This window comes from Elusimicrobium minutum Pei191, assembly GCF_000020145.1.
Taxonomy (GTDB): domain Bacteria; phylum Elusimicrobiota; class Elusimicrobia; order Elusimicrobiales; family Elusimicrobiaceae; genus Elusimicrobium; species Elusimicrobium minutum.
In genome coordinates this window covers 1,152,672-1,609,835 of sequence record NC_010644.1, presented here as the reverse complement: position 1 = coordinate 1,609,835, position 457,164 = coordinate 1,152,672, and the positions used below count along the sequence as shown (strand labels likewise).

Here is a 457,164-nt window from a genome sequence, read left to right as displayed (position 1 = left end):
GTTTTATCCTGTTTAAAGTCAGCGTTAATAAAATTCGCCTTAAAATATTTTTTTAAGGATTCTATAACGGCGTTTTGCTGTTTATCATCCATTTCCCGCGCGCAGTAAACTTCCGCGCTTACCGTGTTTGTAAAGCTTTCTATTGTTTTGTTAAGGTCAATAATAATTTGGCCCAAAAGATTAAGCTTTTTATTGTCTATGAGTAAAAAAAGAGTGTTTTTTATTAAAAAATTATCCGTTTTTAAAGCGGAAGAAAGCGCTTGCTTTTTTTCTTTTTTAGGCACGGCGGGAGAATAGAAAAAAGAGCTGTTTCCTATAGCCAGATGTATTTCCTTAAGCTCAGCCAGCAGACTCGGTAAATCTTTTTTGTCCGCTAAAGAGCTTAAGGCGATACTGTATTTATGTGCTAAAATTCTGTCCGTGCTTTTCATATTAAGCCTTGTTAATAATATCTTTAACAATATTATCAACCAGCGCGGCGTCCGTTTTAGGGTCCGTTTTAACGCCGGCTATTTTGGCCGCCGCTTCAACGGCCATATCGGCAATCTCTTTTTTTACTTCTTTAAGAGCCTGATTTTTTTGCGCCTCAATTTCTTCTTTGGCGGTGGCAATCATACGCTCGGAGGAGGCTTGCGCGTCCTTTATCATAGCGTCTTTTTGCTGTTTGGCCAAGGCTTCTACCTGGGCCAGTTTTTCCTGCGCTTCTTTAGAAATATTTGAGAGGCGGACGTCAAGCTCTGCTTTTATTTTTTGCGCTTCGTCGCGCGCTTCCTGCGCGTCCTTTTTGTCTTGTGATATTTTATTCTCGCGCGCTTCCAAAGCCCCTATAATAGGCTTCCAAGCGAACTTGCCGAGCAAAAAGACAAGAAGCAAAAAGTTGACGATAGTCCAAAATATTAAGCCGTAATCCGGCGTAAGCAAAGCGTTCATTTGTTCACCTTTTTATATTATTTAAGTAATACGATAAGCAAGCAGACGATTAAAGCCACGAAGCCGATACCTTCAATAAGAGCTGAGGCGATAATCATGCTTGTTCTTATTGCGCCGCCCGCTTCGGGTTGTCTGGCCGTGCCTTCCATTGCCGCGGCGCCGATTTTACCGATACCAAAACCTACGCCTAAAGCTGTCAAGCCCGCGCCGATTGCGGCGCCTAAAAATGCCATACTCATGTCCATAGTGTGCTCCTCCTTTGAACTTCTTTATTAATAAATTAATGGTGTGCGTACGCTTCGCCGGCAAAGATTGCGGTTAAAAGCGTAAAAACATATGTCTGTATTAAAATAACCAAAACTTCCAACAAATTAACAAACAGCGAAAGCCCCGTGGAGGGTATTGCCGTAAAAATACCCGCGTACTTATTAATGGCGGTCATTATAAAAATTAAACAAATAAAGCAAATTATAACCATATGACCCGCTATCATGTTGGCGAAAAGACGAAGAGCAAGCGCGGCTGTTTTTGTAAAAAGCCCCAAAATTTCCAAAAAAAACAAAAGCGGTGCCAAAAACCAGGGGGTGCCTTCAGGCACAAAATGTTTAAGGTAACCCAAAAGCCCGTTTTGTTTTACGCCTAAAAAGATAATAAGTGAAAGAGATGTGAGCGCCATGCCTATAGTAACGGAAATGCTGCCCGTTATTGTGCGCATTTGCGGTATCATGCCTAAAGAATTAGAAAAAAGTAAAAATATAAATAATGTGCAAAAGTATGGCGTAAGTTTTTTGCCGTGTTCGCCAAAATTTGCCACAACAATTTCGTCTCGTATAAAAACAACAAGGCCCTCAATCGCCGTCATAAGCAATACGGGCCTGCGAAACTTTGCTATTAATGTAAAAAGAATAAACACTCCTATCGTTATACAAAACAGAGTGATAAGGTTAGACGATAACGGGATAACGCCAAAAAGTTTGTACGTTAATTTATGGTCTATGATGTGGTGGGTTAGAATCTCTTCTATCATCTTTCTGAACCTTTTCCTGTGCGGCCTTTATTATAAAGTAAAGTCCCGCAGCGAAGCCGACGCTGCTTAAAACTATTAAAAACAAAGGCAAAGTCCCCAACTTTTTATCCGCCCAATAGCCCGCGCCGCCGAACAGACAAACGGTTATAGCAAACTGCATGCCCAGCTGGGTGCTTATAAGAAAGTCTTTTTTATTCATTTTTACCTTATAAATTTTTACTGCTCGGTAGAATTATTGTACTATATTTTTACACTTTTTCCCAACATAAAAAACATGTTACTTTTATAATGCTTTTTTCTCTTGGAAAAATTTACTTTTAAATTATAATTTTTTTTATTGGAATTTGTTAAAAGAAATAATTTTTTCTGCCTCTTTTCGGGGTCTTGCGGGTATTTCTTCCGCGGGATACCCTAAGGAAATAAGCAGTTCAACTTTTTTGCCGCCGCCTAAATTTAAGTGTTTGGCTGCTTTTTTATCGTCAAACCAGCCTATTAAACAACTGCCTATACCAAGCTCCCAGGCTTGAAGCGCCATATTTTGGCAGGCTATGCCTTGGTCTATTAAATAAAACTCGGTTCTGCGTATCATGTTCCCTATTTGGCTTGTTAAATTGCCTTTGTCTGAAACCACGGCTATTATAACAGGCGCTTGTTTGGCAAACATTGTGTTTTTATAAATACCGGTAAAAACCGCGTCGCAAAAACTTTCTTTGGCTTGTTTTTCATTAAATACCACAAAGCGCCAAGGCTGCGAATTGCAGGCGGAAGGGGCCTGGCGGCCGGCTTCCAGAATCATATTTAATTTTTCCTGCTCAATGGCCTGCTCTGTGTATTTTCTTACGCTTCTTCTTTTTAAAATAGCTTCTGATACTTGCATAAATTCCCTCTACAAACTTTTATAAATTTGTTTAAAAAATTTGCCGCGTTCCTCAAAATTATTAAATTGGTCAAAGGACGCGCACGCGGGCGAAAGCAAAATGATATCCTCTTTTTGAGCGTTATTAAACGCGTATTCCACGGCTTTATCAATAGTGCCGCAAACATTAAAATATTTATAACCGGGTAAATCTTTTTTAATTTTCGCCGCGGCCTGGCCTACAAGCAAAACTTTTTTGCATTTTGTTTCTAACAGAGGCAAAAGAACGCCGTAGGGCGAACCTTTGTCCTGCCCGCCTAAAATCAGCCATGTTTTTTTTCCGTCGGGCATTGAGCGTAGCGCTATTATTGTGGAATCTATATTTGTGGCTTTGGAATCATTAATAAAGGAAATTCCTTTTTTTATTCCAAGCAATTCAATTCTGTGTTCAACAGTTTTAAATTTGTTAAAAGCCTGTTGTATTGATTGGGAATCAACACCCGCGGCTAAAGCTAAAAGACTGGCGGCCATGGCGTTTTCAACATTATGTATACCCGGCAGTTTTGGGGGGCTGATTCTTTCACCCGCGCTGAAAACAAGTTCATCTCCGTCGTAAAAGACGTGTGACCTTATTTGCTGTAAAGGAGTTGTGGCAAAACCGTAAAGTTTGGATTTAATATTTTTGGCGGCTTTTAAACAGTTTTTGTCCGCGCTGTTAATAACGGCGATATCTTTTTGTGTTTGGAATTTAAAAATTTTACTTTTCGCGTCTAAATATTTTTTAAAAGAACCGTGGTGGTCTATATGGTCAGGAGTTATATTTAGTATTGTTGCGGCGTAAGGTTTAAAGTAAGAACTGTCTTCTAACTGATAGCTGGAAACTTCCATCACAATTAAATCGTGCTGTTTTATTTCAGACATAACCTCAGCTAACGGGCACCCTATATTGCCCACGGTAAAAACATTTTTATTAAATTCTTTATTTTTAATAAATTGTTTAAGGATTTCCGACAGAAGCATTGTTGTCGTTGTTTTGCCGTTGGTTCCGGTAACAGCGAAAATACGGCAGCCTTTGGGAAGGAAGGAAATTGAAATTTCTATCTCACTGAAAATCGGAATTTTTTTATTTTTTATTTTTTTTAAAACAGGCATATTACTGCTTATGCCCGGGCTTTTAACAATAAAGCCGCAGTCCAAAATTTTATTCGTATGTCCGCCGGTTTCAACTTCAATGTTTTTATGCAGATTGCCCGGTATTTCTCTTTTTCCTCCGTCGCTTATCAGAACGGAAAACCCGTTTTCGGCAAGCAGCCGCGCCGCCGCCAGGCCGCTTTTTCCCATACCCAATACGCAGGCTTTTTTACCTTTAAATTTACTGCTTTTGAACATATCCAAGCTTCTCCAATTCGGTTTCGGCGGTTTCCCTGTCAGAAAAATGGATGGTTTTCCCGGCCAGGATTTGATAATCCTCATGTCCTTTGCCCGCAATTAACAAAATATCATTTTCTTTACATAAAGAGATACCCGTTTTTATGGCAAGCGCCCTGTCCTGCACTATTTCATAATTTGTATAGCCTTTCATGCCGTTTAAAATATCATTAAATATTTGCTGCTGGTCTTCCGTGCGGGGATTGTCATTTGTTAATAAAACGTGTGAACTGTTTTGGCATGCGGCCAAACCCATAAGAGGGCGTTTTGTTCTGTCCCTGTCGCCTCCGCAGCCGAAAACGGTAATGATATTCCCGTTTTTGTAAGGCTCTAAAGTTTCATAGGCTTTCATAAGAGATTCGGTTGTATAAGCGAAATCAACAAAAACGTAAAAAGGCTGCCCTTTGTTAACCCTTTGCATTCGGCCTGGTATGCCTTGCAGTTTGGCGATGCCTTTAAGGGCGGTTTGCAGATCCACGCCGTAAGCCATAGCGGCTTTAACGGCAAAAACAGCGTTGTAAAGATTGTGTTTGCCTAGTAAATTTATTGAAGCGCTTTCGCCTTTATAAGAAAAAGTTACTCCGTTTAAACTTTCTTTAACATTTTCCGCTTCCACTAAAGAAACGGGTATAAGAGTAGTTTTTGCTTTTATTTTATCTGCAAGTCTCAGTCCGTATTGGTCATCAATATTAACTATGGCTGTTTTTGCTGGTTTGGAGTTTTCTATTAAAGAATCAAAAAGTTTTTCTTTAGCGGCAAAATAATTTTCAAAATTTTTATGAAAGTCCATATGGTCACGCTGAAGGTTTGTAAAGAGAGCCACGTCAAAATTTAACCCAAAAACCCTTTTAAGTTCCAACGCGTGAGAAGAAACTTCCATTATAACTACCTTTGTGCCGGCGCTTCTCATTTTATCAATCATGTAATAAAGGTAAAGCGCGGCGGGAGTGGTGTTTGGCGCTTTGGCAAAAACCTCGCCGTTAATACGGTAGTTTATTGTGCCTATAACCGAGCACGGGATGCCCGCCTCATTAAAAATACTTTCTAAAAGATAGCTTATACTGGTTTTGCCTTTTGTTCCGGTAATTCCTATAAAAAACATATCATCGGAAGGGTTTTTATAAAATTTAACGGCGGCCTTAGCCATAGCTAAGTCAATATCATCAACCTGAAAATAAGGAACCGGATATTTTTTTTTGGCCGGCTCGGTTGACACCACGGCCACGGCGCCTTTTGAAACAGCGTCGTCAATAAAGTCATTCCCGTCAACTTTCGCGCCTTTTATGGCAAAAAAGATGTCGCCCGGCACCACGAGTTTGGAGTTTTGGGTAATTTCGCCGACTTCGACTTCACTGTCTGTATTAAAAAAATCTTTAAGTTTCATAATAAATCTCGTAAAATATAAAAAGAATGAAAGCAAATAAAAACAAATTAGATAGCCTATATAAAAAGTATAACAAAAAAAGTCTGGTAACCCCCGACCCTTTGCAATTTCTTTATAATTACCCTGATTTAAAAGACAGAGAAATAGCGGGGCTTATAGCCGCTTGTTTTGCCTACGGCAATGTAAAACAAATTATAAAAACCGTAGGGTTTATACTTTCTAAGATGGACGGGCCGTATTCTTTTTTAATGTCTGGCGGCGGAAAAGAATTTAATAAAACTTTTAAGGGTTTTAAATACCGCTTTACCACTGAGGAACAGCTTGTTAATTTCTTAACGGCTATAAAAAATACTATTAAAAAATACGGAAGTTTGCAAAACTGTTTTTTAGTTTGTTATGATGAAAGGCATTTAAATATTGAAGAGGCCTTGCGGGGTTTCGCGCGGGAACTGCGTTCTTACGGCCCTGTGGGCACGCTTGTCCCTGACCCGGATAAGAAAAGCGCTTTAAAAAGATTAAACCTGTTTTTACGCTGGATGGTGCGTAAGGATGAGGTTGACCCCGGCGGTTGGGATAAAATAAACCCCGCTAAACTTATTGTTCCTTTAGACGTGCATATGCACAGGCTTGCCCGTATGTTGGGGCTTACGGCCCGTAACCAGGCCGATATGAAAACGGCAGTTGAAATAAGCGCTTCTTTCGCTGTTTTTTGCAAGCACGACCCGATAAAATATGATTTTTGCATAACCCGTTTCGGCATACGTGATGACATGGATAAAGCCGAAATAGAAAAATAAAATTTGCTGCGGTTATACCGAGTATCATTTATATGATATAATGAAAAATAACGATTTACAGAGGTGGTTTATGGCTGACAATATAAAAATTGGCGTTATAGGCGCGGGTAAAATAGGCACATTTCATACCCGTACGCTTGCCAAAATGGAAGGTATGGAACTTGTGGGAGTTTGTGACCCCGACGCTCTGCGCGCGCAAAAACTCGCTTGGGAATATAACTGTACCCCATACACGAAATATGAAGATTTGGTTCCTTTGGTTGACGCTGTTGTTGTAGCGGCGCCTACACCCTTACACCATGAAGTAGGCATGTACTGCTTACGCCAAGGCGTTCACACAATGATGGAAAAGCCTATAGCCTCAAACATGGAGCAGGCAAAAGAACTTATTGCTCTTGCTAAAGAAAGAAAAGTTGTTTTGCAAGTAGGCCATGTGGAGCGTTTTAATCCCGCCGTTGTTGAGGCGATGAAATATATTAAAAACCCTAAATTTATAACAATTAACCGCCTGGGCCCTTATGACCCCAGGATGGCGGCCGTAGGCGTTGTTCTTGACCTTATGATTCACGATATTGACTTGCTTCTTACTATGATAGACAGCAAAATTATAAATATAGAAGCCACGGGGCTCAGCGTTTTTTCAAGCCAGGAAGATATTGCCAACGTAAGATTTACTTTTGAAAACGGATGCATAGCCGACGTTACAGCAAGCAGAGCCAGTTTTGAACGCGCCAGATATATGCATTTGTTTCAGGAAGACGCTTATATTTCCGTTGATTTTATGAACGCAGCCGTAAAAATGTATAAAAAAGAGAAACCAGTTATAACCGATTTAAAAGACATTACGGTTTTTTACCCGCAAGTTAACAAACAAATGCCCATAACTTCGGAACTTTTGCATTTTAAAGATTGTATTTTGAGCGCGGGAACGCCCGCTCCCAGCGGCGAGCGCGCAAGCATGGCTTTGGAAATAGCTATGCAGATTGAAGAAAAAATAAACAGGTACGATTTGCCTAAAGCGGCTACTACAGGCCCCGCTATGGCGCCTAAACCTTTAAAAGATATTGTTGACGTTGCCAGAGCGGCTAAAATTATTGTTGACGAAACTTTAGGCAGTATCCGCGGTAAAGGGGAATAGAACATATGCCTAACATTGTGCCTACAAGCAAAAATATTTTAGTTGTAGCGGGTGATGTAAGCGGTGATTTGCACGCAAGCAATCTTGTGCGTGAAATTAAACGCATTAATCCCAACGTAAAGATTACCGCTTTAGGCGGTAAAAGATTGAAAGAAACGGCGGATAATTTTTTATTTGATTTAGCTTCAAAAGGCGCAAGCGGCTTTGTGGCCCCTTTAGTTAAACTGCCGCTATGGATAAAACTTTTAAAAATGGTTCGCGGGTATTTGGATTCAGAACAGCCAGCGTGTGTTATAGTTGTTGATTTTTACGGTTTTAACTCGCAGGTTTTGGGCATGGCAAAGCACCGTAATATTCCTTGTTACTATTACGTAGCTCCGCAAGTTTGGGCAAGCAGGCACAACCGTACCAAAACCATAGCGTCCAGCACAAAAAAAGTTATTACAATATTTCCTTTCGAACCGGCGTTCCATGCCAAATACGGCAGCAACGCCGTATTTTTGGGAAACCCGCTTTTAGATATTGTTCCGCAGCCTAAAGAACATGTTTTTGACGGCACTTTCCGTTTGGGTATTTTGCCCGGCAGCAGAGTAGGCGAGTTAACGAAACACACTGATTTATTTTACAAAACATTTAAAGAAGTTCAAAAAATATTTCCCAATACAAAGGCGTATTTGTTTTGCGTGCCTGAGTTTAGCGATGAGTTTTACCTGTCTTTAATTAAAGACAGCAATCCGCAGGTTACGCTTGTGCGCGAAACGGACTATAAAGAGCGCGGCAACATGGATTTCCTTATAACCTGTTCCGGCACCGCCACTTTGGAAAACGCGCTTTTAGGCGTGCCTATGCTGGTAGCTTACAAAATGTCCTCCATCACTTTTAAGGTGGCTAAAGCGGTTATAAAAGTGCCCTACATATCGCTTGTTAATATTTTAGCGGGTAAAGAAGTGGTAAAGGAATTTATACAACATTTTGCCACGGCAAAAAATTTATCCGCGGAAGTTATGTCTTATTTCCAAAATCCGCAAAAAACAAAAAAAATGCGCGAGCAACTTTTGAACATAAGGAAAACATTGGGTGATCCGGGTGTTGCCAAAAGAGCTGCCGAGCTTATTTTAAACGACGTATTCGCTAACAAAAAACAGGTTTTATGACAAAAGAGGAAATGCTGGGGAAATTTAGGAGTTATAATCCGAACCAAGACACTAAACTTCTTGAAGAGGCCTATGACTTCGCTAAAAAAGCGCATGAAGGACAAAAACGCGCTTCCGGCGATCCTTATTTTGATAACCACTGCATGGCGGTGGTGGAAATATTGCTTGATCATAAACTTGATATGGAAACGCTTTGCGCGGGTATTTTGCATGATATTTTAGAGGATACTGAATATAAAGTAGTTGATTTGGAAAAGCGTTTCGGTAAAAATATTACGCATATGGTTCAGGGTGTAACAAAGATAAGCGATTTAAAATTTTCCTCTTCCGATGAAGAAACTGTTGAAAACTGGCGTAAAATGCTTGTAGCCATAGCAAAAGACGTGCGCGTTATTTTAGTTAAATTAGCTGACAGGACGCATAATATGCGCACTTTGCAATTTTTGCCCGACGCGGACAGAAGGAAAAGAAAAGCTACCGAAACTTTAAACCTTTACGCCCCTTTGGCGCAGCGTTTGGGTATGTTTAGTTTGAAAACGGAATTGGAAGATTTATCTTTTAAACACCTTTGTCCTTCCGAATTCGCCAAACTTTACGCGCAAGTTGAAAAAAGAACTAAAGACCGAGAAGGCGCCCTTAATTCTTTTAGAGAAAAACTTTCTAAAATTTTAGAAGAAGACGGCATCCCCTTCCGGCTTTTATCAAGGGCAAAAAACTATTATTCTATTTACCGTAAAATGCAAAAGCAAAATTTGACTTTTGCGCAAATCCAGGATTCTTTGGGCGTAAGAATTATTACCCAAACAGTGGCGGATTGTTACCGCGCTTTGGGAATGGTGCATTCCACATTCCGCCCTATAACAGGCTCTTTTACTGATTATATAGCCATGCCAAAAGTTAATATGTACCAAAGCATACATACCACTGTTATGCTTGAAACGGGCGACATTGTTGAAATACAAATAAGAACCGAGGAAATGCACAGAGTGTGCGAATACGGCATTGCCGCGCACTGGCGTTATAAAGTGGGCGCTACAAAAACAGATAAAAATTTTGACGAAAAGATAAACTGGTTAAGGCAGTGGATAGAGTGGCAGCAGGATTTAACCGCCCCCAGGGAATTTTTAGAAGGTTTTAAAACGGATATAACCTTGCAGCAGGTATTTGTTTTTACCCCGAAAGCGGAGGTAAAAAGCCTGCCGGAAGGCTCTACTCCTATTGACTTCGCTTACGCCATTCACTCAGATATAGGAGATAAGTATTGGGGCGCTAAGGTTAATAATAAAATGGTCCGCATGGATTATGTTTTTAAAACGGGTGATATTTGTGAAATTGTTACCAGAAATAACAGCGGCCCTAAATATGACTGGCTTGAAGTCGCCAAAACCGCGCACGCCCGTTCCCGCATTAAACGTATGCTTAGGGAAAAGGGCATACAGCTTTAATTAAGGATATAAAATGAATTCGGAACCTCAGCAGAACCGCCCTCCCGTTAACATTGAACAATCCGCCTTAGCCCAGGAAAAAGTTGCCTGTTGGAAATGCAAAAAACCTGTAGACAGGCAGGATAATTTTTGCAGGCATTGCGGACAGGGCCTTGGGGATAAAGCCCCTTGGTATTACCAGCATTACGGCATTTTGATAATAATACCCATGGTAGGGCCGCTGGCGCTTTACAATATAATAAAGTCACCGGTGATAAGCGTAAAAGCTAAAATTATTTATACCATAGCGACGCTGGCTTTCACTGCTGCGGTAGTATACGCGGTGTATTTTGTTTTTAATATGTTGTTTTCCTTAATTAACGGAACGATGACAGGGGCCATGTACATGTAGGTCCAATTCGTAGGACTTTTTTTTACCGTTCCCTTGCATCCTATTATTGTAAAATATATTTTAGCCAATTTATTTAGCGGCCTTTTAAACCGGCCCTAATCTATAGAAGACGGAGGTTCAATGTCACAAGACGCAGTAGCGCAAAAACAAAAACAACCTAAAGCTTTATATATGCTTTTTATGGTTGAAATGTGGGAAAGGTTCAATTACTATGGTATGAGAGCTTTACTTGCTTTATTTATGGTTAGCACTGTAATAGGATTTACAAAAGCCACCTCAAGTAAAATATACGGTATGTTTACCGCTTTAGTTTACTTAACCCCTGTAATCGGCGGTTATTTGGCCGATAAGTTTATAGGTAAAAGACACTCTATAACAATAGGCGCCATTTTAATGGCCATGGGCCAGTTCACATTAGCTTCTTATGAGCTTATTCCTGCAAGATTAGCCTTGTGCATCGGTTTAGTCTTAATTATTATCGGCAACGGTTTCTTTAAACCTAATATTTCCGCTATAGTCGGCGAATTGTATGAAGAAAACGACCCCAGAAGAGACGGAGGTTTTACCATTTTCTACATGGGTATTAACCTTGGCGCTTTTATAGCTCCATTTGTCTGCGGCACATTAGGCCAAAAAATCGCTTGGAAATACGGTTTTATGTCAGCCGGTATCGGTATGCTTATAGGTCTTGTGTGGTATTTGGTTTCACAGAAAAAGTTTTTAGGCGATATAGGTTTATACCCTGTAAGCAAAGTAACTACCTCTAACAAAGAAGAACTTAACAGACCTTTAACAAAAGAAGACAAAGACAAAATTAAAGCGATTTCCGTATTCGTGTTTTTTGCCGTGTTTTTCTTTGCTTTTTTTGAACAGGCGGGAACTTCACTTACCTTCTTCGCGGAAGAAGCTACAAGGCTTTACGTAAACCTTCCTTTCTTTGGGCAAGTTAAACTGGAATCTTCTTATTTCCAGGCTATTAACCCTATATTTGTTATCTTATTAGCTCCTATATTTGCCAAACTTTGGCTTAACTTAGGCGCTAAGAAAAAGGAACCCTCAATCCCCAATAAGTTCGGCTGGGGTCTTTTTCTCCAAGGTATCGGTTTTGCGGTTATAGCGGTAGGCGCCAGCTTCTTCTTAAAGGGCGGCCCTGTAAGTGCTATTTGGCTTATCGGCGTGTACTTTTTCTGCACCACCGGCGAACTTTGCTTAAGCCCTGTAGGTTTATCAATGGTTACAAAACTTGCTCCCGCTAAACTTATGTCACTCTTAATGGGTGTTTGGCTTATGTCAAGTTTCTTTGGAAACCTTCTTGCGGGCTGGTTGGCAAGCTTCTATGAATCATGGCAGCTTACAACATTGTTCTCCGTACCTGCGGTGCTCTCCATAATGTTTGGCGTAATTATGTGGTTAATGACAAACAAAGTAAAACGATGGATGCATGGCGTAAACTAAGTTTTAATAAAAAAAGCCCCGCCTGAAGGCGGGGCTTTTTTTGTCATAATGAGGGTTTGTACGGCGCAGGCAAAAAGACGGACGCTCTTTTCCCTGGCTTAAATTCCGTTTTATCTAAGAATAAGTTAAGCGGTTTGTTTAATATGGTAAGGAATATTGCATAATCTATGGGATGTTTTGTTGTTGCCGCACAGCTGCGCAAAGCTAATTTTTGTAATAAAAAACCCCGGGCTTAAGCTCGGGGTTTTTTACTATATTGACAATCTTCTTTTAATAGGGGTTTATTGCTGTATCTTAAAGAGGGGGCAGCGGGCCGAGCGCGGTTTCTTTGGTAAACGGGGTTTTTATAAATTTTTTAGCCTCGTCATTAAGCTCCCAGGTGTTTGGCATAGCTGTTACCATTCTATATGTGGATAAGGCTTTTTCCCTTTGCCCTAATGCGTCATAGCACTGTCCTAATCTTATTAAATTCCAAACCGCCCATCTGGTAGGTTCACTTTTGTTAAAAGAAATAGCTTTGGCGTTTTCAAATGTTTTTAATGCCTGTTCCCATTCTCCCTTAGCCATTTGCGCCGTGCCTATAGCGGTATACGAACGGGGAATATACATAGTTGTATAGAAAGGAGCAGCGCCTATTTTATTTATAAAAGTCTTGGCTTTTTTAATGACAATATCATAGTTTTTATTTTCAAATTCCGTTATAATTTCAACAAAAGGCATAAGCGGATTTGCCGGATATTTGTTGGAAACAGTTCTTATATACATAAGTGATTCTTGCGGGTTATAAAACTGTGAAAGCCTGTTATTATATATTTCAACTAACATAAGTTTTGAAGAGTCAGAGGTGAACTGTCCTTTTTCTTTGGAAATATTTAAATATTCAATGCCTTTTGTCTGATTCCCTTTTATAGCCACTATTTTAGCCAAAACTTTAATTACGGAAGGCAGCGTGCCCGTGTAATATTCATATATGCCAAGGCCGAAGTAGGCGTCATAAAATTCCGGGTCCGCTTCAAGCGCTTTTCGCATATAACTTATTCCCTTTTTGGCTGAAAAATATGCCGTAACCCAGTTTTTGTTGTCCATAGCGAACATGCCTTTTAACCCGTATGCTCCGCCCAGGGCCATAAAGGCGGTTGGATCTTTTGGGTTATCCTTAAGCCAAATGTTAATCCCGTTTATGGAAGAGGAAAGGACTGACTCAAAAATCTTTTTCTGTTCCGGGTCGCTTTTTTCAAATTCATAAGTAAACCTTCCCCAGGCTATAAGCATGTTGCCAAAATGAGCGTACGGGTGGTTGGGGTATTTTTGAAAAGCGATATCTATATTTTTTTGTGCGGTAGGAAAGTCCAGGTTATAGACCGCGCGTATGCCCGCGCCGCCATATTTGATAATGTCTTTTTCAATATCTTTCTTGTCTTGCGCGAATAAGGACACGCACAAAGTAAGAAAAAATATACTTAAAATTTTCTTCATTATTTTATTATATCTTTACCGAAATAAGGTCTTAATGCTTCAGGCACTATTACGGAGCCGTCTTCCTGCTGGTAGTTTTCAAGGATAGCGGCAAGAGCGCGGCCTACGGCTACGCCGCTTCCGTTAAGCGTATGGACAAACTCTATTTTACCTTCGGCATTTTTATAGCGTAAATTCATTCTGCGCGCTTGGAAAGAAGTGCAATTCGAGCAGGAAGAAATTTCGCGGTATTTGTTTTCGCTTGGCATCCAAACTTCTATATCATATGTTTTTGCCGAGCTAAACCCCATATCCCCCGTGCAAAGTTCAACAGTGCGGTAAGCTAGGCCTAAGCCTTTTAAAACATCCTCAGCGTCGGCAGTCATTGCTTCTAACAGGTTAAAAGAATCGTTTGAGTTTGATATCATAACAAGCTCAACTTTATCAAACTGGTGGTTTCGTATAAGTCCTCTGGTGTCTTTGCCGTAGGTACCCGCCTCTTTCCTAAAACAGGGCGTGCCTGCAGTAAGCTTTACGGGAAGTTCGGCTTCCTGCAAAACTTTACCCCTGTTCATGTTGGTTAAAGGAATCTCTGCGGTGGAAATTAAAAATTGTTTAGGCTCGCCTTCAAGGGCGTACATATCTTCCCTAAACTTAGGCAGCTGTCCGGTGCCTATTAAAATTTCTTCATTAACTATTGAAGGCGGCACAACTTCGGTATATCCTTTTTTTGCGTGCTTATCTAACATATAACTTATTAAAGCGCGTTCAAGCCTGGCTCCGTCACCTTTTAAAAGGGCAAAGCGGCTTCCGGATAATACAGCAGCCGTTTCAAAATCTAAAATGCCAAGTTTTTCACCCACGGCGTGGTGGTCTAAAGGTTTAAAGGAAAAAGAAGGCGCCGCGCCGTCTTTGCGGATTTCTTTATTATCTTTTTCATCTTTACCTATTGTTACCGAAGGGTCCGGCATGTTGGGGATATTAAGCATGGTATTACTAATCTTTTTTTTAATTTCCTCAAGCATGTTTTCTTTTTCGGACATACCTGTTTTAATCAAAGAAACTTCTTTCATCGCTTCTTCAGCGGCGGCAGGGTCTTTTTGTTTTAAAATGCCTACTGATTTAGAAAGTTCGTTTCTTTTTGCCCTCATATTTTCAACACTTGTTAAAAGTTCTTTATATGTTTTATTAAGCTCAGTTATTTCGCCAACTAAAGTAAGCAAGGCCGGATTTCTTGAAGCAAGAGATTTTTTTACCCCTTCTAAGTCATTTGCGAATAATTTAATGTCTAACATAGTTTACTCCGTAATATGGTTTTGTGTCGTTATCGGTTTTGGAAAATGGTTTTTTAAAGGTTCGGCCGCTTTTACGGCGGATTCAAAAGTAAAATCAATAACTACTTTTAAATTAGGCGGACATACGGAAGTTTGGCTTATTGTAAACAAAAAGGCCAATAATAAAATAAACATTACCGTAGCTCGGGTAAGGCCTCTTAAAAACGAGAGTGCCGGCGAATAATTATCTTCTTGCATTTTTTTGTTGTTTCTCTAATTCTTTTGTAAAGCTTTTAATAAGCCTTTTGGCAATGCTGTCCACTGCGGAAAGAGAACTGTAATCTTGCGCGGTGTCTGTTCCTATCCATACAACTTCGGCTGTTTCAACGTCAACAAGTTTGGCTATCACGCCAACCTGCGCGCTTATGGTGTATTCTGTGGGGGTAACCTCACGCTGGTTTGTTACCCTTTGTCCTGAGGGCCTTGAAGTGGCCACTACGGAGCCGTCAGGTTTTTTTACCATTTGCGTGCTGAAAACAGGCTCAGTTCTGTAGTTGCGGGTTTCTACCATTGTTAAAGTTTTTTTCTCGGGGGTATATGAAGTAATTTCACCCATAAGCAGCAAATCAACGCCTAAAATTTTACCCAACATTTTTGTTGTTTCAGGTGAAAGGTATCCCGTTATTGATAAATTGTGTTCTTGCAGCACTTGCTCTATTTTAGCTCTTTCAATAATTGTAAATCCGTTTTCAAGCAAGTATTTGGCAAATAAATTTTCGGCCCCGGTAAAACTTTGCCAGGGGGAATCAAAGGCCATAATACCTATTCTTTTTACGTTTTTAAAATCGTAATCCTGGCTTATTACCGTTTTGGTTGCGCAGCCAAAAAGAAGTAGGCAAGAAACTATACCTGAAAACAATATTTTTTTCATATATAAAAGTATTATATAACTTTTTATTAAGATATAATCTATATTATGAGAAAAAGCGACATAACAAAAAGAGCGGAAAAGGTAAAAATGCTTGTAACTGACGTTGACGGCGTTCTTACGGACGGCAGCCTGCAGTTTTTTAACTGGGAAGGGGACAAAAAGAACCCGTTGGAAATAAAAAAATTTTATTCATTGGACGGAGTAGGTCTGCTTGCGCTTAAAGGATGCGGTATTCAAACGGCCATAATTACCGGCGGGGTTATAGACGCGAGTCTTAATTTCGTGCGAAACACTGGTTTTAACTATATATACCACAGCACTTTCGCAAAGCGGGCTCCTTTAGAGCATTTGCAAAAACTTTCAGGCATATCTTATGAAGAAATGGCCTTTGTGGGCGATGATGTTATTGACCTGCCTGTTTTAAAAAGAGTTGGGCTTTCATGTGTTGTTCCAAATTCTGCCGAGGATGTTTTTAGCATAGCCCATTACCATACAAAAAATTACGGCGGACGCGGGGCCATACGTGAGGTGTGCGAACTTATTTTGCGCGCCCAGGGTAAATGGGATTTGTTTTTGGAAAATCTTGAAAACGGCATTTTTATGCCCAGTAAATTTAATGAGCAGCATATATTTTCAAGAGAAGATTTAGAGAAGTTAAAAAACTAACGGAGGTTTAACTAAATGAAAAAAATATTGGCATTATGCCTTATGTTTGCGGCTGTCAACGTTATGGCGGGGATAGACGGCGGCCTTGAAGCGGGACAAACCCGTATAGGCGTTTACGGCGGTATCAGCATGCCTCAGGATTGGACCTTTGATTATGGTATCGGTAATTTTGACGAAGCCCCCGGTGAAACGGGCCCCATTTTCGGCGCGGAAATTATAAGAACGGTAGTTCCCGCTTTTTCAGTAGGTCTTGATGTAAGCTACGCGACCCACGGGGATAATAAATTCGATAATAACTTGACTAAATTAAATTCAAACGTTATGAGCGCGCATGTGGTAGGCAGGGCTAACTTTTTTGCCGAAGAAGCCACCCGCCTTTACATTCCCTTCGGCGCGGGCGTAAGCAGATTTGAGGCCGAAGCTAAAGCCTTGGGAATGACAGACAAAGCGCATGAAACAACATTTTCTTTTCTCGCAGGCGTGGGCTTTGAATTTGATTTAAGCCCCGTATGGACCATGGGCATTGAAGGCAGATATTTCTATATGCCTTTAGATAAAGACAAATTCGCTAACAACGATAAGTTTGACTCGTTTAACTTGCTTTTAAAACTCGGCGCGAGATTTTAACTTAACCTTAAAAAATCCCCGGGTAAAAAAACCGGGGATTTTGTTTTGTACTTGTAAAAAACAACAAAACTAAAATTATTTAGTATAATATTCTAACGTCCATGCGGGCGTAGTTCAATGGCAGAACCTTAGTTTTCCAAACTAATGACGTGGGTTCGATTCCCATCGCCCGCTTGAATTTTATTCGCGGTAAGAACTGCTTTCCCGCGAAGACAGGCTTCTCTGTTTAAAGAGAGGCGTTATGCTGGGATAGCTCAGCTGGTAGAGCATCTCCATGGTAAGGAGAAGGTCGTGGGTTCGATTCCCATTCCCAGCTTTTAAATTTGAATTCAAAAGTCTAGACAGGAGAAATTAAAATGGCTAAAGAAAAGTTTGTAAGAACAAAGCCGCACGTTAACGTAGGCACGATCGGTCACGTTGACCACGGTAAAACGACATTGACGACAGCATTGACGAAGGTATTAGCGAAAGAAGGGAAAGCTAAAGAGATGGGATATGCTGACATAGCGAAAGGGGGCGTAGTAAGAGACGCTTCAAAGATTGTTACGGTGGCGGTATCACACGTAGAATATGAATCGGACAAAAGGCATTATGCGCACATAGACTGTCCGGGACACGCTGATTATATTAAGAACATGATAACGGGAGCGGCGCAGATGGACGGTGCGATATTGGTAGTATCGGCGCAAGACGGTCCTATGCCGCAGACGAGAGAGCACGTATTGTTAGCGAAACAGGTTAACGTACCAAAGCTTGTGGTATTTTTAAACAAAGTAGACTTAGCGGACGCGGAGTTATTGGACTTAGTTGAAATGGAAATCAGAGATTTGTTAAGCAAATATGAATTTGACGGAGACAATACGCCGATAATCAGAGGATCCGCGTTAAAAGCGATAGAAGGGGACAGTTCACCTATAGGGGAACCTTCGATAAAAGCATTATTGGAAGCGCTTGACACATGGATACCTGAGCCGAAGAGAGAAACGGACAAGCCGTTTTTGATGGCGGTAGAAGACGTATTTTCGATTACGGGGCGCGGAACAGTGGCTACGGGCAGAATTGAAAGAGGTGTGGTAAAAGTAGGCGATACGATAGAGATAATCGGTTTTAGAGACACGATGAACACGGTAGCTACGGGTATAGAAATGTTCCGTAAGTTATTAGATCAGGGAGAGGCTGGCGATAACGTAGGGGTATTGCTTAGAGGCGTAGAAAAGAACCAGATTGAAAGAGGTCAGGTATTAGCGGCTCCTAAGTCAATCAAACCGCACACAAAGTTCAAAGGTCAGGTATATATTTTGAAGAAGGATGAAGGTGGCAGACATACGCCGTTGACACCAGGATATAAACCTCAGTTTTACTTTAGAACAACGGACGTTACTGGCGAATTGAAATTTGCGGGCGATATGATAATGCCTGGAGATAACGCGGAGATAGAAGTAACGTTGATTACGCCTGTGGCGATGGAAGAAGGCTTAAGATTCGCGATAAGAGAAGGCGGCAGGACAGTAGGCGCCGGCGTAGTAACAAAAGTTATCGAGTAAGAGTTTAAGAAAAGAAGGAAAGAGAACCCCGCGCCTATAGCAGGAGCGGGGTTTTTTATCAAAAAAAAATATTTATGAATACCTTGCAGAACACCCCTACCGTAAGGCGGGGAAATTTCATAAGTATATCGGGGGCTGTTCTTTTTATTTTATAGAATATATATATGAAAGTAGTGATAATAAAATATAATGCGGGCAATATTTTTTCCGTAACTTCGGCGCTTAAAAGAATAGGCGTTGAGGCTGTTATTACCGATGATAAAAATATTATTTCCTCAGCGGATAAAGTGATTTTCCCCGGAGTCGGCGAGGCGGGCACAACCATGCGTTATTTAAAAGCAAAAAATTTGGATTTTTTTATAAAAAATCTTAAGCAGCCTGTTTTGGGTATTTGCTTAGGAATGCAGCTCATGTGTAAAAAATCTGAAGAGGGAAATGTTGAGTGCTTAGGCATTTTTGATGAAGATGTACAAAAATTTCCGGCAGGTTCTTTAAAAATACCTCACATGGGTTGGAATAATATTACCAAGGTAAAAGAGCCTCTTTTTAACAAAACGCTTGAGAACGAATACGTATACTTTGTTCACAGCTATTACGTTTCTTTGGGGACGGATACAATAGCCTCGGCGGAATATATTTTACCTTTCAGCGCTGCTTTAAATAAAAATAATTTTTACGCCACGCAGTTCCATCCCGAAAAAAGCGGCGACGCGGGCGAACGGATTTTAAAAAATTTTATATATTTGTAACAGGCAAAAATGTTAGCTAAAAGAATAATACCGTGTCTTGACGTTAAAGACGGCAAAACCGTTAAAGGGGTTAACTTTATTAACTTCCGCGATGCGGGCGACCCTGTTGCCCTTGCGGCCGAGTACAGCAGAAAAGGCGCGGACGAAATTGTTTTTTTAGACATTACCGCATCCCATGAAAAAAGAAAAACTTTAACTGATTTAGCAAGGCGCGTGGCGGCTGAAGTGAACATTCCTTTTACAATAGGCGGGGGAGTGCGGGAGTTAGAAGACGTTTCCGCTTTACTTGCCGCGGGGGCGGATAAGGTTTCACTAAACTCGTCAGCGTTAAAAAACCCTAATTTTATTACTGAAATAGCAAAAAATTTCGGCTCGCAGGTATGCGTATGCGCCATTGACGCTAAAGAAAACAACGGAAAGTGGACCTGTTATCTTAACGGCGGCAGAATTGATACAGGTAAAGATCTCTTTGTCTGGGCAAAAGAGGCTGAAAATCTTGGCGCGGGCGAAATACTTTTTACAAGCATGAACCATGACGGCGTTAAAACTGGTTTTGCCAATGAAGCCCTTGCGAAATTAGGGCAAATTGTTAATATTCCCGTAATAGCTTCCGGCGGAGCCGGCAGCAAAGAACATTTTAAAGATGTCTTTTTGCTAGGACACGCCGACGCGGCTCTTGCAGCAAGCGTTTTCCATTTTGGCGAAATAGATATCAGTGAACTAAAAACATATTTACGCGGCAACCGAATTGTTGTAAGATAGACAGTTACCAGAGGTGTTATATGAAAAAAGGATTCACACTGATAGAGTTGTTAGTGGTTGTTTTAATAATAGGTATTTTAGCCGCTATAGCGTTGCCGCAGTATAATAAAGCGGTCGCGAAGTCGCGCATGGCGGAGGCTATGGTTAACGGCAAAGCTTTTATGCTGGCTTTAGAAAGGCATTATCTTATGACCTCGGAAAGCCCTACTTTTGAAAGTCTGGATATAGAATTACAAGGCGCGGTAAACACCGGGGCAAACGAGCATGCGCTTGATCATATAACCCATAATAAAATGTCCTATGAAATAGGTAACGGCGGTAAATTTATAAGAATTGTTCCCAGAGCTTCGGCCGGGCCTATAGCCGGCATGCAGCTTCACTATCACAGGGACGGGCAAATCTACTGTTATTCCCATAAAGCGGGCGCCAATGTTGATTTTCAGGAATCGGTATGCAAAACATTAGGAGGCACTGAATTCCCAAGTAAAGACACGGCAAACCACAGCGCTTTCAAATTGCAATAATTAAAAGAAGATATTCTTTTTTCGTTAATTTTGTTATAATATTTAGGACTGGTAGGGATAGGGGTGCTTGCTACACTCCTTATATAAATGCTTCTGAGAGGACAGGTTTTATAAAATATAAAACGGGCCCTCAAGGGAGTTTATTCCTTGCTAGACAAAAAATTTGTATAGACAAATTAAACTAAACGCCCGTTTGTAAGGGTACTTAAATAAAGAGGAAATTATGGCCAGCAAAGAAAGACAAACTATATTATTAGCCTGCACGGAATGCAAAAATAAAAACTATTATTATGCGCGCGGCAAAAAGAAAGAATTTAAACTTGAACTCAACAAATTTTGCAAAGCTTGCGGCAAATCAACAAAACATAAAGAAGGCAAAGCTAACTAAAGGCGGGGCCAATGTTGGTTAAGAAGTTTTTAGATTTAAAGTTTGAAAATGATAATCCGCTTTAAAAAGCGGAGATAAAAGAAGTAGATTTTGACAAGATGTGTTTTTGACAAAGGCAAAACGGTCAAAATTCATTTTTGTGGATTTCTTAAACAAAAATGGGAGCGTCGGTTAACTGGTAAACCACTGGTCTCCAAAACCAGGACTGAAGGTTCGAGTCCTTCCGCTCCTGCCAGATTTAAAAACCTTAACGGCAAGAGAGAAAAAAATGAATAAAATAATTAAATTTTCCCATGAAGCGTATGCTGAACTTAAAAAATCCAAATGGCTTAGCAGACAGGAAGTTGTACAGTCCACAATCTTAGTAGGGATTGTTGTTTTTCTGGCGGCTATTTATGTTTTTGCTATTGACTGGGGTCTTGCGAAAGCCATCGGCGCTCTTGTTAACAGGGGGGCGTAATCTATGTCTGAAAATAAGGCTTGGTACATTGTACATACTCAAACGGGACATGAAGACAAGGTTAGGGAAAAAATCCTTCTTCAGGTCGAAACACAAAATTTTGGCGACAGGATTTTTCAGGTTTTAGTTCCTACGGAAGATGTTGTTGAAGTAAAACAAAACAAAAAAGTGCAAAGGAAAAGAAAGTTTTTCCCCAGCTATGTTTTGGTTGAAATGGATTTAACCAGCGAAGCGTATTGGTTTATACGCAATGTTTCGGGCGTTACCGGCTTTTTGGGCGACCCTAACCCGGTCCCGTTACCGGAAGAAGAAATTGCCGCTATTTTAGATCTTACCCAACCCGGCAGCGGCAAACCCAAACACGTAATTGAATTTGAAGCGGGCGAAAACGTACGCATTACGGAAGGTCCTTTTAAACATTTTATCGGTGTTGTGCAGGAAGTTAATAACCAAAAAACAAAACTTAAAATCATGGTTAACGTTTTTGACCGTTCAACCCCGGTTGAGTTAGACTTCTTGCAAGTTGAAAAAATCAGCTAGTTTAAGGTTTTTATGAAGAAATTAACGGCGGTTTTAGCATTAAGTTTGTTTTTAGGCGGTTGTATAAATTTATACAAGACGGACGACTCCGCCTCGCAGACTTTAAAAAGTGAAATTGTTGCTTTAAACGCTAAAATAGAAGCTCTTGAAAACGAAATTAAAGAATTAAAAGCCGACGAGCAGTCTGCGTTAGACGCGGAAAAGGCCGAACCCATTGTTGAGGTAAAAAAAGTTATTGCGGCTTCCGCGCATGAAAGAGATTTGGCTTTAGCCGCTTATTCAAAGGTTGATTTAATGCTGCTTGACGCTGTTTCTTACCATAAAAGTAAAGGAAGGGCGCCAACCAGAGTAAAAGATTTGGGTGAATTTTACGATTTAACGGGTTTTAAAACCGAGATTTACTCGGACGGCCCGGCCATGGTAAGAAAGATTGACGGTAATGATGTATACAGAATACACTTTACCGCACCTTACGCTAAAAATTATGATAACGCGCAAATGCGTAAAGTTTGCGAATCTAAAGATAATGACGCGTTTATATCGATATGCGGCTTTTTATCGGGCAAAGATTTAACGGAAGCGGAAGCGGATTCTTTGGGTTATTACAGAACGGCGCTTCCGTAACAAAATTTGAAGTAGTAATTAAGGAGTCAGTTAAATAATATGGCAAAAGAGAAGAAAATAAAAGGTTATATTAAACTGCAAATTCCCGCAGGCGCGGCTAACCCCGCACCCCCGGTTGGTCCCGCATTGGGCCAGCATGGTGTTAACATCATGGAATTCTGCAAGCAGTTTAACGCTAAAACCGCAAAAGCAGAAAAAGGGATTAAGATTCCTGTAGTCATAACAGTTTATGAAGACAGATCTTTCTCTTTCATTACAAAAACACCGCCTATGGCCACGCTTATCATTAAAAAATTAGGCATTGCCAAAGGCTCAGGAACACCCCATAAAGACAAAGTCGGCAAACTTACACAAAAACAATGTGAAGAAATCGCCGCGGAAAAACTTCCCGACCTTAACACAAAAGACGTTAAACAAGCGGCTGAAATGGTTAAAGGCACGGCAAGAAGCATGGGTGTGGATATAGCAGGTTAATCTCCGTTACGCGGAGCAGAGGAAGAGGTAGAAATACTTCGTTAGACCTTTAATAAGGAGAAAATATGGCAAAAAGAATTGACGCGGCCAGAAAAAATATTGACGTTAAGAAACTTTATTCAGTTTCTGAAGCGGCCGCATTAGTAAAAGAAAACGCTAAAGCAAAGTTTGACGAAACGGTTGAACTTCACATTGCGTTGGGTATTGACACAAGAAAAGCGGACCAGCAGGTAAGAAGCACGGTAGTGCTTCCCAATGGCACCGGTAAAACCAAAAAAATAGCCGTAGTAGCTAAAGGCGAAAAAGCGAAAGAAGCGCAGGAAGCAGGCGCTGATCTCGTAGGCGGAGACGATATTATTGAAGACGTTATGAAAGGCGTTATCAATTTTGACGTTTTATTAGCCACGCCTGATACAATGAAAGACTTATCCAAAGCGGCAAAAGTTTTAGGCCCCCGCGGTTTAATGCCTAACCCGAAAAGCGGAACGGTTACATTTGATCTTGCAAAAGCTATTTCAGAATTGAAAGCGGGCAGAATCGAATTTAAAGCCGACGCTTACGGTATTGTTCATACAATAGTAGGTAAAGCTTCTTTTGACGCTGATAAATTAGCGCAAAACGCTAAAGCTATTATTGATACAATTCTTAGAATTAAACCCACCACCGCTAAAGGCCAGTATGTTAAGAGCATCAGCTTAAGCTCAACAATGGGTCCCGGTGTAAGAGTGGACGGAAACAAAATTTAAGTAAACTCTTTTGCATAAAAAAGCGCCTTTTTAAAAGGCGCTTTTTTTTATATACTTTCTAAGATAGCCTTTCGGGGATAAATATGAAAAAAGGTTTTACATTAATAGAATTATTGGTTGTCGTTTTAATTATAGGCATACTTGCGGCGATAGCTTTGCCGCAGTATACAAAAACTGTTGAAAAATCCCGCACGGCGGAAGCCTGGGTAAATTTAAAAGCTATGGATACCGCATTAAAGATGTATCGGTTAGCTATTGCGGACCAAAATGCCGCGGGATCTTTTGAAGTTTTAGAAATTGAAATACCGGGGACCGATACAACAACCAGCGGAGTTAACAGAAAAAATACAAAAAATTTCAGCTACGCTTTTTTATCCGACCATATCGCCGCTAACAGGTTGCCTATGAGCACAAAATATTCGCTTACAATACACGACACATACGGCAGGGTTTGTATAGGATATTCGGAGGAAGGCCAAAAACTTTGCCAGTCTTTGGGCGGTATAGCCATGGGGGCTTGTTTTTCCAGTACAACATCGGCTACATGTTATCAGTTATAGTTTATATGTTTTGAGCGGGATTAGTAATAAATATGAAAAAAGGTTTTACATTAATAGAATTGTTGGTTGTAGTTTTAATAATAGGCATACTTGCCGCAATAGCTTTGCCCCAGTATAATAGCGCTGTGGCAAAAGCCCGCGCGACGGAAGCGTTTGTCAATGGTAAAGCATTAAACAGCGCCATACAAAGATGGATGCTGCAAAATGGCGCGATATCAGCAACCAACAGGCCTAAGTTTGAAGATCTTGATATAGAACTTTCAGGCGTTACATATACCACATCCTATAACGCCCGGGCAAAATATTGGGATTATGACACAAGAGAGACTTCCATAACTTGCATAAGAAGCACTATGGGCACAAGCCCGCAAAGCGTAATATATGAAATATGTTTTAATGCCAACACAAACGAAATTATTTGCCTTGCCGAACTTAATAAAGATAACGCGGAAAAATTGTGTAAAACTCTTGGCGGTAAGGAAAGGCAAAAGACCGGTTCTTGGACATATTACACAATTGCGAATTAACTACCCGGAATTTACCAGGTGTTTTTAATATAACTTGTGGTTTTCGCGGAACCGTAAAGATTGCTTTAATAGTTAGTCCTGCCTAAAAAATTATCTTCCTTTATCCCAAAATGATAAAATATAAAGGTACCAAAATACGGTATTTTATTTTGCCGCGGGGCTAGCAAGCCGCCGGTAAAGAAAAATGCTGTATTTTATTTAAATTATACGGAGAAAGATAATGGCAAAAATAGACGTCACAACACGTAATTTGATGTTAGACAGCTTAAGACATTACGCCAAAGACAATATTTCGTTTAACTTTATTAGAGAACACGACGCGAAAAACGAAATTCCCCTGCCTCTTTTAAAAGAGATGTATGACCCTAAAATTTTAGGAGTTCACCTTTTACTTATTCCCATAGAATACGGCGGTTTAGCCGGCAGCACTACCGATATTTACAGAGTTTGTGAAGAACTTGCCAGAATCGATCTTGGCATAGCCACTTCCGTATTTGCCACTTTTTTAGGTTCCGACCCGCTTAACGTAGGCGGTACCGAAGCGCAAAAAGCAAAGTGGTTCGGCAAAATAGCCAAAGAACAGCTTTTGGTAGCTTACGGCGCCACTGAAGCCGATGCTGGCAGCGACCTTGTTTCTTTAAGAACTCGCGCAGAACACGTGCTTAACCCCGACGGTACTTTAAAAGGTTATAAAATTACGGGCAGCAAAATGTGGATTTCAAACGGCGGCGTGGCTGATATTTACACTGTTCTTGCTATCGCTCCCGGCGGGCCTTCCTGGTTTATTGTTGAAAAAAACACTCCCGGTTTTACCTCAGACGCTCACGAAGACAAACACGGTATAAGGCTTTCTAATACGGCAGGCTTATCTTTTGACGATGTTTACGTTCCCGTTGAAAATTTAATAGGCCTTAAAGAAGGACAGGGCTTATTGCAGGCGCAGGCTGTTTTCGGTTATACCCGTTTAATGGTTGCCGCTTTTGGTTTAGGCGCCGGTGAAGAAGCGACTGAAACCGCAATCCATTACGCTCAGCAGCGTATACAGGCGGGCGGCCCGTTGGTTGATAAACAAGGCTATATGCTTAAGCTTATCACCCCGCATTATATCAGGTTTGAGGCGGCCAGGGCTTTTATTGACAATACCGCTAAAATGCTTGATGATAATAACCACGGCTTCGCCACGGAAGGCGCCATAGCAAAATATTACGCTACCGAAGAAGGCAATAACGCCGCTGAACACGCTATACAGGCTTTAGGCGGATTTGGTTATACAAAAGAATTTTCCGTTGAAAAAATTAAACGCGACGTAAAAATTACCATGATTTATGAAGGCACAAATGAAGTCATGGAAATGACTATTTACAGAGGCCGCTGGCAGGAACATTTAAAGAGCCGCGGGCAATACTATATTGATATGGCGGCCCAGCTTGAAGCAGCCCACGCCAAAAACCCAAATGTGGGTGCTGACAGCATGGCTTTGGGGCTTAAAGCTCTTGCCAAAGTTTTGGAAGAATGCAGACTGCAAAAACTTACACGCCACCAATTTATAACATTCAAACTCGGCGAACTTATAGCTAACGCGGAAGTAGCCGCCGTTTTTGTTAAACGCTGCGCCGAAGGCATTGTTACCGAAGGCAGCCGCTTTGATATCGGCACATTGCAGGCAATGTCTCGTGTGTTGGGCAGGGAATGCGCCTTTGATATCGCCACAAGAGGTTTAAAATACGTTATTGGCGCGGGCACGGGTAATGCCGCCCAGTTAAGCCAGGACGTAAACCTTGTAGAGATAGAAGACAAAATGCGCGGCACTATTGAAGACAGCGACATTGTGTCAGCTAAATTAAAAGAAATTTTCAAAAAATAAGGGAGAAGAATAATGAACATAGTTGTATGTATAAAACAAGTGCCGGACTCAACCCAGGTAAAAGTTGATCCTAAAACAGGCACATTAATACGCGCTGGCGTGCCCAGCATTCTTAACCCTTACGACCACTACGCTCTTGAAAGAGCTTTGGAAATTAAGGCCAAAACAGGCGCTAAAATAACTGTTTTATCCATGGGGCCCGCGCAGGCTATAGCCGTTATACGTTTAGCGTTAGCTTTAGGCGCTGACAGAGGCATTTTACTTTCTGACAGGGCTTTCGCCGGGTCGGACACATGGGCAACTTCTTACGCTTTGGCCCAGGCAATTAAAAAAATCGGCCCTGCGGATTTAATCATCTGCGGGCAGATGGCTATTGACGGCGACACAGCCCAAACTGGCCCAGGTATCGCCTATCACTTAGATATTCCCCAAATAACATTTTGCACGGAAGTCGACAGCGACGGCACAAAAGTTTTAGTTAAAAAACTTATTGACGGCGGACATCAAATGATGGAAGCCTCTTTGCCCGCTCTTATTACAACAACAATGCCTCATGATTATAAAGCAAAATATCCGTCTTTCTTAGCGGCTTTCCACGCGCAGGATAAACAAACCGAAACCTGGACAGCGGCTGACGTTAATGCCGATCTGGCCAAACTCGGTTTAGAAGGAAGCCCCACGCGCGTAGGCCGCATATTCCCGCCGCCGGCAAGGGAAAAAGGTGAAATCTATTCCGGTTCGCCCGCTGAGCTTGCCACAAAAATTGTGGAAATTTTAAAGAAGGAGAATTTGATTAAATGATTAACATAGGTTCAAATTGTATAGGTTGTACTAAATGCGTGCGCATATGTCCTTTTGGCGCTTTGAGCATGGATGGCAAAAAAGCGGTAGTAAACTCCGCCTGTACGCTTTGCGGCGCCTGTATACCGGAATGTCCCGTTAAATGTATTTCAATGCCTTCCCAAACAGCGGTCAAGGCCGATATAACGGCTTATAAAGGCGTGTGGGTTTTTATGGAAGTTATTGAAGACAAGGGCGTTTGCAAAATACGCCCTGTAGGTTATGAGCTTTTAACCAAAGGCCGTGAGCTCGCCAACACTTTAGGCGAAGAACTTTGCGCCGTTGTAATAGGCAGCGATATGCAAAGCGGTTTTGCGGAAATATCCTCTTACGGGGCGGATAAAATTTACTCCGTTAACGCGCCCGGATATAAAGATTATAATACGGACGCTTACGCTTCTGCCATGATTAATTTAATTAATAAATATAAACCCAGCATAGTTTTATATCCTTCAACATTTATAGGAAGGGATTTATCGCCTAGAGTAGCGGCGGAAATACATGTAGGCTTAACGGCTGACTGTACAGGCCTTTCCGTTAACGCGGACCGCAACCTTGTTCAAACAAGGCCCGCTTTCGGCGGTAATATTATGGCCGATATTTTAACGCCTAACCACCGCCCGCAAATGGCTACGGTAAGACCTAATGTCATGAAAAAAGAAATTTTAAAACCCGGTTTTTCCGCCGCGGTAATTGAGGAAAGTATCGCTATCAATCCCAAAGCGGCAAGAGTTAAGATTTTAAATAAACATATTGATGACGTTCACGGTATGGAAAAGCTTGACGAAGCCGAAGTTATTATTTCCGGCGGACGCGGCGTAAAAGACAGTAACGGTTTTACTATGCTTAAAGACTTAGCTAATGAACTCGGCGGCGCAGTAGGCGCAAGCCGTGCGGCCGTTGACATGGGCTTCGTTCCCAAAGAAAAACAAGTCGGTCAAAGCGGCGTAACCGTTAGGCCTAAACTTTATGTGGCGTGCGGCATAAGCGGCGCGGTTCAGCATATTGTGGGCATGGACGGGTCAGACACTATTATCGCCGTTAATAAAGACCCCAGGGCGCCTATATTTAACGTTTGCAAGTTTGGTATTGTCGGCGACGCTTCCCAAATACTTCCCAAAGTTATCGAGGAAGTTAAAAAATCAAAATAGCATTAAAAATAAAAAGCCCTGCCTTATGGCGGGGCTTTTTTACGTTAAAGTTTATATTAAAATTTAACAAAAAATGGCTTTTTTATGAGGGTAATGAACACCCGCCGTTTAAACCGGAGGATAGATAGCATCCTTATTCCACAACCCTTCCGCAGCAGCAAGGCGGAGGCATTGCCATTTGTTGTTGAGTGAAATGGCAAACCAAAGCTTTGAAATAAAAAACTCCTCGGGTGTGAGCCGGGGGAGTTTTGTTAAATTATATTTTTTATAAATTAAAAATATTTACGGCAATTTAAATTCTTCTTCCTTCGGAAAAATCTTTTAATAATTGAACTATTTTAGGTTTATGTGTTTTAGTCGCATATTCTAACGGGGTATATTCCCTATGGTTATGCGATGATTCGCTAAAAACATATTTTTTGTTAATGTCTATTGAGGGGAACCCTAGCAAAAATTTTACTATTTCAATTTGGTCAGCTTTTATGGCGGCGGTAAGAAGGGTGTGCCGCTCATAAGTGTGAACGTCTACTACCTTATAGTAAAATTTATTGATTTTATTTTTTGTTTTTTTTGTAAGAAACTTATAAAGTTTTTTTATATTGCCCTGTTCTATATATTCAAGCACGTAACCGTCGCGCACTAAAGAGTTGCCTTTTACGGCAAGGTATACCCACGGGATAACCCACGCCGTGCCTATAAGCGCGCGTATTTTTACGGGAGTTATATTTTTTAATAAATTTATAAACATGTTTATATTATAAATAATAAAAATGTAATTATTATTTTGTTTTTGCCAAATATTAAGATGATAGCTGAGAAAAGCCGCTTTTTTAAAGCGGCTTTTTGTTATTTAATATGTGAAACAGCGTATAAAATTGCCGATATCATGCTGCTTGGGTCAGCCTCGTTTTTGCCGGCTATGTCAAAGGCTGTGCCGTGAGTGGGGCTTGTTCTTATAAAAGGAAGCCCGTAAGTAAGGTGTACAATAGGCTCTTGCGCGCAAAGTTTAAGGCCTAAAAGAGCCTGGTCGTGATACATACACAAAATTCCGTCATAAGCTCCTTTTGTATATTTTGTCCAAAGCGCGTCGACAGGCATGGGGCCTAAGATATTAAAATTTTCTTTTTTTAAAACGCTTAAAGCGGGCGCTATTATTTCTTTTTCTTCCATTCCCAGTTTGCCGCCATCCCCTGCGTGTGGATTAACGGCGGAAACGCCTATCCTTGGTTTTTTTACGCTGTTGCTAATTAAAAAATTATTTAAAAGCTGCGCGGCGTGAATAATTTTCTTAGAAGTTATTTCTTTAGATAAATCTTTTATAGCCGCGTGTTCGGAAACCAGCCCCACGGTAAGTTTGTTTGTTGTAAACATCATTAAAACATGGTCAATGCGGGAGAACTCTTTTAAAAAATCAGTATGCCCCGTATATTTAACGCCCGCCATGTTCCAGCTTTCTTTTGATATGGGCGCGGTTACCATTGCTTTTACTTCGCCTTTTGAGGTAATTCTTGACGCCATTGTTACCGCGTTAAAAGAAGTAAGCCCTCCGTAAACTGTAGGGCCCGGCGTTTCAGGCAGCGGCTTTGTAAGTATAGCCGCCGTGTCAACTACGGAAAAAGCCCCCTCTTGTAACCCGTTTTTAATAAGGGCTTTTTTATCTCCTATTACTACGGGGGTGCAGGCGTCGGTTACTCTTTTGTCTTGCAGTGCTTTTACTACAATTTCCGGACCTATACCCATAGGATCGCCTGTTGTTATAGCTATTAATGGTTTCATATTGTAATCCTGTTTTTTTAAATATAAAGGGCTCTTTACTTTTGTAAAGAGCCCTTAAAAATATATTGCTGCGAAGTTATATTATTTCTTCTTGGGCTCAGTCTTTGCGGGTTCTTCTTTAACGTTAGCGGCAGGTTTTTCAAGGGCGCTAAAGTCTTTATTAATTTTTATTTCCGCTTTTGAATTCAAGTCTTTAATATGTTCGTTTATAGCGACTTGAATTCTTTGCGCGGCTATATATTGGCCAAATTCTCTTGCGACTTTTTCGTAAGTAATTTCTTCAGCTGCGCTCTTTTCTTTTATTTTTATGATATGAAAACCAAAATCAGTTTTTATCGGGTCAGACACTTTGCCAACATCTAAAGAAAAAGCTTTTGTGTCAATTTCTTTAGGCGTATTGGGCGCGCCTTTAATTAAAATCATGTCGCCGCCGGTGCTTTGGCTGTTTTTATCGTCGGAAAACTGTCTTACCGCGGTGCTAAAATCCATACCGCCGTCAATTTTCTTTTTAATTTCTTTAGCTAATGCCTCTTTTTCTTTTATTTTGTCAGCGCCGGCTGCTTTGGGCGCTTCTAAGAAAATATGCCCAATTCTTACTTTGGGCGCGCTTAGCTGTTCTAAACGCATTGCGATAGCTTCAACTTCTTTTTTGTGTTCTTCAGGTTTAATAAGGGCTGTTTTTTTAGAATCTTTTTTCATAACGGCTTTAACCTGGTCGTAAAGGGCTTTAGCGTCCGCTTCTTCAACGGGCTTAACTTTTGTTACTATTGCCGTTTCAACATATTTGCGCGACATAATTTGTTTCTTAAGTTTATCTCTAAATTGCTTCTGGCTTATGCCTTCTTTTTTTAAAGCGGCGTCAAACTGTTTGGTTCTTTCTTTTTCACTGATGGGTTTCCCTTTTTCATCAGCAGCGGGTATTAAGGCGTCCTTGGCTTGTTTTACCGCTTCGTCAATTTCGTCTTCTCTGGCTTTAACGCCTTCTTTTTCAGCGGCTTGAAACAACAGTTCGTCATTAATCATTTGGTCTAAAACTTCTTTTTCAAGTTTTAATTTTACGCCGGGCTGCTCCATAAGTTTTGGGGCGGCTGCAGTATACTGCGCTTCAAAAGCGCCGGCTACTTTGTCAAAATCAGATTGTAAAATCGGTTTTCCGTTAACCGTTGCAACGGCGGCGTCAACTACTACCGCATTGGCGCATACCGCTGTTAAAGCTATAAGTATTCCTGATAAAATTAATTTATTTACTTTCATATGTTTTATATACCTCTACTTTATATTTTACTGCAAGACTTTCTAAATAATCGTCAAACTTTTTCTTTTCAAGAATATTTTTTATTCTGTCACGGGCGTCTTTTAAAGTAATTTTCTTTTCCCCCGCTTTATATATTATATGAAATCCTCTTGATGTTTTAAAAAACCCCTGTACTAAGCCCGAAGAGGAATTTGCGGAAGCGTTTTCAATTTCAGGCAGAAATTCACCCGGCATGAAGGTAAACTGTTTGCCGTCAGTTGAAACATCGTCCAAATCTATTGAGTATCTTTTAGCGAGTTCAATAAATCTTTTTTCCCTGTTGCTGTTGTTTGTGGCCTTTAGCTCTCTCAAAACCAGGTTGGCTGTATCGGGGTCTGTTAAAAGCATTTGCCTTATAGTCATTTCATAGGAATACTTTTTATGGTAATCCTTTATTTCGTCTTCGGTAACCGATATCTCCCCTTTGTTTCTTAAAGAGTCAATCCATATTTTTGTGGCGACTTCCTTTTTTGTTTCTTCAAGCCTTTTGCTGAAATCATTTTGAATATCTGTAATCGTTTTAATGAACTCTTCGGATTGTGCGGACCCGCTTTTTAAAGATGCCTGCTGTATAAGCTGTTCTCTAACCAACGCGTTTATAAGCGCGTTTTTGCCGAAAGACGTTTCAAGATATTTTCTGTTTAAAGTTTCATCTATAACGGCATTATCAAAATCTTTTTGTGTTATGAAAACTCCCCCCACATTTGCAAGAGCGTTGGAAGGATGCGCTTTGGCCGCAGGTTTTTCCTCTTTACAGCCTGCCGACAACAAAGCGGCGAGCACGGAAATTATTACAATTCTTCTCATATATTTAATTTAGCATTTTTTACCCAGTTTTATCTACTATTTTAATATAATCTATTAAATGACTCCTAAAAAAATATTTTGGTTATTATTTGCAATTAACCTGTTTAACTATATAGACAGACAGGTTTTATTTGCAGTGTTTCCGTTAATTAAATTAGATTTATCTCTTACTGATGCGCAGCTCGGAAGTTTAGCCTCCGCTTTTATGCTGGTTTATATGATTTACGCTCCCCTGGCGGGCTATTTTGCGGACAGAAGCCCGAGACAGCATTGGATGGGTTTAAGCGCCGTGCTTTGGAGCATAGCAACTTTTTTTACCGGGTTTATGAATAATTTTAAGCAGTTGCTTGCCGCACGCAGTTTTATAGGTATCGGAGAGGCGGGTTTTACTACCGTTGCCCAGGGTTTTTTGGCGGAACAATATCCGCATGAAAAAAGGGCCAGAATTTTGGCTTCTTTCGGGCTTGCTCTGCCGGCCGGAAGCGCTTTGGGGTATTTTTTAGGGGGTGTTTTGGGCGACCATTTCGGCTGGCGTATTGCATTTATGATTGTTGGCGTTCCGGGTTTGCTGCTTGGTCTTTTAGCGGCTTTTAAAATAAAAGACGCAAGAGTTTTTGCCGATAAGGCGGAAAAGCCCAAACTTTGGGCTTACGTGCATCTTTTAAAAAATAAAATTTTTATTTTTATCTGTCTTGCGCAGGCTTTCTCAACATTTATTGTGGGCGGACTTGCGGCTTGGCTGCCCACATACTTTAACAGATTTTACGGATACAGCGTGGCGAAGTCAAGCACTATTTTCGGAATTATGATTGTGTGTTCAGGCGCTTTAGGCGTATTTTTAGGCGGGCAGGTGGCGGACAGGCTTATTAAAAAAACCCAAAAAGCTTATTTTATTACCGCAGGGGCAAGTTTCGCTTTAGCTATGCCATTTGCCGTTTTGGGTATTATGGCGCCTACTTTTGAAAGTTCTATCTTCTTTTTGTTTTTTGCTATCATGTTCGCTTCCGCGCAGACAGGGCCTTTAAGCGCGGCTATAGTGGGCTATACTTCTAAGAAAGTGCGTTCAATGGCTTTTGCTTTGAATATTTTTATAATCCATGCTTTGGGGGATGCTATTTCCCCTATGATTATAGGTAAATTTTCGGATATTTGGAATTTAAGAATAGCTATTTTATTTTGTCTTTTAATGGTTGTTCCGGCGTGTTTTTTCTCAGCGATGGCGGCAATAGTTTCCAAAAAGCATAAAATGAATGTTGAAGAGCCCGCGAAAATATAAGTTTAAATAACAAAGCCCCCGTGTTAAAAACACGGGGGCTTTGTTATGTTTATAAACTTAGTCAGCCGCTTTGGCTCCTTCCTCAAGAGCTTTTTTGTTAAGCTCAAGCATTTCGGGCTTGGCGCGTTTGAAAACAGCTTTCATAGCGCTTGCGATTGTGTCAATAGAAACAGCGCCCGTGGCCTTTGCAAAAGCACCCATAGCCACAAGCGTAGCTACTTTTAACGAACCCAGTTTTTCGGCTATTTCATTACAAGGAACATAAATAACTTTTATATCCGTTCTTTTTGGTTTTGAGTTAATTAGAGAACTGTTAATAATTAACAAACCGTCTTTTTTAAGCAAAGGCTCAAATTTTGGTAATGAAGGCTCATTCATAACTATAACCGTGTCCGGCGCAGTTACGATAGGGGTGTAAACTTCGTCCGAAGCTATCACTACCGAACAATTTGCCGTGCCGCCGCGCATTTCGGGCCCGTAGGATGGCAGCCAGCTTACTTTTTTGCCGTCAATAAGTCCCGCCTGCGCGAGTAAAATGCCCGCAGAAACAACGCCCTGCCCGCCAAAACCTGATATTCTTATTCCCTGGTACATAATTATTTACCCCCTTCGTCTTTAAACACGCCTAACGGGTATTGTTCCATCATTTGTTTTTGCACGAATTCCAATGATTTAACCGGATCAACGCCCCAGTTTGTGGGGCATTGGGATAAAACTTCAACTAAGCTAAATCCAACGCCGTTTACCTGGTTTTCAAAAGCTTTTTTAACGGCTTTTTTGGCTTTCATAACGTTTTGGGGGGTGTCTACCGCAACGCGTTCTAAATATTTTGAGCCTTTTATCTGGCTAAACATTTCGCAAATATTAATCGGATAGCCTTGTAAAGCGGCATCCCTTCCTTTGGGCGCTGTGGTAGCGGGTTGTCCCACTAAGGTTGTGGGGGCCATTTGTCCGCCGGTCATACCGTAAATAGCGTTGTTAATAAAAATTACGGTAATGTTTTCACTTCTGATAGCGGTGTGAACAATTTCAGCCATGCCGATGGAAGCCAAATCGCCGTCGCCCTGGTAGGAAAAAACTATGCTTTCCGGTTTTGCTCTTTTAATACCTGTGGCTATGGCCGGGCCTCTGCCATGGGCGCCTTGTATCATATCACAGTTAAAATAAGAATCGGCAAAAACCGCGCAGCCCACGGGGGCAACGCCTATTGTGCGCTCTCTTATTTTAAGTTCATCCATAGTTTCAGCTATAAGGCGGTGTACAACGCCGTGTCCACAGCCTGGGCAATAATGGAAAGGAACATCTGTCAAACTTTCGGGTCTTTTAGTTATTTTTTCCATAATTATTTGCCTCCCTTGCAGCCGCAGCCGCCGGTATTATGCGGATAAAGCTTTTCCGTTTTGCCTGTTAAAACTGAGTTGATTGCAGTAACAATATCTTCGCCCGCGGGCATGCCGCCGCCCGGCCTTGCGTGCAGATAAACGGGTACTTGCCCGCCAGCCGCGAGTTTAACGTCAACAATCATTTGCCCTAAACTCATTTCCACGCAAAGCATTGCTTTGCATTTGCCGTTTGATGCAAGTTCGCAGAGTCTTTTATAAGGGAAAGGCCACAATGTTATAGGGCGTAGTAACCCTACTTTAACGCCCTTTGCTCTGGCCTGTTCAATACCGGCTAAAGCGGCGCGCGCGGAAATACCGTAAGCAACTAAAATTACTTCTGCGTCCTCGGTATATCTTTCTTCAAAAAGGACTTCGTTTTCTTCCACGGCTTTATATTTTTCGGCTCTTTCAAAAACGGATACTTCAAGTTCCCCGTCTTTAAGTTTGTAGGAGAACACCATTCTCTTTTTCCTTTCTCCCGTATGTGTGCCTAAAGCCCACTCGGGTTCTTTTAAATCTTTAGGGTCTACGGGCTCAAAATTAAAGGACATACCTTCCATCATTTGGCCTAGAACGCCGTCAGCCAAAATCATGGCGGGGATTCTGTATTTTTCGGAAAGCTCAAAAGCGAGTTTCGGGAAATTGCCCATTTCTTCAACTGAGTTGGGGGCAAGAACTATTGTTCTGTAGTCTCCGTTGCCGCCGCCTCTTGTGGCTTGGAAATAGTCCCCCTGCGCGCCTGTTATGCTGCCAAGGCCGGGGCCTCCTCTCATAACGTTTGCTATAAGGCAGGGTAAATCAGCGCCGGCTAAATAGGAAATACCTTCCTGTTTTAAACTTATCCCGGGGCTTGAGCTTGAAGTCATGCTTCTTGCACCTGTGGCGGCCGCGCCGTAAATCATGTTAATTGCGGAAGTTTCACTCTCGGCTTGTACAAACGCGCCCCCCCTGTCTGCCATTTTAGCGGCCATGTATTCGGGTACTTCATTTTGAGGCGTTATGGGATAACCTGCAAAAAAGCGGCATCCCGCGCGTAAAGCGCCTTCAGCCATGGCTTCATTGCCTTTCATTAAAATTTTTTCTTTCATATACTCCCTCTTTGTTAAATTTAGGTATGATGGTAAAAATTATTTTTCAACGGTAATCGCCACATCGGGGCATACCATAAAACACATTTTGCAGCCGATGCAGGCCTCAGGTTTAACCATTACCGCGGGATAATATCCCGTCTTACTGAAATTTTTTGATTTTGCGATACATTGCTTAGGGCAGGCTTTAACGCAAAGGTAACAACCTTTGCATAACTGTTCATTTACTTCAATTCTTGGCATAGAACCTCCAATTTGCACTATAATAGACTACTTTCCTTTTGCCTGTAAGGGGGATTAACAGGGAAGTCGTTTCCGCACCATATTAATAACAATTTTTTTACTTGTAGTATGGCTTTAAATTCCGCGCCGCCCGCTTAAGGACAAGCGCAGAAAAATTAATTAATCCGCTTATATATAGTTTATTACTTTTAAAATTAAAAAACAATTTTGTTAGAGCCGCTTAACTTTATAAGATGCTTTAACCAATGTGTTTTCAAGCGTGCTTGAGAACAGTAGTTATTTTTGTTATTCTGTAGATAGCTGTTAATAAGGAGAATGTATGAAAAAAATATCTTTGCTTTTAGCTTTTGCTTTAACCGCGTGCTTTGTATTTTCCAAACAATTAATTATTTACCATACCAGCGATACCCATGGATTCTATTATCCTGAAAGAAATACGGAAAACAACAAAATGTGGGGCGGTTTTGCCGCGGCAAGAAATGTTGTTAATAAAGAAAAGCTTCCTTTTTTATTTTTAGACAGCGGTGATTATTGCAATGGTACGGTTGAGGCAAAAAACTCAAAATGCGTAACTTCGGCAGAACTTATGAACGCCATGGGTTACGACGCTACCACAATAGGCAACCATGAATTTGATTTTGGCGAGGATAATTTTTTAAAAGTGCTTCCTTTGTTTAAATTCCCCGTGCTTAACTCAACAATTACGGACAGCAGGCTTAAAGGGCAGCTTCCTTACACAAAACCTTATAAAATCTTTGAAAGAGCCGGCGTTAAAATAGCCATAATCGGCGTGGGTAAAGAGGGTGATAATAAACACTTTAAATTCGCAAATGTTATAAGCACTGTAAAAAAAGTTGTTAAAGAGGTAAAAAAAGAAAACGCCGATATTATTATTTTGCTTATACATGATTCCGCCGGCGATGAAAAACACCCGCAAAAAGTAAGCAATAAATTAATTGCGGAAAAAATACCTGAAATAGATATTGTTTTAGGCGGCCACGCCCACCAGGAATACCAAAATATTTTTGTGGGCAACGCTATTTTGGTGGAATCGGGATGCCATTTAAAGAAGATGTCTAAAATCGTTGTTGATATTGATGATGAAACCAATAAATATAAAACAGCCAAATCTGAACTTATACCTTTATATATAGAAAAAACAGGGCAAGACGAACAAATTAAAGAACTTGCCGAAAGTTTGAGAGTTCCGGGTATGGACGTTGTTTTAGGCAACACGGCTGCGTATATAAGCAAAACGCCGGTAAAGGAAGGATGCAAAGATTCCCCCATTAACAATTGGATAGCCGATGTTATAGCCAAAAACGTTGAAGGAGATTTTATTGTCCATAACGTGGGCGGCGCCAGAATAGGGCTTGAAAAGGGGCCTGTTACCATGCGCGATATTGTTACTTTATTTCCTTTTGATAATAAAATAGCCGTTGTTGAAGTTGACGGAAAATTTGTTAAAAACTTTTTTATAAACGGCATTAAAAACGGCCGCGCTTTATATAACTTCCACGGGTTAACCGCAAAGTTTAAATTAAAAAATAATAAAGTTAAAAATGTTGAAATTTTTATAAACGGCAATCCTTTGCAGGAAAACAAAACTTATAAACTTGTTACTAATGAATATATCGCCAAAGGTAAAACCGAAGGCTGGATGTTTAAAAAAATTGAAGAGGATAAAAAACAGTTTATTTCGCTTAGCATTAGAGATATGCTTATAGCCGATTTAAAAGCGAACTCGCCTTTAAAACCTTTAAATGACGAGTGCCGCCTCCAGGTTAAAAATTAAATGAGTAAAAAAATAGTTTTTATATTAATAGCCGTTCTTTTTGCCATGGCCTGTAAACAGGAATATTTAACAACTGTTACCGTTTACCATACCGCGGGCATAGGCGGCATGTACTGGCCTAGACAGGAGCCCGCTTATGAAAATAAGGAAACGGGCGGCATAGGCGTTTTAAAAAACTATTTTGAGCGCGAATACGGCAAAAAACTTTTGTTAGACAGCGGGGATTGGTTTTCCGAAACGCCGGAAGGCTCTATCGGTAAAGGTTCTTATATTTTGAAAATGATGCGCATGGCGGGTTACGACGCTACCGGTTTAAGTTATACGGACCTTGCGCCAGGCTGGGCGACAATGTCCGAAAATATCAGAAACAGCGAGTTTACCGTTTTGTCCTCCAATATTAAAACAAGAGGGGGCGCGGTGCCCTCTTATATTCCCAGAAGCATTATAAAAGAAATAAACGGCGTAAAAATCGGCATCTTTTCTTTAGTCATAAAAAACGATAAGGAAAGCGCAGGCGGAAGACTTGGCGAAATTAAAATTTTTGACGAAATAGAAGCCGCCAAGGCTGTTATTGATGATTTAAAGAATAAAGGCGCCGACGCGGTTATCCTTTTAGTGGATGTTGCCCAAAATGAAAATAACTATGAAGAAAGAGCAATTTTGGAACAAGTTGAAGGCATTAATATTGTTTTGGCCGGCGCGCCCTCGGGCGAAAAAACATCTATTGAAGAATATGACAACGCTTACATAGTAAAAACTGAGCCTTTTTTAATTAAGCTTACAAAGCTAAAACTTAATTTTGATTTTAATAAAAAATTGGCAGGAGTTGAGTTGGAAACGATACCTCTGTCTAAAGAAAAATACGGGGAAGACGAAGCCATAAAAAAAATTGTTGATGATTTGCGTTCGGCTACTTTTAAACGCTTAAACCATGTTATAGCCGAAGCGGAAGATCTGATTGCCGACGTGGATACCGGGCCTTCGGTTCTTGGTGAAATTATAGCCGGCTGTATTAAAGACTGGGCTAAAGCGGATATCGGCATAATTAACTCTGATCCGCTGCGCGTGTCAATACCAAAAGGGAAAATAACGGAATACTCTTTATATGAAGTTTACCCCTATAATGATACGGTTATGTCCGTAAGGATAAGGGGTGAGGAGCTTAAAAACATTTTGGAAAAAAGTTTACTTTCAAAAAATAATTTTCCTCAAATTTCAGGTATGACGGTTGAATATAATATGAGCGAGCCGGAAGGCAGCAAAGTTAAATCCATAAAAATAAGAGGGGGAAAGGTTTCCCCCGGCACAATTTACCGTCTTGCCACGACAGACCATATTATGGCGGGCGGCTTCGGTCATGATGAATTTGTAAATGCCGTTGAATTTAAAAATACGCGCGTTGATATCCGCACGCTGCTTCGCCAATGCTTATACCGCAAGAAGAAAATATCTAATTTCCCGCTTAACTGGAAAGAAGTTAAATAAAATATGAATGCTTTCGTTAAAAAAATAACAATAGGTTCTTTCGCGGCAAAAAATAACCTTATGCTTGCCCCGATGGCCGGTATTACCGACACGCCTTTTAGAATACACTGTTTAAATAACGGCGCGGGCATAGTTTGCGCGGAAATGGTGTCGGCCAAGGCGGTTGAGTATGATAATAAAAAAAGCGTAAAAATGTTAGCGGTTGATAAAAAGGAGCATCCAGTTTCCATGCAGATTTTCGGAGGGGATGCGGAAAGCATTTCCATAGCGGCCAAAGCGGCCGAGGCCGCGGGCGCTGATATTATTGATATTAACGCGGGGTGTCCCGTAAAAAAAATAAACAGAGCGGGCGCGGGCTGCGTTTTAATTAAAGATGAAAAATTGTTAGCTTCAATAGTAAACGCCGCTGTTAATTCCGTGAGTATTCCGGTAACTTTAAAAACAAGAATAGGTCTTACCGCTGGCGATTTTAAAGGTGATAAAATTGCCAAACTGGCTGAAAACGAAGGCGCGGCGGCTGTTATTATGCATGCGCGTTACGCCGGCAATGTGCATGGCGGCCCGGCTGATTTAGAGGCTCTTGCCAAAGTCGTTTCGGCCGTTAAAATACCCGTTATAGGTAACGGAGGTATCGTTGATGTTAATACAGCTGATAAAATGTTTGAAACCGGCGTGCGCGGCATAATGGTGGGGCGCGGAGCTATAGGCAATATTAATATTTTTAAAAGCATAATTAACGGTTGTGACATAGAGTTAAATCCTAAAGAAAACGTTAAAATATTTTTTAATCTGATTAAACAAAACGTTAATTTTTACGGTGAGAAAAACGGTATTGCCAGGAGTAGGAAAACCGTGGGTTTTTGGATAAAAGGGTTTCCGATGGCGGGGGAAATAAGAGGCGAGTTTGTAAAATTAAATACATTAGCCGCAGTGCAAAAACTTTTTGGGGAATATTTATGAAAACAGTAACTTCCCAAAAAATGAGAGAATTAGAAACCGCCGCCGTAAAAGAATTCGGCATAGACGAAGATGTTCTTATGGAGCACGCGGGCCGCAGCGCCGCTGAGGAAATTTTAAATTGTTTTTTATCTGAAAATAAGGAAAAAAAAGTAATTATTGTATGCGGGCACGGGGGTAATGGAGGTGACGGGCTTGTATGCGGCAGATATCTTATGGAGCGCGGGGTTGATGTTTACTGCTATATTATTCCGCCTTTCCAAGGCTCCTACAAAGGGTTGGTATTAAAAAATTTAAAAAGAGCGTTTTTTTCACACCTTTCCGTAAAAGAAATTTATCAGAATTTGTCCGATTTAAAAAACTCCGTGGCGGACGCTTATATAGTTATTGACGCTCTTTTAGGTATAGGTTTTAAAGGCGAAGTAAAAAAAAATTATAAAGAAACTATTGAAGTGTTAAACTCATCTCCCTCCATAAAAATAGCTTTTGATATACCAAGCGGCCTAAACGCCGACAGCGGACAAAATGAAGGCGCTGTTTTTAAGGCTGATTATACTTACGCTATGGGTTTTGCCAAGCAAGGCTGTTTGAAGGCTAAAGATATTTGCGGGGAAATAAAAGTTTTAAATATCGGCCTGCCTAAAGAGCTTTTGTCTAAAGTTTAACTTTTACGCTCTTATTTCTTTTTGCTTCTGTGATAACGTCATTAATTTTAACAAAATTATTAAGCCCGCCTGTTAAAACAGTGTTTCCTTTATTTTCAAAAACAAAAGTCATGCTGTCTTTATCTGTGCCGCTGTATCCCGTATTATTCCAAAATTTAACATAGCCTTTATTTATGCCCCATTGAGCCGTAACGGAGGTGTCTTTATGCGTTACGGCTTCACCGGGCCAAATATCTGTAAAAGGTATAACTCTTTTAACCGAAGGAATAATTTCTTTTTTAGAAAATAAAATATCCGCCCGCTTTCTTGAAAGAGAATAAAGAGTGTTTTGCAAAACCGTGTCATTAAAATTTTCTGTAGTTATAAATGTTTGCCCGTTTATATTTAAAACAACGGCGTTTGAGTTTTGGTAATCTAAAACAAAAACATAATTTTTAGGTTTAAAAGGGTTAATTAAAATAATAAGCAAAAGCAGCAAAGATAAACCGGCCGCTATTATTTTTTGGTGTTTAAAAAAGACCGAGTTATAAATAAAAAATAATATTATAAAAAACAGCGCCGTTGAAGGCACGCTTAGCGCCGGCACCGAAACGGCCGAAAAAGAAAATGAGCTGAAAAAATTAACAAAAAATTTAAAAACAAAAAGAAGCGCGAACGTAATATAATAAACCGCTTTAAATAAAAAAGAAATGTTAAGTAAATACGTAAAATATAATAAAAACCCCGCCCCCATAATTATGCCGGAAAGGGGAACTAAAAAAATATTTGATAGAAGCGCGGTTATTGAAAAACGGTAAAAAACATTGGCGTATATAGGCAGCAAAACAAGCTGTACCGAGGTTGTTATTAAAAAAATTTCTAAAGGGATTTTTATGTATTTGGGCCATTTGGCGGGCAGTTTAAAGGAGTTAACTGAAAGTAAAATGATAAAAGTGGCTAAAAAAGACATTTGAAAACCGACATCTTTTATGCTGCCGGGATTTGTAATTAAAATAATTAAAGCGGCTAAGCAAAGGCCGTGGAACGCGCCGGAATTACGGCCTGTTTTTATACCTATGCCTGTGCAAATAGTCATAAGATATGCGCGAACAAGGGGAGCGTCCGCGCCCGCTAAAATTGTGTAAACGCCCGCGGCCGCCAAAGCCAAAGGAAGCCGCCAGTTATATTTTACGCCCAGTATCACGTAAACGTAATACATTATTAAAGTAACAAAACCGACGTTGCCGCCGGAAGCCACAAGCAGGTGCATGGCGCCGCTGTCGTTAAACGCTTTGTTAAGATCGGCAGGCACTTCGCCCCGCGCGCCTAAAACAATGCCGCCCAAAATAGCCGCGCCGTCACGATCGAAATATTTTTCAAACAGGTTTAAAATGTCTTTTCTGATATTGCATAAAAAGGTAAAAAACAGCGGAGCTTTTTTTATTACTTTAGCATTGTCTGCGTTAAATTGGGTGTGAATGTTTTTGTTGGCAAGATATTGAGCCCAGTTAAAATTGCCTTGTATATTTACGGCAAAAGGAGTGGTGAGGTGTCCTTCCAGCTCTACAACATCAAAAAGATTAACTTCTGTATCAGGAGGCATCTTAGCGTAAATTCTGCTTTTAACATCCTCTCCGTTTAAGGTAAGCACTTTTGCAAAAATATTAACGCCGCCTGATTTTATTTGCGGGTTTTGCGTTACGAGTGCGGTTATTACCGCTTTAGCCGGCGCTTTATGCGCGATGTCGTTGTCACTTATTTTGTTAGGGGTTGTTAAAAGAAACAGAGCGTAAAATATAAGAAATAAAAACAGAGGCCTTTTATAATAATCAACATGCATAAAAACCTCTTAAATTTTTATAGTTTTGTTCTGCCTTTTAAAGAATAGGTTAAAGTCATTTCGTCTAAATAATCCAAATCGCCGCCTAAAGGAACGCCGTAACCTATGCGGGAAACTTTATCAACAAGTCCTCTTAAAGCGTCGGCAATATAAAGGGCGGTGGTTTCTCCTTCAGTGTCAGGGTCGGTAGCTATAATAACCTCTCTCACAGGTGTTTGGGAATTATGTATGCGTTCAATAAGTTCTCTTATTTTTATATTTTCAACGCCACGGCCATCTATGGGTGACAGCGCGCCGTGCAGCACATGATACAGGCCTTTAAATGCGCCTGTTTTTTCAATAGCTTCAATGTCTTGCGGGTCTTCAACTACGCAAATGATATCACGCTCGCGGGAAGAATCCTCACAAATATCGCAAACCCCGTCTTCCGAATAGGCAAAACAAATTGAACAAAGATGAATATTTTCACGAAGAGCGGATAAAGCGTTAATAAACTCGTCAATTTCACTGTCGCTGGTTTTTAAAAAATAAGCGGAAAAGCGCTCCGCCTGTCTGGGGCCTACGCCGGGCAAACGCCTTAAAGCGCGTACAAGACGGTCAAAACTTTTCATTATTTAATGACCTCCCCCGGTATTATGCCCAGGAAACTTTTTACATAATCAGGTATTTCCCTGTCTGTTTTAACGCTTTCAAATTCGGCGGAAAAGTCTTTTTTTACAAAAGGTTCCTCATTGTAAATAACAGGTTTCGCCGGAGCTTCAATTGTTTTTACGGGAGATTGCTGTGTTTTAGGTTTAAAAGGTGATTTAAATGTAGGTTCCGCATTTCCTTCAATCGGGGCAAAAGGGATTCTCTTTTCTTTTACGGAAGCGGGTTTTGCAGGGGCAGGTTTTGTTTCCATCTCCGCTGAGAAAATAAAATTTATTTTTTTAGCAAACAGCTCTTGTGATTTTTCCTCAAGTTCTGCTATTTTTACCTCAAGCGCCGTAGCGTAAAAGGAATTTGCTTTGTTAAAACTTAAAGACCAGGTATCCCCTTCTATTTCATAAGAGCAGTTTTTAAGTGCGTCAAAAATAAAAAAGTTATCTTTAAAACTTAATTTAAATTTTTGGAAATCGGCATTTTCAGGCTGTGCTGTTGTAGATTTTTTTGCGGGCAACGGAATATCCGCTATTTTCGCGTGGACAACTTTAGGCGCTTTTTTGGGAGCTTCCTGTCCTATATTTTCAACAGTTATTTTAGCCGTTACCGGTTTTTGGGTTATTTCAATGTTATTATCTTTTGTTTGGGACGGGTTAAAGCTGTTTAAATTTTTTTTTTCTTCTTCCGTCGGGCTGTTACCGCTTAAAGCGCTTTCAAGTTTTTCCAAGCGTTTTATAAAAGCGTCTAAATCAATGCAGGAATCCATTACCGTAAATATACCAACTTCAGCGGTTATTAAAGGTGAATCGGCGAATTTTGTTTCGTCAATAACTTTATTTATTTTCCTTGTAAGTCCCGCTATATAAGAAGGGGAGGTTTTTTTAGCAAGTTCGGCAGCTCCTGAAAACGGTTCATGTCCGTGGCCTATGGACAAATAAAACAAATCGCCCAAAGCGTTTTTCAAATCACGCAAAAATGAAAGCGGGTCGAACCCTTCCATTTGAATGGTTTCAAAAACGGTGTGCATTTCATTATAATTTTTCTTTAAAACAGCTTTAACTGCGGCCTTTAAAATATCCTCAGGCATAAGGCCAAGCATGTCTATAACAAGTTCCTCCGTTATGCTGCCGTCTGAATAAGCTATAGCTCTGTCTAAAATGGTAAGAGCGTCCCTAAGCGCGCCGCCCGCCTGGGAAGCTATTATTTGAACCGCTTTAGGTTCAATATTAATATTTTCTTTTTGCGCAAGCGCGGTTAAATGGGCGGAGATATCTTCTTGCGTAATCGGTCTGAAACGGAATGTCTGGCAGCGGCTTGAAATAGTGGCCGGCACCTTATGTTTTTCTGTAGTGGCTAAGATAAAAACAACATGCGCCGGCGGTTCTTCAATAGTTTTGAGTAAAGCGTTAAAAGAACTGTCTGAGAGCATGTGCACTTCGTCTAAAATAAAAATTTTAAACCTGTCCCTCGTAGCGGCAAGGGCAACAGTGTCTATAATAGCTTCTCTTATTTTATCAACCTGCGTGTTGGAGGCTGCGTCTAACTCAAGCACGTCCATATCGCTGCCGTTGGCTATTTCTATACACTGCGGGCATTTGCCGCAAGGCGACGCGGCAGGCTTATTGCCGTTGCCGGTGCAGTTTAAAGCTTTAGCGAAAATTCTTGCGGAAGTTGTTTTGCCGCACCCTCTTGGTCCGTAAAAAAGGTAGGCGTGTCCGACGCGTCCTAGTTTAATGGCGTTTGTTAAAGTTTTTGAAATAGTTTCCTGTCCCACAACGTCTTCAAAGGTTTGGGGGCGGTATTTGTTTGATAAGCTTATATATCTGTCTTTTTCTTGTCCGAACATATCCATAATTAAAAAACCTCAAAATTTTATTTGCTTAAATACTCGGTTGTGGCTTTGCGCGCTTTAATAAAGTCCATACTGTATTTGCCGCCGCCCAGTAATAAAGGCGTAAGTAAAGCCGCTATTGAAAGCGTTACAAAAAATAAGGAAAGCCGGTTGACCGTTCCTAAAGTAAAAACGATTCCCAAAATCATATTAAAAATTAACAGGCAAAGCGCTGCTGTTCTTGTGCGAAGCCCTAAAAGAAGAGCCAGCGTAATGGCGATTCCTATCAAACAAACGGCTATTACAATAGCCGGAGTCACGGGAAAGTGGAAAATATTTACCGCGTTTTGCGATATCGTCCTGAAATTTAAAATAACACCCGTAATAAAATATAACTGGGCCGCCGTAATTAAAAGCCTTGATAAAAGCATTGTTACGGAAAAGTGCGTCTCATTAACCACACATTTACAATTTGTTTGTATTTTCATTAGTATACCTTAAAAATTAAGCCCCGCTGATAAAGAGTAAAACAACCTGTGGTCAGAAGAGGACACATCCGTCATTTCCATCTTTCCTGTTACGGATACGTTACTTATCCTTAAAGTTATACCGGCGTTGGCTGAGTCAAAAGTATCTGCGGCGCCTTTACGTTTTGCGTAAACGTAACCGCCTTGTAAATCAAACATAAAAAATGAAAAAACGGCCTGGGTAGACCAAAAATAATCCAAAAAACCGCGGTCTATTATGATAAAGAACGGAATATCCGTCCATGCGTTTTCAACGCTTGGTACTGGGTCTTCGCTGAAATTAACGGCTTTGGAAAAACTTGTGGTGAGCGTAAACGGTTTTAACGTTGCGCCTATACTGCAGTAAACTCTGGTTTCATCCATTTCATACGGGTACAGCGGCACAGTTTGGTCATAGACGCTAAAATAGCCGTCTCTTTGTTCATGCCTTGTATAACTGGTTCCTATCTTAGCGAAAAGGCGTGAAAGCGCCGCGTGGTTGTCATGTATAAAAAAGTATGTAGTATCGCCGGCTACGGAGTAATTCATATATCCGTTAGATCTTGGAACAAAGCCTCCCTCAAGGCCAAAGCCCAGCTTTGAAGGTTGGTATTCAGCGCGCAGGCCGAACCTGCTTACGCTTGGTTCCCCTTCTCTGTCCGAATTTCTGAAATATGAATACATTGGTATAATGGTAAGATTGTCCGCGGCCTGATACCTAAACGAGCCTCTTAAAGCCGTGTATCCGTTTTCCCCTCCTATGGCGGAAACGGATAATTGCGCAAAAGATGCCAAAGGTATTGATAAAAAGATTAAAACTAAAAGTTTTTTCATAATAAATCCCCAAAACACAAAAGAGCGGTATTTATTTATATTACTATTTTTTTAGCTTTAATTGCCGTTATGAAACAATTTTAGAAGTATACGGCTATTCCAGCGTCCCATATATGCGAATAATCAGAAAAATGGTATTGATAGTTTGCTAGAAACGACATGTTTTCATTTATATAGACACCCTGCGTGGCATTTATATAGTGGGTTCTTGAAGGATGCCCGCTTGTACCGTAGTCATAGTTAAAATAAATAAGCGTTTTGGTATTGTCCGTATAACTTATAATCATTTGCACAATGCCGCCCGTACCCACATAATATCCTTTAGGGGAGTTGTTAGCCTCCGCGTCCATTTTTACAAGAAGGGCTATATCTAAAAATTTAGACATGCCGTAGGTCACGCCTATAGAGTTATTAAAAATAAGCCCTTTATATCTGTGAAGAGCGTGGTTGTTTTTATCGGTTGAAAGACTTAAGCTTGACGAAAAAGACATTTTTGCAGGTTTTATATTAATCCGGGGTAAGGCCGAAAGGCTGTAAAGCGTTAAACTTAAGTCAACGTCTTCCTGCTCGAAATAATACCTGCTTTCAAGAGAAAGAAAACTTAAACTTATATTTTCGGCAAAGCCTATATTGCTGTCAATAATTTCATGCGACAATGGGTTAATCCTTAATTTTGTAAATGTGCTCTCACGGTAACTGTTGTAACCGAACGCCGCATCAGTTCTTGTTAAAGGATGCGCTTTAACCGGGGAAATTTGGCGCGGGGGCAGATATCTTTTTTCAAAACCATAATCATTAAAATCAAGGCATTCAAGTTTTTGCTCGTGCTCCCGGGCGGAAATTTGCTTGCCGCGCAATTTCATGTCATTATTTATCTGCAGCGCGGAGAGAATAAAAGGTTTTTGCTTGGGATCAAAGCATTCCAAATCTTCGGGGGTAACGGCAGCTTGTTTTTCAAGCCTTTCCAAATCGGCCTTGCCCTGCTTGTCTAAAGAAGATTTAATTTTGGAATATTCCTCACCCTCGGCCGGATATAATGTTGTTTTTTCTATAATGCCCGCCTCACTGATAGATTGGGTTAAATCCAAGGGGGTTTTTCTTAGAACGGCTTTTGTGTTTAAATCAGGCACAGCTACTCTTAAAGCGGATTCAATAGCGGGCGCGCCGTTAAGCGCGAAAAAGGAATATCTTATTTCTGCGTCTTTAAGTTCCCACATATGCATTATTATTTTTTTAATTTGTTCGGGAGTAAAATCAAGGGAATATTCCCATATGTTTCTATTTTGGTCGGAAACATATTTTTTTGCCGTTTCCGAAAATGGCGTAATTACATAATTACCTGAAAATCCGCTAAATGCGCCTAAAAGCACCGTAAATGGATTATATTTCTTTGTCATTTGGGCGGAAAAAGACAAAGAATCCTGCTCCACTTCCCCCACAGAATGTTTGTTTATTTTAATACCCATTTGGCCGAATAGATCTTCCGTAGTGGCTAAAGACTGGCTTATATAAAAAATTGAGACGGATTGCGGCTTTGTAAAATCAATAAAATTTTGAAATTCGTAACAATTTTGCGACGGAAGCAAATCTTCCGTAATACCCAACTGTTCTTTAATCCACATTGTTCTTAAAGGAAATCTGCATTCTACGCTTTGTTTGTCCGGGTGGGGGAGAAATAGCGCCTCAATAAAAGCGTTTAATTCCTGTTGTGGGTCTTGCATACCGTTTTTGGAAACGAAAAAAGAGGGCGACACTATATCGCTTTTTCCCCGGTTGTAATGCATAAGTATTGACCAATAGGAGTTTTTATGAAGTTGCTTCTCCGCGGCTGATTGTTTAAAGTATTCGGCGTCTTTTAGCTGCGCGTGCGAGATGATGGAAATAAAAAAAAATGATAAAGGCAAAATAAGTTTTAATGAAAGCGTGACTTTCCGCATGGAAAAATCCTTTTAATATAAATTATATGTTTTTCAGCATAGCATATTAGATTGGGCGCGGGCAATATTCCCTACTTTTGAAGGATAAAGATATTTTTTTAATAGAAACCTTAAAAATACGTTAGTACAACAAAAAACCCCCGCCGTTTGGCGGGGGTTTTAAGCTAAATTTATTTCTTTTTCGCTTTTTTTGACGCGGATTTTTTGCTTTCACAGCAACAGCATTCCTGTTTTTTCATCTTAGCTATTTTAGCGTCATCGTTTTGCAGGAATTTTATGTAATTAAAGCCTTTTCTGCTTTTCCATGCTTTCTTGTGGTAGGCATAAGCCGTAATTAAAGGCACGGCCAAGGTACATTCCGCGTATACCATCTGTTCAAGCGCGGTGGAAACTTTGCCCCATGATGAAGCTTCTTTAAGCGTTGAGCCGGAAAGCGCGCCGTCTCTTTCATCGGCGACAGTTACTTGGACGGCATATTTATGCATGGGTGAGTCCTGGCCCAAAATTTCTGCAGCGACCACGGTGTCTTGCACAAAGTTTTTAGGAACGCCGCCCGCGAACATAAGAAGGCCTGTTTCTTTTGCGTTAATTTTGATTTTTGTAAGCTCTAAAAAGTCCTTAGCGCCGTCTAAAGTAACATGGGATGTAGGTCTTTCGGTCTGATGTGCTACAAAGCCGAAACCTGCCGAGCAGTCCGCGAAAGCGGGAACAAATATCGGAACGCCTTTTTTATAAGCCGTGTAGATAATGCTGTCTTTTCCTTTTTTCTTGGCTTCTAACCATTTGCCCATTTCCCAAATAATCTCTCTTGAGGAATAAGGCCTGGGTTCAAGCGTGTTAAGGATTTTGTGAACTGTTTCGTCGCAGACTTTAAGTTCGTCTTCATTGATGTAGGTATCATAAATTCTGTCAATATGAAGATCGCGCAGTAAATTGTCGTCAGCGTTATGTTGGTCGCCTTTATAATGTTTGTAACCGAGGGCTTCAAAAAAGTCCTGGTCAACAATGTTGGCGCCTGTTGAAACAATAGCGTCAATCATGTTGTTTTCCAATAAATCTACAACAATTTTTTTAAGACCTGCTGAAATTAACGAGCCCGCCAAGCACAAAACAACCGCGCAGCCTTTATCGGCTAACATCATGTTGTAGATTTTGCTTGCTCTGGCCAAATCTCTTGAAGAGTACGCCATATTGCTGAAATCTTCAACCATGCTTACAGCCTGGCTGTACTTTTTAATATCGATATGTTTAATTAACTCTTTCGGATTTAAAAAGTCCTTTTGTGTCTTTTTTGCCATTTTTTTCTCCTGTGCTACGCAACTTTACTCTGCCGCTTACTGCTTTCGCCCGCTGTGCTTTCTCTGCGGTTGAGAGGAAACAGAGGCAATTGCGCGCAACAATTAAAAAAAGTGCGTTACTCTTATTAATTTTGTATTGTATAAATTATACGAAATATCGGCTTGTTTTTGTTAATTTTTCGGAGGAAAAAATGTATTCAAATTTGCAGAAAACAGACAAGGCAGTTTTTGACGCGGTTGAAAAGGAACTAGGCCGCCAGCGCACTAAGCTTGAATTAATAGCAAGTGAAAACTTTACATCTTTAAGCGTTATGGAAGCGCAGGGGAGTATTCTTACAAACAAATACGCCGAAGGCTACCCGGGTAAACGTTATTACGGCGGCTGCGAATTTGTAGACATGGTTGAAACTTTAGCGATAGAAAGAGCTAAACAAATTTTCGGCGCGGAGCACGCCAATGTGCAGCCGCATTCGGGCGCGCAGGCAAATATGGCCGCTTATTTGGCTCTTATTAATCCAGGTGACACCGTGCTTGGCTTGAATCTTTCCCACGGCGGGCATTTAACTCACGGGCATCCGATGAACTTTTCAGGCAAATATTTTAAAATCGTTCCCATGAATGTACGTAAAGAGGATGAGCAAATTGATTATGAGGAAGCCGCCAAACTGGCCCTTGAACACAAACCCAAAGTTATTATGGCGGGCGCTTCAAATTATTCAAGAATTTTTGATTGGAAAAAACTGCGCGAAATCGCGGACAGTGTGGACGCATACCTTATTTGTGACGTGGCGCATTACGCAGGGCTTATAGCCGCGGGCGTTTATTCAAACCCCGTGCCTTACGCGGACATTGTTACAACAACAACACATAAAACCCTGCGCGGCCCCAGAGGCGGTTTAATTTTATGTAAAGAAAAACATGCCAAAGCGGTTAACTCATCAGTTTTTCCCGGCCAGCAGGGCGGGCCGCTAATGCATGTTATCGCGGCCAAAGCGGTTTGCTTCGGCGAAGCGTTAAAACCGGAATTTAAAGAATACCAAACCCAAGTTGTTAAAAACGCCAAAGAACTTTCGACCCAATTACAAAAACTGGGGTACCGCATAGTTTCCGGCGGTACGGATTGCCATGTTTTATGTGTTGATTTAACTTCTAAATCAATGACTGGTAAAGCTGCTGAGGAAGCTTTAGATAAAGCGGGCATAACCACAAATAAAAATACCATTCCTTACGATACGCAAAAACCGTTTATTACAAGCGGTGTAAGGCTTGGCACTCCCGCTGTTACAACAAGGGGCATGAAAGAAGCTGAAATGGCGGCTATAGCCTCCTTTATTGACAATGTTTTAAATAACGCGGATAATGAAGCTAAACTTGCGGAAATTTCTAAAGAGGTTACAGCTTTTTTAGGTAAATTCCTGTTATATACAGAATTAAACTAACCAGAGAGAAGACATGAAGGATATTATTGAAAGAGCAAAAAAAATAAAAATGTTAATTACGGACGTTGACGGCGTTTTAACCAAAGGGGAAATAAACCTTTTTGTTAATGAAAAAGGCGAAACGGACGAAGTAAAGCAGTTCGCGGCGGTTGACGGCCTTGCTTTTATGTTTTTGTGGGAATTTAATATGCCAAGCGCTATCCTTACGGGGCGTTCGCATAAAACAACTGTAGCCAGGGCAAAAGATATAAGCGTAAAATATGTTTACCAGGGGTTTTTAAGCAAAACATTTCCTTTTGAGGAAATGCTTGCCAAAGAAAATCTTAAACCTGAGGAAATTGTTTATATAGGGGACGATATTATCGACCTGCCCGTTCTTACAAAAGTAGGGCTCGCGGTATGCCCGTCCGACGGTTTGGATTGTGTTAAAGAATGCTGCCAATATATTACAAAAGCCAAAGGCGGCAAAGGCTGCGTACGTGAAATTGTTGAAATAATTTTAAAAGCGCAGGGTAAATGGGACGGCCTTTTTGAAAGAATTAAAACAGGCACCTGGAAGCGCAAACCCAAAATAGCGCCGCAGGTTTTTACTTCTGACGGTACGCATTAAGGGCGCTTAGCAATAGTTTTAAAAAACTGCTAAAATCAAAAGAGAGCAAAGCACAAACGGACTTTGCTTTCTTTAAATCACTTTATGTGCATTATTACGCGGTAATTCACCCGCTTTTCATTACATTTCTCAGAGAGTTTATAATGGCTAAATTTATTGTATTTGAAGGCCCGGACAGAGGCGGCAAAAGCACGCAGGCAAACCTGCTAAGAAAATATCTTGAGGCTGCGGGCTATAATGTTTTACAAACTAGAGAGCCCGGCGGAACACCGGTGTCCGAAGGAATAAGAAAAATTTTACTTGACCCGGAAAATTCGGTTTCCCCCAGAGCGGAACTTCTTTTGTATGAAGCTTCCCGCGCGCAGCATACTGAAGAAAAGATTTTGCCCGCTTTACAGGAAGATAAAATAGTTATTTGCGAGCGTTACACCATGTCAACCTGCGCTTACCAAGGCTATGGCAGGGGTTTTGATATGGATTTAATTAATACGGTAAACAATATTGCCACGCACGGCTTGCAGCCTGATTTAACTTTTGTTTTTTTAATGTCGGATAAATATTTTACCGAAAGGGGTGAATATTTGTTTTCGGACAGACTTGAGCTTGAAGGCAATGAGTTTAGGGAAAAAATGAGGCAGGGATATAAAGAACTTGTAAAAATTACCCCCAACGCCGTTTTGATAGATGCGGATAACACCGTTGAAGAAATACATGCCAAAGTTTTGGGGCATTTAAAAGAATTTAATATTTTATAAATATGTTTAGAGATATTTTAGGGCAGGAAAAAACAATTAACCAGTTAAAAAAATTTATAGCTTCGGGCCGTATTCCGCAGGCTATGCTTTTTTACGGCCCAAAAGGTACAGGTAAAGCGTTAACGGCAAAAAAATTTGCAATGGCGCTTAACTGCACGGACGAAGCCGCGCGCGCGGAATTTGATTCCTGCGGAACATGTTTGAACTGCAAAAATATTATAGCTAATACGCACCCAGATTTTGTGTGGGGCGATTTTGCGTATCAGGCGGGGCTTACCGGTAAGGAAGTGGAAAAGCAGCAGCATATGAATATTGAAGCTGTGAGGGACATGACTACAAAATCACAGCAAAAAATAATGACGGCCCGCTATAAAGTGCTTGTTTTAGACCACGCCGAAACCATGCTGCCCGACGCCGCCAACGCCCTTTTAAAATTTATTGAAGAGCCCGCCGCAAATACCGTATGGATTTTAAACTGCGCTAAAAAAGATTTAATGTTAAGCACAATAAAGTCACGCTGCCAGGCTGTTCCATTCGCGCCTTTAAAAGCTAAAAATGTTGTTGACATATTAACGTTTTGTGGAATTGACGCTGATTTAGCGGCAAGGGCGGCAAGGTTTTCGGGCGGATCGGCAGGTAAAGCGCGCGAAGTTATAAACGTTTTGGAAAATTTAAACGGGGCGGACGCATCGGCGGAAACTTTTCCTTATGAGGCGGCTGCAACCTTAAGTCGTACTTTGGCGCAGGCCAGGGGAGAGGCTTACGTAATTTTAGATATGGCTGCACAAGGCCTGCATGATATGTGGACCAAAGAAAAAGATGTTCAAATAAAAGAAAAAATTAAACAGACATTAAAACAGCTTTCATACTATAGATACGCTGTTTCAAGAAACGTTTCCCCCTCGCTGGCTTTAGAAACAGCCTTAATGGAAACGGGTGAATTTAATCAGCAATTATTTAATTAGCAAAAGTTAAGGAGAAATATGACAAAGAAGTTTTATATTACCACGCCTATTTATTATGTTAACGCGTATCCGCACATAGGCCACTCTTACACAACGCTGGCTTGCGATATTGTAAGCAGATACAAAAGATCACGCGGCGAAGAAGTACATTTTTTAACCGGCACCGACGAGCACGGTATTAATATAGAAAAAGCGGCTGAAAAGGCGGGTATGTCGCCCAAAGCGTGGTGCGACCAGGTTGTAGATGCGTATAAAGAACTTTGGAAAATTCTTGATATAAAATATGACGATTTTATAAGAACAACGGATAAACGCCACGAAGAAACAGTGCAGCAGATTTTTGAAATACTTATAGCCAAAGGTGATATTTATTTAGGCCATTACAGCGGCATGTACTGCAACTCGTGCGAAGCTTATATGGACGAAACCGAAGCGCCCGAAGGCATTTGCCCCATTCACAAAAAACCTTTAACGGAAGTTAAAGAAGAAACCTATTTCTTTAAACTTTCAAAATACCAAGACGCTTTGCTTAAATTTTATGAAAGCAACCCTTCTTTTTTAAACCCCAAGTTCCGCTCAGCCGAGATAACTAACTTTGTGAAAAGCGGGCTTAAGGACTTGTCCGTAACACGCACAAAAGTAGCCTGGGGCATACCTGTTAAAAGCAACCCCAAACACACAATTTATGTGTGGTTTGACGCGCTTATTAATTACGCCAGCGCGGCGGGACTTGGCTTAAATATTTGTGAAGATAAAGAATTTTTTAAAGAAGAGTTAAAAAAAGTGGGCCTTAACAGTTTTGAGGATGTTTGGCCCGCTGATGTCCATTTGATAGGCAAAGAAATAGCGCGTTTTCACATGGTTATTTGGCCCGCAATGCTTATGGCTTTGGGAATACCCACTCCTAAAAAAGTTTTCGCGCACGGTTGGTGGACTGTTGAAGGGGAAAAAATGTCTAAAACATTAGGCAATATTGTTGACCCTAAAAAAGTAGCCGATGAATACGGTTTAGATCCTTTAAGGTTTTTCCTTTTCAGGGAAGTTCCTTTCGGCGCGGACGGCGATTTCAGTATGGATTCTTTTATAAAAAGATATAATGCCGATTTGGCTAACGACTTGGGCAACCTTCTTTCCCGCACGCTTAACATGGCTGTCAAATACGGCGATTTGCCGGCGGAAGGAGAATATAAAAGTCCGCTTTTAGTAAAAGCGGCTAATGTAGACAAAGCGGTTGAAGAACACATGTCCGAGCTTGCTTTAGATAAAACCTTGGAAGCTGTTTGGAGCCTTATAGGCGATATGAACAGATATATTGACGAAACAAAACCCTGGGCACTTGCCAAGACCGATGAGGCAGCGGCAAAAAACGTTATTATTGATTTAATACATGCTTTAAGAAAAGTGGCGGTGTGGGTAGAACCTTTTATGCCTGCCACAGGCGCGGAAATGAAAAAGCGCCTAGCGCCGGGGCCGGTGCAAAAATACGCTCCGTTATTTCCCAGACTTGAAGTTAAAAAATAATATTTAGTTTAAAACCCCGCCCGCAAGTATTTGCGGGCGGGGTTTTATTTGTTTTTGTAAAGTTTTTCAAAAAATTTCCTACAATAAAGAATATAATTTTATTTAGAAATTATTTTAATAAAAAATCACTGGTAAAATAGATTAAGATTTACAACTTGTGATTAAGGAAATATTTTTATAAAACATATGGTTTTATTTGAATTTACTTTATAATCACAACTATAAGAGTAATTACCGCAACAATCAAAGTTAATAATGATATTGTCGTGTTTCTTTTTTCATAGTTTATTACTCTTTTCTCACGGCGCATTTGATCCCCAATGGTTTCCAGGCCGTTTCCTGTTCCGATATGGTCAAAAAAACTAAAGTTATCTTTCATTTTTCATCTCCTCTCATTAGGCATTTTTTCCATCTTAAATCCTTATATTTTTATTATGGGGGATGGAGTAAAATCTATTTTAAAACTATTTTGTATATTTAGTCAATTTGTAGAATTAAGTGAATTCTTTTAAAGGTTTCCATATTTTAGAAAAGCGGATAAAGTGATGGTTTGTGAGGGAGTGTTATAGGTTAAATAAAAAAGCCTCTCTTAGTGAGAGGCTTTTAAATACAAAAAGCGAAGAAGAAAAACGAATCTTGATATAAAGCTTCAAGATAGCTGGGCGCCCCCATGAAATAAGCGGGCGTTTACGTCGTAGAATTAAAATTGTCTGAAACCCGAAAACACCCTGCTCTTCCTTTATTCTTCCCAAAAGCACTAAAAAAGCTATATTATAACTATGGTAAAAAATGTTAATTATGACAAAATAAATGATTTGAAGGGAGTTAAGATTAAAGATGCCTGCACGCTATTAGCAGGCATGGTTAATACTGCATTGAATAATCACAACCCTGCCCTTGCGCTTAAAGCAATAAGCCTTGCGGAAGAACTATTCAAAAGAAAGCCTATAAGTAGCCTCAAAACCCATTTATACCATGTTGTAGCAAATGCCTGGAGTTGTGTGGCAAAAAACAGTGGAACTCCATGGGATTGGGATAGTGAGGCCTTTGGTAAAGAAATTTTTTATTTAAGAAAAACACTTTTAGAGCCTGCTTTTGAAAAATATCCTCCCAGCTTTAGGGTCATTATTTATACTAACCTGGCAAATTTATTAAATACTTTAGGCCGAACAAACGATGCTATGGAGTATTGGGATAAAGCTATAGCAACCATTCCCAATTTTGGTATGGCTCTTGGTGGTAAAGGTATAGGGCTTATGGATTTAGCAAATACCATGATTTATGATACTGCCAGAGCTGAAATGTATCTATACAGTGAGGATTTACTTAAAAGAGCCATTGCGTCTGATACAGTTGAAGACCACGCCAGGCAACCTTTTCAGAGACGTTTGGAATTCCTTGATGAAATGAAAATTAAGAGGAGCGGACTTAAGAAAACTCACGCAAACAAAGTATATAACGACAGGCAAGAGGCAGATTATAGGTTTTGGTGTAGATACCATGGACTAGTTTTAAACAACTTAAATCTTATTGAATATTACAGAGAAACCAGTGATTCTATTCATATGCCGTCAATGGTTACATATGGAGCGGTTGGTATGCCTAAATACTACCCTTATTTCAATCAGTTAAAACAGGAATTCATTACAGCAAGATATTTATGCTATGAAGGGCAACTTTATGATTATACAACTCATTTTTCTGATAAAGAGGTTTATATTATTGACACATATAGCGGGGAAAGGAATGACTTATGTATAGAAAAAATCAAACTGGCTTTTAAAACTGCATATTCTATATTAGATAAAATTTCTTTTTTTATTAATGATTTTTATGAACTGAAACACACCAAAATGTTTAACTTTAGAAACGTATGGTATAAAGATGCAAAAGAGAAAGAGGGGTTGTTAAAAATATTTGATAAGAGAAAAAATTGGCCCCTGCGAGGATTGTTTTATTTAAGTAAAGACTTTGCATATACAACAAGTGATGTGTATTGTATTGAACCTGATGCCGAGGGATTAAAAAATATCAGAGACCATTTGGAGCATAAGTTTTTAAGAGTAATGATGATTCCCCGTGATGAAGAAACTCCAGTTATATCTGAAACAGACTTGCTTAAAAAAACTATTAAAATATTAAAATTAACTCACTCTGCATTGACCTATCTCTGCCTTGCTGTTGGAATAGAAGAAGCCATGAAGCCGCAAAAAGAATCAGAAAATGGAATCATTATGCCTATTTATATGGAACCCAAGCAGAGATAAAGATTTATTTCGGCGGATTTTCTAAAAGGGGGATGTTGCTACCCTCTGGGAAACTAATAACGCCATCCATAACTTTTGTTGTTTGTTTAATATATTGCGGCGATTAGTGAACATACCTGATAGTATACTAATAGAAAAACCCTTCACTAAAAATGAAGGGTTTAAATGGAGCGGGCGAAGGGAATCGAACCCTCGTCTCAACCTTGGCAAAATTTTGATTGAATTTAATAAAAATAAGATATTATCGTCTTATGTACGACGACGAGTCAAATTTGAAATAGTGAAATCTTACCAAAACCTTCCCATAATGTCTCAGAAACGATGTTTTTAGGTTAGCTCTAAAAGCTTATTTTCAGATAAAGCAATAATTCCATCCATAACTTTAATGGTTTGCTGAATGTATTGGGGGCTAAAATGTGAATATCGCATGGTTAGCTCTATTGTTGCATGGCCTAATATACGCTGTAAATCGGTAATATTGCCATCGTTTTGCATATACAGACTGGCAAATGTATGACGGCAGGTGTGGAAACAGTAGCCTTCAAAGCCAAGTTTCTTTAGCAGTTTATTAAAAGAATATTTTAATGCGGGCACTGTAATGTTAAATACTTTATCTTGTGGATTAGTATGCATGGCTAGTAGTATTGGTCTTAAATCGTTTGCTAATGGGATTTCTCTCGGTTTGCCTGACTTAGACATTGTAATTCTAATAATACCGCCGTAAAAATCTACATCTTTCCAGCGAAGATTAAGGATTTCCATTTTACGACAGCCCGTTAATACTGCAAAAGCAATAATAGGTTTAAGCCTGTTCTCTGCCGTTACTAAAAGGCTTTTGATGTCTTCCTTTGTAAAATATTTGTCTCTGGGTGGATTGTCACGTTGTCGCACTACTCCAATACAAGGATTCTGTCCTTTATATAATTTGAGGTTTAATGCTTTATTAATTATGGCGCGGAATAAAGAAAAGTGGCGGTTTGCAGTTGAAGGAGATGTCCTTTCCCAAGTGTCATTATAAAATTTTTGTATGTCTTCTGTCGTTATATCGGCAACTTTCATATGTCCGAAACGTGAAAGAATTATGTCAAAGGTATATTTAAAAGTTTGTGCGCCTCTAGTTTTTCTGCCGTGAAGAGACCAATATCTCTCTGCTATTTCGGCGAATGTAACATCTTGCTTATCTAAATCAGGGAAAAACTTGCCTTCTTTAATATCTGTTAGTATTTTACGCTCAATGTCTAAGGCAAGCTTTCTGGTTATAGCAACAACTCTTTTATAACGCTTGCTTTTATATCTGTAATCAATACCCCATGTTCCGTTTTCTGTTTCAAAAACGCCCATTTCTGACCTCTATAGCAATATACACTATTATAACATATTGATAACTATTAGTAAATAGCTTTCAATATCTATCATTATCTTTTGTGCTATAATAAATATATGGCAAAAACAACTAAAGAAAGTTCAGAAAATAATAATATAACAGTCAGCTTTGTTCTTAATGAAAAGCTGCTTAAAGCACTCAATGCTCATACTGCAAAAGAAGATAGGAGTGTATCTTGGGTTATTAGGAAGGCGTTAGAGCAATATCTAAGGGTTAAATAAAAACAATAAAATTTAATACCAATATATATACTAATAGTATAAAAAATACATTTAGACGCAGATTTGAAGAGATAGTATAGATGTAAATTGCTACTCCGCAAACCATTTACAAACACCGCAGAATATAAGCTGTTGTTGCACTAATAAAATAAGGCTGTTAAAAGCCGCTCTGTCCGCTCCGCTATAGTATTACTATATATATTGATATTAAATTTTAATGTTCTTCGGCATTTTGCCACATGCTTTTTCTGCTTCTGTTATGAAGCTTTTACCAAACGTTTTTGCCACTGTGTCCTGCGTTTGATTATCCATAGAAGCAATATTTATCAATTTTTCAACAGTTAAATCGGCAAAACATTTACATTTATTTGTATTCGTCTCTTTTTCATTAATAAACTCTGCATTGGCTTCATCTAGACATTCGTGATATAGATGGACTCTCAAATCTTCCACCCTTTCTAAAGCTTCTTTTTCAGATGAAGGGGCATAAGCATAATCTAAGCGAACGATTGGAACAGTTCTACCTCTCTCATCTTTGCTTATATATTTATAAACGCCGTCATATGCAAAGCATTTACCCTTTGGTGCTTTAATCCGTTTGCTATCCCAGAGGTCTTCTCCTCTTTCTTTTAAAACGGCAACAGTCATTCCCATTGCACAATTGTCATAAGATTTTCGTTCACAAACATACGCAAGTCCGCCGTCATTGAAAGTTTGGAAAACTTCCACCTCTTCAAACTCTGAACACTTTTCATTGCGTTCACGCGCCGATTGTGTAGATGCGGTAGCACAACCCAAAAAAATAATAGGCAAGATAAAAATTAATTTCTTCATACGCCCTCCTTTGTTTCGCAAATCTACTTCGCTATACTATTAGTATATATATTGATATTAAATTTTATTGTTTTTGCCTCGTCTTTTGATATTCATAGCTGTCCAATAAAAACTCGCAAAAAATTTGAGATACATTTACTGCTAGCTTCGCATGATGTTTATTAGGTTTATATTGCCTGACATGCCTGTCCCCCATTTTATTGCTTAAGCCACTTAACCCTGATATGATAGACGAAAGCCCTGTTATAATTTGTTTTAAAATATTATCCATATCATCAGTTATTTCTAGTTTAAGGTCTTTTCTTATTGTTTTATATAATTTAAATAAATCCCCATCATACTCGGGCAATTTTATATCTAAGTTTTTTGCAATATAACATAAGATAGCTTCAACCAAAGAACGAGCATTAGTTATCGCTCCATCAAAATCGTTTTTATCCAACTTCTCTTCTGATTTTTTAATTTGCTCTGCAATAAAATCGTGGTCTATGTTTTTAATCTTTTTAATAAGAGGAGGCTTGCTACCTATTTTACGAGCAGCAAAAACTGGTCGCTTGGATATTTCCCGTTCTCTATATATTTCCCAATTATCATTTGCAAGCTGTCTATTAAAAGCTGCCAACAATGGGGCAACATCATTCTCATGCCTAACTACAGGATGCAACATTTCACAAATGAATCTAGTAAATACTTGGTCAGATGTACGCAAAAGATTAAAACGGCTATCGCTCCAAATCCATTCGTCAGGCCAGTCAAAATTATTTATTCTGTGCTGATAAATATCTCCTCCTGCATTTGAAAACCTTCCATCAGTAGAAGGCATTTTTGCAAGAGGATACAATCTTTCTAGAAAGTCAACCTCTTCAAGTTTCCCATGATATGGTTGCGGAGTTAACATGAATTCGTCTATAATCGCACGTCTTGTAATCTCGGTAATTTCGTATGTTTCCATAAAGTCCTCTAACTAAATTATACCTGATATTGATTAGAGGTTAAAACCAAACACCTCAAATAGCCCACTATACTATTAGTATATATATTGATATTAAATTTTATTACTTTTCATTTTTTTTAGAGTTTCGTTGCTGCGCTAGCATAACCGTCTAAATCCTCAATTATATTTTTATACTCAAAATAAAAAGGAGACCATAATTATATGCCACAGTTATTTTACCTCATTGCCTCAACTGCTCAAACTGCAAAAGAAGATTCTTTTGTTACAGCCTGTAAAGTTTTAGCCTGCAAATACCCGTCAATAACAAAGAGCCTAATCTAAGGGGCTGTTAAAAAGGAGAAAAAAGGTTATAATAATATCGGGGAGAAATTATGGGCACAGCATTATTTAGAGACGTTGATATCAGGCAGGCTTTGTATAACAACGACTTAAAGAAATACTCAAATGATGACGATACCCTTATTCTTGACGAGATGGGGGTTATGCAGGGTCTTCATCGTGTAGACATTGCTGTTATAAACGGCAAAATGCATGGATACGAAATCAAAAGTGATGTCGACACCCTAGCCCGTCTACCCTTGCAAGCCGAAGCATATAGCAAAATATTGGACAGAGTTACTTTGGTTGTTGCCAAAAGGCACTTACAAAAGGCAATAGCTCTTGTTCCAACTTGGTGGGAAATCAAAGTCGCTTATCCTAATAAAAAGCACGTCTTATCTATAAAAAAATATAGACCTGGCCTTGTAAATTATAATATTGACGCTTCATCATTAGTCCAACTATTATGGAAGGATGAAGTCGTTTCTTTATTAGAACAATTAGGTTTTGCCCCAAAAGACTTGCGATATCCTAAGGCTACTTTATATAAGATGCTTACCGAAAATATTTCTCTTGCTAAATTAAAGTCGCTGACAAGAACTATATTGAAAAACCGTACAAATTGGAGAGGTCAGATGCAACCTTAGTTAGGTGCTGATTTGTTGCAACCCATATCCAAGTACTTAAATTTCCCGTACCCTTTCCACCTGCGCACTCTTTTATATACTTATCCCCAGCAGAAAACTCCTCACCGCGATACTCGTCTCGCTTTACAAGGTCTTCGCAAAGTTTTTTATACTGCCCGAACCCTTGCGATTTTCTACCCTTAACAGGTGCTCCAGTATAATAATACCATTCAGAATCAAATGTATACCTAACCTTTGCCATAGGAGTAAAGGTTCGCATATCCAAGTTTGGAGCGGCGTGCTTTGGTGTGCCTATGGCGTAGTCAGAAAAAGCAGGTAGACGGAAAGAGTTTCTAAACTTACTTACGCAATATTTATAGAATAACCACTCTGCCCTTTTATAAAGATTGATGTCCTGGTTGCTTTCTGCCATAGAGCTGCCTGCGACCGTAAAGGAACGCCAAAAATTTATATCGGGTATTTTATGAAAGAATCCCTGCATAGTTTCAAAAGTGGACTCTTCATTAACCACAATAGAAACCTTTTCAAAATCAATAACCAGGTCAATATCTGGCTTCCCTAAGCCGAGTGATTTGCAGACCCTTGTTATGTTCGCCTCAATTTCTGATTGGCTTGCAAAATTATTTGTCTTAATACGGAGAACAGCACCCCTTTTGTCTGTTTTTATTACTGCTGTGTATGCGGCCAAGGCTCCTGCAGTTTCGTCCAGCTTTACTACAGGGGTTACTGTGCACCCGCCAACTCTATACATTTCAAATATCTTTAATATATATTCTGGTTTGTCCGTAGTTAATCCGATAGGGTCAATGTCAATTAACGCCTCTCTGCCCCATTTTGTTTTTAAACGAGAGGCAAGGTCAGATATATGCTCGTTAATATTCCTTGCGGTTTTTGTTTCATAGTCATAACCCGGAGGCGTAATTTCGATTAAAGGGATGATTCTATCTTTAATTCGTTCGTCCAATTTTAAAAGGGCTTGATATTCGCCCTGCTTCCATTTAAGTATGGGAACATATGTTGTGCTATTTATCATATTAACTCTTCCTTGGTGGTAAAAATACGATTTTTTGATACCTTATATTGTTAGTATAGGTTAAAAATATTAAAAAGTCAAGGGGTAAAATAAAAAATAAAATAAAAAATGTCTAAAATGGTGTGGTCAAATAATTAAAAAGCAATAAAATGTCGTAAATGTACATATAAAATTTGTTTTTTATTATATTTTGGTCAAAAATGATGGTTTTCATTGCCACTAATCCTTAAAATTATATTATTCCTCCTTATAATCCCTTGTTTTAATTTATTTGTTGCCTGCCGTATAAATTACTATCAATACGCGCAAACCCCTTATAAAAAGATATTAAAGATGTTTTGCAAATATATATTTTTTAAATAAATAAGCACGACACCAAACGAACTCATTTTTACTTTAGCCACAATAAACCACCATCAGTAAAACCAGAAAATTTAAAAAATTCTGAAAGTGCAGCTTGCAATATACAGCAGCCATTTTCTACCAATACCAGAGAAAGAACAGAAAGAATGAAAAGCGCTTTGTCGTCTTAATAACCATTTACACGTCCTCATGTCTGATATATAATTAATCAAAATTGAGAGGAGATTATGACGATAGAAACAATTAACCCCGTTCTTGCAAAACAATTAAGGCGTGGCTTTAAAGTATTTCCTGTGTGGTATCCAAAAGAAAAGAAATGCGCATGCTTTAACGCAAGCTGCAATTGCCCTGCCAAACACCCGATGTTTAAAGGCGGACACAAAATAGCCTCCTCCAACATCAGCCAAATAAAAAATTGGACAACGTCAATAAAAGAAAGCTGCAACTGGGCCGTAGCCACAGGCAAGCCGAGCAATATTGTAGTGGTTGATATTGATTTTAGAAAAGACGGCGACAAATCTATTGCCCCATATAACCTGCCCTCTACCTACACAGTATCAACAGGCAATGGCTTTCACTATTATTTTAAGTTGCCGATGCAATACCAATATCTTGCCTCAAAAATAAACTTACTTCAAGGCGTAGATTTTAAGGCAAACGGCGGTTATGTAATAATACCGCCATCTATCCACATCAGCGGAGCCGCTTATAAAATGCATAATGATATAACCATAGCCGACATACCTGCAAACCTCTTAGAAGTGATTTTAAGGCAAGTAAAGAATAATATTTTTAGAGAGGGTGAGCGTAACAGTCAGCTTTTTAGGATTGGCGTTGGTTTTGCTTATAACCGCTCTAAAGAAAAGAGCAGACTCACCAAATACCTCAGCGTGGTTAATGAGGATAGATGCTACCCACCATTAGCCTTTGAAGAAGTGAGAACCTTAGCAAATAATATAATTAAAACAATTTGTAGAAGAACAACAGCTCTGTAATATTTAAATATAGCAGGTTCTCTCCATCAAAACAAACACCCCGCATTAAAAAAATACGAAGTGTTTGTTAAGGTCACCTTGTTTCTTCTTAGTTTAAGGTTTTAAAGGTAAGATGAAACTTTGTCCGCCTCTTTTTTTAATACCTCTCCATCTTTTTGAATTCCTGACAATCTTTTCTCTTCTTCAATTCTTTTGCTTGAATATTCTATCATGACGGAGTCTCTTACAAAGCTTTCATCATAAGAAAAGTTTTGCACATCCCTGCTTGTATTATCCCACGCAGACCAAGTAATATTCGTGTTGGCATCTTCCCAAACAATAGTTACAACAGGTATCTCAAGAGTATGTAAATATGAGCGTGTCATATTGCTTTGTGGAGTGCCTTCTCCAAACTTTGACACCAGACCAAGCAATAAACCCTTATATTCTTTTTCAGTTTCTATTTTTGGCGACAATCTTGCTAAATATAATTTCCCATTAAAGAACACAGCGTCTAATTCTTTTCTGTTGCCTAGATTAAATGTTATCCAGTTGGAGCCCTCCTCTTTAACCCTATATCCGAGCACCTTTTTGACTTCAGATTTTGACATCCCCCATTTAGCGTCTTGATAGCCACCGCCAAGTTTATTTTCTTTTTGATTTTTTAAAATATCAGCTTTTATGGTTGCTAGTTTTTTCTTTGTATTCACCGAAATTGAACCAGAAGATACAATTTCCAAGTTTCTCAATGCATTATCATAATTACCAACTTCATTAAAAGCTTCTACCTCTGAAATATTTTTATTGATTTCTTTTTGCTTGTTTTCGACACTCTCCAAGCTATCTTTAATTTGTGGCAAAAGAGCGGATTCGGGAAAAGTATAAATAAATTTTTTATATTCTATACCCGCTTGCTCATATTCAAAAGCTTTTTCTAAATTAGTTGCTTTTTTATATAAACTTTCTTCCTTATTACCACAGGCACATAAACAAACGGCTAAGCATATTAAGGGTATTATAATTTTTTTCATTTTTTATTCTCCGTTAACTTAATTTTTATTAATCCAGTAGGATATGATTTTTATCACAACCATTAATGCAGAAATAAATCCGCCTAAAATACCTATGGTAAGCGAAATAACACAATAAATACTGAACCCCATCCCTCTACTTATCGTTCCGGTTGCCAAAGGCCCCGCACTTGCATATACCCCTCTGTTATGACTGACTATCGCGTTATCTATAAATAACGCTATGCCGAATATCACAAGGCAGATTATTAAGGAAAGGAGCCAAAAAAGTATTTTCTTTTTCCTCGCCCTGTTTCCTGCTGAATTAACTTTTTGGACTTCTGCTTTGCTGCTGTATCCGCAATGCGGACAGCTTACCGCTACATCTGAATGTTCTTTGGCGCATTCGTTACATTTTATTAATGCCATAATTACCTCGCTTTTTTATTTGATTAGTCTACTTTTAATCCGCGCCCAATTTACCAATAAAAAAGGCGGCGAACTATGCTATGAGTCTTATCACATTCCCATAGATAACCGCCGCCCTCGGCACATCACTAGGATATGCCGATAAAGCGAGCGATTATTCTTGGAGTGATAAGAAAACCTAAAACGTCTAGGCTAATCCGTACCCTTTCGGCACGGGTCCAAAAACAATCTAATGCAACATAAATTTTAGTACGTCTAGATATATTTTATAATTTTTCTCGTGAATTTGTACCATAACTGCCCATTATCATATTAAAAAAACTTTTGTTTTGTTGCGGCAAAAAAGTATCCCCCACAACTAATTCAGCCTACTTACTGCACTCGCGTTTCAAAAAACCGCAATCACTCCTTCACTATCCATATAGTATTACTATATATATTGATATAAAAATTTGTTGTTTTTTAGAAAAAAGACAATAAAAAACGATTGTCATGCCAATATCCTGAAATCCCTACTACCCCTTGCATTCAACCAATGTGCGGGGCTCTTTTGTTTCTAAATCCGTTTTCCGCACCCAATTACTGTTTTTAAGGGACTTTCTGCCTGTCGCGGTAAATATATACCCCTTATATATAAAAAGGCCCCGAAAGAGAGCCAAAAGCATAAAAAACAGCCTAAAATTCAGTATTTTGCCAATTTTCCTGACTTCATCATTTATATGGGATATGTGGTAATGAGTTCCCACACATAAAAAATGATGAAAAGGAGAAAGTAGAAATGAAGAATGAAGAGAATGAAATAATAAAAGAATTCCCCGTCTTTTTAGAAGACGTTGTCGTTAAAGAGTTAAGTGCAGAGGCTCTCGCTGAACTTGCCAAAAAGAGTGTTTGCGTGGATAGTATTAAAATCTTAATACCTAAAGTTCTTGCTGACAAGTCTTTCACTTCGCGCGGCTGCTTATCTAAAACGTATGCAGCGGACAGGAAACAAGGCATTTTTAAGCCTGTGATTTATGCAGGGGACTGGTACTTTATTTATGAGGCTTCTTTGCCTAAATGCTACAAGGGAACCAATCTATACGAAATCACAGAAGCAGACAAAGAGAAAATCCTCAAAAAAATAGAAGAAGATTTTTTGGCCATTAAGATTAAACTACACAAAAGGTGGTCTCTTGACAGTACAATTTTAAGAATTGACTATGCCAAAAATGTACTGCTACCGCATAATGTAACCGTCGCCAACATTCTTAATTATTTGCAAAATGCTGAAGTTAAATATAGGCGGGAGATTGGAAATGTCCGTTATAATGGTGGTGGTGAAGGTCTTGCAAGTGCCAATAACAGCCGTATGCTGTGCCTTTATAATAAAATTGATGACATTCTAAAAGAATGCCGTAATAATAAAAGACCGATACCCGACTATATTACAGCCCTGATTGAAAGAAAAATTGCACTTATGCGTATAGAGGTAAGGCTGACTAAAACACAGAGTATTCGTGGCGAATTTGCGAAAATAGGTGTCAAAAACCCTACAATACATGATGTTTTCAACGCTGATTTTGCAAAGGAACTGTTAAACCGTGAATTTAATAATTTGGTAAATGCTGTGCCAAAACAATATGCGGATAAAGATTACTCTGACACTCAACTTTTGCATGAGATAGCTGCGGCAAGTCCCAAAAAATCCTTGTCACATATTTTAAATTCCTTTGCGCTTTCAATACTTGAGCGAGATATGAAACGCCCCGAAATAAAACGTTTGCTCCGCAAGCTTGCCGATGCAAATAAAGTGCGCTATATTTTAAAAAGTGTAGACAGGCACAAGTCTAATATTGCGGCTGAACCTATCAGTAAAGCTGTTGAGCATATACGTGAAACGCTTGCTGCATGGCAACCGCTTAACTTAGTGTCTGATATAGATACAGATAAGTAGTCTCATTAGTACGGGGCTGTGAATTGTTTACAGCTCCGATATATTTATATTTAAAACAGGCTCTTACAGCTGAGGAGATAAAAAAATGAATGCACTAATCTTATATAAAACAGCCCTGGGTGACAATAATGTCATAGCTGCCAATAAAGAAGTACAAGAGGCGTTAAAATACGCTGCTAATATAAATATGACAGTAGTTGGACAAGTTGAGATTACAGATGAAAATAAAGCTGCCTTGCTGTATGATGTGGCTTGCATGACATCTCTGGCTAAAAATTTGCCAAATGCCATCTTGGTTTACGATTTGTCATATTTACAGATGGATGGACATGAAGAAATATTTCTACCCATAGTAGAAGCAGGATTTCTTGAAATACACATAACAAAGCATTGGATAGGGATGACTGCAAGCCTTCCATCAAAATTGGTAGAGAGCGGAGGTTTCTCAAAGTTTAAAAACCAGTCTTTTTGGACAGAAGTAGATAAAAGTTTGGGAAAAATATAACATCTACGCTGGAAATATGAGTGATAGAACCGGCTGTTATTACCTTGCAGCCGGTTTTACAAAGATATAACCTTACCAAAACCTTCCCAAACCTTACCTCATTTACACAAACCCAAGAAACACCAGATTTTTGCGGGCGTGGTTCAATGGGAGAATGCAGACACTTAAACTTACGTCGTATAAATGCAAAAAAGGCTTCCTTTCCAGGAAGCCTTTTAAACTTAGCGGGCGAAGGGAATCGAACCCTCGTCTCAACCTTGGCAAGGTTATGTTCTACCATTGAACCACGCCCGCGGAAATCTTTTTAATCACTACCCAAATATTATAACAAATTTTATTTTAAAATTGTAGAGGCTATATCTTTCGTGTTACGGTTTGCCTTCACAGCGTTTACAATTCCGGGGTTCTTTTTTAAGGCTGAAAGAGTAGGGCTTTTGTTAATAAGCTGCGCGCTGCTTTTAGGGTTTTTAATAAAATACTGCGCGGCAGGAGCGCGTAAAACCGAATCCATTATTCTGCTGGCGCCGATAGTTTCAACTATCTTCTGGTTGCCTAAAGCGGCTTTTACGGCGGCGTAATTAAAAAATTTACTTAATTCTTCTTCGGACTGGGCTATACGGTACAACTCTTTAGGGTCACTTATTATTTTGGCAACGTCTTTCCTGTCCATAAAAGAATCATTAACAATTTTATTGTTAAAAACATATTTAACAAGCATAGGGTCGTCTAAATTAGAATGCACGGTATTTAAAAGGCCCCAGGGAGCTTCGCCCAAAATTTTAAAATCCTTGTCTGAGAATGTTTTTATGTTATATCTTGCCGGCGTAACAATGGAAGCGCCTACGTTTTCATAAGCTACGCTGCGGCTTCCTTCAAGAACAATTTCGCTTGAAAAAAGGTTTCTTCTGGAATCTACCACAACAACGTCGGATTTAAGATCTTCTATTATTTTAGGGTCAAGGGCGCCGTCGATATTCCTGGCTTTTTTGACATAGTAAGCCATAGGCAACATTAACAGCACAGCCACGAAAAGCGCCGCCATGGAAAGGATTACCTTTTTTTGCATTTCATCATTCATGTTTATATTTTAACAAATTGCTATCATGTTTTTATGAAATCATATACAGAGTATTTAATAATTAACACGGAAAAACGGTACCAAATTATAAATATAACAGAGCAGACTGAGCTGGCCCTTAAAAAAAGCGGTATAAAAGAAGGTTTGTGTTTGATAAACTCCATGCACATAACTTCAAGCGTTTTTATTAACGATAATGAGCTGGGCCTACACAGAGATTTCATTAAATGGGTGGAAAAGCTTGCCCCTTATGATATCAACGGTTACGACCATAATCTTACCGGGGAAGATAACGGCGACGCGCATTTAAAACGCACCATTATGGGCCGGGAAGTTGTTATCGCCGTTACAAACGGTCGTTTTGATTTCGGGCCTTGGGAAGAAGTCTTTTACGGTGAATTTGACGGACAAAGGAACAAAAAAGTTTTAATAAAAATTATAGGAGAGTAAGATGCACGCTATTAAAGTAAAAATTTATTATCACGATACGGACTGCGGTAATGTTGTTTATTACGCCAATTATTTAAAATATTTTGAAATGGCCCGTACGGAATATATAGCCAGTAAAGGGTTTGATTTAAAAAATCTTATGGAAAAAGGGATATTTTTTGTTGTAGCCAGGCAGGAAGTTGAATATAAATATCCCGCGCTTTACCAGGACGAACTTAGCGTTGAAACAAAACTTTTGGAAATATCGCCCATAAAAATAGTTTTTGAAAATATTATCACAAACCAAAACGGCAAAATTACAACCAAGGGCAAAACAACTTTAGTTTGCGTAAACAAGATGGGCGTTCCCACTTATATGCCGAAAGAAGTTTCGGACGCGCTTGGCGCCTGATATAAGAAATCTTTTAATACATAAAATTTAAATCCCCGTAATTGCGCGGGGATTTTTTAATACAACAAACCTAATAATTGATAAAATTTAATATATGAACGTACATATAATAATGTGGATTGCATTTTGGGTAATCGTGGCGGTTGCCCTTTTTATTGATCTTGCCATAATGAACAAACATCATGGTAAGGTTACCATTAAAGAAGCTCTTACAATGGTGTCTTGCTGGGTAGGACTGGCGCTTTTATTTGGGTTAGCCATATTCCTGACTTTGGGCTCGGCTAAAGGCGTTGAGTATCTTACGGGATATGTTGTTGAATACTCGTTATCAATAGATAATATGTTTGTGTTTATTATGATTTTTACTTATTTCGCTATCCCGGCTGAAAACCAGCCCACCGTCTTATTATGGGGTATTTTAGGCGCCGTGGTTATGAGGTTTATTTTTATTTTCGCCGGCGTAAAATTAATTACTTCATTTTGGTGGATGATGCTTATCTTCGGCGGCATTTTAATTTTTACTGCTGTTAAAATGGTTGCCAAAGGGGAGGAAGATTTTGACCCCGGCCAAAACATAGCTTATAAAATGCTTAAAAAAATAATGCCGCTTAAGGATGATTACCACGGCAACAACTTTTTTGTAAGAGATGCGGGCAAACTTTTCGCAACGCCGCTTTTCGCAGCGGTAGTGGTTGTCGAAATGTCGGACCTGGTTTTCGCTATCGACTCTATACCGGCGGTTTTATCAATAACGCAAGACACTTTTATCGTTTATACTTCTAATATTTTTGCTATTATCGGGCTTCGTTCTTTATACTTTCTGCTTTCCGGAATGGCGGGCAAATTCCCGTATCTTAAATACGGTATAGCGGTTATACTTGCTTTTGTAGGCGCTAAAATGATAGCGGCGCATTGGTTTCATGTCCCCACATTATTATCTTTAGGCGTTATAGTTTCTGTGCTGGCGTTTTCTATCGGTGCAAATTATATTTGGAAACCACAGGAAAAATAATATTTTCCATGGCGGCTTTATGAAAAAAGGATTTACGTTAATAGAATTATTGGTAGTTGTTTTAATAATAGGTATACTGGCAGCCATAGCTTTGCCGCAGTATAATAAATCTGTAGAAAAAAGTCGCGCGGCGGAAGCGCTGCTTAATGTAAAAGCTTTAAGAAACGCGGCCGAGGTTTTCCTTTTAGAAACAGGTTCCTGGCCCACAAACTTAGATGAACTTTCTATTGAGATTATTTCCGAAACGCGGGATTTTGTATATTCGGTAGGGATTAACGGCATACTCGCCGTAAAAAAGGGGGCGGCAAACCCTAGCAGGTTTGAGTTTGTTCGCTCTACTTACAACTCAGGCTCAGGTCTTGCGAACAAATTTACTTGTGTATCTTTTTTGGGCAAATATGATGATATTTGCAAAACTTTGGGAGGGCAATTCCATGATCAAGGAACTGACTCTAGCGGAATGCCGTTCAAAAGGTATATATTATAAAGGAAACTGTTGCCGGGATTTTGTTTGCGAAAAATTTTGGATATGCATATAGGAATATTTATTCTCCAATGTTTAGAGAACCTCTTAAAGATTTTTTTTAAAGAAACTATGGGCGAGATTTTTACTCCCTTTAATTCACCAACGGACTTAAATAGATATAACAAAACAAAAAACTCCGTGTGAAAAACACGGAGTTTTTTTATATACTAAAAGAACCAAATTGTTTTTTAGAGTCTTTAAATTAGTGCTAAAATATTGTTTGCGCAAAAAAACAAGCAAAGCAAATAAGGATTTTCTCAGACGTTAAAAATAAAAAGAGTTGCAAAAGTAAAAAACTTTTGTTATACTTTATAGGTACTTTAAAACAGCTTATTGCTGAACTAGTATTAACTAAAAAATAAACCTTTTCAAATTGCCTCTGCAACAAAAGTTGCAAGCAGTTAAGAAAGTAAAAGAAAAGGCTTGACATTTTTTTCTGCTCTTTTATATAATATATAAGTACCAAGCAAAACACTTGATCTTTTTAAAATAAAAAAATTGTATATATCTTATATATACTTAAGCCCGGCCAAATTAATATGAGCTTATGAGGCTAAGAAAAATAAGGTTGACAAATTAAATTAGTTTTGTTATAATATATAGGTGCTTGAAAAAGACGGATTGAAAACAGATTTTTAAATTTACAAAAAAAGAAGTTGTTTTAACTCTAAAATAAAAAGCAGTTGACAAACTCAAAGTTTTTTTGTTATAATATTTAAAAGCAATAAATAAAGAAGTTAAATTTTGAAAAGCGTTGTAAAAAGTAAAACCCTTTTGAATATAATCAAAAGGAAATGAAAAATAACGCTTGACAAGCTTTAAAACTTTTGTTACAATATTCTTATAGTTCAATAGCAACTAATAAGAAGTAAAGTAAAATTTCCTTGGCTTCCTCTAAAGAGGAGGATAGCGGAGAGGAAATTTCGCTCTCTGAAAATTTGATGCAATGTGCGAATGGGCAACTTGAAACAGACTAATACATCAGTATTAGACAATATCAAGTTTCTCAAACGAAACAAAGTAATAACGAAGTAGAACATACAAGAGCTTATATATAATTACCTTATATATAGGTCCAATGTTAATTCAATAGTATAGAGTCAAAAGTCAAACAAGCTAACTGTAACGATTGGTAATCTTTAAGCAGCCTTGCTGTTTAAGGGTTATTAATTTTGCGGAGAGTTTGATCCTGGCTCAGAGTTAACGCTGGCATCGTGCATAACACATGCAAGTCGAACGGGAATTTTTTGTGTAGCAATACATGAAAAATTCTAGTGGCAGACGGGTGAGTAATACATAAGGAATCTACCTTGAAGTGGGGAACAACTAGTCGAAAGATTAGCTAATACTCCATAATATCACTTAGTGGCATCACTTAGTGATTAAAGATTTATCGCTTCAAGACGATCTTATGGTCTATCAGCTAGTTGGTAGGGTAATGGCCTACCAAGGCGACGACGGATAGCCGGCCTGAAAGGGCGACCGGCCACAGGGGCACTGAGACACGGGCCCCACTCCTACGGGAGGCAGCAGTGGGGAATTTTGGACAATGGACGCAAGTCTGATCCAGCAACGATGCGTGGAGGATGAAGGTTTTCGGATTGTAAACTCCTTTTGCAGGGGAAGAAAAAAATGACGGTACTCTGCGAATAAGCCACGGCTAACTACGTGCCAGCAGCCGCGGTAAGACGTAGGTGGCAAGCGTTACTCGGAATTACTAGGCGTAAAGCGCGCGTAGGCGGATTGTTAAGTCTGTTGTGTAATCTCTGGGCCCAACCCAGAAACTGCAATTGAAACTGGCGATCTTGAGTGAGGCAGAGGAAATCGGAATTCCAAGTGTAGCAGTGAAATGCGTAGATATTTGGAGGAACACCGGTGGCGAAGGCGGATTTCTGGGCCTTTACTGACGCTGAAGTGCGAAAGCTAGGGGAGCAAACGGGATTAGATACCCCGGTAGTCCTAGCCGTAAACGATGATAACTAGGTGTGGGAGGTATCGACCCCTTCCGTGCCGACGCTAACGCATTAAGTTATCCGCCTGGGGAGTACGGCCGCAAGGTTAAAACTCAAAGGAATTGACGGGGACCCGCACAAGAGGTGGATTATGTGGTTTAATTCGACGCTACGCGAAAAACCTTACCTGGGCTCGAACGACTGGTAGTAACATTTATGAAAGTAGATGTGATTCGCAAGAAAGCCAGCCGAGGTGCTGCATGGTTGTCGTCAGCTCGTGTCGTGAGATGTTGGGTTAAGTCCCGCAACGAGCGCAACCCCTATTCTGTGTTGCCTAGCAATAGGATCTCTCAGAAGACTGCCGCGGATAACGTGGAGGAAGGTGGGGATGACGTCAAATCATCATGGCCTTTATGTCCAGGGCTACACACGTAATACAATGGCATAGACAGAGGGCAGCAATATCGCGAGATGGAGCCAATCCCTAAACTATGCCCCAGTTCAGATTGCAGGCTGCAATTCGCCTGCATGAAGCCGGAATCTCTAGTAATCGCAGATCAGCACGCTGCGGTGAATACGTTCCCGGGTCTTGTACACACCGCCCGTCACACCACGAAAGTTAATTGCAACAGAAGTGCTCAGGTCGTCTGGGCCCTAAGTTGTGATTAGTAATTGGGGTGAAGTCGTAACAAGGTAGCCGTACCGGAAGGTGCGGCTGGATCACCTCCTTTATTCTTTTTTTATAGCAATATAAAATTAAGAATAGGTCGGTAACTTGATGGTGGAGTGCTTAGAGCACTATTTGTTTCAGGTTGGCCACTCGCACATTAAATATGACAACGATTATCTAGAAATGTTAGTTTCTATGATGGAATCTAACCTTAAATTCTAAGCATGGGCTCGTAGCTCAGCTGGTTAGAGCGCACGCTTGATAAGCGTGAGGTCGGTGGTTCGATCCCACCCGGGCCCATTTTATGTTTTTTATTAAGGGGCTGTAGCTCAGCTGGGAGAGCGCCTGCTTTGCAAGCAGGAGGTCGTCGGTTCGATCCCGATCAGCTCCAATAATGTCATAGTGCAAATGTTGCGTCAAATTTGTAGTTCTTTGAAAATTAGATATAACTTATAATTAATCTTTTCCGGTAAATCTCCACTAGTACGGTGAAAGCTTTTAGGAGCGAGTAGGCGTCGGCAGTGCGGAAAAAGATATTATACTTTTAGAAAACCAAGCGTCTGTATATTTCCCGCGCAGGGAAATACACAGCACTTACACAATTAATAGTTAAACAAATTAGTAAAACGAAAATAATCATATAGATTGTTATCTAGCAAAAACTCAAAGACCAAAATTTTGTTCGATCTTAAAGGTCGGATTAAAGAATATGGTCAAGCTACAAAGGTGTATGGTGAATGCCTTGGTGCCAGAAGTCGATGAAAGACGTGATAAGCTGCGATAAGCCTCGGGTAGGAGCAAATATCCTATAATCCGGGGATTTCTGAATCGGGGAACCGTTATGGGTGTGAGCCCATAAATCATAACTTGAATACAGGAGCTTCGGCTCTTGAGATAGGGTTATAGAAGACAACCCAGGGAAGTGAAACATCTCAGTACCTGGAGGAAAAGAAATCAAAGAGATTCCGTAAGTAGTGGCGAGCGAAAGCGGAAATAGTCCAAACCGTCTCCCGCACTGTATCCATTAAGGTGGCTACAGTGCGTGGGGCGGGGTTGTAGGGCTTGTTCGTGTTAGACACAAAGAGTTACCAATCTGGAAGTTAGCTGAACGGTCTGGAAAGTCCGACCATAGAAGGTGATAGTCCTTTAAGCAAAAACTTACCAGACTCTTAACAAGTACCTGAGTACTGCCGGGCACGTGCAATCCGGTAGGAATCTGGGGAGACCACTCTCCAAGACTAAATACTTTCTGGCAACCGATAGTGAACCAGTACCGCGAGGGAAAGGCGAAAAGAACCCCGGGAGGGGAGTGAAATAGAACCTGAAACCGTACATCTACAAGCTGTCGTAGCGCTATGATACACTTCGGTGTATAATGCGCGACGGCGTGCCTGTTGAAGAATGATCCAGCGAGTTAATGTGCCTAGCAAGGTTAAGGGCTGATGAGGTCCGGAGCCGTAGTGAAAGCGAGCCCGAATAGGGCGATTAGTTAGTCATATTAGACCCGAAGCCAAGTGATCTAACCCTGTCCAGGATGAAGTTCTCGTAACAGAGAATGAAGGTCCGGAGTGTTGAACGTTGAAAAGTTCCTACATGAGGTGGGGTTAGGGGTGAAAGGCCAATCGAACTTGGTGATAGCTGGTTCTCCTCGAAATAGCTTTAGGGCTAGCGTTGTAATTTAACCCGCAGGGGTAGAGCACTGGTTGATCTAGGGGGAGCGACCCTCTTTCCGACGTCAGTCAAACTCCGAATACTGCGGCGAATATTACAGCAGTCAGTTCGTGAGGGATAAGCTTCACGAGCAAAAGGGAAACAACCCGGACCGTCAATTTAGGTCCCAAAATATATACTAAGTGGTAAAGGATGTGGATTTACTTAAACAGCTAGGAGGTTGGCTTAGAAGCAGCCATCCTTTGAAGAGTGCGTAATAGCTCACTAGTCGAGTGAATCTGCGCCGAAGATGACTCGGGGCTAAGTATATTACCGAAATTACGGGTTGCAAAAGTCTTCGGACTTTTGTAGCGGTAGAGGAGCGTTATTAACAGCAGTGAAGGCATACCGTAAGGAGTGCTGGAGCGTTAATAAGTGAGAATGCTGGAATGAGTAGCGATAAGGAAGGTGAGAATCCTTCCCGCCGAAAATCTAAGGTTTCCTTGAGCAACGTTCGTCGGCTCAGGGTCAGTCGGGCCTAAGCTCAGGCCGAAAGGCGTAGGCGAAGGACATCAGGTTAATATTCCTGAACTATAATGTGCGCGTCATAACTCAGGGAGGGACGCAGGAAGGTAAGCCATCCTGGTATAGGTATCCAGGTTTAAAGTCGTAGGCATTTTCTGATAGGTAAATCCGTCAGATTGTTAAGTCGAAAACTGAATACGAGCTGTAGCAATACAGCGAAGTGGTCCAACTACACTGCCAAGAAAAACTTCGTGGGGAGTTCACATTATAACCGTACCGTAAACCGACACAGGTGGATGGGGTGAGAATCCTAAGGCGCGCGAGATAACCATCGTCAAGGAACTAGGCAAACTAGCTCCGTAACTTCGGAAGAAGGAGTACCGTAGTAATGATGTAGCAATACATTGTGAATCGGTCGCAGTGAAATGGGCTTCGTGACTGTTTAACAAAAACTTAGGGCTCTGCTGAAATCACAAGATGATGTATAGGGCCTGATGCCTGCCCGGTGCCGGAAGGTCACGGGGATCTGTCAGCCGCAAGGCGAAGCAGTGAACTTAAGCCCCGGTAAACGGCGGCGGTAACTATAACCGTCCTAAGGTAGCGAAATTCCTTGTCGGGTAAGTTCCGACCTGCACGAATGGCATAACAAAGAAGCCGCTGTCTCGACGATGGGCTCGGCGAAATTGTGGTGCAAGTGAAGACGCTTGCTGCGCGCAACAAGACGAAAAGACCCTATGGAGCTTTACTGTAGCTTGTTATTGGATTACGATTCTCGATACGTAGGATAGCTGGGAGACTTTGAAGCAGCCTTTGAGGAGGTTGTGGAGTCAACCGTGAAATACCAGCTTTTGTGGATTGTGATTCTAACCTATACCCGTGAATCCGGGTTGGGGACAGTGGCAGGTGGGCAGTTTGACTGGGGCGGTCGCCTCCTAAAGAGTAACGGAGGCGTTCCAAGATTCCCTCAGCCTGAATAGAAATCAGGCATTGAGCGCAATGGTAGAAGGGAGTTTGACTGTGAGGATGACAATCCGAACAGGTGCGAAAGCAGGACATAGTGATCCGGTGGTACCTCGTGGGAGGGCCATCGCTCAACGGATAAAAGCTACCCTGGGGATAACAGGCTGATCGGGCCCAAGAGTTCACATCGACGGCTCGGTTTGGCACCTCGATGTCGGCTCATCACATCCTCCCGCTGAAGCAGGTGGGAAGGGTTGGACTGTTCGTCCATTAAAGTGGTACGTGAGCTGGGTTCAGTACGTCGTGAGACAGTACGGTCTCTATCTGTTGTGCGCGTAGGAAACTTGAGAGGAGTTGTCCATAGTACGAGAGGGCCTGGATGAACGAACCTCCTGTATATCTGTTGTCCTGCCAAGGGCATAGCAGATTAGCGGTGTTCGGTAGGGATAAACGCTGAAAGCATATAAGCGTGAAACCCGCCTCAAGATAAGGTTTCCCTAGTACATTAAGTACTCATAAGACCCCCGGAAGACTACCGGGTTGATAGGCTGGAGGTGTAAGCACAGTAATGTGTTCAGCTAACCAGTACTAATAGGTCGTGAGGCTTGGCCGTATTCTTTAATCAACACACAATTTTGGCTTTGAGACATTTTCAAAACTAAAGTAAGTGAGCTTGGTTTTTCTAAAAAAAGTTTTAAGTTGCCTATGATGTAGTAGGTAACCCGTGAGAAGGAGCAAACCGCGTAGAGTAATTGCTTGATGAGGCGGTCCTTCTCCACCCCAAATTTAAGTTATGTCTGGTTTTCCTAAGAAATTACGGGGAACCTATTAGACTGATGATAATTCCAACGAGGCCACACCCGTTCCCATTCCGAACACGGCAGTTAAGCTCGTTAGGGTCGATGGTAGTAACACCCAATTCGGTGTTGTCAGAGTAGATCGTCGTCAGTCTTATAGGTTCCCTTTTTTTATAAAAAATATTTGTAAAAATTTTACAAATTTTGATATAAAAAATATCTTAGAAACAGATTTTTAGAATTTATTGGAAGTAATCAATAAAAAAGGTTTTGAAAAAAACCTTAATATAAACACAAGGAAGTATATATACACATGGCACAAGGTAAGATTAAATGGTTTAACGACCAAAAAGGTTACGGTTTTGTAACCCCCGAAGACGGCTCAGCCGATCTTTTTGTTCACTATCAGGAAATTCAAGGCGAAGGTTTTAAAACCTTAGCGGAAGGACAAGCAGTTGAATTTGACGTTGCTAAGTCTGAAAAAGGCCCGAAAGCAACCAATGTTAGAAAAATTTAAATTTTTTTGATATAGAAAAAGCCGCTACTTTTTGTAGCGGCTTTTTTTATTTATAAGAGTACGGCCCCCCTGCGTAAAAGGGGAGTGTTCCTTACTCTTCTGATTTCACAATACCTACGCAGCAGCAAGACGAAGGTGTTGTTGAGTGAAACCGCAAAGCAACTCTTTGAAAAAAACCTCAGGGGTGGACTTGGGAAGTTTCATTAATTCTTTAATGTCTTTTATGTAATACAAATTGCCGATAAGGGACTGTTTTTCGTATTATTTTATCTTTTTGGAATATCAGGAGGTTTGTTTTGGGAGCTGATGAAAAAACATAAAAGAACCTTTATCCTCTTGGTTTATATTTGGGGAAGCGGCTCTAATGCCGCAGAGGGTATTTTTATAATTTAGCAAGTAAAAGCTTGGGATATTTAAAAAATTTGCAATTATTAAGTTTTTTATAAATTAATATTATTTTTTACTTCCAACAAGTTAACACTTTTGCATAAAAAACACCCTCTGGTAAAGCAAAGGGTGTTATATTTAAAATATAAGACTTATTTTATATCTAAAAGTTCTATTTCAAAAACTAAAGTTGAGTTAGCGGGTATTTCACGTAAAGCCCTGCTGCCGTAGGCCGTAGCCGGTGGACAAACAAGTTTTGCTTTGCCGCCTTTACGCATTTGGGCAACGCCCATTGTCCAACAAGGGATGACTTGGTTTAATCCAAATTCCGCAGGTTCCCCTCTTACTACGGAGCTGTCAAAAACTTTGCCGTTAACCAATGTGCCTGTATAATGTACTTTTACCGTGTCGGTTGATATGGGGGATACTCCGCGGCCTTCGGTTATTGTTTGTATCAAAACGCCTCCCGGCAGTTCTTTAACATTTGGCAGTTTTTTAAACGCTTCAATAAATTTTTCTGTTTCGTTCATATTAGCTCCGGTATTTGTATTTGTGTTTACGTCGTTACAAGCTGTAAATAAAACGATAATCGGCAATAAAAAAAATAGTTTTCGCATAGTGTTTACCCCGTATATTTAAAAAATCGCATAAATTAATATAAAAATATTATACTATAAATTAATGTTTTTAAAGAGGAGCCATATATGTCTGAAAATAAATTTTGTCAAAGCTGCGGCATGCCTATGGATAAGGACCCGCAAGGGGGCGGCACCAATTTTGATATGACAAAAAATACCGAATACTGCAGCTATTGCTATAAAGGCGGTAATTTTACTTTCATAGGGGATTTAAAAGAATTCCAAGAAATATGCAAACAGCATATGAAAGACCAGGGCACGCCCGGAATTTTGGCATGGTTTCTTGCAAAGAATATAAAGCGCTTAAAACGCTGGAAAGAGAATAGATAATAAGTCTAAAAAGATGTATACTATGGGTATATTAAAAAAGGGGGTGGCTGATATGGGTTGCGGATGCAATAAAAAAGAAATAAAACATTCACCTAATTGTAAATGTACCCCGCAAAATCATTGCGGTTGCTTTGATGGGAAGCCGTGCAAATGCGGTTAATTTATTAAGCATGACAAAAAAGGGCCTTTAAGGGCCCTTTTTTTGTAATGTATACATATTGAATACCAAAGGAGGATTTACTATGCTATCAACTTTATTTTCTTTTAAAGGTAATTTAGACAGAGGAACTTTTTTTAAATATTCGCTTGTTTTAGTCGTACTAGCGTTTCTTTTTGCATTTTTATTTGGCAGCCGGCTTTCGGGCGCTTTTATGGCTCCGGGCGGCTTTGTAGGGCTTATTTTTTTATGGATGTGGCTTGCTTTGTTTGTTAAAAGAGGGCACACTATTCATGTTTGGTGGGTGTGGACGGTTTTGCTTGCGCTTTTAGTGGCGCCGCTTACGTGGATTATATATTTAGCAGCAGGTAAGAGATAAAAAAAAGCCCTTTTAAAGGGCTTTTTTTTAATAAGGAATTGTATAAATATCCCACCCGGACTGAGAAGGAAGATAAAGGGTTCCATTATAGAACTTTTTACAAAACTGCTTTGTGCTGCCGGCCCCTTCAACGCAATAAATTCTGCCTTGCGAATATATAAAGCCGCCGCCTTTATAGTTACCGCTGTTTCGTACCACAGTAGGTGTTCCGTACCAAACGGGCGAATTAACGGAATCTATAACATAATCAAAAAGGTTGTCTGTAAGAGCGCCGCCCGCCTTGTGGGAAAGGTTGCCGGTTACAGTTCCCGGTACGGCTTTTGTGGGAAGGTCCACATCGAAGTCATCAAATGTAAAAGCGGGAGTTCCGGCAGCTAAAACATATCTTTCCTGCGCGCGGCCTAAGGCTGAAACTAAAATAAAAGCCTGGCTGAACCTGCTTTTTTCAACTGATTTGGTGTATTGCGGCAAAGCTATTGCCGCCAAAATGCCTATAATAAGCACCACTACTAACAATTCTATTAATGTAAAACCTCTTTTCATATTTTACCCCTTTTGATTAAAATATTATACTATAAATCATGATAAAGTCAGAGTTGTTTAATTGGTTCTTAACAGGAGCGGCGGTTTATTTAACGCCTAATATTATATGCCTGTTTTTTTTAAAATACAAAAAGGAATTAAAATTAACTTCGGGTATTTTTGTTTTTTTATTTTCTTTTTTCCAATATGTTATTTTGCTTTTTGGCGTAACTTTAATATACCGCGGCAATTTAAATTATAATTGGTATTTGGTTTTATTTTTTGCCCTTTCTTTAATAAAAAGTTTAATGTATAAAATCTTGTTTGGCGGCGTGATAAAAAACATAATACTTGTGTTTTTGGCGGTGGATTTATGCGCTGCGGCCATAGCTTTTTATTCCGGTGCCTTAACCGCTTTTACCGGGAATTTAATTAACGCCGCTAAAATTAAATAAAAAAATATGAATACTGATTTTACACCTACAAAAGATTATTTTGAGCCTATGCACACGGCCGAGCATATTTTAAACCGTACAATGGTTAACGCTTTTGGCTGCGCTCGAAGTAAAAACGCGCATATAGAAAAATCAAAATCAAAGTGCGATTACTTTCTGCCATCTGCCCCGGCTGCGGAACAAATTGCCGAAATTGAAAAAATAGTAAACAAAATAATAGCTGAAAATTTAGACGTTATCGAAAAATTTATGCCGCGCGCCGAAGTGTCGAAAATAGCAGATATAAGCAAATTGCCCGAAAGCGCCGGGGATATGTTGAGGGTTATTTTTGTGGGGGATTATGATGTTTGCCCATGTATCGGCAAACATGTTAAAAACACAGCCGAAATAGGAAGGTTTAAAATAACAACCTGGGACTATGAAAACGGACGTTTAAGAATAAGATATAAACTTGAAAATTAAGGGACACTAAATGAAAAAAATTATTTTGGCCGCGCTTCTTGCTTTGTTTTCCGCAACCTGTTTTTCGCAAGGTATTACAACGCCTTTTAAAATAGCGTTTTTCGGCAACGGGACGCGGACAGATTCTTTGCCTTATAACGTTAACACAGTTATGGGTTTAGATATTGGTATTTTAGGTACTACAACTCCGCACGTTTTCGGTTTGCAGATAGGCGCTCTTTCGGCGGTGTCTGATGACTTGTGGGGTATACAGGCGGCGGGCTTGGGCGCGAAAGGCGATGTTAAAGGTTTACAAATTTCACCCTGCGTTTCGGGGGATGTCACAGGAGTTTCGGCAGGTCTTTTAAATTTAAATTATACCGTGGGGCTTGATTTGGCGCTCGCTAAAGGTTCAAGCGGAGCTACGGCGGGCGTGCTGGTCAGCGGTTTAAGCTTTAGTGAAAGCGTTACCGGCCTTCATATAGGGCTTGTTAATTTAAATTACGGGGAGATGACCGGCCTTCAAATAGGTATTGTAAATTACGCTAAAACATTAAAAGGCGTGCAAATCGGTGTTGTTAATATAGCCTATAACGGCGTTTTGCCTTTTATGGCGGGGGCTAACTTCAGGTTTTAATTTATGGAAAAAACAATAAAAAAATTCCTACAAAACTGTTCTAATATTGAACTTACAACAATCAATAAACAAGGTTATCCTGAAACGCGCGCGATGCTAAATTTGCGTAATGAAAACATTGCCCCGCATCTTAAAGGAAAGTTTGAGTCGTTTGAAACCATTTATTTTTCAACAAATAAAAGCTCGTCAAAAATAGAGCAGATAGAAAAAAATAAAAATGCGTCCGTTTATTTTTCTTTGCCGCAAAGTTTCCAGGGGCTCCTTCTTACGGGTAATGCATATATTGAAACCGATAAAAACATTAAAGACGCCCTTTGGCATGACAGCTGGAAAATTTATTATAAGGGCGGCAGGGACGGCGGCGATTACGCCGTAATACGTTTTGAAGCGTTTGAATATAAATTTTATAACGGCAATTTTGAGGTTATTAAAGGCGCGTTAAAACAAATAATCCTTTAATATTAATATTTCCCTTAAAAAACTTTTTTAAAAAAGATAAAATATATATATGGAAAAAACAATAATACTGTATTTTACGGGCAGCGGCAACACAAAACATATTGCCGAGGTCCTGCAAGCTAATCTTATTAAAGCAGGCCAGCAGGCCGATTTGGATAAGATTTTAGGGTATGACTACGCTAAGCTCGAAGCATACTCAATGTTTATCTTTTGTTATCCTATTTACGGTTTCGGCATGCCTCCTTCAGTGCAAAAATGGCTGGAAGCCATGCCTCGGTTAAACAATAAAAAGATTTGCATTTTTACCACTTTCGCAAATAAACTGCATGTCGGTTGGGCGCTTTCAAAAGCTAAAAAAATATTGTGGCGCAAAAAATATAATATTATGACGGCTACCACAATTCTTATGCCCAGCAGTTTTACCGTTTATACCCCGCCTACCCCGCCCGAAACGGCTAAAAGGCTTGTTGCCATTGCGGACCGAACAATGGCAAGAATGGCGCAAGATATCGTGGCGGGCAAGTCAAATATGCGTAGCTTTAAAACGCCTTGGTTTTTAAAACTGCACTATAGAATATTATTTAAATTTTTCAGAAAAATTATGATACCGCGCGGCTGGAAGTGGTGGAAAGTGTCCGAAGCGTGTATTTCCTGCGGGTTATGCGCATCTTCCTGTCCGGTAAAAGCGATTACAATGGAAGGCGGCCGCCCGCATTGGCACGAGGGCTGCCAACAATGCGAACTTTGCTTTAATATCTGCCCGTCAAAAGCCATTACCCAGCTTGACGCTTTAAGCCGCTGCAGTAAAAGAGACAGATATGTTTTTGATAAAATGAAAAAGTAGCATAAAAAGCGGCCTAAAAAGCCGCTTTTTTTATGCGCCTGCCAAAACAACGCGAATATGCTATAATTTCCATAGATAAAGGACACTGTTAAAAAGCATTTTTAACGCTTGCTTTTAACGGCCTTAATTTGATAAAATAATAACAGAGAAGTTTATTTTAGTTTTTGGTACTTTGTACAGCAAGGAGTTTTCCGTCGGAAATATTAAAACGGAAAGCATCTTGTGCTGTCGTTTTCTTTTCTGAAAAAATGACAAGAAAATAATAAAGTCGCCAATAAAATAAAGGCAAAAAAGGCCTGTAATTTTACGGGCTTACGCTTAACTTTTTAAGTATAAACTTAAAAAACAGCTTTTTGCCACAAGGTAAAAATGAACCTGACAAAAGAACAAAAAGTAGAAAAGTCACAAAACTTATCTAAAGAAATCAAAGACGCGGGCGTCTTGTTTTTCGTGTCCTACCAGGGCTTGAAATTCGTAGACATGGCCGACCTTAGAAAATCCCTTATTCCCACGGGCGCTAAATTCCGTGTGGAAAGGAATTCTATTGTAGGCCACGCGATAAAACAGGCGGGCATTGAAGGAGCTGACGAAAAGCTTTTCAAAGGACCCACAGCTATAGCATTAGGCGGAGATGTAGCCGCTGTAGCGAAAGAGCTTGTTGATTTCTCAAAGAAGTTTGAGGCTTTAAAGCTCAGATCATGTTTCAGTGACGGCACATGGTACAGCGAAGCGCAAATTAAACAACTTGCTTCCATCGGCAGCAAAGAAGATAATTTGTCCAAGCTTGCCGGCGCGCTTTACAGCGCAGTCGCCCAATCTGCACAGGTCTTGCAAGCTCCTATCAGAGATTTTGCGTACGTGCTTAAAGCCGTTGAAGATTCCAAAAAATAAATTTTGTAATCTTCACGGTTGTTAAGGGCAAAAACTCAAACCCGCCAAAGAGCGGTGGTAGTCCCGAAAGGGATAAATGTACGGGCTTAAGCTCGGCTTAAGCAGAAGGCAGCTACCCGATAAATAAAAAGGAAAAGAAAGAAAATGGCAAAACTTACACAAGAAGAAATACTTGAAGCAATAGCCGGCATGACGGTTTTGGAACTTTCCGAACTCGTTAAAGCCGTAGAAGACAAATTTGGCGTTAAAGCCGCAGCTCCCGCAGTAGCAGTAGCCGCCGCAGCACCTGCAGCAGCAGCCGCCGAAGAAAAAACAGAATTTAACGTTGAGCTCACAAGCGCAGCCGCAGACAAAAAAATCGCTGTAATTAAAGTTGTCCGCGAAATTACAGGCTTAGGTCTTAAAGAAGCAAAAGACTTAGTAGACGGCGCGCCTAAAGTTATAAAAGAAAACGTTGCAAAAGCCGAAGCTGAAGAAATGAAAAAGAAAGTTACTGAAGCCGGCGGCGTTGTTACACTTAAATAATTAAGAGTTAAACGTTGCAAGTTTTACCCGCTCCGCCTTAAACGGCGGAGCGGGAATAAAATCAAAAAAGAAAATCTTCCTTTAAGCACTTGGGTCATAAAATTAAATATTTGAGACCGGTTGTGCAAAACAATTTGGCGTATTACCTTTATCCTTAGCGGGTATAAAGATAATTTGCCAAATGCGTTGAAATACCGACGAGAATAAAACAGAAATGAAACAAACAAACTTTGGTCAAATTTCATCTAAATTGTCCTTGCCCGATTTATTGGATATGCAAAAAGAGTCTTTTGTTGACTTTTTGCAGCTTGACGTTGCCCCGACAAAGAGAGAACTTAAAGGCTTACAAGCCGCGTTTGAAGACGTGTTCCCCATAGAAGCTCCGGACGGCAGCATGAAACTTGAGTTCGTTAAATACGAGCTCGGCGCTCCCAGATATTCCACGCCGCAGCAGGCGGCTTTAAGGGACGGCACTTACAGCGCTCCCATGAAAGCGGTAATGAGGCTTTCAGTTAAAAAAAGAGACGGGAAACTTAAAGAAGCTTCCGAGCAGGATGTTACGCTTTGTGATCTTCCTTTAATGACGGATGCGGGCTGCTTTGTTTTTAACGGCGCTGAACGCGTTGTAGTCAGCCAGTTGCACCGTTCACCCGGTATTATTTTTGAAGAAGACGAAGAAAAGAAACAGTCTACTTTAGGTAAAAAGCTTTATGTCGCGCGCATTATTCCTTACAGAGGCGCGTGGATAGAATTTTCATTTGATATTATGAACGCGTTATGGGTACGCATTGATCGTAAGAAAAAGGTGCTTGCCACCACGTTCTTACGCGCTTGTGGCTTAGAAACAAACGCCCAGATAATACAGGCCTTTTACGACGTTGAGGATGTTGAAGTCAAACCCGCTGAAATTGATAACGTCGTGGGCCGTTACGCAGCTGATGATATCGTTGACCCCGCCACGGGTGAAGTGCTTTGGAATCTTGACGACAAAGCCGCTATGCCTATGGACGACAAAATTTTTAAAGAAATGGTTGAACGCAAAATTAAAAAAGTTAAAATTATTTCCGGCAACCCCAGACAGGACGATCCCGGTATTTTAGCCACATTAGAAAACCGAAAAGACCAAATCAGAACATCAAAAGAAGCCCAAGCCGACATCTATAAAAAGATGAGAGGGCAGGACTTTGTAGTTAAAGAACAGGCCGAAGCATTTTTGGATAATCTTATTTTTGATAATATCAGAAGATATGATTTGAGCTATGTAGGCCGCTATAAAATCAATAAAAAGTTCGCTTCTTTGTTTGACATTGTTGAAAACCTTAAATTTAAAAAATTCACAAAACCTACAGATAAACGCAGAACACTTTCCGCCGAGGATATTATAGTAACAGTTAAATATCTTTTAGCTTTAAACGCCGGCGAAGACGCGCAAAAAATGTACGGTGAAGAAATTATTTTTAAAACCGACGATATTGACCATTTGGGCAATAGACGTGTAAGAGGCATCGGCGAATTGTTGGAAAACCAAATCCGTGTAGGCCTTTCACAAATGGCTAAAACAGCCCGCGACAGAATGAACAAGGAATTAGCCTCTCATACGCCGCGCGCTTTAGTTAACGCCCAGCCCGTTCAGGCTATTATAAAGAAGTTTTTTGGTACATCACAGCTTTCACAGTTTATGGACCAGATTAATCCTTTATCAGAACTTACGCATAAACGCAGACTTTCAGCCTTAGGTCCCGGTGGTTTGAACAGAAAGAGAGCGGGCTTTGAAGTCCGCGACGTTCACCACACGCATTACGGCCGCGTTTGCCCCATTGAAACGCCCGAAGGTCCGAACATCGGTCTTATCACGTCATTAGCGTGCTATTCTAAAGTTAACAAATACGGTCTTATTGAAACCCCGTACAGAAAGGTTAACTCAGGCAAAGTAACGGATAATTTTGAATACTTAACAGCCGACCAGGAAGACGATTTAATGGTAGCGCAGTCAAACACTCCTCTTACGGATAGCGGCAAAATCAATACAGATATGGTTTCTTGCCGTGTAAGAAGCGACTATCCTATAGTTTCTCCTTCAGAGGTCGACTATATGGACGTTTCCCCGTTACAGGTTATCAGCGTTTCAGCGGCTTTAATTCCTTTCCTTGAACATGACGACGCTAACCGCGCTCTCATGGGTTGTAACATGCAACGCCAGGGCGTTCCTTTGTTGTTAACGGAAGCTCCTTTGGTGGGCACAGGTATCGAGCATGAAGTAGCGCGCGATTCCGGCGCCACGATTTCCGCCGCTAAACCCGGCAGAGTTGTTTTTGCCGCGGCCGATAAAATCGCTGTTGAACCTTTAGAAGGCGGCGCTCCGGAGATTTACGACCTTATTAAATACAAACGTTCCAACCAGGATACCTGTATTAACCAAAGACCTTTAGTTAAAGCCGGCGATATTGTTAAAAAAGGCACGGTTTTGGCCGACGGCCCCGCCATGAAAGACGGCTTTTTGGCTTTAGGCAAAAATCTGCTAGTCGGTTTTATGAGCTGGGAAGGTTATAACTATGAAGACGCTATTTTAGTTTCCCATAAGCTCGTTAAGGAAGACGTTTTTACCTCAGTGCATTTGCACGAATTTAGCATAGACGCCAGAAACACAAAACTCGGCGCCGAAGAAATAACAAGAGATATCCCCAATATAGGCGCGGAAGCATTGGCGCATCTTGACGCGGACGGTATTGTTATTCCTTCCACGGTAGTTGAACCGGGTGATATTTTAGTCGGTAAAGTTACACCTAAGGGCGAACAGCAGCTTACGCCTGAAGAAAGGCTTTTAAAAGTAATATTCGGCAAAAAAGCCGACGACGTTGTTGACGCTTCTTTACGCGTACCTCCGGGCACAAGCGGCAAAGTAATCGGCACAAGAGTATTTGTAAGAAAAGAAAAACTTACAAAAGCCGAAGAAAAAGCCAGAATCAAAGCTTTGGAAGATGAAAAAACAACGAATCTTGAAACGTTAAAAGAACAACGCAAGCTCGCTCTTACCAACATTAAAGATTCTAACGTTAAAGACGCTAAAAAAGAAGAAGAAAGAATTAACGCTCTTTACAAAAAACTTGAAAAGAGAGTTTTGGAAGATTTTGAAAGAGAAATGGAATTCTCCAAACAAGGTGACGAGCTTGCCGTAACGGTTAACAAATCCGTAAAAGTTTTTATTGCCAGCAAACGCAAGTTAATGGTTGGCGACAAACTTTCCGGACGCCACGGTAACAAAGGTGTTGTAGCTAAAATTTTACCGGAAGAAGATATGCCTTTCCTTCCGGACGGCACCCCTTTAGATATCGTTCTTTCACCTTTAGGTATTCCTTCTCGTATGAACGTGGGCCAGTTGTTTGAAACAATGTTAGGCTGGGCGGCCAAGAACTTGGGTTATAATGCCGCGACGCCTGTATTTGATGGCCCTACCGAAGAAACGGTCAGAGAAGAAATTAAAAAAGCTAAAAAAGCACTTATAGAAAAAGGCGTGCCCGAAAAGCACTTGCCCGATGACTACTGCCGTATAACATTATACGACGGCAGAACCGGACAGCCTTTTGAGGAAAAAGTGACCATAGGTTACATGTATATCATGAAGCTTATCCACTTGGTTGAAGATAAAGTTCACGCGCGTTCCACCGGGCCTTACAGCTTAATCACAAGACAGCCTTTAGGCGGTAAAGCACAATTCGGCGGACAGAGATTCGGCGAAATGGAAGTATGGGCCATTGAAGGTTACGGCGCTACATACACATTGCAAGAATTTCTTACCGTTAAGTCCGACGACTTTACAGGCAGAACGAAAATGTATGAATCTATCGTCCGCGGTGAGGCGCCGCAGCAACCCGGCGTGCCGGAATCCTTTAAAGTTTTAGTTAAAGAATTACAGGCGCTCGGTTTAAGCGTTGAGCTTCTTAAGGACAACCAGGGCCAGGCGGTTGAAGAAATGACCGTAGCCTCTATAGCTAAGGAAATTGTTTCTGAAGAAACGGAGAATTTATAATGTCAGAAAAAACGAAAAAAACAAAAAGATTAGATGACTTAAACTTTTTTGACTTTGATGCCATTAAACTCGGCATCGCCAGCCCTGAACAGATTATGGCCTGGTCCCACGGCGAAGTTAAAAAGCCCGAAACAATTAACTACCGCACGCTTAAACCGGAGAGAGACGGCCTTTTCTGTGAACGCATTTTCGGCCCTACCAAAGATTATGAATGTTCCTGCGGCAAATACCGCTGGGTAAAATACAAAGGCATGCAGTGCGACCGTTGCGGCGTTGAAATTACCGAAGCTAAAGTAAGGCGCGAGCGTATGGGCCATTTGGAACTTGCGGTTCCCGTGGCGCACGTTTGGTTTTTACGCAAAAATCCATCCAGAATCGGCATCATGCTTGACATGAGAATAACCGACCTTGAAAGGGTTGTTTATTACGCAAGCTACGTAGTGGTTGAAGACTGTATTGACTCCGTTACCGGCAGAACAGATTATAAAAAAGGCGAACTTCTTACTGACGTCCAGGTTAGAGAAGCCCGCAAAAAACACGGTTCGCGCTTGAAAGTTGATATTGGCGCTCCCGCCGTTAAAAAACTTTTGTCCGACATTGATTTTGACAAAGAAATACCGACTCTTCACGTTCAGTTGGCTGAAACGCAGTCCGAACTTGAAAGAACCAAACTTATAAGACGCATTAAAACCATGGAAGAATTTAAAGCCAGCGGCAACAGGCCCGAATGGATGATTTTATCCGTACTGCCCGTTATTCCGCCGGATTTAAGACCTTTAGTTCCGCTCGACGGCGGACGTTTTGCCGCGTCTGACTTAAATGATTTATACAGAAGAATCATTAACAGAAACAACCGTCTTAAACATATTGAAAGTTTAAGAGCGCCCGAAGTAATGATTTATAATGAAAAAAGACTCCTTCAGGAAGCTGTTGACGCTTTAATCGAAAACGGCGCCAGAGGCAAGTTCTTTATAGGCGCTGGCGGCAGACCGCTTAAATCTTTATCCGACGTTATTAAAGGTAAACACGGCCGTTTCAGACAGAACCTTTTAGGTAAACGCGTTGACTATTCAGGCCGTTCTGTTATTGTGGTAGGCCCCAGCCTTAAACTTCACCAGTGCGGTTTGCCTAAGTTAATGGCTCTTGAACTTTTTAAACCTTTTATCATCGGCGAACTTATGAAAAAAGAAGGCGTTACTCTTAAAGCCGCCAAAAAGATGTTAGAAAGGGTAAGACCCGAAATTTGGGATATTTTAGAACAGGTTACAAAAAACCATCCTGTAATGTTAAACCGCGCGCCAACGCTTCACAGGCTTGGTATACAGGCTTTCGAGCCGGTTTTAATTGAAGGTAAAGCTATTCAGCTTCACCCGTTAACCTGCGCCGCCTTCAACGCTGACTTCGACGGTGACCAGATGGCTGTTCACGTTCCGTTGTCGCTTGAAGCGCAGCTTGAGGCCCGCACATTGATGCTTGCCACAAACAATATTTTATCACCCGCTTCAGGCCGCCCTATAGCGGCGCCGTCGCATGATATTGTTATGGGTATCAGCTTTTTAACAAAAGTTAAACTCAACGACTTCGGCGAAGGGGCTGTTTTCGGCAGCATGGAAGAAGCTTTAATGGCGTATGCTTACGGCAAAGTTTCGCTGCACGCAAGAATTAAAGTGCGCGGAATTACGGCTATTAAAGAAGACGGCATGAATGAAAAAGATTTAAAAAATGTTAACACATGGAAAGATTATACAACCGTGGGTAAAATTATTTTTAATAATAACTTGCCCGAAGGCTGGCCCTATGTTAACGGTGCCGTAGGCAAAAAAGAACTTGCCGCTATTATAGACGAATGCTATAAGAGCAAAAAATACGGCAAATATGAAACTGTTCAACTTTTAGACAGAATTATGAAGCTTGGTTACAATTACGCCACGCGTTCAGGTCTTTCAATCTCTATCGCTGATATGATTGTTCCCGCGGCGAAACAGAAATACATTGACGCGGCTAAAAAGAGAATTAAAGAAATTCAGGGCCAGGCCGAAGCCGGTATCATCACCGAAGGCGAAAGATACAATAAAGTTATTGATATCTGGACCCGCGTTACCGACGACGTTGCTGTAGAACAGTTTAAAGAAATGAAAAAGTTTGAAGAGGCTCCTTATTCAGGTGAAGGGCAGAGGTTTAACTCTGTTTTCTTAATGGCTGACTCAGGGGCCAGAGGTTCCAGACAACAGGTTAGACAGCTTGCCGGCATGAGAGGTTTGATGGCTAAACCGCAAAAGAAACTTACCGGCGGTCAGGGCGAAATTATTGAATCCCCCATTACCTCAAACTTTAGAGAGGGCTTGTCCGTATTGGAATACTTTATTTCCACTCACGGTGGCCGTAAAGGTTTGTCGGACACAGCTCTTAAAACAGCTGAAGCCGGTTACTTAACCCGCCGTCTTATTGACGTGGCGCACAATCTTGTGGTTATGGAAGAAGACTGCGGCACAACAAACGGCGTTGTGGTTTCCTCACTTATGAGCGGCGAGGAAGTTGTTGAACCTATTGAAGAAAGAATTTTAGGCCGCACCAGCTTGGAAGACGTTATTGTAAAAATCAAAAAAGCTGACGGCAAAGAAGAAGAAAAAACAATTATTAAAGAAGGCGATTCTATTACGTTAGAACAATCTAAGCTTGTTAAAAAATACGGCGTGCAAAACCTGCGTATCCGTTCAGTGCTTACCTGCGAATCCAAAAACGGCGTTTGCGGTAAATGTTACGGCGTGAGCTTGGTTTCAGGCAATATTTCTAACGTGGGCGATTCCGTAGGTATTATCGCGGCTCAGTCAATCGGCGAGCCGGGTACGCAGCTTACGCTCAGAACCTTCCACATCGGCGGCGCGGCTTCACGTATGTTAAGCCAGTCACAAGCCGTTGCCGAACTCGGCGGTAAAGTAACTTTTAAAGATATTAAAGTTATTACCAACAGGTTTGATAATAAAATTTGTATTTCAAGAAACGGGGCTATCTTTGTAGAGGCCGCAAATGGTACAATTAAAGAATACAAGATTCAATACGGCGCCACATTGCATATTGCCGATAAAGTGACTGTAGAAAAAGGCACTTTAATGGCAGAATGGGATCCGCACTCAATACCCGTGCTTTCCGAAACGGAAGGTACAGCCAGGCTTACTGACGTTTCCGAAGGTATTACCTTACAAGAAGAAAGAAACAAAGTTACCGGTGTTATTGAAAGAAAAATCACTGCCAGCCGTATGGGCAAAAAGAACCCCAGAATCGTTATCGAAGGTAAAGGCGGCAAAAAAGTAAGTTTGCCGTTGCCTGTAGATACAATTTTATTAGTTGAAAACGGTGAAGATGTTCTTGCCGGCGACATTTTGGCTAAAATCGCCAAAGCGTCAGGCGGTACAAAGGATATCACCAGCGGCCTTCCCAGAATCGCGGAGCTTTTTGAAGCCCGCAAGCCGAGGAACGCGGCTATTATGTCTGAGTTCGCCGGTGTAGTCAGCTTAGAAACATCACCGAAAGGTTTGGTTGAAATCGTTGTAAGAAGCGAAGAAACCGGCCAGGTTAAACAATACGCGGTTCCCCAAGGTAAACATTTAGTTGTTTACGAAGGCGACCATGTGGGCGTAGGCGAAGCTCTAACAGACGGCGCCATTGACCCGCACGACGTATTACGCGTAAAAGGTATTAAAGAAGTACAGGAATTTTTACTTAACGCTATTCAGGAAGTTTACCGCTTACAGGGCGTTACGATTAACGACAGACATATTGAAGTTATTGTCCGCCAGATGTTGGGCAACGTAAAAATCGTTGACGCTGGCGACACGCCTTTATTAAAAGGCGAAATTGTAAGCCGCGCGACATTGTTAAAACATAATGCGCAGGCGGAAAAAGAAGGCAAAAAGATTGCGGTTGGAGACCCGATACTTTTAGGTATCAGCAAGGCTTCACTCGCGTCTGATTCTTTCATCTCCGCGGCCAGCTTCCAAGAAACGACCAAAGTCTTAACAGACGCGGCTATCACGGGCCAGGTAGACACATTACAAGGCTTAAAAGAGAACGTTATCGTGGGCCATTTAATACCTGCAGGTACGGGTATTTCCGCGAGAGAATTCACAAAAGAATTCGAAGCGGCTAAAAAGAAGTAAATTTTTAATACTCTGTACTCTTGCGTAAGAGTACAGAGTAAAACAGATTTTGTGTTTCCTTGCGGTAAATGGAGGAGCATAAATGATACGCGCGGGCGGGAATGTTAAGGCCGCTTACGCTGCCGGAGTGTTCACCCGCGTATTATAAACAATAGGAGAAAAATAGTTAATGCCAACAGTAAATCAATTAGTCAGACAGGGCAGAACAATGAACAAGACTAAAACAAAGTCACCTGCTCTTATGTCGTGTCCGCAAAGACGCGGCGTCTGTACTCGTGTCTATACCACAACCCCTAAAAAGCCTAACTCTGCTTTAAGAAAGGTTGCCCGTGTTAAATTAACATCAAAAGTTGAAGTCACCGCTTATATTCCCGGCGTGGGACATAACTTGCAAGAACACAGCATCGTCTTAGTAAGAGGCGGCCGTGTAAAAGACTTGCCGGGTGTAAGGTATCACATTATCCGCGGTGCGTTAGACGCATCAGGCGTAGAAAACAGAAAACAGGGCCGCTCTCTTTACGGTGTTAAGAGACCTAAGGCCGCTAAATAGACAGGAGTAATATAAATGCCTAGAAAAGGATTAAGACCCAGAGACAGAAGAGCTTTGCCCGAAGCCGATTATAAGTATGATTCGGTATTGGTAGCAAGGTTTGTAAATAAAATAAATTTCGAAGGTAAAAAAGCAACAGCTGAAAAAATTGTTGCGGACAGCATGGTCATCATTGCTGATAAAACCAAAGAAGACGCTATGACAGTGTTTAACCGCTGTATCGAAACAGTGCGCCCTTTACTTGAGCTTAAAGCAAGAAGAGTCGGCGGCGCCACCTATCAGGTACCGGTTGAAGTAAAACCTCTTAGAAGCACCTCGCTCGCGATGTGCTGGCTTTTAGACGCGGCCCGCTCACGCAAAGGCCGCCCTATGGCGGAAAAGCTTGCCGAAGAAATCATTTTAGGTTCTAAAAAAGAAGGCGCTGCTTTTAAGAAAAGAGAAGATACCCACAGAATGGCCGAAGCCAACAGAGCTTTTGCCCACTTTAAATGGTAAGGAATAGCGACAATGGCTGAATTTAAAACATACCCAGTAGAAAAGATTAGAAACATCGGTATTATCGCCCACATTGACGCTGGTAAAACAACTACATCTGAACGTATTTTGTTTTACACAGGTAAAGTTCATAAAATCGGCGAAACACATGACGGCGCTTCCGTTACCGACTGGATGGAACAGGAAAGGGAAAGAGGTATTACAATTACCGCAGCGGCTGTATATTGTGTTTGGAAAGACTGTCAGTTAAACATTATTGACACTCCCGGACACGTGGACTTTACGGCTGAAGTAGAGCGCTCTTTGCGCGTTTTGGACGGAGCTGTCACCTGTTTTGACGGCGTGCAGGGCGTTGAGCCCCAGTCTGAAACCGTTTGGAGACAGGCTGATAAATACCATGTTCCCAGAATTGCTTATATTAATAAGATGGACAGAATCGGCGCGAGCTTTGACAAATCTTATAAGTCTATAAGAGAAAAGCTTGGCGCGAACGCCTGCCCCATTCAGTACCCTATCGGCGCTGAAGATGAATTTAAAGGCATGGTTGATTTAGTTACCATGAAAGCTTTAATTTGGGAAGGCGACCAAAACGGCGCAAAATTTAACGAACATGAAATTCCCGCCGATGTCAAAGATATTTGCGAAAAATTAAGAACGGAAATGATTGAAAAAATCGCCGATTTTGATGAGTCTGTTATGGAACGCTATTTAGGCGGAGAAACGGAATTTTCCGTTGAAGAAATCAGATCCGCTATAAGAAAAGCCACCTTAACGGGTAAATTTTTTCCCGTAGTGTGCGGTTCTTCTTATAAAAACAAAGGCGTGCAGCCTTTGTTAGATGCCGTTACATATTATCTTCCCTCACCTAACGATTTGCCGCCCGTTAAAGGCACAAACCCCGATACAGGTGAACCGGAAGAAAGAAAACTTGTTAAAACGGAACCCTTCAGCGCGCTTCTTTTTAAAATTCAAACCGATCCATTTGTCGGGAAATTGACATTTTTCCGTATTTATTCCGGCACGTTAAGCGCGGGCGACACAGTGTATTTCCCGGGCAAAAATGCAAGCGAACGCGTGGGCCGTATCATGCGCATGCACGCCGATAAACGTGAAGAGGTTAAATATCTTGAAGCGGGTGAAATCGCCGCAACGGTAGCGTTAAAAAACGCGCAGGTCGGGCAGACAATTTGTTCGCCTGATAAACCGATTATCTTGGAAAGCATTACTTTCCCTGAACCTGTTATCCAAATCGCGGTTGAGCCTAAATCTAAAGAAGACGAAGAAAAGATGGGCAACGCGCTTTCACGTTTGGCTGAAGAAGACCAGACTTTCCGCATTAAAACAGATGAAGAAACAAACCAAACCGTTATTTCCGGTATGGGTGAACTTCATCTTGACATTATCGTTGACCGTTTGAAAAGAGAGTTCAACGTTCAGGCTAACGTCGGTAAACCCCAGGTCGCTTACAGGGAAACAGTTACCAGATCCGTCAGCAATGAAACAAAATATATCAGACAGTCCGGCGGTAGAGGTCAATACGGTCACGTTATTTTAAGAATTGAACCTAACGAAAAAGGTAAAGGTTTTACCTTCCTTAACGAAATTACCCAGGGCCGTATTCCTAAAGAATACATCCCCGCTATTGAAAAAGGTTGTAAAGAAGCTCTTGATTCAGGCGCGCTAGCAGGTTATCCGCTTGTTGATATTAAAGTTGCCGTTACAGACGGGTCCTTCCACGAAGTTGACTCCTCCGAAATGGCCTTTAAAATCGCCGCTTCAATGTGTTTAAAAGAAGGCGCCAAAAAAGCCGGCGCGGTTCTTTTGGAACCTATCATGAAAGTCGAAGTTGTTGCTCCCGAAGCCAACTTGGGCGACATTATCGGCGATCTTAGCTCCCGCAGAGCGCAAATCGGCGAAATGGGCATGAGAAGCAATGTTCGCTTTGTAAGAGCGCAAGTTCCGCTTGCCGAAATGTTCGGTTACGCTACAACGGTGCGTTCCCTTTCACAGGGCAGAGCCAGCTTTACAATGGAACCCAGCGAATACGCTGAAGTTCCTGCCAATGTTGCGAAAGCAATCATTGAAAAGAAAACAGAAGCTGGTGCTTCTAAATAAATCTAGCATAGCGGGCGGCATGTCCGCCCGCATATAGTTTAAGAGGAAAATTAAAATGGCTAAAGAAAAGTTTGTAAGAACAAAGCCGCACGTTAACGTAGGCACGATCGGTCACGTTGACCACGGTAAAACGACATTGACGACAGCATTGACGAAGGTATTAGCGAAAGAAGGGAAAGCTAAAGAGATGGGATATGCTGACATAGCGAAAGGGGGCGTAGTAAGAGACGCTTCAAAGATTGTTACGGTGGCGGTATCACACGTAGAATATGAATCGGACAAAAGGCATTATGCGCACATAGACTGTCCGGGACACGCTGATTATATTAAGAACATGATAACGGGAGCGGCGCAGATGGACGGTGCGATATTGGTAGTATCGGCGCAAGACGGTCCTATGCCGCAGACGAGAGAGCACGTATTGTTAGCGAAACAGGTTAACGTACCAAAGCTTGTGGTATTTTTAAACAAAGTAGACTTAGCGGACGCGGAGTTATTGGACTTAGTTGAAATGGAAATCAGAGATTTGTTAAGCAAATATGAATTTGACGGAGACAATACGCCGATAATCAGAGGATCCGCGTTAAAAGCGATAGAAGGGGACAGTTCACCTATAGGGGAACCTTCGATAAAAGCATTATTGGAAGCGCTTGACACATGGATACCTGAGCCGAAGAGAGAAACGGACAAGCCGTTTTTGATGGCGGTAGAAGACGTATTTTCGATTACGGGGCGCGGAACAGTGGCTACGGGCAGAATTGAAAGAGGTGTGGTAAAAGTAGGCGATACGATAGAGATAATCGGTTTTAGAGACACGATGAACACGGTAGCTACGGGTATAGAAATGTTCCGTAAGTTATTAGATCAGGGAGAGGCTGGCGATAACGTAGGGGTATTGCTTAGAGGCGTAGAAAAGAACCAGATTGAAAGAGGTCAGGTATTAGCGGCTCCTAAGTCAATCAAACCGCACACAAAGTTCAAAGGTCAGGTATATATTTTGAAGAAGGATGAAGGTGGCAGACATACGCCGTTGACACCAGGATATAAACCTCAGTTTTACTTTAGAACAACGGACGTTACTGGCGAATTGAAATTTGCGGGCGATATGATAATGCCTGGAGATAACGCGGAGATAGAAGTAACGTTGATTACGCCTGTGGCGATGGAAGAAGGCTTAAGATTCGCGATAAGAGAAGGCGGCAGGACAGTAGGCGCCGGCGTAGTAACAAAAGTTATCGAGTAAGAGTTTAAGAAAAGAAGGAAAGAGAACCCCGCGCCTATAGCAGGAGCGGGGTTTTTTATCAAAAAAATATGCTAAACTGGAAAATATTTATAAGAGGATTTATGAAAAAAGGCTTTACGTTAATTGAGCTATTGGTTGTTGTTCTTATTATAGGCATACTTGCCGCTATCGCTTTGCCGCAGTATAATAAAGCGGTAGAAAAATCCCGCGCGGCGGAAGCTTTTATTATGGTTAAAGCGATAAAAGACGCCAGAGACCGCTACTTCCTCGCAACCGGGAAAATGCCTTCAACTTTTGATGAGCTTGATATTGACATTCCCGGGGCAGCCTGTTCATCACCGCCACATAATCCCAAAGATTGTAAGGCCACAAAAATGTATATGTACGGATTGTTTGATACGGCTGTCTCAGGCTACCGGGTGAGCGTTCCCGGTTTTGAAATAGCGTATTATGATAATAACAGCAGCTTTGTGAATTTAAGGGGGCATTTTGTTTGCGGTGTAGGCGCGGGTATCGAAAACAGAGACAGGTACCTTTCGGTATGTAAATCTATCAGCGGCAAAAGCAGCCCCACTTTTACAAACGCAAACGGCGATCATTTTGTTTTTTAATATGTAAAAATATTTTGTATTTCGCAAATTTTTTTATCTGTATTTAATACTTTTTATTTTGTGGCACAACTTTTTCTGATATAAGAACAGCAGTGTTTTTAAAAATATTTTCTATATACAAAACAACTTCGCTTGATATCTTTGTTTTACGTGCTAATTTAAAGAAACTGTTATTTAATCCTATAATATTTGGTATTGCTTGGGTTGCCCGTAAAATCATAAGCGCCGAATGTTTGGCAAAGTTTTTCCCCTTCCTCATTAGCTCCGTTACAATATATGCAGTCACCGTTAGGGCAGTTGGCTGCGGCGACAGGCGTTCCCCAAGCCCTGATTCTAAAATTTTTATTAGGAATATCTATTGATAATAAGCAATTATTATTTTTATCATATGACAGGGCATACTTTTTAGGGTTTAACGGTAATTCAATATCTAAATCATCCAATGACGGAGTACATTCCCCGACAGCAAGCATATAACGCTGGTTTGCGTCAGAAAATGCCCTTGCGAGCAAAATACTTTCAGAGAGTCTTGCTCTGTCCACGGCTTTAGTATATTGCGGTAAAGCGATAGCGGCAAGTATGCCTATAATAAGAACAACAACCAATAGCTCAATTAATGTAAAGGCTTTGTTTTTAATGTAAGAATAACGCGGATACGCAGAGCGGAAAAAAGAGTGTTTTCGCTGCATGTTTTTATCTCCTTTATATATTTGTGGTAGTATATCAAATTTATTTATAAATTATTTAAAATGTGTAAGTCTTTGTATCGTATTATTTGACTACCGCAGATCTTTGTTCAAGCGTTAGGGAGGGGGTGTTTTGCTGCTGCGTTTTGGCTCCGTTTTCCGAGGGTGACGATTTTGCGGCGGATATTGCGTCAGCCACATTTTTTGCAGGGTTGTATGAGTTTGTATAATAATCATTTAAAATTTTTCTTATAGCTAAATTATGTCTTTCAATCACGGGCTTTGTGGCTTTAACAAATGTTTCCGTTTTCTTTCCTAAAGGAGCGTCGGAAATACATTTCTGTTCTATAAAATCAATCTCTTTTTCATAAGCTATCTGCATTTTTCTGGCTTCTCCGGCAGGCAGAATATGATCTACTTTTTGAAAGTCCAAGGAGGCCGAACCAAAGAGCTGTATCTTTGTGTTTTTTAACATAAATTTATCGCTTTCATTGTTTATTTTAGCTGTTAAAGCGCTTTCCTTTGATTTGCGTTCTTCGTCGTTGGCTGTAGATAATACGCTTAAATATTCCTTGCGGTAAGAGTTCATCATCTTTTCATATTCATTGCCCGCCAATCTGCCAAACTGGCTTTTTATTTGTTTGGAAACATTGGAAATATTATAGTCAAATTCGGAATTAGCTTTAGCAAGCATGGCGCGCTTTTTTTGCTCGTTATATTCTGTTACGGCGGCGTTTGTTTTCGCGTCATATTTTTTTAATATTGATTGTACAACATTATTAAAATAATCCTGTTTAGAAATATTCCCTTTGGGTTTATATACGCTTAATCTTGCGTAGTTTTCGGTAATTTCATTTATAGCGCCGGTTTCAAAAGATGTAAATTGCGGGGCCAACTCAGGCATTTGGTTTTTCATACGATTGTAATTAGATTTTATATCAGCCGTTACGATATCTTTTAATTTCGTCGCCATAAATATTTCAGTTGTGTCTTGAAATTTTGTGGCAAGCCCCAGATATTTGTTGGGGTATTCGCCAGCCGGGTGCGGTTCCGAAATATAGTCTAAAAATTCTTTTTTTACCGGCTGCATTTTTGTGTTATATTCAGCTGCTGTTTTACTGTCGAAAATTTTTTCTATTTTTTGGGCCGAGTCTTCTATAAGATTGTTAAGTTCCGTATTAATTTCGTCAATTTTCTGTGTAGGAATAAAGGCCATTCCTTCCTTAGCGGAGGCAAGCCCGTTGTTTCCTGGGATATCACCGAAAAAAGGTTGTATATTGCGCGCTATTTCGGAAAACGGATCAAGCTTTTTTCTTTTTCCCGCTATTATTTGCGCTACATTGTTTGGCACCAAGGAAGTGTTAATCGCTGCGTCTAAAAGCGCATTTTGGCTGTCCTCTTTTTTAGGGGCGGCGGATTCTTTGTCTTCCGTGTTTATTTCTTTTACTTCATTATTTTTCGCCTGCGGTATTTCTTTTACTGGCGCAGTTCCGGCGGGTTTTCCCGCTTCAATAATTTTGGAGGGTTCTTCGGATTGGATAATAACGCCGGGTCTTTTGCCAAAAGAAATTTCAGGTGTAGCAGGCGCCGCGGGCGTTTTTGTTTCTTCTTTTATAACCGGTTCGGCGGAAGGTTGTGTTTTAACATCCGTTTCTTTTTTCTCTTCAGATTTTGATGCCGCAAAAAATCTCGCAAACAATCCTTTCTTTTCTTCTGTTACGGGTGTGGAGATTTCTTTAGTAACGGCTTCTTTTTTTTCAAGATTTTGCGTCGCAGTTTTTTTTGCGGTTATTCCTGATTTTTTTTCCTCTTTTGGCATGGGGATTTTTTTTACAGTCGGCGCTTGTTTTTCTTTAACATTTTGCGCCATGGGCGCTTTTGCTATGAGTTCCTGTTTATCTTTTTGCGTTTTCAATCGCGGACGTTTGCCGAAAACAAAAGAAGCTTCCTTTGTTTCTAATTTAGCCAATTGCGGTCTTTTTCTTTTTTCTTTAGGTTTTTTTGCGATAAAATGATTGGGCGGCAGTTCTTGCGCGGAGCCTTCTGTAACCCTCGCAACTCTTTCATGATGAGCGTAAATGTTTAAAATTTCATTAGTTTGCGTTGGGGACGTTTTTTTTAAACTAGATTGTGTATTTAATATTGAAGTTAACTCTTTAAAAAATATACTGTTAACGCCCGCTATCTGGTATTGCATTGAAGCAGGGTCCTGAATTTGTAAAGACCTTTTTAATCCTTCGGTCATTTTGTTTTGCGCGGAGGATACCTGTTCTGCCGCAACCTCGCCAAACAAAGAGGTTGTTTCCGCCAAAGCTTTTTTGTGTTTGGCTTCAAGCAGCGGTAAATATGAATTTAACTGCCTTACTTTTATCTTGTTTTGTAAATCATTTAAAGCAGGTACATAAACCATATCCGCTTTTTGCAAAGCGTCGATTTTATCTTCCTCAGAATCTTTTTGCAGGGCTTTTTTTATGGAATTAACAAAGTCAGTTCTTAATTTTATATAAATTTTTTGGTCTGTAGGGCTGCCGTATCGGTTTACATATTTATCCATTGAAAGAAAGGAAAGATTGAAATTTTTATCGGTTTGAACAAAAAGCTGGCGTTCCTCTTCATTTCGGGGGTTTGGGGGGGCGTCAAAAAAACAGCCGCAAAAAAGGCTGATAATCATAAGAAAAAAAACGCTTTTTTTAATCATATTCAATTAGTATATCAAAAAAAATACGAGATAATTTATTGTTATTTTTGTTACATTGCGGCTTTTTTGCGGAAATTGTAATTTGCAACCTAAATAACTTTTGTCTTAGATATTATTAAAGAGTTGTCCGGTTAAACAAGGGTCTTAGGACCTATTTCGCGTATGGGCCTAAATAACTTTTATGCTTTTGCCTCAGCGGCCAAAAATAATATATAATATAAACATAGATTTCAAATAGCGGATGTTTTGAAACCGTATAAAAGTTGTTTGTATATACAAAGCCAAAATATTTTGCTATAATTTTAGAGTAAATAAGTAATTACTCGGCAGAAATTTCCACGGGGACAAGGTAAAATTGTGTCCTCGAAGGGCTTTTCTACCGAAAATATTTTGTTTAAAATTGTCGTCGTAATCCTGGGAAATTTAGCATGATTTTTGACGGTGCTAAATATTGCAGGTACGAACTTAAATAAGGAAAAAAAATGTCAGAAAAAAATGTAGAAAAAAAAGCTGCAAAACAGCTTATCAGCCAGGAAAGAATTCGTATTAAACTTCGTTCTTATGACCACAGGATGTTAGACCAAAGCGTAAGCAGAATTGTTGACACTGCCAAAAAAACAGGCGCAATAGTTTCCGGTCCCGTACTTCTTCCCGTAAGAATTAAAAAGTACACATTGCTCCGCTCACCTCATACAGACAAAAAATCCAGAGAGCAGTTTGAAATGCGCATTCACAAAAGATTAATTGACCTTAAAAGCCCTACAGCCAAGACGGTTGACGAGCTTATGAAGCTTGATCTTCCCGCGGGCGTAGACGTTGCAATTAAAAGCAACTAAGCAAAAATTTACGCGTCTTATATATAAGTAAGGCGCAAGTTGAAAACAATAAGGAATAAAATAAATGACAGAAAACACACAAAACGCTGCTAATGCCGCTGTGGAAACACAAGCTAACGCAGAAACTGTCAAAGAAACTCCCGCAACATTCAGGTTCGTTTTGGGAGAAAAAATGGGGATGACCCAGCTCTTTGATGAAAAAGGCAACTTACACGCAGTATCTGTAGTAAAAGCAGGTCCTTGTAAAGTTGTACGTGTCAGAACACAGGAAAAAGACGGTTATACGGCTGTCTGCCTTGGTTTTGGCGAAGTGAAGGAAAAAGCCCTTAATAAACCGGAACTTGGCTTTTTTAAGAAAACAACACAGGCCCCCGTCAGACATATGAAAGAACACAGGGTATCTGATGTTACAGGTTTTGAAGTAGGCCAAGTCGTTTCACTCGATAAAATTTTTAAACCCGGCGATTATGTTGACGTCCAGGGTAAAATAAAAGGCCGCGGTTTTGCCGGCGCAATGAAAAGACACGGCTTTGCCGGTCAGCCTGCGTCACACGGCGCTTCGGACAGAGAAAGAGCCCCGGGCGGTCTTGCTTCCAGAAGATCTTTAGGTAAAGTTCTTTCCGGCCAGAGAATGGCGGGCCATTACGGCAACACAACCCAGACAGTGGCCAAAATCGAAGTAATTAAAGTAGATTCTGAAAATAACCTTATTTTCTTAAAAGGTTCAGTTCCCGGTGCAAAGGGTACAATCGTATCTGTTTTAGAAACTTCCAAAACTAGAAAACACATTGTGGCTCCTATAGTGCAGAAAATATCTGCCTCTAAAGCTGCTAACAAGAAGTAATAGGGAGCTAAGATAATATATGGAAACAAAAGTTTTTAATATTCAAGGTAAAGAAGAAGGCACAACGGCATTGCCCGAAGTTCTTTTTTCCGCAAAACCTAACCCGACATTCTTGCACGAAGTCGTAACCGCGTTTTTGGCCAACCAGCGCAGAGGCACAGCCGATGTTAAGACAAGGGCTGAAGTCTCCGGCACAGGCAAAAAACCGTGGAAGCAAAAAGGTACAGGCCGCGCCAGACACGGCAGCATGCGCTCTCCTATTTGGAGACACGGCGGCGTCGCGTTCGGCCCCACCCCCCGCTCTTTCAGACAGTACTTACCCGCGCAGAAACGCAGAGCTGCCTTAATACAGGCTTTATCCGCGAAATACGCAGAAGGTAACGTTATTGTTTTTAACGACGGCGGAATCAAAGAAAGCAAAACAAAAGTTTTAGCTACGGCTTTAAAAGCCATGGAAGCAGGCAGAAAACCTTTGGTTTTAACAACAGAAAAGACGGATAATAAAGTTTTCTTGTCAGCAAGAAACATCGCCGGTCTTTCCTTAATACCTGCATCCGACGTTAATGCTTATGTTGTTCTTAACAGCAGCAAAATCATTATCACAAAAGACGCTCTTGAAACACTCAAAAGCACTTTTGCAGGGGAGGCAAAATAATGAAAACGATATATGAAGTCATAAAAAAGCCTCTTTTGACAGAAAAGAGCTTAATTTTAAGAGACGAACAAAATAAATACAGCTTTGTAGTTGCCAAAAACGCGAGCAAAGGCGAAATTGTTACAGCGGTAGAAAAGTTTTTTAACGTTACCGTTGAAAAAATTAACACCTGCGCGATTAAAGGCAAAGTACATCGTATGGGACGCTTTGCCGGCAAAAGAGCCGACTATAAAAAAGCGGTCGTAACCCTCAAAAAAGGCGACAAAATAGACGTCGTTGAAGCGACGGCGAAGTAAGGAGAAACTATAAACTATGCCTATTAAGACATTCAGACCTTACACCCCTTCCAGGAGAACCATTACGGTTGCCGATTTCTCTGAAATCACAACCAAAACTCCTGAAAAGAGGCTTGTTAAAGGTTTAAGAAAAACCGGCGGACGCAATAACACCGGTATGATTATGGTACGCCACATCGGCGGCGGACATAAAAGAGCTTACAGACAAATTGATTTCAAGAGAGAAAAATATGGTGTTCCCGCGAAAGTGGCTACCATTGAATACGATCCGAACAGAAACGCAAGAATTTGTCTTTTGCATTATGCAGACGGAGATAAAAGATATATCATTCACCCTGTCGGTTTAAAAATCGGCGATGAAGTTATGTCCGGTCCCAACGCAGAAATTAAAGTGGGTAACTGCCTTCCTTTGAAAAATATACCTGAAGGTACTTTTATCCACGCATTAGAGCTTAAAGTTGGCAAAGGCGCTCAGCTTGTAAGAAGCGCCGGCTCACAAGCCCAGCTTATGGCTAAAGAAAATGACTATGCACACGTCAAAATGCCGTCCGGCGAAATAAGACTTGTTCCTATAGCTTGCTGTGCGAGCATAGGTCAGGTTGGCAACGTCGAGCACAATAACATCGTTATTGGCAACGCGGGCAGAAAAAGACATCGCGGCGTAAAACCTACGGTTCGCGGCAGTGCAATGAACGCAGTTGACCACCCTATGGGCGGCGGCCGCGGTCACAGCAAGGGCGGTAACATACCGCGCTCTCCTTGGAATCAGCCTTCCCGCGGTTTAAAAACCAGACCCAAAAAGTCATGGGATTGGATGATTGTAAGCGATAGAAGAAAAAATAAGGCTGGTAAATAATTATGGGAAGATCTACAAAGAAAGGTCCTTTTATAGACAATAATCTGTTGGAAAAGGTTCAAAAAATGAATACTTCCAGCGAAAAGAAACCCATTAAAACATGGGCAAGGGCATGCACGATAGTGCCGGAATTTATCGGACACACATTTATGGTGCATAACGGCAAAAAATTCCTTCCTGTATACATCACTGAAAGAATGGTTGGCCATAAACTCGGCGAATTTTCTTTCACAAGAGTATTTAAGACACATGGTGGCATGACGAAAGAATCCACCGCCTTAAAGTAATTGAGAGGTTATAAGATATGGAAGCTTTTGCAATAGCAAAATTTCAAAGACACGGAAGCAGAAAAGTAGGCTTAGTGCTTGATCAAATCAGAGGCAAAAACGTTAAAAAAGCGGAAGAAATGTTGCCTTTTATTGAAAAAAGAACAGCCGAGCTTGTCTACAAAACCGTTCATAGCGCAGCAGCTAACTTAGAGGTTAAATCGGGCAAAAAGCTTGATCTTAGCAAAGTTTATATTAAAGAAGCTTATGCTAACATCGGCCCGATGAGCAATTTAAGAAGGATTCAGCCCGGCCCGCAAGGCAGAGCAATGCCCTACAAAAAGAGCATGTGTCATCTAACCGTGGTTGTATCAGACGAAAAGGGAGGACGTTAACTTATGGGACATAAGATTAACCCCAAGGGTCTAAGGTTAGGTTATACCCAGGATTGGCAGAGCAGATGGTTTGCTCCCAAAAATATGCCTGCCTTAATCATTGAGGATAAACGCATTAGAGAGCTTATTGAAGAACGCTTTAAAATGGCTGCGATAAGCTTTGTAGGTATTGAAAGAGCCGGCGCATTTTTAAGAATCAACATACATACGGCCAGACCGGGTGTTGTTATCGGTAAAAAAGGCGCTGATATTGAGCAGCTCAGAAAAGATTTAGAAAAAATGACAGGCAGCAAAACATTTGTCAATGTCGTTGAAATCAAAAATCCTGAAACTGACGCTAGCTTAGTGGCCCAGTCAATCTGCATGCAGATTGAGAAACGCGCGCACTACGGCGCGGCGATGAAAAAGGCCATAGAAAAAGCTTTAGCAGGTAAAGCGCTCGGTATTAAGATTATGGTTTCAGGTAGACTAGGCGGCGCGGAAATCGCCCGTACGGAATGGAAACGTGAAGGAAGAGTTCCTTTACATACACTCTGCGCGGAAATTGATTACGGCACAGCCGAAGCTATGACGATTAGCGGTAAAATAGGCTGCAAAGTCTGGATTTTCAAAAAAACACACTTCGCTAAATCCCCTAAAGAGATTTTGCATGAGCTCAGAAAGCACAGAGAAGTTACAGAAACACCCTCAGGTTCAGCTGAAACTGTTACCGAGGCTAAATAAGGAGAGGAATAACTATGTTGATGCCTAAAAGAGTAAAGTATAGAAAACCGTTTTCCGCTCCGCGCATTAAGGGCGTTGCCAAAAGAGGCGCTACAGTCTCCTTCGGCGAATACGGTCTTAAAGCACTTGAGCCTAAATGGGTTACGGCAAGACAGATTGAAGCTGCTCGTATCGTAATTTCGCGTTATGCTAAAAAGAAGGGTAAAATGTGGACAAGAGTTTTCCCCGATAAAGCAATAACCAAACACCCTGCTGAAACCAGAATGGGTAAAGGTAAAGGCGCCCCAGATCATTGGGTAGCAGTTGTTAAGCCCGGACATATTTTGTTTGAAGTAGAAGGTTTAGACCTTGATACAACCAAACGAGCTATGAGAATGGCTTCTGACAAATTGCCGATAAAAACTAAACTGGTATCCAGAAGGTAGTTTATGAAGACCAAAGAAAAAGAAAATTTAAAAAAGAAAAGTGTTAAAGAGCTTTCTGATATGCTCGTAAAAGCACAAGAAAAGAAATTTGATCTTCTTTTCAAACACAGCACAACGCCGTTGTCCAATCCGTTGGAAATTAAGGCTGTAAGACGCGAGATTGCTCTGTTGAAAACCTTAATCGGTGAAAAACAAGAGGCTAAATAGAGGAAAATATGGAAAATAAAGAAACTCGTGGAAAAAGAAAAGTTTTATCCGGCGTCGTTGTTTCCGATAAAGGTAACAAAACATGCGTAGTAGAAGTTGAAAGACTTGTAAGACACGGTCTTTACAGCAAAACTCTTAAAAGAGCTGCCAAATTCCACGCGCACGACGAAGGTAATGAAGCTAAAATTGGTGACAAAGTAGAAATTATGAGCACCAGACCTATCAGCAAAATGAAGAGATGGAGACTCTCTAAAATTGTTGAAAAGGCCATAAATTAATAAGGAAAGTCCTTACGGAGTTATAACTTATGATTCAGTTAAGAAGTATTATCAATGTGGCAGACAACAGCGGCGCCAGAAAAGTCCAGTGCTTTAAAGTGCGCGGCGGTCACCACAGGGATATCGCAACTTTGGGAGATGTTATTATGTGTTCCGTCAGAGATGCGATCCCTACATCAAGCATTAAAAAGGGCGACGTTGTCCGCGCGGTAGTAGTTCGCGTGGCCAGAGAAAAAAGAAGAAAAGACGGTTCCTATATCCGTTTCGATGAAAACGCAGTCTGCATTATCAACGAAAACGGCGAACCTAAAGGCACCCGTGTTTTCGGCCCTATAGCCAGAGAACTCAGAGACAAAAATTTCTTGAAAATTATTTCTCTCGCGCCGGAGGTAATCTAATATGTTAAAAAAGAATGATTCAGTAGTAATCCTCTCAGGCAAAGATAAAGGTAAAAAAGGCGAAATTAAAGAAGTAATAGCCTCTAAAAACCGCGTTATCGTTTCTGGCGTAAACATTGTCAGCAAGCATGAAAAGCCTGCGGGCAACAAAAAAGGCGGCATTATTAAAGTAGAAGCCCCTTTGCATATTTCTAACGTAGCGATTGTATGCAAAAAATGCAACAAAGCTATGACGCCTAAACACACTGTCGCCAACGATGGTGCCAAGGTTAGAGTATGCCGCAAATGCGGAGAAACCGTTAAATAAGGTTAAGTAAAAATGACAACAGAAACTAAGAAAACAACAAAGGGTTATGAACCCAGAATAAAAACTTTGTATAACGGCAAAGTTCTTCCCGCGCTTATGAAAGATTTAGGTTTAAAAAGCGTTATGGCTGCGCCTAAACTTGAAAAAATTGTTATTAACATAGGTGTTCCCGAAGCTAGAGAAGATATAAAAGTTCTTGATATCTGCAAAGATGATTTAACAAGCATCGCAGGCCAGGCCACGCAGATCAGAAGAGCAAAAAAATCAATCTCTAACTTTAAACTCAGAGAAGGCATGCCGATAGGCGTTCGCGTTACCTTAAGAGGTAACAGAATGTATGATTTTTTTGACAGATTCATTTCAATCGCCTGCCCCCGCATAAGGGACTTCCAGGGGTTTAATGAAAAATGCTTCGACGGCAAAGGCAACCTTAACTTAGGTATTAAAGAACATTACATTTTTCCTGAAGTGGATGTTGAAAAATCACCTAAACCGCATGGTATGAACATTACGTTCGTTACCACAGCTAAAGATGATAACGGCGGCAGATTATTGCTTACTTACTTAGGCTTGCCGTTTAAAAAGAAATAAGGAGCAGTCTTATATGGCAACAAAAGCATGGGTTGCAAAAATGGCAAAACCGCAAAAATTCGCAGTCAGATATCATAACAGATGTCAGGTTTGCGGACGTCCCAGAGGTTATTACAGGGATTTCGGTCTTTGCAGAATATGCCTCAGAAAAATGGCCCACCAAGGTTTAATCCCTGGTGTTAGAAAGTCTAGCTGGTAATTTATAAGGAGGAGGCTTCACAGCGGAAACTAACTCTGCAGGCGGATTTAAACAAATCCGTATAATATTAAAAATGCAGAAAATGGTTTTTGGAAGCCGAATACACAATGGATCCTATATCAGATTTCTTAACAAGAATAAGAAATGCAAATATGAAAAGAAAAGAAAAGGTTGACATTCCCTTTTCTAAAATTAAGACAGAAATCGCACGCGTTTTAAAAGAAGAAGGCTACATAGCCAACTACAAAGCCGTGCATAATGAAACAAAAGGCGGAGTAGTAAGAGTTTTTCTTAAATACACGCCTGAGAATGACGTAATCATTAACGGTCTTAAAAGAGTTTCCCGCCCGGGGCAGAGAGTTTACAGCTCTTATGCTGATATCCCCCGCGTTCGCGGCGCTTTTGGTATAACAATTTTATCAACATCCAAAGGCATTATGACAGACGCTGAAGCTAAAGCCAAAAAACTTGGCGGCGAGCTTCTTTGCCAAGTCTGGTAATCGGAGAGGTTAAATAATATGAGCAGAATTGGAAAAAAACCTATTCAGATACCGGGCAAAGTTAAAGTTGACATTAAAGGCGCCGAACTTACGGCAACAGGCCCTTTAGGTTCACTTAACTATACTCTTCCTTCAGGTTTAAAAGCTGTTATCGATAATGGCATTTTAAACATCAGCATTGAAGAAAAAGGCAAAGAAAAACTTTTAAACGCCATTCACGGTACAACCCGCGCTAATGTTTTTAATGTTATAGAAGGCGTTGATAAAGGTTTTTCAAAAGTTTTGGAAATCAATGGTCTCGGTTATAAAGCGATTGTGGCCGGCACAAAACTTACTATTGAAGTAGGTTTGTCACACCCCGTTATTTTTGACATTCCCAAAGGTTTAACAGCCGCTTATGACGGTAAAACCAACACTTTGGAAATCAAAGGCAGCGACAAGTTTTTAGTCGGCGATTTTGCGGCTAAAATCAGAAGAGTAAGACCTCCCGAACCCTACAAAGGCAGCGGTATTAAATACCAGGGCGAACATATCGCCAGAAAAGCCGGTAAGACAGCTGCAGGAGGCAAATAATTATGGCTACTAAACAAGAGAGATATCAATATCGCAAAGAAAGAACCCGCAAAAACCTTATGGAAGGCGGCGCTCGCAGACCAAGACTTTCTGTTTACAGAAGCTTGAAATATCTCTATGCGCAGGTAATTGATGATAATGAAGGCAAAACAATTGTTTCCGCCACGACATTATCAAAAGAGCTTGAAGGTAAATTTAAATCTTCAGCCAAAAGCATAGAAGCTGCGAAAGCCCTCGGCGAAATAATAGCTAAAAAAGCGCTTGATAAAGGCGTTACGGAAGTTATGTTTGACCGCGGTGGCAGGATTTATCACGGTAGAATTAAAGCCCTCGCTGACGCTGCAAGAGAAGCGGGCTTAAAATTCTAATTCGGGTGAGTAAAAATGGTTACTGATACAAATAAAAAAGAAAATAAAAAAGAAGCGAAAGGCAGAAGAGCCGAGTTTCCAGTAAGGAGACCCGAAGACGGCACAATGACGGTAGTCAACGTTGCCAGAACCGCGAAGGTTGTTAAAGGCGGTAAAAGATTTGGTTTTAGAGCGCTCGTCGTAGTCGGCAACGGCAACGGCAAAGTAGGCGCTGCCATTGGCAAAGCAAACCAGGTCCAATTAGCTATTAATAAAGCGGAAGGACATGCCAGAAAGCATATGATCACTTTCCCTGTTGTCAATGAAACTATTCCCCATGAAACCATTGGCAAATTTGGCGCAAGCTCAGTTTGGATGCAGCCCGCAGCGCCCGGTTCCGGTGTTATCGCCGGTGCTGGCGCACGCTTGGTATTAGAAGCGGCCGGCATTAAAAACATTATTTCAAAGAGTCTTGGCAGCACAAACGCCTGCAACCTCGTTTACGCGACGTTGGAAGCGTTAAAAACCTTAAAAAGCAAAGAAGAAGTTCTTGCTTTAAAAGGCAAAACAACGCCTGCGGCGGAAATTAAATCCGAAGCTGCGGAAGCCAAATAAGGGGGATTAGACTATGGTAAAACTTAATGAACTTTTCCCTAAACACGGGTCTAGAAAAGCAAAAAGAAGAATCGGTCTCGGCGTAGGCAGCGGCTTGGGCCGCAGCGCCACGAAAGGTATGAAAGGCCAGTCCTCACGCTCCGGCAATACAAAGAAAGAAAGTAAAGAAGGCGGTCAAATGCCCCTTTACAGAAGAGTGCCAAAAAGCGGTTTTTCAAATGCGACATTTGCAAAAAGATTTGATTATGTAAATATCGGTTCTTTGGAAAAAGCTTGCAAAGCCGGTGAGGAAGTCACACCTGAAACGATGAAAACTTTAGGTTTGGTTAAATGCGCCAAAAGAGTAAAAGTGCTTGCTAACGGAGAGCTCAAAAAAGGGCTTAAAGTTTCCGCGCACGGTTTCTCGGCCACGGCAAAAGCGGCTATTGAAAAAGCCGGCGGTTCTGTGACAGTAATTGAGAAAAAATAGTTTTAAATATCCCGGGCCGTTTTGCGGCCCGGGTGTTTGGTTGGATATATTTTAATGATGTATCAAACTAAACATTTTCAAATGTTTAATCTTTATTTAACTTTAAAAGGAAAAACAAACAATGGCTAATAATACAGTTGCTAATATTTTTAACGCGCCTGAACTTAAAAAAAGGCTTCTCTTTGTTCTGGGCGCTATATTTGTTTTTAGGGTAGCGGCGGCGATACCGATACCGGGTATTAATACGGACGTTATTAAACAAATTTTTGCCATGCAACAACACGGCGTTTTAGGCTTTTTAGATATTTTCTCAGGTGGCGCGATGAGCAGGTTCTCAATACTCGCGCTTGGTATCATGCCTTACATTAACGCTTCAATTATTATGGGTTTGGTACGCGGCGCGCATTTAATTCCCGCGCTTGACCGTATGCATAAAGAAGGCGAAGCCGGCAGAAGAAAAGAAAATCAGATTACGCGTGTTTTCGCTTTAATTCTTGCCTGTGTACAAGGTTTCGGTTTAACATTTGCTTTAGGCAAAATGTCAGCTCCGGGCGGCATTTCCGCAATCGTTGATCCTTCAATCGCTTTTTATATTACAACAACCTTAACTCTTGCAACCGGCACAATGTTTGTTATGTGGCTTGGCGAACAGATTACGGAAAAAGGTATCGGCAACGGTATTTCTTTAATTATCTTTGCGGGTATCGTTGACAGATTGCCCAGCGCTGTTATGAAAGTCGTCCAGCTTGTGCAAGCGGGCGAAATGCAGTTCTTCTCTTCCATTGCTATTTTTGCGGCTGTTATTATAATAATGATTTTAGTTGTTTGGGTTGAAACAGCCCAAAGGCAAATTCCCGTGCAGTACGCAAAACGCCAAATCGGCAATAAAGTTTACGGCGGGCAGACAAGTTATTTACCTTTAAAAATTGACCAAAGCGGCGTTATCGCTGTTATTTTCGCCTCATCAATTATTTATATGCCTTTAACGATAGCAGGCTTTAACCCCGAATCGACATGGGCTATTAAAATTACGGAATTTATGGGCAGAGGCCACTTGGCCTATTTCGCCATATTTGCTTCTTTAATTATTTTCTTCTGCTATTTCTACAATTCAATGACAATAAATCCTTCCGATTTGGCTGAAAATATGAAAAAGAACGGCGGTTTTATACCTGGTATCAGACCGGGCGAACCTACAAAGAATTACCTTGAATGGGTATTAAACAGGATTACTCTTTCAGGCGCTATATTTGTTTGTTTAATCGCCATCATGCCTGATATAGCAAGAATCAAATTTAATGTTCCTTTTTACTTTGGCGGAACCTCACTATTAATCGTTGTGGGTGTTGCGCTTGACACCGCAGGCCAGATACAGGCGCATTTGATGGCCAGAGATTACGAGCCTTTAATGAAAGCCGGTAAAAAATTAAGCAACAGACGTTGGTTTAACGTAGGGGAATAATTAATCCTTTACAACATTTTTCAATTTATTGACAATATTGCCAAACAAAGTAATTAAGCTTTTTTTAAGCAGGCCTTGAAGGCGCTTTGTTTTAGCGGTTTAATTTCAAAGTCAGGTGAAATTAAACATCTGCAAAATTATTGCAGCGCAGGTTGTTGTTTTGGCTTTTAATAAAAAAGGCCAACCCGCCAATTATAAGTTTAAACTTTAAGGAAGGGGTTTTATGATTATAGTTTTATTAGGCGCTCCCGGCGCAGGTAAAGGAACGCAGTCCGTCCTGGTGGCTGAGAAATATGGGCTTAAACATATTTCTACCGGCGACCTTCTTAGGGAAGAAATTGCAAATAATACCGAACTTGGCAAGCAGGCAAAAAAACTTATTGACGGCGGCAATTTAGTTCCTGACGAAATGATTTTAGGTCTTTTAAAAAACGCTTTTTTAAACAGAGGCAAAGGTGTGGTTTTGGACGGTTTCCCCCGCACTCTTTCGCAGGCGGAAATGATGCACCCGATAGTTAAAGGACTGGCCGAAAAACTTAGTGCTGTAATTAACATAAAACTTTCTGAAGACGAAATTACGCAAAGAATAGTTTTAAGAAGACAGTGCAAAAACTGCGGCAATATTTTTAATTTAAGATTTATTAAAAATTTTGACGGCAAATGTCCTAAATGCGGCAGCACGGATATTTACCAGCGCGCCGATGATAATGAGGAATCCGCCAAAAACAGGATAAATGTTTACCACTCGCAGACTGAACCTGTTGTAGGTTTTTATAAAAACAAAACTTATTATAAAGAAGTTGACGGCAGCAAAAACAAAGAAGAAGTTTTTGAAGAAATTTCAAAATTTATTAACAGAAAAAAATAGACCGCTTGGCAATTTGCTTAACTAAATAAACTTTAAGGAGGTTGAAATTTATGACTCCGGTAACAGGTTTAATATTAATGTGGTTAATTTTAACCGCAGGAGTTTTATACTCCGCAAAAGGATATAAATTAAGCGCTTTAAAACCGGGCGCTAAAGAGACCCCGGGTAAAGTAGTAAGCAAGCAGGGCTGCAAGAATTGCAACCATAAATATGAAATAAAATTTTTGTTTGAAGGTAAGGAATATTTTTTTCACACGTGGGACGCCGGGCGTCTTCTGTTTAAAATTAACGAGCTTGAAGAAGGGCAGGAAATAAGTGTAACGTTTGACCCGCGCAATCCGAAAAACGCCATGAGAGGCGGTTTGAAAAACAATAGATTGTTGTGGGGCGGAATAATAATTTTTTTAGGTTTGGTAACGCCGCTTATAACAGCGGCGGTATGGATTACAACAAAGTAAAATGATAGAAATAAAAACTAAAGAGGAAATAAAAAAAATGAGAGCGGCCGGCAAAATAGTTGCCGAAGCTTTGGCGCTTATGCAAACATTAGTTAAGCCCGGTATTTCCACTTTAGAACTTGATAAAGCGGCCGAAAAATTAATCAGAGACCGCGGTGCCATACCCGCGTTTTTAGGGTATAACGGATTTTCTGGGACGATATGCGCGTCGGTAAATGAAGAAGTCGTGCACGGAATCCCACAAAAAGGTAAAATATTAAGAGATGGTGATATTATAAGTGTTGACATGGGTGCCCGTCTTGACGGCTTCTATGCGGACGCCGCTGTTACCATCGGTGTCGGAAAAGTTTCCGGCGTTGCCCAAAGACTTATGGATTTAACCAAAAAGTCTTTAGAATTAGCTATTGGGCAGGTCAGACCGGGGGCGCGTTTAGGTGACGTGTCAAACGCGGTTGAAACTCTTGCGACGCTAAATAACTTAGGTATAGTAAGGGAATATTGCGGGCATGGCGTGGGACGTAATTTACACGAGGATCCTGCTATCCCTAACTTTGGTTTGAAAGGCACGGGGCCTGTATTAAAAGAAGGTTATGTGCTTGCGATTGAGCCTATGTTAAATGCGGGAAAAGATGAAGTCAAGACGCTCCAAGACGGATGGACGGTGGTTACCCAAGACGGCAGTTTGTCTGCCCATTTTGAGCATACCGTAGCCGTTACAGGAAACGGCTGTGAAATACTTACAGCGCAATAAATATACAGACAACGGAATTTAGGGAAGTCCTAAACAACCGCTGTCGACGCACTAAACAAGGAGGAAGTTCGGCAGTTAGCCAAACGTATGAGTGATAAGATAGAAGTAGAAGGTAAGGTATTAGAATCTTTACCAAACGCCATGTTTAAAGTAGAAATTGACGGCGGAAGAATTGTACTGGGGCACATATCTGGAAAGATGCGCGTGCACCACATAAGAATTTTGCCGGGAGATAAAGTTAAACTGGAATTATCCCCATATGATTTAACTAAGGGCAGAATAACCTACCGGGAGAAATAAATGAAAGTCAGAGCTAGTGTAAAAAAGATATGTCAAAAATGCAAAGTTATTAAACGTAACGGCGTATTGCGTGTTGTGTGCGATGTTAAAAAGCACAAACAACGCCAAGGTTAATAAGGAGACTTAGAGTTATATGGCTAGAGTTGCAGGTATAGATTTACCTAAAAATAAGAGAATTGACGTTGCTCTCGAATATATTTATGGCATTGGCAAAAGAAACGCAAAAGACGTTATTGCTAAAGCGAATGGTCAGATTGACCCTACCACCAGAGTTAAAGATTTAACTGAAGCGCAGGCAAACCTTCTTAATACAATCTTACAAAAAGAGTATAAAGTTGAAGGTGAACTCAGACGTGAGATTTCCGGCAACATACAGAGGTATGTTGATACGGGCTCGTACAGAGGCAACAGACATCGCAAGAGATTGCCTGTCCGCGGTCAGAGAACAAAAACCAACAGCAGAACACGCAAAGGCAAGAGAAGAACAGTTGGTTCAAAGACAAAATAAATTTAACAGGTTAGGTATTTAAAAATGTCAGAAGAAAAAATAAATAAGACTGCGCCCGTTGAGGAAAAGACGGTTGCGGTTAAAGCGAAAAAGAAAGGAACAAAAATGCCTGCTTTCGGCACGGCGCATATTTACTGCTCCTTTAACAACACAATTGTTACAATATCAGACGATAAGGGTAATACTCTTATTTGGTCGTCAGCCGGCTCACACGGTTTCAAAGGCAGCAAAAAAAGCACTCCTTTTGCGGCCCAGATTACCTGCAGCAAAGTTGGCGAAAAGGCGGTTTCACTTGGAATGAGGGAAGTAACTGTAAGAGTTTGCGGTCCCGGCCAGGGCAGAGAAACCGCGGTAAGAGCTTTGCAGCAGGCAGGGCTTAACGTCGCAGCTATAAGAGACGTAACACCCATCCCCCACAACGGATGCAGACCACCTAAAGCAAGGAGAGTATAGTTTTTATGGCAAGATATATTGGACCCAAAACAAAAATTGCGCGTAAGTTCGGCGAGCCTATTTTCGGCCCCGATAAAAGCCTTATTAAATCAGAAAGAGCCGCCGGAAACAACAAACATGCTCCCAGAAAGAAAAAAATGTCTGTGTTCGGAACTCAGCTTGCTGAAAAGCAGAAAGCCAAATATACATACGGCTTATTAGAAAAACAGTTCAGCAATTTATTTACAAAAGCTCACAGCTTACCCGGCGTAACCGGCGAAGTTTTGATGCAGCTTCTTGAATGCAGATTAGATAACATCGTATACCGCATGGGGTTAGCCCGCACAAGAGCCGCCGCAAGACAGTTGGTTACACACAGGCACATAACTGTAGACGGTGAAATTGTAAAAACGCCGTCGTATTCAGTTAAACCCGGTCAGGTTATAAGCGTAACCGAAGGCTCTAAATCATTAAGCATGTTTGAAGTAAATCTTAAAGGTTATGACCACGCTAAGTATTCTTGGATTGAGTGGAAAGAGCCGGTTAGCGCCAAATATGTTCGTATTCCGGAAAGAGCAGAAATTCCTGAAAATATTAATGAACAGTTGATAGTTGAACACTATTCCAAATAGTCGCGGAGGGAAAAATGGCTTTTAATCAGTTAGTTTTACCGACAAAAATTCAGTTGGATGAAAAAACAGTAACCCCGTTTTACGGTCGCATAATAGCGGAACCGTATGAAAGCGGCTATGGTCATACTGTTGGAAATTCACTTAGAAGAATTTTACTTTCGGGACTTGACGGTTCGGCTGTAACGGCTGTCAGAGTTAGGGGTGCTGTACACGAATACAGCACAATCCCCAACGTTAAGGAAGATGTTATCAATATTTTGCTCAACCTTAAAAAATTAAGAGTTAAACTTGAAGGGAAAAACAGAGAATATGTTTATTTAACTGCTTCTAAACCCGGCAAAGTAACGGCAAAAGATATTGCGGAAGTATCCGGCGTTGAAATCATTAATAAGGATTTGGAAATCGCTAATTTAGAACAGGGCGGCAAACTTGAGCTTGAAATTGAAATTTCACAAGGCAAAGGTTATGTTCCTGCGGAAGATTTAAGCAAAATCCAAAGACCTGCGGGCTTTATTCCCGTGGACGCAATTTTCTCACCCATTCTTAAGGTTCACTATGATGTTGAACCCGCGCGCGTAGGGCAGAAAACGGATTATGACAGGCTTGTTATACAAATAACCACAGACGGTACTCTTGAACCTGCGAAGGCTTTACATAAAGCGGCGGTCCTTCTTTCACAATCACTTCATATTTTCACGATTGAAGGTGAAGAAGTTAACGCTGCGGCGCCTGAAACTGAGCCTTTGTCAACCACAGGCAGCGTAAGCGGCGTAAGCGCGGTTAACAGCAAAGTTGAAGAACTTTTAAACCAGTCTGTTGAGTTTATTGAACTTTCATCACGTTCAATTAACTGCCTTAAATCAGAAGGCGTAAACACGGTTAAAGATTTGGTAAGCAAGACTGAAGATGATCTCAAAATGATAAAGAACTTTGGTACTCGTTCACTTGATGAGGTTAAAGAAAGACTTGCGGAAATGAATCTTTCCCTCGGTATGAAATTTTAAGGAGCGGTTGTAAGATATTATGATTAAGAATACAGGACATAGAAAACTTGGCAAAACAGGTTCACACAGACGTGCAATGTTAAACAATATGGCCACAAGCATTATTTTGCACGAACAGGTTGAAACCACTGTAGCCAAAGCCAAAGAAGTCAGAAGAGTTGTCGATAATTTAGTTACTTTAGCTAAAAACGGCCAGAACTTACAAGTAAAAGACACCTTGAAAGATAAGGTTGCTTATAAAAAACTTTTTGAAGTATTGGCTTCCAGATATGAAAAAAGACCCGGCGGCTTTACACGCATTTATCGCGCAGGCAAAAGACCCGGCGATAACGCGGAAGTTGCCATAATAAAATTGGTGGATTAAATGGTTATAGATTACTTGGGCGGGCTTTTTTCTTCGGATATGGGTATGGACCTTGGCACGGCCAACTGTCTTATCTATATTAAAGAAAAAGGGATAGTTCTTAGAGAACCGTCGGTTGTCGCGGTTGACCGCGAAACCGGTGAAGTGCGCGCAGTAGGCTCAAAAGCCAAACAGATGTTAGGCAGAACGCCTGCCAACATTGTGGCCGCGCGTCCTTTGAGAAACGGCGTTATAGCGGATTTTGAAGTTACGCAAGAAATGATACGGTACTTTATTCGTAAAGTACATAACAGAAGAAGCCTTCTCCGCCCAAGATTAATCATAGGTATACCTTCAGGCATTACAGGCGTTGAAAGACGCGCTGTTGAGGACGCGGCCCGTCAGGCCGGCGCCAGGGAAGTATATCTTATTGAAGAGCCTATGGCTTCAGCCATGGGTGCTGATCTTCCTATTTCCGAACCGCATGCCAGCATGATTGTTGATATCGGCGGCGGTACAACCGAAGTCGCTGTAATTTCACTCGGCGGCATGGTTGTGGCTAAATCAATTGACGTCGCGGGCGACGAGCTTACAGATTGTATTATCCAGTATTTTAGGAAAAAATATAATCTTATCGTAGGCGAAACAACCGCTGAAGACGTTAAAATTAACATAGGCTCGGTTTATCCTTTGAAAGAAGAAAAAACAATGGAAGTTAAAGGGCGTGACCAAACACAAGGTTTACCCCGAACGCTTACAGTATCTTCCGAGGAAATCAGGCAAGCTCTTATGGAGCCTGTCAGGTTAATAATTGACGTTGTTAAAAGCACTCTTGAAGAAACCCCGCCCGAACTCGCGGCCGACCTGGTTGACAGAGGTTTGGTTGTGGCAGGCGGCGGCTCACTTTTAAGAGGTATTACGGATTTAATAAGAAAAGAAACCGACATTCCCGTTCACCGCGCGGCCGATCCTTTAAGCTGCGTTGTGTTAGGTACCGGTAAATTTTTGGAAGAATTATCCGTTAAAGGTTCAACCTTAATTCGCAGAAAATAGTTTTAACAAATAAAAAGGCCCGCTCGTAAGAGCGGGCCTTTTTATTTGCAATATTAGGGAACTCAGCTTGTGTAAATCGGAATAAGGACAGTGCTTATATTTTTCTTCCGATTTGCCGCAACGGCGGGGATATCGTATTTGTTATCGATACAAACGTATATCGCGAATTTTATAAGAGAATATCGCCTTATAAATGGATTCCTTTTTTATATTTAATTAACTTTTATTCTTGAAGTTGAATTTCCGCCTGCTATCGGGGCGGATGTGCCAAAAGTTTTACAAAGTCTTTCCCCGTCGGTTCCGTAGTTGTAAACACAATATGTCGCGCCCGGCTGCGGGCAAGAACTATAAGGTGTTATATTATTGTAGCAGTAATCAAACCAGTGGTTAAAAGAGTTTTTATTAGGCACGCTGTAAATGTGGGTGGTATTACTTAAACTGTATTTATAATTTTTTAAAGTAAATACAACACCTTCTGAAGAAGATGTGCCCGGTATGTCAATATCTAAGTCTTCAAACTTAGTGGTATATGAACCTGTTGATAAAAAATACCTTTCCTGAGCGTCTTTAATAGCCCTTCCCACAAGAAGCGTTTCCGCCGCGCGGCTCTTTTCCACGGCTTTTGTATATTGTGGTAAAGCAATGGCCGCCAAAATGCCTATAATGAGCACAACAACAAGCAGTTCTATAAGAGTAAAAGCGTTATTTTTTTTAATATAAAAAATTGAAAAAAACCTCATGCGCTCTCCTTATTGTAAATAATAATTCTCTCTTAAATATTATATATTATTATAATTTTTCTAAGGTACTTTTTAACCTCATCGTTTAGTGATAAAATTTAATAAATATTGCCGCGTTTCCAATTATATTTTATATCAGCTTGCCAACTAATACATTAAACGCCTTAAAGAAGTGTCTTGATATTTATCGTAATGTAAAAGATAATTTACAGGGTGCGTATCTTCATTGCCGTCGCCAAAATGCAATATATAATTAAACAAGCTGTCTTCTTCTTGCGCGCAGATATAAGCAATAGTTATTGTATGGAGGTGTTTATCTTCAAAAGCGCAGCCGCAGGTCAAAGAAAGCGTCTTATCAACGGTTTCCCTCCCGCCTGAGATAAGCACACTGCCTGTTTTTAAATTTGGATTTTTACTTCTTATTATTGCGGGGACTCCCAACAAATTATTATCAGTGGTAATATGTAACGCGCCGACATAGATAACCGCTTTTCCTTGTTTTGGCATATGTTTTAAAGTTTGTTGCGCCATATTCATATTGCGCATGTTTAAACCTTTATGGGATATAACCGAAACCTGAGTATTTTTTAATATTGCCGAGGATTTGTTACATTCAGGGCAATTTATTTGATCGTAGCGGAGATCAACGGGAATAACTTTCACGCCGTTTTGTTCAAGCAGGCAAAAAGAATGTGTTAAAATAGTTTTGTAAATTTTATTGGTTCCTTTGTATCCATTATAAAATAATTGGGCTGCGTTTTTGCACAAATTATTATCATTTGGATTAATATTTTTTTGTTTATTTATATATTCCGTCCAATGATCTTCCTGCCTTTCCGCAGCGAATATTTTTATTTTTTTGCTTTCGGGGGCCGTTTTGTTGTAAAAAATTACCGCTTCGGCAAGTTTTTCAAGAGGTACGGCATGGGTGTGGTCTTCCCCGGCTACCAAAACATCAAATTTGTTAAAAAGTAAAGCAAGCTCGTTATTAATGTTATCTTTGGATAACATGTTTTTTTTGATTGTCCGGTATCCGGCAAACGCTTCGTTTATTTCCCTTTCATTTTTTACTTTAGAGCCTTTTACAAACCAGGCTAAAGAATCAGGAGAGGAAACAGATATTTTCTGTTTTTCTTTCTGTATTTCTTTGCTCAGTTTATTGAAATCAACCTGCTGCGCATGTGAACAAACAGCAGTAAAAGCTAATAATAATGTTAAGGTTTTTTTCATTTTATTTTCCTTCTATAATGTTATTTATAGGATATAAAAAACGTGCTTTTTTATACAGGGTCAAAAGGCCTAAAGAGCTATAGGTCTTTTGTCCTATTTATTACTATAATGTAATTATGAAAAAATCATACTTAATATTCGCGGCGTTAATGATACTGCTGATGGTTTTTCTTACCCAGCAGGCAAACAGTATTAAAAACAATATGCAGGGTAAAGGCAAAACAAAAAAAGATAAGGAGTTTGCTATGTGGCTTGAACACAGAGAGGATTTAAAAGATATTTATTTGGCGGGGGGCTGCTTTTGGGGCGTGCAGGCTTATTTAGATAAAATACCGGGCGTTATAAACACCCAAGTAGGCTATGCCAACGGTAAAACACAAAAACCTACCTATGAGCAGGTTTGCAGCCAAAAAACAGGCCATGCGGAAACGGTGCGCGTGCAATATGACCCTGAAAAAATTTCTTTAGAACATCTTTTAAAAATATTTTTTGAAATTATTAATCCCGTTTCTCTAAACAAACAAGGCGGCGATAAAGGAACGCAGTACAGAACGGGTATTTATTATACTTTGCCTGAAGATAAGGAAACCGCCCAAAAAGTTATTGACGAGGAACAAAAAAAATATTCACAGCCTATTGTTACTGAGTTAAAAACTATTGAAAACTATTATCCGGCGGAAAATTACCACCAAAAATATTTAGAAAAAAACCCCAACGGGTACTGCCATATAGATTTGAGCGGCGCCGATAAATATAAAAAGCTGTTAAAGTCTAAAGAAGAACTTAAAAAAATATTAACGCCTGTAGCCTACAACGTAACGCAGGAAAACGGAACGGAGGCCCCTTTCAGCGGCGAGTATAATGATTTTTTTGAAAAGGGTATTTATGTCGACGTTGTGAGTGGGGAGGTTTTGTTTTCCTCAGAGGATAAATTTAAAAGTTCCTGCGGGTGGCCGTCTTTTTCCAAGCCGGTGGGAGATGTAGAAGAGAAAGAGGACTTAACCCGAGGCATGATAAGAACCGAGGTAAGAAGTAAAAAAGGGGATTCACATTTAGGGCATGTTTTTGACGACGGCCCTAAAGATAAAGGCGGTTTAAGGTATTGTATTAACAGTGCCGCTTTAAAATTTATTCCGCTAAAAAATTTGGAACAAGAAGGATACGGAGAATATAAAAAATTATTTAATAAACAGTAAATTGTAAAAAACAATATAAAAAGGCAGCGGTTTAAACTGCTGTCTTTTTTTGTTTTTAATAAAATATAAAACCTTAAAATAAAACTAAAGATATAATGGATATTTTAATTAATTTATTTGGATTCTTAAGTGACTTCCGCCGGGTATAGGAGCTTTGCTAGAAAAGGTTTTTTCCTTCTGTATCTCCCAAAATGTATACGTAATACATTGTATTCTTTGGGCGTCATACCGAGTTTGTTGTTATGTTGTCATAACAAAAAGCAAATCATTGGGTTGTTTTTACGGCGGGTACATAAATGTGCGATTGCGGTTGTACGGAGATATTAAAACTGTAGTTTTTTGTTGCCGCGGTATCTCCGCTTGTTATTCCAGGTATTTCAATATCGAGTTCATCAAAATCCGTGCTGTAGACTCCGTTAGCAAGGCAGTATATTTCCCGGATGTCTTTTACCGCTTTGCTTAATATAAACGCTTCCAAAGCTCTTGATTTAGCTACGGCTTATTATATTGAAGCAAAGCTATGGCGTAAAGTATTCCTATAATTACACAACCGCTAGAAATTCAATTAAAGTAAAACCTTTTTTCATGCAATCTTGTTTATTTAAAACGGGAATTTTGTTTCCGCTTTTTTAGCGGCTTTTAATATAAGTTTATCTAAAATTTTATTTTTTGCAAGAAAGTTTAAAGCGGCTTCCGTAGTTCCGCCGGGTGTGGCAATTTTTTTGTTTAATACTTCGGGGCTGTCGCCTGTTTGCTGCATTAATTTCGCGCAGCCTAAAAGCAAATATTTACTTATTTTGGAAGACAACTCTTTGCTAAACCCGTACCCCAAACACACTTTTTCAAGCGAGGATATTACCGCGTAAATATAAGCGGGGCTTGAGCCTGCCGCGCCGATAACTTTATTTATGTCAGCCTCTTTTTTAAGCCAAAAAGATATGCCTGAAGAGTTAAAAATTTTATCACAAAAATCTTTTTGTTTCTTGCTAACCTGGTTACTTGCGTACATGCCCGTTACTCCATAACCTACGGCTATGGGCAGATTCGGCATAGCGCGCACCACGGCTGTTTTAGTGCCCAAAATATTTTGCATAGTTTTTATTGTTTTGCCCGCCGCTATGGAAATAACAAAGCCGTCTTCTTTTAAATAGGGTTTGGATTCTTCTATAATATCCTCTAAAATATTAGGTTTTACCGTGTAAACAATTAAGTCGGCAAGGTAACCTGAAGGCAACTCTGATAAAGAGTTAAAAACTTTATAACCTTCTTTTTTTAAATCTCCTGTATTTCTTTTTATTACAACAACGTCCGCTTTTTTTAAAGCTTTTTTTTGTATGGCACTTGAAAGAATGGCGTGGCCCATTTTACCGGCTCCCATAAAAATTATTTTCATAATTTAACTCCTTGTCTGGCCTGTTCCGCGCACCACATATTTAAATGTGCAAAGCTGCTCTAACCCCACGGGTCCGCGCGCGTGCAGGCGCCCTGTGGAAATGCCTATCTCGGCGCCCATGCCAAATTCTCCCCCGTCGGAAAATTGCGTTGAGGCATTTTTCATAACAACGGCGCTGTCTACATTATTTAAAAACTCTTCAGCCGCGGGCGCGCTTGCGGTAACAATAGCGTCCGTATGGGAGGAGCCGTACGTTCTTATATGCGTAACCGCTTCACCCACGGAGTTTACAGTTTTAACAGATAAAATTTTATCTAAATATTCCGTGCCCCAGTCCTCTTCGGTAGCTAAAGGAAGCTGAGGTATTAAAGCGTTTATATATTGGTCCACTCTTAAGGCGCAGCCCTTTTTCCAAAGAGCGGCAAGCAGTTCTCGTATTTTATCGTCGCCCCAATCTCTGTCAATAAGCAAAGTTTCCGTGGCGCCGCAAATTGAGACACGCCTTAATTTAGCGTTTAAAACAATTTCTATCGCCATATTTAAATCAGCCGCTTTATGCACGTATGTATGGCAAATTCCGTTTAAGTGCTTTAACATCGGTATGCGGCTTTGCGATACTTTCTCAATAAGTCTTTTGCCTCCGCGTGGAACCAGCACGTCGATATATTTTTCCATTTTAAGCATTATGTCAACGGCTTCATGTTCTTTAAAAGGAATAAGCTGTATGGCGTTATGGTTTAACCCCGCGTCTCTTAAAGCGTGTTTAAAAAGATCAACTAAAATATTGCAGGTGTGAAAGCTGTCGCTCCCGCAGCGCAGTATAACCGGGTTTGAGGACTTTAAGCAAAGCGCGCCTGCGTCTATACATACATTGGGTCTGCTTTCAAAAATAACGCCCATAACACCTAACGGCGTTGTAACCCTTTCAATAAGAAGACCGCTTGGCACCTTCCAGTAATCAAGAATCTTTTTAATAGGATCAGGCCTGGCGGCGATATCTCTTAAAGTGTCGGCCATGGCGGCGATATTATTATCGTTTAAGTACAGCCTGTCCTGGTATGATTTAGGCGTACCTTTTGGTAAAGAGTCTAAATCTTTATCGTTTTCTTCTAAAATTTCATCAACATTATCCTCGAGCTCCTGTGCCGCATAGTAAAGCGCCTCATTTTTTTGCCTGGTCGTAGCGTTGGCAAGAGAATAGGATATTTCTTTAGCGTTTTTACATATTTCGGTTACAATCTTTTCAATCATTTTGTATCACCCGGCACAAACCATGTGCATCGTCCTTTTTGTATTAATCTCCGTACAGGATATAATTCCGCCCCGGTTGTTATGACCATGCTGCAATCCGCGGCTACACACATTTTAGCGGCGCAAATTTTGCTGGCCATGCCGCCCGTTCCCAAGGCGGATTTTGTAGGCGCGGCCATTTTTTCAATATTTTCATTTATTTCTTTTACCAGAGGAACAAATTTAGCTTTTTTAGATATTTTAGGATCATTGGTATAAAGACCGTCTATATCCGAAAGCAAAACCAAAATGTCGGCGTCGACCATTTGCGATACTAAGGCGCTTAGTTTGTCATTGTCGCCAAAACGTATTTCTTCTGTTGAAATAGTATCGTTTTCGTTTATTATAGGCACTACATTCATAGCCAAAAGCGCGTTTAAGGTGTTTGTGGCGTTTAAAAAGGTTTTTTCATTATTGGCGTTTTCCCGGGTAAGTAAAACTTGCGCGGTTTTTATTCTCTTTATTTTCAAAATATTTCTGTAAAGTTCGCAAAGCTTAATCTGCCCTACGGCGGCTGCGGCCTGTTTTTGGCTTAAGGTTAATTTGTCATTTACGCCAAACCCCAAAATTTTGCGGCCCAAAGCTATAGCGCCGGAGGAAACTATAACCGATTTTTTACCCAAACACGCCAAATCTCTTATATCCTCGGCAAGGCTGTCTATCCAATAGTCTCTGGTTTCTCCGTCCGAGTCAACTATTAATGACGACCCTACTTTAAAAACTATTATTTCGGCTTTTTGGAACATTTTTTTAGATATGTTTTGTCTCATACTGAAAATTCTCTTTTCATTTATAAATATTATATATATATTGTATCAATAATAAGTTAAAATATAATATGCGCAAAATTCAGGAAGACTTGGTTGACGAGTCTAAAAAAGCTTTTATTTTCTATACAATATTTTCAGTGCTGCTTTTAATACTTCCTTTAGGGGGGGTAGTAAGCTCGGTAAAAGCGGTGCTTTCTTATATTTTTATTCCTCAAATACGCGCGGCGCATTTATCCGTGGAATATTTATCCGAAGTAAATAAAACTGTAAAAGAATTATTAAATGTTCATGCCCAAAACACAATTTTACAAGAAGAAATTAAAAATGTTGTTTTAATTAAAGCAAATGCGGAAGAAGCCCATAAAGAAAACGCGCGCCTTACTGAGGCTCTTAATTTGGAGCCTCTTAAAGAATGGAAAGGCGTTTGGGCTAAAATAGCTTACAGAGATCCTTCCAAATGGACTACTATTACGATAGATAAGGGTTTGATAAACGGGGTTACTTTAAAGAGCGCGGTTATAGGGTTTGACGGCAAAAACTTAGGTTTGGCGGGCACGGTTATTGAAGAGGGTGAAAATACCTCAAAAATTTTACTTATTAATGACGAAGAATTTGCCGCGGCGGTATATCTTGAAAAAAGCGGCGCAGCGGGTCTTTTAAAAGGGGCCTCAGGTAATTATTTAAAACTTAAGTATATTTCTTTAAATACCGAAGTACAGGAAGGGGAAGAGGTTATTTCTTACAGAAGCAGCATGATTTTTCCCGCCGGCATTAAAACGGGAAGGGTCGTAAGCGTGGAAAAAGGCGATGACTTTAAAACATCGCAAACACTAAATATTATGCCGTATGTAAAACCCTCTGAAATTAAGGAAGTTTTTGTAATAACGGGAAACAAATAATTTATGAGAGAAACCATTCAGCTTATTATAGTTTTTTTAATTTCTTCCGTAATTCATTGGGCGTTAGTTTCCTTTGGCGCCAATTATAATATTGCCGTTAATTTTATGTTTGTTGTGGCTGCAGCGGTATGCGCACTTTATAATAAATGGCACGGATATACTTTAGCTTTTTTCGCGGGGCTGTTTTTAGATTTTTTCGGCGTAAATTTGTTTGGCGCTTACGCTTTAACTTTTACGGTTTGTTCGGGCATAATGTATTTAGCCAAAAAAAGTTTCGCGTTAGACAGTGTGCCCACGCAAATAGTTTTAATTTTTATTTTAAGTATTTTCAGTGTTTTGTTTTACAATTTTTCAGGCATAATATTTTTAAAAGGCACTGCCTGGCACGGATTTAAAAGTTTGTTTTTAGGCGCTTTAATAAACGCTCTTATCGCGCCCTGTGTTTTTATGGTTTTTAAAACTTTGAATTTCCGGGCCATGGAAGAATAATGCCGTGCGGTAAGGTTCTTAATGGCGAAGAAGAAAATAACATCTGGCAGGCTTAAACAATTTTTTGCGCTGGCGTTGGTTGCCTGTGCTGTTATAGCCATGCGTCTTATAGACATTCAAGTAATACGCCACGAGTATTATAAACAGCAGTCCGAACGTAACAGAACACAAACACTTTACCAAGTAGCGCCCAGGGGGCGTATATTTACTTCTGAAGGTATCGCTATAGCGCAAAGCAGTCCTGTTTTTTCCCTTTATTTTTTCCCGAGCAAGAACAACTCAGACAATGAGTATATAGCTTCGGTAGCTCAGGCCGTTTCCCAGGCGATAAAACAACCTTACGAGGATATTACAAACAAATTTAAAAGAGCGGTAAAAAGCGGCAAGGCTTCCAAAATAGCGGAAAACCTTTCCGCGGGAAATATTTTAGCTTTATCAGAGCTGCAAATACATTACAGCGGTTTGTATATTATTGAAGAAAGCAAACGGGAATATCCTTATAAAAATATGGCAAGCCATCTTATAGGGTATATGAGCAGTATGGAAGGCTCGGTCTGGCGTGACAGAGACCAAAGCCTTGACTACAGGTTAGATAGTAAAGTCGGCCGTTTTGGTATTGAGAAGAAATTTGAGAAATATTTAAAAGGCTCGGACGGCGGAATATTTTTAGAAGTTGACCACATGGCAAGACTGCAAAGCGTTATTGAAGATAAAAAAGGCCGTCCGGGTGCTGATGTCCACTTAACGTTAAAACATGATTTGCAAAAAACGGCGGAAGAAAGTATTGCCTCATCCAAAACTGGACGAGGTGCGGTTATAGCCATAAATCCTAAAAACGGCGCTGTTTTAGCTATTGCCGCCGCGCCTTCTTTTGACCCTAATATTTTTGTTCCTTACGAACATGAAGATACGGAAAAATTAAGAAAAGATATTAAAGAATTTAACTTAGCCGTACAGGGCGTTTACCCGCCTGCTTCCACTTTTAAAATAATAACGGCTATGGCAGCGTCCGAAGCGGGTAAACTTAATACGGAAATCACCTATAATTGCCCCGGTTATTATGACATAGGTTCAAGGGTTTTTAAATGCTGGACAAGGCACGGTATCGTTGATTTTTGGCGGGGAATGGCGCAATCATGCGATACTTATTTTTATATTTTGGGCGGGCTGGTAGGCTCTGTCGCTATTGAGAGGATGCAGCGCGAGTTCATGTTCGGCTATCCTACGGGTATAGATATTCCGGGGGAAAGAGGCGGCAATTTATTCGGCCCTACAAGAAGGGCAAGAAACAGGACTTACTGGTTTCCGGGCGATACCTTAAACCTTGCAATAGGGCAAGGGGAACTTTTGGTAACGCCTATTAAAATGGCGCAGATAACGGCAGCCGTTGCGAGCAGAGGTAAACTGTGGCGTCCTTATTACCTGGACAGAATAGTTTCCCCGGAAGGAGAAGTACTTCTTCAGGAAGAACCTAAGCTTTTAAGAGAAGTTGCGGCTAAAGAAAAAACCTGGGATATAATTTTTAAAGCTTTAAAAGGCGTTGTTGATAACGGCACCGCTAAAAGCGTTAAGTTAAAAGGGTATGATGTTTACGCTAAAACGGGAACGGCGCAAAATCCGCATGGCGATGACCACGGTTGGATGATAGCCTTTGCCGCGCCTGAAGGAAAAGAGCCTGAGATAGCGGTTGTTGCTTTTGTTGAGTTCGGTAAGTCCGGTTCCGGCGCCGGCGGACCTATTGTGCGCGCGATGCTTAAATCTTATTTTGGCATTAAAGAAAATGTAACAAAAGAGCAGGTTTTTGTAGTTGGCGATTGATTTTTATTTTTTACGGAGCTGTTTATGTTAAACCAAAATTCTTACGGAGCGGACCAAAATATTAAAAGAACCCGTGTGGATTATTTCTTTATCGGGGCTATCTTTTTGCTTGTGCTCATAGGAACAATATGTATTATGAGCGCTGTTGCTGATACGGACCTTAGCTCTGTTATCGTAAGAAAACAGCTTATAGCGCTGCCTTTGGGTTTGGGGGCTTTTTTGATAGGCTGGTTTTTTAATTACCAAATTTATTCGGAGCAATGGAAATGGATTTACGGATTTGTGTTGTTTCTTTTAATAGCGGTGCTTATTTTCGGCACTTACCAAAGGGGTTCAAAATCTTGGTTTGTTTTTCCGTTTTTTTCATTCCAGCCTTCTGAAATATGCCGTGTGGCCACGCTTCTCATAGCCGCCGCTTTTTTAGAAAGAAACGCCCGCAGAATAAAAGAACCTATAGTAATGGCGGGAGTTTTTTGTTTGGTAGCGCCCATCTTTTTACTTATTATGAAACAGCCCGATTTTTCATCTGTTGTAATTACGCTTCCCGCATTGCTCGCGCTTTTATATTGCGCGGGCGTAAATCTTTATTATTTGGTTTTAATATGTTTGTTTGGTTTTTTCGCGGGCATATTTCCTATTTTATGGACTTATTTGCAAATGTATCCGGAGCTGGCCCAAAAAAGTTTTTTATGGGCTACTGTGGGGAAAATGTCTACTAATTATTTTTATATGGCAGGGTTTTGCGCTTTTGTGATAGCCGTTTGTTTGGGTGTTTGGTGGACATTAAAACAACTTAGAATGCCTGTATCGGCGGCTGTTTGCCTGCTTGCCGGCGCTGTAATAATAACAGGTTTTCTTTGCGGGCTTATAGCAGATAAGCATATTAAGCCTTACCAAAGAAAACGCGTGGAGGTTTTTTTAGCCCCAAAATCGGACCCTAAAGGAGCCGGTTACAATGTTTTACAGGCGCAGATAGCAATGGGTTCGGGCGGAATTTTGGGCAAAGGTGTATTTTCAGGCACGCAGTCCCGCCTGGGTTTCGTGCCAGAAAAACATACGGACTTTATTTTAGCCGTAGTGGGCGAGGAACTAGGGCTTTGGGGCACCTTGTCCGTTTTGGGGCTTTTTCTTGTAATATTATGGCGTATTGTGTTTATAGCGTATTGCGCCTGTGATTTTTACGGTTATTTGGTATGCAGCGGTATTTTTAGCATGTTTTTTATATATTGTATTGTTAATTTCGGAATGCTTATAGGACTGGTTCCCGTGGCGGGCATTCCGCTGCCGCTTATTTCATACGGCGGTTCAAATTTTGTGGCAAGCATGTGGGCGCTGGGAATAATACACTCGGTTTATTCCAGAAGAATAACTTTTATTTAAAAGTATGTTAAAAATTTATAAAATGCGTATTAGGTACGCGCGCGGTAAATATATGCAACAGGGCGAAATAAGCGCTGCGTGGCGTGACGCTGTTTTAAAATCCGCTCTGCCTTACGCCGCGGCGGAAAAAATTAATAAAAGCTGGCCCAGACTTACTTTTGGGCCGCCTCTAGCCCAAGGGGTTTTAAGCAACGCCGAATACGTGGATTTATATTTTACGCAAAATGTTAAAGAAAGCGAAGTAAAACAAAATATTTTATTTGGTTCTGATAAAGGAATAAAGATTTTGGAAGTAAAAAGCATTCCGTACCAGTTTCCTTCAGTGGCAAATTTGACGGACGCGGTTGAGTACGAAGTTCGGGGAATACAAAAATACAACCCCGTAAAGTTGGAAGAATTTTTGAGCGGTAAAAATATTTTTATTACGGTCAACCAGGAAAATATCAGCCTTGAAATTGATATTAAGCCTTATATTTATAAGGCACTGGCAGACGGAGACACTTTAAAAATAATACTTCAAACCGTTAACGGTAAATCCCAAAGAGTTGAGCTGTTTTTAGCCAGGTGGCTTAATTTGGATTTTCCTTTACCGGGCGAAGGTTTTAAAAAAACAGAAGTAGAAATTATTAAACAAAAGTTATATTACGCTAACTCTCTTGGCGGGTACAGCGAAGTATAAGAGGAATTTTTTATGAGTAAGACATCGACGGGATTAAAAGTGGAGGTGTTAGCCAACACCTCTTTTGAGGAAACAAGAGTTGCGATTGTGGAAAACGGAAGGCTTGCCGAACTTATGTGGGAGCGCAGAGGCGCCGTAAACATAGTAGGCAATATTTATAAAGCTACGGTAGAAAATGTTTTGCCCGGCATTTCAAGCGCGTTCGTAAATATCGGTTACGAGAAAAACGCGTATTTATATATTTCAGACGTGTTGGGAGATGAAAAGAAAAATATTGAAAAAGTAATTAAGAAAGGGCAGGAAATTATGGTGCAGGTCGTAAAAGACGCGATAGGCACAAAAGGCATGAAAATTACAATGGACGTAACGCTGCCGGGCAGATTTTTGGTTTTAACGCCGCACCAGAGTTTTGTGGGCGTGTCAAAAAATATTGAAGACAACCAGGAAAGGCATAAATTAAACGACATGGTGCAAGAACTTGCCGAGAAATATCTTCACGGCATGGGCTGTATAGTGCGCACAGAGGCTGAAGAGGCTACCAAAGACGAACTTGAAAGGGAAGTTAAATACTTATACCGCCAGTGGCAAAGTATTTTAAATAAATTTGAGACTTTACCTTCACCTTCTATTTTGCATGAGGATATGGATGCGGTTTTGCAGGTATCGCGCGATATTTTATCTGAAAATATAGAAGTTTATTACCTTGATAATAAAAAAGATTATGAGAATGTTTTGGATTTCGTTTCCAAAAACTCGCCTGAACTTAAAGATAAAATAAAACTTTATAAAGGCAAAACGCCGATATTTGAAGCCTTTAACATTGAGTCGGAAATAGATAATTTAAGGAAAACAAAAATTTCTCTTCCCAATGGCGGTAGTATTATTATTCAGGAGGCCGAATCTTTGTGCGCCATAGACGTTAATACCGGTAAATTTACTGGCAGCAAATCGCAAGAAGAAACTGTTACCCAAACAAATATTGAAGCCGCCCAGGAAGTCGCGCACCAGCTTCGCCTTAGAAACATAGGCGGCATTGTGGTTATCGATTTTATTGATATGAAAAAGGCGTCTAACAGGCACCGTGTGGTAGAAGCTCTTGCCGATGCTGTTCACAGAGACAGGGCCAAAATAAGAATTTTACCTATTACCCGCTTAGGCCTTGTTGAAATGACAAGAGAAAGAAAAAAAGAAAGCACAGGCAGCCTTCTTACAGAGGAGTGCCCGCAGTGCCATGGTTCAGGCAGGGTGCTTTCGGCCGAGAGTATGCGCATTAAAATACAGCGTGAGATTTACGATTTAACCCAAGGGCGCCCAGGCGGTAATTTGCGAATAGTTCTTCACCCCGAACTGGCTGACCAAATTAAACACCAGCAAAGCGTTATCGAGCAAAATATACACCGCTCCATGAAAATACAGTCCGACGCGCAGCTTTCCTGGGAAGACTATAAAATAGTTTTAGAATAAATAAGAGCAGCTAAATGAAAAAGGTTTTAATAAGCTTTGTACTTTTATGTATGTCCGCTTTTGCTTTTTCCAATGAAGTCAATATTTTTGACAGCGGAAAAAGCAAAGGTTCGGTTAGATCATACATAAACTACTCCACTGTTTTTGTAGACGCCCAGGCTATGGCCAAAAAACTAGGCGGCGAAAGCCAGTTTTTTGCCCAATCTAAACAAATGCGTATTAAAATAAAATCTTTTACCGCGGTTATCAACGCCGGTAAAACGGAAATCATTGTTAACGGGCAGCAGGAAAAACTGTCTTTGCCTGCTGAAATTACAAAGTCAAAAATTTATATTCCGGTTGATTTTTTTCTGCATAAAGCATTATCGGAAGCATTGGGAAGACAGCTTCTTTTTTCAGACGGGAAGTTTTGCCTGGAAAGGTTTTATAATATTGAATATTTAAATTCGGAAACATTTAACACGCATTCAATAGTTGTTTTTGACATGAAAAAAGATTTGCCTTTTACAAAAACGGTTAAAAACAAACGTGTGGCGGAAGTAGAAATTCAGGGCGGTATTTTTAAACGTATAGGAACAGTAAGGTTAAAAGATAAATTTATAAATAATTTTACCGTAAAAAAATGCGGCGATAATGAATGTATACGTTTTTTAACCTCCCCAAAGACTGACGGCTGGAGTTTGGAAAAAGAAGGGCGTAACCTTGTTTTTAAAGCTTGGGAAAAGGGGTTTGGAGCCGCTGCTGCGGACGCGTCTTTACCTGCCGTTAAACGAGAAGACAACATTTCCCAATCTGATGACGAAGACGACGACGGGGAAATCTTGGCGGAGGACAGTTTTTTCTCATCCTCAGCGGTCGTAATAGCGAGGGCAAAACCTTCTGCCGTGCAAACAACTTCTAAAAACACAAAACGTAAAATGAAAATCGTTATCGATCCCGGCCACGGCGGTAAGGATCCCGGCGCTACAAGAAAATACAGCTCAACGGAAAAAGATATAAACCTTTGGATAGCGAAAGAGTTGTACGCTCTTCTCAAGAAAAAAGGTTTTGACGTAAAACTTACTCGTGATAACGATACTTTTCTTGCGCTGAACCAACGTTCCAAAATATCTAATGAGTTTGATGCTGATTTGTTTGTTTCCATACACGCCAACGCTTCAAAGAAAACTGCCGCGCAGGGGTTTGAAGTTTATTTCCGCTCGGAAAAAGCCACAGACTCCGAAGCCGCCGAAACCGCTGCGTTTGAAAACGAAGCCTTACAGTATGAAGATACAAAAATTAACCTTGCTTTCGCTGATAAGCTGCTTCAATTTTTAGCGGTTAATGAATATATTAATGAAAGTTCCAAACTGGCGGGGCATGTGCGCAACAGTGTAAAAGCAACCGCGGGCACAGGGATAAGAGTTAACCCCAACAGCAGCATAAAACAGGCTAATTTTTATGTGTTAAAAGGCGTTGATTCACCCGCTATACTTGTAGAGTGCGGGTATATAAGCAACCCTTCAGACAGAAAACAGCTTAACACCAAGGCCGTAAGGAATAAACTGGCGGAAGGTATTTATAAAGGAATACTTTCTTACGCTAAAGCCGAAGGATGGCAATAATTTAAAACCCCCGTTTTTAAAACGGGGGTTTTTATTTTTATCTTCTTTTAAAAATCATAAAACCATTTAAGAACTTAAATGAAAAAAGGACCTATCGTTAAAATAGGCCTTTAGACCCTGGTTTTACCTGCAAAATTTAATTAAAGTATAGTAGAGCAATGGAGATACCATGAAAAATACTTTAAAATTCCTTTTGGCGCTCGGCGATTCAAAAATGGTTATTATAGACAACGAGAAAGGACCTCACCATATTTATACTGCCAAGCCGGATACAAAGCAAAGAGAAAATTCCTTAAAAAGAATAGCGCAAACTTTCTTTATGGACTGATTTTATTCCCTAAACCCCTCCTTTTAAACCCCTTGATAAACCCCAAGGGGTTTTTCTTTTGATACAATTTCTTTATATTCAAAAACGGAGATTTTATGAAAAAAATATTTTTATTTATTTTTATCTGTTTGTTCGCGGCTGGGCTGAGCGCGCAAGATAAAGAAACGCTTAAACCTATAATGGCCCGCAACTTAACTACCGAGCAAGACTTCTATAACGCTATAACAATTTTTTCAAGAACACATGACCAAAATCTTATGTTTGCTTCGGCAGCCGCGCTTATTGATTCCGTGCCTCCCGCTAAGTTTGAAAATAATATTTTAAGCGTTATTCTTTCCCCTACGGCTGATTCTATTAAAGTATTTTTCGGTGCGGTTATTTTATCTTCTATGGACTCTGGCAACAAGGACCTTATTGATATTGTAAGCAGCGGCTTAAGCAGCCAAGACTCCATTGTAAAAGGTTACGCAGCCGCAAGTTTGGCTTTATTAGGCGGGCTTGATAAAAAGAATGCGGATTTGATTATCGGTCTTTACAGCTTTGACAAAGTGTTTGCTTTAAAAGCTTTAAACGCTTTAACCGGCTACAAAGAAAAAGAGCTTGTTAAATTGGTAAAAAAAGCGGCTAAAAGTAAAGACAGTTCCGTAAGAAAGGGCGCCGCGCAGATGCTTGGCACTTTTACCGGGGAGGACAGTACAAAAGCGCTGTTTGCCATGCTTAAGACGGAAAGTGACTCAGACATTATTTCCGATATAGCGTTTTCTTTAAGCAGAAGACCTGATTTAGCCGCACCGGGTATAAAGAAATGTCTTTCAACGGACAGTTCCAAAAAAATTGCCTTAGGATGTTCTTTAACACTGGGCTTTATGGAAGCGGACGGTATTGATATTATTAGAGAAGGGTTAAAGAGTTCTGATGAAAATACCAGGATAAATTCTTTGCGCGCCGTTTCCGTAAAAGCAAAAGCGTTGTCTGAATATAAAGGTAAAATTGCCGATATGGATTTGGAAAAGCAAAATTTAAAAAGTTTAATTCCTTTAATAGCGGCTATGAAAAATGACCCCAGTAAGAAGGTAAGCGAAATTGCCGAACAAACAGGAAGGGCTTTTATTAATTTATTGTAGTTAAAGAAATAAAAATCCCCCCAGTTAACCGGGGGGATTTTTATTTAAAACTAATTTTTATAATATTTGATAATAACTGCAAGGTCCCGTTGAACTGCACCCTGTGCTTGATAATTTACCACCCAAAGATTTGCATACCCCGTGCGCCCTTTTATTTTCATTATAGGCGTAACAATATATTTTGCCGTTGCTTTTTCCGTTATCTAAGGTTACTCTTAATAAAAAATCCTTAAGCACTTTTGAGTTGCGTCCGTAAACCGCCCAAGTAGTGCTTGGCGTGTCGGCCACTAAGTTAAAATAATCACCGTTGGAATATGAGCGGCGGCTTGTTGTGGAGGAACTGCTTCCGGAGGGCATTTCAACGTCTAAATTATCAAAATCCAAGGTGTACTCCCCCGTCATAAGAAAATACCTTTCCTCGGCGTCTTTAATAGCTTTACATAAAGGCAGCAGGCCTATCAGGCGTGACTTGTCCGCAGTTTTTTGATATTGGGGTAAAGCTATGGCGGCCAAAATACCTATAATAAGAACTACCACCAAAAGTTCTATTAAGGTAAATCCTTTTTTTATATTTGCTTTCATTTGAATATTATACAAACATTAAAAATAAAATCCCGTTAAATTTTAACGGGATTTTATTAAAATAAGGTGATTATGAAGCGGATCCGCAGCACTTTTTGTATTTTTTACCGCTGCCGCAAGGGCAAGGGTCGTTGCGTCCTATTTTTTCATCATCGCTTTTTACCACGGTTTGTATTTTATGTCCGTTTTGATGTTCTTCTTTAAGTTCGGATTCATGGGCTTTTATCCACTTTTTCATCTGTTTGATGTTTTTAAAATCCACGCCGTCTTTTTCCATGCGTTTGGCAATTTCAATAAACCGCGCTTTAACGGCAGGGTCAGACATTTGTTTTTTTACAGGTCCCGGTAAAGTGGCAAATTCGCGTTCTATTTTTTCTTCAATAGATTCCTTTTTTCCCGGTTGGGTTTTTGCCTGGTCGGCCGAAGATGTGTTTTGCTTTTGGGCATCTTCTTTTTTCTTAAACGGATTCCAAATCATTTGTTACTCCTGTGAATTTACAATTTGAGCTACTAAATTTTTTATGATTTTGGCTTTTTCAAAGTAATCGGCTGTTCTTTCTATAACTACTCTGTTTGGATGGCCTTGCCAAATATCTAATATCTTTTGGTCAACTTCAAGCGCCTTTTCCAATGTTTCGGTACGCACGCTTGTTTCCTGGTAAAAACTTTTATCCATAGGGGGGGAAAGGTGTATTACCAAGTCGTATCTTTTAAATTCGTTTTCTTTTGTGGTGTTCATTTCTTTTAAAAAATCTTCCACGCCGTAAGGCCAATAAACCGCACCGTCAAGCGTTCCTCGGTCGCATACTATTACGTTAGCGTTCGAAGTTTCCTGCGCCAAGGCTTCAAGTTCTTTGGATACAAAATAAATTATGCGCTGTCCGTGAAACGTATGTCTGGGGGAATTGTCTTTCCTGGGATAACCGCCGCTGTAAATTAATGTAGCCGCTTCTTTAACAAGTTCAACTTTTTGGCCGAACGCCTCTTTAAGTATTGATAAGGCCGTTGTTTTACCGCCGCTCGGGCCTCCGGTTAATGCAATTGTTTTTTTCATAGCTCGCCCTCTTGGATGGTGTCTTCCGGCGCATTTTCGATATGCGCAGGGGTTTTTAGTTTTTCATCTAACTTATTTAAAGTTTCCAAATATTTATCTCTGGCAACTTCAAACTCTTTCATTTTGTCTTTAGCTATTTCGCTTACTGCGGAATTTCTGTTTTTCATTTTCAAGAAATCCTGAAATTTGCCGTGTTCGCTTATTCTAAAATCCAAATGCGGTCCGGTGCTTAATCCCGTGGAGCCTACATACCCTATAACTTTACCCTGCTTAACCTTTTCCCCTTTTTTAACATTAAAACTTTTTAAATGCCCGTAAGTGGTTACAAATGAGTTAGCGTGCTTAACTTCTATATAATTGCCAAAACCGCCCTTCCAGCCCACAAAGGTTACAACGCCGTCGGCTATTGTTTCAACCGGCGTGCCCACAGGCGCGGCGTAATCAATGCCTAAATGCGGGCGTCTTATGCGAAGTATGGGGTGCATTCTGCGCGGATTAAAGCGCGATGTTATTCTTACACCTTTAAAACTTATCGGTGATTTTAAAAACATTTTTTTTGTTACTTTGCCGTCTTTGTCGTAAAAATCACCCTCAAAGCCGAACGCGTAGTTTTTGCCGGCCATACCGCCTTCATATTTTGCGGCAAGTATATGCTGGTCAACCACCATTCCGGTAACGGTGTAGTCTTCGTCCCAAATTATGCTGTACGTGTCGCCTTTTCTGGTTTCGGAATTAAAATCGATATTCCAAGAAAAAATGTCCGTAAAAGCCACTATTAAAGGCACAGTCATTCCTTCGCTCTGCATGGAGGCGAATAAAGAACTGTATATGGTGCCGTAAGCCGTTTTTTGCCTTGTTTTTACTTCTATGTCTATAATTCCCGCGATTAATTCACCGTCTTCAAGCGCGGCTACATAATACCTTGTTAAATCGCGTGTTACCACAAGCATTTTAAAGGCGTTGTCATCGCCGGTAACAAGCATAAATGAATCTTGCGGTCTTATTTTACGCGTATGCATTACAGTATCAAGTTTATTTACTATGTTATAAATAAGAATTTTATCTAAACCTGTTTGTTCAAGGTGGTTATAAAGAAGCGTCTTTTGCATATTCTGTTCGCGTACAGAGGTATTAGGCGGCGGTATAATAGCGTTTCTTTGCGCTTTTTTATCTCTCATTATTAAGAAGATAGCAATGGAACATAAAACAATACAAAGCAGCATTAAGTAGAAAAGCCCTTTTTCTACTTTAGAATAACAGATTTTGCAAAAGCTAACCGTATTTTTTATTTTTTCTTTCATGGGTTATAAAAACTTCAGGCGGGGATAGAATCCCCGCCGTTTTAGTATTAATTATTTTTGGTCTTTAAGAAAAGAACAAAGCGCTATCGCGTTTAATTTTGTGTTGGGAGCGTCCGCTCTTGACGGTAAAATAACCGGTATTTTAGCTCCTACAAGTATTGTGGCCGCTTTAACACCCTCGCCAAAGAATGTAAGCGCTTTATAAAGCGGATTGGCCGCGTCTAAATCAGGCAGGACGCAAAGGTCAACGTCGCCCGGTATTTCGGCGTTTTTAATGCCTTTTTCAGCCGCAAGTTCTTTTGAAAACGTCATGTAAACGTCATAAGGTCCTTCAATAACGCAGCCTTTGATATCGCCCTTTTTATTCATTTCAACCAAGGCGGCGGCGTCAACCGTGCTGGGAATTTTTTCATTAACTTTTTCCACGGGGCAAACCATTGATACTTTGGGATTTTCAACACCTATTTTATTAAACACGCTTACGGCGTTATTAATAATTTTTACTTTTTGTTCAAGCGTGGGGGAAATTAATATAGCCGAATCCGAAACAGCGAACATTTTTTTGTATTTCGCGGCTTCAAATAAAACAAAGTGCGTAAGTATGGCTCCTTCAGGGACGAGGCCGGCCTCTTTATTTAAAATAGCTTTCATGTAATATTTGGTGTCAACTAAACCTTTTACCAAAAAGTCGCCGTTGCCTTTAATAATTTGTTCAACCGCTAAGTTGCACATTGTAGGAACGTCGGCGCATTCTATAAATGTAAATTTATCTTCTTTTAATCCTATGGCGGACATCATTTCTTTAACCTGCGCCTCGGGGCCTATTAAAATACCGCTGCTTATAAGTCCGTTTTCATCAGCCATTTTTATAGCTTCTAACGCTTCCGAGTTGTTAGCGCCGGGCACTACAACTCTGTTCGATTTGCCTTTGACCTGGGTAATAAGGTCGGTGAAATTTTTGAATTTCATTTATTTAATTCTCCTAAGTTTTATTTATATTGTTTAATTATTTCAGGGTTTTCCAAAGCGCGCGCGGCGGCTTCTTTTAAAGCGGCCTTTTCATCGCCTCCGGGATACACAAAAAATTTATCCGTAATAAATCCTGTTCTTTCCTTTATCATATTAACTAAATATTCATTATAGGCAAGCCCGCCTGTTAAAATAATAGCGTCAACATCCCCTTTAAGTACGGTAGCCATAGCGCCTATTTCTTTTGAGATTTGGTAAATCATGGCGTCAAATGCTTCCTGCGCCGCTTCTCTTGAACAATTGATTGTTGAGCCGGGCTTCTTTTTCCCGGAGGAAATATAATTATATAAATCCGCAATATCGGAAGTGCCCGTATGCGCTATCATGCCGCCGCGGCCGCGCATTTTTTTACGCAGCTCCTGTATTGTATACTGCCCGCTGAAACACATTTCAACAAGCTCTAAACTGGGTAAAACGCCGCTTCTTTGCGGAGTCATCGGGCCTGCGCCTTCAAAGCCGTCAGACACGTCTATAACTTTACCTTTTTTATGTGCGCCCACACTTACGCCGCCGCCGCCGTGCATTACTATAAAGTTGCATTCTTTATACTTTTTGCCCAGTTCTTTGGCTGCGGTAATAGCCACGCGTTTTTGGTTTAAAGCGTGAAAAATTGATTTTCTTTTTATTTCTTTAAATCCTGTGTATCTGGCAAGAGGCTCCATTTCGTCCACTACCACAGGGTCCGCTATAAAACATGGTTTGCCCAAAGATTCGGCGATTTCACGCGCCAAAATACCGCCCAGATTGCTCGGGTGATGGCCGTTATAACCCCTTTTTAAATCGGCAAGCATAGCTTCGTTAATTGTATAAATGCCGCCTTCAATATGTTTTAACAGCCCGCCGCGGCCGATAACGGCGTCTATTTCATTTAAATTGATTTCATGTTTTTTTAAAACGTCTAATAAAAATTTTCTTCTTAAAGGAATTTGTTCGGAAAGTTCTTTGCCTGCAAATGAATCCAACTCTTCTTGAGAATATCTTGCTGATTCTTCAAATACGGTTTTTGGGCCTTTGTAATAGCCTATATCATCCGAGGTTGACCCTGGATTTATAACTAAAATATTGTGTTCCATATTTCACCTTTTCAAGCCGTGTCTAATGAATATATATAATCATTTTAACAAATTAAGGAATTTTTTAATAATAAAAAGCTGTTTTTTTGATAATGACGAACTTTTTAAAATATTTTTTATAAGCAGTTCCCGGTCAGTTTTTGTAAGCTCTTTTTTAAACTCTTTCCTGTCAAATAATTCCAAAATATCAGCGGTAAGCAAATCAATATCTTTAAAAGAAGGCAGGTTCGTTTTTTGCTGTTTTAAAGTTTTAAAATTTTTTGTTTTTGCTGTTTCATAACACACAAGATTAACCGCCTGCGCCAAATTTACAGAAGGCTGTTTTGTTGTTGTTGGTATATTTAAAACAGCGTCGCAAAGTTCAATGTCTTTTACGCTAAGACCCGTTTTTTCGGAGCCGAACACAACGGCAATTTTGCCCCTTTTAATATGGTTGTTTATATTTGGCAGCGAAACAATTTCTTTTTGTGTGTTTCTGTTTTTCAGGCTTGTCGCGGCGAAGGCAAAATTGCAGTCGGCAAGAGCGTCTTGCAAATTGTCAAAAATTTTAGCTTTTTTTAATAAATCCTCAGCCCCGACGGCAGCTTGCGCTTCCTCCAAATTAGGGATATGCGCGCCTGCGATTCTTAGGTCGCTTAACCCGAAATTTGCCATAGCGCGCGCGGAGGCGCCTATGTTATTGGGGTTTCTCGGTTTTACCAGTATTATCGTTATCATTTTTTTGTTTTGCCAAACCTGTAAAAGAAACTATAAAAATTACTATAAGAAGTATAAAAATAATTTCCACCGGGAACGGGTGTGAATGTAATCCTATACCCGGGTTAGCTTCAACGTAGGAGCTAAACGCACCCCATTTAAAAAGCATGGTAACTATGCCGGCCAAAGAGCCTATAAACATTATCTTAAAAGTTTTAAATACGGCTGATATAAAAACCATCAAAACTATAAGATAAAAAAAGAGTTCGGGCATTTCCATATTATTTAGCCAAAGCCTCCGTTATAATTTCAGATAAACTGGGGTGCGCGAACACAACGTCTTTTAGCCGGGTTGTTGTCATACCGGCGGCAATAGCCACGCTAAAAATATGAATCATTTCACTGGCGTTCGGGCCGGCTATGGCCGCGCCTAAAATTTTTAAAGTTTTAGCGTCAGAAAAAATTTGCAACTGCCCTTCGGTTTCATCTTGCGTTTGTGCTCTGCCGTTAGCTAAAAAAAACGCGCGCTGGATTTTAACCTCATATCCCGCTTTTTCAGCCTGCGCCTTATTTAAACCCGCAGAGGCAACTTCCGGCGAGGTATACATTGCTCTCGGTATTAAATTATTATTATAAACTTCTTTATGTCCGCAAATGTTTGAAGCCGCCACCTCGCCTTGTTTTGAAGCCGCGTGCGCAAGCAGGCAAAGTCCGTTTACGTCGCCCACAGCGTAAATATTTTTGGCAAGGTGTAAAGTTTGGGGGTTAACCTCAACGCCCCTTCTTGTCCACGGTACGCCTATATTTTCAAGTCCGATATCGCCAAGGTGCGCCGTGCGGCCTACGGCAACTAAAATTTCGTCAGCGGCAATATCCTCGCCTGTGGATAAAGTAATAATTTTTTTGCCGTTTTCAACGCGCGCCTTGTCCGCTATTACGGAGGTTAAAATATTTATTCCCCGTTTTTTAAAGGATTGTGTGAGCGTTCTTATCGAGGTTTCGTCTTCACCCGGTACAAGGGCGGGCTGCATTTCAATAATTGTTACTTTTACGCCTAAAGAATTAAACAGGCTTGCAAATTCGCACCCTATAACGCCGCCGCCTAAAATAGTAATTGTTTGTGGCAGTTTAGGTATATCAAATACATTGCTGTTGTCTAAAATATCAATGCCTTTAAAAATTTCCGGTATAAAAGGGTGTGTTCCGGCGGCTAAAACAGCAGAGTCGAAATGGATTATTTTCATTCCTTCTTGTGTTAAAAGCTCAACTTCGCTATCATTTTTAAATTTAGCGCGGCCTTCAATATATGTAATACCCGCCGTATTAAACATTGAAAGAATACTTTTTTGAAAACGCTCAATAACATTTTTTCTTCTTAAAGAGATTTTATTCCAATCGGGATTAGCGGTTATGGATTCTTCTATAGCAAGCGAGGGTATTTTTTTAACTATATCAAAACGGTGAGCCGCGTCTAAAAGAGATTTTGAAGGTATGCAGCCGCAGTTAAGGCAGGTTCCGCCGACGGCTTTTTTTTCAATAACTGTTACTTTCGCGCCTAAAGAAGCGGCTTTTAACGCAGCGGGATATCCGCCCGGGCCGGCGCCTATAATTACAATGTTTTTGCTCATAAAACCCCCTATTGGAAACTAAATATATTTTATCATTAAAAATATTCTTACAAAAAACTATAATAACAAGTATGAAAGAAAAAGAAAAGCCAAGCCATACCGGACACAGGGAAAGAATAAAAAACAAGTTTGCCAAAAACGGGTTGGACGGTTTCATGGAGCACGAAACGCTTGAGCTTTTGCTTACCTATTCTATACCCCGTAAAGACACAAAACCCATAGCTTGGGAGCTTATAAAAAAATTTGGCTCTTTAAGCGGGGTGTTGGACGCGTCACCCCAGGAACTTATGGAAGTTAAAGGCGTAGGAAAGGAGACGGCTTTATTTTTAAAAGTGGTGCGCGGCGTTTATAAAAAATACGCTTTTAGCAAATTAAAAAAGGCCGATATTATAAGAACGCCTGAGGATGTGGCTAACTATTGCAGGGCTTCTTTGGCCGAACACAAGGATGAGGTTTTTGAAGTAATTTATCTTACTGTCAGAAACACTGTTATAGGTACGGAAGTACTTTCCGTAGGCGCTATTGACCGCGCCAGCATATCACCCAGGAAAGTGGTTGAAGGCGCTTTAAAGGCAAAAGCCGTGGGGATAGTGCTTGTGCATAACCATCCTTCGGGGGACCCTTCCCCCTCTATGGAAGATATTTCTTTTACCAAAGAAGTTGCGCAGGCCGCGCGGATTTTGGGCATAATGGTGCATGACCATATTATTGTTGTGCGCGGCGGTTATTACAGCATGCGCGCGAAAAGCCAGATATAATTTCCGGCTTGCGGTTTTTTTATTATCATTTCCCACTGGACAAGACAAATTATATTTATTAGTGTTTACTGTATAAAGATTTAACTTTTTTAGCGGAGGACTTAATGTCAAAAATTACAAAAATTTTATTTATTTTACTTTCCGGGGCTTTTGTTTTAACGGCGTGCGACAGTAAAAGCGAACCGGTTTCAGCACAAATTTTTTCTGTTTTAAACGCGCTGCCCGCCGGTGACACTATTACGCTTAACGGTACGCAAATTATGTCTTTGGACAGCACTACAACAACTGACGGTAAAGGCGGAATAGCGGTTTACGCCAAAGAACTGGCCCCGACCGTAACGCTGGATGCAAACGGCGATGTTGCCTTTATAACAATGAGCACTCCTCTTATTTTTCAAAAAGACAATTTATCAAGCTATCCTTTAACGGCTTTTGTTTTTACTTCCGATTTCAGCGGCACATCCGCTATTTCAACGGGCGGAAGTGTTGTTTATACCGCCAAAAATAAACTTGCCGTAGGCGGCGCTAAAATGGGACTTAAGCACGGTGATTTCGGTTATTGGAGGGAGGTTGTAACCGCTAATATTAATAACTCTGCCGTTGGCACACATTATGACAGAAATTATATTTTTACAGACGCTTTTGTAATTGCCGACTCAACCAAAAAACCTGATTTAACAGCCCTTAACAATAACGATTCCAATCACAGCTTTAAAGGTAATGTTTTAGGCAGCGTTACTTTAATGAAAGATAACGGAGTTAACCCGGAAACGGCGGCAGGTTACGCTGACTTAACCGGCGGCATCACTTTAAGCGCTAATTTCAAAGACCAAAAAGTAAGCGCCTCTATGGATTTAAATGTTGACGGTCACAAATGGTACAGTTTTGAAACGGACAATACTTCGCAAAATCTGAATTTGGCGGACGGTTCTTTTAACAATTCGGGCGGAAGTTTGAAAGTTACGTCAACGCCTTCAGGCATTGATTCAAAGTATGAATCTACCGGAAGTTATACATCAAGCTTTCAAGGCAATTTTTACGGTGAGGACGGGAAAATCCCTGACGAGGCTTTGGGTATTTTTAACATAAATTTCCAAGGGTATAACGGCGCCGGGTTCAGGCCTGTGGTAAGCGGGGCTTTCGGAGTTAAAAAATAGAAAACAGTTAGTTTTTATAAAGATAAAGGGAGGAATAAACAACCTCCCTTATTTTTTGGACTAATAAAAGGGTTTACGGCCTTTCAAAAAAAATTAAAATTTGTATAATAGGTTTGGTTATGTCAAAATCACACATAAGCCCTTTAGACGGGCGTTACAAGAGCAAACTTTCCGCGCTCTCCCATTATATGGGGGAAGCCGCGCTAAGCGGACAAAGAGTTAATGTTGAAATAGAATATTTTAAAGCGTTAGCAGGCCTGGGTTTAAAAAACTTTCCCAAACTTAAAGAAAGTGAAGTTAAAATTTTAAATTCCATTTTGCCCCTTTCCGAAGCGGACCTTGTTACAATAAAAGATATTGAATTTAGGGGATACCGCCAAATAAAGGCCACCAACCATGACGTTAAGGCCATAGAATACTTTTTAAAATTAAGGCTCGGCGCTTCAAGCCTTAAAAACCGTTTGGAATGGATACATTTTGCTTTAACTTCGGAAGATATTAACAGCATTTCTTACGCGCTTATGCTTCGTGACGGGGTTGAAAATGTTTTGCTTCCAGAGCTTAAAAAAATACATAAAGAATTGACGGATCTTTCCAAAAAATACGCCTCAACGATTATTTTGGCAAGAACGCACGGGCAGGCGGCCGTTCCTACCACTTTCGGTAAAGAATTTAAAGTTTTTGAATACAGATTAAGAAGGCAGATAAAACAGCTTGAAAAACAGCAGATATCTTGCAAACTCGGCGGAGCCGTGGGCAACTTTAACGCGCATTTTGCCGCGTTTGATAAAGTAAACTGGCATTCTTTCGCCAAAAAATTTATTTCGGGCTTTAACAAAGGCCGCGGCGTAAAGATATTTTTAAATGAAGTTTCCACTCAAATTGATTCGCATGATACTTACGCGGAGCTTTTTGATAATGTAAAAAGAGCCAATACAATACTTTTGGATTTTTGCCAGGATATGTGGCGTTATATAAGCGACGATTACATTAAGCAGCGTCCGGTCGAAGGGGAGGTAGGGTCTTCCACCATGCCTCAAAAAGTTAATCCGATAGATTTTGAAAACGCCGAGGGAAATATAGGGCTTGCCAACGCGCTTTTCGGCTATTTTTCCTCAAAGTTGCCTGTTTCAAGGCTGCAGAGGGATTTGTCAGACTCCACGGTTTCCCGCAATTTCGCCGTGGCTTTCGGTTACTCTGTTGTGGCTTACTCAGCCATACTTAAAGGCCTTGGCAAAATAAGCGTAAATACGCAAAAGTGTGCCCAGGCGCTGCATGAGCACCCGGAAGTTCTTGCCGAAGGTGTTCAAACAATACTTAGAGCCTGTGGCATTCAAAACCCGTATGAAAAGCTTAAAGCTTTAACCAGAGGCAAAAAGATTGATAATGAAGTTTTACGTAGATTTATTGAGGATTTAGATGTAAGCAAAGAAGTAAAAGACAAACTAAAAAAGCTTTCTTTAGAGCAATACACCGGAATAGCGGCAAAATTGGCCAAAGGGCTGAAATAATAAGAGGTTAATATGATAGATATAGTTAGCGGCGGTCAAGCCGGAGACGAAGGAAAGGGCAAAATTTCCGCCTACCTTTCATACAAAGGCAATTACAGTTACTGTGTGCGCGTCGGCGGTCCGAACGCGGGACATACTGTTATCAAAGACGGTAAAAAATACACTTTAAAAAACATACCTTCGGGCTTTTTAAACCCTAAAACAAAACTAGTTTTAGGCCCGGGGGCTTATACAAAACTTGAATGGTTTATGGCGGAAGTTGAAGCTACCGGCGTTAGGGACAGAATTATAGTTGACCCTTTTGCCGTTTTAATTAACGACGCACAGACCTCGGCCGAAAAAGAAAATGCGCATTTTATGCAAAGTATAGGAAGCGTCGGCACGGGTTTGGGGCAGGCTGTCAGGGACAGAATTGAACGCCGCCAGATTACCTTTGCCAAAGACGAGCCTTTGCTTAAAGAGTATATACGGGAAGTACCTGAACTTCTTAACAAGGCTCTTGGTAAGAATGAGGATATTTTGCTTGAAGGAACACAAGGCATCAAACTTTCTTTGCTTCACGGGGAATACCCTTTTGTTACTTCACGCGATACTACCGCCTGCACGTTTTTGGCCGAAGCGGGTTTAGGCCCCAAAGCGGTAAGAGACGTTTACGTTATTTTTAAACCTTATGTAAGCCGTGTCGGCCCCGGTCCTTTAAAGGGTGAAATTACCGAAGAAGAAGATTTGGAAGTTTACCATACAAAAGGCGGCGAAGTAGGCTCCGTAAGCAAAAGGTTAAGAAGAATAGGCGATTTTGAACCTTACTACGCAAAACGCGCTATCGCAATTAATAACGGTAATAAAATAGCCATTACCCACATTGATATGTTTAAAGGCAATGATAATGTTAAAAAGTTTGAAGACCTTACCGACGAAGCTAAAAACTTCATTTTTAATATAGAGGATATGATGAAAGATGTATATCCTTTCCCCAAAGTTGCGCTTATTTCACACGGCGCCGAATTGGAAGACGTTATAGTAAGGTAATTTGTTTTGTTTGTTAAAAGAGCCGCTTTAAAGCGGCTCTTTTTTTGTTGGAAATTGTTTGTTTTTCGGCGGGTAAAGTAGAATTTATATTCGAGGAAAATTATTTTTGAGAGTTTAGTTGAATTAAAAAAGTTTATTCTTATAATATTAATAACGGTATACAAACATTGTGATTTGACTGTTCTTTTTAATTATGATAATATTTTTATAGGAAAAAGCAGGCCGTGGCTTTCGGTGAAATTGCCAAAAATTGCTTAGTGCTCCACGAGAAACCAAAGTAAGGTTTTCTTGTAGGGGTTTTTTTATTCTAAAATAAAGAAAAGGAATATGAGAACTTACGAAACAGTAACAATACTTAAGCCTCAGCTTTCAGATAATGAAGTGGCTGAGTTTTTAAACTCTGCGAAAGAGTTTATTACAAAAGCAGGCGGGGAAATAGTCTCCGAAGAAAAGCTTGGTAGAAGAAGATTTACTCATGAAATCGATCACGTTCGTGACGGTTTTTATGTGTATTTAAAATTCAGAGCTCTTCCTGCATTCGTAAAAAGCTGGGATGAAATGGCCAAGCTTAACGAACAAATACTGCGCTCAATAGTAATGCTTTCTATCGAAATAAAAGCTAAAGCGCAAACCGTAAAATAGGTAAATAAAAATGGCATCACAAATAAGATTACCTGAACAGAACCTTGTTCTTCTTACCGGCAGACTGACCAGAGACGCGAACACGGCTTTTACCCAAAAGGGCGCCGCTGTAAGCCGTTTTGACATAGCGGTCAACCGCAGGTATATGGACGCTAACGGCAGCTGGCAGGACGAAACAACCTTTGTGCCCGTAACCCTTTGGGGTCCCGCGGCCGAAAGGTCTAAGGACAGGCTTAAAAAAGGCGTGCCCGTGCACGTTGAAGGCCGTTTAGTGCTTAACGAATATACGGATAAAAACGGCGTTGCGCACAAAAATCTTCAGGTTAATTGCAGAAGAATACAGATTTTACAGTCTGCGTTTTCTGAATCGGCTTCAGGCTCCGGCGCCTCGTTTAATGATACCCCGGTTGACAATGAAGCTATTGATGATGATGTCCCGTTTTAAAAATTTACACAAAAACTAAGAGGAAGTTATAATGTCAGAAGAAAAGATTGTTAATACAGAAGCTGCTCCCGAAGCCGTCGCAGAAAGGCCGGCAAGAGCAGAAAGATCAGAAAGACCAGAAAGGCCGGCTAAAGGTCCTTTTGGAAAAAAACGCTTTGAAAGCAGAAGAAAAGTCTGCAAACTCTGCGCTGAAAAAATTGAAAATGTTGATTATAAGAACTTTCAGTTCATTAAATCATTTACAATGGATTCGGGTAAAATCCTTTCCAGAAGAATTACCGGCACATGCGCTAAACATCAGCGCCAAATAGCGTCAGCTGTTAAAAGGGACAGAAACTTGGCTATCTTGCCTTATTCTTTACCTAAAAAATAAAAATATATTTGCCCGCGTATAATTTTGGCATTGCCGGGCGGTTTGAAAAATAATTTTTCAAACAGTGCAATACCTAATCTTTTAAGGAGACAGAATTAAATGAAAGTCATTTTGAGAAAAGACGTAAAAAATTTAGGCATGGTCGGCGATATTGTTGAAGTTAAACCCGGCTATGGAAGAAACTATTTAATCCCCCAGGGCTTGGCGGAAGTAGCCACCGAAGGCGCAGTTAAAAACTGGCAGCTTGGCGCGGAAAGAAGAGCCAAAAAAATTGAAGCCGAACTTAAAGCCGCTCAAGCAGCAGCTTCTAAGCTTAAAGATATTGTTCTTACTTTTACAAAGAGCGTCAATACGGAAGGCGTTGTTTTCGGTTCAGTTAACAAAGCCGATATATACAAAGCTCTTAAAGAACTCGGACATGAAATCGAAAAGGAAAATATCGAACTTAATATGCCCGTTAAAAAACTTGGCGAAACAGACGTCAATATTTACTTTAAACCTACAGTTTCAGCTGTAATCAAAGTTAAAATTGAGCCCGTAGTAGTTGAAGCTAAATAAGATTTTTTAATAAAAAGGCCCCGCCGTACGGCGGGGCCTTTTTTTATGCTTTAAGCCTTAAAAAGTAGGGGAGATTTATGTTTTAAACATTATCAAACCATGTTCTAAAATCTTATGTTTAAATACATTTTTATAGTGATACATTTAAATGTAAACATATATACATTTTTCAGGTTGTTAATTTTGGAGTTATATTATAGAATGTTTATACCACATAAATATGGGGGCTTAATGGCACACTCAACAGATATACAATTACAAAGGACTCCTTTGCATAAAGCCTGCGTAAAAGCGGGCGGCAAGATGGTTGATTTTCACGGTTGGGAACTTCCTATACAATTTGCAGGTATAATAGCTGAACATAAATCCGTGCGCGAACACGCGGGGATTTTTGACGTCTCCCACATGGGCCAGCTTTTAATGACCGGGCGCGACGTGCATAAATTTTTAGAATACGTAACGTCTAATAAAATAAAAAACAGTCCTTCTCAGGGCACTTACACACATGTCCTAAATGAAAAGGGCGGCGTTGTTGACGATGTTGTGGCCTTTTGTAAAGAAGAAGGTAAATTCCTTGTTGTGGTAAATTCAGCCACAACTCATAAAGATTTTAAATACTTTTCAAAAATGACTGCGGGTTTTGACGTTGTTGTTGAGGACCTCAGCTCCGAGTTTGGCATGGTTGCCGTGCAAGGGCCGGAGGCTATGTCTCACGCGGAAAAACTTGTGCCCGGCATATCTGAACTTCCCAGGTTTAATATTAAAGAAGTTGTTTTATTTGGGCAGCGCTGTCTTATTACCCGTACAGGCTATACAGGTGAGGACGGACTGGAAATTATGGCTCCTCATAAAGCAATTGTTGATATATGGAACTTTTTTATTGATTTAGGCGCGGCTCCCTGCGGTTTAGGCGCGAGGGACGTTTTAAGGCTTGAGGCGGGTTATCTTTTGTACGGCGTTGACGTTGATGACGAACATACCTCCTACGAGGCTTCCTGCGGCTGGGTTGTTAAGCTTGACAAACCGGACTTTGTGGCAAAAGCTATTTTGGCCAAACAAAAGGAAGAAGGCGTAAAAATTAAATTAACTTCTTTCCAGCTTACCGGGCCGGGAGTACCTAGAGAACATTGCAAAGTTTTTTTTAAAGGGGAGGAAATAGGTTCTTTAACAAGCGGAACGTATTCCCCCATTTTTAAAGGTATCGGAAAAGGCTATGTAAATAGAATTTTAGAAATTGACGATGAAGTTGAAATAGAATCAGGCGCGCGCAAAATGACCGCGAAAGTAGTAAAAAGTTTTTACAAGAACAGAGTTTAAAACCAGGAGAATTGAAATGTATAACCAAGAAAATTGCAAATTTGCCAAAACACATGAATGGGCTTTTGTGGAAGGCGACAACGCCGTTATCGGTATAAGCGACCATGCCCAGCATGAAATAAGCGACATAGTATTTGTCGAACTTCCTAAAATAGGTGCTAAAATTGACGCGGGGAAATCTTGCTGCGTTATAGAATCTGTTAAAAGCGCGTCCGATATATACGCTCCTTTAAGCGGTGAGGTTATTGAAGTAAACAGTGCCGTGGCGGACGATCCTTCCGTCATTAACAGAGAGCCGCACGGTAACGGCTGGTTATTTAAAATTAAAATAGCGGATAAAACCGAAGAAGCCGCCCTTCTTGACTTTGCGGCCTACGAAGCTTCTTTAAAATAAAATTTTAAGCCGCCGCTAATACGGCGGCGGTAAACAAAGGAAAAAATATGTTTGTATCAAACAGTGAAGAACAAAAACAGGAAATGTTGTCTTTTTTAGGTTATAAAAATATAGAGGAGCTTATTAAAGACGCCGCTCCCGGCATAGGCAAAGCTGATTTTGATTTGCCCGCCGCGTTAAGCGAACTGGAACTTCAAAAGCATATAGGACAGCTTGCCTCTAAAAATAAAAAAGCGCTTAATTTTATCGGCGCGGGCGCTTATGAGCATTTTACCCCCGCGGCAGTTAACGCTATTTCTTCAAGGGGTGAATTTTTGACGGCATACACTCCTTACCAGGCTGAAGCCAGCCAAGGAACGCTGCAAGCTATTTACGAATACCAAAGCAGTATTTGTGCTTTATTTGATATGGACATATCAAACGCCTCCCATTATGACGGAGCTACCGCGCTGGCGGAAGCTGTGGGGGCGGCGGTAAAAATTAAAAATAAAAATACCGTTTTAATACCCGCGGCTTTGCATCCGCATTATAAGCAAACGCTTAAAACATATTTTAAATACGCCGACATAAAATTTATTGAAGTCTCCTGTGAAGAAGGTTCTACCGATATAGAAGATTTAAAAGAACAACTTGAAAATACCAATGTGGCAGCTTTTGTGTTGGCAAACCCCAACTTTTTCGGCGTTGTTGAGGAAGTTGACGAAATAAGCGAGGTTGTTAAAGAAGCGGGCGCGTTACTTATAGCGTGCGTTAATCCTTTAAGTTTGGGTGTTTTAAAAACGCCCGGCTCATATGACGCGGATTTTGCCGTTGGTGATGGTCAGGTTTTAGGCAACAGCGTATATTTCGGCGGGCCTCATTTAGGCATTTTTACCTGCAAAAAAGAATATGTGCGCAGTTTGCCGGGCCGGGTTGTAGGCATAGCTAAAGATAAAGACGGTAACCGCGCTTTTGTGCTTACTTTGCAAGCCAGAGAGCAGCATATAAGACGCGAGCGCTCGGCTTCCAATATTTGTTCAAACCAGGCTTTGTGCGCTTTAAACGCTGTTGTTTATATGACGCTTTTAGGGCCCGAAGGTATGGTGAAGGTGGCTTCTTTAAATTTGGAAAAATCGCATAAACTTAAAGATCTTCTTTCAAAAGAAGGCTGCAAGCTTAAATTTAAACAGCCTTTCTTTAATGAATTTGTTATTGAATGTCCCAAACCGGCTGAAGAAATTTGTAAAGAACTTGCCAATCAAGGTATAGCGGCGGGCTATCCTTTAAAAGAGTTTGGCGGAGGGTTTGAAAACGCCCTTCTTGTCTGCGCTACGGAAACTAAAACTGATGAAGAAATTAAAAAATTTGCGCAAATTATGGGAGGGTTCTAATTATGATTAAACCGCAAAGCAAGCTTTCCATAGAAAAATCAACAGAAGGCAAAAAAGGCGTTGCCTTACCAGAGCTTTGTAAAGAAGCTTCCAAATTTTTGCCCGAAAATTTAATGAGAAAAGAAAAACCTGTTTTACCTGAGATGAGCGAGTTTGAGGTTGTAAGGCATTTTACCAACCTTTCCCGTAAAAATTATTCTTTAGACACTCATTTTTATCCGCTCGGCTCTTGTACCATGAAATATAATCCCAGAGCTTATGAAGCCGCCGCGGCGGAACCTTCCTTTTCTTCCGCGCATCCTTTTGCCGACGCAAATTTGGCGCAGGGTACTTTGGAGCTTATGTATAACTTAGAAAGAGGGCTTAGCGAAATTTGCGGTTTTCATTCTTTTACGTTACAGCCCGCGGCCGGAGCGCACGGTGAGTGGACAGGTGTGCTTATAGCCAAGGCTTATCACGCTAAAAATAATGACCTTAACAGAACGGAAGTAATTGTTCCGGACACGGCCCACGGTACAAACCCGGCAACGGCCAATATGGCGGGCCTTAAGGTGGTTAACATTAAATCAGGCGCGGACGGCTGCGTTGATTTAGAAGCCTTAAAGGAAGTCCTTGGCCCTAAAACAGCTTTGGTTATGTTAACGGTTCCCAACACTGCGGGTCTTTTTGAAAAAGATATAAAAGAAATTGCCGATATGGTGCATGACGCGGGCTCACTTTTATATATGGACGGGGCTAATTTTAACGCTTTAATAGGCCTTGCCAAACCGGGTGAAATAGGCGCTGACATTTTGCACCTTAATTTGCATAAAACATTTTCCACGCCGCACGGCGGCGGCGGGCCAGGTTCGGGCGCTGTCGGCGTTGCCGAGCATTTGGCTGAATTTTTGCCAGGCCCGATTGTGGTTAAAAATGAAAAGACCGGATTTTTCACTCTTGCCTGTCCGGGTCCTTTAAGCATAGGCAGGGTTAAAGCTTTTTACGGCAATATAGCGGTGCTTGTTAAAACCTACTGTTATATCAAGCAGCATGACGGCGACACTTTAAAAGAAATAGCACAAAACGCTATTCTTAACGCTAATTACATTAAAGAAAAACTTAAAGATTTTTATCCTTCTTTTTTTGACAGCGTGTGCATGCACGAATGCGTTTTAACTATTAATAAAGAAAAATTTAAAAACGTTAAAACATTAGACGTTGCGAAAAGACTTTTGGATTACGGTTTTTACGCGCCCACGATTTACTTCCCGCTCATAGTGCCTGAAGCTATGATGATAGAACCTACGGAAACAGAATCTAAAAACACAATTGACAGGTTTGCGGATGCCATGATTTCTATTTATGAAGAGGCTGTTAAAACACCGGAGCTTGTTACAAACGCCCCGCAAACGCAGCCTGTTAAACGTATAGATGAAGTAAGCGCCGCGCGCGAACCTAATTTACGATGGTAGTTTAATTTTATTTTAAAGAGGAAATATATGAATTTGGAAATTTTAGCCCCCGTAAGCGGAGCCGTTATTCCTATTGAGCAGGTGCCGGATCCGGCGTTTTCGGAAAAAATGCTTGGCGACGGGCTTGCCGTAAATCCTACAAACGGAATGGTTGTGGCGCCTATTGACGGGGTTGTATCAAGCCTGCATAAAAGTTTGCACGCCGTGTCTATAACTTCCGAAAGCGGGGCTGAAGTTCTTATTCATATAGGCGTTGAAACTGTTAACCTGCAAGGCAAAGGTTTTAAAGCTTTTGTTAAGCAGGATAATAAAGTAAAAAAAGGCGATAAGTTAATTGAGTTTGACGTTGATTTTATCACTGCCAACGCGCCAAGCGGCCTTGTTATAACAATTATTACAAATCCTATGGACGTTGAGGTTTTTAAAACAAAAGCGTCTTTGGTTGAAGCCGGCAAAAGTTTTCTTTTAAATATAGGCGAAAGAAGAGAGCCCTCGGCTTTGGAGCTTGAAGGCGAGGAAATTATTTCAACCCCCATTAAAATTGTTAACAAAAACGGTTTTCACGCCAGGCCTGCAGGCGTTTTGGCAAATATAGCCAACAAATTTAAATCAAAAATAGAAATAGAAAAAAACGGTAAAAAAGCAAGCGCAAAAAGCATTGTTTCAATAATGGGGCTTGGCATAGAATACCAAGACAGCATTACCATTTTAGCTTCCGGCCCGGACGCGGAAGAAGCCTTAAAAGCGCTTATGCCTGCTGTTAAAGAAGGTCTTAATGAAACTGAAGAGGAGCATCATCCCGCCTTGCAAACCGTGGCCTCGGACGCTAACACAGGTGCAGATTTATCTAAAGAAACTAAAATTACGGGTATCAGTGCCAGCGCCGGTTTTGTAACGGGAAAAGTGTTTTTAATGGCTGAGGAAACAATTGAAATCCCCTCAACAAACCAAGGCCCCGCCAAAGAAGCTGAAATTTTAGATAAAGCTTTAGCTTCCGTAAAAAATAATATAAAAGAAGAAATTAAGGAAAATAAAGGCAAACACAGTTTTGAGGAAATTTTAAAAACCCATTTGGGAATTTTAGAAGACCATTTTTTAATTGATAACGCTAATTCCTTTGTGGGCGCGGGCAAAAACGCCGCCGAAGCCTTTGTAAACGCCGTGGAAAAAAGCGTTGAGATATTAAACGCCGCCCAAAATAATTTAATTAAAGAGCGTATAGCGGATTATAAAGACTTACAAAGAAGAGTTGTAATGACAATAACCGGCGCCAAGCCCAAAATTTTAAACGTGCCTGCGGGCAGCGTGCTTGTGGGACAGGAATTTTTGCCTAATGATATTTCTAAATTAAACGCCAATGTTTTGGGAGTGATATCGGCGGGCGGTTCAGCCACATCCCATGCTTCCATTATGCTAAGAAACGCGGGTATGCCCGCTTTAGTGGCTGTCGGCAGCGTTTTAAAGCAGCTTAAAGGCGGTGAGGAGGTTATATTGAACGCTGCGGAAGGCTACGCGGTTTTTAATCCTTCAGATTCTGTAAAAAAAGAAGCTTTAACAAGGGTTGAAGCGGATAAAAAAGCGCATGAGCAAAATTTATTAAACGCCTCTAAACCCGCAGTAACCATTGACGGAGTAGCGATATCGGTTGAAGGCAATATAGGCAGTTTGGACGAAGCCGTGAAATCCGCCCAAAGCGGAGCGGACGGCATAGGCCTTATAAGAACGGAATTTATTTTCGCCAACAACAAAACAATTCCTTCAGAAGAGGAACAATATAAAGCGTACAGCGATATTTTAAACGCCATGGGCGGCAAACCCGTTACATTCAGAACTTTTGACGTAGGCGGCGATAAGCCCGTGGCTTACATGAATCTCCCTAAGGAAGAAAATCCTATTATGGGTTTAAGAGGCGTGCGTAATTATGAAGCGAACAAAGAGTTAATTACCAATCAGATACGCGCGCTTTTACGTTTAAAACCCCAGGCTAATGTGCGTATTATGATACCCATGATCTCGTCGGCCAGAGAACTTGACCATATGATTAATGTTTTCGATGAGGAAAAGAAAAGTATGGGCTTAAAAGAAGATTATAATTTGGGTATTATGGTTGAAGTTCCTTCCGTGGCTATATTGGCGGACAGATTTATAGAAAAAATAAGTTTTTTCTCCATAGGTACAAACGATTTAACACAATATACCGTTGCCATAGACAGGGGCAACGCCCAACTGGCTAAATTCTCAAGCAGTTTTAACCCCGCGGTCTTAACGCTTATAAATATGGCAAGTACGGCCGCGAATAAAGCTGGTAAAAAAGCGGGTGTTTGCGGCGGTATGGCCAGCCAAATGAACGCCGTCGCGCTGCTTATAGGTTTGGGTGTGCGCGAGCTTGCGGTATCAGCGCCTGAAATAGCAAATATTAAAGCTTTAATAAGAACTTTAAGCGTAAAAGAGTGCGAGGCGTTTGCCAAAGAGGCTATTAGCCTTAGAAGCAGCGTTAATGTAAGAGAGCTGGTTAAACAAAAGTTTAATTTATAGGAGAAAAAATGAAGAAATACTTTTCCGCCGTTACAAAAGCGTTTGTTACTTTAGGCAAAGCCTTAATGCTCCCCATAGCCGTGCTTCCTATAGCGGGTTTATTATTAAGGCTGGGCCAGCCTGATTTGCTTAATATAGCGTTCCTGGCTGATTCGGGGGACGCTATTTTTAAAAACCTGCCCACAATATTCGCGTTGGGCGTTTCCATAGGTTTTGCCAAAGACAACCACGGTGCCGCTCCGTTATCTGCTTATGTGGGTTATGTTGTTTTAACAGCAGGGCTTAAAGTTTTAAATCCGGAAACTAACATGGGCGTATTCGGCGGTATCATAATAGGTGTTATGGCGGGTTATTTTTATAACAGATTTCATGATATACAGCTTCCTTCATATTTAGCCTTTTTCGGCGGTAAAAGATTTGTGCCCATTATTACCGGCACAAGCGCTGTTTTCCTGGCTTTAGCGGCCAGCGTTATTTGGCCGCCTGTTGAACACGCTATTAATTCTTTGGGCACTTGGATTATAGGATCTAAAGGCGTAGGGTTATTCATTTTCGGTTTCGCGAACAGGCTTTTAATACCTTTAGGTTTACACCATGTTCTTAATAATTTGGTTTGGTTTTTATTCGGTAATTTTGAAGTTGTTAAAGAAGGCGCGGTTGTGCTTTACCAGGGTGATATCGCCAGGTTCTTTGCGGGCGACCCTGCGGCGGGCAGTTTTATGGCGGGGTTTTTCCCCGTTATGATGTTCGGCCTTCCGGCGGCTTGTTTCGCAATGATGCTTACCGCTAAAACCGCTAAAAGAAAAGCTACCGCCGGCATTTTGCTTTCCATGGCTTTAACAAGCTTCTTAACAGGTATTACAGAGCCTATTGAATTTAGTTTTATGTTTCTTGCATTCCCGTTATATGTTTTACACGCTTTGCTCACAGGGATATCAATGGTTGTTATGGATTTGATGAACATTAAGCTGGGTTTTACTTTTTCAGCTGGTGCGTTTGACTTTGTTCTTAATTGGGGTAAGGCCACCAATCCCGCCCGTTTCTTTATAGTGGGCGGTGTGTATGCGGTACTTTATTTTGTCGTATTTTATTTTGCTATTAAGTTTTGGGATTTAAAAACCCCGGGCAGGGAAGATGACGTTGTTGAATCGGAAGAAACCTGTGAACCGGGGCAGAATTCTAAAGCTGTTGAGGCGGCCCCAACAAGCGCGCCCGCCAGAGATACAAGGGGATATAAATATATGACTGCTCTTGGCGGTAAAGAAAACCTTAAAGTTGTTGACGCGTGCGCCACAAGACTGAGGCTTGAGGTTGTTGATTCTTCCAAAGTAAAAGACGTGGATTTAAAAGCTTTGGGCGCCAGGGGAGTTTTAAGACCGGGCGATGGGCTTGTGCAGGTTATTATAGGGCCTGAGGCTGATTTAATAGCGGGCGAAATAAGGAAGGAATTTTAATTTATGCGTCTTATAGTACCGCAAATTAACACCGGGGCTTACGCCGCGCGGCTGCTTAAAAAAAGGCTTAAGGACAGCAAAAAGTTTGTCTTAGGTCTTCCCACAGGCGGCACCGCCGTTGATATGTACTCCGCGTTTAGGGAAGAATATTCCAAAGGGAATTTAAGTTTTAAAAACGTGGTTACTTTTAATATGGATGAATATTTTGGTTTGCCGGCTTCGCACCCGCAGTCATACATTTCTTTTATGAAGCGGCATTTGTTTGACCATGTGGACATTAAGCCCGAAAACATTAATATTCCTGACGGTAACGCCAAAGATATTGAAAAAGAATGTTTTGCTTATGAGGAAAAAATAAAAAATGCCGGCGGTATAGATTTATTTTTTGGCGGTGTGGGTGAAAACGGGCATATAGCTTTTAACGAACCGTTTTCTTCTTTACAAAGCCAAACGCATAAAGTTTTTTTAACGCAATGCACAATAAAAGCTAATTCACGTTTTTTTAATTCGGAAGAAGAAACACCCAAAACCGCCATTACCGTAGGCGTGGGGACAATAATGTCCGCGCGTGAAGTGGTTATTTTAGCTACCGGTTTTAAAAAGGCTGAAGCGGTAAGAGCCGCGCTTGAAGGCGCGGTGTCAAGCAAATGGGTGATATCCGCTTTGCAGCTGCATAAGAAGGCGGTTATAGTGGCGGATTCGGCCGCTTGCGCTAATTTAGAACCTGCCACATTTGAATACTTTAAGAACTTAAAAGACGAATATTCAGAATTGGAAAACATTAATTAGTTTAAGGAGCGGGGTATGAAAGTTATTGTAAACGCCGATATTGTTTTTCCCGGGAGTATAGAACGAGGCTCCGTAACAATTGACGGGGACTCAATTTTAGATATTTTGATTGACAGCGACGGGGTTAAGAAAGATTTTACGGGGTATGATATTATTGATGCTAAAGGTGCGTATCTCGCGCCCGGTTTTATAGATTTGCATATCCACGGAAGCGGCGGGTTTGGCACCGAGGATATGAGCGCCGAGTCGCTTTTAAAAATGTCTCTTTTTCTTGCTAAAATGGGCGTAAGCGCTTTTTGTCCGACATTGTATCCTTCCAATAAAAAAACAATGGTTGAGAATATAGAAAAACTTTTACCCGCTTTCGGCAAAGAAGAAGGGGCGGAAATTTTGGGATTTCATTTAGAAGGGCCTTTTATATCACCACAAAAACCCGGCGTAATGAAGCCGCAAGATATTACCCCCGTAGATATAAAATTTATGAAAGAACTTTGCGCCGCCGCGCAGGGTAAAATTAAAATAATGACTTTTGCGCCGGAACTTGAAGGCTCTTCTGCTCTTATAGATTTTGCCCGACAAAACGGTGTTTTTTTACAAATCGGCCACACTAATGCGACTTACTCGCAAATGACGGACGCGCTTAAAAAAGGCGTAAGCCATGTAACGCATTTATTTAACGCCATGTCGCCTTTTAACCACCGTGAGCCCGGCGCCGCAGGAGCGGCTTTAATGGGAAATTTCAGCGTTGAAATAATTGCCGACGGCGTGCACGTGCATCCCGCCATTGTTAACTTTTTAAGCAAGGTAAAAAACCCTAAGGAGGTTTTTTTAATAACAGACGCCTTAAAGCCGGTGTCCCAAACGGAAGGCTCTTTATTTGCCAATAAAGAGGCGGTGTCCTTTAAAGATGGCGTTTTTAAACGAGTAAGCGATAATGTTATAGCGGGATCCGCCTTAACTATGATGGGGGGAGTAAAAAATTTGGTTTCCTTTGGCTTTAGCGCGCAAAACGCTTTTATGGCGTCCGCATATAACCAAGCGATATTTTTAGGTTTAAAAAACATGGGGCGGATTGAAAAAGGTTTTAAAGCGAACTTAAATATTATTGATAAAGAATTTAACTTAAAGCATAGTTTTGTTAACGCAAGGCATTATTCGCATGAGGAAATTACGTCTTAAAACGTTTAAACATTTGCCCGAAGTTTTTATTTTTGATATCATATAGTATATTTAGATCAGCCGAGGTAGCTCAGTGGTAGAGCACTGGTCTGAAAAACCAGGTGTCGACAGTTCGATCCTGTCCCTCGGCACTTTTTAAAAAAGCCCCGTAAACGCGGGGCTTTTTTATATTAATATGCCTGTTTATATCTAAAATTGTAAAATAAATTATGAGCGGATTTATTGTTGAAACGGACGTGTTAAATGTTTTTGGGCATATGGCTTATGATGAGCTTCTTGCCTCAAGCCTGCCTAAAGATAAAAACCAGGTTTTTTTAAGGTTTTACAATTGGGGTGAAAACGCCGCCAAAGCAATGACTTTCGGTTACGCGCAGTTCTTTTCAGATATACAAAAAGAGTCTTCTTTTAAAACCTGCAAAGACGTAACCCGCAGGCCTACCGGCGGCGGGGTTGTTTACCACAACTGTGATTTAACATTTAGTTTAGTGTTTAGGTCCGAAATTAAAAGAGTGCAGGAATTATATGACAATATACACGGTGCCATAAATAAACATTTAGCTGTTGAGGAGAAAGGTCTTTCGGTGTCAAAAGAAGAAAGCGCGACAGCGCTTTACGCGCCCTCGGTTGACGGCGGCGCTAATGCTTGTTTTTCTAATCCGGTAAAAAGCGATATTCTTAATTCCGAAGGCAATAAAATTTTAGGCGGTGCGATAAGACGCTGGGATAATATTGTTTTATACCAGGGCTCTTTGCAGACTGCAACGGCCAGAGCAAACAAAAACTATATTCACGCTTTAAAAAATGCCGTGGCGGACTATTGGAACGTCAATCTAAAACAGTTTTCACACGGAAGTGTTTTTATTAAAAAAGCGCAAGAAGAAGCGGTTTCTAAATATACCGCGGAAGAATGGATTAGGAAATTTTAATGAAAAATATTTTAAAGGTAATTTGTTCCATATTACTGCTGCCGTTAGTGTTTTTTGCCGCGGAACATTTGTTTTTTTTGTTATGGCGGCTGCTTTTTAGCGGTTTGCCGGCGTTTTGTTTTTTAGGCGGGGCGGCGCTGTACTTAACATTTCATTTTTTTGTTTATAATTTTTCACGCTTCTATGTTGCGGCGCATGAATTTACGCACGCTGTTGTGGCATTGTTTTTCGGCTATAAGGTTAAAGGTTTAAAAATAAGTAAAGACAGCGGCAATGTTAAGTTAGACGGTTTTAACGAAATTGTGGTGCTTGCTCCTTATGTTATTCCTTTATATTTTTTAGTTTTTGCTTTAATTTCCTTAATTTTGATATACAACGGGCTTGATAACGTAATTTACAGAAATATTTATTCCTTTATCTTTGGTTTTTTATTTTGTTTCCATATTACGCACACATTAAAAACCTTATTCGAGGTATCTCAGCCGGATGTTAAAATGGCGGGCGGGCGCATATTTTCTTTTGTGGTGATAACACTTTCAAACATAATATTTATTTTAATTTTCTTAGCGGTTGTTTTTCCGTCGGATATATCACTTTTAAGTTTCTTTTATGACATTTTTGCCCGCACTCTACTAGTTTGGAAAAAACTGCTAAACTATATATTCGGGGGTATTGTGGAAATTTTTAGGTTATGAGCGGAAAACAAGCAGAAAAAAAGAATAAAAAAGGGAAAATTAAAAGTTTTTTTTCCAAGTTATATAAAGCGTTAAAAAAGTTTGTTAAAGGCACTATCAAACTTTCCATTAAAACGCTTACCTTTTTTATGCTTTTTATGGTGTTTTTGGCTGCCTTGGGCTGGGCTATGTTTATTAAATATTTTAACGCGCAGGATGTTTCGCAGCTGATTGCCGACCAAATGCAAAGCGCTCTTGCAAGACCTGTTGTTATAGGCTCTTTGGAACTGCAGTTTTTTAACTCAGCCAAAATTAAAAAAATGCTCATTTTAGACACCGAGATTCCCAATGCCCCTCCTTTGCTTGAAGCTGAGGAAGTTTCCTTAAGATACAACATTTGGGACATTTTAAAAAAAGAAATTCATATTGAGGAAGTTACCCTTAAAAATCCGAAAATAATTATAAGTAAAAATGAGGATGGCAGTTTAAATATGCCTGTAATTGATATTTCTTCAGCCCGCCAGATTGTTTCAAAAACGCCCGGAACAAATAAAGAAGAATCTTTTAAAGTAAGAATTGACGATTGGAAAATTGTGAACGGTACGTTTATGCTGCGTGATGATTTTAAAAATACCGTACATGCGCTTTACGACGTGGATATGGAGTTTAGGAATTTGAATTTTAATGCACCGTCCAATTTTAAAACAGGCTTTTTAATGCGTAATGTTTGGCAGGATAAAATGATAGAAGTGGCGGTAAAAGCCGGTGGCAGCGTTAATTTTTCCAATTTTGACTGGAGCAGATTTAATTTAAGAAACACAAATGTTGAACTAGCTTTTTTTGACAAACCTATTAAAATCAGGCTTGACGTTGATAATGTTTATACTCCTTTTTTAAGTTTTACGGCGGATATTCCGCCTTTAACGGACGCTGACCTTTCTTTATTTTTAAATAAACCTTTAAATATCAATTTTCCACAAATGAAAATAAGCGCCAATACAGTTTTAAAAAGATCATACCATCATTTTTCCGTAAATAAACTGCAGCTTACATCAGGCGATATTAAGGCTGACGCCAGCGGCAACTTGTATTTAGACAGGCTTGAAGGGGATTTTAACGTTAAAACGGATTTCTTTAAAATGGAAGGTAAGGAAACAATTTACGCGGGCATAAAAAAGTTTAATCTTAAGGGCAACGGAGCTGTAAATTTAAAAGGTGTTTTTAAAGATAAAAAGGTAACCTTTCCGGAAGTGGAGGTTTCAGTTAAAAATGCTGCCGCTAAAATAGGTAATTATAACGGCGGATGGAATATATCTGACGCTACCGGCGTACTTTACGCGAAAGACGGATTTAAAACTTTGGGAACAAAAGTTTCCACAGGTATTTTAAAAATAGGGCAGCAAGTATTTAGCGAAGTGAAAGGTGATTGTGAATACAGTTCAAAAGCAAATAAACTTACAGGCCTTGTCTCAAGCGCCAAATTAAACGGCGTTCCTATGAAAGTGGGCACTACAATTAGCAATTTCAGACATAAAACCCGCAGAAAGGTTGAGGCTAATCTCTATATGCAAAATTTTGATATTGTGGGTTTTTATGACACTATATTTGATTTTGTTATTACAATAGTAGGACCTGTAAAAAGCAAAAACACGGATAACAGCAACATGGCATGGCTTAGAGTAATTAAAAACGGTTTGCCTGCGTTTATGCCGAATTTGAACGGATTTATTGTGGCTGATACCTTTACATCCCCCGTGCTTTCCGGAAATAATTTTTATACGGAATTTAATTTAACCGGACTTATACCTCCGGGCAGTAAATTAAGCGGCACTTTGGACGCGCAAGTTTCTAACGGCGTAATATACCAGCTTGAAAGAAAAGCGGAAGAGGAAAAAGTTTTGGGTGTGGCTTTCCAGCCATTTATCGTCATGCACAGAATGGAAAAAGCGGGAACGTTCAGGGTAGGACGCGTATTAAAAGACGTTAATTACAATAAAATATCTCTTTCAACTGATTTTAAAAACGGTACAATGGATATAGTTAACTTTTTTTCCGACGGCTCGACATTAGCTTTTGCCGCTACGGGCGAGGTTAACTGGCTGGCCGAAAGGCTTAACGCGACTATTTGGACCATATTTAAAAATACTTCGCGTTCAGGCGCTTTGGCTGAAAATTTGACTGACGCCTCCGGCGCGCCCGCGCTTGCTTTTAGAGTGCATGACTCTATGTCAAGTCCTAAGGTGGAAATGCTAAAACCCAGAACCAGCGGAGCTGAAATAAGGAAAGCCATAAACAGAGGTATAAGGACGGACTTTTCCGCAGCGGAAAAATTCAGGCCTAAAAAATAACGGGAGTTTTTATGGGAAGAACAAAAAATTTAGATATTCTTTCGATATTAGAAGAGCACGGCGCGTTTGAGGTTGGTCATTTTGCCCTTCCTTCGGGTTGTCACAGCCAAATTTATATTCACGCCTGCTCAATAATGTCGCGCCCGCATATAGCGCAAAAAGTGGCGCAGGCAATGTCGGACAAATTTGCAAAAGAAACGGATATTGTTTTATCTCCCAGTCCGGAAACTTCCGTAATAGCGCAGGAGGTTGCCAGAGTGCGCGATAATGTGCGCGCCATGTTTGCTGAAAAATGCGAAAAGGGCCGCCTTGTTTTAAAAAGAAATTTTATTATAAAACCCGGAGAAAGGGTTCTTATCGTAGATGATGTGGCCGTATCAGGCAAAAAAATAGAAAGAGCCGTCGCTTTAGTTAAAAAGCACGGCGGCAAAGTTATAGGAGTTTCTGTTATTGTAGACAGGTCTTCGGGGATTTTAAGCGTTAAAGCACCCTTAAGGGCGCTTGTTTCATACCCTTTAAAAACTTATATTAAAGACGACTGTCCGCTTTGCAAAAATAAAATACCCCTAAAAACTAAAGAGGAAAAATAATGTTAGATATTAAACTTAAAGCAAGGGAAGATAAAAGAGTCCGCGCGGGGCATCTTTGGATTTTCTCAAACGAAATTGAAAATTTAGATAAAACCGCTGTTTCCGGCTCTTTATGCCGTGTGCTTAGCGCGGAAGGGGATACTGTGGGGTACGGATATTTTAATCCGCACAGTTTAATATCCGTAAGGCTTCTTAAACGTGGTAAAGAACCTTTGGAAAAATCTTTTATACAAGATTATATAGACGCGGCCTACGGCTACCGCAAAGAGATTGGACTTAGGAAATACGGGCGTATGGTTTACGGCGAGTCTGACATGCTTCCCGGCCTTATTATTGACCGTTACGGCGATATTTTGGTTATAGATATTTTAACCGCCGGCATGGAACTTTTAAAAGAAGATATAACAAAAGCGGTTAAAAAAATATTTAAACCTAAAGGAATAATTTATAAAAATGACAGTTCTTTTAGAATAATGGAAAATCTTCCCGTTAATCCTGAAATTATGGGCGAAGTTCCCCAAAGCGTCATTATTGAGGAAAACAAAGTTGAATATGAAGTGCCTTTAAGCGAAGGGCAAAAAACCGGTTTCTATTTTGACCAGCGTGAAAACAGGGAGTTTTTAAAACCTTATTTTAAAGACAAACTTGTTTTAGATTTATATTCGTATATAGGCGCCTTCGGCATTTACGCGGCTAAAAACGGCGCCGCCCAGGTTTGGGGCACGGACTCTTCTGCTCTAGCGGTTGAATACGCCAATAAAAATGCTAAATTAAACGGCGTTGAGGATATTGTTACATATAAACGTGACGACGCCGAAAGACTTTTATCAGCCATGGGCAAAAAAGAATTACCCGACCAACCAGATTTTGTTTTGCTTGACCCGCCCGCTTTTGTAAAAAACCGCAAAAGCCTGCCGCAAGCAATAAACTTGTATGTTAAACTCAATCGTATGGCTTTGGAAGGGTTGGAGCCCGGCGGTTATTTGGCCACTTCCACCTGCTCGCACCATATATCAAGGGAAATTTTTGTTGATATTATAAGGCAGGCCGCCTATAAAGCGGGCAAAAGGGTCGTTATGCTTGAGCTTCGCGGCCAGGCTAAAGACCATCCTGTTTTAGTGGGTATGCCTGAAACGGAATACTTACATTTCGCTTTACTGCAGGTAAGATAAAATAAAAAAGGCGGCTCTTATTAAGAGCCGCCTTTTTTAATATTCAAATATTTTTGAAGGCGATGTAGCGCCCTTTATAAGGCGTATTTTTTTTACCCCAACGCCTATCTCTTTGGCTAAAATTTCCCGCACGGCTTCATTGGCCAAACCTCGTTCGGCGGGGGCTTTAACCCAAATTTCAAAAGTATCCTCATTTTTTTTAATGAGTTTGTTTTGTTTTTCGTCAGCGTGAACTTTTACTTTTATATACATAGTCTGTAAAAAAACAGCGGCGTTTTAGGCGCCGCTGTTTATGTTTTTATTTTGAAACAAGCGATTTTCTGTCCATATCCTTGGGTTGTTCAACTCCAAGGATGTCAAGTATTGTGGGCGCTATATCGCCAAGGCAGCCAAGCTCTTCAAGTTTAATATTTTCCGCGTCTTTAGACACATAAATAAGTTCAACAAGGCTGCAGGTATGCGCCGTTTTAGGCATATTTGTTTTTACGTCCCACATTGTTTCGGCGTTGCCGTGATCCGCCGTGATTAAAACGGTGTATCCTTTATCAAGGGCGGCTTTGGTTATTTTGCCGGTGCATTCGTCAACCACTTCAACCGCTTTAATAACCGATTTCATATTGCCTGTGTGACCGACCATGTCACAATTGGCGAAGTTAACTAAGATAAAATCATATTTATCCGAATTAATTTGCTTAACTGTTTCGTCCGCTACCAGATAGGCTTCCATTTCCGGATGTTCGGCGAAGGTGGCGGGGTCAAAACGGCCTTTAAGTTCAATTCTGTCTTCCCCTTTAAAAGGTTTAATTAGTTTACCGTTAAAGAAAGATGTTACGTGTTTGAATTTCTGCGTTTCGGCAATTCTTAACTGCGTTTTGCCGTTGTCGGCAAGAACCTGGCCCAGCAAATTATTCATGCTCCCGCCGTCAGTCATTGAGGGCAGGGCGTTAAATTCAAAAGCGTCATAGTATTTTGTAAGCCCGCAGAAAACCACTTTAACAAATTTTTCTCTTTTACCGGGGTAATCTGCGTCTATAAACGCGCGGGTAAGCTGTATGGCTCTGTCCTGGCGGAAGTTAAAGAAAATAACGCTGTCGCCGTCTTTAGCGCCTTTGTAGCCGTTTATAACAGCGGGGGCCACGTATTCATCGGTCATTTCTGTGCCGTCGGGGGTCTTGTCCGTATCGTAAGAAATTTGAACGGCTTCTTCAGCGGATTTGGCGGACCTTACCGCTTTGCCTTCCGTTATAAGAGCGTAGGCTTTATCTGTTAAATTCCAGTCTTCGCTTCTGTCCATGGCGTAGTAGCGGCCCATAACGGTGGCAATTTGCCCGGCTCCGTATTCTTTAATTTTTGCCTCAAGCTCGCGCACAAAACCTATAGAGCTCCTGGGAGGTGTGTCACGCCCGTCGGCAAAAAAATGTACGTAAATTGTTTTAACGCCTTTTTTAGCGGCGTGTTCAATAATTGCGAACAAATGGTCCTGATGCGCGTGCACGCCTTCATCTTGAACAAGGCCCATTAAATGCAGCGCGCTGTTATTTTGCGCGGCGTTATCAATGCACGCTTTAAAAGGTTTGGCATTAAATAAAGAACCGTCTTCAATAGTATCTTTAAGTCTTTTAAGTTCCTGCACTACAATTCTGCCCGCGCCCATGTTTAAATGCCCTACTTCAGATGAGCCCATGTACCCGGCAGGCAGGCCGACCATAACTCCGGCGGCTTCTAAAAATGTGCTTGGATAATTTTCCAAATAGCTTGTTATATTGGGTGTTTTTGCCTGGCGTACGGCGTTATATTTTACTTCTTCTCTTTTGCCCCAGCCGTCACGTACTACTAACATTACTTTCTTCTTCATAATTTCTCCTAACGTTTAACTTCTTATGCTTCCGCAAATTCTTTTTACCTGAAACTCTTCCAAATCGCCTATAGTGGCCGCGCCTTTTTGTTTGAATGCGGCAAGAAAATGGTAAAAAACTTTTTCTGTCATTTTGGCGTCGGCCATAGCCCTGTGCCATCCTTCATTGCTAAGTCCAAGCTCGCTGACTATAAAGCCAAGGTTATTTTTCTTAAAGTTACCGTTTTTACGGGCAAATTTAAGAGTGTCTAAAATCACGGTTTGCGGCATTCTCAGCCCGCATCTGGCGAATTCCGCAGCCAAAAAAGGAATATCAAAATCCGCGTTATGGCAGACTATCACAGAATCTGTGAGAAGGCCGATTAAGAGCGGGGCGATATCCTCAAAATAAGGGGCTTGGGCCGCCATTTCATTGGTTATGCCGTGTATATTAATTACCTCTTGGGATATAACGCAACGGGGATTAATGATGGTGCCATACTCGCTTTTAGCGATAAGCGCGCCGTTTGTTATAACGGCTATTTCGCACAATCTGGCGCCGTCGTAAGGGGAAAGGCCCGTTGTTTCAGTATCAAGGAAGGCAAATTTTACTTCGTGAATGAGTTTTTCTCTTAATATCATAAATAATAAATAACAGCCCTTACAAGCAGCCCTGTAACAACGGACAGCGCGGAACCTAAGTAAAGGTTAACTTTGGAAATGTCTAAAACTTTTGTTTTGCTAAAGTAATAACACAGCCAAAACCATACGATTATAAATAAAATCCAACTGTACCCGGGCAACAGGCAAAGGCCGTAAAAAACAACTCTTTGCAGGGCGGTTATATAATTGTAGTCGGTAAACGTAACGGATTGAAACCATTTTGTTTCATAAGTGGCTATTAACATATTAACCGCTTGCGATACAAAGATTAATCCTACAAGAGCTATAACCCACCACTCCGGGAACATATTATGCCCTTGGGTAATTTCGATATGGGGAGACATTACAAAAATAGCCATAAGAACAAATAATTCATGCCATAAAAACTTATACATAACAGGAATATCTTTTTTTATTCCGCAATATTCATTAGAAATACAGGAACTGTAAAAAAGTTTGTCCATGCATAAGTGTAATAATGAAAAGAAAAGTATTGTCGGAATGCCCGTAAGATTTAGTCCAAACCAGTTAAACCATACAAGGTGCAGGTAATCACGCGTTAATAATACGGCCAGCGTAAAAAATATTGCCAAATGCGCCATTTGGCCTACCCAGGAACGCGCTTTCCATATGTAAAAATTTTTAGGCTGAAACACAAAATCGGTAAGCAAAAGAACAAGAAGCATTCTCCAAAAAACTATCATAAAAATCTCCTAATCAATTAAAAGGTATTTTAAACTCTATTAATGCGCCGTGTTCATTGTTCTTAGTTTTTTGCGCTTTTATAGCGCCGCCGTGCGAGTTAATTATTTCCCTGCTAATGGCAAGGCCCAAACCGTAGCCTTTGACGGAGTTATCGGTTTGATGGTATTTTTTGAAAATTTGCTCTAATTCATTTTCCGCTATGCCTTTGCCGCTGTCTTCCACTTCAAAAACAGAATATTTTTCATCTGTTTTATACGTAACCGTAACGGAACCTTTGTCCGTAAATTTAATAGCGTTTGAAAGCAGGTTAGTTATAACTCTTTCTAAAAGTTTTTCATCGCCAAACGCTTCTTTGTTGCTTTCAATATGCACTGTAAGATATATCCCCTTTTCTTTGGCTGAAGGGTTAAGCAGGTTTACGCATTTTTCTATCATTTGGGCCGCGTCAAATGTTTTCTTTTCAGGTTTTAACATACCCGCTTCTAATTTAGAAACATCTAAAATATTTTCAAGCAGAGAGGAAAGATTTTCCAAAGATTCTTTCATAATGCCGATATAGTTTTTGGCTTCTTCTTCGGAAATCTTGCCCGATTGCAAAAGTTCAACATATCCCTGCAGGCCAAATACCGGCGCGCGCAAATCATGCGCCACGGCTTTAAAAACAAATTCCTTCATTTCGCTTACTTGCTGTTTTATCTGCAGGTCGCGGTAGTCTTTCAAATCTTTCATCATGGTGTTAAAAGAATTTATAAGGCTGTTAAACTCACCCCACTCTTTGTCCTTTAAAACGGGAGTGTCAAAATTACCTTTAGAAACCCGTTTTGCCCCCGCAATAAGTTCGCCTATCGGGTTTGCTATGCTGCCCGCGAAAGAATAAGCGGCAAAATAAGCGAGCAGCGCAATAGCTAATATAAAAAATATAAGAAATGCCGTTATTGAATTAATAGAAGTAAAAGCCTCGTCTTTAGTTTGGAGCACTGCTATATACGCGTCTAAAATGGGTGAAGGTTCTATCGCGCCTATATAATTTACGCCGTTTGAGCCTTTAAGGTTTTTTTGAAGCGGCTGTCCGCTTACAATAGCCGTGTTAAGATAGTATGGGGAAACGGCCTGCTCTTCCCCCGGGGAAGACATAAATATTTCCCCACTGCTGTGAACAAGGTAAATGCGGCCGCTGTTGCCTATTCTTTGCGCTGAAATCCTGGACCAGAGTTTATAAAAACTTACAATTCCAAAAAGAAAATTTCCGTCTTGTAAAGGGTAAATAATTTCAGCTATCGGTAAATTAAGGTGAACGTCAAACCCGCTTACGTTTAAACGGTTTTGCTTTCTTATTTCAGATAAAGTTCCCTCCGAAGATAAATCTATAACACCCACATTGTCGGTAATAAATTTAGGGCCTACCTTATATTTTTCCCGCCCTTCGGAATCCAATACGGCCAGCATAAGAAAATCCGGGTTAGAAGCAAGCACTTCCTCAAGTTTGCGTTCTACGGCGTTTTTGTTATTAATTATTTTTTCCAATCCGTCGGTAAAGGACATACGCCAAGTTATATTGTCTATATGCTGAGTAACGGCGGAAGCCGCCATTTTGGCTAAATTATCATGCGTTTCCAAAATATTATTTTTAGCGTATCCCTGGTAGTAGAACACAAGCATACTTACCGGGATAAGCGGTATAAAAACAACCCATAAAAACATTTTAAAAAGCCTTGCGAATATTGTCATATGATATCATTATACTTTTTATAGGGTTTTTTTGTTGTTTGTTGAGCGTATATAAAGACCGGGTTTATTAATTTTTGGCCGTGCCGGACAAAAGAAGATAAGATAAAATCAGCGTTTTGGGATAAAAGAATATAAGAAATTAAAAACCGGCCCTATTCTTTCAAAAAAAAGGCCCCGGATGCCCGGGGCCTTATGCGTTTAGAAAAAACTTATTTCTTTTTTGCGGCTTTTTTAGCAGGAGCTTTTTTCGCTACTTTTTTTGCCGGTTTTTTTGCCGCAGCTTTTTTAACGGCGGGTTTTTTTGCTACTTTTTTGCAGCCGCATCCTTTTTTTACTGCTTTTTTAGCGGGAGCTTTTTTTGCAACTTTTTTTACTGCTTTTTTAGCAGGTGCTTTTTTAGCAACTTTTTTAACAGCCATATTCTTTCTCCTAAGATAATTAGTTTTAACCTCAAGAAAATGATACAACAAAAATATTTAAAAAGCAAGTTGTTTGTATTTACAAAACACGGCATTTAAAAAACAGCTTTTTGCGCTTTGTTTCAAAAACGAATTATTTTTATAATTTCTTAGAAGTAAAATCACATTTTTAAAGCGGCGCTTACCTTTGAAATTTTGGCAAATTTTAATTTAGACTTTTTAGTTAAATTTTGCGCCAGTTTACAAAACTTTTTTTCGTTTCCTTTTAAAAGTTCCATTTCAATTTCATACATGCGTAATTTTTTTGAGCCTTTTTTTATTAAAAAATTATCCATGCAGATTTCAAAAATAAAATCTTTTTTTATTTTATAAACGGTCCTTTTGTTTGATATTGAAAATTTTTTTATAAGTTTTTTTGTTTTTAATTTTTTTGTGCAAAAGGAAATTGCCGCGCGTAAATTAGTTTGTTTAAGATTAATATTTTTTTCTTCACGCACTGCAAAACCGTTAACAATTTTACTCATGCCTTTTAATGTAAAAATATATTTATTTTGTTGTTTTCTTATGCGGCAGGAAATTTTGTTTTTTGAAAAATATTTATCTTCACTATCGAAATAGTTATCCGTAATTTTTAAAACAACGGGTTTGGGCGGCGTGTAGAATTCTTTAAACACGCTTAAAAAAACTTTAAAATCGTCCGGGCTTTTGGCTGCCCATTTGAACTCCCGTTCCTTTTGCATAATAAAATTCTATAATAAATACAGACGCTGTAACACACAATGTTTTAGCGCAAAGGGAGGTTTTATGCAGAAACAATCTACTTCGCTGGGGTGCTTCCTGTGCGGCAAAGATAACCCGAAAGGCATGAAAGTCCACTGGGTTGAGGATCTTGAAAACAAACGCGTTGTTTGCGAAACTTCAATTTCGGAAGATTACCGCTCATATCCCGGGATAGTACATGGCGGTATTGTTGCCGCGTTGCTTGACGAAACATCGGGCAGAGCCATTTTAATGGATAACGGGTATGACTCTTTAATGGTTACTTTAAAATTAGAAGTTGTGTACAAAAAAGTTACTCCCACTAATACCAAAATACAAATTATCGGACGCGTTAAAAGAACAGGGAAAACAAAAGCCGTTGTTGAGGGGGAAGTTGTGCTTCCCGACGGAAGCGTGAGCGCTTGCTGCACGGCAATTATTATGAAACCGCCTCAAAACATATTATCGGGTTGGAAGGAAGAAGAAGAGGAATGGGAAAAGACGGCCCCAAAATATTAAATAAAAAAGCTCCTTTTAAAGGAGCTTTTTTTGTGTTTTATAAGTAAATATCTCTTTTGCCGTTTTTTATGTCATGAAGGTTTTTAAGGGCCAGTTTTTTTAGGTTTTCGTCCTTGATTTCCTCATTAACGGTTTTTTCTATTAAGGCAAAACCTTTTTGTTTAAGTTCCTCACCCGCGAAGTCATGCAGGTATTCGGCAAAAGTAAAAATGGCGTTTGGCAGGCAATGGTGTTTTATAAGCCCGGGTTTAGCCAGATCCATAAAATCTTTGCCCACGCGGCCTAAACGATAGCATCCCGTGCAAAAAGACGGCACATGGTTATGCTTAACTAAGTCTAAAATCACTTGTTCTAAGGTTCTGTGGTCGCCTAAAGAAAATTGCGCGCCCGCGGATCCTTCTTCATATCCGCCGGGATTGGTCTTTGACCCTGCCGACATCTGTGACACGCCCATTTCAATGGCCGCCGTTCTCATTTGGGAGTTTTCGCGCGTGCTTAAAATAATTCCCGTATAAGGAACGGCTATTCTTAATATAGCCAGCACTTTTTTAAACTCCAAATCCGAAAGCTGGTACGGCGGTTTAAGGCTTAGGTCAGAGCCGTCCGCCGGTTCAATGCGGGGAACGGAAATTGTGTGCGGGCCTATGCCGTAAGTCTTTTCCAAATGGGATATATGCTCAAGCATGGCCATAACTTCAAATTTATAGTCATAAAGACCAAACAATATGCCTATGCCCACGTCGTGAATCCCGTTTTTAAGGGCGCGGTCCATAGCGTTTAGGCGGAATTCAAAATTCTTTTTCTGCCCCGCTATATGAAGGCCCGAATAAGTGGGTTTATGATACGTTTCCTGAAATAATTGGAACGTGCCTATATTGTGTTTGGACAATTCTTTAAATTCTTCTTCCGTAAGGGGGGCTATGTTAACGTTTACCCTTCTTATGTTTTGTCCGTTCCATTTTGTTTTGTAAACGGTGTCTATGGAATCAAAAATATATTTAAGCCCGCCGCCGGGGTAAGACTCGCCCGCTACAAGCAGTATTCTTTTGTGGCCTTGTTTTAAAAGTTCAATTACTTCTTTTTCAATTTCTTCCTGCGGAAGGGCCCTTCTTACAAGGCTTTTGTTTGAAACGCGGAAAGCGCAGTAAAGGCATTCATTAGAACATAAATTTGAAATATAAAGAGGCGCGAACAAAACCATGCGGTTGCCGTAAATTTCCTCTTTGATAAATTTTGCGGTACTATATATTTGTTCAAGCTGTTTTTCGTCTTCAACATTAAGAAGGCTTAAAACTTCGTCTTTATTAAGGCCGTTTAATTTTTTTGCTTTTAAAAGGATTTTGTTTAATTCTTTTTCTGTAGGGGCTTTGGAGTTTTTTATAAGCTCGGAAAGCTCGGCGTCGTTTATTATCATACTGCCACCTCTTTATATATTTTATTAAATTATCCTCCTTACTACAATTGGCCAAATAAGATAAAATTAATTAAATTAACCTTAAGGCGGCATATGAAAACAGCAGAATATAAATTTTTAAAAATTAATCCTATAAAAGTGTTTTTCCTTACCTTGCTGAGCGCGGGCTTTTATTCCTATATATGGGCTTACAGGCAGTGGGATGCGGCTAAAATAAGCGCCTCGGAATATAAAAAGATAATTCCGTTTTTCAGAGCCGTATTTTTAGATATTTTCATGTTCCCCCAGGCCGCTTTTGCCAAAAGAGAGGGCGGCGGACCGTCAACTGTGTTAGTCGTGCCTGTTTTAAACATTTGTTTAAAAGTTTTGGCTGTTATTTTCTGTTTTAATATTTATGTTCTATTAATCTTGAGTGTTGCTAGCGCCTTTATGATGTTGTTTTTCCAAGCGTATATAAATAAAATTTTACCATTAGGCGGCGGCGCCGAAATAAAGTTAAAAGTTTCTGACGCGGCCAGTGTTTTTATTGGGTTTATTTTGGCGTGTTTTATTGTGTTTGCAAGCGGACCTGTTTCTAAAACAATAAGCATGGGAAAGGATACATATATATCGGACAATTCAATAATTAACGATGTGATAGGTTTTAAAGTGTCCTACCCAGCATATGTTGAAATGGAACTTGGGGAGGATACGGATTTTGTTTTGTTTGCCAGTTATAAAGATGACGATTTTTACTTAGAGGTAGGCGCGGTATATAACTTTAAACAAGATTTAGATAAAATGAGCCCCCGCCGGTTAGACGCTTACCAAAACATGCTTATGAGCCCTGTGAAAGATGTTGTTTACCAGCAGGTTACGCTTGACGATTATCAAGGATTTCCATATATAGAAAAATATGCCCAATTGGAAGGCGGCTGGAAATCCAAACAATATATTTTTGTTAAAGACGGCATAACCTACCACATAATGCTTAATACTTTTAATGAGCGGTATTTCCCTATATTGGACTATATGATTAGCACGCTTGAATTTAAAGGGGGAAAATTTAAATCCGTTAGTTTACAAAGATTTTAAATCAGGTCCGGTAAGGTTTTGGTGCATTCTAAGGCCAAATAAAGGCATTAAAGTTAAAATATAATCAAAAATATCGGCCTGCTTAACTTCATAATCTTCCCAAGAATGTGTTTTAATAAAAAAGTATAACTCCAGCGGTAAACCTTTTGCGGAAGGCTGAAGCTGGCGTATCATAAAAATATCATCGGGATAAAAAACGGGCAATTCTTTTACCGTTGCCGAACAATAATGTACAAAAGCTTGTAAATTTGTTTGTAATTTTACATTTTGAAAATATTTTTTATCAATATACTCGGGAAGATTGTTTAAAAAATTATCGTCAATTATAAATATGCTGTTAAAATTAATATTAACGGATCTTTTTATACGTCTGTTTTGCTTTTCTAAAATGTGGGACCAGTTTTTAAAAGAATCAGAAAGCATCCCGTAAGCAGGCACGGAGTAAACCGTTTTATCCCAATGCCGTACTTTTACCATTGTTATGGTTATTTCGGTTACTACGCCGTCAATATTTCTTTTTTCCATTTCAATCCAGTCGCCCTCTTTAATCATGTCGTTATTTTTAAGCCACAGAACGGCAAAAAAATCCAAAACCGTGCTTGAAAAGATGTAGGTTACCGCAAGGACCGCTATAGAGGCAAACGTTATGATTAATTTGGGATGATTGCTAAAAAAGAATGCCGCGATAAATAATAAAAACCCGGCTATTACTGCCGCTTTTAACGCTTTAAAATATTTTTCATAAGGAGTATTTTTAAAATAAAAATTCTTTATAAAGTTAAGTGTGTAATTAATAATAAAAGCAATTATGAAAGAAATTAAAACCGCCATTATTTCTTTATATTGTTTTATGTTTTTAAAATATCCGTCGTTAAAAATAAACTGAATGACAAAAAGCGCCAAAACTAAAAAAAGAAGTAAAGAAACCCATATAATTATATTTTTTAAATTAGGATACTTAGCAAAAAAAGTCTTATGTTCTTCTGCTTTTTCCCTGATTTTCTTATATATTTTTTGAGATAAAGTAAAAAACAAAACAAATAATAATGATAACAGAAAGAGCTCCGCAATAATACCGTAGTACGGTTTTAATTTATAGTGTAGCGGCTCTTGCTTATAATTTTGTGCGGCCGGGCCGCCTGGCGGGTCTGCGGTGTTTTGTACAGCATTAAAATCCTGAGGTTTTGCTGTGTAGGGCGCTTTTTTTTGTTCCTGGTTAGCTATGTTTTCGGAGGGATTATTGATTGGGTCAATTGGGAAAATGATTTCATTTTCTTTGGTGTATTCAGGAGTAAAACCTTTTTCATTTTTTATAGAGTGCGCTTCTTTAAATGGCTCCTCTTTATCTGTTTTCTTTAAAGTTTGGGTTTTTTGCGGAAGGGAAAATGCATCTTGTTCATTTTCCTTTTTTTGTGATTTGCTAGTATAAATTGTTTGCGCAGGTGCTTCTTTATCCTTGTTCGATATGTTTTTTGATTGTTCTAAAACGGCGTATTCGTCATTGGCTTGCATTTTTTGTTCGGATGGCAAAGTAGTTTTAATTTGCGGCTGCTTAGGGAGGCAGGCAAAAAAAACTAAAAAAACAGAAAATACAAAGAAATATTTTTTCATTTACAATTAATTATATAAAAAAGGCCAAAAGCCCGGCTCCTGTTTAGAATCGGGCTTTTGAAGTTAATGTTAATTAAATAGTTTTTATTCTTTGCCTACCCGTAAAATTAAAAAACAGTAGCATAAAAATTTTTGATTATGGTATCTGCAAGTTCTAAAAGGTTGTTATTATTCTTGTTAGGCACAGCTTTCTCATAATATTCAATAGCTTTGTTGTTATTGTCTTGTGTACCTTTACTATTAGTAATAAGAACATCCAATATTCCATACTTCGTTTTGTTAATTTTTTTAACAAAAATATTGTAAAAGCCTAATCCTGTAACTATCGTGTAAACAATGCTAAATAAAGGTAAAAGGACTTTCTTTATTGCTGTTCTTTTCTGTTTTTGAATATCAATATTATTACTATTATATTAGCAGCCAATACACCTGCTGAAAACAATATCATAATCAAGTAAAATAATAAACCCATGCCAGATTGTCCGTCTGTTCGCTGAGAACTCTTTGCCCAAGTATCTATGAAATAAAGAAATGCCATTATAAGTCTGTTCGTAAATATTATAGCGCAAATAAAATTAAGTACAAGCAAAATTATCTGCAGCGGGGTAAAGGTCTTACTGTTTTTTTGTTTTTCAATATTTTGCTTAGTGTATTCTATATTTATCTTATTAAAATACAGTATACATTTAACTACATTTACTAAAGCAGTTATATAAATAAATATGGCAAATAGTAAAAAACCGGCAATTACAAAAATGGCTTCCTGAGGGTCCGTGGCTAACATGATTATATAGAAGATGCTCACAATAATTAAAGGCAATAAAAAAGATAATACTGTATATGTTTTCCAATAACGATATTCTTTTGAATTTTTTTGAAGAGAATTTTTTTTCATTTGAGAAAGATATTCTAAAGCGCGAAATGCTAAAAAACAGCTTATTAAAGCAGTTAATAAAATTGGAGAGAATATTAATATCATAGTTTTATTTTCCTTATTTTAATTTTTAAACAGTATATTAAATTAAAAAGAAAAGAGAATCAAACAATTTTGCTTTCGGGGAGTTTTATTTTACCCTAAAGTGCCCCAGAGAATGCTGGCAGATAGGAATGTCTTGAAACTTCTGTCAACAAATAAAAACAAAATCCCCCTTTGGAGGAGACTTACTCTAAAAGGGGATTCTAAATGGCGGAGTCGACGGGATTTGAACCCGCGATCTCCCGCGTGACAGGCGGGCGTGTTGACCGGGCTACACCACGACTCCAAAAATCAATCAACTGTTATATTTTATTATTTACGGATTAAATTGTCAAATAAATCTATTTTTCTATAGGACGGTAGTTTAAACTCATGCCCGCGTCTTGCGATACAAAACGGCCTATTTGGCTAAGCGTTTGCTTAAGGCTATTTAAGAACTCTTCAGGAGTTTGCAAAATGCCCGGTTTTCCGGGATAAAGGGCGTAATTTTTGCGCTCGTTTTGTGGTGTAACATTTGGCATTATTACATTTGCTCCGCTTTGCAATGCTTTTATCCGTCCGTTTTTTTCAATAGCTTCCATAGCTGTTGTGGCCGGGATATTTATTTTTGGCATAATAAGGCGTGATATCGCCATAACTTTTAAAGCTGTTTCCAAACTGCCGCCCTTTTCATTTTCCAAAGGGGTGCCGGGGCATGGGATAAACGGCCCTATGCCAAGCATGTCGGCGTCTAGCTCTTTAAAAAATAAAATATCTTTCGCTATTGATTTTGCCGTCTGGCCCGGCAACCCTACCATTATGCCTGTGCCTGTTTCATAACCCAGCTTTTTTATATCCTTAAGGCAGCGCAGCCTGTTTTGCAAATTCATACCAGGGTGAAGTGTTTGGTACAAATTTTCGTCCGTTGTTTCAATACGCAGTAAAAACCTATCCGCGCCGACTTCTCTGTAAGCAAGATATTCTTGGTAAGTTTTTTCACCAATGCTTAAAGTAAGGGCAAGGCCCATATTCTTAATTTCTTTTATAATTTGCAAAAATTCATTTAAAGGAGCGGCGTTTTCCTCACCTGATTGCAAAACAATTGTTTTGTAACCCAGGTTTTTTGCCAAAGCGGCGGCTTTTAGCGTGGTTTCCGTGTCCAGGCGGTATCTTTTTACATCTTTTTTAGCGGCCCTTATGCCACAGTAAAAACAGTTGTTTTGGCAGATATTCCCATATTCTATTAAAGCGCGCAGATGCACGCCGTCACCCACATTTTGCTTGCGCGTAAAATCGGCCGCGGCAAAAAGCTCCCCGTTAAAAGAGGAATTTTCTAAAAGCAGCGTTATTTCTTCTTCCGTAAGGTTATTTGTTTTGGCGGCCTTTTTTATTATTTCACGCATAATTAAATTATATAAAAAGCCCAAACGCCGTTTGGGCTTTTTGTTTTAAAGGTTTTTAAAATCACCATTTTCCATAATGCACTTTTGCTTCGTCATACCTGTCTTGCGGGTCCTTTTCTTCCGCGGGCGTTCCGACCGCTACTATAGAAAAAGGCATTATATGTTCGGGCAGGTTAAATATTTTTCTTACGGCGTCAACACGTTCCTTAACCGCCTGCACGCCAAGCCATACTGTCCCAAGTCCCAAATTTGTAGCCGCCAGCAGAATATTTTGTGTTGCCGCGCCACAGTCGCCTATCCAGTAGCCGGGTATAAGTTCTTTTTTTAAGTTAGCGCATACGATAATCGCGCAAGGCGCTTCTTTTAACATAGAAGCGTAAGGGTGCGTTTCAACTATTTTTTGTAAAGTTTCCCTTTCTCTTACTACCAAAAATTCCCATTCCTGCGCGTTCCTCGCAGTAGGTGCGGCCATGGCGGCGGCTAAAAGAATTTTTATCTGGTTTTCATCAACGGGAATGTCCGCTATATATTTTCTTATGCTTCTTCTGCCAAAAATAGCTTTTGATGTTTCCATATCTTTACCTCCTATTCAGTTCCTTTAAAAAATTTATTTTTAAAAAACTTCGCAAGTCCGCCGGAAGATGTTTCCCTGTAATCGCTTTTCATATCTTTGCCGGTTTGCATCATGGTTTGCAAAATCTCATCGTAAGAGACGCTATGCTCTCCGTCAGAGGTTATGGCAAACGTAGCACAATCTATGGCGCGTACGGCGGCTAAAGCATTTCTTTCTATGCAGGGTATTTGCACAAGCCCGGCCACAGGGTCGCACGTAAGTCCCAAATGGTGTTCAATGCCCATTTCGGCCGCGTACGCTACGCTTTTATTATCGCCGCCTTCAAGCTGGCATACTGCGGCGGCGGCCATCGCGCATGCAACGCCCACTTCACCCTGGCAGCCTACTTCAGCGCCTGATATTGATGCGTTTGTTTTAGCAAGGTTTCCTATAAGGCCGGCTGTTGCTAAAGCGCAGACAACAGCCTTATCATCATAATCATAAATTTCTTTTGTAATGCGAAGTACAGCGGGCACAACGCCGCAGCTTCCGCAAGTGGGGGCGGTAACAACCTGCCCGCCGTTGGCGTTTTCTTCCGCGCAGGCAAGCGCGTAAGCAAAAACGGTATTAATGCGGCGTACGTATCTGGGGGCGGTTTCCGCTTTTTTAAAAAACCTGCGGGCCTTTCTTTCCAAATTAAGTTCGCCGGGCAAAATACCACGTCTCTCAATGCCGTTATTTATAGCGGCCTGCATTTGCTCCCAAACTGTATAAAGAAAAGGCCAAATCTCTTTACCTTCGCATTCCTCCACATATTCCCAAAGGGCAATTTTTTGCTGAGCCGTATATTTTAAAATTTCTTCCATCGACCCGTGCTGATAAATTGATTTTTCATCTTCTTTAGGTATAGTTCCGTCGGATATTTCCCCGCCGCCTATGCTGTAAAGCGTTTTTTCGCTTAATACTTTGCTTGTTTGGTCAAGCGCTTCAAACTTCATAGCGTTGGGATGGAAGGGTAAGAAAGTATCGCCTTGCCATATAATCTCAACTGTTTTGGGGGACATTCCGTCTTTAATAGCATGGTCGGTTAAATGTCCGCGGCCCGTTAAAGCCAGCGAGCCGTACAAAGTAACTCTAAATGAGCAGGCGGACTCGTTTTCCGCGGCAAATTCCTGGGCAGCTCTCCTCGGCGCCATTGTGTGGCTGCTTGAAGGCCCCATTCCTATACGGTATAGACTTCTCAATGTTTTCATATTAATTAACATTATAGCACTTAAAGAGAATTGGCATTAATGCCCGCTAAATGTTAAAATAACAAAATGGATATATTTACGCTTTTAATGATAGCCGCCGGTCTTTCTATGGATAATTTTGCCGTTTCTTTAGCTTCAGGCTGCAACCCCAATATAAAAATTAAAGATATTTCCAAAGCCGCTTTGTTATTTGTTGCTGCGCATTTAGTAATGTTTTCCTTAGGCTGGTTCGGCGTCAGTGTTATAGCTGAGCGTTTTGACGCTTATGATCATTGGATATCATTCGGCCTTTTGGTTTTTATCGGTTTAAGAATGATAAAAGAAGCCGCAGCCAAAAAAGGGCAGCAGGAATGCGTTAATATTACGGAAACTTTTAGCCGTTTGCTTTTAATCGCTTTAGCCACGAGCATGGACGCTTTGGCCGTAGGCATAAGTTTAAGTTTAGCGGGCGTTCATTTTGTTTTATCCGTAGCGGCGATATCATTTTTTGTTCTTATAACAACCTTTTTTGGTTTTAAAATCGGCGGCAAACTTGGCGATAAGCTTGGAATAAAGGCTGAAATATTTGGCGGAATCGTGCTTATAGGCATAGCCTTAAAAATTCTGCTTGACGCTATGATGTAAAAAATGGTGCAATGGCAAGTAGATACTTTAAAGTGACACAGAGAGGCAATTATGGAATTTTGGGCAGTCTTTATAATGTTTATATGTTTATGTGTTGATAATATGGTTATGGCCAATATGTCAGCCATGAAGCCGCAAAATAATGACGTAAGAAGTTCTTTGTCTTTAAGGATATCATTATCTTTTTCCATTTTTCATGTGCTTTTTTTCCTTGTAGGTTACGGTTTTGCGGCTTTATTGAAACCATATCCGCACACTTGGATAGCAGGCGCCTGGATAGCGTTTGCTTTTATCCTTCTTATAGGAATAAGGCTTTTAATGGAGACTGTTGAAAAAAGCCCAAGCTTTTCCGTGGCGGACAAAGACATGAATCCGAAACTTTTGAAAACAAGCGCTTTGCTGGCGCTTAATTCTTTAATGATAGGTTTTGCCATGTGTGTTATGGCCGTTGAGTATCAGTTGTTCTGGCCCGCGTTTTCGCTTTTTGCCATATCAATGATAATGTCAATGATAGGTTTTTTAACAGGCAAACCCGAATCTAAAAAAATATCTTCAAAAATATTTGAATCCATCGCAGGGCTTATAATGATAGTTCTTGCGGTAAGAATTCTGTTAACTTATTATTAATTTTAAAAGCGGTATTATAATGTTTCCCGGCAAAAAAACAAAAAAGCGCCTTTTTACGGCGCTTTTTTGTTTTTTTCTGCTTACTACGGCCCGCGCGCAATATTTGTTTGACGATCCCGTTTACCTTATGGACCGTAATATCGAGAAAGCCGAAGAACTTGTTTCCGCTAAGAAAACGGAGGAGGCCGTCACCCTGCTTTTGGAGTTGTTTCCCAAAGTTTTTAATAATGAACAAAAAACACAGATTGAATTTTTGCTGGGTATGGCAAGCATGCAAAAAAGAGACTTTGCCACAGCCGAGTGGATTTTTAGAAGGATACTCAGAAACCAGCCTTCTCTTTCCCGCGTAAGGTTAGAACTTGCCCTTTTATATTTTGAAACAGGCCGCAACGAAAAGGCGGATTATCATTTCCGTCTGGTGTGGGCTTCAAGAGATTTACCTTTGGAAGTTAAACAAAAAATAGGCTATTTTCTTTACCAAATACGCTACCGCAAAAGGTGGGATTATTATTTGAATTTGGGCATTGCGCCTACAAATAATATTAACAATGTTTCGGGCGCTCAAATTGAATGTATAGAAGTTGATTTCGGGGGTTGGATTATCCCCATGTGCAGAGAGTTGGAAAAAAAGCGTTCTTCCATAGGGCTTAGCGGCTACGCGGGTATAGAAAATTATTTAAGGCTAAACAGAAGCCTGCGTTTAAAAAGCACTTTAAGCGGCGGCATTTCCGATTTTGCGGGTAAAGAATTTGATATATATTCCCTTTCGTTTTCCACAGGCCCCCTTTATAATTTTAAGCGCGGAAGCGCGGGCGCATACGCCTCGGCCGAGCGTGTTTGGTACGGCGGGAAAGGGTTTTTAAACAGCTACGGCCCTATAGCGGATTTCAGTTATGACCTTACCCGCCGTCTGGGAATTGGGTTAAGCGGCGCTTTAAAGAAAAATGAGTATGAGCAGGACATACATAAACATTTTGACGGGCACAGCGTTTTAGTAATGCCTTCGCTTTATATAGGTATAAACTCCAAAACATATATTATTTTAAAGCCTTCGGCCAATTTTATAAGAACCGAAAACAGATGGACTGACCGTGACATTTACAGATACGGAGTAGGTTTAGGAACCGAGCTGCCCTTGGGCATATCTTTGTATGCGGAGCCTTTTTATTCATCCTCAAAAACAAAGAGAGGCTGGATTCAAGATTTTAGTTATGAAATAAAAAAACGTATAGAAAATTCTTACGGGATTGACGTGCGTTTGCTTAACAGGCAGATAAATATTTTAGGCTTTACGCCTACTTTTAACTATTCGTTTAATAAAACCACGTCAAACATACGTAACGGCGGATTTGAAAAACATACTTTTGAACTTGGCATAACAAACAGGTTTTAGAAAGTTATTATTGAGGAAGTGTGTAAAAAAAGGTATCCTGTAATATGTATATATATTTAAATGTGGCGCGGAGGATGTGATGTCATTAGAAAGTGCTGTTGAGCGTATTTTAATACCTGAGGCCGATATTGAAGCCAGGGTGCGGGAGCTTGGGGCTGAAATAACCAAAGATTATAACGGGAAAGAGCCTATACTTGTTGGAATGCTCCGCGGCTGCGTAGTTTTTTACAGTGAGCTTTTAAAAAATATAAAAACAAAATGTACGCTTGATTTTATGTGTTTAAGCTCTTACTGCGGAATGGAGTCTACGGGGGAAGTGCGCATATTATTAGACGTTCGAGGTACTATTAAAGACAGGCATGTAATTTTAATTGAGGATATCGTTGATACCGGTTTAACTTTAGATTATGTGTTAAAAAATCTTAGAAACCGCGGCGCCGCAAGCGTGGAAATATGCACTTTGCTAGACAAGCCTTCTAACAGAAAGGTTACCGTTCCGGTTAAATACAGGGGTTTTGAAATCCCCAACGAGTTTGTTATAGGCTACGGGCTTGATTATAACGAACTTTACAGAAATTTACCATATATAGGAGTTTATAAACAAAAATGAAAAAGAAAATGAATCCAAACATTGTTTCGCTTAAGCAAATTCTTTTTTGGATTGCTGTTTTTGCCGTTACAATTTTTTTATTTAACAGATCTGATACATCAAAAACAATTACGTTAGATTATTCCGATTTCAGGGCCAGGGTTGAAAGGACCGAGGTAAGCAACCTTGTTATCGGCACGGAACTTATAAAAGGCGTTGTAAAAGAAGGAGACTCGGTTGTTAATTTCCAAACCGTTAAAGTGGAAGATAAAGATCTTGTATCCGACTTGATGAAAAAGGGTATAAAGTTTAAAGCCGAGACGGATAAAAGCTGGATTTTCAGCGTTTTGGGAAATGTCGGTTTTATTTTACTTTTCTTTTTAGCCTGGTGGTTTTTGCTTATTCGCCCGCAACAAGGCGGCGGTAAAGGCAATCCTTTAAGCTTCGGCAATACAAAAGCCAAACTCCAGGTTGGAAGCCCCGACGGCACTACATTTAAAGACGTTGCCGGCTGCGATGAGGCGAAAGAAGAACTTGAGGACACCATTACATTTTTAAAAAATCCTAAAAAATTCCAGAAATTAGGCGGAAAGCTTCCCAAAGGCGTGCTTCTTTACGGCGCACCGGGCACTGGTAAAACTCTGCTCGCGAAAGCCACTGCGGGTGAAGCGGGGGTCGCGTTTTTCTCGGCGTCAGCTTCGGAATTCGTTGAAATGTTTGTAGGCGTAGGCGCTTCACGCGTTAGGGATTTATTTGATAAAGCTAAAAAAATGGCGCCCGCTATTGTGTATATCGACGAGCTTGACGCTGTGGGCAGACGCCGAGGCGCCGGTATCGGCGGCGGCCATGACGAAAGAGAGCAGACGTTAAACCAGCTTCTTATTGAGCTTGACGGCTTTGAGTCAAAACAGGGCATTATTTTAATGGCTTCAACCAACAGACCCGACGTGCTTGACCCGGCGCTTATACGCCCCGGCCGTTTTGATAGGCATATAAATGTTCCCGCCCCGGACATGAAAGGAAGGGAAGAAATTTTGGCAGTGCATTCTAAAAGAGTAAAACTTGCTCCTTCAGTTAAGCTTAAAGATATCGCCAAAGGGACACCCGGTTTTGTAGGGGCTGATTTGGCTAACGTAGTTAACGAAGCCGCTATTTTGGCCGCCCGCTTTAATAAAGAAGCTGTTACTGAAAGCGATTTGGAAGAAGCCGTTGAACGTGTTATGGCGGGCCCGCAAAGAAGAAGCAGGCTTATTTCAAATAAAGAAAAAAGGATTATCGCTTATCATGAAGCGGGACACACCGTTATAGCTAAAAAAACGGACAACAGCGACCCCGTGCACAAAGTTTCGGTTATTCCCAGAGGGCCCGCTTTGGGTTATACAATGCAGCTTCCTTTGGAGGATAAATTTTTAACCACTAAATCCGAAATTTTGGACAGGCTTTGCGTTTTGCTCGGCGGCAGAGCGGCCGAAGAAATTGTTTTTAAAGAAATTACTACAGGCGCGCATGACGACTTGTCCAGAACCACCGCTTACGCCAGGCGTATGGTTTCGGAGCTGGGCATGAGTGAAAAACTTGGGCCCATTTCCGTTCATACGGGTGAGGATGAAGTTTTTCTCGGCCGTGATATAAGCAGGGCTAAGCATTCTGAAGAATTATTAAGAAGCATTGACGAGGAAGTAAGCCAGCTTGTTAAAGGTTCTTATGAAAGAGCCAAAGATATTCTTGTTAAAAACAGAATGGCTTTAGACGTGCTTGTTGACAGGCTTTTAGAAATTGAGGTTGTTGAAGCTAAAGAGATTGACGAAATTTTGACAGACCCGGCTGCTTACAAACTTAAGCTTGAAGAAATGAGAAAAGCGAAAGAAGCCCAAAAAATACAGCCTATGGATGAAAGCGTACAGGAAGGTTAGAAACGGACAGGAGTTTTTATGAAATATTTTGGTACAGACGGAGTAAGAGCCGTAGCGGGCGAATTTCCTTTGGTGCAGGAGTTTGTTGAAAAGCTGGGTTATGCCGCGGGCCTTTTTGCCGTTAAAAATAATAAAAATCTCAAGAAAAAAGTGCTTGTCGCGGAGGATTCCAGAGCGTCAGGGCCTATGCTTATGTCTTATTTAGCCAAAGGGCTTAACGCCGCGGGTTTTACCGTAGTAAGCGTAGGTATCGCGCCAACGCCGGCGGTTTCCTGCCTTGTGCAAAAGCTGGGGTTTGATTTTGGCGCGGTTATCTCCGCAAGCCATAATCCGGCTGAATTTAACGGTATTAAATTTTTTGATTATGACGGTAAAAAGATGAATGAAAAAGAGGAAGAGGAAATAGAAATTATTTTAGATTCAATAACAACACGTCCTTCCTCAGACGGCGAATTTATATATGATGAAACCCTAATGCTTGACTACCAAAATTTTTTAGTTAATACCGTTCCCCAAAACTTATTTAAAGGCGTAAAAATAGTTTTGGACTGCGCCAACGGAGCCACTTCAAAAATAGCGCCGCGCGTGTTTGAAGCCTTAGGGGCAGACCTTGTTGTTTTGGCAAACAAACCCAACGGTAAAAATATAAATGATAATGTCGGCGCGTTGCATACTGAAACGATGCAAAAGGAAGTTGTTTTAAACGGTGCTTTTTGCGGATTTAGTTTTGACGGCGACGGCGACAGAGTAATAGCATCTGATGAAAAAGGCAGACAGCTTGACGGCGATCATATTATAAGCGCGTCGGCGGTTGAACTAAAAAAAGCAGGCAAATTAAAAAGCGGTAAAATTGTGCTTACAATTATGGCTAACTTGGGAATGATTAACTTTTTAAAAGCCAACGGTATAGAAACAATTCTTACAGGCGTGGGCGACAAATATGTTTCCGAAGCTCTTGAAAAAGACAACCTTACCATAGGGGGCGAAACTTCCGGACATATTATTTTTAATGAAATAAGCCCCACGGGGGACGGTATTTTGGCCGCTCTTCAAATCGCCGCCAGCGCTTTGGAATCACGTAAAAAAATGAGCGTATTTCATGATTTATGGAGCAAATATCCTTCCGTTTTAAGCGCGGTAAAGGTAAGCCAAAAAGTTCCGCTGGAAGAGATTGACGGTTTTAATGATTTAACTAAAGAACTTGAAGAAAATTTTAAAGGAAAGGGGCGCATTATAGTGCGCTATTCCGGCACGGAGCCTAAACTTAGAATTTTGGTTGAAGGTGAGGATAAGGATCTTGTTTCTTCCGTAGCTTTTAAACTTGAAACGCATTTTAAAGAAAGGGTAAAATAAGAAGGCAAAAGCACCTTAAGGGGTAACCTATGACAGTAAAATTAGGCGTAAATATTGACCATGTAGCTACTTTAAGAAGCGCGCGCGGGGCTGATTTCCCCGATCCGCTAACGGCGGCAAAAGTTTGCCTTGGCATGGGGGCGGAGTTTATAGTAGTCCACTTAAGGGGCGACAGAAGACATATCAAAGATAAAGATATTGAAAATTTATGCAAAACTTATCCCGGTAAAATCCATTTGGAATGCGCCGCCACTAAAGAAATGCAAGATATCGCCTTAAAATATAAACCCGCAAGCGTATGTTTGGTTCCGGAATTTAAGGGCGAGCTTACAACAAGGGGCGGACTTAATTTAAATAAAAAAAATTTTGAAAATATTTCAAAGATAACAACAAATCTTCAGGCTAAGGGGATTAAAGTAAGTTTGTTTATAAACCCGGCCGCTGAAGAGGTAAGATTGGCTAAAAAAACCGGCGCGCAGATTATTGAGCTTTGCACCGGCCCTTACAGCGAGGCTAAAACAAAAAAACAGCAATATAAAGAATTGGAAGATTTGGCGATGTCTTCAATTTTAGGCGCCGAGCTCGGCCTTGAGGTGCATAGCGGGCACGGACTTAACTATGAGAATGTTGTTCCCGTGGCTAACTTAGAGGCCATGGAATGCCTTAATATAGGTTTTGCTATTATAGCTAAATCTGTTTTTACGGGCCTGGCGGCCGCTGTTATGGAAATGCAGGAAGCTGTTAAAGAGAGATATTAAACTATGTGCGGGATAATCGGCTACACGGGAAAGAAGGCTGCTTCAAAAATTATTATAGAAGGGTTAAGAAACCTTGAGTACAGGGGTTATGATTCAGCCGGTATAGCCGCTTTGGAAAACGGGCAGCTTAAAAGGCTGCGCGCTGTAGGCAAAGTTAAAGAGTTGGAAACTTCCCTTTTAAAAAACAAACTTTCTTCTTTATGCGCCGTGGGGCACACCCGTTGGGCCACGCACGGAAAACCCAGTGAAAATAATTCGCACCCGCACACCGATTGCGGCGGCAACATAGCGGTTGTACATAACGGAATTATTGAAAATTACCTTTCTTTGAAAGAAGACTTAAAAAAGAAAGGCCATAAATTTAAATCCGAAACCGACACTGAAGTAATAGCCCACTTGCTTGAAGAAAATTTAAAAACCGTTAAAAATTTAACCGCCGAACAAAAACTTTTTGAAGCGGTTAGAAAAACCGCCAAACAAATATCGGGCGCTTTTGCCGTGGGCATAATTTGGACGGGTGCCCCCGGGATTATAGTTGGCATAAGAAAGCAAAGCCCGCTTGTGGCCGGCATAGGCGATGGGGAAAGTTTTTTAGCTTCCGACGTCACCGCTTTTTTAAAGCATACAAATAAAGTTGTTTTTTTAGAAGATAATGAAATTGTTGTGGCCCGCCAAAACAACATAAGCTTTTATGATGAAAACGGTAAAGAAAAAAAGCCGCTGATAACACAGATAAAATGGAATACCGCGCAGGCCGAAAAAGGCGGATATAAGCATTTTATGCTTAAAGAAATTTACGAGCAGCCTGACGCTGTGGCCGACACGCTGCGTTTCGGCGTTGAGGATATGCCTTCCGTTTTCGGCATGAGCGGCAAGCAAATTAAAAATATTAAAAAAATACAAATAATAGCCTGCGGAACCGCCTATCACGCGGGGCTTTGCTCAAAATATTTTATTGAGGAATACAGCGGTATACCCGTTGAAGTTGATTACGCGTCTGAATATAAATACCGTTTTGTTCCTTCCACGCCGGGCACGCTTGCCATAGCCGTCAGCCAATCGGGCGAAACGGCTGATACCATAGCCGCTATGAAAAAAGCCAAAGAAGCTGGTTTTAAAACCTTGGCTATATGCAATGTTTTAGGTTCAACTCTTACGCGTATGGCGGACCATACTTTTTTTACACGCTGCGGTTTAGAAATAAGCGTTGCTTCAACTAAGGCTTTTACAAGTCAGCTTGCCGCCCTTTACGGTCTAGCGGTGTTTTTGGGTTTCCAAAGGGGTGTTTTAAATTCGGCGCAATTTAAAAAATACAGCACAGAATTTTTTGCCTTACCCAGACTTTTGGAAAACACTATTAAAAACACGGCTGAAGCTGTTAAAAAGACAGCTAAGAAAATTTATAAAGAAAAAACTTTTGTGTTTTTAGGCCGTTCGGCAAATTATCCTATAGCTTTGGAAGGCGCTTTAAAACTTAAAGAAATATCTTATCTGCACGCGGAAGGCTTTCCCGGCGGGGAGATTAAACACGGGCCGATAGCCATTATTGATTCACATGTTCCTGTTTTTGTCTTGGCTCCAAAGGATAATTTGTTTGAAAAAATGCTTTCCGCCTGTGAGGAAACAGCTGCCAGAGGCGCTAAAGTAATTGCAGTTACGGACAAAAAAGGCGCCGAGATACTTGGCAAAAAAGTTTTTGCTTTGGTAAAAATACCTGAAGCGAACAGCTTTTTAACCGCTATTTTAAACGCCGTGGTTGTACAGTTCTTCGCTTATTATATAGCGGATTTAAGAAAGTGCGAAATAGACCAGCCCAGAAACCTTGCCAAAAGCGTAACGGTGGAATAATGAAAATAACGGGGTTAGGTACTGATATTGTTGAAGTTGAACGCATAGCGGAATTTGCCAAAAACTCCGCCGCTTTGGAACGTGTTTTCAGTAAAACCGAACTGGAATACTGTTTGAATAAAAAAAATAAATATGAACACTTGGCCGTACGGTTTGCCGCGAAAGAAGCGGTTTACAAAGCGCTGCCTTTTGGCGGCGTGGCTTTAAAAGATATTGAAGTGAGCAACTTGTCAGACGGCAGTCCGCAAGTCACGGTTAATGATAAAAGAGCGGAAACTTTTAAAATTAACATCTCCCTTTCCCACACCAAGAACTACGCGACAGCGGTTGCCCTGGTAACCGAATATGAAGATAATAAATAAAGAGATTGCGAAAGCGTTTCTTCCCAAACGCCCGGCGGATTCAAATAAAGGCACGTTCGGTAAAGCGCTTTGCGTTTGCGGGAGTGAAAATATGATGGGCGCGGCCGTTCTGGCTGTAAAAGCGGCGCTTTCTGCGGGTGTGGGTTACGCTGTGGCGGCGGTGCCTGAAAAAGAAAAAGACGTTATTTTTACCTCTGTTCCCGAAGCTGTTGTTCTGCCCGTCGGCGATAAAGAAGAAATAGCCTCATTCGTTTTAAAAAATAAAATCGATTTGGTTTTGGCAGGCCCCGGCCTTGGTAAAGAAAAAGCTTCAGCATACATTCCTTTTTTACTTAATGATTTAAAATTACCTTTTGTTTTAGACGGCGACGGGCTTAACGCTTTGACGCGGGCGGATGCGCAGGCCTTTAAAACACCTTGTGTTTTTACGCCGCATCCTTTAGAAGCGGCCAGGCTGCTTTGCCTTAAAGAGCCTCCTTGTGAAAAAGAAAGGGAAAACGCGGCTAAAGAAATTTCACGCAGATATAATTGTGTATGCGTTTTAAAAGGAAAAGAGACTGTAATAGTTTATAATAACGAAGTTTTTATAAATACTACGGGTTCTGACTCCCTTGCCAAAGCCGGCACCGGTGACGTTTTAGCGGGTATTATAACCGGGTTTTGGGCGCAGGAAGGAAAACAAAATGGCTTTAGTTTTGGCAGCGCTTTACGCGCCGCCGTATGCGGTGTTTATATACACGGCCTGGCGGGTGAAGACGCCGCTTTAGATATAAGCAGTTACAGTGTGCTTGCTTCTGATTTAAATAAATATATAGGCCGGGCTATAAAAAAGACTTTAAATAATTAAAAAAAAATTATAGCTTAAATAGTAACCAGGTATTTAAAGGGGTTAAAAATGAAAAGATGTTTATTTATAATAATATGTTTGTTTCTGTTAACAACTTCGTTGCTGGCAGAGAGCAGCGGCTCGCCCTCGGATAGTGAGCTGGTGCAAAACACGGCTTTCGCACAAAACAACCCTTCGGCGTCCGATGCTGATGCCGCGCAAAGCAACCCCCCACAAAGTATTGATTTGGCTAAAACCGTAAAAATGAAGACGGATGCTTTTACCGCTAAATTGGTGGTCCCCGGCGACACCGCAAATATATTATATTTTTATAAAAATCATTATGATTCGCATGAAACGGTTGTTACGGTAGCTTACGGGCTGCAAGTACTTTTTGTGGAAGCGGAAAAAAATGTGCAAACAGGCAAGAATGAGAATTTTATTACATTAAAAATACCAAGCGAATCAAAAGGTTTTAAATATAATTCCTTAAAAGCGGAGGATTATAAAATTATTATTGTAAATGATAAAGAGCTTTATCCGCCCGCCGCGGCATCTTCTTCTTATGAAAGAGTTTTGGGGGGAAGATAATGAAAAAAATACTTCTATTATCAGCTTTGTTTTTTAGCGCTTTATTTTCCTACTCGGAGCCTATTAAGGTTTTTGTCGCTTTGCATGACATTCCCGCGCTTAGCGTTATAACAGGGCAAGATATCGCGACCGCCGTGCCCGCTATAGCGGAAAGGGACGCTTTCTTTTCAGAACAAGATATTGCGCTTATAGAAGGCGCGGTGGCTTTGGTAAATATACCGAAAGGGACGCAGATTAAAAAAAATTCCTTAAAGCTTAAAGATAAAAAACCTTCTTCGTCGGAATTAAATAAAGGTTGGGGTTACTATATACTTCCGGTTGATATCCAAACGGCGGATATGGTTTTATCTAACGGCGGCAGCAGGGAGAGAGTGGATTTAATTGTAAGAACCTACAGGGAGATAGGCGATTTAAATGAGCCTGTTGTTTTTACTCTTCTTCAAAATATAGAGGTTAAAGATGTTTTGGAAAATAACGGCGCTTACTCGTTGCTTTTAATAACAGACCCTGCGGATGCCCAACTTTTGTTTTTAACGGAAAAGAAAGACGCTTTTGTAAAGGTTTTGTTACGGGCTGAAACGGATATAGGGCTTCACAATATTTCCGTTACCCAAACAAAAAATATTATAGCCAAGAAGGGTGAGTGATATGCCCACAACAAATATAACGGAAAATATTAAACAGCCTATGAGCCCGAAAGTTTTTGCTTTCCTTGTAATGTCTGTAATTTTAATTATGTTTGCCGTACTTTTCATTTTTGCCCACAAGAAACGCATGCATGAAACAAAGCACGTAAATATATTTGTGGCGGCTGAGGATATAAATAAAGGAACTGTTATTACGCAGAGGTTGCTTTCTCCGGTAAAAATGATAGCGCATGAGCCAGGAGCTTTTTTGGTCGGAGATATACAGCTTCTCTTGGGGAGTTACGCTCTTGTAGATATAGTACAAGGCAGCCAGATGACAAAACATATAATAACCGCCGAACCTGTTATTACCGCTCCTGATATCGGGTATAGGCTTTACAGTTTGGTTTTGCCATACCAAGCGGTGCCGAGAGACCATACAAAAACCGATATTAATATATATAGAGGAGAAACCCTTATAAACAGTTTTAAAAATATACGAATTGTAAGCATGAAATCTGTTCCTGAGGAGACGGCTTTTGTTTTAGAGGTTGACCCGCAAACCGCACAGGAGTTATTTTTTGTTGAAAATTCTAAGGCGCTGCATGTTGAAATATGCTGTGAGCGGCCCTCAAAGCAGTCCTAATATTATAAAATTACTATATGAATATAATACTTATTGTTATACTTATTTTGTTGTTGGCGTGCGCGCTGACGGTGCGCAGCATTTATAAGCAAAGCATTCAAATTTTGGAACCTTCATATAAAAGGAAACCGCTTATAATTTTTCCGGACCAGTTTAAGGTCCCTTTTGAAAACATACGCTTTAAAACGGCGGACGGGGTTGAAATAAAAGGATGGTTTATCCCGAATGAAGAAAGTTCTAAAACAATTTTTTTATTACACGGTTGGGGTCAAAACCGCGGAGATATTTTAAAAAACACTGTATATTTGCGCGATTTAGGTTTTAACCTTGTATATTTTGATTTCAGGGCCATGGGCGAAAGCGGCGGCAAAGTGAGCTCAATAGGATATTTGGAAACCAAAGATTTAGAAGCCGCCATTGATTATATGAAATCAACCCGCTCAAGCGTTTGTAAATCAATAGGGTTATATGGCATAAGCATGGGCGCCACGGTAGCTATTTACGTAGCCGCTAAGAATAAAGAAATTAAATGTGTTTTAAGTGAAGCCGCATACTACTCTTTTAACCGTGTGGCTGCCAGATGGGCGTGGATTAATAAAAAAATTCCTTATTTTCCTGTTATGCCCTTAGTGCTATATTTTATGAGAAAGCGCTTAGGTTTTGACCCGCAGATTTACAGCCCCGCTTATAATATAGACGGTTTGGCGGGAAGGCCTGTTTTTATTATTCACGGCAGACACGACAGCCTTGTGCCTGCGGTTAACGCCACTTACCTTTATAAAAAAGCTAAAGAACCTAAGGATTTGTGGATTATTCCCGGAGCGAAACATAACCAGGGCGCCGAAGTGGGCGGAGAGGAATATAAATATAAAATGGCGCAATTTTTTACTAAAAACATGTAACTAAGTTTATTTAAAAAAGCTCCGCTGTTTTAGCGGAGCTTTTTTGTCGTGTTGCTATGAGCAAGTTATAAAAATACAGGTTTTACCGTTTTTAGCTGCCAAGATGAGTATTACGCCGTTTTTTTACTGCCGCAAATTAAAAAATGCAGGTTTGAGTAAAATAACTCGCCTCCATACGTTAACGCGTGTTTTATTTGCCTAATGATTTTTATTTAAACTGAACTTTATAAATTAAAGTTTTTAAAAAAATATAATAAAAACCCCCGCTTTAAAGCGGGGGTTTTATATTTGTTTAATATTTCGGGCCTGTGTATACGCCTAATTCGTCAAGTTCTCTTTGCCATCTGGCGTGAGCCGCCACCCTTTCTTTAATTTTTTCTTTTACTGTACCTGCAAATCTTTCAAACTTTTTTGAGAAAGTATTATCTAAAGCTGTTTGTTCTTCATTTTGAAAGATTTTTTTTAACTCCGGGTTTTTTATAGAAGCGGATAATTTTTTATTTTCATCTAACGGAAGTGAAGATCTGTATTTGCCCAGAACTGTTTGCAAAGTGTTTTTAGATACAGACGTTTTATTGGCAAGCCTTGCTAATGCAAACGCGGGGTTGTTTTCTGATAACGCATATTCCAATGCTACTTCTGTTTTGCCTTTTACCACGGCCTGTTCAAAGGCGGAGAGGCCTTTTTTATTGCGTGTCGCGCTTATAAGGCTTTTGCTGATATCAGATATTCTTTGTATTCTGTAATTGTTGTCGCCTAAAGGCTGGTATGGGTTAGCCTTTTCAACTTTTGTTCGTATAATCGTTGAAAGCCATGAGGCTGTGTGCCCGTCCTGGGCGCAATGAAGTAAAGTATTGCCGTTCTCATCTTTATTTAAATAGAAAAAGCCGCTTTCGTCTTGGTAAGCGATATCGGTTATTTTTATAGATTCTTTTACGCGGCCTTGGGCAACCAGGTCGCACGCGTCTTTAAAGTTACCCGCAAAAACGCAGGATGCGGTTAATACAGCGGCTAATATAAATGCTGTTGTTTTAATTAATTTTCTCATATTTTCCTCTTTTTTCTTTTATTTTGTATGTATAAATTTTCTTATTTTATTAAGCCTGCGGCAAGGGTCTAAAGACCTAAACGTTATAAGGACTTTTTGTAGGACTTTTTTATAATAGAAAACAGTTCTTAATAAAAAACCCCGAGTTTAAAACCCGGGGTTTTTTATTTTTTAAAACATAAAGTTATTTTGTTTTTACAAGTTTATTGTTTTCTAATGAGTAAACGATATCAGCGTAATCAACGGCGTTTAAGTCGTGAGTTACCATTATAACCGTGATACCCTGTTTGGCTAATTTGGCAAAGTCCTCAAAAACATAAACTTTTTTATGCGCGTCGAGGTTGCCGGTAGGTTCATCGGCCAAAATAAGGGCGGGGTTGTTGCGAAGCGCGCGCGCAATACTGCCGCGCTGTTTTTCACCACCGCTTAACGCGGAAGGAAGCTTATTTTCCATATTCTCAAGGCCAAAGTTTTTTAAAAGCTCTTTAGCTTTGGTATCGGTTTTTTTACCCGCCATTATGTAAGGCATATTAACGTTTTCAAGAAGGGTAAAGTCCGGCAAAAGCCCATCAAACTGAAAAACAAATCCCATTCTTTTTAATCTTAAGGCGGATTTTTGTTTTTCGTTTAGTTTAGTAAGCTCTTTACCTTCAAAGATTATGCTGCCTTCAGTAGGGGTGTCAAGCATTGCTATCATATTTAAAAGCGTGCTTTTCCCGCTGCCGCTCGGGCCTAAAAGAACAATAAAATCCCCTTTATTTACTTCCAAAGAAACATCATCAAGGACTTTCAGGTTTTCGGTGCCCTGTCCGTATATTTTGGTTAAATTTTTAATTTCTAAAATCTTCATATTATCCGTACCTTATCGCGTCCGTCGGGTTAACTTTAGAAGCTCTTACAGCCGGGTAAACCGCCGCTAAAAAGCAAAGTAAATAGCTGCCCGCTACTACAGACAGAATGTCCGTTAAACTTATTCTTACAGGCACTTTTGTAAGGTAATAAATATCCCCCGGCAACTGTACAATATTAAACGTAGCGATAATCCAGCATAAAATCATAGCCAGTATAACGCCGCACACAATGCCTGCCGTGCCTATCATAAGACCTTCGTAGATAAAGATTTTTCTTATGCTGGCTGGGCTGGCGCCCATGGCACGTAAAATGCCGATATCTTTTAATTTCTCCGTGCCTAAAAGGATTAAATTTGACGCTATGTTAAGCGATGCCACTAAAATAATTAAGGAAAGGATGATAAACATCATAGTTTTTTCTAATTTAAGCGCGGCGTATAAGGTGCCGTTTAACTGCGCGAATGTGCGTATACTAAAACCGTTGCCCATAATAGGACGTATAAGTTTTGCGGCTTTTTCGGCGTTATCAATATTTTTAAGACGTATGGATATACCCGTGGCGCCCTTTTGTAAATTTAAAAACTCACTCGCATGCTCAAGCGTAGTGTAGCCCATTGTGCGGTCAAATTCATAATATCCGGTTTTTATCGTGCCTGAAATCCTAAACTTTTTCATTTTAGGAACCATGCCCGCGCTTGTGGATATTGATGATGGTGAGATTAAAACAACATCGTCGCCTACTTCAAGGTTTAAGGAATTGGCAAGCTCCGTGCCTAAAACCAAAGGCGCCGGGGCCGAAGTTTCGCCCTCTCTTAAAGGCGCAACATAAGAACCCTCCTCAAAAGAACTGTTAAGGCGGTTTACTTTATCTTCCATTTCCGGTTCAAGCCCACGGAGAACTATAGCCAAAGAACTGCCGTTATGGGTAATTATACCTTGTCCGAAAATATTAGGCGCCGCTGCATAAACTAGGGGTAATTGCTCAATCTTTTTAATTTTATCCTGGTAAACGGCTTCCGTCATATGCCCGAAAATAAGAATATGGCTTTGCGCACCGATAACCTTTTCTTTAATATCGGTTTGAAAGCCCGTCATAACCGCAAGAGTGGTAATAAGCGCGGCTACGCCTACCGTTACGCCGGCTATGCCTATAATTGTGGTTATTAACGCAAAAAGACCTTTGCGTTTGGAATTCAGATAGCGTTTTGCAACAAAAAGTTCAAATCTCATATTTACTATTATACTATTTACGCAGGCCGCTTACGCGTTTTTGCCACAGTTGTTAACAGATAAAATCTCTTGCCGAACAGCTAATATTTATTATAATATCAAATATACTATGTATAAAAGGATATATCTTTTATTATTAATGATATTTACCACGACAGGTTTAGTTTATTCCCAAACGAGACCTGCGGTTGATGTGCCTTTGCAGGTGGGGGGTGCTTTTTCACAATCAGAATCTTTGGGCGTTTTGCCTGTTAATAAAATAAATGTAGACCAGGAAATGTCCGATCTTACCGTTCTTATACGCAATAAACAATATCAGTACGCAATAGCCAGGGTAAACTCTTTAATAGCTTCAGGTAAAGAAAGTCCAAGATTTAATTTAATTTTAGCCCAGGCTTATGAAGGGCTTGGCGAGTGGGACTACTGCATTTACAGAGCCAGTGAATTTATGGGCGCTTTTCCCTCCGACTCCAGGGGATATACCATAAGAGCGGGCGCTTATTATAAAAAAGGCGAATATGAAAAAGCCTCTATTGACATAGAGAAATCTTTAAAAATTAATTCCAACTCAACTAAAGCTAAATATATAAAGCAGTTAATTGATACCGCCGCGGCAAATGAAGTTTCAGCCCCGCCTGTTGCCGTTAAAGCGGAGCCCGCTAAAACGCAGCAGGTTTCCGCTCCTGCGCAAACACAAACAGCCCAAAGACCTAAGGTTGACGCGCGCACAAAGCAAAAACTTAATAACATACGATGGTGGTTAATTTATTTTATTTTAGTTTTATCGGCCATTTGTATTTTTGTTTATGTAAGATATTCCGGCCCGGTTAAAAAAACCGGCGCCCGTAAAGTGGATATTAAAGAGCAATATCATTTTATACGCCAAATAGGCGAAGGCGGCATGGGTAAGGTATATGAGGCGTATGACAAAGTGCTAAAGCGCCGTTGCGCAGTTAAACGCGTTAAGCCTGAGCTTGTGCGCAGTAATTATGTAAGAGAACAATTTTTATCGGAAGCTAGAATGGTAGCCCTTTTGAGGCACCCTAATATTGTTGAAATTTATACTGTTATAGAATCTGAAAACAGTTTGTATCTCGTTTTTGAATATGTGGACGGGCAAACGCTTGAAACAAGACTTGATATTGACGGTTTTATTCCTTTTTCCGAAGCCAAAGGAATATTTGAGGCGGTTTGCCGGGGGCTTCATTACGCCCACGCGCAGGATATTATCCACTGTGATTTGAAACCGGGTAACATTATGATTACCGAAGCAACTGCCAAAGTCATGGATTTTGGCGTCGCTAAAAAAGTTGTTGAGGGGGACAACGGCGCAAGAACCGTTGCCGGAACCCCCGCGTATATGGCGCCGGAACAGCAAAAAGGTTTTATGAAAAAGCAGTCTGACATTTACTCCTTAGGCGTTTGCTTGTATGAGGCGCTTGTAGGCCAGGTACCGTGGAGCGTTGCCGGTTTTGACATAGCAAATAAAAAAATTGTGCCGCCTTCAAAGTTGGTTCCTTTTATACCTGAGGAACTGGACGCTCTTTTAGAAGCCGCTTTAAAAGAAGATCCCAACCAACGCATACAGTCTATAGACGAATTTTGGTCAGCCTTAAGTAATATCCAGCCCATGGATGAAAAACCCAGATCAAGACATATATAATTGCAGGGTATAAGTACCTTTATTTGTATACCTTTTTTTATTTTTTCCGTAGCGGTAATTTTACTTTTTGTTTTTTACAATCGCCGCTTGCCGTTTTCGTGGCGGATATACTAAACAATTTCCTGTATTCGACGGTCCGTACAGATAATATTTAATAAAAAAGCCCCTGCCGTAAAGCAGGGGCTTTTTTTATAGCTAAGTTTTATTTTTTATTTTTATCAAAAGTTTTTTTAAGAAATTCAGCTACTATATCTTTAGAGCCTAAACCTACCGCTATACCAAAAGCGAGGCCCATTGAGGCAAGCAAAACCAAAATAACATTGTTTACCAGCCTTGTGGCCATGCCCAGATTTTCCAAAGCCAGTAAAGCTGAGAAAAGAACTATAAAAGCGTCGACGCCTCTTGCCACTATAAAACCGCCGCTTAAGTTGTTGGCCTTAGAGGAGTTTTCAATAATATTACCCAAAAACTTGCCGAATATCAAACCTCCGAAAAGGATAAGTATTGAAACAAAAAGTTTAGGTAAGAAAGCGAGAAACTTTTCCAAAAGCACCTGCACTTCGTTTAAATTTAAAGCTTTCGCCGCGTAAATAATGGCTATAATCATTACAACCCAAGATAAAATAAAAGCTAAAATATACGTCGGGCTTTTGCCAAAGCCGAAGCGAACGCACATTTCGTTAATGCCTATTTTGGATGTTCTATTGTCAAAATCAATTTTATTTAAAACTTTTTTAACATAGGTGTTAACAAAGCGCGAAAGATACAAACCCAATATAAGCGCGAGCACTGCTAATCCTATATGCCATAATATCGTAATAAACTCTGTTCCAAGCGTTTTTGCCGCGGGCGTTATTGAATTAACTAGTTGTGTCCAATTGGTCATAAAAAATAATCTCCTTTACCTTCTTTATTTATTTTATGATATTTTTTTACCTTTTAAACGCGCATATATAAAATTTATCATATCCGCGTATAAAGTGATTTTACATAATATACAAATTTTTAAACCTAAAAAAGACAGTTTAAATTTAAGTTCGCGCCCTTCAAACACCGAAAGCGGTATTGATAAAATATCTTTACGAAGTGTTAAAAGCGCGGCTTTTTGCTCTTTATCAAGTTTATGCAAAGCCATAAAAGACAAAATGTAATACATTCTTAAATATTCAAACTGCGGGGCAAAAGTTTCGTAGGCGTCCGCTTCTTTTAAAAATTTATAATTCAGCCTGGAAGCGTAAATGTAAGAGTTAAAAGCGCTCAGATTTGCGCTTTCGGCGTTTTGTCTGCCAACTCTGTAAAAATAGTATTCATTGGGCACAAGTTTTATTCTGTTGGCAAGCACGGTGATTTTCATGGAAACGGGCCAGTCGTCGCCCCGGGGCATTTCTGAAGGGAAAGACAGGCTATTTTTCTCAAAAAAGCTTCTTCTTATAAGTTTGCCCGCGCAGGAATATGCTGTAAACGGGGCTTTTAACAGAAGGCTTTTTTCTTTTAAAGTTTCAAGCTTAGGGGCTGAAAAAAACATATTTTCCTGCGGGAAAGACATTAAATTGGTTGTTTCTGTATAAAGGGCGTTGTCGCAAACAGTAACATCTGCGTCATTTGCTTTAGCTTCTTTATATAAAGCGGCAAGACATTGCGGGGTAAGCCAATCGTCTCCGTCTAAAAAGAATAAGTATTCACCGGAGGCTTCTTTAAGGGCGCAGTTTCTGGCGTTAGCGGCGCCTTTTGTTTTACAGTGTAAAATTCTTATTTTGGAGTTTAAAGCGGCAAATTGTTTTATTATTTCAGCGCTGTTGTCCGTGCTGGCGTTATCAACCACAAGCGCTTCTATATCTTCCAAAGTCTGCTGTTCTACCGATTGCAGGCATTGTGGAAGATAATTTTCTAAGTTATAAACAGGTATTATAATACTTACTTTTGGCATAAAGCCTCATACTTGTCAATATATTTTTCTATGCTGAATTTTTGCGTTATTCTAGCGGCGTTTTTGGCAAATTCGGCCCGTTTTTCAGGGTTTTTTAAAAGGCTGATTATTCCTTCAGCAAGGCCTTTTGCCGTAAAATTTTTAATAATTAACCCGTCAATGCCGTCTTTTATAATAACATCCGGGCCGTTTGGGCAGTTAAAAGCCGCGCATGGCGTTCCCCAAGACATTGCTTCACACAAAGCGAGGGGAAAGCCCTCCCTTCTTGAAGATAATACAAATAAATCGGCATATTTATAAACATTTGCCAAATTTTCCAGCCTTTGGCATAGGGTTATATTTTGTTCAAGCCCCAGTGATTTTATCTGCCTTGCCAAAATTTCTTTTTGCGGGCCTTCGCCTATTATTGAAAGGTGCCAGTCCGGGAACTCTTTTACAACAATAGCCCAGGAATCTATAAGAATATCAAATCCTTTAACATAATCAAAGCGGCCTGCGGCCGCGGCATTGTTTGCGGGTTTAAAAAAAGCGGGTTTTTTATTATGCATATCAATCGGTTTTACGGCGGGGTTATATATAATAACCGGTTTGCTTTTAAAATTAGCGGCTTTGAAAGCGCTGATATCGCTTTCCGATAGGAAAACAACATAATCCGCCTTATTTAAAGCAAGTTTTTTGTTAAAACTTAAAGACTGCGTATCAAAATAAGTATGCTCTGCAAAAATTGTTTTTATTCCCAGCGTCCATGCCGCTGTTACGGGCGGGGCCGACATATTGCTTATAACAACCTCGGCTCCGGAGGTTTTTATGGCTTTTCTTAATATAAAAAAATTTTTAAGCAGGCTTAAAAAATCTTTTTTTGTTTCTATATTAAGGTTTATTCGTTTAACATCCCGCGGCAAGGTATAGAAGCCGGGTCTGTTATATAAAGTTAAGACAGTAACATCATGCCCTCTTTCCTTAAGTCCGACAGCTTGGTATAAAGCCGTTTTTTCCGCGCCGCCCATTTCCAATGTTGGTATTACAATTAAAATCCGCATTCTTTTATTATACATTTTAGTCCTATGTCTTTCTTAGGCCTTTTGGCCCTTGCGGCGCTATAGAAGCATATATTAGAATTCTATAAAGGATTTAACAGGAGTCTTTAAATGAAAATACTGTTGGCTACAGGAAATGAGCAAAAAGCAAAAGAACTCAAATGTATTTTGCCCAAAAACATAGGAAATAAAGAGATTGAGTATTTAACTCTTGGCGACTTTCCTGACTTGAGAATGCCTGAGGAAACCGGAAAAACATTAGAAGAAAACGCTATTTTAAAAGCCCGTGAAGCCGCCCGCCAGGCTGGCATAGCCGCTTTAGCCGACGATACCGGCCTGGAGGTTGACGCTCTTAACGGGGAACCGGGCGTAAGAAGCGCAAGATACGCCGGCGAATACTGCGATCCTGACGAAAACAACCGCAAACTGTTAGATTCTTTAGACGGCTTATTCCTAGGCCAGAGAACGGCGCGTTTTAAAACCGTTGCCTGTCTTGCCACACCTGAGGGGGAGTATGAACTTGCCGAAGGCGTTCTGGGCGGACTTATAGGCTTTGGTTACAGGGGGGAAAACGGTTTCGGCTACGATCCTCTTTTTATAGTTAAAGGTAAAAGTAAAACTTTAGCCGAACTTACGCTTGATGAAAAAAATAAAATAAGCCATCGCCGCAAAGCTTTTGAAAAAATAAGCAAAAAAATAAAATAAATGAAAAAACCTTCTTAAAAGAAGGTTTTTTTATTTGTAAAAGCGATATTTTGCTCATACCCCGGCATGTTTATTTTGTTCGGGGGCAGGTTCATCAGAAGGTTTGTCTGATGGCGGTTCCTCTTTAATATCTTCATTGTGTCTTGAAAAAATAAAATCAGTAATAGGCCTTGTGTATTCTTTTTCAATAACAAAAGAAAATAAGGATGTCAGTATCAAAGAGAAAAATATTACCGAGTAAACGGTATCTTGTATACCGTTCGTTCCCCCAAGCTGCTGGCTTGCCGTTGCTGCAAGTACAGCCGCCACAAGCCCGCTGGGGCAAAGGGCCGCGGCTATGGCGCAATCCGTTCTTGTAATATGTTTACTTAAGGTGTAGTTAACAACAACCGCCCTTATGCCGAACTTTAATAAAACTATAAAAAGTCCGCATAATATAAAATACGTGTTTTGTAAATACATGGACATGCCCATATATACAAAGAAAAGTGTTCTTAAAGCGTATTCTATTTCGGCAAAAAAGTTTTTTTCATAACCTTTAAAGGAATTGGCTTCCGTTAAAACTTTGCTCATCCATAACTTTTGTATTACTCTTATATTTCCTATAACAAAACCGAAAATAAGGACGCCGAAAGCCCCTTCCGACCCCGCTGCCGAGCACGCACTGTAAACTATTAAAATAAAAGCAAGCGTTAATGTCATGGAGTTTTCAAGCCTTCTTACTTTATTAAGTATCGCGCTCCAAAAAACACCGCAAATAACGCTTATAAGCGCAGCCATTAAAAATGAGTAAAGAACTTTGGTAAGTATAATATGGCTTGTGACGTCCTCTTCTTTAGCCATACTTATTAATGCGAGTACTATTACTACTATAAGTACGCTTTGAAGCGTGGTTTCCAGTGTTAATATGGCTTTAGTTTCGCCGCTTATTTTTAATTTTGACAAAAGCGGCATTATTACCACTAAAGAATTGTCCGCCACAATCAAAGCCATGATAAGCGAATATATGGGCGGAAGGCGCAGCGCGTAAAATGCTGCTAAATATACCGCCGCTCCGACCGCTGCCATACATATAACAGTTAGGATAGAACCTTGCAAAAAAGAGTCCCTTAAATCGGATATTCTAAAGGACGTTCCTGTCTGGAACATAACGATAATAAGCACAATTTCGGTAAAAACTTTGCCCATTTGCCCGAATAAGTCTAAAGAAACAATATTAAACACGGGGCATAAAAATATGCCGAAAAGAATAAGCGGCAAAATATCCGGTATGCGGGTTTTGTCAAAAAGGGCGGAAAAAACCTGCCCCATAACTAATATAAGTGCTATTATAAAAATTGCCGATGTTAAATTTACTATCATAATTTAATAATATCAATTTTTAACAAAGGATATGTTCTACCCGCGGCAAAAATATAAGCCGTCATTAATGGTATAATGATATTTATATGGCTATTACGGTTGCGGCATTACTTTCTTTAATTGTGTTTGCGGTGCTTATATTACCGCTTACGGTAAGTAAGGTAGAAGAAAACCTTGAACTTTTTTTGTTTGTTGCGGGTTTGTCCGCGGTGTCCGTTTCAGGCCAATGGAGCTGGCATCTTACGGTTGACGCCTTTAAGGACCCTGTTTTTATTACTTTGGCGGTTTTTGTTTTAGGTATTATTTTTAAATTAACGCAAAAACGTTTCAGAGGGGTCATTTTAACTGTTTCACGCAAAACGGGGTTGCGTCCCATTTTGTTTTTAACGGCTTTGGTTTTGGGTTTGTTTTCAAGCGTTATTACCGCTATAGTAGCGGCTGTAATTCTGTCCGAAATAGCGCGTACTTTGGGCTTAACGCAGGAAACTAAAGTAAAATTTATTGTGTTTTCATGTTTCGCGATAGGGCTTGGCGCGGTACTCACTCCGATAGGCGAGCCGCTTGCTACAATTACAATATCAAAACTTAAAGGCCCTCCGCATTACGCCGATTTCTTTTTTCTTTTCAGGATTTTAGGCGTATGGGTAATACCCGGGGTTATAGTTTTTTCCGTATTGGCGGGTTTTGTTAAACAGAAAAGGCCCTCTTTGAAATTAAAAAAGGACGCGGCGCCTTCCGAAACGGTTAAAAGCATGACCGTAAGGGCTTTAAAGGTGTATTTGTTTGTTGCGGCTTTAGTTTTTTTGGGACAAGGGTTGAAACCGCTGGCGGAAATAACTATATTCAAGTTATCGGGTTATTTGATTTATTGGGCAAACTCAATATCGGCCGTATTAGATAATGCCACGCTGGCCGCCATTGAAATTGTGCCTGAAATGGCCGTACATAAAATTATATTTTTAACAATGGGGCTTGTTTTGGCGGGGGGGCTTTTAATACCAGGGAATATCCCAAATATTATTTGCGCTTCTAAACTTAAGATTAAAAGCAGTGAATGGGCTAAAGTCGGGTTGCCTTACGGTGTTGCTGCAATGGTTGCTTATTTTATTATAATGATGGCGGTGTTACCACATGGATGAAATAGTTCTTCTTGAAAGGTTATTGATATCACTTGTTTTGGGCGGTATTATAGGGCTTGAGCGCCAATATAATGAAAAACCTGCCGGTTTTACCACAAACAGTCTTATTTGTTTGGGCTCAACATTGTTTACGATTTTATCCGTCAAAATGATGGGTGTGGGCGACCCGGGCCGTATAGCCGCGCAAATAATAACCGGTGTCGGTTTCCTGGGCGCCGGGGCTATTTTAAGGGAAGGAAATAAAGTATCCGGGCTTACTACCGCCGCCTGCGTATGGCTGGTGGCCGCCGTGGGTATGGCTATAGGTTTTGGTAATTATATTTTAGGTGCCTCAGCGGCCGGACTTGTGCTTGTGGTGCAGCTTGTGTTTAGGAAATCTTTGGGAGTGCTTGAACGTATTAAAAAATACGAAACTATTCACGTTGTTTGCGAACCTTCCTGGTCTGTGGTTGATACAATATCAAGCACAATGGCCAAACATAATGTTGAAATAAAGACACGTACGATTTTAAAAGAAAACGGACTTTTTGTTGTTAGAATAGTAGCGGCCGTTACAGGGCCGGAATTTGAAAGGATAGCAAAAGACTTATTTGTTATGCCCGGAATAAAAGAACTGACGAGGTAAAATATATGGCAGAAGAAATGGTGCCGCTGTTTAATTTGCAAATGCAGCATGACAGCTTAAAAAACGAAATAAACGAAGCTGCGGTTAAAGCTTTAAATTCAATGAAGTGGCTTTTGGGGCCGGAAACGGAGGCATTTGAAAAAGAATTTGCCGAAATGATGGGCGTTAAATACGCGGTTTCCTGTTCAAGCGGCGCAAGCGCTATCCAAATAGCGTTAGGCGCTTTGGGGATAGGAAAAGGGGACGAAGTTATAACAACGCCTTTTACTTTTGTGGCTACAACAACGTCTGTTTCCTTAACGGGTGCTAAATTTGTTTTTGCCGATATTGACCCGCTTACTTATAACATTGATCCTAAAGAAATAGAGCGTAAAATCACAAAACATACTAAAGCTATTTTACCCGTTCACCTTTACGGTTACCCTGCCAATATGGCGGAAATTATGCGTATAGCTAAAGAACACGATTTAAAAGTTGTTGAGGACTGCGCCCAAAGCCATCTCGCCGAAAGCGACGGCCTTAAAACAGGCAGCATAGGCGACGCGGGCGCTTTCAGTTTTTACCCGAGCAAAAATTTAGGCGCATGCGGTGACGCCGGCGCTATAACTACTAATGATGAAGAAGTGTACGAAAAATGTAAAAGTTTGCGCCACAGCGGACGTTCAAAAGGTAAAACGTACGAATATGATTATGAAGGCTCAACCTTAAGAATGGACGAAGTGCAAGCCGCTATTTTAAGAGTTAAAATGCGCCATTTAAAACAATGGACGGAAGACAGAAAATATGTTGCTAATCTTTATGCGGAAGGCTTAAAAGGGCTTCCCATAGTTTTGCCCCCCGAAGCGCCCGCGGGTTCAAGCCAGTCCTTTTATGTTTTTACCATAGCGGCGGACAGGCGCGATGATCTTATGGAGCATTTAAAAAGGCATAATATAGGCTGTGCGGTTTACTATCCCGTGCCTCTCTACAAACAGCCTGTTTATAAAAATCTAAAAATAAAGGCGGAAGATTTTCCTAATTCGGAAATGGCCGCGCAAAAAGTTCTTTCCATACCCATGTTTCCCGAAATGACTGAAGCGCAGGTGGAAAGAGTTTGCAAAGTTATAAGGGGTTTCTATGAAGATTAATAAAAAAGCGTTTACTTTAATAGAAATATTAATTGTTATGGTTATTGTAGCCGTTTTAGCGGCGATAGCCTTGCCTAAATATATTGACACCGTAGATTCCGGGCTTGCCAAAAAGGCTTATGATGCGATGCAAATGGTGTATGCGGCGCAGTTAAGATACTCGGCTGAAAGCCCCAGCGGCGCGTTTACAAAAAACTTTAAATTGTTAGACGTTCAATTCCCGTCAGCCACAATCAGCGGTACGGATAATAACAAGCTTGACTTCAATAAATTTGCTTTGGAGTTAACAACATCGGAAGTTAAAACCGTGGATTTGGAACATATTCAGCTTGTTCTTAACTTCCAGAACCAAACAAAAAGGTGTAACGTTACGAGCGCGTCAAATGTGTCTAAAGGGCAAAGAGTTTGCGTTTCTTTGGGCGGCATGCTTGTGACAGGGCAAACAAAAATTTACAATTTGCCGTAGTTTTAGCCGCGGCGTTACCGTAATTAACGGTAACGCGCGGAATTTTTTGCAGTTGTTTTATACAGCAGACCCAGCCGCAAACAGAACTTTCTTGTTCTTGGCACGGCAATTATAAACACCTAAAATTTTTTATACTACGCCCGCACACGGGCGGAAGTTTATTTTAAGAGGAGTATATGGCTAAGCAGAAGGAAGACTATTACAAAATTTTAGAAGTAACAAGAAACGCGACATCTGTTGAAATAAAATCATCTTACAGACGTATGGCAATGAAATATCATCCTGACCGTAACCCGGGCAATAAAGAAGCGGAAGAAAGGTTTAAAGAAGTTAACGAGGCTTTTTCCATTCTTTCAGACCCGCAGAAAAAACAGGTATATGATAATTACGGCCATGATGGATTAAATAACGGAGGCTTCGGCGGCGGTTTCCAGGGCGGCGGTTTTACCGATATTAATGATATTTTCAGTTCTGTTTTCGGAGATATGTTCGGCGGCAGTTTCGGCGGCGGTAAGGCAAGAAGAAATTCCCCCCAACGCGGCAGTGATTTGAAGATGGATGTTAATATCACTCTGGAAGAAGCATTTTCGGGTTTGGATTTCCCTCTTAACTACAGCCATATGGACAATTGTTCCGAGTGTCAAGGCAGCGGCGCGGAAAAAGGCTCTAAACTTAAAACCTGCTCTACCTGCGGAGGAAGCGGCGTTGTGCAGTTTAACCAAGGCTTTTTTAGCATGAGACAAACCTGCCCCGATTGCGGAGGCCAAGGCTCTATTACCGAGCATCCTTGCAAAAAATGTTCCGGTTCAGGTAAAGAAAAAGTTAAAAAAACTATTACGGTAAAAATACCCGCGGGTATAAGAAGCGGCATGACTTTGCGTGTGAGCGACGGGGGGGACATCGGAAGTAAAGGCGGCGGTTACGGTGATTTGTATATTGAGGTAACTGTCAAAAAACATAAAATATTTGAGAGAAACGAGGACGACCTTATTCTTGAAATGCCCGTAAGTTTCGCCACGGCGGCTATGGGTGGCAAAATTAAAGTCCCGAATATATTAAAGGAAGAGTTGGGTTTAACCATAGAAAAAGGCACCCAGTATGGTACTATATATACAATTAAAGACCAGGGTATGCCAAAAATCGCTAAAAGAGGTTTTGGCGATTTAAAAGTTATAGCAATAATAGAAGTTCCTAAAAAACTTTCCAAAAAACAAAAAGAGCTTTTGGAGGAATTTGAGAAAGAAGATTCCGAAAGCAAAAAAAGTTTTTTAGAAAAGGTTTTTAATAAATAATGAAAGATATAAAAGAAAAATTAGGCGCTCTTTATGATAAAAGCCTTATAAGTTATAAGGATTATACGGCTTTGCTTGAACAGGCATGCCCGACGGATTGGAAAACCTTGCTGGGCCGGGGTTTGCTGTTTTTAAGCGCGGTTTTATTCTTAGCGGGAGTGATTTTTCTTTTCGCTTATAATTGGTTTGCCATACCAAAGTTTGTTAAATTTGGCGCTTGCGCTTTATTAATACTATTGTCCGCGGCAGGAGTTGTGATTAAAGGTTTTAACAAGGCTTCGGGGCAGGCGTTTGCTTTCGCGGTTTGTTTTTTAATAGGCGCTTTTTGCGCTTTGTTCGGGCAGATATACCAAACGGGCGCAGACGCCTGGCAGTTATTTGCAACTTGGGCGGCTTTGATTTTTCCGCTGGCTTTAACGGCTAACAAAACGTCAATATGGCTGTTGTTTGCTGTTATTATAAACACAACTTTGTTTTTATTCCCATTTGATATGCTGCGGTATGCAATTTTTTCTTATAAAAGCTTGGTTTTTGCGGTTTTTACAGTTAATTTTTCATTTCTTGCTTTGTCCGAAATTCCGTTTAAGCATTTTAAACAAGAAGCATATTTCTATTATGTGGTAAATACATTTCTTACCGGTTTTTTAATTTTTTCCTGCTCGTTTAAACCTTTAACTTCCTATTATTCTTTAATCCTTATATCATGGCTTACTGTTAACAGCTTGTATCATTATTTTAAAAGACAAGACATTTATTTTATAGGCATATCCTTTTTAGGCGCGGGTTTTGTTATCTTTATTAATTTACAAAAATATTTTTTAAGGGACTATTATTTAGCCTGGGCCATAACGGGGCTGCTTTTGTCAGCCGGTTTAGGTTACGCTTTGGTTTATTTAACTAAACACATAAAAGGCAAGGCGGTAGCTGATGATAAATAAAGATACTGTTTTAGAAAAAATAAAACCTGAAAATAAAGAGGCCGCTAAGCTTGTATTATCTTCAGATAAGCAAAATTTATCCTTAATTATAAAGATAATACTTGGTATAGGGGCTTTTGTTTCCGCAATATTTTTCTTTTTAGCGCTTACAACCGTTTTAGTTTTTTCAAGAAGCCAGGGTTTTGCTTTTGCGGCTTTAGGTCTTATAGTAATGGTTTGCGCTGTAGCCGCTAAACTCACTGTTAAAAACCTTAGCCCGGGGCCCCGTTTTTTTGTGGACCAGCTTTTGCTTGCCGCCATACTTTTTGGCAAGGGATGCATTTTGTTCGGAATTCTGACTCATTTTGAAAGGCACCGTTCTTATATAATAGTTGACGTAGGCATGATAACATGTTTTTTTCTAGCGGCGGTTCCTTATAAGTTTTTTGACAGCGCGGCCGACAGGTTTATATCAGTATTTACATTTATGATTTTTGTTTATTTAAAAATGTTTGCTTTCGGCGGAATTTGGTTTAGCTCTAATTTTGTTATGCTTTTATCTTTTATCATAGGCTTTTTTTGCTTTTTCCTAAGAAAAAAGGACTATTACCCTATAGCCTGGGCCATGGTTTTATCTATGGCTATACCTGCGGTTTGTAATATATTTATTGTTTATAAAGCATATTCGGCCTATATGTCTTACAGTGCGGTAATGTTAAACGTATATAAGATTATTTTGATTCTGTTTTTGTCAGTCATGTTCGCGCTGGACGCTTATTTAAAAGGCAATCTTAATAAAAAAACGGCTTTAATTCTTCCCGTTTTATTAATTTTTTCTTTACCTTTTAATTTGCCTGTTATTTACGCTTTGGCTCTTTTAGTTTTAGGCTTTTATTTTAGTGATTTAAAAATAAAAATACTTTCTTATATAATTCTTTGCGGCGGTATAGCTTACTTATACTACAGCCTGCATATTACGCTGCTTGCTAAGTCTGTTTTACTTCTTGTAAGCGGGCTTGTTTTGCTCGCTTTAAGGGAGCTTTTAAAGAGGTATGGTTATGCGCGCTAAAATATTTTTCCTTTTAACTCTTATTATTTTGTCCGTATTGGCTTATAATGTGTTTAAAAAAGAAATAATGCTTGCCCGCGGACAAACTTTCTATCTGGAGCTTGCTCCCGTTGATCCGCGTTCTCTTTTGCAGGGTGATTATATGCAGTTAAATTATAAAATATCCAACCGGGATTTGCTTTTTGAACAGTATGACCACGTGTGCCTTATTTTAAATGATAAAAAGGTGGCCGAGTATCTTATGGATTTAGAACATGATGAGTGTGAAAAGTCCGGTGGGGTTTGTATAAGCGTACATTATGACAGGGGTGGATACCATGTGGCGCCTACGTCATTTTTTTTCCAGGAAGGATACGCCCAATTATATGAAACCGCCAGATACGCCATACTTAAACACAGCGGACACAAAGTTTTGCTTAAAGGTTTAGCCGATAAAGATTTGAAGGAGATTTGCCCAGCATGCCACAGTACATAGCGGAAATAACCGGTGAGCGCTTTTTAATTACCGGTGATGAAGCCAAACACCTGTTTTGCGTAATGCGCGCGGCCGAAGGGGACAATATTAAAATATTTGACGGCCGCGGCAAAAAGTTTAACGCCGTTATAAAAGAAGTCGCCAAAGATATCGTGGTAGGCTCTGTGATTTCCGAAATAGCGCTAAGGCCTTTGCCTTATAATTTAACGCTTTGTTTTGCCCCTGTTGATAAAAGCAAAACGGAAGAGATTTTAGATAAATGTACACAGCTTGGCGTAAGTTCTTTTTTACCTGTTATTACCGAGCGTACCGAGCATGACATTTTAAAAAAGTGGGAAAATAAAAAAGAAAGGTGGGAGCAAATTATTATTGCCGCCGTTAAACAGTGTGAAACCGCTTTTGTCCCGCGCTTATTAGCCCCCCAAAAATTTGAGCAAGCTCTAAAAATACCCGGTAAAACAATAATAGCGTATGAAAAGGAAAATTCCGTTTCCCTCTCATCCGCTGTTAAAGGGGAAGAAAAGGCTATAAAAATATTTATAGGCCCGGCGGGCGGTTTTAGCCCGCGCGAAGTTGAAGAGGCTGTTTTACAAGGCGCCGTTTTGGTCACTTTGGGTGTTAATATAATGAGGGCCGAAACCGCCGCCATCGCCGCCGCGGCAATAGCTTTACAGTAATTTTAAGGAAATTCAAGTGAAAAAAGTTTTTATAAAAACCTTCGGCTGCCGTGTTAACCAGGTGGAATCGCAAGCGCTGAGGGAAGAGTTTTTAAAACAAGGCTGCAGTTTTACGGACGCTTTTGAAACTGCGGATATTTGCCTTCTTAACACCTGCACCGTTACCGCCAAAGCGGACAGCGACGTTGAAAAGCTTGCCCGCCGTATAACAAACCGAAATCCCATGGCCAGGCTTATTTTAACAGGCTGTTACGCCGCTGCCCATGAGGGAAAAATAAAACAAAATTTACCCTCGGCTGAAATAATTAACAAGCATAATATCGCCAAAACTCTTTTTGATACGGACGACGATTTTTGGGCAGTAAGCGGCAATGAGGGCCGCAGCCGCGCTTTTATAAAAATACAAGACGGGTGTGATAATTTTTGCTCTTACTGCATAATACCTTTTGCCCGCAACAAAAAACTTTCCAAACCTATTCCCTCAACTGTTAATGAAATAAAAGAGTTAATTTCCAAGGGGTTTAAAGAAATTGTTTTAACGGGTATTAATATAGGTAATTATCTTTGCCCGCAGACAGGCGCGGACCTGGCTGTGCTTTTAAAAGAAATTTTTAAAATTGAAGGGGAATACCGAATAAGATTTTCGTCAATAGAATTAAACACTGTTACGGACAGCCTGCTTGCCGCCGCTAAAGAAGGGGGAAGCAAATTTTGCAACTATTTCCATATTCCTTTGCAAAGCGGATCGGACCTTGTTTTAAAAGATATGAACCGCAGATATTTAACTAAAGATTACGCAAAACGTATCGGTGAAATAAAGGCAATGTTTCCCGGTATCGGTATATACGCCGATATTATAGCCGGTTACCCGGTTGAAACGGAAGAAGAATTTGAAAAATCCTATAATTTTATAAAAGAAGTCGCGCTTAACGGTTTGCATGTTTTCAGTTATTCAGTAAGGCCCGGCACAAAGGCGGCAAATTTGCCGCAGTTAAACCCTGTTGAAATAAAAAAACGTTCCGATAAATTAAGAGAGCTTGACTTTACTCTCCGCTGTGAATTTGCCGCTTTACAAAAAGGGCAAACGCTTGAAACTCTTGTCGAACGTAAAAAGGGGGAGTTTAATACAGGCGTGGCGGGCAATTTTGTCCGTGTTGATTTTAAAGGCAAGGCCAAAGCGGGCAGTTTGGTTAAAGTAAAAATAATATCTTTTAAAGACGGTGTTTGTATAGGGGAAATGCTGTAATTTAAATATGCGCCACCAAGCATTCCAATTATGATATAATAGATATATCTGAAATTTAATTCTAGGCAAGAGTAGGTAAAACAATGGTAGCCGGAACCTCAAGAAAAACAAATAAAAAAGCAGTACCCTCACACTCTGTAAAAACCAACAAAAACCTTTGCGTTTTGGTCCTTGCCGGCGGCAAGGGCACAAGAATGCATTCTTCTTTGCCAAAACCTTTACACCAAGTGGCAAATAAACCCATGCTGGCGCACATTATGCAAACCGCGCAGAAATTAGGGCCCGCCGCTATAGGTGTTTTAACAGGTCATGAAGCCGCGCTTATGCAAAATATGGTTAAAGAGCAACTGCCCTATTGGGGAATAAACTCCAAAGTTGTTTTTACCCTTCAGCGTATTTTAAACGGCTCGGGTACGGCGGTAAAAGATTCTTTTAATTTCCTTAAAAAATATAAACACGTAATAATACTTTCGGGCGACGCCCCTTTAATTAAGCATGAAACTCTTGGGGATATGTATAAAAATTTTATTAAAACCAAGTCATCTTGCAGCGTACTCAGCGTAAATTTGGAAGATCCTTTCGGCTATGGACGTATTATAAGGGACGGCAAAGGCAATTTTGAAGCTATTGTTGAAGAAACAAGCGCCGACGAGGACCAAAAATTAATTGACGAAATTAATTCGGGCATTTATGCCTTTGATATAAAAGCTTTGGGCGACGCTCTTAAAAAAATGACGCCGCAGGGCCCTAAAAAAGAATACTATCTTACCGATTGTATAGCCTTTATTAAACAAAAAAATTTAAAAGTTACCGCGTTTAATACCGAAGATAATACCCAGGCTTTGGGCGTTAACAGCAAAAGCCAGCTGGCCGAGGCTGAAAATATTATGAGAGCCAGGAAAGTAGCCGCTCTTTTAGAAAGCGGAGTAACTATTTACAGGCCTGAAAGCGTTGATATAGACAACGCTGTTGCAATAGAAGCGGACGCTGTTATTTACCCTAACAATTTTATTTACGGAAAAACCAAAATATCCGCCGGAGTTATCATTGAACCTAATTGTTTTATAACGGACTCCGTTATTGAACCGGGCGCGAAGATAAAAGCGGGTTCTTATATAGAAAGCGCAGTTGTGGGGCCTAAGGCGGAAGTAGGGCCTTACGCTCATTTGCGAAAGAACAGCGTGTTGAAAGAAAAAGCGAAAGTAGGTAATTTCTCAGAAACAAAAAATGCGGTTATAGGTGAAGGCTCAAAAGTTAACCATTTAAGCTATATCGGCGATACCGAAATGGGGCAAAAAGTTAACGTGGGCGCCGGTACGATAACCTGTAACTATGACGGCGTTAACAAGCATAAAACCATTATCGGAGATAATGTTTTCTTAGGCTCTAATACAAACTTAGTTGCGCCGGTTAAACTTGGTAAAAACTCTAAAACAGGTGCGGGATCGACAATAACTGACGATATTGAGGAAGGCGCTCTGGCTATAGCAAGGGCCCGCCAGGTTGTATTAAAAAACAGAGGAAAAATCAAAAAATGATTAAAACAGTAAACGGTGACTTAAAGGTTTTTTCAGGAAATTCCAATAGACAATTGACTGTTGATATTTGCAGACATTTGAATATTGAAATGGGCAAAGCCCACGTTGAAAGATTTGCCGACGGCGAAGTTGATGCACAGGTATTGGAAAGCGTGCGCGGGCATGACTGCTACATTGTGCAAAGCACCTGCACCCCTGTTAATGAAAACCTTATGGAACTGCTTATTATGATTGACGCTTTTAAAAGAGCCAGCGCGGGCAAAATTACGGCTGTAATTCCTTATTACGGTTACGCCAGGGCGGACAGAAAGGCCGCTCCCCGTGTTCCGATAACGGCTAAACTTGTAAGCAATTTAATTACCGAAGCCGGTGCGGACCGCCTTATGACGGTGGATCTTCACGCCGGGCAGATACAGGGTTTCTTTGATATTCCTGTTGACCATTTAAGAGCAAGGCACGTTTTTGTTGATTATTTTAAAGATTTTAAAAAGAGTGAGTCTTTAGTAGTAGTGTCGCCCGATGTCGGCGGCGTTGAAAGGGCAAGAAAGTTTGCCGCGCGTATGGACGCGGGACTTGTTATTATTGATAAAAGACGCCCAAAAGCCAACGAGGCCGTAGTGTATAACATTATTGGCGACGTTAAAGATAAAACTTGCATAATTTTTGATGATATAGCTGATACGGCGGGTACTCTTGCCGTGGTTTCAAACAAACTTAAAGAAAACGGCGCCGCCCATGTTTACGCGGCCTGCTCACACGGCATTTTATCAAGAAACGGCGTGGATAAAATAAACAATTCACCCATTGAAAAACTGATTATTACCGATTCTTTACCCGCGAACAGGAACCTTGGCCCCAAGGTTGAGGTGCTTTCAATTTCCTATTTGCTGGCTGAGGCTATCAGACGTAATCATGACGGCATGTCAATAAGCGATATGTTTAAATAAATTTTAATAAAAGACAAGTGAGGAAGTAAAAAATGGAAGAAATTAAAGTTAATGTTGAATTAAGGGAAAAGGCCGGAGTAAAGGGCGTCCTTAGCGCAATCAGAGCAGAAAAAAAAGTGCCTGCCGTAATATATGGCGGACAAAAAGAACCTATAAGCGTTTCTATTACGGAAAAAGATCTTAAGGCAATTCTCAAAGCCGGTTCGAACTCAGTAGTTACGCTTTCCACCCCTGCAGGGAAGGAAACCGCAATTATTAAAGAAGTTCAGTATCATGTTGTTAAAGATACTCCCAACCATGTCGACTTTCAAAGAATTTCACTTAAAGAAAAGATTGACGTTGTCGTTCCTCTTAAACTTACCGGCGAATCTGCCGACGTTAAGATTTACGGCGCTTTAATCAACCAAGTTTTAAGAGAAGTCGCGATAAGAGCGCTGCCTACGGCAATACCGCACGAAATCGCTGTAGACATCTCCGCTTTGACAATTCACAAAGCTATCCACATTTCGGATCTTTCGCTTTCTAAAGATATTGAAGTCTTGGGTGATCCGGAAAGAGCTATTGTTCACTTAATGGTACCTAGAGAAGAAGAAACAGTCGCCGCGCCTGCTGACACAGCGGTTCAGCCTGAAAGTTCTTCAACAAAAGGTAAAAAAGATGAAGACGGCGCTTTAGCAAAGGATAAAAAATAATTAATGATTAAGTTGATAGTGGGGCTTGGTAATCCGGGCCCCCAATATGCCGTAACAAGGCATAATGCGGGTTTTATGATTGTTGATAACCTGGCTGTAAAGCTGGGCGTAAATTTCAACGCTTATAAAAATCTGGGTGAATATGTTAAAACCACTATCGGCGGTCAGGATGTTTTTTTAGCAAAACCTTTGACGTTTATGAATTTATCCGGCAGGATGGTAACCCATCTTGCCGGATTTTATAAAATCAAACCGCAGGAAATTTTAGTTTGTTTTGATGATATAAGTATTAATTTAGGCGCTGTCAGAATAAGGAAAGACGGTTCCGCCGGCGGTCAAAACGGCATGAAAAATATCATTGAACTTTTTGGTACGCAGGATATCCCCAGGCTGCGTTTTGGCGTGGGCCCAAAGCCAGAGCGGTTTGACTCGGCCGATTATGTTTTATCTAAATTTTCGAAATCGGACGAAAAACTTTTAAATGAGAGTATAGAAGCCGCGGTTGAGGCGGCAGAGAGCTGCGTTAAAGACGGACTTGAGCGAGCAATGAACAAATTTAACAAATAAAAAAACGCTTTTTTTAAAAGCGTTTTTTTATGGGAGTATACCACCTCTGCGTAAGTTTTGATATGGATAGCCCACTGATTTCACAACGCCTCCGCCTTTCTGCTGCGGAGGCGTTGGTCTTTATTGTTGGGGAAAATCACAAAGCGAAGCTTTTAAACAAAAGAAACCCCGGGCGCGAACCTCGGGGTATTTTATGTGTATCTTTTCTAAAAAAAGTTTTTTTTTAAAGCTTTAAAAAGCTATTTCATTAAAGCTGTTATAATAATTATAACGCCTAACGCTATTCTGTAAACCACAAAAATATTAAAGTTGTGTTTCTGCACGTAATTCATTAAAAATTTAATAAATAACCAGCCGAAAATTGCCGCCGTTAAAAAGCCGGCTATAAAAGCGGCGTTGATATCCGCGGGATTAATATCTTTAAGTTTTAATACTGCCGCGCCCGCTATAATAGGCGTTGAAAGAAGGAAAGATATTTTAGCGCTTTCTGCTCTTGAAAATCCCAAAAACAAAGCCGCCGTTATTGTTATGCCCGAGCGTGAAACACCGGGCATTAAAGCCAGTGCCTGCGCGCAGCCTATAATAAGAACTGTTTTTACGTTTAAAGCCACATCTTTTTGCCCGGCTCTTTTATCAGCCAAATGGAGTATAACGGCAAACACTATAAGCGCGGCCGCTATAACGAAAGGGGAGCGGAACACCGTTTCAATCCAATCCTCAAACAATACGCCGCAAATTGCGGCGGGTATAGTGCCTAAGACTAAAAGCCATAGTATTTTGCCTTCCTCTGTTTTAGGTTTTGTAAGGCCGTCTTTTATAATGGTAAACCATTCTTTCCTAAAATAAATAAGCACGGCTATTAATGTAGCCAGGTGAAGGAAAATATCATAAGTAAGTCCCTGGTATTCCATGCCTAAAAGCCATGGCATAAGCACAAGATGGGCGGAGCTTGATATGGGCAAAAACTCGCCCGCGGCCTGGACAAGGCCTAAAAGAACAGCGTTAACGGACGTCATTTAAATCCTCTTTTACAATAGGTTCAAGAATGGCTTTCGAAAAATTTTCCTCAAAGCTTATAACGGCAAATTCGGCCGGAGCTAAGGAAATATGTTCATTTGCCAGCGCGCTTATAAGCACGCTTATATCGGGGTTGTGGCTTATAACGATAATTGTTTTATTTTCTACGGAGTTTTCTTTTATAAACTGCCAATATTTTGTAGTCGGCAGGCCGCCGTTAAGTTCTATATTTTGCTTAACTGGCACGTTAAAGTGTTTAGACGTTATTTCGGCCGTTTGTATAGCTCTTTTTAAGGTGCTTGATAATATTTTAACAGGTTTTACCCCTCTTAGTTCAAGCGCTTTGGACGCTTGTTCGGCCGCGGTTATTCCTTTTGTGGAAAGTACGCGCCCCGCGTCTGTTTTAGCGCCGCTTTCTAAAGCGTCCAACGCGTAGGAATGTCTCATAAAAATTATACTTGTCATGTTTAAATTATATATCATTATGATATGAAGTTGATATACGGTTCTTACGGCGCGCTTGAAGGCGCTTTAAAGGAAGTTGTGGCTGGAATCAAACAAAACCCTTTAGAAAAGGTACTTGTTTTAACGCCATCTTCCCGCCTGTCGCGCTATTTGCAAATCTTTTTAACCGAAAATTACGGCTCCACGGCCAATATTTCTTTTATGAAGTTCTCGGCTCTCAGCGCTAAAATAGACGCTGAGTTTACTGCCCCAAACACAAAAAAGCTTTTAAGCGCGCAGCATTTGCAAAATTTTATACTTAAAAATATTGTCGGCGAAAACGGCCTTGTTAAAAGAGTCTATATTTCTGCCTTAAAGTCTACTTTGCGAGACATGGCTGACGCGCTTATAGTGCCCGCCACGCTTAAAGAGCATGCGGCGGAAGGCGCGTTCGGCGCAAAAGAGGATAATGAATACATGTCTGCTTTGGCTGATACTTATGAAAGGTACCAGCGGGCGCTTTCTTCCGTGCCGGGCATGCGTTCTTATAAAGAATACTTTGAAAGCGTTGTTGAAAATATTCCGGCTTCTAAATTCCTTTCCTCTTTTAAAGCCGTAATTTTTTACGGTTTTTATGATTTTACCGGCACCCAGCTTGAAATTTTTAACGCTGTGCGCCAAAATTATAAAACAATAATGTTTTTCCCATACAGAAAAACGCAGGCATATAAATTTACCTCTAAATTTTTTGAAAGCAATATTTTGGGCATGTCCAAAGAAACCGTTGAACTTGAACCAGCCCCGGGAGTTTTGGGCGCCGCAGAAGACGCTCTTTTTAACCATTTGATCTCCGGCGAGGCGGAAAACAAAAATATAAGAATAATAAGCGCCTCCGGAGTTAACGGGGAGCTTTTTGCCGCGGCCAAAACAATTTTGGAATTAACTGAAAATAACGGCTACAAATTTTCCGAAATAGCACTTTGCGCAAGAGTTTTGGAGCCTTACAAAAACAATTTAATAAATATTTTTGAGCAAAACAAAATTCCGTTAAATACTTCTTTAGAGTTTGGGCTGCTTTCACATCCTTTGGGTATATTCTGTTTTAATTTGCTTAATTTGGCCCATAACGGTTTTTATAGGGAAGATGTTTTGTCCGTTATAAAAAGCCAGTATTTTGCCGTTAAAAACAACTGGCGCGCGCTGGCGCAGAATTCTTTAGTTGAAAGAGGGCTTGAGCAGTGGGAAAATTTGATAAATAAAAAAGACCCCGCTTATGACTCGTCATTTTTATCTTTCCTTACAAATTTAGGAACGCAGCTCGGCTTTTTTAATAAGCCTTACCCTTGGGATGTTTTAAGCAAGCATGCCGTTAAAATACTTGAAGATTTTGTTGACGCCAATATTTTAACGGAAGGCGAAAAAACCGTTTTTAATACTATTGTTGACACTATCATACAAATAAACCAGTTTTCATTAGTACGCGAATCCGCCAAAGAAAAAGAATTTTTAGAAGAGCTTAACGAGGCGTTAAAAGAACAGTCTGTAGGCAAAGTACAAAACTCCGAACTGGGTGTAACCGCAGGCGACGTTATGGGTTTAAGGGGCCAGCACTTTAAGGTTGTGATACTCCTTGGTGTTAATGAAAAAGTTTTCCCGCAAATTGTGCGCGAGGACCCGTTGCTTAGGGATAAATTTCGCCGTACTCTTCGCGACGTACAGGGTTTTTGGATAGGCCAAAAGCTTGACCGTTTTGAGGAAGAAAAACTTTTTTATTATTTTACTCTTTCCTCCGCAAGGGAAAAGCTTTTCCTTTCCTTTCAACGTTCTGACGAAGAAGGCAAAGCCGTAGTTCCTTCTTTATACTTGACCGAAGTCTGCCGCGCCGCGGGTATTGAACTTGAAAAAAATATTACAAATATAAGCAGGCGCGAGCTTGAAAAATATTTTCAAACTCCGCAGGAATTTTTAAACTCGAAAGAAATGCTTACTAAAATATTTTCCTTCCCCTCTGTTGAGGAAAATATTAAAGCGGCGGGTTTTGATTGGGATGCTTTGGCCTCTTATTATAATGCGGCAAAAGCTATGTCCGCGCGTTCCTCTTTGGGCGCTTACGACGGCATTGTAAATTACGGGGATGAAATTTTTAGTAGTCTTTCCAAAAAAGGGTTTTCCGCGAGCGCTCTTCAAAATTTGGCTGAGTGCCCCATGCGTTTCTTCTTTATAAAAGCATTAGGGTTAGATGAAGAAGCCGATATTTTAAAGCGTGACGCCATAGCCTCAAACATTAAAGGCACTATTTATCACAAAATATTACAGCGTGTTTACACAGAAATTGACAGGGAAATTTCTATGGATTCCGCCTTAGCCGCCCTTGAAAAAATTATGGCTTTGGAAATGTCTTTTGAGCGCTACAAAGAGTTTGGTCTTTACCCCGTGGTATGGCAGGTTATTACGGAAAAAATGGCTGCCGCTTTGCAGGAATTTGTTAAAAAAGACGTTGAAAGTATGGAAGGTTTTGCTCCTGTTATGTTTGAGGCTGCCGCGGCGGCAAAGCATGATTTTGCGGGCGAGGAAATTAAACTGCACGGCTATATTGACCGTATAGACAGGCGGGGCAAAGAATACAGAATTATTGATTATAAAACCTCGCAGCGTTCGGTAAAGGACCTTAAAAAAGTTATCTTTAATAAAAAATATTTACAACCTGTTATTTACTGGATTTTGGCCTCCGCCTTAAAAGAGTTTGAGGAAATGAATAATACAAGTTTTTCTTTTTTAAATATTGAAGATGGCTACTTCAGGCGTGAGCTTACGTCCGCGGAGTTTGATTTAATAAAAGATAAATTTGATAATTTTATAAAACTGCTTACAGGTTTTATTAAACACGGCAAATTTTTTATTAATGAAGGGGAAAATAACTGCAAATACTGCACGTTCGCTAATGTGTGCAGGAAAGGCTCGGCTGCTTCTTTAATGCGTTCCCGCAGCAGTGATTTTTATAAAGAGCTTGAGGGGTTTAAAGATGACTAAAATTACAGATCTGCAAACCCGTTACGAAGCCTCCACCGTTACTGACCGCAACATTGTTGTTGAGGCGGGTGCGGGCACAGGTAAAACCACGCTTTTAATAAGCCGCCTTTGCTATTTAATGATTGTAAAAAACATTTCGGTTGAACGTATTGTGGCGCTTACTTTTACCGAAAAAGCCGCCGCCGAAATTAAAATACGTTTATCCGCACAGCTTCAAAAAATTATTAAAGAATGTTTATCCGTAACGCAAAAAGACAAAATCACGCTTGAACTTTTGGCCCATTTATCTAAAGAAGAAATTATTATCCGCGCGCAGCGCGTGCTGGAATTTTTGGAACGCGGTTTTATAAGCACCATACACGGTTTTTGTTCATATATTTTAAAAGCGTACCCTGTGGAAGCGGGCATATCGCCTTCCGCAGTTGTTGACGAAGGACAGAGAAGGGAAACCGTTTTTAAAAGGCTTTGGAACAAATGGCTTGAGGAAGAACTTGGCGGCGGCGGGCCTAAAGAAGAAATTTGGAAACGTGTTTTAAAAGAAATAAATTTAGAAGACCTTTATAATTACGCTTTTGATATGGCGGGCGGTAAAATAGACGCCTACCACCCCATGTCGCACGCTAAAGTTTTAAGCGGCGTTTGTTTTGAAAACGCCAAAATAGCGGAGCAAATGTCTTGCGTTTTTCTTCCACCCGGCGGTAAAAGCCGCAAGATTGAACGGGCGCTTGCTTCGGCCTCAATTATTTTGCAGGAAGCGGCTTTCGCATTTAAGGAGGGCAAATTCCAAAAAACGGAAAATCCCGGGCCTGAAAAACTTTCCTCCTCCGACCAGGCCAAAGGATGGGATGATGAAAATTTTGAAACTGCGGTACGCATAGTTGATTTTGCAAGAAGTTTATATCCGGACAGACAAATGCTTATAGCCGATGCTTTTAGCCTTGTTTCCCCTTTTGTTAATAATGCCAGAGATACTTTTGAGGCGCAGGGGCTTATATCTTTTGACGACCTTCTTGTTAAAACAAGAACGCTTCTTAAAAATAATTTAATTGTAAGAAGCGCGCTTAAAAAACAGTTTGAAATAATTTTTATAGATGAATTCCAAGACACTGACCCTGTACAGGGTGAATTGCTTTTATTTTTAGCGGAAGAGGAAAAATCCGCCGCCAAAGTTTGGAATGAAATTAAACTTGCTCCCGGCAAGCTGTTTGTGGTGGGCGACCCCAAACAATCTATCTATCGTTTTAGAGGGGCGGATATCACGGCTTACCAGTTGTTTACGGAGCTTATTTTAAAACAGGGCGGCATGATTTGTTATCTGCAAACTAACTTTAGAAGCGATGCCCAAATAATAGATTTTGTTAACTGCGCCGGGTTTAAATTAATTGAGGAGCGCCCCGGCTTCCAGGCTAAATATGTCCCAATAAACGCTAAAGATGGCGCGCCTTGCGATAAAGACGCGGTTAAAGACGTTATTATATCTTCAGAACAACCGCAAAGCGCGGATGATTACCGCCATAACCAGGCTGAATTCACGGCAAAATGGATAGCCGAGAACGCGGGCAAATTAAAACTTTCAAACGGTTCCGTTTTGCAATATAAAGACATTGCCGTGCTTATGCGCACCTCAAACGCTTTTAATATTTTTACCGAAGCGCTTAAAAGATACGGCGTAAAATACACTGTTGAGGAAGATAAAAATTTTTATACCGCCCAGGAAATTACGGATATTTTAAACCTGCTCTCTCTTTTAGACAACCCATATGACAAAAACGCTTTAGCGGGCGTTTTAAGAAGTCCGTTCGGCGGGTTCAATGATGATGAAATTTACCAAATTTTTAAACAAAAATTTACGGATATAAGCGCAAAAAAACTGCCCAAGGGTTTCGAACGGCTTGGCGGTTTTTATAAAACGTTAAATACGCTTAAAGGTTTTGTGGGGCGTATAAGCACGGGCGCTTTGGTTGAAAAAATACTTTCAAGCACAATGTTTGCGGAGCTTTCGCAATTAGCCTATAACGGTGAGCAAACTATATCAAATTTACAAAAATTTGCCGCGCTTGCCGCAGGCGACCAGAACGAAAACGCTAACAGCCTAGGCCAGTTTTTGGCAAATTCTAAAGACCTGGCAAGGCAGGCAAGGGGTGAAGGGGAAAGCCCGCTCGCTGACGAATTTTTAAGTGCTGTAAGCGTAATGACAATACATAAATCAAAGGGTTTGGAATTTCCCGTGGTTTTCCTGGCTGATATGTTTAGGCAAGAAAGCGTTAAACAGAATAAATATTCTTATTCATGGTTTTATGATATGCACGGCTTAAGAGCCGGCCCGTACGCGGACGCCAACTTGGCGTTTTTAGAAGTGCAGCAGCTTTGGCACAGCAAAAGTGAAGAGGCCAGGATTTTATACGTGGCGCTTACAAGAGCTAAGGAAAAACTTTTTATTTTAGGCAATAATACGGAAACAAAAAAAACGCCCGCCAGACATTTACGAAACGCGGGCCTTTGGCCCGAGCTTGTTACCGTAAAAGAACTGCCTAATGACAAACTTACGCATCCTTTACAGTTAGAATATTTCCCGTATGCGGAGCCGGATCAATTTATTTATAAAATAAATTTTACGCCTGAAGACGGCGGAGTTTTAAAAAACGCAGGCGAATGGTTTAACCGCTGGGCAAAACGAAGCGAAATTTATGAAAAAATAAAGGAAGAGGCGCTGTTTATTTCACCCAGTTCTTTAAATAAGCATGAGGCTGTTTTTGCTGGCTCTTCCGATAATGCGGCGCTGCTTGGCACGCTGTGCCATAAAATGTTGGAAAACTATGATTTTAAAACCGTTATAACGCCCGAACAAACGGCCGCTTCCGCGGCATCTTTGCAAATTGAAGATAATGATATTATTAAAGAAGCGGCGGAAATAATAAATAATTTTACCGTTTCGGAAGTTTGCAAAAAGCTTGCTTCTATGCGCGTGCTCGCAAGGGAAATGCCTTTTACTTATTTTGAGGAAGGCAAAATAATAAGCGGTACGGTGGATGTAATAGTTGAGCAAGAAGGCGAAATTTTTGTTTTAGATTATAAAACCGATAAAACGCCTGACCCTTCCAAATACGCCTTGCAGCTTGGCGCTTATAAAAGAGCTGTTAAAAAGATAATGGGAAATGAAGGCGTAAAAAGCGGTTTGGTGTTTTTAAGAACTTCACAACTTTATATAATAAAGTAAACCGAATTTAGGAGAGAAACTATGTTTGATAATTTAAAAAATTTATGGGCTTTAAAAAGCCAGATGACTGAAATTAAAAAAAGACTTGACGGAATGATTGTTAAAGTAGAAAGCCCGAACAAAGTTTTTGAGATGGTAATGAGCGGTTCACAAGAAGTAAGGGAAATTAAAATAATGGCGTCTTTGGCTAATTTGACAGACGCGCAGATAGAGGCAGAACTTAAAGAAGTTTTTAATAAAGCCGCGCGCGATTCACAAGCCATGGCCGCCCAGGTAATGGGGGGGCTTGCGGGTATTAATCCGCCGCAAGCTTAATTTAAAATGCTTGATTTAAAAAATAAAGTTGTGGCCGTGGTGGGAGTTTCTGAGGATCTTTCCAAATACGGGCACAAAATATATAAAACCCTGCACGTCGCTAAAATAAACGTATACGCTGTAGGCAAAAGGGGCGGTGCCATTTTGGGCCAAACTATTTATAAAACGCTTGGGGAAATACCCCAAAAGCCTGAGTTTGTTATTTTGGTTGTTCCGCCGCCGGCAACTGTTGCCGTGGTGGAAGAGGCTGTTAAACTGGGCGTTAAGGAAGTTTGGTTCCAGCCCGGCGCCGAAAATAAAGAGGCTGAGCAATTAGCCAAAGACAACGGTTTAAAAGCGACTTCACACGCCTGCGTTATGGTGCAGGGGGGATTTTGGTAATGGTTAAAAGGGCGTTTTCACAAGGCGAAAATTTGTTTCCCGTTGCTTTGGGTACCTGGGCTATTGGCGGCAACCATTGGGGCGGAGTTGAAGATAAAAGTTCAATAGAAGCGCTTGAGGCCGCCATTGACAGCGGTTTTAATATTATTGACACCGCGCCCGTGTACGGGTACGGACACAGCGAAGAACTTGTGGGCCGCGCGATAAAAGGAAAACGCGATAAAGTTTTTATAGCCACAAAATGCGGTCTTTTATGGCCGGGCGATGTTATAAAGAAAAATCTTACCGAGGCCAGCATAATCTTTGAAGTGGAGCATTCTTTAAAAAGGCTGGGCGTTGATTATATTGACCTTTACCAAACGCATTGGCCCGATATAAATGTTTCTTTAGAGGAAACATATTCAACTCTTCTTAAGCTTAAAAAACACGGTAAAATTAAACATATAGGCGTTTGCAATGTGGAACTTGATTTGTTGGAAGAAATTACAAAAATCTGTCCCGTGGCCAGCGTGCAAAACGAATATTCTTTTTTAAAAACAAAATACGGGGATGACGTTTTTGAATACTGCTCTAAAAATAATATTTCTTTTTTTGCTTACGGTTCTTTAGCGGGCGGCATTTTAAGCGGTAAGTATGATAAAGCGCCCTTTTTTCCCAAATCAGACGCGAGAAGTTTTATGTACCAGTATTACAGGGGCGAGGCCTTTAATAAAGCACAAGCCGTTGCCGGAAGATTTAAAGAGGTGGCTTTAAAATATAATGTGCCTACGCCGGCGGCCGCTATAGCGTGGGTAATGGCGCAGCGCCCGTTTATTTTTCCGCTTGTGGGTGCTAAAACCAAAGAACAAATTAAGCAAAACGCGCTTGCCGCCGAAGTAAATTTGACTAAGGAAGATTTAGATTTTTTAAATGGAAATTAAAGATATTACGGCGCACGTGGCAAGAGTGCTTCCGCACACTGGCGTTAATAAACAGCGTGAACTTGTGCGCCTTATTTTTGAAATTAATAAACGCGGCGGCGGAAGTTTGGAAACTATTTTGCCGTTTGAAGAGAAACTTACCTTTGATAAAGCCAAAAAAATATTAGTAGCCAAACGTTACCCCAAAAACGGCGCTAAAATGCCTTTAAGCTCAATATATCTGCCTAAACTTGATTTAGACGCTTACGCGAAAGCGGATTTAAGCGGCTTGGCTTTTTACCCTAAAAATATTTATGTGGACACCGAAGTTAAGGACAGTGATTTAGCTAAACGCGTAAAAGAAATGTTCCCCAACGCGAGTTATGAAGTGCTTGAACAAAGAAAGCAGGTTGGCAGCAAGGAATATTCCAAAAGACTTGAAACGCTTTATATAATACGCGAAAAATATGATTTTTTAAAACCTTGCCCATGTACCCGGGGCGCTTACGGCTGCGGGTATAACTTGGTTAATTTGGGGTTTGGCTGCGTGTATGAGTGCGCTTATTGCTTTTTGCAGGAATACCAAAACCTTCACGCTGTTATTTTACCCGCTAATATAGGGGATTTTTTAAGCAAAATCGGTGCCTCAAACCCCAGAAAAGGCCCTTTTAATAAACCCCGTATAGGGAGCGGCGAGTTTACGGATTCTTTGGTTTTTGACCATATTACAGGCTATTCTAAAGAGATAATTAGATTTTTTAAAACCAGGCCGGATTTAGATTTTGAGTTTAAAACAAAAAGTGTTAATATTGGCGGTTTACTTGCTTCGGGCGGAGCTGAAAACATTATTGTTGCCTGGAGCGTGAACGCCCAAAATATTATAAAAAATACGGAGTTTTTAACCCCGTCTTTAGATGAAAGACTAGAAGCCTCTTTAAAAGTTGTAAACGCCGGGTTTAAGACGGCATTCCATTTTGACCCCGTTATAATACATGAAGGTTGGAAGGAAAATTATAAAAAAACCATAGATAAAATAGCCGCCAAAATCCCTTCGGACAAAATATCTTGGATAAGCGTCGGCACGTTGCGTTTTAACAGGGATTTAAAGAAAATAGCCGAAGCAAGGCATCCTGGCGTTTCCATGCTTGACGAGGAGTTCTTTTTAGCTTTTGACGGTAAAATGAGATACAGCGAAAGCGACAGAAAGGAAGTTTACGATTTTATGATTCCGCTTTTAAAAGAACGTTTCAGTAAAAGTAAAATTTACCTTTGTATGGAAAATGTTTTATAACTTTTAATAAAAAAAGCCCCGCTTTAAGCGGGGCTTTTTTTATTTTAAATTACAATACTTTTTGTATTTCTTCTGCAAAGTTATGGTCTGGGCTGTAGCCGCTCCAAACTCTTACGATTTGATGGTTCTTATTTAACAACACAAAGTGAGGTACCCCGTTAACTTTGGCTTCCTGGGCAAGCTGGCCGCCCTGGTAAAGAACATCATAATTAATGCCGAATTCCTTTGCGTAGGCCGCCGGGCCATCCGCGGAGCCGTCAGAGAACACGCCTACAACTTTTAACCCTTTAGAGCCAAAGTTATTTTGGAGTTCCACAATCATAGGAACTGACATTTTGCAATAGCCGCAGTATGTCGCCATAAAAGCTAAAAAGACAGGTTGTTTTTTGGCGTTTACCGCTGAATCAAATTGCGTACCGTTAATGTTGGGTAAATTAAACGCAACTTTCGGTCCTGTAAAGCTGCACGCGCCTACGAAGGCGAGAGCAAGCGCTAATACTAATAATTTCTTTTTCATATTAATATTATACTTAAAAAAATACCCTAAAACATGAAATATAAACGCTGTTGATTTTATATTTAAAAATGTTACACTATATGTAATACCTAAAGGAGGTATTAATTTATGAAAAATAATAAAGGTTTCACATTAATCGAACTTCTCGTTGTAGTTCTTATTATTGGTATCTTGGCCGCGATAGCGCTGCCCCAGTATACCAAAACAGTTGAAAAGTCCCGCGCAGCGGAGGCTTTACTCAACCTTAAAGCAATATCAGACGCAGCCAACAGATTCTACCTCATGAATAATACATATAACGGTATTGATATTTCTGCTACCGGTAATTTAGATATTGAACCGCCTGCTACTACAGCAACGTCAAAATTTGACTATGTTGCCACGCCCGCCAGCCCTACGACAACTCTTACAATTACCGCTTACAGAAGGGTAGGCACGACCACAGGGTCAGCCAGCAGCAAACAATACTCGATAGCGTTTGTTCTAACAAACGGCGCTACCACGAGCAGGACCTGTGCCGTCGGTACGGGTGATGCGAATATTTGTAAAGCTCTTAATATTAACTAAACAGTATTAATTAAAGTTTTAAGCCCTTCGGGATATACCCGAAGGGCTTTTTTATTTGGTTATTAAATTATTCTTATTTAATTTTGCGTTTTATGTTTTATTAAACTTCTTATTTGTATTGTGCCGTATTTAGGCGGTAGCATGGACTTTACTAATTTCCGCACCCCGGTGGGGTTAGTTAAAATGCCGGCAAATATAAATGCGGTTAAATAACTATGCATTTACTGGCTGATATATCGGGAATTAAAAAAGCCCCACTCAAAAGATCGGGGCTTTTTAAAATTAACATTTTACATTGACCAGTGCGGAGTGTATGAGTTGCCCGGTATATCAGCCAGTAAATGAGGAGCGCTGCCGTCCGCGTCCATTACATAAAGCTGCCTGCGGCCTTTGCGGGTGGTTGTAAACGCAATAAAACGGCCGTCGGGTGACCAGGTAGGGTCCTCATTATTAGCCGAGTCCGACGTAAGCTGCCTTATCTGCGTACCTGTGATATCAACTAAAAATATGTCTATAGGATTTTGGGCGGCTGTTCTGCCCGCGAATACAATCCATTCTCCGGTTGGGGACCACTGGGGCGTATCCGCCCAGTTAAGACTTGAGGTTATGCGCCTTGTTGAGCCGTTTTGCAAATCCATAACATAAATCTGCGGGTTGCCCGAGCGGTTTGAAACAAATGTTATAAAACGGCCGTCAGGCGAATATGAGGGGGACCCGTCCACCCCCGCTTTATCTGTTAACTGCACGCTTTTGCCCGTTTCTAAATTTATTTCAAAAATGCTTGGGTTTGTGCCGCCGGAGCGGGTTAAAATAATGGAACGTCCGTCCGGTGATACGCCGCCTATAAGTTCCAATCCTTTTGTTATAGCCACGGGCGAAACTTTGCCCGCCGCTAAATCAATGGAAAACACGTCCGGGTTTTTATATCTGTAAGAGGTGTAATAAATTTTGCCGTCTTTAGACCAGCGGGGTAAAAGCGCTATGGAGCGGTCAGTCGTAAGTTTTTTTAAGTTAGCGCCGTCGTAGTCCGCTATATAAATTTCTTTATTTCCCGTGGCGCTATTGGCAAAAGCTATTCGAGTGTCGGCGATGCCTCTTTTTCCGGTAAGTTCTTTTACAACCTGGTCGCTCGCTATGTGTGATAAACGCCTAAGCGCGTTTTCTTTGCCTCTGTAACTGCGGGCGAAAACGGGCTTTTTTTCAGAAGTGTTATAAATAAAAATATTAATAATAAAATCCTCGCCTTCGGAGGATACTTCGCCGTAGAGAACAAATTCGGAAAAAGTGTTTTTTTGCCATTCCTCAAGGGTTTTTACAATGTTAGCTGTATCTATTTTAGGGCCTTTTTCACTTATGTCAAAATGCCTGCTAAACATTAAGTCCGCGCGCATAATATCGCGTACTTGCGCGGCGGCTTTTTTTGAGCCTTCGTCATATTTAAACTGGGCTATGCCAAGCTTTGGAAGCGCGTTTCCCCCGCGGGATGCTATGCCTATATACACGTCTGACTGTGCGTAAGATATTGCTGCCGTGCATATTAAAAGCATGGCAAGTATTAATAATTTTATTTTTTTCATTTTAATTTACCGAGTTCTCTTTGAGCTACTTTAGCTTCGGATGATTTAGGATAATCCTGTATAATAGACTGCAAATACTGTTTTGCTTCAGTCTTTTTATTTAAAGGAATAATGGATTTTGCATATTTAAGTCTGTAAGAAGGCGTTTTTTTGCTTTTCGGGTATTTTTTAATTAAATTGGCGTATTCTATGGCGGCGGATTTATATTCTTTTTTAGCAAAGTACGCGTCGCCTATTAAATTATAAGCTTCCTGCACAAGTTCGCCTTCGGGAAATTTTTCTATATATAATTTAAAACCTTCAATGGCGCTGTCATACTTTTTGTCGTCAAGGTTTACTTTTGCCGTTTCAAAAACCGTTGTGGGAAGTATTACCGCTTTTGCAGAAGCTTCCGCCTGCATTTGCGCTACGGCCGTTGTGGCTATGGACAAATCGTCCAACTTAGAGGATAAACGGGTTAATTGTAAATTGGTTTCCTGCAGGTTTTCATTATTAACGCTGATGTCTGAGGAAAGCTCATCCATCTTAGCGCCCAAATCAGCCTGGTTGGCCTGCATTGTGGCAAGAGCTCTGTTAAGCTCAACCATTTGTTCTTTAAGGGCGCTCATGTCTTTATCGCTTGCCAGACAGCCCATAAAAAAGAAGCCCAAAGCTAAAATAAAAAATGTTTTAGTTAAATTTTTCATATAAGTCCGGGCTCCTTTTTAAAAATAATTTATTTTACTGTTAAGACTGTTTCAGCTCTTCTGTTTTTGGCGTAGCAGTTTTCTGTAGCGTCATAGCAGAGGGGCTTTTCTTCACCGTAAGAAACGGTAACGATGTTCTTTGCGGGAACGCCGAGTCTTGTATAGTAATTCTTAACTTCATTGGCTCTTTTTTCACCGAGAGCGATGTTGTAAGAAATTGTGCCTCTTTCATCGCAGTGGCCTTCAACTACAATGTTAAAAGCGGCATTTGCCGTTTTTGTTTTGATTAAAGCGGCGTTATCAGCTAAGACTTTTTTAGCAGCGTCGGAAAGATTATATTTATCAAGCGCGAAGTTAACCTGGCGTAACGCGATTTCCGTGTTTTGCACGTCAATGATTACGGGGGTTTCTTCAACGACTACATCTACAGTCGTAGGGGCGGAAAGGTTTTCATCCGCTAACATATCGTCATTCTGTACGTTTTTTCTGCAGGCGGCAATGCTTAATACCAAGCATGCGACCATTGCAATTTTAATTAAGTTCTTCATTTATGTCTCCTTATCTATATTTGTTTCCTATAAAGTAATTTTACAAAACTTTTATGTGTTTATTGTAAAAGTTTTGCAAAGATTTCGTTCATTTTCCCGGGGTTAGCTTTACCCTTGCTTTTTTTCATAACGCTGCCTATAAGAGCGCCGATGGCTTTAGGGTTGCCGCTTTTTACGTCAGACACTATTTTAGGGTTTTCCGCAATAGCTTCTTTTGCCCATGTTTCAAGCTGATTCTCGTCGGAGACTTGTTCAAGTCCAAGTTCTTTTACAATAACTTCGGGATCTTTTTTGGTTTGCCAGCACTGTTCAAAAACTTTTTTGGCCTGCGCGCGGGATATTTTGCCGCTATCTGTAAGCGTAACTATAGTCCCAAGCTGTTTTGCCGTTACAGGGCAGTCGTTAATGTCAAGTTTTGCCGCGTTTATGGCGCCAAGCAGGTCCGTGGTTATCCAGTTTGCTGCGTTTTTAGGGTTAGCGCCTGTTTTTACGGTGTCTTCATAGTATTCGGAAAGGGCGCGTTCGCTTGTAAGCACGCCTGCGTCATAGTCCGACAGGCCGTAATCTTTTGTAAATCTTTCTTTGCGCCGGGCAGGCATTTCCGGCCTGGAGGCTATAACGCTTTCCAGCCATTCGTCAGCCAAAACTAAAGGCGGAAGGTCCGGATCGGGGAAATATCTGTAATCTAAAGCGTCTTCTTTAGAGCGCATGGAAACGGTTTCTCCTTTTTCTTTATCAAAAAGAAGCGTTTCCTGCTTTATTTTTTTGCCCTCGTTAAGCATTTCCGTCTGTCTTTCAATTTCAACGTTAATAGCGTCACGAACGGCTTTAAATGAGTTAAGGTTTTTGATTTCAACCTTTGTTCCAAAGGTTTTTATACCCGCGGGTCTGAGAGAAATATTAACGTCTACTCTCAGTTCGCCTTTTTCCATGTCGGCGTTGGAGGCGCCTACCCAGGAAACATTGCTTTTGAGCTTGGTTAAAAATTCGTAAGCTTCGTCAGCGCTGTGGATTTCAGGCTCGGAAACTATTTCCAAAAGAGGGGTTCCGGCGCGGTTCCAGTCAATCAAACTGTAAGAGGCGTGGTGTATTGATTTACCGGCGTCCTCTTCCATATGCGCCCTTGTAATGCCTACTTTACGGCCGTTTACTTCAAGCCAACCGTGTTCGGATATCGGTTTAAAAAGCTGCGTTATCTGGTAGCCTTTGGGAAGGTCGGGGTAAAAATAATTTTTGCGGTCAAATAAAGATATTTTATTTATTTCAAGATTTAAAGCCAAAGCGGCTTTTACCGCGAGTTCCACAGCACCTTTATTAAGAACGGGCAATGTGCCCGGCTGAGCCGTACATACGGGGCATACCGCCGAGTTTGGAATGGGGTTATCCGCCATGCCGCTGGGGCAGGAACAAAAAAGTTTGCTGTTTGTGTTTAACTGCAAATGTATTTCAAGGCCTATTACAGGTTCAAATTGTGTCATTTTAGTTGTTTCCGTTAAAAATAGTAATTAATTAATATAATATCAAATATGAAAAGACTTTTTAATGAATATTCGTATAGGAAAGGCGCTGTGGTAAGCGTTGCGTGCAGCTGCGTATGGAAATTGCTTTCTTTTATAAACAGTATTATAATAGCCTTTCTCTTCGGCGCTTATTACGGCACGGATATTTATTTTTACCTTATTATGGCGGCGGGCATAGGCTCAAACCTGGCCCTTTCTTACAATACCAATGTGGTTATTCCCCATGCTTCTTATATTGCTAAACAAAGTAAAGAAAGTGAAATTAAATTTTTAAATTTGTTTATATATTTTTATATCGCGGCTGGGTTTATTTTTATTGTTTTTGGGGGAGTTACGCCCGGGTTTTGGCTTAATTTAATTTCACGCTTTAATATTATCACCCCCGCGGCGGAAAGCCTGTTTGTTCTGGCTTTAATTTATTTCGCTTTTTTACTGCTTACGCAGCTTTTAATTAATATTTTGGAACGTCACAGAATATTCGGCATAGCTTATTTAAGCCCGCTTAACGCCGCTTTGCCCTTGCTGCTTTTACTTTGCTTTCATAAAACTTTGGGCGTAGCCGCTATGCTGTGCGGTTTTATAGCCGCGCAGTTTATACAAAGCGCGGCCTGTGTTTTAATAATGTTTGTTAAACTTGACTGGAAAATAACGCCTTCTTTGGAATCTGTTGATAAGAATTTTATAAAAAACAGCTTAGGCTCTTTAGGCGGGGAAATACTTGTTTTAATTAACTCTTTTTTGCCATTGTTTTTAATGACGGGGTTTGGCTCGGGCGTGTTAAGCGCGCTTAACTACGCTAAACAGATTTTTGATTCCCCTACGGAAATTATTACCAACCGCATAACCGCCGTAACAAGAATCAAATTTAACGAGCTTTCTACCGAGAAAAACACCAAAAACCTGGCTGATTATTTTTACCAAAACCTCACTGTCCTTTTGCTTATTATGACGCCTGTGGCGGTTTTTACGGCGGCGTTTTCATATGATATAGTAACTTTGTTTTTCAAAAGGGGCAGCTTCAGTTCCGAAAACGTGAGACAGACAAGTTTGTTTGTTTCTTTTTTCATGCCCAGTATAATACTTTTACTGCCCGTGTATTTACACAGAAATTTAGCCTCTGCCGAACGCAGATTAAAAGAATTTTTTAAATACCAGTTTATTAACGCGGTTGTTTTCGCGGCGCTTATTTTAATTTGTATGCGCCAAATAGGCCCGCTGGGGTACCCGGTAGCTTTTTTCTGGGGCAATGTTTTTTGGCTTTGTTTAGCGCCTGTGTTTTTGTCTAAATATTTAAATTTTATAAGCCATAAAAAAACAATTTTTCTTATGCTTTCTGTTTTGGTTTTTGGGCTTGTTTCACTTGCGCCGAGTATTGCGGCGGCAAAATTTATTGATATGCTTTTTTTAAGGATTTTTATTTGCGGTTCAATTTATGTTGTTTGTTTTGCTTTACTTGCTTACTTAGCGCGCGGCAAATATAAAAAATATATTTAAATGCTAAAGTATATTTTTAAGAGCAATAAAAAAGCGGCGGTTTTTAAACCGCCGCTTTTTTATTATTTTAATTATTGTCCCAGTAAAGCTTTAAAGTCGGGGTCAGAAAGATTTTGCTTAAGAAAATGCTGTAATTCCGCATTAGGTTCTTCTCCGAATTTAGCTTTAAACTCTTTTTTAGCTTTAGAGTCTGTAAAAATGGCGGGAACTTGGATTACTTGCTTCGCTGTTCTTTGCGTGGCGGGCTGCATAGGAACATTAAACAGATAATATTTGCCGTTAGTTTTAAATCTGTCTTCCGTATCGTTCATATTATAAAATTTGCCCTGGCCAAGTTGGCTCAGATCTAAGTTTATAAGGTCGGACACGTAAACATATCTCGTATTGGTCCTGGCTTTTTGGAATCTGTTTTTTAAATCTTCATATTCAGATTTTTTAAATAAAATTGTGCCGGTTTGGTTAACCATTAAAACATTCATCGGGTTATAAACCTTTTCCTGCCTTGTGCCCGCTTCATGCATATTAACCACAAAAGTATAATAAAAGCCCATAGTGGTATAAGCGTTTTGTGTGGATTTCGCCGTTTTTTGCGCGAAAGCCGCAGATGTTAATATTAATAAAGCGCATATTACTACGGTTAGTTTTTTCATAAAATCTCCTTATTTCTACATATTTTACCTTTTTTGTTTGCAAGTTGCACTGTAAACCGCAATATGTTAATAGGATAGCCTTTTAAACCAATTTTTCAACCGCTAATTCTAAATTTCTGAAAATATCGGTATTTTTTAGTTTTTTAATGTCGCCGATATTATTTTCAAAATTTTCATCAGTTTTTAATTCCACGAGGGTCTTAAAATTAGCGAAATCTATGTGCGGGGAGTTGTCCGTTAAAAGGTTTTTAACTATACCCGCCGTTTCTATTCCGGCGTATTTTGAAAACTGTAAAGCAGACGCCGCCAAGTTTTGTGAAAGTACGCTTGGCGTTACTACACAGATAAGCTTGGCCTGCGGTATATAGCGCATAATATCTAAAGCGGTGTCTGAAAGGCCCGGCGGCATATCCAAAACCAAAAAATCCAATTCGCCCCAGTTAGTAACGGCCAAAAGTTCTATTATGGTATTAGTTATGTCAGCGCCTCTTAAATGCACGGCGCGTGATTGGGTAAAATAAGAAAGCGACATAAATTTAACCCCTTCAATATCAGGAGGTAAAAGGCCTTCGATTTCTTTGGGGAATAAACTTTTAGGCCCCGGTTTAACGCCTAAAATGGCGTGGCAGCTTGCGCCCGCAAAATCCAAGTCGGCAAGGCCTGTTCTTAAACCGCGCTCGGCAAGCGCTAAAGCCAGCAGGCAGGAAACCGTTGATTTGCCAACGCCTCCTTTAAAACCTGTTACGGCTATAATTTTTTTTATTTTGCTTAAACGCGGAGCTATTGAATATACTCTAGGGTCAATATTTAAGTCTTTCATTTATTTATCCCCTTCAATTTCTTTAATATAAAGCCCGCGGCCTTTTATAATGTTAAAGTCGGAACTTTTGCATTTAGGGCAGTTGATATAGAGGCGCAGCGTTTCCGGCACGAAGTGGATGTCTTCCGCTGTTTCATGTGGTAGTTTTTCCCGCTCAAAACCGAATTCGGTTTTGCAGTTATTGCATTTAAAGAAACCTTTTTCAGTTTCTATTTTAAGTTCCGCTTTTTCAACGCCCGCATGCTGTAACTTTACTTCGTCAAAAATTTCCTTAAAAACGCCCGCGTGAATATCCTGCACCTCACCCAGCACTACTGTTATTGAGGTTATTTCTTTGAGATTCTGCTCGTTTTTTATGGCCAAGGCGGCCTTTGCTATACTGTCGCTTAACGCCCATTCATGCATATTAAAAATCCCCCCATAAAATTTGCTCAAGCTCTAATTTTACGCCTGTTTTTTCTTTAACTATTCTTTGTACTTCATCGATTAAGTTTTTAATATCCTGCGAAGAGGCGGCGTTAAAGTTAACTATAAAACCGGCGTGTTTTTCGGAAACTTTCGCCCCGCCTATGCTAAGACCCCTTAACCCGGCCTCGTCAATAAGGCGCGATGCGTAATCACCCGCAGGGCGTTTAAAAACGCTGCCCGCGGAAGGCAAATCAAGCGGCTGGTTTAAAGCGCGTTTACTTAAAATTAAATTTCTTGATTCAATAAGCTGTTTAAAATTATCTTTTTTTAATTCAAACGCGGCCGATATTACTATAAAATCCTCTATACCCGCAACGCAGCGGTAGCCGTACTGCAAATCCTCTTTCTGTATTATTGACGGGCGGCCTTCACGGTTTATAATTTCAAAATAATCAAGCTTGTCAAAAGTTTCCTGTCCGAAAGCGCCGGCGTTCATTTTTACCGCGCCGCCTATACTGCCCGGTATGCCTGACATTTTTTCCATACCTGCTAAACCGCTGTCCACGGCGATTTCTATGGCTTTATCCAAGGCAAGGCCCGCTTCCGCTTTAAGCGCGGTGTCTGTTATTGTAACCTCAGTCATTCTTTTGGTTGAGGCCGTTATCCCTTTTAACCCCCTGTCGCTTACTATAACGTTTGAACCGAACCCCAGCACTCTGAAAGGTAAATCATTAACGTTGGCGAGTTTTAAAATAAAACTCCAATCCTCAACGGTTTTAGGGTAAACAAGGGCCTCCGCCATGCCGCCTGTTTTGTAAGTGGTATGCGTGTGCATAGGTTCGTCTAAAAGGCAATTATCGCCAAAAAAATCTTTTAATTCTTTTTTAAAGTCCATCAATATGCTCCCGTAATTTTTGCCTGCCTGAAAACACCTTAATATTTTAAGACAGACACCCGCGGGGCGTTGCCCCGCGGGTAAGTTTTAAAACCTTGCGCCTAAACCTGCCTGCATACCTGAGCTGTCGCCCGCGAATACGTAAGCGCCGTAAAAATAAAAGAAAGGTATTGGGCTTACGTTAAGACCCAAGGTAAACCTGGAACCGTCTTTGCTGTAAGAATTGCCGTCAAAATTGGTACCGGTGTCTTTAACTTTAAGGTCTGTATAGTCATAACCGTAGCCGGCATAAGGTTCTAACATCAGTACTTTTACGGATGCGCTTATAGAGGCGGAAAAGTGGTTGGCGTTAAAATAGTCAGATCCCATTCTGTCATAAAAAAAGCTTGCTGTTATGTCCGGAAATAATGGCAAAATAGAGCTTCCCACCAAACTCCATCTTACGCCGCCGCCCAGAGATGAAAGTCCGTCGAAAGAGGTGCCTCTGGCCGCCACATTAAGGCCAAGTATGGGTAACTGCGCGTTAGCGTAAACCACAGGCGCCCATTTATAATCGTTATCGGCCGCGTCGTCAATGGCGTTGTCGGGTTTTACTATGTTAGCTGAAATACCCACATCAAAACCGGGGAAGGATGCCGCTCTTCCGTCATGAAAGTCGCTCATGCCGATAAGCAAGCCCAGGTCTCCGGCGTACTGTTTAATATCGTGCGATGTTTTGCCGCCCAAATTATTTCTAAAATCACTGTCAAAATTCGCGAACGCTGCCGACGCCGCAAAAACGAGAAGAAAAACCGGTAATAGTTTTTTCATTTATAGCTCCTTTGTTCTTTTCAATTTTTTATATATTATAATAATATCATAAAAAGGTTATCAGTTTAAACAATTACACAGGGGAGGAAGTTATGGCTGACATAAACGCGGGGAAGCTACCGGTAAAAACAATAGATATGGAGTTATTAAAAAAAGAATTTTTTAACCCTTCCGGAAGCTTGGCAAAAGTTAAATTCGGCACTTCGGGACACAGAGGCGAACTGGGCAAAGGGTTTTGCGCTCTGCACGCCAAAGCGATAGCCCAGGCCGTGGCAAAAATGCATAAAGAAGACGGTATTAAAGGTCCAGTGCTTGTGGGAGGCGATACAAGGCTTATGTCTAAAACCGTGTCCGAAATATGCGCGTGCATTTTGGCGGCTAACGGAATTGATGTTATTTTGCCGTCCATACCTTTGCCCACGCCTGTCTTTTCAATGGAAATACTTTTGGGCCGCGCTTGCGCTTGTTTAAACGGTACGGCAAGTCATAATCCTCCGCAGGATATGGGCCTTAAATATAATCCTTCAAACGGCGGGCCGGCGGACTCGTCCGTAACTTCTAAAATTGAGGAATACGCCAATTATTTTATGGCTACGCCTTCTGAAATTAAAGAAATTGGCTTAGAAGAAGCCAAACAAAGCGGTTTAATTAAAGAAGAGGACGTTATAACCCCATATATAACCGAACTTGCCAAAGTTATTGATTTTGATGCTATTAAAGAAAAAGGTTTAAAAGCGGCCATACATCCCATGGGAGGAACAAGCCTTCCTTTCTATAAAGCCATAAAAGAGAAATATAAACTTGATAACCTTACAATTGTTAATGAAACAATTGACCCTACTTTTTATTTCATACCGCTTGACCACGACGGCAAAACGAGAATGGATCCATCGTCCCAGTACCCGATGAAGCCGCTTATTGATATTGTAGCCGCGGGTGAATATGATTTCGCGGGCGCCAGCGACCCGGACGCCGACCGCTTTGGCTGCGCAACAAAAGAAGGCGGGCTTATAAACCCCAACCACGCTCTTTGCGTTATGGCTGAATATTTGATATCAAAAAATAAATCTAACTTTGATAAATATATAGGGAGAACCCTGGGCACCACTCATTTACTTGACTTTATTGCGAAGTCCGCGGGCGTTGAAATTGACGAGCAAAACGTTGGTTTCAAATATTTTGTGCAAGGCATAAAAGACGGCAAATATATACTTTGCGGCGAGGAAAGCGCGGGCATGTCTAAAAGCGGCTGGACTACCGAAAAAGACGGTATTTTCGCCGTGCTTCTATTATTGGAAATTATGTCTAAAAACGCGGATATAGCTTATTTATATAAAGAAATTACAAAAAAATACGGTGTTTCTTATTATACCCGCGTAGATATACCTACGGACGATGAAACCAAAGCCAAAGTTAAATCCCTAAAAGCGACTGATGTTGCTTCTGTCACCGAAGTAGCGGGGGAGAAGGTTGAAAAGGTAAGAGATACCGACGGTATTAAAATTTATCTTCAAAACTCTTGGTTTTTGGTGCGTCCCAGCGGAACGGAAAACATTATTAAATTTTATTGCGAAAGCTTTATCAGCGAAGAGCAAATGCTTAAAATTGTAAAAGAAGGTTCCGCCGCTTTGGGCATAAAATTAAGTTAACGGAATTATTATGAAAAAAACAATAATTATATTAAACAGTTTTTTTGCGGCTGCATTTGTTTTTGGAGAAAGTATGGATAAAATGTTTAAAGACGGCGCTTTAAGGTTTGATTATACCCCGGCGGAGATTATGCTTTTAGAAAAGCAGGCTTCCGAACGGTTTGAAAAAAATATCGCGGCTGTTTTATCCGTGCCTAAAGAACAAAGAACCTTTGAAAACACGCTTTTAGCTTTTGAGCGCGCTTATACGGATTATTGGTATGTTCCCAAAGCTTTGTCTTTGCTTACTTATTTTCATAAAGACGAGGACGTGCGTGAGGCGGCGGCTAAACTTGAATCAAAAGGAAGCCAGTTTAAAGCCTCTATTCTGGCAAGAAAAGATATTTATGGCGCTTTAAAAGAATTCTCTTCTTTAAATCCTAAACTTGGTAATGAGGAGGAACGCCTTTTAGCTTTTTGGCTTGCCAAATTTAAAAGAGCCGGAGCCGAGCTTGAAGGGGAAGCGGCCAAAGTATATGCGGATTTAACTTCTTCGAAAATGGAAAACATTACCAAGTATAACGTTAACCTTATGCAAAATACGGACAGCCTTGAACTTACAAGAGAAGAACTTGACGGTATGAGCGACGTTTACATTAACAGGCTTAATAAAACAAAAGACGGTAAATATATTGTTACTTTAAAGTATCCGGATTATAACCCTTTTATGGCAAACGCCAAAAACGCCGAGGCGCGCAAAGCGCTTCAAATAAAATTTGCAAATAGAGGCGGGCTTGAAAATGTGGGTCTTTTAGAAACAGTTTTGGCGCAGCGTTCGATAACTTCAAGACTGCTTGGCTATAAAGACCACCCGCAATACGTTCTTGAGGACCGTATGGCTAAAGACGAAAAAACTTTAAAAAAGTTTTTATCCGGTATTGAAAAAAACCTCAGGCCCATAGGTAAAAAAGAATTAAAAGAATATAAGGCCTTAAAAGATAAAGAAGCCGGTTATAAGACAGACGGTTTTTATCTTTGGGACGCGCCGTATTACACAAATTTATATAAAAAGCTTTATTATAATGTCGACCATGAGAAAATAAAAGAATATTTTATGACCGATACGGTAATAAAAGGAATGTTTGAAATATTCGGAGGGCTTTTTGGCCTGGTTTTTGAGCGCGTGGATTTGCCCGTTTGGCATGAAGACGTTTTGGTTTACAAAATTAAAGATGCTAAAACAGGCGCGCATATTTCCAATTTTTATATGGACCTTTACCCGCGCGACGGTAAATACACGCACGCCGCGTGCTGGAGTTTTATTGACGGCTTTTTATTGGAAAACGGGCAGTATCAAACGCCGTCTGTGGTAATAGCTTCTAATTTAAACCCGCCGGGCAACGGCATTCCTTCTCTATTAACGCACAGCGAAGTGGAAACATTATTTCACGAATTCGGACATGTTTTGCAAATGTCGCTTACGCATCCTAAATACGCTTCCTTAGGAGGTGACAATATTACCTGGGATTATATTGAAACGCATTCCCAGCTTTTGGAAAATTGGGCCTGGAATAAAGATACTCTTAAAAAAATATCTAAACATTATAAAACGGGCGAGTCTCTTCCTAACGAGATGATTGACAGTCTTATAAAAAGTAAACACGCGGGCGTGGCTTTGCCTATGCTGAGGCAAAACTTTCAAGGCCAATTGGATTATAAATACCACAAATCAAATAAACATGTAGATACTACGGGTGTTTATGAAAAACTTATAAAACAGATTTATTTGATTCCCATGACAGAGGGCACATATCCGCAGGCAAATTTTGCGCACATAATGTCGCTTACCGACCCATACGATGTGGGGTATTATGTTTACGCATGGTCATTAGTTATAGCGGACGATATATTTTCCGAATTTGAAAAGCAAGGCCTTGATAATAAAGAGCTGGGCTTAAAATTAAGAAAATATATTTATACGCCGGGCCTTACAGAGGAGCCGAACGAAATGGTTGAAAAGTTTTTGGGAAGACCTTATAATAACAAAGCGTTTTTAAAGAACTTCGGGGTTAAATAGAAATAAAAAAAAGCCCGCTCGGTTGAGCGGGCTTTTTTATCGGTTGTTAAAAACCTTCTTTAGAACTTTGGCATACAACGCAGTATCTGGCGAAAGGAAGAGCCTTGATTCTTTTTTTAGGCAATAATTGGCGGCAGTTTTCGCATTTGCCGTAAATACCTTTGTCAATTTTCCTCAAAGCGCTTTCTATCTGGTCTATTTGCGTATGGGAATTGTCGGTCTGTTCAAATAAAATTTCTTTATCTAAACTTTGCGTAGCGGTATCAATAGGGTCGCCTACTTCAGCTTCCGGCATTTCCATTTCTTTTTTTGTTTTAAGCCTTTCCGTGGCGTCCTGGTGAAGTTCTATTAAATGCTTTTTTATTTGTTTAAGTTCTTCAGCGGTAAGTTCCTCCGCTTTGAGGGACGCTTGTTTCGCTTTTTCAAGAATATGGTTAACCTTCGGTTCTATTTTCTTTTTTTGCGCTGCAAAAGATTTTTTTACCGGGTTTAAGGTTTTTTCTATTTTTTTGGAAGCGGCTCTCTCCGCTTTTTTTGCTTTATGCGCAACTTGTTTTTTTATCGCGGCGGTTTTTTTTGTGACATTTTTTTTAACCTGTTTCAATGCTCTTTTTTCTTTACCCACGGCTTTTTTAAGTTTGGCCGCTTTCCCCGCGGTTTTTCTTATATCTTTTTTTATTTGTTTTCTTACTTGTTTAACAACTTTTTTTAAATTAGTTTTTTTAGCGGTGATTTTTGCAGCCGTTTTTTTTACGGCGGTTTTTTTAATCGTTTTTTTTGCGGCCGGTTTTTTAGGGGCTGCTTTCTTAATTGTTTTGGCCATAACTTCTCCTGTAAAATTTATATCCGTCTAATCTAGCATAATATGCGCTCTTTTGTCCAGTGTCCGGACTGCAAAAAACCTTTACAAAGTAAAGACGTAAGAATAGCAAAATTCTTTAAAAAAGTAAGTATAATGTTTTGTATGTTTTGCCGTCAGAGGCTAAATCAGCTTCAAAAAACTTTTGCCCCCAACGCAAAATACCCTGCCCCGCGGCAAAAAATAAACAGGCTAAATAATATAGTATAATAATATCACTATGTTACCTACATACAGACCAAATAAAAGAAGAAGAGCTAAAAGCATAGGCTTTAGAGCAAGAATGGAGACCCCCGGTGGCAAAAAAGTGCTCAGCGCACGCAGAGCCAAGGGAAGAAAAAACCTTATTGCAAAATAAGGATGTTTCTCATTACGGCCTTACCAGGAACTTCCGTTTACATCTCAAAAGAGATTTTGAGGATATTTTTAAGAACGGGAAAAAGGTTACGCACGGCGGACTTGTTTTGTGGTACAGGCCAAATTTGGGTGATGATAAATTACCCAAAATGGCGATAGCAGTATCAAGAAAGTTGGGGCATGCGCCCCTTAGAAACCGCACAAAAAGACTTCTTAGAGAGGTTTTTAGGCTTAATAAGTATAAGATAAATCACGGCGTGGCGTTTATAATAAGCCCGCGTGAGAGCGGTAATTTAATAAATTTTCATACAACCTGTAAGGTTGTTTTTGAACTCTGGCAAAAGGCCGGTATTTTAAAAACTCAAGACTTTTAATATTTAAAGTAGAAAGAGTTTTAAATGAAAAATATTTCTGTAATAGCTAAAAAGACGGCTGTGTTCTTATTAGACGCATTTAAAATTTGTGTTCGTCCTTTGTTGGGCCCGGCGGCTTGCCGTTTTTACCCGTCGTGCACGCAATATTCAAAGGAAGCTATTTTGAAATATGGGCTTTTAAAAGGATCATATCTGACGGTGAAAAGGCTGCTTAAATGCCATCCTTTACACGCGGGCGGATATGATCCTGTGCCTTAATTAAATTAAGCCTAAAACCTCTTTTAAGGAATAGCTACTCCATGTGAGAGAGGATTTATGGAAAATAAGAAATTTTTAATGGCATTTTTAGTGTTTTTTATAGCGCTATTAATGTACCAGCAATTCTATGCTTTGCCAAAAGCGCAGGAAGCTAAAGCAAAGCAAGAAGCCTCCTTAGTTGCAGAACAAGCAGTAACCGCTACCAAAAGCAATTCATCAATTACAAAAACCGCATTAACCCCTTCCGATAAACAAGTTGAAGAAAAGTTTTATGATTTCTCAACCAAAGTGGCCGATATTAAATTCACGTCAAAAGGCGCGGGCATTAAAGATTATATTTTTAAAGACTGCGTAGGAGACGTTAATTTAACGCCTTATACTGAGGAAGGTTTTTACACAACCTTTCCGAGGCTTACCTTTAAAGAAGCCGGCAGAACGGAGAACAGTATAACCTTTACTGTCGAAGAAGGTTATATAAGGATAAACAAAACTTATACCTTTAATGATGATGGTATAAATAATTTATCCCTTTCAATAGAAAACAGAAGTACAAAAGAACAAACACTGGACCAGTTTTACTTTAACTTCGGCCCCGGTATAGGTACTGTTGAAAGTGAAAAAAGCGACAACAGCCGCGAAATGAAAGCTGTTTACATTACGCAAGAAGAAGGGAAAAAATTTCCAACCTTTCATAATAGAAGTAAAGAAAAAATTGAAGATTCCGTTAAGGACGGCAATTGGATTTGGGCCGGCCTTAATAACAGATATTTTCTTGCGGTTTTAATCCCGCAAAATTGGAAATCGGGTTTATTGGAAACAGAGAAAGTTATTGTTGATTCGCACCCGAGGTTTTTTGGTTTATTAGGTAAAGCCAAAGTGGAAGGCCCCATGCTTAAAATTACGGTGCCGGCAATGTCTTTACCTCCGAAATCTAAAACGGTTTTACAGTCTGATTTCTATTTCGGGCCTAAAGACTACAAAACATTCCAGACAATGCCTTATAGTTTGGACAAATCAATTGAGTTCGGGTTCTTTGGAGCGCTTGGGAAAATGGTGCGTTGGGTGTTAGAAACATTGTACAGGTTTACCGGCAACTACGGCGTAGCCATAATAATACTTGCCGTATTATTCCAAATTACCATGTTAAGGCTTACCATTATGCAGCACAAGTCTTCTATGGTAATGCAAAAAATCCAGCCGGAAATGAAAAGCATTCAGGAAAGATATAAAAATGACCAGACCGCGCAGCAACAAGCTATGCTTGCTCTTTATAAAAAGCATAAATTTAATCCTTTTATGGGTTGCTTGCCGCTGCTTATACAGCTTCCTATATTCATTGCGCTTTTTAACGCATTTAGAACATCATGGGAACTTCACGGCGCCGGGTTTGTTTGGTGGATTACGGACTTGTCCGCTAAAGATCCTTTTTATGTTCTGCCTATAGTTATGGGCGGCGTAATGTTTATTCAGCAAAGAATTACAGCTCCCGTAGGCAGCGATCCGACGCAAACGGCAATGCTTAAGTGGATGCCGGTAATATTTACGTTTGTGTTTATTAACTTCCCGGCGGGCTTGGTTTTGTATTGGTTAACAAACAGTATTATAAGTTTAGGTATTCAGCTTTACATGAAAAGAAAAATGGCAAAAGCTTAATATAAAAAGAGGAAAATTTTATGCCAAAAAAAATTAAAATAGAAGCAAAAGACGTTGACACCGCAATAAACAACGGTTTAAAAGAAATAGGTTTAAGAAGAGATCAGGTTGAAGTATCCGTACTCGCTCGCCCCACAAAAGGTTTTTGGGGAATAGGCGCTAAACCCGCAGTTGTTGAAATAAGGCAAAAACGCTGGGGCGGCAATTTAGACGCTCAGATTTATATGGACGTTCCTAAAAAAAGAGGCGGTTTTAACAAAAGAAATAACAATAGAAAAAAAGAAGATGACTTTAAACGCGACCCCGAAGGCAGCAGAGTAAATAAAAAAACTTCTAATAACAGAGGCGGCAAGAAGAACTTCGGCAGAAAAGATAAAATAAGAAAACAAAGACCTGTTTCTACCGAGCCTAAAGCGCCTAAAGAAAACGAAGCGCAGCTGCTTCCTTCCCAGGCCATACAAAACGCCGTTATACCCGAAAACCTTAAAGCTCCTATGGCAGAAGGAAAGGAAATGCTTTTTAAAATGCTTGAGCAAATGGGTATTAAAACGGAGAACCTTAACGTTTGGTGGGACTCGGCCCAGCAAAGAATTTTATTAACCTTTGACTGCGACCATCCGGCCATAGTTATAGGTAAAGAAGGCAAAACTTTAGAAGCCATACAATATCTTCTTACGCTTTCCTTAAGCCGCCATTTTTCCACGCCGATATCTGTAGTTGCGGACACACAGAATTATTGGAGGAAATCAGAAGACAAACTTTACGCTGAAATTGACAGGGCTGTAAACGCTATCAAGCGCGGCGCCAATGTTTACCGCTTAAAACCTATGCCCGCGCAGATGAGACGTTTTATACACAGAGCTTTGGAAACAAATGAGTTTGTCGAAACGGCTTCCGAAGGTGAAGGCAAATGGAGAAAGGTTGTTATAAAAGAAAGAGTCTCCACCATTGAGCCTAAGGTTGTTACAGAGGCCGAAAAAGCGGCCGACGCCGCGGCCAGAACGCCTGAAAAATGCGCTTCCGAACAGCTTGACAAAGAAGTTGATGCCGCCCAAGAAAACCTTGATGAACAAATTAAAGCGGAAAGAGCTGCTGAAAAGGCTGCCCGCGCACAAGCCCAAGCGGCAACGCCCGTTTTAGACGCGGCTGACATAAGCGCCGCTACGCAAAGCCCCGCCGGGGTTGAGGAGGAAGCCTCCTCTTGTTCTGAAAATGTTGAAATAAACGGCGAGCAGGTTTCAATTTGCACGGTTGAAGTTGAAAAAGAGGAAGTTGTTTTAAAAGAAGCGCCTTCTTCACAAGACCAGGTTGAAGGGACTTCCTGCGGTATGCTGGAAGTTGAACTTAAACCGGGCGGAGATGTCACGGAGGAAGTAAAAGAAGCGGAAGCCGAGCAGACCAAAGAAGAAAATAAAGAAACACCCGCTCCTTAACTAAAAATTATTTTAAAACCCCCGCTCAATTAAGCGGGGGTTTCTTTTGTGTTTTACTAAGTTTTTATTAAATATATATTTAATTTATTTCAAAGTATCTAGGATAACCGGCTCGTTGTTTACCGCCAAGCGATTTGCACAATTTTTCGCCTTTTTCCGGCTCGGTTGTTCCTGTTATACAATAAGTTTTTGCGTTTGGCCCCGGGTTAGGAATTTCTATTAAAGCTAAAACGGTGCCAAACTCAACAGAGTCAGAAGCGCTTTTAAGTAAGTACGCCTGCACAAGACCTGAAGAAAAAAGCAAGTATCCGTATCTTCCGTCTTTTAAACAGCTTATGGCTCCGCCCGGGCAGGTAGCTGTTGTACCCGGAATTTGAATATCAAACTCGTCAAAACTTGAGGCATAGTTACCCGTGGCAAGGAAAACCCTGTCATTAGCGTCTCTCATAGCTTTTGCCATTATAAAATTTTGGCTAAATCTGCTCTTATTAACAGCATTAATGTATTGGGGCAGGGCAATAGCCGCAAGTATACCTATAATAAGCACAACTACTAAAAGCTCTATTAAAGTAAATCCTTTTTTCATAATTAACTCCTTGTTTAGAAGTATAAAAAATATGTAAAAAAGCTACAATAGCATAATATATATTAATTTACATAAATGGTAAAATATATATTCTATGAACGATACTATTTGTGCGGTAATAACGGGTTCTGGCGGGGCTGTAGCGGTAATACGTGTAAGCGGGCCGGAGGCTTGGCAATGCGCCTTAAAACTTACAAAATCTTCAAACGGACCTGAGGTAAACCGCGTATATCACCAAAAGCTTTTTGACGGAGATTTTTTGCTTGATAAAGCGCTTGTAACATATTTTAAAGCGCCTAAAAGTTTTACCGGCGGAGATACCGTGGAGTTTGCCTGCCACGCCTCAAATTATATAAAAGGGCGTTTGTTGCAAATTCTGTCCGACATGGGCGTACGCCCCGCTAAAAACGGCGAATTTAGCATGAGGGCTTTTATCAACGGTAAAATGGACCTTGTGGAAGCTAACGGGCTTTGCGATTTAATAGCCTCCGACAATGCCGCGTCACACGGTGCGGCTATGAACAGTATGGAAGGCAAATTATCGGCTGAGTTTAAGAGAATAAAAAATTCTTTATCGGAGTTGCTGGCGCAAATTGAAGTGCGTATAGACGACGTTGATGAAGAAATGCAGCCTTTAGACCCCGGCTATACCAAAAAAATTTTAAATGATGTCAAACTCCGCGCGGGTGATTTGGCATCCACGTTTTCCACAGGTAAATTTGTAAAAGAAGGCATTAAAGTGGCCATTTTAGGGGTGCCTAACGCGGGTAAAAGCAGTTTGCTTAACGCTATAGTGGGGTTTGACCGAGCCATAGTGTCCGAGCACAGCGGTACCACAAGAGACACTGTTGAGGAAATAGCGGATTTTAAAGGACATAAAATTATTTTAACCGACACCGCGGGAATAAAAGAAGGCGCGCTTGATGTGGCCGAACGGGAAGGAATGCGCCGCAGTTTAAACGCGGCCGACAAGTCCGACATTATTATTTTTACGGCGGATACTTCTAAAAAGCATCTGCAGGCTGATCACGAACTTTGGAATTCTTTAAAAATAAAAGGCAAAAAAATAATTTTGGCTTGTAATAAAAAAGATATTAATTTTACGCCGCCCGAATTTTTGTATGAAGCGGACAAAGTGGTAAATGTTTCCTCTAAAACAGGCGAGGGCGTTGAGGAGCTTAAAAACAGCGTTATCTCACTTTTAGACGCCGGTGATATTAAAGCGGATTCTAATTTAATTACCTCGGCCGTACATTATGACATGCTTGTGAAAACTGAAAAAGAGTTGGAAGAAGCGCTTAAAGCTTTAAAGAAAGACCTCGGCCTTGAATTTTTGGCCGAGCATGTAAGAAGGGCTTTACTGCACCTTAAAGAAATTATAGGCGAAGTTTACGCCGACGATATTTTGGGAATAATATTTTCAAAATTTTGCGTAGGCAAATAAAAACTTTTAAAAAAACATGTATACATACGATATCCAATATGACGTAATTGTCGTAGGCGGCGGGCATGCCGGGTGCGAGGCCGCCCTTGCCTCCGCGCGTCTTGGAGCGAAAACTCTTTTAATTACGCAAAATTTAGACACTATAGCACAAATGTCGTGTAATCCTTCCATAGGCGGCGTGGCCAAAGGACAGATTGTAAGGGAAATTGATGCTTTAGGCGGCGCCATGGGTAAAATTACGGACGCCGCGGGTTTGCACTACCATATGCTCAACACGGGTAAAGGCCCGGCCGTTCACTCGCCCCGTGTGCAATGCGATAAAAAAATATACCAGGCGGAATATAAACATACGCTTGAAAAACAGCCTAATCTTGAACTCATACAAGATGAAGTTAAAGAGCTTTATTTTGAAGGAAGCGTTTTAAAAGGTGTTGTTACTCTGCGCGGAACAAAATATTTGTCAAAAGTTGTTATACTTACAACAGGCACTTTTTTAGGCGGCGTTATACATATAGGCGGCGTAAGTTTTCCCGGCGGCAGATACGGCGACACGCCTAGCAATTTTTTAACTGAAAGCCTTAAAAAAACGGATTTGAACGTTTTACGTTTTAAAACAGGCACGCCGATGAGAATAAACGCGAAAGACGTTGATTTTTCGGTTTTTCGCGAGCAGCCTTCGGATAATCCTTTTGAGCCCATGTCTATTTTTACGGCTCCTTTTGAAAGAAACTTTTTATCCTGCTACATAACGAGGACAACTGAAAAAACGCATGAAATTTTAAAGCGGAATATGAAACGCTCCGCCCTTTATTCAGGCCAAATAACAGCCTTGGGGCCCAGATACTGCCCTTCGGTTGAAGATAAAATCGTAAAGTTTGACCAGGCTCCTTCGCACCCGATATTTTTAGAGCCTGAAGGTTTTAACACGCAGGAATATTACATTCAAGGCTTTTCAACCAGCATGCCGGAAGATGTGCAGCGCGAACTTTTGATTTCCGTCCCCGGTTTGGAAAAAGCCAAACTTACAAGGGCGGGTTACGCCATAGAGTATGATTTTGTTGACCCTATGGAACTTTATGCTACTTTGGAAGTAAAAAAAATACCCGGACTTTACCACGCGGGGCAAATTAACGGTACAACAGGTTATGAAGAAGCGGGCGCGCAGGGTCTTATAGCCGGGCTTAACGCCGTATTAAAAATAAACGGTAAAGAGCCTGTTATCTTAGGGCGCGATACCGCTTACACCGGTGTTATGATTGACGATTTGGTAAATAAAGGCGTTAATGAGCCGTACAGAATGTTTACTTCCCGTGCGGAATACCGCATTATGCTCCGTTCAGACAACGCGGATTTAAGGCTTACGGACATAGGCTTTAAAACAGGTTTGGTGGCAAAGGAATATAAACAAAGTTTTGAGGAATACAAAAAAGCGGTGGAAGTTTTTAAATCAAACCCCAAGGCGGAGTTTGAGGCTGTTAATATGCCCGCCTGGCGTGTTGAAAGCGCGCGTAAAACAGCCGTTATAGACGCAATGTACAGCGGTTATTATGATAGGTTTAAAAAAGACGCCGAGAAACTGGCGCAGGCGGATAAAATAATTATACCCGAAGGGTTTGACCCTTCCGCCGTAAAAGGCATACTAATTGAAAGCAGCCAAAAATTAAAAAAAGTGCGTCCGCAAACTTTGGGCCAGGCAAGCAGAATACCCGGCGTTACGCCTGCCGACATACAACTTTTAGCCGTGCATATTGAACGTTACAGACTTTCTAAAAACAAATAATATGAAAAAAATTTTAGAGTTTATTAATAATCTTAATCTAAATTTAACCGACGGGCAGATGAACGCCTTAAGCGCTTACGTTGATTTGGTATGGGATAAAAAGAACTCTATGAACCTTACAAGCGTAAGCAGTAAAGAAGAAATTTGGGGCAGGCATATAGCCGACGGCCTTCAATTCGCTAAAGCGGTAAAAGATTTGGGCTTTGAGGAAGGCTCTTTTGCGGATATCGGCTCAGGCGCGGGCTATATAGGTTTAGCCGCCGCCATAGCTTTGCCAAAAACTAACGCCGCGCTAATTGAAAGCCTTGAAAAAAGAACAATTTTTCTAAATTGGTGCGTTTTAAAACTGGATATAAAAAATGTTACCATTTTAAATGAGAGGGCCGGACAGGCGGAGCCTGAACAATATGACGTAGTGACAGAGCGGGCCATGGGTAAATTTGACGATATTTTGCCTGTATGTATGGAATATGTTAAAGATGGGGGCTTTTTCCTTCCGTTCCAGAGCGAGGCCGGCAACGCGGGCAGGTTTAAAACAATAAATTATACTTTGCCTTTAGAAGATAAAGAAAGACACATTTTTGTGATAAATAAAAATGGACATAATTAAACAATTGCAAACGGTTTTCTGGTTTTTAGTGGGGATATTGTTAATATCTCCGGCGTTGCAGTATTTTAATATACCTGTAGGCACTACCGTGCGTAAGCTTTTGCTTTTGCCTCCCAAAGAGGCAAAATTAGAGCGTAATGAAATTAACGAAGAGGATATTAACGAAGCTTTTCAAAGGGGCATTGCGCAGAGTGTTGATGTAGAACAACAAAAAAAAGATATAAAAAAGAGGATTAATATTCTTGAGGATATGGCCAAAACATATAATGAACAACCGTATACGCCTGACCTGCCTTTTGTTTTTGACTCTAAACCTGTTACCCGAAAAGTAAAGTGGATAGGCCCGCCCAAGGGGTTTTTTACCGGGAGAGGGTATAACTTTATGATTTACCGTGAGAATCAACCCGTAACGCCAAAAGTAGTAACCGTGCTTGACAAGATACATGGCAATTTGATTTTGGATCTTCTTCCTTTTAGCATGGCGTATAAACCTAACAGAATATTGATTATGTTATTTGGAGAGCCGCAGAGTTACCAAAATTTTACGCAAAGGCCCGCTTGGTCGGGGGCTTCTTGCGATATAGAAAGCGACACTCTTTATGTTATTGAAAACAATAAATTTTACCCGTTATCTGTGCATGAACTTACACATTTATATTTTGACGGGTTTTTTCTGCCCGCCAAAACGCCGCTTTGGCTATCAGAAGGCATGGCTGTTTATATGCAGTCAAAAACCTCTGAAGGGAAACCTCCGTGGCTAGAAAATTCTTTGCAGAGGTTTAAAAAAGGCGAATATATGCCTTTTGAAAAATTTGTGGAAATAAACTCTTTAAAAGATTTTACGGCGGACCAAACCCAAATGTGGTACGCGCAGGCTTACAGCATGGTAAGCTATTTGATGCATATGCGAAGCAAAAACGAATATTATGTTTTTTGCGTAAACTTAAAAAATAATATGCCTGATTACCAGGCTCTGTACCGCGCTTACGGCCTGCCTTTTACAAGATTTGAAGTGTTGGAAGACGTTTGGGCGCATGATATGTCAAAGGGCGCGTCTTCCGCGCAGGGCGGCGGCAATGAATAACTGGACTCATATTCCCGTTTTGACTAAAGAAATAGGCCAAATGCTTATTACCGATATAAACGGTGTTTATATCGACGGCACTTTAGGTTTGGGCGGGCACACAAAATATTTGCTCGGACTGCTTGGCAAAGAGGCCAAAATTATAGGTTTTGATAAAGATTATAACGCGGTTAAAATGGCCGAGGCAAATGTTGCCGATGGCAGACTTACGGCTATAAATTTAAGTTATGAGGCCGCCCCAAAAGTTTTAAAAGATTTAAAAATACAAGGCGGAGCAGACGGCGTTCTTTTAGATTTAGGTTTAAGTTCCTATCAGTTAGACGACGCCTCGCGCGGGTTTAGTTTTATGGGCGGGGGGCCTTTGGACATGCGTTTTGATATTTCCGGGCAAAAAACCGCGGCTGATGTAGTCAATTCGTACACAGCAGAGGAACTTGAAAGAATTTTTGCGAACTATGGTGAGGAGACTAATGCTCGTAATGCGGCCGCGGCTATAGTAAGGGCGCGCGTTGATAAAAAAATAAAAACAACTTCCGAACTGGCTAATATTTTAGCGCCCGTATTACCAAGAAGAGGAAAAACGCACGGCGCCACAAGGGTATTCCAGGCTTTGAGAATAGAGGTTAATGACGAACTCGGTACGGTTGAGCGTTTTATAAAAGTTTTGCCCGAGGTTTTAAAACCGGGCGGCAGGGCGGCGGTAATAACCTTCCATTCTTTAGAGGACAGAATTGTAAAAAATATTTTTAAGCAAATGTCCGCTGAGGGAGAAGTAAAGCTAGTTAATAAACACGTAATTGAACCCGAATGGGAAGAGGTTAAAAATAACCGAAGAAGCAGAAGCGCTAAATTAAGAGTGGCGGAGAAGATATGAAAACATTTTTTTGGCTCTTTGCGGTGGCGGTATTTAGTTTAATATTAGCGGTTGAACGCGTTGAACAGCGAAGGCTTGGCATTGAGGTAGGTAAGATAGAAAGGGAAGTTTCGCTCAAAGAATCGCGCAACCAATATCTTAAATACAGAATTACTGTTCTTTCTTCACCCGCTGTAGTAACGGAAAAAGCGGAAGAAAGGCTTAATATGAAAATTACTCCCGTGGAAAATATTGTTATTTTAAATAAATGAATAATATAGTTTATAACACAAAAACAAGAATAAAAATTTGCGGAATAATTTGTCTTATTCCTGCGCTGCTGGTGGCGTGCAGGCTTTTCTATTTGCAAACTTTTAAGCATGACGAGTTCAGCGCCAGAACCGAAAAATCTATTTACGCGTATCTTGCTGAGGATAGAGTAAGAGGCAATATTTTAGACGTTAACGGCAATCTCATGGCCGAAAGTTTGCGCACCCATTCCTGCGCTGTTTTAAAAAAATATGTTAATGATAAAAATAAAGCCGTAGCGGTTCTTTCCTCCGTGCTCGGAGTTTCTAAAAAAGATATTTTAAAAAAGTGGTCTACTAAAGATAATTTCTTTTACGTTGATAAAAAAATTAAACCCGAAACTTATACCCGTCTTACCGAGGAAATAAGAAAGAACAGGCTTACTGGTATTGAGCTTAGCCCTGAGTATGAAAGAATACACCCTTATGAAAAAATGGGTATAGATTTAATAGGGGCGGCCAATTCAAAAAATTTAGGGCTTTCGGGTATTGAGCAGCTTTATAATAAAGAGCTCAGCCAAGATATAGGTAAAAAGCGCGCTGTGCGCGCGCGCAGAGGGCAAATTATTTATGAGAGAGGTATGAAAGAAGAAACAAATGTTTCTGATATTTACCTCACAATAGATTCTTTGGCCCAATACCATGTTGAAGAAATTTTAGAAAAATACGTTAAAGAAAACGACGCCGAAAGAGGCATGGCCATTGTTCAAAACCCAAAAACAGGTAATATTATAGCGGCGGCTTCATATCCGGTAAAAGACGGGCAGTCAATGGCTTTTCAGTTTACGTACGAACCAGGATCCACATTTAAAGCCATTACAACAGCTTCAGCCATAGACAGCGGCACCGCTAATAAAAAAGACGTTTTAAAATTTGAGGAAAAAGACAGATGGCTTGTAAGCTCCGGCTTTTCCGTGCGTGACGCCACAGCCGCGCACGGCAATGAACTTTCCATAACAAAAATTATGGAGGTTTCCTCCAACAGAGGGGTTGCTAAACTTGCCGTTGAACTTGGGCCTAAGGACTTTTTTTATTACATTAAGTCTTTTGGTTTCGGTACAAAGACCGACGTGGGCTTCCAGGGCGAGGCCAGGGGAACCGTAAGGCCTTACGCCAAATGGACCCGTGTGGATACGGCCAGCGCGGGCTACGGGTACGGTATTTCTCTTACGGGTATACAGCTTGTTAACGCTTATTCCGCTATAGCTAACGGGGGTTATTTAATGCAGCCCCATATAATAAATAAAATGCAAGACGGAAGGGGTAAGGTTGTTTATAAGGCAAAAGCTAATAGAATAAGAGCTGTTTTAAAGCCTCAGACATCAAAGGATATGACGGAAATTTTACGTTCTGTAGTAAGCGTGGGAACGGGTAAAAGAGCGCAGGTAAAAGGATATACGATTGCCGGCAAAACAGGCACTGCGGAAAAAGCGAGCGGTGAAGGCGGCTACGCCAAAAAAAGCCACATAGTTTCTTTTTGCGGTTTTTTTCCGGCTACTGACCCCGAGTTTACCATACTTTTTGTTTTGGACCAGCCCGCTAAGCCCGTATTCGGCGGGCAAAGCGCTGCGCCCGCTTTTGCCGAAATAGCTAAAAGACTTATAACAATTTACGCAGTAGTTCCTGATAATCCCGGGGACGAAAAATAACGGAGTATAAAATGTATCTTAATTTAACGCTTGGCAGCTTTGCGAAAATAGTTGACGGACGGATAATACAAGGAAATCCTTTAATGCCGTTTAACGCTTTTATTACCGACAGCAGAAAATTAACTAAAGGGGATATTTTTTGGGCTCTTAAAGGCGAAAAATTTGACGGCAACACTTTTTTGCAAAACGCGGTTGACGCGGGCGCGTCCGCGCTTGTGGCGGATAAGTTTTTCGCTGATAAAATTGATTTAAAAAATACCGCTTTAGTTGAGGTTGAAAATACTTTAACGGCCCTTCAAACGCTTGCCGCTTACCACAGAAGAAGGTCGGATCTTAAAGTTGTGGCTATCACGGGATCAAACGGTAAAAGCACAACAAAACAAATGCTTCTTTCAATATGCAAAACTTCCGGCCCCGCAAGGGCTAATATGGGCAATTTAAACAACCAGTTCGGGCTGCCTTTCTCGCTTTTGGAGATTGACTCTAAAGATAAATTCGGCGTTTTTGAATTGGGCGCTTCTAAAAAAGGCGACATTTTAGAAATAGGCAAACCCACTTTGCCCGACGTGGCTATAATAACAAATGTTTCGGCCGCGCATTTGCAGTTTTTTAAGGATTTAAAAACGGTTTACGAAACTAAAACCGAACTTATAGACTGCCTTAACTTTGGCGGCATACTTGTTTTTAATTCTGACGACGCCATGCTTAAAAAACTTAAAACCGAATATAAAGGCAAAGCCATAAGCTTCGGCTTTAAAAGCGGAGCCGATTTACAGATAAAAAACAAAAAAAACTTAGAGTTTGTTTATAAAGGGGAAGTGTTTTCCTTTGATTTGCAGTTTGAAAAACATAACAAACTTAACGCCGCGGCCGCGGCCGCCGGCGCTATAGCTTTAGGCTTGTATAAAGATAATATTGAAAAAGGCCTTGCCGCCTATGAAGCCATGCCTATGCGTATGGAAGAACGTAAAATAGGAAACGTTGATTTTATTTTAGATTGTTATAACGCCAATCCCGCTTCCATGAAAAACGCCATTACTCTTCTTGCCAAGAGGAAAGCGGGCCCGAGGGTGGCCGTTTTGGGCGATATGAAGGAACTTGGAAACTGTTCTGCCAAATATCACGCTCATTTAGCTAAAATATTAATAGGCAAGCAGATAGACTATATTTTTCTTTCCGGTCCGGAAATGGCGGCTGCAGCAGAAGCCCTTAAAACCAAAAATCCCGCCGCTAAGTTAAAATATTCGTTAGAATATAAAGATTGGGCGCAAGATTTAAAAGAAGTGCTTAAAAACGGAGGAACCTGCCTTATAAAGGCTTCCCGCTCAATGAATTATGAAAAAATTTTGGATTGTTTAAAATAATTAATAGGAGTTTTTGATGCTTTACTACCTGTCTTTTTTGAAACACGATATATCTTTTTTAAACGTTTTCAGTTATATTACGTTTAGGGCGGGCGGCGCTATAATAACAGCCTTACTTATTGTGCTTTTTATAGGCCCCGCCGTTATAAGAAAATTAAGTTCTTATAAAATACAGCAGTACCAAAGGGACTGCGGGCCGGCGTCGCACCTAAGTAAGCACGGCACCCCGACCATGGGCGGCGTTTTGATTTTGGCCTCGCTTTTGGTAAGCGTGTTTTTATGGGCCAGGTTAGATTCACCCTATACATGGATTTTAACCTTTACAACGATAATGCTTGCCATAGCCGGTATTTTAGACGACTATACAAAACTTGTTAAAAAGAACCCGGCGGGAATGCCTTCCTGGGTAAAATTCAGCATACAAATTTTTACTTCTTTTATAGTGGTTTTATTTTTAACAATGTATCCGCCAAACGCGGAATTCGCTTTTAAATTAAGCATTCCTTTTTTTAATAATTTTATTATAAACCTTTCTTTCTTTTATCTTATTTTCGCTATGCTTTTGATAGTGGGCTCTTCAAACGCCACAAATTTAACTGACGGGCTTGACGGGCTTGCGGCCGGCTCTATGGTTTTATGCGCCGGCACTTACGCCATTTTCGCTTATCTGGCGGGCAACTTTAACTTTGCCGATTATCTTAAAATTATTTATGTACCCGGCGCGGGCGAAATAGCCGTTTTTCTTTGCGCGGTAGTGGGCGCGTGTTTGGGTTTTTTATGGTTTAACACATATCCCGCGCAGGTTTTTATGGGCGACACCAGTTCCTTATTTTTGGGGGGAGTATTGGGTGTTGCGGCTTTATGCTCCAAACAGGAAATCTTGCTTCCTATAGCGGGTGGTATTTTTGTAATAGAAACGCTTTCCGTTATGATGCAAATGTTTTATTTCAGGGTCAGCGGAGGCAAAAGGCTTTTTAAAATGGCGCCGCTGCATCACCATTTTGAGTTAAAAGGCTGGCCCGAACCTAAGGTTACGGTAAGATTTTGGATTATAGGAATAGTGCTTACGCTTATATCTTTAGCTTCACTTAAAATAAGATAATATGAACAAAGTATATTTAGCTAAACCGATAGTGGCAAAAAGAAAACAGAGCGAACAAAAAAATAAAAAATTTACTTTTTTAGTTCCTGACAGAAGCCTTCTTTTTATCACGGCGGCGCTTATGCTTTTTGGCCTTATTTTCACATATTCTTCCAGCGCGTTTGAATCAGGCAATTTATTTAAAAGGCAGGTAATATACGATATTGTAGGTCTTGGCATTGCCGCGTTTTTGTCCCAGTTTTATTTAAAAATACAGGAAAAAATTAACCCGATGTTTATAATATACGGCGCTTGGGCGCTTTTGATTATAGTGCTTTTTATGCCGAAAGTGGCAAATGTGCATCGTTGGATAAACCTTGGTTTTTTTAATTTACAGCCCTCCGAAGTAGCTAAACCGGCTTTAATGATTTATATGGCGTATTACCTGTCAAACATATCAGTTTCCATAAGTAAGTCTTTTGCTACAATATTGCCGCCTTTAATAATAACAGGCGTTACTCTGTTTTTAATGATGCTCGCGCCCGAACTGGGTACGCCGGTACTTTTATTTTGTGTTGTGTTTCTGCTTTTATTTGTGGCGGGCGCTAAAATAAAACATCTTTTGTTAGTTTTAGCATGTTCGGTACCTATAATTTTACACCAGTTAATTTTTTATTCATATAGATTAAAAAGGCTTTTTTCCTTTTTAGACCCGGAGGAAACCGCCGGCACAACGGGTTATCAGCTGTTCCAGTCTTTTTTAGCCATAGGTTCGGGGGGCTGGTTTGGTAAAGGGTTGGGTAATTCGGAACTTAAACTTCAATATTTGCCCGCCGCGCATACTGACTTTATTTTCGCTATTATATCGGAAGAGATTGGGTTGTTTGGCAGTTTAATTATAATAGCTTTTTTTGTGTGGCTGCTTGTATGCGGCGTTAATATAGCCAGAAGATCAAAGAACACCTTCAATTCAATGCTTGCGCTGGGGCTTACGCTTACTATAACTTTGCAGGCTTTTTTTAATATGGGCGTGGCAACTGGGCTTTTACCTACCAAAGGCCTTCCGCTCCCGTTTTTTTCATACGGCGGGTCTTCTTTTTTAATAACAATGGCTATGATGGGCATGCTTTTAAACATTTCGGCTGTGGAGAATAAAGCTGATAAAAAGATATAATATAATAAATTATATAAGAGGGTTATAATGAGAAAATTTATAATAGCTTCAGGCGGCACGGGCGGGCATTTTTACCCGGGGTTTTCGCTTGGTAAAGAATTACGTAAAAGAAGTTATGAAGTTTTATTCGTTGTAAGAAAGGAAGACGCGGCCATAAAAACTCTTACAAAAAATAATTTTAACTACAAAGAAATCAATTTTACGGGGTTTCCGAGGTCAGCAAACCCTATAAGACATATAATTTTTTGTTATAAATTTATCGTTTCCTTTTGGCAGACATTGGGCATAATAAACGCCTTTAAACCGGATGTTTGTGTAGGTATGGGCGGTTATTTATCTTTTCCTGTTATTGTATGGGCTAAAATAAAAGGCATTAAAAGCGCGGTGCATGATTCTAATACCAAAATAGGGCTTGCCAATAAAATTTGCGCGAAATTTACAAATATATTTTTACTAGGTCTTCCTACTTCAGACAATATAAAAAATACAAAGTTGGTCGGCACTCCTATAAGGGAAGAGTTCGGCCTTGATTTTAACAGGGAGGAAGTTTTAAAATCCCGCGGTCTTAATCCTAACCTTGCCACGGTGCTTATTTTCGGCGGCTCACAAGGAAGTAAAAAACTTAATATGGCTATAAGCAAAACCGCAAAAAAAATAGTTAAGAAAAACGATACCGTACAATTTGTGCACATAAGCGGTGATAAGGGTTATGATAAATTAAGACAGGAATACAGAGGATGTAAAAATATACGCTTGTTCGCCTACTGTCATGATATTTATTTTCTTATGCGGGCGGCTGATTTTGTTGTTTGCCGCAGCGGCGCCAGTACAATAGCAGAACTCTACGCCTGCAGAAAACCTGCTGTACTAATACCTTTCCCGTATGCGGCTGACAACCACCAGTATTATAACGGCATGCTTCTTAAAAAAGCGGGTTGCGCGGAGCTTTTTGTGGAGGGGGATAACCTTGCCCCAAAATTGCATGAGTATATAGCCGGTATTTCAAAAAATAAAAATATTCTAGAATTTATGGAAAGAGGATACGAAATGCTTGAATTACCCGATCCTTTGAAATCCGCTGAAATAATTGCAGATACCGTTGAATCTTTATAAAAAAACCCCTCTTATGAGGGGTTTTTAAATTATTAGATTTTTTCCCTTCCGAATATAAGCTGTGTTTTTAAATGCCTTAAAGAATTATTTCGCATTACATGCGCGCGTTGAAGGGGGTGTCTGCCGTTCCACGGCATTACGTTAACGCCTTTTCTGGTGCCGTAATCTATGATGTAACCGGCTTTAAAGCAAAGATATCTTATTCTTTTGTCAAACGCTCCAAAAGGGTAACAGAAGCTTAACACTTTTTTGCCAAGTTTTTCTTCTAATATTTTTTTACTGTTTTGCATTTCGTAAGAAACGTTTTCACTTGTAAGAGAGCGCAGCCTCTTATGCGTAAGCCCGTGTGAACCGAATGATACAAGCCCGCTTTCATTCATTTCCTTTACCTGTTCCCAATTAAGCATGCCGGGCGTGCCGATTTGGCTTACCGACAGGAAAATATTGGCTTTTACGCCAAGTTTTTTAAGTATTGGAAAAGCGTAGGTATAATTATCTTCCCAACCGTCGTCTAAAGTAATAACTACGGGTTTGTAAGGCAAATAACTTTTTGTGGCTTGGTGCGTTTCAATATCTTCAATCGATACAAAATTAAACCCTTTTTCTCTTATCAGGCTAAGGTGTTGTTCAAAAGTTTTAGCTTCTATAAAAAAATCTTTCTCTTCTTCGTTGGTAACCGGGCCTATGTGATGATACATTAACGCTACCAGTTTTGGCCTTGGTATCCACCAAAGCAGATAGGATATAATTATAAGAAGTAATAGCGTAAAAGCTGTTAAAAACAGAAATAAAATCATTTATTTTTATTTAACTCCCATAATTTGGCGTATTTAACCGCCGGGTATAAAGAAGAAAATAAAGCCCACATAAAGCCTTGGATGCCGTCTAATACGGCTAAACGCAGTATGTAAATTTTAAAAAACTCAAACGGCGGCCGCAGTAATTGCAGCGGATTAAACTTTTTGCCTCTTTCATGCATGGTTTCCGCGCCTAAAGATGTATAAATATTAAATTTTTCAAAATAATGCCTGATATCTCTATACGGAGTATGGTTTATAACATTTTTAAGGTACCCTAAACTGTTTTTATCCCTTGGCATAAGCACTTCATGCACTTTGCCCCCTTGGTAGGATGCCCCTTCTCTTTTGGCGAATCTTATTTTATAGTTGCCTTTTAGCCCGCTGTGTTCCATTTTGCGGCCTAAAAATATGTTTTTTGAAGGGAGGTAGTACGCGTCGTATTTAGGGTTTTTTTCTGTTTCTAGCAGTTCTTTTTTTAATTCTTCGGATAGAAATTCGTCCGCATCAAGGTTAAGCACCCACTCTTTAGTGGCTTTTTCAAGCGCAGCGCCTTTTTGGAGGGTAAAAGAATCAAATTGTCTTACAGATACCTGCGCGCCGTAAGACTTTGCGATTTCAACCGTTCTGTCCGAAGAGCCGCCGTCAACGATTATAATTTCGTCAACAAAGCCCTTTACGCTGTCCAAACAGGCGGGAAGGTTATTTTCTTCATTTTTTGTAATCATTATAAGCGATATTGTCATAATAAATTATACCTTTTATAAGTTTATTTCCAAAGCTATGGGGCAATGGTCTGACCCTTGAACTTCCGGTAGCATATAAGAGTTTTTTACTTTATTCTTAGAAAGAGTGTCAATCATAAAATAGTCTATACGCCAGCCAACGTTACGTTCACGCGCTTTGGTTTTGTAATCCCACCAGGTGTAGTGTCCGCCGTCTTTAGTAAAAAGGCGGAAAGTGTCGGTAAGCCCGTTTTCAAAGAATTTATCAAGCCAGGCGCGTTCTTTTGGTAAAAAACCGGTATTGCCCTCATTTTCTTTAGGTCTTGCTAAGTCCGTTTCTTTGTGGGCGGTGTTTACGTCGCCGCAGACAATAACGGTTTTTTGCTTCATAAGTTTTTGGGTAAGTTTTAAAAATTCATTATAAAAACGTAATTTATATTCTATGCGGTGTTCCCCCTGTCCGCCGTTGGGGAAATAAATGTTTATAAAATAAAAATTTTTAAATTCCAACACAAGAGTGCGGCCTTCACCGTCCATGGTGCTGTTGCCGATAGATTCGCTTACGGATAAAGGTTCTTCCTTGCTGTAAACGGCCACGCCGCTGTACCCTTTGCGTTCGGCCGTACTGAAATAGGAATGGTATCCTATAGGGTTTTTAAGCCCGCCCTCAAGCTGTTCGGGCGAGGCTTTTGTTTCCTGCAAAGCTAGAATATCAGGTGATTCTTTAGTGAACCACTCCATAAACCCCTTTTTTGCCACAGCGCGAAGGCCGTTGACGTTCCAGGATATAAAGCGTTTTGTCATTATGCCGCTCCCTTTTTAAAATGCTAAAATTAATTATAGAAAATTTAAGAGGTTAAAGCGCTATGTTAAAAGAAGGAAGATATTATTTTACGTCCGAATCAGTGGGGGAAGGACACCCCGATAAGATGTGTGACCAGATTTCAGACGCCGTGTTAGATGCTATTTTAGCTAAAGATTCCACGGCAAGAGTAGCTTGCGAAACCTATGTTACCCGCGGGCTTGTTGTTATAGGCGGCGAGATTACCACAAAAACATGGGTAGACGTTGATTCTATAGCAAGAGAAGAGATTAAAAGAATAGGATATACCGACCCTAAATACGGTTTTAATTATGAAACCTGCGCCATTTTAAACGTTATAGGCAAGCAGTCGCCAGATATAAGCCAAGGCGTTGACGTGGGCGGCGCCGGCGACCAGGGTTTTATGGTAGGTTATGCGGTAAATGAAACCAAAGAATATATGCCTATTACAATAGTTTTAGCTAATGAAATAGTTAAAAACCTTGCCGTTTGCCGCAAAAACGGAAAACTTAAATTTACCGGCCCCGATTGTAAAAGCCAAATAACTTTTGAATACATTAACGGTAAACCCGCAAGGATTGACACTGTAGTCGTTTCCACACAACATACGAGCGATGTTTTAGATAAAAGCGGTCAGTTTATAACAGAGGCCGCACAAAAGAAAATTATTGACGCTGCCGTTATGCCCGTTATTAAAAAATGGTGTGATAAAAACACAAAAATTTTAATTAACCCTACCGGAAAATTTGTTATAGGCGGCCCGCAAAGCGATACCGGCATGACGGGACGTAAAATCATTGTTGATACTTACGGCGGACGCTGCCCTCACGGCGGTGGCGCTTTTTCGGGTAAAGACCCTACCAAAGTTGACCGCAGCGCGGCTTATATGGCCCGCTACATAGCTAAAAATATAGTGGCGGCTAAGTTAGCCGAAGAATGTACTATTCAAATAGCTTACGCTATAGGTAAGGCCGAGCCTGTAGGCGTTTATGTTTATACGCACGGCACGGGCAAAGTGTCTGATGAAAAACTTACCTTGGCGGCTAAAAAGGTTTTTCCTTTAACTCCTAAAGGCATAATAGAGCATTTTAAGTTAAGAAGGCCTGTCTATAAACAGACCGCCGCATTCGGCCACTTTGGAAGAGCGGGCTTCCCATGGGAAAAAACGGATAAAACTAAAGCTCTTATCGACGCTGTAAGATAAGTTTAATAAAACTACCCCGCCTGTAAGGCGGGGGTTTCTTTTTCCCAAAGCTAAGTTTGTTTTTTGCCCGGGCGGGCAAACAGCGCCACATACCGGAAAACAGGGCGGAGGTGGCACACAAATAAAAAAATTCCTATCCGCAGGCTTACGCAACAAAGTGTCTTTGCAATATAAATAAAACCACCCGTTTAAATTAAACGGGTGGTTTTATTTAGGCCAGCAAAATTTTTGAATTTATTTTTTCAAGGCTCTGTTAACCTGGGTGCGGTATTTTTTTACTAAAACTTTAAGTTTTAGGTAATATTCTTCTTTTGTTGTTGTTACTTTAGACATTGCCGTAAGTTCGGCATCCATGTTATTAAAAACAGGTACAAGTTTGTCATAAGCTTCGCCGCCATAGTTATAAACAAGGCTGTTTAATAAATCTTTATTACTTGCTTTATAAAAGGAGGTAACTTCCCCGCCTGTCATTGTGTTGAGGTCACTTTTACTTAACATAACGATATTGGTTTTAGGGTTGCCGCCGCAAGCGATTAATAAAACACAAACTAACATTACTGCTAATAATTTTTTCATTGGTAACTCCTACTTTTTATATTTTAGCAAAATTGCATTCAATCTGGGTTGCGCGGCGGCTAAATTCCTTTCTAAAGATTTTTTAAAATCCTCGTCATTTTTAGAGGACTGCGCCGAACGCATAAAAGAAGTATTTAAATCTTTAAGCGCGGCGATCATTTCTTTTTGCCCTTGTACGGTGCATTCTTCCGCGGCTTTTTGCATATATGCCTGTGTATACATTGAAGATACTAAGATAGCTTTTTTTACCCTTACTTCAGTCTGCTTATTGGTTATAGTTACGCCGCCGGATTGTTTAGGGAGGGCGTTTTGCCCGTACACGCCGCCTTTAGAAGGCTGCTTTAAAGAATGTTGCATAATGTAGTTTTGCAGTTTTTTATAACTTAAAATTATCTGCGCGATATCCGCTCCGCAGCCTGAAGATATAATAGGCATGGCCAGAACTACGGTAAAAACAAAAAGCTGTCTTTTATTCATATATCCATTATATAAAAATATGTAATAATTGATACCCTGTTTAAAAGAATGTAAAGGAAAGCTAAAATACCACTAGACAAATAAATAAAAAACATTATATTATTATAATCAGGATTGGTTATAAGATGTTAAATATGAATAAAACAGAATCAAATAATATTCCTAAAGAAGGAATACTTTTACTTTGGTGTAAAAGCGGAAATATTTATACTTTGCTTTCAGTTAAGCACGCCAAAAATTTGAAACAAGAAATTTCTTTAATAAAAGAGGCGCAGCCGCTTGGAGAGTATTCAAATAATAAAGTTGTTTATTCCTATTTAAAAACTAAAGAAAACAGAGTTTTGAATATGTACTCTTTAAAAAAAATATTTAACAGATTTTCCCGTTTCGACTACATGCATATTTAAAAGATATCTTCCCTTATCCCACTAAAAGCACAGTGGAGGGTGCCACACACACCCTCCATGTTTTTTATAAAAACATTACAGAATAAAACCCCCGTTTGAACGGGGGTTTTACTTTTTGTTAAAATCTTTACCCTTGAGTAAGTTGGGGTATGGGAACTTTTTTTATGCGGTATCAAAGCGGAGGTTATGTAAAAATCCCCCGGGCTTTTAGTCCGGGGGATTTTATTATTGTCCTAAAATATTTTTTGAACTTGAAGTTAAAGGAGTTATAATTCTTGTTGTCGGGTTATAGTTGAATTTATATATTGTATTAAGCCCGTTTGGCGTTTCCGGCGGTATTTTCACCGTAACGACATAGTTATCTGCATCAAACTCTTTTGTGGTCCATTCTATTTGGGAGGTTGCAGTAGGATGTTTTAAGTTTATAACATTCTCAAGGATTTGCCCCGTAGGCAAAAGATAGAATCTTACGTCTGAAAGGACTTGAGATTCAACATTGTTTGATGAAGAAGGTATAGAAGAGAAGGGCAGCCCGTCACCGGAAGAGCTTTCAGACATTGCAGAAGCGGGAGTTTCGTTAAACTCCTGAGTTGCAAAAATATCATCGATGGATTGTGGCATTTGCAGTCCCGAGTTAGGTTGTGAAATATCTTCTTCAGGCGCTTCTTTATTTCCCATAAGGTTGAGAAAGTCCGGTGCTATTCCTACAAAAAGCAGTCCCATATATATTATAGCTATGGCTAAAACAGCAAATAAACCCAGCATTATTTTTTTCGCTCCATTACCTTTAGCTGACTTGTAGGAAGTTGTTTCTTCTATTGTGCCGAATTGGTCAATATCGTTAATCCTTTCGGTGTTTTCGGAAAATTCCGCCGTATCTTTAGCTGAAATTAACGGACTTGTTTTAATGTCCGTAGGCTTAACCCTTTTAACTACGGGAGTGTCAAACGGAGAGTTTAAATCAATATTATCGGACGCGTCATTAACGGGGCCGGCGGCGGTTTTTGTTCTTTCCAACGGCGAGACGATTTCCTGCACGTCTTCAGAAGCGGCTTTATCGTCTTCTTTAGATACTTCGCTTGGCGGTATAAAGTCCGATATTAAAGAAGTGGCTTCATTAAGCTGTATTTCGGGAACTGTGTTCATTTTTGTTTCAAACACGGTTTCCTCTTTAGGCGCGTCTTTGGGAGCTATTAAATCCTCAAACTCAATGGTTTCTTCTTTGGCAGGTTCTTCCTTTTTTACAGGGGGTGCCTTATAAAGAGAATCAAGCGCCGACGCCACTACCGCAGCGTCATCTTCAATAGAAGAGTTCTGCTGCGTAAAAGTCTGAGTAAGCAACGCGTCTTCCGTGCCTAAAGAAATAGGTTCTATTTTTATAGATTCTATGTCAGGCTGGGGTGGCATTTGGTGTTGTTCGGCGGGGTTCTTTTGCTTTCCCAAATCGGAGTCAGTTACGGGTTGCATGTCCGCAAGTTCGGGTACAGGCATAGGTTCTTGCTGTTGGACGGGGTGTTGTATTTCTTGAGCCTTTTGCTCCTGCGCAGTTTCTTTCTGCACGGTTTCTTCTTGCGTTTTTAAATTATCCTGCTGCTGCGGTAAAGTTTCCTGTAACGGTTCTTGCTGCGCGGGTTCTTCCTGTTTAGGGGCAGGTTCTTCAATTTGTTGTGCAGGTTGCTCCGCCGGTTCTTCCTGCTTTAAATTATTAAGCTCGGGAACTATAGAAACAGCTGAGAAAGAATCAATAATCTTGCCTTCAATATTTTCATTGTTTAAATCTGTTTCTGTTTGTTCAACTGTTGTAACAGGTGCCATTTCCATTTGCGGGGGGGTATTGTCTTCCGCTATACTTTCTACTTTTGTTACAAGCGCGTCGTCAGCAGAGTCTAGAGAATTGCTTCCCGCTATTACTTTTCCGAGGTGCGCTCTTTCCGTTAAAGTTTCTTCAAAAGGATCAGCCGCCGGAACGTCTTTGGTATCTTCCGGTTTCCCGGTGTTTTTAATAATGCGGTTAACGTCTTTTCTAAGATTTTGTACTTCTTTTTTAAGACTAAAAATTTCATTTAAAAGTTCTTCGGCGCTTTGGGTATATTCTTCTTTTTCCCCAACTATTTCCCCGCCTTTGGCTAAATCGCCGGCCGCGACATAGGTATTAGTAACGGAGCCTGTGTCCAAATGTCTTTCGGAAACGTTATCAAGTATAGGGTCGGGAATATGGAGGACCGCTCTTGCCGGAATCCATTCCTGGCTTGCTCCTTCTTCAATAATTTCGGAAGATATTAACGTGTCCGGAGTAAACCCCTGCAGTTCCGGTATATTACCTTCCTCATAAGGTCCCATGACCTTGTTGTTTATATAAACCCAATATCTCATAATATAATTCCCTTATTTTAATTTATTCTACTTATACGGTCTTTAAATTAGCATAGCAAATTTTCTATAAATATAAAACATTTTTATGTTAGTTAAATATGTCGGATAAAGATGACGGGGGCGGGGCCTTTCCGTCTTGTTGAAAATTTTTTAAATCCGTATATTTTAACTTAAGTTTATCTTTGGAAGGAATTTGCATAAGAGTATCTGAAATTTCTTCCATATTTTGCCCTTCTTCTAAAGATTCCAAAACAAAGCGGGAAATTTCCTCCGTTGAAGTGCCGTTAAGCTGCGCGATAACCGCTTCCAACGCGTAAAGATGTTTCTTGCTGTCCGTTTTCCAAAACGAATAATGCGAAAGCGCTTTGTCAAAAATAGCGATAATATCTTCCGGACTCATAGTGCCTAGATATTTTTTTAACACCTCGGGCGCAAGCCCTTCGGTTAAACTTTTTGCTTTTAAATTACGGCGGTAAGTAGCCTGGGTGACAGCTTCTTCCTGTTTTATTTTGTTTAAAAGAACTTTGCAGGCTAAATCATTATTTTCCGCAGGGGAGGAGCAAAATGGCAGGCTGTTTAAAATAGAATTAAAATTTTCAACAAGCCGGCCTGCCGTTATTACGCCCGCGAATTTTTTAGAAATTTCATAAGTAAAAGGGTCAAAACAATCATATTTTGCAAGGCTTTTTCTAAAAGAGTACATATCTTTAGCTTTTTGCGCTTTTAACATGGCTTGTTCCAAAGATTCCTGGGTGCCGTCTATTAAAACGGAAACGGCAAGGCCCAAATTTTCTTCTTTAATTTCCGCGAAAGGAAGTCTTTTTAAAATAGCGTCTAAAGTATAGCGCACTTCTTTAGCGGTTTTTGTTCTTAAATAGCGGCAGCCTAAAATAAAAATATCGTCGCCGTCAATTAAGTAGGTTAATTCCTTGCTCATCTCAGTGAATTTTTGGGCGTCGTCAATTGTAAGAAAACCGCATAGAACTTTTGCGGCTAAAAAAGAATTTATTTTTTCATTTTGGCTTATTTTATTTAACGCAGACATTAGGAAATTTAATTCCGTTTTAAAATGCCTTGCGCCTGTGCGGTTAAATCTTTCCAGCATAATTTTTGCTAAAGCAAAGGGGAAATTATATTTTAAAGCATAGTGCGTAATATCTTCTTTATTTTGCGCAGCATGGTTTTTATGGTTTTTCGCGGTTAAGGCTTTTTCTTCAAGTTTTTTTATAGCTTCAAGCGCTTTGGGCGTTTCAGGATTTTCTTTGTATCCGACTTCTGCTAAAGCTGATGACATTTCTTCATCAAAAGACATTAAAGCCCCTGCAGAAGCGTAGAATTGCGCCAGAATATCTTTTGTTTTTTCGCTAAAACCTAAAATTTTTTGGAATTTGGAAATATCTTCTTTGTTTTTTATGGTTTTTAATTCTTTTGACGCCGCGCGGACGGTTGTTTTGTCAAGAAGTATTTGTGCTATAAAATCATCGGTATTAAAGACGTTGATAACAACTTCTTCTTTAAGCTGTTTAATAATTTCAAACATTTGGCGCGCGGTTCTTTTGCCGTTGTATACAATAACAATTTTCTCAACAACGTCTTGCGGCGCGTTGGGCAGGCTTACCGTAACGCTTTCCAAAAGTTCTTCTATCGGGTTTACTTCTACAGTTCCGGCTGTTTTGGGCATTCTGGGGTAGCCTCCAGGAATTGTTCACAGTGTTCAATTGTTTGGGCTAAAAGCGTTATAACGGCATCAACTTTTACAAAAGGCAAATTCGTTCTCATCATTTCCATACAGCATCTGATAGTGCAAAAAAGCATGTGTTGTCCGCAAAGCATGTCGGACGCTATTACAGGTGAAATACCGTTTTTAACATTATCAAGCGTTTTAAGCACTTTAATACATTCAAGCGCGGTGTTGACAGGCACTATTGCCATATCGGTAATAGCGTTATCTAAAGAGATTTCAGGATTTGTTTTTTGTTCTTTTTTAAGGTTTATATAGTTTTGGTAAGCGGCGCTGTCTTCTAAAGTGAATTTTTTTAAAGTATTTTCAGCGGTTTCTACCTCGGCGGAAACATTGTTAAGCGCCGGAATTATGTTTGGGTCCGTAGCTTTTAATTTAGCCGTAACGCGCATTGCCATAATAGCTAAAGCGCAGCCTATAGCGCCTGAAGCAGCCGCGGCGCTGCCGCCGCCCGGGGTGGCGTTGTCCGAAGCTAACGCGTCTATATACTCCTCAATTCCTTTATGCCAATGAAAATCCATGTGTTTACCGCCTTAGTCAATTTTTATAAAAGATCTTCCGTCTTTTTCCGGCGCGTGCGGGTCCAAAGTCTGCGTTCCGTCAACAATAAACAGATATTTATATTCGCCGGGGTAAATTATAAAACTGCCCTGCCAAACTCCGCCTATCTTTTTTAAATCCTGCGGTTTTGTCATTGTAAATCCGCTTACGATTTTTACGGATTTGGCATCGCCGAAATATTTAAATGTAACCTTTCTGGTCTTTCCTTTTGTAGGCTCAACGATAACGCTTTGCTTTTTTTCAAGTTCCGGCATGGCCGCCTGCACTACCGAGGGCAAAGGTGAAACGGGAGGCTGCTCAACCGGGACCGCGCCGGGCGCGGGAGCAGGCTCTTCTTTAGGCTGTGGTTTTGGTGTGGTTTCCTGCGGCGCTTTTTTATCTTCGGGTTTGGGCTGCTCAGACACAACGGTATCTTTTATTTGAACTGCTTCTTTAGCCTGGGCAGGGGTATTAAATTTTTCGGATAAAGATTGGTATATCATAAATCCAAAGAAAACAAGGGCAATGATATCAACAAAAATTAAAAAAAGCCAAAAATCTTTAGATTTTTTTGTGTTGCTTTCTAACTTAGGTTCCAAATCCAATTCGTCCGTCATCATTCCCTCCAAGCTCAGGAAATATAAATTTAAATAAGCGGGCGATGGGAATCGAACCCACGTCTAAAGCTTGGGAAGCTCTCGTTCTACCATTGAACTACGCCCGCAATTACACAAATTCATTCTACAATATTTTCACCGGTTGTTTGTATATTATCAGGAGTGAGCCGACGCCGGATTTATAAATCAAAGTCAGCTTTTTATTTTTAAGGTTTTTATAAATTTAACAGCGTCTGATTTATTTTTAACCTTTCCTTCAACCTGCGCCAGTGCTACGGCTTCAAGTATTTCGCCTATTACCGGGCCGGGTTTTATTTTTAAGGCCGTCATTATTTCTTTTCCGTCTATTATTTTCGGTGGGTTTATTTTTGGGGTCTGTTCAAAATACTTTTTAAACAAATGGTTTACAACCTGCATGTGGCGCAAGGTTTTGCTTACGTTTCCCTTTTCTTTACTTTCGTCAATAGTCATTACAGGTTTTGTTGTAAGCGGAAGTATTTTAAAAAGCTGGTTTCTTGTTATATAACTGCAATAGTCGGACCAGCAAAGAAGCAGCATAGGAACGCCGGCCTCGCCCATATCTCTAAAAAATTTGTAAACAGCTTTGTCGGTAAGCACGTCATTGCTTGCCAAATTGCTCGGACGCAAATGTTCACGTATCATTGCGCATATCATGCGTGTCTGGGCTGTGCTGTAACGCAGCTTTTTTAAAATATCTTCAGCTATTTTTGCGCCTACCGCTTCATGAAAAAAGAATCGTAAACGTCCTTCCATTTCTTTCGCAGTCGCAGGTTTGGCGACGTCATGCAAAAGCGCGGCCATTTTATAAAGCGTTTTATCTTTTGTAAATTTTTCAAGTTTTTTATGGTATTTAGGGAAAACTTTTTTAGTGTTGTTAAGCAGATATTCGGCCGCGTCAACAACAAGTAAAGTGTGTTTTAAAACGCCGCCTTTGCCGTAATAAACTTCAGCGCATCTGCGCTGGTCCTCAAGTATCGGGAAAAGCGCTGTTAAAAGCCCGCATCTGTCCATGTCCTCAAGGTGTTTTTTTGTGTTGTTTTGGTTAAATATCCTTACAAGTTCCTCGCGTATTCTTTCGCCCGCGCTTTTGTTTATTTGTTTAGCGTCTTTTTTAATTTGCTCTAAAGTTTTTTTGTCTATTTTAAAACCAAGTTCGGTGGCTGTTCTAAAAGCTCTTAAAGAGCGTAAAGGATCTTCTTTAAAAACTTTATTGTTAGACATTTTTACCGTTTTGTTTTTAATATCTTTAACAGAGGTTGCCAGATCTATAATTTCTTTATTTTTTAGTTTGGTTATACGAACAAAAGTTTTAGAGGTTTCGGTTAAAAGCTTTATTTCCGGCTGGGCGGATACCGGGTAAGCAAGCGCGTTTATAGTAAAATCCCTTCTTTGTAAATCCTGCTTTAAATCTTTACCCTGGAAAGCCGTAAGGTCAATTTGTAAATTTCCTTTTTTTGTAATAAGCCGCCAAACGCCGAATTTTGCGTCCATTTCAAAAGCGGTAGCGCTTAATTTTTTGGCTAATGTAAGCGCGTATTTTTTAATATTTTCTTTAGGAAGGGCGATATCAACGTCGCCGCTGGGACGTTTAAGAATACTGTCCCGCAAACAACCGCCCACGTAGCAGGACTGCTCAGGTAAAGTTTCTTTTAATATTTTTGCAATATTATTCATAACCGTTTGCGTGTTTAAAAACTATTCTTCCGCCGGGGCGACGGTACGTTCTTTTAGTTTTTCCACGGCGTCTTTTCTAAGCTCTCGTTTTAATATTTTTCTTAAAGAGTTTTTAGGAAGCTCCGTCATAAACTCAATATCACGCGGGCGTTTGTAGTTGTCTAAATTAGTTTTCAAAAACTTCCTGAAAGCTGTTTCATTAAAATCAACGCCCGGTGCTTTTACGGCGTAAAGTTTAATAAATTCGCCGCCGCGGCCGTCGGGCACGCCTATAATGGCGCATTCCTCAATACCGGGGAATTGCATAATGGTAGCCTCCACCTGGGCGGAAAAAACTTTAAGGCCTTTTATAATAATCATGTCTTTTTTTCTGTCTTTAATAAAGATAAAACCCTCATCGTCAACAAGGCCTATATCGCCCGTTTTGAACCAGCCTTCTTTGCTAAAAGCCTCTTTTGTCCCTTCGGGATTATTATGGTACTGTTTAAAAACATTGGGGCCTTTTACCGAAATTTCACCTTCCGCATTTCTGGGAAGCTCATTCTCATTGTCGTCTAATATTACCACTTTAACGCTGGGAAGAGCCGGACCTACGGAGCCTTTTTTATTTTTTTCCTCAAGGTTAACGCTTATAACGGGGCTTGTTTCCGTTAGGCCGTAACCTTCAAGAAGTTGAATACCGAGGTTTTTTTCAAAATGATCCTGGGATTCTTTGTTAAGCGGCGCCGCGCCCGAAATGCAAAAACGCACCTTTCTAAACGCCCAATATTGCAGGTAAAGTCTTTTAATGCCGCGCGCTTCTTTCGCAAGAATATAAAATATTTGAGGTATTGCTATAAAAAGAGTTACTCTTTCAACTCCCATTAAGTGCAGCCAGGCTGAAGGAGGGGTAATGCTTGGCGCGATAACGGATTTTAAGCCCAGGTAAATGGGAAGGATAACGCAGGTCATCCAAGCGAAGGTGTGAAACATGGGAAGAAGGCAAATCATGGCGTCGTCTCCCGCTATTCTAAATACCTGCGCGCAGGAAATAATATTTGCCGCTAAATTGCCGTGTGTTACCACCGCTCCTTTCGGGGCGCCGGTTGTGCCTGAGGTGTAAAGAATAAAAGCGTTATCCTCAAGGCTGGGTTTATGTTCTAAGATTTCAGACTGTATTTTGCTGTTTTCAATTTCTTTTTGTAAATCTTTTACTCTTTCATCCTCATTATTTTCGGGGTAATCTGAACAGAAAAAATATTTAAGCGAGGGCGCTATTTCAGCCGTTTTTTTATAAGCGCGCAGGAATTCGTTTTGTAAAATTACCATTGTGGCGCCGCTGTCCTCAATAATAAATTTGATTTCTTCCGGTTTTGAAATCATAAAATTTATGGGCACCGCTATTGCGCTTAATTTATACAAAGCAAAAGAAGTTATAACAAACCAAATTGAGTTTTTATGGGCTATGGCTACAGAATCGCCTTTTCTTATACCGTAGGTCCAAAACATATCGGCGCATTTATCTACAAGAATTTGAAGCTCGTGAAATGTATATTTTTTGCCTTCAAACACAAAAGCCACACGTTCGGGATATCTGTAAGCGCTGTCTGAAAGGGCGGTGTATAAATCTTTTTTTCTAATCATAAAAAGAAAACCTCAATTTAAATTATGTTTATATATTCTATAAAATTAATGTTGCCTGGGGTCCAAGATGTCTCTAAAAGCGTCTCCAAGCAGGTTCCAACCGAGTACGAATAAAAATAAAGCGGCGCCGGGTATAAGTATGGTATGCGCGTAAGCAAAAGGGTTACCCTGCGTTCCTAAAATCCAGTTTCTAGCCATGGCTATAAGCTGGCCCCAATCTGCCGTTCCGGGAGGGGAACCCAACCCCAAAAAGCTAAGCGAGCTGGCAGTAAGCACAATGTAACCAATATCTAAACTGCCTACTATTATTGAAGGATAAATCGAATTTGGAATAATATGTTTAAAAAATATTCTGGGCCCGCCGGCGCCTATTGTGCGCGCGGCTAAAACATAATCGCGTTCTTTTACTGAAAGTATATCGCCCCTGATAAGACGGGCGTAACTGGGCCAGGCCACAGCTGTTAAAGCTATAACCATGTTTTTTAGTTCCGGCCCAAGCATAGCCGCTATAACCATGGCTAAAACAAGGCTTGGTATAGCAAAAATAATATCGGTAAACCTCATTATAATTTCGTCCGCCCAGCCACCGGCGTAAGCGGCTATACCGCCCACTAAAATGCCTATAAGCATGGCGAAGAAAACCACGGTTATGCCTACTTTAAAAGCCATTCTGCTGCCCCATACTATGGCGTATAAAATATCGTATTGAGACTCTGTTGTGCCGAAAATATTTTGCGCGTTAGGCGGCTGCGGAGTAACCGAATATCCGTTTTGCGGAAGTTGGAAAGGGTTTGCCCCTTGTGCGGGCGCTATCTGATTTGCGAAAACGGCTATAAGAAGGAAAAATAATACCAAAGCTAAACCGAGCATGGCGCTTTTATTTTTAAGTATTCTTTTTAAAAGTTTATTCATAGCGTATCCTCGGATCAAAAGCTGTATAAAGGATATCGGCCATCAAATTTCCTATAACAAATAAAAACGCTACCATGCAGGAAAATCCCAAGATTCCGGCTATATCAAGTTGCTGCGCACAGGCAACGCCAAAACGTCCTATGCCCGGAAACGCGAAAATGGTTTCAACAATAACCGTGCCTCCTAAAAGGCGTATAAACTGAATGCTTGAAAGCGTTATAACGGGTATAACGGCGTTTTTAGCTGCGTGCTTATAAACAATATCTTTTTCTTTTAAACCTTTGGCTCTGGCTGTGCGTATATAATCTTTGTCTAATTCTTCGAGCATACTGCTTCTCATAACGCGTATCATTAAAGCAAAAGAGCCCGCACATAAAGTAACGGCGGGTAAAATAAGATGCCTAAGCGCGTCCCAAAAAACAGACATTTGCCCGTTAAGAAGCGAGTCTACAAGCAAAAGCCCCGTATGTTGTTTAAAACCCGGCCCGTATATAATTAAATCGGAAGCGAAAGAATATCTGCCCGGAGCAAACCAGCCCATCTTGCCGTAAAAAATCATAAGAAGTATAAGGCCAAGCACAAATATAGGCAAAGAAAATGTTGCCACGCTTAACATTCTTATAAGGTTGTCCTGCCAACGGTTTTTGTTTACCGCGCTTACCACGCCCAGCCATACGCCAAAGAATATTACCAACGCCATTGTTATCAAAGCAAGCTCTATCGTGGCGGGTAAATATTTTTTAATTGCTTTTGCCACAGGCATGTTAGCCGTAGGGCTGTAGCCGAATTCGCCTTTTACTATATTGCCCAGCCAGCGGCCGTATTGCTTAAAAACATTATCCCTAAGTCCGTATTTTTCTATAACTTCCTCAAGCGAGCCCATTTGCCTCGGGTCTTCTATATATAATGAAGCGCGCATTTGCGGACTTAATGTTTGGGTGAGCAAAAAAAGTAAAAAAGTCGCTCCCAACATAACAAAAGGAAGCATTATTAAACGTCTTAAAATAAATTTAAACATTGTACGCCTCCTTTGGTAATTTTATTTTTGGCACCGCTTTAAAAAGGTTTTTTGTGTATTCCTGTTTTTGGGATTTAAATAAAGTTTTTGCCGCACCTTCCTCAACAATAACGCCTTTATGCATAACGGCTATTTTATCGCACAGAAACATTGCGGCGTTAATATCGTGTGAAATAAATAAGATGCTTAAATTAAATTTACTTTGTAATTCCTTTATTAAATTTAATACCTGCGCCTGTACGGAAACGTCAAGCGCGCTGGTAGGCTCGTCAAGTATCAAAAGTTTTGGCGTAAGCGCTAAAGCGCGCGCTATAGCCACGCGCTGCCTTTGCCCGCCTGAAAACTCATGGGGGTATTTTTCAGCCGCCGCAGTCTCTAATCCTACGGAGTTTAAAAGCTCCGCGACTTTTCCGTTTAAATCTTTTTTACTTTTAAAAATATTGTGCACTATAAGCGGCTCGGCTATAATTTGGCCCGCGCGCATTCTGGGGTTTAAGCTTGAATAAGGATCTTGAAATACTGCCTGCACATCTTTTTTTATAGCTTTTTTTCGCGCTTTATCTTTAGTAAAAATATCGTTGCCGTTTATTGTAACACTGCCTTTTTGCGCGTCCTCAAGGCCAAGTATAATTTTTGCCAAAGTTGTTTTTCCGCAGCCCGATTTCCCAACTAGACCGAGCGCTTTGCCCTGCGGTATTATGATATTTACGTCAAAAAGAACATCGGCAGTTTTTATTTTTTTTAAAAACAAACCGCGTTTAAAATATGACTTGTTTAAATCTTTAATCTCCAAGATATTCTTCATTAGCGTTTAACCAGCATCTAGATTTTCTTTGTCCTAAATTAAACATTTCCGGATTTTGGAATTTGCATCTTTCCAGTTTTTTAGGGCATCTTGGCTCAAAAGGACAGCCTTCAAAAATTGTTCCCGGCGCAGGCGGTGTTCCTTCTATCGTCTTTAACCTGCCTTTTTGTGTTATGCCCGCTGCGCAAGCGATAAGACCTTGTGAATAAGGGTGAAGAGGTCTTTTAAAAAGCTGCTCGGTTGTGCATTCTTCTACGCATTGCCCCGCGTATAAAACAAGCACTCTTCCGCCTAGTTCGTTTACCAGGGCAAGGTTATGCGTTATAAAAATTAAAGCTGTTTTTCTTTCTTCCTGTAATTTTTTCAAAAGAGCTAATATTTGTTTTTGTATGGTTACGTCTAAGGCGGTAGTAGGTTCGTCGGCTATTAAAATGTCCGGTTCGCAGGCAAGGGCCATGGCTATCATAATACGCTGCCTCTGTCCTCCTGAAAATTCATGCGGGTAAGAGTCAAGTTTTTTTTTCGCGTCAGGTATTTCAACTGATTTTAAGAGAGATAAAGTTTTTTCCTTTATATTTTTTTTTGTAGCTTTTTTATGCGTAAGCAGTGTTTCGTAAATTTGCGAACCTATTGTCATAACGGGGTTGAGGCTTGTCATAGGATCTTGGAAAATCATGGCTATTTTTTTGCCCCGTATATTTTTTAGTTTGCTTTCAGGTAAAACGGACAGGTTCTCATTTTTAAAAATTATTTCACCCGTTATTTTTGCGTTTGTAGACATTAACCTTAAAATACTTAGAGCGTGTACCGTTTTGCCCGAGCCGGACTCACCCACTATAGACAAAGTTTCGCCGGCATTAAGTTGGTAACATAGTTCTTTTAATACTTTTATATTTGCTTCGGACGTTTTAAAAAACACAGACAAATCTTTAACCTGAAGTAATGTATCCATATAAAAATTATAGCAAGTGTTAGGTTTTTATGCCAAAAAACAAAGAAAAATGCACCCCTATACGCTCATTGTACTTGCTGCGTAAACTTTGTAAACTGGTATATATGAAAAGAATGTTCGTTTTAACTTTGATTTTTATCATGTTCGCGTGTTTGGGTGAATATAAAACGGTAGAAGTTAAATTTCCTAACGGAAAAATTATTAAAGCTGAAATAGCCGATACCCCCGCCCTCACGGAAAAGGGGCTTATGTACAGGAAAGAACTTGCCGAAGATAAAGGCATGCTTTTTGCTTTTGGCGAAGAGGATGTGAGAGTATTTTGGATGAAAAATACTTTTATAGATTTAGACATGGTTTTTCTTGACTCTGATAAAAAGGTTAAATGCGTGCACTCTAACGTGTCTAAATCAACGCCTTTCACGCTGGATTCGGACGTGGCGGTCGCTTTTTGTGAAAATTCAAAATACGTTTTGGAAGTAAACGCCGGAATAGCGGCCAAAAATAATTTACAACCCGGCCAAAAATTGGAGTTTTAATAAATGTGTTTTAAAAAGATTTTATTTAGTGTTTTTTGCGTTTGCTTTGCGGCCTCGCTGCAAGGGCAGGAGCTTGTTTGGGCCGATTTAGAACAAGACGCTAAAAAACATCTTATTAATCTTATTAATATAGACACTTCACAGCCCGAAGGCAATGAAATTAACGCTGTAAGATATGTTTATAAAGTTTTAAACCGCCATAAAATAGACTGGGAAATTTACAGGCCCGAAAAAAGCCGCGCTTCCATTTCCGCAGTTATAAAAGGAAGCGATAAAACGCTAAAGCCGCTTATGCTGCTTGCACATTTAGATACTGTGGCACCTTCCGGCACATGGAAATACCCGCCCATAAAAGCCACTGAGGAAAACGGCCGTATATATGGTCTGGGTTCATCAGACGCTAAAAATTTTGCAGCCATATATCTTGCTTTTTTTACATGGATTAAAAGAAATAACATAACGCCTAAAAGGGATATAATTTTGCTTCTGACGGCTGATGAAGAAAGCGGAAGTTCAAAAGGATTATCCTGGGTAATGAACAGCCCGCGTTGGAAAAAACTAAAGCCGGGTTACGCTATTAATGAAGGCGGCAGCGTTATTATTGAGGAAGGTTCCGTTCCTCTCATTTTTGTTGAAGGCGCTACAAAAATGTATATGGATATTAAGATAACCGCAGCGGGAACTGCCGGGCATTCATCAATGGGCGCGTCTGGCAATAACGCGGTTTACAATTTGTCACAGGCTTTATCAAAAATAGAACAGTTGCGCATGCCTTATGTTTTAACACCGGTTACCAGAAGTTTTTTTGAACAAATTTCGCATATACAAAATGAAGACGGCAAAACAACAATTGAACTTTTACTTGGCGGAAGTAAGAGCGAGTCTGATATGGCCGCGGAAATAATTTCCGGCGACAATTTTTTTAAAACACAACTGCAAGATACTATTACCCCTACAATAATTTCAGCGGGAAATGAGGTAACTTCAACATCCTCTGAAGCTACGGCGATTTTAAACTGCCGTCTTTTACCTTCAACAGAACCGGATGAATTTGTTTCAAGAATAACAAAACTTTTTGAAGGGGATGAAAATATTTCAATAGAAGTTTTGGAAAAACCTAAAATGCCCGCGCCGCCTTTTCCGGACGGAGGGGATGACCTTTTTAGCAGCATTGTTTTGTCCGGGCAGGAAGTTTTTGAAGGTTCCATTACGCTTTTAGGTATGACGCCCGCTTCAAGCGACAGTGAATTTTTAAGAAGGGAGGGAATTATTGCTTATGGTATAGGCGCGCCTGCGGATGTCAGGGAGATAGACGGGCACAGTCATTCGGCGGACGAGCATGTAGAACTTTCCGACTTTTTTAAACACCTTAAGTTTTCATCAAACATTATTTACAGTTTTGCTGTGGGGGGGTATCTTTCCGACCGTGAGATAAAAGAATCTGCTGAGGAAACAAACTAGTTTGTCCTTTAATATTTTTAATAAAAAAACCGCGGTTAAAAACTGCGGCTTTTTTATGTTATTTTATAAGTAAAAAACAGTAAAACTTCCGTTTGTTGTGGTTGGTAATCTGCTTTCGCCAAGCCCCATACATATTTTTTTAGCATCGGTGCCTGTCTGCGCCCAGCATTGCACCGCGCCCACATTTGCCGCTCCGGACCCGGGCCTGGGAATTACAATTTTATATGTGCCGAAACCTGATGTTCTTGTTCCTTCCACCGTTGCCGGTAAAAGTTTGTAAACGCTGTTAACCACTCTGGTAGTGGAGCTGCCTACATACCCGGCGTAATTAGTTAAAGTGTCATTTAGGTTTGTTGTTTTTGTTATATCGCCCGCGGTTGTAATGTCTAAAAGTGAAATATCAGTCGCCTGCGCGGATGAAAGATTATTGCGAAAAGCGTATCTTTCCGCAGAGTCATAAATATCGCGCGATAGTTTAAGCACCTCGGCCGCTTTTGCTTTTTCAATAGTTAAATTATATTGGGGAATGCCTATAAAGGCCAATATAGCTATAATTGTTACAACAACCAGAAGTTCTATTAATGTAAAGCCCTTTTTCATATGAGTCTCCTTTAAGGATGTTCTAAAATTGGTACAATACAAGTATATGAAAAAGATACTAAACTTACAATGTATAAATTGCGGTAAAGAATATAAAACAAGCGCAACGGACTTTCTTTGTTTATCCTGCGGGAGCAACCTGGAAGTCAATTATGATTATAAGTTAATTTCTAAACGTTTTAAAATAGAGAATTTTAAAGATAAAAAACGCTTTGATATGTGGCGTTATATAGATTTGCTGCCCGTTAACGATTTTGATAAACTGCCCTATGTGCAAGTAGGCTGGACGCCGATGTACGACCACAAAGAACTTGCAGATGAACTTGGTATATCAAAACTTTTAATTAAGGACGAAGGACGCAACCCCACAGGTTCAATCAAAGACCGCGGCAGCGCGGTGTCTGTGGCAAGAGCTTTGGAACTTGGATTAGATATAATAGCGGACGCTTCCACAGGCAACGCAAGTGATTCTTTGGCCTGTTTAACCGCCGGTTTAGATATTAAAACAATTGTTTTTACAACCAAAGATGCGCCGTATCCCAAACTTACTCAGCTTTTTGTGTATGGGGCGGATGTCTTTACCGTAGACGGCACTTATGACGATGCTTTTGAGCTTTGCAAAAAAGCGGTTGAAGAATACGGCTGGTATTCCAGGGCGGCGGGGTATAATCCTTTTACAAGGGAAGGCAAGAAAACATGCTCGTTTGAAATATGCGAGCAGCTCAACTGGGAAGCCCCGGATAAAGTGCTTGTCGCCGTGGGCGATGGGACTATTTTAAGCGGTATGTGGAAAGGTTTTGTTGATTTTCAAAAACTTGGTATTTTGGAAAAAATGCCGCAAATGATAGCTGTGCAAGCAGAAGGCAGCGACGCTATAAAAAGAGCTTTTGAAAACAAAGGCGAGGTTACCGCCGTTAAAGCGCATACGATAGCTGACAGTATTTTAGTTAATTACCCGCGTGACGCGCAGCTTGCGGTTCAGGCTTTGCAGGAATCAGACGGGTACGCCGTTACGGTAACGGATGAAGAAATACTTGCCGCTATACCCGAGTTTGCCAGAAAGGCCAACATTTTTGCCGAACCGGCGGGCGCGGCTGTTTACGCCGCTCTTAAAAAATTAGCGGAGGAAGGTAAAATAGAACAGGATGAAACCGTTGCTATTGTTATAGGCGGCAACGGACTTAAAGACACGTATTCTTACGCTAAAAACATACAGAAAGCGGAAGTAATTTCAAAAGATTTTGAAGCATTTAAAATAACGGCCAAAGAAAAAGGGCTTATAAAAACAGATAAATAAAATTATAACGGAAGAGGATTATGGGTAACAGAAGACTTGCAAGAGAACATGCCTTACAAACGCTTTACTACGCCGATACCGGCAAAACGCAGGGCAAGGACATTAATGAGTATAAAGAAGATTTTAAAGACAGCCTTGACGCCGCCGGCTTTGAGTTCTGTTCAGGCATAATTGACGGCGCTTTGGAGCATCAGGCCGAGCTTGATAAAATAATTTCCGCTTATGCGAAAAACTGGTCGCTCAACCGCATGAGCGTGGTTGACCGCTCCATACTTCGTATGGCCGCTTACGAGATGCTGTTTTCACCGGAAAACACGCCCGTCGCCGCCGTTATAGACGAAGCTATTGAGCTCGCAAAAAAATTCTCTACGGAAAATTCAAGCCGCTTTATTAACGGTCTTTTAGACCAAATTAAGAAAGAGCGCAAGAATGGACAAAATTAAAAAAGAGATAGAAGATTTAAGAAGCAAAATCAACTATCATAATAACCTTTACTACAATTTGGACAATGCCGAAATTTCGGATGCGGAGTATGACGGTTTATACGCCAGGCTGAAATTTTTGGAAGCCATGAACCCCGACTATGCGGACGCCGCGTCGCCCACACAAAAAATAGGGGGCGCTGCTTCGCGCGTTTTTACGTCTGTTACGCACGCTTCGCAAATGATGTCCTTAGACAACACCTATTCCTCCGAAGAGGTTTTGCGCTGGCATGAACGCTGCGTAAAAAGTTTGGGCCACGGAAATTTTGAAATGGTGGCCGAGGCTAAAATTGACGGCGTTTCCTGCTCGCTTACTTATGAAGGCGGCGTTTTAACGGTTGCCGCCACAAGGGGCGACGGCAAAACAGGTGAGGATGTTACCGCAAATATTAAAACAATAAAAACAATTCCGCATAATATTTCTTTTAAAAATAAAATAGAAATACGGGGCGAGATTTATATAGAAAAAGCGGACTTAAAGCGGCTTAATGAAATACAGGAAAACGAAGGGGAAAATATTTTTGCCAACACCCGTAACGCCGCGGCGGGCAGCATAAGGCAAAAAAACGCGGAAATAAGCGCCTCGCGCCCTTTAAAATTTTTCGCCCATTCATTCGGTTACGGCGATGTTGATGTTAAAGGTTTTGCGGAGTTTATGGATTTATGTAAATCATGGGGATTTTCGGTTACGCCAAATAGAATAAGAACGGCGGATATTAATGAAATAACGAGTTTTTATAAAAGGTTTGAGGAACTAAGGGCGGGTTTGCCCTATGACGTTGACGGCATTGTCGTTAAAATAAACAGTTTTGCCGAGCAAAAAATTTTAGGCGTTACCGCCAAAAGCCCTCGCTGGGCGATAGCTTTTAAATATAAACCGCCGCAGGGCAAAACAGTTGTAAATAAAATAATTTTTTCAGTGGGAAGGACGGGTATTATTACTCCGGTTGCCGAGTTAGAACCTGTTGCCGTGGCGGGCGTTATAATTTCAAACGCTACTCTTCATAATTTTGATGAAATAAAACGCCTTGGCGTAAAAGAGGGGGACACTGTTATTGTAGAGCGCGCGGGGGAAGTTATACCCAAAATTCTTAATGTTGTTAAAGACGGCGGCGGCAATGAAGTTAAGGCTCCTAAAAACTGTCCTTCCTGCGGTTCTAAAGTTTACCGGTATGAGGATGAAGTTGCCATAAGATGCATAAACCCCGCCTGCCCGGCGCAGATAAAGGGGCATTTGCTTCATTTTGTTTCGCGCGCGGCCATGGATATTGACGGTTTTGGCGAAGCCGTGGTCGAGCAGGTTGTTGAAAAAAAATATGTTAAAGATTTTGCCGATATCTACAATTTAAAAGCGGAGCAGCTTTTAACGCTGGACCTTTTTAAAGATAAAAAAGTAAATAATCTTTTATTGGCGGTGGAAGCTTCTAAAAAACGTTCTTTAAGCCGTGTTCTGTACGCTTTCGGCATAAGGCACGTAGGCCAGAAAACGGGTGAGATACTCGCCAACCATTTTGAGGATATTGAAAATATGCTTGCCGCTTCTTTAGAAGACTTTCAAAAAATAAATGAAATAGGCCCGGTGGTAGGTCAAAGTGTTTATGATTTTATGCAAAGCGCAAAAGGCAAAGAAGAAATTGCCAGGCTTAAAACGGCTGGCGTTAATTTCACGCAGCCTAAAGTGCAACTGGCTGGTAATGAGCTTTTGGGCAAAACGCTTGTTTTTACGGGTGAACTCAATATGCCCAGAACGCAGGCCGAAGCGCTTGCCAAAGCGCACGGGGGCAAAGTGTCGGGCTCGGTTTCTTCCAAAACAAGTTATGTCGTGGCCGGAGCGGACGCCGGCAGCAAACTTACCAAGGCTCAAAGCTTAGGCGTAAGCGTGATAAGTGAAGAGGAATTTTTAAATTTGATAAAATAAGGTATTGGTATGAAAAAATTATTTTTAACCTTTTTCGCGGTTTTAGTTATATGTACGGCTGCTTGTAAAGATAATTCACAACAAAACCCGGTTTCAAAAACAAAACAAAGCTGTACCGAGCATAAGGACTGCGCGGGTCATGCTGCGGCTCAAGTAAAAAGCGAATGCGTTGCAAATGTTTGTACTTTTGTCCCGTAGACTATAAATTTAGCGTTTTTAACCCCCTTTTTTATTTAAAAAGGGGGTTTTTTATGTATTTCAGGCTTGTTTTTAAAATAAGTTTTTTCAAACACAAAGAACTTTGGGCCTGGTGATTAAAAATAATGTTAAAAACCTTCCATAAAGGGGTAATAATTAGTAGAATTACATATATATGAATTTAAACTGGATTGCATTTCCCATTTTGTTTTTATCAATTGTGCTTCATGAAGTGGCGCACGGGTATACGGCCTTTAAACGGGGCGACGACACCGCGTACCATTTAGGCCGCCTTACGCTTAACCCGATACCGCACGTGGATCCGGTAGGGTCAATTATAATCCCTTTGCTTTGTTATTTTTCGGGGATGCCTGTTTTCGGCTGGGCAAAACCCGTGCCTATTAATATGGCAAGGTTAGAACACCCCAATTCCGACATGGGCAAAGTTTCTTTAGCGGGGCCCATGACAAACGTGCTTATTGCGCTTATAGCGGCGCTCGCTTTAAAAATAGCTCTTATAACCACAAATAATTTTACGTCAGTCGGGCCGCAACACGCGCAGTTGGCTGGTATTTTTGTTTTAACGATGTTTCTTTTTATGCAAATTAATATTATGCTTGCCGTTTTTAATATGATGCCTATTTTGCCGTTAGACGGCGGCAGGGTTTTAATGTCAATTTTGCCGCATAACCTGCAGTTAAAATACGGGCACACTGAACGTTACGGCATGATGGTTGTTATAATTTTTATAGTTATTGGCGGGGCAAGGTTTATTGTTTGGCCTATAGCCGGTTTAATTTTAAAATTAATTGAAATTTCTTTCGGGCTACAGCCTGTATTTGGTTTATTGAGGTAAATTTAATTATGAGTAAAGAAGAAAATAATATTATAGTCTCGGGCATGCGCCCCACTGGAAGATTGCATTTGGGTAACTATCACGGCGCTTTAAAAAACTGGGTGGATTTACAAGATAAATATAAATGTTATTTTTTTGTGGCCGATTTGCACGCTTTAACAACCGCGTATGACAGAACGGAAAACATAGCAAACAACAGTTATGAAATGGTTATTGACTGGCTGACTGCGGGGCTTGATTCTAAAAAATGTACTCTTTTTATACAATCGCACATACCGCAGGTAAGCGAACTTAATTTGCTTTTGGGCATGATTACGCCTGTAGGTTGGCTTTTAAGAAATCCTTCCTACAAAGAACAATTAACGGAAATTTTTAAGAAAAAATATGCCGGGCAGGAAGCTAACATTAAAATAGAACGCGCCGAACAGCGTGAGGGGGGCGTTGTACAGCTTTCCCAAAAAGTTACTTTAGCGGGCGGGCTTAGCGAGCTTACCGAGCAGGAGCTTAATGAGCTTGCCGTGTACGGGTTTTTAGGGTATCCTGTTTTAATGGCTACGGATATTTTAATTCACAAAGCGTCTATGGTTCCGGTAGGACAGGATCAGGTTGCCCATTTGGAAATAGCGCGTGACATAGTGCGCAGATTTAAAGATATTTACCACTCGGATATTTTAGTAGAGCCCAAACCTTTGCTTACAAAGGTATCAAGAGTACCTGGTTTGGACGGGCGCAAAATGTCCAAATCTTACAATAACACAATAGAGCTTGGCGAAGATGTTGACGCGGTAAGAAAGAAAGTTATGACCATGTTTACCGACCCGAACAAGAAAAGAGCCAACGACCCTGGGAATCCCGACGGCTGCGTAGTATTTTCTTTCCACAAAATTTATAACCCGGATTATGAAAAACGCTGCGCCGAATGTAAAGCCGGCGCTTTAGGATGCGTGCAGTGTAAAAAGGACTTGTTTGCTTTTATGGAACCTGAGGTAAAAGAATTTAACGAAAAACGCAAAATATTTTCAAGCGACAGGGCTGAAATTGAAAAACTTTTACAAGGCGAAGCTAAAGAAGCTATGCGCTCAGCCCAGGTCACTTTAGACGAAGTCAGAAAAACAATGAGGCTTGCATAAATAATGATAAACGAAACCTCAATAAATGTTCATATAGACGTTTTTGAAGGCCCCCTTGACTTGCTTTTGCATTTAATCAAGAAGGACAACCTTGATATTTATGACATTAATATTTCCGATATAACCAAACAGTATTTAGAGTATCTTGAGATTATGAAGAGTTTAAACCTTGAGGTAGCGGGTGAGTTTTTGGTTATGGCCAGCACGCTTATGCAGATAAAGGCAAAACAGCTTTTGCCTTCTCAGGCGCCCACTACGGAAGAGGACGGCCCCAACCCCACGCAGGATCTTATTAATAAAATTGTCGAGTATCAAAAATTTAAAGAAGCCAGCAAATATCTTGATGGTAGGTTTGAGGAGTTTAAGGATAATTTTTATAAATCCGCGCCTATTTTTGACTCGGGCGAAAGGGTGCTTAACCTTCAAATGTTTGATTTGCTTGCCGCGGTTAAAAGAGCTTTTGACAGGCTAGATGAAAAGCAGCATGTTGAGTTGTTAAAGATGGAAGAGTTTCCCATTGAAAAGAAAATGGACAAAATTGCCGAACTTCTTTCCGGCAGGTCGTGGGTGCTTTTGGACGATATTTTTACCGGTGAAACTAAAAAACGCGGCGTTATAACTTGTTTCCTTGCACTTTTAGAACTTATGAAAATAAGAAAAATCATGGCCAGGCAGGACGAACGCAACGGCGAAATCAGAATTTACTTAAATCCCGAAAATAAAGATATGGATTACAAAGAACTATTTAACAAGCAGGAGAATGAAGATGGACAACCAAACGAACAATAACGCTGAAGTTTTGGAAGAAATAGAAAACGAGGACATGCTTAAAAGCGAGGACGCTAAGAAAATTATAGAAAACCTGCTTTTTATTACCGACCGTCCTTTAACGGTTAAACGTATTACCGAGGTTGTTGAAGGCGTTAACGCGGCCGACGTTATGGAAATTATTACCGGCCTTCAAAAAGAATATTCGGAAACGGGCCGCGCCATACAAATTTTAGATATAGCGGGCGGTTTTCAAATGTCCACAAAACCCGAATACGGCAGATGGGTAAGAAAACTGTATAATGAAAAGATGACGGCCAAGCTTTCTAACGCCGCTTTGGAAACGCTGGCGATTATAGCCTATAAACAGCCTGTTACAAGAGCGGAAGTTGAAGCTATAAGAGGCGTTGATATCGCGGGCCCTTTGGAAAAACTTTTGGAAAGAGGTCTTGTAAAAATTTTGGGTAAACGCGATACTATAGGCAAACCTATGGTTTACGGAACCACAGATGAATTTTTAAGGTTATTCGGGCTTAACAAAGTTTCCGATTTGCCTGATATGGATATTTTCGCCGCTAAAACGGCGCCTGTAACAGAAGAGGCCGACCTCCCTTTTGAAAACGGGGGCGCTATTCTTCCCCTTGAAGAAGACGGAGAGGAAATAGAAGTTTTTGTAAGGGAAACATTTGAAGAAGAGAGTTGCACGCCCGTAAAAAATGAAGAACCGTCTGAATTTGCAGCGCAGCAATACGCGCAGGAAAGCGAAGTTAAAGAGGCGGAAGATTTTTCCGATGACGAGGAAATAAAAGATACGGACGAAGACATAACGGATACCGACGAAAAATAATTCCCATAGCGGAGGATTTTTTATGAATATAGTTTTAGCCGCGAGTGAAGCTTTTCCTTTTTGTAAAACGGGCGGATTGGCCGATGTTACCGGCTCGCTCGCTAAAGAGCTGTCAAAACATAAAGGAAACAGAGTTATTTTATTTCTGCCCCATTATAGAAATATTAACAGGGTAGCGTCTCTTAAGGTTGTTCCTGGCACCTTTTTAATACCCATAGGCGACCGCTTGGAAACGGCCTCCCTTTCCTATATAAGCTGGGGAAATGTTTTGGTGTTTTTTATTAATAACACAAAATATTTTGACCGTCCGGAATTGTACCGCACCGCGGCGGGCGATTATTTTGATAATGACGAAAGATTTATATTTTTTAACCGCGCTGTATTGGAATCGTGTAAGTTTATAGGCTACAGGCCGGATATTATTCACGCGCATGACTGGCAGGCCGGGCTTTTACCCGCGTATCTTAAAACTGTTTATAAGACGGATGCTTTTTTTACCCGCACACGCAGTTTGTTTACCATTCATAATATGGCTTACCAGGGGCAGTACCCGTACTCAACATTCATTAAAACAGGTTTTCATACTGTTGATTATGTGCCTGAGCGTTTTGAATATTACGGCGGCATAAGCTATTTAAAAAGCGGCATTGTATACGCGGATTATGTTAATACCGTAAGCCCTAATTACGCTAAAGAAATTACTTTAGACGAAAAAATGGGTTTTGGCATGGAAGGCCTTTTGCGATCAAGACAAGATACTTTTTGCGGCATTTTAAACGGACTTGATACCGGAGTGTGGGACCCTGAGCATGACCCCCTTATCCCTTATTCATACGAAAGTTTCTCGCCTGTTAAAGGCAAAGCGGCCTGTAAACAATTTTTACAAAACATGCTCGGACTTGAGGTAAGCCCTTCCAAGCCTTTAGTGGGTATAGTGTCTAGAATGGACTACCAGAAAGGGCTTGATCTTATACCGGGCGTGGTTAATAAATATAAAGATAAAGTGCAGTTTGTTGTAGTAGGCACAGGCGATTCGGGTATGGAAAAGGCTTTTATGGCTTTAGCTAAAAATAATGTGGGTAAAGTGGCCTACGTCGCTAAAGTGGACGAAGAGCTTGCCCACAGGGTTTACGCTGGTTCCGATATATTTTTAATGCCGTCCCGTTTTGAACCGTGCGGTTTAAGCCAAATGATTTCAATGCGTTACGGCACCGTGCCCATAGTTTCGCGTGTGGGCGGGTTGCTTGATACCGTAAAAGGTTATGACGGCATTACCAAATACGCTACGGGATTTTTTATCTTGGAATTTAGCGAAACGGGCATTGAAAGAAGCCTTGATTACGCTTTAAAATATTACCAGGATAAACGCTGCTGGGGAATGCTTATAAAAAACGGTATGGAAAAAGATTTTTCCTGGACAAAAAGCGCTCAGGAATATCAGGATTTGTACAAAAAAATTATTTCAAAATAAAGGTGGAGATATGAAAAAAATATACACTGTTGCAATACTTATGTTTTGCGCTGTTTTTATCTTTGCGCAAAATCCTAAAAATGTAAAAAACATTATTTTAGTTATTGGCGACGGCTTTGGCCCCCAGGAAGTAGGTTTAATGGCGCAGTACGCGCGTTACGCTCCGTCCTCGCCTTATGCGGACAGGCAGTCAAACCTTGAAAAGTTTTTTAATAAATCTAATGTAGGCTTAGCGCTTACCAATCCGAAAAATTTTTTAGTAACTGATTCCGCCTGTTCCGGCACTCAAATCGCGACAGGACATTTTTCTTCTCCTGAATCAGTGGGTGTTGACTACCAGGGTAATGCGCAAAAAACAATTTTGGAATACGCTAAAGAAGCGGGTAAAAGCACAGGTCTTATAACCACAGTATATTTACAAGACGCAACGCCCGCTGTTTTTGCCGCGCACCAGCCCAACAGAAATAAAAAAGCGGAAATAGCTTCCGACATGGTAAATACGGGCGTGGATGTTATGCTTGGAGGCGGAAGGAAATATTTTGCGCCGATAGCGGGTCAAATTGAAGCTTTAGGCTATAAAATTATAAACAGCAGAGTTGAATTAGAAAACATTGAACTTGAAAAAGGCAAAAAACTTTTAGGCGTATTTGCTGAAAATGAAATCCCTTTTGTGATTATGAATGATATTTCCGCACCTTCTCTTACTCAAATGACTGAAAAAGCGCTTGATATTTTAAGCCAAAATGAAAAAGGTTTTTTTATTATGGTTGAAGCGGGCAGGATTGACTGGGCTCTTCACGCTAATGACGCGGCTTCTTCTTTGTATGAAATTTTAGAGTTAGACGAAACTTTAGGATATCTGTTAAAATGGGCTGAAAAAAGAAATGATACTTTGGTAATATTAACGGCCGACCATGAAACCGGCGGTTTTGGTTTTAATTACCATAAATTAAAAGGTGAAAGACTTACAAAAGCAAAAGAAAGCGGCGAAGTGCTTTACGGCTCGGGCACTGATTATGTAAGCCCCGAGGTTTTTGAAAAAATAATGAAACAAAAAACATTGCTTTATAATGTTGAAAAAGAGTTTAACGCTTTACCCAAAAGAAAACAAAAAAGCAAAACTTTGGGCAAAATGTTAAGCGATGTTGTAGGCTACCAATTAGCCGGGGAAATTTACAAAGACTGTAAAACTTTTAGCTGCGCTTTAAAAAATTACAACAATTCTTTAGGTATAGTTTGGTCTACCGGCGCGCATACGGCTACGCCCGTTGAAGTCGCCGCGTGGGGGCCTACGCAAGCCAATTACAGCGGCCTTTACCATACTACGGATTTAAATAAGAAAATGCGTAAGAGTTTTGGTTTTGAGGTTAAATAATGGAAAAATCGGCCAGAGTAAGGGACTTGGAAGCTTCCCTAAACGCTTGCCAGATGACGCAGACAGCCTCAAAAGGATATAAGAGGGTATTTTTCTTAACTTTGTTTGTGGCGCTTCTGTTACAGGCTTTTTGTTTCTTTTATATGCAGGTAAGAACGGTAAGCGAAACGCTTATAGCGGACTTTAAAATTATTCTTACCGTAAGCCACGGCGTTACGCCCGCAAGAATAAATGAAATCGGCGACGCGCTGAGCGCTAACGTTGATGTTGTAAGCTTAAAGTTTATTTCCGCGGATGACGGATTTCAAATAATAAAGGAACAAAACCCTAAACTCGCGGAAAATTTTGTTTTTTTAGGCCGCAAACCCATGGCTGAATATTTTGAACTTACTTTGAGCGAAAACGCTTTGCCTGAAGCTTCGGCCTGGATTACGGAAAATATAGTAAAGCAAATACCTGACGTTACGCCTCATTATAAAGAGGAACAGGCGCTTGCGGCGGCTTATGCTTCAAACATTGTGCGTGCGCTTAATTTAATAGCGGCGCTTACGCTTGTGGTTCTGTTCTCTTTTGTGTTTTTTGTTGAAGGATACAGTATCAAAACGCCGGGAGTGCGCTGGCCTTCGGTTTTTATAGGTATTTTATCTTTTGGTATTTCCTTAGGCGTATTTTACGGGCTTCTACAGCCTTTAAAAACTATAGCGGGCGACTTTTTTGTTTTTACAATATTAGAAGTGCAGTGCATAATTTTGTTTATTACGGCTCTTTTGGGATGGGTTTTATCTAAATGGAAAAGATTTTAACTTTAACCTGCTCGGCGTTGATTTTAGCTTCTTTTTTGTGGGCTGAGCCTACAAAACAAGATCTTGACGCTTTGCAAAGCAAAGCAAAGGAAAAAGAAGAAGAACTTAAAAAAATAAAAGAAGAAGAAAATAAAATAAATAGAGAACTTTCCAATTTGGAAAAGAAAAGGCTTGCCGCGCAGCAGTTGATGAACAAGCTTGAGCACGATATGTCTTTAGTTGAACAACGTAAAATAACCACGGCCAATAAAAAAGAAGCGCTTGAACGCTCTTTACCGGTATGGGAAGATTCGCTGCAAAAAGAAGCAGAGTACTATATTGTTTCTAATTTAGATTCCTCCAAATATTTTGACAGCGACGATCTTAAAGGCGCAATTTTAATGGACCGGGCTTTGCATCATAAATCCGCTTTTGTGGTTGAGTTAAAAAAAGAAAATAAAATAGCTGTTGACCAAATTGGAGTTTTTGAGGCGCGCAATAAAAAGCTGCAGGAAGAGAATGAAAAAATTGAAGAACAGCGCTCAATGATAACAAAGGATTTTCAAAAAAGAAGAGTGGATTTAAACACTACAAAAAAGAAGTATGATTCGGCCAAAGCCGAGCTTGATGAAATAAATAAATCAGCTAAAGAAATGATGAGTCTTCTTACGGCGGCGGAAGAAAAGCGTAAGAAAGAAGCCATAAAGCAGGCTAAGGCGAAAGGCGAAAGCCAGGCGCCTAAAACAGCGCCTCAAATTGATATAAGCAAAAATTCTTTGCCCGCACCTGTAAGCGGAACGGTTATAAGCAAGTTCGGTAAAGAATATAATAAAGATTTAAACACATGGATTTTTAGAGACGGTATTAAACTGAGCGCCAAAAAAGGAGAAACGGTTTACAGCGTGGCTGAAGGTTCCGTTATTTACGCGGGTTCATTTAGAAGTTACGGCAACGTGGTTATTATAAACCACGGGCACGGGTTTTTTACTATTTACGGATATTTGAACAGGATAGACGTTGAAAACGGCGACACTGTAGGTGCGAGAACGCCTATCGGAATAGTAGGTATGGATAACCAGCAAGGTTCAATGGGTACCGGCAGGACGGCGCTTTATTTTGAGGTAAGACAGGGCACAACCGCCGTAGATCCGGAGCTTTGGCTTAAATAATTTTTATATACTTAGTTTTAAAGGATATATATGAAGAATAAAATAAACAGACAGGCAGTTATAATAGCGGTGGTTTTCTTTTTAGGGACTTTATTCCCGTATGCTTACAGCGGTATTGATAACGGGTTGCAAAAATTAAAAACATTAGTTGACGTTATTGAATTTGTAAAGGGAAATTACGTGGAGGAAACCAAATTTGAGGATTTGGTTACCAACGCGGTAAAAGGGGTTGTTAATAATTTAGATTTGTTTTCGGAATATCTTCCGCCGAAAGATTATAAAGATTTAAAGACGGAAACAAAAGGCGAGTTCGGCGGCGTAGGCATACGTTTAACACAGGGAGACGGATATTTGGAAATTTCTTCCCCCATGCCCGGCACGCCCGCTTTTGAGGCAGAAATCATGCCTAAGGACCGCATTACGCATATTGATAAGGAAAGTGTTGCAAATATGACTTTGGAAGAAGCAGTTGAAAAAATGCGCGGTAAGATAGGTTCCAAAGTAAGGCTTACGATAATGCGTAAAAAAGAAAACAGCGAAGAATTTGAAACTTTGCCTGACTTTATTTTGAAAAGAGCTAAAATTGTGCCGGAAGTTGTTTACTACAGAATGCTTGAAGACGGTATAGGATATATATATGTTATAGATTTTTCCGGACATACCATGGAAAAATTAGAGCAGGCTTTAAAGAGTTTGCACAAACAAGGCATGACAGGGCTTGTATTGGATTTGCGTTTTAACCCCGGCGGTCTTTTGGGCGCGGCTGTTGATATGGCGGGTAAATTTTTAGGTGAAGAAAAACTTGTTGTATACACGCAAGGCAGACGCCCTATTTACTATAACGAGTATAAAGCGCCGGTAAAGGCGGAATATAAAGATCTTCCGATGGTGCTTTTGGTTAATGAAGCGTCAGCTTCCGGCAGCGAAATTGTGGCCGGCGCGCTGCAAGACCATAACAGGGCGGTTCTTATAGGAGCCAGAACATACGGTAAAGCAAGCGTGCAGCAGGTGCAGCCCTTGGGGGACGGTTCCGCCATACGTTTGACTATAGCGCGTTACTATACGCCTTTGGGCCGTTTGATACACCGCAACCATAAAGATAAAAATTCCAAAGATACCGGCGGCATAGTGCCTGATATTTTAATTAAACCCGAAGCGGAAGATTTAAAGCAAATTTACACTCTTTATAATAACGCGGTTCATACTCCAGGTAAAAAAACAGAGTATGCCAATATTAACGACACCGCTTTAGATAAGGCAAAAGAACTTCTTAAAGACCCTGAAAAATATGAAGATGTTTTACTAAATTCCCCGGCTAAAAAAGAAGCCGAAGAAAAAGTAAAAAATGAGGAAGGTAAAAATTAATTTTATTGCCCCTTAAAGCGACCGGTGTGTTGTTTTAAGGGGCTTTTATATTTATGAAAACCGATAAAGATATAACAATTTTAGGTATAGAAACCACATGTGACGAAACTTCCGCCGCCATACTTAAAAGCGGGCGGGATTTAGTTTCTAACGTGGTGCACACCCAAATCGATATACATAAAAAATATTGCGGCGTAGTGCCCGAACTCGCCAGCCGCGCCCATGCGGTTAAAGTGGCAGAAGTGGTAAAAGAAGCGCTTGGTAACCATAAAATAGATTTAGTAGCTTTCGCAAGCGGCCCCGGTTTGCCCGGCGGTCTTATGGTAGGCAGAGTAGCTGCGGAAGCAGTGTCCGCTTTAAAAAATGTTCCTATAATAGGAGTAAACCATTTGGAAGGACATTTGTTTGCCTGTGAATTTGACGCTAAAGAAGGGAAAATAGCAGCCGATAAACAACTTAAATTTCCTTTAATAGCTTTAATAGTTTCCGGCGGACATACCGAACTTTGGTACGTAAAAAATTACGGCGATTATAAAATGCTGGGACGCACAAGGGACGACGCTGCGGGCGAAGCTTTTGACAAAGTGGCTAAACTTTTGGGGCTTGGTTATCCGGGCGGGCCTGTTGTCGCTAAAGAGGCTTTAAAAGGAAACCCAGAGGCTATTAAATTCCCAAGACCGATGATGAAGGGAACTTTTGAATTTTCTTTCAGCGGTATTAAAACAGCTGTAAGCTATTACCTGCGCGACCATAAAGATATAAAAAAAGAAGATGTGTGCGCTTCTTTCCAGGCGGCGATGGTGGAAACTCTTGTGGCTAAAACTTTCCAGGCTGTAAAAAAATATAAAGTTAAAAATGTGGCTGTCGGCGGCGGCGTCGCGGCTAATGAACTTTTAAAAGAAAGCATGGTAAAACGCGGTCAGAAGGAAGGAGTGGATGTTTCTTTCGTACCGAGGGCGCTCTCTTCCGATAACGGCGCCATGATTGCCCTTGCCGGATATAAAAAATTTATGTTTGCCGGTAAGTTTAACGCTAATATTAGAATCAACCCTAACATGAGAATTAAAAACTGGGGGAAATAATGTTATTTTGGATGATGCCAGACTCAGGCTCCAACACAAAAAAGGATTTTGAAAACTTTTTACTGCCTTTTAAAAAAGCCAACCCCGGCATTAATATTAAGGTTGAGTATATTACGCGTCATAATTTGTGGAATAAACTTTTTTTACTGAGGTTTGAAAAAAATCCCGGACAGTTGCCAGATATTATTGAAATCCCGCATACATGGACGCCTGTTTTAACCGCGTCCGATTTAATAGAAAATCTTTCGGAACTGGAACCTTCTTTAACTGTAAATAAATATTTGGCCCCGCTTGTCTCTCATTGCTATAAGCAGGGCACAAAAGATATTTATTCTTTGCCTTGGTGGCTTGATGTTATGGCGCTTCACTACCGCGCGGACCATTTGGCTACTGTAAGCAAAAACCCTGAGGCGGACTTGGGCACCTGGCAGGGTATGCTTGATATTTGCGCCAGGTTAAAAACGGAGTTCGCGCATGATCCCAACTATTACCCTATTCAAAACAGCGACTGGAGGGGAAACCTTTCCGTAAGAAGTATTTTACCTTGCATTTGGGGCAGAGGTTCGGACTTGTTTTCGCATGACGGCTCACGCTGCAATTTTACGGAACCCGCTTTTATAGACGGGCTTGAAGATTATATTAAACTGGCCGACCGCGGGTATCTGCCCGTACTTAGGGAGCGCGGATCTGTAGGAACTATGGTATCGGGAAGGGCAAGTTTGTTTATAACAAGGCGGCAGGGGTTAAGCATGTTTGAGGCTACAAAAACCCCTTTTCAAATTAACACTTTAAATGTTCCCGCCACGGGTAAAGAAAGCGTGTCCTTTTTATCAGGCATCAATTTGGTTATAACAAAATCAAGCTCTAAAAAAGAAGAGGCCCTTAAATTTTTAAACTGGCTTATGACGCGTGAGGCGCAGCTTAAATACGCCTCGCTTATGGAAGCTTTCCCGGCGGTTGAAGACACTTTTGATGAATTTATTTTCTCCTCCCCCAAGCGTATGGTTATATACGCAAAAATTATTGCTACGGCAAGAACAATTTCCACAAACATGGTTGCCGCCAGCGCTACAAAAATGATTAATGAGGTGCTTGAAAAGGTTTCTATGGAAATTATTAACGGGCGTTACGACAGAGAATTTCTTGAACGTGAGCTTGTTCCCATATCCAAAGAGGCGGATTATCTTCTTAATCTGTACGGGGGTTAGTTATGTTCGGTTTTAATGACAGGCACAGGCCCAAATTGCAGCTTTACCATTTTCATAAAAGGCTGAACCAGACTTTCCAAAATACAAGCGCCTTGTTAAACCAGGCTTTGCCTTTTATGCAAAAAATTTTGGGGCTGGACCGTATTTACTTTTTTAATTGGGAAAAAAACCGCGAGCTTCTTTCACTTACCATGCTTTGCAAAGACGGCTACTGCATGGACATGCAGGAAACTATTTCCTCAACAGGCAAGCAGGAAATCATGGCTGATCTTCTAGCGAAAGGGTATTCCTTAAAAAGTGATTTAAGCTACCCCGCGATTTATGTTTTTTTACAATGGAAGGCGCCCGCCGCTTACGGTAAAAACGGCGGCAACTCCGCCATGCAGGAAAAGTTTGGCGTGTTAAGGCTTGAACGTTTTAACAAATCTAAAAAATTTAGTGAAAAAGAAATCAGGTTAATCAAGGGGCTTGTCAGCGAAATTTCCCATAATATGATTAACACGGAAATAGATCAGGACAACTCAGAACGCCTTAGGCTTGCCACCACGTTAAATGATTTAGCCGCGGTGTTTGCTTCTTCCATGCGTTTTAACGACGCTATTGAAGTTATTTTGCGCGGCGTGCAAAAAACTTTTAAATTTGACCGTGTAAGAATGTATTTGTTTGATTATGAAGGTGCAAACATACGCGCCTCTTTAAGCACTGATATAGCGGGCAATGTTTCCAGAAGGGACGGTAATATTGACCCCGCCGAAATAAAAAACGTTTCAAACATGGAAGAGTCTTTCAGCTCGCGCGTACTTAACCTGCCGCTTAATGTGCAGGGGAAAAGGGTGGGTATTTTAATTTTTGACAATCTTCTTTCCCGCCGCGATATTACGTATTTGGATTTTTTGCATGTTAAACAGTTTTCCTCCCAAATCGCGCTGGCGGTTGATAACGCAGTTTTGTTCGAGCGCGTGCAGGACCTTTATAATTATGACGAACTTACCAAACTGCCCGTAAGAAGGTATTTTAATGAAAAACTGATAGAGGAAATTTACCGCTCCGAGCGGTTTGAGCTTACAATGTCGGTTATTATTTTAGATATTGACCATTTTAAAACAATTAACGATACTTTCGGCCACAGTACGGGCGATATTGTTTTAAAATCCGTAAGCGATACTATATTAAAAAGTTTAAGACAGACTGACTTTCCCTGCCGCTACGGCGGCGATGAAATCATGATTATGCTTCCGCGCACAAGCGGGCAGGAAGCTAAGTATACCGCAAGACGTTTATCTGAGGGTATTAAAAAAATCAAAATACCGGAGCAGTACACCAACGGACGGGAGTATATCATTTCAATTACCCAGGGTATAGCAGTGTACCCTCAGGATTCTTCAGACGCTATTGATTTATTTAATAAAGCGGACAGGGCTTTATATTACGCTAAAAACAAAGAACGCGGCACATACGCTCTTTATAATGAAATACCTCCCGAAAGTAAATAGTTTTTTGCAGAGCGGAATCGGGCGGGGTAAAGTAGAATTTTATAATAAGCGATATTAATTTTAACAGTATAAAGCGGGCTTAAAAAAGGGCTTGGCGAAAGCAAAGGGTTCTTATTTATATATAAATTATCATAATTATTGTTGACAAGTGACTAAAAAGTTGTCAAAATTTAGTAGTGTAAGTTTAATTGTGTAAATAGTTATGCAAAAACTGAGGTTGGTTTTTTGCGTAATTTTGCGATTATAATATTTTATTGATTTGTAAAATTGTAAAAGTTTTAACAGGCGCTTTGCGGGTGTATTTAAATTTTCTTACACTTAAAGCCTGCATTTTAAATTAATAGGTTTACGGTAAAAACAAAATGAACAGTAAAAAACAAAACAACTATTCAACTCTTTTCTCCGGAAAAAAAATCCTCATAAAAATTATTTTTTCCTTAATATTTACAACAATATTTTCAGCGGCCGCGACGGCTCAAACAGCGCAAATAAGTAAAGTTTTTACGGCCTACCCTACTACCGGTTTAACAAGCCCTATTTATTGCGATAGTCAAATCCCCGGGCAAGAAGTTAGTTTTATCACAACAAATTCCATTAATCCTGTAGGAGTGATTGACCCTACCATAAACTCCGCTCTTATTGAATTTGACAAACCGTTTAACTGGACCTCAGCTTCCGCTGCTTCCGGCACGCCTTTATGGAGCGCCGGGTACAGATATCCCAACCATTGTTTGCAGCTTTGCGTTACGGTTCAATGTTCAACAATATCTGACAATGTGTCGCCTACTCCGTCTTATCCCATACAAACCGTAAGGTTTGAAATTTTTAAATTTTTAGAGCAAAGCAACCCTGAAGATGACAAAGCAACCCCCGCTATCAGAACCATAAATTTGTATCCCACGGGCGGTGTTTACAGATGCGGCGGTTATAAAATAAATGACCCCAACAGTACAAATATATATTGCGACACAGGTGCGGGAACTCCGCCGGCATTACAAACAAGTTGCCCGCATGGCGCTCAGGTCACCGCTTCTACAACAATTAATGACGCCGACAACGTTCTTAGGTTTTGCGCCGCGTGGGACGGGGCTTATAACTTTGACAGCGAATTTGCCAAAACAAACGGAACATTTGGCGTAAGGGCAAGAATACAAACTACTTTCCAGCCGCCTGTAACAATTTCCGAAACTCCTATTGAAATTGACCATGTAGCCGTATATCCCGGTCAAAACCAGCAGCCTATTTTAATTGATGTTACAAACGTCCATTCTGTACGTACGACAGCTACCGTTGTTGGCAACATTGAAGCCGTTGCTACCGAGCCTTATAAAATAAAATACCGCTTGTCTAAAGATGCTAACGTAACGATGAGGATTTTTGACTCAAGCGCAACAACTCCTGTTGATACAAGCAGCACAACCGCTTTAAGAAGAACGCTTATTAATGATGAACCCAGGCTGGGTGAAGGCTCTCCCGACGGCGGGCAATTGCCAAACAACCCTGAAGTTACCGCCACTGTGGAAGAAGAACCTTTTGACGGAAGGGATAACACGGGCCGCTTACTGCCGCCCGGCAACTATTTGGTTGCTATAAAAGCGCAAAAATCGGACGAATGGGGTAATGACGTTTCAGGAGAAAAAACTTATGACCTTACCCTTGATCCTTTAAAATTAACAGACCGTGTTATTACCGGTTTAAACCAAATGTCCACGGCTTATGCGTCTATTTCCTATTTATTAACCGAAGCAGCCACAGTATACTTCCAGGTTTACACTCCCGGCACCACAGTATCAAACGTATATATTGACACCAATCCGACAACCGGCGCGGTAGCCCCCACAGCAGCGGGAACAAAACCCACGGTAACCGGCGGTGTTTTAGTTTATGAAAATATTGAGCAAAAGGGTAAGAGAAACACTGTCAACACCAAGTGGGACGGCACCTGTGGCATGGCGGGAGGCTGTGCTTTCCCAACCGCTATAGGCGGCGGCGCTTATGATTTAGGCCAGTATTTACCTGATGGCAACTATGTGTACGTTATCTGGGCTGAAATACCTTATACAGGCGATACTTATACAAACGCCGCGGGCAACGTTTTCTACGCTGTCAAAACAAGAATGTACCATAACGGTATTATACCTATAGACAGAGGTAATGTTGATATAACAATACAGCCTGTTAAATACTCAACAATGGGTTCAAGCCCTATAGCTTACGGTTTAGACCCGTTTGAATTTAACTATTCAATTTCAAGGGAAGCGCCTACAACGGTTGTTGTTAAAAATACCGCTAATGTGGTGGTAAAAACAATTATTAAAGACCAGGTACAGGTAGCCCAGCAAATGAATCAGTTTAAGTGGGACGGCCTTGACGACTACGGCCGCTATCCTTCACCCGGTACATATTCTTTGGAAGTTACCACCAGAGATCCTATTTTCCCGGATAAAGTTTACTCACAAACTGCTTTATTTCCCATTGATATCTTTAGAGTGGTAGACGTTGCCGACACCCCGCTTTTGGGTGAAACAAATGCCTTTGCCACATTATCATACTCTCTTACCAAAACGCAAAATGTTGATATATATATATATGATAAGAGCGTAAGTATTCCTAATGATATTACGGCAACATGGCCGCCCGTGGGGTTAAACCTTGTTACGGGTGAATATAACGGCAATATGCCGCTTAAATCTTACAGAGGCGTAAAAGCGGGTGAAGGCTTGACAAATACAGAAACTTGGGACGGCACCAATCAGGCCGACGCGAGTCCTGTGGCCGACGGGCAGTATCCTTATATAATAATAGCCTCGTCAACCGCTCCCGGATCGATTTATTATGACGGCGCTTTCCCTGTTGTTTCAATGAGCCCTCAGAATCCTTTTGTGGCAGGCAGCAGTGTGGGCGGTTACGGTTCCATATATTCTTCAGACCGTGTAACGGGCTTTATTAACGTTACCCGCGGCGGAGTTTACTTTGTGCCCGCCTCAATTAAAATTTCAGGCTCAACGCCTAAACTGTATCACTCTACGGAAGTAGTTAACAATGTTCCTTCCTATACTATAGAGTTTACGGTTTCACGCACCGCTCAGGTTGATATTGATATACTTTCAAGAGACGGCAAAGACTGTTACGGCAATCCTATAGCGAGTAACGTTTCACAGCCTGTTTGCCGCACAATTAAGGACAGCGGTTTTAACCAGTTTGGCCTGCAAAATATTTTTGAAGGTAATAAAGCGGCCAGAGTATTCTGGGACGGTAAAGATAATTTTGGCAACTACGTCGCCTCCGGCGCTTACACCGTAAGATTAAGAGCAAACGGCTATCCTTTGGAAGTAAGCAATCCTTCTTTTGTGGGTTCGGAGACGTACTGTTACGAATCGCCCTCTATTATAGGGCACAGAAGATGTACCACTGCTGAACTCGCAACCCCAGCCGGCTTATGTTCGGACGGCAGCGCGGCGCAGGTGTCAGGTACAGCGCCAAACAGAATACTTGTATGTCCTTCCGCTTACGAAGCAACGGAAACAAGGCTTCTTAACGCCAACTTATTCCAAATATTCGACATTTATGTAGAAGATATAGCCGAACGCCAGCAAGTAGGCTTGTTTGCTTACCAGACTTCGGTTCCCATGAAAGTGGGTATACAAATTTTTAAACCCGGTACATATATTAAGGATTATTCCACGGGTGAAGTTGCCAACGGCTCATTTGTTAATTCAAGCTGTTATGAAAACCCGGCCCAGGGCAGCCCTGTTTGTACCCCGGCGCAGCTTTTAGCGCCCAGTTCTTTCTGTACGGCAAGCGGAACATTCGCAAGTATTGAAGGTTCGGCGCCGAACAGAAGAATAACATGTTCCACGTCAAGCTCATCAAGCGAAAAAGACTTGCTTGTTAAAGCCATTGTGGGTATGAGGCCCAACCTTTTATCTATTGAAGATGTTTGGGACGGTAAAGACTTTGCTATGCAAGACGTTCCGGACGGTTTATATCCTTTCAGGTTTGTCAGCGTAACACAGGGTAATACCAACCATATGGACAGTTTTTACGGTACTATCGATGATATAAGAAATATCGCCGACTGGGAAAAATATGCTAACATGCAGCCTACGGAATTTACGGTTGCAAGAGGCGACGGTAAATTTGTCTGCTCGGATTGGGAAAAATCCGTAATCTTCTTCCCTAATCCCATGAGAAGCAATAAAGCATATTTTGAAGTGACAAAGATCCCCGTGCCGGGCGACATGTCCGTTAAGATTTACAATATCGCGGGAGACCAGATAAGGACCCAAAACTACTCTTGTGTTGATAATAATAATAACACTGTCACAATGGGCTCGAGCTTGCGCATACAACCCGATAACGGCGCCCAGGGCGGCACAGCACCTACGGGCGATTTTACAAATCTCAGAAACGCGGAACTCCGCTGCGAATGGGATAAGAAAAACGACCATGGCAGAACCGTTGCCAGGGGTGTATACTTCGGTTTAGTTGAATTTAAAGCGACAGGCGGCGGCAAAGAACATTGCCAAAGAGTTGTCAAAATCTTAATACCATAGGTAAAATGAGAATATGAATAAATACTTTAAAATATTAGTAACTTTGGCAATAACGGTATTGTGTGCTTCGGGATTATATGCCCAATCGGGGGGATATAAAGGTGCGGGTACAAGCGCAAGTGCGTTTTTAAAACTTCCATTCGGAAGCCCCAGGGCGCAGGCTTTGGGTAACGCGTATGTATCTTTAGCTGACGGGGCCGACTCACTTTTTTGGAACCCGGCCGGTATTTCAACGGCTACCAGCAGAGAAGTGCACTTATCGTATCTTGACTGGCTGCAGGGCTATAAGGCAAGGACATTATCTTATATACAACCTATGGGAAAAACAATTATAGCTTTGTCCGGTAATTATATGGACATGGACGGTTTTGAATGGAGAAACAGCCAAGGTACTCCTCAGACGGAAGGCGTTGATGGTGATGTTAGAAACTTTGTCGGCATGGCTTCTATAGCGCGCGGTTTTTTTGATAATATTTTCCAAATTGGCGGTACTTTTAAGTATATTAATGAAAACAACGTCGGCGAACATTACAATAACGTAGCCTTTGACGTAGGCGCTAAACTTGATTTCAATAAAGTAGGTTTAGGCTTTGCGGCTGTTAACTTAGGCGATTCTGACGAAGTTCCCACGGGTTTGCGTGGCGGCGCGCATTTCCAAACAAAGTACTGGACGGTTGTAGGTGAAATAATTAAATATACTGACTACAGATTACAGTATGGCGTAGGTTTGGAAATACATATACCGGAAGATTTGCTGCAAGTTGCCAGGTTTGACTTGCGCGCTGGTTATTACTCACGCGAAGATACCGGCAAAAGTGATGAAAGCTGGACGGAAAAAATCGGTTTAGATAATACTTCTAAAGTTTCTTTCGGTTTTGGTTTATACAGTGATGAAGTTTTCGGCTATGGCACAAGAATTGATTTTGCCATGACTCCGTTCGGCGCCTTAGGCACAACGTATAACGTTGCCGTAGGCGTACAGTTTTAAATAAGAGGCGGCAGCTCTTAAAGGGGAAAATATGAAGCTGTTAAAAACTCTTAAGAGTAGAAGCGGGCAAACCGCTATTGAATATATTTTTACCACTGTGGCGTTGTTTTTTGTGTTTTTGTCTTTTTATATTTTTTATTCAAAAACAGTGCCGTTGCAGTTTGAACAGGGCGCAAAAGTTATACTTACGGTGTATGAGTCAAAAGACTAGATTTATTGAAGTAAAGATTTAAAATTAAACGGAGGATTGTTATGAAATATTTCGTAAAAATGCAAATTGCTTTAGCCCAGCTTAAAAGCAAAAAAGGTCAGGGTACAGTTGAATACTTACTTATGCTTGGCGTAATCGTTGGCGTCGCTCTTATAGCCGGCGCTGCCGTAAAAGCGTTCATGCCTGAGCTTTTTGATAACATCAAAACGAAGATTCTTGGCGGCGTAGGCCAAATGTAATTTACCCCATTATGATACGCAAGCGTGGAGGGCAGACTGTAGTTGAGTTATTGATGATTTTACCGATTTTTATGTTCATGCTTTTTCTTGTTCTTGAACTTGGTAATATCGCCTATCACACGATTATAGCCCACCACGCAGCGTATGAAATGGCAAGGGTAGGAGGCATGGTCGGCGTAACAAGGCCGGGCGCCCCTACGGACAAAGGACGTATAGAAAGCAAACTTAAAGAGCAAAGCGCTTTAATGTTTGCGGGCAGACAGGATAAGATTACTTTTAAAGTATCTTTAGACAGAACAAGTATGGACCCGCAGTCTACTGCGCATCCTAACGAGGACGTTATTGTTGAAGTATATTACCCGGTGCGTTTGGTATTTCCGGGCACAAGTTTTATTTTTGCCGATCCTCCCAAAAGATTGGGCAGGAGAGAGCTTAGAGCGACAGTGAGGATGCCGGTTGAAAGGCCGCTTCTTAACTAAAATTTTATTTTTTAGTGATTTTTATTAACCAGGACTTAGAAGAGGAGTTAAAATGAAAAAAGGTGTATTTCTACCGCTTGTTATAGCTATTTTGGCGGCCGTGGTTTACTTTATAATACTTTTCTCAAACCAGAGCAAGTTTGAAGAAAACAGCAAACTTGAAAGAGTTGTTATCGCTATCAGGGATTTGCCTGAAAGAAAAGTTATTACAAAAGGTGATTTGGGCGTTATTGAAATGCCTAATAAATTTTTGCAAAAGGACGCTTTTACAGTTACAAGAGATTCTGATATAACAAAATTGGAAAATAACCTTGTGACAAGAATAGCTATTCCAAAAGGAAACCAAGTCAGCAAAGCGGCTTTAACCTCACTCAGTCCTGAAGCGGGTTTAAGCGCTAGGGTATCTCCTTTATGGAGAGGTTTTGTTTTAACCGATGTTCCGAGTTCCGTGGCTAACCTTATTAAGCCGGACGATTGGGTTGACGTGCTTTTAACTTTCGACGCTTATATGAAGAACACCGGACAGAAAGAAAAAATTACCGCTACAATTTTACAAAGAATTAAAGTGCTTGGCGTGGGTAATGATTTGGGGCAGGGTATGGACGCTAACCAACTCAGAGCTACCAGAGAAAGAGAAGCAAGCGCTTCAGCTTTTAACGACAGTTCCGCTATCAGCTTGGCATTACACCCCAGGGACGCGCAGTATTTGGCCTTAGCTAAAGAAGAAGGCATAATAACTCTTGTAGTAAGAAGACGTGAGGACCAGGGCGTACATTCAATAGCAATAGCCAGTCTTACGGAAATGTTTAAATAATTACAGGAATATAATAAGATGAAAAATAAAAAATTTGCATCAAAAGTCTGTTTAACAATTCTAGCAGCATTACTTGTAATGCCAGGCGCGCTTCATGCCCGCAAAACAAACCTTGTGTCTGTCAGCGCCGATATCGTTGAGATAAGCGGTTCGATAAACAGCAATATCGGGTTTTCCTGGTACAATATATTTGATTTTGCGGAAAAAGAAATACCGGGTGTTTTGGAAATAGGCTCTTTTGAAAGAAAGACGGCTCTTACAACAAGGTTAAGACTTATGGAAAACGAAGGTAAAGCGCAGATACTTTCTAACCCCAAAATCGTTACTAGAACAGGTACAAACGCCAATATTTCCGTAGGCGGACAAATACCTTTCCCCGAAGTTAACAACCAGGGCGTGGGCACAAGCATGTTAGATTACGGCGTTATATTAAACGTAATGCCTACTATTATTCCAGAACAAAGCAATCTTATTAACCTTCAGGTTAATTTAGAGGTTTCCGCGCCGGACTATTCCCGAACGGTTTCAGTCGGCTCAACAACAGTTCCGTCAATTAACAAAAGAAGGGTTGAGACGCAGGTTGAACTTCACAGCGGCGAAACGCTTGTTATAGGCGGATTAAAGAGTAGCAGCCGTAACGTGTCCGTTGACAGAATTCCGCTTTTGGGCAGACTTCCTTTAATAGGGCTTTTGTTTAGAAACAAAGATACTTTAGACGAACAGAGATCATTGTTCTTATTTGTTACAGTAGAAATAGTGGAGTAACGTCATGTCAGAACTATCGGGCAGAACAGAAGGTAAAGTAATCGCTTTTTCAGGGCCTAAAGAAGGTGCCGGAAGGACTACTTTGCTTCTTAATTTAGCTGTTTTGTGGGCGGGCATGCAAAAACGTCCGGTACTGATAGTTCCTTTAGATCCTTTGGCAAGACAAGAGCATACTTTTTATTTAGATATTAAAACCCCGGTAACTGCTGCGGATATAGTTAAAAGCTTAGGCGCAACCACAATAGCTGTTGCGGGCGGGCTTTTACGTGGTAAAATATCGATGTCACAATACGGCGTGGGCGTGATGCCGCTTGGCAATACAAGAGGCCAGGTGTCTGCTATGAGCCCTAGGATATTAATGCCTATTTTAGCGCGCCTTTCCCAGACTTTTGACATTTTTTTAGATATAGACTCATCTTTCCCCATGCAGTCATTTGCCTTTGACATCGCGGATAAAGTTTTTTGGATAACCCAGGCTACAAGAAACCATTTAAATACAACTGTTAAGATGTTTAACGAATATAAGGAAATGAGTTTTCCTATGGAACGTCTTGACGTTGTTTGTAATATGTATGATATGCCCGGCTCTATAGCGCATGAGGAAGTTGACAGATTTTTTAAAAGTTTGGGAAAAGACGTTTCAGTTTTTTTACCGTGGGACGACAGCGTTATGGCGGCCTCAAACAGGCGTGAGATTGAAGCGGTTTCAAACCCCCATTCAGACTGGGTTAGCGAAGGTCTTAGAATTTTGATTCACAGGATTGAAACGGTAACGCCTTCCATAAGAGATTGGATGAGCAGCGTCTCCGATGAAGATTTTACCGAAGCTTCCAGAGAGATATGGACGGCTCTTGTAGGCGGCGGCGCGGGGGGCGGCGGCGCGGTTCCCAAATTTAACCATGAGGCTACTGCGGAAGAAGAAGCCAGAATGTCTTTTTGGGATGAGCTTAAACAAAGAGTGCATAAAGAAGTTATTAAAGCTTTGGAACTTGAAAGAATTGTTATAAGCGATGAGTCTAACAGCGAGCAAACCAGAAAAAGAGTGGGGGAAATTATTGAGGAAATTTTGCAAAAGCAGCCTAATTTGCAATTTTCAAGGGAGCAGCGCGTAAGGTTCGCCACGGAACTTTTAGATGAAATTTTGGGTTTAGGGCCTTTAGAAGGTTTGATGAGAGACCCTAGCGTTACAGAAATTATGGTTAACTCTTTTGATAAGATTTTTATTGAACAAAAGGGTAAATTAACTTTAACAAAATACAGATTCAGAAATAATGACCAGGTTGTGCAGGTTATTAAAAGAATTGTTGCCCCGTTGGGAAGACGTATAGACGAATCTGTGCCCTTAGTTGACGCGCGTTTAAAAGACGGGTCGCGTGTTAACGCAATTATAGCTCCATTGGCGGTTTCGGGCCCTTCGCTTACTATAAGAAGATTCTCGCAAAAACCTTTTGGCCCGGAAGATTATTACAGATTTGGCACCATCAGCCGCGAGTGTATGGACTTTTTAAAAGAGTGTGTAAAAATCAGGAAAAATATTATTATTTCCGGCGGTACCGGTACCGGTAAAACCACATTTTTAAACGCTCTTTCCACTTATATTCCTTCGGACGAACGTATTATTACCGTGGAAGATACCGCTGAATTACGCTTGCAGCAGGTACACTGGATTTCCTTGGAAAGCAGGCCGGCCAACATTGAAGGAAAAGGTGAAATTACTATTCAGGATTTGGTTAAAAACTGTCTGCGTATGAGACCTGACCGTATTGTAGTAGGCGAGTGCCGCGGCAAAGAAGCGTTGGATATGTTGCAGGCTATGAACACCGGCCACGACGGTTCTTTGGCCACAATCCACGCCAATAACCCTAAAGACGGTCTTACTCGTTTGGAAGCCATGTGTATGATGGGCAGCGCCGATTTGCCTATTTGGGCTATTAGGGAAATGGTGTCATCGGCGGTTAATATGATAGTCCAGCTTTCAAGATTTTCGGACGGGTCGAGAAAAGTTACTTATATTACGGAAATCCTGGGGCAAAAAGACGGGATTATTCACACCAACGATTTATTCAGATACAGACAAACAAGTATTGATGAAGAAACAGGTAAGGTGCAAGGTCATTTTGCCGCTACCGGTAACAAACCGTCTTTTTATGATGATTTTAAATCAAAAGGCATTAATATTGACGAGAGTGTTTTTGCCGCGCCTAATACTCCCGCGCCGCCAAAGGTTAACTGAACATGATAAGAAAAATAATATTTACTTTTGTTTTGGCGTCGATTACAGCGTTTTCTTTTGCGGAGCCTTTTAGCGCGGAAGAAAAACGTCTTATTACATGCGCCCGTGAAAGAATTTATATTATTTACCAAATGTTAGACTCCAAAGTTCCGGTTGAAAGCAAATCTTTTATTTTGCCGGAAAAATGCGGCGGCAGCGAAAAAGCTCCCATAAAAATTCCCAAATGGCTTATAGAAGAACTTCCGTTAATGGACCAGCGCGCTGTTGTTTATAATGAAAAAGACAAGGTTACTCTTACCGAGTCCGACGTGTGGAGGACATCTCTTGCCAATATTTATGAGTTTCTTACAAGGACAGAAGAACTTTTTGATACACAGTCCACAGTAACGCAAGATAAACTTACTTCTGATTTTATTACTATTAAAGCTAATTTTCTTATTTCTTTAGACAGGCTAAACACACCTGTTAAATTGGGCGGAAAAGTTTATTCAATGAAAGACAGTTTCAGCGGAAGGGGCCGTTCTCTAATACCTACGCTGGAACTTATTAACAGCGAGTTTGACAGCGTTATAGAATCTTTTAGCGGGCCTTCAAATTTACGTGAAGACAAATTTAGAAAAGCGGCCGACGCCATAGGCATACTTACAAACAATTTTTACTCACAGTTTTTTTCAACGCCGATTCCTTTGGCGCCGGATCCGAAAGATTATGCCGGCCTTATGGGGCGTAATCTCTTTGGTTGGTTTTTAATAGGATTAAGCACCATTTTGGTTTTTGTGTCAGTGTTGTTTTATGTGGTTTCAATGGAACAGCGCATTAACAACTCTTTTGAGAATTTTATTAAACGCTCCAACGACTGGGCCGAGGACTTTAACAGGCAGTTTATAGCCATTAACGTTAAACATATAGTCGGCACTACAGTTCTTATATTTGCCGTTTTCGGAGCTTTGTTCGGTTACGCCGTAGGCGGTTTTACCGGCGTTATAGTGTTTTTGCTTATTTTAGGTTTGGGTGCCAAAGTAAGTAAAGGCATGCCCGGCACTGTTTTAAAAAATTTAAAAAGAAGGCGCGGTACCAAGATAAACAACCAGTTGATGGACTCTCTTATTTTGCTTTCTAACTCTCTAAAAGCGGGTATGGATATAGTGCAGGCTTTTGAAATGGTTTCAAAAGATATGAAACCGCCTATAGCGGACGAATTTGGGCTTGTTATTAAAAACTACCAGCTGGGTTCCTCTTTCGAGCAGGCCCTCGAAATGATGGAAGACCGTGTGGAAAACCGTCTTTTATCTTACATGATAAAAGCTATTGTTTTACAAAGGCAGGTAGGCGGTAATCTGACTAAAATTTTTGAACGTATAGTCGAAACTATAAGGGAAGAAAGCAAACTTGAGGAGAAACTGCAGGCTATGACCGCGCAGCAAAGAATACAATCTATTGTTGTGGGTATTATGCCTTGGCTTATGATAAGCGTTATGTTCTTGTTCAGGCCTGACGCTATGATAAACTTTTATACAAGCGGTATAGGTTTGATAGTGCTTTTCTTCTGTATTTTCTGGATACTTATGGGTATGAAAATGGTAAGTAAATTAGGGGAAATAAAGGTATAGCCTATGTTTGACCAAATGAAAGAAGTCGGACTTATGATATCGTTAGGCGCAGGCTCCTTTGCGGTGTTTATGCTTGTTATGAGGCTTTTTGCCCCGGAAGATGCTCCGCTCAGCGTTTCAGATATTGAAGCTAAAAGAATGAAAGCCACATCAAGTTTTTCTTCTATCAAGCAAGATACAATGTGGGGCAAATTATGCCTTTATATTTTAGAAGCTTTTAAATTGGAAAAACCTTTAGAGGAGCAGCATCTTTTACTTGGCAGTCCCGCCACTCCGCAGCCTGTAACGATACTTTACCAAAAAATACTTTGGGCAATATTATTACCGATATTGGTTTTACTTGTTTTAAAAAATTTTTTATTTGTAATTTTTATACCCTTGGGTTTTTATATCCCGACAGCGTTAGTTAACAGTAAAATACAAAAACGCCAGCGTGATATGCTTGGCAATTTTTCGACCACTGTTGACTTAGCCGCTCTTATTATTGAATCCGGCTTGGATTATATGACTGCGTTTGACAGAATTATAAGAATAGCCAAAGAGAAAACGGTTTTAGAAGAAGAACTTGATAAAATGTTAAACGAAGTTAAACTCGGTTATTCAAGAAGGGAAGCGCTTGAAAGGCTTGCGAACAGAACGGGCGTGCAGGAAATACGCTCTTTTGTCGGGCTTATTATTCAGTCAGACGAGTTAGGCACAAGCTTGGTTGACTTGCTTAGAAACTTTTCCATAGACTTACGTTTCAGGCGTATGAATAAGGCGGAAAAACTTGCCGCGCAGGCAAGCACAAAGATGTTAGTGCCTTTATTTTTATTTATTTTCCCCACGGTTTTTATTTTAATTTTAGCGCCTATGCTTAAAGATATTATTTCAAGCGGCGGTGTTGGTTTTTAATTATTTCAAAGAGGTTTTCTATGAATAAGAGCATAAGATATTTTCTTGTTATATTAACGGTATGTTTTTTGGCCGGGGCAGTCCACTCGCAAGACAGGACAAGAACAAGAGGTAAGGAAAAGGGCATGATTCTTGACCTCACCAGGTTTTCTTTGGGCACAATGAATAAAACCGAAGACAGAAAACAGTATATGTCCACAATTCAGCTTGAAAAGCAAAGAATTGAAAACTTTACCTTAGGCATAGTGTATGAAAACGCTTTTTTCTTTTACAGAAGAGGCGATTACCAGCGCGCGCATGATTTGGCTATGGCTATTTTAGCGGTTGACCCGGAATTTAAAAATGCTCGCACTTTAGCCGAACAGGCGCACCGTATGGGTACTTTTGGCACTCTTTCCGAGTCTGAGATTATAGCTGCCAAAACGGCCGAAGCCGAAAGACTTCACGCGAACGGCAGACTTGTTGAAGCAAACAGAAAATTTGACGAAATTTTAGCCATCCAACCCAATAACGGTAACGCCAAAAATTGGCAAAGAAAAATCAGTAAAGAAATAGCCCAGGAACATGAAAGAAGGGGCGACGCGGCCTACGCGAAAGGCGATTTTGAAAAAGCTTTGGACCAATGGTACAGCGCGCTTTTAATAAGAAAAGAGGATCCTTCATTGGTTTCCAGAATTGTAAAAGTTGAAAAAGAATTAAAAGACAAAAAACTTACCGCCGCTATGAAAGAAGGCGCTGAATACTATTCAGCTGGTAAGCTTGTGTCTTCTTTTAATGCTTTTCAGCGCGCTCTTAAAATACAGCCCGCTGAGCCTAAAGCCCAAAAATTTTCGGACCAGCTTAGGACGGAAATTGCCCAAGGGTATGTTAATTCGGCCAACAAATTTTATAAATCTGGCAAGTATGACAGCGCAATAGCTAACTGGAACGAAGCCAAAAAATGGGGATATGACGCTAACACCTTGGACGCGGCCATTAAAAAAGCTAGAAACGCTAAAACCGCCTCTACCGCCAAAAAAACCACTAAACCCATTAGCGGCAGCGTTACAAAGCCGGAAATTCCTACGGTTGAGCAGGAAGATCCTTTTGCACAGGATCCTGTTTTTGACGAACCCAATTTCAACGCCCAGCTGCCTACTGTTGAGACTACAAGAGTTTCGGAAGAGAACAGGCGCCTTTCTCAGGAAGCCTACGGCAGAGGCGTAAAAGCCTTTAACGATGAAGATTATGAAACCGCCCGTAAAGAATGGAACACGGCTAAACAGTTAGATCCGGGCAACGCAGACGCGGAACAAGGTCTTAGAAGAGTGCAAGAGATGCTGGAGGTAAGGTAATGCGACTTGGGTTAAAATGGTTTGTCTGTTACGCGGCAACAGCTATTTATGTAATTGTTATAGGAGGTTTTTTCTTCTTTAACATGTTTAAGTTTGTTTTTGACCACAAACTTCAGCAGGAAGTGGCCGAGCAGGTTGTAACCCGTAAACCTACTTTGGCGCAAGGGCTTGCGTCAAATAAACCTATGGTTGACCCTAGCGAACTTTTTCTTTTAACGTCATGGCTTAAAGCGGATGACCGCATACAAAGCATTATTTATTTAAACAGAGACGCCTCCATAAGATGGCATAAGGTAAACCAGTATTTGGGAAAATCTTATGACGATGCCCGTGCTGAAGACGTTTTTTTTACCAATGCGGTGGCCCAGTCTTTTAATACGGGCCGGCCCAGGGTAATAATGTACGGCAACGGCAACTACTATGATATGGCTTTTCCTTTGCGTTCCGCGCAGGATGAAATTATAGGCGTTGTTAATATCCAGGTTTCAAGAGAAAGCGCAAAACGTCTTATTAACGACGCTACTATAAAATACGGTTACAGCGCGTTTATAATTATGGCGCTTATGGGCTTTATTTTAACGGTATTTATTTATCTTAAAATTATTAATCCGTTAAATAGTCTTGTATCAAGTATTGAAACAGTGTCTTTAAAAGAACTTAGGATTCACTTTAAAGAACGCAATGATGAGATAGGCGATGTTGCCGTAGCTGTTAATGAATTTTTAAAACGCGTTAAAAAAGAATTTAGCGGTATAGAAGCGCAGTCCAGGAAAAAAGAAGAAATGGAACAGCTTTGGTGGAAAGCTCTTTTGGCTGTTTCTATAACAAAAGGTTCAAGAGCTTTGGTTGTTGACGAAGATAATAACATTATGTTCGCTAATTTTGAGATTGAAGTTAAAAAAGACGGGCCTTTACACTTGTTAGATATTTTTGACGGGCAGCAAAGCCAGATAATAGAAGTAATCGGCAAAGCTATGGATGAACCGGGCAAAGTATACAGGGGCGAAACAGCTGTAGGAAGTAACAAATTCAGCATCAGGGCCGTGCAGCTGCCCGTTTTGGAAGAAAACCCTAGAACGATGATTGTTTTAGAGCCGGAAAAGTAATAATTTAATTATTAAAATTTGTATCATATATAAATGCTACATGCCATTTAGGAGATAAACATGAGAATAGAAATAAAGAAAATAAGTATTATGTCGCTTCTTTTTTCAGCATTGCCCGTAGCTGTATTTTCAATAATGCTGATAGGAAGTTTTTTGGATATGTTCGCGCCTACAGGTGATTCTTTTGTAAACGCATTGGTTTCCTCTCTTTTCAGGGCCATTGTTAACACTTTAATAGTACTTGTCTGCACATTAATAGGTGCCTTTGTTTATAATTTATTATGCGCTATCGGCCTAAAAGGCATAAAACTTGATTTAGAGGATAAATAAAAAGGGTAAATATGAAAAAAATAGCTTTATTGTTAGCGGTAATTCTTGTTTTTGGCGCTTGCGCTAAAAACAATGTAAAAGAAAATGCGGCGGCTCAGCCCCAAACTCAAGAGGCCGAAGTTCAACCTTTTGATATGATTGTAATTCAAACCTCTGTTGAAAAAGCGGGTATGCAGGATTTAGCTCTTACACAGGGTTTACAGGCTTTTGCGGGCGCTCCGGCAAACGTTACGGTTGTTGATTACGCGATAGCAAAAGAAAGTCTTGACTACGCCGGTTTAGATTTTGATTTTTTGCCTCTTTACTTAGTTAAAAAGACCCCTGAAACAGAAAAAGTTTTTAAACAACATATTGACGCGGGCTATATTAAAACGCACGGCGACTATATTGTTTTTGAAAAACAAACAAGACAAGGCGTTTTTATTAACAGGCCTTTACAAAAAAACCTTCTTGAAGTTTTTGTAATGTCACAATGCCCTTACGGCGCTATGGCTGAAAATAAAATTATTGAAGCAAAAAACGCCGGCAAATTCCCCAAAGATATAAAAGTAAAATTAAGATATATCGTTACAGACATGGGCGACGGTAACTTTAGAAGTCTGCACGGAACCGCTGAATGGGAAGAAAACGTAAGGCAGTTAATTATACATGCAAAATATCCTTCAAAGTTTTGGAAATATCTTGAAATAAGAAATAAAGATTATACTTCCAGCCGTTGGGACGAAGCTCTTAAAAAAGCGGGAATCCCCGTAACATCAATTGATGCTAATTGGAAAATGGGCGTTGAACTTCTTAAAAAAGATGCTAAATACGCACAGGAAGTAGGTGTAAGCGGTTCCCCCACATTTTTATGGGAAGGACGAACATTGCTTGACTTTGGCGGTATAGCTGAAATTAAAGGGTTGGAATTTATGAACCCGCAAATTGCTAGCGCAGGCGCTGCTGCGGTTCCCCAAGGCGGAAGCTGCCAATAGCGGTTTAAATCTAAGCGGTTTTAAACCTTAAGTATTTTAGAAAAGGGGGCTGCGGCTCCCTTTTTAGATTTTTATAAGTTTTACGGATGGTTATGTATAAAGGTAAATCAAAAACATTATTTTGGGCTATTGTAAAGGTGCTTATGCTTGCCGCTTTGCTGCCTGTAATAATGCTTGGCGTTTATATGGTTGAAATGGATTCACGTATGATTAAAGCGGAGCTTTTGGAAAAACAAAGCATAATGAACGTGACCATAGAAAGTAATGTGCGTGGGTATCTGGGAAGAAAAAGGGGATTTTTGCGTTCTTTTATATCAATACATGATACCTTTTCCGAACATTCCGGCATAAATAAAATGGACTTATCTCTTCTTATTTCAATGAATGAGGACGCTGTCGCAGCTGCGTTTATGGATGTTAACGGAAATATAAAAGAAGAAGTGGGCGATGTTAACTTAGCTTTTACCCGCAATGGTGAATTTAACGCGATAAGATACTTAACCCTTAATAAAAAAGAAGACTACGTGGGTGTTATTACCCGTGAAGATAACAAGGACACTATGTTGATTGCCGTGCCTTATGTGTATAACGGTAAGTCAAAGGGCGCGCTGATAGCCAGGTTTAATATTACGGAGATGGTAGAAGGCATTGCGGAATATTTTGTAGACGGAGTTTTTTACGCTATTTTTACCACTGACGGAAATATCGTAACTTCTTCCGGCCCTGTAAGCGAAGATGTTAAAAGGATTATGGCTTCTTCACCCGGAAAAAGAAACAGTGAGATAAAATTCTCGGACGGAAGAAGATATCTTGTTACAACAAGTATAATAAGCGCCACGGGCTGGATAGTGTATGTTCAGCAAAGTTCCAAAAGCTGGACGGCTATTATTTTAAAAGATTCCCACGCTTTGGGTGTAATTTTTATAATGGCGGTTGCCGTAATTATTTTAATAGTGCTTTTAAGTAAAATAGCCATAAAGCCTATTATAGAACCTGTTAAAATTTTACAGGAATCAGCTACTCTTTTAGGCAAAGGTAATTTTGATTATCTTCCTAAGCTTGAAAATATGCCCTCTAATGAAGTGGGTGATTTGGGACGGGCTTTCGTAAGCATGGCGGAAAGTCTTAAAAAACAACGCGAGGAAGTTGCCAAAGCGGAAAAAGAACTGGCGGACACAAACGCTATTTTAGAGAAAAAAGTTGAAGAACGCACCAAGCAGCTTGGCAAAGCGACTGACGCTTTAGTTAAAAAAGAAAGGCTTGCCGCTATAGGGGAAATGGCGTCTATTATCAGTCATGAGATAAGAAACCCGCTTGCTGTTATAAGCAATTCAACGCATCTTATACGCGCTATTGTAGGGGAGGAAAACCCCAAACTTAAAAGACAGTTTGATATTATAGACAGCGAAGTAAGGCAGGCCAACAGAATTGTTGAAGAGGTTTTAGGCTACGCCAGAGACCGCAAACAAAATATTACACGCGTGGATTTGAACTCATATTTAAAAGATATCGTTACTACCCATCCATTGCCGCAAGGTATAAGAATTGTTCAGAATTATGATGAAACTCACCCTGCCGTTAACATAGATTCTGAGGAAATTAAACAGGCCGTGCGTAACCTAATAACTAACGCATTTGATGTTATGCCTGACGGCGGCACATTAAATATAGGAACGAAAGCAGGCAAAAAAGTTGTTTGTTTATATGTGTGCGACGAGGGCACAGGTATGGGGGAAGATACTTTGCTTAGAATATTTACGCCGTTTTTCACTACCAAGGCGCGTGGCACCGGGCTTGGTTTAGCCGTGGTAAAAAAAGCGGTATCAAACAACAAAGGTAAAATGTTTGTTGAAAGCGAGCCTGACCAGGGCACTAAATTTAAAATATATTTAAAGAGGGCAGAGTAATGGAAGAAACTCAAATAAAAATATTGGTAGTTGACGACGATAATAATTTAAGAGAAACACTTGCCGACCTTTTGGAAATGGAGGGCTATTACGTATACCAGGCCGCCAGCGGCAAAGAGTGTATGGACATAGTTTCAAGCGAATTTTTTAATATTATAATTATGGACTATAACCTGCCTGATATGACGGGGCTTGATATTATTAAACAAATAAGAAGCTTTAATACCGAGACGCAGATTCTTATGGTTACCGCGCATGCCTCTCTTAACGCTATGATAGGCGCCATGCAGGAAAGCGTGTATGATTTTTTAATTAAACCCGTTGATTTTACTTATTTAAAAAGAACTATTAAAAGAGCTTTGGAAATTTTTCATCTTGAGCAAAGCAACAAAGAACTTTTAGAACAGCTTAAAAAAAGTAATGAGGATTTGAAGAAGCTTGATAACATAAAATCAAAATTTTTCTCAATAGTTTCGCATGACTTGTCTAATTCCTTAATGACTTTAAAAATGAGTTTTGACATGCTTAAAAAGAAGCTTGTGTTAGATGAAGACCAGGAAAAAAAAGCCGGGTACATGCGTGAAAGTATAGACCAGATTGAACATCTTATAAGAGATTTGGTTGACTGGGCGGCAATAGAAAAAGGCAAGTTAAGAATAGATAAAAAAAATATGGAGTTAAGCTCCGTTATAAGAAACATGGTTGCTGTATTTAAGGAAAAAGCCATGGTTTCGCGCGGAGTAAACGTTGTTTTTGACACTTCCGGAGACATGATGGTTTTGGCAGATGAAAAAAGGATTAAACAGGTAATATCCAATATCTTGGAAAACGCTTTAAGGCATAGCCAAGATAACGGATTGATAGAGGTAATTGTAAGTAAAGTTGACTCAAAAAATGCTAAAGTATCAATTAGAGATACTGGAGACGGTATAGACCCTGCGGACGCTCCCAAATTGTTTGACAGTTTTTCCCAAATCGGAGAGAAGGGAAAAGTGGGCAGGTTGGGGCTTGGTTTATCGATATCAAAAGATATTGTTATTAACCACGGCGGGAAGATTTGGGCTGAAAGCGAAGGTCGCGGTAAAGGCACTGCGTTTAGTTTTACCTTGCCGCTTATAAACAATTAAACTATAAATACGGAGTTTAAAAATGGCAGAGAAAAAGAAAAAAATAAGAGTGGTTATTGTTGACGACCAAACACTTTTCAGGGAAGGCATTAAGGACGTTCTTACCGGCGAAAAATGGTTAGAAGTTGTAGGCGAAGGGTCGGACGGGGAAGAGGCTGTCGCTTTAGCCAAAAAACTTAAACCCGACGTGATTTTAATGGATATCAAACTGCCTAAACTTGACGGTATAAGCGCCACTCGTAAAATAAGGGAAGATAATCCCGCTATAAATGTGCTTATGTTATCAAGTTTTGAGGATGAAGCCCATGTTATTGAGGCTATTCAGGCCGGGGCCAACGGATATTTATCTAAAATGTTACCCGCATCGGAGCTTTTAAATTCCATTAAAACATTTACAAGCGAAGGACTTATGATTCCGCAGCAGCTTATGGGTAAACTTCTTCACGGTCTGCGTAAGATGGGAGACAACGGCACTCCGTCCCAGGCGCTTCTTACAAGGACGGAAATTAAAGTTATCAGCCTTTTAGGCAAAGGGCTTAGCAATAAAGAACTTGCGACGGAACTTAGTTGCAGTGTTAAAACAATTAAAAATCACTTAAACAGCGCGTTTCACAAACTTGGCGTGGGTAGCAGAACGGAAGCTGTTGTTAAGGCTATAGAAAAAGGTTTAATATCCTCGGAAGACAGCAGGATTTTATAACGGATGTTTATGGCAAGTATTAAAAAGTTTATTAAAGCGGTGTCCGGAAACAAAGGGCAGAACACGGTAGAGTTCATGCTCATGATGGGCACTATTGTTACTTTAATATTAACTTTTTTTACCTTATTCCATGAAAAACTTGCGGGCATGTTTTTTTTCCTGGTAGGAGGCATACTTGGTTAGTTTAATAAGCGCGGCGGTGCGCAAAACGGTTTTTAATAAACGGGCGCAGTTTGTGCTGCCCGCTGTTTTGCTTGTGCCTATTGTGCTGCTTGTTATTTATCTTATTTTTGAAACTGCCAAACTATCAAGGGAAAAAATAAGGCAGCAGTTCGCTTTAGATTCCGCCGCCTTTGTGGAATTACAACCGGCGGTAACTTATTTAAACGCCACTTCTTATATTAACGCCGCTTTTCCTTACAGAATTTTTAGAGAGAATATGAGTACGCCTATTAAAGCGGATATACATCGCGGCGGAGGGGAAGACCTTACCGTGTATGACTGGTTCTACAGGGCGGGCGCTTTTCCCGGCGCGGCCGATAAAAATAATGCGGACGCATACCAGCCTAAAGATTCCGACCAGGAATGGAACCTCCGTTACGCGGAGGGTACAAGAACGGACTGGGAAAAAGAAGACCCCGTTCCTGCAGGAGATTCTGAAGTTGTGCTTACGGACCCTGAAATATCGGACAAATATTTCGTAGGTATGGATTTACTTATTGAAAACTTGTATCTTTACAGTATTGTTTACGGTATTTTAGGCGATACTTTTGAAAACCAGGGTAAAATTTACGATAAAATAAGCAAGGATGGCATGTTTTTTAAAAAATCCTATTATTTAAATACCGGAACATGCAAAGAATCAGAATGCGGCAAAGAAGGCGCGCGCGCTTTTCAGGACGTTGGCGTTAAAATTTTGCCTTTTACCATAAAAAATTTAAAACTAAACCATGCCTATCTTCACATTGCAGGGCAAACTACTTACCATGGCGGTAAGGAGCCTAACCCTGTTGTTATTAAAGCGTCAACAATAGCGGGGGAGGGAAGAGATTCTCTTTTCCAATTCGGTTACTTGGACAGCTCTTCAAGGCGCGTGCTTAGAAAATTAAGAAGCGGGATTGATGTCGAACAGTCTTTTACGCCGCCGGCAAACTATTTCAACGTTGATTTAAAAAGATATAAACCGCGTGTGCACGTTAAGGTTTATTTACAGTGCCCCGCCGGCAGCAATAACTGCGTTTGGCCCAGATCCACGCCGAAATACCAGTTGAGGATGACGCCATGAGATTAGCAAATATCTTTAACAGACGGGGGCAGGCAACCACGGAAGTTGTTTTATTATTTCCGCTGTTTTTAATTTTTATTGTTTTTATGGCTAAAATTTTTGCGCTTTTGGTGCTTGTGCAAAAAATGGAAATAGCTTCGGCCTACGCAGCCAAACGCTGGCAGCTTGAATCTCATTCAAACATTGATTACGCTACGGGCTGGGACAATAGTTTCCTTTTAAAAGACATACAAAAAAAGGTTGAGGACTATATAGGCTTTAACAACCGCGCGATGAAAGATTTTATGAGCCTTAGAAGCGTAAAAGTTAATATTGAAAGAACGCAGGTTTGGAACGAGGTAAAAATTACCGTAAACACACAACCCGCGCAGATAGCTATTTTATGTAAATATGACAAGCAGGTTGTTTGTAGGGACCAAGCTATAAGGGACAATTGTTTGCGGGGATATAATTATTTATGCGAATCCGGCGGGCAGATGGAAGTAAAAAAATTCGTTCCTACAAGAGGCCGCCCCGTGCAATTCCAACTGCCTGTTAACAAAAGGAAATAATAAATTATTAATAAAAAAAGCCCCCTTTACAGGGGGCTTTTTTTGTAAACAAATTATATTAATTGAACGGGCTTTTGTGTCAAACAAGAAAAGGCGCTAATATAAATGCCAGCGCCATCCCTAAACTGTAACTGGCTATTTTTGTTACAAGCCCTACCATAACAGCGTCGTGCAATAATATTTTTTTCCTGTTTAAAATATATACAACAGATATTTCAAATATAAGCGCTATAACCCAGACCATATAGGATTCCGGTATAAAAATTGGCAGCCAAAACCACGCGAGAGGTATTGAAATTAAATTGGCTATTAAAACGGCCCATACTATTTTTACGGGTTTTTTCATTACTTTTATAAATGCAAGCGCGGCCAGTATTTCAATAATCAGAGTTACCGCCATTGAGAATATGGTATCCGCCCTTAAAAGCTCGGGGCTGCTGTTTGCGGCTTCTAAAAAAGTTACGTTAAGGCTGTCGTGGTTTACTTCAACAATAAAATCGGAAAGAATTTGCTCCTGCCCTTTGAAAACGCCGCTTTGTCTTGTTTTTCCGTCTGAAAAAGTAATCGACAGTTTGCCGTAAGAAGCAAAGTCATAAAGCAGAGCGCGGCATTCTGTCTTGCTGCAATAAAGTTTTTGTATGCCGTAAGCACCTAAAGGTTTGCCTTCCTGGCAAAGGTAATCGTCACAAAGTATAAGGTCCGATTTTTCCGGCACTATTTCTAAAGGTTTTTGCGTGTTAAATTTAAAAGTAAAATCAATGGCGGGGTTTGGAAAAAAATCCGCTTTTGCCGCTATCGCAGTAATTATAAACAAAACAAATAAAATTCTTTTCATAAGGTACCATTCGTGTATAAAAGTCTTGATTTATTATATCATTATATAATAAGAATTTTTATAAAAAGAGGAGTCAGACATGTTTAATAAAAATGAATTGAAGAAATACGCAGAGATCATGGTATGGTCGCTAAAAAAAGCAAGGACGGCGCAATTTAAAAAGTATGACTCAGTTCTTGTCCGTTATGATATAGCATCCGCCCCGCTGGCCGAGGAAATTAACAGAATTTTACTTGCCGAAAGGCTTAACCCTGTTATGCAGGTACTCAGTTCCGAAAACATAACAAAGGATTTCTACCAAATTTCTGACGATAGCCAACTTAAATTCATGCCAAAATGGCAGCTTGAGATGCAAAAAGGCATAAACGGACTTATTGCTCTGCGCGCGCCGGCCAGTTTGGATCACTTAAAAGACGTTGATCCTAAAAAAATGTCTTTAACAGCGTTGGCAAGAAAGCCCGCTAAAGAAATTTTAGATAAACGCGAGGCGGAAGGTTCCTTCGGGTGGACGCTTTCCACCTATCCTACCCAAGCGCTTGCCAAAAAAGCGGGGCTTAGTTTAAAAGAATATACAAATCAAATAAAAAAAGCCTGTTACCTTACGGATGCCAACCCCTTAAAAACATGGGAAAAAATTTATAAACAAATGGAAGAGGTAACTAAGTGGCTTGAGTCTTTAAAAATAGACACTATTAATATGCAGTCTAAAAGCATGGATTTAAATGTTCTCTTGGGTGAACAGCGCAAATTTTTATCAGCGCGCGGTTGCAATATGCCTTCTTTTGAAATTTTTACCTCGCCCGATTGGAGGGGAACGGAAGGAGTATATTTCGCAGATATGAAATCTTTTAGAAGCGGGCAGATAATAGAAAATATAAAAGTGGAGTTTAAAAAAGGGCGCGTAATTAAGGCAAAAGCTTCAAAAGGGGACGATTACCTTAAAAAAATGATAGCTATGGACCCGGGCGCCGCTCAAATAGGCGAATTTTCTTTAACGGATAAACGTTTTTCTAAAATCGACCGCTTTATGGCGGATACTTTGTTTGACGAAAACTTTGGCGGCAAAAACGGCAACAGCCACATAGCTTTAGGCGCCAGCTTTGCCGACAGCTTTAGCGGTGACGTTAAAAAACTTACAAAAGCTAAAAAGAAAGCGCTTGGGTTTAATGACTCATCGCTTCATTGGGATATTATAAATACGGAAGATAAAATTGTTAAAGCAAAAGTAAAAAACGGTAAAACGGTTACTATATACGAGAAAGGAATGTTTAAATATTAAAAAAGCCCCGCTTTAAAGCGGGGCTTTTTTATGATATATTTATTTTCTTTTTAATTTGGAAAGCGCAATCGCCGCGCCGAAAATTCTGCCCCAGGTGCTGTTTAAAGTGCATGCTATATTTTCAAGCAATTCAAATGTTTTGCTGGTTCTTTCAACTTGTTCATTGGCGTTTAAAACAAGCAGTTCAACCGCTGTAGCGGTTTCTTTGGCCTGGATAAGAAAGCGAATGGCAAAAATTATCAAAATAACAAGCGCTGCGGTAAGAATTCCTGCGCAAATTTGGTAAACCAACATAAAAACCCCCGGTAAATAAAATGTTTATTTTCTATATTAAACAAGTTTAACACGGGCCAGTCAACTGGTTTTTAAAGGTAAATAAAATGCTAAAATATAAAAAGGGCTGTTTTTGGGGGCTTTAGACGGTATTTTTAAAAATAACCGTGTTTATAGAGTTAAATTGTATAGGGGATTTGCAATTTATAGCCATATTTGTCAAAATTTAAACAGCAACTACAATAAATTCAATACAATAAAAGTTTTAACAGGGTTAAAAACTTTAAAAGTGTGCAGACTTACTGACACAGCTTTTAAATTTTAGCGGGTTTTGTTTTTAGAGGCGTTTTTATAAGCGCCAAAAACGGATTTAGTTTATAATACAGAAGAGGAAGCAGCCCTATGCCAAAGTCAGAAATCATAAAAAATATTGTAAAGAGAGACGGAACCAAACAAAAATTTGACGCCGCTAAAATAACAAAAGCTATTTCAAAAGCCGGCCAGGTTACAGGCGAATTTGGCGAAGATGTCGCTTCCAAACTTACAATAAGAGTTATTAACATAATTCAGCAACTTTATTCGGACAGCGTACCCACGGTTGAAAATATACAAGATATCGTTGAAGACGTTCTTTTAACTTCCAACTACCACAAAACCGCAAAATCTTACATTATTTACAGGGAACAGCATTCCAAAATAAGGGAAATACATTCAAAATTTAACGTTGATTTGGTTGAGCAATACCTTAAAAAGATGGACTGGCAGGTAAATGAGAACAGCAATATGAGTTACTCTTTACAAGGGTTAAACAACTATATTTCCTCAGAAATCAGCAAGGTTTACTGGCTTAATAAAATTTACCCCGAAAATATAAGACGCGCGCACCAGACAGGCGCGGTTCACTTGCATGACCTTGGCCTTTTGGGAGCTTATTGCGTGGGCTGGGACTTGCAGGACCTTCTTACCAGCGGTTTTAAAGGTGTAAGCGGAAAGGCGGAATCACGCCCGGCAAAACATTTTCGCACGGCTTTAGGCCAAATTGTAAACTTTTTTTACACTTTGCAGGGTGAAAGCGCCGGCGCACAGGCATTTTCCAACTTTGACACGCTTTTAGCGCCTTTTATCTATTACGATAAGCTTTCTTATACGGAAATTAAACAGGCTTTGCAGGAATTTTTGTTTAACGTTAACGTTCCTACCCGCGTGGGGTTCCAAACTCCGTTTACTAATTTAACAATGGACCTTAACGTTCCTTCTTATTTTAAAAACCAGCCTGTAATTATAGGCGGACAGTTGCAGGATAAAACGTATGGTGAATTCCAAAAAGAAATGGACTTGCTTAACAAAGCTTTTCTTGAAATTATGCTTCAGGGCGACGCTAAAGGTCGTGTTTTTACCTTTCCTATTCCTACATACAACATAACCAAGGATTTTGACTGGAATAATTCCGAGCTTATTCCTTTGTGGGAAATTACCGCTAAGTACGGTATTCCGTATTTCGCTAATTTTATTAATTCCGACATGAGCCCGGAAGATGCACGCTCCATGTGCTGCCGTTTAAGAATTGATAACAGGGAACTTATTAAAAGAGGCGGCGGCTTATTCGGCTCCGCTCCGCTTACGGGTTCAATAGGCGTGGTTACAATTAACATGCCCCGTTTGGGTTATGTATCTAAAACGGAAGAGGAATTCTTTAAAAATTTAGCCGGCCTTATGGATATAGCCAAAGACAGCTTGGAAATTAAACGTAAAATAATTGAACGTTTTACCGAGGGCAATTTATATCCTTATATGAGATTTTATTTAAGAACCGTAAAAGAACGTTTTAACCAGTATTGGAAAAACCATTTTTCAACAATAGGCTTAGTCGGCTTAAATGAAGCCGCGTTAAACCTTTTAGGCGTTGATTTGGGTACGGAAAAAGGCCGCGCGTTTGGCGAAAAAGTGCTTGATTTTATGAGAGAGCGCCTTATTTCCTACCAAAAAGAAACAGATAATAACTATAACCTTGAGGCCACGCCCGCGGAAGGCACCTCATACCGTTTGGCTAAAATTGATAAAGAGCAGTTCCCCGACATTATTACGGCTAATGAAGCCCATTATAAAGAGGGTAAAGCGCCTTTTTACACCAATTCAAGCCAGCTGCCGGTTAACTACAGCGACGATATTTTTGAAATACTGGACTTGCAAGATTCAATGCAGGCCAAATATACGGGCGGCACGGTAGTCCATATTTATATGGGTGAAAAGGTTAAAAATATTGAAGCCCTTAAAAAGTTTATTAAAAAAGTGTGTGAAAATTACCAACTGCCTTATTTTTCAATTACGCCCACGTTTAGCGTGTGCCCCAAATGCGGTTATTTGGAAGGGGAACACAAAGAATGTCCTAAGTGCAAAGAACAGGCCATTGAGGATATTGAACGCAGAATTAAAGCTATTGAGGAGCAGTTGTTTTCACCCGGCAGCGCCTCATAAGGCCCAAGCTTAGATGTAAAACCGCGCTTAAAATCCGGTTTTTAAGCGTTACTTTTAACCGGAAAACAATAACCCAAAATTAAGGTTGTTTATTTTAGGAAAAAAGTATAGAATTATAACAGGTTTTAAACCACGGTATTTTAGAGCCTGATTTCAAAGACGGGGGTCTTAATTATATGACAACACAAGAAAGAACAAATTTAGTGCAGGAACTTAAAGAACTTAACGCACTTAAAGCGGAAGTAAAAGGCTCAAAATGTGAGGTTTATTCAAGAGTTTGCGGCTATTTGCGCCCGACATCTAATTGGAACGATGGCAAAAGAGAAGAATTTGGCATGCGCAAATTCATGAGCGTTTCAAAATAATTTTTCATATTACCCGCCCTTCTTGGGGGCGGGGTAGTTAGACATTTCACTGCGGACGTGTATTTTTCTACCTTAACGCTAACAAAGTAAGCGCTTTTGTACAGTTGGGATTTATTCCCATGATTAACGCCGCTCCAACACGCGGTAAGAGGATAAAATGAAAATCGGCGGACTTATTAAAACATCTTTGGTTGATTATCCCGGGCTTGTTTCGGCGGTTATTTTTATGCAGGGCTGCAACATGCGCTGCCCTTACTGCCATAATCCGGAGCTGGTTTATCCCAATATGCTGCTTGAACCTTATAACGAGGACGAGGTTTTTGCTTTTCTTGAAAAAAGAAAGGGTGCCCTTGACGGCGTTGTGGTAACAGGTGGGGAACCTGCCGTGCACGCTGATTTGCCTGAATTTTTAGCTAAAATTAAAGCTTTGGGCTATAAAGTTAAACTTGATACAAACGGCACCATGCCCGACATGATTGAAAAGATACTTAAAAAAGGGCTTATTGATTCAATAGCTATGGACATTAAAGCTCCTTTTTCTAAGTATAATGAGGCTGCGGGCGTAGCGGTAAATATTGAAGATATTTCAAAAAGTATGGCTTTAATTGTTGCAAGCGGCATTGATTATGAGTTTAGAACAACTTACGATAAATCCATTTTAACAGAAATTGACATTAAAGAAATAATTAAAAATGTACCAGATGAAAAACATTTTACTTTACAGGAATGCATTCCTTTAAACGGAGAAAAAGATATTTTAAAAGTACAGAAGTAAATTTGCTAAGTGTAAACTTAGTTTTAACCTTAAAAGAGGCGTTTAAAAAACGTCTCTTTTTTTATTTACGGGTTTGCGGGGTGCTTTTATATATGCTATAAATTATATATAGGTAAAGCTATGACTACTATAATTTTTATTTTGGTACTTATTCTTCTATCTTTGGCGGCCATAGATTTTTTTGCTAAGGGCCGGCTGAGCCGCTTGCACACGCAAAATGTGCGTATTCCCGAAACAAGCGACCATCCGGAAGGCTTTTTGCAAAAATCCACCCCGGCGTTTTTCCTTTTTGACCGTTATCGAAACGTTAAAACAGAACTTAAAAAGAATTATGTGCTGGAGCTTGACGGCGTAACCTATTACGGCGGCAGGTTTGAAGGCGGGGAAACTAACAATAAATGGGCTTTTAATATAATTGTAGTGCAAAATAAGCAGCCTTTACCCGTTTTCCTTATAAGGCCTAAATTAAAATTTAATATTTACAGGCCTAAAAACACGATTCTTACGCATGACTCGGAAATAGACGGTAAATATTATATAACTTTCCCTGATAAGGTATTAGCGCCCGAGTTTTTTGACGCTGATATGAAAAAGCAGCTTGCCGCAAGCGACCGCCTGATAGTGGAGTCACTGGGGAAGAAAATGCTTTTCGCGTTCCCGGAAGGTGTTGAAAGTAAAAACACTCCTGAAGATTTGCAGTATTACGCGCAAACGCTCTATCCTGAAATGGTGCGCAACGCGTCTTCCATGGACAGTAAATCATTTGCTAAACTTGATATTCATTTAAGGAAGTATGTGCTAGCCACTAAACCGACGGTTTGGTTCTATATGTTGGCGGTTTTAGTTGTTGGGGCTATAGGGGTTTGGGTGATTGATTTGTGCCCGTTTATTAAATAGGGCTTTGGTATATTCTGTAAACTCTGTCTGATTTTCTGCAGCCTGTTTCCGTAACAACATTTATTATGTCTTTGTTATCTTCAAGCATCCAGCTTAACTCAGCTTTACCGTAACCTACGTCAACACCGTGTTCAACAATGTCTTTTATAAGTATAAGTTCAACGCCTCTGTGCCTGTATTCGGGCAGCACCCCAAGCATAATTAAACGGACGTCTTTTATTTTTTTCCAGGCAATTAAACCTTTAATAAGTTTAAAAGGGTTTAAAATAGTGCCTTTTAAAATCTTTAACATATGGTTCATGTTAGGTATTGCTATGTAAAAGCCTACGGGAACGCCGTTAATTTCTGCTACGCAGGTTATTTTAGCGTCCGCAATCATTTTTAACTGTTTGGCGGTGTTAAGTATTTCAGCTTCGCTTATAGGCAAAAAACCCCAGTTTTGGGCCCAGGCCGCGTTATAAATGTGGCGCACAGTCATAATTTCGGCGTTAAGGTTTTTTAAATTTATTCTGCGCAGTTTTATGTCTTTACTTCTTAAAGCTCTTGCAACTATTTTTTCAAAACGCGGGGTAAACTTATCCGCCGCTACTCTTTCAAAGGCCAAAAGGTCTTTTGCTTTTACAAAACCTTCAGCTTCCATAAGTTCCGGGTAATAAGAAAAATTATAGGGCATCATTATAAAAGGGTCTTCATCAAAACCGTTTACAAGCATGCCGCAGGTATGGTTGGTAGAAGGGTTAAACGGACCTTTTATAACGGACATGCCTTTTTCCCTAAGCCATTCTTTGGCGGCGTTAAATAAAGCTTTGCTTACCTGTTTGTCGTCAATACATTCAAAAAATCCGAACATGCCCGTTCTTTCGCCCCAGTATTCAATGTGGGTGTGGTTAATTATAGCGGCAATACGGCCGGCGATTTTGCCATCCTTATAAGCTAAAAAAAGCTGTTTGTGGGCGTGTTTCCAAAAAGGGTCAGAGGTTAGGGCGTGCTTAGCGTCCATTTTAAGTTCGCCTATCCAAAATTTATCATTTTTATATAAATCGTATTGGAAATTAATAAAATGTTTAAGATTTTTTTTGCCGACTTTAACTATTTGTATGCTCATATATTTAATTATATAATAAAAACAATTTTTAGTTTTACTTAGGATTTCGCTAGTATCAAAATAAAAAAACCTCCCGTTTAACGGGAGGTTTTTTATTTAAATATTTTTATTTTATAAGGCCTAACGCTTTGCCCGCCGCAGCGAACGAAGCTATAATTTTATCTACTTGTTCGTCTGTATGAGTAGCCATAAGAGTAACTCTTATAAGCGCCCTTCCTGGAGGAACGGCCGGACTTACCACAGGATTAACAAATATACCCATTTCATTTAATGCTTTCCACATTTTAAAGCAGTTTTCATTACTGCCTATAATAACGGGTAAAATAGGGGTTTCGCTTTCGCCAAGATTAAAACCCAGCTCGGATAAACCTTTTTTAAGTTTTTCCGTTTTAGCGAAAAGGCTGTCCCTGCGGGAGGTATCATTTTCAATTAAATCTAAAGCTTTGGAAATTGACGCCACGCATACGGGCGGCAAGGCGGCAGAGAATATTTGGCTGCGCGCGTTATGGCGTAAATAGTGTATGATGTCAGCGTCGCCCGCTACAAAGCCGCCTACGGTGCCGAAAGTTTTTGAACAGGTGCCGACAACGAGGTCAACTTCCCCGTTTTCCAAACCAAAATGTTCGCAGGTGCCTCTGCCGGTTTTGCCTAAAATGCCGGTGGCGTGTGCGTCGTCAACAATAATTTTTGCGCCGTATTTATTAGCTAATTTTACAATTTCGGGTAAGGGACATATATCGCCTTCCATGCTAAAAACGCCGTCAACAACAATCAACTTGCCCGCTTCTTCGGGGATTTTGGCCAAAACTCTTTCCAAGTCGGCCATATCATTATGCTTAAACCTTACCATTTCGCCTTCGGAAAGTTTTACGCCGTCTAAAATGCTGGCGTGGTCAAGTTTGTCTACTATAGCGTAATCGCCTTTTTTAAGTAAAGCGCTTACAACGCCCAAATTCATTTGGTAGCCGGCGGCAAAAATAAGAGCGGCTTCTTTTCTTTTAAATCTTGCGATTTGCTCTTCAAGCCGGTCATGATAAATTGTGTTGCCGTTAAGCAGTCGCGATCCCGCGCAGCCCGTGCCAAATTTTTCCACAGCTTCTTTGGCGGCTTTTTTCATTTCCGGGTCGTTTGCCAAACCGAGATAATTATTTGATCCCGCCATAATAAATCTTTTACCGTTCAACATGACCTCGGGGGCCTGTGCGGATTCTATAGGCTGGAAATAACCGTAAATTCCCATTCTCATAGCCATTTTTGCGTCTTTCCAATTTCTGCATTTTTCCAAAATATCAGCCATATTTTTCTTTCACCTTACAATGAATATTACTTATTAATCTTACAAATTGTATTTGTGGTTGAACGCCCTTTAAGAAGCGGAAACCTAACGACTTTTTTAGCGTATTCCCTGCCCACAATATCTTGCGCTTTATAATCGCCGCCTTTTACAAGCACGTCGGGTTTTACAAGTTTAATTAAATTTAAAGGAGTGTCTTCATTAAAAAAAGCCACAGCGTCAACAGACTCTAAACCCGCTGTCACAAGCGCTCTGTCGGCTTGTTTGTTTATAGGGCGCGACGGCCCTTTAAGGCGTTTTACAGAAGCGTCCGTGTTAAGGCCTAAAACAAGCACGTCGCCTTTGCTTTTTGAAAATTCCAAAACACTTACGTGCCCGGCGTGCAAAATATCAAAACAGCCGTTGGTAAAAACAATTTTTTTACCCGCTTTTCTGTTTTTTGCGATAAATTTTTCTAATGCGGGTTTTGTAAATATTTTATTTTTTGCTTTCATCTTCTTTAAATATCCTTTCCAAAAGGCCCGTGTCCATATTACCTGATGCGAAATCCTTATTATTTAAAATTTTATTATGCACCGGGATGGTTGTTTTAATACCGCCGATGTGAAATTCCGATAAAGCGCGCTTGGCTCTTGAGATAGCTCTTTCGCGTGAAGGAGCCCAAACAATGAGCTTGGCGATTAAGCTGTCATAATAGCTGGGTATGGTGTAATTTGTGTACATATGCGTGTCCACTCTTACACCTAAGCCTCCGGCGGGAATCCATTCCGTAATTAAACCCGGGTTAGGGGCAAAATTGTTTTCACAATCTTCGGCGTTTATGCGGTGTTCTATGGCGTGGCAGGTAATTTGCAAAGCCTGTTCGGGTGTTATTTGAAGTTTTTTACCCTGTGCGATATCAATTTGCATTTTAACAAGATCGTAACCGCAAACCATTTCGGTTACGGGGTGTTCTACCTGAAGTCTTGTGTTAACTTCCATAAAATAAAAATCTTTATTTTGGTCCATCAAAAATTCAACAGTGCCTACGCCCGTATATTGACAGGCTTTAATCATTTTGGACGCGGCCTGCGTAAGCTTTTTTCTTACCTCGGGGGTAACGAAAGGCGAGGGAGATTCCTCAACCAATTTTTGATGTCTTCTTTGCATGCTGCAGTCGCGTTCAGTAAAAGACAAAACATTTCCGTGCGCGTCGGCCGCCACCTGCACCTCAATATGTCTTGGCGCTAAAACAAGTTTTTCAAAATAAACTCTGTCGTCGCCAAAAGCGGCGCGGGCTTCGTTTTGCGCCATTTGCATCATTTTATCTAAATCTTCTTCTTTCATAACGGCGCGCATACCTTTGCCGCCGCCGCCCATTGTGGCTTTAATCATTATTGGAAAGCCTATTTTTTTTGCTATTTCCTTATAATTTTTGCCGACAATACCGTCTGAACCGGGAATAACGGGTACGCCCGCTTTAATCGCAATTTCGCGCGCAGCGCTTTTTACGCCTAAAGCTTCAATAGCTTCCGGCGTGGGGCCTATAAAGACTATGCCCGCTTTTGTAACCGCTTTTGAAAATTTAGGATTTTCCGACAGAAATCCGTAACCCGGGTGAATAGCGTCCGTATTTGTTATTTTAGCCGCGCTTACAATGGCGTCAATATTTAAATAGCTTTCTTTTGAGGAGGCGGGGCCTATGCAGACGGCTTCGTCCGCCGCTCTTACATGCATTGAGTCCCTGTCCGCTTCCGAGTAAACAGCAACGGATTTAATGCCCATTTCTTTTAACGTGCGGCAGATGCGTACAGCGATTTCACCGCGGTTAGCGATAAGAACTTTATTAAATTTTTCTGTGGTCATTTATGGCTGGCTCCTACGGTTCGATAAAAAATAAAGGCTGTCCGAATTCTACGGGTTTTGAATCTTCTATTGAAATGATTCTTAACTTGCCTTCGACGGGAGCTTTAACTTCGATTTTTTTTGCGGAGGTTTCAACAATACCCAAAAAATCGCCTTCGGCTATTTTTTGCCCTTCTTTTAAAGGGTTTGTTTTACCTTTGGCCGCGCGGTAATAAAACCCGACAGCGGGTGAAGCAACCGAAAATAAACTACATTCAAAATTTGTGCCCGTTACCGAAGCTTCTTTTGTTTTTATTTCAATGTTATTACCGTCTTTATGATAAACAAATTCGACAATATCTGTTTCTTTAAGCCAAGATGTAACCTGCGTAAGAAGTTTTGTGTCCATAAAATCCTCTTTTAAAGAATTTAAATTAATACGGAAAATGCTGCAAATAAAAAAGCCCCTGCCGTTTTATAACAGGGGAGTAAAATTATTTATTGTTGTTAACGGGCTGGGTTTGAGTAACGGGTACTTTTACATTGTCAACAACCGAGCTTGCTCCGCGTTTAGCGGTTAGCACTGTAAGCGTTATTGAGGTGCAGAAAAGTGTTATCGCCACTACTGCCGTAAATCTGTTTAAAAAGTTAAAAGCCGTAGGCCCTGCGAACAAAGCGTCCGAGCCTCCGCCTCCTCCAAAAATGCCCGCGGCCGAACCTTTACCGCTTTGCATAAGTACTGATAAAATTAACAAAATACACGCTAAAAAGTGAATTACTAATATTAATGTATACATTTTTTAAGACCTCAGTTAATTGGTTTAATATATTATACTAAGTTTTGGGGCGACTTTACTTAAAGGAAGTTTAAAGCTTAAATCCGCTTTTGCGCGTTTAAATATAAAGGCAGGTATTAGGCGTTGTTAAGGATGTAATCCTTTTCGCGCCGCGTACCTGCCTTTTATATTTTAAATTTATTCGTATCTTAAAGCGTCAATAGGGTTGAGTTTGCTTGCTTTGTAAGCGGGGTAGAACCCGAATGAAATACCTATAGCCGCCGACACAAAGAAAGAAAGCAGCACTGAGGATAATGTTATCTCAATAACCATATTGGCAAAATGTTCCAGTCCGAAAGCTATTGAAAGCCCCAGCGTTATGCCTATAATACCGCCTAAAATTGAAAGTATCATAGCTTCCATTAAAAACTGAAGCCTTATATCCCAAAGGCTCGCACCTATAGCCATACGGATACCTATTTCCCTTGTGCGTTCGGTTACGGACACAAGCATAATATTCATAATGCCTATGCCGCCTACTAAAAGAGATATTGACGCTATCGCGCCTAACAACAGGCTCATTGTTGTGGCCATACCTTTCATTGTGTTTAACATTTGGGCAAGGTTTCTTATGTAAAAGTCGTCTTCCTGTCGGGGTAAAAGCTTATGGCGCTGGCGCATAAGCTTTTTGACTTCATCCTCGGTATCTGAAATTAAATCATAAGATTTGGCTTTAATGGTAATAGTTTGCACATATTTGGGCCTGTTTGCCGCCGCGCCCAATTTCGTCTGCATTGTTGAAAGCGGCACGATAATGCCGTTATCGGGGTCAAAACCCCAGGAGCCTTCGCCCACTTCTTTCATTAAACCGACAACTTTATACATTTGTCCGTCAAGGCGAATGGGCTGTTCGACGGGGTTCATATCGGCAAAAAGTTCTTTAGAAGTTTCGCTTCCTAAAATACAAACGGTAGCGGCGCCGTTAATTTCGGCTTCCGTAAATTTCCTTCCTTCCGCTATGTACCACGGTTGAACGTTAAAAATTTCGTTGGTGGTTCCCATAACCCTTGCCATGGTGCCGGTGTTGGCGCTGGTTACGTTTTTGCTTTGTGTTATTGTTGCGTAAACTTCATCGATTGTACGTATTTCCCTTTTTATGGCGGCGACATCATCCGTAGTTAAATATTTAGCCTGGCTTGAAAAGCTAAACCCGCCGCCGGAAGCAGCGCCCGCCTGAAGGTTAATGGTGTTAGATCCCATTTTAGCCACTCTGTCAGAAATATCTTTACTGGCGCCCGCGCCTATTGCCGTCATAGCGATAACCGCGCCCACGCCTATAATTATACCTAAGCTGGTTAAGGCGGAACGCATTTTATTAGCCCAAATGGCTTTTATCGCTATACGCGCAACAGTGTAAGTGGTAATAAAATTAACCATATTATATGCCCTCCGGAGTTCTGGGAGTTTGAACATGGTCTTCAACAATTTTGCCGTCTAAAAAACGTACTACTCTTTTTGCGTAGGCGGCGATATCGTTTTCATGGGTTATTACGATAACTGTTTTTTTAAACTCGCTGTTTAGTTGGCTGAAAAGGGTCATAACCTCATGGCTGGTTTTGGTATCCAGGTTGCCTGTAGGCTCATCAGCAAATATTATGGGAGCGTCGTTAACCAAAGCTCTTGCTATGGCTACACGCTGCTGCTGTCCTCCCGAAAGTTGGCTGGGTACATGGTCAGCACGGTTTGCGAGACCTACTTTTACAAGCGCCTGCATGGCCCGTTCTCGCATTTGCGCGGGGGGGATTTTATTATAAATCATAGGCAATTCAACATTTTCAAGAGCTGTTGTTCTGGAAAGAAGATTAAACCCCTGGAAAACGAACCCGATTTTTTGGTTTCTTATTGCGGCTAAATCAGGCAGTGATTTAGATACTATATCAATGCCGTCAAGGTTATAACTGCCGCTTGTAGGTTTGTCCAAGCATCCCAAAATATTCATACACGTGCTTTTGCCGCTGCCGCTGGGGCCCATAATGGCTACGAACTCGCCTGATTCTATGGTTAAAGACACATCGTTTAAAGCGTGCACCTGTATTTCGCCAAGCGTGTAAACTTTGGTTAAATTTTTAAATTTAATAAGACTCATTTAGATAAAACCCCTTATTTTTTTATCTTCTTCTTTGTCTTTGCGGTCCGGCGAAAAGACTTTTCTTTTGTTTAGCGTTAGTCGTTTCGGCTATAATAACTTCGTCGCCCACATTGATTTGGTCTGAAATAATTTCAGTATTCTTATCGTCCATAATACCTGTTTTTATGTCAATTCTTTCAGGACCTTGTTTTGTTAAAACCCATATTCCCTGCGATCTGTATTTTTCGGTGGAGGATTTAGGCGTAAACCTTAAGGCCGCGTTAGGCACAAGTTTAGCATCGTCTTTTTCCTGTGTAATAATAGTAACGTTCGCGGTCATGCCGGGTTTTAGCTTCAGTTCGGGGTTGTCAACCATAATAATAACGGTGTAAGCAACCATGCCCTGTACTGTCTCCGGAGATAAGCGCACCTGGTTTACAACTCCTTTAAAAGTTACCGAAGGATATCCGTCAATCGTAAACGTAACGTTTTGTCCCTCCTGTACTTTAATGATATCGGCTTCGCTTACGGGAACTTCTATTTGCATTTTTGTTAAATCCTGCGCTACCAAAAAAAGCGTGGGCGTATTAAAACTGGCTGCTACTGTTTGCCCCAAATCAACCGCTCGGGAAATTACGATACCGTCAACAGGCGATGTAATCCTTGTATAGTCCAAATCCGTTTTAGCTTTTGCCAAACTGGCCTTAGCCTGAATAGTGTTTGCCTGGTTTGTAAGATAGGTTGTTTCGGCCTGGTCAAGTTCGCTTTTAGAGACAAAATTCTGCGCGTAAAGCTGCTGGTATCTTTCATATGTGCGCTGTGAGTTTGTAAGCTCGCTCTGCGCTTTCATGAGGGAGGCTTCTTGCTGCAGAACCTGCTGCCTTAAAGTGGCCGGGTCGATTTCGGCAAGAAGCTGCCCCCTTTTTACGGGAGAGTTAAAATCAACATACAGTTTATATATTGTGCCGGAAACCTGCGTACCGACTTCGGTTTGTGAAACGGGGTTAATTGTGCCGCTGGCTTCGACCACTTCTCGTATAGAGCCTATTCTAACCGGTTCGGTTTCGTAAAAAATTTTATCCCCACCCCTGGTAATTAAAAAGATAATTACTATTATTAAAGGCAGTAAGATTAAGGATTTTTTTAAAAGGCTTAATTTTTTAAACCAATTAAATAAAGATTTTATTTTTCCTTCTTTTGTTTGTTTTGTCATATTATCTCATTCCCATGGATTTTAAAATATTTGCTTTAGCTATTCTGTATTCGGTTAAAGCCTGCGCGTAGCTGAGTTCTGCTTCGCTAAAAGAGTATTCCGCGTCTTTTACTTCAATGCTGTTGCCGACGCCGACTTTATAACGGCCGTTTGCAAGAGCAAGGTTTTCTCTGGCTTTTTCAACGTTTAATCCGGCTACGGGAATAGCTTCTTCCGATTGCGTTAAATTAGCGTAAGCTTGTGTAAGTTCTTTTATAATTTGCTGTCTTACGGATTCCTGGTTATAAACGCTTGTGGAGTAAGACGCTTTGGCCTCCTGAGCTTTTTTAGTGGTTTTTAAACCTGTAAATAAAGCCCAGCTTGCATTTATCCCGACCGAGCCGTTTTCCGTAGAAAGGCTGTTTGCGCCGCTTGCCCCGTATGAAGCGGTGGCGTTAATGTCGGGAAAATATTCCGCCCTGGCAGCGTTTAAAGTAGCTTTTGCGCTATCCGTTTTAGCGACAGCGGAAGCTAAGTCCGGCCTGTTTTTATAAGCGTTTGAAAGAGCGTCTTCCGGGCTGATAAAATATTTTTCAAAAGTTAAATCTTTATCAACATCGTAAAACTCAACTTTTTGCAGGCCCATTAAATTGTTTAATACAGCATAAGCCGTTCTTACCGAGTTTTGCGCTCTTATCAGATTAAGTTTAGCGTTGTTTAAATTAACCTCAGCGTTTGTAACGTCTATTTTAGGCCTTATGCCTACGTTAAAAAAACTTTGCGCCTGAGCCAGCTGTTGTTCAAAACGCTGCACGGAAGTTTTAAAAACATCAACGCTTATAATAGCATAAACAAGGTTATAGTAAGCTTCTGTTACATCGAAAACCATTTGGTTTAAAGTTGTTTGGTAGTCAAAACCGGCGCTTGTGTAATTTAATTGCTGCGCGCGGAAAGTTAAATAATTTTTACCGAAAGAAAATATGTTCATGCTAGCGCTTAATCCGGCTGAAGATTTGTTTGAATAACTAAAAATATCATCCATAACTTCTGTTCTGCTCCTGCTCCAGGAACCGTTTGCGCTTATTTGCGGCCAGAATACGGCGCCCGACTGCCAAACCCTTGCTTTCGCGCCTATTAAATTGCTTGACGCGGCGCCTAACGAAGGGTTGTTGTCTAACGCTCTTTGGATGCAGTAGTCCAAAGTATAGACTGGTATCTTAACCTCATCAGTAGGCGTTGCCGCCAGTATGTAAGAGGCGGGAACGAAAATAAAAACCATAAATATAATTTTTTTAAAATTGCTCATATATAATATTTTACCAATTTAAGTATAATGTTTTGGTGGGATAAATATATCTTACTTTAATACAACGCAAATTTTTTTTATTTTATTGCAAAACATGTTAGGAACAATAGTTTTATTTGCTATTTCCAATTCTTTTATAACAGTGGCCCGGTGCCGGGCACCTAAAATTTAAATATAAAGCCTTATAACTCGTTATACTTTTAAACTGGCTTATAGCTTTTGTAGAATATTGCTTTCAGGCGCCCGTTAACAGAATAAGGGCAAAATACTTTACGGTAACGCAGTTAAAAACAATGCAGAAAATAATTACCCTTACCGTTTTTATAGGGGCTTGCGCTGTGTATTCTAAAGAACAATTCGCCTGAAACCATATATTAGGTTTTGCTTTTTGGTTTTGGCGGCCTATTTTATATTCAAAAAATAAGGAGCAGGTATGAGTGAAAAAAAATTTAATTTTAAAATAATATTAAAAGCGGGCGTTATAGGCGTGCTTTTGCTTTTAATGTTAATTCCGCTTTCTTTTGTTAAAGGCGTGGTAAAGGAAAGAAGCAATTATAAAAACGACGCTTTTAAAACAATCTCGGGGTCCTGGGGGAAAGATCAGCTTATAGCGGCGCCTTTTTTAAATGTTCCTTATTCCTATATATATCAGGAAAAAGATAAAGATGGCAAAGTAAAAGACGTTAAAAGGTATGGCATTTACAAAATTTCACCGTCTAAATTAGAGGCGGACGTAAACATTATTCCGCAAATAAGATATATAGGCATTTTCAAATTACCGGTTTACACGGCTGAAGTAACGCTTAAAGGCGCTTTTGGCAAAATGGATGATACCGAAGGCAGGACTGTTGATTTATCCAAAACACAGATGACTATTGAAGTTGCTGATTTAAAAGGCGTTGCCAAACTGCCTGAAGGCAGTTTTAATAACAGAAAACTTGATTTTGCCCCTTATACGGGCAGTAACGCCGTTCTTTTCAGTTCCGCTTTAGGTAATGATGAGGACTACAAAGACATTGCGGTTTTAACTAAGACCGAAGATTCAATGCGGGGGCATTATAAAGAATACGGCAGTTACGGAAATCGGCCGGGCAATCAATTAAAAGCGATAGGTTCTGCCGTAAATTATTCAAACACCTCCTCGGATTTTGAGGTTAAATTCGCTTTAAGAGGTTCAAACACAATTAATTTTGTTCCGGCGGCAAAAGAAAATAAATTTATAGTTAAATCATCCTGGAAAGACCCTTTATTTTTTAACAGTTTTTTGCCTGACTCAAAAACAATAAGCTCGGACGGGTTTTCGGCCGAATGGAATATTTCTTACCTAGCGAGCGGTATTGCGCAAATGTTTGAAAGTTTGGATATTACGCCTTCAATATTCGGCGTAAAACTTTCCATGCCCGTGGATAATTACCGCAACGGGCTGCGCTCGGTTAAGTACGGTATTTTGTTTTTATCTTTAACATTTTTAGCCTGCTTTGTTTTTGAAATAGCAGGTAAAATGCCCATACATCCTTTCCAATATGTTTTAGTCGGATTGGCTATGGCGGTATTCTATCTGCTTTTGGTTTCAATATCGGAATTTATTCCTTTCGGCTGGTCTTATATGATTGCATCGGCCGCGGTGGTTTTAATGGTAGGCGCTTACGCGCGCTACGGAGTTATTAAAAAACAGGGCACCAAATATTTTTGGATTCCCGCTGGTATAATAGCTGTGCTTTACATGTATCTGTATGTTCTTTTGCAGCTGCAGGATTTGTCGCTCCTTTTAGGTTCTTTGGGATTATTCCTGGGCCTTGGGGCGGTTATGTATACAACCAGAAATATTAATTGGTACGAATAATGAAAAATAAACATAAATTATTTATTGAAATGGCAAAACTTATTGCCGCCCAAAGCACCTGCTGCCGCCTTCAGGTAGGCGCGGTGCTTGTTAAAGATAACAGAGTTATAAGTATAGGTTACAACGGCGTGCCTTCGGGGCAGTGCCATTGTGACGATAACTTTGCCGAAATTTATAAGAAAGAATTTTCCTCCCAATATGCGACTTTGGAAGAATTTCTAAAAAGCCCGGACTTCTTTAAAGTGCATGGGCAGTGGTCTATGGATAATGAATTGCACGCCGAACAAAACGCTATTTTGTTTGCGGCTAAAAACGGAATCTCCACAGCGGGCGCTACTGTTTACGTAACGCTTTCACCGTGCATAAACTGCGCAAAAGTTATTGTAAGCGCCGGCATTGAAAGAGTTTATTTTTTAGACCTCTATGACAGGTCCCAAGAAGGAAACGTGTTTCTTGCCAAAAGCGGTATAGAATGTCGCCAGCTTACGGCGGAAGAAATAGCTTAAAAGTTTAATGTTTTTGTTTTAAAAAAATCCCGCGTTTTAAAACGCGGGATTTTTTTATGAGAGTACGAAGTTTCCCCTGCTTAAACCGGGGTATGGATAATATATTGATTTCACAACACCTCCGCCTTGTTGCTGCGGAGGTGTTGCTGTTGAGTGAAATCGCAAAGTGAAGCTTTGAAACAAAAGAAACCTCGGGCTTAAACCCGGGGTTTCTTTTGCCAAGATTAAAACAATTCTAATTGTTCAGGTTCTGCTTTCTTTGTTTTTGAAGTTTTATTTTTTGCGGACGCGGGGGAGAGCGGCTTTTCTTCCTCCTCGGTTTTTGCGCTTAAGTGGTTAATAATTTTTTCTTTATTTTGGGTTTTGTAAAAATTTTCAGCGTCAGCTTTCATTTTTTGGATAACAGGTTTTGTGGCTTTATCCATAGCTATATTGGCAAGCTTGTCGGCTTCTTTATTTTTCTCACGGGGTACATGCGCTATCTGCACGGAGGAAAACGGCTTTGCCTTTTTACGTATTTCTTCCATTATAGGCACCAGATTTGGGCTTTTAATTTTATATTCGCCTAAAAATTGTTTAACAAGCAATTGTGAATCGGCGTAAATTTGTATATGTGTGGCTTTTAGTTTAGCCGCCGCGCCAAAAGCGAAAAGAAGCGCTTTAAACTCAGCCTCGTTATTTGTGCAAATACCTAAAAAAACGCCTTCCTGCGCAATAATTTTACCCTTGGCGTCTTTTATAACGTAAGCGCTGGCTCCCGGCCCGGGGTTGCCGCGCGAGCCTCCGTCAACATTGATAATAACTTTCATATTACCATTATACAAAATGCTAAAATATAACTATGAATTTTGAAAAGATAAAAGACTTTATAAAAGAGAATGGATTTCCCGCTTATCGTATAGCGCAGGTTAAAGACGCTGTTTACAAAAACGGTATTACCGATTGGAACAAGGCCGTAGCTCTCCCCGCAGATTTAAAAAATAAATTAAAAGATAATTTTAATATTCTTTCTTTTACCGCGGCAAAAATGCAATTTTCCGATAAAGACCGCACGGCAAAAGCCTTGTTAAAATTAGAAGATGGCCTTAAAATAGAAACCGTGCTTATGCGCATGGGTGATGTTTGGACAGTGTGCGTTTCCACGCAGGTAGGCTGTCCGGTGGGATGCAGTTTTTGCTCCACCGGTAAAATGAGATTTAAGCGTGATTTAACGGACGAGGAAATCTCTGACCAGGTTTTATTTTGGTTAAGTTATATTAAGCAGGAAAAACTTGCCCAGCGTATTAACAATGTTGTTTTTATGGGCATGGGAGAGCCGCTTTTTAACTATCTAAACACTGTTAAAGCCGTAAAAGAAATATCCAACCCCGACAGGCTTGGCATAGGCATGAGGCATATTTCAATTTCCACCTCCGGCGTGGCGGATAAATTTCACAACCTGGCGGTTGATTTGCCGCAGGTTAATTTGGCGCTTTCGCTTCACAGCGCGGATGATGATGAAAGAAATAAAATCGTTCCTTTAAACCGCAAGTTTAATTTAGAAACGCTTCAAAAAGCTTTAACGGAATATATTGCCATGACCGGCAGGCAGGTTTTTATAGAATACACGGTAGTTGAGGGCGTTAATGACAGGCCCGAACATATCAGGCTGCTCGGTAAATGGATAAGCGGCGTAAAAGATAATTATCTTTTGCACGTTAATTTAATAGCCTGTAATATGGGCAAGGGGAAAACCACTTCCGAAAAACAGGTTAAACTTTTTGCCAAAGGATTGCAGGGCCTTCACATAAGCGTAACAATACGCAAAAGTTTAGGTAATGACATTCTTGCCGCCTGCGGCCAGCTTGCGGTTAAGGAAAGTAAGGAGAAATAAAATGAAAAAATTTTTAATTTCCGTTTTGGTTTTAAAGAAAATTATAACTTTAATACTTATTCTTTTTATAATGGGATGCATGGGTATTTTTGTAAGCGAGCCAGACTGGATACAAATAGGCCCTATGTTTGAACCTAATAAAGGCAAAATAGATATTTACGCCGACCAAAGTGAAATTAAACGTCCTTACGGAAACCTTGGGGTAGCCAGAATAAAAGGCGTTGTGCAAAAAAGAGATGATTTAAAAGACGCTCTTCACACATTAACAAAATATGCGGCGCACAAAGGGGCCGACGGGATTTATATAGGCCAGTCGCCCGAAGAAGGAAAGGGAACTGTTGTGCTTGTGGGGTACGCCATTAAATATGTTGATAATTTAAGCGAGCAGGATAAACAAGCTATTGATGAATATAAAATTATGGGAGTGTTGCAAGAATGAATATTGTAGTCGCGAATTCAGTTTTTGACTGCGAAAATTGGGAAGGCAACGCGCTTGTTATAGACGTTTTAAGAAGTTCCACAACCGTTTGCGCTCTTGTAAACAGGGGGAAAGAGGATATAAGAGTTTACGGGGATAAAGATTTGGCGGCCCATTATAAAAACACGCGAAGCGAAGTTGAACTTTTTTCGGAACTTATTATTGAAGGGGTAAATAAAGAAGACAACTCGCCTTTTTTAGCAGGCAAAAGCAACCCTAAAAAACCGGGTGCTATAGTTACTACGGCTGGAACTCCCGCGGTTATGTCTTTGGAAAACGCTAAAGAAATTTTTATGGGCGGTTATTGCAATATTTACACGCTTTCAAGTTATTTAAAATCTTTAAAAGAAGATCTTCTGATAGTTCCTTCCAATCTGTTCGGGCATTCCAGCGATATTGAGGACGCCGTCTGCGCGGAAAGTTATATGCAAATGTTTTCCGGCCTTGGAAATACCGAGCAGGATATCCAAACAATAAAAAATACCGCGAGGTATGAGGATTTTATTAAAAACGGCCCTAAAACCGCTGTTAAAGACGCCGCGCTTTGTCTTACGGTTAATTCCATTCCCGTTATACCGATTATAAAGATTATGGGCGGTTACGGGGTTGTCTGTACTCCTTTTAATAAAGAAAAAGTTTTAAAAAGGGAAGAAGAATCGGGAATGAAAGCAGTAAATAATAATATAGATTCTTCCGTTATGCCTTCTATAACTCAAAGACGGGAAATACCGGCTAAAGTTGAAGAAAATAAAACTTCTAAAAAGAAAGCCGTTGTTCTTTTTTCAGGCGGGTTGGATTCAACAGTTTGCTTATATTGGGCGTTAAAAGAAGGTTATGAATGTTATGCTTTAAGTGTTGCTTACGGGCAAAAACATTTAAAGGAAATTGAGGTAGCCCAACGTCTTGCCAAACAGGCGGGCGTTACTCACAAGCATATTGAAATTAATTTGCCTTGGCTTGCTGAGGCCACTTCTTTGGTAGGCGGCGCGGAAATACCCGCTACACCTATGGAGCAAATAGGCAAAAGCATTCCTTCCACATATGTTCCGGCTCGTAATTTGATTTTTGTTTCTTTAGGCGCTTCATGGGCGGACAGTATCGGTGCGGAAGCTGTTGTTTTAGGCCCTAACGCGGTTGATTATTCCGGCTATCCCGACTGTACGCCGCAGTTTTATAAACCGCTTTCGGAAGCTGTAAGAGTGGGGACCAGGCTTGGTAAAAAATTTGAAATTTTAACCCCTATTATAAAGCTTAATAAAGCCGAAATAGTAAAATTGGGGCGCAAACTTGGCGCTCCTTTGGAACAGACTTGGACCTGTTATAACGGCGGTGAAAAACCTTGCGGAGTTTGCGAATCTTGCAAATTAAGGCGCAAAGGTTTTGAAGACGCCGGTGAAAGAGAGGAGTATTAATATGAAAAAACTTTTAACTGTTTTTATTTTTACGTTTTTAGCTTTGCCTGTTTTTTGCGCATGCGACGGCGTTTGTGAAGAATCTAAAACCGAAAACTGTACAACCTGCAAAGAAGCAGGCAAAGATATTAAAACGCCTACGGACGCTTTTGACATGGGCGCTTTTTCCCAATCCAGAAAAGAAAAAGATAAGGCGGAAAAAGAAATAGAAACTTTAAAAGAAAAATATAAAACCGCCTCTGCTAAAGAAAAACCCGCTGTTAAGGCCGAGCTTAATAAGTTTATGTCCGCGCAGCACGATAAAAAAATAAAAGCCCAGCGCCTGCAAATAGAAAGGCAGCAGGAAAAGCTTAAATCGTGGGCAGAAGCTCTTAATGAGCAGGAAAAAAATAAAAAAGAACTTATTTCAAAAGAAGTAGATGATATTTTGGCCGGTAAAAACACAAAAACGCCCTGGGAAAACCTGAAGGAGAAAAAAACAAAAGATGCCGGAAGTTTAAAGCGAAAGGCAATGAAGTCCGCCGCTAAGGCCAATAAATAATTTGTATAATATGGAAGCAGTAAATAAAAGATTAAAAAAGGAGAAGGTTGGACTTAGGCTTGGTTTTCCGTTTGGGAGTATGAAGTAAGCGGGGAAAACTCGGTCTACCAGTCGTCAACCTAAGAGTGAAAAACAATGGTATTATCAGTAAATGACAGAAAAGAAATTATGGGCAAATTCCAGGCTTCAGCCGCAGACACCGGCAGCCCGGCCGTACAAGTAGCGCTCATTACAGAAAGAATCAAATATCTTTCCGGACACCTCAAAGCAAACCCGAAAGACTTTGCCGGGGAAAGAGGTCTTACCAAATTAGTAGGCCAAAGAAAAAGACTTCTTTCTTATTTGAAGAAAAAAGATTTCGCCAAATATACCCAAGTTACAAAAGAACTTAACTTAAGGAAATAATAAATAATGTCTAATATAAATAAAACAACCCAAGACGTCATAGTGGGAGATAAAACTCTATCACTGGAAACGGGCTGGGTAGCAAAACAGGCAGACGGCAGCGTAATAGCCCGCATGGGTGATACAATGGTGCTTGCCACAGCAGTTTCAGATAAAGTGCAAAAACCCGGAATTTCCGACTTTGTTCCTTTAACCGTTAATTATAAAGAAAGAACATACGCCGCGGGTAAAATCCCCGGCGGTTTTTTCAAAAGAGAATCAAGAGCCAGCAAAAAAGAAACCTTGGCAAGCCGCATCATTGACCGTTCTTTAAGACCTTTGTTCCCTTCAGGCTATACCTGCGAAACAAATGTTACCGCTATGGTATTATCGGCCGATGGTGTTTATGATACAGAAGTTCTTGCCGTAATGGCATCGTCAACGGCTTTGATTATCTCTTCTATTCCGTTCACAACGCCTGTTGCCGCGGTAAGAATCGGCAGACTTAACGGCAATTTTATCGTCAACCCTACCTTAGAAGAACAAAAATCATGTGATATGGACCTTATCATATCAGGTTCTTTAGAAGGCATGCTTATGGTTGAAGGCGGCGCTAAAGAAGTTTCCGAAGAAGACGTTATTAAAGCTTTAGAAACAGCCAAACCCGCTATTGATATTTTATGCAAAGCGCAGCTTGAACTTAAAGAAAAAGCCGGTAAAGAGAAATTCAGCTTCCAGGCGGAAACTGTTCCCCAGGATGTAGTTGATTTGGGTAACAATAAATACAGAGCTGAAGTCGCAAATATTTTAAACGCTTTTTACGACAAGCAGACAAGAGACGTTAAAATAGCCGAGCTTAAAGCCGCTTTCGCGGAAGAAATTAAAGAAGCCCACGGCGATAACGCTTCCACCTTCGCGGGTATTACGATGGAAAATCTTTCTTATGAAGAATCCCGCAAACTCGTGCTTGAAAAAGGTGTTCGCGTCGATGGCAGAAAGACCGACGAAATCAGACAGCTTAACAGCATCACCGGTTTACTTCCCAGAGCGCACGGTTCGGCTTTATTTACAAGAGGCCAGACACAGGGCTTAGTGGTTACCACATTAGGCACATCGGGCGACGCCCAGCTTGTTGAAAGCTTAGAAGAAAGCTATGATGAAACATTTATGCTTCACTATAACTTCCCCGGTTTTTCCACTGGCGAATGTAAACCTGACAGAGCCCCCGGCAGACGTGAAATCGGCCACGGCGAACTTGCGAGAAGAGCACTTTTACCTTTAATTCCGGACGCGGATAAATTTCCTTACACAATAAGGGTTGTATCCGACATTATGGAATCAAACGGTTCAAGCTCAATGGCAAGCGTTTGCGGCGGTTCTTTATCCTTATTTGACGCAGGCGTTCCCATGAAAGCCGCGTGCTCGGGCATTGCCATGGGTCTTATTAAAGAAGGCGATAAATACGCGGTTCTTTCCGATATTATGGGCCTTGAAGACCACCTCGGAGATATGGACTTTAAGCTTACCGGTTCACGCAACGGTATAACCGCTTTCCAGATGGACGTTAAATTAGCGGGCGGTATTTCTATAGAAATATTAAAAGAAGCCGTAGCGCAGGCCACAAAAGGCAGAATGCATATTATGGACCATATGGACAGCGTGTTACCTGAACCCAGGAAAGACGTTTCCAAATTCGCTCCCGTCATTTATACAATGAGGATTCCTCAAGATAAAATAGGCGCCTTAATAGGCCCCGGCGGTAAAAATATCAAAAGAATTACCGAGACAACGGATACAAAAATTGATATTAATGACGACGGCGTTGTGCAGATAGCCGCGGTCAACGGTGATAAACTTGCCATGGCTAAGGCCGAAATCGAACTTTTAACCGCGGAAGTTGAACTTAACAAAATCTACAAAGGCAAAGTAGTTTCAATACAGCCTTTTGGCGCTTTTGTTGAGCTTATTCCCGGTAAAGACGGCTTGCTCCACATCTCTGAAATCGACAAAAAACGCATTAATAAGGTTGAAGATGTCCTTAAAATGGGCGATATTGTTGAAGTTAAAGTTGTGGAAATTGACAACAACGGCAAAGTCCGCTTGTCACGCAAAGTATTGCTTTAATTTTTAGCTTTGCACTTAAGCCCGCCTTTAAAAGGCGGGCTTTTTTTTGTAAAAAAATATATAGCGTGAATATTTGTTTGCGGGGCGTTTTTCTTTATCAAAAGCTAAAATGGGTTTTGGCGGAAAAAGTGCGTATAATCTGAACCCCAACAGGTTTAACGGCTGTTTTTTGTTGTTTTATAAACAAATATTTCTCATAACGTTTATATTTTTGCTAATATGTATATATATTTATATAAATATCTTACGGAGGATATATGTCTCTTTGGCTTTTCAGGCTGTCTGCTTTAGTTGCTTTCCCTTTTTTAACTTATAATTTTATACAAAATGATAAAGTCGGTTTGCTTGCCGGCCTCGCATGCGCGGTTATTTTAATTTTTGTAGAAGTTGTCTTTAAAAAATTACGTCTTATAAAGATAATGATATTTTTATTCGGTGGTATAATGGGTTATTTTGTTTACGCTTTTTTTGACCACTGCGTTTTTAGAATGAATATTCCTGATTTTACCTATTATTGGGATAAGTATGAAATGTGGGTTCAGGTGGCATTGGTTTCTATAGGCGCTATCGTAAGCGTAATAAAATCACGCGATTTAGAAGGTTTAAACAAAATAGGCAAACATTTAAAAGTTATTGACATAACAGCCTTTATCGACGGACGTGTTGTTGATTTGGTTGACACGGGTTTTTTATCAGGCGTTTTGGTTTTTCCTAAATTCGTACTTGATTATTTAGATAATTTGGCAAACTCAAAAGACGCTTTGGAACGCGCCAAAGGAAGGCGCGGGCTTGACGTGGTAGCCAGACTTCAGGAACAGACAGAGGTTCCTGTAAGAATAACAAATAAAGCTGTTGACGCCGATACTGAAGCGGAAAGAATCATTAAACTGGCACAAGGTTTAAAGGCGGAAGTTGTTACTTTAGATTTTAACGTAAATAAAATGGGCGCTATTTATGACGTTGTTGTTTTAAACATAAGCGACTTGGCCACGGCTCTTAAACCGGTTGTTTTGCCGGGCGAAACTATGTCTTTATTTATTATGAAAGACGGTAAAGAAAAAGACCAGGGCGTCGGCTATCTTGACGACGGTACCATGGTTGTTGTTGAGGAAGGAAGAAAGCATGTCGGTAAACGCGTGGAAGTTTCCGTTTATTCTATACTTCAAACCTCGGCCGGAAGAATGATATTTGCAAAAGTAAAATAAGTATGAACGATTTTAAGGTTTCGGCTATTATAGTTGCGGGGGGCAGCGGCACCAGAATGGGGCGTCCTAAACAGATGCTTGATATTGCCGGCAAACCCGCGCTTGCAAGAACGGTTGAGGCTTTTAAAAAAGTAAAAAATATTACGGAAATTATTGTTGTTTCCGCGCCGGAAACGGCGGCGGAAATTAAAAAAATATTTCCCGAAATTAAAACCGTTGCGCCCGGTGCGACAAGATTAGGTTCCGTAATAAGCGGTGTTGAAGCGGTTGATAAAAACGCGGATGTCATTTCCGTGCATGACGGCGCCAGGCCGCTTGTAAACCCGGAAAAAGTTGATTTAGCGCTTAAAACAGCCTATGATAAAGGCGCCAGCGTTTTAGCTGTGCCCGTTAAAGACACTATTAAAGAATGTTCAAACGGCGTTGTGTGTAAAACCTTGGACCGCGGAGTTTTATACGCCGCCCAAACCCCGCAAAGCTACAGGGCGGATGTTTTAAAAAACGCTTTAGAAAAATACGGCAAAGAGTTAAACGCTACGGATGAATCCCAGCTTGTTGAAAAAACGGGCGTTAAAGTAAATATTGTCGAGTCCGACTATAAAAATATTAAAATAACAACTCCGGAAGATTTAATTATGGCAGAAGCTTTAGTTAAAGAAGATAAAGAAACAATTTACAGAACAGGCATTGGCTTTGATCTGCACAGGCTTGTTGAGGGGCGTAAACTTTTTATAGGCGGTTTGGAAATACCGCATACAAAAGGCTTTTTGGGCCACAGCGACGGCGACGTTGTTTTGCATGCTGTGTGCGACGCGGCTTTGGGCGCGGTTTGCGCCGGCGAAATTGGTGTTTATTACCCGCCTACCGATGCTAAAATAGAAGGCATTTCCAGTGTTGATATAGCTAAAAAAGTTATAGAAATATTAAAAGAAAAAAACGCCAGAATCGTTCACATAGACGCGGTTATAATAACGGAAGAACCGAAAATGAAACCGCATTATCAGGCTATACGTGAAAGCCTTGGCAAAGTTTTTAATATGGGGGTTGACAGTATCAGCTTTAAATCCAAAAGCCATGAAAAACTTGGCGACATCGGCGCGGGTAACGCTGCTATGTGCCAGTGTGTTGTAACAGTAAAAACAGAGAGGTAGACTTAAGTATGAATTATAAAAAATTGTTTGTGATTTTAACGCTTGGCATGTTTATTTTTGCTTGTACTCCTAACAGGACTGACATAAAAAGAAAGCCGTCCATTGATTATTCCGAATACGAAAGTATTAATTATGAGGGCGAGTTTAACGCTGTTGAAGAATCTGAAGACGGTGATTTTGTAGGCCAAAGTAGTTTAAGCTCCCGCAATATATACGGCGACGCCGTTGTTATTGTGGCAAGCAAAAAAATTACGCTTGGCAGAAGGGCAAGCTCTAAAGAGATGGGCTTATTCCAGGCCAGTTTAGACAAAGCGTATTTAGAATCTAAAAGAGCTTTTAACCCGCAGGGGTTTACGTTTTCAATGTCTCCGGCGGGGGCTATTAATCCGTTATCCGATATAGAAGTGCAGTGTATTTTAAGCCAGGAAAGCGCTAACGACGTCGGCCAAAAAACCTGCGATTTGTTTTTTAAGTCTTTAAGAACGGAGTATGCTTTAGCTTTAGAATCAGCGGAATAATATATGCAGCTTTATAACAGTTTAACCAAAGAAAAAGAAAAAATAGTTCCCATAAATGTTGATTACGCCACCATGTACGCGTGCGGCCCCACTGTTTATAATTATGCCCATATCGGCAATTTAAGGACTTATATTTTTGAAGATATTCTTGTGCGCGCGCTCCGTTTGGAGATGCCGGTTAAGCATGTTATGAATGTTACCGATGTCGGGCACCTTACCTCGGACGGTGACAGCGGGGATGATAAAATGGAGCTCGGTGCGGCAAGGGAAGGTAAATCAGCCTGGGATATCGCCAAGTTTTACGAAAAAAAGTTTTTTGAGGATTTTGATTCTCTTAACTGCGTCCGCCCCAGCGTAATATCAAGAGCTACCGAGCATATTAAAGAAATGATTGAGCTTGTTTCGATTCTTGAACAAAAAGGTTTTACTTATAAAACTTCAGACGGTATTTATTATGACACTTCCAAATTTTCCCATTATCATGACTTGGTGGGCGCTTCGCACATAAGCGGTTTAAAAAGCGGCGCCAGGGTGGAATTTAATACGGAAAAAAGAAACCCGAGCGACTTTGCTTTATGGAAATTTTCACCCAAAGACAAAAAAAGACAAATGGAGTGGGACAGCCCGTGGGGAACAGGTTTTCCCGGTTGGCACATTGAATGTTCCGCCATGGCAATGAAGTATTTAGGCCCAACCATAGATATACATTGCGGCGGTATAGACCATGTTGCAATACATCACACAAACGAAATCGCGCAGAGCGAAGCCGCTACCGGCAAGCAGTATGTGCGGTACTGGGTGCACGGCGAGTTTTTGGTTTTGCACGCGGGCAAAATGTCTAAATCGGATGGAACTTTTTTAACTTTGGACGCGCTTAAAGAAAAGGGTTATAAACCTTTAGATTACAGATATTTATGCCTTGGCGCGCATTACAGAACCCAGTTGGAGTTTACCTTTGAAAGTTTAGACTTTGCCAAAGCCAGTTTAAAAGGACTGCGTGATCGAGCGAAGGCTTTAAAAGACGGCGTTGTCGACGAGGCGCAGGTTGAGGAGTTTAAAGCAAAATTTGCTGCCGCTTTAAAAGATGATTTAAACACTTCAAAAGGTTTAGCCGTTATATGGGAAACGTTAAAGAGCAACGCCGCTGATGGAACAAAAAAAGAATTTTTAAAATATACCGAATTTGTTTTCGCCTTAGATTTATTTAAAGTTGAAAAAGAAGCCGGGGTTGAAATTCCTGCCGAAGTGCAGTCTTTATTAGACGAACGCGCTAATGCCAGGAAAGAAAAGGACTTTAAAAAGTCCGACGAATTGCGTGATAAAATAAACACGCTGGGGTTTATTGTTAAAGATACTCCCCAAGGACAAAAGCTGGAGGCAAAATAATATGCCTGATATGGATTTTATAACCAAAATCCCCAAAACGGATTTACACGTACATTTAGACGGTTCCATGCGTTTAAGCACATTAATTGAATTAGCTAAAAAAGATAAAATAGAACTTCCCGATTATACCGAAGACGGCCTTAGAAAAAAAGTTTTTAAACCTAAATATAACAGTCTTGTAGAATATCTTAAAGGTTTTAACTATACAACTCTTGTTATGCAAAGCCGTTCAAATATTGAACGGATAGCTTACGAACTTGCTAAAGACAATATTGCAGAAGGCGTGAGATATATAGAAGTGCGTTTCGCGCCGCAGTTGCATACGGCTGCTAAAATGACAAGCGAGGAAGCGCTCCGTTCCGTGGCTAAAGGTTTAAAAAAAGCGGCTGATGAGCATAATAACAGCAAAGTTGTTAAAACGGGCGAAGATATTAAATTTTATTTTGGCATTATAGCCTGCGCAATGAGAAGTTTTAATGAAAACATGTCTCCTTATTACAGGCGTTTGCTCAGTGCCTTATCACACGCGCCTAAGGACGAGGCCTTTGCCGCCGCTTCCATGGAACTGGCCAGAACAGTAGTAAGGCTTGTTAATGAAGAGCATTTACCCATTGTAGGTTTTGATCTTGCCGGGCAGGAAGAAGGTTATCCCGCGGAAGACCATAAAAAAGCTTACCAGTTTGTTCACAAACATTTTATAAGAAAAACAGTTCACGCAGGCGAAGCTTACGGGCCGGAATCGATTTTCCAGGCTATTACGGATTGTCACGCCAACCGTATAGGACACGGCACATTTTTATTTGCCACTGATATGATTAAAGACAAAAGCATAAAAGACCGCAAAAAATATGTTGAGGATTTATCCACCTACATAGCCAGTGAGCGTATAGGAGTTGAGGTTTGTTTGACAAGCAATTTGCAAACTAACCCGGCCATTAAAACTATATCTGACCACCCTGTAAAAGAAATGATTAAGCGCGGGCTTTCAGTAAGTATCTGCACGGATAACAGGCTTGTGTCTAACACAACCGTTTCTAAAGAGTTAAAACTTTTGTCAGATAATTTTAAACTTACAAAGCAGGAATTTAGAAATATAATAATAGCGGGTTTTAAAGGGGCTTTCTTTCCGGGTAATTATAATGATAAAAGAACTTTTGTAAGAAACGCCGTAAAAAAGTACAATAAACTCACAGAAGAGGTTTTTAAGTAAACGTAAAGTAGTAAATAAAAAATTGTTTAATATCTTACAACTTGTTTATGCAATTGCGCTAAATAAAAAGATACCAAGTATAAAAAAGGATGAGAATATTATGAAAACAGGGTTTACATTAATAGAGTTGCTTGTGGTGGTTTTAATTATAGGCATATTGGCCGCTATTGCGTTGCCGCAGTACACCTCCGCGGTAGAAAAAAGCCGAGCTTCCGAAGCACTTATATTAGGCAAGAATATTGTTGATTCTTTACAGCGTTATAATTTACAAACCGGGGAATGGACCAACGACTTCTCCAACTTAGATATTGAAATTCCGTCGGGATATACTGCAAGTGGAGATTTGGCTAAAAGCAAAAATTTCAAAATACAGCTTGACACTTTGCAAGCAACGCTTCCGCCTGCTATCAGAATTATAAAGTTGAACTCCGCAGGTTCCAACACGGACTACTATTTTTACTGGATTGTTGATAAAAATTACCGCACATGCAATGTTTTTCCAAACAGTGCCATTGGAATGCGGTTATGCAAATCTTACGGCGGAGAAGTGGTAAACGGCGCATATGTGTTTTAGATATAAATAAACCCCCAGGGCTTACGCCCGGGGGTTCTTTTGTTTCAAAGATTGCGCGATTTCACTCAACAACAAACAGCAACCCCTCCGCAGCAGCAAGGCGGAGGGGTTGTGAAATCAGGATACTATACATTCCCCGGCTTACGCAGGGGGCCCGTACTGGCATAAATAAAACTCCCGTTTATATAAGCGGGAGTTTTATTTTTTTTCGTCTTTGTCAACATTTTGTTCTTGTTCTTTAAACTTTGGCATTAAATGCTTAAATATGCTTTTAGAAATTTCTTTTTCGCCGGTTTTCTCCGCCGCCGCGGAAGAGTTGCCAGATTCTTTTTTACGCTTAACATATTTGTGTTGGTTTTCTTCTTGTGGTATTAAGTGTTTTGCAAGTTTTAAAAAACTGGCTTTTTTAACGGGCATTCTTTTTCTGTGTGTGTGGGATACTGCCAGTTCCGGGTCAGAAATTGTTTTATCAAAAGAAACTCTTTGCTTGGCGAATACGCTTCTTTGTCCTGTTACCAAAAAGCTTATAACACAGCAAACTGCGGCGTAAGGCGCTATTTGCGGGCCGAATAATTCAATAGCCATAATACTTGAGGCTAAAGGCGCGTTTGTAGCTCCCGCCAGTACGGCTACAACGCCTAAAGCCGCTACGGTAGCCGGGTCAATTTGCAAAAATTCCCCCAACACAGCTCCTGCCTGCGAGCCTATAAAAAATATAGGTGTTACTATACCGCCAACCCCGCCTGCTGAAAATGTAATGGCGGTTGTAATCATTTTAAACAGGGAACCTAACGCGAAGGAAGGCTCCGCGCTGCCGTGTAAGATAGCGTTAGTTTCTTCCATGCCTAACCCCAAAAATTCAGGCGATAAAAGCAGTCCCACTGCTACAAGTATAGCTCCGCCGGTAAAAGCCTTCCAAAAAAAAGAAAATTTTATAGATATATATCTGAAAACAACTCTAAAAAGTTTCATTATTTCTATAAATAATAATGAGATAAGCCCGAAGAACAACCCCGCAAAAAGTATTTTTAAAAAGAAACCTTCCGTAAAGACAGGCACAACCGGTATCGGGTGGTAAATATATGTAACGCCTAGCGCGCTTGTAACCTGGTAAGCTGTTATCCCGGCTACCAGCGCCGGGAACATTACCTCATAAAAAATATAACCTACCCATAAAACTTCAAGCCCGAATATCGCGCCCGATATAGGCACGCCGAATACTCCCGCAAAGCCGGCGCTCACGCCGCAAATCATTAATTTTCTGCGGTCTTCATTAGAAAGTTTTAGCAAACGGGCGGAAAAAGAGGCAAGGCCTGCCCCTACGTCCGCACAAGGGGCTTCTTTACCCGCCGATCCGCCCGCAGATATTGTTAAAACAGGCAGGAAAAAAGCTTTTGCCGCGGAGATAAGCGATATAGGTTTATAAGCGTTAATTTTGTTTATTGCCGCGTCTGTAGAAAAATCCGTATCTTTAGGAAAGACTCGTTTTGATAAAAATGAGGTTAATATAAAAACAAAGGGCAGCCCTACGTAATAAAACGGAAATGAGGTTGTGGTGCTTATAGAATGGTCTAAAATAAATAAAAAGGCCGCGGCCGCTACACCTACTATTGCGCCTATTGCAGTTGAAAGTATAAACCATTTTATGATATTAAGGAAAACGCCCCTCTGGTCTTTAAACATATAATATATATTACAAAATTGTTAATGTTTTTTCCGAAACAAAAGTTTACACAAAAAGATATAATAAAATTATGCAGATAAAGGAAATTTCTATAGTATACCGTTTTAAAAACTCACTTTATATTAACCTGACAAACAGGTGTCCCAATCTTTGTGTTTTTTGTATAAAATCAAAGTGGGAAATGCGTTTTGAAGGGTATAACCTTAATTTAGAGGGTAAAGAGCCTTCCGCCCAAGAAGTTGTGGCCAAAATACACGGGGAGCTTGCCAAAGCTTCGGTTGAGCAAATTGTTTTTTGTGGCTATGGCGAACCTACCGTCAAACTGCCCGTTCTTACGGAAATTTGCGATATTTTAAACGCCGAGATGAAAGAGGGTAAAATTGGCAAAAGTATAATACGTTTAAATACCATAGGCCTGGGCAACAAAATTTGGGGCCGTGATATCGTGCCCGATTTACAAGGCAGAATAAAACAGATTTATATAAGCTTAAATTCAAATAAACCCGAACAATGGGCAAAACTTGTGCGTCCCGCAAAAGGCTATGAAGACGGCTTTGAAAGCGTTGTGGGTTTTATTAAAAATTGTATCGGTAAATTTGACAAGGTTGTCGTAAGCACTGTTGAAGGCCTTGGTGTTGATACCCAAGATATGGGTAATTTTGTAAAGGAGCTTGGAGCGGAATTTTACGTCCGCAGTTTTTTAGATGACGAAAACTAATAACAATAAACAAGAAAAAAAAGAAAATCAAAAAAGTAAGGATAATATAATACCCATGGTTTTATCTTTACTTATGCTTTCTTTTTGTTTGTTTTTGCTTCTGTCCGCAGTCCAAAACTATTACAGCGGTCTGAAAACGCAAAGAAATAAGCCTGTTGAAATAAGTAAATCTAAAAAAACGCCTAAGCCGCTTGCATTTGATACCGAAATCAAATTCAGAAAATTTTTTATTACGGCTCCCAACGCTAAAGAAGTAAGACTGCTTGCCGATTTTAATGAATTCGGCAAAACGCCTATTATTTTAACCCCCTATAAAAAAGGATATTTTGACACTTCCGTCGCTCTTGCGGCGGGGGAATATAAGTATGTGTTTTTGGTTGACGGTAAAGAAGTGTTAGACCCTTTGAACAAAGATATTATCGAGTACGAAGGCCGGGAAGTTTGCGTAAAAACGGTGAGATAAAGTGTATAAAATAACTTCTAATAATCCCCAAGATACGCGCGGTTTGGCGCAAAAAATAGCTTTAAACCTTAAAGGCGGGGAAATACTTTTTTTATACGGTCCTATCGGCGCGGGTAAAACAGTTTTTGTTAAAGCGCTGGCAAAGGCGCTCGGTTTAAAAGGCAGTCCGGTAAGCGCCAGTTTTAGTTTGATGAAAGAATATAAGGGCAAAGGCAAAAAAATGTATCACGCCGATTTGTTCAGGCTTGAGGAAAACGAAATGTTTAACCTCGGTTTTGAAGCAATGTTAGAAGACGAAAACGCCATAATAGTTGTTGAGTGGCCGGGGCCTATGGAAAAACTTATAAAATCCTCGGTTATAAAAGCGGATTTCATTTTAAAAGAAGGCGACGCGCGTGAAATAATTTTTACTGCCTCCGGCGCTAAAGCAGAAAATTTTTTAAAAACGGTATTTGGTTAATATGAAAGAAAATATTATTTTAGCCGTGGACACAACGTCATCCCCTCTTTTAGTATGTTTAAAAAAGGGGAAAAACAAAGCCATAAGCATTAAAAAGAACGGCGTTAAACAGGAAGAATATTTATTCCCCGCTATTAAAAAAGCGTTAGCTAAGGAAAACATTTCTTTAAAAGACGTTACCAAAGTTTTTTATGTGCGCGGCCCGGGCAGATTTACGGGTATAAGAATAGGCCTTACTCTTGCCGGCATGCTGCGCGGTTTAACTGGCGCGGAAGCCTGCAGCGCCACAATGTTTGAAGTGCTCTACCTGCAAACACAAAATTCCAAAGAATTTAAAACCTGGATTAAAAACAACCTCGGCGGCAAAGCCGCGGTTGTGTTGCATGCTTTCAGGGAAGAATATTTTTTACAAATTTTTGACGGAAGCGAACCGCGCTGGTTCGACAAAGAAGAAATGTTTGCTTTTATGGCTTCATATAACGCGCCGCTTTTTGTTACGGGGTTTGACAAGGAAAAAACTTCTTTAAATGAAATGTTCGCGGGTGCTAAATATACATTAGGGTCCGCTAAACTTTGCTCGGTTAATAAAAATTCTTTAATAAACATGGCTTTAATAACCGGTTTTGAAAAGAACACTTTAGAACCTTTATACCTAAAACCCGCGCGGTTTGAGTTGGGAAAATGATAGAAATATCAGAAGCTAAACTGTCTTTGGTAAAAGAAATAGCGGGGGTGGAATTTTCACAGCCGTACGGCGCGCTTTGGGGTGTAAAAGGTTTTAAGTCCGAGTTTGAAAATAAATTTGCCCACATTTTAACCGCGCTTAAGGACGGTAAGGTTATTGGTTTTATAAGCGTGCGCGCGGTGGCTGACACGGCCGAACTTTTAAACCTTGCCGTTTTGCCCGTGCAGACCAAAAAGGGGGCGGCTTCCAAACTTTTGGACGCCATGTTTAACCGTTTAAAAAATTTAGGGGTAAAAACGGTTACTCTTGAAGTTAATGAAACCAACCTGCCCGCCGTTAATTTATATAAAAAGTTTGGTTTTAAAGTTATAGGAAAAAGGGGAAAGTTTTACAACGGCGTTCAAGACGCGTTGTTAATGAAAGCAGATTTATGAAAAAATTTTTATGTTTTTTAATTTTATCCGCGCCGTTTTTTCTACAAGCGGCCGAGCCTGACTACGGCAAAACGTTTTATATGGACTATATAAAAGGCCTTTTGCATGTTAGCGATAAAAAATATGACAAGGCGCTTGATCATTTTGAGAAAAATTTAAAGGAATTTCCCGAGTCCGAGTTTCTAAAAACGCTTATTTTGCAAACTGCAATAGCTGCCGGGAAAGAAGATAACTATGAGGAAATAGCAAAAGAGGTTTCCCAATATAAAGATAAAAACTCTTTAATTGCTTCCGCTGCTTACAGCTGGTCAAAAGGACATTTGAAAGACGCTCTTTCTTATTATGAAAGCGCGCTCGCTTTGGATCCTGAAAATACGGCTATTTTGGCCCAGTATCTTACGCTTTTAAACGGTATGGACAGTGAAAGAGCCGTGGCCTTTTTGGAAGAATACGCCGAAAAAGTGCCCGAACTTGCGGCGGTTATTTTTCAGGAAGCGGGCAATGTTAATTTGAAAAGGGGCCGTACGGAAGACGCTCTTACCATGTATTTTAAAGCAACGAAAGCAAACCCCCGATATGCGGAAGCCTATATAAGCCGGGCTGAAATTTACCAAAAGCAGTCTAAATTACAAGAATCGCTTAAAGAATATAAAAAACTTGAAGACATGGGTTTAGCGGACACGTATGTTTACCTTAGAATAGGAACGCTGCATGTTCTTTTAAAAAATATTCCTGAAGCAAGAAAATATTTTGAAAAAATTTTATCTTATGATCCTTCCAGCATTTTGGCCAACCAGTTCATGGCTGCTATATCGGAGGATGAAAAAAATTATGCTGCCGCTTTAAAATATTTGCAAGCGGCCGGAGATTACAAAACCAATGCTTCAAAACTTTTGCAGGCTTCTTTTTACGCGGCGAGAATGGGAAATGCGGAAGAAGCGTCATCCATTTTAGATAATGCTTACAAAGTATCCGATAAAAGCGTTGAGGTAGGTTATTTTTATGCGGTGTCTTTGCAAGATTTAGGTAAGCATAAGGAAGCTGTTAAAATTTTTAAAGAGATTTTGTCCCAAACTCCGCAATATGAAAAAGCGCGTATGATGTACGGCGTTTCTTTAGACGCTTTGGGCGATAACGCGGAGCTTGAAAAACAAATGAGAATAGTTGTAGGGCAAAATCCCGCTAATTCCGAGGCTCTAAACTCTTTAGCCTACGCGTTGCTTGAGCAAAACAAAAAACTAAAGGAAGCTAAAAAACATATTGACAGATCACTACAGCTTAAGCCTGACGATTATGCAACCATTGATTCACTGGGATGGTATTATTATAAAACTAAAGATTATGATAAAGCGCTTGAATATTTTGAAAAAGCTTTGTCCAAAATGCCGGACGATAAAGTTATAGCTGGGCATAAGGGGCTTGCTCTGTACCGTTTGGGAAGGTATAAAGAAGCTTTGCCGTGGATTATAAAGGCTGAAGATAAAAAGCTAAATAAGTATATAAAAAAAGCAGAAAAAAAATCGGGGGAATAAGTATGACGGAATTAGAATTTAAACCGAGATATTACGAAGCGGCTCTTGACGACAGTATACCTGTTCATATGCTTTGTAATTATCTTCAGGAAGGAGCCGGGCAGGACGCGAATAATCTTTCCTTTGGGCGGGAACAAATAGGCGAGCACGGCGTAGCATGGGTATTAAGCCGCATGCAGATTGAGCTTATTAATAAAGCGGTTTTGGGTAAAAAACTTAAAGTAAAAACATGGCCCAGCTTTTCTGAAAAAATAATAAGCAGAAGAGAATATATTATTACTGATGAAGATGGAAAAATAATTTTAAAATGTTCTTCCTGGTGGCTTATATTAAATTTAAACACCCGTAAAATAACCCGTATTCCTCAGCATATGCTTGATTTAAATACTGAAAAACCGGATTTTATGGTTGAAGAAGGCAACTTTAAATTAAAAACGCCTCAGGACGCTAAACCTGTTTTTTCAAAAGACTTTTTGGTTCGTTTGGAGGATATTGACTGCAACGGGCATGTTAATAACACACATTATATAGCCTGGGCTATCGAAACGCTTCCCGCGGAGGTTGTTAAAAATAAAACGATTAAAAGTTTAAGAATAAATTTTAAGTCAGAGTGTATTGACGGAAATAAAATAAAATCCTTTGTTTATGATAACGGCAACAGCGAATATATTCACGAACTTGTAAGAGAAGATGACGGGAAAGAAGTTTTCAGGCTGGTTTCAAACTGGCAATAGGCAACAGTTTAAAAAATAAAACCCGCGCTGGTAACGCGGGTTTTTTATTTCTTTTTAATTTGCTGTTGCTTGGCGGCGTTTATCTTTGCCAAAAACTCGGCCTGTAAATTAATTTTTTCTTTTAAAGGAGCTGTTTTTAAATGGCATATGCCTATTGCAATAGCGTCGGCCACGTCGTCAGGCTCAGGCTTTTTGGTAAGTTTTAAAGTAAGCTGCACCATACGCTGTATCTGTGCTTTTCCCGCTGTTCCGCTGCCGCAGATTACGCTTTTAACTTTCTTTGGGCTGTAGGAATTAATATTAAGCCCTTTAAGATGCGCGGCAAGTAAGATAACGCCCCTTGTCTGTATGGTTTGGCTTACGGTAATGGCTCTTTTTAAAAAAAACATTTCTTCCATGGCGACGTGATTAGGTTTATAGGCTTCGGCAAGTTTGCCTATTTCATTAAAAATATATTCAAGACGTTCGGGCAAAGCGGAATCTTTGGAGCTGTGTATAAGTCCGCAGGCTGTTAAACGGATATTGGAATTTTTATCGCGCGTAAGGATTGCCCAGCCTGTTCTGTCCAAACCGGGATCAATTCCTAAAACCGTTGTTAAAGCGTTATTATCCATAAGAGTTTAAAGTAACGGCGGTCATATGACCGCCGTTATTATTTTTTTATTTGGAAATTTTTTCCATTATTTCATCAGGTATATTATAGTTTGAGTAAACGGCTTTTGTATCGTCGTGATCGTCAAGTTCGTCCATCATTTTCATAATTGACTGCGCCGCGTTTTCATCTGTTATTTCCGTTTCCGTATCGGGTATCATTGTAAGAGTGGCCGATTCTGTTTTCACGCCTTTTTCTTCTAATGCTTTTTTAACAATATCTAAACTTTCCGGCGCGGTAAAAACTTCATGCACTTCACTTTCGGATTTAATATCGTCCGCTCCGGCTTCAATAGCAATATCCATCAGGCTTTCTTCAGATATTGTTTCTTTATTAATTATGATAAGGCCTTTTTTCTTAAACATATAAGAAACGCAGCCCGTGGTGCCGATGCTGCCGCCTCTGCTTGTAAAAATTTTGCGTATTTCTGAGAATGTGCGGTTTTTATTGTCCGTAGTACAGTCAACAATAACGGCTATTGAGCTCGGGCCGTAACCTTCATAGGTAATTTCTTCGTAAGTGGCGCCTTCAAGCTGGCCGGTGCCTTTCATGATAGCGCGTTTGATATTGTCCGCTGGCATGTTTGCCGCTTTAGCGTCTTCAACGGCTTTTCTCAGACGGGGATTATTTTCAAGTTCAGCGCCGCCCATTTTGGCCGCTATGGTAATTTCTCTTATAATTCTTGTAAAAACTTTGCCTCTTTTAGAGTCTAAAAGAGCTTTTTTATGTTTAATACCTGCCCAGTGTGAATGTCCGCCCATAAGTAGGAACTCCTTTTGTGAAATTGCGCTGCGCAACAGCGAAGAGTGTTTAAATAAAATTTTAGCACTGCGTTATTTTTCTATTTTAGCAAATTTTCCGTATACTTAATTTGATATCATATAAATATGAGTCATATTTGGTTGCTTTTACCCGTCGGGTTTATAATAGGTTTTATGGGCAGTATGTTCGGTATAGGGGGTGGCATTTTTATAGTGCCTATACTGCATTTCGGTTTTGGAGTTCCTCTGCACCAGGCTGTTGCCTGTTCTTTACTCACTGTAGTTGCCTCTTCCATGATGTCTACCATGGCAAAAATACAAAGCGGCGTTATTAATATAAGAATTTCAAAATCTTTAGAAATACCTTCAATTTTAGGCGCTATAATAGGGTCAAACATTATAGGGGCTTTGCCGATAGGAGTTATAAAAGTTATGTTTTCCATAGTGGCTGCCGCTATGGCTTTTAACATGTTGAAAAATCCTTTTAAAGTTTTAACAGGAAAAAAGGTAAATGAGCCCTACTATGAAAGTAAAGAGTGCTCTTTTGCGGATTCTTATAGAGATAAAGCCACAGGCAAAACTGTTTTTTACCAGGCTAAAAATTTAAAATGGGCCGTTCCGCTTTCAGTGTTCGCGGGGTTTTTATCTTCAACTTTAGGCGTTGGCGGTGGCGTAATTAATGTGCCGTTAATGACAAACGTATGCAAACTTCCAATTAAAGTCGCAAGCGGCACAAGCTCTTATAAATTAGGGCTTACCGCCTGCGCGGGCGCTTTGGTTTATTTCAGAAAAGGCTATGTAGTTGAAGATGTTACCGTTATGGTTATACTTGGTATTTTAGCGGGCGCGTGGCTTGGTATTAATATGCTTCTTAAAATAAAGGCTTTTTATGTTGAGGTTTTATTCGGCCTTCTTATGCTGAGCATAGCGCTTAAAATGGCGGTTAGTTTATGAAAGACAGGGCTTTAAAAAAGAATATTCATTATGTCCTTTTAGCGGGGCTTAGCCTGGTGGTGCTCAGCGCGGCGCTTTATGTGTTTTTAGGCGGCGTTTGGGGCAAAATATCTTTAGGTATTCTTTTAGCTTTGCCTCCTTTAAGGCTTGTTATTGAAGTGCACGGTTTTGCTAAAACAAAACTTTACGGTTTTATGCTTATCTCTCTTACTCTTATTTTAATGCTTTTTACAGAATTTATTTTCCTTGGGTAGTTCCGTTGGCGGGGGCTGCTGCTTGCTCCGCCTCTTTTTGGCTTTCTTCGGCGGCGATAGACGCTTGGGAGGCGTCTCTTGCGTCCTTTTGGTCCTCAAAATATTTTTCCAAAGTTTTTTTGGAGCTGTTATAGTCCGCCGCCGCTTTTGAATATTCCGAAGTTGTGGGTGAACCGTTGTTATTTTTTGCTATTTCCGCCTGGTATCTGTATTTTCTTATTTGGTAGGCTTGCAATAAAAGGGTGGTTTCTAAAGAGTTGACCAGGCTTTTTGCGGTTTCTTTATCAACGTTGGGGCTGGCGTTTAAAGCCGCCTCAACCGCTTTAATTGTTTCATGCGTTTTTTCTAAAGTAAATTGGTTTATGTCGGTGCCGAAGGTTTTTAAATCAGGCATTGAAATGGCCGACGCGGCCGACGCGTCTTTCTGCGGCAGGTAAATATTGCCTATATATACCCCGCCTGCAAATATAAGAAGTAAAAGTAATAGCTTAATAAGTTTCATATTTTAATTTTGTTTACTTTTCAATGTAAACAAGAATTCTCCCTTTTTCTAAACTGATTTCAATTTCTTTAGCCAAGGCTTCATTGCTTAGGGTTAAAGTATCCGTTACTTTTAAATTAGCATTTTTTAAAGGGTATTTTAAACCTTTAAGGTTTACTTTTTTACAAATGCCTACGGGTATTAAGCTTACTCTTACGCCGGGCCTTGTTTTAAATTTGCGTACTCCCGTTACAGGCACTATTTTAAAAAATTCGCTTTCAAAAACAATTTTTGTATCTTTTAAATATTTAAAAGCGGAATAAAGGTTGCTTAATGTAAAGTCCAGCCTTTTACCTGTGGCGGAAATTATAGTAACGTCTTTTATTTTGGCTTGTTTAATAAAATTTAAAGCTTTCTCAAAATCAGTATTATCCTGGCGGTTAACTTGTATCCACTCGGAGGAGGCGAATTTCTTTTTTGCCGCCGAGGAAACGGAGTCCATATCGCCCACAATTGCGTCGGGCTTTATATTATATTTAGCGGCCGTGTTTGCGCCGCCGTCAACGCAAAGTATATACTTACCTTTGCATGCTTTGGCTAAAAACTTTTTTTGTTCGGGCTCGCCGTTACAAATTATTAACGCTTTTCGCATTTTGTTTTCCGTAAATTAAAGATACCGACAATATAATTATACTAGTTAATAAACCTATATAAAAACCGTCTAATTCAAAGTGGTATTTTGCCGTGACGGCCCAAAGCGTCATTAACAAAGCCGAAGTTATTGAGGAAAAACAAAAAAGTTTGTCCGATATTTTGCCCGGCCTTACATAACCAAATAACATTGGTATAAGCAGACATGCCGCCATATATGACCCAAGTGTAAGCCAAATTGTTTTAAAACTTCCTTTAAACAAAAGGGCTAAGGCTATGCAAAGCGCGCTTACCGCAAACATTGCTATGCGGTTTGTAAGCACAACGTTTTTAAATTTATTTCTTAAAAAGTCATAGCTTAAAGTGTTTGAGGCGATAAACATAAAAGAATCTAATGTGGAAAGTATTATGGCGAGTATGCCGGCCACAAAAAAGCCTTTTAAACCGACCGGGAGTAATTGCACGGCGTAAAAAAAGTATGCGTAGGCAGGCTCCCCCTGCGGAATAACGGCGCGCGCGTATAAAGCGCCTAAAGTGGTGCAGATATCAAAACAAATCCAAATAACAGTGGAAATTAAAATGCCTTTACGCGCTACTTCCGTGGATTTGGCGGCAAAGCAGCGTTGGTAAAAACTGGGGTCTACTAAAGTAGCTAAAGCTATAAAACCCCAAATTATGGTAGACAAAACGCTGTTACCGCCCGTTAAAGAAAAATGGCTTGCGGGTAGTTCGGCACGCAAAAAACTTATTCCTCCAAAAGCGTGAACGGAAAATAAAACAACTATTAAAACAGCCGAACACATTACTACAAACTGTACAATTTCAGAAAATACTACGGCCCTAAACCCGCCCCAGGCCGAATATAAACATGTAAACAAAGCTCCGAATATCATTCCATGCAAAGTGCTTATGCCAAGCACCATATTTAAAAACATTCCTATGCTTAAAACGTAAGCTATAGGCATAATGTAAAAAAACGTAAACACGGCGGCTGTTTTGGCTGACTTGGGGCCGAACATTTTGCCCGTAAGTTCGGGTAAGGTAACGGAGTCATATTTTGATATTTTGCGTACAATAAACAGCGCGAAAATAATATACGCTATATACCAAAACACGCCCTGCGTTATAAAGTTAAAAATACCGTAATTAAAAGTTATTTCATTTACGCCGAATATGCCGCCGTACCATGTGGCGGTAAGCGTGGCCACAAACATAGGTAGCGTGAGCTTGCGGCCCATAAGCATATACTCAAGCACGCCGCCTTTATTTTTGCCTTTAATGGCGTGCCCGTAAATAGCCGCGCCGAAAGTAAGAGCCAGTATTAAAATAAAAACAAACCAATCCGCGGCTGAAAGATATTCGTATACAACTAATGAAGATTTCATAATATTTAAAAAATCTGCGGCAGTTTGGGCTGCCGCAGATGAAATTTTACCAGCCTATAAAGAACGGCGGTATTAATAGAATCATGGACATGATAATGAGAATAACTTCAAGTTTCCAAAACCATTTTAACCATTTTGTCCAGCTTATGCCCGCTATTGCAAGCACCGCTACCGTAACCGGCGCCGTGGGGATAATAGGGTTGCCCCAGCCTTCGCCGAATTGGTAGGCCAAAACGGCTGTTTGCCTTGATATGCCAACTAAGTCGGCAAGTGGCGCCATGATAGGCATAGTAAGAACGGCCTGGCCCGAACCTGAGGCGATAAAAAAGTTAAGTATCGTTTGGAATATAAACATTGCCTGCGCGGCTAAATATTTAGGCAGATGTCCGATAGCCAAAGCCATCCAGTGGAGGAATGTGTCTAAAATGTTTCCGTCCGTGGCGACTATAATTATTGAACGTGCTAAAGTTATAAGAAGACATACAGAAATCATGTTTTTCATGCCGTCTATAATAGCGTCTGTGGTTTCGGTCACGCCCATTTTACCGAACATGGCGCATAAAATACCCAAAAATAAAAACAAAGCGGCGATTTCATCAATATACCACTTATAAAAAGTAACGCCGAAGATAACCGCCGTTATACCGGCTATAAAAAGCATTATTACGGCTTTGTGGCGGCCTCTTATTTTGGGTTTGCCTACTTCAATATCGTTAACTATTTTAAGCTGGGCGCGTTTTTCCAAATCCATATGGTAAGTAAAACTGGCCGAAGGCGTTTTTAAAACTTTTGCGCCGTATCTGCTTACATAAAAAGTTACCACGCTTGTGGCGATTAACCAAACTATAATCCTGTATCCCATGCCGGAATAAATATCAAGTTCCGCTATTGTTTGCGCGATACCAACTGTAAACGGGTTTACAAAGGCTGAGCAGAACCCGGCGAACGCGCCTAAAAAAGGAACTGTCATGCCTACAATGGTGTCATAACCTAAAGACAGTGCCAGCGGTATAAATATGGGTACAAAGATAATAGTTTCCTCTTCCATTCCAAACAGCGCTCCGCACAATGAGAACGCGAACATGCATACGGGAATAAAAAAGTGTTTTAAATGTTGATTTTGCGAGAAAAAATAACTTATATTTTGAATAATTACGTTAACAGTTCCGGTACGTTCGATAATCGTAAATACCGCGCCTATTACAAGAATAAAAATAATAATGTCGGAACAGGCCTGAAAGCCTTTTATCGGCGCGAGCAGCACATCTGTTAAGCCTTGGCCGCTGCGTTCAACTCTTGTGTATGAGCCGGCTACTGTTAATGTTTTAGAGCCTTTCTCAACACGGTCAAATTGGCCGGGGGGAACTATCCATGAAAGGATTGCTGTGAATATTAAAATACCAAACACCAGCATATAAGTGTTAAGTTTGAATTTCTCCATTTTTTTTAGTCGGTTAACCTCTCTTTTTTTATGTTATTTTTATTTCATTTTTTAACAAGTATATATTTTACTATTTTGCAGTATAAAAATGTAAAAATTTTTGAGCCGGGTTAAAACGCTTTTTTATCTTTGGCAAACGGGTTATTTTATTTACCGCATATTAAGGCCGAAAAGCTAAAAACGCTAGAAAAACGCTTAATCTATATAAAGGCCCTTTTTTTGTATAATATGTAATATATTTTCATAAAGGAAAGCTAAAAGTATGTCAAACAATACAAAACCAAACAACAACAAATATTCCAAAACAGTCTTATTACCAAAAACCGATTTTCCAATGAGGGCGGGTCTTGCTCAGAAAGAACCAAAATTTGTTGAGTTTTGGAAAACTATTAAACTTTATGAAAAAATGCAAAAACTGCGCGACGGTAAAGAAGTTTTTATGCTTCACGATGGGCCCCCTTACGCCAATGGCCGCATACATATCGGCCATGCCATGGATAAAACTTTAAAGGATATGGTTTTAAAAAGCCGCCATATGCAAGGCTTTCAAACGCCTTATATTCCCGGTTGGGACTGCCACGGCCTTCCTATAGAACAGGCTTTAATGAAGGAAATGAAAATCGACAAAAAGAGCATTAAGGAAGAAGACGTGCCCGGCTTTCGTAAAAAAGCAAGGGAATTTGCCGATAAATTTGTTGATATCCAAATGCAAGGCTTTGAAAGGCTTGGCGTTCAGGGAGACTGGGCAAATTACTACAGCACCATGGCCAAAAGATATGAAGGTAATGTAATCGGTGTATTTTTAGATTTTATAGAAAAGGGTTTAGCTTACAGAGGCACAAAAACAATTTTTTGGTGCCCCACTTGCGAAACCGCTTTGGCCGACGCGGAAACGGAATATAAAGACAAAGTTTCCCAATCAATTTACCTGCGTTTTAAACTGGCTGAACCTTTTAAAGGTAAGGCAAATGTTTCCTTGGTTATTTGGACCACCACGCCGTGGACAATACCCGCCAATAAAGCTACCGCCGTTAATAAAGATGAAGACTATGTTTTACTTAAAGACAATAAAACCGGAGAATATTATATAGTAGCCGACAAACTTGCCGAAAATTTTAAAAACAAAAGCGGTTATGACATAACAAAAGAAGAAAAATTTAGCGGCAACGATTTAGTGGGTCTTAAATATAAACACCCTTTATTAGACAGGCTTAACCCTGTTATATGGACGGACTTCGTTGCTATGGATACCGGCGTAGGCTTGGTACACGTAGCTCCCGCCCACGGTGAGGATGACGCCAAAGCCGGACAAATTTGGAACTTGGAAGTTTTTGGCCCTGTTGATGAAAAAGGTATTTTTACTAAAGAAGCGGGCGAGTTTGCCGGGCAGCATATTTTTAAAGCCAATGCGGAAATCATAAAGCGTTTAAATGAACTCGGCAACTTAATAAAAGAAGAAACTATTGATCACAGCTACCCGCATTGCTGGCGCTGTAAACAGCCCATTATATTTAGAGCTACGGAGCAGTGGTTTCTTTCCATTGACGGACAAAATTTGAGAAGTGAACTTACAAAAGCGGTTGAGTCTGTTGATTTTTACCCCAAAGCCGGCGTTTCACGCATAGGCAACATGGTTAAAATGAGGCCCGACTGGTGTTTAACCAGGCAGAGATTCTGGGGCACTCCCGCAACTATATTTTATTGCGACGACTGCAAAACTCCGCAGGTTGACGCTAAATTATTTGCGCATATTAAACAAATGGCGCTTGATAACGGCGGCGATTTTTGGTTTACCTTTCCCAATGAAAAAATATTGCCCGAAGGTTACAAGTGCACAAAATGCGGTGGAACGCATTTCGTAAAAGAAAAGGATATTTTGGACGTTTGGTTGGATTCGGGCTGCTCTTGGAGAGCGGTTTTGAAAGACCGCGGTTTAAAATACCCGGCCGACATGTACCTTGAAGGGGCCGACCAGCACAGGGGCTGGTTCCAAAGTTCGCTTATTCCTTCGGTTGCATTGGAAGGCAAATCGCCTTTTAGGCAAATTTTAACACACGGCTTTGTGCTTGACCAGCACGGGCACGCCATGCATAAATCTTTAGGCAACTCCGTAGAACCGCATGAAGTTTTTGATAAATACGGGGCGGACATTTTACGCCTTTGGGTAAGCTTAAGCGATTACCAGGACGATATAAGAATATCTGATGAAATTTTAAGCGGCCCTGTTGACAGTTACAGAAGGTTAAGAAACACATTCCGCTACGCTATGGGCAGTTTGTTTGACTATGACCCGGAAATTCATAAAATGAAACCTGAAGAAATGACGGAAATTGACAGATATATGTTAAGCAAGCTTGATACTTTGATAAAAGAATCTCTTGAAAATTACGATATCTATGAATTTAGAAAAGTAGTGCGCGGCCTTATAGATTTTTGTATTTTGGACCTGTCGTCATTTATGCTTGATGCTTCCAAAGACAGGCTTTATACTTTAGGCACGGACGCCCAAACAAGGCGCAGCGCCCAAAACGCTTTATATGAAATTTTAATAGTTTTATTAAAACTTTTAGCGCCAGTTTTGTCTTTCACCACGGAAGAAGCCTGGCAGGAATTAAAAAAGACTCCCGCCGGGGCTAAATTAGAGGAAAGTATTTTCCTTTCCGACTTTCCTAAATCAAGCAGTTTTAAACATGACGCGAAGCTTGAGGAAAAATGGTCAAAAATAAGAACGGTAAGAGAAAACGTTTTAAAGAAACTTGAGGAAGCCAGAAGCGCGGGGCTTATAGGCTCGTCGCTTGAAGCTAATGTCATATTTAGCACGACCTCAAAAGAAGAGCTTGCTTTCTTAGAGGAAAACAAAGATCTTTGGCCGGAAATCGCCATTGTTTCCAAAGCGGAAATTAAAAATGAAGGCGGTGAGGAAATATTAATTACAATTGAACACGCGCCGGGCGCGAAATGCCCCAGATGCTGGCAATGGAAAGAAGATATAGGCGAAAATTCCGCACATGCTGAAGTTTGCGTTCGCTGCGCGGGCGTGCTTGAAAAAGAGGGCATTACGGTGAATGAGGATGTAAACGTAAATGTCTAATATTTTACTTAAACTTAAAAACTGGTTTATTTTAAATAAAAAAACTGTAATAATAGTATTAATAATTACAGGGTTGGACCGCGTAAGCAAAGTTTTTACGCTTGAGTTATTGCGTCCTTTGGGCAGTATAAAAATATTTAAATATTTCCATCTTACATATGTTGAAAATACCGGAATGGCTTTCGGTTTATTCCAAAACGCCAATCTCGCTTTAGCGGTTATGATGTGCGCGGTAATAATATTTTTATTAGTCTCCTGGCGTGAAATTGAAAAACTGCGCCCGCCGTTAGGCTGGCTGGGTCTTAGTTTTATTTTGGGCGGTGCGATAGGCAATCTTTATGATAGAATCTTTTTAGGGTATGTTGTTGATTTTATTGATTTAAGAGTGTGGCCTGTTTTTAATATTGCGGATTCATTTATTTGTATAGGAGCTGTATTGCTGGCGGCAGCGATGTTGTTCCCAGGGAAAAAGGAAACGGAGGCAAAATGAAAAAATTGTTTATTTTAGCTGTTTTATGTTTAAGTGTTTTTACAATAGGCTGCGGCAGCAATAACGCTAACTTTAAGAAAGCTTTGTATTATACCGACATCGGCCGGTATAATGATGCTTTAAACCTTTACGGTAAAATAATAAAATCCGATCCTAATAACTATGCCGCGTATTCCAACCGCGCCATGGTGCATGAAAAAATTGCGGCCGCTATTTCTTTTAAAGATTTAAAACTCAGGCAGCAGCATCTTGATTACGCTGAAAAAGACTATTTAAAAGCGGTAAAACTTAATCCTAACGACGCTAAAATTTTAAATAATTTAGGAGCTTTTTATATTGACAGAGGCCAGTATTATAACGCTATTATTTATCTTAACGAAGCCTTGAGAGCAAGGCCCAATTATTATAACGCGCTTGTAAACAGGGGCATAGCGTTTTATAACGCGGGCGAAGGCATTAAAGCGTATAATGATTTCCATAAGGCTATAAACATAAATAAGGACGGCTGGCTGGCTTATTATAACAGAGGGTTGTTTTATTATGACATAGGTGACTATCTTAACGCCGCTTTAGACCAGACCAGGGTTATAAATTTAAAACCTTCTTACGGTAAAGCGTATCTTGAAAGAGGGCGCGCTTTAAAATTAAATAATATGTACGCCGACGCTCTTGATGATTTTAAAATGGCTGTTGAGCTCGCGCCTAACAACGCCGTTGCGCGTTATTATTTAGCTGAAATGTTTTTTAAAAACCACGACCTGGGCGGCGCTTTAAGCGAACTTTTGATATCAAAACAACTTGACCCGAGGTTTGTTCCCACCTACGAACTTATGGGCGATATTTTAGCTTTGGAAGACAATGTTTCCGCCGCGGCTAATTATATAATAGCCAAAAAACTTGATCCCGCCAACGCCAGAAAATATGACGTGAAAATAAGAAGGCTTCTTTCTGATCAGGGCGTACGCAGAACCGTTGAAAGCAGATTCTATTAATTATAATTTACAATGCTAAAAAAAGATAACACGCCCAGACAAGGACGAAGAAAAATGTTTTTACCCGCCAGCTCTTACCAAATACGGGCGGGACTGTCTTTTTTATTTATGTTTCTTGTCATTTTTTCCGTTCACTTTAAAAACGTAAAATTGGGTATCTTTATCTTGTCTGCTTTGGCGTGTTTTCTTTTCGGCGGGCATTTGTTTAATAAAGCTTTAGAGGATATTAAGAAATTTAAATTTACTTTTAATACCCTTGCCTCAATATCAATACTTTCAGGTCTGTTATTTAGCTGCATGCATTTATTTTTAACGGTAAAAACAATAGGGGCCGTAAATAATTTATTTATTATTACGGTGCTTAACGTTGCCGTTATTAATATGGTATACGCAAGCTTTGCCAAAGAAGGTGAGGGCACCCAGGCTTTTATAGGTAAAGTTGAAGATGTTTTGCCCAAGTCCGCGCGCAGGGTTGTTGATGATGAGGAGAAAAAGATTTTCGCTTCCGAAATAAAAAGGGGCGATATTTTGCTTGTAAAATCAGGGGAAGTTATTCCTACCGACGGCTTTATAGTAAAGGGTAAAACCGAAATTGAAGAAACCATTATCACGGGCAACGCTATGCCCGCCGCTAAGTGTGAAGGGGAAAATGTTTACGGTGGCACTATAAATAAACTTAAGGATATTTATATTGAGGCGGGCTGCATTCTTTCCCAATCGGAAATTTTTTCTATAGTAAAAAATCTAAAAAACAGCGAACTTAAAAAAAGTCTTAATAAAAACCCTTTGGACAGATACGCTAAAACAGTAGGCCTTCCAATATTGATTGGGATTTTGGTGTTTTGCCTGTTAGCGGCCTACAAAAATTCTTTTTCAAATTTAGAATATTATTTAAGTCTTATTTTGTTTTTGTTTGCGCTTGCGTGTCCGCCGGCTTTTGCTTTGTGTTTTAGTTTAAGCTCTTATTTCGGAAGGAAAGGCGCAGCCGGCAACAATATATTAATACAAAACAGAAATTCTTTAAAAACCTTTAAAGAGGCTGACCTTGTTTTCTTTGATAAAACAGGAACTATTACTAACGGTATATTGGAAGTCAGTGATGTGTTTCCCATTAAAGCGGATAATAAAACATTAATTTTAAAATATGCTCTTACTGCTGAGCAAAGTATGACAGACGCTTACAGCCAGGCTTTAAAAAGATACTGCGCTAAAAACAATATAACGCCGGACGCTATAACTTCTTTAGAAGTATTGCCCGGCAGCGGCGTAAAAGCGAAAAGCGGTAAAAACACAATTTTAGTCGGCAACCAAAACTGGATTATTGAAGAAGGCATAAAAGCCAAAGAACTTAACCGCGGGTCTGATAATGAAATTATTATCTGCGTGGCTTTAAATAAAGAATTTTTGGGTTTTATAACACTGACCGATGAAATCAGAGCGGGCGCGGTAGAAACGGTTGAATGGCTTAAAAGCGAAGGCAAGGAAATTGTTCTTATCTCGGGCGACGGCAGTAAAACGGTATCATATATTTCGGGGCTTTTGGGCGGAGTCCCTTTCCACTCATCAATATTACCGGAAGCCAAGGCGGCGATGGTTCGCAAAAGCCAGGCCGAGGGCAGAAAAGTGGTTATGGTGGGCGACGGGTTTAACGACGTTTTGGCGCTGTTGGAGGCTGATGCCAGTTTATCTTATAAATCAAGCAGCTCCGCGCACTCTAACTGGGTGGACATTTTGGTAGACCGCAAAGATATGTTTGCCCTTATGGAATTAAAAAAATTATTTAAAATCGTAAACGGTAATATACTTGAAAATATCTGCATATCTCTTATTTTCAATGTTTTGCTTATAGCTTTTCTTTTAAACAAAGGCCTTGTTACGCCGTTTTTGGTTGCTATATTCGGCGTAATCGGCATAATAGCAGTAATAATTAATTCAGCGAGGTTAGTTAAAATAAAATTATGAGCGATATAGATTTCGGATACACCAAAGACCATGCCAGAAAAGGGGCGAACGCTAAACTGCCTGAAATACAGTGCTGGGAAAATCAATATAAAAGAGATTATGATATAAGAATAGAATTGCCTGAGTTTACCTCAGTATGTCCTAAAACGGGACTGCCTGATTTCGGCGTGATAACCATAGACTATATTCCCGACCGGCTTTGTTTAGAACTTAAATCTTTAAAATACTACCTTCTTGAATACCGCGATATGGGTATTTTTATGGAAAATATCGCCAATAAAATTTTAGATGACGTTGTTAAAGCCTGTAAACCCAAAAAAGCTGTAGTAACGGGCGATTTTACGCCGCGCGGCGGTCTGCGTTCCGTTATTGTGGCAAAATACGAGAAAAAATGAAAAAACCAAGGCCAAAATATATAAATATCTTTGTTATTTCGCTAATACTGCTTGCTGCGGCGTTTTGGTATACTCGTTTGAGCGAAAAAGATAACAGCGAAACGGACAACTCGGCAGAAGTTTATTTAGAAGAAGAAAACGCTGAGGGAATAACGTCTTCCGAAGCGTTTGAAGAACTTTTTGCGGAAGGAGAATATGCCGTCCCCTCAGAAGAAAACAGTGAAGATGTTTTAATCCGGGCCGATAGTACTTTAAGCGCTTTTGAAGGAACCGGAATTGCCGGAGTGGCACAAAAAGAAAAAAGTATTTTTGACGTGGTTGAGGAAGGGGAAAAAAACCGCGGTAAAAACCCTATAACTTTGCCATCTTTAAAAGTAGTTACCGTGGAAATGGACTCCTCCATGCCTGATCCGGATACTATGCCTGAAACTATACTTCCTATTAAAGAAGACGCGGAACTCGCGCAGGAAAGAAGCATAACAATGCTTACCGCGCCCGTTGATTATAAAATCATAAGTACTGCTGCCGAATACGCCGCTTTTAAAAAAACCGCTAAAGGCAAATACCCTTCGGTTGATTTTAACAAGCAGTCGGTTGTTATATTGGAATCAAAAAGCAATTTACCCGATAATATTTTTGAAATAGCCGAAGTAAGGGCGGAAGGCGGCAAAGATATTGTCGATTTCAGGGTAAATATTTTAGGGCTTAAAAATAAGCCTGAGAGTCACACATATAAAGTTGTAAACCGTAAAATTAAAAAGGTTGAACTTAACCAGATACTATAAATTAAACAGGCGTGTCCGTATACCAAACTTTCTGCGGTACTCTTGCCTGTAGTAATAACTCTGAAAGTTCCTCTTACTGTATAATAAATTAAGATATTTGGACTTTCTTTTATATAATCTGATTATTTAGTAACATAAGGAATATGCTTTTAACAATAATTTTACTTCCTATTCTGGGATCTATTTTTATAACTCCGTTTAATAAATTAGGCGTTAAACCCGCCGTTACGGCTATGTTAATCGGCTCGGCGGTTTTTGTTTTGTCTGTTTTTCAGCTTACTTACGCCGGAACAGGGGCGGAAGTTTCCTGGTCTTTGCAGATGCCGTTTGGCTTCGGCCCTCATTTTAAACTTGATATGTTGGCCGCTTTTATGGCGGCATGCTCTTCCTTTTTAAGTTTAATAATAATTTTTTATTCCACCGGCTATATACATGATAAGGACTATGAGAACGAATATTACACAATGGTAATATTGTTTTTAGGTTCAATGATGGGGCTTGTTTTCAGTTTTAACCTTGTATGGACTTTTGTTTTTTGGGAACTTACCGCGATTTGCAGCTGGCGTTTGGTAGGCTTTTTCCGAGGAGACACCGATAAAAAGAAAGCGGTTAAAACATTTTTAATTACCGTATTCGGCGCGTTATTTTTACTTTTGGGTATTGCCGCTTTATATTTTACAAACGGCACTGTCGACTTAACTCTTTTAAAAGGTTCAAGAGTTCCTTTAATAGTGTGCGCGCTTTTAGTGGCGGGCATGTTTTCCAAATCTGCTATTTTGCCTTTTTCAACATGGTTACCCGACGCGGGCGTGGCGCCATCGCCGGTTACGGCGTTACTTCATGCTGCGGTGCTTGTTAAAATAGGCGTTTATGTTTTTGCCAGGGTTTTCTATACCGTTAATTTGGATCCTTCCTTAGGCCACGCTGTAGCTTTAATAGCGGGTGTAAGCTCACTTATAGCGGGCGGCGCCGCTGTAACGGAAACAAACATTAAAAGAATTATCGCTTATTCTACAATCAGCCAGCTGGGATTTATCTTTCTTGCTTTATCAACGCGCACCGCTTTGGGGTTAGTTGCGGGCATGTTGTTTATTATGATGCACGGCGCGGCTAAAGGCGGTTTATTTTTATGCGCGGGTATCATTGAACATAAAACACATACAAAAGATATTACAAAAATGGGCGGATTGTTTAAGGTTATGCCTTTAACGGGGCTTGTTTTTGCAATATGCGCGTTGTCCGTAATGGGCATTCCCCCTATGGGCGGCTTTTTTAGCAAATTTATGGTTTTTAAAAGCGCGTCCGCCGCGGGTGGTGTTCTAGTTTTCGCTATTTTTATTTTAGCCGCCTGTTTTACTGCAGCCTATTTACTGCGTGTTTTTCATATTGTTTTCCTGGGTTCTCCCGGAGTGGAGTGGGAAATGGGCCCCGAAGGCAGCAAACAAACTTTGATTTCCGTTTCAATATTAGCGGTGTTAACCGTGGTAATGTCCGTATTTGTGGCTTTACCCGTAAATTATTTAATTAAAGCCGCCGTTCAAATGGGGGTATTATAATGTCTATATTATTACCCGTTTTTATTCCTTTAATATGCGCTTGCGGCATTTTAATTACAGGCAGGAAATACTCTGCTTATAATAAAGTGTGGGCGGGCGCGGGAGCGGTTGGCGCGTTATTGGGCGTTATTGTTTTATTTTTAACGCCGTTTTCCATGTTTTATTTAAACTGGTGCGAAAGTATTCTTACGTTTTCCCTTTCAGCGGGCGCTTTTGATAAAGCGGCCCTCGCCGCGCTTACTGTTTTTGCCGTTTTAATTTATGTGTATTCCTTAAAAAGCAATATTGAACATGAAAGATGGTTCTTTTTCAGTTTTCTGTTTACATTGGCTTTTGCCTGTGGGGCAGTATTGGCGGATAATCTTGTTTTAATGCTGTTTTTTTGGGAAGGACTTCTAATAAGTTTATATGTTTTTATAGTTATTAATAAAAACGGGCAAAGTACCGCTTTTAAAGCTTTTATGATTAACGTCGTGGGCGATATTTTGCTGTTGGCGGGCATTATTTTAACGGGTTACGCCGCAAAAACTTTTGATTCAAACGCTATAGTGCTTGCGCCTATAAGCATGCAAACCGGTTTGGGCATGGGCGCGTTTCTTTTAATAATGCTTGGCGCTTTATCAAAAGCGGGGGCTGTTCCTTTCCATTCCTGGATACCGGAAGCCGCGGCAAATACAAATGTTCCTATGATGGCGTTATTGCCCGCTTCGTTTGAAAAGGTTTTGGCTGTGTTTTTAATGGGGAAAGCGGTTACAATGTTTAACGTGTCCGTACTTCCCAACGGGGCGGACTTTTTAATTGTGGCGGGTATAATATCAATACTTCCCGCGGCGTTTTTAATACTTAAAGAAACCGACCTTAAAAAATTTATTGCATATAATATTATTTTGCAAATAGGTTTGCTTGCTTTTGAGCACGGCGCAACAATGGGCGGCGATATCATGGCACTGCTTAACCACGGCATTTATAAAGCTGCCGCTTTAGCTTGTTTATTTTTGTGCGCGGGCGCAGTAGAAGAAGCCGCCGGCACAACGGACACAAATAAACTGGGCGGACTGTTTAAGAATATGAAAGTTGTTGCGGTAAGTTTTATTATAGCTTCCGCCGCACTTTGCAAAGTAACGTTTTTAGATATTTTCTTTTCATCAAATTATAACGGGCTCAACCAGCATCATATAGGTTTTATTATTTTTATGGCCGTTATAAACCTGCTTGTGTTATTTTCTTTTGTAAGAGTAATAATAAATGTGTTTTTTGTAAAAGGAACCGTTGGCTTTACACGCCCGCATTTTACAAAAACAATTATTCCCGCGGTGTTTGCTTTTGTGGTTTTTCTTTACTCCATAGGCTGGGTTTTAGATGAAAACAATTTATTAAATTTAGCGCACGCGCACTTTTCTTTTACCTGGATAAGCGGGCTTAGTTTTGTTGTAATTATTATGGCGGGCGGGTTGTTTTTCGCGGGGTTTAAAAAGCACGGACTTCGCTTTGCGGCGGGTATTGTTAACAATGCGCCCGTTATAAAACAAATTAATAAATTTAACTCTTCTCATTTATCAGACTTTTATGAGAATATTAAAAAAGCGGCCAAATTTATTTCCAAAGCGCTTTTTAAAACAGACAGGATTATGGATTTTATTATAGACGATATTCCAAGCACGGTATCAAAAGGATTTTCAAAAGCGGGCTCGGCCTTACACACGGGCTATAGTTTTAGCTATATAATATGGGCTGTTATAGGCGGGCTTGTTTTTGCCATAATCTCAATAAGCGGGGGGTGGATGTAATGCTTTCTTTTTCTAATTTTATTTTGCTCCCCTTAGCGGCGGCCATTATAGTTTCTTTTTTTAACAGAAAGCCGCGCCTGGCTACCGGGCTTACGCTGTTTACTTTTTCTATAGGTTTAGTCTATGTGCTTTTGGCTTTTTTAAAAAACAAAGCGGGCGCCGCCACTATGGAAGTCTTTAGCGGCGAGGATATTTTTACAATAATGATGTTGGGCCTTATTTATCTTGTGGGTTTATGCGTATGCTGGTTTGCCGCGTACGCTGAAAAAACTGAAAGGAAAGGAACTTACTACGCGCTTATTTTAACAGCCACGGCGGGTATGTGCGGCATTACTGCGGCGAGGGACTTTTTTACAGTATATGTTTTTTTAGAAGTAATTGCCGTATGCGCTTTTACGCTTATTGCTTTTTATAACAGGGAAAAAGGCACCGAAGGCGCTTTAAAATATTTTTATCTTTCCTCGCTCGCTTCAACGGCTATTATGTTTGCCATTGCAATTTTATTTTTATACGCGGGCGGAACAAGTTTTGAGCATTTAAAATCAGTAATGGCTTCAAACCAGGCAAACCCCGTGGTAATAAATGTTTTCTTGGGTATTATGGCTTGCGGTTTTATGGTAAAAACGGGGTTGGTTCCTTTCCATACCTGGACGCCGGACGCCTACGAATCAGCCTCAACGCCAGTATCCGCGCTGCTTGCGGGTATCATTACAAAAGCGGCGGGCGCTTACACTTTAATTAAAATTGCCATGATGCTTGGCATTACCAACCATTTAACGGCGCATAATCCCGTTGGCAAAGCTATTATGGTTTTTGGGGCTGTGTCTATTGTGGCGGGCTCCGTAATGGCTCTTTACCAGACAAGTTTTAAAAGAATGTTGGCCTATTCAAGCATAAGTCAAATGGGATATATATTTTTAGCGGCGGGGCTTTCAACGCCTTTAGGGTTAGCGGGAGCCATTTTCCACCTGTTTAACCACGCCACTTTTAAAACGGCTTTATTTTTTAACGCGGGCGCTTTGGAAAGCGCCGCCGGCACAAGCAATATTAAAGAGCTTTCCGGGCTTGAAAAACAAATGCCTTATACTTCAATGATGTCGTTAATTTCCATGCTTTCCACGGCGGGTATACCGCCGCTGTCGGGGTTTTGGAGCAAGTTTATAATAATACTGGCGTTGTGGCAGTCGGGCTTTTATCTGTTTGCCTTTATAGCTCTTTTTGCGAGCGTGATTACGCTTGCTTATTTTTTAAGAGCGCAGAGAAATATTTTCTTTGGAAGGGCAGAGGGTAAAATGAAAGAAGTAAAAGAAGTAAGGGCGGGAATGCTTATCCCGGCGGGTATTTTTGTTTTTATAATGATTGCCGTGGGTTTATATTTTCCTTTAATGTACACTTCATTTATAGAACCTTTTATAAAGGGGGGCAGATAATATGACATTGCATCTCCTTATCTTAACAGGTTTGGTTGGAACGGCGCTTTTTGCCGCTATTAGCAGAAATTTTATTTACGCCGCCATGTGGCTGGCTCTTTTAAGCGCTACTTTAACGGGAGTTATGTTTAGCATGGGCGCGCCGTGGGCGGGCGTGTTTGAATTATCCGTTTGTTCGGGGTTAATTACCGTACTTTTCGCGAGTACCGCCAGTTTGCTGGGGGCCGATTCAAAATATGCGAGAAACGAGCGTAAATTTATGCGCTTTTTGCCTTTAGGTCTTTTTCTTTTCGGCGTGGTGTTATGGTTTATTTCATTTCCTTATTCGGACGCTATAAAACCAAATACCGTTGCCGATATGGAACCTATGCTTGTCGGCGATATTATTTGGAGTTTAAGATATAAAGATTTAATAGCGCAAATTTGTATCTTTGTGGCCGGAGTGCTTATGGTAAAAACATTTTTTGGAGGTAAAGGGCATGAGTAATATTTTAGCTTTCGGCGCGCAGTTTTTTACTCCGGAAAATTTGTACCTTAACTGGTTTACGGCCGTGCTTTTGTTTTTTATAGGGGTTTATTGTATGGCCGGGTCACGCAATATGCTGCGTACTTTGATAGGTATAGAAATATCTTCAAAAGGTTGTATGTTCGCTCTGCTTTCCGCGGGGTACGCTATCGGCAATATTGATTTGGCGCAGGCCTTAATTATGATAATGATAGGATTTGAAGTTGTTGTAGTAGCCGTTGGTTTAGGGCTTATTATACGCTCGTACAACCAAAAAGGCAATTTGGATATTTTAGACTTAAAGAATTTAAGGGGATAATATGGCGGAAATTTTACTTTACCCTCCTATAGTTTTTTTAACGGTATTTTTATTGGTTTGGCTATTTTCAAAACTTACCGCTAATTTTGCCCCTAAGGCGAATAATAAACCTGAAGGCAAACTCGCGCCTTACGCCTGCGGGGAAGAATATACGGGCAAAAAAGTTAACCCTGATTATAACAGCTTTTTTCCTTTCGCTATATTTTTTACGGTTTTACACGTGTCAGGGCTTATAATAGCCACTCTCGCCGCCGCCAGCGTAAGCTGGGTTACGGCGGGGTTTGCCATTATATATATTGTAAGCGTGTTAACGGTAGTGGCGGTTTTGTACGCGAAATAAACAGAGGATACGTTTTATGAAGTCAATAAGAGAGCAGGTTGTGGCGTGGGCCAGAAGGAAATCACCCTGGATATTACATTATAATTCAGGCTCATGTAACGGCTGTGATATTGAAACCGTTGCCGCGCTTACGCCTAAATTTGACGTTGAGCGTTTTGGCATACTTCAGCACGGAACTCCCAGGCACGCTGATGTTATGGTTGTTTCGGGCGCGGTTTCCCGCCAGCAGGAAAAAAGGCTTCTAAGAATTTATAACCAAATGGCGGAACCTAAATTTGTTGTAGCCGTGGGTGCGTGCGCGTGCAGCGGCGGCGTTTTGCAGGGGTGTTACGGCGTGCTTGGCGGCGTTGATAAAATTTTGCCCGTATCCGCTTATATACCAGGCTGTCCACCCAGGCCGGAGGCTTTGATAGACGGTATAGTAAAACTGCTTTCAACGGTTGAAGGGGGGAATGAAAATGCTTAAAAAAAACACAGATGAAGAACTTAAAGAACTTCTTGAAAAAGATTTTGACGGCATGATTACTGATGTAACTATAAAAAAACTGCACAGGGTTTACTGTATGGCTTTGGGTAAAGATATTTACCCGATTACAGAAATCCTTATGAATAAACTAGGGTTTGATTATCTTTGCACGATAACCGGCGTTGACTGTGGGGACAGTATTCACGCCCTTTACCATTGGGGCTCAAAAGAAGGCGTGCTTTTAACTATAGAAGCGGTTTTACCCATGGATAATCTTAAATTAAAAAGTATCACTCCTTTAATAAGAGGCGCGGTTTATTATGAAAGAGAACTGGCTGACCTTTTGGGTGTTGAAGTGGAAGGCCTGCCCGAAGGCAACAGATATCCTTTGGACGAGGATTTCCCCAAAGACCAGTATCCTTTAAGAAAAAATTGGGACGCCGCCAAATATATTAAAGAGCATGAAAAACAAGAAGCCGAGATAAAAAAACTTGAGGGGGATAATTTATGCCAAAAATAACAGTGCCTTTAGGGCCGCAGCATCCCGCCTTAAAAGAACCGGGCAATTTTATGCTTCTTTTGGAAGGTGAACAAATTGTAGACGCTACGCTTCGCCTTGGTTATAACCACAGAGGCGTTGAGAAAGCCGCCGAAAGCAGAAACTATTTGCAAGCCATGTATCTTATTGAGCGTGTTTGCGGCATTTGCTCTCACTCGCACGCCACGTGTTATGTTATGAATGTTGAGGAAATAGCCGGCGCCGAAGTGCCTAAAAGAGCGCAGGCTATACGCGTTATCATAGGCGAACTTGAAAGGCTGCACAGCCATTTGCTTTGGCTTGGCGTGGCGGCGCATGAAATAGGGTTTGACACTCTTTTTATGTACTCCTGGCGCGACAGGGAAAGCGTTATGGACGCTTTGGAAACTATTTCAGGCAACCGCGTGCACTATTCCATTAACACTATTGGCGGGGTAAGAAGGGATATTACGCCTGAAATGGTTAAAACTGTGTTAATGAAAATAGAACATCTTGAAAAAAGAGTTAAATATTATATCTCATTAGCTACCGAAGAGCCCACCGTTATCGCCAGAACAAAAGGCGTGGGGCATCTTCCTAAAGAAGAGGCTTTAAGACGCTGCGCGGCCGGGCCTTTGGCAAGAGCTTCAGGTATAGCCAGAGACGTAAGAAAAGACGACCCTTATTTAATTTACGGCGAACTTGATTTTAAAGTTATAACCTCCGACGCGTGCGACGTTTTTGGCCGGTTATATGTGCGCGCTTTTGAAATGTTAGAATCTTGCAGACTTTTAAAACAGGTGCTTAACTGGCTGCCCGAAGGCGCCATAAAAGTTAATGTACCCGTTAAAATACCCGCCGGACATGCGGTTAACCGCTATGAAGCGCCCAGGGGCGAGGATGTGCACTATGTTAAATCAGACGGCGGTTTAAACCCGGCAAGAGTTAAAGTGCGCGCGCCTACGCTGGCTAATTTTGAAAGCGTTGACTATATGCTGCGCGGAGACGCACTTGCGGACGCGGCTTTAATTATAGCCGCCATTGACCCGTGTTTTTCCTGCACTGACAGGGCAACAATTATCAGTCCCTCTTTAAACTCAGTTAAAACTATAGATTGGAAGGACATGCGGGCGCACGGCATAGAGTATTATAAAAAGAAAGGAATAGATTTTTCAAAAGTAAAAGTTTTTGATAAATAACAAGGAAATAGATAATGGAACTTGTGAAAGGTATTTTAACGCAACTCTTTTACATCGCGGTATACCCGGGGCTTTTGTTTTTAGCCTCGTACGGGTTATTTTGCGAATGGTTTGACCGCAAACTTTACGCTCAAATGCAAAACAGACAGGGGCCGCACTGGTACCAGCCCGTGGCTGATTTTATTAAGCTGCTGTCAAAAGAAGTTGTTGTGCCTTCTAACGTTACAATGGTAAAAATGTTTAAAGTGTTGCCGTTTGTTGCGATATCGGCCATTGTTACAACGGCGCTTATGGTGCCCTTTCACAGTGTGGAAAGCGTTATAAACTTTCAGGGTAACTTGATAGCGGCTTTATATCTTTTAACAATTCCCACAATTACATTTTTCTTAGTGGGGTGGACTTCGCAGAGCCCTTATTCCGCCATAGGTTCCATGCGTGTTTTAACACAACTTTTCGCCTATGAAATTCCTTTAATGACGGCTATGCTTTCACCGGCAATTTTAGCGGGAAGCTGGAATATAGCGGATATAGCATTATTCTTTTCGGCTAATCCGCTGCTTATGTTTGTAAATATTATAGGGCTTTTTGTTTCTCTTATAGCTTTGCAGGGTAAATTAGAGCGCGTTCCTTTTGATATTCCGCACGCCGAAACGGAAATCGTTGGCGGCGTTTTTACCGAATATTCGGGCAGACTTTACGGTTTTATACAACTTGCTATTGATATGGAAATGGTTGTCGTTGCCGCTTTAATGAACAGCGTGTTTTTGGGTGGAAGTTTGGGGCTTGGCGGAATAGCGGGGTTTGTTTTATTTATTGTTAAAACGCTTGCGATAGTTTTTGTTTTATCTTTAATAAAATCGCTTATGGCGCGCGTAAGAATAGAACAAATGATAAACTTTTGCTGGAAATATCTTGCCCCGTTAAGTCTTTTACAAATTATAATAAGCATTATTGTAAGGAGTATTGTATGGCCCACCCTTTAAAAGCGCTTAAAGAGGTTATTAATAACCTTTTTACAAAGCATTCGACAATAGAATACCCTTATAAAAAAATTGAAACCGCCGAGACCTACAGGGCCCGCATAAAATTTACGCCCGAAAATTGCATAGGCTGTAATATTTGCGTGCGCAACTGCCCGGCCAACGCTATTAAAATAACACAAATAAACCCGCAGGATAAACCGCAAGCTTTAGAAGGCGGCAAAGTAATTCCTGCCAAACGCAAATTTAAATGCGTTATAGATTTGGGCCGTTGTATTTACTGCGCTCAATGCGTGGAATCCTGCCCCAAAAAAGCGTTATACGCGAGCACGGAGTTTGAGCTTGCAGCTTTTGACAAAAAAGATTTGCAGGATGAATTTAAACACCCGGAAGAGGATATAAACAAATAATGACAGACCCGTTAAGTAGAATAAGAGATTATGAGCAGTCCGACGTACTTTTTTTAGGTATAGGAAACGAGGTCCTAGGCGATGACGCCGCGGGGCCTTATTTTATAAAAACCCTTGAGGATAACAAGGACAAGCACGATTTTAATTATATCGACTGCGGTACGGTGCTTGAAAATTTTGCCAATAAAATAATAGAGTTAGAGCCAAAACTTATTGTTATTATTGACGCGGCAAACTTTTCGGAAACGCCCGGTACATTAAAACAAATTGATATGGACACTATAGCAAACGCGTCCGCCTCAACGCATACAATGCCGATAAACGTTTTTACGGCGTATCTACAGGAGCAGATGAACTTTGCCCCCGAATTTGTTTTTATAGGGGTTCAGGCCAAACAACTTGAGTTCGGCGTTCCTATGAGCAGCGAAATTGTGGATACGGTTACCGGGTTTGCTAAAAAACTTATTATCGGATAGTAAAAAATATTTTTCTAAGCCTGTTTTAAAATACCCGTTATTTTAACGGTTAAAAATTTAAAACAGGCTTTTTATATTTACCGCGCATATTGTCTATATTCTTTAAAAAAATATAATATTATATGTATACATAGGGTTGTTTAAAAAAACGGCCTGATTTACGGGGGTATTATGGATATTAATACTATAAGCAAAACTGTCCAGCAGGAAAACATTTTTATTCACGACCTTAAAAGAGAAATAGGCAAAGTAATCGTAGGGCAGGAAGAGCTTATTGATAAAATGCTTATAGCCCTTATAGCGGACGGACATGTTCTTATAGAAGGCGTGCCCGGTCTTGCTAAAACCTTAACCGTAAAAACGCTTGCCCAAAGCATGCGTGCCGCGTTTTCAAGAATACAATTTACGCCGGATTTGCTTCCCGCCGATATTACCGGCACTCTTATTTTTAACCCTAAAGAAGGCACTTTTACGCCAAAGCAGGGGCCTGTTTTTGCCCACCTTGTTTTAGCTGACGAAATAAACCGTTCTCCCGCCAAAGTACAAAGCGCATTGCTTGAAGCAATGCAGGAGCGCCAGGTAACTATCGGCGATAAAACTTATTTGCTGCCCACGCCTTTTATGGTGCTTGCCACACAAAACCCAGTGGAACAGGAAGGCACTTACCCGCTGCCCGAAGCGCAGGTGGACAGGTTTATGCTTAAAATAAAAATAGGTTATCCTTCTAAACCGGAAGAAAAACAAATTTTAGAACGTATGGGCCAGGCTCAAACGCCTAAGGTAACGCAAACAGCTACTTTAGAATCCATGCTCAAAGCGCGCGCCGTGGCCGACAGTATTTATATAGACGAAAAAATTAAAAACTATATTGTTGACCTTGTGTTCGCCTCCCGCTTTCCTAAAGATTACAACCTTTCTTCATTATCATCTTTAATCAGTTACGGCGCAAGCCCAAGGGCAACAATATTTCTTGCCAAAGCGGCAAAAGCCTACGCCTTTCTTAACGGCAGGGGTTATGTTATACCCGAAGATATTAAGGCCGTAGGTCCGGATGTATTGCGCCACCGCATACTGCTTTCTTACGAAGCAGAAGCCGAAAATATAGATTCCGATAATATTATAAAACAGATTTTCGAAGCCGTAGAAGTACCTTAACTGAGGGCTTTGTATGGACACTTCCGAACTTCTAAAAAAAGTACGCCAAATTGAAATACGGACCGGCCGCCTGGTAGCGGATAATTTTGCCGGGCAGTATCTTAGTGTATTTAAAGGCCAGGGCATAGAGTTTGCCGAGGTTAGGGAGTATGTCGCGGGTGATGACGTGCGTTCGATAGATTGGAACGTGTCCGCCCGCAGCGGTAAAACTTATATAAAACAATTTTTAGAAGAACGCGAACTTACTTTAATGATAGCGTGCGACGTGTCTGCCTCGGGCGCGTTTGGCAGCACACAAAAACTTAAAAGAGAAGTCGCGGCCGAACTGGCGGCTTTATTTGCTTTTTCGGCGCTTACCAACAATGATAAAGTAGGTCTTATGCTTTTTTCCGACATGGTGGAGCTTTTTATCCCTCCTAAAAAAGGCAAAAAACATATTTTGCGTCTTGTGCGCGAGCTGCTTGTTTTTGAACCTAAAAATAAAAAAACGGATATTTCGCTTGCTTTAAACACTTTAAACAAAGTTATAAAAAGGCAGGGTATTTTGGTTTTAATTTCAGACTTTATGGACGAAGGATTTGAAAAAGCGTTTAGGCTTTCGCAAAAAAAGTTTGACCTTATACCCGTTTTAGTGCGTGACCCGCTTGAATCAAGCGTGCCAAAACTGCCGCTTTATATTAACGCCGTTGATCCGGAAAGCGGCGAAAGCGCTGTTTTTAATTTAAAAGATGCTCCCAAATACGGCGATATAACCAAGCGTGAAAAGTTTTTTCACTCTTTGGGCGCGGATTATATTAAAACATTTACCACGGGCAGCGCAGCGGACGAGGTGGTTAAATTTTTTAAAAAACGGGCTGAAAAGATAAAAAGATGAAATTTTTTAAATTACTTTTATTATTTTGTTTACTTTTAATTTCTCTTAATTCATACACGCAAGAGGAGAGGATTATTGCGCCTAAAAAAGCCGCGCTTGTGGGTTCTGTTCCTAAAGCTTCGCTGGCAAAACCTTTTCATATAACTTTTAATATTGCTGATGTTAACGCGCATGCCATATTCTTTGACCTCGAAAGTGTTAACGCCAAAGATTATGAGGTTATTAATACTGCCGTTATGCAGGTCGGCGATGGGGTTGAATATACTTTAACCGTTATGCCCTTTGTTTTGGGGGAGACTGAATTCGCGCCTGTTATGTGGAACATTGAGGGCGGGCAGACAGCCAAGAGCGAGCCCGTTAAACTTAAAATTGATAAGGCCGAAACGGGCATTATAAAAAAAGATATTGTTGATATAAGAGGGCCATACCGGCCTTTCGATATTTGGTTTTTGTTAAAAGTTTTAATTTTTGCTTTGCTTACGGCTTTTTTAATAATTCTATTTAGAAAGCTGAAAAACAGAAAACCCGTTTCCGCACCGCAAAAATCTAAAGTTATTGATAACCGCCCGCTTGAAGTTAAAGTTAAAGCCCGTATTTCCGAACTTCTTGCAAGCGGACTATGGGAAGCGGGGGAATATAAAGAATTTTATATAGAACTGACCGAAATTTTAAGGTTTTATTTATCAAAACGGTTTTCTATTAACGCTGACGTGCAAACCACTTTTGAACTTTTGCGTAATATAAAAGCATCCAAGGCGGCTGATATTCTTGACGATGCCAGGGCTTTTCTTAACGGGGCGGACCTTGTTAAATTCGCGAAATTGGCGCCCTCCGTGAAAAACAGGGAAACTGACATTTCTATCCTTAACCGTATTATAGATAAAACAACGCCCGCTCCCGCCAAGGAGGGCAAATGAGCATATTTTTAAAAATACTTATAGTATTTATGGTTCTTTTAATCCTTAACCTGCTGGCTATGATTGTTGCCAAACAGGGTAAGGCAAAGGACTCTTTATATAAATTTTCTTTTTTACTTTTTGTAGTGACAGTGCTTTTAATGCTTTTAAATATTGTTATTTTTAAATTTTTTAAAGGTACTGTTTTCGCTAGTCCTTATTTGTTATTTTTGATTTTGCCGATACTGCTGTTTTGGCTGGCGTATCCTTTTTTGCAAAAACTATATGCGCCGGGGTTAAACTATAATTTGGCTTATAAGCCGGAAACTTCAATACCCGCTTTAACGGCAAAATATTTTTGTTTTACATTAATAACGCTTGGTCTTATATTTGCCGTTTTGGCTCTTGCCAAACCGAGGGACGCGCAAAAAACAGTTTTACCTCCTACCGAAGGCGTGGATATTATTTTAGCTATAGACACTTCAGGCAGTATGGCTGCGCAGGATTTTGACCCTAACAGAATAACGGCGGCCAAAGTAGCCGCGGCCAACTTTATAGCCAACCGCTTAAGCGACCGTATAGGTATAGTTGTTTTCGCTTCGGACGCTATGTTGCAAAGCCCGCTTACTTTAGATTATGAGTCGCTTTTGGACTTTTTGGCCGACGTTCGTATCGGCATGGTCAGGACGGACGGTACCGCTATAGGAGACGCTATTGCCGTTTCCTCTGTACATCTGGAACGCAGTCCCGCAAGAAGCAAGGTGATAATTCTTTTAACGGACGGGGAGTCAAACAGCGGCGTAATTTCCCCTCTGGACGCGGCCAAAACCGCCGCTTTATACGGCATAAAAGTTTATACCATTGCTACCATAAGTAAAAACAGCCGTGACTCGCTTGATTTTAAACCCGATGATTTGGAACAAATAGCCAAACTTACGGGCGGCAAATATTACCGCGCGTATAATGAGGCGGAACTGACAAAAATTTACGCGGAAATCGACAGCCTTGAAAAAACGGAATTTAAAAACAGCGTGCTTGTTAATTACCGCGAAAGATATCTGCCGTTTTTAGCTCTTTCACTTATTTTAATATCGTGCGGATTTATATTTTCCAAAATTATTTTTATGAGGGTGCCCTAATGTCTCTTTTCAGAAATCCTTTTGTGTTGCTGCTAATGCCCCTGTGTATTTTTTTGATAGTGGGTTTTTGGCATTTGGGAAATAAAAGGAAAAAACGGTTTCTAAACCAGGTTTTCAGCGAAAACATTTTATCTAAAATAAAGCTGCCTTTTAGTAAAAACGCCGCATTGTTAAAAGATGTTTTACTTTTTGCGGGCCTAATTTTTATATTTATAGCGCTTGCAGGGCCGCAATGGGGGGTTGAAAAAATAAACGTAACGGCGCAGTCTTCCCACAGCGTTATAGCGGTGGACGTATCCGACTCCATGAAAGCACGGGATTTGAAACCCACAAGGTTGGAAAACGCCAAAACAATGCTTAAAATGTTAATAAGCGCTAAGGGCGAACAAAGAACGGGCATAGTGGCTTTTACTTCAAAGGCCTACACACAGTGTCCTATTACTAACGACGTTGAGGCTTTGAAATATTTTGTAAACCAACTGCGCCCGGAAATGCTTAACGCCAAGGGCACGGCGCTGGCACCCGCCGTGCAAAGAGCGGCGGAAATGCTTTCAAAGTACCCCGGCAAAAAGGCATTAATTTTACTTACCGACGGTGAGGACCACGAGCCCGAACAAATTGAAGAAGCCATTAAAACAGCCCAAAAAGAAGGAATTAAAATTATTGCCGTTGGTATCGGTACGGAAGAGGGGGAGCCTATCCCCGAAAAAATTGAAGGCGGGCGTGTGCTTGAATATAAAAAAGACGCGGACGGTAAAACTGTTATAACAAAACTTGATGAAAAAAGTTTAAAAGAACTGGCCTCCAAAACGGGCGGAGTTTATATAAAATACAAAAACGCGCAAACGGTCGCGGCGCAGATAGCGCAGGTTTTAGAGGATTTGGATAAGAATACAAGAGACATAAACGTAAGCAGCGGTTTTAAAAACAGATATCAAATTCCTCTTGCTTTAGGCATATTATTGGTATTTGCAAGTTTAATCATTCCTTTAAAAAAGGTAAGATAAAATTATGAAAAAAGCGGTTTTATTACTGGCGTTATTTTTACTTGCTTCCGACGTTTTCTCGGCAAGCGCCAAAGACTTGCTTATAAAAGGCGGCAAAGAATACGGGCGCGCCAAATACGGCGCCGCTTTAGACACTTATAAACAGGCCGCTAAAAAAGACGGGAGCGCCGCGGAGCCTGTTTACAATATGGGCGCCGCTTACTATAAACTTAAAGATTACGAAAATTCGGTAAAGATGTATGAATCCTCAGCTAAATATGAGGGCTGGTTAAAACAAAACTCCTATTTTAACTTAGGTAACGCTTATTTCAGGTCCGGCAAGCAGGAAGAGGCCAAAGCCGCTTATAAACAGGCGATTTTAATTAACCCGCAAGATAAAGAGGCCATACACAATCTGCAAATACTTTTGCAAAATAATAAAGAAGACAAAAATTCCGAAAATAAAAAAGAAGAAGAAAACAAAGATCCTGAAAATAAAGATTCGCAGGGTAATTCAGAAAGCAAACAGGACCAAATGTCGCAGGGCGACGCCAAGCGTCTTATGCAAATGGCTAAGGAACAGGAACAAAAAGACAGAAACAGAAACCAACAGAAATACGGCGCCGCAGGCGGCGGTGTTATAAAAGACTGGTAATTATGAGAATAAAATTTTTACTTCCCGCGGTTTTAATGTTTTTCTGCGTTTTCGCAAATGCGCAAATAAGGGTTGCCGCTTCCGTAAATGAAACCGTTATGGAAGTGGGGGAAGAATATTATCTTACAATTACCGTAACCGGCCCACCTAACGACACTTTTGCCCCCGCTCTGCCCTCAATGCCAAATTTTAATGTTTATTACGGCGGCCTTAACATAGCCAGCGCTGTTGACGAAAGCGGCTCTTATGTGCCGGAACTTCACTATAATTACCGCATAATACCCAGGTTCCCGGGCAAGGCGGAAATAGGCCCCGTTAAAATTGAATATTTGGGTAAAGAATATACTTCCGAACCTATTAACATTAACGTTTACAGAACGGGTGAGGCCGCCGGTAAAGAGCCGCCCAAACAAGCGGAAACAAAAAAAGCAGCTTCTTCAAGACCTGTTGTACCCCGCGTTTCCGGGCAAGAAAAGAGCGCTCCCGATATTCCCAAACAACAAAGTTATGACGATGTTTTTTTGCTTGCCAAAACGGATAAAAAAGAAGCCTATGTGGGTGAGCAAATTACATTAACCACTACTTTTTACAGTTCCTATTCTTTGGAAGGGTCCTCTCTTTATTACGCGCCCGCTATTGAGGGGTTTACAAAAGAGGAAATGGACGGCGACGTGGGCAAAACAATGTTAGCCGGGCAGGAGTACCTTTATAATACCGTGGAAACAGCGCTTTTCGGCGTTTCCCCCGGGATAGGTACGGTAGGGCCTTCAAGGGTAGAATATACCGCGTCCAAAAGCAGGGGAATGCCTAAACTTGACAGCCTTTTGGGCAGGATTTTAGAGCCTGGCTCCGTAAAAAGCGTGCCTTTGGAAATAGGTATAAAACCGCTTCCCATGCAGGGCAGGGATAAAACTTTTACCGGGGCTGTGGGGGAAAAGTATTCAATAACCGCCTCCTTAGACCGTGATAATATTGAAGTAGGCGAAGCCGCCACTCTTACTTTAACCGTAAGGGGAGTGGGAAATTTAAAAATGGTGTCGCCTCCGCTAATTCCGGAAATAGAAGGCTTTAAATCTTACGAAGCGGCAGGTAATTCAAACGTGGCACCGGTTAAAGGCGTTGTGCAGGGTATGAAAACATTTAAAACCGTTTTAGTAGCTACCGCGCCCGGTGAATTTACTGTGCCTTCCATCGCTTTTTCCTTCTTCAGCCCTACAAATGAGAAATACGTAAAAGTAAATTCGGAGCCTTTAAAAATAAAGGTTATTCCTTCAACCGGAGGGGTGGATAATGTTATTTCTTACGGCGGGGCGGCGCAGGGCCCGTCCGCAAAAGCATATTTAACGGATATAAACTACATAAAGCAAAACGCTTGGGTAAATAAATTTAACCTGCTCCTTTTCTTTAACGATTTGGGCCGTTTTAACCTTATTCCCGTACTTATAGGGGCTATAATTTTGTTTATTAAAATGCTTTCCAAAAGCGGACTTTTAGACAACCCTGTAATAAAGGCTAAAGCGGCGGTAAAAGGCGCTAACGACGTTGAAACCCTGTCTTTGGCGGTAACCCGGTTTGTTAAAGACAAGACGGGGTTTTCCATGGGGAGCATGACAACCAAAAATCTTGTGGCTGCTCTTTCTTCCAAATACAATGTTTCCGCGCTTACCCTACAAACGCTTGAGGATGTTTTAAACCAGCTTAACGCGTTTAGGTTCGCTCCCGCGGGCACGGTAAACGCTTTAGAGTTTGATAACGTTAAACAAAAAACTTTACAAGTTTTAAAAAATTTGGAGCGTGAGATAAAATGAAAAAAATATTAACGGTTTTATTGTTTTTAGCTCCTTTATTTGTTTTTGCCGATATACAAATACAAAAAGCCGATGAATATTACAATAAAGGCCGGTTTGACCTTGCCTTAAAAGAATATAAAAGCGCGCTTAACGGCAGGCAAAATAACGCTTATCTTTACTATAATATAGGTAACAGTTATTTTAAACTGGGTTCTTTGGGAAGGGCTTTAGCCTATTATGACAAAGCTTTTGAGCTTAACCCCAGAGATTCTTTTATAAGGCAAAACTTTAGTTTTGCGCTTGAACGCAGCGGGCAAAGCCTTGTTCCCCCGGGACTGCCGGAAGTTTTACATAAAGTCTTTTTCTTTTTATCAAAAAGTGAGCTTAGGGGGCTGTTTTTTATAACAGTTTGGCTTTTTTTAACCGCTTTTTCATATTTCTTGTTAAAAAGGAAAGGCAAAAAAGTTTTATATATAACCGCGGCTCTTTGCTTGTTAAGCGGAATTTGGTATGGTTTTACCTGGTACGGCAGTAATTATGAAAGGGCCGTGATAGTTGACTTTGCCGGGCAGTTAAGAAGCGGCCCCGGAGATGGTTTTGAAATAAGCGCTACTTTGCCGGAAGGGTATTTTGTTTCGGTCGAAGATGTTAAAGACGACTGGGTTCTTATAAAACCTGTACAGCAAAACGCTATCAGCGGCTGGATTAATGAAGAAAATATAATTAAGATAGACAATATATAGAAAAGGAGATTTTTTTATGTTTTTACAAACAGAAGGCGACGAACTTATAGAAACCTTAAAGTGGGTTAAAGAAAATTTAGCCGCTAAAGTTGAGGAATTGGCCAACGTAATTATCACATGTTATAAAAACGGCGGCAAGGTTATTTTGATGGGCAACGGTGGCAGCGCCGGCGACGCCCAGCATATAGCGGCTGAGTTTGTGGGCAGATATAAACTTGAAAGAGGCTCCTTTCCCGCGCTTGCCTTAAACACGAATACATCAACAATTACGGCTGTCGGTAACGACTATTCTTATGACGATGTTTTTTCCCGCCAGGTGGAAGGTTTTGCCCAAAAAGACGATGTTGTAATAGGTATTTCAACATCGGGTAACAGTAAAAATGTATATAAAGCCTTAGAGTCTGCCAAAAAGAAGGGCTGTTATACTGCCGCTTTTTTAGGTAAAGACGGCGGAACAATAAAAAATATTGTGGATTTGGATTTAACAGTAAAATCAAACAATACACCGCGCGTGCAGGAATGTCATATTTTTATGGCTCACAGCATGTGTGATTTAGTTGACAGAGCCCTTTACGACTTTGTTCACGGGAAAAAAAATTAATATGAAAATAGCTTTAGCTTCCGACCATGCGGGTTTTTCTTTAAGAGAAACCGTTATAAACAAAATAAAAGATTTAGGGCATGAAGTCATTGATTTCGGCACTTTTGAATGCTCCAGCGTTGATTTTTCGGACTTTGCTGTTAAAGGGGCGCAGGCCGTTGTTTCAAAACAGGCGGAAAAAGGCGTTTTTATCTGCGGCAGCGGTGTCGGCATGTGTATATCCGCAAATAAAGTTAAAGGGACAAGGGCTTCTGTAGCGCATGACACATACAGCGCGGCGCAGGGTGTGGAACATGAGGATATGAATATTCTGTGCCTGGGCGCGCGCGTTATAGGCCCCAGCATAGCTGAGGAAATAGTAGAAAAATTTTTAAATGCTAAATTTCAGGGACTTGAGCGCCAGGTAAGACGTTTAAACAAAATAATAGACATAGAAAATAACAATTTTAAGTAGTTAAGCCGTAAGGCTAATTTGGGGGAAACCCGCAGACAGAGGAGCTTATGAACGTAAAAACTAATACAGTAGCGGAGAGTTTAATAAGAGACGGTATTCTTAAATTAGAGAGGACAGACTTTCTTGAAAGACTATATTCTAAAGACGTTACAATTTGGAAAACCGAAGAAGAACACACAAATATTATAAAAAATTCTTTAGGCTGGCTTACGGTTTATGACTGGACTTTGGAACACTTATCTGAAATAAAAGATTTTGCCGCAGAAGCGCAGAAAGAATTTACACATTGCGTAGTTTTAGGGATGGGCGGCTCAAGTCTGGCGCCTGAAGTGTTTAGGGTGCTTTTCGGAAAACAAAAAAACTGCCCCGAACTTGTTGTTTTAGACAGTACCAACGCCGATTGGGTCGGTAGCGTAAGAAAAAAAATTAAAGTAGAAACAAGTCTTTTTATTTTTGCCAGCAAATCAGGCGGTACGGTTGAGCCTGCGTCTCATTTTGCTTATTTTTATGACGAGGTGGGCCAGGTAACCAAAGAACCGGGCAAACATTTTATAGCCATTACCGATCCTGGCACAGGGCTTGAAAAACTTGCAAAAGACAAAAAGTTTAGAAAAATATTTTTAAACCGCGCTGATATAGGCGGCCGATTTTCCGCTTTATCACTTTTCGGCATGGTGCCCGCAGCAATTATGGGCGTTGATGTTGAAAAAGTGCTTTTAAGCGCTAAAAAAGCGGCCGAAAGTTTTGTCCCCGGCGCGGAAGTTAAAACAAACGCTGCCTTACTTTTGGGTTCTTATATGGGTGCTGCGGCTAAGAAAATGGAAGATAAACTTACCGTTTTAATGCCTAAAGAAATTGAGCCCTTCGGTTTATGGATTGAGCAGCTTGTGGCCGAATCTACAGGTAAAGAAGGAAAAGGCATTGTTCCTGTTGTGGGTGAAAAACTTTTTGACAATGTTGATTACCGCGATGACAGAATTTTTGTGCATATCTCTTACGAAGGTAAAGATAATGACAGGATTGAAGAAGTTGTTGAAGGTTTGCTTGCTTCAAGACACCCCATTATGGAAGTTAAAATGGAATCCCTTTATGATCTGGGCGCCCAGTTCTTAATGTGGGAAATAGCTACGGCGGCCGCGGGCGCGCTTATGGAGCTTAACCCTTTTGACCAGCCCAATGTGCAGGAAGCAAAAACAATAGCCAAAGGTATTTTGGAAAGCCTCTCCGCCGGCAAAGAAGACGCCGACACCAAAAAATCTTTTATTATTTCCAAAGCTTTGCAGGGAAAAATGGAACTTAATGATATAGAGCAGGATTTATATTCTGTTTTGGAAAGCAACGATTATATCGCCCTGCTCCCGTATATTTTTAACTCCGAAGAAGCTCAAGGTATTTTTGAAAAACTGCGCACTAACCTTTTTAATAAAACAAAACGCGCGGTTCTTTTTGGCTACGGGCCCAGATATTTGCATTCAACGGGGCAGCTTCATAAAGGCGACGGAAATAACGGCGTATTTATAATCTTTTCAGCGGACGCTGATGAAGATATCAAAATTCCCGGACAGAAATATTCTTTCGGCGATCTTGCCAACGCCCAGGCTCTGGGTGACTTTAAGGCGCTTGACTCTAAAGGAAGGCGCGCTATTAAAGTGCATTTAACAAAGCCTGTTATTGAATCTCTTAAAAGAATAATTGATTTGTTCTAACACAAGGGCGCGCGCGTATAGTTTGCTTTGCAAGTATTACGCGCGCGTTTTTATTTAACCAGGTAATATATGAAACGTGTTTTTATCCAAACTTTCGGCTGTCAAATGAATATCGCGGATTCCGCGGAAATGCTTGCCCACCTTAGTCGCAGAGGGGTTGAGGAAACAAAGGACATAGAATCTGCCGATATTGTTTTGGTAAACACATGTACTATACGTGAACACGCGGAGCATAAGGCGGTTTCTTTTTTAGGCAGGCTTGCCAAGTGGAAAGCTAAAGATTGTTCCCGCGTTATTATTTTTGCGGGTTGTGCGGCTGAGCGTCTGGGTGAGGCCCTAAAAAAAGATTACCCTTTTTTAGATATTGTGGCGGGTGCTAAAGGTATTGATAATTTTTCCAAAATGCTTGATGAGAGCGGCCTTTTTGCTGTAAACGCGCAAAATTACACGCAAAGCGTTAAAAGCGGAGTGCTTGATTACGTTACTATAATGAGGGGTTGCAATTTTGCATGTTCTTATTGCATAGTGCCCAGCGTAAGAGGGGGCGTTAAATGCCTTTCGCCTGAAGTTATTTTGGAAAACTGCGCCGAGCTGGCCAAAAAAAATGTTAAAGAAATAGTACTTTTGGGCCAGACTGTTAATGCTTATAAATATGAAGATACCGATTTTGCAGATTTGCTTTTAAAGGCAGCTTCGGTAAAAGGCGTGGAAAGGGTAAGGTTTATGAGCCCGCATCCCGCTTTTATAACCCCGAAACTTATTGACACTATCGCAAAAAATGATAAGATAGCAAAACACATACATCTGCCCGTTCAAAGCGGGTCTGACAAAATTTTAAAGGAAATGAAACGCGGTTATGACAGCAAAACCGTTATCGAAAAAATAAGCAGGTTAAAGGAAAACGGTGTTTTGGTTTCAACCGATATTATAGTGGGCTACCCTACGGAAACGGAAGAGGATTTTGAAAGAACCCTTGAGTTGGTTGATAAATGCGCTTTTAGTTTTGCGTACTGTTTTAAATTTTCGCCCCGTAGGAACACTCCTGCCTACTCGCTTAAACCTTTAGCAAGTGATAAAGAAGTGGAAAAAAGGTTGGATATTTTGTTAAATAAAGTTAGGCATTTTTCAGCCAAGGCGTATAAGGACGCCGCGGGCACTGAGCAAATGGTTTTAATGGAAACGGTTTATAAAGGACGTACTTCCGGCAATTTATGGGTAAAAACGCCTAAGCAGCACCCTGTAGGAAGTATGGTGAGAGTAAGAATAAAAGAAAGTGACGGTAAAATATTATCAGCGGAGTAAATTTTATGCAAGATAAACGTGTAGAAAAAAGGCGCCATGCAAGGGTTCCTGTTTTAAATAATATTGTTGAACCTATTAATTTATGTTATAAGACAGAGGAAGGCAAAGAGCAAAATATTTTAGCCGTGCTTGCTGATTTGTCGGCCTCGGGTATGCGTCTTATAAGTTTTTTAGAGGCTCCGTTCTCAAAAAATGTTGCCATTACCATAGATTTGCCCGCTATAGGTAAAGTTGACGTTAAGGGGAAGACATCCTGGGTTAAACAAAAAAATGCCATATTTACCTTAGGTATTGAATTTACGGAAATATCACAGGCGGACGCGGCAAAAATTAACGCCTTAGCCGAGGATTTTGCCGACTGCGATACAAGAATTCTTTTAAAATTGCCCGAAGTCTGCGTTTCAACATGCAAAGCGGCTCCGCTTTGTAATAAAATACAAAAAGACATGACTTTATTTAAATAATAAAACAACAATAAAAAGAGGCTTTTTTAAAAGCCTCTTTTTTTCACGCCAAAATGTTTAGCCCGCTAAAAACTTATATATAAATTACTTCAACTCTTTTTGATATCATATTAATATGACTATTATTATAGCCGGCCCGACAGCCGGCGGTAAAACAGACCTTGCCTTAAACCTTGCCAAGCTTATCGGCGGCGAGGTTGTTTCCGTTGATTCAAGGCAGGTTTATAAATATTTAACCGTAGGCACCGCTAAACCCGAGGGGGAATACAAAAACGGCGTTTATAATGTAGATGGCGTTAATTACCATTTGGTTGATTTTTTGGATTTAGATAAAACTTATAATACCGGAAGTTTTACGGCAGATGCTTCAAATACCGCCTATAATATTAATAAAAAAGGCAAAACCGCTATATTCGCCGGCGGCACGGGAATGTACATGCAGTCGTATTTCGGCGGCATGGATGTTTTGCCAAAAGCGGATCAGGCTTTAAGAGCGCAGCTTGCGGATATAGCCGATAAGGAAGGTAAACAAAGCCTTCATAAAATGCTGTCCGAGGCGGACCCCGAAAGCGCCGCCCTTATACCTTCGGGTAACCTGCATAGGGTTATGAGAGCTCTGGAAATTTTTAAATTAACAGGTAAAAAAGCAAGCGAATTAAGAACAAACGGTTTTGCCGATATAAGCCAAAATAATTTTATGGTTTATATTGAGTGGGATAAAGAAGAGCTTAACAAACGTATTGAAATAAGAACGCAAGGAATGTTTGGCGGAATGTTAAAAGAAACCCAAGATATGCTTGCCAAAGGATATACCCGTAATTCCCCCGGATTAAGAAGTTTGGGTTACGCGGAGGTTATAGATTTTATAGAAGGTAAAAAAACAAAACCCGAAGCGTTGGAAAGAATTGTTATTTTAACCCGCCAATACGCCAAAAGGCAAAGGACCTGGTTTGCCCGTTATAAAAATATGTATAAAGCGGACGGGAGTGCTTTAAACGCCGAACAAATTTTAGCGGAGTACGCAGCATGGAAAAAGTAATTTTAGTGGCCGCAAGTCTTAAAGGGGAAAAATATTCCAAAGAATCCGTAGCCGAGCTTGAACGTCTTGCCCATACGGCCGGGGGCAGCGTTTATAAAACTTATGAAGTTCTTTTAAACGCATATAACCCCGCCACGCTTATAGGCAAAGGCAAGTGTGAGGAAATAGCCCTTGAAGTCAAAGCTAATGATATTTCCGCCGTTATTTTTAATGAGGAAATTACCCCTGCCCAGCAAAAAAATTTAGCCAATATTATCCCCGCAAAAATTATAGACCGTACCTGGCTTATTTTGGATATTTTCGCTTCCCGCGCCAGAACAAAAGAAGGTGAACTGCAGGTTGAACTCGCGCAGCTTAAATTTTTACTGCCCAGGCTTAGCGGCAAGGGCGGCGCCCTCATGCAGCAAACAGGCGGGCGGCGCGGCGGCATGGGTACAAGGGGTCCCGGCGAACGCAAATTGGAATATGACAGGCGCCGTTTAAGGGTGCGTATAGCTAAACTGGAAGAAGAAATCGAAAAAGTAAAAAAGGAGCGCGGCATAAGAAGGGCCCGCAGGGCGGTTGTTCCTTTGCCGCAGGTGGCCATTGTGGGTTATACAAACGCTGGCAAAAGCACATTGCTTAACACTTTAACGCAGGAAACTGCTGTCTACGCCGATGACAAACTTTTTGCCACTTTGGACCCGACAACAAGGCGTGTAAAAATGCCTGGCGGCGGGCAGATTTTATTTACAGATACCGTGGGCTTTATACAAAAGCTTCCTCATAATTTAGTGTCAGCTTTCAGAGCGACGCTTGAGGAAGTAAGCGAGGCCGATGTTATTTTGCATGTTAAAGACGCCAGCTCTAAAGATATTTCCGAGCAAAGCCGAACGGTATTTAAAATTATAAAAGACTTGGGCGCGCAGAATATTCCTATGGCGGAGGTTTTTAACAAGTGTGATTTGCTTCCCCATTACCCTCTTGCGGCTTTGAAAAACGCCAATCCCGGCGCGGTGTTTATTTCGGCCAAAGAAAATAAAGGCATTAAGGAGCTTCTTAAAAAAATTGAGGAAACGCTTCTTTTTAAATGGCATTTAAAAACTATCAGGATACCTGTTTCAAAAGCGTATCTTACGGGTTTTGTTTATGAAAACGCCATGGTTAAAAAAAGGGTTGAAAATAAAGACGGTTCACTTACGTTAAAAATAATGATTACCAAAGGTAATTACGACAAAATTAAAAAAGAACTTTAATGCTTTAAAAAAGATTACAATACCGCGTGAGCTGTTTGCTTCGCAAAGGATGCCGGGGATTATAAAAGCTGTTATTAATGATTAATCTTTTTATATAATATATAAATGAACACACAAGTTATCTTAATGATAGTTCTAGCAATAATAAGCTACTTGCTTGGAGGTATCCCCACTGGGTACCTTATAGCCCGTAAGACAATGGGCATTGATATAAGAGAGCACGGTTCCGGCAATCCCGGCGCCGCCAATGTTTACCGCACCGTAGGCGCTAAAGCGGGTTGGGCTACATTTATTATAGACGCTTTTAAAGGCTTTGTCTGTGTGCGGTTAGCCTTATTTTTCTTTCCTAACAATTATATTTTAGCTATAGCGTGCGGCACAATAGCTATTGCCGGACATATGTGGACGCCGTATCTTAAATTCCGCGGCGGTAAAGGCGTTGCCACGGCGGCGGGAGTTTTTGCCGCTATGATGCCTATTCCGATAATAGTTGCTTTTGTTGTTTTTGCCGCGGCTGTTTGGTATAGCGGGCATATATCGGTAGGTTCAATATTTGCCGCGGCGGTTTTACCAATTGCGGCATGGACTGTGGGCGGGCAGCCTAAAGAAGTTAATATTATGGCCACGATAATAGCTTTGGTTGTTATTTATAAGCATATTCCTAACATGAAACGTCTTTTGGCTAAAAAAGAACTTAATTTTGAAGACGGTTCTAAAAAAAGAAAAGAACAGGCAGACAAATAATTTATGAATATAAACAGAATTACGGTTTTCGGCGCGGGTGTGTGGGGCAGCGTAATAGCCCAGCATTTGGCCAAAAAGGGTTATAAAATTTCTTTGTGGGAGCATTATAAGGATTTATTTGATATCCTTGAAAAAACAAGAAAGCACCCTAATATAGAAAACTTTGAACTTAATTCCAATATTGAACTTAAAGCCACTTTGGAAGAAGCGGTAAAAGATTCTGAGATGTTGGTTTTTGTAATTTCTTCAAAAAGCGTAAGAAATTTTTGCAAACAGTTAAAGCCCATACTTAACGGCAAAGTTTTACCCGTGGTAAGCGCTTCAAAAGGTATTGAGGACAGCACTTTTAAAACCGTTTGTGAAGTTATTGAGGAAGAAATCCCGCAGTTAACCGGCTATGCCATGTCTTTTAGCGGGCCGAGTTTCGCTTTGGAAGTTGCAAAAGGAATTCCCACAAAGATTTTAGTTGCCGGCCCTAACGCTGACTTAGTAAAGAAGACGGCAAAAGTTTTTAACTCAAGCCCCATAATAACCGTTGAATCGGACGACAGAAGAGGCGTTGAATACGGCGGCGCTATTAAAAACGTTGTTGCCATAGGTTGCGGTATTTTAGACGGTATAGGCGACGGGGCGGACACAAAAGCCGCGCTTATTACACAAGCCATGCAGGAAATGCACGACATAACCGTTTCCCAAGGCGGTAAAACGGAAAGCGTGTATAATCTTTCCGGTTTGGGCGACGCTATTTTAACGGGTATGTCCTCAATATCACGCAACAGGCGTTTGGGTGAAAAGCTGGGGCAGGGCCTAAGCCTTGAGGAAGCCCGCAAACAGGTAGGCACTATCGCCGAAGGGGCGGACTCTGTAAACAGCGTGCACAACTTAGCAAGGAAAAACAATTTAAAAACCCCTATATTAGACGCTGTTTGGCAAATTGTATGTAACGGTGAAGATAAAGATGTTTTGTTAAAAGCGCTTGGCTTTTAACCGGGGCGGTATATGAAAAAAGAAGATATTGTAAACAGGCTTGCTTTATCTTTACTTGATAAAAAGCAGTCAAAGCAGACTGTTGAAGAAGTTTTCGCTATTATAAAAGAAGGCCTTTTAAGAGACGGTAAAGTTACAATAAGCAATTTTGGCACTTTTAAACTTGTAAGGACAAAGGCTGCTGTAAGGCATAACCCTAAAACTTTGGAGCGCGTTAACGTGCCTGCCAAAACAAAAGTAAGGTTTAAATCTTCCCCTTCGATTACCGATTAAAAATTTATAAAAAAACCTCCCGGATTTACGGGAGTTTTTTTTATTATCTTATTTTAAATTGCACCAGTCGCTAGGCCAGTTTTCACAGCCTAAAGAGTTGCAAATCTCTTTGTTTTTAGCGTTTGTAAAAGCTCTGCATCTTCTCACGTTTTTAGAAGCGGTGTATCCTGCGGAGGGGTTATTAAAATACAATTCAATTTTGTAATCGTAAGGGCTGTTTGCTCTTGTAGCGTAAATAAAGTTTAACGCGTCCGTAGTGTAGGTAAAGTTTTTTGTGTCTTTTACCACAATGTCTAAATTATCTAATGTGGTGTAAGCACCTGTCTGCATACAATAAATTTCCTGCGCGTTGGCTATTGCTTTCAAATTTATATACGTTTCGGCTATGCGGCTTTTTTCAACCGTTTTTATATATTGCACCAGCGCGACCGCGGCAAGTATGCCTATGATAAGAACAACTACTAATAATTCTATTAAGGTAAATCCTTTTTTCTTTTGTTTCCTTTTGTATTAAGAAATACCGGACTCCTCTAATGTTCTCATGGCTTTACATATATTATTTACCACCACTATTAATTTTGAGTGTCCGCTGGGTGAGTCCGACCCGTATACATTGGTAATATTTATATGTTCGTCTCCTAAAATTTTACCTATTTTTTGAAGTAGGCCCTTACTGTTTTTTGTTTCAACGCAAATAGCGTCTGACTTAACGCTTGTGAACCCGGCTTTGGTTAAAGAGTGGCTTATACTTTCGTCTTGCGTGTCAATTGCTATTCTTACTACGGCGGCGTCGTAACGTAAATCCTGGCATATAGCTATAATATCTACATTTTCTCTTTGAAATAATTCCGAAAAATCCCTCAAAGCGCCGGGCTGGTTTACTAAGAAGATACTATATTGTTTTACCAACGTAATAGGCATATTTAACCCCTTTATTAGAATCTCTGCTTAATTTATTCTACAAAAAAACGGTCCGTTTATACTTTATGGTTTTTGATTATCATTGATTATTTTTATATATAATATTTTAATATGAGATATTTGTTGCGAACGTTTTTAATATTTTTCTTGCCTGTCTTTTCGTACGGGGTGGTTTTTACTTCCGCTGACGGACAGTTTTCCATAGATATGCCCGGCGGCTGGGCGCAGGCTAAAAACATACCTGACGATACCGCTTTAAGTATATATAAAGGAACCAGCAAAATAGAATTTAAATACCAGTCTGATTGTGATAAAGAATCATGCCTTGAACAAAAAATTAACGAGGATCTTGTTGCCGTTAAAGCTAAAAAAATGAAAGTGCTGGGCAATTCTTATACGGGTGAAGATGTAAAAAAAGTTGATTTTGCTACTGGAGAACCTCTTTTTTATATAAGTTTTTCAGCCTCGAGGACGGACTTTAGCGCGGGATATTTTTTAATTAATTCTAAAGCTTATTCGGTATTGGCTCAAAATATTACCTATGCGGAGGCGGACTTATTCTTTTCCTTTATTTCACCGAAGGCAAACTTAGATAAAAAGGCTTACAGCACATATTCTCTTCCACAGGTTGAGCAGGCGGACCTGCTTGCATCAATGAAAACCTTTAAAGGCCCTTCAAATACCACTGTTAAGGACTTGCCTTTGGCGGAAGAACCTGTAAAAAAGCCGGAGGCTCCTTCTTTTGCCGATAAAACCAAAAAGATTTTAAAAGACAATAAAGATTTTTCCTTTGTAAGCAAAAACATGCCTCCTTTTATAAGGCAGATGGGCAGGCTTTTTGATGTTGTTATATTATTTTTTATAATTTATTTTGCCGTGTTTTTCGGCTCAATTGTTATTAAAATATTTCTAGGCGGTAAAGAACCCGCGCTTACCGTTAACCCTGCGTCCGCCTATCCTGTAAAATTCCAAAGATTGTACGGCACGCCTTCATTAATTTATAAAGCGCGCGATAACCAGGGTAATACTTTTCTCTCCTTTACCACAAGGTGGGGCAGCGCGTTTTCGTTCGCGGGCATTATTTTTATAGCCGCGGCTGTGTTTTTCATGTGTGTTATGAGTTTTAATGAAACTTTTAATATAATAAAAATGCATCAATTCCACTTTACTACAGCTTACTCAATTGCTTCTTTAATTGCTATTATTGGCATGTTTATTTTTGCCTTGGGCGTTGTTATAAGCCTGGTTTCTTTAAGGGAATTTACCCTTTATAATAAAATAGGCAAAAAATCCGTTTATGTTTTACAAAAAGGTTACGGTATAAAAAAAGAAGTTTACAGCATTTACTACGCCCATACAAAAGATACTTTAACTTTAGAAAGAAGAAAATTTTACCCCAAAAGAATGTGGAAGCTTTATGATTCCAGGGGAGAGCTTTTAGCTTCTATTGAAGAGGCCAGTGTTATTAAAGCCGTTTTAAGAAAAATATTTGGGCATATGTGGGGCATTTTACGCACAAGTTACAAAGTAGACGGCGTGTTAAGCAGCAGCGGTTTTATTAAAAACCACAATACTGTTTTTAACGCCTTTACCGCTAATATAGATAAACCCCAAGCCATAGACACGTTAGATATGTTAACGGCGGCTTTGGTTATTAATATAAGAGACAGGGACTCCTGGCATCCTTCAATTAATTAAAACAGCGGAGGAATTATGAAAAAATTTATTAAAAAATTATTGTTTTTACCGGCTTTTTTATTTCCGGCGCTTTGTATGGCGCAGGGGGTGTCCTCGGTTTATGATATTTTTACCCAGGCTGAAAAAGATAATACAGGGTACAGCTGTAATGCTGTGCGTCTTAACAGCAACTGGTTTTTAACGGCCGCGCATTGCGTGGATGTTTGCTATTGGAAGAACTGCACTATAAAAATTGACATGAAAAACGGAAACGTACATACGGTCGCGCATACCTCATCAAACAGAAAGGTTTATATTAAATCCGGTTTTTCGCAAAATTCTTTTGCCGCTAAGGATGACCTTGCCCTTATCAAAGCTGATAACGCAGGCCACAGCGGTAGTCTCACGGTTTTAAAATTTGACGCTAAAGATTATGTTATGACGGACAACTTTTCTTTTGCCGCCTCAAGCGGAATGCTTGGCGGTCAGAGCGAAATGTTTTTTTCGGTTAAAGAAGGTGTAGGATATGTTAACGATTTGCAGTTGTGGGGTGGTATGTCGGGCGGCGGAGTGTTTGACAGCAGGGGGTATTTGGTAGGCATTATTTCAGGCGGAGGCGGCATGGCGGCCTTTCCAGTTTTTAACAGGGAAAATTATATCTTTTTATTAAGCGCCGGCAGCATACAGTCTAAAGACTTGCACCAATACGGCAAAGTAGCCGAGAAAAAATAAAATATTTTAACATGCGCCCCTATCCGTAAATCCGCGGACAGGGGCGTATTTTTTATAAAACGCGCAAAGGCCCCATGTTCAATTTCGGATATGTATAATCAGTCTGCTGCAAATTTTTACCGTATCTGTTGCCGAAATTTTACTGCCGCGCCCGCGTATAAAGCGAAATTTTTAAACAAAAATAAAACCCTCCATAAAGCGGGGTAATTTTATTAAAATTCTGTTTAATTTTGTTTGTGTTAATAACGGCGTGTTTTTACGCCGGAAAGCAGAAGAGTTATTTAAATTATCTGTTAAATTTAAAAGTTACTTCGCGCCCTTCCCACAATATTTTTACAATTACCGGGTGGTCTAATTTTTTATCATGCACCGCGCCCCAGGCCATAACCATGCGTTCCATTTGGTCATTAGCGCCGTGCGAGCCTGACACTCCTAAAATAATATTGTCCGCATCGGCCGTATGCGCCACCTGGCTTATGGCGTAGTACGGGTCATTAGATTCCACCATTAAAGGTATAATTCCGTGCCCGTATTTTTCGGCTATAAGTATTACGTTTGAAAATATTTCTTTATCGTCCATCGGAGCGGCTTTAAGGGAGCCTTTTCCAAAAATAGTGTCTTTAGAAGGCTTTGCGTAAAGTACAATGATATCTGTTGAATCGCCTTCCACTGTTTTTAAAAATTCTTCTAAATGATAAAGGTTATCGGGGTTTTTAACGCCTATCACAACACGATCCTGATGTTCCAGGTCTTCCAAAGCTTCATTTAAGGTTGAAACGGTTGAAGTGTTAATTTCCTCTCTGTGTCCTTCCTCAAACATTATGTTTGCTTTTTTTGCGTTAAGCCTTTCCGATATATAAAACACAGTGTACAGTATTGCCGTAAAAGTTAAGCCCGATATTGTGGCAGTTCTTTTTGTAAGCAGGTTAATTGAAGCAAGTGAAAATAAAAATAAAAAGATAAGCGTTGCGCCTAAAGGAATAGTGTAATTTCTAAATTTAAAATTTAAAGGCACCATAAAGGTTCTTGTTTGCGGTTGTTTAAAGCGCAGCATTATTAAAGAAAGGGTTTCCAACACCGCGCTCCATAAAACGCCAAACGCGTACGCCTCGCCCAAAAGATACACCTTACCGCCTGAAAATATTATTACGGCCATTTGTATTACCACTATAAGGTTTATCATATGGTAAGTGGTGCCGTGTTTTTTATGTATTTTTCTAAACCAGTCGGTTAGAATTCCGTCCTCGGCTATTCTGTTAAGAACGGCGTTTGAGCCTATAAGCGCGGTATTAACCGCGCCCGATAACATTATTGTGCCGCTTATAACAAGCGCCGCTTGCATAAAAAGTCTTAAAATTTTAGGCCCGCTGAGTTCCATGGCAAGCCCGGAGAGCAGGTTTTCATGATATTTTGCGGCGATTAAGTCAGAGGGTATTATTACGGAAGATAAAAAAGTTAACCCGCCCGTAAACAAAAGAGCAAATATAAATACGGTTATTGCCGCTTTTTTAAGGTTTTCTATTTTAGGAAATTCAATTTCTCTGTAAACCTGGGACAGCGTTTCCAAGCCGCTTAACGCCAAAACGCTGTGGCCTATGGCCATCATAACGCCCATTAAACCAACGGCTTTCATCCAGTCAAATTTGGTCGACCAGCCCAAAGCGTATTCGGTAAACTGCGGTTTTAAAGGGGGGAGGGAGGCGCCTTTTATGAATATGGTAATAATAGCCCAAACAGCTAAAACAAAAGCGACTATTAAGGAAAATAAAATTATTTTAGCGCTTTTATCCGTACTTTCGGAAATACCCCTTATATTTTGGCGCCAAAAATAAACCGTAACCGCCAAAGCGAATATTATAGAAAATGTATTATCCGGCACTCTTATATTGACGCTGAAGTAAGACATTGTCGAATTTATAAAGCCCGAAAGATAGTGACCCGCCGTGACCGCGCTTATAGGGCCTGTTAAAATAAAGTCAAACACTATGGCCGAAGCCGCTATCTTAGCCGCGCGGTTTCCAAGGCCTTCTTTTACTACCTTATATATGCCGCCGCGTACAAAAAGAGAGCAGGATTCTATGTACACCGTTAAAAGTATGCCCGAGAACAGCATTACAAATAAAATATACCAAGGAAAAGCCGGGCCGAACGCGCGCATGGCTATCCCGCCCGCATAAAAAGCGCTGGATCCAAAGTCGCACAAAACAACGGCCGCCGCTTTCCAAAAAGGTATAAAGGTAAGAACGGCGGTTGTAAGCACCATTACCTTTTTAACGCCTAAAGAGCTTTTGGCGGCAGTTTTATTATCTGTAGACATTATTCTTTAATAATTTTAATTATTTCCTGCGGCGCGGCGGCTTGCGTAAGTTTTGATATAAAAGAATCTTTAAACTTTTCAGACAATTCCGCCAACATCTGTAAATGCTTTTGAAAAAAAGCCGGGTTTGAAGGAGATAAGAATAAAAACATAACCTTAATTGTTATATTATCGGTCAAAGGGTCTTTAATACCTTGGGGTATTACGGCTAAAGCCGCTTTGAAGGAGTCAAGCTCGTCAACTCTGCAATGCGGTATACTAAGGCCGGTGTCTAAAGTCGTAGTTATGCCCTGCTCGCGTTTCAAAACCCGTTCAAGTATGTCTTTTGCGTCTTCGGCGCTAAGGTCTTTACAGGCCAAAGCGGATAATTGGGTTATAAGCAGTTCTTTGCTGGTATTAGGGTCTTTTACAAGTAAAACACTGTCTGCGTCTAATAAACTGCTGATACTTATTTTGTCGTTTAACATATAATATTATTATACAACAAAAAAAGCTCTTATTCAGATAGCGTTTAAACTTGTAAGAAAGGTTTAAAGTTGATAATATTTAAATTAATAACTAAAAAGAGGTTAACATGAAAAAGAAAATATCATTAATATTATTAGTAATAATAGGCCTTTGTTTTGCGTGGGCTGTAGTAAAAGGATTTAGGAACTTTCAGTATAACGGATATATGTCCCAGGCTTTGGATTATTACACCGCTTTTGATAATGAGAAAGCGCTTAAATCTTTAGATAAGGCTATACGTGTTTACCCTTTCAGAGGCGAGGCGTACAATGAAAAAGCCGCCATTTATCTTTTTGATAAAAATTATGAACAAGCCTTAGTTGAGGCTACAAATCTTGTTGATGTTGCCCCTTCCAAAAAGGCTTATATAACAAGGGCTGAAATTAATATCTGCCTCGGCAATAAAGAAGCCGCCGCGGAAGATATACAAATAGCGGAAGCCTTTAAAAAAGAAAAATTGGACAGTTATTGGGGACTGGCGTTTTTATACTGCGCCTTAGAAGAGCATGAAAAGGCTTTAACCAAAACCCAGGAATGGCTTAAAGATGTTTTAGCCCAAAAAGCCGGCGGGCAGATAACGTTCTCTCCTTTATATTATAGCGCGGTTTTTAATTATAAGTTGGGAAGATATGAGGAGGCCCTTAAAATAATTGACCAAGCCAGGAAAGATATTCCCGATCCGGATTCAATTTTTATACACGCTCTTGACCATATAAGCGCTAAAATATATCTTGCAAAAAAGGATTTTAAAAAAGCCGCTCAATTTGCGGACAGTTCCATAAATGTCGCGGAAAAAAAGATAAAACTGGTGCCTTCTTTACGTTTAGTAAACAGTTTTGACTTTTGCGATTGCGATGTTTATTTGTACTCAATTCCGGAAACTTATAAAACCAGAGCGGACATAAAAACCGCTTTAAATGATAAAAAAGGCGCAACCGCGGATATGCAAAAATACAAAGAACTTGATAAAAAAGCAAAAGAGCAGGCTAAATTGGATTAAAATTTGCGATAAGCGGCAAAAACCTCAAAATCAACGGTGATTTTGAGGTTTTTGCTTTTTCCTCTGCCATAAACGTTGGAAAAATTTAGGTCATTTTTTGCAAAATGTCAAGCCTTTTGTTTACCCCTGTCCTTTTAAACTTGCTCCAAATTTCATATTATATATACATACATGATTTCGGACTGTTGCAAAACGGTCTGTTAATTTATTTTACAATCGGAGTAAAAAAGAAATGGCAAATAAGAACCTGGAACCTATAGCCATTATAGGTATTGGCGCAGTAATGCCTGAAGCTTTAAACAAAGAAACATATTGGCAAAATATATTAGACGGAAAAAATTGCATAACAGAAGTTCCTAAAGATACCCATTGGGATCCGGCGCTTTTTTACAGCCCAGATCACAATGCCCCTGATAAAACATATTCCAAAATCGGCGGTTTTATACGCGGTTTCCAATTTAACTCACTTAAATACCGTATTCCTCCCCAAGTAGCCAAACAGATGGACACAGTCCAATACCTTGCCATTGAAACAACCTCCATGGCTTTAGAAGATGCCGGCTACGATAAAAAAGAATTTGACCGCACAAGAACGGCCGTTATCATGGGTAACGCTATGGGCGGTATGAAGGCGGAGCTTTCCAATACCCGCGCTAACACGCCTCTTTTCAATGAAATCCTTAAAAAAACAAAAACCTTTTCTTCTTTAGATCCCGCTTCAGCAGAAGCGCTTATTAATGAAGTCTGGGCGGGTGTTAATGAAGCTTTTATGCCTATTACGGAAGATACTATGCCGGGCGAACTTTCCAACGTTATAGCGGGCCGCGTGGCCAATGTTTTTAACCTTAACGGCACAAATTTTACAGTTGACGCCGCTTGTGCCACCTCTCTTGCCGCTTTGGACCAGGCTGTTAACGGTTTAAGAATGGGCAATTACGATATGGCTGTTTGCGGCGGTATTGACCAGATGATGAGCCCCTCGGCCTTTATCAAATTTTCTAAAATCGGCGCATTGTCGGAGGACGGTTCTTATCCTTTCGATGCCAGAGCCAACGGCTTTGTTATGGCTGAAGGCGCGGGCGCGGTTATACTTAAACGTCTTTCCGACGCCGTTAAAGACGGGGATAAAATTTACTGTGTTATAAGGGCGATAGGCGCCAGCAGCGACGGTAAAGGTAAAGGAATTACTGCTCCCAATCCCAAAGGCCAAAAACTCGCCGTTGAAAAAGCTTTTGAACAGGTTGAATATACTCCCGGCGATGTGGGTTTAGTTGAAGCCCACGGTACCAGCACAAGAGTGGGCGACGCTACCGAAGTCGCGGCTCTTAATGAAACATTTGCCGTTAATGCTAAACCCGGCACAATAGGTTTAGGCTCAATAAAATCCCAAATCGGACACGCTAAAGCGGCCGCGGGTATAGCCTCTCTTATTAAAGCCACGCTTGCCTTACATAATAAGATATTGCCGCCTTCAATTAACTTTGTAACCCCTAACCCGGCTATTGACTGGAGCACAAGCCCTTTTAGAGTTATCACTAAACCCGAAACTTGGGACAGCGGTAAAATAAGAAGGGCGAACGTTTCCTCTTTCGGCTTCGGCGGGACAAACTTTCACGTAGCTTTGGAAGAATACCATGAAGGCCTTAAAAATTTTAAACCTGTTTCGGCCGCGCAGGACAATAACAAAACATGCGGCTGTAATGCTTCAAACGCGAAGGAGACCGTAATGGACAGTAAATATAAACTTTTAGTGGAGCCTGAAAAACTGCAGGGGGAAATGTTAACCTTCTCCGCGGACAGCAAGCAGGAACTTTTTAACGAACTTCAAAGGGCGGTTGTGGCAAGCTCGGCTGATCCTTTATATATACCCAAAGCCGCTTATGCGAATCACACGGCTCCGCACAAGCAGTTCGCTGTTGTAATTAATGTTGAATCAATTGAAAAACTTAAAGAAAAAATTGCCTTTTTTATGAAAATAGCCGGCACCATGGACGTATGGAGCCAAGATTCTTTACACCTTAGAATGAAAGGCATTTATCCTTTTAAACCTTCCAAACACACGCCTAAAGTGTGTTTTATGTTCCCGGGTCAGGGTTCCCAATATGTTGACATGATGAAGGATTTATCCAGCAAATATAAAGTAGTCAAAGACACTTTTGACGAAGCCGACAGAGTTTTAAAAGATTTAATAGACACCACTTTAACCGAAGTCATTTGGTCCAAAGAAGGCGAGGGCAAAGAAGATTACGCCAAACGGGAAGAGGCCATTAAACAAACACAGATGACGCAGCCCGCCGTTATGACGGCGGACGTCGCCATGATGAGGCTTTTATCCTCCTTCGGCATTAAGCCCGAAGTTGTTATGGGCCACAGCTTGGGCGAATACGCTGCCGCTGTCGCCGCGGGTATTTTTGATTTTGAAAACGGGTTAAAATCAGTAACAAACCGCGCCAAATCAATGCAAAGTATTAAAGTTGAGGACCCGGGTATGATGATTTCCGTTTCCGCCCCGGTTGAACGCGTTGAGCCTGAACTTAAAAAAATTAACGGTTATATTGCTGTGGCTAACAAAAACTGCCCCACGCAAACCGTTATCGCGGGCGACACTAAAGCCGGCGAAGCCGCTTTAAAAATGTTTACCGACATGGGCATACAGTCGGTACGCGTGCCTGTCTCACACGCTTTCCACTCACAAATTATTAAACCCGCCGAAGCGCCTTACAGGGAATTTTTAAATACCCTTACGGTAAGCGCGCCTAAGCTTCCCATAACGTCAAACGTTACGGCGGATTTTTTCCCGAACAATACAAACAAAATTAAAGACCTGCTTGTTGAACAGCTTGTAAGCTCCGTTGAATGGATTGAACAGCTTAAAAGAACTTACGCCAGCGGCGTAAGGTTGTTTGTTGAATGCGGACCCAAACGCGTGCTGAGCGCTTTTGCCGCCAATACATTAGATGATAAAAAAGATATTAAAGTTATGGCTTCTAACCACCCTAAAAAAGGAGGTATAAGCGAGTTTAACGATTTGCTTGCCAATTTAACCGCCAGCGGTATTTCCCTTGATTGGGAAGGCACCGGGTTAAACGGCGGCGATGTACTTAACCCCGCCTACAAAGCGTGGGTAACAGGCACAAGGCACAGTGAAGCGGAGCAGCAGCCCGCCCCCGTTGCTATTGCCAAAGCACAGGAGTGTAAGATGAACGGTAATGACATTGTTATAAGCGGTATAGCGGCCGGCACCCCCGGCAGTTGGGAAAAGGTTTTCAGAAACGGCGCCCTTGACGAAATTTTAGAAGGACGCAATTTAATTGAAAATCTTACGCCTCAAATGCAGCAGTCCCAAATAGATAAAAACGTTGAATACGTTGTTAAATCGCCCGACGGCAATCACAGAGTTGAGCATTTAAATTCCATTTCACAAGCCATTAAATTAAGCGCAAGAGCGGGCTCTTTCGATTTGGAAAAGGAATTCGGTCTTCCCGCAAAATGGGTAGCTTCAATGGATAAAAGTTTTAAACTTGCCATAGCAGCCGGTATTTTGGCTTTGAAAGACGCGGGTATTCCTTTAACCTTATATTATAAGCCTACGTCAACAGGCGGTTATTTGCCCGACAGATGGGGCCTTCCCGCCGAAATGATTGACACAACAGGCGTTATTTTCACCTCTGCTTTTCCTAACACAAACTCCATGATAGGCGAAGTTTTGCGCTGCCTTACAAGCGAACTTGCGGGAAAAAGCAAAGAGGATATTTATAAATTTTACGAACATCTTATTTCCAAAATTACCGATCCTTCGCTTAAACGCGAAATTTCCGAATGGTTTGCTTTAAACTACGCCAAATATGGCGATAAGAAAGAAGTTTTCGCCCAGGATTTCCTTTTAAAATCCATACCGATAGCGCACAGCCATTTCGCCCAGTGGATAAGGGCAAGAGGGCCGGCAACGCATTTAAGCGGAGCTTGCGCTTCAACAGCACAGGCTGTGGGCATAGCTAATGACTGGATTAAACTTGGCCGCGCTAAACGCGTTATCGTTATCAGCGGCGATGATATTACAAATGAAACCTTGCAAGGCTGGGTAATGACCGGCTTTTTAGCCAGCGGCGCCGCCACCACGGAAGGCGACGTTACAAAAGCGGCTGTTCCTTTTGATAAGAGAAGAAACGGCATGATAGTAGGTATGGGCGCGGCGGCATTGGTTGTTGAATCCGCGGACGAAACCGCCAAACGCGGCATGTCTCCTTTAGTTAAAGTGCTTGAAACGGAAATAAAAAATTCCGCTTTCCACCCCACAAGGCTTGACGTTAACCATATAGCCGAAGTTATGGACCAAATGGTCGCGAGGGCTGAAAAACACTATGGTTTAACAAGAAGCGAAATCGCAAATAACTTAGTTTTTATTTCGCATGAAACTTATACCCCCGCACGGGGTGGCAGCGCCAGCGCCGAGGTCCACGCTTTAAAGAAAACCTTTGGCCCGGACGTTGAAAAAGTTATAGTAAGCAATACAAAAGGTTTTACCGGCCACGCCATGGGCGCGGGTATTGAGGACGTTATAGCTGTACGCAGCCTTAACACCGGTATTATACCTCCTATCGCTAACTATAAAGAAGCGGACCCGGAACTTTCGGGCATTACGCTTAGCAAAGGCGGCAAATATAACTTTAAATACTCACTTCGTTTAGGCGCGGGTTTCGGCTCTCAGATAGGTATGACTTTAATGGAAAAAGCTTGGTCCGAAGGCACGCCCAGAATTATTGACCAGGCCAAACACAACGCCTGGCTTAAGCAAATTTCAGGACAGGAAAATCCGCAGCTTGAAGTTGTTCAAAACACTTTAAGAGTGAAAGATAATTTTGTCCCAGGGCATAAACCTTCCTTAATTATGGAAGGAGCGCAGGCTTTTGTTGATAAAGTAAAACCCGCTGCGGTCTCAAGGCCGGCGGTTTCCCAAGCCGCAATGCCAGCGTCTGTAATTCAGCCCACTCCTGCGGTTCAACCCGCACCCGTACAAGCGGCGGCCCCTGCGGCGCAACCTGCTCCCGTAACGGTACAAAAAGCGTCGTCGGCTTCTTTAGATAAAAGCACGGTAACAAAAGAAATTGTTGATTTAATTTCAGAAAAAACAGGCTACCCGCAAGACATGCTGGAGCTTGATTTGGATATGGAAGCGGACCTTGGTATAGACACAGTTAAACAGGCTGAATTATTTGCGGCAATACGTGAAAAATACGGAATAGCACAAGTTGAAGGCGGCGCAGGCATACAGCTTAAAGATTACCCCACAATTAACCATGTAATAGGTTTTGTGTTAGGCGGAGCAAGCGGTTCCGGTTCAGTGGCTCCCGTTGCGGCAACACCCGCGCCTGTAGCCCAGCCCGCACCTGCGGTTCAACCCGTACCCGTACAAGCGGCGGCCCCTGCGGCGCCCGCTCCCGTAACGGTACAAAAAGCGTCGTCGTCTTTTTTAGATAAAGGTGTCGTTACAAAAGAAATTGTTGATTTAATAGCCGAAAAAACAGGTTACCCGCAAGACATGCTGGAACTTGATTTGGATATGGAAGCAGACCTTGGTATAGACACGGTTAAACAGGCCGAATTATTTGCGGCAATACGTGAAAAATACGGCATAGCGCAAGTTGAAGGCGGCGCTGGTATACAGCTTAAAGATTACCCCACAATTAACCATGTAATAGGTTTTGTTTTAAACGGAGCAAGCGGTTCCAGTTCAGTGGCTCCCGTTGCGGCAACGCCCGCGCCTGTAGCCCAGCCCGCACCTGCGGTTCAACCCGTACCCGTACAAGCGGCGGCCCCTGCGGCGCCCGCTCCCGTAACGGTACAAAAAGCGTCGTCGGCTTCTTTAGATAAAGGCGTCGTTACAAAAGAAATTGTTGATTTAATAGCCGAAAAAACAGGTTACCCACAAGATATGTTAGAACTTGATTTGGATATGGAAGCTGACCTTGGTATAGACACGGTTAAACAGGCTGAATTATTTGCGGCAATACGTGAAAAATACGGCATAGCGCAAGTTGAAGGCGGCGCTGGTATACAGCTTAAAGATTACCCCACAATCCGCCACGTAATAGGGTTTGTTTTAAACGGTGCAAATGATTATGATTCAGCGGCTTCCGTTGCGGCAACACCGGCGGTTACGCCCGCTCCTGTAGCGGCACCCGCTACGCAGCCAGCGCCTGTAGTCCAGCCTGCTTCTGCGGCGCAATCCGCACCCGTTGCTCAACCTGCTCCCGCTCCCGCCCCTGCATCTGTAACGGTACAAAAAGCGGCAAACTCTGTTGACGAAGGCGCAGTCACAAAAGAAATTGTTGATTTAATAGCTGAAAAAACAGGTTACCCGCAAGACATGCTGGAACTTGATTTGGATATGGAAGCTGACCTTGGTATAGACACGGTTAAACAGGCTGAATTATTTGCTGCGATCCGTGAAAAATACGGCATAGCGCAAGTTGAAGGCGGCGCTGGTATACAGCTTAAAGATTACCCTACAATCCGTCACGTAATAGGGTTTGTAACAAACCCGCCGTCAGCTCCTGTAGCGGCGCAACCCACACCTGCTACGGTAGAAGCGGCCCCCGCTCCTGCGGTTCAGCCCGCTCCTACGGCCCAGCCATTACCTGTACAAGAAGCGGCACCCGCTACCATTAAGGAAGAAAAGCCTTACCAGGGTGAAAATTGCCACGATAAAAAATTAAGATACATTCCTACTTTAGTTGACGCTCCTTTAACAGAAAAGAGCGACAGGAAATTATCTAAAGAAAGAACTGTTTTGATTTTTGCTGATAACTCACAATTAATAAAAGCTTATACCGAATGGTTTAAAAAGCAAAATATTCCCACGCATGTGTTTACAACGCTTAAAGCGAGAAGCAAAAACACCACAATAGTAAACTGGGACAGCGTTGAGGAAACGGAAGCGGTTCTTAGAGATTATCAAAAAGAAAGCCCCGGCACGCAGGGTATAGTTTACCTTTTGGGTGCGGGCTTAAAGAAATTTGATAAGAAAAATAATCCGCACGCCGAACTTGTTAAACACGTTATGCCGCTTTTCATAGCGCTTAAAGTGTTTGAAACCGATTTGGCAGACAGAAAAGATTCCGACACATTTTTTGCCGTTAACATTAAAGTTGACGGGGCGTTTAGTTACGCTACAAAAGAAATGTTTAACCCCACGGTAGGTTCTCTTTCGGGCGGCGTACAGTGTTTTAGGAAAGATATGTTTGAAGTCAGCGGATGTATGAGTAAATTCCTTGACTTTGAGCCTGAAACCTCACCCGATGAAATGGCCGAAAAAACCATGGAAGAAATTTTGCACGGGGATATGCGTTTTATGATTTCTTTTAAAGACGGGAAGAGAAGTACTATTTTATCTCTTCCCACACGTCTTAATAAGAAAGAAAAAAACTTTGATATTGCGGGCAAAACCATTGTGTTTACGGGCTGCGGACGCGGCATAGGTTCTCTTTTAAGCCAAAAGATAGCAGCCCAGTATAAGAGCAAAATTATTGTTCTTGATATTATTGAAATTAATGAAAAAACGCCTGTCTGGGCCGGCATGAACGAAGCCGAACTCGCCGCGCTTAAAAACCAAATCTGGGCGGACCTTAAAGCCAACCCCAATGTTAAAGCAACGCCTGTTATGTTAGACAGGGAATTTGGCAAGGTCAAAGACTCTATTACCTTATATAAGAACCTTGAGATTTTAAGAAATTTAGGTTCCGAGGTTGAATACTACCAGTGTGACGTTATGAACGGCACGCAGATGAAAGAAGTTGTTACAAAAATTAAAGCCAAGGGCGGCCGTGTTGACGGTTTAATACACTTTGCCGGCCTTGAGCGCAGCAAACTTGTAAGAGATAAAACGGTTGAAGAATACTTTAGAATATTTGACGTTAAAGCAACAAGCGGCGCGGCATTCTTAGCTTTAAATTTAGTTAAGGATAACGGCTTCTATGCTTTTGCTTCATCCATAGCGGGCAAATACGGCAACTTGGGTCAAAGCGATTACGGCAGCGCCAATGATTATTTGGCCAAACTGTCTATGTCCTTACATAACCAGGGCATACGTTCAATCAGCATTGCCATGAGCGCGTTTTCAAACGTTGGCATGGGTATAAGACCCGGCGTTGAAACATTTTTAAAGAGCAACGGCGTCGATTTCGTTGACCCGCAAGACGGCATGCAGTTGTTCTTAGATGAAATAGTTTACGGCCGCGTGCCTGAAATAGTTTTGACCGATGTTTTGGGTAAACTTGACTGGGACAGCCAAATAAAAACAGATTGGGAAGAAATTGTGGAAGAAAATGACCCTTCCTCCGGCAACGGAGGGGGGGCGTCTTCCGCTCCTGCGGTTCAGAAAGCGGCTGAAGAAGAACCCGAACCCGCCGATTTAAAGGAAAACCATTTTTTAGGACAAATTAAAAGTTTAACTCCGGGTGAAAGCCTTGAAGCCGAAAAGGAATTTACGATGGAGAGTGATTATTACCTTGCTGACCACGCTATTGAAGGAACGCCTTATGTTCCAGGTGTAATGGGTCTTGAAACTTTTATGGAATCGGCTGCCGAAATGCTTGGTAAAACTCCTAAAGGTTTAGAAGACGTTCATTTCTATTTGCCTATCAAACTTTTGCGTAACAGACCGCAGACCGTAAGGATTAAAGGCGCGCTTGTTAACGGCAACGGGGAGTTTGAAATCGAGTCCGACTTTATTAACAGCAAAGGCGTTAAAATGGGCGATACAAGACGTCATTTTACGGCCCGCGCTTTGGGTAAAGCGGAATCTAAATGGAACGCTATAAAAGACACTATTAAACTTTCGGACGGTTTTAAAGTAACAAAACAGGAAATCTATAAAAAATATTTCCACGGGCCCAGCTTTCAGGTTTTGGAAGGCGTTTTGGATATTACGGAAAACACCGTTTTAGCCAAATACAGAAAGCCTGAGGAAAAATTATTTACTGACGGCGATAAAAAACTTATAGCTTATCCCCTGCTTGTTGAGGCCGCTTTCCAGGCCTGCGGATATAGGGATTTAAGCGTGGACAACCGCATGAATTTGCCTGACAGTATAGGCCAGTATATAGTACACGGCAAAGGCAAAGCGCCTGAAAGCCTGTACCTGTACGGCGTATATAAGGGTTTAAGCATTGAAGGCAAAAGCATATACGACGCCTATGTCTTTGATGAGGATATGAACCTTTGGATAGAACTTTCCGACTACTACGGTATAGGCCAATAGTTCTTGATATAACAATTTTTTAAAAGGTTTACATGTATAAAGTTTTGGTATTGCCGTTTAAACAAATGCCCTCTGCGGAAGATTTTTTAACGCAAGAGGAAAAGCGATACTGCCAAACTTTAAAAATTGAGAAACGCAGGCAGGATTACTTAGCGGGCCGTTACGCTTTAAAAAAACTTCTTTCAGATAATTTTGTTAAAGCGGATTATAAAAGCATAGAGATTTTAAAACATGAAGACGGGCGCCCGCTGCTTTTTATTAACGGGGTTAAAAGTAATTTAAATGTGTCGATATCGCACAGCAACGCTTACGCTTGCGCGTGCGCCGGCAGGGGCTGCCTTGTGGGCGTTGATATCGAGCGTGTTGAGGAAAGGAGCGAAGCGTGGAGGAATTTTTCTTTCGCTAAAGAGGAAATTACAGAAACTTCACCTGAATTTCTTACCGCTTTATGGGCCAAAAAAGAAGCTGTTTTAAAACTTTTAGGGCTTGGTTTAAGCGTGGATATGCACAGCATCCGTTTTGATAATGATAGAATGTATTTGGAAGGCAAATTAAAAGAGAAGCAAAACAGCCTTGGCGCAGCCGTGATAAGTACGGATTTAAGTTATACAAACGGTTTTGCGGTGGCGGTCGCTTACAGTAAGGTAGTATAAAAATTAAAATTTGAACACTTAGCCGTGCCCGGAGGATTTTTTATGATGGACATGTTAGGCAGACCTGAGAAGGACCAGGAGCAAGATAAAAAACGTTCCAGAGAAACTTCTCAAAACATCGTGAAGTTCAGAAAAATTTATGAAGATACCCGAAAAGGCGACGCCGCCAAAATTAAAGCCCAAAAAGAAAAGGGTAAATTTACGGCGCGCGAAAGAATTAACTATCTTGTGGATGAAGACAGCTTTTTTGAAATTAAAACTTTAGTTGAAAGCAACTGTACGGATTTCGGCGTTAAAGATAAACATATTAAGGGCGACGGCGTTATAACCGGTTTTGCTAAAATAGCGGGCCGTGAAGTGGCTATTTTCTCACAGGATTTTACACAGCTGGGCGGCTCTTTGGGTATGGCCCACGCGAAAAAAATAGCCCATCTTATGGACATGGCCTTAGAAGCTAAAATACCTGTTATAGGTTTATTAGATTCCGGCGGTGCCAGAATACAGGAAGGCGTTGAAAGCTTAGACGGCTACGGCGAAATTTTTTACCGTAATGTAAAAGCGTCGGGCGTTATTCCGCAGATTTCCGTTATTTTAGGTCCTTGCGCCGGAGGGGCGGTTTATTCGCCCGCGCTTACGGATTTTATTTTTATGGTTGAAGGCATAAGCTACATGTTTGTAACGGGGCCCAGTGTTGTAAAAAGCGCCACCGGCGAGGAAGTTGATTTTGATACTTTGGGCGGCAGCCAGGCTCACTCGGAAAAAAGCGGCGTTTGCCATTTTGTGGCTAAAAGCGAACAGGATTGTTTCAGGCAGGTACGCGAACTTTTGGAATACCTGCCCCAAAACTGTTTAGAAAAGCCCGCCTTAACAATTACGGAAGATACCGCCGACAGAAAAACAAAAGTGCTTGAAAGTATTTGCGAAATGGACCCTAAAAAAGCCTACCGCGTTCAGCATGTTATATGGCGCTTGGCTGATAATTATGAATTTTTTGAAGTACAGCAAAATTACGCTAAAAATATAACAATAGGTTTTATGCGTATGGGCGGCGAGGTTGTGGGCGTGGTTGCCAATAACTCCGCTTACCTGGGCGGTGCTTTGGATATTAACGCGAGCGATAAGGCGGCCCGCTTTGTACGCTTTTTAAATGATTTTAATATACCGATACTTACATTAGTTGATATCGGCGGATATCTGCCGGGAGTTGAGCAGGAACACGGCGGTATTATAAGACACGGCGCCAAACTTTTGTACGCTTATTCGGAAGCTACGGTGCCTAAGGTAACATTGGTTTTAAGAAAGGCTTATGGCGGTGCTTATATAGCTATGAGTTCAAAATATTTGCGAGGCGATTTTAACTTTGCGCTTCCCAGTGCGGAAATCGCCGTTATGGGCCCGGGCGGCGCGGTTGAAATTTTATATTCAAAGGAAATTAAAGCCGCCGGCGATAAAGCAGCCGAACTTAAAGAAAAACTTACCAAGGAATATAAAGATAAGTTCGCAAGTCCGTACCAGACCGCTTCAACAGGTTCTATAGACGAAGTTATTGAGCCTGCCCAAGCCAGGGAAAAAATTATAAGGGCTTTTAGGATTTTAAAAACAAAAAGAGACGCGAGAGAAAATCCCAAAAAAGGCAATATACCCCTTTAGCTGTTTATAATCGGGCGGTTGCGGTAAAAATTTTACCGCAACCGCCCGCTTTGTTAGCCGTAAAACTAAATTAATGTTAAGAGAGCAAAAAATGGATATCAGTAAATATTTGGAAGAATTTAAAACTTTAGAGGCCGAAATGTCTTCAGGCAATATGCCCAGCGAGGAATTGCAAAAAAAATCCAAACGCCATGCTTTTTTACGTCCGATAGTTGAAAAAGGTTTGGAACTTGAAGCGGCGCAAAAAGGAATTAAAGACGCGCAGGAAATTATTAAAGACGGGTCTGACAAAGAGATGTCGCAGATGGCGGCTGAGGAAATGGAAACTCTTAACGCTCAAATACCTGTTTTGGAAGCTGAGCTGCGCGTGCTTGTTATTCCGCCTGATCCGAACGACTCAAAAAGCATTTACCTTGAACTGCGCCCGGGAGCCGGGGGAGACGAATCTTCTATTTTTGCGGCTGAAATGTTACGCGTGTACCAGCGCTTTGCCGACGCTAAAGGTTGGAAGACAGAACTTTTGGAATACACGCCCACAGGTCTTAAGGGATGTAAATACGCCAGTATGTTTATTAAAGGCGACGGGGCTTATTCCTGGCTTCGCGACGAATCAGGCACACATCGCGTACAGCGCGTGCCTGACACGGAAACAAGCGGCCGTGTGCATACTTCAACAATAACAGTTGCTATTATGCCCGAAGCGGAAGAAGTTGACATACAGATTAACCCCGCGGATATTGAAATGGAAACCTGCCGCGCCGGCGGAGCGGGCGGACAAAATGTTAATAAAGTTGAAACGGCTGTCAGACTTATCCACAAACCTACCGGCGTTGTTGTCAGCTGCCGTGAGGAGCGCAGCCAGGGCGCAAACAGAATTAAGGCCATGAACATGCTTAGAGCGAAACTTTACCAAATGGAAGAAGAAAAAAGAAATAAAGAAATTTACGATACCCGTAAATCCCAGGTAGGCACAGGCGACAGGAGCGAAAAAATAAGAACTTATAACTTTCCGCAAAGCCGCGTTACTGACCACAGGACGGAAAAATCCTACCACAACATCACTGAAATCATGGAAGGACAGATTGAGGAAATTCTAAACGATTTAAGAACCTTAAGGCTTGAGGCTAAAATAAAAAATCTTGAGCTTTAACTAATATTTATTTGGTATATTTTATCAACAGGAGAATATATGAAAAAAGGATTTACTCTTATTGAGTTGTTGGTAGTGGTTTTAATAATAGGCATTTTAGCGGCGATAGCTTTGCCGCAATATAATAAAACGGTTGAAAAATCCCGCGCGACGGAGGCTTTTATAAACTTAAAAGCAATGGCCGACGCGGAAGAAATTTACTTTATGCAAACGGGCGAATATACCAGTGATTTTGCTGATTTGGATATTGAGATGCAAGATTCCCCAAGATTCAAATATTATTCGGATTATCCTCCCAGCTATATAGCAGCGTCAAGAAGTTCAAACTATTATTATAATATTGAAGTGTATCTGCAAAATCCGGCGGCGGCGTATCAGTCTATGAAAGGCAAAAGAATATGTAAAACAAACGGCAACCCTAACACCAAGGAGATATGCAATTCACTGGGGTGTGAAAGTTGGTCTTCTGACGGAACCTACTGTATACTCAGATAATTTTTTAGCAACCGGAGTTCTTAAATAAACATCTGACAGGAGAATATATGAAAGAGGGATTTACTCTTATTGAATTATTGGTAGTTGTTTTAATAATAGGCATTTTAGCGGCAATCGCTTTGCCTCAATATACTAAATCGGTTGAAAAAAGCCGTATATCCGAAGCAAAGATTGCAATGGCTACTTTGGACAGAATGGTGTCAATTTCAAACCTGGAAAAGGGTGGTGTTAGCTGGGATCTTGTTGAAACCTCATCAATAACTTTGCCGGGCACATATTCTTGCGATTGTTGGGATAATGAATGTTGTTATAAAACTAAAGATTGGGAGTATGGCGTTTCTATCGGTTCTATAATTACATATGCGCTAAGAACAAAAGGAAATGAAAACTCTTACTTCTTAACCAGAGAGTATGATTCGAGTTTTTTAAAACCCGTAACACCTTTGACTTGTCATAATTTAGACAGTACCGACGGCTGCAAAGCCGCATGCGGTAAAATAACAAATTGTGTGGTTAACTAAAAACTAATAAAAACTTGGTTTAATAGTGTTTTCACTGTTTTTACCCCCGGTTTTTTAGGGGGTATTTTATTTAAAAATTATTTGAGTTCTTTTGATTGTGCTTCTTTTGCTTTTGCGTCAGCCACTCTTAAAGCAGTTAGCATTTTATTAGCCGCTTTGAAAAAGGGGTGGAAAGGATTTTCCTTATCTAAACCTTCTTCATTAGTTAATTGTTTTGTGTAAAGCGTATGTTTTGAAACCGCAAAAAATGTTGTTTTAAATAAGTCTGCCGAGGGAAGTTCATCCGACACTACCATTAAACTTGCGGCTTTTGACGCGGCATCCAGTAAGTTTTTTGACGCTTCTTTTACCATCGCGTCGTCGCCGGCTATAAGCCCGCCTATGCCGCTCGGGCTGTTGTTTTCAAAATACATGCTTGTGTCGCCCAAGGTCGAAGAGGCAAAAAAGATGTTTTTTTCTTTTTTATTGTGGTCCTCCATAGAAAATTCTATACCCGCTATTATTATATTGTTTTCCCCTAATTCAGGAAATTTCGCCTTAACGTCTTTTTTGCTTTCATGAATCCAAAAATGACGCATGTTTTGGTACGCGCTTCTCATAATCCCTCCTGCTAAGTAATTACATATATTCTATAATAAAGTATGGCAAGCATAAAAGAACTATTATCCCAAGCAAAAGAAATCCTTAAAAAAAATTCTATTGACGAGATCGACGCTAACGCTGAGTTTTTGCTTGCCCATGTTTTAAATTTAAGCAGGGGCGTTGTACTTTCTAACCAAGAGCGGGAAGTCGGCGCTGAAGACGCACAAAAATATTTTGATTTTATTAATAAGCGTTTACTCGGTATGCCTTTAGCTTATATAACCGGCACGCAGGATTTTTGCGGACATACTTTTATAGTTGATTCAGACGTTCTTGTTCCCAGGCCGGAAACCGAGGAACTTGTTGAAATCTCCTCCTCTATGCTTGGCAAACCAAAAAGAATTTTAGATATGTGTACAGGCAGCGGGTGTATAGCCTGCTCTATGGCCATGAAATACCGCTCGGCGCAGGTTACTGGCGTGGATAACTCAATGGCTGCGCTTCTTACGGCTGAAAAGAACGTAAAAAAATTCGGTCTTCAGAATGTTGAGCTTATATACGGTGATTTGTTTGAAAATATTTACGGCGCTTTCGATTTAATTATAACTAACCCGCCTTATATTCCCACGGGTGATCTTGCGGGCCTTAGCCGCGAGGTTAAGGAAGAGCCGCAAGCGGCCCTTGACGGGGGGGAGAACGGCCTTGATATCATAACCCAAATAATTTTATACGCCCCTGATTTTTTGGAAACCGGCGGCTTACTTACCATGGAATACGGTATTAACCGGGAGCGTGAAATAGAAGGTTTGTTTGACAAAAATATTTGGCGCTCCGTAGAAGTAAAAAAAGATATGTTTGGCATATACAGGTTTGTATTTGCCCAAAAAGCGTAATAATCGTATACTATATTTAAATTTATTATTTTAAGAGGCAAAAAATGGACAGGTTTACTATTAAAGGGCCGGTAAAATTACAAGGTGAGGTTGAGATAAGCGGCTCTAAAAACGCGGCTTTGCCTATACTTATGGCTACTCTTTTAACTGACGAAAAATGCGTCCTTAACCGTGTTCCGAATCTGCGTGACATAAGAACAACTTTTAAACTTTTAGAAGTGCTTGGCAAAAAAGTGGAATATAATAACGGTACGGCGGTAATTACAAAAAATAAAGAATTAAATTCCATTCTTCCCTATGAACTTGTTAAACAAATGAGGGCCAGTTTTTGGGTGGCGGGGCCTTTGCTGGCCAGGTTAAAACACACACAAATACCGCTGCCGGGCGGCTGCGCCATAGGAGTACGCCCAGTGGATATCCATTTACAGGGGTTTAAAAAATTCGGCGCAGCTGAGTCAACCAAAAAAGGCGATGTGGTTATAAGCGCGGACGAACTTAAACCCGCTAAAATAGTTTTAAGATTCCCCAGCGTGGGCGCCACAATAAATATTATGATGTGCGCCAGTTTGATACCGGGCAAAACAATAATTGAAAACGCCGCTAAAGAACCCGAAGTGGAGGACCTTATCTGCGCTTTAAAAACAATGGGCGCGCAAATAAGCATTGATTCCAAAGGTCGCATTATTGTTGAAGGTAAAAAAACTTTAGGCTCAATGACGCATACCGTAGTGGCCGACCGTATTGAGACAGGTACATTTATTCTTGCGGCCGCCGCCACAAAAGGAGACGTTGTTATAAAAAACTGCGTGCCCGAGCATAACGACATTTTGCTTGAAAACTTAAAAGACGCGGGTTTTGGCGTAAGCGTGGGGCAGGGGCGCATTCACATAACAGCGCCTTCTAACGGCAAAATAAAACCCGTTGGAATAAGGACAATGCCTTACCCCGGTTTCGCTACTGATTTGCAGGCCCCTTATATGGTGCTTTTATGTGTTGCCGACGGCGGAAGCGATATAACGGAAGATATTTTTGAAAACCGTTATATGCACGCGCCGGAACTGGTGCGCATGGGGGCGGATATTACAATAGAAAAGACAATGGCTAAAGTTAAAGGGGTTAAAGAACTTTCCGGCGCCAATGTAATGGCTTCCGATTTGCGGGGCGGGGCGGCTTTGGTAATAGCCGCGCTTTGCGCCGCGGGAGATACGGTTATTGACCGTGTGTATCACATAGACCGCGGGTATGAAAACATTGAAGCTAAATTTGCCGCTTTAGGTGCTAAAATAGTGCGGGATAATCCTTTAAAAGACTGATATGAGTTTTGAAGCTATCTACAAAAAAATATTAAAAAGGCATTTCACAATTAAAAAAGAGCAGAATTTTAACGCTGTTAATTTTGCTCTTTTTAATTTAGGTTCCCCTCATAAAAAAATAAAAACTGTTCATATCGCGGGCACAAACGGCAAAGGTTCCACGGCTGTAATGACAGCTAACATTTTATCCGCCGCCGGTTTTAAAACCGGTTTATATACCTCGCCCCATATTATTACTCCTTGCGAGAGAGTAAAAATTAACGGTAAAAACATAAATAAAAAAAGCTTCGCTGCCGCCATTAAAAAAGTTTTAGCGGCGGAGGTTGAACCTCTTAATTATTTTGAAATTTTAACCTGCGCCGCTTTTTATTATTTTGCCAAAAATAAAGTTGACTACGCGGTTGTTGAAACAGGCCTTGGCGGTCTTATGGACGCTACCAATGTTCTAATCCCCGTTTTAACTGCCGTAACTTCAATAGATTTTGACCATAAAGACATTTTGGGCGGCACCATACAAAAAATAGCCGCGCAAAAAGCCGGTATAATAAAACCCGGCGTTCCTTGCGTAGCGGGGGAAATTAAGGGTTCTGCAAAAAAAATACTTTTAGAAACGGCTAAAAAAAATAAAGCCCCTTTATATTTTACGCGCGGCGCAAAAGAAATAAAATATTTAAAAAACGGTACTATGACCGCGGTTTATAAAAACGGTAAAAAGATAAACTTAAAACTTTTGGGTTACCCGCAAACAATAAACGCCGCTATAGCTGCCAAATCCGCGCGGATTTTAAGAGTAAAAGAAAAACATATAAAAACGGGTATAGAAAAAAGCATGCTTGAAAGCCGTTTTGAAATTATTAAACAAAAAGGTAAAACACTAATTTTAGACGGCGGGCATAATGCCGAGGCCGCCAAAAATTTAATAGAAACTTATAAAAATATGCCTTTTTATCCTAACGCGGAGCTTGTTTTTGCCTCTTCTAAAGATAAAGAATACGGCAAAATAATAAATATGCTCGCGCCGCATTTCAGCGCGGTTAATCTTACCTCGTATCCTTCCGTGCGGGCCGCGGCTCCAAAAGATATAAAAGCTTGTTCAAAGCCTGTTTTTTACCCTAAAACAAAAATATTATCTTTAAAAAAGCTGCCGTGTTTTGATTTTAAACGGCACACCCTTTTTTGCGGATCTTTTTACCTTACGGCTTACGTTAAAGAAAAGCTTAATATTTCTCGTTGACAAAGGGGCGTTATTTAGGTTAAATTGTATTATAGTGTAAATCGCTGTAAAGGATAAAAAAATGGATTTAGAAAATAATGATCACCTTCCGTCGGACATATCCCAATTTTTAGATCAGTTTGAAAAAGAAAATTCCGAACTTGAACGCGCTTTTGCCGCAGGCAACTTAACGTTCAATATACCGTCCTCTCCGGCTAAGGGCGAGGCTAAATCCCAAGATAAAGACCATTCTTTTAAAAAATTAGAGGAAAAAATATCCGAACTTGAACAAAAATTTGAAACTTCCTTAAAAGAGAAAAACGTTCTTTTGTCTGAGCTGGCCAAATCTAAAGAAGAAAACGAACAAAGTAAAAACAGGGACGAGTTTTTTACAAACATCTCTTCTACCATAGCTAACTTAAAAGAAAGCGTTGACCGTTTAAGCCGCGCACAGCAAATGCCCCAAAGGCCTGTTTTTATGTCCCCTACTGAAATTTACGGGCAGGGTTATTATTACGGAGCGCCTATAGACCAGGCGTCCAAATTCGGGCAGGAGCAAATTTTTAAAGCTGAAAAGGAACTTGCCAAATATTCGGCCGAAGCCGCCAAAAATAAAGAAACTATTGCCGCTAAAGAAGAAACTATTAACAAACAGCAAGAAGACATAGATTTACAAAACCAAACCATAACCGCCCAAAAACAGGAAATTTACCAACATAAAGCCGATAAAGAAGAAAACGAACGCTTTATTGCCTCTTTAAAAGAAAAAACTTCCCGCCTTAAAGCGGTTAACAGCGCTTTGGAAAAAGAATTTAAACGCGTACAGGACGAAAAAATTGAGGCGCTTAGAAAATCCGCTGAGCAGGCTAAGGAAATTCTTTCCCTGCGCGACCAGCTTACCCAGGCGGAAGAACGTTTTAAATCATTTGATTTTGAAGGCCGCATAATCTCAATTAAAAACCATTACCAGCAAAAAGTAAGCAAGCTTGAAACGCAGCTGCAGGAAATGTCCGCCGTATGTATGAGACAAGTGGAAGAAATTGAGAATTTAAAAACGGAAAATATGCGCTTGCAAAAATTTGACTCGGAAAGGCAGACTCTTATCAAACAGCTTGAGGATAAAGACATTGAAATAAACAATCTTAAAGCCGAAGTCGAACGTATTACAAAATTAAGCGAACAGGCTATGCGCAACTTAAGCGCTTCTGATGCAGAGGCCTTGAGCAAAATACAGCAGGCGGAAGAAGCCGCTAAACTTAAAATTACCGAAGCTTACACGGCAGCCCAAAATAAAATTAAAGAAACCGAAGAGGCTGTCAAATCAAAAATTTCAGCCGCTTACGCCGAAACGGAAAATAAAGTCAAAGCCGCTAAGGAAGAGGCCGCCAAAGCCGCCAAAGAAGAAGCCGAAAGGCTTGTTAAAGAGCGTGAATATGAGGTCGCCCGCCGCGCCGCTCAAAGAATAAGGGAAATAAGCCAAAAGGCTAATACTGAAATTGCCCTTCTAAACACACGTTTGCTGGAAGCTAAAAAAGAAAAGGAAATTATTTCTTCCAAAATACAAAGTTTGCCTGTGCAGCCCGCTGTTCAGACTGAGGATAAAAAAAAAGCTGACGAAAACTTTAAAGCCCTAATGGCTAAAATAAAAGAAAACGACAGCGTTATCGAAAACCTTAAAAAGAAAATAGAGGTTTTAGACGGCGAAAATAAAAATTTAAAAGATAAACCTAAAAAAGAAGTCCATCCTCCTTCAGCGCCGGTACAGGAAGGCGCTATGAAAATATCGGCACCCGTTAAAAAGGATTCTCCCCAAACTTTGCAATATCCCGACCCGGCCGCCCGCAGTAATCCCAGCCGCGCTAAAGCCGCCGCTTTGGGTGAAGGCGGGGAAAAGGATTTTTTGGAAGATACGCAAACCTTTTTCGGCCGTATCAAATGGTCGCTACTTAAGGACGACTAATTCTGTTTTATTTTAATTTAAAAAGCCTGATGTCCGGGTAGCAGAACCCTTTCCGTCAGGCTTTCTTTTTAGAGGAAGTTTATGGGTAAGTTAACAATAGCTGTCGTATACGGAGGCAAAAGCGTTGAGCATGAGGTTTCCGTCCATTCCGCCGCGGATGTGTGCGGCATTCTTTCCAAAAAATATAATGTTATAAATATATTTATAAGTAAAGAGGGGCTTTGGTTTGCACAGGAAAAGTGCGGCCCCGCCCAGCCTTCCGACATAAATGTAACGCCTGTATTTTCAAACGACTGTATGTTTCAAACCGCAGACGGCGGCACAATAAGCGCGGACGTTCTTTTCCCTGTTTTGCACGGTACTAAAGGGGAAGACGGCTGCATACAAGGTTTATTTGAACTTATGGAAACGCCTTACGTAGGCTGCGGCGTTATGGCTTCGGCCATAGGTATGGATAAAGAAGTAAGCAAAGTTTTAGCCGCTTATGCGGGCGTTCCCACTTTGCCTTATATAACTTTTAAAAAAGGGGACAGCGTTACCAAAGATTTTAAGGCCAAAACAGCCAAACTCGGCTATCCTGTTTTTGTAAAACCGGTTAATTTAGGCTCTTCCATAGGCATTACAAAAGTTAAGGAAGAGGCCTTTTTGGAAAAGGCCATAGAGTTCGCGTTAAAATTTGATAATGATATTTTGATTGAAAAAGGCGTGCAATCCCCCAAAGAAATATTTTGCGCCGTTTGCGGCGAGGGCAACAATACCGAATCCTCGTCTTGCGGGGAACTTATTCCCAACGGGCATGAATTTTTTGACTACCACTCAAAATATATTGACCCCAACGGATGTACGGTTAAGGTGCCGGCCTCGGTGTCTGAAGAAGAGGACAAACTTATGCAAAAATATTCCCGCATGATATTTAAAGTTTTTAAAGCCTGCGGTTTTGCCAGGGTAGATTTTTTATTGGGCAAGGACGGGCAAATTTACTTTTCCGAAATAAATACTTTGCCCGGTATGTCTAATGCAAGTTTATTTCCGCAGTTATGGCGCGCGGCGGGAAAAAAGTATGAAGATGTTTTAGATACATTAATAAATTTGGCGCTAAAACGCCGTGAACAAATAAAAACCCTTAAAACGGATAAAGAATGAAAAAAATATTAAAAAGATTTAAATTTCTTAACATTTACTTACAAATAATAGTTATTTTTTGTTTATGGGGGTTTTTAAAAAATGCTTATTTATTTATAACCTCCGGTTCGGAAGTTGAATACGGTTTTCGTATTTACGGAGGCTTTGCGGTAATTTTCGCCAGCCAGGTTATTTTTATTATGTACAGGGACTGGCGCGCGGCCTTTTTTTCCGCGCTGCAATGTTTTTTTGCCGTATTTTTGTATGAGGACTTTACATTTCTTCCCGTTATAAAACCGTTTTTTAGAATTGCTGTTTCTTTCCCTTATATGACGTTTAGCAAAATTTATTTCTTGCAATATTTGATGGTATCTATACTTCTTAGTTTGGAAATATTTAAAACGTTGGTTATTTATTATTCCTTTAAGAAAAAATGAAGAAAAAAAATAAAACAACAGTAGTGCCGCAAAACACAGGCGCCGCTTTTTTGCAAAAGGCGTGCGGGCATGTTATCGGCTGGGCTGTTTTTTTTATTTCGCTAAGCGTTTATGTAAGAACTTATGACATTGCCGCTGTTAAAATATCTTTATTTTTTTGCGCTTTGGCCGTTATGTTTAGCGTATGGGCAAGTTTTAAATCTTTATCTGAAAAACCTTTTAACAAGCAGCTTTTTTTAAGTTTTTTACCTTTTATTTTCTTTGCTTTATGGCTGTTTATCTCTTTTATTATTAATCCCTATAAAATAAGTTCTTTAGAAGATTTTTTGAAGCAATTTCTTTATATTTTTATTCCTTTTTTTATAGCCACATCATTTAGTTTAAAAGAAGTTGGCACGGTAGTAAAATTTTTAACGGCTTCCGCGGTAATTTGCTTTGCTTACGGATTTTTACAGATAACAGGCCTAGATATTATGCCTTGGGCGGATTTTTTTGGCAAAAGAATATTTTCCGCCTTAGGCAACCCCAACATGTTTGCCGATTTTGTTATTTTTATGAATTTTATAGTCTTGGCGCTTTATCTTAGAAAGTTTGAAAAAAAATATTTACTTTTGTTTGCTGCGGGGCTTGTTAACTTATATTTTACGGAGTCCAAGGGCGCGTGGCTCAGTTTTGGCGTGACTTTGGTTTTTTTCGTGTTTTTATATGTAAAATATTTCCCGTCAAATTTTATTAAAAAGCATTCAAAGTTTATATGGGTTGTTGGGGTTGTGTTGGCGCTGGCGTCGGTAATTTTGGTTGTTGTGTTCGCTTCTAAAAGAATGCAGTCCGTGGATTTTAGGGCAATTACATGGCGCGGCATAGTTCAAATGTCTGCGGATAAAGCTTTTACGGGCTATGGTACCGGCAGCTTTGCGACAGTGTATCCGACGTACCGCCGGGCCGAAATATTTTATATTGAGAAAATACATAATAATGAAACCCAGCACGCCGAAAATGAATTTTTGGAAGTTCTTACAGACAACGGAATAATAGGGCTTACTCTTTTTTTATGGCTTTTATATTTTGTTTTTTATTTAGCTTTTAAAAAATTTAAGGAATTGCGCCTTGACCCTAAATCCCAAGGGCCGCCGGCGTATTATTTGCTTGCTTTTGTTTCGGCCGCCGCGGCGATTTTAATACACAGTATTTTTGACGTAAGCATGCGTTTTGTATCCACGGGGTTTTTGTTTTGGGTTTTTATAGGCCTGATACTTGTGTTAAGCGGCTATGAAACGGTTGTCCGCCCTAAAGAGTTGGCGGGTAAGGGTAAATGGCTGACTGTGGCAGGGGCGGCGGTTTGGCTTATTTCAGCAGTTGCTTTGTGCTTTTTGGTATATATCTTTTCTGAAGTAATAGGCAGGGAAAGCATGCTCAATACAGGGCGCTTATTACTTAAAATACTTGCCTGGGCGGGTGTGACTACTTTATGTGGGGCGCTTTTATATTTATATTACAGGATTTTAAAAATCAGGCAAAGTGTTTTACCTTGCCTTTTTATACTTATAACACTGCCTTTCTTTTTTGCGGCCGAACGTTTCGTAAGGGCTGATTATTACACTAATTTGGGCAATTATTACGCCGGGCTAAATAATTGGAGCACGTCTATTAAATACTATATTAAATCCTTTAACACCAACCCTTTTAATCCTTCCGTTCGACAATTTATAGCTAACATAGCCATTAACCGTTGGAATAAATATAAAACGCAAGAGCCGGGTCTCGAAGATAAAACAGCCCTTTACCAGGATGATTTTGAGCGCGCTCTTTATATGTTTAACCTTGTTTATAAAGCGGCTCCCAACCATGCGCAGCTTCACCACCAATGGGGGGAATTATATTATAAAAAAGGCTATGATTTATATGATGATTACTTTATAAACAAAAAAGATAAAAGTGTATATGAGGAAGCGTCAAAATATTTTGACCTGGCTAAAGAAAAATTTGAATATTCCCTTTTAATAGACCCTGTTAACCCCGACACTTATTTTTATATGTCTAATATAGCTCTTATGCAGGGCAATCCGCAGGGCGCTTTGGAATGGGTTGATAAATATACCCGCGGCCCGTCAATGGTAAAGAATGATGAATATTTAAAAATAAATAAAAATAACGCCAAAGCGGCCCAAATGAGGCAAAATATTTTAAGGCAGGCGGGCCGTTATGAATAAAGTAAAACAAATATTAAATTTTGTTTTTTACGCGGGCGCTTTTGTTATCGCCCCTTTGTTTTTCTTTACGGATTTAACCCAAAATCCGTTTCAAATACAAACAAATGTTTTGATGTTTTCTTTAACGGGGATTTTTATAATTAACGCTAAAGACTTTCTTGTAAATAAGCAAGATAAAGCGTTTTTCTTTTTTATAGCCGTATTGTTTTTAACGTGGTTTATTTCCTTGCTTTTGGCTAAAAATTATTATGAGACAATAAAATACTCTATTCTTTCAAACGGTTTTATTTTGTTTGTATGGGCGGCATCCTACGTGGCGGGCAAGAGTATAAAAGAAAACGGCTCGAACTTAAAATTAAAAACTGTTATTAACACTCTTCTTATAACCGGGTTTATAGCCGCGTTTTACGGGTTAGCGCAAAAAGCAGGGGGGGAGGTAATATGGCCGGGTAATATCCGCGCCGGGGTTATAAGCACATTCGGAAACCCAAACTTTTTATCTTCTTTTTTAGTTGTACTGTTTTTCCCCGCTTTGTATTTGTTTTTAGAAAATAATAAAAAAGCTTTTTACGGCGTTGTTTTGCTTGTTTACGCTTTGTTTATTATATTATGCGGGGCAAGGTCCTCTTTACTCGCTTTAGCCGGCGGTATGGTTTTATTTCTGGTTTACGCGCCTTTCAGAAGCTATATAAAACAAAATAAAAAACAACTTGGTATTTTTGCGCTTATTTTGGTTGTTATTTTGACTGCTTTCCCGGCGCAAAATAAATTTTCCAAAATAAATGAAGTTAAAGATATTTTAAAAACCGAAAGGCCCATGGTTCAAAGCTATGACCAGCGTATAATGCTTTGGAAGGGCGCTTTTAAAATTTTTACCTCAAACCCCGCGGCCGGGGCGGGGTGGGGCAACTTTCAGCTTTTTTACGCCGTAAAGCAGGGGGAACTCCTTGCCCAAAAGCCTGATTTATATGTATTTAAAGTGCAGGGTAATGCGGCGCACAATTTTATTTTTCAACTGCTTGCCGAAAGCGGCGTTTTAGGCCTTGCAACTTTTATATTTTTTGTTGTTATCTTTGGTAAAAGAAGTGTTAGTTACTTTACTAAAAAAACTAAAAATAGAGATATGGTTTTTGCTTTGCTTGTGTCTTTGGCGGCGATGTTTGCTGATAATATGCTTAACATTACGCTTTTTATAACAATGCCCGCTTTTTTATTTTTCTTTATCTTAGGCATTCTGTCTTCTGAAATGGAGGAAGGCAAACCGGCCCCGGTTATTTGCTGTATATTTATATTTATTTTCACCGCCGCTTTGTTTTTTGACATAAAAATATTTATATCATCCGTAAAAGAACATAAGGCGGTAAGGGTTTTTAATAAAAACAATTACGTCTTGGCAAAGGAATATTTTACTTCCGCCCATAACGCTTACGGCGGTAATTATAACGCCCTTCTTTTACGGGGTAAAATAAACGCCGTGTTTAAAGAAAATAAAGCCGCTTTTGAGGATTTTGCCGCTGCTTCCGTCATAAACTCAGCTTATGACGAGCTTTTTTATAACGCGGCTTTGATGGCCTATTCTTTAGAAAAGTACCAAGACTCTTACCAAAATACCATTGCGGCCATTGAGCTTAACCCCGTAAAAAGCGATTATTATGTACTTTTATTAAACATCTTGCAGCGTGATAAAAAAACCGTAAACGCGGATTCTAAAAAAATATTTTTAACGCTTGAAAAAATATTGAAAAACACTTCTGAAGAAAGTGAAAATAAAGAAATTATAAAAGCCGTTCTTGCCGAAATAAAAAATAAACAAATATTTGACAAAGCATAAAACCTGTGGTATACTTTTGTTCGGAGAGTCGTCAAAATCATAAGGGAATACCCCTTAGAGGTTTGGATGAATCTTATTTTTTTAAATAATTTTATAAACGGTACGCTCGAAGTAAAGAGGCGTGCCGCTTTTTTGTCCATACTTCTTAATAACGGAGAATTTTAATGGACGAAATAATGCAATCCATAAAAGAATTAAGAAAAACTTTAGAAACTAAAATCGATTCATGCATTACTAAAGAAAAGGCTGAAAACATAGTTTCTGATTTAGTAAAAAAAGTTCACCCCGAACAAAGAAAGGCTTTACTTCCTACCTCGGCGGACGATGTTCTGGAACGTTTTGCCGAATTTTCAAAATCCTCAAAACACGCGCCTGAAAAACCTTGGACAAGCGATTACGGCAGAAAGTTTGGCAACATGAAAAACTTTCTTTTAGCGGCTAAAGACAGGCACGCTTCTTTCGCGGACAGCAAATCAGTTTTAGCCGAATCAGGCGCTGGCGGCGGCGGATATCTTGTTCCCACGGAATTTTCAAACCATGTTGCCCGTATAATGGCCGATATTTCACCCATTATGCAAATTGCCAACGTTGTGCCCATGGGCTCTTGGAAAAGGCAAATACCTAAGCAGATTTCTAATTTAAGCGTAGGCTGGGTTGCCGAGAACGGTGTAAGGGGCATTAATAACCCCGCGTTTGGGCAAATTGAACAGGTAGCAAAAGTAATGGCAACAGTTATCAAATGCACGGACGAGCTTATAAGAGACAGCGCCATTAATTTAACGCAGTTCTTATCCGAGCTTGTGGCTGAAGCCATGGCATTGGAAGTTGAAAGAGTTTCCTTAGTTGGCGACACGGCCGCCGGCGATCCTTTTAACGGCGTTTATAACACGGCAGGATTACAAAATGTAACAATGGGCGGGCAAAACGTTTCTTTTGATGATATTGCTAACTTAATTTTTCAACTAAACGATGCTAACGCCGCAGGCAGTGTTTTGGTCCTTTCCCGCACCGGTCTTAGCAAACTTTTAAAATTAAAAGACTCTAACGGCAATTATTTGTGGCAGCCCCCCGCGGGCGGCGCTCCGGCTACAATTTGGAACACTCCTTATGTCGTAAGCTCTAAAATACCTAATGATGTCGACGGTGATAAAACGATAGCTCTTTTCGGACGTTTTAATAAACACCTTCTTATCTCACCCAGACAGGAAATGGCGGTAAAAGTTTCACAGGACGCCTCTTCATGGAACGCGGCTTCCGAAACGGCCGACTCCGCATTTATGTTAGACCAAACCTGGCTGCGTTTTACTCAGGCACTTTCAATAGACGTTACATTCGGAAGCGCCTTTAGCTGCCTTAAATTCAAATAAATTAATTTTATACCGGTGTTACCAAATAACACCGGTATATAGGAAAAAATATATGACGCGATTATTAACCGGATTAGAGGAAGTTAAAAAATATTTAAACATTGGCGGCGAAACCCATGATGAGGTTTTACAAATATTAGTTGAAAGTTTATCCTCGGCTGTTGAGGTTTATTTAGGCCGTTTTGTTATTGAAAGGATTATAGAAACGGAATTTCATTTTTTTGACCGTCCTTCCAAAACGATGCAAACTAATTTTTATCCTCTTAAAGAAGTTTTTGAGATAACCTTAAATTCCGAGAAGATAAATCTTTCAATGTTTAATGTTGATAGAACTAACGGTATTATCAGAAAGATTGAAGGTTCTTTCCTCGGCACTGTTTGTATAAACTACAAAACGGGCATAGCGGATACAATACAAAACGTTCCCAAAGATATTAAACTGGCGCTTTGGCATTGGATAAAGCATATCTATTTAAAAAATGAGGGTAATATAAAGGCAGAAACGCTTGGCGATTACAGCGTAAGCTATGGTGAATATAACGATTCAATGCCTGAAATTACCTTAGATTTGCTTGAAAATTATAGGAAATTAGGGTTATGAGTTTTACTTCATTATTAAATAAAGTATGCGATATAGAGATTTCTTTGCAGGAGCAATCTCTAACCACGGGGGAAGTGAAACGAGCGTGGCAGCCTTTTTATAAAGGCATAAAATGCCGCCTTAGAACAAGAAGTTCGGCGGAAAAGATCACGGGCTTTTCACAATATAAACATTCAACCCATGTTTTATATCTCGAGTTTCTAAATATAGAGGAAAAAACCTCAAGAATAATTATAGAAGGCAAAATATATCATATAACCGGACAACTAAATATGGGCGGCGGGCACGAGTATTTATGCCTCTATCTGGAGGTAAAGGAATAATGTTTAAAATTAATCTTAATTCCAAGGATTTTAAAGATCTTTTTAAGGTTTTTAAAGAAAAACTTAAAACTTTTAATATTTATACGGATTTTAAGGATTCTGAAAGTATAAAACAAGCCCTGATAAAATTTTTAAAGGAGGGAAAATGCTGACAAAGGATTTGTACGGATATCTTATTTCAAACGAAAAATTATCTTCGCTGCTGTCAGCCTCAAGAGAAGACAGCAAAATATATCCTAACACGGCAAAAATAATGTCTTTGGCGCCGTTTATAGTTTACAGAAATAACAGCGGCATTAAAAGGGAGGAAATTTTAAAAGAAGAAACTATATCTTTTACAATAACATCTCTTCTTTTTGAAAACATTTTAGATATATCTCAAACGCTGTACGGGCTTTTCGAGGAAAGATCTAATTTGGAATTAGAAAATTGTTTTCTTTTCTATTCGGCCAGAACGGCTTGTTCTGACTATACGGACGACCTTAACAGAAATGTCCGTACATTAAGCTTTATATTCAAATATAAAAATAAACAGGAGTAAACTTTATGGCACTTACAAATATAGTAGTTGGCGTTCAGGGGGAAAATACCATTCAAGTAGCGCCTTATGGAATCGGGGAAGAAAATTCAAGAAACTTGGGTTTAATTAAAGGCGGCGTAACTATTGAGCACGATACTTCCCTTCAGGATATTATGGTAGACCAATACCTTGCGGCCGTTGACCAGGTGGTAACCTCGGAATCTTTAAAAATAAAAACAACTATGGCTGAGGCCACTTTAACAAATTTAGCCGCAGCCATGGGGCTTGAATATGAAGGCTCGGCAGGGCTTAACCTTACTACCGCAGACGGCGGGTATTACACGGTTTATATAAATGTTAAAGGCCCGAAGGGTAAAAACAGGAAATATACATTTTGGAAATGTAAAATAAACGGCAAAACAACACAGGTTTATAAAAGAGACGGTGAAACTGTTGCCGATATAGAGTTTAACGTTTTGGCTGATACGGAAAAGCCCTCCAACCAACGTTTTGGAACTGTAACCGAAGGTTAATCAAAATGCACATATTTATTGACAGAAAAAAAATAAAAATAAATATTTTAGGCCAAGATATTGAAATTAAGCCTTTTACCCTTAAGCAAACAATATGTTTAGGCAGTTTGATAGGCGGGGTTTTTAATGAGGTTTCCAAGGATAAAAACGGTAATTTTATTTTAAAAATTATTAAAGCCTCGTCGGAAAAAGATGCGGGCAGAATTATAAATATTTTAAGCAATTTCGCTTTAGATGAAAATTGCCCCATAGCCGAAAGTATTACCATGCAAGAGCTTTCCCTTCTTATCAAAACGATTACGGAAGTAAATAATTTTGAGGAGATTTGCGCAAATTTCAAATCTGCGTTCGAAAAGTTGAAAATTTAGACGCGGTTTCGAACGCCGTAGGGCTTGTAGCGTCCGTATTCGGGTATACAACCGAATATATTCTTAATCATTCCGTAAGCTGGCTTGTATGGGCCTGCCGGGCCGCGGCCAGGCAAAGAAAAGCTTTGGCCGGCGTTTTCGCGGAGGTGTTTTTACCCTCTGTGGAAACTACGGAAGAAACAGAAGAAAATTTAGAAAATATCGGAATTAAATATGAGTGAAACAGAAGCAGGTAAATTTTTTATAGAACTTGGAGCGGTTTTTAACCCCAAAGGTTTTGAAGAGGCCGAAACAAGAGCCGGCAAAACCACACGCGAAATAGGATGTTCTTTTGAAGAGCTTAGCGTTAAAACAAACGCTTATTCTAAAGCAATGGAAAACTTTATAAGCGGCGCGGCGGCAGGGTCAAACTCGCATATGCAAAAATTTTTTGATAAATCCTCTAAAAGTTTTTTAAATTTAGAAGATCTTACAAAAAAAACTTTCGCTTCCATTACCCAGTCTTTTACAAGCATGATAACGCAGATGATAGCAAAATCCGCTTTAAGCGGCGTTATGAACTTATTTGGCGGCGGAATAGGGGGGATGCTGGGGTCCAGAAGCAGCGGCGGCCCTATAGGCAAAACAGGCCCGTATCTTTTGCATGAAGGGGAATATGTTTTGCCTAAGGATGTGGTTTCTTCAATAAAACAATATTCAGTTCCAAATAGCGGCGGGGGCATAAACGGCGGCGGTGTTAATATTACGGTTAACACGCCCGTAACCGTAAACGGCGGCTTGGGCGGGCTTGATGCAAGAACACTGGCAGAAGAAGTTTCCTCCGCGGCAAGGCGGGGGGCTTCCTGGGCGGTGGAATACGCCAAAATTAACTATAAAATCGGCAAACAGAAAAGCACTGAGGTTTCTTTATGACTAAATACTCCTCCATTAATATCTATACCCCCGGTTTGTTTACAAAGTTAAATGCGCCCGATATTTACAACGGTTTTGAGTTTGAAGAATTATTTAAAGAATTTAGTGTAAATTTTGAAAAAGAAGAAACTTTTGACGCTTTGTTTTTTAAAGAAACTAATATTAAAACCGTTGTTTTAAAAAACGGGGTGGAAATATTTTTAAACAGGGAAATAATAGCGCCCAATATGTTTATTAATTTTAATGAGACAAGCGCCGTTTCTTTAAATATTACTTTAATGGCTGATGATCCTATTAGAGCCAGCGGTTTTAAGCTGGTAAAAAAACTTTTTAATTTAGGCAATACCTCAGTTTCTTTTACAAGGGCCGATTACAGTAAGCAAGGGCATTTTTATTTAAACAACGGCTCTTTAATGCTTTGGAAAGAATATCAAAAAGCGGGGGGAACCCTTGTAATAAGCAATTGCGGTTTTAAACTAAAAGAAAACTTATTAAAAGCTTTTGATAAATATTCTTTTTTAATTTTTGAACTTAACCCGGGGTTAGATGAAAGCGCGGTTTATGAATTAGCCCTTATAAAACCCCCTTCTGAAAAGTTTAATATTAAAACAGGTCTTTTTGATTTGGAACTAAACCTGACGGAGCGTTAATATGCAAAAAATATCCGAAAACTTAAAAAACGCTTTAGAACTTTCTAATCCCAAATATATAAAGAAGGCTTTTTTATTCCCCCGTAAGAAGGACCCCGGCGGCGGCTTTAATCCGGTGCAAGATATATCGGAAAAGATTGTTGAAATATCCTCAATTAAATGGAAATTAGACAATGAGGATTACGCCGTGTGGAATACTCCGAATACGGTTATAACGCTTTCAAATAAAAATAATGAGTTTAGGGAAGGAGGTTCTTTTTTTGAGGAAGATTCTATAATACACAAGAGTAAAATTATTATTTACGCCGGCGCGGTATGCCGGGGCGGCGCGGAAACGGTTCCTGTTTTTGAAGGATACATATTAAATTCGCCCGTTTATTACCCTGAGGAAAAAACCGTAAACTTTACTCTTTCCGGACGTCTTGCCGAGTTACAGGAAATTGATGCCGGCGAAATAAAATTAACCTCATTAAATGAGGAAGCTGTTATTTTAAATGAAACTTCCGTATGCACACAATTAACTTCCGTTTCCAAGATAAACGAAATAAGGCGCGGTTTTTGTTTTAATGACAGCGCGAATCTTCTTTCCCCATATGATTACGAGGTTTCTGATTTAAATATATATAAAACGCCGGCTGTAATTAGTTTAAAAAATCCGCTAAAGGAAAACGAAAAAATTTGGCTTTCATATTCCCATTGGTATGAAGATAAAGAAATGAACTGGATAATAAAACAAATAGCTGACGCCGCCATGCTAGATAAAAGAGATATACAGGAGGTTTCCTTCGGGTCAAATGTTATTAATAAATTTTCAGAAGGCGCGGGACTTCCTTTTAAAGGCAAATACGAAGGTACTGAATATAACAAGACAAGCGTTACATTATCATCCGAATTTCCTTTTGATGTTGATTTTGAATGGGAAGTTATGGAAACCACCTCAAGTGTTTCCTGGAATTTAACGGTAAACGGGGTGATGATAAACGGCTCTTTAAGCGACGCGTGTGTATCGGCAAGAAGCCGGCAGGACAAAGCCTGCGGAACGTGGCAATTTTCCGCATCTCCCGATTGGGACGGTGAAAGATGTTTTTACCATTTTATAAGCGATAACGGATTAAGGCAAAGTTCCAGCGGTTACGCTTTGTCTTTTGAAAGGCGTATAAACGGGTTTTTAATTTTAAGGATATACCGGGTAAATAACGGCGTTTTAGCCTTGTTGGGAAGTAAGGAACATTATTACGCTTTTAGGGTAAGCGACGTCTTTATAAGGATTGTAAGGTATGAAGACGGCAGCTTTCGAATATTTAGCCGCCCTACTAAAACGATAAATGTTTCATTTTGGACTGATCACGGCATTTTGTGTTCGGATAATACTTATAAAGTATCTAATTATCAAATAGCGGTTTTTTATTCACAGGCGGGAGGCAATAATATTTCCAATATTAAATACGCTTCTTTTACGCCGGACTGGTATTGTGATTACAGCCCGCAAGGCAGTTATACATCGGGGGAAATTGATTTGGGCGGCAATTTCCGCTCTTGGGATAAATTTGAACTTTCACAAACGGTATCTTCCGGGGTAGAAGCTGCCTGTGAGATACGATTTAAAGAAACCGAACACGGAGAATGGAGCGGATGGATAGCTATTTCTGACGGAGAAATTCCTTCCGGCCAGGCCCGTTACGCGCAATTAAGATGGCTGGCAAAGCTAACCGTTAACAACGCCTCTTTAAAACCTTATTTGCATTCCTGGTCGCTCGGATGGAGAAGCAGTAAAGCCAATATAGGAATGGTAAATACAAGCGGTATGAGCGCGCTTGATGTTATGAAAGAACTTTCCAAATTAAGCACCTTTGAAATAGGTTTTGACCGGGAAAGTAAATTTTTATTCCGCGCAAGAAATGAAGATAAAAATAATTATATTGAAGTAACTTCTAAAGATATTGTGCGGGTGGAAAATATTAATTCCGGCGTAGATTACGTTTATAACGTTATAAGCGCTGATTTTGGCGGCTATAAAGCGACAGCCTCTCCGCAAACAATGGGGGAAGGGTTTCCCGATTCAATTGATATTAACGGAAGGCGTGAGCTTAGTTTAGCTTCAGCTTCTTTACTGCCGCCGGACAGCGTTGACATGGCGGCCACTATATCAGCAATAGTTTACGATTATTTGAGTAAAAGAAAAAAACGTGCTGTTATTATAATCAAATTCCTTCCGCAATTGGATTTGGGCGATATCCTTAAAATAACTTACGCCGAGCCTCTTATAACAAACAAGCAGGATAAATCATTAAACGGTGTTTTTATGCGCATAGAAGGGGTTGAGTTTGACCTTGAAAACTGGCAAATGCGTATTGACGCCGTGGAGGTTTTATGACGCGTGAAGAAATTATAGAACAGCCTAAATTGTATATGGAAATACCTAAAACAATTATTTTTATTATAGCGGCGTTTATATCCTTTTCTCTTTGGCTGGCATCAACTATCACAACGCCTAAAAAGCTTGAAAATATTGAACAACGTTTAAATGCAGTTGAGCAAAATTATTTGGTTTTGAATTCCAAGATATCCGCTTCTTCGGAAGATATACGCGATATTAAACAAATACTTATGGGGGGTAAAAAGTGAACGATTTTGAATTAAGTAAAAACTTTTCTTTTTATGAACTGGCGAAAACCGATAATAAAAATTTTGCCGAATCTAACATTATAGAAGCCGCTATATATAAAGACGCGCTATACAATCTTTGCGCAGACATATTAGAACGGGTGTATGATATGTACGCTAAAAAACCGCTTATTACCTCGGCTTTCAGATGCGCAGATTTAAACAAAGTTTTGGGCGGCGCGCCTAACAGCCAGCATATAAAAGGCGAAGCGGCCGATTTTATTTTAGAAGAAGTTTCTAATGAGGAAATTTTTTTGCGTCTTAGAAATTCAAACCTTTTTTACGGCCAGCTTATATGGGAAAAATTTGGGGCCTCGTCTTGGATACATATAAGTTTAGGTTATCCGTATAGAACAAAAACAAGGTCTCTTGAAAGCTTTATTATAGAAGACGGCGCGGTTAAAGATTTTGGCAAGAAACAATGCTTATAAGACTTTTAAAACAGATTTTGGGAAGTAAAATATCCTTTTCTTTTGATATTTATAAGACGGGATATAAAGTCCCCAAGAAGGAGAAAAAATGATTAAAAAAATACTTAATTTTTTTGTTCCGAGTAAGTTAAAAAACCTTTTTTCCGGTTTACAAAACTTTTTATCGGGTAAAAAAACTTATATCGCAGCGGCGATAATTATGTTAGAAGCGCTTTTAATGTTTGTTGAGCAGTTAACAGGAATTAACGGCGTAACCGGGCTTGTTGATTTTATTAAAAACATAGCTTCTAACGAAGCCTTTATCCGCTTTGCGGAAGCGTTAGCGGTATTTGGTATACGCGCGGCGCTGCCTTCGGTTAAAAGAAGTTAGTACTAATGTGAACAAAAAACCCCGGGCGTTAACCCGGGGTTTTCTTATTATATTATTAAAAATTAAATTAAAAACAGAAAATGCACCGCAGAAGCAACAGCCGTGGATATCGCAAGCGTAAAAGCTATTATAACTACTGATTGCTTAATACCCGCTTCTTTTAACATAACAAAAACGGTGGCAGTGCAGGGCACATACATTGTCATAAACACGCAGGCCGTAACAAGTTGCGCCGCCGTAAGGTTAAACGGCGAAAGAAGAGCAATAGAAACGTCTTTCCTTAAAAATCCAAGCAGCATTACGGAAGAAGTTTCACCCGGTAAACCAAACAAAGCCTGCATAGGGGCCTGTGTTACTTTCGCAAGCCAGTCCAAAACGCCTGTCATTTCCGCTATATTAATTAAAAAGATACCGAAAATGATTAAAGGCACGGCGTCAAATAAATATTCTTTTATTCTGTACCATACTTTTATCAGCCAGTCCTTTATTTTAGGCATTTGCCAGGCAGGAATTTCCATAAACATATCAGGCGGGTTGCCTTTCATTATTTTATTTAAAAACGCGCCCGAGGCTAAACCCGTAATAAGTAAAATACCAAAAACCATAGCGACATATTTTAAGCCGTGGGGGGAAAGAATGGTTATAATCATTGCGCTTTGGGAAATGCAGGGCGCAAGCATTAATAGTAAAACTAAGGCTATAAACTTTTCTCTTTTGCTTTCCAAAATTCTTATGCCCATAACCGCAGGAACTTTACATCCAAGTCCCATTATTATAGGTATTGCCCCGTAACCGTGAATACCCACTTTATGAAGCATTGAGTCAAGCAGAACGGAAAGCCTGGGTAAATAGCCCAAATCAGCCAAAAATTCCAAAATAGCGTAAAACGCGATAACGTAAGACATAACGTCAATTAAAGCTATTTGCAGAGCGTCCGTTAATATGCCGAAAGAATTTTCCGACCCGCCGCCTACCAAAATAACGGTAAGCATTCCTTTATCCGCAAAGAGGGATGTTATAAACGGCAGATAATAGTTTTCATATAAAGGGGTTAGCGTGTCTATGGCGGTTTCCCCCGCGAAGCGTATTATAAAAAAACATATTGTTAATATTACCGCCGCTATCGGAAGGCCCGTTAACGGGCGGGTGCACCATTCTGCAAACATTTCCAACATTGAAGGATGTTTATGTTTTAAAGTTTGTGCTTTTGTAACAATTTCGCCTATAAGTTTCCACTTCCCTTCGTCTGTGGCGGGTATCTTTGGCGTTTCAAAGACGGTAAGGTTTTTAAGCAATTTTGTTATAGCGTGGGCGGCTGTTTTAAATCCTTCGCCGCTTAAGCCTTCAACAACAACAGTAGGCGTTTTAAGGATTTTGCTTACCATTCTGGGGTCAATTGTAATACCTTTTGCTTTTGCTGATTTATATTTGTTAATTAAAAATAAAGTAGGTTTGCCTAAAGCCAGCGCTTCGAGCGCAAAGTATAAAGAGCGTTCAAAATGGTGTGCGTCAAGCACGCATACCATAACATCGTAATCTTTTTTTAAAACAATTTCACAGGCTTCTTTATCGGCCTTGCTACAGGCTTCCAAATTATAAATGCCGGGTACGTCAAAAACCGTAACTTTCTCACTGCCGATACCGGTGGTGCTGTGTTTTAACGCTATAGTTGTGCCCGGGAAATTGGAGGACACCGCCTTAATCCCTGTAAGACGGGTAAAAATAACGCTTTTGCCCACGTTGGGATTGCCCACAAGCACAAGTTTTTTTACGTCAAATTTCACACGCACCTTTTCCGCCATTGAGCGGCCCAAAGCTACTTTTGTGCCCGCTACTTCAAGCACCATAGGGCTTTTGGATTTTTTTAAAACCATATGCGCGCCTTTGATAATTCCTAAGGAGGAGAATTTTTTTATAAGCTTGGGATCTTGAGAGGTTATTTCATGGACTGTAACGTTTGTATCCGGTCTTATTTCGGTAAGGGATATTATATTTTCTTCTGAATTTGCTTGCATTTTAAAGGCCCTGTTTTTTTAATCTGATTTAAAATTGTAAGTTATGCCTAACTTTAGTCTACCATAAAAGCCGCTATCTTGTAAATAAGAGCGGCTAAAATGTTGTTACGCTGAGATGCAGCTTACGGGGCAGCTTGATACGCAGGCGCCGCAATCAATGCAAACGGCTGGGTCAATTACTCTTTTGCCGTCCTGTTCGGAAATCGCGCTTACGGGACAGGTGCCTTCACAAGCTCCGCAGTTAATACAAACAGCACCGTCAATTTTATGTGCCATGATGTAAATCCTCCATTTAGTAATATATATACAAATTATAACATTTAAAAATACCAAATATTATTTTTACGGCTCGTCTAAAAAAGTTAGGTTTGATGAACAAAAAGGCATCCCATTTAAGCAGGTGTTTTTAAGGCAAAAAAATAAAGGGCTAGAGGGGGAAAGTTCTAGCCCTTTGTAAGATCCCTTCGGGGGGTAAAATAACGAAGGGTCCATGGGTAAAATAGTACATAAATCTATACCAATAAACATAATACATAACTATCAAAACAAATACTATACTGAAATTAATTATATTTGCATAATTATTTTATATTATATAAAAGTCATTTTACACAGTTTAATCATAAATTTATATATTTAATAGTATAATATTCATGACGGCATATTCAGGTTGGGAGAATAAATATGAAAAAAATATATTTTTTGTTAATTTTACCTTTAGCAGTATTTTCTTATGCCCAGGCGGAAAGCCAATCTAATCAAATGCAGTATACTGCTAAAGACGCTAAACAGATGACGGAAGATCCTTATAAAACCTATCCCGGTTATCTATTGGGTGAAAGGGATGGCGTAAAAGGCAGATACGTTTATGACACTTCTTTAATCCGTTCCGTAAGAGCGCAAAACGTTGACAGCGTAAAAACGCTTTTACGCGCCAGGGTTGACCCTAATGAAAAAAATGACGAAGGCTTTACCCCTTTGATAAAAGCGGCTGAAACAGGCAATTTGGAAATAATACAACTGCTTGTGGAAGCGGGCGCGGAAATTGATAGTCCGGCTCAATATGGCATAACGCCTTTAATGGTTGCCGCCGCCGGCGGGCACCACCAGGTTGTTTCTTATTTAATAAATAAAGGCGCAAGCGTGCACAGGCAGGACGTTTTGCTTAAAACGCCTCTTGCCCACGCCGCCGCCGGGGGCAATAAAAAGACGGTAAACATTCTTTTAAAAGCGGGCGCCAAAATTGAGCAAAAAGATAAAAGCGGTGAAACTCCTTTAGTTATAGCGCTTAGAACAGGCAACGATGGTTCCGCCGCCGCTTTAATAAATGCCAACGCTGACTTACAGGCTCCAGCGGGAAGAGATGTTACCGCTGATTTTTTAGCTGAAAGCTACGCTGGAAGTTCACAGGTGCAAAAAGCCATAAAGCAGAAAGAAAAAGAAGCTGAAAAAGCCGCTAAAGCGGAAGCTAAAAAGGCCGCTAAAGAAGCTAAATCCGACGTAAGCGCGGTTAAGGCGGACGCCTCTAAAACCAAATATATAGGTACGGAAACAACTTTTAAAAAAGCAGAGGATATTTCTTTTGAAAATAATCTCAGAATATCCGGCAGCACGGAGGATATGAAGCAATATGAAAGGCCCGACGCCGAGATGGACGAAGGTTTGATTATTGAAAAAGTGCAGCCCATAATTTTAGAAAAGAAGAAAAACTAATAATTTTTACCCCCGCAAAGTCTTTTAAAGACGCGCTTTAAATTTTAACTGAAGTTAAATTTTAAAACTTAGCGGGGGTTTTTATTTTATCTTATTAATAATTTCACGCACTATTTGTAATGCGTTTGTATATCAGAATTTTTATTTTTTAAAACTTCTGCACCAGTCAAAAAAACGGTGCCATTTTTGGTATAAATCCATGGCTTCAAGCGCAGTAATTTGAGGGTTAATTACCCTGTGGGCGTTAAAAATTTCCCAAGAAGACACGTCAACTCCGTCTTCTTTAGCCATAAGACATACGGCGCCCATGGCGGTGGTTTCGTTTTCGCAGGTTTGGGTGAGCTTTGTGTTTAAAATATCAGCCTGGAATTGCAAAAGAGAATGGTTTTTTGCAAACCCGCCCGATACTTTAACATTATCAATTTTTACATTGGCTTTTTGAATGTAAAAAGCGATGTCGGCAAGCATAAAAACAAGGCTGTTAACGCCGCCTGCTATAATATCTTCCTTTTTGCTTGCCGTTGTAAACCCGGCCATTACGGTAGGCGTTTCAAAATCCCAGTAAGGCGCGCCTATTCCGCCGAAAGCTGGCAGGAAATAAACGGGGTTTTTGCTTCTTTGGTAAATATCGTCTATATCATTTAAATCAAAATTTATGCCTACGCTGTTAAGCCATTGGAAAATGGCGCTTGCCGCGTTAACGGGGCCTTCAAGCATAAAATTTTTCGGGTTAGTTTTTGTGGACGGCCCTACAGAAGTTAAAAGGCCCGGTATACTTTTTAAATTTTTATCCGTGTTAACAAGTAAAAAAGCGCCTGTGCCGTAGTTTATAATAGCGTCGCCTTCTTTTTCAGATCCTATGCCTATGGCGGCGGACTGCTGGTCCCCCACGCATACTTTTATCGGTATTCCTTTATAACTGCCGTAATTATCAACGGTATTTTTTATTTCGGGCAAAGCATTTTTGGGTATATTAAAAGCGGCAATAAGGTCGTCATCCCAGGTAAAAGTGTTAATGTTAAAAAGCAGCGTTCTTTGCGCTAAAGTAGGGTCAACCGCAAAAACTTTTTTACCAGTCAGATGCCATATTACAAAAGTGGCCACAGGCGCTATTAAAAGGGCGCCTTCCTCAGCCGCCTTTTTGGCCTGGGGATAGTTATTTAAACACCATGTTATTTTAGAAGCCGAATAAAACGGCGTTTTATATAAACCCGTTTTTGCGTGAATTTCTTCCTGGCTCATTTTTACTTTATTTGCGTATTCGGCTCCGCGGCCGTCTTGCCAGGTTAAAACGGGGCATAAGGTTTTGCCAGTATTTTTATCCCACAAAACTATTGTCGAGCGCTGGCTGGAAACCGCCATTGATTTTATTTTACCGCCGGGATTTTGCTGCATTATTTCCTCAAGCAGGTTAAATTGCTGGAGCAAAAGCTCCTCCCCGTCGTATTCGGCCAAGTTAAGGCCTAAGTGTTTTGGGGTAAGCTCCCGGTATTTTTTATGGAGTGTTTTGCCCTCGGCGTTTACAATAAAAACGCGCGACCCGCTGGACCCCTGGTCCAGCACAAGATAATTTTTTTCTGTGTTCATAATTACATTATATATTAAGGCTTGCTTAAATACCACTTGTTGGTTTTTAATAAAGACGTTCCCGCTTTTTCAAGGGAAAGAAGGTCTCTTTCCGCTTTTTTTACGTCAAAATCAGGCTCGGTAAACTGCGCGCCTAAAATACCTAAGCCGCTATGTTTAAGTGCGCCTTTATCAGTCATAAGCCCGATATCAATACCTTCGGCAAAAAAGGCAACGCGCCCTTTGTCCGAACCGAAAATATCTTTACCTAAAGCCGTATAAGGGCTTTCAATACCCGCGAGATTATATATAGTGGGCAGCAAATCAAGCTGGGAAACGGTGTAATTAATTGTTTGCGGTTTTAATATTTTAGGAGCGTAAATAACAAAAGGTATTTGCATTCTTGTTTTAATTGTGTCACGGCCTTTTTGTCCTTGCCCGTGGTCGGATAAAAAAATAAAAACAGTATTGTCAAACCAGCCGTCTTCTTTAGCTTTTTTAATAAGCTCGCCTATGGCGAAATCAGCGTAGTATAAGGAGTTAAGATATTCATTTTCCCAACTACCCCTGGGGTATTTTTCAAACTCTTCCAAGGTGACGGTAAAAGGATCATGCGTTATTGCGGTAAAAGTAAGGGCTAAAAATTTATCATGTTTTTTCACTTTATCAGCCGTAAACATAAGCATATCGTAATCATAGCCGAAGGAAGCATTTTCCCTATAAGGAAGCAAAACGGGAATATCTTCCCTGCCGAAACTGTCTTGCATATCCAAAAGGCCTGAGGCTAAAGCGCACATCCTGTAAGAATCTCTGTGCGAGGCCTGTGCGAAAATTGTGTAATATCCCCGCTCGTTAAAAGGGCGGCCTATTGCGGTGATATCAGAAAGTTCCAGCCCGTAACCGAAAACGGGAAGGCTTGGCAGCATAGGCACGCCAGCGAAAGCCGCCCCAAAGCCGAATATGCTTCTTGCCCCGGCGGAGTAAGCGTTTGTCATATTAACGCCGTTTTTTACGATATTGTCAAAATTAGGCGTAACGCCGTAATTTTTGCCTTGCAAAGAATCAATATAAAAAGGGCTCCAGCCTTCCAAAAGGACTACAAAAAAATTATATTCGCCTGCGTTTGTTTTTTTGGGACTTATGCGCATTAAAGGGAAATCTTTATTTACAAGAATGTCTTTCGGCTCAAACAGAATGTTTTGCGCGTTTTCCAAAGCTTCGTTTAAAGGAAAGTTATTTACAAGTTCAACCTTACCCTTTCTTGTGGTGTGGAAAGAGGTAAATACCCCGTTTAAAGTAAGATTAGCGGCGGCGGAATTTGCGGCGTATAAATAAACGTCCGCAATGCCTATGGCTTTACGGGCGAATTTTGTGCCGCTTTCATTAGTTACCAAAATCCTGCCGCGTATTCCGAAGATAATTAAAATTATTATTACTGCGGAGGTTAAGGCGGATTTAAAAATATTTTGCGTTTCCGCACGGGAATATATATCTGCCATTTTGTTTACCGCCGCAATTAAAGCGGCGGCGAAAACAATTATTGCAAGCAAAAGTAATTTTTTGCTAAAAACATATTGGAATATAAACCCGGCGTCATTGCCTAAAATAAGAATTTCTTCGGTAATATGCTTAAAAGAGTAGCCGAAATAAATAATATCAGCCGCTAAAAGGCCTGTAACAACGATAAAAACAAAAGCGAGTAAGAATAAAACTGTTTTTAAAAAAATCTTTGATTTTACGGGCAGGTTAAAAAGCAGTAAAAGCGGCCCCGCGAATAAAGCTATTATGCCGAAATCAAAGCGCAGCCCGTTTAAAAAAGAAAACAAAATTTCAGTTTTGGTAAGTTCTTTAAAATAGTCTGGATAAATAAGCAAAAGAGCCAGCCTCGCCAAAGTAAAAACAATCGCAAATCCCGCCGTTATAATTAGGGAGATTTTAATTTTTGACGGTGTTTTTTGCATACTATTTTTCAACCTTTTTTATTTGAAGCTCGTCCGAAACGCGGTTAACGCCAAGCTCTTTAAGGCGGGCTTTATCGTCTTCCGGTACGGAAGGGTCGTCCAAAAGCGCTTCTATTGAGCATTGCGTAGGTACAAGCGTTTTTTTAATAAGATTTTTTTCTTTTAAAAATTCTATAACTTTTTCTTTGTCTTCAAAATCTAAAAATTCTTTTTGTTTAAGCTCAACTTTGTAATTTGAGCCGAAATGTTGGTTGTAGTTGTTTTGTTTCATTAAGGAAATAATTTCTTTTTTTAAAGAAGAATATTTTTGCCCCGTTTCGGCAAGTTCGTCTATTTTTGAAGATAAAATATCCTCATTTGTTACCGGGATATCTGAAAATACAGGCTTTTCCGTTTTTTGAAACTGCTCAAACTCCATACCCGTAAAAACAGGGCACATTGCTTTGTAATCGCACCAGCGGCATTTGCTTTCGGAAGGATCTGGGTTAAAGTTTTTGCCGCGTATTTCATCGGCGGTTTTTAAAACGCCTTCCCAAAAAACATCAATTTCTTTTTGGGGGGCGGGCTCAAAATCCATAACTTTTAATGACGGTAAATGGTAAAAGGAAAGTTTTTCAATTTTTACTTCCGTTTCTTTGCCCTCTTTTTCATTTATGATGTTTTTTAAAACAGGAGAGTTTTGCATTACCTTTTGGTACATATAAAGCTGGTCGGGCTCGCGCTGTACGGTTTTGCCAGTTTTATAATCCGTAATCGCCAACGCTCCGTTGCCAAAATAATCAACACGGTCAATAATGCTTATGAGGGAAAGATTATCAATATCTAAAGTTGTTCTAAATTCAACGGCTAAAGGAATAAAAAAACTGTCTTTATGTTTTTGGTAGTAAGATATTAAAATGCGGCGGCCTTCGTCGTATCCTTCAAGCTCTTTGGAAATGCTGGCATAGCCTTTGTCCTGATAACTTGTGCTGCGCCAATCGGCGTCAAAAAAATCTAAAATTTGTTCTAAGGAAGGAAACGGCGGCTGTTTAACGCTGTAAATAAACTCAAGCGCTTTATGCATGGCCGAACCGAACGCGAAATAATATTTGGGAGCTTCCGGTATTTTATGTATATAACGGAATTTATATTTTTGCGGACACTCGCGGTAAAGCGTCATTTTAGAATAGGAAAACGAAAGTTTAGATGTAGCCATTTTACTGCCCTTTATTAAAGTTCTGATAATAAAGTGTATCATTTTATTATAAAATTATAAATGAAGCGCAGTCTTGTTTTATACCAGGATTGCCTGTCGGGAGATATTTTATCATGGATTATAAACAATTAGCCGGACAAATTTTACAAATAGCCGGCGGAAAAGAAAATATAACGGGCGTTTCGGTTTGTATGACCCGTTTAAGAATGGGTGTAAAAAACAGAAAAATAATTGACGTTGAAAAAATTAAAGCCATTGAGGAAGTTTACGGAATTGTGGATAACGGGCTGCAGCTGCAGGTTATTCTGGGGCCCGGTAAAGCGGGCAAAGTGGCTGATGAGTTTGCCAAATTGGTTTCAATGCCTTTGGGGACGTCTTCAATAGCATATACGCTAAGGGAAGAGTTAAAAGAAAAAAACCAAACCCCCGCTAAAGTCATGCTTAAAAAAATAGCTAATATTTTTATTCCGTTAATACCCGCTTTTGTGGGCTGCGGTCTTATAATGGCCGTTAACAATATTTTAATTAAATACGCGCCGGGCTGGAGCGTAACCAATTTATCCCAGATATTAAGTATATTCGGCAACGCGGTTGTTGTGGGATTAAGCGTTTTTGTGGGCATTAATACCGCGCGCGAATTTGGCGGATCGCCAATGATAGGCGGCGTTATGGCCGTTATTTTAACAAACCCTATGCTTGCGGACATTAAACTGTTTGGCGAAAACCTTGTGCCGGGCCGCGGCGGTGTTATAGCTGTTTTAATGGTGGTTATTTTCGCCAGCTGGCTTGAAGTTAAAATACGGAAGCTTATGCCTAACTCTTTAGATTTATTTTTGACGCCCGTGCTTGTTATTTTAATAGCGGGTACCGCCGCGCTTATTGCGCTGCAGCCTTTAGGCGGTTTCCTGTCTTTAGGTATAGTGCAGTTTGTTAACTTTGCCATAGCCAAAGGCGGCTTTGTGGCGGGGTATTTGCTTTCATTCGCGTTTTTGCCGCTTGTTATGCTTGGTCTTCATCAAGGGTTAACCCCGATACACGCGCAGCTAATTGAGGTGTATGGATATACTGTTTTATTTCCTATACTTGCCATGGCCGGCGCGGGCCAAGTGGGCGCGGCCATAGCTGTTTTAATTAAAACAAAAAATAAAAAACTTAAAAAAACAATTTGGTCGGGCCTCCCCGTTGCCGTGCTTGGCGTTGGCGAACCTTTGATTTACGGCGTTACACTGCCATTGGGCAGGCCATTTTTGGCCGCTTGTATAGGTGGAGGTTTCGGCGGCGCTATTGTGGCGAGTTTTCAGGTAGGCGCTTTTGTTATAGGCGGTATATCGGGCATTCCTTTAGTTCCCCTTACAACAATGCCTGCGGTGTACCTGGCGGGGTTGTTTGTTTCTTATATTTGCGGGTTTATCGCCGCCTGGTTTATCGGCTTTGAGGACCCGGTGGTTTTTTAATTTAAAGCCCCTTTTTAAGGGGCTTTTTTATTTACGGAAAAATGAAAAAATCTTTTAGTTTTATAACTTCCAAAGAACCTAAGATTTTAATTTTAGGCACAATGCCGGGGGAAGAGTCTCTTTTAAGGGGGGAATATTATGCCCACCCGAGAAACGCCTTTTGGCCTGTTTTGTTTAAATGTTTCGGGGCGGAAATTTCAGCTCAATATAAAGATAAAAAGAATTTAATTATAAATAATAATCTTGCTTTGTGGGATGTTCTTAATGAGTGCGAGAGGCAAGGCTCTTTAGACAGTGAAATAAAAAACTTTACGCCTAATAAAATAGATGTTTTTTTACGCTCGCGTAAAAGCGTGCGCGCCATATTTTTTAACGGTAAAGGGGCCGGGCGTTTTTATAAAAGATTTTTTGCCCCTTTTGAAGAGGTTAAATACTTCTATCTTCCTTCCACCAGCCCCGCTTACGCGGCAAAAAGTTTGGAAGAGAAAACAGCTTTATGGAAACAGGCTTTTTACAAAGCGTTGATATAAGCGGTTACTTTTTGGGGTTTATGATTTTTGTTTCAATTAAATTGCCGTTATAGTAAATTTCAAGCGTGTAGCGCAGTAATTTTCCCGCATTGTTAAATTCTTCGGTTAAAATTTGTTTATGCGTTGCGCCAGCTCTGAGAGTAAGAATAGTTTTGTGTATGCCTATTGAAATGCGTTTTTCACTGTCGTCAAAATCTAGTATCCACATGTTTCCCATTGACGTTTGATAACCACCGGTATTTTTTGACATCTTTGAAAAGTCAAAACTTTTGTCAATCAGTTCGGATTCTTCTTTGGAATAAGTGCTTACATAATTGCTTAATTCATATTCATAAATACCGGTATCTTTAGTGTTCTCATTATAAGTCATTGAGTAGGTGTCGTCATACGTACATACTTTTTTGCCTTTAAAGGACTCTTTCCCGTAAGAAAATTTAATATCATTGTTGCATAAAGAGTTAAAATTTTTTCTTCTAATTCCTAAAGCATCATCAAAAAGTAAAACCATACCGTCCAAAGTGCCGACGCTGTCCATAAGGCTTCTTCTTGGTTCTATTGTTCCGTAAATCTTATCCATGCTGTCTAAGGCTTTTGGGTATTGGTAAGATAAACTTATAGGGTGGCCTATTTCATGGGTCAATATATGGAAAAGGCTAAATATTTTATTTTTATCTTTTCTATTAAAATCTTCAAGGTTTTTTAAAGCTATATCCATAGCCTGATAATCACTGTTTGGCGTTGATATTATAGCGGCTCTTATTTTTTTAAATTTTTCGGCTTGTTCTTTTATAAAATCATTTTGGTTTTTGGGGTTTGAGTGGTTCCAATCTACCCTTGAGTTAAGAACTATATGCGGCACCGGACTATGAGTAAAAAACGGTGAAATTTTTTCAAAACCGTGAAGTTTGGCGAAATAAACATCCTCAAAAAAAAGAAATATCCGCCGTTTTGTTATATTCCTCAGGCTGCGGATTAAGCAGGTATTTATATTTTTCCTGATACGACGCTAAATTGCAATGTGGCAGCAAGATAAGGTTTAGCTCCCTTTCCAAAGCTTCTAAAACTTCTTTAAGCTTGCTTTCTCTGCCTTACTGCCTGATAATACGGGCGGGGTAAGCTGTCCACAGTTTAATGGCAAGTTTTATATATTGTTCAAAATCTTGGCGGTCTGTGATATCCTTGCCGCTGCCACGTATATAAATGCAGTAGATAATAGTCTCATTGACGGCAAGTTTTTTAGCTAAAAAGGGTTCTTGTTATTGCTGTATACGTCAAGTCTGGCAGTGTTTGTAGTGGCTGTGGCGCAAGTATGCGCCTCAAATAAAAATAATAAAGTAAAGATAAATGATAAGGTATTTTTCATAGTAATATACCTTATTATTAATAATGTAAATATAAATTTAAAGTGTAACAAGAGCCTAAAGACCTATTTTCATCTGGGGCTTTTGGTTAGGACATAATATTATAAGAGTTAAAAAAGCATTATTTGTTTAACTCTGCTAAATAAAAACCGCAAAAGCTTTTTTATATTTATGCGAGGCAAATATTGACAATATAAAATTTTAAAAGGATGGTGTTTTTGATATTTTTGCTTATTAACGTCGTAGGGGAGTAAATTTTTTTGATAGATTTATTAAATTTTGATAAAATATATATGTTCTAAATTTAGCGCTTACAACAGTGTTATGTTTAGGCAGTGAAATTTTGCCCCCATAGCTCAATGGATAGAGCATCTGCCTTCTAAGCAGGTGATATAGGTTCGATTCCTGTTGGGGGCACCATTTAAAAAAGGTCTTCATATTTTTATGAAGGCCTTTTTTAGTTGTCTGATTTTTATTCTAATACTAACATGTCGTTTTCATCAAATTTCCAGTTTGGGCCGTATGCTACCTCCCAATAGTAACCGTCTGGGTCTTGAAAATATCCGCTGTAGCCTCCCCAAAAAACCTTTTGGGGTTGTTTAACAACTACTCCGCCGTGTTGTTCAATAATCCGCATCATGTCGTCAACTTCTTGTTCTGACTTCATATTGCAGGCAAGGGTAATTCCCGAAAAACCGCCTTTTAAAATTTTGGGAGGGTTTTTTGCATCTATATCTTTTGCAAGTTCATGGATATTAAAGAGCTCCAGCTTGGAGCCTTGGTTATTAAAAAAAACAATAGGAGGATTGCTGTCCTTTTCCAGGGTTTTAAACCCGATTCCTTTGTAAAATTTTAAAGATTTTGCCAAATCTTCAACTCCCAGGCAGATAAGGTTTATTCTGTTCATATATTAACTCTCTTATAAAAATATAAACAATTATACAAATAATTGTTTGTTCAAAGGTATGTGCGGTAAAACTAATAATTACGCGCGCCTTATATCTTGTTCTAAAAAGGTTTATTGTGTTAATGTACAACATTAAAAAGCCCCTTCAAAAGAAGCGGGGCTTTTATTTTTTACTGTTTAAAAATATTTTTAATTTTAAAAATATTATTTTGTATTTTTAAATTCTTCCAATTCTTCGGGATCTTCTATAAAAGAAGGCATTTTGCCGCCTTTTAGCTTAAAACAAAAATCACAGCAATCAGCGCCGTGGGCCAGCGTTTTTGTTCTTTTAAAAGAAATCCCCATCGCGCCGTACATAGGGTAATCGTTTAAACAAATATAAGGCAAATATCTTTCTTTACCGTATTTTCTGTATAAATCTATAATGCCGCAATGCGTGTATTTTACGCCTGTGTCAAAACCGCTGCCGGGCTCCGGGGGCAGATATTCAGACACCCAGTCACCCGTATACTTTTTTTTCTGTGATTCTGCCGCAGCCGCTTCAATCGTTTCTTTACTGAGAGCGGCATTACGCACAAATTCTACGCTTTGCGGCGTCATGGCTGAAGCGCTGTAATCCTTTAAGGCCAGTTGGTTAATATGCGATATTATTTTAAGAGAAAGCCCTCTTTTTTCCAATCCGCTGTATATTCCCATCTCATAGGCCGCGCCTACTAAATTTACTGTAAGCGGGTTAGCTTCGCCTATAAAAGGAAGACCGGGGTACAAAGCTTCAAAATCGCTGCGCGCGGTTTTAATTATTTCCGCTGTTTCTGAGTCTGAAAAATGTTCTTTTATATATGGTTCGATATGTTTTTCTATCGCGGCAACGACAGCCATGTATTTTTCTTTATTTAGTTCATAAAAGTTATTCATATTGTTAGCCCTCCCTAACATTAATCATTGTAACAAATAAATATTCTTTTAACTCTATAGTAGTTCGCCGTATTTTCTTATAAATAACTTTTTTACGCTTGTTGTTAATGTCATATAAAGCAGAATCACCGCTATAAGAAACGGAAAGTAAACAAAAGGCAACGGGTGCATATCAAGCCATTTGCCTAAAACCGTATAAGGTATTACAGTGCCGGCAATAATGCCCAAGCTGGTAAGCGTAATTACCGCCAAAGAAGCGTTACTTTGTATAAACGGTATATGAGGCGTTCTTAACATATAAATAACAAGCGTTTGTGACCATAAAGACTCCACAAACCAGCCGGTATGGAACAACGCTATAAAAATTACCTGCGCTTCCGCGCCAAGCGTATGGAAAGGCCCGCCAGCTACCAAGGGGCATATTACAAAGAACATTACAATATAGGTAAGTATGTCAAATACAGAGCTTGTGGGGCCGAGCCACAACATAAATTTGCTTATGGAACCCGCGTCCCACCTTCTGGGGGTTTTTAAATAATCCCTGTCAACATTATCCCAAGGTATAGAAGTGCAGGAAGTGTCATAGATAAGGTTTAATATAAGGATTTGTATGGGCAGCATGGGCAGAAAAGGCAAAAAAGCGCTTGCCGCCAAAACGGAAAACATATTGCCGAAGTTTGAGCTTGCCGTCATCTTTATATATTTTATTGTGTTAGCGTAAGTTTTTCTGCCTTCTATAACGCCTTCTTCTAATACCATAAGATTTTTTTCAAGCAAAATGATATTGGCTGATTCTTTTGCTATGTCTACCGCGCTGTCTACCGATATGCCCACGTCGGCTTCTTTCATGGCGGCGGCGTCGTTGATGCCGTCGCCCATAAAGCCTACGGTGTGTCCGTTTGCGCGCAGCGCGCTTACCACACGCGTTTTTTGCTGGGGGGAAAGTTTGGCAAATACATTACATTTTTCAACCGCTGCGTTTAGTTCGGCCCCGCTCATTTCCTCTATATCGCTGCCAAGCAGGATTTTGTCCACATTCATACCCACTTGCTTGCATACGCAGCGGGTTACAGAGTCGTTATCGCCGGTAAGTACTTTAACTTCCACTCCGTAATCATGAAGGGTTTTAATTGCTTCGGCCGAACTGTCTTTCGGCGGATCTAAAAACGCAAGGTACCCCATCATAACCATTTGGGATTCGTCTTCCACGGAAAATGCCCCCGCGGGAGAGGGATTTGTTTTTTGCGCTATGGCCAGCACTCTCATGCCGTCTTCATTGTATTTTTCGGACGTTTGCCTTATTTCCTGTTTTAGATCTTCCGTTATCGGTTCTACTTTGCCCTGGTACTCAACATAACTGCAGGCGGAAAGCATTTCTTCAATAGCGCCTTTTGTTATTAATTGGGTTTTGCCGCTGCCGTCCTCAACAACAACGCTCATGCGCCTGCGGTTAAAATCAAAGGGTATTTCATCTACTTTTTTATAATTTTCTATAAACGGGTTTATGGCATGTTCTTTTGCATAGTTGATAATAGCCACGTCCATAAGGTTTTTTAAACCTGTTTGGTAATAAGAATTTAAAAGAGCGTGCCTGAGTATGCGTTCGTCTTTATTACCGTGTATGTCTAAAGAATAGATAAGCGCCACTTTATCTTGCGTTATTGTGCCGGTTTTATCGGTGCATAAAATATCCATAGCGCCGAAATTCTGTATAGAATTAAGGTTTTTTACTATTACCTTTTTCTTTGACATTGAAATAGCGCCCTTAGCCAGGTTTGTGGTAACAATCATGGGCAGCATTTCAGGAGTGAGCCCGACCGCTACGGAAAGGGCAAACATTAAAGATTCAACCCAATTGCCTTTTGTAAAACCGTTAACAAAAAATACTATAGGCACCATTATAAGCATAAAGCGTATAAGCACCCAGGAAACTGAGTTAACGCCTTTTTCAAAGCTTGTGGGCTTTTTCTTGCCCGATATTTGCTGTGATATTGAACCGAATACGGTATTGTCGCCCGTTGCCATTATTATCGCCACGGCCGAGCCGCTTATAACGTTGCTTCCCATAAAAACAAGGTTATTTAAATCTAAGGGGTTTTTTGTTTTTTGGCTGAGCGGGTTGCTAAATTTTTCAACAGGTTCACTTTCACCGGTTAAAGAGGACTGGCTTATAAACAAGTCTTTGGCGAATAATACCCTGCCGTCCGCGGGCACCATGTCCCCGGCGGATAAATATATTATATCGCCCACAACTAATTCTTTTATAGGTATTTCGTTTCGGCCTTCTTTACGCTGTACAGAAATAGTTGTTTCAACCATTTCATGCAGTTTTTGCGCCGCTTTATCAGAGCGTATTTCCTGTATAAACCTAAGCATACCGCTTATTAGTACCATAATGACTATGATTATAACCGCGCTGTAATCTTTTTGTCCGGGCTCGGCAAGAAAAACGTCTGTAAATAAAGATACTACGGACAACGCGAAAAGTACAACGGTAAACGGGTTTATAAAAGAATCCGATATTCTTGTTAAAACATAGGGGCCTTCCTTATGACTTATTTCATTGCTTCCGTGCTCCTGGCGCATTTCAAGCACGGTCTGTTCATCATAGCCCGCGAAATTATTTTTATATTGTATAAACAGGTTTTCTTTGTTTTCCTGAGCGGAGGCAAGCAGCCTTCTTTTAGCTTTTATTAACTGCCTTGCTTTGCTTATGGCGAGGGATTTAATTATTTTTTTCTTCATAATAATGTTACTTCCGTTTTTTTAAATGGCATAAAAAACTCCCGCCGTAAACTGAAACGGCGGGAGAATAAAAATTGCTATATCAAAACAGCTTTTAATAAGTTGTTTTACAATTATGTTTCGCACGGATATTTTTTGTACCCGACACCGTTCAAGTTTTAGCTTTATAGGGCAGTGAAATTGAGTTAGATTATGCCTTGGTTTCGACATAGTCTGATAACCTTCTCGCAATGTCTCCATTGCTTTGCGGTATCAATCCGTATCCCTAGGAGCCTCACCTACCGAAGTTCCTTACTATATATATTTTACTTTTATATTTTATTTTTTACAAAAAAATTTTCTATTTTTAAAAAAGGGCCGCTTCAACAGGCGGCCCTTTTTAGGATAGTTTTATTTTTTAGTCCATAGAAATATTTTTTGAGGAGGTTTTTTCTAGAGATTATAATTTTTAATACGCCGCTATTAAAAACATATTAAAGGCAGCGCTGCAAGATTAAAATTCCTGTCCCAGATTAAACTTAATTTCATGTTAAATTGCGGTTTGAATATTTTTTGCTGATAATAAAACCGTTTAAAAAATATTTTATGTTTTTAAACCTTGGCCGGGCGGCACAGGAATTTAACTTTTAGTCTATTCTGCATTCCGCTCCTACCGCGCAATTTTTGCCGCCCAACATTGTACAAAACGACACGGAGTGTTGATATCTGGAATAACAATATATAGCCCCCGGAGACGCGGCTTTATTATTTGTAAATCTAATTTTATTTCCCAATTCATCCCATTGTATAGAAAAGGAAAT

The 457,164-nt window shown here is 40.4% G+C and carries 459 protein-coding genes, 10 tRNA genes, 3 rRNA genes, 1 pseudogene and 1 riboswitch (2 of these 474 running past the window's edge); of the genes and pseudogenes, 329 read left to right on the top strand and 144 right to left on the bottom strand.

Features of this window, described 5'->3' with window-relative positions; all coding sequences use genetic code 11:
* The 8 genes from atpH to EMIN_RS07715 form a co-directional block, all read right to left on the bottom strand.
* Window positions 1–431 carry the 5' portion of an ATP synthase F1 subunit delta gene (gene atpH, locus EMIN_RS07750; RefSeq protein ID WP_012415679.1) on the bottom strand. 97 nt of this gene lie to the left of the window's left edge, so 431 of the gene's 528 nt are visible here — the first part of the coding sequence; it begins with the start codon at window positions 429–431; its stop codon lies beyond the left edge, outside the window.
* Between the two features lies 1 nt (window position 432).
* Window positions 433–930 carry a F0F1 ATP synthase subunit B gene (gene atpF, locus EMIN_RS07745; RefSeq protein WP_012415678.1) on the bottom strand — a complete coding sequence of 166 codons (498 nt, stop codon included), beginning with the start codon at window positions 928–930 and terminating at the stop codon, window positions 433–435.
* A 17-nt stretch (window positions 931–947) separates the two neighbouring features.
* Window positions 948–1,169 carry an ATP synthase F0 subunit C gene (gene atpE, locus EMIN_RS07740; protein WP_041691585.1) on the bottom strand — a complete coding sequence of 74 codons (222 nt, stop codon included), beginning with the start codon at window positions 1,167–1,169 and terminating at the stop codon, window positions 948–950.
* 41 nt (window positions 1,170–1,210) lie between these two features.
* A complete protein-coding gene (atpB, locus tag EMIN_RS07735) occupies window positions 1,211–1,957 on the bottom strand; it encodes a F0F1 ATP synthase subunit A (protein WP_012415676.1) in 747 nt (248 codons plus the stop codon).
* Window positions 1,917–2,156, bottom strand: a complete 240-nt coding sequence (locus tag EMIN_RS07730) for an AtpZ/AtpI family protein (RefSeq protein ID WP_041691288.1) — start codon at window positions 2,154–2,156, stop codon at window positions 1,917–1,919. The genes atpB and EMIN_RS07730 overlap by 41 nt, the downstream gene beginning before the upstream one ends.
* Window positions 2,157–2,291: 135 nt before the next feature.
* A complete protein-coding gene (locus EMIN_RS07725) occupies window positions 2,292–2,834 on the bottom strand; it encodes a nitroreductase family protein (RefSeq protein WP_012415675.1) in 543 nt (180 codons plus the stop codon).
* Window positions 2,835–2,843: 9 nt separating this feature from the next.
* Window positions 2,844–4,202 carry a UDP-N-acetylmuramoyl-L-alanine--D-glutamate ligase gene (gene murD / locus EMIN_RS07720; RefSeq protein WP_012415674.1) on the bottom strand — a complete coding sequence of 453 codons (1,359 nt, stop codon included), beginning with the start codon at window positions 4,200–4,202 and terminating at the stop codon, window positions 2,844–2,846.
* A complete protein-coding gene (locus EMIN_RS07715; protein ID WP_012415673.1) occupies window positions 4,186–5,625 on the bottom strand; it encodes a UDP-N-acetylmuramoyl-L-alanyl-D-glutamate--2,6-diaminopimelate ligase in 1,440 nt (479 codons plus the stop codon). The genes murD and EMIN_RS07715 overlap by 17 nt, the downstream gene beginning before the upstream one ends.
* Window positions 5,626–5,651: 26 nt before the next feature.
* Between EMIN_RS07715 and EMIN_RS07710 the strand changes: the two genes are divergently transcribed.
* The 6 genes from EMIN_RS07710 (at window position 5,652) to EMIN_RS07685 (ending at window position 12,005) form a co-directional block, all read left to right on the top strand.
* Window positions 5,652–6,422, top strand: coding sequence for a TIGR02757 family protein (locus EMIN_RS07710; protein WP_012415672.1), 771 nt, complete (start codon window positions 5,652–5,654; stop codon window positions 6,420–6,422).
* Window positions 6,423–6,492: 70 nt separating this feature from the next.
* Window positions 6,493–7,560 carry a Gfo/Idh/MocA family protein gene (locus EMIN_RS07705; protein ID WP_012415671.1) on the top strand — a complete coding sequence of 356 codons (1,068 nt, stop codon included), beginning with the start codon at window positions 6,493–6,495 and terminating at the stop codon, window positions 7,558–7,560.
* Window positions 7,561–7,565: 5 nt separating this feature from the next.
* On the top strand, window positions 7,566–8,714 hold the full coding sequence (gene lpxB / locus EMIN_RS07700) for a lipid-A-disaccharide synthase (protein WP_012415670.1): 1,149 nt from the start codon (window positions 7,566–7,568) through the stop codon (window positions 8,712–8,714).
* Complete coding sequence (locus EMIN_RS07695) at window positions 8,711–10,159, top strand: RelA/SpoT family protein (RefSeq protein ID WP_012415669.1); 1,449 nt, start codon at window positions 8,711–8,713, stop codon at window positions 10,157–10,159. Before lpxB ends, EMIN_RS07695 begins: the two co-directional genes overlap by 4 nt.
* Before the next feature lie 13 nt (window positions 10,160–10,172).
* Window positions 10,173–10,550 carry a zinc ribbon domain-containing protein gene (locus tag EMIN_RS07690; RefSeq protein WP_012415668.1) on the top strand — a complete coding sequence of 126 codons (378 nt, stop codon included), beginning with the start codon at window positions 10,173–10,175 and terminating at the stop codon, window positions 10,548–10,550.
* 120 nt (window positions 10,551–10,670) lie between these two features.
* Window positions 10,671–12,005, top strand: coding sequence for a peptide MFS transporter (locus EMIN_RS07685; RefSeq protein ID WP_012415667.1), 1,335 nt, complete (start codon window positions 10,671–10,673; stop codon window positions 12,003–12,005).
* Between the two features lie 294 nt (window positions 12,006–12,299).
* Here EMIN_RS07685 and EMIN_RS07680 read toward each other — a convergent pair whose 3' ends face one another.
* From EMIN_RS07680 to EMIN_RS07665, 4 genes are read right to left on the bottom strand one after another with little or no spacing between them, the layout of a single operon-like run.
* Window positions 12,300–13,481, bottom strand: a complete 1,182-nt coding sequence (locus EMIN_RS07680; protein WP_012415666.1) for a tetratricopeptide repeat protein — start codon at window positions 13,479–13,481, stop codon at window positions 12,300–12,302.
* Window positions 13,481–14,755: a serine--tRNA ligase gene (gene serS, locus EMIN_RS07675; RefSeq protein ID WP_012415665.1), complete on the bottom strand. Its 1,275-nt coding sequence runs from the start codon at window positions 14,753–14,755 to the stop codon at window positions 13,481–13,483. Before serS ends, EMIN_RS07680 begins: the two co-directional genes overlap by 1 nt.
* A gap of 3 nt (window positions 14,756–14,758) precedes the next feature.
* The gene (locus EMIN_RS08810) at window positions 14,759–14,992 is read right to left on the bottom strand and encodes a hypothetical protein (RefSeq protein ID WP_012415664.1); all 234 of its coding nucleotides are present in this window, start codon (window positions 14,990–14,992) and stop codon (window positions 14,759–14,761) included.
* A complete protein-coding gene (locus EMIN_RS07665; protein ID WP_012415663.1) occupies window positions 14,979–15,665 on the bottom strand; it encodes a CsgG/HfaB family protein in 687 nt (228 codons plus the stop codon). The genes EMIN_RS08810 and EMIN_RS07665 overlap by 14 nt, the downstream gene beginning before the upstream one ends.
* A 45-nt stretch (window positions 15,666–15,710) precedes the next feature.
* Between EMIN_RS07665 and EMIN_RS07660 the strand changes: the two genes are divergently transcribed.
* The 20 genes from EMIN_RS07660 (at window position 15,711) to EMIN_RS07565 (ending at window position 28,711) form a co-directional block, all read left to right on the top strand.
* On the top strand, window positions 15,711–16,331 hold the full coding sequence (locus tag EMIN_RS07660) for a KdsC family phosphatase (RefSeq protein ID WP_012415662.1): 621 nt from the start codon (window positions 15,711–15,713) through the stop codon (window positions 16,329–16,331).
* A gap of 15 nt (window positions 16,332–16,346) precedes the next feature.
* Window positions 16,347–16,958 (top strand): outer membrane beta-barrel protein, encoded by a 612-nt coding sequence (locus EMIN_RS07655; RefSeq protein ID WP_012415661.1) that lies wholly within the window; start codon window positions 16,347–16,349, stop codon window positions 16,956–16,958.
* A gap of 103 nt (window positions 16,959–17,061) precedes the next feature.
* Window positions 17,062–17,132, top strand: a tRNA-Gly gene (locus EMIN_RS07650).
* A 69-nt stretch (window positions 17,133–17,201) separates the two neighbouring features.
* Window positions 17,202–17,274, top strand: a tRNA-Thr gene (locus tag EMIN_RS07645).
* Window positions 17,275–17,314: 40 nt separating this feature from the next.
* Window positions 17,315–18,502 (top strand): elongation factor Tu, encoded by a 1,188-nt coding sequence (tuf, locus tag EMIN_RS07640; RefSeq protein WP_012415587.1) that lies wholly within the window; start codon window positions 17,315–17,317, stop codon window positions 18,500–18,502.
* A 164-nt stretch (window positions 18,503–18,666) separates the two neighbouring features.
* The gene (hisH, locus tag EMIN_RS07635) at window positions 18,667–19,251 is read left to right on the top strand and encodes an imidazole glycerol phosphate synthase subunit HisH (protein WP_012415660.1); all 585 of its coding nucleotides are present in this window, start codon (window positions 18,667–18,669) and stop codon (window positions 19,249–19,251) included.
* Between the two features lie 9 nt (window positions 19,252–19,260).
* On the top strand, window positions 19,261–20,013 hold the full coding sequence (gene hisF, locus EMIN_RS07630; RefSeq protein WP_012415659.1) for an imidazole glycerol phosphate synthase subunit HisF: 753 nt from the start codon (window positions 19,261–19,263) through the stop codon (window positions 20,011–20,013).
* A gap of 20 nt (window positions 20,014–20,033) precedes the next feature.
* Complete coding sequence (locus tag EMIN_RS09580; protein ID WP_012415658.1) at window positions 20,034–20,537, top strand: type IV pilin protein; 504 nt, start codon at window positions 20,034–20,036, stop codon at window positions 20,535–20,537.
* Between the two features lie 223 nt (window positions 20,538–20,760).
* The gene (rpmG, locus tag EMIN_RS07620) at window positions 20,761–20,925 is read left to right on the top strand and encodes a 50S ribosomal protein L33 (protein ID WP_012415657.1); all 165 of its coding nucleotides are present in this window, start codon (window positions 20,761–20,763) and stop codon (window positions 20,923–20,925) included.
* 160 nt (window positions 20,926–21,085) lie between these two features.
* Window positions 21,086–21,160: transfer RNA gene (locus tag EMIN_RS07615), tRNA-Trp, on the top strand.
* 33 nt (window positions 21,161–21,193) lie between these two features.
* Window positions 21,194–21,385: a preprotein translocase subunit SecE gene (gene secE / locus EMIN_RS08650; protein ID WP_012415656.1), complete on the top strand. Its 192-nt coding sequence runs from the start codon at window positions 21,194–21,196 to the stop codon at window positions 21,383–21,385.
* A gap of 3 nt (window positions 21,386–21,388) precedes the next feature.
* Window positions 21,389–21,925 carry a transcription termination/antitermination protein NusG gene (gene nusG / locus EMIN_RS07605; protein WP_012415655.1) on the top strand — a complete coding sequence of 179 codons (537 nt, stop codon included), beginning with the start codon at window positions 21,389–21,391 and terminating at the stop codon, window positions 21,923–21,925.
* 12 nt (window positions 21,926–21,937) lie between these two features.
* Window positions 21,938–22,549, top strand: a complete 612-nt coding sequence (locus tag EMIN_RS07600) for a hypothetical protein (protein ID WP_012415654.1) — start codon at window positions 21,938–21,940, stop codon at window positions 22,547–22,549.
* 39 nt (window positions 22,550–22,588) lie between these two features.
* Window positions 22,589–23,023 (top strand): 50S ribosomal protein L11, encoded by a 435-nt coding sequence (rplK, locus tag EMIN_RS07595; RefSeq protein ID WP_012415653.1) that lies wholly within the window; start codon window positions 22,589–22,591, stop codon window positions 23,021–23,023.
* A 65-nt stretch (window positions 23,024–23,088) separates the two neighbouring features.
* Complete coding sequence (gene rplA, locus EMIN_RS07590) at window positions 23,089–23,769, top strand: 50S ribosomal protein L1 (RefSeq protein ID WP_012415652.1); 681 nt, start codon at window positions 23,089–23,091, stop codon at window positions 23,767–23,769.
* An 83-nt stretch (window positions 23,770–23,852) separates the two neighbouring features.
* Complete coding sequence (locus tag EMIN_RS09575; protein ID WP_012415651.1) at window positions 23,853–24,329, top strand: type IV pilin protein; 477 nt, start codon at window positions 23,853–23,855, stop codon at window positions 24,327–24,329.
* Window positions 24,330–24,361: 32 nt separating this feature from the next.
* Entirely contained in the window at window positions 24,362–24,856 is a 495-nt protein-coding gene (locus EMIN_RS09570) for a type IV pilin protein (protein ID WP_012415650.1), read from the top strand.
* 220 nt (window positions 24,857–25,076) lie between these two features.
* A complete protein-coding gene (locus EMIN_RS07575; protein WP_012415649.1) occupies window positions 25,077–26,720 on the top strand; it encodes an acyl-CoA dehydrogenase family protein in 1,644 nt (547 codons plus the stop codon).
* Window positions 26,721–26,732: 12 nt separating this feature from the next.
* A complete protein-coding gene (locus tag EMIN_RS07570; protein WP_012415648.1) occupies window positions 26,733–27,521 on the top strand; it encodes an electron transfer flavoprotein subunit beta/FixA family protein in 789 nt (262 codons plus the stop codon).
* A complete protein-coding gene (locus EMIN_RS07565) occupies window positions 27,518–28,711 on the top strand; it encodes an electron transfer flavoprotein subunit alpha/FixB family protein (RefSeq protein ID WP_012415647.1) in 1,194 nt (397 codons plus the stop codon). Before EMIN_RS07570 ends, EMIN_RS07565 begins: the two co-directional genes overlap by 4 nt.
* A gap of 292 nt (window positions 28,712–29,003) precedes the next feature.
* Here EMIN_RS07565 and EMIN_RS07560 read toward each other — a convergent pair whose 3' ends face one another.
* The 4 genes from EMIN_RS07560 to EMIN_RS07545 form a co-directional block, all read right to left on the bottom strand.
* Window positions 29,004–29,459 (bottom strand): ankyrin repeat domain-containing protein, encoded by a 456-nt coding sequence (locus tag EMIN_RS07560; RefSeq protein WP_012415646.1) that lies wholly within the window; start codon window positions 29,457–29,459, stop codon window positions 29,004–29,006.
* 98 nt (window positions 29,460–29,557) lie between these two features.
* The gene (gene pdxA / locus EMIN_RS07555; protein ID WP_012415645.1) at window positions 29,558–30,487 is read right to left on the bottom strand and encodes a 4-hydroxythreonine-4-phosphate dehydrogenase PdxA; all 930 of its coding nucleotides are present in this window, start codon (window positions 30,485–30,487) and stop codon (window positions 29,558–29,560) included.
* Window positions 30,488–30,568: 81 nt separating this feature from the next.
* Complete coding sequence (locus tag EMIN_RS07550; protein WP_012415644.1) at window positions 30,569–31,741, bottom strand: peptidylprolyl isomerase; 1,173 nt, start codon at window positions 31,739–31,741, stop codon at window positions 30,569–30,571.
* Complete coding sequence (locus tag EMIN_RS07545) at window positions 31,728–32,588, bottom strand: peptidylprolyl isomerase (protein ID WP_012415643.1); 861 nt, start codon at window positions 32,586–32,588, stop codon at window positions 31,728–31,730. Before EMIN_RS07545 ends, EMIN_RS07550 begins: the two co-directional genes overlap by 14 nt.
* A gap of 58 nt (window positions 32,589–32,646) precedes the next feature.
* On the opposite strand from EMIN_RS07545, the gene EMIN_RS07540 reads away from it, so the two are divergent.
* Window positions 32,647–33,864 carry a spinster family MFS transporter gene (locus EMIN_RS07540; protein ID WP_012415642.1) on the top strand — a complete coding sequence of 406 codons (1,218 nt, stop codon included), beginning with the start codon at window positions 32,647–32,649 and terminating at the stop codon, window positions 33,862–33,864.
* Window positions 33,865–33,921: 57 nt separating this feature from the next.
* Here EMIN_RS07540 and EMIN_RS07535 read toward each other — a convergent pair whose 3' ends face one another.
* From EMIN_RS07535 to EMIN_RS07520, 4 genes are read right to left on the bottom strand one after another with little or no spacing between them, the layout of a single operon-like run.
* Entirely contained in the window at window positions 33,922–34,458 is a 537-nt protein-coding gene (locus EMIN_RS07535) for a 2-oxoacid:acceptor oxidoreductase family protein (protein WP_012415641.1), read from the bottom strand.
* A gap of 2 nt (window positions 34,459–34,460) precedes the next feature.
* Complete coding sequence (locus tag EMIN_RS07530) at window positions 34,461–35,204, bottom strand: thiamine pyrophosphate-dependent enzyme (protein ID WP_012415640.1); 744 nt, start codon at window positions 35,202–35,204, stop codon at window positions 34,461–34,463.
* Window positions 35,205–35,206: 2 nt separating this feature from the next.
* On the bottom strand, window positions 35,207–36,334 hold the full coding sequence (vorB, locus tag EMIN_RS07525; RefSeq protein WP_012415639.1) for a 3-methyl-2-oxobutanoate dehydrogenase subunit VorB: 1,128 nt from the start codon (window positions 36,332–36,334) through the stop codon (window positions 35,207–35,209).
* Window positions 36,335–36,373: 39 nt separating this feature from the next.
* Window positions 36,374–36,577: a 4Fe-4S dicluster domain-containing protein gene (locus EMIN_RS07520; RefSeq protein ID WP_012415638.1), complete on the bottom strand. Its 204-nt coding sequence runs from the start codon at window positions 36,575–36,577 to the stop codon at window positions 36,374–36,376.
* A gap of 319 nt (window positions 36,578–36,896) precedes the next feature.
* On the opposite strand from EMIN_RS07520, the gene EMIN_RS07515 reads away from it, so the two are divergent.
* From EMIN_RS07515 to EMIN_RS07500, 4 genes are read left to right on the top strand one after another with little or no spacing between them, the layout of a single operon-like run.
* Window positions 36,897–38,372 (top strand): bifunctional metallophosphatase/5'-nucleotidase, encoded by a 1,476-nt coding sequence (locus EMIN_RS07515; RefSeq protein WP_012415637.1) that lies wholly within the window; start codon window positions 36,897–36,899, stop codon window positions 38,370–38,372.
* The gene (locus tag EMIN_RS07510; protein WP_012415636.1) at window positions 38,373–39,857 is read left to right on the top strand and encodes a bifunctional metallophosphatase/5'-nucleotidase; all 1,485 of its coding nucleotides are present in this window, start codon (window positions 38,373–38,375) and stop codon (window positions 39,855–39,857) included.
* A gap of 3 nt (window positions 39,858–39,860) precedes the next feature.
* A complete protein-coding gene (locus EMIN_RS07505) occupies window positions 39,861–40,817 on the top strand; it encodes a tRNA dihydrouridine synthase (RefSeq protein ID WP_012415635.1) in 957 nt (318 codons plus the stop codon).
* Window positions 40,814–41,479, top strand: a complete 666-nt coding sequence (locus EMIN_RS07500; RefSeq protein WP_012415634.1) for an NAD(P)H-hydrate epimerase — start codon at window positions 40,814–40,816, stop codon at window positions 41,477–41,479. Before EMIN_RS07505 ends, EMIN_RS07500 begins: the two co-directional genes overlap by 4 nt.
* Here the strand turns inward: EMIN_RS07500 and EMIN_RS07495 are convergent.
* From EMIN_RS07495 to EMIN_RS07465, 7 genes are all read right to left on the bottom strand, one after another.
* Window positions 41,469–43,298, bottom strand: coding sequence for a ComEC/Rec2 family competence protein (locus EMIN_RS07495; protein ID WP_012415633.1), 1,830 nt, complete (start codon window positions 43,296–43,298; stop codon window positions 41,469–41,471). The two genes, EMIN_RS07500 and EMIN_RS07495, sit on opposite strands and share 11 nt — an antisense overlap.
* A 17-nt stretch (window positions 43,299–43,315) precedes the next feature.
* On the bottom strand, window positions 43,316–43,909 hold the full coding sequence (gene recR / locus EMIN_RS07490) for a recombination mediator RecR (protein ID WP_012415632.1): 594 nt from the start codon (window positions 43,907–43,909) through the stop codon (window positions 43,316–43,318).
* Window positions 43,909–45,792, bottom strand: coding sequence for a DNA polymerase III subunit gamma/tau (gene dnaX, locus EMIN_RS08495; protein ID WP_012415631.1), 1,884 nt, complete (start codon window positions 45,790–45,792; stop codon window positions 43,909–43,911). The genes recR and dnaX overlap by 1 nt, the downstream gene beginning before the upstream one ends.
* Window positions 45,793–45,812: 20 nt before the next feature.
* On the bottom strand, window positions 45,813–46,259 hold the full coding sequence (locus EMIN_RS07480) for a hypothetical protein (protein WP_012415630.1): 447 nt from the start codon (window positions 46,257–46,259) through the stop codon (window positions 45,813–45,815).
* A gap of 9 nt (window positions 46,260–46,268) precedes the next feature.
* The gene (locus EMIN_RS07475; RefSeq protein WP_012415629.1) at window positions 46,269–47,111 is read right to left on the bottom strand and encodes a hypothetical protein; all 843 of its coding nucleotides are present in this window, start codon (window positions 47,109–47,111) and stop codon (window positions 46,269–46,271) included.
* 80 nt (window positions 47,112–47,191) lie between these two features.
* The gene (locus EMIN_RS07470) at window positions 47,192–49,048 is read right to left on the bottom strand and encodes an Lnb N-terminal periplasmic domain-containing protein (protein ID WP_012415628.1); all 1,857 of its coding nucleotides are present in this window, start codon (window positions 49,046–49,048) and stop codon (window positions 47,192–47,194) included.
* A 170-nt stretch (window positions 49,049–49,218) separates the two neighbouring features.
* Window positions 49,219–50,346, bottom strand: coding sequence for a 1,9-bis(guanidino)-5-aza-nonane synthase (locus tag EMIN_RS07465; protein ID WP_012415627.1), 1,128 nt, complete (start codon window positions 50,344–50,346; stop codon window positions 49,219–49,221).
* Window positions 50,347–50,537: 191 nt separating this feature from the next.
* On the opposite strand from EMIN_RS07465, the gene EMIN_RS07460 reads away from it, so the two are divergent.
* The 5 genes from EMIN_RS07460 (at window position 50,538) to metG (ending at window position 55,636) form a co-directional block, all read left to right on the top strand.
* Window positions 50,538–51,785 (top strand): serine hydroxymethyltransferase, encoded by a 1,248-nt coding sequence (locus tag EMIN_RS07460; protein ID WP_012415626.1) that lies wholly within the window; start codon window positions 50,538–50,540, stop codon window positions 51,783–51,785.
* A gap of 13 nt (window positions 51,786–51,798) precedes the next feature.
* Window positions 51,799–52,395 (top strand): KdsC family phosphatase, encoded by a 597-nt coding sequence (locus EMIN_RS07455; RefSeq protein ID WP_012415625.1) that lies wholly within the window; start codon window positions 51,799–51,801, stop codon window positions 52,393–52,395.
* Window positions 52,396–52,538: 143 nt separating this feature from the next.
* The gene (tmk, locus tag EMIN_RS07450) at window positions 52,539–53,150 is read left to right on the top strand and encodes a dTMP kinase (RefSeq protein ID WP_012415624.1); all 612 of its coding nucleotides are present in this window, start codon (window positions 52,539–52,541) and stop codon (window positions 53,148–53,150) included.
* A 2-nt stretch (window positions 53,151–53,152) separates the two neighbouring features.
* Entirely contained in the window at window positions 53,153–54,115 is a 963-nt protein-coding gene (locus EMIN_RS07445) for a DNA polymerase III subunit (RefSeq protein ID WP_012415623.1), read from the top strand.
* 18 nt (window positions 54,116–54,133) lie between these two features.
* Window positions 54,134–55,636 carry a methionine--tRNA ligase gene (metG, locus tag EMIN_RS07440; RefSeq protein ID WP_012415622.1) on the top strand — a complete coding sequence of 501 codons (1,503 nt, stop codon included), beginning with the start codon at window positions 54,134–54,136 and terminating at the stop codon, window positions 55,634–55,636.
* Between the two features lie 202 nt (window positions 55,637–55,838).
* Here metG and EMIN_RS08960 read toward each other — a convergent pair whose 3' ends face one another.
* A complete protein-coding gene (locus EMIN_RS08960; RefSeq protein ID WP_012415621.1) occupies window positions 55,839–56,015 on the bottom strand; it encodes a hypothetical protein in 177 nt (58 codons plus the stop codon).
* A 400-nt stretch (window positions 56,016–56,415) separates the two neighbouring features.
* Here EMIN_RS08960 and EMIN_RS07435 point away from each other — a divergent pair, with 400 nt between their 5' ends.
* Window positions 56,416–57,903, top strand: coding sequence for an LA2681 family HEPN domain-containing protein (locus tag EMIN_RS07435; RefSeq protein WP_012415620.1), 1,488 nt, complete (start codon window positions 56,416–56,418; stop codon window positions 57,901–57,903).
* 327 nt (window positions 57,904–58,230) lie between these two features.
* Here EMIN_RS07435 and EMIN_RS07430 read toward each other — a convergent pair whose 3' ends face one another.
* Window positions 58,231–59,244, bottom strand: coding sequence for a tyrosine-type recombinase/integrase (locus EMIN_RS07430; protein WP_012415619.1), 1,014 nt, complete (start codon window positions 59,242–59,244; stop codon window positions 58,231–58,233).
* A gap of 99 nt (window positions 59,245–59,343) precedes the next feature.
* On the opposite strand from EMIN_RS07430, the gene EMIN_RS08645 reads away from it, so the two are divergent.
* On the top strand, window positions 59,344–59,508 hold the full coding sequence (locus EMIN_RS08645; RefSeq protein ID WP_083759850.1) for a ribbon-helix-helix domain-containing protein: 165 nt from the start codon (window positions 59,344–59,346) through the stop codon (window positions 59,506–59,508).
* Window positions 59,509–59,715: 207 nt separating this feature from the next.
* Here EMIN_RS08645 and EMIN_RS07425 read toward each other — a convergent pair whose 3' ends face one another.
* Together EMIN_RS07425 and EMIN_RS07420 are read right to left on the bottom strand one after the other, a co-directional pair.
* Entirely contained in the window at window positions 59,716–60,342 is a 627-nt protein-coding gene (locus tag EMIN_RS07425) for a hypothetical protein (protein ID WP_012415618.1), read from the bottom strand.
* Between the two features lie 64 nt (window positions 60,343–60,406).
* Window positions 60,407–61,294, bottom strand: coding sequence for an abortive infection family protein (locus EMIN_RS07420; RefSeq protein WP_012415617.1), 888 nt, complete (start codon window positions 61,292–61,294; stop codon window positions 60,407–60,409).
* 374 nt (window positions 61,295–61,668) lie between these two features.
* On the opposite strand from EMIN_RS07420, the gene EMIN_RS07415 reads away from it, so the two are divergent.
* Window positions 61,669–62,262 carry a sce7726 family protein gene (locus EMIN_RS07415; RefSeq protein ID WP_012415616.1) on the top strand — a complete coding sequence of 198 codons (594 nt, stop codon included), beginning with the start codon at window positions 61,669–61,671 and terminating at the stop codon, window positions 62,260–62,262.
* Here the strand turns inward: EMIN_RS07415 and EMIN_RS07410 are convergent.
* A complete protein-coding gene (locus EMIN_RS07410; protein WP_012415615.1) occupies window positions 62,216–63,295 on the bottom strand; it encodes a beta family protein in 1,080 nt (359 codons plus the stop codon). The two genes, EMIN_RS07415 and EMIN_RS07410, sit on opposite strands and share 47 nt — an antisense overlap.
* Before the next feature lie 590 nt (window positions 63,296–63,885).
* Here EMIN_RS07410 and EMIN_RS07405 point away from each other — a divergent pair.
* A complete protein-coding gene (locus EMIN_RS07405) occupies window positions 63,886–64,653 on the top strand; it encodes a bifunctional DNA primase/polymerase (RefSeq protein ID WP_012415614.1) in 768 nt (255 codons plus the stop codon).
* Between the two features lie 101 nt (window positions 64,654–64,754).
* On the opposite strand, the gene EMIN_RS07400 is transcribed toward EMIN_RS07405, so the two are convergent.
* Both EMIN_RS07400 and EMIN_RS07395 read right to left on the bottom strand, forming a co-directional pair.
* On the bottom strand, window positions 64,755–65,663 hold the full coding sequence (locus EMIN_RS07400) for a hypothetical protein (protein ID WP_012415613.1): 909 nt from the start codon (window positions 65,661–65,663) through the stop codon (window positions 64,755–64,757).
* A gap of 18 nt (window positions 65,664–65,681) precedes the next feature.
* On the bottom strand, window positions 65,682–66,071 hold the full coding sequence (locus tag EMIN_RS07395; RefSeq protein WP_012415612.1) for a zinc ribbon domain-containing protein: 390 nt from the start codon (window positions 66,069–66,071) through the stop codon (window positions 65,682–65,684).
* A 778-nt stretch (window positions 66,072–66,849) separates the two neighbouring features.
* Between EMIN_RS07395 and EMIN_RS07390 the strand changes: the two genes are divergently transcribed.
* Together EMIN_RS07390 and EMIN_RS07385 are read left to right on the top strand one after the other, a co-directional pair.
* Entirely contained in the window at window positions 66,850–68,004 is a 1,155-nt protein-coding gene (locus EMIN_RS07390; RefSeq protein ID WP_012415611.1) for a phage/plasmid replication domain-containing protein, read from the top strand.
* Window positions 68,005–68,089: 85 nt separating this feature from the next.
* Window positions 68,090–68,509: a hypothetical protein gene (locus tag EMIN_RS07385; RefSeq protein ID WP_012415610.1), complete on the top strand. Its 420-nt coding sequence runs from the start codon at window positions 68,090–68,092 to the stop codon at window positions 68,507–68,509.
* A 223-nt stretch (window positions 68,510–68,732) separates the two neighbouring features.
* On the opposite strand, the gene EMIN_RS07380 is transcribed toward EMIN_RS07385, so the two are convergent.
* Both EMIN_RS07380 and EMIN_RS07375 read right to left on the bottom strand, forming a co-directional pair.
* Window positions 68,733–68,803, bottom strand: a tRNA-Gly gene (locus tag EMIN_RS07380).
* Window positions 68,804–68,843: 40 nt separating this feature from the next.
* Window positions 68,844–69,587 (bottom strand): hypothetical protein, encoded by a 744-nt coding sequence (locus EMIN_RS07375; RefSeq protein WP_012415609.1) that lies wholly within the window; start codon window positions 69,585–69,587, stop codon window positions 68,844–68,846.
* Window positions 69,588–69,620: 33 nt separating this feature from the next.
* Between EMIN_RS07375 and EMIN_RS07370 the strand changes: the two genes are divergently transcribed.
* From EMIN_RS07370 to EMIN_RS07315, 10 genes are all read left to right on the top strand, one after another.
* A complete protein-coding gene (locus EMIN_RS07370; RefSeq protein WP_012415608.1) occupies window positions 69,621–70,037 on the top strand; it encodes a secondary thiamine-phosphate synthase enzyme YjbQ in 417 nt (138 codons plus the stop codon).
* A gap of 1 nt (window position 70,038) precedes the next feature.
* Window positions 70,039–70,428, top strand: a complete 390-nt coding sequence (locus tag EMIN_RS07365) for an acyl-CoA thioesterase (RefSeq protein WP_012415607.1) — start codon at window positions 70,039–70,041, stop codon at window positions 70,426–70,428.
* A gap of 94 nt (window positions 70,429–70,522) precedes the next feature.
* Complete coding sequence (locus tag EMIN_RS07360) at window positions 70,523–71,440, top strand: TerC family protein (RefSeq protein ID WP_012415606.1); 918 nt, start codon at window positions 70,523–70,525, stop codon at window positions 71,438–71,440.
* A gap of 19 nt (window positions 71,441–71,459) precedes the next feature.
* Window positions 71,460–71,927 (top strand): type IV pilin protein, encoded by a 468-nt coding sequence (locus EMIN_RS09640; protein WP_012415605.1) that lies wholly within the window; start codon window positions 71,460–71,462, stop codon window positions 71,925–71,927.
* Between the two features lie 1,210 nt (window positions 71,928–73,137).
* Window positions 73,138–74,649, top strand: a 16S ribosomal RNA gene (locus EMIN_RS07340).
* A gap of 165 nt (window positions 74,650–74,814) precedes the next feature.
* A tRNA-Ile gene (locus tag EMIN_RS07335) sits at window positions 74,815–74,888 on the top strand.
* Window positions 74,889–74,906: 18 nt separating this feature from the next.
* Window positions 74,907–74,979 (top strand) — tRNA-Ala (locus EMIN_RS07330).
* 320 nt (window positions 74,980–75,299) lie between these two features.
* Window positions 75,300–78,336: ribosomal RNA gene (locus EMIN_RS07325) — 23S ribosomal RNA — on the top strand.
* 219 nt (window positions 78,337–78,555) lie between these two features.
* Window positions 78,556–78,674 (top strand): 5S ribosomal RNA (gene rrf, locus EMIN_RS07320).
* Together the 16S, 23S and 5S rRNA genes with 2 tRNA genes alongside form the textbook arrangement of a ribosomal RNA operon.
* A 159-nt stretch (window positions 78,675–78,833) precedes the next feature.
* A complete protein-coding gene (locus EMIN_RS07315) occupies window positions 78,834–79,037 on the top strand; it encodes a cold-shock protein (protein ID WP_012415604.1) in 204 nt (67 codons plus the stop codon).
* 539 nt (window positions 79,038–79,576) lie between these two features.
* On the opposite strand, the gene EMIN_RS07310 is transcribed toward EMIN_RS07315, so the two are convergent.
* Window positions 79,577–79,954, bottom strand: a complete 378-nt coding sequence (locus EMIN_RS07310; RefSeq protein WP_012415603.1) for an FKBP-type peptidyl-prolyl cis-trans isomerase — start codon at window positions 79,952–79,954, stop codon at window positions 79,577–79,579.
* Window positions 79,955–80,128: 174 nt separating this feature from the next.
* On the opposite strand from EMIN_RS07310, the gene EMIN_RS07305 reads away from it, so the two are divergent.
* Both EMIN_RS07305 and EMIN_RS07300 read left to right on the top strand, forming a co-directional pair.
* Window positions 80,129–80,392, top strand: a complete 264-nt coding sequence (locus tag EMIN_RS07305) for a zinc ribbon domain-containing protein (RefSeq protein WP_012415602.1) — start codon at window positions 80,129–80,131, stop codon at window positions 80,390–80,392.
* A gap of 242 nt (window positions 80,393–80,634) precedes the next feature.
* A complete protein-coding gene (locus EMIN_RS07300; protein WP_012415601.1) occupies window positions 80,635–80,928 on the top strand; it encodes a hypothetical protein in 294 nt (97 codons plus the stop codon).
* Between the two features lie 27 nt (window positions 80,929–80,955).
* Here the strand turns inward: EMIN_RS07300 and EMIN_RS09565 are convergent, their stop codons facing one another.
* Window positions 80,956–81,471 carry a type IV pilin protein gene (locus EMIN_RS09565; RefSeq protein WP_012415600.1) on the bottom strand — a complete coding sequence of 172 codons (516 nt, stop codon included), beginning with the start codon at window positions 81,469–81,471 and terminating at the stop codon, window positions 80,956–80,958.
* 38 nt (window positions 81,472–81,509) lie between these two features.
* Here EMIN_RS09565 and EMIN_RS07290 point away from each other — a divergent pair, with 38 nt between their 5' ends.
* The 14 genes from EMIN_RS07290 to EMIN_RS09635 all read left to right on the top strand — a co-directional run bounded on the left by EMIN_RS07290 (window position 81,510) and on the right by EMIN_RS09635 (window position 98,900).
* Window positions 81,510–81,905, top strand: a complete 396-nt coding sequence (locus EMIN_RS07290) for a hypothetical protein (protein WP_012415599.1) — start codon at window positions 81,510–81,512, stop codon at window positions 81,903–81,905.
* A gap of 6 nt (window positions 81,906–81,911) precedes the next feature.
* Window positions 81,912–82,367 carry an alanyl-tRNA editing protein gene (locus EMIN_RS07285; RefSeq protein ID WP_012415598.1) on the top strand — a complete coding sequence of 152 codons (456 nt, stop codon included), beginning with the start codon at window positions 81,912–81,914 and terminating at the stop codon, window positions 82,365–82,367.
* Between the two features lie 10 nt (window positions 82,368–82,377).
* The gene (locus tag EMIN_RS07280; RefSeq protein WP_012415597.1) at window positions 82,378–82,983 is read left to right on the top strand and encodes an LA_2272 family surface repeat-containing protein; all 606 of its coding nucleotides are present in this window, start codon (window positions 82,378–82,380) and stop codon (window positions 82,981–82,983) included.
* A gap of 3 nt (window positions 82,984–82,986) precedes the next feature.
* Window positions 82,987–83,442, top strand: coding sequence for a pyridoxamine 5'-phosphate oxidase family protein (locus EMIN_RS07275; protein ID WP_012415596.1), 456 nt, complete (start codon window positions 82,987–82,989; stop codon window positions 83,440–83,442).
* A gap of 49 nt (window positions 83,443–83,491) precedes the next feature.
* Window positions 83,492–84,286, top strand: coding sequence for an EFR1 family ferrodoxin (locus EMIN_RS07270; RefSeq protein ID WP_012415595.1), 795 nt, complete (start codon window positions 83,492–83,494; stop codon window positions 84,284–84,286).
* A gap of 369 nt (window positions 84,287–84,655) precedes the next feature.
* A complete protein-coding gene (gene rplJ, locus EMIN_RS07265) occupies window positions 84,656–85,177 on the top strand; it encodes a 50S ribosomal protein L10 (protein ID WP_012415594.1) in 522 nt (173 codons plus the stop codon).
* 144 nt (window positions 85,178–85,321) lie between these two features.
* A complete protein-coding gene (rplL, locus tag EMIN_RS07260) occupies window positions 85,322–85,702 on the top strand; it encodes a 50S ribosomal protein L7/L12 (protein WP_012415593.1) in 381 nt (126 codons plus the stop codon).
* A gap of 214 nt (window positions 85,703–85,916) precedes the next feature.
* On the top strand, window positions 85,917–89,729 hold the full coding sequence (rpoB, locus tag EMIN_RS07255; RefSeq protein ID WP_012415592.1) for a DNA-directed RNA polymerase subunit beta: 3,813 nt from the start codon (window positions 85,917–85,919) through the stop codon (window positions 89,727–89,729).
* Window positions 89,729–93,886, top strand: a complete 4,158-nt coding sequence (gene rpoC / locus EMIN_RS07250; protein WP_012415591.1) for a DNA-directed RNA polymerase subunit beta' — start codon at window positions 89,729–89,731, stop codon at window positions 93,884–93,886. Before rpoB ends, rpoC begins: the two co-directional genes overlap by 1 nt.
* 169 nt (window positions 93,887–94,055) lie before the next feature.
* Window positions 94,056–94,436, top strand: coding sequence for a 30S ribosomal protein S12 (gene rpsL, locus EMIN_RS07245; protein ID WP_012415590.1), 381 nt, complete (start codon window positions 94,056–94,058; stop codon window positions 94,434–94,436).
* Window positions 94,437–94,451: 15 nt separating this feature from the next.
* A complete protein-coding gene (gene rpsG / locus EMIN_RS07240) occupies window positions 94,452–94,931 on the top strand; it encodes a 30S ribosomal protein S7 (RefSeq protein ID WP_012415589.1) in 480 nt (159 codons plus the stop codon).
* A gap of 12 nt (window positions 94,932–94,943) precedes the next feature.
* On the top strand, window positions 94,944–97,046 hold the full coding sequence (gene fusA / locus EMIN_RS07235; RefSeq protein WP_012415588.1) for an elongation factor G: 2,103 nt from the start codon (window positions 94,944–94,946) through the stop codon (window positions 97,044–97,046).
* Between the two features lie 55 nt (window positions 97,047–97,101).
* Window positions 97,102–98,289: an elongation factor Tu gene (gene tuf / locus EMIN_RS07230; RefSeq protein ID WP_012415587.1), complete on the top strand. Its 1,188-nt coding sequence runs from the start codon at window positions 97,102–97,104 to the stop codon at window positions 98,287–98,289.
* 101 nt (window positions 98,290–98,390) lie between these two features.
* A complete protein-coding gene (locus EMIN_RS09635; protein ID WP_012415586.1) occupies window positions 98,391–98,900 on the top strand; it encodes a type IV pilin protein in 510 nt (169 codons plus the stop codon).
* Between the two features lie 170 nt (window positions 98,901–99,070).
* Here EMIN_RS09635 and EMIN_RS09560 read toward each other — a convergent pair whose 3' ends face one another.
* Both EMIN_RS09560 and EMIN_RS07215 read right to left on the bottom strand, forming a co-directional pair.
* Complete coding sequence (locus EMIN_RS09560; RefSeq protein WP_012415585.1) at window positions 99,071–99,589, bottom strand: type IV pilin protein; 519 nt, start codon at window positions 99,587–99,589, stop codon at window positions 99,071–99,073.
* Between the two features lie 82 nt (window positions 99,590–99,671).
* Complete coding sequence (locus tag EMIN_RS07215) at window positions 99,672–102,284, bottom strand: hypothetical protein (protein ID WP_012415584.1); 2,613 nt, start codon at window positions 102,282–102,284, stop codon at window positions 99,672–99,674.
* Between the two features lie 482 nt (window positions 102,285–102,766).
* Here EMIN_RS07215 and rpsJ point away from each other — a divergent pair, with 482 nt between their 5' ends.
* The 32 genes from rpsJ to mreB all read left to right on the top strand — a co-directional run bounded on the left by rpsJ (window position 102,767) and on the right by mreB (window position 119,875).
* A complete protein-coding gene (gene rpsJ / locus EMIN_RS07210; RefSeq protein ID WP_012415583.1) occupies window positions 102,767–103,120 on the top strand; it encodes a 30S ribosomal protein S10 in 354 nt (117 codons plus the stop codon).
* 64 nt (window positions 103,121–103,184) lie between these two features.
* Complete coding sequence (gene rplC, locus EMIN_RS07205) at window positions 103,185–103,964, top strand: 50S ribosomal protein L3 (RefSeq protein WP_012415582.1); 780 nt, start codon at window positions 103,185–103,187, stop codon at window positions 103,962–103,964.
* 19 nt (window positions 103,965–103,983) lie between these two features.
* Window positions 103,984–104,619 carry a 50S ribosomal protein L4 gene (rplD, locus tag EMIN_RS07200; protein WP_012415581.1) on the top strand — a complete coding sequence of 212 codons (636 nt, stop codon included), beginning with the start codon at window positions 103,984–103,986 and terminating at the stop codon, window positions 104,617–104,619.
* Window positions 104,619–104,915, top strand: a complete 297-nt coding sequence (rplW, locus tag EMIN_RS07195) for a 50S ribosomal protein L23 (protein ID WP_012415580.1) — start codon at window positions 104,619–104,621, stop codon at window positions 104,913–104,915. The genes rplD and rplW overlap by 1 nt, the downstream gene beginning before the upstream one ends.
* Window positions 104,916–104,931: 16 nt before the next feature.
* The gene (gene rplB, locus EMIN_RS07190) at window positions 104,932–105,771 is read left to right on the top strand and encodes a 50S ribosomal protein L2 (RefSeq protein WP_012415579.1); all 840 of its coding nucleotides are present in this window, start codon (window positions 104,932–104,934) and stop codon (window positions 105,769–105,771) included.
* 2 nt (window positions 105,772–105,773) lie between these two features.
* Entirely contained in the window at window positions 105,774–106,058 is a 285-nt protein-coding gene (gene rpsS, locus EMIN_RS07185; RefSeq protein ID WP_012415578.1) for a 30S ribosomal protein S19, read from the top strand.
* A gap of 17 nt (window positions 106,059–106,075) precedes the next feature.
* Window positions 106,076–106,432, top strand: a complete 357-nt coding sequence (gene rplV / locus EMIN_RS07180) for a 50S ribosomal protein L22 (RefSeq protein WP_012415577.1) — start codon at window positions 106,076–106,078, stop codon at window positions 106,430–106,432.
* Between the two features lie 3 nt (window positions 106,433–106,435).
* Window positions 106,436–107,155 carry a 30S ribosomal protein S3 gene (rpsC, locus tag EMIN_RS07175; protein WP_012415576.1) on the top strand — a complete coding sequence of 240 codons (720 nt, stop codon included), beginning with the start codon at window positions 106,436–106,438 and terminating at the stop codon, window positions 107,153–107,155.
* Between the two features lie 14 nt (window positions 107,156–107,169).
* Entirely contained in the window at window positions 107,170–107,580 is a 411-nt protein-coding gene (rplP, locus tag EMIN_RS07170; RefSeq protein WP_012415575.1) for a 50S ribosomal protein L16, read from the top strand.
* Window positions 107,581–107,583: 3 nt separating this feature from the next.
* On the top strand, window positions 107,584–107,787 hold the full coding sequence (gene rpmC / locus EMIN_RS07165) for a 50S ribosomal protein L29 (RefSeq protein WP_012415574.1): 204 nt from the start codon (window positions 107,584–107,586) through the stop codon (window positions 107,785–107,787).
* A gap of 8 nt (window positions 107,788–107,795) precedes the next feature.
* Window positions 107,796–108,065: a 30S ribosomal protein S17 gene (gene rpsQ / locus EMIN_RS07160; protein WP_012415573.1), complete on the top strand. Its 270-nt coding sequence runs from the start codon at window positions 107,796–107,798 to the stop codon at window positions 108,063–108,065.
* Between the two features lie 29 nt (window positions 108,066–108,094).
* A complete protein-coding gene (gene rplN / locus EMIN_RS07155; protein ID WP_012415572.1) occupies window positions 108,095–108,463 on the top strand; it encodes a 50S ribosomal protein L14 in 369 nt (122 codons plus the stop codon).
* 1 nt (window position 108,464) lies between these two features.
* Window positions 108,465–108,770, top strand: a complete 306-nt coding sequence (gene rplX, locus EMIN_RS07150; RefSeq protein ID WP_012415571.1) for a 50S ribosomal protein L24 — start codon at window positions 108,465–108,467, stop codon at window positions 108,768–108,770.
* Window positions 108,771–108,782: 12 nt separating this feature from the next.
* The gene (rplE, locus tag EMIN_RS07145; RefSeq protein WP_012415570.1) at window positions 108,783–109,361 is read left to right on the top strand and encodes a 50S ribosomal protein L5; all 579 of its coding nucleotides are present in this window, start codon (window positions 108,783–108,785) and stop codon (window positions 109,359–109,361) included.
* A 13-nt stretch (window positions 109,362–109,374) separates the two neighbouring features.
* Window positions 109,375–109,560, top strand: a complete 186-nt coding sequence (locus EMIN_RS08640; RefSeq protein ID WP_012415569.1) for a type Z 30S ribosomal protein S14 — start codon at window positions 109,375–109,377, stop codon at window positions 109,558–109,560.
* Between the two features lie 107 nt (window positions 109,561–109,667).
* Window positions 109,668–110,060, top strand: coding sequence for a 30S ribosomal protein S8 (gene rpsH / locus EMIN_RS07140; protein WP_012415568.1), 393 nt, complete (start codon window positions 109,668–109,670; stop codon window positions 110,058–110,060).
* A gap of 18 nt (window positions 110,061–110,078) precedes the next feature.
* The gene (gene rplF / locus EMIN_RS07135) at window positions 110,079–110,633 is read left to right on the top strand and encodes a 50S ribosomal protein L6 (RefSeq protein ID WP_012415567.1); all 555 of its coding nucleotides are present in this window, start codon (window positions 110,079–110,081) and stop codon (window positions 110,631–110,633) included.
* Between the two features lie 2 nt (window positions 110,634–110,635).
* The gene (gene rplR, locus EMIN_RS07130; protein WP_012415566.1) at window positions 110,636–111,001 is read left to right on the top strand and encodes a 50S ribosomal protein L18; all 366 of its coding nucleotides are present in this window, start codon (window positions 110,636–110,638) and stop codon (window positions 110,999–111,001) included.
* 15 nt (window positions 111,002–111,016) lie between these two features.
* Window positions 111,017–111,595, top strand: a complete 579-nt coding sequence (gene rpsE, locus EMIN_RS07125; protein ID WP_012415565.1) for a 30S ribosomal protein S5 — start codon at window positions 111,017–111,019, stop codon at window positions 111,593–111,595.
* A gap of 13 nt (window positions 111,596–111,608) precedes the next feature.
* On the top strand, window positions 111,609–112,064 hold the full coding sequence (gene rplO / locus EMIN_RS07120; RefSeq protein WP_012415564.1) for a 50S ribosomal protein L15: 456 nt from the start codon (window positions 111,609–111,611) through the stop codon (window positions 112,062–112,064).
* 121 nt (window positions 112,065–112,185) lie between these two features.
* Window positions 112,186–113,526 carry a preprotein translocase subunit SecY gene (gene secY / locus EMIN_RS07115; protein ID WP_012415563.1) on the top strand — a complete coding sequence of 447 codons (1,341 nt, stop codon included), beginning with the start codon at window positions 112,186–112,188 and terminating at the stop codon, window positions 113,524–113,526.
* Between the two features lie 223 nt (window positions 113,527–113,749).
* A complete protein-coding gene (locus tag EMIN_RS07110) occupies window positions 113,750–114,394 on the top strand; it encodes an adenylate kinase (RefSeq protein WP_012415562.1) in 645 nt (214 codons plus the stop codon).
* A 50-nt stretch (window positions 114,395–114,444) separates the two neighbouring features.
* Complete coding sequence (locus tag EMIN_RS07105) at window positions 114,445–114,852, top strand: DUF3592 domain-containing protein (protein ID WP_012415561.1); 408 nt, start codon at window positions 114,445–114,447, stop codon at window positions 114,850–114,852.
* 1 nt (window position 114,853) lies between these two features.
* Entirely contained in the window at window positions 114,854–115,603 is a 750-nt protein-coding gene (gene map / locus EMIN_RS07100; protein WP_012415560.1) for a type I methionyl aminopeptidase, read from the top strand.
* A gap of 87 nt (window positions 115,604–115,690) precedes the next feature.
* Entirely contained in the window at window positions 115,691–115,903 is a 213-nt protein-coding gene (gene infA, locus EMIN_RS07095) for a translation initiation factor IF-1 (protein WP_012415559.1), read from the top strand.
* Window positions 115,904–116,017, top strand: a complete 114-nt coding sequence (rpmJ, locus tag EMIN_RS08795; protein WP_012415558.1) for a 50S ribosomal protein L36 — start codon at window positions 115,904–115,906, stop codon at window positions 116,015–116,017.
* Between the two features lie 19 nt (window positions 116,018–116,036).
* A complete protein-coding gene (gene rpsM, locus EMIN_RS07085) occupies window positions 116,037–116,411 on the top strand; it encodes a 30S ribosomal protein S13 (RefSeq protein ID WP_012415557.1) in 375 nt (124 codons plus the stop codon).
* A gap of 24 nt (window positions 116,412–116,435) precedes the next feature.
* On the top strand, window positions 116,436–116,864 hold the full coding sequence (gene rpsK, locus EMIN_RS07080) for a 30S ribosomal protein S11 (protein WP_012415556.1): 429 nt from the start codon (window positions 116,436–116,438) through the stop codon (window positions 116,862–116,864).
* Between the two features lie 5 nt (window positions 116,865–116,869).
* Window positions 116,870–117,475, top strand: a complete 606-nt coding sequence (rpsD, locus tag EMIN_RS07075) for a 30S ribosomal protein S4 (protein WP_012415555.1) — start codon at window positions 116,870–116,872, stop codon at window positions 117,473–117,475.
* 14 nt (window positions 117,476–117,489) lie between these two features.
* Complete coding sequence (locus tag EMIN_RS07070) at window positions 117,490–118,479, top strand: DNA-directed RNA polymerase subunit alpha (protein WP_012415554.1); 990 nt, start codon at window positions 117,490–117,492, stop codon at window positions 118,477–118,479.
* A gap of 19 nt (window positions 118,480–118,498) precedes the next feature.
* On the top strand, window positions 118,499–118,843 hold the full coding sequence (gene rplQ, locus EMIN_RS07065; protein ID WP_012415553.1) for a 50S ribosomal protein L17: 345 nt from the start codon (window positions 118,499–118,501) through the stop codon (window positions 118,841–118,843).
* Window positions 118,844–119,875, top strand: coding sequence for a rod shape-determining protein (gene mreB, locus EMIN_RS07060; protein ID WP_012415552.1), 1,032 nt, complete (start codon window positions 118,844–118,846; stop codon window positions 119,873–119,875).
* Window positions 119,876–120,087: 212 nt separating this feature from the next.
* Here mreB and EMIN_RS09555 read toward each other — a convergent pair whose 3' ends face one another.
* Entirely contained in the window at window positions 120,088–120,615 is a 528-nt protein-coding gene (locus EMIN_RS09555; RefSeq protein WP_012415551.1) for a type IV pilin protein, read from the bottom strand.
* A 147-nt stretch (window positions 120,616–120,762) separates the two neighbouring features.
* Window positions 120,763–121,845: a hypothetical protein gene (locus EMIN_RS07050; RefSeq protein ID WP_012415550.1), complete on the bottom strand. Its 1,083-nt coding sequence runs from the start codon at window positions 121,843–121,845 to the stop codon at window positions 120,763–120,765.
* A gap of 116 nt (window positions 121,846–121,961) precedes the next feature.
* On the opposite strand from EMIN_RS07050, the gene msrA reads away from it, so the two are divergent.
* Complete coding sequence (msrA, locus tag EMIN_RS09630; RefSeq protein WP_012415549.1) at window positions 121,962–123,041, top strand: peptide-methionine (S)-S-oxide reductase MsrA; 1,080 nt, start codon at window positions 121,962–121,964, stop codon at window positions 123,039–123,041.
* A 265-nt stretch (window positions 123,042–123,306) separates the two neighbouring features.
* On the opposite strand, the gene EMIN_RS07040 is transcribed toward msrA, so the two are convergent.
* The 5 genes from EMIN_RS07040 to proB form a co-directional block, all read right to left on the bottom strand.
* Window positions 123,307–123,519: a hypothetical protein gene (locus tag EMIN_RS07040; protein WP_041691283.1), complete on the bottom strand. Its 213-nt coding sequence runs from the start codon at window positions 123,517–123,519 to the stop codon at window positions 123,307–123,309.
* Window positions 123,520–123,583: 64 nt separating this feature from the next.
* Window positions 123,584–123,628, bottom strand: coding sequence for a prepilin-type N-terminal cleavage/methylation domain-containing protein (locus EMIN_RS09680; protein WP_148204477.1), 45 nt, complete (start codon window positions 123,626–123,628; stop codon window positions 123,584–123,586).
* A 14-nt stretch (window positions 123,629–123,642) separates the two neighbouring features.
* A complete protein-coding gene (proC, locus tag EMIN_RS07035; RefSeq protein WP_012415548.1) occupies window positions 123,643–124,434 on the bottom strand; it encodes a pyrroline-5-carboxylate reductase in 792 nt (263 codons plus the stop codon).
* A 3-nt stretch (window positions 124,435–124,437) separates the two neighbouring features.
* Complete coding sequence (locus EMIN_RS07030) at window positions 124,438–125,685, bottom strand: glutamate-5-semialdehyde dehydrogenase (RefSeq protein WP_012415547.1); 1,248 nt, start codon at window positions 125,683–125,685, stop codon at window positions 124,438–124,440.
* Window positions 125,682–126,494, bottom strand: coding sequence for a glutamate 5-kinase (gene proB, locus EMIN_RS07025; protein ID WP_012415546.1), 813 nt, complete (start codon window positions 126,492–126,494; stop codon window positions 125,682–125,684). Before proB ends, EMIN_RS07030 begins: the two co-directional genes overlap by 4 nt.
* A 68-nt stretch (window positions 126,495–126,562) precedes the next feature.
* Here proB and mreC point away from each other — a divergent pair, with 68 nt between their 5' ends.
* The 9 genes from mreC (at window position 126,563) to EMIN_RS06985 (ending at window position 136,279) form a co-directional block, all read left to right on the top strand.
* Window positions 126,563–127,393 (top strand): rod shape-determining protein MreC, encoded by an 831-nt coding sequence (gene mreC, locus EMIN_RS07020; RefSeq protein WP_012415545.1) that lies wholly within the window; start codon window positions 126,563–126,565, stop codon window positions 127,391–127,393.
* A 3-nt stretch (window positions 127,394–127,396) separates the two neighbouring features.
* The gene (locus tag EMIN_RS07015; RefSeq protein ID WP_012415544.1) at window positions 127,397–127,882 is read left to right on the top strand and encodes a rod shape-determining protein MreD; all 486 of its coding nucleotides are present in this window, start codon (window positions 127,397–127,399) and stop codon (window positions 127,880–127,882) included.
* A 21-nt stretch (window positions 127,883–127,903) separates the two neighbouring features.
* Window positions 127,904–129,700 carry a penicillin-binding protein 2 gene (gene mrdA, locus EMIN_RS07010; RefSeq protein WP_012415543.1) on the top strand — a complete coding sequence of 599 codons (1,797 nt, stop codon included), beginning with the start codon at window positions 127,904–127,906 and terminating at the stop codon, window positions 129,698–129,700.
* Window positions 129,701–129,724: 24 nt separating this feature from the next.
* Window positions 129,725–131,080, top strand: a complete 1,356-nt coding sequence (locus tag EMIN_RS07005; protein WP_012415542.1) for an FtsW/RodA/SpoVE family cell cycle protein — start codon at window positions 129,725–129,727, stop codon at window positions 131,078–131,080.
* A gap of 22 nt (window positions 131,081–131,102) precedes the next feature.
* Window positions 131,103–131,759, top strand: coding sequence for a DUF2344 domain-containing protein (locus EMIN_RS07000; protein ID WP_187146161.1), 657 nt, complete (start codon window positions 131,103–131,105; stop codon window positions 131,757–131,759).
* A 12-nt stretch (window positions 131,760–131,771) separates the two neighbouring features.
* On the top strand, window positions 131,772–133,223 hold the full coding sequence (locus EMIN_RS06995; protein WP_012415540.1) for an Rne/Rng family ribonuclease: 1,452 nt from the start codon (window positions 131,772–131,774) through the stop codon (window positions 133,221–133,223).
* 14 nt (window positions 133,224–133,237) lie between these two features.
* Window positions 133,238–134,827 carry an N-acetylmuramoyl-L-alanine amidase gene (locus EMIN_RS08465; RefSeq protein WP_012415539.1) on the top strand — a complete coding sequence of 530 codons (1,590 nt, stop codon included), beginning with the start codon at window positions 133,238–133,240 and terminating at the stop codon, window positions 134,825–134,827.
* Between the two features lie 169 nt (window positions 134,828–134,996).
* Complete coding sequence (locus EMIN_RS08940) at window positions 134,997–135,155, top strand: hypothetical protein (protein WP_012415538.1); 159 nt, start codon at window positions 134,997–134,999, stop codon at window positions 135,153–135,155.
* A 95-nt stretch (window positions 135,156–135,250) separates the two neighbouring features.
* Window positions 135,251–136,279 (top strand): HEAT repeat domain-containing protein, encoded by a 1,029-nt coding sequence (locus tag EMIN_RS06985; RefSeq protein WP_012415537.1) that lies wholly within the window; start codon window positions 135,251–135,253, stop codon window positions 136,277–136,279.
* A gap of 57 nt (window positions 136,280–136,336) precedes the next feature.
* On the opposite strand, the gene EMIN_RS09540 is transcribed toward EMIN_RS06985, so the two are convergent.
* The 9 genes from EMIN_RS09540 to lpdA all read right to left on the bottom strand — a co-directional run bounded on the left by EMIN_RS09540 (window position 136,337) and on the right by lpdA (window position 143,642).
* Window positions 136,337–136,861, bottom strand: coding sequence for a type IV pilin protein (locus tag EMIN_RS09540; protein WP_012415536.1), 525 nt, complete (start codon window positions 136,859–136,861; stop codon window positions 136,337–136,339).
* Between the two features lie 70 nt (window positions 136,862–136,931).
* A complete protein-coding gene (locus EMIN_RS09535) occupies window positions 136,932–137,339 on the bottom strand; it encodes an SEC-C metal-binding domain-containing protein (RefSeq protein ID WP_012415535.1) in 408 nt (135 codons plus the stop codon).
* A 3-nt stretch (window positions 137,340–137,342) separates the two neighbouring features.
* Complete coding sequence (locus tag EMIN_RS06970; protein ID WP_012415534.1) at window positions 137,343–137,915, bottom strand: ATP/GTP-binding protein; 573 nt, start codon at window positions 137,913–137,915, stop codon at window positions 137,343–137,345.
* Window positions 137,912–139,216 carry a M23 family metallopeptidase gene (locus EMIN_RS08455; RefSeq protein WP_012415533.1) on the bottom strand — a complete coding sequence of 435 codons (1,305 nt, stop codon included), beginning with the start codon at window positions 139,214–139,216 and terminating at the stop codon, window positions 137,912–137,914. The genes EMIN_RS06970 and EMIN_RS08455 overlap by 4 nt, the downstream gene beginning before the upstream one ends.
* A 51-nt stretch (window positions 139,217–139,267) precedes the next feature.
* Window positions 139,268–140,185: a phosphate acyltransferase gene (locus EMIN_RS06960; RefSeq protein ID WP_012415532.1), complete on the bottom strand. Its 918-nt coding sequence runs from the start codon at window positions 140,183–140,185 to the stop codon at window positions 139,268–139,270.
* A 20-nt stretch (window positions 140,186–140,205) separates the two neighbouring features.
* Window positions 140,206–141,318 (bottom strand): butyrate kinase, encoded by a 1,113-nt coding sequence (gene buk / locus EMIN_RS06955; RefSeq protein WP_012415531.1) that lies wholly within the window; start codon window positions 141,316–141,318, stop codon window positions 140,206–140,208.
* Window positions 141,319–141,357: 39 nt separating this feature from the next.
* On the bottom strand, window positions 141,358–142,035 hold the full coding sequence (locus EMIN_RS06950; protein WP_012415530.1) for an RNA methyltransferase: 678 nt from the start codon (window positions 142,033–142,035) through the stop codon (window positions 141,358–141,360).
* Window positions 141,995–142,288 carry a hypothetical protein gene (locus EMIN_RS06945; protein WP_148204468.1) on the bottom strand — a complete coding sequence of 98 codons (294 nt, stop codon included), beginning with the start codon at window positions 142,286–142,288 and terminating at the stop codon, window positions 141,995–141,997. The genes EMIN_RS06950 and EMIN_RS06945 overlap by 41 nt, the downstream gene beginning before the upstream one ends.
* 7 nt (window positions 142,289–142,295) lie before the next feature.
* Window positions 142,296–143,642, bottom strand: coding sequence for a dihydrolipoyl dehydrogenase (gene lpdA / locus EMIN_RS06940; RefSeq protein WP_012415528.1), 1,347 nt, complete (start codon window positions 143,640–143,642; stop codon window positions 142,296–142,298).
* Window positions 143,643–143,713: 71 nt separating this feature from the next.
* Between lpdA and radC the strand changes: the two genes are divergently transcribed.
* The 22 genes from radC to EMIN_RS06830 all read left to right on the top strand — a co-directional run bounded on the left by radC (window position 143,714) and on the right by EMIN_RS06830 (window position 166,314).
* Window positions 143,714–144,400: a RadC family protein gene (gene radC / locus EMIN_RS06935; protein ID WP_012415527.1), complete on the top strand. Its 687-nt coding sequence runs from the start codon at window positions 143,714–143,716 to the stop codon at window positions 144,398–144,400.
* Between the two features lie 104 nt (window positions 144,401–144,504).
* Window positions 144,505–145,557, top strand: coding sequence for a hypothetical protein (locus EMIN_RS06930; protein ID WP_012415526.1), 1,053 nt, complete (start codon window positions 144,505–144,507; stop codon window positions 145,555–145,557).
* A gap of 119 nt (window positions 145,558–145,676) precedes the next feature.
* The gene (gene purB / locus EMIN_RS06925) at window positions 145,677–147,068 is read left to right on the top strand and encodes an adenylosuccinate lyase (RefSeq protein ID WP_012415525.1); all 1,392 of its coding nucleotides are present in this window, start codon (window positions 145,677–145,679) and stop codon (window positions 147,066–147,068) included.
* Window positions 147,069–147,080: 12 nt separating this feature from the next.
* Complete coding sequence (locus EMIN_RS06920) at window positions 147,081–148,097, top strand: adenylosuccinate synthetase (protein WP_012415524.1); 1,017 nt, start codon at window positions 147,081–147,083, stop codon at window positions 148,095–148,097.
* Between the two features lie 327 nt (window positions 148,098–148,424).
* Complete coding sequence (gene rpsF / locus EMIN_RS06915) at window positions 148,425–148,739, top strand: 30S ribosomal protein S6 (protein WP_012415523.1); 315 nt, start codon at window positions 148,425–148,427, stop codon at window positions 148,737–148,739.
* 10 nt (window positions 148,740–148,749) lie between these two features.
* The gene (locus tag EMIN_RS06910) at window positions 148,750–149,184 is read left to right on the top strand and encodes a single-stranded DNA-binding protein (protein WP_012415522.1); all 435 of its coding nucleotides are present in this window, start codon (window positions 148,750–148,752) and stop codon (window positions 149,182–149,184) included.
* Between the two features lie 31 nt (window positions 149,185–149,215).
* Window positions 149,216–149,557 carry a 30S ribosomal protein S18 gene (gene rpsR, locus EMIN_RS06905; RefSeq protein ID WP_012415521.1) on the top strand — a complete coding sequence of 114 codons (342 nt, stop codon included), beginning with the start codon at window positions 149,216–149,218 and terminating at the stop codon, window positions 149,555–149,557.
* A 99-nt stretch (window positions 149,558–149,656) separates the two neighbouring features.
* Entirely contained in the window at window positions 149,657–150,115 is a 459-nt protein-coding gene (rplI, locus tag EMIN_RS06900; protein WP_012415520.1) for a 50S ribosomal protein L9, read from the top strand.
* A 231-nt stretch (window positions 150,116–150,346) separates the two neighbouring features.
* Complete coding sequence (gcvT, locus tag EMIN_RS06895; RefSeq protein ID WP_041691282.1) at window positions 150,347–151,432, top strand: glycine cleavage system aminomethyltransferase GcvT; 1,086 nt, start codon at window positions 150,347–150,349, stop codon at window positions 151,430–151,432.
* Between the two features lie 16 nt (window positions 151,433–151,448).
* The gene (gene gcvH, locus EMIN_RS06890; RefSeq protein WP_012415518.1) at window positions 151,449–151,826 is read left to right on the top strand and encodes a glycine cleavage system protein GcvH; all 378 of its coding nucleotides are present in this window, start codon (window positions 151,449–151,451) and stop codon (window positions 151,824–151,826) included.
* Window positions 151,827–151,873: 47 nt separating this feature from the next.
* Window positions 151,874–153,196 (top strand): aminomethyl-transferring glycine dehydrogenase subunit GcvPA, encoded by a 1,323-nt coding sequence (gene gcvPA, locus EMIN_RS06885; RefSeq protein WP_012415517.1) that lies wholly within the window; start codon window positions 151,874–151,876, stop codon window positions 153,194–153,196.
* 5 nt (window positions 153,197–153,201) lie between these two features.
* The gene (gene gcvPB, locus EMIN_RS06880; RefSeq protein WP_041691553.1) at window positions 153,202–154,647 is read left to right on the top strand and encodes an aminomethyl-transferring glycine dehydrogenase subunit GcvPB; all 1,446 of its coding nucleotides are present in this window, start codon (window positions 153,202–153,204) and stop codon (window positions 154,645–154,647) included.
* A gap of 27 nt (window positions 154,648–154,674) precedes the next feature.
* Window positions 154,675–157,182: a phosphoenolpyruvate--protein phosphotransferase gene (ptsP, locus tag EMIN_RS06875; RefSeq protein ID WP_012415515.1), complete on the top strand. Its 2,508-nt coding sequence runs from the start codon at window positions 154,675–154,677 to the stop codon at window positions 157,180–157,182.
* Window positions 157,183–157,190: 8 nt separating this feature from the next.
* Window positions 157,191–158,636 carry an N-acetylglucosamine-specific PTS transporter subunit IIBC gene (gene nagE, locus EMIN_RS06870; RefSeq protein ID WP_012415514.1) on the top strand — a complete coding sequence of 482 codons (1,446 nt, stop codon included), beginning with the start codon at window positions 157,191–157,193 and terminating at the stop codon, window positions 158,634–158,636.
* A 3-nt stretch (window positions 158,637–158,639) separates the two neighbouring features.
* The gene (nagB, locus tag EMIN_RS06865) at window positions 158,640–159,425 is read left to right on the top strand and encodes a glucosamine-6-phosphate deaminase (protein ID WP_012415513.1); all 786 of its coding nucleotides are present in this window, start codon (window positions 158,640–158,642) and stop codon (window positions 159,423–159,425) included.
* Between the two features lie 15 nt (window positions 159,426–159,440).
* On the top strand, window positions 159,441–160,604 hold the full coding sequence (nagA, locus tag EMIN_RS06860) for an N-acetylglucosamine-6-phosphate deacetylase (RefSeq protein ID WP_012415512.1): 1,164 nt from the start codon (window positions 159,441–159,443) through the stop codon (window positions 160,602–160,604).
* A 59-nt stretch (window positions 160,605–160,663) separates the two neighbouring features.
* A tRNA-Phe gene (locus EMIN_RS06855) sits at window positions 160,664–160,735 on the top strand.
* 78 nt (window positions 160,736–160,813) lie between these two features.
* The gene (locus EMIN_RS06850) at window positions 160,814–161,530 is read left to right on the top strand and encodes a lipoyl protein ligase domain-containing protein (RefSeq protein WP_012415511.1); all 717 of its coding nucleotides are present in this window, start codon (window positions 160,814–160,816) and stop codon (window positions 161,528–161,530) included.
* Complete coding sequence (locus EMIN_RS06845) at window positions 161,530–162,225, top strand: M50 family metallopeptidase (protein ID WP_012415510.1); 696 nt, start codon at window positions 161,530–161,532, stop codon at window positions 162,223–162,225. Before EMIN_RS06850 ends, EMIN_RS06845 begins: the two co-directional genes overlap by 1 nt.
* A complete protein-coding gene (locus EMIN_RS06840; RefSeq protein ID WP_012415509.1) occupies window positions 162,222–164,552 on the top strand; it encodes a hypothetical protein in 2,331 nt (776 codons plus the stop codon). The genes EMIN_RS06845 and EMIN_RS06840 overlap by 4 nt, the downstream gene beginning before the upstream one ends.
* A gap of 11 nt (window positions 164,553–164,563) precedes the next feature.
* The gene (locus tag EMIN_RS06835; protein ID WP_012415508.1) at window positions 164,564–165,142 is read left to right on the top strand and encodes a phosphoribosyltransferase family protein; all 579 of its coding nucleotides are present in this window, start codon (window positions 164,564–164,566) and stop codon (window positions 165,140–165,142) included.
* Window positions 165,142–166,314, top strand: coding sequence for a class I SAM-dependent rRNA methyltransferase (locus tag EMIN_RS06830; RefSeq protein ID WP_012415507.1), 1,173 nt, complete (start codon window positions 165,142–165,144; stop codon window positions 166,312–166,314). The genes EMIN_RS06835 and EMIN_RS06830 overlap by 1 nt, the downstream gene beginning before the upstream one ends.
* A 36-nt stretch (window positions 166,315–166,350) precedes the next feature.
* Here the strand turns inward: EMIN_RS06830 and EMIN_RS06825 are convergent, their stop codons facing one another.
* The 7 genes from EMIN_RS06825 to EMIN_RS06795 form a co-directional block, all read right to left on the bottom strand.
* Entirely contained in the window at window positions 166,351–166,566 is a 216-nt protein-coding gene (locus EMIN_RS06825; protein WP_012415506.1) for a DUF167 domain-containing protein, read from the bottom strand.
* Window positions 166,567–166,612: 46 nt separating this feature from the next.
* Window positions 166,613–168,169, bottom strand: a complete 1,557-nt coding sequence (gpmI, locus tag EMIN_RS06820; RefSeq protein WP_012415505.1) for a 2,3-bisphosphoglycerate-independent phosphoglycerate mutase — start codon at window positions 168,167–168,169, stop codon at window positions 166,613–166,615.
* Between the two features lie 15 nt (window positions 168,170–168,184).
* Entirely contained in the window at window positions 168,185–168,790 is a 606-nt protein-coding gene (locus EMIN_RS08450) for a 3'-5' exonuclease (protein WP_012415504.1), read from the bottom strand.
* The gene (locus EMIN_RS06810; RefSeq protein WP_012415503.1) at window positions 168,787–169,515 is read right to left on the bottom strand and encodes a hypothetical protein; all 729 of its coding nucleotides are present in this window, start codon (window positions 169,513–169,515) and stop codon (window positions 168,787–168,789) included. The genes EMIN_RS08450 and EMIN_RS06810 overlap by 4 nt, the downstream gene beginning before the upstream one ends.
* A 13-nt stretch (window positions 169,516–169,528) precedes the next feature.
* The gene (locus tag EMIN_RS06805) at window positions 169,529–171,244 is read right to left on the bottom strand and encodes a sensor histidine kinase (protein ID WP_041691280.1); all 1,716 of its coding nucleotides are present in this window, start codon (window positions 171,242–171,244) and stop codon (window positions 169,529–169,531) included.
* Window positions 171,245–171,453: 209 nt separating this feature from the next.
* Window positions 171,454–171,663, bottom strand: coding sequence for a hypothetical protein (locus EMIN_RS06800; protein WP_012415501.1), 210 nt, complete (start codon window positions 171,661–171,663; stop codon window positions 171,454–171,456).
* Between the two features lie 161 nt (window positions 171,664–171,824).
* A complete protein-coding gene (locus EMIN_RS06795) occupies window positions 171,825–172,403 on the bottom strand; it encodes a CYTH domain-containing protein (protein WP_012415500.1) in 579 nt (192 codons plus the stop codon).
* A gap of 64 nt (window positions 172,404–172,467) precedes the next feature.
* Here EMIN_RS06795 and EMIN_RS06790 point away from each other — a divergent pair, with 64 nt between their 5' ends.
* The gene (locus EMIN_RS06790) at window positions 172,468–172,941 is read left to right on the top strand and encodes a PaaI family thioesterase (RefSeq protein WP_012415499.1); all 474 of its coding nucleotides are present in this window, start codon (window positions 172,468–172,470) and stop codon (window positions 172,939–172,941) included.
* 37 nt (window positions 172,942–172,978) lie between these two features.
* On the opposite strand, the gene hydG is transcribed toward EMIN_RS06790, so the two are convergent.
* On the bottom strand, window positions 172,979–174,355 hold the full coding sequence (gene hydG / locus EMIN_RS06785) for a [FeFe] hydrogenase H-cluster radical SAM maturase HydG (RefSeq protein ID WP_012415498.1): 1,377 nt from the start codon (window positions 174,353–174,355) through the stop codon (window positions 172,979–172,981).
* Window positions 174,356–174,448: 93 nt separating this feature from the next.
* Between hydG and EMIN_RS06780 the strand changes: the two genes are divergently transcribed.
* On the top strand, window positions 174,449–175,429 hold the full coding sequence (locus EMIN_RS06780; RefSeq protein WP_012415497.1) for a hypothetical protein: 981 nt from the start codon (window positions 174,449–174,451) through the stop codon (window positions 175,427–175,429).
* Here the strand turns inward: EMIN_RS06780 and EMIN_RS06775 are convergent.
* The 6 genes from EMIN_RS06775 to EMIN_RS06750 all read right to left on the bottom strand — a co-directional run bounded on the left by EMIN_RS06775 (window position 175,415) and on the right by EMIN_RS06750 (window position 181,204).
* Window positions 175,415–177,040, bottom strand: a complete 1,626-nt coding sequence (locus tag EMIN_RS06775; protein ID WP_012415496.1) for a mechanosensitive ion channel family protein — start codon at window positions 177,038–177,040, stop codon at window positions 175,415–175,417. The genes EMIN_RS06780 and EMIN_RS06775 overlap by 15 nt on opposite strands.
* 364 nt (window positions 177,041–177,404) lie before the next feature.
* The gene (locus EMIN_RS06770) at window positions 177,405–178,019 is read right to left on the bottom strand and encodes a hypothetical protein (protein WP_012415495.1); all 615 of its coding nucleotides are present in this window, start codon (window positions 178,017–178,019) and stop codon (window positions 177,405–177,407) included.
* A gap of 205 nt (window positions 178,020–178,224) precedes the next feature.
* Window positions 178,225–178,302 (bottom strand) — tRNA-Asp (locus EMIN_RS06765).
* A gap of 55 nt (window positions 178,303–178,357) precedes the next feature.
* Window positions 178,358–179,398 carry a [FeFe] hydrogenase H-cluster radical SAM maturase HydE gene (gene hydE, locus EMIN_RS06760; protein WP_012415494.1) on the bottom strand — a complete coding sequence of 347 codons (1,041 nt, stop codon included), beginning with the start codon at window positions 179,396–179,398 and terminating at the stop codon, window positions 178,358–178,360.
* A gap of 61 nt (window positions 179,399–179,459) precedes the next feature.
* On the bottom strand, window positions 179,460–179,972 hold the full coding sequence (locus EMIN_RS06755; protein ID WP_012415493.1) for a nitroreductase family protein: 513 nt from the start codon (window positions 179,970–179,972) through the stop codon (window positions 179,460–179,462).
* 11 nt (window positions 179,973–179,983) lie between these two features.
* Window positions 179,984–181,204 carry an L-serine ammonia-lyase gene (locus tag EMIN_RS06750; protein WP_083759865.1) on the bottom strand — a complete coding sequence of 407 codons (1,221 nt, stop codon included), beginning with the start codon at window positions 181,202–181,204 and terminating at the stop codon, window positions 179,984–179,986.
* 66 nt (window positions 181,205–181,270) lie between these two features.
* Between EMIN_RS06750 and EMIN_RS06745 the strand changes: the two genes are divergently transcribed.
* From EMIN_RS06745 to EMIN_RS06680, 14 genes are all read left to right on the top strand, one after another.
* On the top strand, window positions 181,271–181,828 hold the full coding sequence (locus EMIN_RS06745; protein WP_012415491.1) for a manganese efflux pump MntP: 558 nt from the start codon (window positions 181,271–181,273) through the stop codon (window positions 181,826–181,828).
* 51 nt (window positions 181,829–181,879) lie between these two features.
* A complete protein-coding gene (locus tag EMIN_RS06740) occupies window positions 181,880–182,455 on the top strand; it encodes a manganese efflux pump MntP (protein ID WP_012415490.1) in 576 nt (191 codons plus the stop codon).
* 19 nt (window positions 182,456–182,474) lie between these two features.
* Complete coding sequence (locus EMIN_RS06735; protein ID WP_012415489.1) at window positions 182,475–183,848, top strand: surface lipoprotein assembly modifier; 1,374 nt, start codon at window positions 182,475–182,477, stop codon at window positions 183,846–183,848.
* A 79-nt stretch (window positions 183,849–183,927) separates the two neighbouring features.
* Window positions 183,928–184,458, top strand: a complete 531-nt coding sequence (hpt, locus tag EMIN_RS06730) for a hypoxanthine phosphoribosyltransferase (protein WP_012415488.1) — start codon at window positions 183,928–183,930, stop codon at window positions 184,456–184,458.
* Window positions 184,455–186,350, top strand: a complete 1,896-nt coding sequence (gene ftsH / locus EMIN_RS06725; RefSeq protein WP_012415487.1) for an ATP-dependent zinc metalloprotease FtsH — start codon at window positions 184,455–184,457, stop codon at window positions 186,348–186,350. The genes hpt and ftsH overlap by 4 nt, the downstream gene beginning before the upstream one ends.
* Window positions 186,351–186,368: 18 nt before the next feature.
* Window positions 186,369–187,703 carry a phosphoglucosamine mutase gene (gene glmM / locus EMIN_RS06720; RefSeq protein ID WP_012415486.1) on the top strand — a complete coding sequence of 445 codons (1,335 nt, stop codon included), beginning with the start codon at window positions 186,369–186,371 and terminating at the stop codon, window positions 187,701–187,703.
* A 29-nt stretch (window positions 187,704–187,732) separates the two neighbouring features.
* On the top strand, window positions 187,733–188,461 hold the full coding sequence (locus EMIN_RS06715) for a pyridoxine 5'-phosphate synthase (RefSeq protein ID WP_012415485.1): 729 nt from the start codon (window positions 187,733–187,735) through the stop codon (window positions 188,459–188,461).
* 3 nt (window positions 188,462–188,464) lie between these two features.
* Window positions 188,465–190,309, top strand: coding sequence for a glutamine--fructose-6-phosphate transaminase (isomerizing) (gene glmS / locus EMIN_RS06710; RefSeq protein ID WP_012415484.1), 1,845 nt, complete (start codon window positions 188,465–188,467; stop codon window positions 190,307–190,309).
* Window positions 190,309–190,671 carry a holo-ACP synthase gene (gene acpS, locus EMIN_RS06705; RefSeq protein ID WP_012415483.1) on the top strand — a complete coding sequence of 121 codons (363 nt, stop codon included), beginning with the start codon at window positions 190,309–190,311 and terminating at the stop codon, window positions 190,669–190,671. The genes glmS and acpS overlap by 1 nt, the downstream gene beginning before the upstream one ends.
* Window positions 190,655–191,518: an NAD(P)H-hydrate dehydratase gene (locus EMIN_RS06700; protein WP_012415482.1), complete on the top strand. Its 864-nt coding sequence runs from the start codon at window positions 190,655–190,657 to the stop codon at window positions 191,516–191,518. The genes acpS and EMIN_RS06700 overlap by 17 nt, the downstream gene beginning before the upstream one ends.
* A 48-nt stretch (window positions 191,519–191,566) precedes the next feature.
* Window positions 191,567–192,088: a hypothetical protein gene (locus tag EMIN_RS06695; RefSeq protein ID WP_012415481.1), complete on the top strand. Its 522-nt coding sequence runs from the start codon at window positions 191,567–191,569 to the stop codon at window positions 192,086–192,088.
* A complete protein-coding gene (locus EMIN_RS06690) occupies window positions 192,088–192,735 on the top strand; it encodes an SAF domain-containing protein (RefSeq protein ID WP_012415480.1) in 648 nt (215 codons plus the stop codon). The genes EMIN_RS06695 and EMIN_RS06690 overlap by 1 nt, the downstream gene beginning before the upstream one ends.
* A 1-nt stretch (window position 192,736) precedes the next feature.
* Window positions 192,737–193,360, top strand: coding sequence for an SAF domain-containing protein (locus EMIN_RS06685; protein WP_012415479.1), 624 nt, complete (start codon window positions 192,737–192,739; stop codon window positions 193,358–193,360).
* A gap of 17 nt (window positions 193,361–193,377) precedes the next feature.
* Window positions 193,378–194,262 carry an alpha/beta hydrolase gene (locus EMIN_RS06680; RefSeq protein ID WP_012415478.1) on the top strand — a complete coding sequence of 295 codons (885 nt, stop codon included), beginning with the start codon at window positions 193,378–193,380 and terminating at the stop codon, window positions 194,260–194,262.
* 292 nt (window positions 194,263–194,554) lie between these two features.
* On the opposite strand, the gene EMIN_RS06675 is transcribed toward EMIN_RS06680, so the two are convergent.
* From EMIN_RS06675 to EMIN_RS06665, 3 genes are all read right to left on the bottom strand, one after another.
* Window positions 194,555–195,310 (bottom strand): hypothetical protein, encoded by a 756-nt coding sequence (locus EMIN_RS06675; protein ID WP_012415477.1) that lies wholly within the window; start codon window positions 195,308–195,310, stop codon window positions 194,555–194,557.
* 184 nt (window positions 195,311–195,494) lie between these two features.
* Window positions 195,495–196,160 carry an ABC transporter ATP-binding protein gene (locus EMIN_RS06670; RefSeq protein WP_012415476.1) on the bottom strand — a complete coding sequence of 222 codons (666 nt, stop codon included), beginning with the start codon at window positions 196,158–196,160 and terminating at the stop codon, window positions 195,495–195,497.
* A gap of 1 nt (window position 196,161) precedes the next feature.
* A complete protein-coding gene (locus EMIN_RS06665; protein ID WP_012415475.1) occupies window positions 196,162–197,391 on the bottom strand; it encodes an FtsX-like permease family protein in 1,230 nt (409 codons plus the stop codon).
* Between the two features lie 109 nt (window positions 197,392–197,500).
* Between EMIN_RS06665 and EMIN_RS08445 the strand changes: the two genes are divergently transcribed.
* Window positions 197,501–199,054 carry a serine/threonine-protein kinase gene (locus tag EMIN_RS08445; RefSeq protein ID WP_012415474.1) on the top strand — a complete coding sequence of 518 codons (1,554 nt, stop codon included), beginning with the start codon at window positions 197,501–197,503 and terminating at the stop codon, window positions 199,052–199,054.
* A 202-nt stretch (window positions 199,055–199,256) separates the two neighbouring features.
* Here EMIN_RS08445 and EMIN_RS06655 read toward each other — a convergent pair whose 3' ends face one another.
* Genes EMIN_RS06655 through EMIN_RS06645 form a run of 3 tightly spaced genes read right to left on the bottom strand, consistent with a single transcriptional unit; the run spans window position 199,257 to window position 202,021 of the window.
* Window positions 199,257–199,940 carry a mechanosensitive ion channel family protein gene (locus EMIN_RS06655; protein ID WP_012415473.1) on the bottom strand — a complete coding sequence of 228 codons (684 nt, stop codon included), beginning with the start codon at window positions 199,938–199,940 and terminating at the stop codon, window positions 199,257–199,259.
* 33 nt (window positions 199,941–199,973) lie between these two features.
* A complete protein-coding gene (locus tag EMIN_RS06650; protein ID WP_012415472.1) occupies window positions 199,974–200,981 on the bottom strand; it encodes a glycosyltransferase family 2 protein in 1,008 nt (335 codons plus the stop codon).
* Window positions 200,969–202,021 carry a glycosyltransferase family 4 protein gene (locus tag EMIN_RS06645; RefSeq protein ID WP_187146159.1) on the bottom strand — a complete coding sequence of 351 codons (1,053 nt, stop codon included), beginning with the start codon at window positions 202,019–202,021 and terminating at the stop codon, window positions 200,969–200,971. Before EMIN_RS06645 ends, EMIN_RS06650 begins: the two co-directional genes overlap by 13 nt.
* Window positions 202,022–202,129: 108 nt before the next feature.
* On the opposite strand from EMIN_RS06645, the gene rdgB reads away from it, so the two are divergent.
* A complete protein-coding gene (gene rdgB, locus EMIN_RS06640) occupies window positions 202,130–202,723 on the top strand; it encodes an RdgB/HAM1 family non-canonical purine NTP pyrophosphatase (RefSeq protein WP_012415470.1) in 594 nt (197 codons plus the stop codon).
* 54 nt (window positions 202,724–202,777) lie between these two features.
* Here the strand turns inward: rdgB and EMIN_RS06635 are convergent, their stop codons facing one another.
* The gene (locus tag EMIN_RS06635) at window positions 202,778–204,085 is read right to left on the bottom strand and encodes a cation:proton antiporter domain-containing protein (RefSeq protein WP_012415469.1); all 1,308 of its coding nucleotides are present in this window, start codon (window positions 204,083–204,085) and stop codon (window positions 202,778–202,780) included.
* Window positions 204,086–204,171: 86 nt separating this feature from the next.
* Here EMIN_RS06635 and EMIN_RS06630 point away from each other — a divergent pair, with 86 nt between their 5' ends.
* From EMIN_RS06630 to pth, 14 genes are all read left to right on the top strand, one after another.
* Entirely contained in the window at window positions 204,172–205,224 is a 1,053-nt protein-coding gene (locus tag EMIN_RS06630; protein ID WP_012415468.1) for a DUF1646 family protein, read from the top strand.
* On the top strand, window positions 205,217–205,849 hold the full coding sequence (locus EMIN_RS06625; protein WP_012415467.1) for an MgtC/SapB family protein: 633 nt from the start codon (window positions 205,217–205,219) through the stop codon (window positions 205,847–205,849). The genes EMIN_RS06630 and EMIN_RS06625 overlap by 8 nt, the downstream gene beginning before the upstream one ends.
* Before the next feature lie 5 nt (window positions 205,850–205,854).
* Entirely contained in the window at window positions 205,855–206,976 is a 1,122-nt protein-coding gene (locus EMIN_RS06620) for a DegT/DnrJ/EryC1/StrS family aminotransferase (RefSeq protein ID WP_012415466.1), read from the top strand.
* On the top strand, window positions 206,966–207,442 hold the full coding sequence (locus EMIN_RS09530; protein ID WP_012415465.1) for a type IV pilin protein: 477 nt from the start codon (window positions 206,966–206,968) through the stop codon (window positions 207,440–207,442). The genes EMIN_RS06620 and EMIN_RS09530 overlap by 11 nt, the downstream gene beginning before the upstream one ends.
* Before the next feature lie 176 nt (window positions 207,443–207,618).
* Window positions 207,619–208,734 carry a molecular chaperone DnaJ gene (gene dnaJ / locus EMIN_RS06610; protein WP_012415464.1) on the top strand — a complete coding sequence of 372 codons (1,116 nt, stop codon included), beginning with the start codon at window positions 207,619–207,621 and terminating at the stop codon, window positions 208,732–208,734.
* Complete coding sequence (locus EMIN_RS08435) at window positions 208,734–209,672, top strand: DUF2157 domain-containing protein (protein WP_012415463.1); 939 nt, start codon at window positions 208,734–208,736, stop codon at window positions 209,670–209,672. Before dnaJ ends, EMIN_RS08435 begins: the two co-directional genes overlap by 1 nt.
* A complete protein-coding gene (locus EMIN_RS06600; protein ID WP_012415462.1) occupies window positions 209,662–210,720 on the top strand; it encodes a DUF4401 domain-containing protein in 1,059 nt (352 codons plus the stop codon). The genes EMIN_RS08435 and EMIN_RS06600 overlap by 11 nt, the downstream gene beginning before the upstream one ends.
* Window positions 210,710–211,195 carry a GDYXXLXY domain-containing protein gene (locus EMIN_RS06595; protein WP_012415461.1) on the top strand — a complete coding sequence of 162 codons (486 nt, stop codon included), beginning with the start codon at window positions 210,710–210,712 and terminating at the stop codon, window positions 211,193–211,195. The genes EMIN_RS06600 and EMIN_RS06595 overlap by 11 nt, the downstream gene beginning before the upstream one ends.
* On the top strand, window positions 211,180–211,872 hold the full coding sequence (locus EMIN_RS08430; RefSeq protein WP_012415460.1) for an RsmE family RNA methyltransferase: 693 nt from the start codon (window positions 211,180–211,182) through the stop codon (window positions 211,870–211,872). Before EMIN_RS06595 ends, EMIN_RS08430 begins: the two co-directional genes overlap by 16 nt.
* Before the next feature lie 16 nt (window positions 211,873–211,888).
* A complete protein-coding gene (gene mtaB, locus EMIN_RS06585) occupies window positions 211,889–213,118 on the top strand; it encodes a tRNA (N(6)-L-threonylcarbamoyladenosine(37)-C(2))-methylthiotransferase MtaB (protein ID WP_012415459.1) in 1,230 nt (409 codons plus the stop codon).
* Between the two features lie 83 nt (window positions 213,119–213,201).
* Entirely contained in the window at window positions 213,202–214,656 is a 1,455-nt protein-coding gene (glmU, locus tag EMIN_RS06580; RefSeq protein ID WP_012415458.1) for a bifunctional UDP-N-acetylglucosamine diphosphorylase/glucosamine-1-phosphate N-acetyltransferase GlmU, read from the top strand.
* On the top strand, window positions 214,653–215,603 hold the full coding sequence (locus EMIN_RS06575) for a ribose-phosphate diphosphokinase (RefSeq protein WP_012415457.1): 951 nt from the start codon (window positions 214,653–214,655) through the stop codon (window positions 215,601–215,603). The genes glmU and EMIN_RS06575 overlap by 4 nt, the downstream gene beginning before the upstream one ends.
* 32 nt (window positions 215,604–215,635) lie before the next feature.
* Complete coding sequence (locus EMIN_RS06570; protein WP_012415456.1) at window positions 215,636–216,295, top strand: 50S ribosomal protein L25; 660 nt, start codon at window positions 215,636–215,638, stop codon at window positions 216,293–216,295.
* A gap of 3 nt (window positions 216,296–216,298) precedes the next feature.
* Window positions 216,299–216,862, top strand: a complete 564-nt coding sequence (gene pth, locus EMIN_RS06565; protein WP_012415455.1) for an aminoacyl-tRNA hydrolase — start codon at window positions 216,299–216,301, stop codon at window positions 216,860–216,862.
* A 239-nt stretch (window positions 216,863–217,101) separates the two neighbouring features.
* Here pth and EMIN_RS06560 read toward each other — a convergent pair whose 3' ends face one another.
* Together EMIN_RS06560 and EMIN_RS06555 are read right to left on the bottom strand one after the other, a co-directional pair.
* On the bottom strand, window positions 217,102–217,878 hold the full coding sequence (locus EMIN_RS06560) for an undecaprenyl-diphosphate phosphatase (RefSeq protein WP_012415454.1): 777 nt from the start codon (window positions 217,876–217,878) through the stop codon (window positions 217,102–217,104).
* Entirely contained in the window at window positions 217,865–218,344 is a 480-nt protein-coding gene (locus tag EMIN_RS06555) for a SixA phosphatase family protein (protein ID WP_187146158.1), read from the bottom strand. Before EMIN_RS06555 ends, EMIN_RS06560 begins: the two co-directional genes overlap by 14 nt.
* Before the next feature lie 24 nt (window positions 218,345–218,368).
* On the opposite strand from EMIN_RS06555, the gene EMIN_RS06550 reads away from it, so the two are divergent.
* From EMIN_RS06550 to EMIN_RS06525, 6 genes are read left to right on the top strand one after another with little or no spacing between them, the layout of a single operon-like run.
* A complete protein-coding gene (locus EMIN_RS06550; protein WP_012415452.1) occupies window positions 218,369–221,353 on the top strand; it encodes a PD-(D/E)XK nuclease family protein in 2,985 nt (994 codons plus the stop codon).
* Window positions 221,346–224,570, top strand: coding sequence for a UvrD-helicase domain-containing protein (locus EMIN_RS06545; protein ID WP_012415451.1), 3,225 nt, complete (start codon window positions 221,346–221,348; stop codon window positions 224,568–224,570). Before EMIN_RS06550 ends, EMIN_RS06545 begins: the two co-directional genes overlap by 8 nt.
* A gap of 21 nt (window positions 224,571–224,591) precedes the next feature.
* A complete protein-coding gene (locus tag EMIN_RS06540) occupies window positions 224,592–224,885 on the top strand; it encodes a YbaB/EbfC family nucleoid-associated protein (RefSeq protein WP_012415450.1) in 294 nt (97 codons plus the stop codon).
* A 6-nt stretch (window positions 224,886–224,891) separates the two neighbouring features.
* The gene (locus EMIN_RS06535) at window positions 224,892–225,266 is read left to right on the top strand and encodes a CoA-binding protein (protein ID WP_012415449.1); all 375 of its coding nucleotides are present in this window, start codon (window positions 224,892–224,894) and stop codon (window positions 225,264–225,266) included.
* Entirely contained in the window at window positions 225,266–226,186 is a 921-nt protein-coding gene (locus EMIN_RS06530) for an aldo/keto reductase (RefSeq protein WP_012415448.1), read from the top strand. The genes EMIN_RS06535 and EMIN_RS06530 overlap by 1 nt, the downstream gene beginning before the upstream one ends.
* Window positions 226,176–227,456 carry an SPL family radical SAM protein gene (locus tag EMIN_RS06525; protein ID WP_012415447.1) on the top strand — a complete coding sequence of 427 codons (1,281 nt, stop codon included), beginning with the start codon at window positions 226,176–226,178 and terminating at the stop codon, window positions 227,454–227,456. The genes EMIN_RS06530 and EMIN_RS06525 overlap by 11 nt, the downstream gene beginning before the upstream one ends.
* Before the next feature lie 49 nt (window positions 227,457–227,505).
* Here EMIN_RS06525 and EMIN_RS06520 read toward each other — a convergent pair whose 3' ends face one another.
* Window positions 227,506–227,973 carry a TlpA family protein disulfide reductase gene (locus EMIN_RS06520; protein ID WP_012415446.1) on the bottom strand — a complete coding sequence of 156 codons (468 nt, stop codon included), beginning with the start codon at window positions 227,971–227,973 and terminating at the stop codon, window positions 227,506–227,508.
* A gap of 108 nt (window positions 227,974–228,081) precedes the next feature.
* Here EMIN_RS06520 and EMIN_RS09250 point away from each other — a divergent pair, with 108 nt between their 5' ends.
* Window positions 228,082–228,540, top strand: a complete 459-nt coding sequence (locus tag EMIN_RS09250; protein ID WP_012415445.1) for a type IV pilin protein — start codon at window positions 228,082–228,084, stop codon at window positions 228,538–228,540.
* Between the two features lie 290 nt (window positions 228,541–228,830).
* Here EMIN_RS09250 and EMIN_RS06510 read toward each other — a convergent pair whose 3' ends face one another.
* From EMIN_RS06510 to gatB, 4 genes are read right to left on the bottom strand one after another with little or no spacing between them, the layout of a single operon-like run.
* Window positions 228,831–230,117, bottom strand: coding sequence for a DUF5050 domain-containing protein (locus EMIN_RS06510; RefSeq protein ID WP_012415444.1), 1,287 nt, complete (start codon window positions 230,115–230,117; stop codon window positions 228,831–228,833).
* A complete protein-coding gene (gene ybgF, locus EMIN_RS06505; protein WP_012415443.1) occupies window positions 230,114–230,803 on the bottom strand; it encodes a tol-pal system protein YbgF in 690 nt (229 codons plus the stop codon). The genes EMIN_RS06510 and ybgF overlap by 4 nt, the downstream gene beginning before the upstream one ends.
* Before the next feature lie 29 nt (window positions 230,804–230,832).
* Window positions 230,833–231,351 (bottom strand): OmpA family protein, encoded by a 519-nt coding sequence (locus EMIN_RS06500; RefSeq protein ID WP_012415442.1) that lies wholly within the window; start codon window positions 231,349–231,351, stop codon window positions 230,833–230,835.
* A 59-nt stretch (window positions 231,352–231,410) separates the two neighbouring features.
* A complete protein-coding gene (gene gatB, locus EMIN_RS06495) occupies window positions 231,411–232,829 on the bottom strand; it encodes an Asp-tRNA(Asn)/Glu-tRNA(Gln) amidotransferase subunit GatB (protein ID WP_012415441.1) in 1,419 nt (472 codons plus the stop codon).
* A gap of 48 nt (window positions 232,830–232,877) precedes the next feature.
* Here gatB and EMIN_RS06490 point away from each other — a divergent pair, with 48 nt between their 5' ends.
* Window positions 232,878–234,365: a lipid II flippase MurJ gene (locus EMIN_RS06490; RefSeq protein ID WP_012415440.1), complete on the top strand. Its 1,488-nt coding sequence runs from the start codon at window positions 232,878–232,880 to the stop codon at window positions 234,363–234,365.
* Window positions 234,366–234,436: 71 nt separating this feature from the next.
* Here the strand turns inward: EMIN_RS06490 and EMIN_RS06485 are convergent, their stop codons facing one another.
* From EMIN_RS06485 to EMIN_RS06465, 5 genes are all read right to left on the bottom strand, one after another.
* The gene (locus tag EMIN_RS06485) at window positions 234,437–235,015 is read right to left on the bottom strand and encodes a hypothetical protein (RefSeq protein WP_012415439.1); all 579 of its coding nucleotides are present in this window, start codon (window positions 235,013–235,015) and stop codon (window positions 234,437–234,439) included.
* 82 nt (window positions 235,016–235,097) lie between these two features.
* On the bottom strand, window positions 235,098–235,835 hold the full coding sequence (locus EMIN_RS06480; RefSeq protein ID WP_012415438.1) for a P-loop NTPase: 738 nt from the start codon (window positions 235,833–235,835) through the stop codon (window positions 235,098–235,100).
* Window positions 235,836–236,240: a hydrogenase nickel incorporation protein HypA gene (gene hypA / locus EMIN_RS06475; protein ID WP_012415437.1), complete on the bottom strand. Its 405-nt coding sequence runs from the start codon at window positions 236,238–236,240 to the stop codon at window positions 235,836–235,838.
* A gap of 1 nt (window position 236,241) precedes the next feature.
* Window positions 236,242–237,138 (bottom strand): UDP-N-acetylmuramate dehydrogenase, encoded by an 897-nt coding sequence (murB, locus tag EMIN_RS06470; RefSeq protein WP_012415436.1) that lies wholly within the window; start codon window positions 237,136–237,138, stop codon window positions 236,242–236,244.
* Window positions 237,139–237,225: 87 nt separating this feature from the next.
* The gene (locus EMIN_RS06465; protein WP_012415435.1) at window positions 237,226–237,948 is read right to left on the bottom strand and encodes a hypothetical protein; all 723 of its coding nucleotides are present in this window, start codon (window positions 237,946–237,948) and stop codon (window positions 237,226–237,228) included.
* A gap of 92 nt (window positions 237,949–238,040) precedes the next feature.
* Between EMIN_RS06465 and EMIN_RS06460 the strand changes: the two genes are divergently transcribed.
* Both EMIN_RS06460 and EMIN_RS06455 read left to right on the top strand, forming a co-directional pair.
* Window positions 238,041–239,597, top strand: coding sequence for a phosphohexomutase domain-containing protein (locus EMIN_RS06460; protein WP_012415434.1), 1,557 nt, complete (start codon window positions 238,041–238,043; stop codon window positions 239,595–239,597).
* 73 nt (window positions 239,598–239,670) lie between these two features.
* On the top strand, window positions 239,671–241,653 hold the full coding sequence (locus EMIN_RS06455) for a M3 family metallopeptidase (RefSeq protein ID WP_187146157.1): 1,983 nt from the start codon (window positions 239,671–239,673) through the stop codon (window positions 241,651–241,653).
* Between the two features lie 46 nt (window positions 241,654–241,699).
* Here the strand turns inward: EMIN_RS06455 and EMIN_RS08775 are convergent, their stop codons facing one another.
* A complete protein-coding gene (locus EMIN_RS08775; RefSeq protein ID WP_012415432.1) occupies window positions 241,700–242,476 on the bottom strand; it encodes a TraR/DksA family transcriptional regulator in 777 nt (258 codons plus the stop codon).
* Window positions 242,477–242,732: 256 nt separating this feature from the next.
* On the opposite strand from EMIN_RS08775, the gene rpmH reads away from it, so the two are divergent.
* From rpmH to jag, 5 genes are read left to right on the top strand one after another with little or no spacing between them, the layout of a single operon-like run.
* On the top strand, window positions 242,733–242,870 hold the full coding sequence (rpmH, locus tag EMIN_RS08625) for a 50S ribosomal protein L34 (RefSeq protein WP_012415431.1): 138 nt from the start codon (window positions 242,733–242,735) through the stop codon (window positions 242,868–242,870).
* Window positions 242,809–243,243 (top strand): ribonuclease P protein component, encoded by a 435-nt coding sequence (gene rnpA, locus EMIN_RS06440; protein ID WP_041691277.1) that lies wholly within the window; start codon window positions 242,809–242,811, stop codon window positions 243,241–243,243. The genes rpmH and rnpA overlap by 62 nt, the downstream gene beginning before the upstream one ends.
* 24 nt (window positions 243,244–243,267) lie before the next feature.
* Window positions 243,268–243,501, top strand: coding sequence for a membrane protein insertion efficiency factor YidD (yidD, locus tag EMIN_RS06435; protein ID WP_012415429.1), 234 nt, complete (start codon window positions 243,268–243,270; stop codon window positions 243,499–243,501).
* Window positions 243,502–243,558: 57 nt separating this feature from the next.
* The gene (gene yidC / locus EMIN_RS08420) at window positions 243,559–245,154 is read left to right on the top strand and encodes a membrane protein insertase YidC (protein WP_012415428.1); all 1,596 of its coding nucleotides are present in this window, start codon (window positions 243,559–243,561) and stop codon (window positions 245,152–245,154) included.
* A gap of 20 nt (window positions 245,155–245,174) precedes the next feature.
* Window positions 245,175–246,587 carry an RNA-binding cell elongation regulator Jag/EloR gene (gene jag, locus EMIN_RS06425; protein WP_012415427.1) on the top strand — a complete coding sequence of 471 codons (1,413 nt, stop codon included), beginning with the start codon at window positions 245,175–245,177 and terminating at the stop codon, window positions 246,585–246,587.
* Between the two features lie 79 nt (window positions 246,588–246,666).
* On the opposite strand, the gene EMIN_RS09525 is transcribed toward jag, so the two are convergent.
* A complete protein-coding gene (locus tag EMIN_RS09525; protein WP_012415426.1) occupies window positions 246,667–247,173 on the bottom strand; it encodes a type IV pilin protein in 507 nt (168 codons plus the stop codon).
* Window positions 247,174–247,267: 94 nt separating this feature from the next.
* Between EMIN_RS09525 and mnmE the strand changes: the two genes are divergently transcribed.
* From mnmE to EMIN_RS06365, 11 genes are read left to right on the top strand one after another with little or no spacing between them, the layout of a single operon-like run.
* Window positions 247,268–248,617, top strand: a complete 1,350-nt coding sequence (mnmE, locus tag EMIN_RS06415; protein WP_012415425.1) for a tRNA uridine-5-carboxymethylaminomethyl(34) synthesis GTPase MnmE — start codon at window positions 247,268–247,270, stop codon at window positions 248,615–248,617.
* Window positions 248,618–248,633: 16 nt separating this feature from the next.
* The gene (gene mnmG, locus EMIN_RS06410) at window positions 248,634–250,397 is read left to right on the top strand and encodes a tRNA uridine-5-carboxymethylaminomethyl(34) synthesis enzyme MnmG (RefSeq protein ID WP_012415424.1); all 1,764 of its coding nucleotides are present in this window, start codon (window positions 248,634–248,636) and stop codon (window positions 250,395–250,397) included.
* Window position 250,398: 1 nt separating this feature from the next.
* Window positions 250,399–251,007 carry a 16S rRNA (guanine(527)-N(7))-methyltransferase RsmG gene (gene rsmG / locus EMIN_RS06405; RefSeq protein WP_012415423.1) on the top strand — a complete coding sequence of 203 codons (609 nt, stop codon included), beginning with the start codon at window positions 250,399–250,401 and terminating at the stop codon, window positions 251,005–251,007.
* Entirely contained in the window at window positions 250,994–252,091 is a 1,098-nt protein-coding gene (locus tag EMIN_RS06400; RefSeq protein ID WP_012415422.1) for a hypothetical protein, read from the top strand. The genes rsmG and EMIN_RS06400 overlap by 14 nt, the downstream gene beginning before the upstream one ends.
* Window positions 252,084–252,965, top strand: a complete 882-nt coding sequence (rsmH, locus tag EMIN_RS06395) for a 16S rRNA (cytosine(1402)-N(4))-methyltransferase RsmH (protein WP_012415421.1) — start codon at window positions 252,084–252,086, stop codon at window positions 252,963–252,965. The genes EMIN_RS06400 and rsmH overlap by 8 nt, the downstream gene beginning before the upstream one ends.
* Entirely contained in the window at window positions 252,962–253,216 is a 255-nt protein-coding gene (locus tag EMIN_RS06390) for an FtsB/FtsL family cell division protein (RefSeq protein ID WP_012415420.1), read from the top strand. Before rsmH ends, EMIN_RS06390 begins: the two co-directional genes overlap by 4 nt.
* Entirely contained in the window at window positions 253,213–254,901 is a 1,689-nt protein-coding gene (locus EMIN_RS06385; RefSeq protein WP_012415419.1) for a peptidoglycan D,D-transpeptidase FtsI family protein, read from the top strand. The genes EMIN_RS06390 and EMIN_RS06385 overlap by 4 nt, the downstream gene beginning before the upstream one ends.
* 11 nt (window positions 254,902–254,912) lie before the next feature.
* Entirely contained in the window at window positions 254,913–256,265 is a 1,353-nt protein-coding gene (locus tag EMIN_RS06380; protein ID WP_012415418.1) for a UDP-N-acetylmuramoyl-tripeptide--D-alanyl-D-alanine ligase, read from the top strand.
* 16 nt (window positions 256,266–256,281) lie between these two features.
* Window positions 256,282–257,367 carry a phospho-N-acetylmuramoyl-pentapeptide-transferase gene (gene mraY, locus EMIN_RS06375; RefSeq protein ID WP_012415417.1) on the top strand — a complete coding sequence of 362 codons (1,086 nt, stop codon included), beginning with the start codon at window positions 256,282–256,284 and terminating at the stop codon, window positions 257,365–257,367.
* Between the two features lies 1 nt (window position 257,368).
* Complete coding sequence (ftsW, locus tag EMIN_RS06370; RefSeq protein ID WP_012415416.1) at window positions 257,369–258,520, top strand: putative lipid II flippase FtsW; 1,152 nt, start codon at window positions 257,369–257,371, stop codon at window positions 258,518–258,520.
* A 27-nt stretch (window positions 258,521–258,547) separates the two neighbouring features.
* Window positions 258,548–259,633, top strand: a complete 1,086-nt coding sequence (locus EMIN_RS06365; protein WP_012415415.1) for a UDP-N-acetylglucosamine--N-acetylmuramyl-(pentapeptide) pyrophosphoryl-undecaprenol N-acetylglucosamine transferase — start codon at window positions 258,548–258,550, stop codon at window positions 259,631–259,633.
* Between the two features lie 32 nt (window positions 259,634–259,665).
* Here the strand turns inward: EMIN_RS06365 and EMIN_RS08410 are convergent, their stop codons facing one another.
* The 3 genes from EMIN_RS08410 to EMIN_RS06350 are packed head-to-tail and all read right to left on the bottom strand — an operon-like array spanning window position 259,666 to window position 261,959.
* On the bottom strand, window positions 259,666–260,430 hold the full coding sequence (locus EMIN_RS08410; protein WP_012415414.1) for a polysaccharide deacetylase family protein: 765 nt from the start codon (window positions 260,428–260,430) through the stop codon (window positions 259,666–259,668).
* Window positions 260,427–261,176 (bottom strand): glycosyltransferase family 2 protein, encoded by a 750-nt coding sequence (locus tag EMIN_RS06355; protein WP_012415413.1) that lies wholly within the window; start codon window positions 261,174–261,176, stop codon window positions 260,427–260,429. The genes EMIN_RS08410 and EMIN_RS06355 overlap by 4 nt, the downstream gene beginning before the upstream one ends.
* 15 nt (window positions 261,177–261,191) lie before the next feature.
* Window positions 261,192–261,959: an exodeoxyribonuclease III gene (locus EMIN_RS06350; RefSeq protein WP_012415412.1), complete on the bottom strand. Its 768-nt coding sequence runs from the start codon at window positions 261,957–261,959 to the stop codon at window positions 261,192–261,194.
* A 62-nt stretch (window positions 261,960–262,021) separates the two neighbouring features.
* Between EMIN_RS06350 and metK the strand changes: the two genes are divergently transcribed.
* Complete coding sequence (metK, locus tag EMIN_RS06345; protein WP_012415411.1) at window positions 262,022–263,182, top strand: methionine adenosyltransferase; 1,161 nt, start codon at window positions 262,022–262,024, stop codon at window positions 263,180–263,182.
* 234 nt (window positions 263,183–263,416) lie between these two features.
* On the opposite strand, the gene EMIN_RS06340 is transcribed toward metK, so the two are convergent.
* Together EMIN_RS06340 and EMIN_RS06335 are read right to left on the bottom strand one after the other, a co-directional pair.
* Window positions 263,417–263,758 (bottom strand): hypothetical protein, encoded by a 342-nt coding sequence (locus EMIN_RS06340; protein WP_012415410.1) that lies wholly within the window; start codon window positions 263,756–263,758, stop codon window positions 263,417–263,419.
* 9 nt (window positions 263,759–263,767) lie between these two features.
* The gene (locus tag EMIN_RS06335; protein WP_012415409.1) at window positions 263,768–264,235 is read right to left on the bottom strand and encodes a hypothetical protein; all 468 of its coding nucleotides are present in this window, start codon (window positions 264,233–264,235) and stop codon (window positions 263,768–263,770) included.
* Between the two features lie 134 nt (window positions 264,236–264,369).
* On the opposite strand from EMIN_RS06335, the gene EMIN_RS06330 reads away from it, so the two are divergent.
* On the top strand, window positions 264,370–264,642 hold the full coding sequence (locus tag EMIN_RS06330) for a hypothetical protein (RefSeq protein ID WP_041691276.1): 273 nt from the start codon (window positions 264,370–264,372) through the stop codon (window positions 264,640–264,642).
* Window positions 264,643–264,867: 225 nt separating this feature from the next.
* On the opposite strand, the gene EMIN_RS06325 is transcribed toward EMIN_RS06330, so the two are convergent.
* The 11 genes from EMIN_RS06325 to EMIN_RS06275 all read right to left on the bottom strand — a co-directional run bounded on the left by EMIN_RS06325 (window position 264,868) and on the right by EMIN_RS06275 (window position 276,918).
* Entirely contained in the window at window positions 264,868–267,015 is a 2,148-nt protein-coding gene (locus tag EMIN_RS06325) for a hypothetical protein (RefSeq protein ID WP_012415407.1), read from the bottom strand.
* An 88-nt stretch (window positions 267,016–267,103) separates the two neighbouring features.
* Entirely contained in the window at window positions 267,104–268,696 is a 1,593-nt protein-coding gene (locus EMIN_RS06320; protein ID WP_012415406.1) for a hypothetical protein, read from the bottom strand.
* Window positions 268,672–269,277 carry a cyclodeaminase/cyclohydrolase family protein gene (locus EMIN_RS06315; protein WP_012415405.1) on the bottom strand — a complete coding sequence of 202 codons (606 nt, stop codon included), beginning with the start codon at window positions 269,275–269,277 and terminating at the stop codon, window positions 268,672–268,674. The genes EMIN_RS06320 and EMIN_RS06315 overlap by 25 nt, the downstream gene beginning before the upstream one ends.
* A gap of 12 nt (window positions 269,278–269,289) precedes the next feature.
* Window positions 269,290–269,913 (bottom strand): early set domain-containing protein, encoded by a 624-nt coding sequence (locus tag EMIN_RS06310; protein WP_012415404.1) that lies wholly within the window; start codon window positions 269,911–269,913, stop codon window positions 269,290–269,292.
* Window positions 269,914–269,949: 36 nt separating this feature from the next.
* Window positions 269,950–270,020 (bottom strand) — tRNA-Gly (locus EMIN_RS06305).
* An 85-nt stretch (window positions 270,021–270,105) separates the two neighbouring features.
* The gene (locus tag EMIN_RS06300) at window positions 270,106–271,608 is read right to left on the bottom strand and encodes a CCA tRNA nucleotidyltransferase (protein ID WP_012415403.1); all 1,503 of its coding nucleotides are present in this window, start codon (window positions 271,606–271,608) and stop codon (window positions 270,106–270,108) included.
* A 21-nt stretch (window positions 271,609–271,629) separates the two neighbouring features.
* Entirely contained in the window at window positions 271,630–273,231 is a 1,602-nt protein-coding gene (locus EMIN_RS06295; protein WP_012415402.1) for an AMP-binding protein, read from the bottom strand.
* 45 nt (window positions 273,232–273,276) lie between these two features.
* Entirely contained in the window at window positions 273,277–274,143 is an 867-nt protein-coding gene (locus tag EMIN_RS06290; RefSeq protein WP_012415401.1) for an ABC transporter permease, read from the bottom strand.
* Window positions 274,136–275,161 carry an ABC transporter permease gene (locus EMIN_RS06285; protein WP_012415400.1) on the bottom strand — a complete coding sequence of 342 codons (1,026 nt, stop codon included), beginning with the start codon at window positions 275,159–275,161 and terminating at the stop codon, window positions 274,136–274,138. The genes EMIN_RS06290 and EMIN_RS06285 overlap by 8 nt, the downstream gene beginning before the upstream one ends.
* Window positions 275,154–275,966 (bottom strand): ABC transporter ATP-binding protein, encoded by an 813-nt coding sequence (locus EMIN_RS06280; RefSeq protein WP_012415399.1) that lies wholly within the window; start codon window positions 275,964–275,966, stop codon window positions 275,154–275,156. The genes EMIN_RS06285 and EMIN_RS06280 overlap by 8 nt, the downstream gene beginning before the upstream one ends.
* Complete coding sequence (locus EMIN_RS06275; protein ID WP_012415398.1) at window positions 275,944–276,918, bottom strand: ABC transporter ATP-binding protein; 975 nt, start codon at window positions 276,916–276,918, stop codon at window positions 275,944–275,946. Before EMIN_RS06275 ends, EMIN_RS06280 begins: the two co-directional genes overlap by 23 nt.
* A gap of 104 nt (window positions 276,919–277,022) precedes the next feature.
* Here EMIN_RS06275 and EMIN_RS08405 point away from each other — a divergent pair, with 104 nt between their 5' ends.
* Both EMIN_RS08405 and EMIN_RS06265 read left to right on the top strand, forming a co-directional pair.
* Window positions 277,023–277,454 (top strand): DUF192 domain-containing protein, encoded by a 432-nt coding sequence (locus EMIN_RS08405; protein WP_187146156.1) that lies wholly within the window; start codon window positions 277,023–277,025, stop codon window positions 277,452–277,454.
* Window positions 277,455–277,457: 3 nt separating this feature from the next.
* Window positions 277,458–278,915: a M20/M25/M40 family metallo-hydrolase gene (locus EMIN_RS06265; RefSeq protein WP_012415396.1), complete on the top strand. Its 1,458-nt coding sequence runs from the start codon at window positions 277,458–277,460 to the stop codon at window positions 278,913–278,915.
* A gap of 63 nt (window positions 278,916–278,978) precedes the next feature.
* Here the strand turns inward: EMIN_RS06265 and EMIN_RS08400 are convergent, their stop codons facing one another.
* Window positions 278,979–279,515 carry a type IV pilin protein gene (locus tag EMIN_RS08400; RefSeq protein WP_012415395.1) on the bottom strand — a complete coding sequence of 179 codons (537 nt, stop codon included), beginning with the start codon at window positions 279,513–279,515 and terminating at the stop codon, window positions 278,979–278,981.
* Between the two features lie 46 nt (window positions 279,516–279,561).
* Between EMIN_RS08400 and EMIN_RS06255 the strand changes: the two genes are divergently transcribed.
* The 36 genes from EMIN_RS06255 (at window position 279,562) to EMIN_RS06080 (ending at window position 319,059) form a co-directional block, all read left to right on the top strand.
* Window positions 279,562–280,812: a threonine synthase gene (locus EMIN_RS06255; protein ID WP_012415394.1), complete on the top strand. Its 1,251-nt coding sequence runs from the start codon at window positions 279,562–279,564 to the stop codon at window positions 280,810–280,812.
* Between the two features lie 20 nt (window positions 280,813–280,832).
* Window positions 280,833–281,255 (top strand): transcription antitermination factor NusB, encoded by a 423-nt coding sequence (gene nusB / locus EMIN_RS06250; RefSeq protein ID WP_012415393.1) that lies wholly within the window; start codon window positions 280,833–280,835, stop codon window positions 281,253–281,255.
* On the top strand, window positions 281,242–283,212 hold the full coding sequence (gene ligA / locus EMIN_RS06245; RefSeq protein ID WP_012415392.1) for an NAD-dependent DNA ligase LigA: 1,971 nt from the start codon (window positions 281,242–281,244) through the stop codon (window positions 283,210–283,212). Before nusB ends, ligA begins: the two co-directional genes overlap by 14 nt.
* A gap of 9 nt (window positions 283,213–283,221) precedes the next feature.
* Window positions 283,222–283,410 (top strand): hypothetical protein, encoded by a 189-nt coding sequence (locus EMIN_RS06240; protein ID WP_012415391.1) that lies wholly within the window; start codon window positions 283,222–283,224, stop codon window positions 283,408–283,410.
* 175 nt (window positions 283,411–283,585) lie between these two features.
* Window positions 283,586–284,266, top strand: coding sequence for a site-2 protease family protein (locus EMIN_RS06235; RefSeq protein WP_012415390.1), 681 nt, complete (start codon window positions 283,586–283,588; stop codon window positions 284,264–284,266).
* An 8-nt stretch (window positions 284,267–284,274) separates the two neighbouring features.
* A complete protein-coding gene (gene trpS / locus EMIN_RS06230) occupies window positions 284,275–285,396 on the top strand; it encodes a tryptophan--tRNA ligase (protein ID WP_012415389.1) in 1,122 nt (373 codons plus the stop codon).
* A gap of 3 nt (window positions 285,397–285,399) precedes the next feature.
* Window positions 285,400–286,185, top strand: a complete 786-nt coding sequence (locus tag EMIN_RS06225; protein ID WP_012415388.1) for a segregation and condensation protein A — start codon at window positions 285,400–285,402, stop codon at window positions 286,183–286,185.
* Window positions 286,163–287,011 (top strand): SMC-Scp complex subunit ScpB, encoded by an 849-nt coding sequence (scpB, locus tag EMIN_RS08395; protein ID WP_012415387.1) that lies wholly within the window; start codon window positions 286,163–286,165, stop codon window positions 287,009–287,011. The genes EMIN_RS06225 and scpB overlap by 23 nt, the downstream gene beginning before the upstream one ends.
* 22 nt (window positions 287,012–287,033) lie before the next feature.
* The gene (locus EMIN_RS06215; RefSeq protein ID WP_012415386.1) at window positions 287,034–288,482 is read left to right on the top strand and encodes a glycogen synthase; all 1,449 of its coding nucleotides are present in this window, start codon (window positions 287,034–287,036) and stop codon (window positions 288,480–288,482) included.
* A gap of 10 nt (window positions 288,483–288,492) precedes the next feature.
* Entirely contained in the window at window positions 288,493–289,857 is a 1,365-nt protein-coding gene (locus EMIN_RS06210) for an alkaline phosphatase (protein ID WP_012415385.1), read from the top strand.
* Complete coding sequence (locus tag EMIN_RS06205) at window positions 289,857–290,660, top strand: permease-like cell division protein FtsX (RefSeq protein WP_012415384.1); 804 nt, start codon at window positions 289,857–289,859, stop codon at window positions 290,658–290,660. Before EMIN_RS06210 ends, EMIN_RS06205 begins: the two co-directional genes overlap by 1 nt.
* Window positions 290,645–291,808: a murein hydrolase activator EnvC family protein gene (locus EMIN_RS06200; RefSeq protein ID WP_012415383.1), complete on the top strand. Its 1,164-nt coding sequence runs from the start codon at window positions 290,645–290,647 to the stop codon at window positions 291,806–291,808. The genes EMIN_RS06205 and EMIN_RS06200 overlap by 16 nt, the downstream gene beginning before the upstream one ends.
* Before the next feature lie 30 nt (window positions 291,809–291,838).
* Window positions 291,839–293,173: a S41 family peptidase gene (locus tag EMIN_RS06195; RefSeq protein ID WP_012415382.1), complete on the top strand. Its 1,335-nt coding sequence runs from the start codon at window positions 291,839–291,841 to the stop codon at window positions 293,171–293,173.
* Window positions 293,174–293,226: 53 nt separating this feature from the next.
* Window positions 293,227–294,255 carry a tRNA (adenosine(37)-N6)-threonylcarbamoyltransferase complex transferase subunit TsaD gene (gene tsaD / locus EMIN_RS06190; protein ID WP_012415381.1) on the top strand — a complete coding sequence of 343 codons (1,029 nt, stop codon included), beginning with the start codon at window positions 293,227–293,229 and terminating at the stop codon, window positions 294,253–294,255.
* Window positions 294,255–295,463 carry an extracellular solute-binding protein gene (locus tag EMIN_RS06185; RefSeq protein ID WP_012415380.1) on the top strand — a complete coding sequence of 403 codons (1,209 nt, stop codon included), beginning with the start codon at window positions 294,255–294,257 and terminating at the stop codon, window positions 295,461–295,463. Before tsaD ends, EMIN_RS06185 begins: the two co-directional genes overlap by 1 nt.
* 2 nt (window positions 295,464–295,465) lie before the next feature.
* The gene (locus tag EMIN_RS09520) at window positions 295,466–296,956 is read left to right on the top strand and encodes a sensor domain-containing diguanylate cyclase (RefSeq protein ID WP_012415379.1); all 1,491 of its coding nucleotides are present in this window, start codon (window positions 295,466–295,468) and stop codon (window positions 296,954–296,956) included.
* A 362-nt stretch (window positions 296,957–297,318) separates the two neighbouring features.
* A complete protein-coding gene (locus tag EMIN_RS06175) occupies window positions 297,319–301,512 on the top strand; it encodes a FlgD immunoglobulin-like domain containing protein (RefSeq protein ID WP_012415378.1) in 4,194 nt (1,397 codons plus the stop codon).
* Between the two features lie 13 nt (window positions 301,513–301,525).
* A complete protein-coding gene (locus EMIN_RS06170) occupies window positions 301,526–302,500 on the top strand; it encodes a PorV/PorQ family protein (protein WP_012415377.1) in 975 nt (324 codons plus the stop codon).
* A 31-nt stretch (window positions 302,501–302,531) separates the two neighbouring features.
* Window positions 302,532–302,711: a hypothetical protein gene (locus EMIN_RS06165; RefSeq protein WP_012415376.1), complete on the top strand. Its 180-nt coding sequence runs from the start codon at window positions 302,532–302,534 to the stop codon at window positions 302,709–302,711.
* A gap of 41 nt (window positions 302,712–302,752) precedes the next feature.
* On the top strand, window positions 302,753–302,950 hold the full coding sequence (locus EMIN_RS06160; RefSeq protein ID WP_012415375.1) for a class III signal peptide-containing protein: 198 nt from the start codon (window positions 302,753–302,755) through the stop codon (window positions 302,948–302,950).
* Window positions 302,951–302,961: 11 nt separating this feature from the next.
* Window positions 302,962–303,429, top strand: coding sequence for a TadE family protein (locus EMIN_RS06155; protein ID WP_083759844.1), 468 nt, complete (start codon window positions 302,962–302,964; stop codon window positions 303,427–303,429).
* A 52-nt stretch (window positions 303,430–303,481) separates the two neighbouring features.
* Window positions 303,482–304,243: a Flp pilus assembly protein CpaB gene (cpaB, locus tag EMIN_RS06150; RefSeq protein WP_012415373.1), complete on the top strand. Its 762-nt coding sequence runs from the start codon at window positions 303,482–303,484 to the stop codon at window positions 304,241–304,243.
* 18 nt (window positions 304,244–304,261) lie between these two features.
* Window positions 304,262–305,008, top strand: coding sequence for a type II and III secretion system protein family protein (locus tag EMIN_RS06145; protein ID WP_012415372.1), 747 nt, complete (start codon window positions 304,262–304,264; stop codon window positions 305,006–305,008).
* A gap of 4 nt (window positions 305,009–305,012) precedes the next feature.
* Window positions 305,013–307,241: an ATPase, T2SS/T4P/T4SS family gene (locus EMIN_RS09030; protein WP_012415371.1), complete on the top strand. Its 2,229-nt coding sequence runs from the start codon at window positions 305,013–305,015 to the stop codon at window positions 307,239–307,241.
* A gap of 2 nt (window positions 307,242–307,243) precedes the next feature.
* Window positions 307,244–308,851, top strand: coding sequence for a type II secretion system F family protein (locus EMIN_RS06135; protein WP_012415370.1), 1,608 nt, complete (start codon window positions 307,244–307,246; stop codon window positions 308,849–308,851).
* A 3-nt stretch (window positions 308,852–308,854) separates the two neighbouring features.
* Window positions 308,855–309,745 (top strand): type II secretion system F family protein, encoded by an 891-nt coding sequence (locus EMIN_RS06130; RefSeq protein ID WP_012415369.1) that lies wholly within the window; start codon window positions 308,855–308,857, stop codon window positions 309,743–309,745.
* Window positions 309,746–309,765: 20 nt separating this feature from the next.
* Window positions 309,766–311,079, top strand: coding sequence for a tetratricopeptide repeat protein (locus tag EMIN_RS06125; protein ID WP_012415368.1), 1,314 nt, complete (start codon window positions 309,766–309,768; stop codon window positions 311,077–311,079).
* Window positions 311,079–312,185: a HAMP domain-containing protein gene (locus EMIN_RS06120; protein ID WP_012415367.1), complete on the top strand. Its 1,107-nt coding sequence runs from the start codon at window positions 311,079–311,081 to the stop codon at window positions 312,183–312,185. Before EMIN_RS06125 ends, EMIN_RS06120 begins: the two co-directional genes overlap by 1 nt.
* Before the next feature lie 60 nt (window positions 312,186–312,245).
* Window positions 312,246–312,515 carry a hypothetical protein gene (locus EMIN_RS06115; protein ID WP_012415366.1) on the top strand — a complete coding sequence of 90 codons (270 nt, stop codon included), beginning with the start codon at window positions 312,246–312,248 and terminating at the stop codon, window positions 312,513–312,515.
* Between the two features lie 11 nt (window positions 312,516–312,526).
* The gene (locus tag EMIN_RS06110) at window positions 312,527–313,489 is read left to right on the top strand and encodes a DsbA family protein (protein WP_012415365.1); all 963 of its coding nucleotides are present in this window, start codon (window positions 312,527–312,529) and stop codon (window positions 313,487–313,489) included.
* Window positions 313,490–313,581: 92 nt separating this feature from the next.
* Window positions 313,582–315,396, top strand: a complete 1,815-nt coding sequence (locus tag EMIN_RS06105) for a PAS domain-containing sensor histidine kinase (RefSeq protein ID WP_012415364.1) — start codon at window positions 313,582–313,584, stop codon at window positions 315,394–315,396.
* On the top strand, window positions 315,396–316,523 hold the full coding sequence (locus tag EMIN_RS06100) for a hybrid sensor histidine kinase/response regulator (RefSeq protein ID WP_012415363.1): 1,128 nt from the start codon (window positions 315,396–315,398) through the stop codon (window positions 316,521–316,523). Before EMIN_RS06105 ends, EMIN_RS06100 begins: the two co-directional genes overlap by 1 nt.
* 22 nt (window positions 316,524–316,545) lie before the next feature.
* Entirely contained in the window at window positions 316,546–317,223 is a 678-nt protein-coding gene (locus EMIN_RS06095; protein ID WP_012415362.1) for a response regulator transcription factor, read from the top strand.
* Between the two features lie 9 nt (window positions 317,224–317,232).
* Window positions 317,233–317,406, top strand: coding sequence for a hypothetical protein (locus tag EMIN_RS08930; RefSeq protein WP_187146155.1), 174 nt, complete (start codon window positions 317,233–317,235; stop codon window positions 317,404–317,406).
* A complete protein-coding gene (locus EMIN_RS06085) occupies window positions 317,399–318,508 on the top strand; it encodes a hypothetical protein (RefSeq protein WP_012415360.1) in 1,110 nt (369 codons plus the stop codon). The genes EMIN_RS08930 and EMIN_RS06085 overlap by 8 nt, the downstream gene beginning before the upstream one ends.
* Complete coding sequence (locus EMIN_RS06080; RefSeq protein WP_012415359.1) at window positions 318,505–319,059, top strand: TadE/TadG family type IV pilus assembly protein; 555 nt, start codon at window positions 318,505–318,507, stop codon at window positions 319,057–319,059. Before EMIN_RS06085 ends, EMIN_RS06080 begins: the two co-directional genes overlap by 4 nt.
* A gap of 79 nt (window positions 319,060–319,138) precedes the next feature.
* Here the strand turns inward: EMIN_RS06080 and EMIN_RS06075 are convergent, their stop codons facing one another.
* Window positions 319,139–319,894, bottom strand: a complete 756-nt coding sequence (locus EMIN_RS06075; RefSeq protein WP_012415358.1) for a hypothetical protein — start codon at window positions 319,892–319,894, stop codon at window positions 319,139–319,141.
* A gap of 79 nt (window positions 319,895–319,973) precedes the next feature.
* Between EMIN_RS06075 and EMIN_RS06070 the strand changes: the two genes are divergently transcribed.
* Entirely contained in the window at window positions 319,974–321,173 is a 1,200-nt protein-coding gene (locus tag EMIN_RS06070) for an aminopeptidase (RefSeq protein WP_012415357.1), read from the top strand.
* Window positions 321,174–321,212: 39 nt separating this feature from the next.
* On the opposite strand, the gene EMIN_RS06065 is transcribed toward EMIN_RS06070, so the two are convergent.
* A complete protein-coding gene (locus EMIN_RS06065; protein WP_012415356.1) occupies window positions 321,213–321,467 on the bottom strand; it encodes a hypothetical protein in 255 nt (84 codons plus the stop codon).
* A gap of 381 nt (window positions 321,468–321,848) precedes the next feature.
* Between EMIN_RS06065 and EMIN_RS06055 the strand changes: the two genes are divergently transcribed.
* The 4 genes from EMIN_RS06055 (at window position 321,849) to EMIN_RS06040 (ending at window position 325,958) form a co-directional block, all read left to right on the top strand.
* Complete coding sequence (locus EMIN_RS06055; protein WP_012415355.1) at window positions 321,849–323,921, top strand: ribonucleoside triphosphate reductase; 2,073 nt, start codon at window positions 321,849–321,851, stop codon at window positions 323,919–323,921.
* A 176-nt stretch (window positions 323,922–324,097) separates the two neighbouring features.
* Window positions 324,098–324,286: an anaerobic ribonucleoside-triphosphate reductase gene (gene nrdD, locus EMIN_RS06050; RefSeq protein WP_012415354.1), complete on the top strand. Its 189-nt coding sequence runs from the start codon at window positions 324,098–324,100 to the stop codon at window positions 324,284–324,286.
* Window positions 324,287–324,443: 157 nt separating this feature from the next.
* The gene (locus tag EMIN_RS06045) at window positions 324,444–325,061 is read left to right on the top strand and encodes an anaerobic ribonucleoside-triphosphate reductase activating protein (RefSeq protein ID WP_012415353.1); all 618 of its coding nucleotides are present in this window, start codon (window positions 324,444–324,446) and stop codon (window positions 325,059–325,061) included.
* Between the two features lie 120 nt (window positions 325,062–325,181).
* Entirely contained in the window at window positions 325,182–325,958 is a 777-nt protein-coding gene (locus EMIN_RS06040; RefSeq protein ID WP_012415352.1) for a hypothetical protein, read from the top strand.
* On the opposite strand, the gene EMIN_RS06035 is transcribed toward EMIN_RS06040, so the two are convergent.
* The 10 genes from EMIN_RS06035 to EMIN_RS05990 form a co-directional block, all read right to left on the bottom strand.
* On the bottom strand, window positions 325,951–327,063 hold the full coding sequence (locus EMIN_RS06035; RefSeq protein ID WP_012415351.1) for a GNAT family N-acetyltransferase: 1,113 nt from the start codon (window positions 327,061–327,063) through the stop codon (window positions 325,951–325,953). The two genes, EMIN_RS06040 and EMIN_RS06035, sit on opposite strands and share 8 nt — an antisense overlap.
* A 106-nt stretch (window positions 327,064–327,169) precedes the next feature.
* Complete coding sequence (locus EMIN_RS06030) at window positions 327,170–328,360, bottom strand: aminotransferase class I/II-fold pyridoxal phosphate-dependent enzyme (protein WP_012415350.1); 1,191 nt, start codon at window positions 328,358–328,360, stop codon at window positions 327,170–327,172.
* A 26-nt stretch (window positions 328,361–328,386) separates the two neighbouring features.
* Window positions 328,387–328,851 carry an adenylyltransferase/cytidyltransferase family protein gene (locus EMIN_RS06025; protein WP_012415349.1) on the bottom strand — a complete coding sequence of 155 codons (465 nt, stop codon included), beginning with the start codon at window positions 328,849–328,851 and terminating at the stop codon, window positions 328,387–328,389.
* Window positions 328,835–330,202: an acetyl-CoA carboxylase biotin carboxylase subunit gene (gene accC / locus EMIN_RS06020; RefSeq protein ID WP_012415348.1), complete on the bottom strand. Its 1,368-nt coding sequence runs from the start codon at window positions 330,200–330,202 to the stop codon at window positions 328,835–328,837. The genes EMIN_RS06025 and accC overlap by 17 nt, the downstream gene beginning before the upstream one ends.
* Window positions 330,203–330,215: 13 nt before the next feature.
* Entirely contained in the window at window positions 330,216–330,590 is a 375-nt protein-coding gene (locus EMIN_RS08385; RefSeq protein ID WP_012415347.1) for an acetyl-CoA carboxylase biotin carboxyl carrier protein, read from the bottom strand.
* Between the two features lie 85 nt (window positions 330,591–330,675).
* Window positions 330,676–330,978, bottom strand: a complete 303-nt coding sequence (secG, locus tag EMIN_RS06010; protein ID WP_012415346.1) for a preprotein translocase subunit SecG — start codon at window positions 330,976–330,978, stop codon at window positions 330,676–330,678.
* A 177-nt stretch (window positions 330,979–331,155) separates the two neighbouring features.
* The gene (locus EMIN_RS06005) at window positions 331,156–332,394 is read right to left on the bottom strand and encodes an ABC transporter permease (RefSeq protein WP_012415345.1); all 1,239 of its coding nucleotides are present in this window, start codon (window positions 332,392–332,394) and stop codon (window positions 331,156–331,158) included.
* A gap of 1 nt (window position 332,395) precedes the next feature.
* A complete protein-coding gene (locus tag EMIN_RS06000) occupies window positions 332,396–333,103 on the bottom strand; it encodes an ABC transporter ATP-binding protein (RefSeq protein ID WP_012415344.1) in 708 nt (235 codons plus the stop codon).
* Window positions 333,104–333,125: 22 nt separating this feature from the next.
* A complete protein-coding gene (locus tag EMIN_RS05995; RefSeq protein ID WP_012415343.1) occupies window positions 333,126–334,298 on the bottom strand; it encodes an efflux RND transporter periplasmic adaptor subunit in 1,173 nt (390 codons plus the stop codon).
* A gap of 1 nt (window position 334,299) precedes the next feature.
* Window positions 334,300–335,583, bottom strand: coding sequence for a TolC family protein (locus EMIN_RS05990; protein WP_012415342.1), 1,284 nt, complete (start codon window positions 335,581–335,583; stop codon window positions 334,300–334,302).
* Between the two features lie 194 nt (window positions 335,584–335,777).
* Here EMIN_RS05990 and EMIN_RS09675 point away from each other — a divergent pair, with 194 nt between their 5' ends.
* The 3 genes from EMIN_RS09675 to EMIN_RS05980 all read left to right on the top strand — a co-directional run bounded on the left by EMIN_RS09675 (window position 335,778) and on the right by EMIN_RS05980 (window position 337,932).
* Complete coding sequence (locus EMIN_RS09675) at window positions 335,778–335,948, top strand: DMT family protein (RefSeq protein ID WP_202943292.1); 171 nt, start codon at window positions 335,778–335,780, stop codon at window positions 335,946–335,948.
* Between the two features lie 68 nt (window positions 335,949–336,016).
* A complete protein-coding gene (creD, locus tag EMIN_RS08380; protein ID WP_012415341.1) occupies window positions 336,017–337,426 on the top strand; it encodes a cell envelope integrity protein CreD in 1,410 nt (469 codons plus the stop codon).
* On the top strand, window positions 337,426–337,932 hold the full coding sequence (locus tag EMIN_RS05980; protein ID WP_012415340.1) for a deoxycytidylate deaminase: 507 nt from the start codon (window positions 337,426–337,428) through the stop codon (window positions 337,930–337,932). Before creD ends, EMIN_RS05980 begins: the two co-directional genes overlap by 1 nt.
* Before the next feature lie 224 nt (window positions 337,933–338,156).
* Here EMIN_RS05980 and EMIN_RS05975 read toward each other — a convergent pair whose 3' ends face one another.
* Window positions 338,157–338,741 carry a ribonuclease HI family protein gene (locus EMIN_RS05975; RefSeq protein ID WP_012415339.1) on the bottom strand — a complete coding sequence of 195 codons (585 nt, stop codon included), beginning with the start codon at window positions 338,739–338,741 and terminating at the stop codon, window positions 338,157–338,159.
* Window positions 338,742–338,773: 32 nt separating this feature from the next.
* Here EMIN_RS05975 and rlmN point away from each other — a divergent pair, with 32 nt between their 5' ends.
* The 12 genes from rlmN (at window position 338,774) to EMIN_RS08370 (ending at window position 350,788) form a co-directional block, all read left to right on the top strand.
* Window positions 338,774–339,805: a dual-specificity RNA methyltransferase RlmN gene (gene rlmN / locus EMIN_RS05970; RefSeq protein WP_012415338.1), complete on the top strand. Its 1,032-nt coding sequence runs from the start codon at window positions 338,774–338,776 to the stop codon at window positions 339,803–339,805.
* Window position 339,806: 1 nt separating this feature from the next.
* Window positions 339,807–340,244: a hypothetical protein gene (locus EMIN_RS05965; protein ID WP_012415337.1), complete on the top strand. Its 438-nt coding sequence runs from the start codon at window positions 339,807–339,809 to the stop codon at window positions 340,242–340,244.
* Window positions 340,241–341,695, top strand: a complete 1,455-nt coding sequence (queC, locus tag EMIN_RS08615) for a 7-cyano-7-deazaguanine synthase QueC (protein ID WP_012415336.1) — start codon at window positions 340,241–340,243, stop codon at window positions 341,693–341,695. The genes EMIN_RS05965 and queC overlap by 4 nt, the downstream gene beginning before the upstream one ends.
* 1 nt (window position 341,696) lies before the next feature.
* Window positions 341,697–342,236, top strand: a complete 540-nt coding sequence (locus EMIN_RS05955; protein WP_012415335.1) for a hypothetical protein — start codon at window positions 341,697–341,699, stop codon at window positions 342,234–342,236.
* 135 nt (window positions 342,237–342,371) lie between these two features.
* Complete coding sequence (gene rpsO, locus EMIN_RS05950) at window positions 342,372–342,641, top strand: 30S ribosomal protein S15 (protein ID WP_012415334.1); 270 nt, start codon at window positions 342,372–342,374, stop codon at window positions 342,639–342,641.
* Between the two features lie 6 nt (window positions 342,642–342,647).
* Complete coding sequence (gene pnp, locus EMIN_RS05945; protein ID WP_012415333.1) at window positions 342,648–344,744, top strand: polyribonucleotide nucleotidyltransferase; 2,097 nt, start codon at window positions 342,648–342,650, stop codon at window positions 344,742–344,744.
* A gap of 257 nt (window positions 344,745–345,001) precedes the next feature.
* Window positions 345,002–345,949 (top strand): PIN/TRAM domain-containing protein, encoded by a 948-nt coding sequence (locus EMIN_RS08375; protein ID WP_052545827.1) that lies wholly within the window; start codon window positions 345,002–345,004, stop codon window positions 345,947–345,949.
* 2 nt (window positions 345,950–345,951) lie between these two features.
* On the top strand, window positions 345,952–347,100 hold the full coding sequence (ispD, locus tag EMIN_RS05935) for a 2-C-methyl-D-erythritol 4-phosphate cytidylyltransferase (RefSeq protein ID WP_012415332.1): 1,149 nt from the start codon (window positions 345,952–345,954) through the stop codon (window positions 347,098–347,100).
* An 8-nt stretch (window positions 347,101–347,108) separates the two neighbouring features.
* A complete protein-coding gene (locus tag EMIN_RS05930) occupies window positions 347,109–347,618 on the top strand; it encodes a hypothetical protein (protein WP_012415331.1) in 510 nt (169 codons plus the stop codon).
* A 3-nt stretch (window positions 347,619–347,621) separates the two neighbouring features.
* Entirely contained in the window at window positions 347,622–349,004 is a 1,383-nt protein-coding gene (gene cysS / locus EMIN_RS05925; protein WP_012415330.1) for a cysteine--tRNA ligase, read from the top strand.
* Window position 349,005: 1 nt separating this feature from the next.
* Window positions 349,006–350,214 (top strand): adenosine deaminase family protein, encoded by a 1,209-nt coding sequence (locus EMIN_RS05920; RefSeq protein ID WP_012415329.1) that lies wholly within the window; start codon window positions 349,006–349,008, stop codon window positions 350,212–350,214.
* Window positions 350,215–350,314: 100 nt separating this feature from the next.
* Entirely contained in the window at window positions 350,315–350,788 is a 474-nt protein-coding gene (locus EMIN_RS08370; protein WP_012415328.1) for a type IV pilin protein, read from the top strand.
* Window positions 350,789–350,986: 198 nt separating this feature from the next.
* On the opposite strand, the gene EMIN_RS05910 is transcribed toward EMIN_RS08370, so the two are convergent.
* Window positions 350,987–352,471 (bottom strand): chloride channel protein, encoded by a 1,485-nt coding sequence (locus tag EMIN_RS05910; protein ID WP_012415327.1) that lies wholly within the window; start codon window positions 352,469–352,471, stop codon window positions 350,987–350,989.
* A 71-nt stretch (window positions 352,472–352,542) separates the two neighbouring features.
* On the opposite strand from EMIN_RS05910, the gene EMIN_RS05905 reads away from it, so the two are divergent.
* From EMIN_RS05905 to EMIN_RS05875, 7 genes are read left to right on the top strand one after another with little or no spacing between them, the layout of a single operon-like run.
* Entirely contained in the window at window positions 352,543–353,190 is a 648-nt protein-coding gene (locus tag EMIN_RS05905) for a TatD family nuclease-associated radical SAM protein (RefSeq protein ID WP_012415326.1), read from the top strand.
* Complete coding sequence (locus EMIN_RS05900; protein WP_012415325.1) at window positions 353,177–353,653, top strand: early set domain-containing protein; 477 nt, start codon at window positions 353,177–353,179, stop codon at window positions 353,651–353,653. The genes EMIN_RS05905 and EMIN_RS05900 overlap by 14 nt, the downstream gene beginning before the upstream one ends.
* A gap of 1 nt (window position 353,654) precedes the next feature.
* A complete protein-coding gene (tsaE, locus tag EMIN_RS05895; protein WP_012415324.1) occupies window positions 353,655–354,113 on the top strand; it encodes a tRNA (adenosine(37)-N6)-threonylcarbamoyltransferase complex ATPase subunit type 1 TsaE in 459 nt (152 codons plus the stop codon).
* Window position 354,114: 1 nt separating this feature from the next.
* Entirely contained in the window at window positions 354,115–354,798 is a 684-nt protein-coding gene (tsaB, locus tag EMIN_RS08365; protein ID WP_012415323.1) for a tRNA (adenosine(37)-N6)-threonylcarbamoyltransferase complex dimerization subunit type 1 TsaB, read from the top strand.
* Complete coding sequence (gene rimI / locus EMIN_RS05885; RefSeq protein WP_012415322.1) at window positions 354,795–355,232, top strand: ribosomal protein S18-alanine N-acetyltransferase; 438 nt, start codon at window positions 354,795–354,797, stop codon at window positions 355,230–355,232. The genes tsaB and rimI overlap by 4 nt, the downstream gene beginning before the upstream one ends.
* Window positions 355,229–356,764, top strand: coding sequence for a tetratricopeptide repeat protein (locus EMIN_RS05880; protein ID WP_012415321.1), 1,536 nt, complete (start codon window positions 355,229–355,231; stop codon window positions 356,762–356,764). Before rimI ends, EMIN_RS05880 begins: the two co-directional genes overlap by 4 nt.
* Before the next feature lie 2 nt (window positions 356,765–356,766).
* The gene (locus tag EMIN_RS05875) at window positions 356,767–357,498 is read left to right on the top strand and encodes an acyl-[acyl-carrier-protein] thioesterase (protein WP_012415320.1); all 732 of its coding nucleotides are present in this window, start codon (window positions 356,767–356,769) and stop codon (window positions 357,496–357,498) included.
* A 44-nt stretch (window positions 357,499–357,542) separates the two neighbouring features.
* On the opposite strand, the gene ruvC is transcribed toward EMIN_RS05875, so the two are convergent.
* On the bottom strand, window positions 357,543–358,112 hold the full coding sequence (gene ruvC / locus EMIN_RS05870) for a crossover junction endodeoxyribonuclease RuvC (RefSeq protein ID WP_012415319.1): 570 nt from the start codon (window positions 358,110–358,112) through the stop codon (window positions 357,543–357,545).
* A gap of 46 nt (window positions 358,113–358,158) precedes the next feature.
* On the bottom strand, window positions 358,159–358,911 hold the full coding sequence (locus EMIN_RS05865) for a YebC/PmpR family DNA-binding transcriptional regulator (protein WP_012415318.1): 753 nt from the start codon (window positions 358,909–358,911) through the stop codon (window positions 358,159–358,161).
* Between the two features lie 126 nt (window positions 358,912–359,037).
* Here EMIN_RS05865 and EMIN_RS08610 point away from each other — a divergent pair, with 126 nt between their 5' ends.
* Together EMIN_RS08610 and EMIN_RS05850 are read left to right on the top strand one after the other, a co-directional pair.
* Window positions 359,038–359,865 carry a sulfite exporter TauE/SafE family protein gene (locus EMIN_RS08610; protein WP_012415317.1) on the top strand — a complete coding sequence of 276 codons (828 nt, stop codon included), beginning with the start codon at window positions 359,038–359,040 and terminating at the stop codon, window positions 359,863–359,865.
* Window positions 359,862–360,119, top strand: coding sequence for a hypothetical protein (locus EMIN_RS05850; protein ID WP_012415316.1), 258 nt, complete (start codon window positions 359,862–359,864; stop codon window positions 360,117–360,119). Before EMIN_RS08610 ends, EMIN_RS05850 begins: the two co-directional genes overlap by 4 nt.
* Here the strand turns inward: EMIN_RS05850 and EMIN_RS05845 are convergent.
* Genes EMIN_RS05845 through EMIN_RS05830 form a run of 4 tightly spaced genes read right to left on the bottom strand, consistent with a single transcriptional unit; the run spans window position 360,103 to window position 364,077 of the window.
* Window positions 360,103–360,621 carry a hypothetical protein gene (locus tag EMIN_RS05845; protein WP_012415315.1) on the bottom strand — a complete coding sequence of 173 codons (519 nt, stop codon included), beginning with the start codon at window positions 360,619–360,621 and terminating at the stop codon, window positions 360,103–360,105. The two genes, EMIN_RS05850 and EMIN_RS05845, sit on opposite strands and share 17 nt — an antisense overlap.
* Before the next feature lie 13 nt (window positions 360,622–360,634).
* Entirely contained in the window at window positions 360,635–361,252 is a 618-nt protein-coding gene (locus tag EMIN_RS05840; protein WP_012415314.1) for a thiamine diphosphokinase, read from the bottom strand.
* Window positions 361,227–362,636 carry a sodium:solute symporter family protein gene (locus EMIN_RS05835; RefSeq protein WP_012415313.1) on the bottom strand — a complete coding sequence of 470 codons (1,410 nt, stop codon included), beginning with the start codon at window positions 362,634–362,636 and terminating at the stop codon, window positions 361,227–361,229. The genes EMIN_RS05840 and EMIN_RS05835 overlap by 26 nt, the downstream gene beginning before the upstream one ends.
* Before the next feature lie 46 nt (window positions 362,637–362,682).
* Window positions 362,683–364,077 carry a YfcC family protein gene (locus EMIN_RS05830; RefSeq protein ID WP_012415312.1) on the bottom strand — a complete coding sequence of 465 codons (1,395 nt, stop codon included), beginning with the start codon at window positions 364,075–364,077 and terminating at the stop codon, window positions 362,683–362,685.
* 262 nt (window positions 364,078–364,339) lie between these two features.
* On the opposite strand from EMIN_RS05830, the gene ileS reads away from it, so the two are divergent.
* The 36 genes from ileS to EMIN_RS05650 all read left to right on the top strand — a co-directional run bounded on the left by ileS (window position 364,340) and on the right by EMIN_RS05650 (window position 398,820).
* On the top strand, window positions 364,340–367,168 hold the full coding sequence (ileS, locus tag EMIN_RS05825; protein ID WP_012415311.1) for an isoleucine--tRNA ligase: 2,829 nt from the start codon (window positions 364,340–364,342) through the stop codon (window positions 367,166–367,168).
* Window positions 367,161–367,658, top strand: a complete 498-nt coding sequence (gene lspA, locus EMIN_RS05820; protein ID WP_012415310.1) for a signal peptidase II — start codon at window positions 367,161–367,163, stop codon at window positions 367,656–367,658. Before ileS ends, lspA begins: the two co-directional genes overlap by 8 nt.
* Complete coding sequence (locus tag EMIN_RS08360; RefSeq protein ID WP_012415309.1) at window positions 367,655–368,650, top strand: tetratricopeptide repeat protein; 996 nt, start codon at window positions 367,655–367,657, stop codon at window positions 368,648–368,650. Before lspA ends, EMIN_RS08360 begins: the two co-directional genes overlap by 4 nt.
* 12 nt (window positions 368,651–368,662) lie before the next feature.
* Complete coding sequence (locus EMIN_RS05810) at window positions 368,663–370,612, top strand: heavy metal translocating P-type ATPase (RefSeq protein WP_041691273.1); 1,950 nt, start codon at window positions 368,663–368,665, stop codon at window positions 370,610–370,612.
* Window positions 370,609–371,007 (top strand): preQ(1) synthase, encoded by a 399-nt coding sequence (queF, locus tag EMIN_RS05805; RefSeq protein WP_012415307.1) that lies wholly within the window; start codon window positions 370,609–370,611, stop codon window positions 371,005–371,007. The genes EMIN_RS05810 and queF overlap by 4 nt, the downstream gene beginning before the upstream one ends.
* Window positions 371,004–371,792 carry a hypothetical protein gene (locus EMIN_RS05800; RefSeq protein ID WP_012415306.1) on the top strand — a complete coding sequence of 263 codons (789 nt, stop codon included), beginning with the start codon at window positions 371,004–371,006 and terminating at the stop codon, window positions 371,790–371,792. The genes queF and EMIN_RS05800 overlap by 4 nt, the downstream gene beginning before the upstream one ends.
* Window positions 371,793–371,935: 143 nt before the next feature.
* Window positions 371,936–373,348: an NADH-quinone oxidoreductase subunit 5 family protein gene (locus EMIN_RS05795; protein ID WP_012415305.1), complete on the top strand. Its 1,413-nt coding sequence runs from the start codon at window positions 371,936–371,938 to the stop codon at window positions 373,346–373,348.
* Window positions 373,348–375,135: a proton-conducting transporter transmembrane domain-containing protein gene (locus EMIN_RS05790; protein WP_012415304.1), complete on the top strand. Its 1,788-nt coding sequence runs from the start codon at window positions 373,348–373,350 to the stop codon at window positions 375,133–375,135. The genes EMIN_RS05795 and EMIN_RS05790 overlap by 1 nt, the downstream gene beginning before the upstream one ends.
* Window positions 375,135–376,565, top strand: coding sequence for a complex I subunit 5 family protein (locus tag EMIN_RS05785; protein ID WP_012415303.1), 1,431 nt, complete (start codon window positions 375,135–375,137; stop codon window positions 376,563–376,565). Before EMIN_RS05790 ends, EMIN_RS05785 begins: the two co-directional genes overlap by 1 nt.
* Window position 376,566: 1 nt before the next feature.
* Entirely contained in the window at window positions 376,567–377,052 is a 486-nt protein-coding gene (locus tag EMIN_RS05780; protein ID WP_012415302.1) for an NADH-quinone oxidoreductase subunit J, read from the top strand.
* Complete coding sequence (locus EMIN_RS05775; protein WP_012415301.1) at window positions 377,045–377,389, top strand: NADH-quinone oxidoreductase subunit NuoK; 345 nt, start codon at window positions 377,045–377,047, stop codon at window positions 377,387–377,389. Before EMIN_RS05780 ends, EMIN_RS05775 begins: the two co-directional genes overlap by 8 nt.
* 1 nt (window position 377,390) lies before the next feature.
* Window positions 377,391–377,729 (top strand): NADH-quinone oxidoreductase subunit A, encoded by a 339-nt coding sequence (gene ndhC, locus EMIN_RS05770; RefSeq protein ID WP_012415300.1) that lies wholly within the window; start codon window positions 377,391–377,393, stop codon window positions 377,727–377,729.
* Window positions 377,730–377,736: 7 nt separating this feature from the next.
* Window positions 377,737–378,195: an NADH-quinone oxidoreductase subunit B family protein gene (locus EMIN_RS05765; RefSeq protein WP_274376834.1), complete on the top strand. Its 459-nt coding sequence runs from the start codon at window positions 377,737–377,739 to the stop codon at window positions 378,193–378,195.
* Window positions 378,182–378,715: an NADH-quinone oxidoreductase subunit C gene (locus EMIN_RS08355; RefSeq protein WP_052545824.1), complete on the top strand. Its 534-nt coding sequence runs from the start codon at window positions 378,182–378,184 to the stop codon at window positions 378,713–378,715. Before EMIN_RS05765 ends, EMIN_RS08355 begins: the two co-directional genes overlap by 14 nt.
* Window positions 378,703–379,911 (top strand): hydrogenase large subunit, encoded by a 1,209-nt coding sequence (locus EMIN_RS05755; RefSeq protein ID WP_012415297.1) that lies wholly within the window; start codon window positions 378,703–378,705, stop codon window positions 379,909–379,911. The genes EMIN_RS08355 and EMIN_RS05755 overlap by 13 nt, the downstream gene beginning before the upstream one ends.
* A gap of 14 nt (window positions 379,912–379,925) precedes the next feature.
* Window positions 379,926–380,894 (top strand): complex I subunit 1 family protein, encoded by a 969-nt coding sequence (locus EMIN_RS05750; RefSeq protein WP_012415296.1) that lies wholly within the window; start codon window positions 379,926–379,928, stop codon window positions 380,892–380,894.
* A complete protein-coding gene (locus EMIN_RS05745) occupies window positions 380,879–381,301 on the top strand; it encodes a 4Fe-4S binding protein (protein WP_012415295.1) in 423 nt (140 codons plus the stop codon). Before EMIN_RS05750 ends, EMIN_RS05745 begins: the two co-directional genes overlap by 16 nt.
* On the top strand, window positions 381,301–381,777 hold the full coding sequence (hycI, locus tag EMIN_RS05740) for a hydrogenase maturation peptidase HycI (RefSeq protein WP_012415294.1): 477 nt from the start codon (window positions 381,301–381,303) through the stop codon (window positions 381,775–381,777). The genes EMIN_RS05745 and hycI overlap by 1 nt, the downstream gene beginning before the upstream one ends.
* Before the next feature lie 171 nt (window positions 381,778–381,948).
* Window positions 381,949–382,932 carry an AAA family ATPase gene (locus EMIN_RS05735; protein ID WP_012415293.1) on the top strand — a complete coding sequence of 328 codons (984 nt, stop codon included), beginning with the start codon at window positions 381,949–381,951 and terminating at the stop codon, window positions 382,930–382,932.
* Between the two features lie 13 nt (window positions 382,933–382,945).
* A complete protein-coding gene (locus tag EMIN_RS05730) occupies window positions 382,946–383,806 on the top strand; it encodes a DUF58 domain-containing protein (RefSeq protein WP_012415292.1) in 861 nt (286 codons plus the stop codon).
* Window positions 383,803–384,723: a hypothetical protein gene (locus EMIN_RS05725; protein ID WP_012415291.1), complete on the top strand. Its 921-nt coding sequence runs from the start codon at window positions 383,803–383,805 to the stop codon at window positions 384,721–384,723. Before EMIN_RS05730 ends, EMIN_RS05725 begins: the two co-directional genes overlap by 4 nt.
* Window positions 384,720–385,841 carry a VWA domain-containing protein gene (locus EMIN_RS05720; RefSeq protein WP_012415290.1) on the top strand — a complete coding sequence of 374 codons (1,122 nt, stop codon included), beginning with the start codon at window positions 384,720–384,722 and terminating at the stop codon, window positions 385,839–385,841. The genes EMIN_RS05725 and EMIN_RS05720 overlap by 4 nt, the downstream gene beginning before the upstream one ends.
* Window positions 385,841–386,848 carry a vWA domain-containing protein gene (locus EMIN_RS05715; protein WP_012415289.1) on the top strand — a complete coding sequence of 336 codons (1,008 nt, stop codon included), beginning with the start codon at window positions 385,841–385,843 and terminating at the stop codon, window positions 386,846–386,848. Before EMIN_RS05720 ends, EMIN_RS05715 begins: the two co-directional genes overlap by 1 nt.
* Before the next feature lie 4 nt (window positions 386,849–386,852).
* A complete protein-coding gene (locus EMIN_RS05710) occupies window positions 386,853–387,482 on the top strand; it encodes a tetratricopeptide repeat protein (RefSeq protein ID WP_012415288.1) in 630 nt (209 codons plus the stop codon).
* A 2-nt stretch (window positions 387,483–387,484) separates the two neighbouring features.
* Window positions 387,485–389,290, top strand: coding sequence for a BatD family protein (locus EMIN_RS05705; protein WP_012415287.1), 1,806 nt, complete (start codon window positions 387,485–387,487; stop codon window positions 389,288–389,290).
* On the top strand, window positions 389,287–390,015 hold the full coding sequence (locus EMIN_RS05700) for a tetratricopeptide repeat protein (protein ID WP_012415286.1): 729 nt from the start codon (window positions 389,287–389,289) through the stop codon (window positions 390,013–390,015). The genes EMIN_RS05705 and EMIN_RS05700 overlap by 4 nt, the downstream gene beginning before the upstream one ends.
* A gap of 16 nt (window positions 390,016–390,031) precedes the next feature.
* Window positions 390,032–390,616, top strand: a complete 585-nt coding sequence (locus tag EMIN_RS05695; protein WP_012415285.1) for a D-sedoheptulose-7-phosphate isomerase — start codon at window positions 390,032–390,034, stop codon at window positions 390,614–390,616.
* Between the two features lies 1 nt (window position 390,617).
* Entirely contained in the window at window positions 390,618–391,070 is a 453-nt protein-coding gene (gene rpiB / locus EMIN_RS05690; RefSeq protein ID WP_012415284.1) for a ribose 5-phosphate isomerase B, read from the top strand.
* A gap of 47 nt (window positions 391,071–391,117) precedes the next feature.
* Window positions 391,118–392,776, top strand: coding sequence for a phosphoglucose isomerase (PGI) (locus EMIN_RS05685; protein ID WP_012415283.1), 1,659 nt, complete (start codon window positions 391,118–391,120; stop codon window positions 392,774–392,776).
* Between the two features lie 69 nt (window positions 392,777–392,845).
* The gene (gene miaB / locus EMIN_RS05680) at window positions 392,846–394,078 is read left to right on the top strand and encodes a tRNA (N6-isopentenyl adenosine(37)-C2)-methylthiotransferase MiaB (protein WP_012415282.1); all 1,233 of its coding nucleotides are present in this window, start codon (window positions 392,846–392,848) and stop codon (window positions 394,076–394,078) included.
* Between the two features lie 5 nt (window positions 394,079–394,083).
* Window positions 394,084–394,542, top strand: coding sequence for a PilZ domain-containing protein (locus EMIN_RS05675; RefSeq protein WP_012415281.1), 459 nt, complete (start codon window positions 394,084–394,086; stop codon window positions 394,540–394,542).
* Window positions 394,543–394,657: 115 nt separating this feature from the next.
* Entirely contained in the window at window positions 394,658–395,581 is a 924-nt protein-coding gene (gene miaA / locus EMIN_RS05670; protein ID WP_012415280.1) for a tRNA (adenosine(37)-N6)-dimethylallyltransferase MiaA, read from the top strand.
* Window positions 395,569–396,816 (top strand): GTPase HflX, encoded by a 1,248-nt coding sequence (gene hflX / locus EMIN_RS05665; RefSeq protein WP_012415279.1) that lies wholly within the window; start codon window positions 395,569–395,571, stop codon window positions 396,814–396,816. Before miaA ends, hflX begins: the two co-directional genes overlap by 13 nt.
* Window positions 396,817–396,921: 105 nt before the next feature.
* Window positions 396,922–397,560, top strand: coding sequence for a glycerol-3-phosphate 1-O-acyltransferase PlsY (plsY, locus tag EMIN_RS05660; RefSeq protein WP_012415278.1), 639 nt, complete (start codon window positions 396,922–396,924; stop codon window positions 397,558–397,560).
* Between the two features lie 3 nt (window positions 397,561–397,563).
* Window positions 397,564–398,547: an NAD(P)H-dependent glycerol-3-phosphate dehydrogenase gene (locus EMIN_RS05655; RefSeq protein WP_012415277.1), complete on the top strand. Its 984-nt coding sequence runs from the start codon at window positions 397,564–397,566 to the stop codon at window positions 398,545–398,547.
* 12 nt (window positions 398,548–398,559) lie between these two features.
* Window positions 398,560–398,820, top strand: coding sequence for an HU family DNA-binding protein (locus tag EMIN_RS05650; protein ID WP_012415276.1), 261 nt, complete (start codon window positions 398,560–398,562; stop codon window positions 398,818–398,820).
* A gap of 48 nt (window positions 398,821–398,868) precedes the next feature.
* Here the strand turns inward: EMIN_RS05650 and EMIN_RS08350 are convergent.
* Both EMIN_RS08350 and EMIN_RS08345 read right to left on the bottom strand, forming a co-directional pair.
* Window positions 398,869–399,306 (bottom strand): annotated as a pseudogene (locus EMIN_RS08350) (type IV pilin protein); the annotation flags it as partial.
* A gap of 24 nt (window positions 399,307–399,330) precedes the next feature.
* Window positions 399,331–399,741 (bottom strand): acetolactate synthase small subunit, encoded by a 411-nt coding sequence (locus tag EMIN_RS08345; RefSeq protein WP_012415274.1) that lies wholly within the window; start codon window positions 399,739–399,741, stop codon window positions 399,331–399,333.
* Between the two features lie 111 nt (window positions 399,742–399,852).
* Here EMIN_RS08345 and EMIN_RS05640 point away from each other — a divergent pair, with 111 nt between their 5' ends.
* Together EMIN_RS05640 and EMIN_RS05635 are read left to right on the top strand one after the other, a co-directional pair.
* On the top strand, window positions 399,853–401,439 hold the full coding sequence (locus EMIN_RS05640) for a hypothetical protein (RefSeq protein WP_012415273.1): 1,587 nt from the start codon (window positions 399,853–399,855) through the stop codon (window positions 401,437–401,439).
* A 15-nt stretch (window positions 401,440–401,454) separates the two neighbouring features.
* Window positions 401,455–402,150 (top strand): S1 family peptidase, encoded by a 696-nt coding sequence (locus tag EMIN_RS05635; RefSeq protein WP_012415272.1) that lies wholly within the window; start codon window positions 401,455–401,457, stop codon window positions 402,148–402,150.
* 286 nt (window positions 402,151–402,436) lie between these two features.
* Here the strand turns inward: EMIN_RS05635 and EMIN_RS05630 are convergent, their stop codons facing one another.
* Window positions 402,437–404,467 (bottom strand): APC family permease, encoded by a 2,031-nt coding sequence (locus EMIN_RS05630; RefSeq protein WP_012415271.1) that lies wholly within the window; start codon window positions 404,465–404,467, stop codon window positions 402,437–402,439.
* The gene (locus EMIN_RS05625; protein WP_012415270.1) at window positions 404,467–404,934 is read right to left on the bottom strand and encodes a PTS sugar transporter subunit IIA; all 468 of its coding nucleotides are present in this window, start codon (window positions 404,932–404,934) and stop codon (window positions 404,467–404,469) included. Before EMIN_RS05625 ends, EMIN_RS05630 begins: the two co-directional genes overlap by 1 nt.
* 107 nt (window positions 404,935–405,041) lie before the next feature.
* Here EMIN_RS05625 and EMIN_RS05620 point away from each other — a divergent pair, with 107 nt between their 5' ends.
* From EMIN_RS05620 to EMIN_RS09515, 7 genes are all read left to right on the top strand, one after another.
* Entirely contained in the window at window positions 405,042–405,974 is a 933-nt protein-coding gene (locus EMIN_RS05620) for a tetratricopeptide repeat protein (RefSeq protein ID WP_012415269.1), read from the top strand.
* A gap of 232 nt (window positions 405,975–406,206) precedes the next feature.
* Window positions 406,207–415,233: a type I polyketide synthase gene (locus tag EMIN_RS05615; RefSeq protein ID WP_012415268.1), complete on the top strand. Its 9,027-nt coding sequence runs from the start codon at window positions 406,207–406,209 to the stop codon at window positions 415,231–415,233.
* Between the two features lie 32 nt (window positions 415,234–415,265).
* Entirely contained in the window at window positions 415,266–415,886 is a 621-nt protein-coding gene (locus EMIN_RS05610; protein WP_012415267.1) for a 4'-phosphopantetheinyl transferase superfamily protein, read from the top strand.
* A 42-nt stretch (window positions 415,887–415,928) separates the two neighbouring features.
* Window positions 415,929–417,536, top strand: coding sequence for an acyl-CoA carboxylase subunit beta (locus tag EMIN_RS05605; RefSeq protein WP_012415266.1), 1,608 nt, complete (start codon window positions 415,929–415,931; stop codon window positions 417,534–417,536).
* A 91-nt stretch (window positions 417,537–417,627) separates the two neighbouring features.
* Window positions 417,628–418,686 carry a peptide chain release factor 1 gene (prfA, locus tag EMIN_RS05600; protein WP_187146154.1) on the top strand — a complete coding sequence of 353 codons (1,059 nt, stop codon included), beginning with the start codon at window positions 417,628–417,630 and terminating at the stop codon, window positions 418,684–418,686.
* A gap of 39 nt (window positions 418,687–418,725) precedes the next feature.
* Window positions 418,726–419,181, top strand: a complete 456-nt coding sequence (locus EMIN_RS09625) for a type IV pilin protein (RefSeq protein ID WP_012415264.1) — start codon at window positions 418,726–418,728, stop codon at window positions 419,179–419,181.
* Window positions 419,182–419,228: 47 nt separating this feature from the next.
* Window positions 419,229–419,702, top strand: coding sequence for a type IV pilin protein (locus tag EMIN_RS09515; RefSeq protein WP_012415263.1), 474 nt, complete (start codon window positions 419,229–419,231; stop codon window positions 419,700–419,702).
* A 77-nt stretch (window positions 419,703–419,779) separates the two neighbouring features.
* Here the strand turns inward: EMIN_RS09515 and EMIN_RS05585 are convergent, their stop codons facing one another.
* Window positions 419,780–420,301 carry a hypothetical protein gene (locus tag EMIN_RS05585; RefSeq protein WP_012415262.1) on the bottom strand — a complete coding sequence of 174 codons (522 nt, stop codon included), beginning with the start codon at window positions 420,299–420,301 and terminating at the stop codon, window positions 419,780–419,782.
* 42 nt (window positions 420,302–420,343) lie between these two features.
* Here EMIN_RS05585 and prmC point away from each other — a divergent pair, with 42 nt between their 5' ends.
* The 21 genes from prmC to EMIN_RS05480 all read left to right on the top strand — a co-directional run bounded on the left by prmC (window position 420,344) and on the right by EMIN_RS05480 (window position 440,002).
* Window positions 420,344–421,177, top strand: a complete 834-nt coding sequence (gene prmC / locus EMIN_RS05580) for a peptide chain release factor N(5)-glutamine methyltransferase (protein WP_012415261.1) — start codon at window positions 420,344–420,346, stop codon at window positions 421,175–421,177.
* Between the two features lie 44 nt (window positions 421,178–421,221).
* Window positions 421,222–422,490, top strand: a complete 1,269-nt coding sequence (murA, locus tag EMIN_RS05575; protein WP_012415260.1) for a UDP-N-acetylglucosamine 1-carboxyvinyltransferase — start codon at window positions 421,222–421,224, stop codon at window positions 422,488–422,490.
* 1 nt (window position 422,491) lies between these two features.
* On the top strand, window positions 422,492–423,724 hold the full coding sequence (locus EMIN_RS05570; protein ID WP_012415259.1) for a bifunctional folylpolyglutamate synthase/dihydrofolate synthase: 1,233 nt from the start codon (window positions 422,492–422,494) through the stop codon (window positions 423,722–423,724).
* A 61-nt stretch (window positions 423,725–423,785) separates the two neighbouring features.
* Window positions 423,786–425,663, top strand: coding sequence for a hypothetical protein (locus EMIN_RS05565; RefSeq protein WP_012415258.1), 1,878 nt, complete (start codon window positions 423,786–423,788; stop codon window positions 425,661–425,663).
* An 81-nt stretch (window positions 425,664–425,744) separates the two neighbouring features.
* Window positions 425,745–426,806, top strand: a complete 1,062-nt coding sequence (locus tag EMIN_RS05560; RefSeq protein WP_012415257.1) for a D-alanine--D-alanine ligase family protein — start codon at window positions 425,745–425,747, stop codon at window positions 426,804–426,806.
* Complete coding sequence (locus EMIN_RS05555; protein ID WP_012415256.1) at window positions 426,803–427,222, top strand: hypothetical protein; 420 nt, start codon at window positions 426,803–426,805, stop codon at window positions 427,220–427,222. Before EMIN_RS05560 ends, EMIN_RS05555 begins: the two co-directional genes overlap by 4 nt.
* Window positions 427,219–429,432, top strand: a complete 2,214-nt coding sequence (locus EMIN_RS05550) for an O-antigen ligase family protein (protein ID WP_012415255.1) — start codon at window positions 427,219–427,221, stop codon at window positions 429,430–429,432. The genes EMIN_RS05555 and EMIN_RS05550 overlap by 4 nt, the downstream gene beginning before the upstream one ends.
* A complete protein-coding gene (locus EMIN_RS05545; RefSeq protein WP_012415254.1) occupies window positions 429,425–431,263 on the top strand; it encodes an O-antigen ligase family protein in 1,839 nt (612 codons plus the stop codon). The genes EMIN_RS05550 and EMIN_RS05545 overlap by 8 nt, the downstream gene beginning before the upstream one ends.
* Before the next feature lie 164 nt (window positions 431,264–431,427).
* Window positions 431,428–432,630, top strand: coding sequence for a phage major capsid protein (locus EMIN_RS05540; RefSeq protein ID WP_012415253.1), 1,203 nt, complete (start codon window positions 431,428–431,430; stop codon window positions 432,628–432,630).
* A 52-nt stretch (window positions 432,631–432,682) separates the two neighbouring features.
* Window positions 432,683–433,231 (top strand): phage head-tail connector protein, encoded by a 549-nt coding sequence (locus tag EMIN_RS05535; protein ID WP_012415252.1) that lies wholly within the window; start codon window positions 432,683–432,685, stop codon window positions 433,229–433,231.
* Window positions 433,228–433,554, top strand: a complete 327-nt coding sequence (locus EMIN_RS05530) for a phage head completion protein (RefSeq protein ID WP_012415251.1) — start codon at window positions 433,228–433,230, stop codon at window positions 433,552–433,554. Before EMIN_RS05535 ends, EMIN_RS05530 begins: the two co-directional genes overlap by 4 nt.
* Before the next feature lie 145 nt (window positions 433,555–433,699).
* The gene (locus tag EMIN_RS05525; RefSeq protein ID WP_012415249.1) at window positions 433,700–434,095 is read left to right on the top strand and encodes a hypothetical protein; all 396 of its coding nucleotides are present in this window, start codon (window positions 433,700–433,702) and stop codon (window positions 434,093–434,095) included.
* Between the two features lie 5 nt (window positions 434,096–434,100).
* A complete protein-coding gene (locus tag EMIN_RS05520) occupies window positions 434,101–434,607 on the top strand; it encodes a hypothetical protein (protein ID WP_012415248.1) in 507 nt (168 codons plus the stop codon).
* Window positions 434,608–434,612: 5 nt separating this feature from the next.
* Entirely contained in the window at window positions 434,613–434,975 is a 363-nt protein-coding gene (locus tag EMIN_RS05515) for a hypothetical protein (protein ID WP_012415247.1), read from the top strand.
* Window positions 434,933–435,196, top strand: a complete 264-nt coding sequence (locus EMIN_RS05510) for a hypothetical protein (protein ID WP_041691271.1) — start codon at window positions 434,933–434,935, stop codon at window positions 435,194–435,196. Before EMIN_RS05515 ends, EMIN_RS05510 begins: the two co-directional genes overlap by 43 nt.
* Window positions 435,189–435,887, top strand: coding sequence for a hypothetical protein (locus tag EMIN_RS05505; protein WP_012415246.1), 699 nt, complete (start codon window positions 435,189–435,191; stop codon window positions 435,885–435,887). Before EMIN_RS05510 ends, EMIN_RS05505 begins: the two co-directional genes overlap by 8 nt.
* Window positions 435,884–436,537, top strand: a complete 654-nt coding sequence (locus EMIN_RS05500; protein WP_012415245.1) for a hypothetical protein — start codon at window positions 435,884–435,886, stop codon at window positions 436,535–436,537. Before EMIN_RS05505 ends, EMIN_RS05500 begins: the two co-directional genes overlap by 4 nt.
* Window position 436,538: 1 nt before the next feature.
* Window positions 436,539–438,911 carry a hypothetical protein gene (locus EMIN_RS05495; protein WP_012415244.1) on the top strand — a complete coding sequence of 791 codons (2,373 nt, stop codon included), beginning with the start codon at window positions 436,539–436,541 and terminating at the stop codon, window positions 438,909–438,911.
* Window positions 438,908–439,162 (top strand): hypothetical protein, encoded by a 255-nt coding sequence (locus tag EMIN_RS05490; RefSeq protein ID WP_012415243.1) that lies wholly within the window; start codon window positions 438,908–438,910, stop codon window positions 439,160–439,162. The genes EMIN_RS05495 and EMIN_RS05490 overlap by 4 nt, the downstream gene beginning before the upstream one ends.
* Window positions 439,159–439,632: a D-Ala-D-Ala carboxypeptidase family metallohydrolase gene (locus EMIN_RS08330; protein WP_012415242.1), complete on the top strand. Its 474-nt coding sequence runs from the start codon at window positions 439,159–439,161 to the stop codon at window positions 439,630–439,632. The genes EMIN_RS05490 and EMIN_RS08330 overlap by 4 nt, the downstream gene beginning before the upstream one ends.
* A gap of 88 nt (window positions 439,633–439,720) precedes the next feature.
* Window positions 439,721–440,002 (top strand): hypothetical protein, encoded by a 282-nt coding sequence (locus EMIN_RS05480; RefSeq protein WP_012415241.1) that lies wholly within the window; start codon window positions 439,721–439,723, stop codon window positions 440,000–440,002.
* 62 nt (window positions 440,003–440,064) lie between these two features.
* Here the strand turns inward: EMIN_RS05480 and EMIN_RS05475 are convergent, their stop codons facing one another.
* Window positions 440,065–442,017, bottom strand: coding sequence for a FeoB small GTPase domain-containing protein (locus EMIN_RS05475; protein WP_012415240.1), 1,953 nt, complete (start codon window positions 442,015–442,017; stop codon window positions 440,065–440,067).
* Window positions 442,018–442,122: 105 nt separating this feature from the next.
* Window positions 442,123–442,293, bottom strand: coding sequence for an indolepyruvate ferredoxin oxidoreductase subunit alpha (locus tag EMIN_RS05470; protein ID WP_012415239.1), 171 nt, complete (start codon window positions 442,291–442,293; stop codon window positions 442,123–442,125).
* A 408-nt stretch (window positions 442,294–442,701) separates the two neighbouring features.
* Between EMIN_RS05470 and EMIN_RS08325 the strand changes: the two genes are divergently transcribed.
* Window positions 442,702–443,730 carry an ankyrin repeat domain-containing protein gene (locus EMIN_RS08325; RefSeq protein WP_012415238.1) on the top strand — a complete coding sequence of 343 codons (1,029 nt, stop codon included), beginning with the start codon at window positions 442,702–442,704 and terminating at the stop codon, window positions 443,728–443,730.
* Between the two features lie 141 nt (window positions 443,731–443,871).
* Here the strand turns inward: EMIN_RS08325 and EMIN_RS05460 are convergent, their stop codons facing one another.
* From EMIN_RS05460 to EMIN_RS05450, 3 genes are read right to left on the bottom strand one after another with little or no spacing between them, the layout of a single operon-like run.
* A complete protein-coding gene (locus EMIN_RS05460) occupies window positions 443,872–445,317 on the bottom strand; it encodes an FGGY family carbohydrate kinase (RefSeq protein WP_012415237.1) in 1,446 nt (481 codons plus the stop codon).
* 14 nt (window positions 445,318–445,331) lie between these two features.
* Complete coding sequence (locus tag EMIN_RS05455) at window positions 445,332–447,257, bottom strand: LTA synthase family protein (protein ID WP_012415236.1); 1,926 nt, start codon at window positions 447,255–447,257, stop codon at window positions 445,332–445,334.
* Between the two features lies 1 nt (window position 447,258).
* Entirely contained in the window at window positions 447,259–448,452 is a 1,194-nt protein-coding gene (locus tag EMIN_RS05450; protein WP_041691269.1) for a RecB family exonuclease, read from the bottom strand.
* A gap of 113 nt (window positions 448,453–448,565) precedes the next feature.
* Here EMIN_RS05450 and EMIN_RS05445 point away from each other — a divergent pair, with 113 nt between their 5' ends.
* Window positions 448,566–449,906, top strand: a complete 1,341-nt coding sequence (locus EMIN_RS05445; protein ID WP_012415234.1) for a PTS transporter subunit EIIC — start codon at window positions 448,566–448,568, stop codon at window positions 449,904–449,906.
* A 41-nt stretch (window positions 449,907–449,947) separates the two neighbouring features.
* The gene (locus tag EMIN_RS05440) at window positions 449,948–450,436 is read left to right on the top strand and encodes a DNA-deoxyinosine glycosylase (protein ID WP_012415233.1); all 489 of its coding nucleotides are present in this window, start codon (window positions 449,948–449,950) and stop codon (window positions 450,434–450,436) included.
* A 4-nt stretch (window positions 450,437–450,440) separates the two neighbouring features.
* On the opposite strand, the gene EMIN_RS05435 is transcribed toward EMIN_RS05440, so the two are convergent.
* The gene (locus tag EMIN_RS05435) at window positions 450,441–451,295 is read right to left on the bottom strand and encodes a hypothetical protein (RefSeq protein ID WP_012415232.1); all 855 of its coding nucleotides are present in this window, start codon (window positions 451,293–451,295) and stop codon (window positions 450,441–450,443) included.
* Window positions 451,296–451,676: 381 nt separating this feature from the next.
* Window positions 451,677–451,799 (bottom strand): hypothetical protein, encoded by a 123-nt coding sequence (locus tag EMIN_RS09510; protein WP_012415231.1) that lies wholly within the window; start codon window positions 451,797–451,799, stop codon window positions 451,677–451,679.
* Between the two features lie 343 nt (window positions 451,800–452,142).
* Here EMIN_RS09510 and EMIN_RS05430 point away from each other — a divergent pair.
* Window positions 452,143–452,217: transfer RNA gene (locus EMIN_RS05430), tRNA-Arg, on the top strand.
* Between the two features lie 52 nt (window positions 452,218–452,269).
* Here the strand turns inward: EMIN_RS05430 and EMIN_RS05425 are convergent.
* From EMIN_RS05425 to EMIN_RS09505, 4 genes are all read right to left on the bottom strand, one after another.
* Window positions 452,270–452,704: a VOC family protein gene (locus EMIN_RS05425; protein ID WP_012415230.1), complete on the bottom strand. Its 435-nt coding sequence runs from the start codon at window positions 452,702–452,704 to the stop codon at window positions 452,270–452,272.
* A gap of 204 nt (window positions 452,705–452,908) precedes the next feature.
* Window positions 452,909–453,619: an L-2-amino-thiazoline-4-carboxylic acid hydrolase gene (locus EMIN_RS05420; RefSeq protein ID WP_012415228.1), complete on the bottom strand. Its 711-nt coding sequence runs from the start codon at window positions 453,617–453,619 to the stop codon at window positions 452,909–452,911.
* Between the two features lie 54 nt (window positions 453,620–453,673).
* Window positions 453,674–456,364 carry a magnesium-translocating P-type ATPase gene (mgtA, locus tag EMIN_RS05415; RefSeq protein WP_012415227.1) on the bottom strand — a complete coding sequence of 897 codons (2,691 nt, stop codon included), beginning with the start codon at window positions 456,362–456,364 and terminating at the stop codon, window positions 453,674–453,676.
* A gap of 139 nt (window positions 456,365–456,503) precedes the next feature.
* Window positions 456,504–456,657: riboswitch (M-box (ykoK) riboswitch) on the bottom strand.
* Between the two features lie 333 nt (window positions 456,658–456,990).
* A protein-coding gene (locus EMIN_RS09505; RefSeq protein WP_012415226.1) for a pilin crosses the window boundary here: on the bottom strand, window positions 456,991–457,164 show its end. Its footprint extends 357 nt past the window's final position; only the last 174 of its 531 coding nucleotides appear in the window; the start codon falls outside the window, past its right edge; it ends in the stop codon at window positions 456,991–456,993.

Excerpts from the sequence above, each read along its gene's own strand:
- atpF (WP_012415678.1), bottom strand. The coding sequence starts at position 930 with ATGAACGCTTTGCTTACGCCGGATTACGGCTTAATATTTTGGACTATC.
- atpE (WP_041691585.1), bottom strand. The coding sequence starts at position 1,169 with ATGAGTATGGCATTTTTAGGCGCCGCAATCGGCGCGGGCTTGACAGCT.
- atpB (WP_012415676.1), bottom strand. The coding sequence starts at position 1,957 with ATGATAGAAGAGATTCTAACCCACCACATCATAGACCATAAATTAACG.
- EMIN_RS07730 (WP_041691288.1), bottom strand. The coding sequence starts at position 2,156 with ATGAATAAAAAAGACTTTCTTATAAGCACCCAGCTGGGCATGCAGTTT.
- EMIN_RS07725 (WP_012415675.1), bottom strand. The coding sequence starts at position 2,834 with ATGCAAGTATCAGAAGCTATTTTAAAAAGAAGAAGCGTAAGAAAATAC.
- murD (WP_012415674.1), bottom strand. The coding sequence starts at position 4,202 with ATGTTCAAAAGCAGTAAATTTAAAGGTAAAAAAGCCTGCGTATTGGGT.
- EMIN_RS07715 (WP_012415673.1), bottom strand. The coding sequence starts at position 5,625 with ATGAAACTTAAAGATTTTTTTAATACAGACAGTGAAGTCGAAGTCGGC.
- EMIN_RS07710 (WP_012415672.1), top strand. The coding sequence starts at position 5,652 with ATGAAAGCAAATAAAAACAAATTAGATAGCCTATATAAAAAGTATAAC.
- EMIN_RS07705 (WP_012415671.1), top strand. The coding sequence starts at position 6,493 with ATGGCTGACAATATAAAAATTGGCGTTATAGGCGCGGGTAAAATAGGC.
- lpxB (WP_012415670.1), top strand. The coding sequence starts at position 7,566 with ATGCCTAACATTGTGCCTACAAGCAAAAATATTTTAGTTGTAGCGGGT.
- EMIN_RS07695 (WP_012415669.1), top strand. The coding sequence starts at position 8,711 with ATGACAAAAGAGGAAATGCTGGGGAAATTTAGGAGTTATAATCCGAAC.
- EMIN_RS07690 (WP_012415668.1), top strand. The coding sequence starts at position 10,173 with ATGAATTCGGAACCTCAGCAGAACCGCCCTCCCGTTAACATTGAACAA.
- EMIN_RS07685 (WP_012415667.1), top strand. The coding sequence starts at position 10,671 with ATGTCACAAGACGCAGTAGCGCAAAAACAAAAACAACCTAAAGCTTTA.
- EMIN_RS07680 (WP_012415666.1), bottom strand. The coding sequence starts at position 13,481 with ATGAAGAAAATTTTAAGTATATTTTTTCTTACTTTGTGCGTGTCCTTA.
- serS (WP_012415665.1), bottom strand. The coding sequence starts at position 14,755 with ATGTTAGACATTAAATTATTCGCAAATGACTTAGAAGGGGTAAAAAAA.
- EMIN_RS08810 (WP_012415664.1), bottom strand. The coding sequence starts at position 14,992 with ATGCAAGAAGATAATTATTCGCCGGCACTCTCGTTTTTAAGAGGCCTT.
- EMIN_RS07665 (WP_012415663.1), bottom strand. The coding sequence starts at position 15,665 with ATGAAAAAAATATTGTTTTCAGGTATAGTTTCTTGCCTACTTCTTTTT.
- EMIN_RS07660 (WP_012415662.1), top strand. The coding sequence starts at position 15,711 with ATGAGAAAAAGCGACATAACAAAAAGAGCGGAAAAGGTAAAAATGCTT.
- EMIN_RS07655 (WP_012415661.1), top strand. The coding sequence starts at position 16,347 with ATGAAAAAAATATTGGCATTATGCCTTATGTTTGCGGCTGTCAACGTT.
- tuf (WP_012415587.1), top strand. The coding sequence starts at position 17,315 with ATGGCTAAAGAAAAGTTTGTAAGAACAAAGCCGCACGTTAACGTAGGC.
- hisH (WP_012415660.1), top strand. The coding sequence starts at position 18,667 with ATGAAAGTAGTGATAATAAAATATAATGCGGGCAATATTTTTTCCGTA.
- hisF (WP_012415659.1), top strand. The coding sequence starts at position 19,261 with ATGTTAGCTAAAAGAATAATACCGTGTCTTGACGTTAAAGACGGCAAA.
- EMIN_RS09580 (WP_012415658.1), top strand. The coding sequence starts at position 20,034 with ATGAAAAAAGGATTCACACTGATAGAGTTGTTAGTGGTTGTTTTAATA.
- rpmG (WP_012415657.1), top strand. The coding sequence starts at position 20,761 with ATGGCCAGCAAAGAAAGACAAACTATATTATTAGCCTGCACGGAATGC.
- secE (WP_012415656.1), top strand. The coding sequence starts at position 21,194 with ATGAATAAAATAATTAAATTTTCCCATGAAGCGTATGCTGAACTTAAA.
- nusG (WP_012415655.1), top strand. The coding sequence starts at position 21,389 with ATGTCTGAAAATAAGGCTTGGTACATTGTACATACTCAAACGGGACAT.
- EMIN_RS07600 (WP_012415654.1), top strand. The coding sequence starts at position 21,938 with ATGAAGAAATTAACGGCGGTTTTAGCATTAAGTTTGTTTTTAGGCGGT.
- rplK (WP_012415653.1), top strand. The coding sequence starts at position 22,589 with ATGGCAAAAGAGAAGAAAATAAAAGGTTATATTAAACTGCAAATTCCC.
- rplA (WP_012415652.1), top strand. The coding sequence starts at position 23,089 with ATGGCAAAAAGAATTGACGCGGCCAGAAAAAATATTGACGTTAAGAAA.
- EMIN_RS09575 (WP_012415651.1), top strand. The coding sequence starts at position 23,853 with ATGAAAAAAGGTTTTACATTAATAGAATTATTGGTTGTCGTTTTAATT.
- EMIN_RS09570 (WP_012415650.1), top strand. The coding sequence starts at position 24,362 with ATGAAAAAAGGTTTTACATTAATAGAATTGTTGGTTGTAGTTTTAATA.
- EMIN_RS07575 (WP_012415649.1), top strand. The coding sequence starts at position 25,077 with ATGGCAAAAATAGACGTCACAACACGTAATTTGATGTTAGACAGCTTA.
- EMIN_RS07570 (WP_012415648.1), top strand. The coding sequence starts at position 26,733 with ATGAACATAGTTGTATGTATAAAACAAGTGCCGGACTCAACCCAGGTA.
- EMIN_RS07565 (WP_012415647.1), top strand. The coding sequence starts at position 27,518 with ATGATTAACATAGGTTCAAATTGTATAGGTTGTACTAAATGCGTGCGC.
- EMIN_RS07560 (WP_012415646.1), bottom strand. The coding sequence starts at position 29,459 with ATGTTTATAAATTTATTAAAAAATATAACTCCCGTAAAAATACGCGCG.
- pdxA (WP_012415645.1), bottom strand. The coding sequence starts at position 30,487 with ATGAAACCATTAATAGCTATAACAACAGGCGATCCTATGGGTATAGGT.
- EMIN_RS07550 (WP_012415644.1), bottom strand. The coding sequence starts at position 31,741 with ATGAAAGTAAATAAATTAATTTTATCAGGAATACTTATAGCTTTAACA.
- EMIN_RS07545 (WP_012415643.1), bottom strand. The coding sequence starts at position 32,588 with ATGAGAAGAATTGTAATAATTTCCGTGCTCGCCGCTTTGTTGTCGGCA.
- EMIN_RS07540 (WP_012415642.1), top strand. The coding sequence starts at position 32,647 with ATGACTCCTAAAAAAATATTTTGGTTATTATTTGCAATTAACCTGTTT.
- EMIN_RS07535 (WP_012415641.1), bottom strand. The coding sequence starts at position 34,458 with ATGTACCAGGGAATAAGAATATCAGGTTTTGGCGGGCAGGGCGTTGTT.
- EMIN_RS07530 (WP_012415640.1), bottom strand. The coding sequence starts at position 35,204 with ATGGAAAAAATAACTAAAAGACCCGAAAGTTTGACAGATGTTCCTTTC.
- vorB (WP_012415639.1), bottom strand. The coding sequence starts at position 36,334 with ATGAAAGAAAAAATTTTAATGAAAGGCAATGAAGCCATGGCTGAAGGC.
- EMIN_RS07520 (WP_012415638.1), bottom strand. The coding sequence starts at position 36,577 with ATGCCAAGAATTGAAGTAAATGAACAGTTATGCAAAGGTTGTTACCTT.
- EMIN_RS07515 (WP_012415637.1), top strand. The coding sequence starts at position 36,897 with ATGAAAAAAATATCTTTGCTTTTAGCTTTTGCTTTAACCGCGTGCTTT.
- EMIN_RS07510 (WP_012415636.1), top strand. The coding sequence starts at position 38,373 with ATGAGTAAAAAAATAGTTTTTATATTAATAGCCGTTCTTTTTGCCATG.
- EMIN_RS07505 (WP_012415635.1), top strand. The coding sequence starts at position 39,861 with ATGAATGCTTTCGTTAAAAAAATAACAATAGGTTCTTTCGCGGCAAAA.
- EMIN_RS07500 (WP_012415634.1), top strand. The coding sequence starts at position 40,814 with ATGAAAACAGTAACTTCCCAAAAAATGAGAGAATTAGAAACCGCCGCC.
- EMIN_RS07495 (WP_012415633.1), bottom strand. The coding sequence starts at position 43,298 with ATGCATGTTGATTATTATAAAAGGCCTCTGTTTTTATTTCTTATATTT.
- recR (WP_012415632.1), bottom strand. The coding sequence starts at position 43,909 with ATGAAAAGTTTTGACCGTCTTGTACGCGCTTTAAGGCGTTTGCCCGGC.
- dnaX (WP_012415631.1), bottom strand. The coding sequence starts at position 45,792 with ATGGATATGTTCGGACAAGAAAAAGACAGATATATAAGCTTATCAAAC.
- EMIN_RS07480 (WP_012415630.1), bottom strand. The coding sequence starts at position 46,259 with ATGAAAATACAAACAAATTGTAAATGTGTGGTTAATGAGACGCACTTT.
- EMIN_RS07475 (WP_012415629.1), bottom strand. The coding sequence starts at position 47,111 with ATGAAAAAACTTTTAGTTTTAATCTTTTTATCAATACCTTTGGCATCT.
- EMIN_RS07470 (WP_012415628.1), bottom strand. The coding sequence starts at position 49,048 with ATGCGGAAAGTCACGCTTTCATTAAAACTTATTTTGCCTTTATCATTT.
- EMIN_RS07465 (WP_012415627.1), bottom strand. The coding sequence starts at position 50,346 with ATGGCAAAAAAGACACAAAAGGACTTTTTAAATCCGAAAGAGTTAATT.
- EMIN_RS07460 (WP_012415626.1), top strand. The coding sequence starts at position 50,538 with ATGTATTCAAATTTGCAGAAAACAGACAAGGCAGTTTTTGACGCGGTT.
- EMIN_RS07455 (WP_012415625.1), top strand. The coding sequence starts at position 51,799 with ATGAAGGATATTATTGAAAGAGCAAAAAAAATAAAAATGTTAATTACG.
- tmk (WP_012415624.1), top strand. The coding sequence starts at position 52,539 with ATGGCTAAATTTATTGTATTTGAAGGCCCGGACAGAGGCGGCAAAAGC.
- EMIN_RS07445 (WP_012415623.1), top strand. The coding sequence starts at position 53,153 with ATGTTTAGAGATATTTTAGGGCAGGAAAAAACAATTAACCAGTTAAAA.
- metG (WP_012415622.1), top strand. The coding sequence starts at position 54,134 with ATGACAAAGAAGTTTTATATTACCACGCCTATTTATTATGTTAACGCG.
- EMIN_RS08960 (WP_012415621.1), bottom strand. The coding sequence starts at position 56,015 with ATGAAAGATAACTTTAGTTTTTTTGACCATATCGGAACAGGAAACGGC.
- EMIN_RS07435 (WP_012415620.1), top strand. The coding sequence starts at position 56,416 with ATGGTAAAAAATGTTAATTATGACAAAATAAATGATTTGAAGGGAGTT.
- EMIN_RS07430 (WP_012415619.1), bottom strand. The coding sequence starts at position 59,244 with ATGGGCGTTTTTGAAACAGAAAACGGAACATGGGGTATTGATTACAGA.
- EMIN_RS08645 (WP_083759850.1), top strand. The coding sequence starts at position 59,344 with ATGGCAAAAACAACTAAAGAAAGTTCAGAAAATAATAATATAACAGTC.
- EMIN_RS07425 (WP_012415618.1), bottom strand. The coding sequence starts at position 60,342 with ATGAAGAAATTAATTTTTATCTTGCCTATTATTTTTTTGGGTTGTGCT.
- EMIN_RS07420 (WP_012415617.1), bottom strand. The coding sequence starts at position 61,294 with ATGGAAACATACGAAATTACCGAGATTACAAGACGTGCGATTATAGAC.
- EMIN_RS07415 (WP_012415616.1), top strand. The coding sequence starts at position 61,669 with ATGGGCACAGCATTATTTAGAGACGTTGATATCAGGCAGGCTTTGTAT.
- EMIN_RS07410 (WP_012415615.1), bottom strand. The coding sequence starts at position 63,295 with ATGATAAATAGCACAACATATGTTCCCATACTTAAATGGAAGCAGGGC.
- EMIN_RS07405 (WP_012415614.1), top strand. The coding sequence starts at position 63,886 with ATGACGATAGAAACAATTAACCCCGTTCTTGCAAAACAATTAAGGCGT.
- EMIN_RS07400 (WP_012415613.1), bottom strand. The coding sequence starts at position 65,663 with ATGAAAAAAATTATAATACCCTTAATATGCTTAGCCGTTTGTTTATGT.
- EMIN_RS07395 (WP_012415612.1), bottom strand. The coding sequence starts at position 66,071 with ATGGCATTAATAAAATGTAACGAATGCGCCAAAGAACATTCAGATGTA.
- EMIN_RS07390 (WP_012415611.1), top strand. The coding sequence starts at position 66,850 with ATGAAGAATGAAGAGAATGAAATAATAAAAGAATTCCCCGTCTTTTTA.
- EMIN_RS07385 (WP_012415610.1), top strand. The coding sequence starts at position 68,090 with ATGAATGCACTAATCTTATATAAAACAGCCCTGGGTGACAATAATGTC.
- EMIN_RS07375 (WP_012415609.1), bottom strand. The coding sequence starts at position 69,587 with ATGAATGATGAAATGCAAAAAAAGGTAATCCTTTCCATGGCGGCGCTT.
- EMIN_RS07370 (WP_012415608.1), top strand. The coding sequence starts at position 69,621 with ATGAAATCATATACAGAGTATTTAATAATTAACACGGAAAAACGGTAC.
- EMIN_RS07365 (WP_012415607.1), top strand. The coding sequence starts at position 70,039 with ATGCACGCTATTAAAGTAAAAATTTATTATCACGATACGGACTGCGGT.
- EMIN_RS07360 (WP_012415606.1), top strand. The coding sequence starts at position 70,523 with ATGAACGTACATATAATAATGTGGATTGCATTTTGGGTAATCGTGGCG.
- EMIN_RS09640 (WP_012415605.1), top strand. The coding sequence starts at position 71,460 with ATGAAAAAAGGATTTACGTTAATAGAATTATTGGTAGTTGTTTTAATA.
- EMIN_RS07315 (WP_012415604.1), top strand. The coding sequence starts at position 78,834 with ATGGCACAAGGTAAGATTAAATGGTTTAACGACCAAAAAGGTTACGGT.
- EMIN_RS07310 (WP_012415603.1), bottom strand. The coding sequence starts at position 79,954 with ATGAACGAAACAGAAAAATTTATTGAAGCGTTTAAAAAACTGCCAAAT.
- EMIN_RS07305 (WP_012415602.1), top strand. The coding sequence starts at position 80,129 with ATGTCTGAAAATAAATTTTGTCAAAGCTGCGGCATGCCTATGGATAAG.
- EMIN_RS07300 (WP_012415601.1), top strand. The coding sequence starts at position 80,635 with ATGCTATCAACTTTATTTTCTTTTAAAGGTAATTTAGACAGAGGAACT.
- EMIN_RS09565 (WP_012415600.1), bottom strand. The coding sequence starts at position 81,471 with ATGAAAAGAGGTTTTACATTAATAGAATTGTTAGTAGTGGTGCTTATT.
- EMIN_RS07290 (WP_012415599.1), top strand. The coding sequence starts at position 81,510 with ATGATAAAGTCAGAGTTGTTTAATTGGTTCTTAACAGGAGCGGCGGTT.
- EMIN_RS07285 (WP_012415598.1), top strand. The coding sequence starts at position 81,912 with ATGAATACTGATTTTACACCTACAAAAGATTATTTTGAGCCTATGCAC.
- EMIN_RS07280 (WP_012415597.1), top strand. The coding sequence starts at position 82,378 with ATGAAAAAAATTATTTTGGCCGCGCTTCTTGCTTTGTTTTCCGCAACC.
- EMIN_RS07275 (WP_012415596.1), top strand. The coding sequence starts at position 82,987 with ATGGAAAAAACAATAAAAAAATTCCTACAAAACTGTTCTAATATTGAA.
- EMIN_RS07270 (WP_012415595.1), top strand. The coding sequence starts at position 83,492 with ATGGAAAAAACAATAATACTGTATTTTACGGGCAGCGGCAACACAAAA.
- rplJ (WP_012415594.1), top strand. The coding sequence starts at position 84,656 with ATGAACCTGACAAAAGAACAAAAAGTAGAAAAGTCACAAAACTTATCT.
- rplL (WP_012415593.1), top strand. The coding sequence starts at position 85,322 with ATGGCAAAACTTACACAAGAAGAAATACTTGAAGCAATAGCCGGCATG.
- rpoB (WP_012415592.1), top strand. The coding sequence starts at position 85,917 with ATGAAACAAACAAACTTTGGTCAAATTTCATCTAAATTGTCCTTGCCC.
- rpoC (WP_012415591.1), top strand. The coding sequence starts at position 89,729 with ATGTCAGAAAAAACGAAAAAAACAAAAAGATTAGATGACTTAAACTTT.
- rpsL (WP_012415590.1), top strand. The coding sequence starts at position 94,056 with ATGCCAACAGTAAATCAATTAGTCAGACAGGGCAGAACAATGAACAAG.
- rpsG (WP_012415589.1), top strand. The coding sequence starts at position 94,452 with ATGCCTAGAAAAGGATTAAGACCCAGAGACAGAAGAGCTTTGCCCGAA.
- fusA (WP_012415588.1), top strand. The coding sequence starts at position 94,944 with ATGGCTGAATTTAAAACATACCCAGTAGAAAAGATTAGAAACATCGGT.
- tuf (WP_012415587.1), top strand. The coding sequence starts at position 97,102 with ATGGCTAAAGAAAAGTTTGTAAGAACAAAGCCGCACGTTAACGTAGGC.
- EMIN_RS09635 (WP_012415586.1), top strand. The coding sequence starts at position 98,391 with ATGAAAAAAGGCTTTACGTTAATTGAGCTATTGGTTGTTGTTCTTATT.
- EMIN_RS09560 (WP_012415585.1), bottom strand. The coding sequence starts at position 99,589 with ATGCAGCGAAAACACTCTTTTTTCCGCTCTGCGTATCCGCGTTATTCT.
- EMIN_RS07215 (WP_012415584.1), bottom strand. The coding sequence starts at position 102,284 with ATGATTAAAAAAAGCGTTTTTTTTCTTATGATTATCAGCCTTTTTTGC.
- rpsJ (WP_012415583.1), top strand. The coding sequence starts at position 102,767 with ATGTCAGAAAAAAATGTAGAAAAAAAAGCTGCAAAACAGCTTATCAGC.
- rplC (WP_012415582.1), top strand. The coding sequence starts at position 103,185 with ATGACAGAAAACACACAAAACGCTGCTAATGCCGCTGTGGAAACACAA.
- rplD (WP_012415581.1), top strand. The coding sequence starts at position 103,984 with ATGGAAACAAAAGTTTTTAATATTCAAGGTAAAGAAGAAGGCACAACG.
- rplW (WP_012415580.1), top strand. The coding sequence starts at position 104,619 with ATGAAAACGATATATGAAGTCATAAAAAAGCCTCTTTTGACAGAAAAG.
- rplB (WP_012415579.1), top strand. The coding sequence starts at position 104,932 with ATGCCTATTAAGACATTCAGACCTTACACCCCTTCCAGGAGAACCATT.
- rpsS (WP_012415578.1), top strand. The coding sequence starts at position 105,774 with ATGGGAAGATCTACAAAGAAAGGTCCTTTTATAGACAATAATCTGTTG.
- rplV (WP_012415577.1), top strand. The coding sequence starts at position 106,076 with ATGGAAGCTTTTGCAATAGCAAAATTTCAAAGACACGGAAGCAGAAAA.
- rpsC (WP_012415576.1), top strand. The coding sequence starts at position 106,436 with ATGGGACATAAGATTAACCCCAAGGGTCTAAGGTTAGGTTATACCCAG.
- rplP (WP_012415575.1), top strand. The coding sequence starts at position 107,170 with ATGTTGATGCCTAAAAGAGTAAAGTATAGAAAACCGTTTTCCGCTCCG.
- rpmC (WP_012415574.1), top strand. The coding sequence starts at position 107,584 with ATGAAGACCAAAGAAAAAGAAAATTTAAAAAAGAAAAGTGTTAAAGAG.
- rpsQ (WP_012415573.1), top strand. The coding sequence starts at position 107,796 with ATGGAAAATAAAGAAACTCGTGGAAAAAGAAAAGTTTTATCCGGCGTC.
- rplN (WP_012415572.1), top strand. The coding sequence starts at position 108,095 with ATGATTCAGTTAAGAAGTATTATCAATGTGGCAGACAACAGCGGCGCC.
- rplX (WP_012415571.1), top strand. The coding sequence starts at position 108,465 with ATGTTAAAAAAGAATGATTCAGTAGTAATCCTCTCAGGCAAAGATAAA.
- rplE (WP_012415570.1), top strand. The coding sequence starts at position 108,783 with ATGACAACAGAAACTAAGAAAACAACAAAGGGTTATGAACCCAGAATA.
- EMIN_RS08640 (WP_012415569.1), top strand. The coding sequence starts at position 109,375 with ATGGCAACAAAAGCATGGGTTGCAAAAATGGCAAAACCGCAAAAATTC.
- rpsH (WP_012415568.1), top strand. The coding sequence starts at position 109,668 with ATGGATCCTATATCAGATTTCTTAACAAGAATAAGAAATGCAAATATG.
- rplF (WP_012415567.1), top strand. The coding sequence starts at position 110,079 with ATGAGCAGAATTGGAAAAAAACCTATTCAGATACCGGGCAAAGTTAAA.
- rplR (WP_012415566.1), top strand. The coding sequence starts at position 110,636 with ATGGCTACTAAACAAGAGAGATATCAATATCGCAAAGAAAGAACCCGC.
- rpsE (WP_012415565.1), top strand. The coding sequence starts at position 111,017 with ATGGTTACTGATACAAATAAAAAAGAAAATAAAAAAGAAGCGAAAGGC.
- rplO (WP_012415564.1), top strand. The coding sequence starts at position 111,609 with ATGGTAAAACTTAATGAACTTTTCCCTAAACACGGGTCTAGAAAAGCA.
- secY (WP_012415563.1), top strand. The coding sequence starts at position 112,186 with ATGGCTAATAATACAGTTGCTAATATTTTTAACGCGCCTGAACTTAAA.
- EMIN_RS07110 (WP_012415562.1), top strand. The coding sequence starts at position 113,750 with ATGATTATAGTTTTATTAGGCGCTCCCGGCGCAGGTAAAGGAACGCAG.
- EMIN_RS07105 (WP_012415561.1), top strand. The coding sequence starts at position 114,445 with ATGACTCCGGTAACAGGTTTAATATTAATGTGGTTAATTTTAACCGCA.
- map (WP_012415560.1), top strand. The coding sequence starts at position 114,854 with ATGATAGAAATAAAAACTAAAGAGGAAATAAAAAAAATGAGAGCGGCC.
- infA (WP_012415559.1), top strand. The coding sequence starts at position 115,691 with ATGAGTGATAAGATAGAAGTAGAAGGTAAGGTATTAGAATCTTTACCA.
- rpmJ (WP_012415558.1), top strand. The coding sequence starts at position 115,904 with ATGAAAGTCAGAGCTAGTGTAAAAAAGATATGTCAAAAATGCAAAGTT.
- rpsM (WP_012415557.1), top strand. The coding sequence starts at position 116,037 with ATGGCTAGAGTTGCAGGTATAGATTTACCTAAAAATAAGAGAATTGAC.
- rpsK (WP_012415556.1), top strand. The coding sequence starts at position 116,436 with ATGTCAGAAGAAAAAATAAATAAGACTGCGCCCGTTGAGGAAAAGACG.
- rpsD (WP_012415555.1), top strand. The coding sequence starts at position 116,870 with ATGGCAAGATATATTGGACCCAAAACAAAAATTGCGCGTAAGTTCGGC.
- EMIN_RS07070 (WP_012415554.1), top strand. The coding sequence starts at position 117,490 with ATGGCTTTTAATCAGTTAGTTTTACCGACAAAAATTCAGTTGGATGAA.
- rplQ (WP_012415553.1), top strand. The coding sequence starts at position 118,499 with ATGATTAAGAATACAGGACATAGAAAACTTGGCAAAACAGGTTCACAC.
- mreB (WP_012415552.1), top strand. The coding sequence starts at position 118,844 with ATGGTTATAGATTACTTGGGCGGGCTTTTTTCTTCGGATATGGGTATG.
- EMIN_RS09555 (WP_012415551.1), bottom strand. The coding sequence starts at position 120,615 with ATGAGGTTTTTTTCAATTTTTTATATTAAAAAAAATAACGCTTTTACT.
- EMIN_RS07050 (WP_012415550.1), bottom strand. The coding sequence starts at position 121,845 with ATGAAAAAAACCTTAACATTATTATTAGCTTTTACTGCTGTTTGTTCA.
- msrA (WP_012415549.1), top strand. The coding sequence starts at position 121,962 with ATGAAAAAATCATACTTAATATTCGCGGCGTTAATGATACTGCTGATG.
- proC (WP_012415548.1), bottom strand. The coding sequence starts at position 124,434 with ATGAAAATAATTTTTATGGGAGCCGGTAAAATGGGCCACGCCATTCTT.
- EMIN_RS07030 (WP_012415547.1), bottom strand. The coding sequence starts at position 125,685 with ATGATTGAAAAGATTGTAACCGAAATATGTAAAAACGCTAAAGAAATA.
- proB (WP_012415546.1), bottom strand. The coding sequence starts at position 126,494 with ATGAGACAAAACATATCTAAAAAAATGTTCCAAAAAGCCGAAATAATA.
- mreC (WP_012415545.1), top strand. The coding sequence starts at position 126,563 with ATGCGCAAAATTCAGGAAGACTTGGTTGACGAGTCTAAAAAAGCTTTT.
- EMIN_RS07015 (WP_012415544.1), top strand. The coding sequence starts at position 127,397 with ATGAGAGAAACCATTCAGCTTATTATAGTTTTTTTAATTTCTTCCGTA.
- mrdA (WP_012415543.1), top strand. The coding sequence starts at position 127,904 with ATGGCGAAGAAGAAAATAACATCTGGCAGGCTTAAACAATTTTTTGCG.
- EMIN_RS07005 (WP_012415542.1), top strand. The coding sequence starts at position 129,725 with ATGTTAAACCAAAATTCTTACGGAGCGGACCAAAATATTAAAAGAACC.
- EMIN_RS07000 (WP_187146161.1), top strand. The coding sequence starts at position 131,103 with ATGCGTATTAGGTACGCGCGCGGTAAATATATGCAACAGGGCGAAATA.
- EMIN_RS06995 (WP_012415540.1), top strand. The coding sequence starts at position 131,772 with ATGAGTAAGACATCGACGGGATTAAAAGTGGAGGTGTTAGCCAACACC.
- EMIN_RS08465 (WP_012415539.1), top strand. The coding sequence starts at position 133,238 with ATGAAAAAGGTTTTAATAAGCTTTGTACTTTTATGTATGTCCGCTTTT.
- EMIN_RS08940 (WP_012415538.1), top strand. The coding sequence starts at position 134,997 with ATGAAAAATACTTTAAAATTCCTTTTGGCGCTCGGCGATTCAAAAATG.
- EMIN_RS06985 (WP_012415537.1), top strand. The coding sequence starts at position 135,251 with ATGAAAAAAATATTTTTATTTATTTTTATCTGTTTGTTCGCGGCTGGG.
- EMIN_RS09540 (WP_012415536.1), bottom strand. The coding sequence starts at position 136,861 with ATGAAAGCAAATATAAAAAAAGGATTTACCTTAATAGAACTTTTGGTG.
- EMIN_RS09535 (WP_012415535.1), bottom strand. The coding sequence starts at position 137,339 with ATGATTTGGAATCCGTTTAAGAAAAAAGAAGATGCCCAAAAGCAAAAC.
- EMIN_RS06970 (WP_012415534.1), bottom strand. The coding sequence starts at position 137,915 with ATGAAAAAAACAATTGCATTAACCGGAGGCCCGAGCGGCGGTAAAACA.
- EMIN_RS08455 (WP_012415533.1), bottom strand. The coding sequence starts at position 139,216 with ATGAAAGAAAAAATAAAAAATACGGTTAGCTTTTGCAAAATCTGTTAT.
- EMIN_RS06960 (WP_012415532.1), bottom strand. The coding sequence starts at position 140,185 with ATGAAATTCAAAAATTTCACCGACCTTATTACCCAGGTCAAAGGCAAA.
- buk (WP_012415531.1), bottom strand. The coding sequence starts at position 141,318 with ATGGAACACAATATTTTAGTTATAAATCCAGGGTCAACCTCGGATGAT.
- EMIN_RS06950 (WP_012415530.1), bottom strand. The coding sequence starts at position 142,035 with ATGATAACGATAATACTGGTAAAACCGAGAAACCCCAATAACATAGGC.
- EMIN_RS06945 (WP_148204468.1), bottom strand. The coding sequence starts at position 142,288 with ATGCCCGAACTCTTTTTTTATCTTATAGTTTTGATGGTTTTTATATCA.
- lpdA (WP_012415528.1), bottom strand. The coding sequence starts at position 143,642 with ATGAGCAAAAACATTGTAATTATAGGCGCCGGCCCGGGCGGATATCCC.
- radC (WP_012415527.1), top strand. The coding sequence starts at position 143,714 with ATGAAAGAAAAAGAAAAGCCAAGCCATACCGGACACAGGGAAAGAATA.
- EMIN_RS06930 (WP_012415526.1), top strand. The coding sequence starts at position 144,505 with ATGTCAAAAATTACAAAAATTTTATTTATTTTACTTTCCGGGGCTTTT.
- purB (WP_012415525.1), top strand. The coding sequence starts at position 145,677 with ATGTCAAAATCACACATAAGCCCTTTAGACGGGCGTTACAAGAGCAAA.
- EMIN_RS06920 (WP_012415524.1), top strand. The coding sequence starts at position 147,081 with ATGATAGATATAGTTAGCGGCGGTCAAGCCGGAGACGAAGGAAAGGGC.
- rpsF (WP_012415523.1), top strand. The coding sequence starts at position 148,425 with ATGAGAACTTACGAAACAGTAACAATACTTAAGCCTCAGCTTTCAGAT.
- EMIN_RS06910 (WP_012415522.1), top strand. The coding sequence starts at position 148,750 with ATGGCATCACAAATAAGATTACCTGAACAGAACCTTGTTCTTCTTACC.
- rpsR (WP_012415521.1), top strand. The coding sequence starts at position 149,216 with ATGTCAGAAGAAAAGATTGTTAATACAGAAGCTGCTCCCGAAGCCGTC.
- rplI (WP_012415520.1), top strand. The coding sequence starts at position 149,657 with ATGAAAGTCATTTTGAGAAAAGACGTAAAAAATTTAGGCATGGTCGGC.
- gcvT (WP_041691282.1), top strand. The coding sequence starts at position 150,347 with ATGGCACACTCAACAGATATACAATTACAAAGGACTCCTTTGCATAAA.
- gcvH (WP_012415518.1), top strand. The coding sequence starts at position 151,449 with ATGTATAACCAAGAAAATTGCAAATTTGCCAAAACACATGAATGGGCT.
- gcvPA (WP_012415517.1), top strand. The coding sequence starts at position 151,874 with ATGTTTGTATCAAACAGTGAAGAACAAAAACAGGAAATGTTGTCTTTT.
- ptsP (WP_012415515.1), top strand. The coding sequence starts at position 154,675 with ATGAATTTGGAAATTTTAGCCCCCGTAAGCGGAGCCGTTATTCCTATT.
- nagE (WP_012415514.1), top strand. The coding sequence starts at position 157,191 with ATGAAGAAATACTTTTCCGCCGTTACAAAAGCGTTTGTTACTTTAGGC.
- nagB (WP_012415513.1), top strand. The coding sequence starts at position 158,640 with ATGCGTCTTATAGTACCGCAAATTAACACCGGGGCTTACGCCGCGCGG.
- nagA (WP_012415512.1), top strand. The coding sequence starts at position 159,441 with ATGAAAGTTATTGTAAACGCCGATATTGTTTTTCCCGGGAGTATAGAA.
- EMIN_RS06850 (WP_012415511.1), top strand. The coding sequence starts at position 160,814 with ATGAGCGGATTTATTGTTGAAACGGACGTGTTAAATGTTTTTGGGCAT.
- EMIN_RS06845 (WP_012415510.1), top strand. The coding sequence starts at position 161,530 with ATGAAAAATATTTTAAAGGTAATTTGTTCCATATTACTGCTGCCGTTA.
- EMIN_RS06840 (WP_012415509.1), top strand. The coding sequence starts at position 162,222 with ATGAGCGGAAAACAAGCAGAAAAAAAGAATAAAAAAGGGAAAATTAAA.
- EMIN_RS06835 (WP_012415508.1), top strand. The coding sequence starts at position 164,564 with ATGGGAAGAACAAAAAATTTAGATATTCTTTCGATATTAGAAGAGCAC.
- EMIN_RS06830 (WP_012415507.1), top strand. The coding sequence starts at position 165,142 with ATGTTAGATATTAAACTTAAAGCAAGGGAAGATAAAAGAGTCCGCGCG.
- EMIN_RS06825 (WP_012415506.1), bottom strand. The coding sequence starts at position 166,566 with ATGTATATAAAAGTAAAAGTTCACGCTGACGAAAAACAAAACAAACTC.
- gpmI (WP_012415505.1), bottom strand. The coding sequence starts at position 168,169 with ATGAAGAAGAAAGTAATGTTAGTAGTACGTGACGGCTGGGGCAAAAGA.
- EMIN_RS08450 (WP_012415504.1), bottom strand. The coding sequence starts at position 168,790 with ATGATATTAAGAGAAAAACTCATTCACGAAGTAAAATTTGCCTTCCTT.
- EMIN_RS06810 (WP_012415503.1), bottom strand. The coding sequence starts at position 169,515 with ATGATAGTTTTTTGGAGAATGCTTCTTGTTCTTTTGCTTACCGATTTT.
- EMIN_RS06805 (WP_041691280.1), bottom strand. The coding sequence starts at position 171,244 with ATGACAATATTCGCAAGGCTTTTTAAAATGTTTTTATGGGTTGTTTTT.
- EMIN_RS06800 (WP_012415501.1), bottom strand. The coding sequence starts at position 171,663 with ATGGCTGTTAAAAAAGTTGCTAAAAAAGCACCTGCTAAAAAAGCAGTA.
- EMIN_RS06795 (WP_012415500.1), bottom strand. The coding sequence starts at position 172,403 with ATGCAAAAGGAACGGGAGTTCAAATGGGCAGCCAAAAGCCCGGACGAT.
- EMIN_RS06790 (WP_012415499.1), top strand. The coding sequence starts at position 172,468 with ATGCAGAAACAATCTACTTCGCTGGGGTGCTTCCTGTGCGGCAAAGAT.
- hydG (WP_012415498.1), bottom strand. The coding sequence starts at position 174,355 with ATGATAATAAACGACGCCGAGCTTTCCGAGCTTATAAAAAACTCCAAA.
- EMIN_RS06780 (WP_012415497.1), top strand. The coding sequence starts at position 174,449 with ATGAAAACAGCAGAATATAAATTTTTAAAAATTAATCCTATAAAAGTG.
- EMIN_RS06775 (WP_012415496.1), bottom strand. The coding sequence starts at position 177,040 with ATGAAAAAATATTTCTTTGTATTTTCTGTTTTTTTAGTTTTTTTTGCC.
- EMIN_RS06770 (WP_012415495.1), bottom strand. The coding sequence starts at position 178,019 with ATGATATTAATATTCTCTCCAATTTTATTAACTGCTTTAATAAGCTGT.
- hydE (WP_012415494.1), bottom strand. The coding sequence starts at position 179,398 with ATGCGTGAAATAATAAAAAAGGCCGCCAAAACAAATAACCTTACGGAA.
- EMIN_RS06755 (WP_012415493.1), bottom strand. The coding sequence starts at position 179,972 with ATGGAAACATCAAAAGCTATTTTTGGCAGAAGAAGCATAAGAAAATAT.
- EMIN_RS06750 (WP_083759865.1), bottom strand. The coding sequence starts at position 181,204 with ATGAAAACATTGAGAAGTCTATACCGTATAGGAATGGGGCCTTCAAGC.
- EMIN_RS06745 (WP_012415491.1), top strand. The coding sequence starts at position 181,271 with ATGGATATATTTACGCTTTTAATGATAGCCGCCGGTCTTTCTATGGAT.
- EMIN_RS06740 (WP_012415490.1), top strand. The coding sequence starts at position 181,880 with ATGGAATTTTGGGCAGTCTTTATAATGTTTATATGTTTATGTGTTGAT.
- EMIN_RS06735 (WP_012415489.1), top strand. The coding sequence starts at position 182,475 with ATGTTTCCCGGCAAAAAAACAAAAAAGCGCCTTTTTACGGCGCTTTTT.
- hpt (WP_012415488.1), top strand. The coding sequence starts at position 183,928 with ATGTCATTAGAAAGTGCTGTTGAGCGTATTTTAATACCTGAGGCCGAT.
- ftsH (WP_012415487.1), top strand. The coding sequence starts at position 184,455 with ATGAAAAAGAAAATGAATCCAAACATTGTTTCGCTTAAGCAAATTCTT.
- glmM (WP_012415486.1), top strand. The coding sequence starts at position 186,369 with ATGAAATATTTTGGTACAGACGGAGTAAGAGCCGTAGCGGGCGAATTT.
- EMIN_RS06715 (WP_012415485.1), top strand. The coding sequence starts at position 187,733 with ATGACAGTAAAATTAGGCGTAAATATTGACCATGTAGCTACTTTAAGA.
- glmS (WP_012415484.1), top strand. The coding sequence starts at position 188,465 with ATGTGCGGGATAATCGGCTACACGGGAAAGAAGGCTGCTTCAAAAATT.
- acpS (WP_012415483.1), top strand. The coding sequence starts at position 190,309 with ATGAAAATAACGGGGTTAGGTACTGATATTGTTGAAGTTGAACGCATA.
- EMIN_RS06700 (WP_012415482.1), top strand. The coding sequence starts at position 190,655 with ATGAAGATAATAAATAAAGAGATTGCGAAAGCGTTTCTTCCCAAACGC.
- EMIN_RS06695 (WP_012415481.1), top strand. The coding sequence starts at position 191,567 with ATGAAAAGATGTTTATTTATAATAATATGTTTGTTTCTGTTAACAACT.
- EMIN_RS06690 (WP_012415480.1), top strand. The coding sequence starts at position 192,088 with ATGAAAAAAATACTTCTATTATCAGCTTTGTTTTTTAGCGCTTTATTT.
- EMIN_RS06685 (WP_012415479.1), top strand. The coding sequence starts at position 192,737 with ATGCCCACAACAAATATAACGGAAAATATTAAACAGCCTATGAGCCCG.
- EMIN_RS06680 (WP_012415478.1), top strand. The coding sequence starts at position 193,378 with ATGAATATAATACTTATTGTTATACTTATTTTGTTGTTGGCGTGCGCG.
- EMIN_RS06675 (WP_012415477.1), bottom strand. The coding sequence starts at position 195,310 with ATGAGAAAATTAATTAAAACAACAGCATTTATATTAGCCGCTGTATTA.
- EMIN_RS06670 (WP_012415476.1), bottom strand. The coding sequence starts at position 196,160 with ATGAAGATTTTAGAAATTAAAAATTTAACCAAAATATACGGACAGGGC.
- EMIN_RS06665 (WP_012415475.1), bottom strand. The coding sequence starts at position 197,391 with ATGAGATTTGAACTTTTTGTTGCAAAACGCTATCTGAATTCCAAACGC.
- EMIN_RS08445 (WP_012415474.1), top strand. The coding sequence starts at position 197,501 with ATGTATAAAAGGATATATCTTTTATTATTAATGATATTTACCACGACA.
- EMIN_RS06655 (WP_012415473.1), bottom strand. The coding sequence starts at position 199,940 with ATGACCAATTGGACACAACTAGTTAATTCAATAACGCCCGCGGCAAAA.
- EMIN_RS06650 (WP_012415472.1), bottom strand. The coding sequence starts at position 200,981 with ATGCCAAAAGTAAGTATTATAATACCTGTTTATAACTTAGAAAATTAT.
- EMIN_RS06645 (WP_187146159.1), bottom strand. The coding sequence starts at position 202,021 with ATGCGGATTTTAATTGTAATACCAACATTGGAAATGGGCGGCGCGGAA.
- rdgB (WP_012415470.1), top strand. The coding sequence starts at position 202,130 with ATGAAAATACTGTTGGCTACAGGAAATGAGCAAAAAGCAAAAGAACTC.
- EMIN_RS06635 (WP_012415469.1), bottom strand. The coding sequence starts at position 204,085 with ATGATAGTAAATTTAACATCGGCAATTTTTATAATAGCACTTATATTA.
- EMIN_RS06630 (WP_012415468.1), top strand. The coding sequence starts at position 204,172 with ATGGCTATTACGGTTGCGGCATTACTTTCTTTAATTGTGTTTGCGGTG.
- EMIN_RS06625 (WP_012415467.1), top strand. The coding sequence starts at position 205,217 with ATGGATGAAATAGTTCTTCTTGAAAGGTTATTGATATCACTTGTTTTG.
- EMIN_RS06620 (WP_012415466.1), top strand. The coding sequence starts at position 205,855 with ATGGCAGAAGAAATGGTGCCGCTGTTTAATTTGCAAATGCAGCATGAC.
- EMIN_RS09530 (WP_012415465.1), top strand. The coding sequence starts at position 206,966 with ATGAAGATTAATAAAAAAGCGTTTACTTTAATAGAAATATTAATTGTT.
- dnaJ (WP_012415464.1), top strand. The coding sequence starts at position 207,619 with ATGGCTAAGCAGAAGGAAGACTATTACAAAATTTTAGAAGTAACAAGA.
- EMIN_RS08435 (WP_012415463.1), top strand. The coding sequence starts at position 208,734 with ATGAAAGATATAAAAGAAAAATTAGGCGCTCTTTATGATAAAAGCCTT.
- EMIN_RS06600 (WP_012415462.1), top strand. The coding sequence starts at position 209,662 with ATGATAAATAAAGATACTGTTTTAGAAAAAATAAAACCTGAAAATAAA.
- EMIN_RS06595 (WP_012415461.1), top strand. The coding sequence starts at position 210,710 with ATGCGCGCTAAAATATTTTTCCTTTTAACTCTTATTATTTTGTCCGTA.
- EMIN_RS08430 (WP_012415460.1), top strand. The coding sequence starts at position 211,180 with ATGCCACAGTACATAGCGGAAATAACCGGTGAGCGCTTTTTAATTACC.
- glmU (WP_012415458.1), top strand. The coding sequence starts at position 213,202 with ATGGTAGCCGGAACCTCAAGAAAAACAAATAAAAAAGCAGTACCCTCA.
- EMIN_RS06575 (WP_012415457.1), top strand. The coding sequence starts at position 214,653 with ATGATTAAAACAGTAAACGGTGACTTAAAGGTTTTTTCAGGAAATTCC.
- EMIN_RS06570 (WP_012415456.1), top strand. The coding sequence starts at position 215,636 with ATGGAAGAAATTAAAGTTAATGTTGAATTAAGGGAAAAGGCCGGAGTA.
- pth (WP_012415455.1), top strand. The coding sequence starts at position 216,299 with ATGATTAAGTTGATAGTGGGGCTTGGTAATCCGGGCCCCCAATATGCC.
- EMIN_RS06560 (WP_012415454.1), bottom strand. The coding sequence starts at position 217,878 with ATGACGTCCGTTAACGCTGTTCTTTTAGGCCTTGTCCAGGCCGCGGGC.
- EMIN_RS06555 (WP_187146158.1), bottom strand. The coding sequence starts at position 218,344 with ATGACAAGTATAATTTTTATGAGACATTCCTACGCGTTGGACGCTTTA.
- EMIN_RS06550 (WP_012415452.1), top strand. The coding sequence starts at position 218,369 with ATGAAGTTGATATACGGTTCTTACGGCGCGCTTGAAGGCGCTTTAAAG.
- EMIN_RS06545 (WP_012415451.1), top strand. The coding sequence starts at position 221,346 with ATGACTAAAATTACAGATCTGCAAACCCGTTACGAAGCCTCCACCGTT.
- EMIN_RS06540 (WP_012415450.1), top strand. The coding sequence starts at position 224,592 with ATGTTTGATAATTTAAAAAATTTATGGGCTTTAAAAAGCCAGATGACT.
- EMIN_RS06535 (WP_012415449.1), top strand. The coding sequence starts at position 224,892 with ATGCTTGATTTAAAAAATAAAGTTGTGGCCGTGGTGGGAGTTTCTGAG.
- EMIN_RS06530 (WP_012415448.1), top strand. The coding sequence starts at position 225,266 with ATGGTTAAAAGGGCGTTTTCACAAGGCGAAAATTTGTTTCCCGTTGCT.
- EMIN_RS06525 (WP_012415447.1), top strand. The coding sequence starts at position 226,176 with ATGGAAATTAAAGATATTACGGCGCACGTGGCAAGAGTGCTTCCGCAC.
- EMIN_RS06520 (WP_012415446.1), bottom strand. The coding sequence starts at position 227,973 with ATGAAAAAGAAATTATTAGTATTAGCGCTTGCTCTCGCCTTCGTAGGC.
- EMIN_RS09250 (WP_012415445.1), top strand. The coding sequence starts at position 228,082 with ATGAAAAATAATAAAGGTTTCACATTAATCGAACTTCTCGTTGTAGTT.
- EMIN_RS06510 (WP_012415444.1), bottom strand. The coding sequence starts at position 230,117 with ATGAAAAAAATAAAATTATTAATACTTGCCATGCTTTTAATATGCACG.
- ybgF (WP_012415443.1), bottom strand. The coding sequence starts at position 230,803 with ATGAAAAATTTAACTAAAACATTTTTTATTTTAGCTTTGGGCTTCTTT.
- EMIN_RS06500 (WP_012415442.1), bottom strand. The coding sequence starts at position 231,351 with ATGAAGAACTTAATTAAAATTGCAATGGTCGCATGCTTGGTATTAAGC.
- gatB (WP_012415441.1), bottom strand. The coding sequence starts at position 232,829 with ATGACACAATTTGAACCTGTAATAGGCCTTGAAATACATTTGCAGTTA.
- EMIN_RS06490 (WP_012415440.1), top strand. The coding sequence starts at position 232,878 with ATGAAAAGACTTTTTAATGAATATTCGTATAGGAAAGGCGCTGTGGTA.
- EMIN_RS06485 (WP_012415439.1), bottom strand. The coding sequence starts at position 235,015 with ATGAAAAAACTAACCGTAGTAATATGCGCTTTATTAATATTAACATCT.
- EMIN_RS06480 (WP_012415438.1), bottom strand. The coding sequence starts at position 235,835 with ATGAAAGACTTAAATATTGACCCTAGAGTATATTCAATAGCTCCGCGT.
- hypA (WP_012415437.1), bottom strand. The coding sequence starts at position 236,240 with ATGCATGAATGGGCGTTAAGCGACAGTATAGCAAAGGCCGCCTTGGCC.
- murB (WP_012415436.1), bottom strand. The coding sequence starts at position 237,138 with ATGGACTTTAAAAAAGAATTAAAAGATTTTTTTGGCGATAATTGCCTT.
- EMIN_RS06465 (WP_012415435.1), bottom strand. The coding sequence starts at position 237,948 with ATGAAAAAACTATTACCGGTTTTTCTTCTCGTTTTTGCGGCGTCGGCA.
- EMIN_RS06460 (WP_012415434.1), top strand. The coding sequence starts at position 238,041 with ATGGCTGACATAAACGCGGGGAAGCTACCGGTAAAAACAATAGATATG.
- EMIN_RS06455 (WP_187146157.1), top strand. The coding sequence starts at position 239,671 with ATGGATAAAATGTTTAAAGACGGCGCTTTAAGGTTTGATTATACCCCG.
- EMIN_RS08775 (WP_012415432.1), bottom strand. The coding sequence starts at position 242,476 with ATGGCCAAAACAATTAAGAAAGCAGCCCCTAAAAAACCGGCCGCAAAA.
- rpmH (WP_012415431.1), top strand. The coding sequence starts at position 242,733 with ATGTTACCTACATACAGACCAAATAAAAGAAGAAGAGCTAAAAGCATA.
- yidD (WP_012415429.1), top strand. The coding sequence starts at position 243,268 with ATGAAAAATATTTCTGTAATAGCTAAAAAGACGGCTGTGTTCTTATTA.
- yidC (WP_012415428.1), top strand. The coding sequence starts at position 243,559 with ATGGAAAATAAGAAATTTTTAATGGCATTTTTAGTGTTTTTTATAGCG.
- jag (WP_012415427.1), top strand. The coding sequence starts at position 245,175 with ATGCCAAAAAAAATTAAAATAGAAGCAAAAGACGTTGACACCGCAATA.
- EMIN_RS09525 (WP_012415426.1), bottom strand. The coding sequence starts at position 247,173 with ATGAAAAAAGGATTTACTTTAATAGAGCTTTTAGTAGTTGTGCTTATT.
- mnmE (WP_012415425.1), top strand. The coding sequence starts at position 247,268 with ATGAACGATACTATTTGTGCGGTAATAACGGGTTCTGGCGGGGCTGTA.
- mnmG (WP_012415424.1), top strand. The coding sequence starts at position 248,634 with ATGTATACATACGATATCCAATATGACGTAATTGTCGTAGGCGGCGGG.
- rsmG (WP_012415423.1), top strand. The coding sequence starts at position 250,399 with ATGAAAAAAATTTTAGAGTTTATTAATAATCTTAATCTAAATTTAACC.
- EMIN_RS06400 (WP_012415422.1), top strand. The coding sequence starts at position 250,994 with ATGGACATAATTAAACAATTGCAAACGGTTTTCTGGTTTTTAGTGGGG.
- rsmH (WP_012415421.1), top strand. The coding sequence starts at position 252,084 with ATGAATAACTGGACTCATATTCCCGTTTTGACTAAAGAAATAGGCCAA.
- EMIN_RS06390 (WP_012415420.1), top strand. The coding sequence starts at position 252,962 with ATGAAAACATTTTTTTGGCTCTTTGCGGTGGCGGTATTTAGTTTAATA.
- EMIN_RS06385 (WP_012415419.1), top strand. The coding sequence starts at position 253,213 with ATGAATAATATAGTTTATAACACAAAAACAAGAATAAAAATTTGCGGA.
- EMIN_RS06380 (WP_012415418.1), top strand. The coding sequence starts at position 254,913 with ATGTATCTTAATTTAACGCTTGGCAGCTTTGCGAAAATAGTTGACGGA.
- mraY (WP_012415417.1), top strand. The coding sequence starts at position 256,282 with ATGCTTTACTACCTGTCTTTTTTGAAACACGATATATCTTTTTTAAAC.
- ftsW (WP_012415416.1), top strand. The coding sequence starts at position 257,369 with ATGAACAAAGTATATTTAGCTAAACCGATAGTGGCAAAAAGAAAACAG.
- EMIN_RS06365 (WP_012415415.1), top strand. The coding sequence starts at position 258,548 with ATGAGAAAATTTATAATAGCTTCAGGCGGCACGGGCGGGCATTTTTAC.
- EMIN_RS08410 (WP_012415414.1), bottom strand. The coding sequence starts at position 260,430 with ATGATTTTATTTCTGTTTTTAACAGCTTTTACGCTATTACTTCTTATA.
- EMIN_RS06355 (WP_012415413.1), bottom strand. The coding sequence starts at position 261,176 with ATGACAATATCGCTTATAATGATTACAAAAAATGAAGAAAATAACCTT.
- EMIN_RS06350 (WP_012415412.1), bottom strand. The coding sequence starts at position 261,959 with ATGACAAAACGCTTTATATCCTGGAACGTCAACGGCCTTCGCGCTGTG.
- metK (WP_012415411.1), top strand. The coding sequence starts at position 262,022 with ATGTTAAAAGAAGGAAGATATTATTTTACGTCCGAATCAGTGGGGGAA.
- EMIN_RS06340 (WP_012415410.1), bottom strand. The coding sequence starts at position 263,758 with ATGAAAAAATTATTAGCAGTAATGTTAGTTTGTGTTTTATTAATCGCT.
- EMIN_RS06335 (WP_012415409.1), bottom strand. The coding sequence starts at position 264,235 with ATGAATAAAAGACAGCTTTTTGTTTTTACCGTAGTTCTGGCCATGCCT.
- EMIN_RS06330 (WP_041691276.1), top strand. The coding sequence starts at position 264,370 with ATGAATAAAACAGAATCAAATAATATTCCTAAAGAAGGAATACTTTTA.
- EMIN_RS06325 (WP_012415407.1), bottom strand. The coding sequence starts at position 267,015 with ATGAGATATTGGGTTTATATAAACAACAAGGTCATGGGACCTTATGAG.
- EMIN_RS06320 (WP_012415406.1), bottom strand. The coding sequence starts at position 268,696 with ATGCCCAAAACAGCCGGAACTGTAGAAGTAAACCCGATAGAAGAACTT.
- EMIN_RS06315 (WP_012415405.1), bottom strand. The coding sequence starts at position 269,277 with ATGGATTTTCATTGGCATAAAGGAATTGAGGAGTATATAGACGCGTTA.
- EMIN_RS06310 (WP_012415404.1), bottom strand. The coding sequence starts at position 269,913 with ATGACGGACGAATTGGATTTGGAACCTAAGTTAGAAAGCAACACAAAA.
- EMIN_RS06300 (WP_012415403.1), bottom strand. The coding sequence starts at position 271,608 with ATGAATAATATTGCAAAAATATTAAAAGAAACTTTACCTGAGCAGTCC.
- EMIN_RS06295 (WP_012415402.1), bottom strand. The coding sequence starts at position 273,231 with ATGATTAGAAAAAAAGATTTATACACCGCCCTTTCAGACAGCGCTTAC.
- EMIN_RS06290 (WP_012415401.1), bottom strand. The coding sequence starts at position 274,143 with ATGAATAAACTTTTAAAAAGAATACTTAAAAATAAAAGCGCCATGCTC.
- EMIN_RS06285 (WP_012415400.1), bottom strand. The coding sequence starts at position 275,161 with ATGTTTAAATTTATTTTAAGACGTTTAATAATGCTTCCTTTTGTTATG.
- EMIN_RS06280 (WP_012415399.1), bottom strand. The coding sequence starts at position 275,966 with ATGAAGAATATCTTGGAGATTAAAGATTTAAACAAGTCATATTTTAAA.
- EMIN_RS06275 (WP_012415398.1), bottom strand. The coding sequence starts at position 276,918 with ATGGATACATTACTTCAGGTTAAAGATTTGTCTGTGTTTTTTAAAACG.
- EMIN_RS08405 (WP_187146156.1), top strand. The coding sequence starts at position 277,023 with ATGAAAAGAATGTTCGTTTTAACTTTGATTTTTATCATGTTCGCGTGT.
- EMIN_RS06265 (WP_012415396.1), top strand. The coding sequence starts at position 277,458 with ATGTGTTTTAAAAAGATTTTATTTAGTGTTTTTTGCGTTTGCTTTGCG.
- EMIN_RS08400 (WP_012415395.1), bottom strand. The coding sequence starts at position 279,515 with ATGAAAAAGGGCTTTACATTAATAGAACTTCTGGTTGTTGTAACAATT.
- EMIN_RS06255 (WP_012415394.1), top strand. The coding sequence starts at position 279,562 with ATGAAAAAGATACTAAACTTACAATGTATAAATTGCGGTAAAGAATAT.
- nusB (WP_012415393.1), top strand. The coding sequence starts at position 280,833 with ATGGGTAACAGAAGACTTGCAAGAGAACATGCCTTACAAACGCTTTAC.
- ligA (WP_012415392.1), top strand. The coding sequence starts at position 281,242 with ATGGACAAAATTAAAAAAGAGATAGAAGATTTAAGAAGCAAAATCAAC.
- EMIN_RS06240 (WP_012415391.1), top strand. The coding sequence starts at position 283,222 with ATGAAAAAATTATTTTTAACCTTTTTCGCGGTTTTAGTTATATGTACG.
- EMIN_RS06235 (WP_012415390.1), top strand. The coding sequence starts at position 283,586 with ATGAATTTAAACTGGATTGCATTTCCCATTTTGTTTTTATCAATTGTG.
- trpS (WP_012415389.1), top strand. The coding sequence starts at position 284,275 with ATGAGTAAAGAAGAAAATAATATTATAGTCTCGGGCATGCGCCCCACT.
- EMIN_RS06225 (WP_012415388.1), top strand. The coding sequence starts at position 285,400 with ATGATAAACGAAACCTCAATAAATGTTCATATAGACGTTTTTGAAGGC.
- scpB (WP_012415387.1), top strand. The coding sequence starts at position 286,163 with ATGGACAACCAAACGAACAATAACGCTGAAGTTTTGGAAGAAATAGAA.
- EMIN_RS06215 (WP_012415386.1), top strand. The coding sequence starts at position 287,034 with ATGAATATAGTTTTAGCCGCGAGTGAAGCTTTTCCTTTTTGTAAAACG.
- EMIN_RS06210 (WP_012415385.1), top strand. The coding sequence starts at position 288,493 with ATGAAAAAAATATACACTGTTGCAATACTTATGTTTTGCGCTGTTTTT.
- EMIN_RS06205 (WP_012415384.1), top strand. The coding sequence starts at position 289,857 with ATGGAAAAATCGGCCAGAGTAAGGGACTTGGAAGCTTCCCTAAACGCT.
- EMIN_RS06200 (WP_012415383.1), top strand. The coding sequence starts at position 290,645 with ATGGAAAAGATTTTAACTTTAACCTGCTCGGCGTTGATTTTAGCTTCT.
- EMIN_RS06195 (WP_012415382.1), top strand. The coding sequence starts at position 291,839 with ATGAAGAATAAAATAAACAGACAGGCAGTTATAATAGCGGTGGTTTTC.
- tsaD (WP_012415381.1), top strand. The coding sequence starts at position 293,227 with ATGAAAACCGATAAAGATATAACAATTTTAGGTATAGAAACCACATGT.
- EMIN_RS06185 (WP_012415380.1), top strand. The coding sequence starts at position 294,255 with ATGTTATTTTGGATGATGCCAGACTCAGGCTCCAACACAAAAAAGGAT.
- EMIN_RS09520 (WP_012415379.1), top strand. The coding sequence starts at position 295,466 with ATGTTCGGTTTTAATGACAGGCACAGGCCCAAATTGCAGCTTTACCAT.
- EMIN_RS06175 (WP_012415378.1), top strand. The coding sequence starts at position 297,319 with ATGAACAGTAAAAAACAAAACAACTATTCAACTCTTTTCTCCGGAAAA.
- EMIN_RS06170 (WP_012415377.1), top strand. The coding sequence starts at position 301,526 with ATGAATAAATACTTTAAAATATTAGTAACTTTGGCAATAACGGTATTG.
- EMIN_RS06165 (WP_012415376.1), top strand. The coding sequence starts at position 302,532 with ATGAAGCTGTTAAAAACTCTTAAGAGTAGAAGCGGGCAAACCGCTATT.
- EMIN_RS06160 (WP_012415375.1), top strand. The coding sequence starts at position 302,753 with ATGAAATATTTCGTAAAAATGCAAATTGCTTTAGCCCAGCTTAAAAGC.
- EMIN_RS06155 (WP_083759844.1), top strand. The coding sequence starts at position 302,962 with ATGATACGCAAGCGTGGAGGGCAGACTGTAGTTGAGTTATTGATGATT.
- cpaB (WP_012415373.1), top strand. The coding sequence starts at position 303,482 with ATGAAAAAAGGTGTATTTCTACCGCTTGTTATAGCTATTTTGGCGGCC.
- EMIN_RS06145 (WP_012415372.1), top strand. The coding sequence starts at position 304,262 with ATGAAAAATAAAAAATTTGCATCAAAAGTCTGTTTAACAATTCTAGCA.
- EMIN_RS09030 (WP_012415371.1), top strand. The coding sequence starts at position 305,013 with ATGTCAGAACTATCGGGCAGAACAGAAGGTAAAGTAATCGCTTTTTCA.
- EMIN_RS06135 (WP_012415370.1), top strand. The coding sequence starts at position 307,244 with ATGATAAGAAAAATAATATTTACTTTTGTTTTGGCGTCGATTACAGCG.
- EMIN_RS06130 (WP_012415369.1), top strand. The coding sequence starts at position 308,855 with ATGTTTGACCAAATGAAAGAAGTCGGACTTATGATATCGTTAGGCGCA.
- EMIN_RS06125 (WP_012415368.1), top strand. The coding sequence starts at position 309,766 with ATGAATAAGAGCATAAGATATTTTCTTGTTATATTAACGGTATGTTTT.
- EMIN_RS06120 (WP_012415367.1), top strand. The coding sequence starts at position 311,079 with ATGCGACTTGGGTTAAAATGGTTTGTCTGTTACGCGGCAACAGCTATT.
- EMIN_RS06115 (WP_012415366.1), top strand. The coding sequence starts at position 312,246 with ATGAGAATAGAAATAAAGAAAATAAGTATTATGTCGCTTCTTTTTTCA.
- EMIN_RS06110 (WP_012415365.1), top strand. The coding sequence starts at position 312,527 with ATGAAAAAAATAGCTTTATTGTTAGCGGTAATTCTTGTTTTTGGCGCT.
- EMIN_RS06105 (WP_012415364.1), top strand. The coding sequence starts at position 313,582 with ATGTATAAAGGTAAATCAAAAACATTATTTTGGGCTATTGTAAAGGTG.
- EMIN_RS06100 (WP_012415363.1), top strand. The coding sequence starts at position 315,396 with ATGGAAGAAACTCAAATAAAAATATTGGTAGTTGACGACGATAATAAT.
- EMIN_RS06095 (WP_012415362.1), top strand. The coding sequence starts at position 316,546 with ATGGCAGAGAAAAAGAAAAAAATAAGAGTGGTTATTGTTGACGACCAA.
- EMIN_RS08930 (WP_187146155.1), top strand. The coding sequence starts at position 317,233 with ATGGCAAGTATTAAAAAGTTTATTAAAGCGGTGTCCGGAAACAAAGGG.
- EMIN_RS06080 (WP_012415359.1), top strand. The coding sequence starts at position 318,505 with ATGAGATTAGCAAATATCTTTAACAGACGGGGGCAGGCAACCACGGAA.
- EMIN_RS06075 (WP_012415358.1), bottom strand. The coding sequence starts at position 319,894 with ATGAAAAGAATTTTATTTGTTTTGTTTATAATTACTGCGATAGCGGCA.
- EMIN_RS06070 (WP_012415357.1), top strand. The coding sequence starts at position 319,974 with ATGTTTAATAAAAATGAATTGAAGAAATACGCAGAGATCATGGTATGG.
- EMIN_RS06065 (WP_012415356.1), bottom strand. The coding sequence starts at position 321,467 with ATGTTGGTTTACCAAATTTGCGCAGGAATTCTTACCGCAGCGCTTGTT.
- EMIN_RS06055 (WP_012415355.1), top strand. The coding sequence starts at position 321,849 with ATGCCAAAGTCAGAAATCATAAAAAATATTGTAAAGAGAGACGGAACC.
- nrdD (WP_012415354.1), top strand. The coding sequence starts at position 324,098 with ATGACAACACAAGAAAGAACAAATTTAGTGCAGGAACTTAAAGAACTT.
- EMIN_RS06045 (WP_012415353.1), top strand. The coding sequence starts at position 324,444 with ATGAAAATCGGCGGACTTATTAAAACATCTTTGGTTGATTATCCCGGG.
- EMIN_RS06040 (WP_012415352.1), top strand. The coding sequence starts at position 325,182 with ATGACTACTATAATTTTTATTTTGGTACTTATTCTTCTATCTTTGGCG.
- EMIN_RS06035 (WP_012415351.1), bottom strand. The coding sequence starts at position 327,063 with ATGAGCATACAAATAGTTAAAGTCGGCAAAAAAAATCTTAAACATTTT.
- EMIN_RS06030 (WP_012415350.1), bottom strand. The coding sequence starts at position 328,360 with ATGGCTGATATTTTGGAAAAATGCAGAAATTGGAAAGACGCAAAAATG.
- EMIN_RS06025 (WP_012415349.1), bottom strand. The coding sequence starts at position 328,851 with ATGAAAGCAAAAAATAAAATATTTACAAAACCCGCATTAGAAAAATTT.
- accC (WP_012415348.1), bottom strand. The coding sequence starts at position 330,202 with ATGACCACAGAAAAATTTAATAAAGTTCTTATCGCTAACCGCGGTGAA.
- EMIN_RS08385 (WP_012415347.1), bottom strand. The coding sequence starts at position 330,590 with ATGGACACAAAACTTCTTACGCAGGTTACATCTTGGCTTAAAGAAACA.
- secG (WP_012415346.1), bottom strand. The coding sequence starts at position 330,978 with ATGTATACATTAATATTAGTAATTCACTTTTTAGCGTGTATTTTGTTA.
- EMIN_RS06005 (WP_012415345.1), bottom strand. The coding sequence starts at position 332,394 with ATGGTTAATTTTATTACCACTTACACTGTTGCGCGTATAGCGATAAAA.
- EMIN_RS06000 (WP_012415344.1), bottom strand. The coding sequence starts at position 333,103 with ATGAGTCTTATTAAATTTAAAAATTTAACCAAAGTTTACACGCTTGGC.
- EMIN_RS05995 (WP_012415343.1), bottom strand. The coding sequence starts at position 334,298 with ATGACAAAACAAACAAAAGAAGGAAAAATAAAATCTTTATTTAATTGG.
- EMIN_RS05990 (WP_012415342.1), bottom strand. The coding sequence starts at position 335,583 with ATGAGCAATTTTAAAAAAATTATATTTATGGTTTTTATTTTCGTTCCC.
- creD (WP_012415341.1), top strand. The coding sequence starts at position 336,017 with ATGAGTGAAAAAAAATTTAATTTTAAAATAATATTAAAAGCGGGCGTT.
- EMIN_RS05980 (WP_012415340.1), top strand. The coding sequence starts at position 337,426 with ATGAAAAATAAACATAAATTATTTATTGAAATGGCAAAACTTATTGCC.
- EMIN_RS05975 (WP_012415339.1), bottom strand. The coding sequence starts at position 338,741 with ATGAAAGTTATTATCAATGTTGACGGAGGCTCGCGCGGCAACCCCGGG.
- rlmN (WP_012415338.1), top strand. The coding sequence starts at position 338,774 with ATGAATTTTGAAAAGATAAAAGACTTTATAAAAGAGAATGGATTTCCC.
- EMIN_RS05965 (WP_012415337.1), top strand. The coding sequence starts at position 339,807 with ATGAAAAAATTTTTAATTTCCGTTTTGGTTTTAAAGAAAATTATAACT.
- queC (WP_012415336.1), top strand. The coding sequence starts at position 340,241 with ATGAATATTGTAGTCGCGAATTCAGTTTTTGACTGCGAAAATTGGGAA.
- EMIN_RS05955 (WP_012415335.1), top strand. The coding sequence starts at position 341,697 with ATGAAAAAACTTTTAACTGTTTTTATTTTTACGTTTTTAGCTTTGCCT.
- rpsO (WP_012415334.1), top strand. The coding sequence starts at position 342,372 with ATGGTATTATCAGTAAATGACAGAAAAGAAATTATGGGCAAATTCCAG.
- pnp (WP_012415333.1), top strand. The coding sequence starts at position 342,648 with ATGTCTAATATAAATAAAACAACCCAAGACGTCATAGTGGGAGATAAA.
- EMIN_RS08375 (WP_052545827.1), top strand. The coding sequence starts at position 345,002 with ATGTCTCTTTGGCTTTTCAGGCTGTCTGCTTTAGTTGCTTTCCCTTTT.
- ispD (WP_012415332.1), top strand. The coding sequence starts at position 345,952 with ATGAACGATTTTAAGGTTTCGGCTATTATAGTTGCGGGGGGCAGCGGC.
- EMIN_RS05930 (WP_012415331.1), top strand. The coding sequence starts at position 347,109 with ATGAATTATAAAAAATTGTTTGTGATTTTAACGCTTGGCATGTTTATT.
- cysS (WP_012415330.1), top strand. The coding sequence starts at position 347,622 with ATGCAGCTTTATAACAGTTTAACCAAAGAAAAAGAAAAAATAGTTCCC.
- EMIN_RS05920 (WP_012415329.1), top strand. The coding sequence starts at position 349,006 with ATGCCTGATATGGATTTTATAACCAAAATCCCCAAAACGGATTTACAC.
- EMIN_RS08370 (WP_012415328.1), top strand. The coding sequence starts at position 350,315 with ATGAAAACAGGGTTTACATTAATAGAGTTGCTTGTGGTGGTTTTAATT.
- EMIN_RS05910 (WP_012415327.1), bottom strand. The coding sequence starts at position 352,471 with ATGTTTAAAGACCAGAGGGGCGTTTTCCTTAATATCATAAAATGGTTT.
- EMIN_RS05905 (WP_012415326.1), top strand. The coding sequence starts at position 352,543 with ATGCAGATAAAGGAAATTTCTATAGTATACCGTTTTAAAAACTCACTT.
- EMIN_RS05900 (WP_012415325.1), top strand. The coding sequence starts at position 353,177 with ATGACGAAAACTAATAACAATAAACAAGAAAAAAAAGAAAATCAAAAA.
- tsaB (WP_012415323.1), top strand. The coding sequence starts at position 354,115 with ATGAAAGAAAATATTATTTTAGCCGTGGACACAACGTCATCCCCTCTT.
- rimI (WP_012415322.1), top strand. The coding sequence starts at position 354,795 with ATGATAGAAATATCAGAAGCTAAACTGTCTTTGGTAAAAGAAATAGCG.
- EMIN_RS05880 (WP_012415321.1), top strand. The coding sequence starts at position 355,229 with ATGAAAAAATTTTTATGTTTTTTAATTTTATCCGCGCCGTTTTTTCTA.
- EMIN_RS05875 (WP_012415320.1), top strand. The coding sequence starts at position 356,767 with ATGACGGAATTAGAATTTAAACCGAGATATTACGAAGCGGCTCTTGAC.
- ruvC (WP_012415319.1), bottom strand. The coding sequence starts at position 358,112 with ATGGATAATAACGCTTTAACAACGGTTTTAGGAATTGATCCCGGTTTG.
- EMIN_RS05865 (WP_012415318.1), bottom strand. The coding sequence starts at position 358,911 with ATGGGCGGACATTCACACTGGGCAGGTATTAAACATAAAAAAGCTCTT.
- EMIN_RS08610 (WP_012415317.1), top strand. The coding sequence starts at position 359,038 with ATGAGTCATATTTGGTTGCTTTTACCCGTCGGGTTTATAATAGGTTTT.
- EMIN_RS05850 (WP_012415316.1), top strand. The coding sequence starts at position 359,862 with ATGAAAGACAGGGCTTTAAAAAAGAATATTCATTATGTCCTTTTAGCG.
- EMIN_RS05845 (WP_012415315.1), bottom strand. The coding sequence starts at position 360,621 with ATGAAACTTATTAAGCTATTACTTTTACTTCTTATATTTGCAGGCGGG.
- EMIN_RS05840 (WP_012415314.1), bottom strand. The coding sequence starts at position 361,252 with ATGCGAAAAGCGTTAATAATTTGTAACGGCGAGCCCGAACAAAAAAAG.
- EMIN_RS05835 (WP_012415313.1), bottom strand. The coding sequence starts at position 362,636 with ATGAAATCTTCATTAGTTGTATACGAATATCTTTCAGCCGCGGATTGG.
- EMIN_RS05830 (WP_012415312.1), bottom strand. The coding sequence starts at position 364,077 with ATGGAGAAATTCAAACTTAACACTTATATGCTGGTGTTTGGTATTTTA.
- ileS (WP_012415311.1), top strand. The coding sequence starts at position 364,340 with ATGTCAAACAATACAAAACCAAACAACAACAAATATTCCAAAACAGTC.
- lspA (WP_012415310.1), top strand. The coding sequence starts at position 367,161 with ATGTCTAATATTTTACTTAAACTTAAAAACTGGTTTATTTTAAATAAA.
- EMIN_RS08360 (WP_012415309.1), top strand. The coding sequence starts at position 367,655 with ATGAAAAAATTGTTTATTTTAGCTGTTTTATGTTTAAGTGTTTTTACA.
- EMIN_RS05810 (WP_041691273.1), top strand. The coding sequence starts at position 368,663 with ATGCTAAAAAAAGATAACACGCCCAGACAAGGACGAAGAAAAATGTTT.
- queF (WP_012415307.1), top strand. The coding sequence starts at position 370,609 with ATGAGCGATATAGATTTCGGATACACCAAAGACCATGCCAGAAAAGGG.
- EMIN_RS05800 (WP_012415306.1), top strand. The coding sequence starts at position 371,004 with ATGAAAAAACCAAGGCCAAAATATATAAATATCTTTGTTATTTCGCTA.
- EMIN_RS05795 (WP_012415305.1), top strand. The coding sequence starts at position 371,936 with ATGCTTTTAACAATAATTTTACTTCCTATTCTGGGATCTATTTTTATA.
- EMIN_RS05790 (WP_012415304.1), top strand. The coding sequence starts at position 373,348 with ATGTCTATATTATTACCCGTTTTTATTCCTTTAATATGCGCTTGCGGC.
- EMIN_RS05785 (WP_012415303.1), top strand. The coding sequence starts at position 375,135 with ATGCTTTCTTTTTCTAATTTTATTTTGCTCCCCTTAGCGGCGGCCATT.
- EMIN_RS05780 (WP_012415302.1), top strand. The coding sequence starts at position 376,567 with ATGACATTGCATCTCCTTATCTTAACAGGTTTGGTTGGAACGGCGCTT.
- EMIN_RS05775 (WP_012415301.1), top strand. The coding sequence starts at position 377,045 with ATGAGTAATATTTTAGCTTTCGGCGCGCAGTTTTTTACTCCGGAAAAT.
- ndhC (WP_012415300.1), top strand. The coding sequence starts at position 377,391 with ATGGCGGAAATTTTACTTTACCCTCCTATAGTTTTTTTAACGGTATTT.
- EMIN_RS08355 (WP_052545824.1), top strand. The coding sequence starts at position 378,182 with ATGAAAATGCTTAAAAAAAACACAGATGAAGAACTTAAAGAACTTCTT.
- EMIN_RS05755 (WP_012415297.1), top strand. The coding sequence starts at position 378,703 with ATGCCAAAAATAACAGTGCCTTTAGGGCCGCAGCATCCCGCCTTAAAA.
- EMIN_RS05750 (WP_012415296.1), top strand. The coding sequence starts at position 379,926 with ATGGAACTTGTGAAAGGTATTTTAACGCAACTCTTTTACATCGCGGTA.
- EMIN_RS05745 (WP_012415295.1), top strand. The coding sequence starts at position 380,879 with ATGGCCCACCCTTTAAAAGCGCTTAAAGAGGTTATTAATAACCTTTTT.
- hycI (WP_012415294.1), top strand. The coding sequence starts at position 381,301 with ATGACAGACCCGTTAAGTAGAATAAGAGATTATGAGCAGTCCGACGTA.
- EMIN_RS05735 (WP_012415293.1), top strand. The coding sequence starts at position 381,949 with ATGGATATTAATACTATAAGCAAAACTGTCCAGCAGGAAAACATTTTT.
- EMIN_RS05730 (WP_012415292.1), top strand. The coding sequence starts at position 382,946 with ATGGACACTTCCGAACTTCTAAAAAAAGTACGCCAAATTGAAATACGG.
- EMIN_RS05725 (WP_012415291.1), top strand. The coding sequence starts at position 383,803 with ATGAAATTTTTTAAATTACTTTTATTATTTTGTTTACTTTTAATTTCT.
- EMIN_RS05720 (WP_012415290.1), top strand. The coding sequence starts at position 384,720 with ATGAGCATATTTTTAAAAATACTTATAGTATTTATGGTTCTTTTAATC.
- EMIN_RS05715 (WP_012415289.1), top strand. The coding sequence starts at position 385,841 with ATGTCTCTTTTCAGAAATCCTTTTGTGTTGCTGCTAATGCCCCTGTGT.
- EMIN_RS05710 (WP_012415288.1), top strand. The coding sequence starts at position 386,853 with ATGAAAAAAGCGGTTTTATTACTGGCGTTATTTTTACTTGCTTCCGAC.
- EMIN_RS05705 (WP_012415287.1), top strand. The coding sequence starts at position 387,485 with ATGAGAATAAAATTTTTACTTCCCGCGGTTTTAATGTTTTTCTGCGTT.
- EMIN_RS05700 (WP_012415286.1), top strand. The coding sequence starts at position 389,287 with ATGAAAAAAATATTAACGGTTTTATTGTTTTTAGCTCCTTTATTTGTT.
- EMIN_RS05695 (WP_012415285.1), top strand. The coding sequence starts at position 390,032 with ATGTTTTTACAAACAGAAGGCGACGAACTTATAGAAACCTTAAAGTGG.
- rpiB (WP_012415284.1), top strand. The coding sequence starts at position 390,618 with ATGAAAATAGCTTTAGCTTCCGACCATGCGGGTTTTTCTTTAAGAGAA.
- EMIN_RS05685 (WP_012415283.1), top strand. The coding sequence starts at position 391,118 with ATGAACGTAAAAACTAATACAGTAGCGGAGAGTTTAATAAGAGACGGT.
- miaB (WP_012415282.1), top strand. The coding sequence starts at position 392,846 with ATGAAACGTGTTTTTATCCAAACTTTCGGCTGTCAAATGAATATCGCG.
- EMIN_RS05675 (WP_012415281.1), top strand. The coding sequence starts at position 394,084 with ATGCAAGATAAACGTGTAGAAAAAAGGCGCCATGCAAGGGTTCCTGTT.
- miaA (WP_012415280.1), top strand. The coding sequence starts at position 394,658 with ATGACTATTATTATAGCCGGCCCGACAGCCGGCGGTAAAACAGACCTT.
- hflX (WP_012415279.1), top strand. The coding sequence starts at position 395,569 with ATGGAAAAAGTAATTTTAGTGGCCGCAAGTCTTAAAGGGGAAAAATAT.
- plsY (WP_012415278.1), top strand. The coding sequence starts at position 396,922 with ATGAACACACAAGTTATCTTAATGATAGTTCTAGCAATAATAAGCTAC.
- EMIN_RS05655 (WP_012415277.1), top strand. The coding sequence starts at position 397,564 with ATGAATATAAACAGAATTACGGTTTTCGGCGCGGGTGTGTGGGGCAGC.
- EMIN_RS05650 (WP_012415276.1), top strand. The coding sequence starts at position 398,560 with ATGAAAAAAGAAGATATTGTAAACAGGCTTGCTTTATCTTTACTTGAT.
- EMIN_RS08345 (WP_012415274.1), bottom strand. The coding sequence starts at position 399,741 with ATGCCTATTACGTTGGTAAAACAATATAGTATCTTCTTAGTAAACCAG.
- EMIN_RS05640 (WP_012415273.1), top strand. The coding sequence starts at position 399,853 with ATGAGATATTTGTTGCGAACGTTTTTAATATTTTTCTTGCCTGTCTTT.
- EMIN_RS05635 (WP_012415272.1), top strand. The coding sequence starts at position 401,455 with ATGAAAAAATTTATTAAAAAATTATTGTTTTTACCGGCTTTTTTATTT.
- EMIN_RS05630 (WP_012415271.1), bottom strand. The coding sequence starts at position 404,467 with ATGTCTACAGATAATAAAACTGCCGCCAAAAGCTCTTTAGGCGTTAAA.
- EMIN_RS05625 (WP_012415270.1), bottom strand. The coding sequence starts at position 404,934 with ATGTTAAACGACAAAATAAGTATCAGCAGTTTATTAGACGCAGACAGT.
- EMIN_RS05620 (WP_012415269.1), top strand. The coding sequence starts at position 405,042 with ATGAAAAAGAAAATATCATTAATATTATTAGTAATAATAGGCCTTTGT.
- EMIN_RS05615 (WP_012415268.1), top strand. The coding sequence starts at position 406,207 with ATGGCAAATAAGAACCTGGAACCTATAGCCATTATAGGTATTGGCGCA.
- EMIN_RS05610 (WP_012415267.1), top strand. The coding sequence starts at position 415,266 with ATGTATAAAGTTTTGGTATTGCCGTTTAAACAAATGCCCTCTGCGGAA.
- EMIN_RS05605 (WP_012415266.1), top strand. The coding sequence starts at position 415,929 with ATGATGGACATGTTAGGCAGACCTGAGAAGGACCAGGAGCAAGATAAA.
- prfA (WP_187146154.1), top strand. The coding sequence starts at position 417,628 with ATGGATATCAGTAAATATTTGGAAGAATTTAAAACTTTAGAGGCCGAA.
- EMIN_RS09625 (WP_012415264.1), top strand. The coding sequence starts at position 418,726 with ATGAAAAAAGGATTTACTCTTATTGAGTTGTTGGTAGTGGTTTTAATA.
- EMIN_RS09515 (WP_012415263.1), top strand. The coding sequence starts at position 419,229 with ATGAAAGAGGGATTTACTCTTATTGAATTATTGGTAGTTGTTTTAATA.
- EMIN_RS05585 (WP_012415262.1), bottom strand. The coding sequence starts at position 420,301 with ATGAGAAGCGCGTACCAAAACATGCGTCATTTTTGGATTCATGAAAGC.
- prmC (WP_012415261.1), top strand. The coding sequence starts at position 420,344 with ATGGCAAGCATAAAAGAACTATTATCCCAAGCAAAAGAAATCCTTAAA.
- murA (WP_012415260.1), top strand. The coding sequence starts at position 421,222 with ATGGACAGGTTTACTATTAAAGGGCCGGTAAAATTACAAGGTGAGGTT.
- EMIN_RS05570 (WP_012415259.1), top strand. The coding sequence starts at position 422,492 with ATGAGTTTTGAAGCTATCTACAAAAAAATATTAAAAAGGCATTTCACA.
- EMIN_RS05565 (WP_012415258.1), top strand. The coding sequence starts at position 423,786 with ATGGATTTAGAAAATAATGATCACCTTCCGTCGGACATATCCCAATTT.
- EMIN_RS05560 (WP_012415257.1), top strand. The coding sequence starts at position 425,745 with ATGGGTAAGTTAACAATAGCTGTCGTATACGGAGGCAAAAGCGTTGAG.
- EMIN_RS05555 (WP_012415256.1), top strand. The coding sequence starts at position 426,803 with ATGAAAAAAATATTAAAAAGATTTAAATTTCTTAACATTTACTTACAA.
- EMIN_RS05550 (WP_012415255.1), top strand. The coding sequence starts at position 427,219 with ATGAAGAAAAAAAATAAAACAACAGTAGTGCCGCAAAACACAGGCGCC.
- EMIN_RS05545 (WP_012415254.1), top strand. The coding sequence starts at position 429,425 with ATGAATAAAGTAAAACAAATATTAAATTTTGTTTTTTACGCGGGCGCT.
- EMIN_RS05540 (WP_012415253.1), top strand. The coding sequence starts at position 431,428 with ATGGACGAAATAATGCAATCCATAAAAGAATTAAGAAAAACTTTAGAA.
- EMIN_RS05535 (WP_012415252.1), top strand. The coding sequence starts at position 432,683 with ATGACGCGATTATTAACCGGATTAGAGGAAGTTAAAAAATATTTAAAC.
- EMIN_RS05530 (WP_012415251.1), top strand. The coding sequence starts at position 433,228 with ATGAGTTTTACTTCATTATTAAATAAAGTATGCGATATAGAGATTTCT.
- EMIN_RS05525 (WP_012415249.1), top strand. The coding sequence starts at position 433,700 with ATGCTGACAAAGGATTTGTACGGATATCTTATTTCAAACGAAAAATTA.
- EMIN_RS05520 (WP_012415248.1), top strand. The coding sequence starts at position 434,101 with ATGGCACTTACAAATATAGTAGTTGGCGTTCAGGGGGAAAATACCATT.
- EMIN_RS05515 (WP_012415247.1), top strand. The coding sequence starts at position 434,613 with ATGCACATATTTATTGACAGAAAAAAAATAAAAATAAATATTTTAGGC.
- EMIN_RS05505 (WP_012415246.1), top strand. The coding sequence starts at position 435,189 with ATGAGTGAAACAGAAGCAGGTAAATTTTTTATAGAACTTGGAGCGGTT.
- EMIN_RS05500 (WP_012415245.1), top strand. The coding sequence starts at position 435,884 with ATGACTAAATACTCCTCCATTAATATCTATACCCCCGGTTTGTTTACA.
- EMIN_RS05495 (WP_012415244.1), top strand. The coding sequence starts at position 436,539 with ATGCAAAAAATATCCGAAAACTTAAAAAACGCTTTAGAACTTTCTAAT.
- EMIN_RS05490 (WP_012415243.1), top strand. The coding sequence starts at position 438,908 with ATGACGCGTGAAGAAATTATAGAACAGCCTAAATTGTATATGGAAATA.
- EMIN_RS05480 (WP_012415241.1), top strand. The coding sequence starts at position 439,721 with ATGATTAAAAAAATACTTAATTTTTTTGTTCCGAGTAAGTTAAAAAAC.
- EMIN_RS05475 (WP_012415240.1), bottom strand. The coding sequence starts at position 442,017 with ATGCAAGCAAATTCAGAAGAAAATATAATATCCCTTACCGAAATAAGA.
- EMIN_RS05470 (WP_012415239.1), bottom strand. The coding sequence starts at position 442,293 with ATGGCACATAAAATTGACGGTGCTGTTTGTATTAACTGCGGAGCTTGT.
- EMIN_RS08325 (WP_012415238.1), top strand. The coding sequence starts at position 442,702 with ATGAAAAAAATATATTTTTTGTTAATTTTACCTTTAGCAGTATTTTCT.
- EMIN_RS05460 (WP_012415237.1), bottom strand. The coding sequence starts at position 445,317 with ATGAACACAGAAAAAAATTATCTTGTGCTGGACCAGGGGTCCAGCGGG.
- EMIN_RS05455 (WP_012415236.1), bottom strand. The coding sequence starts at position 447,257 with ATGCAAAAAACACCGTCAAAAATTAAAATCTCCCTAATTATAACGGCG.
- EMIN_RS05450 (WP_041691269.1), bottom strand. The coding sequence starts at position 448,452 with ATGGCTACATCTAAACTTTCGTTTTCCTATTCTAAAATGACGCTTTAC.
- EMIN_RS05445 (WP_012415234.1), top strand. The coding sequence starts at position 448,566 with ATGGATTATAAACAATTAGCCGGACAAATTTTACAAATAGCCGGCGGA.
- EMIN_RS05440 (WP_012415233.1), top strand. The coding sequence starts at position 449,948 with ATGAAAAAATCTTTTAGTTTTATAACTTCCAAAGAACCTAAGATTTTA.
- EMIN_RS09510 (WP_012415231.1), bottom strand. The coding sequence starts at position 451,799 with ATGAAAAATACCTTATCATTTATCTTTACTTTATTATTTTTATTTGAG.
- EMIN_RS05425 (WP_012415230.1), bottom strand. The coding sequence starts at position 452,704 with ATGAACAGAATAAACCTTATCTGCCTGGGAGTTGAAGATTTGGCAAAA.
- EMIN_RS05420 (WP_012415228.1), bottom strand. The coding sequence starts at position 453,619 with ATGAATAACTTTTATGAACTAAATAAAGAAAAATACATGGCTGTCGTT.
- mgtA (WP_012415227.1), bottom strand. The coding sequence starts at position 456,364 with ATGAAGAAAAAAATAATTAAATCCCTCGCCATAAGCAAAGCAAGGCAG.